The 461373-nt window shown below is 73.6% G+C and carries 383 protein-coding genes, 13 tRNA genes, 10 pseudogenes and 2 riboswitches (2 of these 408 only partly in view); of the genes and pseudogenes, 132 read left to right on the top strand and 274 right to left on the bottom strand.

All coding sequences use genetic code 11. The features are described from left to right. The 14 genes and pseudogenes from ACW14Y_RS09220 to ACW14Y_RS09285 all read right to left on the bottom strand — a co-directional run. Positions 1–2173: the beginning of an amino acid adenylation domain-containing protein gene (locus ACW14Y_RS09220; protein ID WP_456986491.1), read on the bottom strand. 11372 nt of this gene lie to the left of the window's left edge; 2173 of the gene's 13545 nt are visible here — the first part of the coding sequence; it begins with the start codon at positions 2171–2173; its stop codon lies beyond the left edge, outside the window. A 45-nt stretch (positions 2174–2218) separates the two neighbouring features. Then, the gene (locus tag ACW14Y_RS09225) at positions 2219–3217 is read right to left on the bottom strand and encodes a TauD/TfdA family dioxygenase (protein ID WP_456988115.1); all 999 of its coding nucleotides are present in this window, start codon (positions 3215–3217) and stop codon (positions 2219–2221) included. An 8-nt stretch (positions 3218–3225) separates the two neighbouring features. Next, positions 3226–3438: an MbtH family protein gene (locus tag ACW14Y_RS09230; RefSeq protein WP_043472778.1), complete on the bottom strand. Its 213-nt coding sequence runs from the start codon at positions 3436–3438 to the stop codon at positions 3226–3228. Positions 3439–3676: 238 nt separating this feature from the next. Then, positions 3677–4861 carry a cytochrome P450 gene (locus tag ACW14Y_RS09235; protein WP_380299472.1) on the bottom strand — a complete coding sequence of 395 codons (1185 nt, stop codon included), beginning with the start codon at positions 4859–4861 and terminating at the stop codon, positions 3677–3679. Next, on the bottom strand, positions 4855–5841 hold the full coding sequence (locus ACW14Y_RS09240; RefSeq protein ID WP_456986492.1) for a thioesterase II family protein: 987 nt from the start codon (positions 5839–5841) through the stop codon (positions 4855–4857). Before ACW14Y_RS09240 ends, ACW14Y_RS09235 begins: the two co-directional genes overlap by 7 nt. Positions 5842–5864: 23 nt before the next feature. Next, the gene (locus ACW14Y_RS09245) at positions 5865–7688 is read right to left on the bottom strand and encodes a non-ribosomal peptide synthetase (RefSeq protein ID WP_456986493.1); all 1824 of its coding nucleotides are present in this window, start codon (positions 7686–7688) and stop codon (positions 5865–5867) included. Between the two features lie 182 nt (positions 7689–7870). After that, positions 7871–12352, bottom strand: a complete 4482-nt coding sequence (locus tag ACW14Y_RS09250; protein ID WP_456986494.1) for an amino acid adenylation domain-containing protein — start codon at positions 12350–12352, stop codon at positions 7871–7873. A gap of 44 nt (positions 12353–12396) precedes the next feature. Next, positions 12397–17142, bottom strand: coding sequence for an amino acid adenylation domain-containing protein (locus ACW14Y_RS09255; RefSeq protein WP_456988117.1), 4746 nt, complete (start codon positions 17140–17142; stop codon positions 12397–12399). Positions 17143–17377: 235 nt separating this feature from the next. Then, positions 17378–18643, bottom strand: a complete 1266-nt coding sequence (locus ACW14Y_RS09260) for a glutamate synthase-related protein (RefSeq protein WP_380299478.1) — start codon at positions 18641–18643, stop codon at positions 17378–17380. A gap of 40 nt (positions 18644–18683) precedes the next feature. Next, the gene (locus tag ACW14Y_RS09265) at positions 18684–19694 is read right to left on the bottom strand and encodes an asparagine synthetase A (RefSeq protein ID WP_340635980.1); all 1011 of its coding nucleotides are present in this window, start codon (positions 19692–19694) and stop codon (positions 18684–18686) included. After that, a complete protein-coding gene (locus tag ACW14Y_RS09270) occupies positions 19691–21040 on the bottom strand; it encodes a methylaspartate mutase (protein ID WP_380299482.1) in 1350 nt (449 codons plus the stop codon). Before ACW14Y_RS09270 ends, ACW14Y_RS09265 begins: the two co-directional genes overlap by 4 nt. Positions 21041–21180: 140 nt before the next feature. Beyond that, positions 21181–21564 (bottom strand): annotated as a pseudogene (locus tag ACW14Y_RS09275) (cobalamin B12-binding domain-containing protein); the annotation flags it as partial. A 292-nt stretch (positions 21565–21856) separates the two neighbouring features. Beyond that, the gene (locus ACW14Y_RS09280) at positions 21857–23116 is read right to left on the bottom strand and encodes a helix-turn-helix domain-containing protein (RefSeq protein WP_380437334.1); all 1260 of its coding nucleotides are present in this window, start codon (positions 23114–23116) and stop codon (positions 21857–21859) included. 358 nt (positions 23117–23474) lie between these two features. Next, positions 23475–25118, bottom strand: coding sequence for an alkaline phosphatase D family protein (locus ACW14Y_RS09285; protein ID WP_380437332.1), 1644 nt, complete (start codon positions 25116–25118; stop codon positions 23475–23477). A gap of 709 nt (positions 25119–25827) precedes the next feature. Between ACW14Y_RS09285 and ACW14Y_RS09290 the strand changes: the two genes are divergently transcribed. The 4 genes from ACW14Y_RS09290 to ACW14Y_RS09305 all read left to right on the top strand — a co-directional run bounded on the left by ACW14Y_RS09290 (position 25828) and on the right by ACW14Y_RS09305 (position 27562). Continuing rightward, a tRNA-Met gene (locus ACW14Y_RS09290) sits at positions 25828–25901 on the top strand. 73 nt (positions 25902–25974) lie between these two features. Then, positions 25975–26907 carry a class I SAM-dependent methyltransferase gene (locus tag ACW14Y_RS09295; RefSeq protein ID WP_456986495.1) on the top strand — a complete coding sequence of 311 codons (933 nt, stop codon included), beginning with the start codon at positions 25975–25977 and terminating at the stop codon, positions 26905–26907. Then, on the top strand, positions 26904–27473 hold the full coding sequence (locus ACW14Y_RS09300) for a hypothetical protein (protein WP_456986496.1): 570 nt from the start codon (positions 26904–26906) through the stop codon (positions 27471–27473). The genes ACW14Y_RS09295 and ACW14Y_RS09300 overlap by 4 nt, the downstream gene beginning before the upstream one ends. Before the next feature lie 15 nt (positions 27474–27488). Continuing rightward, positions 27489–27562, top strand: a tRNA-Met gene (locus ACW14Y_RS09305). A gap of 122 nt (positions 27563–27684) precedes the next feature. Here the strand turns inward: ACW14Y_RS09305 and ACW14Y_RS09310 are convergent. Then, positions 27685–29622 (bottom strand): BTAD domain-containing putative transcriptional regulator, encoded by a 1938-nt coding sequence (locus tag ACW14Y_RS09310; protein WP_456986497.1) that lies wholly within the window; start codon positions 29620–29622, stop codon positions 27685–27687. 112 nt (positions 29623–29734) lie between these two features. Between ACW14Y_RS09310 and ACW14Y_RS09315 the strand changes: the two genes are divergently transcribed. The 5 genes from ACW14Y_RS09315 (at position 29735) to ACW14Y_RS09335 (ending at position 32930) form a co-directional block, all read left to right on the top strand. After that, positions 29735–30613: an alpha/beta fold hydrolase gene (locus ACW14Y_RS09315; RefSeq protein WP_456986498.1), complete on the top strand. Its 879-nt coding sequence runs from the start codon at positions 29735–29737 to the stop codon at positions 30611–30613. 85 nt (positions 30614–30698) lie between these two features. Then, positions 30699–30772: transfer RNA gene (locus ACW14Y_RS09320), tRNA-Met, on the top strand. 175 nt (positions 30773–30947) lie between these two features. Beyond that, a tRNA-Met gene (locus ACW14Y_RS09325) sits at positions 30948–31021 on the top strand. A gap of 201 nt (positions 31022–31222) precedes the next feature. Beyond that, the gene (locus ACW14Y_RS09330) at positions 31223–31834 is read left to right on the top strand and encodes a GNAT family N-acetyltransferase (RefSeq protein WP_456986499.1); all 612 of its coding nucleotides are present in this window, start codon (positions 31223–31225) and stop codon (positions 31832–31834) included. Between the two features lie 103 nt (positions 31835–31937). After that, a complete protein-coding gene (locus ACW14Y_RS09335) occupies positions 31938–32930 on the top strand; it encodes a serine hydrolase (RefSeq protein WP_456986500.1) in 993 nt (330 codons plus the stop codon). Positions 32931–32940: 10 nt separating this feature from the next. Here the strand turns inward: ACW14Y_RS09335 and ACW14Y_RS09340 are convergent, their stop codons facing one another. Beyond that, positions 32941–34002 (bottom strand): alpha/beta hydrolase family protein, encoded by a 1062-nt coding sequence (locus tag ACW14Y_RS09340; protein WP_456986501.1) that lies wholly within the window; start codon positions 34000–34002, stop codon positions 32941–32943. Positions 34003–34118: 116 nt separating this feature from the next. Here ACW14Y_RS09340 and ACW14Y_RS09345 point away from each other — a divergent pair, with 116 nt between their 5' ends. Both ACW14Y_RS09345 and ACW14Y_RS09350 read left to right on the top strand, forming a co-directional pair. Next, positions 34119–34757, top strand: coding sequence for a GNAT family N-acetyltransferase (locus ACW14Y_RS09345; RefSeq protein ID WP_380299488.1), 639 nt, complete (start codon positions 34119–34121; stop codon positions 34755–34757). Between the two features lie 50 nt (positions 34758–34807). Then, positions 34808–35653 (top strand): PaaX family transcriptional regulator C-terminal domain-containing protein, encoded by an 846-nt coding sequence (locus tag ACW14Y_RS09350; protein WP_456988119.1) that lies wholly within the window; start codon positions 34808–34810, stop codon positions 35651–35653. Between the two features lie 23 nt (positions 35654–35676). Here ACW14Y_RS09350 and ACW14Y_RS09355 read toward each other — a convergent pair whose 3' ends face one another. The 3 genes from ACW14Y_RS09355 to ACW14Y_RS09365 form a co-directional block, all read right to left on the bottom strand. Next, positions 35677–36000: a cupin domain-containing protein gene (locus tag ACW14Y_RS09355; RefSeq protein ID WP_380392840.1), complete on the bottom strand. Its 324-nt coding sequence runs from the start codon at positions 35998–36000 to the stop codon at positions 35677–35679. A gap of 151 nt (positions 36001–36151) precedes the next feature. Continuing rightward, positions 36152–36832, bottom strand: coding sequence for a response regulator (locus ACW14Y_RS09360; protein WP_380299490.1), 681 nt, complete (start codon positions 36830–36832; stop codon positions 36152–36154). After that, positions 36829–38166 (bottom strand): sensor histidine kinase, encoded by a 1338-nt coding sequence (locus ACW14Y_RS09365; RefSeq protein ID WP_456986502.1) that lies wholly within the window; start codon positions 38164–38166, stop codon positions 36829–36831. Before ACW14Y_RS09365 ends, ACW14Y_RS09360 begins: the two co-directional genes overlap by 4 nt. Before the next feature lie 141 nt (positions 38167–38307). Between ACW14Y_RS09365 and ACW14Y_RS09370 the strand changes: the two genes are divergently transcribed. Continuing rightward, the gene (locus ACW14Y_RS09370) at positions 38308–39531 is read left to right on the top strand and encodes an alpha/beta hydrolase family protein (protein WP_456986503.1); all 1224 of its coding nucleotides are present in this window, start codon (positions 38308–38310) and stop codon (positions 39529–39531) included. 73 nt (positions 39532–39604) lie between these two features. Here ACW14Y_RS09370 and ACW14Y_RS09375 read toward each other — a convergent pair whose 3' ends face one another. After that, positions 39605–40726, bottom strand: a complete 1122-nt coding sequence (locus ACW14Y_RS09375) for a serine hydrolase domain-containing protein (protein WP_456986504.1) — start codon at positions 40724–40726, stop codon at positions 39605–39607. 236 nt (positions 40727–40962) lie between these two features. Between ACW14Y_RS09375 and ACW14Y_RS09380 the strand changes: the two genes are divergently transcribed. Beyond that, a complete protein-coding gene (locus ACW14Y_RS09380) occupies positions 40963–41718 on the top strand; it encodes a class I SAM-dependent methyltransferase (protein ID WP_456986505.1) in 756 nt (251 codons plus the stop codon). A gap of 43 nt (positions 41719–41761) precedes the next feature. On the opposite strand, the gene ACW14Y_RS09385 is transcribed toward ACW14Y_RS09380, so the two are convergent. Further along, on the bottom strand, positions 41762–42223 hold the full coding sequence (locus tag ACW14Y_RS09385; protein WP_456986506.1) for a winged helix-turn-helix transcriptional regulator: 462 nt from the start codon (positions 42221–42223) through the stop codon (positions 41762–41764). 133 nt (positions 42224–42356) lie between these two features. On the opposite strand from ACW14Y_RS09385, the gene ACW14Y_RS09390 reads away from it, so the two are divergent. Then, a complete protein-coding gene (locus ACW14Y_RS09390; RefSeq protein WP_456986507.1) occupies positions 42357–43556 on the top strand; it encodes an MFS transporter in 1200 nt (399 codons plus the stop codon). A gap of 76 nt (positions 43557–43632) precedes the next feature. Here the strand turns inward: ACW14Y_RS09390 and ACW14Y_RS09395 are convergent, their stop codons facing one another. Both ACW14Y_RS09395 and ACW14Y_RS09400 read right to left on the bottom strand, forming a co-directional pair. Continuing rightward, on the bottom strand, positions 43633–44040 hold the full coding sequence (locus tag ACW14Y_RS09395; RefSeq protein ID WP_380443502.1) for a hypothetical protein: 408 nt from the start codon (positions 44038–44040) through the stop codon (positions 43633–43635). Positions 44041–44302: 262 nt separating this feature from the next. After that, complete coding sequence (locus ACW14Y_RS09400; RefSeq protein ID WP_456986508.1) at positions 44303–44662, bottom strand: DoxX family protein; 360 nt, start codon at positions 44660–44662, stop codon at positions 44303–44305. 241 nt (positions 44663–44903) lie between these two features. Here ACW14Y_RS09400 and ACW14Y_RS09405 point away from each other — a divergent pair, with 241 nt between their 5' ends. Next, on the top strand, positions 44904–45332 hold the full coding sequence (locus ACW14Y_RS09405; protein ID WP_402724445.1) for a hypothetical protein: 429 nt from the start codon (positions 44904–44906) through the stop codon (positions 45330–45332). An 82-nt stretch (positions 45333–45414) separates the two neighbouring features. Here ACW14Y_RS09405 and ACW14Y_RS09410 read toward each other — a convergent pair whose 3' ends face one another. The 3 genes from ACW14Y_RS09410 to ACW14Y_RS09420 form a co-directional block, all read right to left on the bottom strand. Continuing rightward, a complete protein-coding gene (locus ACW14Y_RS09410; RefSeq protein WP_380443496.1) occupies positions 45415–45603 on the bottom strand; it encodes a hypothetical protein in 189 nt (62 codons plus the stop codon). 114 nt (positions 45604–45717) lie between these two features. Beyond that, on the bottom strand, positions 45718–46617 hold the full coding sequence (locus ACW14Y_RS09415) for a hypothetical protein (protein WP_456986509.1): 900 nt from the start codon (positions 46615–46617) through the stop codon (positions 45718–45720). Between the two features lie 60 nt (positions 46618–46677). Next, entirely contained in the window at positions 46678–47379 is a 702-nt protein-coding gene (locus ACW14Y_RS09420; protein ID WP_456986510.1) for a hypothetical protein, read from the bottom strand. 324 nt (positions 47380–47703) lie between these two features. On the opposite strand from ACW14Y_RS09420, the gene ACW14Y_RS09425 reads away from it, so the two are divergent. After that, the gene (locus ACW14Y_RS09425) at positions 47704–48993 is read left to right on the top strand and encodes a serine hydrolase domain-containing protein (RefSeq protein WP_456986511.1); all 1290 of its coding nucleotides are present in this window, start codon (positions 47704–47706) and stop codon (positions 48991–48993) included. A gap of 157 nt (positions 48994–49150) precedes the next feature. Here ACW14Y_RS09425 and ACW14Y_RS09430 read toward each other — a convergent pair whose 3' ends face one another. Together ACW14Y_RS09430 and ACW14Y_RS09435 are read right to left on the bottom strand one after the other, a co-directional pair. Continuing rightward, positions 49151–49528: a hypothetical protein gene (locus tag ACW14Y_RS09430; protein WP_456986512.1), complete on the bottom strand. Its 378-nt coding sequence runs from the start codon at positions 49526–49528 to the stop codon at positions 49151–49153. Beyond that, entirely contained in the window at positions 49525–50196 is a 672-nt protein-coding gene (locus tag ACW14Y_RS09435; protein ID WP_456986514.1) for a GNAT family N-acetyltransferase, read from the bottom strand. Before ACW14Y_RS09435 ends, ACW14Y_RS09430 begins: the two co-directional genes overlap by 4 nt. Positions 50197–50381: 185 nt before the next feature. On the opposite strand from ACW14Y_RS09435, the gene ACW14Y_RS09440 reads away from it, so the two are divergent. Beyond that, positions 50382–51062 (top strand): MOSC domain-containing protein, encoded by a 681-nt coding sequence (locus tag ACW14Y_RS09440; RefSeq protein WP_456986515.1) that lies wholly within the window; start codon positions 50382–50384, stop codon positions 51060–51062. 4 nt (positions 51063–51066) lie between these two features. Here the strand turns inward: ACW14Y_RS09440 and ACW14Y_RS09445 are convergent, their stop codons facing one another. Then, positions 51067–51447, bottom strand: coding sequence for a VOC family protein (locus ACW14Y_RS09445; RefSeq protein ID WP_380299508.1), 381 nt, complete (start codon positions 51445–51447; stop codon positions 51067–51069). A gap of 163 nt (positions 51448–51610) precedes the next feature. Between ACW14Y_RS09445 and ACW14Y_RS09450 the strand changes: the two genes are divergently transcribed. Beyond that, positions 51611–52294, top strand: coding sequence for a hypothetical protein (locus tag ACW14Y_RS09450; protein ID WP_456986516.1), 684 nt, complete (start codon positions 51611–51613; stop codon positions 52292–52294). 412 nt (positions 52295–52706) lie between these two features. On the opposite strand, the gene ACW14Y_RS09455 is transcribed toward ACW14Y_RS09450, so the two are convergent. Then, the gene (locus ACW14Y_RS09455; protein ID WP_380301173.1) at positions 52707–53621 is read right to left on the bottom strand and encodes an AraC family transcriptional regulator; all 915 of its coding nucleotides are present in this window, start codon (positions 53619–53621) and stop codon (positions 52707–52709) included. A 229-nt stretch (positions 53622–53850) separates the two neighbouring features. On the opposite strand from ACW14Y_RS09455, the gene ACW14Y_RS09460 reads away from it, so the two are divergent. The 13 genes from ACW14Y_RS09460 to ACW14Y_RS09520 all read left to right on the top strand — a co-directional run bounded on the left by ACW14Y_RS09460 (position 53851) and on the right by ACW14Y_RS09520 (position 70006). Further along, on the top strand, positions 53851–54567 hold the full coding sequence (locus ACW14Y_RS09460; protein WP_456986517.1) for a chitinase: 717 nt from the start codon (positions 53851–53853) through the stop codon (positions 54565–54567). A gap of 125 nt (positions 54568–54692) precedes the next feature. Continuing rightward, positions 54693–55514 (top strand): class I SAM-dependent methyltransferase, encoded by an 822-nt coding sequence (locus ACW14Y_RS09465; protein WP_456986518.1) that lies wholly within the window; start codon positions 54693–54695, stop codon positions 55512–55514. Between the two features lie 127 nt (positions 55515–55641). Continuing rightward, complete coding sequence (locus ACW14Y_RS09470) at positions 55642–56712, top strand: polyprenyl synthetase family protein (protein WP_456988121.1); 1071 nt, start codon at positions 55642–55644, stop codon at positions 56710–56712. 621 nt (positions 56713–57333) lie between these two features. Next, positions 57334–58839, top strand: a complete 1506-nt coding sequence (locus ACW14Y_RS09475; protein ID WP_456986519.1) for an amino acid adenylation domain-containing protein — start codon at positions 57334–57336, stop codon at positions 58837–58839. Positions 58840–59029: 190 nt separating this feature from the next. Further along, positions 59030–59272: a phosphopantetheine-binding protein gene (locus ACW14Y_RS09480; protein WP_380301183.1), complete on the top strand. Its 243-nt coding sequence runs from the start codon at positions 59030–59032 to the stop codon at positions 59270–59272. Further along, positions 59269–60693, top strand: coding sequence for a flavin monoamine oxidase family protein (locus tag ACW14Y_RS09485; protein ID WP_456986520.1), 1425 nt, complete (start codon positions 59269–59271; stop codon positions 60691–60693). Before ACW14Y_RS09480 ends, ACW14Y_RS09485 begins: the two co-directional genes overlap by 4 nt. Before the next feature lie 136 nt (positions 60694–60829). Then, positions 60830–62590, top strand: a complete 1761-nt coding sequence (locus ACW14Y_RS09490) for a class I adenylate-forming enzyme family protein (protein ID WP_456986521.1) — start codon at positions 60830–60832, stop codon at positions 62588–62590. A gap of 7 nt (positions 62591–62597) precedes the next feature. Beyond that, the gene (locus tag ACW14Y_RS09495; protein ID WP_456986522.1) at positions 62598–64109 is read left to right on the top strand and encodes a KamA family radical SAM protein; all 1512 of its coding nucleotides are present in this window, start codon (positions 62598–62600) and stop codon (positions 64107–64109) included. Beyond that, on the top strand, positions 64106–65233 hold the full coding sequence (locus ACW14Y_RS09500) for an ATP-grasp domain-containing protein (RefSeq protein WP_456986523.1): 1128 nt from the start codon (positions 64106–64108) through the stop codon (positions 65231–65233). The genes ACW14Y_RS09495 and ACW14Y_RS09500 overlap by 4 nt, the downstream gene beginning before the upstream one ends. Continuing rightward, on the top strand, positions 65230–66531 hold the full coding sequence (locus ACW14Y_RS09505) for a phenylacetate--CoA ligase family protein (protein ID WP_456986524.1): 1302 nt from the start codon (positions 65230–65232) through the stop codon (positions 66529–66531). Before ACW14Y_RS09500 ends, ACW14Y_RS09505 begins: the two co-directional genes overlap by 4 nt. Continuing rightward, the gene (locus ACW14Y_RS09510) at positions 66528–67859 is read left to right on the top strand and encodes an MFS transporter (protein ID WP_456986525.1); all 1332 of its coding nucleotides are present in this window, start codon (positions 66528–66530) and stop codon (positions 67857–67859) included. Before ACW14Y_RS09505 ends, ACW14Y_RS09510 begins: the two co-directional genes overlap by 4 nt. Next, complete coding sequence (locus tag ACW14Y_RS09515) at positions 67856–68734, top strand: SDR family NAD(P)-dependent oxidoreductase (protein WP_380301197.1); 879 nt, start codon at positions 67856–67858, stop codon at positions 68732–68734. The genes ACW14Y_RS09510 and ACW14Y_RS09515 overlap by 4 nt, the downstream gene beginning before the upstream one ends. Positions 68735–68752: 18 nt before the next feature. Beyond that, a complete protein-coding gene (locus ACW14Y_RS09520; RefSeq protein WP_380438014.1) occupies positions 68753–70006 on the top strand; it encodes a phenylacetate--CoA ligase family protein in 1254 nt (417 codons plus the stop codon). Between the two features lie 50 nt (positions 70007–70056). On the opposite strand, the gene paaI is transcribed toward ACW14Y_RS09520, so the two are convergent. Together paaI and ACW14Y_RS09530 are read right to left on the bottom strand one after the other, a co-directional pair. Then, positions 70057–70452, bottom strand: a complete 396-nt coding sequence (gene paaI, locus ACW14Y_RS09525) for a hydroxyphenylacetyl-CoA thioesterase PaaI (RefSeq protein WP_456986526.1) — start codon at positions 70450–70452, stop codon at positions 70057–70059. A 240-nt stretch (positions 70453–70692) separates the two neighbouring features. Then, positions 70693–72144 carry a WGR domain-containing protein gene (locus tag ACW14Y_RS09530; protein ID WP_380438015.1) on the bottom strand — a complete coding sequence of 484 codons (1452 nt, stop codon included), beginning with the start codon at positions 72142–72144 and terminating at the stop codon, positions 70693–70695. A gap of 332 nt (positions 72145–72476) precedes the next feature. Between ACW14Y_RS09530 and ACW14Y_RS09535 the strand changes: the two genes are divergently transcribed. The 4 genes from ACW14Y_RS09535 to ACW14Y_RS09550 all read left to right on the top strand — a co-directional run bounded on the left by ACW14Y_RS09535 (position 72477) and on the right by ACW14Y_RS09550 (position 80166). Further along, a complete protein-coding gene (locus ACW14Y_RS09535; protein ID WP_456986527.1) occupies positions 72477–75317 on the top strand; it encodes a hypothetical protein in 2841 nt (946 codons plus the stop codon). 175 nt (positions 75318–75492) lie between these two features. Beyond that, positions 75493–78378 (top strand): LuxR C-terminal-related transcriptional regulator, encoded by a 2886-nt coding sequence (locus ACW14Y_RS09540; RefSeq protein WP_456986528.1) that lies wholly within the window; start codon positions 75493–75495, stop codon positions 78376–78378. 130 nt (positions 78379–78508) lie between these two features. Then, on the top strand, positions 78509–79096 hold the full coding sequence (locus ACW14Y_RS09545; RefSeq protein ID WP_380438021.1) for a DUF6426 family protein: 588 nt from the start codon (positions 78509–78511) through the stop codon (positions 79094–79096). Beyond that, positions 79093–80166 (top strand): Fic family protein, encoded by a 1074-nt coding sequence (locus ACW14Y_RS09550; RefSeq protein WP_456986529.1) that lies wholly within the window; start codon positions 79093–79095, stop codon positions 80164–80166. The genes ACW14Y_RS09545 and ACW14Y_RS09550 overlap by 4 nt, the downstream gene beginning before the upstream one ends. A gap of 7 nt (positions 80167–80173) precedes the next feature. Here ACW14Y_RS09550 and ACW14Y_RS09555 read toward each other — a convergent pair whose 3' ends face one another. The 9 genes from ACW14Y_RS09555 to ACW14Y_RS09595 form a co-directional block, all read right to left on the bottom strand. Continuing rightward, entirely contained in the window at positions 80174–82594 is a 2421-nt protein-coding gene (locus ACW14Y_RS09555) for a protein kinase domain-containing protein (RefSeq protein ID WP_456986530.1), read from the bottom strand. 2 nt (positions 82595–82596) lie between these two features. Further along, positions 82597–84948: a protein kinase domain-containing protein gene (locus ACW14Y_RS09560; protein WP_456986531.1), complete on the bottom strand. Its 2352-nt coding sequence runs from the start codon at positions 84946–84948 to the stop codon at positions 82597–82599. A gap of 62 nt (positions 84949–85010) precedes the next feature. Beyond that, positions 85011–86258 (bottom strand): styrene monooxygenase/indole monooxygenase family protein, encoded by a 1248-nt coding sequence (locus ACW14Y_RS09565; RefSeq protein ID WP_456986532.1) that lies wholly within the window; start codon positions 86256–86258, stop codon positions 85011–85013. 181 nt (positions 86259–86439) lie between these two features. Beyond that, on the bottom strand, positions 86440–87471 hold the full coding sequence (locus ACW14Y_RS09570; RefSeq protein ID WP_456986533.1) for a LacI family DNA-binding transcriptional regulator: 1032 nt from the start codon (positions 87469–87471) through the stop codon (positions 86440–86442). 43 nt (positions 87472–87514) lie between these two features. Further along, positions 87515–89281, bottom strand: coding sequence for a glycoside hydrolase family 36 protein (locus tag ACW14Y_RS09575; protein ID WP_456986534.1), 1767 nt, complete (start codon positions 89279–89281; stop codon positions 87515–87517). Positions 89282–89289: 8 nt separating this feature from the next. After that, a complete protein-coding gene (locus tag ACW14Y_RS09580) occupies positions 89290–90198 on the bottom strand; it encodes a carbohydrate ABC transporter permease (protein ID WP_380383936.1) in 909 nt (302 codons plus the stop codon). Continuing rightward, positions 90195–91127, bottom strand: coding sequence for a carbohydrate ABC transporter permease (locus ACW14Y_RS09585; protein WP_380438033.1), 933 nt, complete (start codon positions 91125–91127; stop codon positions 90195–90197). The genes ACW14Y_RS09580 and ACW14Y_RS09585 overlap by 4 nt, the downstream gene beginning before the upstream one ends. After that, positions 91124–92467 carry an ABC transporter substrate-binding protein gene (locus ACW14Y_RS09590; protein WP_266275523.1) on the bottom strand — a complete coding sequence of 448 codons (1344 nt, stop codon included), beginning with the start codon at positions 92465–92467 and terminating at the stop codon, positions 91124–91126. Before ACW14Y_RS09590 ends, ACW14Y_RS09585 begins: the two co-directional genes overlap by 4 nt. A gap of 186 nt (positions 92468–92653) precedes the next feature. Next, on the bottom strand, positions 92654–93886 hold the full coding sequence (locus ACW14Y_RS09595) for an aminotransferase class V-fold PLP-dependent enzyme (protein ID WP_456986535.1): 1233 nt from the start codon (positions 93884–93886) through the stop codon (positions 92654–92656). A 368-nt stretch (positions 93887–94254) separates the two neighbouring features. Between ACW14Y_RS09595 and ACW14Y_RS09600 the strand changes: the two genes are divergently transcribed. Continuing rightward, positions 94255–96609 carry a collagenase gene (locus ACW14Y_RS09600; protein WP_456986536.1) on the top strand — a complete coding sequence of 785 codons (2355 nt, stop codon included), beginning with the start codon at positions 94255–94257 and terminating at the stop codon, positions 96607–96609. Between the two features lie 105 nt (positions 96610–96714). On the opposite strand, the gene ACW14Y_RS09605 is transcribed toward ACW14Y_RS09600, so the two are convergent. From ACW14Y_RS09605 to ribB, 15 genes and pseudogenes are all read right to left on the bottom strand, one after another. Continuing rightward, positions 96715–97869: an iron-containing alcohol dehydrogenase gene (locus ACW14Y_RS09605; protein WP_380383924.1), complete on the bottom strand. Its 1155-nt coding sequence runs from the start codon at positions 97867–97869 to the stop codon at positions 96715–96717. After that, positions 97859–99175, bottom strand: coding sequence for a phosphoglycerate kinase (pgk, locus tag ACW14Y_RS09610; RefSeq protein ID WP_456988123.1), 1317 nt, complete (start codon positions 99173–99175; stop codon positions 97859–97861). The genes ACW14Y_RS09605 and pgk overlap by 11 nt, the downstream gene beginning before the upstream one ends. Before the next feature lie 5 nt (positions 99176–99180). Then, a complete protein-coding gene (argC, locus tag ACW14Y_RS09615; protein ID WP_380301231.1) occupies positions 99181–100272 on the bottom strand; it encodes an N-acetyl-gamma-glutamyl-phosphate reductase in 1092 nt (363 codons plus the stop codon). Continuing rightward, the gene (locus ACW14Y_RS09620) at positions 100269–101294 is read right to left on the bottom strand and encodes a zinc-dependent alcohol dehydrogenase (protein WP_456986537.1); all 1026 of its coding nucleotides are present in this window, start codon (positions 101292–101294) and stop codon (positions 100269–100271) included. The genes argC (ACW14Y_RS09615) and ACW14Y_RS09620 overlap by 4 nt, the downstream gene beginning before the upstream one ends. Continuing rightward, positions 101288–103900 (bottom strand): amino acid adenylation domain-containing protein, encoded by a 2613-nt coding sequence (locus ACW14Y_RS09625; RefSeq protein WP_456986538.1) that lies wholly within the window; start codon positions 103898–103900, stop codon positions 101288–101290. Before ACW14Y_RS09625 ends, ACW14Y_RS09620 begins: the two co-directional genes overlap by 7 nt. Further along, positions 103887–104858 carry a phytanoyl-CoA dioxygenase family protein gene (locus tag ACW14Y_RS09630; RefSeq protein ID WP_380301237.1) on the bottom strand — a complete coding sequence of 324 codons (972 nt, stop codon included), beginning with the start codon at positions 104856–104858 and terminating at the stop codon, positions 103887–103889. The genes ACW14Y_RS09625 and ACW14Y_RS09630 overlap by 14 nt, the downstream gene beginning before the upstream one ends. Continuing rightward, on the bottom strand, positions 104855–106159 hold the full coding sequence (locus tag ACW14Y_RS09635) for a condensation domain-containing protein (RefSeq protein WP_456986539.1): 1305 nt from the start codon (positions 106157–106159) through the stop codon (positions 104855–104857). Before ACW14Y_RS09635 ends, ACW14Y_RS09630 begins: the two co-directional genes overlap by 4 nt. Continuing rightward, the gene (locus ACW14Y_RS09640) at positions 106152–107933 is read right to left on the bottom strand and encodes a thiamine pyrophosphate-binding protein (protein WP_380301241.1); all 1782 of its coding nucleotides are present in this window, start codon (positions 107931–107933) and stop codon (positions 106152–106154) included. The genes ACW14Y_RS09635 and ACW14Y_RS09640 overlap by 8 nt, the downstream gene beginning before the upstream one ends. Continuing rightward, a complete protein-coding gene (locus ACW14Y_RS09645; RefSeq protein WP_340633250.1) occupies positions 107921–108850 on the bottom strand; it encodes a transketolase family protein in 930 nt (309 codons plus the stop codon). Before ACW14Y_RS09645 ends, ACW14Y_RS09640 begins: the two co-directional genes overlap by 13 nt. Continuing rightward, complete coding sequence (locus ACW14Y_RS09650) at positions 108837–109655, bottom strand: transketolase (RefSeq protein WP_380383909.1); 819 nt, start codon at positions 109653–109655, stop codon at positions 108837–108839. The genes ACW14Y_RS09645 and ACW14Y_RS09650 overlap by 14 nt, the downstream gene beginning before the upstream one ends. A gap of 50 nt (positions 109656–109705) precedes the next feature. After that, the gene (locus tag ACW14Y_RS09655) at positions 109706–110572 is read right to left on the bottom strand and encodes an isocitrate lyase/phosphoenolpyruvate mutase family protein (RefSeq protein ID WP_030398374.1); all 867 of its coding nucleotides are present in this window, start codon (positions 110570–110572) and stop codon (positions 109706–109708) included. Between the two features lie 9 nt (positions 110573–110581). Then, complete coding sequence (locus ACW14Y_RS09660; RefSeq protein ID WP_456986540.1) at positions 110582–111853, bottom strand: MFS transporter; 1272 nt, start codon at positions 111851–111853, stop codon at positions 110582–110584. A 114-nt stretch (positions 111854–111967) separates the two neighbouring features. After that, positions 111968–113221, bottom strand: a complete 1254-nt coding sequence (locus ACW14Y_RS09665; protein ID WP_456986541.1) for an ATP-grasp domain-containing protein — start codon at positions 113219–113221, stop codon at positions 111968–111970. 3 nt (positions 113222–113224) lie between these two features. Beyond that, a complete protein-coding gene (locus ACW14Y_RS09670) occupies positions 113225–113467 on the bottom strand; it encodes a phosphopantetheine-binding protein (protein ID WP_380308922.1) in 243 nt (80 codons plus the stop codon). Positions 113468–113706: 239 nt separating this feature from the next. Beyond that, a pseudogene (gene ribB, locus ACW14Y_RS09675) lies at positions 113707–114382 on the bottom strand (3,4-dihydroxy-2-butanone-4-phosphate synthase); the annotation flags it as partial. Positions 114383–114530: 148 nt separating this feature from the next. Beyond that, a riboswitch (FMN riboswitch) is annotated at positions 114531–114661 on the bottom strand. 465 nt (positions 114662–115126) lie between these two features. On the opposite strand from ribB, the gene ACW14Y_RS09680 reads away from it, so the two are divergent. The 6 genes from ACW14Y_RS09680 (at position 115127) to ACW14Y_RS09705 (ending at position 121127) form a co-directional block, all read left to right on the top strand. Continuing rightward, positions 115127–115702: a DUF402 domain-containing protein gene (locus ACW14Y_RS09680; protein WP_456986542.1), complete on the top strand. Its 576-nt coding sequence runs from the start codon at positions 115127–115129 to the stop codon at positions 115700–115702. Positions 115703–115906: 204 nt separating this feature from the next. Then, entirely contained in the window at positions 115907–116926 is a 1020-nt protein-coding gene (locus ACW14Y_RS09685; protein ID WP_380308925.1) for a zinc-dependent alcohol dehydrogenase, read from the top strand. An 87-nt stretch (positions 116927–117013) separates the two neighbouring features. After that, entirely contained in the window at positions 117014–117826 is an 813-nt protein-coding gene (locus tag ACW14Y_RS09690) for an LLM class F420-dependent oxidoreductase (RefSeq protein WP_380308927.1), read from the top strand. Further along, complete coding sequence (locus ACW14Y_RS09695) at positions 117823–119067, top strand: MFS transporter (RefSeq protein ID WP_456986544.1); 1245 nt, start codon at positions 117823–117825, stop codon at positions 119065–119067. Before ACW14Y_RS09690 ends, ACW14Y_RS09695 begins: the two co-directional genes overlap by 4 nt. Positions 119068–119438: 371 nt before the next feature. Beyond that, positions 119439–120023 (top strand): ABC transporter permease, encoded by a 585-nt coding sequence (locus ACW14Y_RS09700; protein WP_380308943.1) that lies wholly within the window; start codon positions 119439–119441, stop codon positions 120021–120023. A gap of 72 nt (positions 120024–120095) precedes the next feature. Continuing rightward, the gene (locus ACW14Y_RS09705) at positions 120096–121127 is read left to right on the top strand and encodes an ABC transporter substrate-binding protein (protein ID WP_380308931.1); all 1032 of its coding nucleotides are present in this window, start codon (positions 120096–120098) and stop codon (positions 121125–121127) included. Between the two features lie 60 nt (positions 121128–121187). Here the strand turns inward: ACW14Y_RS09705 and ACW14Y_RS09710 are convergent, their stop codons facing one another. The 5 genes from ACW14Y_RS09710 to ACW14Y_RS09730 all read right to left on the bottom strand — a co-directional run bounded on the left by ACW14Y_RS09710 (position 121188) and on the right by ACW14Y_RS09730 (position 129032). Further along, a complete protein-coding gene (locus ACW14Y_RS09710) occupies positions 121188–122501 on the bottom strand; it encodes a UDP-glucose dehydrogenase family protein (RefSeq protein WP_456986545.1) in 1314 nt (437 codons plus the stop codon). Between the two features lie 157 nt (positions 122502–122658). After that, positions 122659–123882, bottom strand: coding sequence for an MFS transporter (locus ACW14Y_RS09715; protein ID WP_456986546.1), 1224 nt, complete (start codon positions 123880–123882; stop codon positions 122659–122661). Positions 123883–124026: 144 nt separating this feature from the next. Continuing rightward, positions 124027–125895, bottom strand: coding sequence for an asparagine synthase (glutamine-hydrolyzing) (gene asnB / locus ACW14Y_RS09720; protein WP_456986547.1), 1869 nt, complete (start codon positions 125893–125895; stop codon positions 124027–124029). 110 nt (positions 125896–126005) lie between these two features. Further along, positions 126006–127961 carry an NAD-dependent epimerase/dehydratase family protein gene (locus ACW14Y_RS09725; RefSeq protein ID WP_456986548.1) on the bottom strand — a complete coding sequence of 652 codons (1956 nt, stop codon included), beginning with the start codon at positions 127959–127961 and terminating at the stop codon, positions 126006–126008. A 423-nt stretch (positions 127962–128384) separates the two neighbouring features. Then, entirely contained in the window at positions 128385–129032 is a 648-nt protein-coding gene (locus tag ACW14Y_RS09730) for an LmbU family transcriptional regulator (protein ID WP_380383965.1), read from the bottom strand. Between the two features lie 568 nt (positions 129033–129600). On the opposite strand from ACW14Y_RS09730, the gene ACW14Y_RS09735 reads away from it, so the two are divergent. Continuing rightward, positions 129601–130038, top strand: a complete 438-nt coding sequence (locus ACW14Y_RS09735) for a hypothetical protein (RefSeq protein ID WP_456986549.1) — start codon at positions 129601–129603, stop codon at positions 130036–130038. Between the two features lie 330 nt (positions 130039–130368). Here the strand turns inward: ACW14Y_RS09735 and ACW14Y_RS09740 are convergent, their stop codons facing one another. Then, positions 130369–133596, bottom strand: coding sequence for a discoidin domain-containing protein (locus ACW14Y_RS09740; RefSeq protein WP_456986550.1), 3228 nt, complete (start codon positions 133594–133596; stop codon positions 130369–130371). A 308-nt stretch (positions 133597–133904) separates the two neighbouring features. Next, entirely contained in the window at positions 133905–134588 is a 684-nt protein-coding gene (gene rpe, locus ACW14Y_RS09745; RefSeq protein ID WP_380383869.1) for a ribulose-phosphate 3-epimerase, read from the bottom strand. A 286-nt stretch (positions 134589–134874) separates the two neighbouring features. On the opposite strand from rpe, the gene ACW14Y_RS09750 reads away from it, so the two are divergent. Continuing rightward, positions 134875–135735 (top strand): SCO6745 family protein, encoded by an 861-nt coding sequence (locus ACW14Y_RS09750; RefSeq protein WP_380307613.1) that lies wholly within the window; start codon positions 134875–134877, stop codon positions 135733–135735. 73 nt (positions 135736–135808) lie between these two features. Here the strand turns inward: ACW14Y_RS09750 and ACW14Y_RS09755 are convergent, their stop codons facing one another. From ACW14Y_RS09755 to ACW14Y_RS09785, 7 genes are all read right to left on the bottom strand, one after another. Next, on the bottom strand, positions 135809–136423 hold the full coding sequence (locus ACW14Y_RS09755) for a DUF4188 domain-containing protein (protein ID WP_456986552.1): 615 nt from the start codon (positions 136421–136423) through the stop codon (positions 135809–135811). A gap of 150 nt (positions 136424–136573) precedes the next feature. Beyond that, a complete protein-coding gene (locus tag ACW14Y_RS09760) occupies positions 136574–137233 on the bottom strand; it encodes a TetR/AcrR family transcriptional regulator (protein ID WP_380439515.1) in 660 nt (219 codons plus the stop codon). Beyond that, the gene (locus ACW14Y_RS09765) at positions 137230–137973 is read right to left on the bottom strand and encodes a hypothetical protein (RefSeq protein WP_456986553.1); all 744 of its coding nucleotides are present in this window, start codon (positions 137971–137973) and stop codon (positions 137230–137232) included. Before ACW14Y_RS09765 ends, ACW14Y_RS09760 begins: the two co-directional genes overlap by 4 nt. Next, the gene (locus ACW14Y_RS09770; protein WP_456986554.1) at positions 137970–139499 is read right to left on the bottom strand and encodes an FAD-dependent monooxygenase; all 1530 of its coding nucleotides are present in this window, start codon (positions 139497–139499) and stop codon (positions 137970–137972) included. Before ACW14Y_RS09770 ends, ACW14Y_RS09765 begins: the two co-directional genes overlap by 4 nt. A 298-nt stretch (positions 139500–139797) precedes the next feature. Next, positions 139798–140784: an aldo/keto reductase gene (locus ACW14Y_RS09775; protein ID WP_380307603.1), complete on the bottom strand. Its 987-nt coding sequence runs from the start codon at positions 140782–140784 to the stop codon at positions 139798–139800. 174 nt (positions 140785–140958) lie between these two features. Next, positions 140959–141798 (bottom strand): ABC transporter permease, encoded by an 840-nt coding sequence (locus ACW14Y_RS09780; RefSeq protein ID WP_456986555.1) that lies wholly within the window; start codon positions 141796–141798, stop codon positions 140959–140961. Beyond that, positions 141798–142886, bottom strand: coding sequence for a DrrA family ABC transporter ATP-binding protein (locus tag ACW14Y_RS09785; RefSeq protein WP_456986556.1), 1089 nt, complete (start codon positions 142884–142886; stop codon positions 141798–141800). The genes ACW14Y_RS09780 and ACW14Y_RS09785 overlap by 1 nt, the downstream gene beginning before the upstream one ends. 107 nt (positions 142887–142993) lie before the next feature. On the opposite strand from ACW14Y_RS09785, the gene ACW14Y_RS09790 reads away from it, so the two are divergent. Beyond that, entirely contained in the window at positions 142994–143755 is a 762-nt protein-coding gene (locus tag ACW14Y_RS09790; protein ID WP_456986557.1) for a TetR/AcrR family transcriptional regulator C-terminal domain-containing protein, read from the top strand. Between the two features lie 6 nt (positions 143756–143761). Here ACW14Y_RS09790 and ACW14Y_RS09795 read toward each other — a convergent pair whose 3' ends face one another. Continuing rightward, on the bottom strand, positions 143762–145216 hold the full coding sequence (locus ACW14Y_RS09795; RefSeq protein WP_456986559.1) for a serine/threonine-protein kinase: 1455 nt from the start codon (positions 145214–145216) through the stop codon (positions 143762–143764). A 127-nt stretch (positions 145217–145343) separates the two neighbouring features. Here ACW14Y_RS09795 and ACW14Y_RS09800 point away from each other — a divergent pair, with 127 nt between their 5' ends. Then, a complete protein-coding gene (locus tag ACW14Y_RS09800; protein ID WP_456986560.1) occupies positions 145344–146492 on the top strand; it encodes a serine hydrolase domain-containing protein in 1149 nt (382 codons plus the stop codon). A 216-nt stretch (positions 146493–146708) separates the two neighbouring features. Here the strand turns inward: ACW14Y_RS09800 and ACW14Y_RS09805 are convergent, their stop codons facing one another. Next, a complete protein-coding gene (locus ACW14Y_RS09805) occupies positions 146709–147221 on the bottom strand; it encodes a hypothetical protein (protein WP_456986561.1) in 513 nt (170 codons plus the stop codon). Between the two features lie 257 nt (positions 147222–147478). On the opposite strand from ACW14Y_RS09805, the gene ACW14Y_RS09810 reads away from it, so the two are divergent. Further along, the gene (locus ACW14Y_RS09810) at positions 147479–147946 is read left to right on the top strand and encodes a hypothetical protein (protein ID WP_456986562.1); all 468 of its coding nucleotides are present in this window, start codon (positions 147479–147481) and stop codon (positions 147944–147946) included. A 123-nt stretch (positions 147947–148069) separates the two neighbouring features. On the opposite strand, the gene ACW14Y_RS09815 is transcribed toward ACW14Y_RS09810, so the two are convergent. From ACW14Y_RS09815 to ACW14Y_RS09830, 4 genes are all read right to left on the bottom strand, one after another. Continuing rightward, a complete protein-coding gene (locus ACW14Y_RS09815) occupies positions 148070–148660 on the bottom strand; it encodes a hypothetical protein (protein ID WP_456986563.1) in 591 nt (196 codons plus the stop codon). A gap of 32 nt (positions 148661–148692) precedes the next feature. Continuing rightward, complete coding sequence (locus ACW14Y_RS09820; protein WP_456986564.1) at positions 148693–149160, bottom strand: hypothetical protein; 468 nt, start codon at positions 149158–149160, stop codon at positions 148693–148695. Between the two features lie 284 nt (positions 149161–149444). Further along, the gene (locus tag ACW14Y_RS09825; protein ID WP_456986566.1) at positions 149445–149972 is read right to left on the bottom strand and encodes a hypothetical protein; all 528 of its coding nucleotides are present in this window, start codon (positions 149970–149972) and stop codon (positions 149445–149447) included. A 157-nt stretch (positions 149973–150129) separates the two neighbouring features. Continuing rightward, positions 150130–153813: a ricin-type beta-trefoil lectin domain protein gene (locus tag ACW14Y_RS09830; RefSeq protein ID WP_456986567.1), complete on the bottom strand. Its 3684-nt coding sequence runs from the start codon at positions 153811–153813 to the stop codon at positions 150130–150132. 452 nt (positions 153814–154265) lie between these two features. Between ACW14Y_RS09830 and ACW14Y_RS09835 the strand changes: the two genes are divergently transcribed. Continuing rightward, complete coding sequence (locus ACW14Y_RS09835) at positions 154266–161381, top strand: RHS repeat-associated core domain-containing protein (protein ID WP_456986568.1); 7116 nt, start codon at positions 154266–154268, stop codon at positions 161379–161381. Then, positions 161353–161895 carry a DUF4265 domain-containing protein gene (locus ACW14Y_RS09840; RefSeq protein WP_456986569.1) on the top strand — a complete coding sequence of 181 codons (543 nt, stop codon included), beginning with the start codon at positions 161353–161355 and terminating at the stop codon, positions 161893–161895. The genes ACW14Y_RS09835 and ACW14Y_RS09840 overlap by 29 nt, the downstream gene beginning before the upstream one ends. Before the next feature lie 196 nt (positions 161896–162091). On the opposite strand, the gene ACW14Y_RS09845 is transcribed toward ACW14Y_RS09840, so the two are convergent. The 9 genes and pseudogenes from ACW14Y_RS09845 to ACW14Y_RS09885 all read right to left on the bottom strand — a co-directional run. Continuing rightward, on the bottom strand, positions 162092–163396 hold the full coding sequence (locus tag ACW14Y_RS09845; protein ID WP_456986570.1) for a tyrosine-type recombinase/integrase: 1305 nt from the start codon (positions 163394–163396) through the stop codon (positions 162092–162094). After that, positions 163396–163560: a helix-turn-helix domain-containing protein gene (locus tag ACW14Y_RS09850; RefSeq protein ID WP_030397625.1), complete on the bottom strand. Its 165-nt coding sequence runs from the start codon at positions 163558–163560 to the stop codon at positions 163396–163398. Before ACW14Y_RS09850 ends, ACW14Y_RS09845 begins: the two co-directional genes overlap by 1 nt. Further along, entirely contained in the window at positions 163560–165149 is a 1590-nt protein-coding gene (locus tag ACW14Y_RS09855; protein ID WP_456986571.1) for a replication initiator, read from the bottom strand. Before ACW14Y_RS09855 ends, ACW14Y_RS09850 begins: the two co-directional genes overlap by 1 nt. Next, positions 165149–165352 (bottom strand): hypothetical protein, encoded by a 204-nt coding sequence (locus ACW14Y_RS09860; RefSeq protein ID WP_456986572.1) that lies wholly within the window; start codon positions 165350–165352, stop codon positions 165149–165151. The genes ACW14Y_RS09855 and ACW14Y_RS09860 overlap by 1 nt, the downstream gene beginning before the upstream one ends. Positions 165353–165366: 14 nt before the next feature. Beyond that, complete coding sequence (locus tag ACW14Y_RS09865) at positions 165367–165561, bottom strand: hypothetical protein (protein ID WP_030395869.1); 195 nt, start codon at positions 165559–165561, stop codon at positions 165367–165369. After that, complete coding sequence (locus tag ACW14Y_RS09870; protein WP_456986573.1) at positions 165558–167138, bottom strand: FtsK/SpoIIIE domain-containing protein; 1581 nt, start codon at positions 167136–167138, stop codon at positions 165558–165560. The genes ACW14Y_RS09865 and ACW14Y_RS09870 overlap by 4 nt, the downstream gene beginning before the upstream one ends. A gap of 101 nt (positions 167139–167239) precedes the next feature. Further along, entirely contained in the window at positions 167240–167635 is a 396-nt protein-coding gene (locus ACW14Y_RS09875; RefSeq protein WP_043913021.1) for a hypothetical protein, read from the bottom strand. A gap of 121 nt (positions 167636–167756) precedes the next feature. Then, positions 167757–168278, bottom strand: a complete 522-nt coding sequence (locus ACW14Y_RS09880; protein ID WP_456988126.1) for a UTRA domain-containing protein — start codon at positions 168276–168278, stop codon at positions 167757–167759. 36 nt (positions 168279–168314) lie between these two features. Beyond that, a pseudogene (locus ACW14Y_RS09885) lies at positions 168315–168542 on the bottom strand (winged helix-turn-helix domain-containing protein); the annotation flags it as partial. A gap of 100 nt (positions 168543–168642) precedes the next feature. On the opposite strand from ACW14Y_RS09885, the gene ACW14Y_RS09890 reads away from it, so the two are divergent. From ACW14Y_RS09890 to ACW14Y_RS09900, 3 genes are all read left to right on the top strand, one after another. Further along, positions 168643–169077, top strand: a complete 435-nt coding sequence (locus ACW14Y_RS09890; RefSeq protein WP_043913022.1) for an ATP-binding protein — start codon at positions 168643–168645, stop codon at positions 169075–169077. 144 nt (positions 169078–169221) lie between these two features. Next, the gene (locus ACW14Y_RS09895; RefSeq protein ID WP_030391671.1) at positions 169222–170064 is read left to right on the top strand and encodes a sigma-70 RNA polymerase sigma factor region 4 domain-containing protein; all 843 of its coding nucleotides are present in this window, start codon (positions 169222–169224) and stop codon (positions 170062–170064) included. Positions 170065–170068: 4 nt separating this feature from the next. Beyond that, positions 170069–170893, top strand: a complete 825-nt coding sequence (locus ACW14Y_RS09900; protein WP_456986574.1) for a protein phosphatase 2C domain-containing protein — start codon at positions 170069–170071, stop codon at positions 170891–170893. A 2001-nt stretch (positions 170894–172894) separates the two neighbouring features. Here ACW14Y_RS09900 and ACW14Y_RS09905 read toward each other — a convergent pair. Continuing rightward, positions 172895–173055 (bottom strand): annotated as a pseudogene (locus ACW14Y_RS09905) (tyrosine-type recombinase/integrase); the annotation flags it as partial. Between the two features lie 109 nt (positions 173056–173164). Between ACW14Y_RS09905 and ACW14Y_RS09910 the strand changes: the two are divergent. Together ACW14Y_RS09910 and ACW14Y_RS09915 are read left to right on the top strand one after the other, a co-directional pair. Further along, positions 173165–173804: pseudogene (locus ACW14Y_RS09910) on the top strand (IS5 family transposase); the annotation flags it as partial. 288 nt (positions 173805–174092) lie between these two features. After that, a pseudogene (locus ACW14Y_RS09915) lies at positions 174093–174667 on the top strand (DUF3710 domain-containing protein). 144 nt (positions 174668–174811) lie between these two features. Here the strand turns inward: ACW14Y_RS09915 and ACW14Y_RS09920 are convergent. Continuing rightward, positions 174812–176218 (bottom strand): MFS transporter, encoded by a 1407-nt coding sequence (locus ACW14Y_RS09920; RefSeq protein WP_380439479.1) that lies wholly within the window; start codon positions 176216–176218, stop codon positions 174812–174814. A gap of 500 nt (positions 176219–176718) precedes the next feature. Here ACW14Y_RS09920 and ACW14Y_RS09925 point away from each other — a divergent pair, with 500 nt between their 5' ends. Then, positions 176719–177534, top strand: coding sequence for a hypothetical protein (locus ACW14Y_RS09925; RefSeq protein ID WP_456986575.1), 816 nt, complete (start codon positions 176719–176721; stop codon positions 177532–177534). Then, positions 177531–178832 (top strand): nucleotidyl transferase AbiEii/AbiGii toxin family protein, encoded by a 1302-nt coding sequence (locus ACW14Y_RS09930; protein WP_456986576.1) that lies wholly within the window; start codon positions 177531–177533, stop codon positions 178830–178832. The genes ACW14Y_RS09925 and ACW14Y_RS09930 overlap by 4 nt, the downstream gene beginning before the upstream one ends. 94 nt (positions 178833–178926) lie before the next feature. Here the strand turns inward: ACW14Y_RS09930 and ACW14Y_RS09935 are convergent, their stop codons facing one another. From ACW14Y_RS09935 to ACW14Y_RS09945, 3 genes are all read right to left on the bottom strand, one after another. Further along, positions 178927–179736 carry an alpha/beta fold hydrolase gene (locus tag ACW14Y_RS09935; protein WP_380308218.1) on the bottom strand — a complete coding sequence of 270 codons (810 nt, stop codon included), beginning with the start codon at positions 179734–179736 and terminating at the stop codon, positions 178927–178929. Between the two features lie 73 nt (positions 179737–179809). Beyond that, positions 179810–180532 carry a hypothetical protein gene (locus ACW14Y_RS09940; RefSeq protein WP_456986577.1) on the bottom strand — a complete coding sequence of 241 codons (723 nt, stop codon included), beginning with the start codon at positions 180530–180532 and terminating at the stop codon, positions 179810–179812. A 20-nt stretch (positions 180533–180552) separates the two neighbouring features. Next, positions 180553–180999: an ATP-binding protein gene (locus tag ACW14Y_RS09945; RefSeq protein WP_456986578.1), complete on the bottom strand. Its 447-nt coding sequence runs from the start codon at positions 180997–180999 to the stop codon at positions 180553–180555. Between the two features lie 184 nt (positions 181000–181183). Here ACW14Y_RS09945 and ACW14Y_RS09950 point away from each other — a divergent pair, with 184 nt between their 5' ends. Beyond that, the gene (locus ACW14Y_RS09950; protein ID WP_380308226.1) at positions 181184–182038 is read left to right on the top strand and encodes a helix-turn-helix domain-containing protein; all 855 of its coding nucleotides are present in this window, start codon (positions 181184–181186) and stop codon (positions 182036–182038) included. Beyond that, positions 182035–182268 (top strand): DUF397 domain-containing protein, encoded by a 234-nt coding sequence (locus ACW14Y_RS09955; RefSeq protein ID WP_380308228.1) that lies wholly within the window; start codon positions 182035–182037, stop codon positions 182266–182268. Before ACW14Y_RS09950 ends, ACW14Y_RS09955 begins: the two co-directional genes overlap by 4 nt. Positions 182269–182328: 60 nt before the next feature. Here ACW14Y_RS09955 and ACW14Y_RS09960 read toward each other — a convergent pair whose 3' ends face one another. Further along, complete coding sequence (locus ACW14Y_RS09960) at positions 182329–182877, bottom strand: NIPSNAP family protein (protein WP_456986579.1); 549 nt, start codon at positions 182875–182877, stop codon at positions 182329–182331. After that, a complete protein-coding gene (locus tag ACW14Y_RS09965) occupies positions 182874–183350 on the bottom strand; it encodes a hypothetical protein (protein WP_456986580.1) in 477 nt (158 codons plus the stop codon). The genes ACW14Y_RS09960 and ACW14Y_RS09965 overlap by 4 nt, the downstream gene beginning before the upstream one ends. A gap of 64 nt (positions 183351–183414) precedes the next feature. Here ACW14Y_RS09965 and ACW14Y_RS09970 point away from each other — a divergent pair, with 64 nt between their 5' ends. Next, positions 183415–184362, top strand: coding sequence for a helix-turn-helix transcriptional regulator (locus ACW14Y_RS09970; RefSeq protein WP_456986581.1), 948 nt, complete (start codon positions 183415–183417; stop codon positions 184360–184362). A gap of 94 nt (positions 184363–184456) precedes the next feature. Here the strand turns inward: ACW14Y_RS09970 and ACW14Y_RS09975 are convergent, their stop codons facing one another. Next, a complete protein-coding gene (locus ACW14Y_RS09975; RefSeq protein ID WP_456986582.1) occupies positions 184457–184921 on the bottom strand; it encodes an SSI family serine proteinase inhibitor in 465 nt (154 codons plus the stop codon). Positions 184922–185143: 222 nt separating this feature from the next. Here ACW14Y_RS09975 and ACW14Y_RS09980 point away from each other — a divergent pair, with 222 nt between their 5' ends. After that, a complete protein-coding gene (locus tag ACW14Y_RS09980; RefSeq protein ID WP_402724503.1) occupies positions 185144–185485 on the top strand; it encodes a hypothetical protein in 342 nt (113 codons plus the stop codon). Positions 185486–185528: 43 nt separating this feature from the next. On the opposite strand, the gene ACW14Y_RS09985 is transcribed toward ACW14Y_RS09980, so the two are convergent. Beyond that, positions 185529–186572: a helix-turn-helix domain-containing protein gene (locus ACW14Y_RS09985; protein ID WP_456986583.1), complete on the bottom strand. Its 1044-nt coding sequence runs from the start codon at positions 186570–186572 to the stop codon at positions 185529–185531. Between the two features lie 161 nt (positions 186573–186733). Between ACW14Y_RS09985 and ACW14Y_RS09990 the strand changes: the two genes are divergently transcribed. Continuing rightward, on the top strand, positions 186734–187675 hold the full coding sequence (locus ACW14Y_RS09990; protein ID WP_456986585.1) for an NAD(P)-dependent oxidoreductase: 942 nt from the start codon (positions 186734–186736) through the stop codon (positions 187673–187675). Next, on the top strand, positions 187672–188376 hold the full coding sequence (locus ACW14Y_RS09995; RefSeq protein WP_456986586.1) for a maleylpyruvate isomerase N-terminal domain-containing protein: 705 nt from the start codon (positions 187672–187674) through the stop codon (positions 188374–188376). The genes ACW14Y_RS09990 and ACW14Y_RS09995 overlap by 4 nt, the downstream gene beginning before the upstream one ends. 334 nt (positions 188377–188710) lie before the next feature. On the opposite strand, the gene ACW14Y_RS10000 is transcribed toward ACW14Y_RS09995, so the two are convergent. Both ACW14Y_RS10000 and ACW14Y_RS10005 read right to left on the bottom strand, forming a co-directional pair. Beyond that, positions 188711–188926: a hypothetical protein gene (locus ACW14Y_RS10000; protein ID WP_456988128.1), complete on the bottom strand. Its 216-nt coding sequence runs from the start codon at positions 188924–188926 to the stop codon at positions 188711–188713. 240 nt (positions 188927–189166) lie between these two features. Continuing rightward, entirely contained in the window at positions 189167–189868 is a 702-nt protein-coding gene (locus ACW14Y_RS10005) for a TetR/AcrR family transcriptional regulator (protein WP_380308246.1), read from the bottom strand. Positions 189869–189922: 54 nt separating this feature from the next. Between ACW14Y_RS10005 and ACW14Y_RS10010 the strand changes: the two genes are divergently transcribed. Beyond that, complete coding sequence (locus ACW14Y_RS10010) at positions 189923–190990, top strand: threonine/serine dehydratase (RefSeq protein ID WP_456986587.1); 1068 nt, start codon at positions 189923–189925, stop codon at positions 190988–190990. A gap of 61 nt (positions 190991–191051) precedes the next feature. Here the strand turns inward: ACW14Y_RS10010 and ACW14Y_RS10015 are convergent, their stop codons facing one another. Further along, the gene (locus tag ACW14Y_RS10015) at positions 191052–192071 is read right to left on the bottom strand and encodes an ArsR/SmtB family transcription factor (protein ID WP_380383775.1); all 1020 of its coding nucleotides are present in this window, start codon (positions 192069–192071) and stop codon (positions 191052–191054) included. 55 nt (positions 192072–192126) lie between these two features. Between ACW14Y_RS10015 and ACW14Y_RS10020 the strand changes: the two genes are divergently transcribed. From ACW14Y_RS10020 to ACW14Y_RS10030, 3 genes are all read left to right on the top strand, one after another. Beyond that, entirely contained in the window at positions 192127–193416 is a 1290-nt protein-coding gene (locus tag ACW14Y_RS10020) for an MFS transporter (protein ID WP_456986588.1), read from the top strand. A gap of 264 nt (positions 193417–193680) precedes the next feature. Further along, a complete protein-coding gene (locus tag ACW14Y_RS10025; protein WP_380308254.1) occupies positions 193681–194142 on the top strand; it encodes a hypothetical protein in 462 nt (153 codons plus the stop codon). Positions 194143–194284: 142 nt separating this feature from the next. Further along, positions 194285–195400, top strand: a complete 1116-nt coding sequence (locus ACW14Y_RS10030) for a basic secretory protein-like protein (protein ID WP_380383766.1) — start codon at positions 194285–194287, stop codon at positions 195398–195400. Positions 195401–195498: 98 nt separating this feature from the next. On the opposite strand, the gene ACW14Y_RS10035 is transcribed toward ACW14Y_RS10030, so the two are convergent. Continuing rightward, complete coding sequence (locus tag ACW14Y_RS10035; protein ID WP_266275367.1) at positions 195499–196863, bottom strand: FAD-dependent oxidoreductase; 1365 nt, start codon at positions 196861–196863, stop codon at positions 195499–195501. A 363-nt stretch (positions 196864–197226) separates the two neighbouring features. Here ACW14Y_RS10035 and ACW14Y_RS10040 point away from each other — a divergent pair, with 363 nt between their 5' ends. The 4 genes from ACW14Y_RS10040 (at position 197227) to ACW14Y_RS10055 (ending at position 202010) form a co-directional block, all read left to right on the top strand. After that, on the top strand, positions 197227–198330 hold the full coding sequence (locus tag ACW14Y_RS10040) for a hypothetical protein (RefSeq protein ID WP_456986589.1): 1104 nt from the start codon (positions 197227–197229) through the stop codon (positions 198328–198330). A 1012-nt stretch (positions 198331–199342) separates the two neighbouring features. Next, entirely contained in the window at positions 199343–200566 is a 1224-nt protein-coding gene (locus tag ACW14Y_RS10045; protein ID WP_380312503.1) for a type III PLP-dependent enzyme, read from the top strand. 9 nt (positions 200567–200575) lie between these two features. Then, positions 200576–200932 (top strand): DUF6204 family protein, encoded by a 357-nt coding sequence (locus ACW14Y_RS10050; protein ID WP_030397595.1) that lies wholly within the window; start codon positions 200576–200578, stop codon positions 200930–200932. Between the two features lie 97 nt (positions 200933–201029). Then, positions 201030–202010 carry a hypothetical protein gene (locus tag ACW14Y_RS10055; protein ID WP_456986590.1) on the top strand — a complete coding sequence of 327 codons (981 nt, stop codon included), beginning with the start codon at positions 201030–201032 and terminating at the stop codon, positions 202008–202010. On the opposite strand, the gene ACW14Y_RS10060 is transcribed toward ACW14Y_RS10055, so the two are convergent. Continuing rightward, positions 201986–202903: a DUF6597 domain-containing transcriptional factor gene (locus ACW14Y_RS10060; RefSeq protein ID WP_456986591.1), complete on the bottom strand. Its 918-nt coding sequence runs from the start codon at positions 202901–202903 to the stop codon at positions 201986–201988. The two genes, ACW14Y_RS10055 and ACW14Y_RS10060, sit on opposite strands and share 25 nt — an antisense overlap. A gap of 542 nt (positions 202904–203445) precedes the next feature. Here ACW14Y_RS10060 and ACW14Y_RS10065 point away from each other — a divergent pair. After that, the gene (locus tag ACW14Y_RS10065; protein ID WP_380312497.1) at positions 203446–204426 is read left to right on the top strand and encodes a LysR family transcriptional regulator; all 981 of its coding nucleotides are present in this window, start codon (positions 203446–203448) and stop codon (positions 204424–204426) included. Positions 204427–204520: 94 nt separating this feature from the next. Here ACW14Y_RS10065 and ACW14Y_RS10070 read toward each other — a convergent pair whose 3' ends face one another. From ACW14Y_RS10070 to def, 3 genes are all read right to left on the bottom strand, one after another. Further along, a complete protein-coding gene (locus ACW14Y_RS10070) occupies positions 204521–205987 on the bottom strand; it encodes an RsmB/NOP family class I SAM-dependent RNA methyltransferase (RefSeq protein WP_456986592.1) in 1467 nt (488 codons plus the stop codon). Between the two features lie 265 nt (positions 205988–206252). Further along, a complete protein-coding gene (gene fmt / locus ACW14Y_RS10075) occupies positions 206253–207200 on the bottom strand; it encodes a methionyl-tRNA formyltransferase (RefSeq protein ID WP_456986593.1) in 948 nt (315 codons plus the stop codon). 104 nt (positions 207201–207304) lie between these two features. After that, entirely contained in the window at positions 207305–207850 is a 546-nt protein-coding gene (gene def / locus ACW14Y_RS10080; protein ID WP_380312292.1) for a peptide deformylase, read from the bottom strand. 241 nt (positions 207851–208091) lie between these two features. Here def and ACW14Y_RS10085 point away from each other — a divergent pair. After that, positions 208092–208443 (top strand): annotated as a pseudogene (locus ACW14Y_RS10085) (hypothetical protein); the annotation flags it as partial. Between the two features lie 568 nt (positions 208444–209011). Here ACW14Y_RS10085 and ACW14Y_RS10090 read toward each other — a convergent pair. The 14 genes from ACW14Y_RS10090 to pyrR all read right to left on the bottom strand — a co-directional run bounded on the left by ACW14Y_RS10090 (position 209012) and on the right by pyrR (position 225708). Continuing rightward, positions 209012–211165 carry a primosomal protein N' gene (locus tag ACW14Y_RS10090; protein ID WP_456986594.1) on the bottom strand — a complete coding sequence of 718 codons (2154 nt, stop codon included), beginning with the start codon at positions 211163–211165 and terminating at the stop codon, positions 209012–209014. A 123-nt stretch (positions 211166–211288) separates the two neighbouring features. Next, positions 211289–212497 carry a methionine adenosyltransferase gene (metK, locus tag ACW14Y_RS10095; protein ID WP_380309937.1) on the bottom strand — a complete coding sequence of 403 codons (1209 nt, stop codon included), beginning with the start codon at positions 212495–212497 and terminating at the stop codon, positions 211289–211291. A gap of 152 nt (positions 212498–212649) precedes the next feature. Next, positions 212650–213885, bottom strand: a complete 1236-nt coding sequence (coaBC, locus tag ACW14Y_RS10100) for a bifunctional phosphopantothenoylcysteine decarboxylase/phosphopantothenate--cysteine ligase CoaBC (protein WP_380309939.1) — start codon at positions 213883–213885, stop codon at positions 212650–212652. A 217-nt stretch (positions 213886–214102) separates the two neighbouring features. After that, positions 214103–214369 carry a DNA-directed RNA polymerase subunit omega gene (gene rpoZ, locus ACW14Y_RS10105; RefSeq protein ID WP_030240625.1) on the bottom strand — a complete coding sequence of 89 codons (267 nt, stop codon included), beginning with the start codon at positions 214367–214369 and terminating at the stop codon, positions 214103–214105. Positions 214370–214408: 39 nt separating this feature from the next. Further along, positions 214409–214966, bottom strand: coding sequence for a guanylate kinase (gene gmk / locus ACW14Y_RS10110; RefSeq protein ID WP_043471804.1), 558 nt, complete (start codon positions 214964–214966; stop codon positions 214409–214411). Between the two features lie 49 nt (positions 214967–215015). Further along, positions 215016–215342, bottom strand: a complete 327-nt coding sequence (mihF, locus tag ACW14Y_RS10115) for an integration host factor, actinobacterial type (protein ID WP_030056187.1) — start codon at positions 215340–215342, stop codon at positions 215016–215018. Positions 215343–215701: 359 nt separating this feature from the next. Then, the gene (pyrF, locus tag ACW14Y_RS10120; RefSeq protein WP_380309941.1) at positions 215702–216535 is read right to left on the bottom strand and encodes an orotidine-5'-phosphate decarboxylase; all 834 of its coding nucleotides are present in this window, start codon (positions 216533–216535) and stop codon (positions 215702–215704) included. Between the two features lie 47 nt (positions 216536–216582). Beyond that, positions 216583–217695: a quinone-dependent dihydroorotate dehydrogenase gene (locus ACW14Y_RS10125; protein WP_380309943.1), complete on the bottom strand. Its 1113-nt coding sequence runs from the start codon at positions 217693–217695 to the stop codon at positions 216583–216585. Positions 217696–217761: 66 nt separating this feature from the next. Further along, entirely contained in the window at positions 217762–221073 is a 3312-nt protein-coding gene (carB, locus tag ACW14Y_RS10130; protein ID WP_380309945.1) for a carbamoyl-phosphate synthase large subunit, read from the bottom strand. After that, positions 221066–222223, bottom strand: a complete 1158-nt coding sequence (carA, locus tag ACW14Y_RS10135) for a glutamine-hydrolyzing carbamoyl-phosphate synthase small subunit (RefSeq protein ID WP_380309947.1) — start codon at positions 222221–222223, stop codon at positions 221066–221068. The genes carB and carA overlap by 8 nt, the downstream gene beginning before the upstream one ends. After that, positions 222220–222804 carry a PH-like domain-containing protein gene (locus tag ACW14Y_RS10140; protein ID WP_380309949.1) on the bottom strand — a complete coding sequence of 195 codons (585 nt, stop codon included), beginning with the start codon at positions 222802–222804 and terminating at the stop codon, positions 222220–222222. Before ACW14Y_RS10140 ends, carA begins: the two co-directional genes overlap by 4 nt. After that, entirely contained in the window at positions 222801–224105 is a 1305-nt protein-coding gene (locus tag ACW14Y_RS10145) for a dihydroorotase (RefSeq protein ID WP_380309951.1), read from the bottom strand. The genes ACW14Y_RS10140 and ACW14Y_RS10145 overlap by 4 nt, the downstream gene beginning before the upstream one ends. Next, positions 224102–225079: an aspartate carbamoyltransferase catalytic subunit gene (locus tag ACW14Y_RS10150; protein WP_030396070.1), complete on the bottom strand. Its 978-nt coding sequence runs from the start codon at positions 225077–225079 to the stop codon at positions 224102–224104. Before ACW14Y_RS10150 ends, ACW14Y_RS10145 begins: the two co-directional genes overlap by 4 nt. A 5-nt stretch (positions 225080–225084) precedes the next feature. Next, positions 225085–225708 (bottom strand): bifunctional pyr operon transcriptional regulator/uracil phosphoribosyltransferase PyrR, encoded by a 624-nt coding sequence (pyrR, locus tag ACW14Y_RS10155; RefSeq protein ID WP_030396069.1) that lies wholly within the window; start codon positions 225706–225708, stop codon positions 225085–225087. A 330-nt stretch (positions 225709–226038) separates the two neighbouring features. Between pyrR and bldD the strand changes: the two genes are divergently transcribed. Further along, complete coding sequence (gene bldD, locus ACW14Y_RS10160; protein ID WP_030300254.1) at positions 226039–226542, top strand: transcriptional regulator BldD; 504 nt, start codon at positions 226039–226041, stop codon at positions 226540–226542. Positions 226543–226707: 165 nt separating this feature from the next. On the opposite strand, the gene ACW14Y_RS10165 is transcribed toward bldD, so the two are convergent. From ACW14Y_RS10165 to nicT, 6 genes are all read right to left on the bottom strand, one after another. Next, the gene (locus ACW14Y_RS10165; RefSeq protein WP_380309956.1) at positions 226708–227628 is read right to left on the bottom strand and encodes a hypothetical protein; all 921 of its coding nucleotides are present in this window, start codon (positions 227626–227628) and stop codon (positions 226708–226710) included. A gap of 447 nt (positions 227629–228075) precedes the next feature. Then, positions 228076–228915, bottom strand: coding sequence for a thioesterase family protein (locus ACW14Y_RS10170; protein WP_456986595.1), 840 nt, complete (start codon positions 228913–228915; stop codon positions 228076–228078). A 159-nt stretch (positions 228916–229074) separates the two neighbouring features. Then, positions 229075–229512 carry a transcription antitermination factor NusB gene (gene nusB, locus ACW14Y_RS10175; protein ID WP_380303867.1) on the bottom strand — a complete coding sequence of 146 codons (438 nt, stop codon included), beginning with the start codon at positions 229510–229512 and terminating at the stop codon, positions 229075–229077. A gap of 4 nt (positions 229513–229516) precedes the next feature. Next, positions 229517–230080 carry an elongation factor P gene (gene efp, locus ACW14Y_RS10180; RefSeq protein WP_266275326.1) on the bottom strand — a complete coding sequence of 188 codons (564 nt, stop codon included), beginning with the start codon at positions 230078–230080 and terminating at the stop codon, positions 229517–229519. 66 nt (positions 230081–230146) lie between these two features. Then, positions 230147–231253, bottom strand: coding sequence for a M24 family metallopeptidase (locus tag ACW14Y_RS10185; RefSeq protein ID WP_380303870.1), 1107 nt, complete (start codon positions 231251–231253; stop codon positions 230147–230149). Between the two features lie 66 nt (positions 231254–231319). After that, complete coding sequence (gene nicT, locus ACW14Y_RS10190) at positions 231320–232489, bottom strand: Nickel transporter NicT (protein ID WP_380303872.1); 1170 nt, start codon at positions 232487–232489, stop codon at positions 231320–231322. Between the two features lie 32 nt (positions 232490–232521). Then, positions 232522–232714, bottom strand: a riboswitch (cobalamin riboswitch). 83 nt (positions 232715–232797) lie between these two features. Between nicT and ACW14Y_RS10195 the strand changes: the two are divergent. Then, positions 232798–233133: pseudogene (locus ACW14Y_RS10195) on the top strand (ArsR/SmtB family transcription factor); the annotation flags it as partial. 121 nt (positions 233134–233254) lie between these two features. Here ACW14Y_RS10195 and ACW14Y_RS10200 read toward each other — a convergent pair. The 8 genes from ACW14Y_RS10200 to mltG (ACW14Y_RS10235) all read right to left on the bottom strand — a co-directional run bounded on the left by ACW14Y_RS10200 (position 233255) and on the right by mltG (ACW14Y_RS10235) (position 241218). Continuing rightward, positions 233255–234088, bottom strand: coding sequence for an Fpg/Nei family DNA glycosylase (locus ACW14Y_RS10200; RefSeq protein WP_380303874.1), 834 nt, complete (start codon positions 234086–234088; stop codon positions 233255–233257). Between the two features lie 83 nt (positions 234089–234171). Next, the gene (locus tag ACW14Y_RS10205; protein WP_380383736.1) at positions 234172–235023 is read right to left on the bottom strand and encodes an AAA family ATPase; all 852 of its coding nucleotides are present in this window, start codon (positions 235021–235023) and stop codon (positions 234172–234174) included. 193 nt (positions 235024–235216) lie between these two features. Next, the gene (gene aroQ / locus ACW14Y_RS10210) at positions 235217–235645 is read right to left on the bottom strand and encodes a type II 3-dehydroquinate dehydratase (RefSeq protein WP_380383960.1); all 429 of its coding nucleotides are present in this window, start codon (positions 235643–235645) and stop codon (positions 235217–235219) included. 8 nt (positions 235646–235653) lie between these two features. Then, the gene (gene aroB / locus ACW14Y_RS10215) at positions 235654–236745 is read right to left on the bottom strand and encodes a 3-dehydroquinate synthase (protein WP_380439601.1); all 1092 of its coding nucleotides are present in this window, start codon (positions 236743–236745) and stop codon (positions 235654–235656) included. Beyond that, entirely contained in the window at positions 236738–237259 is a 522-nt protein-coding gene (locus tag ACW14Y_RS10220; RefSeq protein ID WP_380303880.1) for a shikimate kinase, read from the bottom strand. Before ACW14Y_RS10220 ends, aroB begins: the two co-directional genes overlap by 8 nt. Next, the gene (gene aroC / locus ACW14Y_RS10225; protein WP_266275314.1) at positions 237256–238440 is read right to left on the bottom strand and encodes a chorismate synthase; all 1185 of its coding nucleotides are present in this window, start codon (positions 238438–238440) and stop codon (positions 237256–237258) included. Before aroC ends, ACW14Y_RS10220 begins: the two co-directional genes overlap by 4 nt. A gap of 269 nt (positions 238441–238709) precedes the next feature. Continuing rightward, positions 238710–239540 (bottom strand): shikimate dehydrogenase, encoded by an 831-nt coding sequence (locus ACW14Y_RS10230; RefSeq protein WP_380303883.1) that lies wholly within the window; start codon positions 239538–239540, stop codon positions 238710–238712. A 34-nt stretch (positions 239541–239574) separates the two neighbouring features. Then, positions 239575–241218 carry an endolytic transglycosylase MltG gene (mltG, locus tag ACW14Y_RS10235; RefSeq protein WP_380303885.1) on the bottom strand — a complete coding sequence of 548 codons (1644 nt, stop codon included), beginning with the start codon at positions 241216–241218 and terminating at the stop codon, positions 239575–239577. On the opposite strand from mltG (ACW14Y_RS10235), the gene ACW14Y_RS10240 reads away from it, so the two are divergent. Next, a complete protein-coding gene (locus tag ACW14Y_RS10240; protein WP_456986596.1) occupies positions 241210–241578 on the top strand; it encodes a hypothetical protein in 369 nt (122 codons plus the stop codon). The two genes, mltG (ACW14Y_RS10235) and ACW14Y_RS10240, sit on opposite strands and share 9 nt — an antisense overlap. A gap of 153 nt (positions 241579–241731) precedes the next feature. Here ACW14Y_RS10240 and mltG (ACW14Y_RS10245) read toward each other — a convergent pair whose 3' ends face one another. The 5 genes from mltG (ACW14Y_RS10245) to ACW14Y_RS10265 all read right to left on the bottom strand — a co-directional run bounded on the left by mltG (ACW14Y_RS10245) (position 241732) and on the right by ACW14Y_RS10265 (position 247205). Then, a complete protein-coding gene (gene mltG, locus ACW14Y_RS10245) occupies positions 241732–243006 on the bottom strand; it encodes an endolytic transglycosylase MltG (protein ID WP_380303889.1) in 1275 nt (424 codons plus the stop codon). A gap of 109 nt (positions 243007–243115) precedes the next feature. After that, positions 243116–243595 carry a Holliday junction resolvase RuvX gene (ruvX, locus tag ACW14Y_RS10250; protein ID WP_043471820.1) on the bottom strand — a complete coding sequence of 160 codons (480 nt, stop codon included), beginning with the start codon at positions 243593–243595 and terminating at the stop codon, positions 243116–243118. Positions 243596–243611: 16 nt separating this feature from the next. Beyond that, on the bottom strand, positions 243612–246281 hold the full coding sequence (gene alaS, locus ACW14Y_RS10255) for an alanine--tRNA ligase (RefSeq protein ID WP_380311097.1): 2670 nt from the start codon (positions 246279–246281) through the stop codon (positions 243612–243614). Then, entirely contained in the window at positions 246281–246724 is a 444-nt protein-coding gene (locus ACW14Y_RS10260) for a DUF6167 family protein (protein ID WP_340633168.1), read from the bottom strand. Before ACW14Y_RS10260 ends, alaS begins: the two co-directional genes overlap by 1 nt. A 4-nt stretch (positions 246725–246728) precedes the next feature. Then, positions 246729–247205: a DUF948 domain-containing protein gene (locus tag ACW14Y_RS10265; RefSeq protein WP_380439593.1), complete on the bottom strand. Its 477-nt coding sequence runs from the start codon at positions 247203–247205 to the stop codon at positions 246729–246731. A gap of 275 nt (positions 247206–247480) precedes the next feature. On the opposite strand from ACW14Y_RS10265, the gene ACW14Y_RS10270 reads away from it, so the two are divergent. Next, entirely contained in the window at positions 247481–249634 is a 2154-nt protein-coding gene (locus tag ACW14Y_RS10270) for an ATP-binding protein (protein WP_456986597.1), read from the top strand. 125 nt (positions 249635–249759) lie between these two features. Further along, positions 249760–250053 carry a tetratricopeptide repeat protein gene (locus ACW14Y_RS10275; RefSeq protein ID WP_266277344.1) on the top strand — a complete coding sequence of 98 codons (294 nt, stop codon included), beginning with the start codon at positions 249760–249762 and terminating at the stop codon, positions 250051–250053. Positions 250054–250156: 103 nt separating this feature from the next. On the opposite strand, the gene rpsD is transcribed toward ACW14Y_RS10275, so the two are convergent. The 3 genes from rpsD to ppk2 all read right to left on the bottom strand — a co-directional run bounded on the left by rpsD (position 250157) and on the right by ppk2 (position 253444). Beyond that, a complete protein-coding gene (rpsD, locus tag ACW14Y_RS10280; RefSeq protein WP_030396046.1) occupies positions 250157–250771 on the bottom strand; it encodes a 30S ribosomal protein S4 in 615 nt (204 codons plus the stop codon). Between the two features lie 322 nt (positions 250772–251093). Beyond that, entirely contained in the window at positions 251094–252605 is a 1512-nt protein-coding gene (locus ACW14Y_RS10285; RefSeq protein ID WP_456986598.1) for an AAA family ATPase, read from the bottom strand. A 53-nt stretch (positions 252606–252658) separates the two neighbouring features. Next, positions 252659–253444 (bottom strand): polyphosphate kinase 2, encoded by a 786-nt coding sequence (gene ppk2, locus ACW14Y_RS10290; RefSeq protein WP_380311109.1) that lies wholly within the window; start codon positions 253442–253444, stop codon positions 252659–252661. A gap of 315 nt (positions 253445–253759) precedes the next feature. Between ppk2 and ACW14Y_RS10295 the strand changes: the two genes are divergently transcribed. Then, positions 253760–254746 carry a LysR family transcriptional regulator gene (locus tag ACW14Y_RS10295; protein ID WP_380311106.1) on the top strand — a complete coding sequence of 329 codons (987 nt, stop codon included), beginning with the start codon at positions 253760–253762 and terminating at the stop codon, positions 254744–254746. On the opposite strand, the gene ACW14Y_RS10300 is transcribed toward ACW14Y_RS10295, so the two are convergent. From ACW14Y_RS10300 to ACW14Y_RS10315, 4 genes are all read right to left on the bottom strand, one after another. Continuing rightward, on the bottom strand, positions 254743–255189 hold the full coding sequence (locus tag ACW14Y_RS10300) for a GNAT family N-acetyltransferase (RefSeq protein ID WP_380383717.1): 447 nt from the start codon (positions 255187–255189) through the stop codon (positions 254743–254745). The two genes, ACW14Y_RS10295 and ACW14Y_RS10300, sit on opposite strands and share 4 nt — an antisense overlap. Positions 255190–255351: 162 nt before the next feature. Continuing rightward, a complete protein-coding gene (gene aspS / locus ACW14Y_RS10305) occupies positions 255352–257142 on the bottom strand; it encodes an aspartate--tRNA ligase (RefSeq protein ID WP_030396041.1) in 1791 nt (596 codons plus the stop codon). Continuing rightward, a complete protein-coding gene (gene hisS, locus ACW14Y_RS10310; RefSeq protein WP_456986599.1) occupies positions 257139–258401 on the bottom strand; it encodes a histidine--tRNA ligase in 1263 nt (420 codons plus the stop codon). The genes aspS and hisS overlap by 4 nt, the downstream gene beginning before the upstream one ends. An 11-nt stretch (positions 258402–258412) precedes the next feature. Beyond that, on the bottom strand, positions 258413–259120 hold the full coding sequence (locus ACW14Y_RS10315) for an MBL fold metallo-hydrolase (RefSeq protein WP_045938310.1): 708 nt from the start codon (positions 259118–259120) through the stop codon (positions 258413–258415). 279 nt (positions 259121–259399) lie between these two features. Between ACW14Y_RS10315 and ACW14Y_RS10320 the strand changes: the two genes are divergently transcribed. Both ACW14Y_RS10320 and ACW14Y_RS10325 read left to right on the top strand, forming a co-directional pair. Continuing rightward, complete coding sequence (locus tag ACW14Y_RS10320) at positions 259400–260233, top strand: peptidylprolyl isomerase (protein ID WP_380310118.1); 834 nt, start codon at positions 259400–259402, stop codon at positions 260231–260233. A 265-nt stretch (positions 260234–260498) separates the two neighbouring features. Continuing rightward, a complete protein-coding gene (locus ACW14Y_RS10325; protein ID WP_380310116.1) occupies positions 260499–261728 on the top strand; it encodes a DUF349 domain-containing protein in 1230 nt (409 codons plus the stop codon). 85 nt (positions 261729–261813) lie between these two features. Here the strand turns inward: ACW14Y_RS10325 and ACW14Y_RS10330 are convergent, their stop codons facing one another. From ACW14Y_RS10330 to pgsA, 16 genes are all read right to left on the bottom strand, one after another. Next, positions 261814–264252, bottom strand: a complete 2439-nt coding sequence (locus ACW14Y_RS10330) for a RelA/SpoT family protein (RefSeq protein ID WP_380310114.1) — start codon at positions 264250–264252, stop codon at positions 261814–261816. Between the two features lie 245 nt (positions 264253–264497). Beyond that, entirely contained in the window at positions 264498–265049 is a 552-nt protein-coding gene (locus tag ACW14Y_RS10335; RefSeq protein ID WP_380310112.1) for an adenine phosphoribosyltransferase, read from the bottom strand. 25 nt (positions 265050–265074) lie between these two features. Then, complete coding sequence (gene secF / locus ACW14Y_RS10340; protein WP_266275273.1) at positions 265075–266175, bottom strand: protein translocase subunit SecF; 1101 nt, start codon at positions 266173–266175, stop codon at positions 265075–265077. 4 nt (positions 266176–266179) lie between these two features. Beyond that, entirely contained in the window at positions 266180–268006 is a 1827-nt protein-coding gene (secD, locus tag ACW14Y_RS10345) for a protein translocase subunit SecD (protein ID WP_380310110.1), read from the bottom strand. 143 nt (positions 268007–268149) lie between these two features. Continuing rightward, positions 268150–268572, bottom strand: a complete 423-nt coding sequence (gene yajC / locus ACW14Y_RS10350; protein ID WP_051741811.1) for a preprotein translocase subunit YajC — start codon at positions 268570–268572, stop codon at positions 268150–268152. Positions 268573–268843: 271 nt separating this feature from the next. Further along, on the bottom strand, positions 268844–269935 hold the full coding sequence (gene ruvB / locus ACW14Y_RS10355) for a Holliday junction branch migration DNA helicase RuvB (protein WP_380310108.1): 1092 nt from the start codon (positions 269933–269935) through the stop codon (positions 268844–268846). A gap of 52 nt (positions 269936–269987) precedes the next feature. Further along, complete coding sequence (ruvA, locus tag ACW14Y_RS10360) at positions 269988–270599, bottom strand: Holliday junction branch migration protein RuvA (protein ID WP_380310106.1); 612 nt, start codon at positions 270597–270599, stop codon at positions 269988–269990. Beyond that, positions 270596–271153, bottom strand: a complete 558-nt coding sequence (ruvC, locus tag ACW14Y_RS10365; RefSeq protein ID WP_380310104.1) for a crossover junction endodeoxyribonuclease RuvC — start codon at positions 271151–271153, stop codon at positions 270596–270598. The genes ruvA and ruvC overlap by 4 nt, the downstream gene beginning before the upstream one ends. A 181-nt stretch (positions 271154–271334) precedes the next feature. Further along, positions 271335–272093: a YebC/PmpR family DNA-binding transcriptional regulator gene (locus ACW14Y_RS10370; RefSeq protein ID WP_045938301.1), complete on the bottom strand. Its 759-nt coding sequence runs from the start codon at positions 272091–272093 to the stop codon at positions 271335–271337. Positions 272094–272185: 92 nt separating this feature from the next. Beyond that, entirely contained in the window at positions 272186–272803 is a 618-nt protein-coding gene (gene pdxT, locus ACW14Y_RS10375) for a pyridoxal 5'-phosphate synthase glutaminase subunit PdxT (protein WP_266275261.1), read from the bottom strand. Positions 272804–272891: 88 nt separating this feature from the next. Further along, positions 272892–273803, bottom strand: a complete 912-nt coding sequence (pdxS, locus tag ACW14Y_RS10380) for a pyridoxal 5'-phosphate synthase lyase subunit PdxS (RefSeq protein ID WP_030300161.1) — start codon at positions 273801–273803, stop codon at positions 272892–272894. A 213-nt stretch (positions 273804–274016) separates the two neighbouring features. Next, on the bottom strand, positions 274017–274517 hold the full coding sequence (locus ACW14Y_RS10385; RefSeq protein ID WP_266277338.1) for a hypothetical protein: 501 nt from the start codon (positions 274515–274517) through the stop codon (positions 274017–274019). A 74-nt stretch (positions 274518–274591) separates the two neighbouring features. Continuing rightward, a complete protein-coding gene (locus tag ACW14Y_RS10390) occupies positions 274592–274960 on the bottom strand; it encodes a 5-carboxymethyl-2-hydroxymuconate Delta-isomerase (protein WP_456986600.1) in 369 nt (122 codons plus the stop codon). A 120-nt stretch (positions 274961–275080) separates the two neighbouring features. Further along, positions 275081–276265: a glycosyltransferase family 4 protein gene (locus ACW14Y_RS10395; protein ID WP_380311273.1), complete on the bottom strand. Its 1185-nt coding sequence runs from the start codon at positions 276263–276265 to the stop codon at positions 275081–275083. Positions 276266–276341: 76 nt separating this feature from the next. Further along, positions 276342–277388: a phosphatidylinositol mannoside acyltransferase gene (locus ACW14Y_RS10400; RefSeq protein ID WP_380311275.1), complete on the bottom strand. Its 1047-nt coding sequence runs from the start codon at positions 277386–277388 to the stop codon at positions 276342–276344. A 16-nt stretch (positions 277389–277404) separates the two neighbouring features. Further along, positions 277405–278052: a phosphatidylinositol phosphate synthase gene (gene pgsA / locus ACW14Y_RS10405; RefSeq protein ID WP_320442021.1), complete on the bottom strand. Its 648-nt coding sequence runs from the start codon at positions 278050–278052 to the stop codon at positions 277405–277407. A 225-nt stretch (positions 278053–278277) separates the two neighbouring features. Here pgsA and ACW14Y_RS10410 point away from each other — a divergent pair, with 225 nt between their 5' ends. Next, positions 278278–280335: an elongation factor G-like protein EF-G2 gene (locus ACW14Y_RS10410; protein ID WP_380439585.1), complete on the top strand. Its 2058-nt coding sequence runs from the start codon at positions 278278–278280 to the stop codon at positions 280333–280335. A 55-nt stretch (positions 280336–280390) separates the two neighbouring features. On the opposite strand, the gene ACW14Y_RS10415 is transcribed toward ACW14Y_RS10410, so the two are convergent. Continuing rightward, entirely contained in the window at positions 280391–280816 is a 426-nt protein-coding gene (locus ACW14Y_RS10415; RefSeq protein ID WP_266310363.1) for a thiol-disulfide oxidoreductase DCC family protein, read from the bottom strand. Positions 280817–281002: 186 nt separating this feature from the next. Here ACW14Y_RS10415 and ACW14Y_RS10420 point away from each other — a divergent pair, with 186 nt between their 5' ends. Beyond that, positions 281003–282646: a hypothetical protein gene (locus tag ACW14Y_RS10420; RefSeq protein WP_380383706.1), complete on the top strand. Its 1644-nt coding sequence runs from the start codon at positions 281003–281005 to the stop codon at positions 282644–282646. Between the two features lie 74 nt (positions 282647–282720). On the opposite strand, the gene ACW14Y_RS10425 is transcribed toward ACW14Y_RS10420, so the two are convergent. The 4 genes from ACW14Y_RS10425 to ACW14Y_RS10440 all read right to left on the bottom strand — a co-directional run bounded on the left by ACW14Y_RS10425 (position 282721) and on the right by ACW14Y_RS10440 (position 287204). Further along, complete coding sequence (locus ACW14Y_RS10425) at positions 282721–283281, bottom strand: HIT family protein (RefSeq protein ID WP_266275249.1); 561 nt, start codon at positions 283279–283281, stop codon at positions 282721–282723. 72 nt (positions 283282–283353) lie between these two features. After that, positions 283354–285333: a threonine--tRNA ligase gene (gene thrS, locus ACW14Y_RS10430; RefSeq protein WP_456986601.1), complete on the bottom strand. Its 1980-nt coding sequence runs from the start codon at positions 285331–285333 to the stop codon at positions 283354–283356. A 99-nt stretch (positions 285334–285432) separates the two neighbouring features. Next, the gene (locus ACW14Y_RS10435; protein ID WP_456986602.1) at positions 285433–286617 is read right to left on the bottom strand and encodes a hypothetical protein; all 1185 of its coding nucleotides are present in this window, start codon (positions 286615–286617) and stop codon (positions 285433–285435) included. A gap of 32 nt (positions 286618–286649) precedes the next feature. Beyond that, the gene (locus tag ACW14Y_RS10440; RefSeq protein ID WP_266310367.1) at positions 286650–287204 is read right to left on the bottom strand and encodes a DUF4365 domain-containing protein; all 555 of its coding nucleotides are present in this window, start codon (positions 287202–287204) and stop codon (positions 286650–286652) included. 153 nt (positions 287205–287357) lie between these two features. Between ACW14Y_RS10440 and ACW14Y_RS10445 the strand changes: the two genes are divergently transcribed. After that, complete coding sequence (locus ACW14Y_RS10445; RefSeq protein WP_380310953.1) at positions 287358–288125, top strand: exonuclease domain-containing protein; 768 nt, start codon at positions 287358–287360, stop codon at positions 288123–288125. A 71-nt stretch (positions 288126–288196) separates the two neighbouring features. On the opposite strand, the gene ACW14Y_RS10450 is transcribed toward ACW14Y_RS10445, so the two are convergent. The 3 genes from ACW14Y_RS10450 to ACW14Y_RS10460 form a co-directional block, all read right to left on the bottom strand. Further along, positions 288197–288268: transfer RNA gene (locus ACW14Y_RS10450), tRNA-Val, on the bottom strand. A gap of 207 nt (positions 288269–288475) precedes the next feature. After that, a tRNA-Val gene (locus tag ACW14Y_RS10455) sits at positions 288476–288547 on the bottom strand. A 124-nt stretch (positions 288548–288671) separates the two neighbouring features. Continuing rightward, positions 288672–289205: a TIGR02611 family protein gene (locus ACW14Y_RS10460; protein ID WP_380383700.1), complete on the bottom strand. Its 534-nt coding sequence runs from the start codon at positions 289203–289205 to the stop codon at positions 288672–288674. 194 nt (positions 289206–289399) lie between these two features. On the opposite strand from ACW14Y_RS10460, the gene ACW14Y_RS10465 reads away from it, so the two are divergent. After that, complete coding sequence (locus ACW14Y_RS10465; RefSeq protein WP_030056266.1) at positions 289400–289813, top strand: SsgA family sporulation/cell division regulator; 414 nt, start codon at positions 289400–289402, stop codon at positions 289811–289813. Positions 289814–290356: 543 nt separating this feature from the next. Continuing rightward, on the top strand, positions 290357–290926 hold the full coding sequence (locus tag ACW14Y_RS10470; protein WP_380310949.1) for a CGNR zinc finger domain-containing protein: 570 nt from the start codon (positions 290357–290359) through the stop codon (positions 290924–290926). Positions 290927–290960: 34 nt separating this feature from the next. On the opposite strand, the gene ACW14Y_RS10475 is transcribed toward ACW14Y_RS10470, so the two are convergent. Beyond that, entirely contained in the window at positions 290961–291500 is a 540-nt protein-coding gene (locus ACW14Y_RS10475; RefSeq protein WP_456986603.1) for a hypothetical protein, read from the bottom strand. Positions 291501–291688: 188 nt separating this feature from the next. On the opposite strand from ACW14Y_RS10475, the gene ACW14Y_RS10480 reads away from it, so the two are divergent. Then, the gene (locus ACW14Y_RS10480; RefSeq protein ID WP_380310945.1) at positions 291689–292198 is read left to right on the top strand and encodes a DsbA family protein; all 510 of its coding nucleotides are present in this window, start codon (positions 291689–291691) and stop codon (positions 292196–292198) included. 23 nt (positions 292199–292221) lie between these two features. Here the strand turns inward: ACW14Y_RS10480 and ACW14Y_RS10485 are convergent, their stop codons facing one another. From ACW14Y_RS10485 to ACW14Y_RS10495, 3 genes are all read right to left on the bottom strand, one after another. Continuing rightward, positions 292222–293064: a GNAT family N-acetyltransferase gene (locus tag ACW14Y_RS10485; RefSeq protein WP_380383694.1), complete on the bottom strand. Its 843-nt coding sequence runs from the start codon at positions 293062–293064 to the stop codon at positions 292222–292224. An 84-nt stretch (positions 293065–293148) separates the two neighbouring features. Next, on the bottom strand, positions 293149–293979 hold the full coding sequence (locus ACW14Y_RS10490; RefSeq protein WP_380310941.1) for an aminotransferase class IV: 831 nt from the start codon (positions 293977–293979) through the stop codon (positions 293149–293151). A gap of 73 nt (positions 293980–294052) precedes the next feature. After that, the gene (locus ACW14Y_RS10495; RefSeq protein WP_380383691.1) at positions 294053–295114 is read right to left on the bottom strand and encodes a chorismate-binding protein; all 1062 of its coding nucleotides are present in this window, start codon (positions 295112–295114) and stop codon (positions 294053–294055) included. Positions 295115–295415: 301 nt separating this feature from the next. Here ACW14Y_RS10495 and ACW14Y_RS10500 point away from each other — a divergent pair. The 6 genes from ACW14Y_RS10500 (at position 295416) to ACW14Y_RS10525 (ending at position 296035) form a co-directional block, all read left to right on the top strand. Continuing rightward, positions 295416–295488 (top strand) — tRNA-Gly (locus ACW14Y_RS10500). Positions 295489–295528: 40 nt separating this feature from the next. Further along, positions 295529–295602, top strand: a tRNA-Cys gene (locus tag ACW14Y_RS10505). Positions 295603–295635: 33 nt separating this feature from the next. Beyond that, positions 295636–295710: transfer RNA gene (locus ACW14Y_RS10510), tRNA-Val, on the top strand. A 28-nt stretch (positions 295711–295738) separates the two neighbouring features. Continuing rightward, positions 295739–295810 (top strand) — tRNA-Val (locus ACW14Y_RS10515). A 40-nt stretch (positions 295811–295850) separates the two neighbouring features. Further along, positions 295851–295922, top strand: a tRNA-Val gene (locus ACW14Y_RS10520). A 41-nt stretch (positions 295923–295963) separates the two neighbouring features. Then, positions 295964–296035, top strand: a tRNA-Val gene (locus ACW14Y_RS10525). 277 nt (positions 296036–296312) lie between these two features. On the opposite strand, the gene ACW14Y_RS10530 is transcribed toward ACW14Y_RS10525, so the two are convergent. Further along, positions 296313–296513, bottom strand: a complete 201-nt coding sequence (locus ACW14Y_RS10530) for a hypothetical protein (RefSeq protein ID WP_266310372.1) — start codon at positions 296511–296513, stop codon at positions 296313–296315. Between the two features lie 438 nt (positions 296514–296951). Here ACW14Y_RS10530 and ACW14Y_RS10535 point away from each other — a divergent pair, with 438 nt between their 5' ends. Next, the gene (locus ACW14Y_RS10535; protein ID WP_456986604.1) at positions 296952–299081 is read left to right on the top strand and encodes a serine/threonine-protein kinase; all 2130 of its coding nucleotides are present in this window, start codon (positions 296952–296954) and stop codon (positions 299079–299081) included. Between the two features lie 232 nt (positions 299082–299313). Here ACW14Y_RS10535 and ACW14Y_RS10540 read toward each other — a convergent pair whose 3' ends face one another. Beyond that, complete coding sequence (locus ACW14Y_RS10540; protein ID WP_043471868.1) at positions 299314–300123, bottom strand: TrmH family RNA methyltransferase; 810 nt, start codon at positions 300121–300123, stop codon at positions 299314–299316. A 98-nt stretch (positions 300124–300221) separates the two neighbouring features. Between ACW14Y_RS10540 and ACW14Y_RS10545 the strand changes: the two genes are divergently transcribed. Continuing rightward, on the top strand, positions 300222–302993 hold the full coding sequence (locus ACW14Y_RS10545; protein WP_380312889.1) for a SpoIIE family protein phosphatase: 2772 nt from the start codon (positions 300222–300224) through the stop codon (positions 302991–302993). Between the two features lie 277 nt (positions 302994–303270). Here ACW14Y_RS10545 and cobA read toward each other — a convergent pair whose 3' ends face one another. The 17 genes from cobA to ACW14Y_RS10630 form a co-directional block, all read right to left on the bottom strand. After that, complete coding sequence (gene cobA, locus ACW14Y_RS10550) at positions 303271–304554, bottom strand: uroporphyrinogen-III C-methyltransferase (protein ID WP_380308336.1); 1284 nt, start codon at positions 304552–304554, stop codon at positions 303271–303273. A 99-nt stretch (positions 304555–304653) separates the two neighbouring features. Next, positions 304654–308415 carry a nicotinate-nucleotide--dimethylbenzimidazole phosphoribosyltransferase gene (gene cobT, locus ACW14Y_RS10555; protein WP_456986605.1) on the bottom strand — a complete coding sequence of 1254 codons (3762 nt, stop codon included), beginning with the start codon at positions 308413–308415 and terminating at the stop codon, positions 304654–304656. Positions 308416–309006: 591 nt separating this feature from the next. Continuing rightward, entirely contained in the window at positions 309007–310326 is a 1320-nt protein-coding gene (gene cbiE / locus ACW14Y_RS10560; RefSeq protein ID WP_380308340.1) for a precorrin-6y C5,15-methyltransferase (decarboxylating) subunit CbiE, read from the bottom strand. Between the two features lie 228 nt (positions 310327–310554). Continuing rightward, positions 310555–311319, bottom strand: a complete 765-nt coding sequence (locus tag ACW14Y_RS10565; RefSeq protein ID WP_456986606.1) for a GNAT family N-acetyltransferase — start codon at positions 311317–311319, stop codon at positions 310555–310557. Positions 311320–311527: 208 nt separating this feature from the next. Next, positions 311528–312355 carry a MetQ/NlpA family ABC transporter substrate-binding protein gene (locus ACW14Y_RS10570; protein ID WP_380308344.1) on the bottom strand — a complete coding sequence of 276 codons (828 nt, stop codon included), beginning with the start codon at positions 312353–312355 and terminating at the stop codon, positions 311528–311530. 115 nt (positions 312356–312470) lie between these two features. Then, the gene (locus ACW14Y_RS10575) at positions 312471–313190 is read right to left on the bottom strand and encodes a methionine ABC transporter permease (RefSeq protein ID WP_380308346.1); all 720 of its coding nucleotides are present in this window, start codon (positions 313188–313190) and stop codon (positions 312471–312473) included. Continuing rightward, a complete protein-coding gene (locus tag ACW14Y_RS10580) occupies positions 313187–314212 on the bottom strand; it encodes a methionine ABC transporter ATP-binding protein (RefSeq protein WP_380308348.1) in 1026 nt (341 codons plus the stop codon). The genes ACW14Y_RS10575 and ACW14Y_RS10580 overlap by 4 nt, the downstream gene beginning before the upstream one ends. A gap of 557 nt (positions 314213–314769) precedes the next feature. Continuing rightward, positions 314770–315270 (bottom strand): GNAT family N-acetyltransferase, encoded by a 501-nt coding sequence (locus tag ACW14Y_RS10585; RefSeq protein WP_266275216.1) that lies wholly within the window; start codon positions 315268–315270, stop codon positions 314770–314772. Positions 315271–315672: 402 nt separating this feature from the next. Beyond that, complete coding sequence (locus ACW14Y_RS10590) at positions 315673–315930, bottom strand: hypothetical protein (protein WP_380308351.1); 258 nt, start codon at positions 315928–315930, stop codon at positions 315673–315675. A 117-nt stretch (positions 315931–316047) separates the two neighbouring features. Beyond that, complete coding sequence (gene argH, locus ACW14Y_RS10595) at positions 316048–317481, bottom strand: argininosuccinate lyase (RefSeq protein ID WP_380308353.1); 1434 nt, start codon at positions 317479–317481, stop codon at positions 316048–316050. Between the two features lie 91 nt (positions 317482–317572). Continuing rightward, on the bottom strand, positions 317573–318766 hold the full coding sequence (locus tag ACW14Y_RS10600) for an argininosuccinate synthase (protein ID WP_053646726.1): 1194 nt from the start codon (positions 318764–318766) through the stop codon (positions 317573–317575). A gap of 186 nt (positions 318767–318952) precedes the next feature. Then, positions 318953–319501, bottom strand: a complete 549-nt coding sequence (locus ACW14Y_RS10605; protein ID WP_030395991.1) for an arginine repressor — start codon at positions 319499–319501, stop codon at positions 318953–318955. Positions 319502–319518: 17 nt separating this feature from the next. Further along, positions 319519–320727, bottom strand: coding sequence for an acetylornithine transaminase (locus ACW14Y_RS10610; RefSeq protein ID WP_380444192.1), 1209 nt, complete (start codon positions 320725–320727; stop codon positions 319519–319521). Further along, entirely contained in the window at positions 320724–321599 is an 876-nt protein-coding gene (argB, locus tag ACW14Y_RS10615; RefSeq protein WP_380308364.1) for an acetylglutamate kinase, read from the bottom strand. The genes ACW14Y_RS10610 and argB overlap by 4 nt, the downstream gene beginning before the upstream one ends. A 123-nt stretch (positions 321600–321722) precedes the next feature. Beyond that, entirely contained in the window at positions 321723–322877 is a 1155-nt protein-coding gene (gene argJ / locus ACW14Y_RS10620; protein ID WP_380308366.1) for a bifunctional glutamate N-acetyltransferase/amino-acid acetyltransferase ArgJ, read from the bottom strand. A gap of 14 nt (positions 322878–322891) precedes the next feature. Then, on the bottom strand, positions 322892–323920 hold the full coding sequence (gene argC, locus ACW14Y_RS10625; RefSeq protein ID WP_380392043.1) for an N-acetyl-gamma-glutamyl-phosphate reductase: 1029 nt from the start codon (positions 323918–323920) through the stop codon (positions 322892–322894). 122 nt (positions 323921–324042) lie between these two features. Then, positions 324043–325269, bottom strand: coding sequence for a methyltransferase (locus ACW14Y_RS10630; RefSeq protein WP_380444194.1), 1227 nt, complete (start codon positions 325267–325269; stop codon positions 324043–324045). 183 nt (positions 325270–325452) lie between these two features. Here ACW14Y_RS10630 and ACW14Y_RS10635 point away from each other — a divergent pair, with 183 nt between their 5' ends. After that, positions 325453–325857, top strand: a complete 405-nt coding sequence (locus ACW14Y_RS10635) for a VOC family protein (RefSeq protein WP_380308361.1) — start codon at positions 325453–325455, stop codon at positions 325855–325857. A gap of 31 nt (positions 325858–325888) precedes the next feature. Then, positions 325889–326263 (top strand): RNA-binding S4 domain-containing protein, encoded by a 375-nt coding sequence (locus ACW14Y_RS10640; RefSeq protein WP_030395982.1) that lies wholly within the window; start codon positions 325889–325891, stop codon positions 326261–326263. A gap of 48 nt (positions 326264–326311) precedes the next feature. On the opposite strand, the gene ACW14Y_RS10645 is transcribed toward ACW14Y_RS10640, so the two are convergent. Further along, the gene (locus ACW14Y_RS10645) at positions 326312–327193 is read right to left on the bottom strand and encodes an SAM-dependent methyltransferase (RefSeq protein ID WP_380310043.1); all 882 of its coding nucleotides are present in this window, start codon (positions 327191–327193) and stop codon (positions 326312–326314) included. Positions 327194–327477: 284 nt separating this feature from the next. On the opposite strand from ACW14Y_RS10645, the gene ACW14Y_RS10650 reads away from it, so the two are divergent. Further along, entirely contained in the window at positions 327478–328389 is a 912-nt protein-coding gene (locus ACW14Y_RS10650) for a polysaccharide deacetylase family protein (RefSeq protein WP_380392038.1), read from the top strand. Positions 328390–328518: 129 nt separating this feature from the next. Continuing rightward, positions 328519–329544, top strand: coding sequence for a ketopantoate reductase family protein (locus tag ACW14Y_RS10655; protein ID WP_456986607.1), 1026 nt, complete (start codon positions 328519–328521; stop codon positions 329542–329544). Between the two features lie 108 nt (positions 329545–329652). Here the strand turns inward: ACW14Y_RS10655 and ACW14Y_RS10660 are convergent, their stop codons facing one another. Beyond that, complete coding sequence (locus tag ACW14Y_RS10660) at positions 329653–330471, bottom strand: SDR family NAD(P)-dependent oxidoreductase (RefSeq protein ID WP_380392033.1); 819 nt, start codon at positions 330469–330471, stop codon at positions 329653–329655. A 372-nt stretch (positions 330472–330843) separates the two neighbouring features. Here ACW14Y_RS10660 and ACW14Y_RS10665 point away from each other — a divergent pair, with 372 nt between their 5' ends. Continuing rightward, positions 330844–331713, top strand: a complete 870-nt coding sequence (locus ACW14Y_RS10665; RefSeq protein ID WP_456986608.1) for a 3-hydroxybutyryl-CoA dehydrogenase — start codon at positions 330844–330846, stop codon at positions 331711–331713. Between the two features lie 405 nt (positions 331714–332118). Here the strand turns inward: ACW14Y_RS10665 and ACW14Y_RS10670 are convergent, their stop codons facing one another. The 9 genes from ACW14Y_RS10670 to infC form a co-directional block, all read right to left on the bottom strand. Beyond that, positions 332119–332850, bottom strand: a complete 732-nt coding sequence (locus ACW14Y_RS10670; protein ID WP_380310033.1) for a DUF7873 family protein — start codon at positions 332848–332850, stop codon at positions 332119–332121. A 129-nt stretch (positions 332851–332979) separates the two neighbouring features. Continuing rightward, positions 332980–333819: a chitosanase gene (locus tag ACW14Y_RS10675; protein WP_380310031.1), complete on the bottom strand. Its 840-nt coding sequence runs from the start codon at positions 333817–333819 to the stop codon at positions 332980–332982. 198 nt (positions 333820–334017) lie between these two features. Then, the gene (pheT, locus tag ACW14Y_RS10680) at positions 334018–336519 is read right to left on the bottom strand and encodes a phenylalanine--tRNA ligase subunit beta (protein WP_380310029.1); all 2502 of its coding nucleotides are present in this window, start codon (positions 336517–336519) and stop codon (positions 334018–334020) included. After that, positions 336519–337640, bottom strand: a complete 1122-nt coding sequence (gene pheS, locus ACW14Y_RS10685; protein WP_327072894.1) for a phenylalanine--tRNA ligase subunit alpha — start codon at positions 337638–337640, stop codon at positions 336519–336521. Before pheS ends, pheT begins: the two co-directional genes overlap by 1 nt. A 279-nt stretch (positions 337641–337919) precedes the next feature. Continuing rightward, complete coding sequence (locus ACW14Y_RS10690; protein WP_380310027.1) at positions 337920–339023, bottom strand: sensor histidine kinase; 1104 nt, start codon at positions 339021–339023, stop codon at positions 337920–337922. Positions 339024–339266: 243 nt separating this feature from the next. Further along, entirely contained in the window at positions 339267–340136 is an 870-nt protein-coding gene (locus tag ACW14Y_RS10695) for a TrmH family RNA methyltransferase (RefSeq protein ID WP_266275178.1), read from the bottom strand. A gap of 98 nt (positions 340137–340234) precedes the next feature. Continuing rightward, positions 340235–340630 (bottom strand): 50S ribosomal protein L20, encoded by a 396-nt coding sequence (gene rplT, locus ACW14Y_RS10700; protein WP_266275176.1) that lies wholly within the window; start codon positions 340628–340630, stop codon positions 340235–340237. 109 nt (positions 340631–340739) lie between these two features. After that, positions 340740–340934, bottom strand: coding sequence for a 50S ribosomal protein L35 (rpmI, locus tag ACW14Y_RS10705; RefSeq protein ID WP_148647646.1), 195 nt, complete (start codon positions 340932–340934; stop codon positions 340740–340742). A 139-nt stretch (positions 340935–341073) separates the two neighbouring features. After that, positions 341074–341841: a translation initiation factor IF-3 gene (infC, locus tag ACW14Y_RS10710; protein WP_380310045.1), complete on the bottom strand. Its 768-nt coding sequence runs from the start codon at positions 341839–341841 to the stop codon at positions 341074–341076. 450 nt (positions 341842–342291) lie between these two features. Between infC and ACW14Y_RS10715 the strand changes: the two genes are divergently transcribed. Next, positions 342292–342669 carry a DUF1844 domain-containing protein gene (locus ACW14Y_RS10715; protein WP_380310024.1) on the top strand — a complete coding sequence of 126 codons (378 nt, stop codon included), beginning with the start codon at positions 342292–342294 and terminating at the stop codon, positions 342667–342669. A 58-nt stretch (positions 342670–342727) separates the two neighbouring features. Here the strand turns inward: ACW14Y_RS10715 and ACW14Y_RS10720 are convergent, their stop codons facing one another. Further along, on the bottom strand, positions 342728–343501 hold the full coding sequence (locus tag ACW14Y_RS10720) for an SseB family protein (protein WP_456986609.1): 774 nt from the start codon (positions 343499–343501) through the stop codon (positions 342728–342730). Between the two features lie 137 nt (positions 343502–343638). Between ACW14Y_RS10720 and ACW14Y_RS10725 the strand changes: the two genes are divergently transcribed. The 3 genes from ACW14Y_RS10725 to ACW14Y_RS10735 all read left to right on the top strand — a co-directional run bounded on the left by ACW14Y_RS10725 (position 343639) and on the right by ACW14Y_RS10735 (position 346601). Then, on the top strand, positions 343639–344895 hold the full coding sequence (locus ACW14Y_RS10725) for an amino acid deaminase/aldolase (protein WP_380305362.1): 1257 nt from the start codon (positions 343639–343641) through the stop codon (positions 344893–344895). Between the two features lie 88 nt (positions 344896–344983). Next, positions 344984–345406 (top strand): hypothetical protein, encoded by a 423-nt coding sequence (locus ACW14Y_RS10730; protein WP_380443259.1) that lies wholly within the window; start codon positions 344984–344986, stop codon positions 345404–345406. 271 nt (positions 345407–345677) lie between these two features. Then, a complete protein-coding gene (locus tag ACW14Y_RS10735; RefSeq protein WP_380305358.1) occupies positions 345678–346601 on the top strand; it encodes a lytic polysaccharide monooxygenase auxiliary activity family 9 protein in 924 nt (307 codons plus the stop codon). Positions 346602–346783: 182 nt separating this feature from the next. Here ACW14Y_RS10735 and ACW14Y_RS10740 read toward each other — a convergent pair whose 3' ends face one another. The 4 genes from ACW14Y_RS10740 to ACW14Y_RS10755 form a co-directional block, all read right to left on the bottom strand. After that, entirely contained in the window at positions 346784–347995 is a 1212-nt protein-coding gene (locus tag ACW14Y_RS10740; RefSeq protein ID WP_456986610.1) for a DUF2510 domain-containing protein, read from the bottom strand. Positions 347996–348168: 173 nt separating this feature from the next. After that, on the bottom strand, positions 348169–349011 hold the full coding sequence (locus tag ACW14Y_RS10745) for a 3-oxoacyl-ACP reductase (RefSeq protein WP_380309325.1): 843 nt from the start codon (positions 349009–349011) through the stop codon (positions 348169–348171). A gap of 9 nt (positions 349012–349020) precedes the next feature. Further along, a complete protein-coding gene (locus tag ACW14Y_RS10750; RefSeq protein WP_380309327.1) occupies positions 349021–350424 on the bottom strand; it encodes an aldehyde dehydrogenase family protein in 1404 nt (467 codons plus the stop codon). A 20-nt stretch (positions 350425–350444) separates the two neighbouring features. Then, complete coding sequence (locus tag ACW14Y_RS10755; protein ID WP_380444279.1) at positions 350445–351851, bottom strand: glutamine synthetase family protein; 1407 nt, start codon at positions 351849–351851, stop codon at positions 350445–350447. A 162-nt stretch (positions 351852–352013) separates the two neighbouring features. Here ACW14Y_RS10755 and ACW14Y_RS10760 point away from each other — a divergent pair, with 162 nt between their 5' ends. Next, positions 352014–352751, top strand: a complete 738-nt coding sequence (locus tag ACW14Y_RS10760) for a gamma-glutamyl-gamma-aminobutyrate hydrolase family protein (RefSeq protein WP_456986611.1) — start codon at positions 352014–352016, stop codon at positions 352749–352751. A gap of 56 nt (positions 352752–352807) precedes the next feature. Here ACW14Y_RS10760 and ACW14Y_RS10765 read toward each other — a convergent pair whose 3' ends face one another. The 7 genes from ACW14Y_RS10765 to chrA all read right to left on the bottom strand — a co-directional run bounded on the left by ACW14Y_RS10765 (position 352808) and on the right by chrA (position 360257). Next, on the bottom strand, positions 352808–353575 hold the full coding sequence (locus ACW14Y_RS10765; protein WP_380387385.1) for an SGNH/GDSL hydrolase family protein: 768 nt from the start codon (positions 353573–353575) through the stop codon (positions 352808–352810). Between the two features lie 147 nt (positions 353576–353722). Then, on the bottom strand, positions 353723–354997 hold the full coding sequence (locus tag ACW14Y_RS10770) for a beta-ketoacyl-[acyl-carrier-protein] synthase family protein (RefSeq protein WP_456986612.1): 1275 nt from the start codon (positions 354995–354997) through the stop codon (positions 353723–353725). Beyond that, complete coding sequence (locus tag ACW14Y_RS10775; protein WP_456986613.1) at positions 354994–355314, bottom strand: acyl carrier protein; 321 nt, start codon at positions 355312–355314, stop codon at positions 354994–354996. The genes ACW14Y_RS10770 and ACW14Y_RS10775 overlap by 4 nt, the downstream gene beginning before the upstream one ends. Positions 355315–355364: 50 nt before the next feature. Beyond that, complete coding sequence (locus ACW14Y_RS10780; RefSeq protein WP_456986614.1) at positions 355365–356786, bottom strand: MFS transporter; 1422 nt, start codon at positions 356784–356786, stop codon at positions 355365–355367. Between the two features lie 159 nt (positions 356787–356945). Continuing rightward, a complete protein-coding gene (locus ACW14Y_RS10785; protein ID WP_456986615.1) occupies positions 356946–357860 on the bottom strand; it encodes a class I SAM-dependent methyltransferase in 915 nt (304 codons plus the stop codon). A 100-nt stretch (positions 357861–357960) separates the two neighbouring features. After that, complete coding sequence (locus ACW14Y_RS10790) at positions 357961–358899, bottom strand: acyl-ACP desaturase (protein ID WP_380443907.1); 939 nt, start codon at positions 358897–358899, stop codon at positions 357961–357963. 131 nt (positions 358900–359030) lie between these two features. After that, the gene (gene chrA, locus ACW14Y_RS10795; protein ID WP_456986616.1) at positions 359031–360257 is read right to left on the bottom strand and encodes a chromate efflux transporter; all 1227 of its coding nucleotides are present in this window, start codon (positions 360255–360257) and stop codon (positions 359031–359033) included. 183 nt (positions 360258–360440) lie between these two features. Between chrA and ACW14Y_RS10800 the strand changes: the two genes are divergently transcribed. From ACW14Y_RS10800 to zapE, 5 genes are all read left to right on the top strand, one after another. Further along, entirely contained in the window at positions 360441–361481 is a 1041-nt protein-coding gene (locus tag ACW14Y_RS10800; RefSeq protein ID WP_380309345.1) for a cation diffusion facilitator family transporter, read from the top strand. Between the two features lie 25 nt (positions 361482–361506). Next, positions 361507–362439: a 5'-3' exonuclease gene (locus tag ACW14Y_RS10805; protein ID WP_402724662.1), complete on the top strand. Its 933-nt coding sequence runs from the start codon at positions 361507–361509 to the stop codon at positions 362437–362439. A gap of 137 nt (positions 362440–362576) precedes the next feature. Then, complete coding sequence (locus ACW14Y_RS10810) at positions 362577–363350, top strand: hypothetical protein (RefSeq protein ID WP_456986617.1); 774 nt, start codon at positions 362577–362579, stop codon at positions 363348–363350. Then, positions 363347–363691 carry a winged helix-turn-helix domain-containing protein gene (locus ACW14Y_RS10815; protein ID WP_380309351.1) on the top strand — a complete coding sequence of 115 codons (345 nt, stop codon included), beginning with the start codon at positions 363347–363349 and terminating at the stop codon, positions 363689–363691. The genes ACW14Y_RS10810 and ACW14Y_RS10815 overlap by 4 nt, the downstream gene beginning before the upstream one ends. Positions 363692–363843: 152 nt before the next feature. Further along, on the top strand, positions 363844–364875 hold the full coding sequence (gene zapE / locus ACW14Y_RS10820; protein WP_380387405.1) for a cell division protein ZapE: 1032 nt from the start codon (positions 363844–363846) through the stop codon (positions 364873–364875). A gap of 64 nt (positions 364876–364939) precedes the next feature. Here zapE and ACW14Y_RS10825 read toward each other — a convergent pair whose 3' ends face one another. Beyond that, on the bottom strand, positions 364940–367795 hold the full coding sequence (locus ACW14Y_RS10825) for a DEAD/DEAH box helicase (RefSeq protein ID WP_380304288.1): 2856 nt from the start codon (positions 367793–367795) through the stop codon (positions 364940–364942). Between the two features lie 254 nt (positions 367796–368049). Between ACW14Y_RS10825 and ACW14Y_RS10830 the strand changes: the two genes are divergently transcribed. Both ACW14Y_RS10830 and ACW14Y_RS10835 read left to right on the top strand, forming a co-directional pair. Further along, a complete protein-coding gene (locus ACW14Y_RS10830) occupies positions 368050–368424 on the top strand; it encodes a hypothetical protein (RefSeq protein WP_380304279.1) in 375 nt (124 codons plus the stop codon). 94 nt (positions 368425–368518) lie between these two features. Continuing rightward, on the top strand, positions 368519–368884 hold the full coding sequence (locus ACW14Y_RS10835; RefSeq protein WP_380304277.1) for an ArsR/SmtB family transcription factor: 366 nt from the start codon (positions 368519–368521) through the stop codon (positions 368882–368884). A 16-nt stretch (positions 368885–368900) separates the two neighbouring features. On the opposite strand, the gene ACW14Y_RS10840 is transcribed toward ACW14Y_RS10835, so the two are convergent. Then, positions 368901–370070, bottom strand: a complete 1170-nt coding sequence (locus tag ACW14Y_RS10840; protein ID WP_456986618.1) for an aminotransferase class V-fold PLP-dependent enzyme — start codon at positions 370068–370070, stop codon at positions 368901–368903. Positions 370071–370209: 139 nt separating this feature from the next. Between ACW14Y_RS10840 and ACW14Y_RS10845 the strand changes: the two genes are divergently transcribed. The 3 genes from ACW14Y_RS10845 (at position 370210) to ACW14Y_RS10855 (ending at position 375450) form a co-directional block, all read left to right on the top strand. Then, on the top strand, positions 370210–372288 hold the full coding sequence (locus tag ACW14Y_RS10845) for a S9 family peptidase (protein WP_380387412.1): 2079 nt from the start codon (positions 370210–370212) through the stop codon (positions 372286–372288). Between the two features lie 116 nt (positions 372289–372404). Next, on the top strand, positions 372405–372890 hold the full coding sequence (locus ACW14Y_RS10850) for an RICIN domain-containing protein (protein ID WP_380304271.1): 486 nt from the start codon (positions 372405–372407) through the stop codon (positions 372888–372890). Positions 372891–373074: 184 nt separating this feature from the next. Beyond that, positions 373075–375450 (top strand): immune inhibitor A domain-containing protein, encoded by a 2376-nt coding sequence (locus ACW14Y_RS10855; protein WP_380443278.1) that lies wholly within the window; start codon positions 373075–373077, stop codon positions 375448–375450. A gap of 169 nt (positions 375451–375619) precedes the next feature. Here ACW14Y_RS10855 and ACW14Y_RS10860 read toward each other — a convergent pair whose 3' ends face one another. From ACW14Y_RS10860 to ACW14Y_RS10885, 6 genes are all read right to left on the bottom strand, one after another. Continuing rightward, positions 375620–377083 (bottom strand): MFS transporter, encoded by a 1464-nt coding sequence (locus tag ACW14Y_RS10860; RefSeq protein ID WP_380304267.1) that lies wholly within the window; start codon positions 377081–377083, stop codon positions 375620–375622. Positions 377084–377442: 359 nt separating this feature from the next. After that, the gene (locus ACW14Y_RS10865) at positions 377443–378420 is read right to left on the bottom strand and encodes an ABC transporter ATP-binding protein (protein ID WP_380304265.1); all 978 of its coding nucleotides are present in this window, start codon (positions 378418–378420) and stop codon (positions 377443–377445) included. Continuing rightward, positions 378417–379418 (bottom strand): ABC transporter ATP-binding protein, encoded by a 1002-nt coding sequence (locus tag ACW14Y_RS10870; protein ID WP_456986619.1) that lies wholly within the window; start codon positions 379416–379418, stop codon positions 378417–378419. Before ACW14Y_RS10870 ends, ACW14Y_RS10865 begins: the two co-directional genes overlap by 4 nt. Then, positions 379418–380404 carry an ABC transporter permease gene (locus ACW14Y_RS10875; protein WP_380443280.1) on the bottom strand — a complete coding sequence of 329 codons (987 nt, stop codon included), beginning with the start codon at positions 380402–380404 and terminating at the stop codon, positions 379418–379420. The genes ACW14Y_RS10870 and ACW14Y_RS10875 overlap by 1 nt, the downstream gene beginning before the upstream one ends. After that, on the bottom strand, positions 380401–381363 hold the full coding sequence (locus ACW14Y_RS10880; RefSeq protein ID WP_266275124.1) for an ABC transporter permease: 963 nt from the start codon (positions 381361–381363) through the stop codon (positions 380401–380403). Before ACW14Y_RS10880 ends, ACW14Y_RS10875 begins: the two co-directional genes overlap by 4 nt. Before the next feature lie 13 nt (positions 381364–381376). Further along, a complete protein-coding gene (locus ACW14Y_RS10885; protein ID WP_380304261.1) occupies positions 381377–383137 on the bottom strand; it encodes an ABC transporter substrate-binding protein in 1761 nt (586 codons plus the stop codon). 231 nt (positions 383138–383368) lie between these two features. Here ACW14Y_RS10885 and ACW14Y_RS10890 point away from each other — a divergent pair, with 231 nt between their 5' ends. Continuing rightward, positions 383369–384847 (top strand): aminopeptidase P family protein, encoded by a 1479-nt coding sequence (locus tag ACW14Y_RS10890; RefSeq protein WP_380304259.1) that lies wholly within the window; start codon positions 383369–383371, stop codon positions 384845–384847. 119 nt (positions 384848–384966) lie between these two features. On the opposite strand, the gene ACW14Y_RS10895 is transcribed toward ACW14Y_RS10890, so the two are convergent. The 3 genes from ACW14Y_RS10895 to ACW14Y_RS10905 form a co-directional block, all read right to left on the bottom strand. After that, positions 384967–385998 (bottom strand): nitronate monooxygenase, encoded by a 1032-nt coding sequence (locus tag ACW14Y_RS10895; RefSeq protein WP_456986620.1) that lies wholly within the window; start codon positions 385996–385998, stop codon positions 384967–384969. An 89-nt stretch (positions 385999–386087) separates the two neighbouring features. Next, positions 386088–386738 carry a response regulator gene (locus ACW14Y_RS10900; protein WP_380304255.1) on the bottom strand — a complete coding sequence of 217 codons (651 nt, stop codon included), beginning with the start codon at positions 386736–386738 and terminating at the stop codon, positions 386088–386090. Then, complete coding sequence (locus ACW14Y_RS10905) at positions 386735–387976, bottom strand: sensor histidine kinase (RefSeq protein ID WP_456986621.1); 1242 nt, start codon at positions 387974–387976, stop codon at positions 386735–386737. Before ACW14Y_RS10905 ends, ACW14Y_RS10900 begins: the two co-directional genes overlap by 4 nt. Before the next feature lie 162 nt (positions 387977–388138). Here ACW14Y_RS10905 and ACW14Y_RS10910 point away from each other — a divergent pair, with 162 nt between their 5' ends. Together ACW14Y_RS10910 and ACW14Y_RS10915 are read left to right on the top strand one after the other, a co-directional pair. Further along, positions 388139–389215, top strand: coding sequence for an ABC transporter permease (locus ACW14Y_RS10910; protein ID WP_456986622.1), 1077 nt, complete (start codon positions 388139–388141; stop codon positions 389213–389215). Further along, positions 389212–389892, top strand: coding sequence for an ABC transporter ATP-binding protein (locus tag ACW14Y_RS10915; RefSeq protein ID WP_380443228.1), 681 nt, complete (start codon positions 389212–389214; stop codon positions 389890–389892). Before ACW14Y_RS10910 ends, ACW14Y_RS10915 begins: the two co-directional genes overlap by 4 nt. Before the next feature lies 1 nt (position 389893). Here the strand turns inward: ACW14Y_RS10915 and ACW14Y_RS10920 are convergent, their stop codons facing one another. From ACW14Y_RS10920 to arc, 25 genes and pseudogenes are all read right to left on the bottom strand, one after another. Next, on the bottom strand, positions 389894–390490 hold the full coding sequence (locus tag ACW14Y_RS10920; protein WP_053649351.1) for a Uma2 family endonuclease: 597 nt from the start codon (positions 390488–390490) through the stop codon (positions 389894–389896). Between the two features lie 99 nt (positions 390491–390589). Then, entirely contained in the window at positions 390590–391306 is a 717-nt protein-coding gene (locus tag ACW14Y_RS10925; protein ID WP_380304247.1) for a GntR family transcriptional regulator, read from the bottom strand. A gap of 429 nt (positions 391307–391735) precedes the next feature. Then, on the bottom strand, positions 391736–392758 hold the full coding sequence (locus ACW14Y_RS10930; protein WP_456986623.1) for an ornithine cyclodeaminase family protein: 1023 nt from the start codon (positions 392756–392758) through the stop codon (positions 391736–391738). Beyond that, positions 392755–393822 carry a proline racemase family protein gene (locus ACW14Y_RS10935; RefSeq protein WP_380304243.1) on the bottom strand — a complete coding sequence of 356 codons (1068 nt, stop codon included), beginning with the start codon at positions 393820–393822 and terminating at the stop codon, positions 392755–392757. Before ACW14Y_RS10935 ends, ACW14Y_RS10930 begins: the two co-directional genes overlap by 4 nt. Then, entirely contained in the window at positions 393822–395195 is a 1374-nt protein-coding gene (locus ACW14Y_RS10940) for an aldehyde dehydrogenase family protein (RefSeq protein ID WP_266315546.1), read from the bottom strand. The genes ACW14Y_RS10935 and ACW14Y_RS10940 overlap by 1 nt, the downstream gene beginning before the upstream one ends. A gap of 136 nt (positions 395196–395331) precedes the next feature. Beyond that, positions 395332–396336 (bottom strand): proline racemase family protein, encoded by a 1005-nt coding sequence (locus tag ACW14Y_RS10945; RefSeq protein ID WP_456986624.1) that lies wholly within the window; start codon positions 396334–396336, stop codon positions 395332–395334. A 165-nt stretch (positions 396337–396501) separates the two neighbouring features. Then, positions 396502–397365 (bottom strand): dihydrodipicolinate synthase family protein, encoded by an 864-nt coding sequence (locus tag ACW14Y_RS10950; protein WP_380304285.1) that lies wholly within the window; start codon positions 397363–397365, stop codon positions 396502–396504. A 179-nt stretch (positions 397366–397544) separates the two neighbouring features. Beyond that, a complete protein-coding gene (locus ACW14Y_RS10955) occupies positions 397545–399056 on the bottom strand; it encodes an FAD/NAD(P)-dependent oxidoreductase (RefSeq protein WP_380304239.1) in 1512 nt (503 codons plus the stop codon). Beyond that, complete coding sequence (locus ACW14Y_RS10960) at positions 399037–399357, bottom strand: (2Fe-2S)-binding protein (RefSeq protein ID WP_030299963.1); 321 nt, start codon at positions 399355–399357, stop codon at positions 399037–399039. Before ACW14Y_RS10960 ends, ACW14Y_RS10955 begins: the two co-directional genes overlap by 20 nt. A 293-nt stretch (positions 399358–399650) precedes the next feature. After that, on the bottom strand, positions 399651–400820 hold the full coding sequence (locus ACW14Y_RS10965; RefSeq protein ID WP_456986625.1) for an NAD(P)/FAD-dependent oxidoreductase: 1170 nt from the start codon (positions 400818–400820) through the stop codon (positions 399651–399653). Between the two features lie 129 nt (positions 400821–400949). Then, entirely contained in the window at positions 400950–401840 is an 891-nt protein-coding gene (gene tatC / locus ACW14Y_RS10970; protein WP_380304283.1) for a twin-arginine translocase subunit TatC, read from the bottom strand. Positions 401841–401961: 121 nt separating this feature from the next. Beyond that, on the bottom strand, positions 401962–402294 hold the full coding sequence (tatA, locus tag ACW14Y_RS10975) for a Sec-independent protein translocase subunit TatA (RefSeq protein WP_402724672.1): 333 nt from the start codon (positions 402292–402294) through the stop codon (positions 401962–401964). Positions 402295–402484: 190 nt separating this feature from the next. Continuing rightward, positions 402485–402664 (bottom strand): hypothetical protein, encoded by a 180-nt coding sequence (locus ACW14Y_RS10980; RefSeq protein ID WP_380304233.1) that lies wholly within the window; start codon positions 402662–402664, stop codon positions 402485–402487. 110 nt (positions 402665–402774) lie between these two features. Beyond that, entirely contained in the window at positions 402775–402981 is a 207-nt protein-coding gene (locus tag ACW14Y_RS10985) for a hypothetical protein (RefSeq protein ID WP_231977872.1), read from the bottom strand. Positions 402982–403008: 27 nt separating this feature from the next. Further along, complete coding sequence (locus tag ACW14Y_RS10990) at positions 403009–403965, bottom strand: helix-turn-helix transcriptional regulator (RefSeq protein WP_380304231.1); 957 nt, start codon at positions 403963–403965, stop codon at positions 403009–403011. Positions 403966–404054: 89 nt separating this feature from the next. Beyond that, a pseudogene (locus ACW14Y_RS10995) lies at positions 404055–405005 on the bottom strand (helix-turn-helix transcriptional regulator); the annotation flags it as partial. Between the two features lie 191 nt (positions 405006–405196). After that, positions 405197–405595: an FKBP-type peptidyl-prolyl cis-trans isomerase gene (locus tag ACW14Y_RS11000; RefSeq protein WP_340633091.1), complete on the bottom strand. Its 399-nt coding sequence runs from the start codon at positions 405593–405595 to the stop codon at positions 405197–405199. 129 nt (positions 405596–405724) lie between these two features. After that, on the bottom strand, positions 405725–407038 hold the full coding sequence (locus ACW14Y_RS11005) for an FKBP-type peptidyl-prolyl cis-trans isomerase (RefSeq protein WP_380310233.1): 1314 nt from the start codon (positions 407036–407038) through the stop codon (positions 405725–405727). Positions 407039–407342: 304 nt separating this feature from the next. Then, positions 407343–408335 carry an FKBP-type peptidyl-prolyl cis-trans isomerase gene (locus ACW14Y_RS11010; protein WP_266310440.1) on the bottom strand — a complete coding sequence of 331 codons (993 nt, stop codon included), beginning with the start codon at positions 408333–408335 and terminating at the stop codon, positions 407343–407345. 215 nt (positions 408336–408550) lie between these two features. Further along, the gene (pafA, locus tag ACW14Y_RS11015; RefSeq protein WP_266275084.1) at positions 408551–409912 is read right to left on the bottom strand and encodes a Pup--protein ligase; all 1362 of its coding nucleotides are present in this window, start codon (positions 409910–409912) and stop codon (positions 408551–408553) included. Positions 409913–410034: 122 nt separating this feature from the next. Continuing rightward, positions 410035–410802 carry a proteasome subunit alpha gene (gene prcA / locus ACW14Y_RS11020; RefSeq protein WP_380310236.1) on the bottom strand — a complete coding sequence of 256 codons (768 nt, stop codon included), beginning with the start codon at positions 410800–410802 and terminating at the stop codon, positions 410035–410037. Between the two features lie 31 nt (positions 410803–410833). Next, positions 410834–411673: a proteasome subunit beta gene (gene prcB / locus ACW14Y_RS11025; protein ID WP_380310238.1), complete on the bottom strand. Its 840-nt coding sequence runs from the start codon at positions 411671–411673 to the stop codon at positions 410834–410836. Between the two features lie 183 nt (positions 411674–411856). Further along, a complete protein-coding gene (locus tag ACW14Y_RS11030; RefSeq protein WP_030299936.1) occupies positions 411857–412075 on the bottom strand; it encodes a ubiquitin-like protein Pup in 219 nt (72 codons plus the stop codon). Positions 412076–412249: 174 nt separating this feature from the next. Continuing rightward, entirely contained in the window at positions 412250–413761 is a 1512-nt protein-coding gene (dop, locus tag ACW14Y_RS11035; RefSeq protein WP_380310240.1) for a depupylase/deamidase Dop, read from the bottom strand. A gap of 217 nt (positions 413762–413978) precedes the next feature. Next, positions 413979–415746 (bottom strand): annotated as a pseudogene (gene arc, locus ACW14Y_RS11040) (proteasome ATPase). A 290-nt stretch (positions 415747–416036) separates the two neighbouring features. On the opposite strand from arc, the gene ACW14Y_RS11045 reads away from it, so the two are divergent. Next, complete coding sequence (locus ACW14Y_RS11045) at positions 416037–416333, top strand: ferredoxin (protein WP_380310244.1); 297 nt, start codon at positions 416037–416039, stop codon at positions 416331–416333. 55 nt (positions 416334–416388) lie between these two features. Here ACW14Y_RS11045 and ACW14Y_RS11050 read toward each other — a convergent pair whose 3' ends face one another. From ACW14Y_RS11050 to ACW14Y_RS11060, 3 genes are all read right to left on the bottom strand, one after another. Next, positions 416389–416994: a hypothetical protein gene (locus ACW14Y_RS11050; protein WP_093862725.1), complete on the bottom strand. Its 606-nt coding sequence runs from the start codon at positions 416992–416994 to the stop codon at positions 416389–416391. A gap of 130 nt (positions 416995–417124) precedes the next feature. After that, complete coding sequence (locus ACW14Y_RS11055) at positions 417125–418084, bottom strand: tRNA (adenine-N1)-methyltransferase (protein WP_380310246.1); 960 nt, start codon at positions 418082–418084, stop codon at positions 417125–417127. Positions 418085–418177: 93 nt separating this feature from the next. Beyond that, positions 418178–419398: a site-2 protease family protein gene (locus ACW14Y_RS11060; RefSeq protein ID WP_380310248.1), complete on the bottom strand. Its 1221-nt coding sequence runs from the start codon at positions 419396–419398 to the stop codon at positions 418178–418180. A 182-nt stretch (positions 419399–419580) separates the two neighbouring features. Here ACW14Y_RS11060 and ACW14Y_RS11065 point away from each other — a divergent pair, with 182 nt between their 5' ends. Both ACW14Y_RS11065 and ACW14Y_RS11070 read left to right on the top strand, forming a co-directional pair. Beyond that, positions 419581–420489 carry a RecB family exonuclease gene (locus ACW14Y_RS11065; protein ID WP_380395049.1) on the top strand — a complete coding sequence of 303 codons (909 nt, stop codon included), beginning with the start codon at positions 419581–419583 and terminating at the stop codon, positions 420487–420489. Then, complete coding sequence (locus tag ACW14Y_RS11070; RefSeq protein WP_030299918.1) at positions 420490–421161, top strand: response regulator; 672 nt, start codon at positions 420490–420492, stop codon at positions 421159–421161. A 96-nt stretch (positions 421162–421257) separates the two neighbouring features. Here the strand turns inward: ACW14Y_RS11070 and ACW14Y_RS11075 are convergent, their stop codons facing one another. From ACW14Y_RS11075 to metH, 3 genes are all read right to left on the bottom strand, one after another. Beyond that, positions 421258–422865: an ABC transporter substrate-binding protein gene (locus ACW14Y_RS11075; protein ID WP_380311860.1), complete on the bottom strand. Its 1608-nt coding sequence runs from the start codon at positions 422863–422865 to the stop codon at positions 421258–421260. A gap of 285 nt (positions 422866–423150) precedes the next feature. Beyond that, positions 423151–423858 (bottom strand): HAD family hydrolase, encoded by a 708-nt coding sequence (locus ACW14Y_RS11080; RefSeq protein ID WP_380395035.1) that lies wholly within the window; start codon positions 423856–423858, stop codon positions 423151–423153. A gap of 141 nt (positions 423859–423999) precedes the next feature. Further along, positions 424000–427509 (bottom strand): methionine synthase, encoded by a 3510-nt coding sequence (metH, locus tag ACW14Y_RS11085; protein ID WP_380311866.1) that lies wholly within the window; start codon positions 427507–427509, stop codon positions 424000–424002. Between the two features lie 145 nt (positions 427510–427654). Here metH and ACW14Y_RS11090 point away from each other — a divergent pair, with 145 nt between their 5' ends. Then, positions 427655–428755, top strand: coding sequence for a glycoside hydrolase family 18 protein (locus ACW14Y_RS11090; protein WP_380395036.1), 1101 nt, complete (start codon positions 427655–427657; stop codon positions 428753–428755). Between the two features lie 7 nt (positions 428756–428762). On the opposite strand, the gene ACW14Y_RS11095 is transcribed toward ACW14Y_RS11090, so the two are convergent. Then, complete coding sequence (locus ACW14Y_RS11095; protein ID WP_380311872.1) at positions 428763–429305, bottom strand: SRPBCC family protein; 543 nt, start codon at positions 429303–429305, stop codon at positions 428763–428765. Positions 429306–429622: 317 nt separating this feature from the next. On the opposite strand from ACW14Y_RS11095, the gene ACW14Y_RS11100 reads away from it, so the two are divergent. Beyond that, positions 429623–430573, top strand: coding sequence for a PAC2 family protein (locus ACW14Y_RS11100; protein WP_380311875.1), 951 nt, complete (start codon positions 429623–429625; stop codon positions 430571–430573). Positions 430574–430669: 96 nt separating this feature from the next. Here ACW14Y_RS11100 and mshC read toward each other — a convergent pair whose 3' ends face one another. The 6 genes from mshC to ACW14Y_RS11130 all read right to left on the bottom strand — a co-directional run bounded on the left by mshC (position 430670) and on the right by ACW14Y_RS11130 (position 436674). Continuing rightward, positions 430670–431899, bottom strand: a complete 1230-nt coding sequence (gene mshC / locus ACW14Y_RS11105; RefSeq protein ID WP_380308208.1) for a cysteine--1-D-myo-inosityl 2-amino-2-deoxy-alpha-D-glucopyranoside ligase — start codon at positions 431897–431899, stop codon at positions 430670–430672. A 282-nt stretch (positions 431900–432181) separates the two neighbouring features. Then, the gene (locus tag ACW14Y_RS11110; RefSeq protein WP_380308206.1) at positions 432182–433057 is read right to left on the bottom strand and encodes a dioxygenase family protein; all 876 of its coding nucleotides are present in this window, start codon (positions 433055–433057) and stop codon (positions 432182–432184) included. Between the two features lie 142 nt (positions 433058–433199). Beyond that, a complete protein-coding gene (locus tag ACW14Y_RS11115; protein WP_380308204.1) occupies positions 433200–434117 on the bottom strand; it encodes a helix-turn-helix domain-containing protein in 918 nt (305 codons plus the stop codon). A gap of 124 nt (positions 434118–434241) precedes the next feature. Next, complete coding sequence (locus tag ACW14Y_RS11120; RefSeq protein WP_380394046.1) at positions 434242–435153, bottom strand: SCO1664 family protein; 912 nt, start codon at positions 435151–435153, stop codon at positions 434242–434244. Further along, positions 435123–435692: a DUF3090 domain-containing protein gene (locus ACW14Y_RS11125; RefSeq protein WP_380394049.1), complete on the bottom strand. Its 570-nt coding sequence runs from the start codon at positions 435690–435692 to the stop codon at positions 435123–435125. The genes ACW14Y_RS11120 and ACW14Y_RS11125 overlap by 31 nt, the downstream gene beginning before the upstream one ends. 193 nt (positions 435693–435885) lie before the next feature. Next, the gene (locus ACW14Y_RS11130; protein WP_380394052.1) at positions 435886–436674 is read right to left on the bottom strand and encodes a histidine phosphatase family protein; all 789 of its coding nucleotides are present in this window, start codon (positions 436672–436674) and stop codon (positions 435886–435888) included. Positions 436675–436868: 194 nt separating this feature from the next. Between ACW14Y_RS11130 and ACW14Y_RS11135 the strand changes: the two genes are divergently transcribed. Beyond that, positions 436869–437861 carry a magnesium and cobalt transport protein CorA gene (locus ACW14Y_RS11135; RefSeq protein ID WP_456986626.1) on the top strand — a complete coding sequence of 331 codons (993 nt, stop codon included), beginning with the start codon at positions 436869–436871 and terminating at the stop codon, positions 437859–437861. A gap of 182 nt (positions 437862–438043) precedes the next feature. Here the strand turns inward: ACW14Y_RS11135 and ACW14Y_RS11140 are convergent, their stop codons facing one another. Continuing rightward, entirely contained in the window at positions 438044–439102 is a 1059-nt protein-coding gene (locus ACW14Y_RS11140; RefSeq protein WP_380308197.1) for an LLM class F420-dependent oxidoreductase, read from the bottom strand. Between the two features lie 331 nt (positions 439103–439433). On the opposite strand from ACW14Y_RS11140, the gene ACW14Y_RS11145 reads away from it, so the two are divergent. The 3 genes from ACW14Y_RS11145 to ACW14Y_RS11155 all read left to right on the top strand — a co-directional run bounded on the left by ACW14Y_RS11145 (position 439434) and on the right by ACW14Y_RS11155 (position 443777). After that, positions 439434–440411 carry an aldo/keto reductase gene (locus ACW14Y_RS11145; RefSeq protein WP_380308195.1) on the top strand — a complete coding sequence of 326 codons (978 nt, stop codon included), beginning with the start codon at positions 439434–439436 and terminating at the stop codon, positions 440409–440411. Between the two features lie 151 nt (positions 440412–440562). Further along, a complete protein-coding gene (locus ACW14Y_RS11150) occupies positions 440563–442884 on the top strand; it encodes a helix-hairpin-helix domain-containing protein (protein ID WP_456986627.1) in 2322 nt (773 codons plus the stop codon). Positions 442885–443138: 254 nt separating this feature from the next. Then, the gene (locus ACW14Y_RS11155; RefSeq protein ID WP_380308191.1) at positions 443139–443777 is read left to right on the top strand and encodes an ester cyclase; all 639 of its coding nucleotides are present in this window, start codon (positions 443139–443141) and stop codon (positions 443775–443777) included. A 45-nt stretch (positions 443778–443822) separates the two neighbouring features. Here the strand turns inward: ACW14Y_RS11155 and ACW14Y_RS11160 are convergent, their stop codons facing one another. Then, the gene (locus ACW14Y_RS11160; RefSeq protein ID WP_380308189.1) at positions 443823–444428 is read right to left on the bottom strand and encodes a hypothetical protein; all 606 of its coding nucleotides are present in this window, start codon (positions 444426–444428) and stop codon (positions 443823–443825) included. Between the two features lie 336 nt (positions 444429–444764). Between ACW14Y_RS11160 and ACW14Y_RS11165 the strand changes: the two genes are divergently transcribed. Next, a complete protein-coding gene (locus ACW14Y_RS11165; protein ID WP_255360265.1) occupies positions 444765–444959 on the top strand; it encodes a DUF5703 family protein in 195 nt (64 codons plus the stop codon). Between the two features lie 276 nt (positions 444960–445235). Here ACW14Y_RS11165 and ACW14Y_RS11170 read toward each other — a convergent pair whose 3' ends face one another. The 3 genes from ACW14Y_RS11170 to ACW14Y_RS11180 all read right to left on the bottom strand — a co-directional run bounded on the left by ACW14Y_RS11170 (position 445236) and on the right by ACW14Y_RS11180 (position 448187). Continuing rightward, on the bottom strand, positions 445236–446117 hold the full coding sequence (locus ACW14Y_RS11170) for a chaplin (RefSeq protein ID WP_380308187.1): 882 nt from the start codon (positions 446115–446117) through the stop codon (positions 445236–445238). A 244-nt stretch (positions 446118–446361) separates the two neighbouring features. Next, positions 446362–446604 (bottom strand): chaplin, encoded by a 243-nt coding sequence (locus ACW14Y_RS11175; RefSeq protein WP_380308185.1) that lies wholly within the window; start codon positions 446602–446604, stop codon positions 446362–446364. 260 nt (positions 446605–446864) lie between these two features. Beyond that, entirely contained in the window at positions 446865–448187 is a 1323-nt protein-coding gene (locus tag ACW14Y_RS11180) for a M20/M25/M40 family metallo-hydrolase (protein ID WP_043471987.1), read from the bottom strand. A gap of 252 nt (positions 448188–448439) precedes the next feature. Between ACW14Y_RS11180 and ACW14Y_RS11185 the strand changes: the two genes are divergently transcribed. Further along, positions 448440–448524: transfer RNA gene (locus ACW14Y_RS11185), tRNA-Leu, on the top strand. A 180-nt stretch (positions 448525–448704) separates the two neighbouring features. On the opposite strand, the gene ACW14Y_RS11190 is transcribed toward ACW14Y_RS11185, so the two are convergent. From ACW14Y_RS11190 to ACW14Y_RS11210, 5 genes are all read right to left on the bottom strand, one after another. Then, positions 448705–449463 (bottom strand): methyltransferase domain-containing protein, encoded by a 759-nt coding sequence (locus ACW14Y_RS11190; RefSeq protein WP_456986628.1) that lies wholly within the window; start codon positions 449461–449463, stop codon positions 448705–448707. 60 nt (positions 449464–449523) lie between these two features. Beyond that, on the bottom strand, positions 449524–449787 hold the full coding sequence (locus ACW14Y_RS11195; protein WP_456986629.1) for a hypothetical protein: 264 nt from the start codon (positions 449785–449787) through the stop codon (positions 449524–449526). Positions 449788–449883: 96 nt separating this feature from the next. After that, positions 449884–451344 (bottom strand): chloride channel protein, encoded by a 1461-nt coding sequence (locus tag ACW14Y_RS11200; RefSeq protein ID WP_456986630.1) that lies wholly within the window; start codon positions 451342–451344, stop codon positions 449884–449886. Between the two features lie 132 nt (positions 451345–451476). Next, complete coding sequence (locus tag ACW14Y_RS11205) at positions 451477–452277, bottom strand: TetR family transcriptional regulator (RefSeq protein WP_456986631.1); 801 nt, start codon at positions 452275–452277, stop codon at positions 451477–451479. 102 nt (positions 452278–452379) lie between these two features. Further along, positions 452380–453531 (bottom strand): acyl-CoA dehydrogenase family protein, encoded by a 1152-nt coding sequence (locus tag ACW14Y_RS11210; protein WP_456986632.1) that lies wholly within the window; start codon positions 453529–453531, stop codon positions 452380–452382. A gap of 172 nt (positions 453532–453703) precedes the next feature. Here ACW14Y_RS11210 and ACW14Y_RS11215 point away from each other — a divergent pair, with 172 nt between their 5' ends. Continuing rightward, positions 453704–454141, top strand: a complete 438-nt coding sequence (locus ACW14Y_RS11215; RefSeq protein ID WP_380308172.1) for a PhlB family protein — start codon at positions 453704–453706, stop codon at positions 454139–454141. Between the two features lie 155 nt (positions 454142–454296). Here the strand turns inward: ACW14Y_RS11215 and ACW14Y_RS11220 are convergent, their stop codons facing one another. Continuing rightward, on the bottom strand, positions 454297–455259 hold the full coding sequence (locus ACW14Y_RS11220; RefSeq protein WP_456986633.1) for an electron transfer flavoprotein subunit alpha/FixB family protein: 963 nt from the start codon (positions 455257–455259) through the stop codon (positions 454297–454299). A gap of 56 nt (positions 455260–455315) precedes the next feature. Continuing rightward, complete coding sequence (locus ACW14Y_RS11225) at positions 455316–456101, bottom strand: electron transfer flavoprotein subunit beta/FixA family protein (RefSeq protein WP_380443473.1); 786 nt, start codon at positions 456099–456101, stop codon at positions 455316–455318. 381 nt (positions 456102–456482) lie between these two features. On the opposite strand from ACW14Y_RS11225, the gene ACW14Y_RS11230 reads away from it, so the two are divergent. Together ACW14Y_RS11230 and ACW14Y_RS11235 are read left to right on the top strand one after the other, a co-directional pair. Continuing rightward, entirely contained in the window at positions 456483–457805 is a 1323-nt protein-coding gene (locus tag ACW14Y_RS11230; protein ID WP_456986634.1) for a hypothetical protein, read from the top strand. Beyond that, complete coding sequence (locus ACW14Y_RS11235; protein WP_456986635.1) at positions 457802–458359, top strand: hypothetical protein; 558 nt, start codon at positions 457802–457804, stop codon at positions 458357–458359. The genes ACW14Y_RS11230 and ACW14Y_RS11235 overlap by 4 nt, the downstream gene beginning before the upstream one ends. Before the next feature lie 115 nt (positions 458360–458474). Here ACW14Y_RS11235 and ACW14Y_RS11240 read toward each other — a convergent pair whose 3' ends face one another. Next, positions 458475–460634 (bottom strand): ATP-binding protein, encoded by a 2160-nt coding sequence (locus ACW14Y_RS11240; protein WP_456986636.1) that lies wholly within the window; start codon positions 460632–460634, stop codon positions 458475–458477. A gap of 290 nt (positions 460635–460924) precedes the next feature. Between ACW14Y_RS11240 and ACW14Y_RS11245 the strand changes: the two genes are divergently transcribed. Then, positions 460925–461373, top strand: the 5' end (the start) of a protein-coding gene (locus ACW14Y_RS11245; protein ID WP_456986637.1) for an AfsR/SARP family transcriptional regulator. It continues 2689 nt past the right edge of the window; 449 of the gene's 3138 nt are visible here — the first part of the coding sequence; its start codon is at positions 460925–460927; its stop codon lies beyond the right edge, outside the window.

Raw genomic sequence — 461373 nt, forward strand, 5'->3', positions numbered from 1 at the left:
GGAAGGTCTCCGGGGCCTGCTCGGCGACCAGGTCGAACAGCGCCTTGGTGAGGAAGACCGCGGTGACGCCGTGCCGGGTGGCGACGGTGTGCAGGGCCTCCGCGTCCATGGTGCCGGGCGGGGCGACGACGACGGTGCCGCCGTGCAGCAGCGGCGTCCACAGCTCGTAGGTGGCGGCGTCGAAGGCGTGCGGGGAGTGCAGCAGGATCCGCTCGTGCCGACCGTCGCGCCAGCGGCGGTCGTCGGCGAGGTCGACCACGTCGCGGTGGCGGACCGCGACGCCCTTGGGGGTGCCGGTGGAGCCGGAGGTGAACATCACGTAGGCGAGTCGGTCCGGGTGGACGGGCAGCCCGGGGTCGTGCTCGGGTGCCCCGGCCTCGTCGCCGGGGCGGACCACGACGGCCCCGTGGGCGAAGCCGGGCTCGGCGCGGTCGGTGATCAGCACGGGCGCGGCGGTGTCGGCGAGCAGGGCGGTCATCCGCTCGGGCGGCAGGCTCGCGTGCATCGGCACGTAGCAGCCGCCGGCCTTGAGCACGGCGAGGGTGGCGACGACCAGGTCCACCGAGCGCTCCATCAGCAGCGCGACCGGGGACTCCGGGCCGACGCCGACGGCGATCAGGTGGTGGGCGAGCCGGTTGGCGCGGGCGTCGAGCTCGGCGTAGCCGACCTCGCCGCCGTCGTGGGCGAGGGCGACCGCGTCCGGGGTGCGGGCGGCCTGCGCCGCGAACAGCCCGGGCAGCGAGCCGGTGCGGACCGGCGCGGCGGTGGCGTTCCAGTCCTCGGCGAGCCGGGCGCGCTCCTCGGGGGCGAGGATGTCCAGGGTGCCGATCGGCGCCGCGGGGTCGGCGGCCGCGGCGGCCAGCAGCCGGACGAAGCGGGCGAACAGCGTGTCGACGGTGGCCCGGTCGTACAGGTCGGCCGAGTACTCGACCGAGCCCTCCAGACCGGCCGGGGTGCCGTCCTGGTCGTGCCGCTCGGTGACGCCGATGTTGAGGTCGAACTTGGCGACCCGCAGGCCCAGCGGTTCGGGCGACGACTCCAGGCCGGGCAGGCCGAGTTCGCCCTCCTCGTGGTTCTGCAGCACCAGCAGGGTCTGGAACAGCGGGTGGCGGCCGAGCGCGCGGGCCGGGTTGACCTCCTCGACCAGCCGCTCGAACGGCACGTCCTGCTGGGCGAAGGCGTCCAGCTGGGCCTCCCGGACCCGGCCCACGAGTTCGGCGAAGGACGGATCCCCGGAGGTGTCGGTGCGCAGCACCAGGGTGTTGACGAAGAAGCCGACCAGGTCGTTCAGGGCCTCGTCGGAGCGGCCGGCCACACCGGTGCCGAGCGGGATGTCGGTGCCGGCGCCGAGCCGGGTGAACAGCGCGGCCAGGCCGGCCTGGAGGACGGCGAACAGGGTGGAGCGGTGGCGGCGGGCCAACTCGGCCAGCGCGGTGTGCAGTTCGGGGCCGAGGGTGAACGGGACGGCGTCGGCGGCGCCGGTCGGCACCGGCGGCCGGGGGCGGTCCACCGGCAGCTCCAGCTCCTCCGGCAGACCGGCCAGGACTCCTCTCCAGTGGTCGAGCTGACGACTCATCAGGCTGAACGGGTCGGACTCCTCGCCGAGCAGCTCGCGCTGCCACAGGGCGTAGTCGGCGTACTGGACCGGGAGCGGCTCCCAGTCCGGTGCGGCGCCGGCGAGGCGGGCGGTGTAGGCGGCGGCGAGGTCGCGCAGCAGCGGGCCGAGCGACCAGCCGTCACCGGCGATGTGATGGAGCACGACGAGCAGCACGTGCTCGGGAGTTTCCCCCTCGGTCGGGGTGTCCCCCTCGGTCGGGGTGAGCGAGAAGACCGTGACCCGGACGGGCGTTTCGGCACTCAGGTCGAAGGTGTGGGCGGCGGCCCGGTCCCGCAGGGCCGCGTAGTCGGCCGGCGCGCACTCCACCGTCGTGAAGGCGGTGCCCGCCTCCGCCGACGGCAGGATGTGCTGCACCGGCACGCCCTCGCCGTCCACCGGGAACACCGTGCGCAGGGCCTCGTGCCGGGCCACCACGTCCGCCGTCGCGGCGCGCAGCGCGTCGAGGTCGAGCGCGCCGCGCAGGCGGACCGCGAACGGCAGGTTGTAGAGCGCGGTCGGCCCTTCGATCTGGTCGATCAGCCAGAGACGCTGTTGTGCGTACGAAACCGGGATCACGGTGCTTCCTCTGCTCACGTCACGGGCGTGTGGTGGGGGACGCCGTCACGCGGGGACGGCGGTGGTCGGGAGGACGGACGGCTCGCAGTCGAGGACGTCGACCGGGCGGCCCATCGCGACGGCGATCTTCCGGTCGCCCCGGTACGGGTCGCGGCCGTGCGAGCACAGCACGTTGTCGACCAGCATCACGTCGCCGACCTGCCAGGTCTCCCGGACGGTGGCGGCCTCGTAGGCGGCGTTCAGCGCCTCGACGTCCTCGCGGGTGACCGGCTCGCGGTCGCCGAAGCCGGTGTGGAACGGCAGGCCGTCCGGGCCGAACTCCTCGACCATGGCCTCTCGGATGTCCGGGTCCAGCGACCACTCGTTCCAGAAGGCCAGGTGGTTGAACCAGACCTCCTCGCCGGTGTGCGGGTGGCGGATGGTGGCCGGCCGCAGCTGGTCGGTGCGCAGCGTGCCGTCCTCCAGCCACTCCCAGGTGATGCCGTTCTCCCGGCAGTACTGCTCGACCTCGGCGGGCTCCTCGGTGCCGAAGGCGGTCCGCCACGGCAGCGAGACGTACTCCGAGTAGCTGCGGCCGAGCGTCCAGCCGGTGGTCCGGCCGCGCTCGGCCAGGTGCGGCGGCAGCGCGGCGAGGACCTTGCGGACGTCCGCGGTCGGGGTGGCGCCGCCTTCCTCCGGGGCGATCAGGCAGGCGAACAGCAGCCGGCCGGGGAAGGTCAGGGTGTAGCTGTTCTCGTTGTGCATCCGGATCGGCAGCGCGGCCGCCAGGTCGGTGGACGAGAACACGCCGTTGCCGAAGTCGCTGCGCGGGGTGGCCTTCTCCCGGTACGGGGTGGGCTCGGGGATCAGCACGTCGCGGACGGCGGCGACGTCCTCGGTGGCCGCGACCGGCAGCCCGCGCAGGAAGATCGTGCCGTGCTCGTGCAGCGCGGCGGTCAGCTCGTCCTCGTGCTCGCGGAGCCAGGCGCAGCCCTCGGCGAGGTCGGCGACGGCCGGGACGCGGAGCAGGGCCGGACGGCCGGGGTTCAGCTCCCAGGTCAGCATGGCGGCGCTCACCGGTTCCCGAGGCCGGCGACCAGCGAGGCCGGGCGGATGTCGGTCCAGTTGGTCTCGATCCACTCCAGGCACTCCTGGCGGGGCGCCTCGCCGTGGACGGTGGTCCAGCCCGCCGGCACGTCGATCCAGACCGGCCACAGCGAGTGCTGGTTCTCGTCGTTGACCAGGACCAGGTAGCCGGCGTTGTCGTCCTCGAACGGGTTGCTCACGGTGCTCTCCTCGGTGAGGTGGTGGCGCGGTGCGGTGTGATTCGAAGGTAGGTGCGGGCCGGGTCCGGAAGCGGCACAAGGCCCGGCAGGTGAGCGGCAGTTCCGGGACTGCCGTCCTCCTGCGCGGGCCTCGGGCGCACGGGGTGGGAACGGGGGTGGAGCGGGGGTGGGGGTTCGGTCGGAAGAAGGGCTGGTCGGAAGGGTGGGCGCGGGGTTCCGGCGCGGTGCCGGCGCGGGCTCAGCGCGGGGTCAGCCGGACCGGGAAGCGGTCCAGGCCGAAGTTGATGATCGAGCGGTTGTACTCGACCGGACCGGCCGGCTCGATCGTCGCCGCCTTCTCCAGCGCCGCCGAGAACAGCGCGCTCAGCTCGGCCTTCGCCAGCGGCGCGCCGATGCAGTAGTGGGCGCCCAGGCCCAGCGCCAGGTGCTTGTTGGGCGAGCGGTCGAGCCGGATCTCCTCCGGCGCCTCGAAGGCCTCCGGGTCCCGGTTCGCCGACCACACCCAGACCGCGACCCGGTCGCCGCGCCGGATCTGCCGCCCGGCCAGCTCGATGTCCCGGGTGGCGGTGCGCAGCGTGTGCAGCCCGACCGAGGTCCAGCGCAGCAGCTCGTCCACGGCGGAGTCCATGTCCACCTCGCCGCGCTGCAGCGCCTGCCAGAGGTCCGGCCGGTTGACCAGGGTGTGCAGGCCCATCGCGGCGGTGTGGCGGACCGTCTGGACGCCGCCGACGACGATGTTGTCGAGGTTGAGCACGACGTCCTCGACCGGCATCAGCTTCCCGTTGACCTTGTAGGTGGCCATCATCGAGATGAGGTCGTCCTTGGGGTCGGTGCGCCGCAGCATCACCTGGTGCATCAGGTAGGGGATCAACTGCTGGTGCCCGGCCCGGCGTTCCTCCGGGGTGGCACCCAGGAAGGCCACGTCGCAGACCCGGACCATCATGTCGCGGTCCTTCTCCGGGACGTCCAGCAGGTCGCACATGACGGCCAGCGGCAGCGCGGACACCACGTCGACGAGGTCGGCCTCGCCCTGCTCCACGGCCCGGTCGAAGAGTTCGCCGGCCCGTTCGGCGATCGAGCGGGAGGCTCCGCGCACGCCGTTCTTGGAGAAGAACGGGTTGGCGGGCGCCCGCAGTTCGCGGTGCTTGGGCGGGTCGGTGAGGGCCATCATCCGGCCCGAGCCGACCGGGACGTTGCCGACGCCGGCGCCCAGCAGCGAGCCGGACTCGGAGCTGAACACGGCCGCGTTGCGCAGGACGTCGGCCGACTCCTTGTAGGTCATCACCGACCAGATCGGGCCGTCGTCCAGGCTGTCGGTGCGGTGGACGGGGGCCTCGCGGCGCAGCTCGGCGACCAGGGCCGGAGTCTCGGGGCGCGCCCACAGGGCGGGGTCGGTGAGATCGACGGAAGTGGTGGTCACCATGACGGCTGCTCCTCGGTGGCGGTGGCACTGGCACTGGCGGTGGCGGTGGCGGTGCTGGACGTGGGGTCGGCCGCCGCGCGGCCGGACAGCAGAGAGTTCAGGAGGTCGACCGGGCCGGGCCGGTCGACGGTGGCGAGCAGGTGCCCGCCGGGCAGGACCAGCTGGTCGAAGGCGCCCCGGGTGTGGGCGGCCCAGCCAGAGAGGTCGGTGGTGGCGAGCATCGGGTCCTCGGCGCCGGCCAGCGCGTACAGCGCGGAGGCGAGCGGCGGGTGCGGGTGGTGGCGGTAGGTGGCGCTGACCGCGAGGTCGGTGCGGATACCGCCGAGGGCGAGTTCCACCAGCTCGGGATCCGCGCTGACCAGCTCCTCCAGGCCGGTCAGGCGCAGGAGTTCGGCCGCGTCGAGGTCCTTGGACTCCCGCTCGGTCCACTCGGCCGGGCCGGGCGCGCCGGCCACCACCACGAGTTCGGGGCGGAGATCGGCCGGCAGGGCCCGGGCCACCTCGTAGGCGAGCAGGGCGCCGAAGCTCTGCCCGTAGAAGGCGGCCCGGCGGCCGGGGGCCAGGTGCGGGGCGATCACCCGGGCGACCTCGGCCGTCAGCGCGGCGAAGTCGGCGGGCATCGGGTCCCGACTCCGGCCGCCGCGGGCCGGCGGGCGCAGCGCCCACACCTCGGTGGCGGGGGCGAGGGCCCGGGCCAGCGGGGTGAAGGCGGTGGCGTCGCCGCCGGCGTGCGGGAAGCAGAACAGCCGGACGGCGGCGGCGGGCCGGGGTGCGGGGAGGAGGAACCAGTCGCCCTCGATCCGCGGGCGGGCGGCGGGGACCGGGGTCGCCACCGGGCCGGTGGTGGCCGGGGCGCGGCGAACGGCCGGGGTGGCGGGCAGCGGGGCGGCGGCCGGGCGCGGGCGGGCGACCAGCGGCGGACGCGCGGCGGGACCGGGGGCCGTAGGCGTCGTCGGGGTCGTAGGCGTCGTGGGGGTCATGGGCGTCGTCGGGGTCGTGGGGGTCATCGGACGGCCGGGCGGCGGGCGGTGAGGGCCGGGCGGGCGGCGGCCGGACCGGCCGCGGCGGCGCGCTGCACGGCCTCGGTGAAGGCGGCCAGGTCGGCGGCGTCCAGCAGGTGGCGCAGCTGGAGCTCGACGTTCAGCTTGCGGCGCAGCAGGTGGACGACGCGCAGCGCGGCGAGCGAGTGGCCGCCGAGCGAGAGGAAGTCGTCCTCGGGCAGCACCTCGGGGACGCCGAGCACCGTCCGCCACACCTCGGCGACCTGCTCCGCCACTCCCCCGCCGACCGCCTCCGGTGCCGCCTCGGCGGCCGGGACGGGCAGCGCCCGGTGGTCGACCTTGCCGTTCGGGGTGAGCGGCATCGCCTCCAGCACGGTCACCGTGGCCGGCACCAGGTGCGCGGGCAGGGTGCGGCGCAGCTCGGCCAGCAGCTCGGCGGGCGCGGCCGTCCCGGTCACGTAGGCGGCGAGACGGGTGTCGCCGGGGGCGGGCTCGTGCACGGTCACCGCGGCGGCCGTGACGCCGTCCAGCGCCGCCAGCGCGTGCTCGACCTCGCCGAGCTCGATCCGGAAGCCGCGCAGCTTGACCTGGCGGTCGACCCGGCCGACGTACTCCAGCAGGCCCTCGGCGGAGCGGCGGGCCTGGTCGCCGGTGCGGTACATCCGGGCGCCGTGCGCGGTCGTGAACGGGTCGGCGACGAAGCGGCCGGCGGTCAGCCCCGGCTGTCCGGCGTAGCCGTGCGCGAGGCCGGGCCCGGCGAGGTACAGCTCGCCGACCTCACCGGCGCCGGTGACCGGCCGCAGCCGCTCGTCCAGCAGGTGCACCCGCACGCCCGCCAGCGGCTCGCCCAGGTGCGGGCCGGGGCCGGTGATCCGGGCGGTGATCGCGTCGACCGTGCACTCGGTCGGGCCGTACAGGTTGAAGGCGTCGATGCCGCCGTCCGCCAGCTCGCGCCAGGTGCGCCCGGGGACGGGCTCGCCGCCCATGAACAGGCGCGGCACGGCGGCGCCGGTCAGCTGCTCGCGCAGCAGCTGCCAGTGCGAGGGCGTCAGGTCGAGGTCGGTGACGGCGTGCTCGGCCAGCAGCGCGGCCAGCCGCGCCGGGTCGGCGCGGCGGGCGTCGTCGACGACCACCAGGGTGTCGCCCCGGCAGATCCGGATCCACTGCTGGACGGAGGCGTCGAAGGAGACGCTGGCGTTCCAGGCGACCACGGACGGCTCGGGCCGGTAGGCGCCGGCCTGCTCCAGGCCGGCCGCGAGGTCGGCGACGGCGCCGTGCGGCACCTCGACGCCCTTGGGGCGGCCGGTGGACCCGGAGGTGTAGATGACGTAGGCGGAGTCCAGCGGGTCCGGGACGAAGGCGTCGGCGTCGGCGCCGGCGTCGGCCTCCGCGGCCCCGGACGCCGCGTCGGGGCGGAGCACCGGGACACCGGCCGGGACGGGCGGGGCCGCCTCGGCGCTGACCACGGCGGCGAGGCCGGCGTCGGCGGCCATGAAGGAGATCCGCTCGGCCGGGTAGGCCGGGTCGAGCGGGACGTAGGCGGCGCCGGCCCGCCAGACGGCGAGCAGTGCGACCGGCAGGTCCAGGGTGCGGGCGAGGTGGACGCCGACCTTGTCGCCGCGGCGCACGCCGCGGGCCCGGAGGGCGGCGGCGAGGGCGGCGGTGCGGCGGTCCAGGGCGGCGAAGTCGAGGCTGCCGTCGGCGGCGTGCACGGCGGGCCGCGCCGGGTGGGCGGCGACGGCGGCGCGCAGCCGGGCCAGCAGGTCGGCGGGAGCGGCGGAAGCGGGAGCGGGGACGGTGGCGGCCGGCTCGGCGAAGGTGGTCATGGCGGGGTGCTCCTCGGTCTCGATGAGGTCGGACGGGGACAGCGGTGCGGGTCCAGCGGTGGTGCGAAGTCATGGGGGTGCCGCAGGAACGGCGGGGCGGGGCGGGGGCAGGGAGGGGTGGGGCCGGGCCCGGACAGCTGCCCGCGGTCGGGCTCCGGCGCCACCCCTCTGCCGCGGCCCGGTCAGACCTCCCCGGCCAGGCGGGCCAGGGCCCCGGCATAGGTGTCGATGAACTCCTCCGCCGCGGCGTCGTCCACCAGCGCCCGCTGGTGGTCCACCGCGAGCAGCACCCGCTGCGAGGCCGGGTCCTGGATCAGCGAGGCGCCGAAGGTGAAGCTGTTGGGCTCGTGCCGGTAGGTGGGTTCGCTGCCGATCCGGCCGTCCTCGATCCGGGCCGCGCTGAGCCGCCCCAGGGCGTGGAAGCGCAGGTAGCCGAACTGGCTGTCGAGCGCGGTGTCGGCCATCATCCGGGCCAGCCGGGCGAACGGCACCCGGCGGTGCGGCATCATGTCCAGCTCCTCCCGGTGCACGTGCCGCACCAGCGCCGCGAGGTCCTCGCCCGGTTCGGCGACCAGTGGCACGGTGTTGAGGAAGAGCCCGTAGACCTCGGTGCCGCCGAGCCGTTCGAGCCGGCCGTTCATCGCCAGCCCGGTGGTGACCCGCTGCCGCCCGGTGATCCGGGCGAGGGCGTACAGGTGGGCGGCGAGCGCGACGGACTTGACCGGGACGGAGAGCGCGTCGGCGACGGCGCGCAGCTGCCCGGGCGCGTCCGGGAGCACCCGTTCGACGGTGCGCGGCAGCTCGTGGACGTCCTCGCTGCCGGGCCAGAGCTGGCCGGTGGCGCCGTCGAGCCGCCGGTGCCAGTAGGCGAGCGAGTCCGGGTCGGTGGTGGCCCCGCGTTCGACGGCCACGAAGTCGCGGAAGGCGGTGCGCGGGGGCGGGGCGGGGGTGGAGACCGGGTCGGCGGCGAGCGCGGTGTGCCGTTCGAGGATCTCGGTGAGCAGGGAGGTGAAGCTCCAGCCGTCCAGGATCGCGTGGTGCTCGGAGATGGTGAGCTGGAACGCCCGGTCGGCGAGCCGCTGCACGGTGATCCGGAACAGCGGGGGTTCGGCGAGGTCGAACGGGCGGTCGCGGTGGTCCTCGAAGACGGCGCGGACCTCCGGGTCCTGGTCCGCCTCCGGCAGGTCGCGCAGGTCGGCGAACTCGACCGGGGCGGGCAGGCTGCCGTGCACCAGCTGGAGCGGTTCGCCGTAGCCGGAGAGGTCGAGGCCGGTGCGCAGCACGGCGTGGCGGGCCATCGCCTCGTTCACGGAGCGGCGGAACGCGGTCTCGTCGAGGTCGCCGCCGATCCGGTAGGAGTTGACGTTGTGGTAGCTGTCGGTGCCGCCGGCGACCTCCATGTGGAAGACCATCGACAGCTGCATGGACACCATCGGGTAGGCGTCGACGATCCCGGGCGGCAGCTCGGCGCGGTCCTCCTCGTCGATCAGCGCGAACGGCAGGTCGGCGCCGGGGTCGGCCTCGACGGGCCGGGCGAGCGGGAGCAGGGCGGCGACGGTGGGCGCGTTGAAGACGTCCCGCAGCGAGACCTGCCAGCCCCGGTCGTGCAGGGCTCCGGCGAGCTGGACGGCCCGGATGGAGTCGCCGCCGAGGTGGAAGAAGTCGTCGTGGACGCCGATCCCGGGGACCCCGAGCACCTCCGTCCAGACGGCGGCGAACAGCTCCTCCTCCGGGCTGCGGGCCTCGACGTGGCGGCCGGCCCGGGTGGGCGCGGCGCGGCCGGGGGCGGGCAGCGCGGCCCGGTCGACCTTGCCGTTGACGGTCAGCGGCAGCGCGTCCAGCACGGTGACGCTCGCCGGGACCATGTAGGCGGGCAGCGAGCGGCCGAGGAACTCGTGGGCGTCCACCGGGGCGCGGCCGGTGACGTAGGCGGCGAGCCGGTCCTCGTGGACGGTCACCACGCAGGCGTCGACGTCGGGGTGGGCGGCGAGGGCGTTCTCGATCTCGCCGAGTTCGATCCGGAAGCCGCGCAGTTTGACCTGGAAGTCGGCGCGGCCGACGTATTCCAGGCCGCCGTCCGGCAGCCGCCGGGCGACGTCGCCGGTGCGGTAGAGGCGGGCGCCGGGCGGTCCGGCCGGGTCGGCGACGAAGCGGCCCGCGGTGAGTCCGGGGCGCCCCCAGTAGCCGTGGGCGAGGCTGCCGCCGCCGATGTACAGCTCGCCGGGCACGCCGGGCGGGCAGGGCCGCAGCCAGTCGTCCAGGACGGCGGCGGTCAGGTGCGGCATCGGTTCGCCGATCAGGCTGCGCTCGAAGCCGGCGCCGCCCTCGGCCACGTCGTGGATCGTGACGTGCACGGTGGTCTCGGTGATGCCGTACAGATTGCACAGCCGGGCCGGTGGCAGCGGGTCGAGGTCGTGCCAGCGCTGGACCACACCCGGGTCCAGCGCCTCGCCGCCGAGCATGATCCAGCGCAGCTCCGGGAGGGCGCGGGGGCGGCGGCGCAGGGCCGGTTCGAGCTGGCGCAGCGCGGACGGGGTGAGGCACAGGTGGGTGACCCGCTCGGTGTCGAGGAGTTCGGCGAACTCCTCGGGCGAGCGGCTGGTCAGATAGGGCACCACGAGCAGCCGGGCGCCGTGCAGCAGCGCGCCCCAGAGCTCCCAGACGGTCCAGTCGAAGGCGTAGCTGTGGAACAGCGTCCAGGTGGTGTCGGGTCCGAAGCCGAAGTGCTCGCGGCCGGAGTCCAGCAGCCGGCTGACGTGCTCGTGGGCGACGGCGACACCCTTGGGGCGGCCGGTGGAACCCGAGGTGAAGATCAGGTAGGCGAGGTCGCCGGGGCGGCCGACGGCGGGCGGGCGGGTGTCGGGGCGGGCGGCGACCTCGGCGGCCCCGGCGCTTCCGGCGGTGAGGTCGAGGGTCTGCCAGGGGCCGTCGGGGGCGCGGTCGGGGCGGTCGGTGAGCACGGCCCGCACCGCGGTGTCGCCGAAGACCAGGGCGGCCCGGTCGGCGGGGGCGACGAGGTCGACCGGCACGTAGGCGGCGCCGGCCTTGAGCACGGCGAGGATCGCGACCGGCACGGCGGCGGTGCGTTCCAGCAGCAGACCGACCCGGTCGCCGGGGCGGACGCCGCGGTCGATCAGGGTGTGCGCCAACCGGTTGGCCCGGCGGTCGAGTTCGGCGTAGTCGAGGCGCTCCTGCCCGTCGTCGACGGCCGGGCGGTCGCCGTACGCGTCGGCGGCCCGTTCGAAGAGGTGGTGCAGGCAGTGGCCGTCGTCGAGCCGGGCCGGGCGGGGCCGGGCCCCGGCGGCCGGGGCGGCGGTGAGCCGCAGCACGGTGGCGTCCGGGTCGGCGAGAGCGGCGTCCAGCAGGGCCGCGTAGTCGGCGGCCAGCCGCCGGATCGTGCCGGGGTCGAAGAGGTCGCCGTTGTACTCGGCCTCGCCGCGCATCTCGCCGCCGCCGTCGCCGACGGGTTCGAAGACCGACCAGGTGAGGTCGAACTTGCTGGTGCCGTTGGCGCGGACGGTGCGCCGGGCGGCGGCCGGGCCGAGGGCGAGCGGGGCGCTGTCCTCGCTGTGGGCGCCGAACACCACCTGGACCAGCGGCGGGTGCTGCGGGGTGCGGGCGGTGCCGAGGTGGTCGACCAGCTGGTCGAAGGGCAGGTCGAGGTAGCCGAAGGCGTCGAAGGCGCCGTCCTGGAGGTCGGCCAGCAGCCCGCGGAAGCTCGCGTCCGGGGCGAGCCGGATCCGCAGCGGCAGCAGGTTGACGAAGTAGCCGAGCAGGTCCGCGAGTTCGGGCCGGTTGCGGGTGGTGACCGGGGTGCCGACGAGCAGGTCGTCGGCGCCGGTCCAGCGGTTCAGCAGCAGGGCGAACGCGGCCAGCTGGACGGTGAACGGGGTGACGCCCTCCTGTTCGGCGAGCTCCCGGACCCGGGCGGCGCTGCCGGGGGCGAGGCCGAAGTGCTCGGTGCCGCCGCGCTCCCCGCGCTCGGCCGGCCGGGGGCGGTCGCCGGGCAGGTCGAGCAGGGTCGGGGCGCCGTCCAGGCGGTCCTTCCAGTAGGCCAGGTGCTCCTCGTAGGAGGTGTGCTGCTCCTCCTCGGCCCAGTCGGCGTACTGGGTGGCCAGGGCGGGCAGCTCCGGGGTCCGGCCGTCGAGGAACGCCCGGTAGTGGTCGGTGAGTTCGCGCTCGAAGAGGTCGGCCGACCAGCCGTCCCAGATGATGTGGTGGACGACGAACAGCAGGGTCGTGCGCTCGTCGGCGAGCCGGATCGCCTCGGCGCGCAGCAGCGGGCCGGCCGCGAGGTCGAACGGTTCGGCGGCCCGTGCGGCGATCAACTCCTCGGCGCGGGAGTCGCGTTCGCCCTCCGGCAGGGCGCGCAGGTCGGTGACGGCGAGCGGCACGGCGAGCCCGGGGTGGACGTGCTGGCGGGGGCCGTCGGGGTGCAGGGCGAAGGTGGTGCGCAGCGCCTCGTGCCGGGCGGTGACGGCGTCCAGGGCCCGGGCCAGCAGGTCGAGGTCGAGCGGGCCGGTGACCTCGTACGTCCAGGGGGTGGTGTAGGTGACGGCGCCGGGGTCGAGGCGGTCGAGGAACCAGAGTCCGCGCTGGAGGCCGGAGGCGGGCGCGGTCCGGAGCGCTTCTGCGGTGGCGGCTGGGGTGTCGGACGGGCGCACGGCCTCGTTCCCTTCGGTGCGAGCGGTGTCGGGGCGGCCCGTCATCACGAGGCCAGCCGTTCGGCGATGGCGCCCACGGTGCGGCCGCGGAACACCACGTGCGGCGGGACCTTGGTGCCGGTCTCCTGCGAGAGCCGCATGGCGACCCGTACGGCGGCCAGCGAGTTGCCGCCGATCCGGAAGAAGTTGTCGTCCGGGCCGAGGTCGCCCGGCAGTTCCAGCACGGCCCGCACGGCGTCGGCCACCAGCCGCTGGCCGGGGGTGAGCGGGTCGGCCGGGGCCTCGGCGCGGCGCTCGGCGGGCGCGGGCAGCGCCTTGCGGTCGACCTTGCCGTTGGGGTTGAGCGGCAGCGCGTCCAGCACGTCGACGGTCGAGGGCACCATGTGCTCGGGCAGCAGCGCCGCCAGGTGGTCGAGCAGCGCCTCCGGTCCGACCGGTCCGGCCCCGGTGTCGAGGGTGACGTAGGCGGCGAGCCGGTGGTCGCCGGGGGCGGGCTCGTGCACGGTGACGGCGGCCTCCCGGACGGCGGGGTGGCGGGTCAGCGCGTCCTCGATCTCGCCGGGCTCGACCCGGAAGCCGCGGATCTTCACCTGGTCGTCGATCCGGCCGGTGATCTCCAGCAGTCCGTCCGGCCGCCGGTGGCCGAGGTCGCCGGTGCGGTAGAGGCGTTCGCCGGGGGCGCCGAAGGGGGCGGCGACGAAGCGTTCGGCGGTCAGGGCCGGGCGGCCGAGGTAGCCGTGGGCGAGGCCGCCGCCGGCCGCGTACAGCTCACCGGTGGTGCCGTCGGGGACGGGCTCCAGCCGCTCGTCCAGGATGTGGATCGCCTTGCCGTGCAGCGGGCGGCCGATCGGGATCGCGGCGCCGGCGGCGTCCTCGGCGGTGGCGCGGTGGCAGGTGGTCAGGCCGAGGCTCTCCACCGGGCCGTAGCCGTTGGCGACCACCAGCCCCGGATACTGGTCGAGCGCCTTGCCGACATGGGTGACCGAGGCCCGCTCACCGGCCGTGAAGGCCACCTTGAGGTCGTCGTAGGTCGCCGGGAACTCCTCCAGCAGGAAGTTGAACAGGCTGGCCGACAGCTGGAGCTGGGTGACGCCGTGGCGCCGGGTGAGCTCGGCGATCGCCTGCGGGTCGGGCCGCTGGCCGGGCTGGAGCACGCACACCCCGCCGAAGGCCAGCGCGCCGTACAGCTCCAGGGCGAAGGCGTCCCAGGACACCGGGGAGCACTGCAGCCAGACCTCGTCGGGACCGAAGCGGGCGTAGTCCTGGCCGAGGTAGGTGGTGGTGAGCGCGCGGTGCGGCACGGCGACGCCCTTGGGGCGGCCGGTGGAGCCGGAGGTGAACATCACGCAGGCGAGGTCCTCGCCGGTGACCGGCACCCGGGGGTCGTGGCCGGGGCGGGCGCCGATCGCGGCGGCCTGCGCGTCCAGGTCGAGGTGGCGCCCGACCGGGAACGGCGGGCTCGCGTCGCGATGGGTGACCAGCAGTGCGGCGCCGCTGTCGGCGACCGCCCCGGCCAGTCGCTCGGCCGGGAAGTCCGGGTCGAGCAGGGTGTAGGCGGCGCCGGTCTTGAGCGCGGCCAGCAGCGCCACCACCAGGTCGGGGCCGCGCTCGACCAGCACGGCGACGGTGTCGCCGCGGCCGGTGCCGGCCTCGGCCAGGTGGTGGGCGAGCCGGTTGGCCCGGGTGTTCAGCTCGCCGTAGGAGAGCCGCTGCTCTCCGGAGACCACGGCCAGGGCCTGCGGGGCGGCGGCGGCCCGGGCCTCGACCAGGGCGTGCACGGGCGTCTCCACGGCGGTGGCGAGGGTGCCCAGCCAGGCGTCGCACAGCTCCGCCATGGTGGCGGCGTCGAACAGGTCGGAGTCGTACTCGAACCGGCCGGTGAAGTCGGTGCCCCGGTCGTCGACGGAGATCGACAGGTCGAACCGGGAGACCGGGTTGGAGTACAGCTCCCGGGTCACCTCGACGCCGCCGACGGTCAGCGGGCGGGAGTCCAGCGGGTGCAGCTCCAGCAGCACCTGGCAGAGCGGGTTGCGGTTCTCGGCCCGGTCGTCCGGGCGCTCCTCCAGGACGGTCGCCGCGATGTCGTCGAACGGCGCCTCCTGGTGGCGGTAGCCGGCGATCGCCACCTCGCGGACGTGCCGGACCAGTTCGCGGAAGTCCGCGCCCTCGTCGAGCCGCACCCGCAGCGGCAGCAGGTTGACGAAGTACCCGACCAGGGAGTCCAGTTCGGGACGGCCGCCGCGGACGCTGACCGGGGAGCCGAGGACGAGGTCGCGCTGTCCGGTCCGGCGGTGCAGGGTCAGCGCCAGGGCGGCCAGCAGCACCATGAACGGGGTGGCGTCCTCGCTGCGGGCCAGCGCGCGGACGGCCTCGGCGACCGGGCGCGGCATGGCGAAGCGGTGGAAGTCGCCGCGGAATTCCTGGACCTCGGGCCGGGGGTGGTCGGTCGGCAGCACCGGCTCGGTCGGGGCGTCGGCCAGGTGCTCGCGCCAGTGGGCGAGTTGGCGCTCGGCACGCTCCGCATCCCCGTACTGCCAGGCACTGTGGTCGGCGTACTGGACCGCGAGCTCGGGCAGGTCGGCCGGGCGGCCGGTGGCCGACTCCTCGTAGAGCGCGGCGAGTTCGCCCTCCAGCACCGGCAGCGAGCCCTCGTCCCAGACGATGTGGTGGCAGAGCAGCAGCAGGGTGGCGGTGTCGCCGGTGCGGTAGAGGTGGGCGCGCAGCAGCGGGCCGGTCTCCAGGTCGAAGGGGACGAGCGCGGCCTCGGCGACCAGCCCGTCCACCCGCCCGGCCTCGGTGTCGGTGACCGTGAACGGCACCTCGACGGCGGGGTGGACCAGCTGCCGGGGGCCGTCCTCGGTCAGTTCGAAGGTGCAACGCAGCGCCTCGTGCCGGGCCACCACGCCGCCCAGCGCCCGGTGCAGCCGCTCCGGGTCGACCGGCCCGGCGAAGCGGAACACCCAGGGCACGTTGTAGGTCGGCGCGTCGGGGTTCATCCGGTCCAGGAACCACAGCCCGCGCTGGTACTTGGACAGCGGCGCCGAGGTGGCGCCGGCCCGGGTCAGCGGCAGGCGCTCGCCGCCCGCGGAGGCGGTGACGGCGGCGGCGAACCCGGCCAGCGTCGGGGCGTCGAAGATGGCGTACGGGGAGATCATGCCGAAGGTCTCGAAGACCCGGCCGACCACCCGCACGGCGGTGAGCGAATCGCCGCCCAGGTGGAAGAAGTTGTCCTCGGCGCCGACCTCGGGCACCCCCAGGACGTCCGCCCAGACGGCGGCGATCAGCTGTTCGGCGGGGGTGCGCAGCGGGCGCCCGGCGGGGGCGGCGGGCTGCTCGGCCTGCGGCTCGGGCAGGGCGGCGCGGTCGACCTTGCCGCCGGCCGTCAGCGGGAAGGCGTCCAGCACGGTGACGGTGGCCGGGACCATGTGCTCGGGCAGCCGCTCGGCCAGGTGGGCGCGGAGCGCCTCCCGGTCCGGCGCCGGACCGGTGACGTAGGCGGCGAGGCGACCCTCGTGGGCGACCACGACGGCGCCGGCCACGTCCGGGTGGGCGGCCAGCACCTGCTCGATCTCACCGGGCTCGACCCGGAAGCCGCGGATCTTCACCTGGTGGTCGGCGCGGCCGACGAACTCCAGCGGGGCGTCCGGGGCCGCGCGCCGGACGACGTCGCCGGTGCGGTACATCCGGGCGCCCGGCTCGGGCGCGAAGGGGTCGGCGACGAAGCGGCCGGCGCTCTGGCCGGGGCGGCCGTGGTAGCCGGAGGCGAGCAGCGGGCCGCCGAGGTAGAGCTCGCCGGCCTCGCCGGGGGCGGTGACGGGCCGCAGCCGGTCGTCCAGCAGGTAGGCGCGGCGGTCGCCGAGCGGGGTGCCGATCGGGACGGAGCCGGTGCCCTGCTCGACGGGGCCGGCCAGCCGGTGGGTGGTGGCGGTGACGACCGTCTCGGTCGGGCCGTAGGCGTTGAGCAGCGGCACCCCGGTGGCGTCCCACCAGGTGGCGGCGGCGTCGGGGTGCAGCCGGTCGCTGCCGGAGATCATCAGCCGCAGGGTGCGGGGCGCCCGGTCGCGGCCCCGGTCGCGCACGGCCGGCACGACCTCCTGGAAGTAGCCGGCGGGCAGGTTGGCGACGGTGACGCCCTCGGTGTCCAGCAGGTCCAGCAGCGCTTCCGGGCCGAGCAGTTGCTGCTCCGGGACCACCAGGCAGGCACCCGCGGAGAGGGCGGTGAGCACCTGCTCGACGGCGACGTCGACGGTGGGTCGGGCGAGGTGCAGCACCACGTCCTCGGCGGTGAGGCCGAAGCGCTCGACGGCGGCGGCCAGGTGGCCGGTGAGGGCGGCGAGCGGCACGTGCACGCCCTTGGGGCGGCCGGTGGTGCCGGAGGTGTAGATGAGGTAGCCGGCGGTGGCGGGCGGCTCGTCGGGCAGGTCCGCCGCCGACTCACCCGCGGGCTCGCCGGTCGGGTCGCCGCTCGGGTCGCCGGTCAGCTCGCCGTCCGTGAGGGCGAGGGTGGCGCCGGCGTCCTCGCGGATCCAGCGGTTGCGCTCCTCCGGGGCCTCCCGGTCCAGCGGCAGGTAGGTGGCACCGGCGCGGAGCGCGGCGAGCAGGCCGACCAAGTGGTCGAGCCGGTCGCGACCGGTGACGGCGACCGTGCGGCCGGGGGCGATCCGGGCGGCGAGGGCGCCGCTCAGCTCGTCCAGCTCCCGGTAGCGGACGGTCCGCCCGCCGAGCCGGACGGCCGGGCGGTCCGGGAACCGGCGCGCGACGGATATGAAGGGGAAACCGCGAGATTCCATCATCCAACCCCGATGAATTAACGATGCTGCGGGCAGTGGTCTCGACCGTAGGCCCGCCTTCCGGGGTCGATCGGCAGAATTCCCGGAAGACCATCGGCAGTTTCAACTGCCGCTTGGGGGAATGGAGTTGCCGCAACCGCAGACGGCCCGCCGGGGCGCACGGAGGCGCCGCGACGGGCTCGCGGGAAAACGCTCTGCGATTGTCGGTGGGTCTGGAGCCGGGTGGGGGGAGGGATTACTGGGGAAAGTCCGGGGACCACACGTCCGCGCGTTCCAGCGCGGCCGGCGTGTACTTCCCGAGCGCGCTGATCAGCAGCCGCAGCTCCAGGGCGAGGCAGTCGGCGAAGCGGATCAGCCCGTCCTCCGGGTCCTCGGCGGCGGCGAGCAGGGCCGCCCGGCCCAGGCCGACCGCGCGGGCGCCCAGTGCCAGGCTCTTGACCGCCCGGCCGCCCTCCCACATCCGCCCCGAGACCAGCAGGCAGGGCGGCGGTCCGGCGGCGGCCAGCCGGCGCAGGCACTCCGCCAGCGGCAGGCCGACCTGGGCCGGGAAGACGCCCGGCGCCCAGCCGGTGCCGCCCTCCGCGCCGTCCACGGTGACGGCGTCCGCCCCCGCCTCGGCGGCCACCCGGGCGGCCTCGGCGACGTCCCGGCCGGGGTGCAGCTTCACCCAGATCCGGGCCCGCGGGAAGTTGTTGCGCATCAGCCGGACCTGCTGGCGCAGGATCTCGGCGGTGAAGGTGCCGGGCGTACTGGCGCGCAGTACCCGGCTGTCGTCGCCGAAGACCGGGTCGAGGCCGTAGCGGTCACCGAGCCGGGCCGCGTCCGCGGCGTCCAGCACGGTCATCCCGCCGAGGCCCGGCTTGGCGCCCTGGCCGACCTTCAACTCGAAGGCGAGCCGGCCGGATTCGAGCAGCGGCAGGGCCGCCGGGTCGCTGTACACGAGGTTCCACACCTCGGCGTCGGCGTCCTCGGTGGACTGCTGGACGGCCACCCCGCCCAGCCCGTCCGGGAGTTCCTCGGCGTAGGCGCGCAGCCGGCCGAGCAGGGCCCGGTCGGCGGCCTCGCCGAGCCGGCCGTAGCCGTTCACCGGGACGACGTTCTCGCCGATCACCATCGGCAGGCCGAGCGCGCCCGCCTGCCGGCTCAGCGCCAGGCCGAGGTCACCTCCGGCCGCCCGGGTGGAGCCGGTCGCGGACACGTACACCGGCAGCGCGGAGGTGAACCCGCCGATCGCGGTGGTGAGTTCGACGTCCCGGTAGTCGGGTTCGCGGCCCAGGTCGATCAGCCGGGCGAGGCGCTGCGGCACGAACACCGGCGGCACGATCCGCAGGGCGTCGAGCGCGTCCCCGGCGTCCGGGCCCAGCTGTCCGGCCGGCGGGCGCTCGGCGCCGAGCAGCACCTGCCCGTAGCTGCCGGGCGGCGGGAAAGCGGCCGCCGTGCCGACCCGGGCCCGGTGCCGGACCTCCTCCTCCGGGAAGCCGGGTGCCGAGAGGTCGCTCATGCGCCCGCCCCGTTCCGGCCGCGCCACCCGATCCGCCCGCTCACGGCGACACCACCCCCGCCAGCTTCGGGAAGGCGCTGGCCTGCCAGACCGCGTCCAGCCCGGCGACGTAGCGGGTCAGCCGCTCCACCCCGATGCCGAAGCCGGCGCTGGCGGGCACGCCCTCGCGGACCAGGTCCAGGTACCAGCGGTACTTCTGCGGGTTCTCGCCGGTCTCCCGCATCCGGGTGATGATCTCGGCGTAGTCGTTGGTGCGCTGGCTGCCGCTGCACAGCTCGCCGAAGCCCTCGGCCGCGATCAGGTCGAAGTTCCGCAGCAGGCCCGGGTCCTCGGGGTTCTCCCGGTCGTAGAAGCCGCGCGAGCCCTTGGGGTAGTCGGTGACGAAGAACGGCCGGTCGCGCCGGGCGGAGAGCAGTGCCTCGCCGTCCCAGTCGAGTTCGGCGTCCGGGCTCTGCGGGTGGCCGAGGCCCTGGAGCTCCGCCACCGCCTCGGCGTGCCGCATCCGGCCGAAGGAGCCCTTCAGCAGCTCGGCGAACGCGTCGGTGTCACGGCCGAGTTCGGCGAACTCCTTGGGCAGCTCGCGGACCGCGCTGCCGACGATGTGCGCCACCAGCTCCTCCACCAGCTGCACCGCGTCGTCCCGGGTGGCGCCCGCCACCTCCACGTCCAGCTGGTGGAACTCCGCCAGGTGGCGGCTGGTCCCGGCGGTCTCCAGCGGCTCCAGCCGGACGTTCGGCGCGATGCAGAAGATCTTGTCGAAGGCCAGCAGCGAGGCCTGCTTGTAGAGGATCGCGCTGGTCATCAGCTTGTAGCGGTGGCCGTAGAAGTCGATGTCGACCTGCTTGGAGCCGCGCGAACCGGGGTCGGTGACCGGGCCGATGATCGGCGGCAGCAGCTCGGTGAAGCCCCGGCCGCGCAGGAACTCGCGGGCGGCGAACAGCAGCTGGTGCTGGATCCGCAGGGCGGCCCGGGTGGTCGGGGAGGTCAGGTGGCGGCCGGGCTCGGGGAGCGTCGCGGCGCCGGTCGCGGGGGTGGGCCCGTCGGTGGTCATGGCGTGGTGTGTCCCAACTCTCGTGGTGCGGCGGGTGTTCGGTCGAGGTCCGGGGGCTCGGCGGCGCGGCTGTCGTAGCTCCACTGGACGTGGGAGAGCGCGCCGAGCAGGTCGGCGGAGCCGAGGATCGGCGGGCGCGGGCCGCCGGACAGGCCGGCGATCGGCATCGAGCCGACGTTCGACCAGTGCAGCCGCCCGTCCGGGCCGAGCGAGCTGCGGGCCCGGCCCGCGTTGTCGGGGTGCAGGCAGTAGGGCACGTCCAGGTAGCCGGCCGCGAAGGCGCGGACCAGGGCCCGGCCGATGTCGGTGTCCAGCTCCAGCACCGCGCCGATCAGCGCCCGCGCCTCGGCCTCGATGCCGGTGTCGGGGACGGCGGTGAGCGGCGGGCGCAGACGCTCCGCGGCGGCAGCGGCGGCGGCCGTCTCCAGCGCCGTCACGTTCTCCCCGACGGTCGGGATCCGGTGCGCCTCGGCCGTCGTCTTCACGATCAGCCGGGCCGCGCCCGTGCGCACCGCCAGCCGGGCCGCGTCCTCCAGCAGCAGCGTGGCCCCGCCGGGGGTGCGCGGGAACACGCCCATGTAGGCGTAGAGCACGAGGTGCCGGTCGACGTCGGGCAGCAGCTCGTCGGCGAGCCGGCCGAGCACCGTGAGCGCCTCCTCGTCCTGCGCCCGGTCCGGCTGCTGGGCGTAGCTGAGCGAGATGCTGCGCAGCCCGTGCTGGCGGAAGAACAGCGCCTCCAGCACGCTGACCGCGATCAGCAGACTGGGCGGGCAGAGCTGCCCCATCAGACAGCCGCCGAACGTCTCCAGATGCGGCTCGGCGCCGAACTCCCGGAGCGAGGCGAGGAGTTCGCAGCTGCGCCGCCAGTTGGCCACCGCCTCGCTGAGCGGGGTGCGGCTGTACGGCAGGCAGTAGGAGACCGGCCCGCCCTCGGTGGCGTCCAGGCCGACCGCGAGCAGCGCCCTGATGATGTGCTCGGGCATCGCCGAGCCGTGCCGGACCTGCACCGGGAAGCGGGCGTCCGCGATCCCGCGCAGCACCGCCCGGGTGACGTCCACCGGGTGGCTGGCGATCGGGTAGCCGTTGAGGCCGACGCCCTCGGTGAGGGCGCTCCGGGCGGCGGCGAGGTCCCCGGTACGGGTGTAGCTGTCCAGGGTGATGGTGCCGACGGTGGTGGCGTCGGCGCCCCGGGTGGCGAGCAGGCCGTCGCGCATCCGCAGCGGGTCGGCCATGCCCATCCGGGGCTGGACCACCAGGGTCCCGGCGGCCCGGGCGCGGGCGACGAAGGCGCCGAAGCCGGGGGTGGCGGGGGCGTCGCCGCGCGGCGCGGTGGCGGGAACGGTCATCGCAGCACCCCGGAGGCGGTGGCGGTGGGCAGGGTTCTGGCGGCGGCGGGCAGCGCGCGGTCGGCGGGAAGTGCGCGGTCGGCGGGCAGCGCGCGGTCCGCGGGCCGTGCACGGCCGTCGGGCGCGGACAGGCCCCGCGGGGCGGCGGCGGGCAGCGCGCCGACGAAGGAGCGGAAGTCGGCGACCGAACGCCCCTCCTCGAACACCCCGTCGTACCCGGCCGCGAGCAGCGACCGCTGCCGGTCCGGGTCGCCGGAGCCGGCGATGCCGAGCTTGCCGCCGATCACCGTCGGGGTGGCGGCCAGCTCGGGACAGGCCCGCAGCGCCTGGATCACCCGCAGTCCGTCGTGGTAGCCGTGCCCGTTGACGCTGCTCAGCACGATCAGGTCGGGCTCGATCCGGCGGCACTCGGAGACCAGCAGCTCGTCCGGCACACAGGCACCCAGGTTGGTGACCCGGTGGCCCAGCTCCTCCAGCAGCAGCTGGAGGAAGACCAGGTTCCAGGTGTGCGAGTCCGAGGCCATCGTCGTCACGACGACGTCCAGACCGGCCGGTTCGGCCTTTCCGCGCTGCGGCTCCAACTGGTTCACGGCGCAAACCCTCTGTAGTCGGTGGGTGGTGGGAGTCCCGGCCCGGCGGCGCCGGCGACCGGCTCGCCCGGCCTGAGCAGAACGCTAGGCAGGATCGGACCGGCGGACCGGCAGCTCGTCCGGCAAGTGACGGGCAGTATCGGGACCCGGCGGCCCGGCCCGCCGCACCCGGCCCGGGTCCGCGTCGCCGCGGCAGGACCCGTGGTGCGCCCCGCCGTCCGGCGGCTCAGCCCGCCGCGGCCAGCACCGGGTACGCCCCGGCGCCGCCGAACAGCCGGCGGCAGAGGTTCAGCACGGTGAACCGGACGCCGTCCCGGGCCGGCACACTGCGGATCAGCCCGCTGGCCAGCAGCTCGTGCACGGCGGCCAGCGACTCCTGCGGCGGCCGTCCGCTCAGCTCGACGGCGTCCTCCCCGGACCAGTCCCCCGGCTCGGCCGCCAGCCGTTCCAGCAGATCGCGCTGGCCCAGCGTCAGCCGGTGCACCGCCGCGTCCAGGGCCTCCCCCACGTCCCCGCGCCCGCCGAAGCCGGCCGGCGGCGGACCCAGGTGGAACGGCCCGTCCGCCATCCGGGCCACCAGCTGGCGCGGCGAGAGCACCGTCGACCAGCCGGCGGCCAGCTCCAGGGCGCCGGGCAGGCCGTCGAGCTGCCGGCAGAGCGCGGCCACCGCGGGCGCCTCCTCCGGCTCCAGCCGGTACCCGGGGCGCAGCCGCCGCAGGTGCGACAGCAGCAGCCGGACGGCTCCGACCTCGGCCAGCGCGACCGGGTCGTGGTCGAGCTCGGGCCCCGGGGTGGGCAGCGGGGCGAGCGGGACCACCTGCCCGCCGGGCAGCGGCTGCGGGACCCGGGCGGTGATCAGCACGCTGAGGCCGGGGCAGCGCTGGAACAGCTCGTCCAGCAGGGCGGTCTCCACGCCGGCGTCGGCGCCGTCCAGGACCAGCAGGGTGGGGCGGGCGCCGATCGCGCCGACCAGGTCGGCCCGGCGCTCGGGGCCCATCCCGGGCTGGCGGGCCCAGTCGATCCAGCGCACCGACCAGCGGGCGGTCAGGTGCAGCCGGCGGGCCACCTCCAGCACCAGCCGGGTCTTGCCGACCCCGCCGAGTCCGGCCACGGTCACCAGCCGGTCGCCGTGCACGGCGAGCGCCTCGGTGAGCACGTCGATCTCCGGCTCGCGACCGACGATCGCGCCCCGGGCGACCGGCGGCGCGGTCGGCTCCTCGCGCGGCTCCTCGGCGAGCGCCTGGCGGCGCGCGGCCGCCTCGAACACCGAGCGGCTGCGGCCCTCCAGCCGCAGCGCGTCGGCGAGCAGCCGGACCGTCTCCTGCCGGGGGCGCTGGACCCGTCCGCTCTCCATGTCGCGGATCGCCCGGACGCTGAGTGTCGCGTGGTCGGCGAGGATCTGCTGGGTCAGGCCGATGCGCTCGCGCCGGATCCTGAGCAGCTCGCCGAAGCCCGCCGTCGACTGCAGGGTGTGACCGCCGTCCATGCTCCGTCCGCCTTCCGTGGGTTGGCCAAGTACCGGGGACCAGGGGCCCGCGGCCCCCGTCAGGCGGGCCCGAGTGCGGCGCCGGACGGTGGTGACCGTCGGACCGGCTTTCCCCTGGCGCCGATGGTCCACGGCCCGGCTCTACGGCCGATCAACGGCCGATCACCGAGGATTCACGACACCTCCGCATCGTCCACGAACCCTCCGGACGGCCGAAGGCGCGGAACGGGATCGACGGCGTACGGCGGACCGGGCGAAGAAGGACGGCGGCACCACGGGACCGGCCCGGGCGCACCGCATCGGGGAACGGTACGACCGGGCCGGCGGCTCGGGGGCGGGGGTGGTCCGGGGTTCGGCGTCAGGCCCGCTGGAGCCCCGGGCGGTACGCCTCGCTGACGAAGGAGGCGGCGGTGGACACCGTGCCGCCGGGGCGGGTGATGTGCGAGACCACCCGGTAGTCGGCGCGGGCGTGCTCCTCGTCGAGGGTGATCGCGGTGTAGCCGCGCCGCCCGTCGTAGAACTTCAGGTGCGGGTTGGCGGCGGTCAGGGTGGCCCAGTTGCCCGGGTGCTCCTCGCCGTCCCCGTCGCTGGCGATCGAGGTGCCGACGATCTCCACGCCGACGGTCCGCGAGTCGGGGTCGTCGAAGTCGCGCTTGACGTCCATCGCGTAGGCGACGTGCACGTCCCCGGTGAGCACCACGAGGTTCTCGACGCCGATGTCCTCGACCCCGGCCAGCAGCCGTTCGCGCGCGGCCGGGTAGCCGTCCCAGGCGTCCATGGACAGCTTGGAGACCGCCGCGGTGGTGTTCTTGCGGCGGGAGAGCACCACCTGCTGCGGCACCACGTTCCACACCGCGCGGGAGCTGCGGAAGCCGTCCAGCAGCCAGCGCTCCTGGGTGGCGCCCATCAGGGTGCGGCGCGGGTCCGCCGACTCCGCGGTCGGGAACTGCCAGCCGTCGCCGTTGGCCTGGTCGGAGCGGTACTGGCGGGTGTCGAGGATGTCGAACTGCGCCAGCCGCCCGTAGTGGAGGCGGCGGTACAGCTTGAGGTCGGTGGCGTTCGGCCGCGGCATCCGCAGCGGCATGTTCTCCCAGTACGCGCGGGTGGCGGCGGCACGGCGGGCGACGAAGGCCTCCGGGGACTGGCCCTTCTCCGGGATGCCGGCCGCGTAGTTGTTCTCCACCTCGTGGTCGTCCCAGGTGACGTACCAGGGGAAGGCGGCGTGCGCGGCCTGGAGGTCGGGGTCGGTCTTGTAGAGGGAGTAGCGCAGCCGGTAGTCCGCCAGGGTGGTGGTCTCGTGGGCGAGCAGCGACGGCAGGGTCCGGTCGGTGTACTTGCGGTCGCCGCCGGCGGCGTCGATCGCGTACTCGTAGATGTAGTCGCCGACGTGGAAGACCGCGTCGAGGTCCTCCTCCGCGAGGTGCTGGTAGGCGGTGAAGTAGCCGTCCTCGTAGGCCTGGCAGGAGACCAGGCCGAGGCGGACCCGGTCGACGTGCCGGTTGCGGGCCGGGGCGGTGCGGGTCCGGCCGACCGGGCTGGTCCAGGCGCCCACCCGGAACCGGTACCAGTACACCCGGCCCTGGTCGAGGCCGTCGACGTCCACGTGCACCGACCAGTCGAACTCGGCGTGGGCCCTGGCGGTGCCGCGCCGGGCGACCTTGCGGAAGTGCTCGTCCCGGGCCACCTCCCAGTCGACCTTGACCAGTCCGGTCGGCGGCAGGCCGCTGCCGGGCTCCAGCGGGCGCGGCGCGAGGCGGGTCCAGAGCACCACCGCGTCGCCGAGCGCGTCGCCGGAGGCCACGCCGAGGGTGAACGGGTTCTCGGTCAGGGTGCGGGGCGCGAGTTCGGCATCGGCGGCGTGGGCGCTCGGCAGCTCGGTGGTGAACGCCAGCGCGGCGGCCGCCGAGGCGACCGTCAGGAAGCGGCGCCGGCCGAGGCCGAGGCGGGCGGCGGCCTCGGTCAACCGCCGGTCGGGCGAGGGCTGCTGGTCTGTGCGGGCCATGGGCTGGACTGCCTTCCGTACGCGGGGGCCGGGGCCCACTGGGCATACCGGCTGTGTACGGAGGGAAATTGGACCGGCCCGTGCGGTACGGCGGGCGTCGGAGCATCGGCGGGCAGGTGATCATCGCGTGATCACAGCGGCCGGATCGGACAATCAGGAGATTCCGCCCGGGAGTTGGACACCGGGGCCGATCCACTCCGGAGTCCGGGGTGCGGGTCCGGATTCGTACCGAGCGGGGCGGTCGGCGCGGACCCGCCCGCCCCACTCGGCCCGCCGGCACGGCCCGCGCGCAGATGGACGAGCGCCGCCCGTCCCTCCATCGCACGCGGGTGCGCGCCCGTCGGCGGAGCCTCACGGCCCCGCGCCGGACGGCGACCGGCAGGTCCTCGGCCACCGCGACGGTCGACGGCGTTCGCGGCGGAGCCCGGAGCGGGATCACCCCATCGGGCCTGCGGGTGGGTGGCGGCAGCCAATCACGACACCGCACCCACCCGCAAACCCGCCGCTCACGAGACCGGACGCTGCGTCATACTTCGAGCCAGGAAGGGTTGTTCACGGCCCGCCGCGCACCGGCGAGCGGCCTGTGGAACCACCGTCGGGAGGCCGACCCGGCAGCGCCCGGCGGAGAGCCGGTTCCACCCGGGGCGGGCCGTACGGGAACAACCGATTCGCTTTCCACCGGCCCGGTGCGTAAGGTCGTGTTCACCGACGCGGGGTGGAGCAGCTCGGTAGCTCGCTGGGCTCATAACCCAGAGGTCGCAGGTTCAAATCCTGTCCCCGCTACTCAGTAGCACCGAAGGCCCGGAGGATCCGTCCTCCGGGCCTTCGCCGTTCCCGGCGTCGTAGAGTGCTCCGTGTGTCTCCGCTCGAGATCTCCGACCTGATCACCGCAGTCGACCCGGCCACCGGACGACGGCTGCCGGTTCGGCGTGCCGAGGTCGTCGAGCGACTGCGCGCGCACGGCGACCGCTGGGCCGCCAGGATCGTGGCGGAGCTGCCCACCGACCGGGACGGAGTGCTGGACGGGGTCGCCGTGGACCGGCTGCTGATCGGCGTGCACACCGAGCTGCAGCGCCTGAGCGAGGAACTGCGCATCGGCGAGCGCCTCGTCCACCTGCTCCGCCCGCTGTTCACCGCGATCCGGGCCTCAGGTGTGCCGGGGCCGTATCGCCTGGTCGACATCGGCTGCGGGCTGGGCTACCTGGTCCGCTGGCTGGCGGCCACCGGCGCCCTCGCTCCGGACGTCGAGCTGCTGGGGGTCGACCTCGACGCGGCGCTGGTCGGCGAGGCAGAGCGTCTGGCCCGGGACGAGGAACTACGCTGCCGCTTCGTCCACGGCGATGCCTTCGCGCTGCCGGAGGCCGCCACCGTGTACGTGTCCACCGGTGTGCTGCACCACTTCCCCGAGCCGGCGCTGACGGACTTCTTCGCCGCCCAGGGAGCCTCCCCCGCCCTGGCGTTCTGTCACTACGACATCGCCGCGACCGGCCTCGCCCCCATCGGCGCGTGGATGTTCCACCGCGCCCGGATGCGCCACCCGCTGGGCCGGCACGACGGCGTCGCCTCCGCCCGGCGGGCCCACGACGACGAGACCCTGCTGCGGACCGCCGCGGCCTCGGGCATGCGACCGCTGCTCTACGAGCCCCGACGCGTCGCCAACCCCTTCTGCACCACCCTGCGCCCGGTCCTCGGCCTGCGCCCGCACCTGGAAGCACCGCTGCGCCAGGCCCTCGGCCGCTCCTCCCGCCGGCTCCTGGGCCCCGAGCAGCTCGCACCGGCCGCCCCATGACACCCGCCCTGCCACTGGTGCTGCTCGGCGCGGTCGACGCGGCCTTCAGCGGCTTCCGCGCCTATGCCGGCCGCGACGCCCGCATCCGCAAGCGCCGGTCCAACACGCGCGCCGCCCTGCGCGGACTCGCCGTCGGGACCGTCCTGCTGCTCGCCCCGGCGGTGACCGCCGTCCTCCATCTGCTCACCGCCGCCGACCCGCAGCGCGCCTACGCCGCGCTGACCGCCGGCGGCTCGGGCTACCTGATCCCGCTCACCCTCTACGCCGCCGCGGTGTTCCTCTCGCTCGCCGCCTACTTTCTCCTGCCGTTCCGCGCCAGCACCCTCGCCATGGTCATCGGACTCGGCCCGCTCACCCTCCTGCGCCCGCTGGCCGTCGCCGCCGCGTGCCTCGGCGCGCTCCTCAACGGCGGCGGCTGGCCCTCCCTCCTGGTCGGCGCGGTGGCGGGCGCGGCCGTGCTCTCCGTCGAGCCGCTCGTCCATCACCGCTGGTACCGCCCCGCCCACGAGGCCGGATCCCGGACGTGCGGGAACAACCGATTCGCTTTCCACCGGCCCGGTGCGTAAGGTCGTGTTCACCGACGCGGGGTGGAGCAGCTCGGTAGCTCGCTGGGCTCATAACCCAGAGGTCGCAGGTTCAAATCCTGTCCCCGCTACTCAGTAGCACCGAAGGCCCGGAGGATCCGTCCTCCGGGCCTTCGCCGTTCCTGGAACCGTTTCCGAAATCACTTCCGAAATCACTTCCGACGTCGTTCCCCGATCCGGGAATTGCGGTCCCTCATCCCGCTCCGGCGCAGGCCTCCGCCTCGGCCAGGTACCGCGCCACCGGGCCCAGGGTCAGCATTCCGCTGCCGGCGCCGGCGTGTTCCGCACGGGCCTCACGCAGGGCAGCCGCGGCGTGCGCGGCGGTTCCGCGCTCGCCGAGGCGTACGGCGGCGCGGGCGGTCAGGCACCACAGGGCCTCCTGCATGTGGTCGCGCGGTGGTTCGGGCACCGCGGCGAGGGCGGTACGGGCCTGCTCGCCCCGGTCCTGGGCGAGCAGGACGAGAGGTCGCGCCCAGGGCCGGTACGGGCCCCAGTCGAGCTGCGGGTCGGTGGGCGCGGGCCGGTCGTGCAGCAGGCGCAGTCCCAGCAGGGCGAGCGGGAACAGGCCGTGGTGCAGCCCCGGCATCCCGGCCGCCCGGAGGGCGTCCTCGGCGGCGCGGTACTGCGCCGCCGCCGCGGCGGCGGTCGGTCCGCCGGGTTCGGCGCTGCGGGCGGCCGCGGCCCGGGCCCTGAACCACCCGGTGAGGACGGGGACGAGGGGCGCCTCGGTGGTGGCGGCGAGCCGGTCGGCCGCCTCGGCGTGCGAGGTCGCGGCGTCGAGGTCGCCGAGGGCCGAGGCGGACTGCAGGCGGACGAGTCGGCCGAGCACCGCGAAGTTCGGCAGCTCGTGCCGGGTGGCCAGGTCGAGGATCTCGGCGCCGGTGCCGTCCCGTACCGCCGCGAGCCCGGGGCTGCCGAAGGACTGCAGGAACACCCCGTTGAGGGCGAAGGCCAGCAGGGCGGGATCGGCCAGGTCCCGTGCCAACTCCTCGGCCCGACGCGCCGCCTGGCGCGCGCGCTCCAGCTCGGTCCCCGACAGATCGGCGCTGCGGCTCTCGACGGCGACCGTGGCCAGCAGGCGGGCGCGCAGATCGGCGGGGCCGTCCGCGCCGAGCCCGGCGAGGGTGCGCTCGGCGGCCGCGACCACGGCGCGGGACTGCTCGGGGTCGTCGGCCCGGCTCCAGACGGCGGGCACGTCGTAGGCCCCGATGATCCGGGCGGTCAGGGCGAGGTCTCCCGTGCGTTCCGCCGCGCGGACGGCGGCGAGGCGGTCGCGCCGGGAGCGGACGAGGGCGTCGCCACCCGCCAGGGCGAGGGTGCGAGCCAGGTCCACGGTGGTGCGCGGGCCGAGCCGGACACCGTGGCCGGGCCACCCGGTACCCGCTCCTCCGGGGGGAACGGCCCCGTTGAGGATGTCCGTCTCCAGGCGCCGGAGGCCGTCACCGGGGTCGAGGCCGAGCTGGTCGACGAGCATGGCACGGGCACGGCGGAGGGTGGCCAGCGCGTCGGCCCGGCGGCCCGCGCGGTACAGCGCGCGGGCCTGCAGCTCCCAGGCCGGCTCGCGCCACGGGTGTTCGGCGACATGGGCACCCAGTTCGGCGACCAGGCCGGCCCCTTCCCCGGAGTCGAGGAGGATCCGGGCCCGCAGTTCCACCGCCTCCAACCGCAGTTCCTCCAGCCGGGCCCGCTCGCGCTGCGCCCAGACGGAGCCGGTCACATCGGCGTAGGCGGGTCCGCGCCAGGACACGAGGGCCGCGCCGAGGTCGGTCACCGCGTCGGGGTCGCGGCGGGCCCGGGCCAGGGTGTCCTGGAACCGGTGGACGTCCACCTCCTCGCGCGGCAGCCGCAGCGCGTAGCCGGGGCCCTCGGTGACGAGGACGCGCGGCGGACTGCGGGGCGGCCGGTCGGGTTCGAGGGCGCGGCGCAGCGCGGCGACGAACGTGCGCAGCGCGCCCACGGCGCGGGCGGGCGGGTCGGGCCACAGGTCGTCGACGAGGGTGTCGGTGGTGACCGTCCGCCCCTCGGCGGCGACGAGCCGGGCGAGCACCTCGCGGTGGCGGGGTCCGCCCAGGTCGACCGGGCCGCCGTCGTCGCGGAGGGCACGCACCGCGCCGAGCACGTCGATTCGCATGGCCCCATCCTCCGTGCCGGAGGCCGACCGCGCCCAGCCGTACTGATCGGCTGCTGATCGCCGTCGCCCAGGCTGGTCCCGCCGAGTCCCCGACCCGAAGAGGTGGTCCCTCATGACGCTCACGATTCCCGGTTTCGACCACGTCCGGCTGCCCGGCGCGGACGGCGTGGAGCTGGCTGCCGCGGTGGGCGGCAGCGGCAGTCCGGTCGTGCTGCTGCACGGATTTCCCCAGACCCACCTGATGTGGCGGCACGTCGCCGAGCGGCTGGCCGACGAGCACACGGTGGTCCTGCCCGACCTGCGGGGCTACGGCGCCAGCGACAAGCCGGCCGCCACCGACCCCGAGGTGTACGCCAAGCGCACCATGGCCGCCGACGTCGTGGCCCTGGCGGCGGCGCTCGGCCACGAGCGCTTCGCCCTGGTCGGCCACGACCGGGGCGCCCTGGTCGCCTTCCGGGCGGGGTTGGACCACCCCGAGACCGTCACCCACCTGGGCATCCTCGACGTCGTGCCGACGCTCGACATGTGGAACGTCCTGCGCGGTGTCTCGGCGGCGGTCGGCTACCACCTCTTCCTGATGGCGCAGCCGCCGGGCCTGCCGGAGGCGATGATCACGGGCAGCGCGGACGCGTTCTTCGGCTCGTTCCTCGACGCCTGGGCCAACGACCCGACCGCCCTGCCCGAGGAGGTCCGCGCCGAGTACCTGCGCGCGAGCGCCGCGGCGGTGACGTCGATCGTCGCGGACTACCGGGCCTCGGCGGACATCGACATCACGCACGACCGGGCGGACCTGGACGCCGGGTCGCAGCTGGCCATGCCCGTGACGGTGGTCCAGCAGGACTGGGGCGCGCGGCTCGGCTACGACGCCGCCGGGGTGTGGAAGGCCTGGGCACCGGACCTGGACCACCGGCTGACCCGCGCCGGGCACTTCATGGCCGAGGAGGCACCCGACGAGATCACGGCCGCGATCCGGAGCCTGCTGGCCCGCTGAGCCTCCCGCCCGGGAGCTGCCGAAGCGACCCGGCCGGAAGCGATTCGCTTTCGCCCACCCCGTGCCGTAGGGTCGTGTTCACCGACGCGGGGTGGAGCAGCTCGGTAGCTCGCTGGGCTCATAACCCAGAGGTCGCAGGTTCAAATCCTGTCCCCGCTACTCAGTAGCACCGAAGGCCCGGAGGATGCGTCCTCCGGGCCTTCGTCGTTCCCGGAACCCTTCCCGGAGCCGTCCCCCGAAAACGTTCCCCGGAACAGAAAAATCGGCGTTCCGGTCCCCCGTCGAAAGCGATTCGCTTTTCACCCACCCCGTGCCGTAAGGTCGTGTTTACCGACGCGGGGTGGAGCAGCTCGGTAGCTCGCTGGGCTCATAACCCAGAGGTCGCAGGTTCAAATCCTGTCCCCGCTACTCAGTAGCACCGAAGGCCCGGAGGATCCGTCCTCCGGGCCTTCGTCGTTCCCGGAACCGTTACCGAAGCCGTTACCGGAACCGTTCCCCGAAAACGTTCCCCGAGCAAAAATCCGGTACCGGAAATCACCAGGGCCTGGCCTCGGCCGCGTGCGGTGCGCAAGAGTGGCCCGACCGCCGCCGCGACCGATGGAGCCGCCCGTGACCGTCGCCAGGATCGTCCGCTACCACCACGAGTTGCCGCTCGACTTCGACCAGTTGCTGCTGGGCGTCCACGTCGACGCCCGCGCCGACCGGATGCACGACCCGTTCGCCCAGCGGTTCCACCTGGTCGTCGACCACTGGACCGCGCGTCCCGGCTTCTCGTGCGTCGTCTCCTACGAGGGCCGCGAACCGACCGGCTTCGCCTTCGGCGCACCGCTGGCGGCCGGCCGTGAGTGGTGGCGCGGGCTGCTCGACCCGGCCCCGGCCCCCGCCGTGACCTTCGGCCTGTCCGAGTTGATGGTCCGCCCCGCCTGGCGCGGGCAGGGTCTCGCCGGGCGACTCCACGACGCCCTGCTGGAGGACCGGCCCGAGGAGTTGGTGTGCCTCCTGGCCGAGGCCGACCGGCCCCGGGCGCAGGCCCGTGGCGAGTCCTGGGGCTACCGCCCGGTGGGGCCGACCCGGTCCGTCGCCGGAAGTCCCGCGTACACGGTGATGCTCCGCCGACTCCGGGCCGTGCCCCTCCCGCCCGTGCCGCCGCTCCGATCCGGCCGGGAGTACCGTGAAATGACCGCCGCAACTCCGGACGGTGCGGCGGCCGGTGGTTCCTGAGAAGGCCAGTGGTTCCTGAGAAGGAGTCCTGAGAAGGAGTCCTGAGAAAACGTCCATGCCGTCCTCATGATGTTCAAAGCCGCGCGCCCTACTCTCATCGATCATGGCGATACGAAGCGTCCCCCGGGCAAGAGTGTTGGTGCCGGTCGGCCTCCTCGTCGCCGCGGGGGCGGTGGCCGCGGCGTTGCAGGGGCAGTCCGGCAGTGTCGAGAGTCGGCCGCTGCTGTCCGTCGTGGCCGACACGACCTCGTCCGCGCCGCCGGTGGTCACCCCGGCCACCCCGGTCGCCCCTGCGGTCACACCCACCGCCACGGCACCCACCGCCACGGCACCCACCGCTGCGGCCGCCACGACCACGGCGGCTCCCGACACCTCCACCGGTGCCGCCGTCGCAGCCCTGCACAGCGCCGTCGACCGGGCCGAGGGCGCGGTCTCGGTCGCGGTCACCGACCTGGAGACCGGGCAGTCGCTCAGTTACGGCGGCCCCGGCCACGACTTCGCCACCGCCAGCATCGTCAAACTCGACATACTGGCCGCGCTGCTGCTCCGGACACAGGACCTCGGCAGCACGCCGACCGCCGCCCAGCGCGCCCTGGCCACCACGATGATCGAGAACAGCGACAACGACTCCGCCACCGGCCTGTGGGACGAGATAGGCGCGGACCCGGGTCTCGACGCCGCCAACGCCCGCTTCGGACTGACCGCCACCAAGGCCGGCCAGGACGGCTACTGGGGCCTCACCTCGACCACCGCCGACGACCAACTGCGGTTGCTGCGCCAGGTGTTCACCGACGATTCGCTGCTCTCCACGACCTCCCGCAGCTACATCCAGGAGCTGCTCGACCAGGTGGAGGACGACCAGCGCTGGGGCGTGGGCGCGGCCGCGAGCGACGGCGGGTTCGAGGTGAAGAACGGCTGGCTGCCGAGGGACTCGGACGGCCTGTGGGTGATCAACAGCATCGGCCGGGTCGAGCGGGACGGGCACGAGCTGCTGATCGCCGTGGTCTCGGACGGGAATCCGACCGACAGCGACGGCATGGACCTGGTGGAGTCGGTGGCCCGGGCGGCGGCCGAGGCGCTGCCCGGGAACCGATAGCCGAGAGGGCTCAGCTCCGACGCGGGGCCCGGCCGAGTCCGTCGAGGAACCGCCGTTGGCCGTCCAGGAATCCGTCCGCGAAGAGCGAGCGGGGCGAGAACAGCGCGGTGAGCGCGAGCCCGAGCTCCGACCGCTCGACGGAACGCTTGAGCAGTGAGTGGGCTGCGTCCGGGTAGTGCTCGACCGTCAGCGCGCCGCCCGCGTCCAGCGCCTCGCGGTAGCCGCGCTCGGTGTCGGCGGTGTCCACGTTGATGTCCTGGCCGGCGAGGACCAGCAGCACCGGGACGCCGCGCAGGGCGAGGAGGTCCCGGGTGGCGTCGGCGGTGTGGTTCCTGGAGACGAAGCCCCAGCGGTCGGCGGTCATGCCGCGCGCGTCGCCGCCCATGGCCGCGAGGTACTCCTCGAAGCTCGCGCCCCGCGCCAGCAGCGCCCGGACGGCGTCGCTCCTGGCGGTCTCGGCCTCGACCCGGGCCGCCGACGCGCCCTCGGCGCGCAGTTCGGCGAGCAGGTTGTAACGGCCCTGCCGGAGCCAGTCGATCGCGGGCGAGACGGCGACGACGAAGCCCACGGGCGTCCTGGCGGCGACCTTCGGCAGGACCCAGCCCGCCTGGCTGGCGCCCCAGAGTCCGATCCGGTCACCGTCGATGTCCGGCCGGGCACGGGCCCAGGCGATCGCGGCGGCCGTCTCGTCGGCCCGGTCGTCCATCGACTGGTCGAGCCAGTTGCCGGGGGTGCCCGCGACGCCGGGCTTGTCCCAGGAGAGCGAGGCGTACCCGGCCCTGGCGTTGGCCTCCCAGATGGGCTTGTAGCCGTCGTCGTGGGTGGCGTCGACGGGGCCGTCGCCGTGGACGAACACGACGAGTCCGTGGCGCTCGCGGCCGTCCCTGGGGACGGCGAGGACGCCGTTGAGGACGTGGCCGCCGTGGCGGATCGAGACCCGCCGCTCGTCCATGGCGTAGGAGTTCTGCCACAGCACCGCGCCGACGAGGCCGGCGGCCGCCAGCAGCACCGCGACGAGCGACCACGCGGCGAGGCGCAGCCCCCGCCGTCGGGGCCGGGTCTTCGAACGCACGGGACGGTCACCTCCGTCATGGTTCCGGTCCAGCTCTGGAACTATCGTCATGAGAACGATCGTAGCGAGTCTGATAGATTGAAGTCCTGGTGGCAAGGCGGAGACGGAGGCACAGCATGGGACCGGACACAGCGGACCGCCCCGGCGACGGGGCGGTGACCGTGCGGCGGGGCCTCCCCGCCGGGACCGAGCGGCGGGCCGCCGAGCTGTACTGGGAGGCCTTCGGCCGCAAACTCGGCCCCGCCCTCGACCCGGCCGACAAGGCCGTGCCCTTCATCGCCGCCCACCTCAACGCCGACCGCGCGGTCTGCGCCCTGATCGACGGCCGGCTCGTCGGCCTCGCCGGGTACCGACTCGGCGGCCGGGGCCTCACCGGAGGAACGGCCGGCGCCGTGCTGCGCGCGTACGGACACCTGCGCGGACTGCACCGCGTCCTGCTCCTCACCCTGTTCGAACGCCGGCCGGGGGCCGGGCAGCTCCTCATGGACGGGATCGCCGTGGGTCCGGACCTGCGCGGCCGGGGCGTCGGCAGCCTGCTCATCGAGGAGGTGGCCGCCGTCGCGGCGGAGCAGGGCTTCCGGGAGATCCGGCTGGACGTGATCGACACCAATCCGCGTGCCCGGGCCCTGTACGAGCGGCGCGGCTTCACGGCCGTACGGACCGAGGAGACGCCCTACCTGCGCCGACTCCTCGGCTTCGGCGCGGTCACCACCATGCGCCGCCCCGTCGGCACCGGAGCGGAGGCGGCGCGGTGAACGCCGGAGCCAACCACGCCGGAGCCGACCACGTCGAGGTCCCGACCCGGATGCTCGTCCACGCGCTCGTCCGCGAGGACGGCACCGTCGGCGCCGACGAGCTGTACGACGTCGCCAACAGCCTGGGCATGAGCGACCAGCAGGTCCGGCTGTGCGTCAAGCGACTCGTCGCCGAGGGCCGGTTCACCCACGAGGGCCGGGGCCGCAGGGCGCAGCTGCACGCGGCCCCGGACACCCTGCGCGACCTCGCCCCCAACGCGGACTTCCTCCGGCACGCCTTCCGCCAGGACACCGGGGCCGCGCCCTGGGACGGCGTCTGGCACCTGGCCGCCTTCGCGGTGCCCGAATCGGCGCGCGCCGCCCGGGACACCCTGCGCGAGACGCTGGTCCACCTCGGCGGCGCCCCGCTCCAGGGCGGGCTGTACGTCAGCGCCAACGCCTGGGAGCCGTACGTCGAGGAGTCGGCCCACCGCCTCGGCGCCCACGGCGGGCTCACCCTCCTCACCACGACCGACCTGCGCCGGGGGGACACCCGGGAGCCCGCCGAACTCGCCCGGGAGCTGTGGCCCCTGGCGGAGATCGCCGACCGCTACCACCGTCTCGACCGCGTCGCCGAGCCCCGCCTCGCCCGGCTCAACGGCCCCGCCGAGCTCTCCGACGCCGAACTGCTCACCGTCGCCGTCGAGTTGGCCGCCGAACTCACCCGCGCCATGGACCCCGACCCCCTGCTGCCGCCCGAGCTGCTGCCCCGCCCCTGGCCCGGCACCCGGGCCCGGGAGCGGATCGCCCGCTGCTGGGCCGCCCTCTACGCGCGCGACCGGGGCGAGGCCCGCCCGGCGCTCTTCCGCCGCTATGCCGACATCACCCGGGAGGCGGCGGACCGGGCCTCCGGCTGACCTCGGAACCGACTCCTCGGGACTCACTCCTCCTCGGGGACCTCGACGATCAGCAGCGTCCCCTCGCTGCCGGGGCGGACGGCGTGGGCCGTGCGCGCCGGGATCCGGTGCAGCTCGCCCGGTCCTACCGTGAACTCGACACCGTCGACGACGAGTTCGAGCCGACCGGAGAGCACGAGCAGCGCCTCCGGATTGTCGTGGACCTCGACGGGCAGCGGCCGCCCGTCCATCCGCAGGACCTTCACGGCGGCCGTGCCCACCTGCTCCAGCACCTGCGACTCCCACGGGGTCGGCAGGGCGGACGCGGCGGCGGACAGGTCGATCGGGTTCACGACGTTCGGGTTCACGGCATACCTCCATGACGGGCCCGACCGCCGTGGTGGCAGGACGGGACCGCGATGTGTTCGAAGGGGACGAGCTGGACGCTATCCGGATCAGCGGGCCCGTTGGTCGACCGTTTGGTAAAACCTCGTGCGACGCCGTCCCTCCGGGAGCGGCTCAGCGCGAGAGTCCGGCCCGGTGGGCGAGGATGGCGAGGCGGACGCGGTCGCGGGCCGCGAGCTTGTGGAGCAGCCGGCCGATGTGGGTCTTGGCGGTGCCCTCGGTGATGTGGAGGCGCGCGGCGATCTCGGGATTGGTGAGCCCGTCGCCGACCAGCGCCAGCACCTCGCGCTCGCGGGCCGTGAGGGCGAGCACGGCGGCGCGCGCCCGGGCCCGCGCCGGGTCCTCGTCGGCGGCGCCCGGCCCGGCGGCCAGCAACCCCGTCAGCTCGGTGATCAGCTGCCGGGCGATGCCGGGCGCGAGCGCACCCTCGCCGGCGGCCACCGCCCTCACCGCGGCGAGGAGTTCGGCGGGTTCGGCGTCCTTGAGCAGGAAACCGGCCGCCCCGGCGCGCAGCGCGCCGCGCACATAGGTGTCGAGCGCGTAGGTGCTGAGGATCAGCACCCGGCTGCCCGACGGTCCGGCGACGATCCGGCGGGTGGCCTCGATCCCGTCCAGGCCGGGCATCCGGATGTCCATGAGGACGACGTCCGGCCGTTCCCGGTGGGCGAGTTCTACGGCCTCGGCGCCGTCCGACGCCTCCCCCGCCACCGTGAAGCCCGGGGCGAGGCGCAGGATGCCCGCGAACCCGGCGCGGACGAGGGCCTGGTCGTCGGCGACCAGGACCCGGACCGTCACGGCCGGCCCTCCGTCGCCGCGGGGCCTGCCCCGGAGGCGGCCCCGGCCAGCGGCAGCCCCGCGCTGACGCGGAAGCCGCCCGCCGGGGTCGGCCCGGCCACGCACCAGCCGCCGTACGGGGCGACCCGCTCCCGCATCCCGGCCAGGCCGGTGCCGCCTGTGCCCACGGGGGACACCGGACGCGAACGCGTACCGTCCCCGGGCCCGTCGTCCGTGACCTCCAGCCACAGGTCGTCCTCCCGGTACTCGACCTCCACCCGGGCCCGGGCGGCGCCCGCGTGCCGGACCACGTTGGCGAGCGCCTCCCGCAGGATCCGGTGCCCGGACAGGCCGACGCCGGGCGGCAGTTCGCGTTCCCGCCCGCGGATCCGCACCCGCACCTCGACCCCGCCGGCCCCGGCCCACTCCGCCAGCCGCCGCAGATCGTCCGCCGCCAGACCGGGGGCGGGCACCGGGACCGGGGGCCGTTCCCCGGGACCGCTGTCCTCGCGGAGGACGGCGAGCAGCGTCCGCGTCTCGCGCAGCGCGTCCGTGCTCACGGCCCGGATCGCCGCGAGCGCCGTCCCGGCCGCCTCCGCGCCGCCGTCCGGTCCCGCGTGTGCCAGCGCGTACTGGCCGAACCCCGCCTGGACGCTCACCACACCGAGGCTGTGCGCCACCACGTCGTGCACCTCCTGGGCCAGCAGCAGCCGTTCCTCCGAGCGGGCGGCCCGGTCCAGCGCCGCCCGCCGCTCGGCGGCCACCGCGGTGTGCGCGCGGTGGCCGCGCACTGCGCGCCCGACCGCCCAGGCGGCGGTCTGGGTGAGGACGGCAAGCGGAAGGTTGCCGAAGACCTCGTCGGGTGCCGTCGCGGTGACGGCCCAGCCGAGCACGGCCGCAGCGAGCGCGGTGCGCCCGTGACCGGCCCACCCGGCCCGCCGGTCGTCGGCGGCGGCCGCGTACACCGCCAGCGCCCCGACCGGCACCGCCCACGCGCCGACCACCAGTCCGACCGCCGGCTGCCGACAGCCCGCCACCGACACCGCCCAGGCGAGGACGGCGATCCCGCACGAGGCGGCCGGCCACCGCCGCCGGAGCGCCAGCGCGGCTCCCAGCGCCACCGTGGCGAGCAGCGCGACGGCCAGGGCGGCGGGGCCTTCCAGCGGCGGGTTGCCGCGGCCGTGAGGGTCGAAGTCGCGGGCGGCGTCCAGGACCCGGACGACGGTGACCGCCGTACCGACCAGCGCCACGAGCGGGTCCGTCCACGCCCGATGGAAGGGCGCGAACCGCTTGGTCCAGGGTGCCCGGGTGGCGGCGTGCGCGGTCGCGGGTCCGGCCGTCGGCTGGTTCTGCACCCGGTCAGGCTAGCCAGCGAAGGGCGGCCGGACATCCGACCACGGTCGTATGCCCACGGCCGGACGCGCCGGACCGGGGCGGGCCGTCACCGTGGTCACGGCACCACCCCCGTCGCCCGAACCGATGGAAGGAACCCGACCGTGCCCCGACTCCGTTCCCGCCCGGCCGCCGCCCTGCTCGCCGGTCTGCTCAGCACCGGCGCGCTCGCCACCACGGCGGCGCTGCCCACGACCGCGCACGCCGCCACTGCCGCCACCACCACCACGATCCCGCTCGCCCTCCCCGCGCCGACCGGCCCGCATCCCGTCGGCACCACCACCCTCCACCTGGTCGACCCGCAGCGCCCCGACCTCTGGGCGCCCACCCCGCGTCCGCGCGAACTGATGGCACAGCTCTGGTACCCGGCCGCCACCTGCGGCGGCCCCGCCCACCGGCGCGCGCCCTGGCTCGACCCCACCGCGCTGGCCCACCTGGAGAGCGACTACCTCGGTGCCGCCCCGGGGCAACTGGCCTGGCCCGCCACCCACTCCCGCCAGGACGCCCCGGCCGACCGCGGCACCCGCCACCCGGTCGTGCTCTACTCCCCCGGCTCCCGCGCCGACCGCGCCTTCGGCACCCTGGCCGCCGAGGACCTCGCCTCCCGCGGCTACGTGGTCGTCGCCGTCGACCACACCTTCGACGCCGGTGAGGTCGGCTTCCCGGACGGACGGCTGGAGGTCCGCAACAAACCCGCCGTGTTCGCCATGACGGACGCCGGGATCGTCGACTACCGCACCGCCGACGTCCGCTTCGTCCTGGACCGGCTGACCGAGCTCGCGGCCGGTGCCGACCCCGACGCCGAGCACCGCCCGCTACCGCCGGGCCTCGGCGCGGCGATCGACCCCGCCACCGTCGGCATGGTCGGCCACTCCATGGGCGGCGCCACCACCGTCCAGACCCTGCACGACGACCCGCGCGTGCTGGCCGGGGTCTCGCTCGACGGCCCGGTCTTCGGCACCGCCGCCACCGACGGCGTGGACCGCCCGCTGCTGCTCCTCCGCGCCTCGGACGAGCGCCCGGTGCGCGACGCGATGTGGGACGCGCTGTGGCCGCACCTCGGCTCCTGGCGCCGCCAACTCACCCTGGGCGACTCGGGCCACGGCACCTTCTCCGACCTCGAAGCCCTCCTCCCCGCCGCCCGGCCCGTCCTCGGCTGGCCCGCCGGACAACTCGACGCGTTCCTCGGCACCCTCGCCCCGGCCCGCGCCGTCGACGCCCAACGCGCCTATCTGGCCGCCTTCTTCGACCTCCAGCTGCGCCACCGGCCCACCACCCTGTTCAACGGCCCCTCGGCCGCGTACCCGGAGGTGCGGCCGGACCGATGAGACAGCCCGGACCGGTGGGACAGCCCGGACCGGTGCGACGGGCCGGACCGGTGGGACGGGCACCGCCCCGGCGTCAGCGGCACAGGGCCGCGTCGACCACGCCCTCCAACTTCCGCGCGGCCGCCTTGTCCGGCGCCTGGACCGTCATCGTGACGGTGGCGGAACGGCCGTCCGCCGTGACGCCGACCCGGGTCTCGTAGCCCGGGATGCTGCCGCCGTGCCCCCAGTACACGCCGCCGCAGGACAGCGGCGTGCTCACCAGCCCCAGCCCGTAGCCCGATCCCGCCGCGAACGGCTCCCCGGCCGGGGTGGTGGTACGCATCTCGGCGAGCTGCGCGGGCGGGAGGAGTTCACCGTCCAGCAACGCCGTGAAAAAACGGCCGAGTTCGGAGGGAGTGGAGACGAGCTGGCCGGCCGCCCAGGCCCAGGACGGGTCCATGTCCGTGATGTCGACCAGCGGCCCGGCCGCCGACTCGCGGTAGTAGCCGTGCGGGTGGGCCCCGCGGATCGTCGCGTCACCCGGGGCGGGGAAGTACGTCTGGCGCAGACCGAGCGGCCGGACGATCCGCCGCTCGATCTCCTGGCCCAGGCTCCGCTGCGTCACCGCCTCGACGACCAGCCCGGCGAGGACGTAATTCGTGTTGCTGTAGGCCCACTTGTGGTCCTCCGGCGCGGCGTCGGCCGGGTAGCGGAGGGCGATTTCGAGCAGTTCGCGCGGCTCGTAGCGGCGGACGTCGTCGCCGAGGTGGAGGGTGTAGTTGGGCAGCCCGCTGGTCTGCTGGAGCAGATGCCGGAGGGTGATCCGGTTGCCGTCGATCCCGTCGCCCCGAACGACGCCCGGAAGGTAGCGCTCCACCGGCGCGTCCAGGTCGAGCCGCCCCTGCGCGACGAGTTGGAGCACGACCACGGCCGTGAAGGTCTTGGTGTTGCTGCCGACCCGCACCCGCCCGTCCTTCGGCACCGCCGCGCCGGTGGCGACGTCGCCGACCCCGGCGGTGTAGCTGCGAGTGCGCCCGTCCAGGAAGCGGACGGTGCCCAGCGCGCCGGGGGCGCCCGTCTCGGCCAGCAGCGCGTCCATCCGCTGCTGGACGGCGTCGGGGCGGGCAGCGGTGGTCGCGGCTGTCGCCGGGGCGGCGGCGGTAGCGACCAGGGCTGCGGCGGTGACGACCAGGGTGACGGCCTTCCAGCGGCTCATGAAGTGCCTTTCGTACGAGGGTGCGTGTGCTCGGAGCCCGGCCTCCCGGGTGCTGTTCCACAAGATCACGCGGCCCGGCGGACGGTCGTCAGCTCACCGGGCGAGCGACCGTCGACTCAGGGGACGAGTGGAGGCGGCCGGCCGTGAACCCCTGGTCCTGGCCGCCGTCATCCTCCGGGCCTACCCGAACACCGCTCCCTTGTGCGGAGCGACCGGCCCCGGAAGCATGGCCCCACATGATCGACTACAACAGCGAGGCCCAGGCGTACGACACCACCCGGGGCGGCGAACCCCGGGCCGAGGCGGCGGCGGACGCCCTGGAACAGCTGCTCCCGCAGGGCCCCGCGACCGTGCTGGACATCGCCTGCGGCACCGGCATCGTCACGCGCCGACTGCGACGGCCGGGCCGCACCGTGCTGGGTGTCGACCGCTCCCCCGGCATGCTCGTCCCGGCCGCGCGGCGAATACCCGGCGGGGCGGTGTGCGGCGACGCGACGCGGCTCCCGTTCGCCTCGGGGAGCGTGGACGCGGTGGTGATGGTCTGGCTGCTGCACCTGCTGCCCGACCCGGAACCCGTACTCGCCGAGGCCCTCCGGGTGCTGCGGCCCGGCGGCAGGCTGGTGACCACCGTCGACAAGGAGGCGGCCTACTTCGCCGAGGACAGCGACCTCGCCCGGGCCACCGCCGAACTGCGCCGTCAGTACACCCCGCACGCGCCCGACGGCCACTCCCGGATCCGGGACTGGGCGACGGCCCACGGACTGCGGCCCGCCGGCGAGGCCCGCTTCCCCGGCACCGGGCAGGGGCGTAACGCCCGGCAGTGGCGGGAGGCGATCGACGCGGGCCGCATCCCCTGGTGCAACCGCGCCGACGCCGAGCAGGTGGCCGAGGCGGTCCGGCGGCTCGCGGCACTCCCGGACCAGGAGACCCCGATCGCCGACCCGCTGTACCGCCTCCTCGCCCTGGAGGTGTGCGGACCGCCGGCACCCTGACGGCCCCCGACAGACCCCGCCCGTACGGTCCGCCGACGATTCGTCAGGCCCGCTCCGGCTCCGGCACCTTGTGCACGACGGTGTCCGCCGGTCCGACCGGGCGGCCGTCGGCGGCCAGGACGGCCAGCTCGCGCAGCGGCCGGTCGTCGCGCCGGTCCAGGAGTTCCGAGTGGGGCTCTTCGGGGTCGAAGGAGTGCCGCTCGCCCCACTGGCGCAGCGCGACGACCACCGGGAACAGGTCCTCGCCCTTCGGGGTGAGCACGTACGCCTGGTAGGCGCTGCCGTCGGAGGCGGGTTCGACGGCAAGGATCCCGGCCTCGACCAACGCGCGCAGCCGGGCGCTGAGGATGTTCTTGGCGACGCCCAGGCTGCGCTGGAACTCGCCGAACCGGCGACTCCCGTCGAAGGCGTCGCGGACGATCAGCAGCGACCACCAGTCGCCGATCGCGTCCACCGAGCGCGCCACGGGGCACGGGTTGTCGTCGAACCTGGTCCGCTTCACCATCTCCGGCCTCCTCGGCACCGACCGCCATTCCATCTGGTTGCAACATGATACCCCTCCGGCCTAGGGTGCGACCATGTCGGTAGCATCATGCAACCAGAATCCTCCTAGCGTCCTGACCCGCCCCCTCACCCTGTTGTTCGCGCTCGCCAGCGGGGCCGCCGTGGCCAATGTCTACGCGGCCCAGCCCCTGCTGGTCGCCATCGCCGACGAGCTCGACATCGGCCGGGCCGCCGTCGGCGCCGTGGTGACCTGCACCCAGATCGGCTACGGGCTGGGCCTGGTCCTGCTGGTACCGCTCGGCGACCTGCTGGAGCGGCGGCGGCTGGTCACCGTGCAGGCCGTGCTGCTCGCACTCGCGCTGGCCGCGGTGGCCACGGCCGGGAACGCGGCGGCCCTGCTCGTCGGCCTGATGGGGGTGGGTCTGCTCGCCGTGCTCACCCAGGCCCTGGTGGCGTTCGCCTCGGCACTGACCCCGGACGGCGAGCGCGGGCGGATCGTGGGCACGGTGACCGGAGGCGTCGTCCTCGGCATCCTGCTGGCCCGGACCGTCGCCGGCGCGGTCGCCGACCTCGCCGGGTGGCGCGCCGTGTACGCGCTGTCCGCCGTCCTCACCCTGGTCCTCGCCGCGGCCCTGCGCCGCGCGCTGCCCCGGACCGCGGCACCGACCGCTCGCCCCGCCGGGGGCCGGTCGGTGGCGGCCGACTACCGGCGTGCGCTGCGCTCGCTCGTCCGACTTCCGCTGCGGGAACCGGTGTTCCGGCGGCGCGGGCTGATCACCCTCCTGGTGTTCGCGGCCTTCAGCACGCTCTGGAGCAGCGTGGCGCTCCCGCTGAGCGACGCCCCGTACTCGCTCACCCCCGCCGCCGTCGGGGCCTTCGGCCTGGCCGGCGCGGCAGGCGCGGCGGCCGCGGCACCGGCGGGCCGGCTCTTCGACCGCGGGCTCGGCCGGTGGACGACCGGCGCGGGCCTCGCCCTGCTGACCCTCTCCTGGCTGCCCCTCGCGCTCACCCGGCAGTCGCTCTGGGCCCTCGCCCTCGGCGCGGTCCTGCTGGACTTCGCCGTCCAGGCGGTCCACGTCACCAACCAGAGCACGGTCCTGGCCCTGGACCCGGCCGCGGGCGGTCGGCTGATCGGCGGCTACATGGTCTTCTACTCGCTCGGCAGCGCACTCGGCGCGATCACCTCCACGGCGGCGTACGCGGCCGCCGGCTGGCCCGCCGTCTGCCTGCTCGGCACCGCGTTCAGCCTGCTCGCCCTGCTCGCCTGGGCGGCCTGGGACCTGCGCCCGGCCGGCACGGAGGGCGATGCGCCGCAACACCGGCCCCACCGGTAGCGCGGAGTGGGAAGTCGACGCCGCCGACTTCCCACTCCCGACGCCGCTCAGCACGGCGCCCCTGTGGCTGGCGCGATCAGCGGTGCACCTGGATGCAGATCTCGTCCGCGTAGTCCATGGGAATCTGCTGCGTCTCCACCCCGGCACAGATGTAGACGCCGTTCGGGTAGTCCCGGCCACTGAGCTGCCTCATGTAGACCGTCGTCGGCCGGTCGATCCAGTCGGTCCACACCCATTCCTGGTTGGTGCCGCCGTAGCGCACCGCCGCCCAGTAGTAGCCCGCGCGCTTGTGGCCGTACTCCGTACTGACCATCACGTCCGACACGTGCAGGCCCTTGCCGATGACCTTGATGCAAGTACCGTGGTCGCACCTGGCGACCGTCGCCGAGGCGGAGCCGCCGGTGACCAGCGGCAGGGTGAGGCCCGCCGCCAGAGCTGCCAGGAGCGTCCCCCGGCGGAGTCGATGAACCCGGTCACGACGCATGGTGTCCCCCCATGAGTGGTGGTGATGACAGAGGTGGCCGGGACGGCTCCGGCTGCCGCAGCGGGCAAGCTCTCCCGGCATCGCCCGGCGGACACCAGCATGACCCGCGCATCGGTACCGCGCTTGTAGGATCGCGCACGCATTGCAGGCCCGACCCCACAGGTAGCCGGAGCAGGAAGTCGACGCCGCCGACTTCCCACTCCCGGCTCGCCACGCGATCACCCCGCGGACCGGTGCCGCACCGCTGGCGGGCGGTGCCCCGTCACAGCCCGGTGGCCAGCCAAACTGCCACGGCGGCAGTGGTGATGAGCCCTGCGTTCAGTGCGATCCGACGGTCGCCGCCGGTCAGATGGACGGCGATCGCACCCGCCTGGAGCAGGACGAGGCCGCCGGCGGAGGCCAGTGCCAGCGGGACCGCGATGCCCGTCAGCGGCGGTAGGACCAGTCCGGTCGCGCCCAGGACTTCGACCGTCCCCAAGGCCCTGAGGGCGGGCAGGGGTATCCGGTCGACCCAGGCCATCATCGGCCGGAGCTGATCGCGGGTGCGGACCACCTTCAGCGTGCCCGCGTAGAGGTAGAAGAGGGCGAGCGGTATCGCGAGGATCCAGTAGGCGGTGTTCATGGTGAGAAGTCCACCGCCGGGGGCCCACCGGCGTCCAAGACCCGTTTTCGCTGCCCCGATACCCCACCGGTATCGGGGCAGCCGGGAGCCCCTTGATCCGCTCCGGGTCGTCGGCGGTCCTCCCCCGCCCCTACAAACCCTGGCTGTACGGGCGGCGAAACACGTTGTGCGACCTGCCTCCCCAGGAGTAATAACCGTGGTTGGGCGAGCAGTTGTGCGCGCCGACGCGAGGATGCCGATCGTGCTGCGAGGGGGATCCATGGGATGCGTGGTGGTCGCCGCCCGGACGGTGGCCGTGGTGGTCGGCACCTGGCTGATGCTGATCATGCTGATGGTGCCGCTGGTCGTACTGACCGCGCTGCCGCGGACCGGCTTGCTCGGCGACATCCTCTCGGCCGCGGTCGGCCCGCTGTGGGTGCTGGCGCTGATTTTCGGACCGCTGGTCGCCTGCTTCGTGCTCCGCCGGTGGATCACCGGCGGCGACCGGGCCGGCAGTCCGGACGGGCCGCCGCCTCCCCGGTCCGACGATCAGGGGGACTTCCGGGCCCCGCGCGACCCGCCCGCCCCGCCCGCCCCGGAGCCCCCGGTGCGCCAGGAACAGCCGGACGCCAAGGCCCGGCGACGGGCGCGGCGCAACCGCCGCCAGCGGCTGAGGGAGCGGCGGTACTGAGCGACAAGCACGGAGTGGGAAGTCGACGACGCCGACTTCCCACTCCGACCCCGCCGACGTACGGCGGTCACCCCGCCGTCCGTCAGTTCTTCAGGGGCTTCACGATCGTGTGGGTGATGACCTGGCCCTGGATGTGCTTGGTCTCCAGCTTCTGGGTGCCGACCGGCTGGCTGGCCTTGACGGCCACCGGAGGAGCCGCCTTCTGCTCGGCCGCCTTCTCCTCGGCCGCGGGCTCGTCGGCGGTGGCCTCGGTGGGCTGGTCGTCGGACATGCGGGTCTCCTTCTGTCGTGCCCGGAACGGGCGTAGTCGATCTTCCCCGGTGGATACGGGCAGCAACCGGTCGATTACCGGCCACCGGTGGACGCGGCGGTGGCCGGTAAGGCCCTACTCGGCCGCGGCAGGGGCGTAGCTCTTGGCCTCGGAGTACTTCCACGAGGCGAACTGCCAAGTGCCCAGCCGGAGTTCCAGCCGCTGGTTCGGCGCGACCGTTCCGGTGACCGTGATGTCCCGCCAGGCCCGCCCGGCGTCCGAGCAGCCGGTCTCCTCGGAGTTCTTCCACGACTCGTCGCTGCCGCCGTACTGGAGCCACGCCGTGTGCCTGCCGATCACGGCGCAGTTCGCCTGCAGGGATCCCTCCAGGTGGTAGGTGCGGTTGCCCTCCCCGCTCCAGGTCAGCAGGCCGGAGAACGACAGCACCGCCAGGTTGGTGCCGTTCGACCGGTCGTGGTTGACCTGGAAGGAGACCCGTTCGCCCGGCGCGTCCGGCCCGTCCAGGTACTTGTGCGCGCCGACCAGGAGCAGCACGTTCTCACCCACCGGGGCGTCGGCGGCGATCATCCCGCGGGTGACCGCCTCCTTCCACTGGGGGGTGGCCGTCAGGTCGCGGATCAGCTCGGTACCGTCCCCCTCGGCGAAGAAGTCCTCCACCTCCGCGATGCGCCGCTTGGCGTCCGCCCGCCCCTCCTCGTCGAGGAACTCGTCGCGGGTGATGTCCTCCAGCGCCCGCACGTCGAGACCGGACCCGAGGAGGACGGCCCACACCTCCTGGGCCTGGTCCGTCGCGATGATCGCATCATGGAGTTTGTGCCGGGTGTCGAAGTCCAACTCCCGCACCTCGGCGCCCGCCGCCCGCACCACGGGCGAAGCGGCCGCAGCCGGGGGCGGGGACAGCTGGGACAGCGGGGAGACGCCGGGAGAAGCGCCGGCGGGAAGGGCGGCGGCGGCCTGCACGGCCACGGCGGCGCAGGCCACGAGAGCGGCCCGCCTGATCCGGTTCGTGTTCACACCATGATCAACGACGCCGGTCACCACCCGTCACCGTCCCCGGGTGCGGCCGCCGCCCCGTCAGGACGCGGTGCAGACCGGTGAGCTCTTGGCGTCCGCCATCCACTGCTCGCCGTAGTCGATCCGGCCCGTGCCGGTCAGCGGTTCGCCCGGCGGGGCGGGGACGGCGCCCCCCGCGCTCGCCCGGCGCCACACGAGTCCGGCCGGGTCGGTGACCTCCAGTTGGAGCTGCGCCAGGTCCCCCGGACCCAGCTGGACCGACGGTGCCGCCGCCTTCATCGACGCGAGGAGCGCCTCGTAGGGGATGACGACCTGGCGGCACGGAGCCGGCTGGACCTCACCCCACCAAACGCCCTTCTGGGGGAGGACGAGGCGCATTTTCATCACCCGGTCGCTGCTGTTGACGACGACCGCCGCAGTGTCGGTCTCGTAGAAGTAGGTGCGCTCGACGGCGGTCAATCGGCGGGCCTCGGTGACACGCCGATCCTCCTCCACCGCACGTTTGTGGTCGTCGCTCGCCCGGATCTCGGCCCGGATCCCGAGGATCAGCCCTGCCAGAGCGGCGACGAACGTCATCGCCCCGACGAGGACCTTGCCGAGGTCGACGATCGTGAAGGTGATCTCGGGCTCGGCGGGCTGGGGCGCAAGCGCGGGCGTGGACACAGGGTCGGGATCGGGATCGGGATCGGGATCGGGATCGGGATCGGGCGAAGGTACGGGTTCTGGTGTCGGCGAGGGGTTCCCGCCATCCGTCTCGGCCATGGCAGCGAGGCTACGCGGCACCCGCCCGGCCGAGGGCCGCGTGACGGAACCGTGTCCGGGCCGCAGCACGGCGGCGACACGGAAAGTCGGCGTCGTCGACCTTCCACTCCGCGCCGCCGGATCCGGAACCCCGGACGAAAGGTCAAGTCAAGCTCCCCAAAGGGGATTTCTTGACCATCTACGCCCGCCCCAAGGTGGAGCGCGAGTCGCCGCGCAGAGGCAGTACAGAGGCCCCGCAGGGCCTTCCGCAGGACGACGCGGGCGGAGCGGTGCGGATGCGAACGTGGCGGTGGGGCCCGGGGGTCGGGTCCGGGAGGGAACACCATGAACGCCAATCACCTGGCCGGGCCGCGTCGTCGCGACCGGCTCGGGCTGCGGCTCGCCGCCGTCGCGGTGGCCGGGGCCACGGTCGCCACGCTCGCCCCGACGGCCGCGGTGGCGGCGGGTGTCGGCGTGCCCGCCGCCGTGGCGGAGGCCGGCCGGCCGCGACCGGCCGTCGACCTCGGTCCGGAGCTGCGGGCGCTGGTCGAGCGCGGCGGTGCGACGGCCGCGCTCGGCGAGTCGCGCGAGAACGGCCGCCGGCCGTGGCGCGACGCCGCCGGGGTCGTCGACCTGGACTCCGGGCGCGCGGTGCGCACCGACAGCCGGTTCCGGATCGGCAGCGTCACCAAGACCTTCGTCTCCACCGTCGTGCTCCAACTCGCCGACGAGGGGCGGCTCCGGCTGGACGACCCGGTGGAGCGGTACCTGCCGGGCGTCGTCCCCAACGGCGGCGCGATCACCCTGCGGCAGCTGCTGCAGCACACCAGCGGCCTGTTCGACTACCTGGAGGACCCCCGGTTCCTCTACCACGACGAGGCGAGCCTGCGCGCCTACCTGGCCGAGGGGCGCTGGACGGACTTCCGCCCGGAGGAGCTGGTCTCCGTCGGCGTCGGACACGCACCCTACTTCGCGCCCGGGCAGGGCTGGCACTACTCCAACACCAACTACATCCTCACCGGGATGATCATCCGCAAGGTCACCGGGCGCAGCTGGCAGCGCGAGGTGGAACGGCGGATCGTCGAACCGCTGCACCTCGACAGCACGACGTTCCCCAACTCCTCCGCCCGCATCCCCGGCCCCCACGCGCACGGGTACGTCCAGCTGCCGGAGGGCCCGGCGGACGTCACCAAGATCAACCCGACCGTCGCGGACGCCGCCGGGAACGGCATCTCCACCACCGCCGACCTCGACCGCTTCCACGCCGCCCTGTTCGGCGGCAAGCTGCTGACGGCCGCCCGGCTGGCCGAGATGACCACCGCCGTCCCGGCCCCGATGATCGCCGCCCACTACGGCCTGGGCCTGATCCGCTACGACCTGCCGTGCGGCGAGGTCTGGGGGCACACCGGCGGCATCCCCGGCTACAACACGATCATGCTCGGGGCGCGGGACGGCTCGCGGCAGTTCGCCCTGTCCTTCAACCTCCTGGAGGGCGCCGAGACGGACGAGACCGGCGCGGCGATCGACGCGCTGTTCGTCAAGGCGGCCTGCGGCCCGGACGGGGCCGGGGCGGCTTCGGCGGCGCCCTCGGCCGCGGACGGCACCGGCCGGTCACCGCTGAAACTGCTCCGCTGACGCCGAGTCCGCCGGCCCGCCGAAGAACGGTGGGGCCCTCGGCACTGGTGAGGGCCCCACCGCACGAAAGCACCACCGCTGCCGGGGCGGGAAGTCGACGCCGCCGACTTCCCGCTCCGGCGGCCCACAGAACGCCGCTCGCGGGTGACGGGCGGGCTCAGCGGTCGACCGACCACGGGGTGTCGGCGGGCGGGCGGCCGGTGGTGAGGATGTGCTCGACGATCGTGAGCGCGCGGCCGAGGGGCACGGTGTCCTGGTCGGGGTATTCGTCGTGCTGGCCGTTGGTCAGGACGAAGTCCTCGCTCCAGCCCTCGGCCCCCGGGTCGAGGGCGTGCTCGCCCGGGTCACCCGGACCCTCCAGCAGCACGACCATCGCGCGCTCGGCATTGGAGACCACCGCCAGCTGCCGCCCGGATCCGCTGGTCAGCCACGCCTCGAACCCGCCGTCGGCCGCCCTCGCCCGGAGTTCCGCGAGCAACGCCCCCGGCGAGACCGGTCCGACGCCGCCGACTTCCCAGTTCCACTCCTCGGTCACGGGCGCGACGCTCCCGCGGCTGCCGCCCGGCGCTCCCGGAGGCCGGCGAGGTGGTGCTCCAAGGCCGTGCGGCGGGAGGGCCACTCCGCCGCCGTGATCGAGAAGATCGCCGAGTCCCGGAGCCGGCCCTCCTCGCCCGGGGCCCAGGAGACGGACCAGTTGCGCAGCACGCCCTCGAAGGTGGCGCCGGTCTTCGCGATGGCCGCGCGGGAACGGCCGTTGCGGGCGTCGGTCTTGAGGTCGAGCCGGGAGACGCCCCAGACCTCGAAGGCGTGCCGGAAGAGCAGGTACTTGGCCTCGGTGTTCAGTCCGCTGCCCTGGGCGGAGGCCGCGAGCCAGGTGAAGCCGACCTCGATCGCGAACAACGCGCCGTCCGCCGGGTGGCGGCGCGGGTCCAGGAAGGCCGTCGCCCCGACGGCCCGGCCCGTGGTCCGGTCCACCTGGGCGTACGGGAGCACCCATCCGGTGTCGCGCCGGGCCAGTTGGGTGTCCACATAGGCGGTGAAGTCGCTCGCCGCCGGTACCCAGGTGAAGCCGTAGCCGGCCCGGTCCTCCGCCGCGGCGAGGGCCAGATCCGCTGCGTGGGCGTGCCCCAGCGGCTCCAGGCGGACGAACTCGCCCTCCAGCACGGGCCCTTCGAGCAGCGGCACCCCAACGGCGGAACCCACGGCTCCTCCTCGCAACGATCGACGACTACGGCCCCGGCAGCCTCCCAGGCCCCCACGACCCGGCGCACGTCTTTTCCACCCACCGGACGGCCACCGTCCACGGCCGCCTCCCACGGCCACCCGACCGGGGGAAACCGTTCGCCCCCGGAGTGCCCGGCCCGCACCGTCGCGGGTATGAAGCAGGTATGAAGCTGCTCACGGTCAACATCGGCCGGCCCCGCCCCAACCCGTGGAAGGGCCTCGACGCGACGGGCATCGACAAGCGGCCCGTCGACGGGCCGGTGTTCGTCAGCGCTCCCGGCCCCAAGGACACCGGGGCGGTCGGTCTCGCCGGTGACCGGGTCTACGACGTGAAGCACCACGGAGGTCCCGACCAGGCCGTCTACGCCTACGCCCGGAAGGACCTCGACGCCTGGCAGGAGGAACTGGGCCGGCCGCTCGCGAACGGTGTGTTCGGGGAGAACCTCACCACCCTCGGTCTCGACGTCAACGGCGCGCTGATCGGCGAGCGCTGGCGCGTCGGGCCCGACACCGTACTGGAGGTGTCGGGCCCGCGGGTGCCGTGCGCCACGTTCCAGGGCCGACTGGAACAGGAGGGCTGGATCAAGCGGTTCACGCAGGCCGCCGTCCCCGGCGCCTACCTCCGGGTGGTCGAGCCGGGGGAGGTCCGGGCCGGCGATCGGATCGGGATCGTGCACCGGCCCGACCACGAGGTCACGGTGGCACTCGTGTTCCGCGCGATGACGCTCGAACCGGACCTGCTGCCCCGCCTGCTGGCCGCGGACGCGCTGCCGGACGACATCCGGGAGAGCGTCCGCCGCCGCACGACCGGGCGGGGTTCCGGCGGGCCCGCGCCGTCACGGTGAGGGCTCAGACGGGCGCGAGGCGCGTGCTCAGCAGGCAGAACTCATTGCCCTCCGGGTCGGCGAGCACGTGCCAGCTCGCGTCCTCCGGCTGACCGACGTCGACCGGTACGGCTCCGGCGGCCAGCAGGCGTTCGAGCTCGGCGGCCTGGTCGCGGTCGGTGGGGTTGACGTCGATGTGCAGCCGGTTGTTCCCGGGCCTCGGCAGGTCGGTGCGGATGAGGAAGATCGTCGGCTGCGGTCCGCCGAAGCCCTCGCGCGGGCCGATCTCGATGCAGCCCTCCGCCTCCCGGTCGAGCTCGACGAAGTCCAGGACCTCGCACCAGAACCGGGCCAGCAGCTCCGGGTCGTGGCACTGGAGCACGATCTCACTGATCCGGCACGCCATGGACAGAACCCACTCTCTCGGGACGAGGAAGCACCTTCCCGGGAACTTACCAGCCGGGCAGATCGGCGTCGATCGCATTCCCCGGGCGGCTGCCGGACGCCCCGAGCGTGATAGCGTCGCTCCCTCTCCGGTGAGCCGGACGAGGTCTCCCAGCAGGTGCCCCATGACCACTCCTGACCAGCAGCTCCGGACCGCTCTTGACGCGCTCGACGCCGTCTTCGCGACGCTGCCCGAGCCCCCGATCACCGTCGGCGGCTGCACTCACTGCTACACCGACGCCGAGCTCGCAACCCTCGCGGGCCCCGCGCACCTGGTGCCGGACGATCTGGTCTCCTCCGTCGCCACCGAAGTGACCGACCACTGGGACGACTTCGCCGCCCTCTACCACCGGACGACTCCGCGGATCGTCCGCCTCCTGACCACCGGCCGACTGCACACCCACTACGGAATGATCGCCTCCCGGCTGCTCGCGGCCGGCTACCGGGGCTGGCCGCCGCCGGAGCGGCAGGCACTTGAGCGCGTCTGGGACGCCTGGTGGCGTTCGGCCCTGCACGAGTACCCCGGCTCCGACCGGGCCACCGAGGTACTGGAGACGGTGGCCGTCTGCACCGGAAGCCTCTCGCCGTGGCTGGCCGTCTGGACCGAAACCCGCACCGAGGCGGCCGAGCACCACTTCCAGGACGCGCTCGACCACTGGCTCGCCGAGCGGGAGCTCGCGGACCTCCGGCTCGGCTTCTACGACGAACTGCTCGCCGGCCCGGAGCTGGTGACCTGGCTGCTCGCCCAGGAGGAGGGCCGGATCGGCGCCGCCCAGCTCTTCGAGGTCGAACGCATCGCGTACAGCTGAGGCAGCGCAGACAGCCGAGGGCCGCCGCCGGGCCTGATGCCCCGTCCGCGCAGGGAGTCGAGCGGGCCGACTTCCTGCGCGGACGGTGGAGTCGCCCTCGGCGTGGGGTCTGCGGTCGGGGGGCCGCTGCGCCGGGGCGCCCGCACGGCGCGGTGGGGCGTGCCGTGCGTGGACCGGTCGCCCGCGCGCGCCACGGGCGGGCGCGGCGCGGGAGGCAGGGGCAGAAGCAAGGGGTGGGATCCGGGAGTGGGACGTCGGCCGGGCCGACGTCCCACTCCCGGATCCCCTGAGCGGCGGCGTGCGGTCTCGCCCACGGCGGTTCCGGGGCGGCTCCCCCGTAGCCGCCCCGTCGGATCAGTCTGCCGCGCGGGCGACGGGCCGGGCTTGTAAAAATGCGCACTCCGGTCGGCCGTCAGCGGTCCGGGCCGCCGTCGACGAACTCGATCGCGGTGGTGACCCGGCCGGCCAGGCGGTCGGCCGGCTCCGGGACCTGGGCGGCCCGGCGGGAGGCGAAGAAGGTGGTCGGCGAGCAGCCCACCATGGCGCGGAACGAGTGCACCAGGTGCGCCTGGTCGTAGAAGCCGCAGTGGTCGGCGATCCGGGCCCCGCCCCAGCCGGGCCGCCGTTCGTAGGTCACCAGGGCGCGCTGGAGGCGGAGTATGTCGGCGGCCTGCTTCGGTGCCAGGCCGAGGTGTTCGCGGAAGCGCTGCTCCAGCCGTCGGCGGCTCCAGCCGGTACTGTCCACCAGCGTGCGGACCGAGGTCTGCCCGTGCGAGGCGCGGAGCTGCTCCCAGGCCCAGCTCACCGAGGGGTCCCAGACCCGCCCGTCGGCGAACCGCGCGTCGAAGTAGGCGTCCAGCAGCGCGAACCGCCCCGACCAGGTCCTCGACTCCCGCAGCCGGTCCACGAGTTCGCGCGGACCCCGGCCGGGGAAGGCCGAGCCCGCCTCGATCCACCGGCCGTCCAGGTCGCCGAGCGCCGGGCCGAGGATGCGGTAAGCGCCCTGGGGGGTGAGCGAGACGGCGAGGCCGTGCAGCCGGCCGCTGTGCTCGGCGATGGTGGCGGTGCGCCGCAGCCCGGCGAGGACGGAACCGAAGGAGCCGCTGTCGGCGCCGGCGACGGCGTCGGTGAGCTGCAGCGATCCGTCGAAGCCGACCGTCAACGTCACCACGTCGGTGGGTACTTCGAGGCGGCGGCGGGGCCGGTCCGAATCCAGCCGGTAGCCCCGGTAGCCGAGCACGTACTCGCGCAGTCTCGGCCGGGCCGCGCCGTAGGCCATCTCGCACTCGCTGTCGACGAGGTCCAGTGTTCCGCTGCCGCGTTCCATGGGTGCTCCCGCATCGCCGAGACGAAGACTTGACGTGTCCACGATGCCATGGGGTCGGGGCGATGCGAACGCCGGGTGGCAGGCGGTTGACCGGAATCAACTCCAACGAGCGGTTTGGGCGTTCACACACCCGGATTCCCGGGATTCGACCCCGATGATGCCTTGGGCGCTTCGCCAACGAAGCACTCGCATGAGCATATTGACAGACCGATTCCCGAACCGAGGAACGATGAAGCTCTTCCGCGCCCTGTCCCTGGTGGCGACCGCCGCCCTTCTGAGCACCCTCTCCGTGGCCGCCCGGACCGAACCGGCCTCGGCCGCCGGCTCCTTCGTGGTCAGCGAGGCCCAGTTCAACAAGATGTTCCCGAACCGGAACACCTTCTACACCTACGGCGGCCTGGTCGACTCCCTGGGCGCCTACCCGGCGTTCGCCAACACCGGGAACGACGCCACCAAGCGGCGCGAGGCGGCCGCACTGCTCGCCAACGTCAGCCACGAGACCGGCGGGCTCAAGTACGTGGTCGAGCAGAACACCGCCAACTACTCCCACTACTGCGACACTTCGCAGCCCTACGGCTGTCCGGCCGGACAGTCCGCCTACTACGGGCGCGGACCGCTCCAGCTGAGCTGGAACTTCAACTACAAGGCGGCCGGGGACGCCCTGCACATCGACCTGCTGCGCGACCCGTACCAGGTGGAGCGGAACTCCGCGGTCGCCTGGAAGACCGCGCTCTGGTTCTGGAACACGCAGAGCGGCGCCGGGCGGACGACCCCGCACGACGCGATCGTCAACAACCGGGGCTTCGGCGAGACCATCCGCAGCATCAACGGCGCGCTGGAGTGCGACGGCAAGAACCCGGACGAGCGCAACGACCGCATCAACCTCTTCCGCAACTTCACCGGCGTCCTCGGCACCGACGTCGGCGGCGGCAACATCTCCTGCTGAACCGGTGAACGACTGAACCACTGAACCACTGAAGCGTGGGGGGCCGGCGCCGTCGGCCCCCCACGCACCCCACCGGGGCGATCGGGCCACTTGACCCGCACCCCGACTTAGGTAAGCCTAACCTTATGTCAGATCACTCCCCCGTGCACGGCCTGAGCGGCGTGGCGATGACCCTGCTCACCCCCCTCTACGGCCGCGCCCACGCGCAACGCCTGATCCCCGGCACCGAGTTCAGCGATCCGCAGGCCACCCGGGTGCTCCAGGAGACCGGCTTCCGCGAGTCCGAGGTGCTGACCGACCGCTCCAACGCCGTCGGATCGATCCACCGGGCCGTCGTCTTCGACGCCATCACCCGGCGCTTCGCCCACACCCACCCCACCGGGACCGTCCTGTCCGTCGGCATCGGCCTCTGCACCCGCGACCAGCGGCTCGCCGACACCGTGCCCGACAGCGTGCGCTGGCTCGGGGTGGACGTCCCCGACGTGGTGGAGCTGCGCGAGCGCCTCCTGCCCGACAGCCGGGCCCGGGTCCACGCGGCCTCCCTCACCGCGCCGGAGTGGACCGACGTCGTGGAGGCCCGGCCCGGACCCGTCCTGGTCCTCGCGGAAGGGGTCCTGATGTACCTCGCCCCCGCCGAGGTCACCGGCTTCCTCGCCGACACCCGCCGCCACCTCGGCCCGGGCACCCGCCTCGCCGCCGACTTCTTCCACCCGTGGATCGCCCTCAGCGGCCTCCACCCCATCTCCCGCGCCACCGGCGCCCGCTTCCGCTCCGGCGCCCGCAGCAGCACCGGCCTCGCCGCCCTCTCCCCCGGTTGGAAGGCCGTCGCCGAACACCCGGTGATGGAACGCATCGGCCCCGCCCAGCGCGTCGCCGCCGCCGCTCTCCGGCCCCTCCTCCTCGGACACCGCCCCTACGCCGTCGCGGAACTGACCGTCGCCTCGTAGCGGAGCACCGCGGCCCGGCCGTACGGGGGCGGCCGTACGCGGCCCGGCCGTACGGGGGCGGTCGTACGGGGGCGGCCGCGGCTCCGGGGCGGGCGGATGCGAGGGTGGGGGCGTGAACGAGACGATCATGGCCGCCGCCCGCGAACGGGCCGCCGGGCACCGGCGGCGGTTCGACCTCCGCTTCGAGGCGTACTTCGACACCCTGCCGGAGCGTCTCGACACACCGGCGCTCAGCCGCTTCACCCCGCGCTGCCTGGAGCTGCTGCGGGACCTCTCGCTGCGCGGGGGCAAGCGGCTGCGGGTCGCCCTGCTGTACGAGGCCGCCCGACTGGTGACCACCGATCCGGTGCCCGGCCTGGCGGAGGCCGCCCTGAGCATCGAACTGCTGCAGACGCACGGCCTCGTCCACGACGACATCATCGACGACGCGCCCCTGCGGCGCGGCGGCCCGTCCACCTACTACGCCTACCGCCGGGAGTTCCCGACCGCCGAACGCACCGCACTCGGCCTGGCCGTCCTGGCCGGGGACCTCGCCGCCTTCCTGTCGATGCGGGTCCTGCTGGAGGCGGACTTCCCCGCCGAACGGCGGCAGGCGATGCTGGAGGTGCAGCTGGACGCCGGTGCCGAGACGGTGGCCGGCCAGATCGTCGACCTCGAACGCGACCTCCGGCGGATCCCGGACGAGGAGTTCCTGCACACCGTCTGCGAGTACAAGTCCACCCGGTACTCCGTGCTCGCGCCGCTGCGGCTGGGGCTGCTGGCCGCCGGGGAACGCCTCGGCGGCGACGAGGACGCGCGGCTGCGCCGCTACGCGATCCCGGTCGGCATCGGCGGCCAGCTGCGCGACGACTACCTCGACCTGTTCGGCGACGAGGACAGCACCGGCAAGTCCACCGGCGCCGACCTCCGCGCGGGGCGCCGCAGCTACGCCGTGAGCGCCCTGCTCGCGGCCGCCGACGAGGAGCAGCGGGCCGTGGTGGAGTCGGCGCTCGGTGACCCGCACTGCCCGGCCGCGACGGTCGAGCGGGTCCGCGAGCTGGCCCGGCGGCTGGGCGTGGACCGCAAGCTCCGGGCCGACATGCGCCGCTGCGCCGAGACGGCGGCCACCGAGGCCGGGACCTGGCACCCGCACTGGCGCGAGGAGGCGGTGGCCTTCTTCGCCGGCCTGCCGCTCGCGAACGTGGTCGCGGACGACTGAGCGTGGCCGGTGGGCCGCCGAACGTGGTCGGGGACGGCTGAACAGGGGGTCCCGAGGCCGGTCGGAGCGGTACGACGTGTACTTCGGATCCGTCCGGACGCGGACTTGGCATGCGGTCGACGGGTGAACGATCCATCTGTCTTCGATCGGATCGGCGGAGCTGATTGTCCGTCAATTCGTCGCGGAATCGGCCGCACCCGGGACGAGTGGCCGCGAGCAGCGGGAACGGTCGGGGCGAATGCTCCGGTCCCGGCACGGAAAAGGACTGCACCGTCGGGGATTTCGCCGGTGCGGAAAAGGGCCGCCCAAGTGGACGGTGTGCGATCTCCTCGTGGAACGGTGCCGCCGCACCGGCGCCTCGGGTGAGCGAGCCATCACTCTGCGCAGTCACTTGAACCCCAGGAGACCGCCGAGACAGACCTCGCCCCGTTCACATGTCAACCACACATCCTTGAAGCGACATCCTCAACAGCCATTGTGGCTCCGCAGGCTCGGCCGGTAGAGTCCCGGTCCGCCGAGTACCGAACAAGTGCTCGCACGGCATTCTTTGGGGCGGGCATGACAAATAACCGCAACATCCACGGGGCCAGTTCCGACCTGATTGACGCGTTCACGGAAACCGTGCGCCGATATCCCGAACGACCGGCGATCGTCCACCACGGGGACGCGCTGACCTACCGCCAACTCGACGAGTTGGTCCGTACCTTGGCCCACCGCCTCGGTGCTTCGCCCGGCGTGGTGGCCGTTCCGGCGACCCACACGCCGGACACCGTCGTCGCCCTGCTGGGCGTCCTCGCGGCCGGCGGGGCGTACTGCCCGCTCGACCCGGCGTTCCCGCCGCAGCGGCAACGGGACATGCTGGCCTCGGTCGGCTGCCGGACGGCGGTCGGCGGGGGCCTCGCCCAACCCGGCGTGCGCGTCGTCGAGTTACCGGGCGCCACCACCGGATCGCGGGCCGGGACGCAGGGCGCGCCGGAGGCGACCGGGCCGGAGCAACCGGCCTACCTGCTCTTCACCTCGGGTTCGACCGGGCAGCCGAAACCCGTGGTCACACCGCGCCGGGCGATCTCCGCCGCGGTCGACTCGCTGCGCACCCTGTTCGGCCTCACCGCCGAGGACCGGGTGCTGCAGTTCGCCTCGCTGAACTGGGACACCTGCTTCGAGGAGATCCTCCCGACCCTCACCGGCGGTGCCGCGCTCGTCCTCGACCGCGAGGCCCACTCCGGCTCGTTCCCGCGCTTCCTGCGCCTGGTGGAGCGGGAGCGGATCGGCGTGCTGGACCTGCCCACCGCCTTCTGGCACGAACTGGTGCTCCATCTCGCCGAGGAGCGCCTCGCGCTGCCCGAGTGCGTCCGGCTGCTGGTGATCGGCGGGGAGGCCGCCAACCCGGCCCGGCTCGCCGACTGGGCCGCCCTGGACACCGGGCGGGTCCGGCTGCTCAACACCTACGGGTCCACCGAGACCACGCTGATCACCCATGCCGTCGACCTGCACGGACCGCTGGCGGCCGCGCGGGACCGGCCGTGGGCGGCCGGCGACCGGGTGCCGATCGGGCGCGCCCTGCCCCATGTGTACGAACGGATCAGTGAGCAGGGCGAGTTGCTGATCGGCGGGCCCGCCGTCGCACTCGGCTACCTCGGCCTGCCGTCGGCCACCTCCGATCGCTTCGGCGAGGACGCCGAGGGCCTGCGCTGGTACCGCACCGGCGACCGGGTGAGTCGGGCGCCGGACGGCGTGCTGACCCACCAGGGGCGGCTGGACGGCGAGTTCAAGGTGCGCGGGATCCGGGTCGACCCGGCCGAGGTCGAGGCGCACCTCGCCGGACACCCGGGCGTGCACGCGGTCGCGGTCACGGGGACGACCCTGGCCGGCCGGTCCGCGCTGGTCGCGTACGTCGTCCCCCGCGCCTCGGCGGCGGCCGGGACGCTGGACGCCGAACTCCGGACGTACCTGCGGGACCGGGTGCCCGGCCATCTGGTGCCCAGCCGGATCACCGTCGTGCCGGAACTGGTGCTCACGGCCAGTGGCAAGGTCGACCGGGCCGGCTCGCACCGGCGCCACTCCGCGCGCGGCGTCGGCGAGGGATCCGGCACAGCGGCCCAACTGCCGGAACCCGCGCGCCACTAGAGCCGGACGGGTGGCACCCCCGCCGATCCGAGAGCAAGCACCGCCGCCCGGCCACCACGAGCCGGAGCCGCGCCCGTTCGTCGTACCCACCCGCGGTACCCGCCCGCCGTACCGCCCGGGCCCGTCCGTACGGCCCCGCACCAGGTGCCCCACCGGCGCACCGCATCCCGATCGTCAAAGGAGATCCTCGTTGAGCAGCGTAGACACCACCCCGGCCGACACGGACGGCCTGGTGACGATCTTCCGCCGCGTCCTGGAGACGGACGACGTCGCGGCGGACTCGGACTTCTTCCTCCTCGGCGGTGACTCGCTCATCGCCACCCGCGTCCTGAGCGCGGTCGCCCGGAACCACGGCGTCGAGCTGTCCTTCGAGGACTTCGTGCTCGCCCCGACCCCGGCCGGTCTGGTCGAGCTGATCGCGGCCGCGAGATGACCGGGCCCACCGCGAACGGCCGCACCACGAAGGGCCGCGCACCGGTGACGTCCGCCGTGGTGATCGGCGCCGGGCCGGCCGGTCTCACCGCCGCCGAGGGGCTGGCGGCGCGCGGGGTGGAGGTCACCGTGCTGGAGGCGCGCCCGCGGGTCGGCGGGCGCACCCACGGGATCGAGGTCGCGCCCGGCGCCTGGATCGACGCAGGCGCCGCCTACCTCGGCGCCAAGCACACCGAACTCCTGGCGCTGATCAAGGACCTGGGCCTCGCCACCACGCCCACCACCATGCTCGGCGCGAGCCGGTTCGCCCTGAGCCCCACCACCGAAGCGGACGCGGACGGCGAACTCGCCACCCGGGACGGCCGGTTCCCGCCGCTGAACGCGGTCGCGCTCGGCGACCTGTTCGACCGGCTCGCCGAACTCACCGCCCAGGTCGACCCGGAGGCGCCCTGGCTCACCCCGGACGCCGAGCGGCTGGACACCCTCACCGCCGCCGAGTGGGCCGAGCAGGAACTCGACCACCCGGACGCCCGGCTGTTCTTCCCGCTCTTCCTCGGCGAGATGATGGCCGCCGACCCGGCCGACGTCTCGGTCCTGCACATGGCCTTCTACCTGCGCTCGGGCGGCGGACTGCGCTATCTCAACGCCTTCGAGGGCGGTGCCCAGGAGGACCGGGTCGCCGGCGGCGCGCACCTGCTGTGCGAGCGGCTCGCCGCACGGCTGACGGACCGGCGGCCCGGTTCGGTGCGGCTCGGCGAACCGGTGAGGTCCGTGGTCCAGGACGGCGAGGGCGTCACCGTGCACACCGAGGCCGGCGCGGTCTACCGGGCCGAGGTCGCGGTGGTGGCGCTGCCGCCGCTGCTCGCCGAGTCGCTCGACCTGCGGCCCGTCCGGCCGGCCCCGCGCGCGGGCGAGCGGACCGGACGCGGCTGCGCGGTCAAGGTCAACCTGGTCTACCCCTCGCCGGTCTGGCGCGAGCACGGGCTCTCCGGCTGGTCGGTCAACGCCCGGGGCCCGCTGCTCTCCACCGTGGACGACTCGCCGGCCGACGCTCCGGACGGGTCCCGGGTCGGCGTGCTCACCGGCTTCGTCACCGGCGCGGAGGCGCACCGTTACGCGGCCCTGGGGCCGGAGGAGCAGCGCGCGGCCGCCGTCGCGCAGGCCGCCTCGCTGTTCCCGATGCTGCCCGAGCCGATCGGCTTCCACCGCACCGACTGGGTGAACGAGCCGTACAGCAAGGGGTGTTACGCGGCCCTGTTCGGTCCCGGCGACTGGTCGCGGCTGGGCCCGGCGCTGACCGCGCCGCACGGCCGGGTGCACTGGGCCGGTACCGAGACCAGTACCGAGTTCTTCGGCCTGCTGGAGGGCGCGATCCGCTCCGGCCACCGGGTCGTCGCGGAGATCCTCGACGCCGAGGACTGACCCCCGCTCCACCGAACCAACCGCTCCACCGGAACCACCTCCCCGGCACGCGCACACCCGCATCCGCTCTCCCTCACCACACAGCCCGTGCTCCAGTTCCACAAGAACCGCGGGCCACCCCCCTCAGGAGACCGCCATGAGCGACGAGAGTTCCTCCCCGAACAACGCCACCTCCGCCGCCACCGCCACCGCCACCCCCTCCCCGGTCGCCCCGCTCGCCGCGCGCGAGCAGCTGATGGCCGAACCCGGTCTCGGGGCGGGCAACTTCCTCGACCACGCCCTCGCCGTGAACCCCAACCGCGCGGTCCCCTTCGCCTACAGCCACCACCTCGACCACCGCGGCGCGGTGGTACTGCGCGGCCACAGCCTCCAGGACCTCGCCGCCCTGCGCGACCGCTACGCCGCCTGGTACCACGCGAACGGCGTGCGCCCGGGCGAGCCGGTGGCGGTGGTGATCGCCGAGGGGCTGGAGCCGCTGCTGCACTTCCTCGCGCTCACCGCGCTGGGCGCCGTCCCGGCGCTGGTCAACGACGCCATGCGGCACGACGTGATGGTCCGCTACCTGAACCACGTCGGTGTGGTCGGCGTGGTCGCCGACGACACCACCCGCCTCGCCGCCGCCTACCGCCAGGACCCGCAGCGCCGCCCGAGGTTCATCGCGCTCGCCGCCGAGATCCAGGCCTTCGACGCGGACGCGTCCGGCGGTCTGCCCGCCGAGTACCCGTACCGGCACGCGGCGGACGACGTGGTCGCGCTGATCCACTCCTCCGGCACCACCGGCACCCCGAAGTCGACGATGCTGGCGCACCGGCAGTTCTGGGACGGCAAGCAGCCGCGCATGGTGCGCTTCCCGGCCGAGCCGGAGGACCGGCTGATGTCGCTGATGCCGCACACCCACGCCGGCGGCCTGAGCTACTTCCTCACCGCGACCCTGCTCGGCCTGCCGACCGTGGTGATGGCGGACTGGCGCCGCTCGGTGGTCGAGCCGGTGATGGAGGCCTTCCGGCCCACCATGGTCGCCTCCTTCCCGCGTACCTTCGTCGAACTCGCCACCGGTGAGCTGCCGGTGGCGGGCGCGGCCAAGGTGCACTCCTGGTTCAACACCGGGGACAGCGCGCACTACGGGCACATCCGCCGGCTGGTGCAGCTGGGCGAGCGCCCGGCCGGGCTGATCCGGCCCTGGCTGCTGCCGCAGGAGAAGGCCGAGCAACCCGCGCTGCCCGGTTCGCAGTTCGTCGACGGCCTGGGCTCCTCCGAGATGGGCATGGCGCTGTTCGGCCAGGTCACCACGCCGGAGAGCGTGCGCAACGACCGCTGCGTCGGCAAGCCGCTCGAAGTGGTGCGCCGGGCCGCGGTGCTGGACCAGGACGGCAACGAACTGCCGGACGGCACGGTCGGGTTGCTCGGGATCGACTCGCCCTCGCGGACGCCCGGCTACTGGAACAACGCGCGGCTGACCGAGAGCTTCGAGCTGGCCGGCTACTGGCTGACCGGGGACCTCGCCCGGCGCGACGCCGAGGGCCGGTTCTACCACCTGGACCGCACCGTGGACGTCATCGACACCTCGGCCGGGCCGGTCTACAGCCTGCCGGTCGAGGAGGTGCTGCTGGCGGACTGCGCCGAGCTGGTCCGGGACTGCTCGGTGATCGGTGTGCCGGGGGCCGCCGGGGAGGGGCAACGGCCCATCGCCGTGGTCCAGTTGCAGCGGGACGCGGAGTCCGTGACCGCCGACGAGGTGCTGGAGGCCGCCAACAAGGCGCTGGCCGGGGCCGGGCTGGCGGCGCTCGCCGCCGTCCGGATCGCCCGTACGGCGGCGGAGTTCCCGCTCGGGCCGACCGGCAAGGTCCTCAAGCGCGAGCTGCGCACCCGCTTCGCCACCCTCTTCACCGCCCAGTAGCACGGGAATGACCGACCACCTCGTGTCCCCCGCGCGCACCGCCACCGCACCGGGACCACTGCCACCACCACTGGCGGCACCGACACCCTCGGCACCCGCCCCGCCCCCGCAGCCGTACCAGTACGTCCGCACCCGGTTGGTGGAGCCGGACTGGCGCCGGCTGCCCGGCTGGCGCGACGTCACCGAGGCGCAGTGGCGCGACGCCCAGTGGCAGCGCGCGCACTGCGTCAAGAACGCCCGCCAGCTCCGGGCGGTCGTCGGCGATCTGCTCACTCCCGAGTTCTACGAGCAACTCGCTGCCGACCAGGCCGAGTTCGCGACCATGCCGATCCTGCTGCCGCCGCAGCTGCTGAACACCGTGGCCGCGCACTCGCTCACCACCCCGGCGGCGTTCACCGCCGCGTTCCTGGCCGACCCGGTGCGCCGCTACATGCTGCCGGTGCTCACCGACCGGCACCCGCTGTGGCCCAGCCACCCGAAGGCCGAGCGCGACTCGCTGCACGAGGCCGAGATGTGGGTGGTCGAGGGCCTCACCCACCGCTACCCCACCAAGGTGCTGGCCGAACTGGTCTCCACCTGCCCGCAGTACTGCGGGCACTGCACCCGGATGGACCTGGTCGGCACCTCCACCCCCCAGGTCACCAAGGCCCGGCTGGTGCTGCGGCCGGCCCACCGGCAGGAGCAGATGCTCGACTACCTCAAGCGCACCCCGACCGTGCGCGACGTGGTGGTCTCCGGCGGCGACCTCGCTAATGTGCCGTGGCCGCAACTGGAGTCCTTCCTGCTGCGGCTGCTGGAGCTGGAGTCGGTCCGCGACATCCGGCTCGCCAGCAAGGCGGTGGTCGGCCTGCCGCAGCACTGGCTCCAGCCGCAGGTCCTGGAGGGCGTGCACCGGGTCGCGACGGTCGCGGCCCGCCGCGCCGTCAACGTGGCCGTGCACACCCACGCCAACCACGTGCGCTCGGTGACCCCGCTGGTCGCCGAGGCGGCCCGGGCGCTGCTCGACGCGGGCGTGCGGGACGTGCGCAACCAGGGCGTGCTGATGCGCGGCGTCAACGACACCCCGGAGGACCTGCTCGACCTCTGCTTCGCCCTCCAGGGCGAGGCGAACATCCTGCCCTACTACTTCTACCTCTGCGACATGATCCCCAACGCCGAGCACTGGCGCACCAGCGTCCACCGGGCCCAGTACCTCCAGGAGGCGATCATGGGCTACCTGCCCGGCTACGCCACCCCGCGCCTGGTCTGCGACGTGCCGAGGCTCGGCAAGCGCTGGGTGCACCAGGCCGTGGCGTACGACCGCGAGCGCGGCATCTCGTACTGGACCAAGAACTACCGCACCGCGCTGGAGGTCCGCTCGGGCGGCGCCGTGCCCGCCGGCGACGATCCGCTCGACCGCCGCCACCCCTACTACGACCCGGTGGACACCCTCCCCGAGTCCGGCCGCCGCTGGTGGACGGAGCGGGCCGCGCGCGCCGCGGCCGCCGCACCGGCCCCGCAGGAAGGAGCAGCACGGTGACCGACCCCGTCAGCCCGCAGCAGACCGACCCCCAGGACCCGGGCCCGCTGCGCCGGATGTGCTGGATCTTCCCCGACCGCGAGTCGACCCGGACCACCGCGATGTGGCGGTACTTCTTCTGGGACCTCTACGAGGAGATCGCCCAGGAGCTGGGCCTCACCTGGTGCCGGCACTCGCCGGACGCCGTCACCGTGGACGCCACCGACCCGGCCCGCCCGGTGGTGTACGTGGACGAGGAGCCGGTGACCCCGCAGGACACCCTGTTCGTCACCGCGCTGTACTCGCTGCCGTACCAGTCGATGGACATCTTCAACCAGTACTCGCTGTACGCGGTGCTGGAGCAGGCCGGGTTCTACCTGCCGTTCCCGCCGTACGTCTCGCTGATCGGCAACGACAAGGTCGCCACCGTGCTGCACCTGGCCGACTCGCCGGTGCCGCCGATCCCGTCGATCCGGATCGGCACCGGCCGGGACGTCGCCAAGCACCAGTACGAGGTGGCGCTCGACCGGCTCACCTACCCGGCGATCGTCAAGCCCTCGGGCTGGTGCGGCGGCGGCGGGATCAACCTCGCCCGCGGTCCGGAGGACATCCGCGGCCTGGCCAGCCTCGCCCAGGGCGGCGACACCACCCTCGTCGCCCAGCCGTACCTGGGCGACGGCACCGTCGACTACCGGGTGTACGTGGTGGACGGCGAGCCGTACGCCGTGATGCGGCGGGTGCCGGAGGCCGGCTCGCCGGTGGCCAACGCCAGCCGGGGCGGGACGATGGAGTTCCCGCCGATCCCGCCCGAACTCGCCGAGGCCACGGCCTACTTCGCGAAGAAGCTGGCGATCCCGTTCTTCTGTGTGGACTTCCTGTACGACGGCGAGAGGTACTGGTTCTCGGAGCTGGAGCCGGACGGCGTGATCGCCCCGGACTTCACCGACCCGGACCGCTCGCTCCAGCGGGACATCACCCGGGCCCGGTTCACCGCCTACCGGGACGCCCACGCCAAGTGGCTCGCCAACGGCGCGCCGTCCGCCCCGTCCGGCCTCTTCTCGCCCCTCGCGCACCGCGCCCCGACCGCTGCCCCGGCCCCGACCGCCGCCCCGACGACCTCCGCCCCCCGATCGGAAGCCCGATGACCGGAAGCCCGATGACCGACGCGTTCTCCCTGCCGCCGGACGCGGCCGAACCGCGACTGACCGTCGCCGCCGCCACCCTGGAGCGGCTGCGGACGGTACCCGCGCTCGCCCCGCGCTACGCCGACCTCCCGGCGGCCGTCCGCACCCTGGACGAGCTGGCCGCGCTGCCGCCGCTGCTCAAGGACGACCTGAACACCGCCCTCGCCCACCTGGAGCCGCGCTCGGACACGGCCGCCACCTGGCTGTTCCAGAGCGGCGGCTCCACCGGCGCGCCCAAGGTCGGCTACGCGCCGACCGGCTTCTACATGGCCAAGGTGCACGAACACTGGCCGGTGCTGGACCGCGAGGACGTGTTCGCCAACGCCTGGGGCGCCGGCCGGATGTGGGGCGCGCACTTCCTGGCCGCCGCGCTGGCCGACCGGGCCGGCTGCCGGGTGATCGCGCTCGGCTCGATCACCCGCGAGGAGTACCCGGACTGGCTGGGCTTCCTCGCCGACCGAGGGGTGACGGCGATCGGCGGCACCCCGAGCGTGCTGCGGCTCTGGTTCGCGCACGCCCGCGCGGCCGGGCTGAAGCTGCCCTCGCTGCGCAAGGTGCTGTGGCTGGGCGAGGCCTGGCAGCCGCAGCTGGAGGAGGACCTCGCGGTGGTCGCGCCCGGGGCCCGACGCTGGGGCATGTTCGGCTCCACCGAGACCTGGGTGGTCGGCACCAACACGCCCGACTGCCCGGCCGACACCTTCCACCCGCTGCCCACCCAACTGGTGCACGCCGGTGCGGACGGGCTGCTGGACTTCACCACCCTCGACCCGGAGATGCTCAACCCGGTGCTGCGCTACCGCACCGGCGACGCGGGCGGGTTGACCACCTGCCCGTGCGGGCGGCCCGGTGCCGCGATGCGGGTGCTGGGGCGGCGGGACAACGTCGTCCAGGTGCGCGGCCTCGGCCTGCACGTGGACGAGCTGGTCGCCCGGGCCGAGCGGGAGCCGGGCGTCTCCCGGGCCCAGGTGGTGGTCACCGAGGACGGCGGCCGGGCCACCGGGGTGGAGGTGCTGCTGCTGGCCGACCCGGACGCCGGGGTGGACCCGGCGGCGCTGCGGGCCGAACTGCTGGCCGGGACGTTCACCCTCAGCACCGCGTTCCAGCACGACCCCGAGCACGTCACGGTCCGGGTCGTCGACGCGCTGGTCAGCAACGACCGCACCGGCAAGACGGCCTCGCTGGTCGTCCGCGCCGCCGAGAACGCCGAGTCCGCGGACGCCGCCGGGACCACCGAAGCCGCCGCCGAGGAGACCTCGTGAAGCTGCGAAAGCCGCAGGACCTCGGGCGCGGCTTCAACCTGTTCTGGGCCGGCCAGACCGTCAGCGTGGTCGGCGACCGGATCACCGTGTTCGTCGTCCCCACTCTGATGATCTTCGTCCTGCACGCCTCCGCCCTCCAGGTCGGCGTGGTGGCGATGGCCCAGTACCTCGGCATCCCGCTGCTGGGCCCGATCGCCGGCGTGCTGGTGGACCGCTGGGACAAGCGCCGCACCATGCTGGTCTGCGACCTGCTCCGGCTGGCCGCCGTCCTGGTGATCCCGCTCGCGTACTGGCTGGACCTCCTCTCCACCCCGCTGCTGTTCGGCTGCGTGGCCGTGATCAGCGGCGCCACCATCTTCTTCAACGTCGGGTACCTGATCGCCGTCCCGGCGGTGGTCCCCGAGGACCGGATGGTGCCCGCCTACTCCCGGCTGGAGGGCAGCAACTCGGTCGCCGAGGTGGCCGGGCCCTCGATCGCCGCCGGCCTCTACAGCGCGCTCGGCGTGGGCGCCCTGGTGGTGGACGCCGCCAGCTACCTGATCTCCGCCACCTGCTTCCGCTCCATGCGGCCGTGGGGCGAGCGCACGGTCGTCGAGGGCACCGTCTGGGAGCGGCTGACGGCCGGCTTCCGGATGAACTGGGCCGACCCGGTGCTGCGCCGGGTGGTGCTGGCCGCGGTCACGCTCAACTCCGGCGGGCCGATCTTCGTCACCGTGCTGCCCGTGCTCGCCTACCGGGGCCTGGACGTCTCGGTCGGCCAGTTCGGCGCCGCCATGTCGGTCGGCGCGGTCGGCGCGCTCACCGGCGCCGTGGTCGCCCCCAGGATCAGCCGACGGCTGGGCCTGGGCCGCACCCTGGCCTGGTCGCTGCTGCTGCACTGCCTGGTCGGGCTGGGCGTGCTGGCCGCGCCCGCGCTGCCCGCCGTCCTGGTGATCGCGGTGACCATGGGCTGCTACGGCTTCTTCATGTCCTGCATCAACGTCTGCAGCGCGCCCACCCGGCAGTCCCGGATGTCCGCCGAGCACCAGGGCGTGATGCACGCGGCGTTCCGCACCGTCACCTGGGGCGTGATCCCGCTCGCCGCGCTGGTCGGCGGCCTCGCCGTGTCCGCGCTCACCGATCCGCTGGGGATCCTGGACGCGGCGCGCTGGGTGATGGCCGGCGGCACGCTGCTGGCGGCCTGCTCCTTCCTGCCCGCCCTCGGTATCCAGTCCCGGCTGGACGCCGCCGCCCGCGAGGCGGAGCAGCGGGCAGCGGACGCCGAGCCCGAGCCCGAGCCCAAGTCCGAGCCCGAGCCCGAGCCCGAGCTGACGGAGAGCGCGCCATGAGCACCGCACCGGCGGGCGAGGTCCTGCTCGTCACCGGCTGCTCCTCCGGCATCGGCCTGGCCACCGCCGTGGCCGCCGCCCGGGCCGGGTTCACCACCGTGGCCACCCTGCGCGACCCGGACCGCGCCGACGAGCTGCGGAAGGCCGCCGGGGAGGCCGGGGTCGCGCTGGACGTCCGCCGGCTCGACGTCACCGACGCCGCCTCCGTCGCCGCCTGCGTCGACGGCGTGGCCGCGACCCACGGGCGGCTGGACGCGGTGGTCAACAACGCCGGCGTCTCCAACTTCGACCCCACGCTGGAGATGTCCACCGACGCGGCGCTGCGGGCCAACCTGGAGGTGAACTTCTTCGGCGTGATCGCCGTCAGCCGCGCCGCCCTGCCGCTGCTGCGCGCCTCCGGCGGCCGACTGGTCACCATCGGCAGCGTGCACGGCGTGGTCGGCCAGCCGTTCAACGAGGCCTACTGCGCCGCCAAGGCCGCCGTCGAGGGGTTCATGGAGAGCCTCGCCCCGGTGGCCGGCGCGCACGGCGTGCGGGTCTCCGTCGTCGTGCCCGGCTTCGTGCCGGACACCCGGTTCGGGATCTTCCCCGACATCGACCGCCGCACCATCGGGGCGGCCTCCGGGCCCTACGCGCCGACCTTCGAGGACTACCTCGGCTGGGTCGGCGGCCAGGGCTGGGAGGCCGCCGGGCAGCCGGCCCGGGAGGTGGCCGAGGTCGTGGTGCGCACGCTGCGCGCCGAGCGGCCCGCCTTCCGGGTGCCCACCAACGCCTGGGCCGCCGACTACCTGGCGCAGAAGCTCGCCGACCCGGACGGCTCGGCCGTCCAGACCCTCGCCCGTACCTGGATCGGCCGCCCCGACCCGAACCGATAGACCGTCAGGAGCCTTCCCGTGCCCGCCAAACCCCTGCCCGAACTGATCGACTTCGCCCGCCGCAACTCCCCCTTCTACGCCGAGCTCTACCGGGACCTGCCGGAGCGCGTCGAGCACCTCTCGCAGCTCCCGCTGATCGAGCAGACCGCGTTCTGGGCCGCCAACTCCTGGCCGGACAACCGTCTGCTGACCGGGCCGCTGCTCGACGGCGGCGTCTACAAGACCGGCGGCACCACCGGCGTCCCCAAGTTCTCCCCCTGGACGCGCACCGAGCACGCCGACTCCGTCACCGCCTTCGGCGCGGGCCTGGTCCAGGCCGGCCTCAAGCCCGGGCACCGGGTCGCCAACCTGTTCTGGGCCGGCGAGCTGTACGGCGGCTTCCTCTACATCGAGAACGCCCTGCACCACGCCCCGGTGGACAACGTCCGGCTGCCGGTCGGCGCCGCGCCCGACGCCTACATCGCCGCCCTGATCGACGACTTCGGCGTGGACGTGCTGGCCGGCGAGCCGATGAAGCTCAGCTCGGTCGCCGAGCACCTGGTCAAGCACGGGCAGGTGGCCGAGCGGATCCGACTCCTGCTGTTCGGCGGGGACCTGCTCTTCGCCGACCTGCGGCCGATCCTCTCCCGCGCGTTCCCCAACGCGGCCGTCGCCTCGATCGGCTACGCCTCGGTGGACGCCGGCCTGGTCGGCGCGCCGGTGCCCGGCGACGACGTCCGGGTGCACGAGGCCTTCCCGAACCGGACGGTGGTCGAGCTGGTCGACGACGTCACCGGCGAGCCGATCACCGAACTCGGGGTGCCGGGACGGGTGGTGGTCACCAACCTGTTCCGCACCCTGATGCCGATCCTGCGCTACCCGACCGGCGACCGGGCCGAGTGGGTCGACCTGGAGCGCGGCCGGTTCCGGCTGGTCGGGCGGTCGGTCGAGGGGGCCAGGGTGGGCACCGTGGCGATGCCCACGGAGGAGATCCGCGCCGTCCTGCTCGCCCACGACCCGGACCAGGTGATCTCCGGGATGCAGATGGTGCAGCGCCGCTGGGACGGCAAGGACGGGCTGGTGCTGCGGCTCGGGTACACCGAGGAGCCGCCGGCCGGTCTGGCCGAGCGGCTGGTCGAGGCGGTGTACCGGGCCCGGCCGCTCTACCCGGACGACGTCGCGGCCGGGGTGATCCACGACCTCCGGGTGGAGTGGGTGCCCCGCGCCGAGCTGGCCACCAACCCGCGCACCGGCAAGCTCCAGCAGGTCGTCGACGAGCGCCCGCCGGCCTGACGCACGGCGGTGGGCCGGGGGAATCCTCCTCCCCGGCCCACCTCCCGCGCTCAGGCCGTGTGCGGCTGTCCGGCCAGCATCACGCTCTGGCCCCGGAATTCCGCGATCACCTTTTCGGCCGCATTCCGCACCGTCACGTCGTAAAGACCGGTGCGCCCGGAACGCGTGCGTTCCACCGCCTCCGCCACCAGTGCGTCCCCGACCGCCGCCGGCGCCAGGAAAGTCACCTGTGCGGCCTGCGCCACCGTCACCGGGCCGTAGCTGTTGCAGGCGTAGGAGAACGCGGCGTCGGCGAGCAGGAACAGGTAGCCGCCGTGCGCGATGCCGTGCCCGTTCACCATCGCGGGGGCGACCGTCATCCGCATCGACGCCCGCCCGGTGGACACCTCGTCGAGCGTGATGCCGAGGCCCTGGCAGGCCAGGTCGCGCTCGTACAGCGCGGCCATCCGGGAGTTGGGCACCGTTCCCGTCGCACCCACCCCGTCCGCAGAACCCGCAGAACCCGCCGAACCCGCCGAACCCTCGACAGCCACGGTGTCCACGCTCATGACGCCCTGCTTTCCCCGGGAACAGCCCGAAACGGTCGGTCGGTGTGCCGTGCGTGCGTATTGCACCCGCATTACACCGAGGCCCGCGACGGGCTGTCAACGGTCTCCCGACGGGATCGGAAAGTCCGTCAGGAGAACTCAGAGCAGCCGCTTGATGTCCCCCCGCGCCCGGTAGAACGAGCCGCTGCCGGACTCCAGCACCTCGGCCACCAGGTACCGCGCGCCGGGCACCCGGATGTCCTTCGGGAACTGCACCCGGCGGGTCGCGTCGTAGCCCGGCGAGACCACCCGCACCCGCAGGCGCGTGCCGTCCTGCACGCACTCCACCTCGATGCCGCCCGCGGCGCCCGCCGAACCGACCACCACCGACTCGATCTCCGCGCCGGCCACCGCCGCCGTCCAGCCGCTGCCGTCCACCTCGGCGGCCTTCGGCAGCCGGCCCTCCTCGGCCGCCCGCACCGCCGCCTCGCTCGCGTCCAGGCAGACCAGCGAACCGTCCGTGGTCACCAGGTACAGCCGGCCGTCGCGGTACTGCATGCTGTACGCCGAGCCGCAGCCGGTGCCGAGCTTCCACAGCCGGGTGCCGTCGGCGTCGAAGCAGTACACCGAGGAGTGGTTGTCGCCCGCGAACACGTACCGGCCGTCGGGCGAGGCCGCGCAGGAGAACACCGCGGCGTCGCAGCGGTAGCGGGCCGTCTCCGAGCCGTCCGCCTTGCGCAGCCGGTGCACCCAGCCGCGCGAGGTGCCGGCGAACACCTCCTCCCGCTCCTGCCAGCCGAACAGCACCTCGCCGTCGGTGCGGGTGTGCCAGACCGGGGCGCCGCCGCGCGCCGCGTACCGGCTCACACCGCGCGAATGGCCGTGGTACACACCGTCGTTGTCGCAGCGCACCATCCAGCCGTCGGTGCCCTCGGCCGAGCGCCGCCACTGGAACTCGTCCTCGTGGTCGACGGTGGTGATCCCGCCGCGCGCGTCGGCCACGCCGAGCACGCCGTCGTGGATGTCCAGCCAGTAGATGTCGACGTCCTCGGCTATCTCGTACGCCACCCGCGGCACCTTGCCGCCCAGGTCGTACACCTTGCCGTTGTCGCAGCCCGCGTAGATCCACCAGTCGTCCGCCACGATGCACTTGACGCCGTCCGGCAGCCCGTAGCGGCCGGTCACCGCGCCGTCGTGGGTCAGCGTGTAGACGTCGCCGCGCTCGTTGCCCACCCAGGCGTGCTCCTCGCCGACGAAGATGCCGAACGCCGCCGCACCGGAGTTGAACCGCCACAGCACCGGGGCCTGCCGGGCCGTCGAACGGGTGCTGACGATCGCCCGCCGCGTCACCGCCCGCCGCTCGCGCACCCCGCGCACCGCCGGGGCGTAGCCCTTGCGGACCTTCTCGCCGATCTTCTTGGCGGCGGCCGACGCGGCCTTCTCCGGCGTGGGGTAGGCGGTGGTCTTGCTCTGGCCGCTCTCGCCGATCCGCCCGTAGGTGATGGTGACGTCCACGCCGGCCACCAGGACCTCGTAGAACTTGTGCGCGCTGCCGCTGTCCTCGGACAGCTCCAGGTACGTCGACTGCGTGTCGGTGGCAGTGGCTGACATGGCGTGGGCCCCTTCCGGGCACGGGCGTGACGGGGTGTTCCGGCGCCGCGGGCGCGGTGCCCGGCGACACCTCAGAACCTAGCCCCCGGCACCGACAGGGCCCCCTGCGGGCCCGCCCCGTCCCGGGCCGCCGCCACCGGCGCACGCCGGACGGCACCGGACGGCGACGAACCACCCGGCCCCGCCCGGCCCGGACGCCCCGCGCGGTCTGCCCGAACGGACCTTCCGCCGCGTCTCCCGCTCTGACAGCATCGTCCGCTATCCGGTCACCAGGGGCCGGGATCGGCGACCGCCCGCCCGCAGGGACGGGCGCAGGGGGCGGGAGAGCGCGGATGCAGGGCCCGGCGGCAGCAACCACCGCACCCCCGGTGCGCACCGAGCACCGGCCCGCCCGGTGGGTCCGCACCCGGCTGCGGGCCGCGCTCTGGACGGCGCTGCTGAACGGCGTGCTGGTGTTCGTGGTGGTGCTGCTCTCCGCCGGGCTCCCCCGGGGTGTCGACCGGGGCGAGGACGCCGCCCTGCGCGACTTCCTGCGCGACCGCGGCATCGGCGCGACCAGCCTGGTCAGCCGCTCCGACCTGCGCCCCGGCGACGACTCCGCCACCCTGGCCGCGGTCGCCGCGCAACTGACCGCCCGCACCGGCGGGGAGTTCCGGGTCTCGGCGAGCGGACCGGTGTACGGCGTGCGGGGCGTGCGCCCGAAGACCCTCGGCAATCCACAGCTGTCCCGGCCCGACGGCCCGTCCCCGCGGCTGGAACTGCGCCACCTGGCCGGCCTCGCCGAGCACACCACCCTGGTCGAGGGCCGCTGGCCGACCGCCGCCCCCGGCCGGCCGCTGCCGATCGTGGTCTCCGACCTGACGGCCGAGAAGCTCGGCCTCCGGGTCGGCGACGTGCTGACGGAGGAACTCCAGCCCGGTACGAAGCCGTCCCCGGCCACCGAGGTGGTCGGCACCTTCCGGGTGAACGACGACCGCGACCCGTACTGGACCGATCTCTACTGCCTGGGCAGACCCTGCCTGGAGATCCCGCAGACCTTCGAGTGGCTCCGCTCCTGGAACGCGGTCGGCCTCACCGGCGGCGACGAGCTGCCCCGGCTGAGGGAGTGGGCCCAGGGCGGTGAGCTCTCCTGGCGGCTGCCCGTCGACCCGGCCTCGCTGCGCGCCGACCGGCTGCCGGACGCCGCCCACGAGCTCGCGAGCTATCTGAGCGGCCCCACCGCCGCCGACCTGGCCGCCGCCACCGGCCGCACCGACCTGCGCACCTTCTCCTCGCTGCCGGACCTGTTCGCGCTGGCCACCGCCCGCCGGGACGCCGCCGCCCCGCTGGCGGCGCTCGGCCCGGCCGGGCTGGCCGGCGTCGTCACCGTCGTTCTCTGCCTGGCCGCCGCGCTGGCCGCCGACCGGCGCGGGCCCGAACTCCTGCTGCTCCAGGCCCGCGGCGGCTCCCGCCGGGAGCTGCTGCGGCGGCTGCTCGGCGAGGGCGCGGCGGTCGTCCTGCCCGGCGCCGCCCTCGGGACCCTGCTCGCCCTCCTGCTGCTGCCCACCCCCCGCTGGGCCGCCGCGCTGTTCGCGGCGGTGACGGCCACCCTGTGCGCGCTGCTGGCCTTCCCGGCCCGGGCCCTGGTGCTGCTGACGCCCCGCCGGGCCGTCCGGCGCGGCGGGGCGCGACGGCTCGTCGGCGAACTCGGCCTGCTCCTGCTGACGGCCGCCGCGGTGGTCGAGGTCCGCCGGCGCGGCGCCGCCCCGCCCGGCGCCGGGATCGACCCGCTGCTGGTCGCCGCCCCACTGCTGATCGCCCTCTGCACCGGACTGCTGCTGGCCCGGATCCAGCCGCCGCTGATCGGCGCCCTCGCCCGCGCGGTCGGCCGGCGGCGCGGCGCCGTCGGCTTCCTCGGACTGGCCGGGGCGGCGCGCGGCGCGGGCGGCCGTCCGCGCCCGGCCGTGCTGCCGACGCTGGCGCTGCTGCTCGCCGTCACCACGGCCGGGTTCGGCGCCGACGTGATCGGGGCGGTCGACTCCGGCCGGGCCCGCGAGGCCCGGCTCGCCACCGGCGGCGACGTCATGGTGAGCGCCCCCAAGGGCTTCGGTCTGGCCGACTCCTTCGCCGAGCGGGCCGACCGGCTGCCCGGCGTCCGGGCCGCCACCAATGTCACCCTGCTCACCGACGCGGCCGTGCTGCGCCCGGACCGGCCCCACCTCACCATCAGTCTGGTGGTCGTCGAGCCGACGGCCTACGCGGAGATCTCCCGGTCCCTCGGGCGCGGCGCCTTCGACCCGGCGCTGCTGGCCGCCCCCGACGGCCCGACCGGACCGGACGCCCGCGAGGTCCCCGTCCCCGCCCTGTACTCGCGCGGGCTGGTCGAGCAGCTCGGCGGCCGGGCCGGGGCGGAGCGGATCTACCTGACCAGCACCGGCGAACTGCGCGCCCAGTACGCGGGCACCATCGACGCCACCCCGGCGCTGCGCGACTCCACCCACCCGTTCGTCGTGCTCCCGGCCGGGCCCGCCACCGCCCGGGTGCCCGGACTGGGGGACCACGGCCACTGGTTCGCCGTCGGCGACATCGACGAGACGGCCGTCCGCTCGCTGACCCGCGACCTGCCCGTGCACCCGATCGTCGCGGACACCGCGCGGCGGACCGGCGTCCCGGTGGTCGGCCCGAACCCCGGCGACATCCCGGACGGCTACCTGGTGAAGACCAGTGCCGCGCTCACCGCCGAACTCACCGAGGACCCGCTGCGGCAGGCCGCCGTCCTGGTGTTCCGCGTCGGGACCGCCGGCGCGGGCGCGTTCGCCCTGCTCGCCGCCCTGCTCACGCTGGTCCGCGCCGCCCCCGACCGGTCCGCCGCGCTGGCCCGGCTGCGCACCATGGGGCTGCGCCCCCGTCAGGGGCTGGCGCTGATCCTGGTCGAGACCCTGCCGCAGACGCTGCTCGCGGCGGCCGGCGGTCTGCTCGCCGCGTTCGCCGCCGTCGTCCTGCTCGGACCGGCGCTCGACCTGTCCGCCCTGCTCGGCACCGAGGTGCCGCCCGGCCTGCCGCTGCGCCCCGGCGCCGTCCTCCCCCCGGCGCTGGCGCTGACGGCCCTGGTCACGGTCGGTGTGCTGGCCGAGGCGCTGATCGCCGGCCGCCGCCAGATCGCCAAGGAGCTCCGGGCTGGCGACACGGTCTGACGGCCGGGGCCCGGACCGGCGACACGGTCCGACGGCCGGGGCCCGGCCCGTCCGACGGAACCTTGTGAGCCGGTTGTGAAGATCGCTAACATGCCCGGAGCGGCCTCGGGGAGCGGCCTCGCCCCGGGGAACGGCCTCGCGGACCGCCGAAGAGGGCGCCGGAGAGGGGCGAACCGTGGCAGGGCTGTCGGTGTTACCCGGACGGGACGAGGAGCGCGCCGCGCTGGCCCGGGCCGTGGACGGGCTGTGCGCCGGGAACGGCGCGGTGCTCGACCTCGCGGCCGATCCCGGCCTCGGCAAGACCAGCCTGCTGCACCTGCTCGCCCGGACGGCCGCCGAACGCGGCGCCACCGTCCTGCGGGCCCGGGCCGACGGCCCCGCGGCCAAGCCCTACCAGGTGTTCCGCGACGCCCTGGAGAACGGCGACCACCGGCCGGACACCGCCGCCCCGCCCTGGGACACCGGCGACGACCGCGACCTGCTCCGCGCCCTCCGCGACCGGTGCGCGGACCCGGCCGGCACCGTGCTCCTGCTCGACGACTTCCACCACTGCGACCCGGCCTCCGCCCGGCTCACCGAACGCCTCCTCGGCGACCCGCCGCCGGACCGCCTGCTGCTGGTCCTCGCCCATCGCCCCCGGCAGACCCCGCCCGCCCTGCTCGCGGCACTCGACGCCGCCAAGCAGACCGGCGCCGTCCTCCGCGTCGAACCCGCGCCGCTCACCGCCGCCGCCGTCGCCGCCCTGCTCCCGGACGCGGCCCTGTTCCCGGACGCCGACGAGCACCGGGCCGAACGGCTGCGCGCGGCCTCCGGCGGCAACCCCCGGATCCTGCACCTGCTGCTGGCCGCCGGCCCCGACCCGGACCGCTGGCCCGAACGGACGGACGCCGCCGCCGGCCCGCTGCTGCGCGCCGCCGCACCCCTGCTCGCCGAACTCGACACCCTCCCCGCGGCGGTCGCGGACGTGCTGGCGGCCGCCGCCGTGCTCGGCGAACCGTTCCGGCTCGGCGACGTCGCCCGGGTGGCCGGGGAGCGCACCGACCGCACCGCCGACGCGCTCGCCGAACTCGCCCGGGCCGACCTGGTCCGCTCCCTCGGCCCGGGCGGCGACCTGGCCTTCCGTCACCCGGTGCTGGGCCGCCTGGTCCACCACCGGCTCAACCCCGGCCTGCGGCTGAACGCCCACCGCCGCGCGCTCGCCCTGCTGGAGGCGCGCGGCGCCCCGGCCGCCGCCCGGGCCCGGCACGCCGAGCAGCTGCTGCTCGGCGGAGCTCCGGCGGAAGCCCTGCCGGTGCTCGTCGAGGGGGCGGCCGAGGTCGTCGTCCGCTCACCCGCCACCGCCGCCCGCTGGCTGCGGGCCGCGCTGGAGTCCGCGCCCGCCGACACCCACGACGCCAGGACCAGGGTCGGCCTGGCCCTGGACCGCTGCCGGGCCCTCACCGCCGCCGGCCGGCTGGAGCAGGCCAGGGCGCTCGGCCACGAGATCCTGCGGACGCCCGGCGGGCTGCCGGAGCCGCTCGACGTCCAGGCCCTCGCGGTCTGCGTCGGCGTCGAACGGCTGCTCGGCCGGTACGCCGAGGCGGACGCGATGGCCCGCACCGTCGTCGACCGGCTGCCCCGCCCGCTGCCGGCCCCGCTGCCCGCCGCGACCGCCGACCTGGTCCTCGACTACGGCCTGCTGCACGCCGTCCGCGGCACGGCGGCCGAGGTCCGCGCGCTCGCCCACGAGGGCGCCGCCGCGGCCTCGGCCGCTCCCGGCGGCGACGGCACCGCGCTCCGCGTGCTCGCCGCCTTCTGCGACAGCTACGCCGGTGACTTCGCCCTGGCCGAACCCGAGATCGAGCGGTGCGGCCGGCTCGTCGACGCCCGCCCCGACACCGTCGCCGGCCGCGCCCCCGACGTGCTGGCCCTGCTCGGCTGCGCCGAGCTGTACGTCGAACGCTTCACCGACGCCCACCGGCACCTCAGCCGGGGCCTGGCCACCGCCAGCGGCGGCGCCCACAAGCACAGCGCGGTCAACCACCTGCTCGGCCTGTCGATCCTGGACCAGTGGGCCGGCCGGCTCGACCGGGCGCAGCGGCACGCCCGCGAGGCCGAACGGCTGGGCACCGAGATCGGCGCCCCCGACGTCGTCGGCCTGGCCATGGCGATGCGCGCCAGCGCCCTCCTGTGGGCGGCGCCCCGCCGCCGGACCGCCGAGGTGCTGGCGCTGGCCGAGCAGGGCCTGCGGCACACCGTCCCCGGCACCGGCTGGTGGGCCGGTTCCGCCGTCGGACTGCTCGCCCAGGCCCGGCTGGTCGGCGGCGACCCGGCCGCCTGTCTGCGCACCCTGCTGGAGGAGAGCGGCGGCGAGGACCTGCACCTGCTCCAACCGGCCGCCCACCCCTCGCTGTTCGCGCTGATGACCACGGCCGCGCTGCTGTGCGGCGACCTCGACACCGCCCGCCGCGGCGCCCGGGCGGCGGACGCGGCCGCGGAGCGGCTCGGGCGGCCGTCGTTCCAGCAGTCCCAGGCCGACCGCGCGGCCGCCGCGATGGCGTTCGTCGAGGGCGACCCGGCGCGCGCGGCCGAACTCGCGCTGCGGGCCGCCCGGACGCTCCGGGGGCTGCGGATGCCCGTCCAGTACGCCTGGACGGTGATCGCCGCCGCCCCCGTCCTCGCCCAGGCGCACGGCAACGCCGCCGCCCTGGGCGAGCTCGACGAGGCGCTCGACGCGGCCCGCGGCTGCGGGGCGCTGCGCCTGTGCGAGGACGGGGCCCGGGTGCGGGCCGCCCTGACGGCCGGCGGCCCCGGCGGCTCCCCCGCCGACCCGGGGGCCGACCCCGCCGAACCGGCTTCCCTGCTCAACACGCTGCTCAGCGCCCGCGAACGCGAGGTGGCCGAACTCGCCGCCGACGGGCTGCCGTCCCGCCGGATCGCCGAGCGCCTGGTGCTCAGCCCCCGCACCGTCGACACCCACCTCGGCAGCATCTACCGCAAGCTCGGCGTCTCCTCCCGATCCGCCCTCGCCCGGCTGCTCCACGGCCCCGGCGATCCGGCAGGTCGGGAGCCGATTAGGTAGCCACCTTGCGCAGTTCTACCGATGCCCCGGTACGGGAGCGGCCGCGAGACTCGTCCGCGACGGGGCGGGACACCGCACACGGACGCCCCGCGTTCCCCTCACCCTCGAACCCCCCGACCGTGGAGAGACCGTGCAGCTCAAGAAGGCCCTCGGAGCCGTCGCCCTCGGCGTCACCGTCCTGACCGCCGTGCCCGCCCTGGTGGTGCCGCAGACGGCCGCCGCCGCCGACTGTTACACCAGCTGCGACCCCTGGGACGACCCGAACTTCGTCAACGACCCGATCGTCGTCATCGGCCACAACCCCCCGCCGCCCAGCGAGGGCTGGCCCTTCCCCTGGCACGGCGGCGGTGGCGGCGCGGCCTCGGCGACCGTCACCGCGTACGGCGAGAAGTTCGAGGACAAGCAGTTCTGCCGCAAGAACGGCAATCCCTACCAGGAGAGGCTCAACGTCACGGTCCAGGTGGCGACCGGGTACAAGGTGACGGCGACCCTCTCGGCCGAGGCGCTGAACGCCCTCAAGGCCGCCGTCGGCGCCGAGATCAACACCACCACCACCACGACGCACAGCGTGGACGTCACGCTCCAGCCGGGCCAGAGCTTCGGGGTGTTCGCGCAGTACCAGACCGTCACCTACTCGATCACCCTGCCCGGCGGCCAGACCCAGCTGGTCGACGTGCAGGTGCCGACCAACACCATCATCGACCACGCCTGCTCATGATCGATCAGCTCCCGACGGCGGCACGGCGGATCAAGCCCGTCGTGCCGCCGCCCGGCGCCGAGGCCGTGTCCGCCGGGGACCGTGCCCGCGCCCTCGACGCCCTGGCCGAGCTGGCCGCCGCGGCGGCCCACCTGGGCGACCCCGACCTGTTCCACCGGCCCCGGACCCGCGCCCGGCTGCACCTGCGCCACGTCGGCGCGACCGATCCCCGGCTGCTCGCCGAGCAGTTGGCCTCGGCGGCCGAGCACCGGGTCGCGGCCGGGCTGCTGGCCGTCCGCTCGGTCCGCGCCGAGCTGGCCGAACGGCCCGACGAGCGGCCGGTGTTCACCCCGGACGCGCTCGCCGAACTGCACCGGCTGCTGGTCGCCGCCGACCCCAACATCCCCGGCGGCGGCGGATTCCGCCGCACCACCGCCAGGATCACCTGGCCCGACGGGCAGCGCTTCGTGGTCGCCGTCGCCCCCGGGCGGCCGCTGCTCGGGCACATGGAACGCTGGTACCGCTGGGGCGCCCGCACCACCTCGCCCGCGCTGGACGCGGCCGCGCTCCAGATGCTGCGGCTGTTCACCGTCCACCCCTTCCCCGACGGGAACGGGCGGATCGCCCGACTGCTCGCCCAGTGCGACCTGGTGGGCGCCGGACTGCTGCCCGGGCTGCTGCTCGACCTGGACGGCTGGGTGGACGCCGAGCGGGACGCCCACGCCCGGGCCGTGGTCGCGGCGGCCGAGGGCGACCTGCCGCAGTGGGGCGCGCTGTTCGCCCGGGCGGTCACCGAGACCGCCCGCCACCGCACCGCCACCCTGGCCGAGCACCGGCGGATCCTCACCGCCGACACCGCCCGCGTCGCCGACGACCCGACGGCGGTCGCGGTGCTGGACGCGTTCCGCTCCGCCCCCGCCGTCTCGGCCGACTCCCTGCGCGACCTGCTCCCGGAGGACCCGCGCCCGGCCCTGACCCGCCTGCGGACCGCCGGAATCCTCACCCCGCACCCCCGCCTCCCCGGCGCCCTGACCCACCCCGGCCTGCTGACCCTCCTGGACGCGCCCTACGCGCCGCCGGCGGACCGCTGACGGTCGCTCACCCCCGGGGTTTGCCGTCGGCGGGGAGCGCGACCAGGCCCTGGTCGGTGTTGCCGAACAGCAGGCCGCCGCCCGCCCACAGCGCGACCGGGCCGAAGCCCGCGGTGGTGCTGCCGAGTCGGTAGCTCCACCGGGTGAGGCCGGTGGCCGAGTCCAGGGCGTGGACCGTGGTGCCGAGGTAGAGGTAGACGTTGCCGTCCGCGCAGTGCAGGGCGGGCTGCTTCAGAGCGGTCGGTTCCCGGGGCGTCCGCGCGGTCCACCCCGGGCGGCCGGTCGCGGCATCGAAGGAGCGGAGGACCGTGGTCATGCCCAGGTCAGCGAGGTCGATCCCGGCGGCGTAGACGGTGGCGCCGTCCGGGGAGGCCACCACGCCCTGGTAGAGCACCCTGTCGGCGGACTGCCAGACCACCTGGCCGGTGTCCGGCTCCAGCGCGTAGAGGTGGTCGGACAGGAAGAGGAAGCGGCCGCCCGCCGAGGTGTGCTGGCCGTCGTACCAGAGGGCGTTCAGCGCCGGGGTCGCCTGGGAGGCCGTGGTGGACACGCCCGGGGCCGGCTGGTTCCAGCGGATCCGGCCGCCGTCCCCGGCGTCGACCCCGGTGATCCTCGGCGCGTCGCCCCGCAGGGTGGCACGGGCCCAGAGCAGGGTCCGCCCCGAGGAGGGCACCATCAGCCTGATCCGCCCCCAGTCCTCGTCCGGCGTGCGGGTCGACCAACTCACCTTGCCGGTCTGCCCGTCGACGGCCCAGACGGTGCCGGTCGACTTTTCGCCGTTCGTGCCGACGAAGGCGCTGCCGGTGACGAAGACCGAGCCGTCGAGCATCCCCGGCAGCGCGAAAGCCTCCACCAGATGGGCCAACTCCCCGGTGTTCCAGACCTCCTGGCCGGTGCCGAGGTCGAGCGCGCGCAGCAGGCGGTCGAACCCGAGGCGGCCGCCGCTGGTCGCCGTGTACACCCGGGAGCCGTCCAGCGCGACCGTGGTGCCGCCCAGGGAGGTCGAGGTCGAGTCGACCGCGTTGGGCACCGGGCCCCAGAGCGGGCGGCCGGTGAGGTCGAAGGCCCAGATGTGGTCCTTGCCGACGGCGAGCACCGCCTGCTCCGAGCCCACCACCTGGACCAGGGCCTCGGTGACCGGCCCGGTCCACAGCGGGGTGGCGACGGTGTCGCTCCCGATCGTGACCGCCGCCGAGGGCGTCGCGGACGGGGTCGTCGAGGGGGTCGCGGACGCGGCGGCGGGGGCCGCCGACACCCCGGACGAGGGGCCGCCGGTCGGCGCGGCACCGCTGCGGCCGGACCCGCCGCCGTCCGGCAGGCCGAGGACGAGCGCGGCCCCTCCGCCCGCCAGCGCCGCGGCGCCGCCGGCCAGACCCCACAGCACCTTGCGGCGGGACGGGCCCGTCGGCGGGGGTGGCGGTGGCGGCGCGGCGGGGAGCAGCGGCAGGGTCGGGCGCGGCGGCGCGTCCGGACGAAGCGGCACGGTCGGGTCGTCCACCGGGCTCTCCGGTGGCGGCGACGGCGGAGCGGCGCCCGGTGCCAGGACCGCCGCCGCCTGCTCGATCCGCTCCACCAGCACCGGGTGCAGCCACGGTCCGCGCACCCCGAGCGGCGACCCGTCCCGCGCCACCGCGGCCAGTACCTGCGCGGGCGTCGGCCGGTCCGCCGGGTCCTTCGCCAGGCAGGCGGCGACCAGCAGCCGCAGCCCCTCCGGCACCGCCGACAGATCGGGTTCCTCGTGCGCCACCCGGTTCAGCAGCGCCAGCGGGTGGCCGCCACCCTCGCCGTCGAAGGGCCCCCGGCCGCCGGAGGCCGCGTGCACCAGCGTGGCGCCGAGCGAGAACACGTCGCTCGCGGGTGTCGCCGTCCGCCCCAGCGCCTGTTCCGGGGACATGTAGGCGGGTGTGCCGAAGATCGCGCCCTCGGCGGTGATCACACTGCCGTCGGCGGCCCGCGCGATCCCGAAGTCGATGACGTGCGGGCCGTCCAGGGCCAGCAGCACATTGCTCGGCTTGAGGTCGCGGTGGGTGAGCCCGACGGCGTGGATGGCGCGCAGTTCCTCGGCGACCCCGGCCGCCAGGATCCGCAGCACGTGCTCGGGGAACGCCCCGACCAGCCGCACCGCCTCGTCCAGGCCGACCCCCGGTACGAAGGCGGTGGCAAGCCACGGCACCGGCCCGTCCGGATCGGCGTCCACCACCGGCGCGGTGAACGCCGAGGAGGCCGCGCGCGCCGCCCGCACCTCGTGCCGGAACCGGGCCCGGAAGCCCTGGTCCCCGGCGAGTTCGGGCCGGACGAGCTTGACCGCGACGGTGCGCCCGCCGGCCGAGCGGCCGAGGAAGACCACGCCCATGCCGCCCGCGCCGAGCCGGCCGAGCAGGGTGTAGGGGCCGATCCTGGTCGGGTCCCCCGGTTCCGGTCCACGCATGGTCAGGCTCCGTTCGCGAAGAGCGAGGCGACGGTGCCGGCGGAGGGGTCCGCGAGGCAGACCCGTCCCCCTCCCGCCGTCCAGGAGAGGTTCTGCGGGTCGCTGCCGCGGAGGCCGGTGAACTTCCACCGGGGCCTGCCGTCGGCGGGGTCGAGGGCCCACAGCACGGCGTCCGCACCGAGCCGGTACACATTGCCGTCGGCGCACTGGAGCCGGGCGACCGCCGGCAGTCCCTGGTCGGGCTCGCGCGGCAGCGGGGTGCGCCGGCGGACCGCGCCGGTGGCGGCGTCCAGGGTGCCGAGCGAGGAGCCGCCGTCGCTGTCCTTCAGCTGGCAGAACAGCAGGGCGCCGTCCTCGGAGGCGGCGACGGCGTTCCCGGAGCCGCCGGCGGTCGGGAGCACCCCCGGCACCGTCCAGACCGGTTCGCCGGTGGCCGCGTCCAGGGCCGACAGCACGCCGTCGACGACGGTCAGGAAGCGCCCGCCGACGGCACCGAAGCCCGACAGGGCGGTGTCCCGGGACCAGGCGGTCCGGCCGTCCCCGTCCAGGCCCTGTACGGTCTTCTCCGCTCCGACGAACAGCCGGTCGCCCTCCGGTGGCAGCGCTCCGAACAGGGCGTATCCGTCGAGGCCGCGGAACCACGCGGTCTTCCGGGCCGCGAGGTCGACCGCCCAGACGTGGCCGCCGGCGACCTTGCCCGTCCCGTCGCCGAGCCCGAACAGGTACGCGCGGCCCGCCCGGACGCCGAGCACCTGGAGCACGCCTGCCGTCCGGAACCCCTCGGTCTCGGCCCGCCAGACCTCCGTGCCGGTCGCCGGGTCGACGGCGAGCAGCACCGTCGTGGTCGACACGGACGGCTGCCCGGCGTCCGTGACCGCGGCCATCCTCGTCGCGCCGGTGTACAGCAGGCCGCCGTCCAGGACCGCCCGACGACCGGGGATCTTGGTGCCGGCCAGCCTCAGACCGGTCGCCCGGCCGTCGAAGCTCCAGGCGGCGGTGCCGTGCCGGTCGAAGGCCGTCAGGCCGCCCTCGCCGACGCCCACCACCAGGTCTCCGGCGGCGAGGGCCTGCGCACACGACTCCGGCGGGGAGGTCTTCCAGGACAGCACGCCCTCCTTGACCTCCGCCCCCGTGGGCCGCTCGACGGCCTGCGCCCCGGCGGACGCCGACCCTCCGGACGCCGACCCTCCGGACGCCGAGCCTCCGGAGGACGTCCCTCGGGCGGGCGTCCGACGGCGCTGCCGGACGACGAGGGCGGCAGCCGTCCCCCCGGCGGCGAGCACCCCGCCGCCGATCCCCAGGCCGAGCAGCAGGGCGCGCCGGGGCGGGCGGCGCGCCGGCCCGTCCTGGCCGGTCGGGGGCGGGAGCACCGGCCCGCCGCCCGAGGGCGGTTCCACGACCGGGGAGGCGCCGGGGAGCGGTCCCGGCGGGGGCGGGAAGACCGGGGGGACGCCGGGGAGCGGTCCCGGCGACGGCGCGGTCAGCAGGCGCCGCACCGCCAGCACGTCCGCCGCCACCGCGGGCGGGAGCCAGCCGCCGGAGGTCTCCGGGCGGCCGGTCCGCTCGACGAGCTCGACCAGCTGACCCGGTGTCGGCCGGTGCGCCGGGTTCTTCGCCAGGCAGGCCGCCACCAGGTGCCGCAGGCCGTCCGGCAGCCCGCCGAGGTCGGGCTCGGTGTTCACCACCCGGAACAGCACGGCGGCCGCGACGCCCTCGCCGAACAGCGACCGGCCGAGCGCCGCGTGGGCGACGGTCGTGCCCAGCGAGAACACGTCGCTGGCCGGGGTGAGCGGCTCGCCGAGCGCCTGCTCGGGCGACATGAACGGCGCCGAGCCGATCACCGAACCGGTGGTGGTCAGCCCGGTGTCGTCGGCCGCCCGGGAGATGCCGAAGTCGATGACGTGCGGGCCGTCCAGGGCCAGCAGCACATTGCCCGGCTTGAGGTCCCGGTGGATCAGCTCCGCGCGGTGGACCTCGCCGAGGGCCTCGGCGAGCCCCGCGACCAGGGTCCGGAGCGTCCCCTCCGGCAGCGGGCCGTGCGCGGACACCGCCCGCTGGAGCGACACCCCGGCGACGAAGGCCGTCGCCATCCACGGCACCTCGGCCTCGGTGTCGGCGTCCACCACCGGCGCGGTGAACGCCCCCGACACCCGCCGCGCGGCCGCCACCTCCTGCCGGAACCGCGCCCGGAACGACCCGTCCCCGGCCAGCTCCGGGCGCACCACCTTCACCGCGACGGTCCGCCCGCCGGCCGCCCGGCCCAGGTACACCGCCCCCATGCCACCGGACCCCAGCCGGCCGGCCAGCACATAGGGCCCCGCCTGCCGCGGATCCGTCGGTCCGAGCTGCTCCACCGTGTCCCCCTCCCCCGTGAGTTTTCACACCCTAGGTGCCACGGCGCGCTCATGACAGCGGATCAGCCGCTTCGCTCCGGCTGCGGGAGGGTGGCCAGGTAGGCCGCCGTCAGCTCCGGAGTCGCCAGCCAGGCCGCGTGGTCGGCGGGTTCGGCGTAGGTGTTGGCCAGCCGGCGGGCCACCGGCTCGTGCTCGGCGGCCGCCGCGAACACCCCCTGGACGTGCTCCGGCATCGTCAGCAGGTCCGCCGTCAGCGCCACCCCGTGGCGGGCGTGCCGCTCCCAGAAGCCTTCGAACACCTCCGTCATCCACTCCGCCGTGAACGGACCGTCCGCCCGGCCGACGATCGCCCGCAGATACCACTCGGCCGCCCGCGCCGCGCTGTTGGCACCCTGGCCGGTGATCGGGTCGTTGACCACCAGCGCGTCCCCGATCCCCAGTACCGCCGCCCCGCCGTCCAACCGGGCCACCGGGTGCCGCACCACCGGGGTCAGCGCGCCGTACAGCGACGCGCCCGCGTCGGTCGGCTCGGCCGCCGCCCACAGCTCCGCCTCCCAGGGCAGGTACTCCGCCATCGACTCCCGCATCCGGCGCAGCTGTTCGGTGCCGGACGGGCGGTCGCCGAAACAGTCGAAGGCGCTGCCGGGCACCGCCTCCCACAGCAGGATGTCGCACGGCCCGGAGCGGGTCAGGGCCGGCTGGAGGTACAACTCCCCGACCCCGGGCACCGCGTGCATCCGCGCCCGCGGTCCGGCCGCCGGATCGGGCGCGCCCACGCCGTGCGCGTACAGCGCCGCCAGCCGCCGCTGCGGGGCGTCGAAGGGCGAGCGGGCCGCGTCGCGCGCGAAGATCCCGGCCAGCTCGCCCCGCCCCACCGCGACCAGCGTCAGCTCGTGCGCCGCCGCCAGCGCGCCCAACCCGGCCCGGTCCAGCTCCCGGTACTCGACCCGACCGCCGCGCTCCTCCACCAGCTCCAGCCAGCGCGCCATCTTGACCCGCTGGTCCACCGACTGCGCGGGCTCGTCCAGGGTCATGGTGAACTCCAGCGCCCGCAGGCCGGGTTCGGGCACCAGCACGGCGTCCACCGACCGCACCTGCGGCGCCTCCCCCGCCCACAGGTCGAGCCCGGCCGCCCGCTCGACCCGCAGCGCCGGACCGAACATCGCCTGCGTCGACAGCACCGGCCCGGCCCGCAGCTCCCCCGCCGTCCGGCCGGACACCACCGTCACCTCGTACCCGCCGGCCGCCAGCAGCCCCAACGCCACCTGCAACCCCGCCTGCCCCGCCCCCACGATCGCAACCCGACGCATCCCGCACCTCCGTGCCGACGACGAAAGAAGGAGGTGATGCTACGTCAGTCCGGAGGTGGTGAGGGGCGGTTCCGCGCCGAACCGCCGACACCGGCGCATCGGACCGCGACCGCGTCAACAGCCGCCCGACCACCGTCGTCGCGCGGGCCCCGAACACCGACCACCCGCGCCCCCACCCACCTCAACTCCCCGGCGCGGCCCCCGCCGAGCTCTCCCGCACCACCAGCTCCGCCACCAGCTCCACCCCCTCCGCCCCGACCGGGAGGTCGGAACGCAGCTGCGCCAGCAGACGGGTGACGACGGCGGTGGCGATGGTCCGCAGCGGGAGCCGCACCGAGGTCAGCGGCGGGTGGAGGTGGCGGGCGAGGGGGGTGTCGTGGAAGCCGGTGACGGCGAGGTCGCGGCCGACCCGGAGCCCCTCCGCGCGGGCGGCCTCGTAGATGTCGAGGGCGGCGAGGTCGTTGTCGGTGGCGAGGGCGGTCGGCCGGTCCGGGTCGCGCAGCAGGGCGCGCAGGCCACCGGCGGCGGGCGCCGGGACGAGGGAGAGGCCGCGACGGGCGGCCTCCTGGTGGAAGCCCTCGCGGCGGGCGGCGAGCCACGGCAGCGTGGTGGGCGCGCCGACGAAGGCGACCCGGCGGTGGCCCCGGGCGGCGAGGTGGCGGGCGACCGCGGCGGTGGCGGCCGCGTTGTCGATGTCGGCCCAGTGCTGCGGGAGGCCGGGACCGGTGCGGCCGAAGGCGGCGAAGGGGATGCCGACCCGGGCGGCGTGGGCGGCGCGGGGGTCGTCGGGGAGGACGTCGGCGAGGACCAGGCCGTCGACCTGGCGGGCGGCCACCACGCCGTCGATCACCGCCCGGACGTCCTGCTCCCCCGCCGCCGGGCGGAGGAGCAGCACGTGGTGGCCGACGGCCCCGGCCGCGTCGACGAGGGCTTCGAGGAAGCCCGCCATCAGCGGGTTGGGGTCGAAGGGGTCGTCGACCGGGGCGAGGTAGCCGATGGTGCGGCGCTCGCCGGTGCGCAGCGACCGGGCGGACTGGTCGGGCCGGTACCCGAGCCGCTCGATCGCCGCGTTGACCCGGGCGAGGGTGTCGGGGCGGACCCGGTGCGGGGCGTTGAGCGCGTTGGAGACGGTCTGCCGGGACACCTCGGCCGCCCTGGCCACGTCCGCGATGGTGGTGACGCGGCGCGCCGGGCGTGCTCCCGGGGTGGTCATCGGTTCTCCTTCACAGGGGTGCCGCCCCGCCGGGCGCCGGCCGTCAGACCCGGCGGAGGGTCAGCAGGCCGCCCCGGGGGACGTAGACGAGGCCGCCGTCCAGGTGGACGGTCGAGGTGCCGACGGTCCGGCCGCGGGCGTCCTGGACGGTCGCCTCGGCGGTGCCCCGGCCGCCGGTGAGGCGGACCCCGGGGTCGGCGTCGGCGTTGGCGACCAGCAGCGTACGCCACTCCCCGGCGGCTTCCGTGCCGGTGGCGACGGGCAGCGGCGCGTACCGGGCGACGACGGTGGTGCCGTCGCCGACGGCGGTGATCATCGGGTAGCCGAGGTCGGGCCGGGCCGGCCGGAACCCGCCGAGCTGCAGGGTGTCGACGTGGCTGCGGGAGACGCCGAGCCAGAAGGCGAGCGTCTCGCGCTGCGCCGGGCTCTGGACGGCGAGGTCGACGGAGATCTGCGGCACGCCGAACAGGACGTTGATCAGGTGGCAGGCGATCTGCTCGACCGGTTCGGTGGGGTGCCACATCAGCATGTCGGAGTGGACGGCGAGCGGTCCGGCGATCAGCCGGGTGTCGACGACGCGCTGCCGGTTCTCCTGCGAGCTGAGCGGGCAGTCGACGGCCCGGACCATGGTGGCGTAGGGCCACAGGCCGGGGCTGACGTAGGGCTGGCGGTGCTCGATCATCGACTCCGGCGCGGCGGCGACGGTCCGGCGGCGGATCTCGGCGAGCAGCAGGTGCAGGCCCTCGTCGACGGTGGCGCAGTCGGCCTCCGGCCCGGGTGCGGGCGGGTCCTGGACGCCGAACCAGTCGATGAAGTCGACCTTGAGCCCGTCCATGCCCCATTCCTCGACGGCCCGGGCGAGCCGGTCGACCAGGTGGGCGCGGACCGCCGGGTAGCGGGGGTCGACGACGACGGCGCCCATGTGCGGGGCGTCGACGAGGGTGAACCGGTTCAGCTCGGCCCAGGCGGCGCTGTCCTTCCCGATGAACGGCAGCGCGTACCAGAGCATGTACTGGACGCCGAGGTCGTGGACGCGGGCGACGTGGGCGGCGGTGTCGGGCAGCGAGTGGGGTTCCCAGTCGCCGCAGTGGGCGTAGCCGCGGGTGCGGTCGGTGGTCATCCAGCCGTCGTCGACGATGATCGTGTCGAGGCCGAGCTCCTTGCCGAGGGCCGCCTGCTGCTCGACGGTGCCGGGGGTGATGTTCTGGTGCAGCGCGTACCAGGTGGAGTACGCGGGGAGGCGGGCGGCGTCGGGGACGTGGACCGGGCGGTCCCCGGCCCACCAGTCGGCGAGTTCGGCGAGGCTGAGGCCGAAGTGGCGGCCGGAGGTGTCGATCCGGACGGTGAGGCGGCCGGCGGCCTGGACCCAGAACCGGAACTCGCCGGTCTCCTCGACGACGCCGGCGCTGGCGAGCACCTCCTCGCGGTCGGAGGCGAAGGCGCAGACGGTGGTGTCGCCGGTGCCGACGAGGGCGGCGACGGGGGCGCCGCGGGAGAGGCCGGTGCGGCGCGGGGCGTTCCAGGCGGTGGGCAGCCAGCCGGTGCCGCGCGGGTCGGGGCTCCAGAAGGAGGTGACGTCGACGCAGGGGAGGCGCCATTCGATCCGGACGTCTCCGGTACCGCCCTCGGCCCCCGTGTGCTCGGGCTCGGCGGTGACCTCGACGACGCCCTCGGCGAGGACGTCGACCCTCGCCGTCCCCGCGACCAGCAGCTCCAGCCGGCCGGCGGAGGCGGGCACCTCCACCGGGCGGGGGCGCGCGGTGGTGGCGGGGGCGTGGGGCTCCCAGATCTCGTCGGTGGTGTCCGTCATGGTTCGGTTCAGCCCTTCGTGGCACCGGCCAGCAGGCCGGAGATGAACTGCCGCTGGAGGACCAGGAAGAGGACCATCATCGGCAGGGTGGATATCGCGGTTCCGGCGAGGATCGAGCCGTAGTCGGTGTTGGCCTTCATGCCCTGGAGGGTGGCGAGGGCGACCGGCAGGGTGTGCATGTCGGTGCTGCGCAGGGCGATCAGCGGCCAGACGAAGCTGTTCCAGGAGCCGAGGAAGAGGAAGATGCCCAGCGCGGCGAGCACCGGCCGCATGACCGGTACCACGATGCCGAACAGCACCCGCAGTTCGCCGGCGCCGTCGACCCGGGCGGCGTCGAGGAGTTCGTCCGGCATGGCGCTGAGGGACTGCCGCATCAGGAAGATCGCGAACGGCACGCACAGACCGGGCAGGATCAGCGCCTGGTAGCTGTCGAGCAGCCCGAAGGACATCATCATCTTGAACAGCGGGACGAGCATCACCTGGTCCGGCACGACCAGGGTCGACAGCAGGACGGCGAACAGCACCGTGCGGCCCCGGAACCGGAACTTGGCGAAGGCGTACCCGGCCAGCAGCGCCACGACGAGCCCGCCGAGGGTCTGCAGTCCGGACACCAGCAGCGAGTTGAGCAGCACCCGGCCGAGGCCGACCCGGTCCTGGAGGTGCCCGATGTTGTCGCCCAGGTGGGAGCCGGGCAGCAGCTTCGGCGGCCAGGAGAAGATCTCGCTGTCGCTGCGGGTGGCGGAGATCACCAGCCAGTAGAACGGGGCGATCGACAGTCCGGTGACGGCGGCGAGCACCAGGGTGAGCGGCCAGCCGCGCAGTCGGCGCCAGGGGCTCGGGCCGGTCGGCGCCGGCTTGGCGGGCGGGGCCGCCGGGCCCGGTGCGACGGGCTCGACGGAGGTGGCGGCGGTGGTCATTCGCGTTCTCCCATCAGGCGCATCTGGGCCGCGCCGAGCACCGAGACGAGCAGGGTGAGCGCGTAGGCGATGGCGGAGGCGTAGCCGAAGTCGAAGTAGCGGAAGCCGTTGTCGTACAGGTACATCGAGACCGTGAGGGTCGCGCTGTCGGGGCCGCCGCGGGTCAGCACGTAGGGCTCGTCGAAGAGTTGCAGGGTGCCGATGGTGGAGAGCACCACGGTGAACAGCAGCACGGGCCGCAGCGCGGGCAGGGTGACGGAGCGGAACCGGCGGACCGGTCCGGCGCCGTCGACCATGGCCGCCTCGTACAGCTCCTTGGGGATGCCCTGCAGGCCGGCCAGGTAGATGACGGCGTTGTAGCCGGTGTAGTGCCAGGTCAGCACGAGCACGACGGCCATCCGGGCCCAGAAGCCGTCACCGAACCAGTCGATGGTGGGGAGGCCGATCGAGTCCAGCAGGTTGTTGACCGCACCGTCCTTGGTGTTGAGGAGGAAGGAGAACAGGATGCCGGTGGCGACCAGCCCGGTGACGGTGGGCATGAAGACGCCGAGCCGCCACACGGTGCGCCAGCGGACGAAGGCCGCGTTGAGGCCGACCGCCAGCAGCAGGGCGAGCGCGAGCATCACCGGGACCTGCACCACCAGGATCCGGGCGGTGTTGCCGAGCGCGGTCCAGAACTGCGGGTCGTGCAGCAGTCGTTGGTAGTTGGAGAGGCCGGTGCCGCGGGTGACGCTGCCGGAGCCGGTGGTCAGCGACAGCAGCAGCGAGGAGATGATCGGGTATGCCTTGAAGACCCCGAAGAGGATCAGCGCGGGCGCGAGCAGCAGGTAGGGCACGGCCCGGCGGCGGAGCCTGGCGCGCCGGACGGCGGCCGGGCGGACCGCCGCCGGGACGGCCGGCCGGGTGGCCGGAGGAGCGGCGGCGGTCACTTGATCTTGCGCCCCGTCTGCTGGGCCAGCTGCTTGGCCGCGTCCTGCAGCGCCTCGGCCGGGTCGCCGCCCTTGACCAGGACCTTGGTCTGGGCGTCGCTGACCAGCTTGAGGGCGCGGGCGTAGTCGCCGGAGTAGTTGGTGGCGTCGCCGCCCTCGGAGAGCAGGTCGGTGAAGGTCTTCAGGACCGGCTGGCCGCCGTAGTAGGCGCTGGGCTCGCTGTAGATCGGGTCCTGGTAGGCGGCGGTGAGCGCCGGGAAGACGCTGCCGGCCTTGAACATGGCGTTGACCGAGTCGGCCCGGGTGAGCGCGTACTCGACGAACTTCCAGGCGGCGGTGCGGCGGGGGCTGGATCCGGCGACGGCCAGGTGGGTGGTGTTCACGATGGCGGTGCGCTTGCCGCCGGGGGTGACGGCCGGCGGCCGGGTGAGCCGCCAGTTGCCGCTCAGGTCGGGGAACTTGGTCTCGATGTAGTGCGCGGCCCAGGAGGGCTGCGGACCGGCGCCGAGCTGGCTGTCCTTCATCTGGGTGCGCCAGGCGGTGGAGCCGGGCGTCTCGATGACGAGTCCGGCGTCGTTGAGGCGCTTGACCAGGGTGAGGGCGCGGACGCACTCGGGCGAGGTCAGGGTGATGTCGCCCTTGAGGTCGAAGTAGAAAGCGCCCTGCTGCTGCATCAGCGACTGCAGGAAGTCGACGTCGGGGCCGGGGGTGCCGGGCTTGTTGATGCCGAGCACGCCGACGCCGGGGTTGGCCGCCTTGAAGGCGTCGGCGCCGGCGATCACGTCGTCCCAGGTCTCGAACGTGGTCGGGTCGAGCTTGGCCCGGTCGAACATGTCCTTGCGGTAGAAGAAGCCCTGGGCGTTGACCTCCCACGGGAGGGCGCGGGCCTTGCCGTCCTTGTCGGTGACGACCGGCCACAGGCCCTTGGCGAACTTGTCCTTGTGGGCGTCGGCGCCGAGGGCGGAGAGGTCGGCGAGGCCGTTGGGGAACTTCTCCAGGTAGCCGGGCAGGTAGTCGCAGCCGATGTGCAGGACGTCGGCGAGACCCTGGCCGCCGGCCGCCAGGCCGACGGTGATCTTGTCCCAGATGGCCGGGTTGCCGACGTCCTGGACGTCGACCTTGATGCCCGGGTTGTCCTTCTCGAAGGCGGGCACGACGCCGCGCAGGGCGTCGGCGGCGCTGGTCCAGGACCAGACGGTGATGGTGCCGGTGGCGGCGTCCCCACCGGAGGAGCCGGAGCCGTTGGAGCCGCCGCAGGCCGCGAGGGCGCCGCCGGCGGAGAGGGTCAGCAGGCCGGCGCCGGAGGCGCGCAGCAGGTCGCGACGGGAGAGGTGTGACATGGCATGCCCTTCTGAGGGGGTGGACGTCGAGCGGGACGGGGTGGGACGTCGGTGGTGCCAGGTGGTGCATGCGGGGTGGTGCGGGGTGGTGCCGGGCAATGCGGGGTGGTGCGGGTGGTGCGGGTGGTGCGGGGTACCCGGCCGTCCGAGCCCGGGGGCGGGGACGGCCGGGCGCGGGGCGTCCGCTCAGGCGGTGCGGGCGCCCCGCCGTACATGGGCGAGCGTTCCGCCGAGCAGCTCGGCGGTCCCGGGGTCGGTGCTCGCGTGCGGGGAGAGCCGGATCCAGCCGGCCCGCAGGGTGGTGGCCAGGCCCGCGTCGGTCAGCGCCCGGTGGACGGCGACGGGGTCGGCGCCGGGCAGCCGCAGTCGGGCGATCCCGCTGCCGGCGGCGGCCGGGTCGCCGGCGCCGCGCCAGGAGCCGTAGGGGGCGTCCGCCGTCGGGCCGCCGCCGGTCTCGGCGCCCGCGGCGCGGGCCGCGGCGAGCAGTCCGCCGAGCACCTCGCCGATCCGGGCCTCGATCCGGCCGGCGCCCTCCTCCCGGACCAGGGCGAGCGCGGCGCCCAGGGCGGCGACGGCGGGGCCGTCGGGGTTGGTGAGCGTGTGGGCGACGGCGCCGGGCCGGGGCGGGCACGGGTGGGCGGGCGCGTCGATCGGGTCGACCACGCCGGACCAGCCGCTGAGCCCGGGCCCGATCCGGTCGGCGATCCGGTCGCGGACCATCAGGACGGCCGCGCCCCAGCCGGCCCGGAGCCACTTCTGGCCGCCGGCGGCGAGCACGTCGGCCGCGTCGGCGGCGAACTCCACGGCGCCCAGGGCCTGGACGGCGTCGACCACCAGGATCCGGTCCGGCCCGATCAGTTCCTTGATCGCGGCCAGCGGCGCCCGGTACCCGGTCGCGGCGTCGACGGCGCAGACGGCGACGGCGCGCACCCGGTCGTCCAGGTGCTCCCGGACCAGGTCGGCGGTGACCGGGCCCTCCAGCTGCCGGACCGCCAGTCCGCCGTTGTCGGCGGCGCGCAGCCACGGGTAGACGGCGCCGGGGAAGTCGTTCCGCGCCACCAGCACGGTCCCCTCCGGGGCGGGGCCGCCGGCGGTGCCGCCCGACGCGGCACCGCCGACGTTCCTCGCGCCGACGACGGCCCCCGCACCGGCGCCGACCGCGTGGGCGGCGGCGAAGAGCCCGTGCGAGGTGGAGCCGACGAAGGCGATCTCGTGCGGCGCGCAGCCCAGCAGCCCGCCCGCCGTCCGGGCCGCCGCGGCGGTGTCCGCGTCGAGGCTCTCGAGCGCGTCCCAGCCGTGCCGGTGGAGCCGGTCGGCCTCGCGGAGCAGCACCCGGCGGACCGGTTCCGACACCGGCCCGAAGCGGGCGAAGTCCAGGTAGCCGAACGGCTCGGCGAACTTCTTCAGGTACTCGGGCATGACCTTTCCTTGGTCGGGCGACGCGGCGATTTGAACGTTCAAATCCCACACAAACAAACAGAACCGATCAACGTTCAACGAGCGGGAGCCAGCAAACGCCCCCGGTCGATTCCCCGTCAAGACCCTGCGCGCCACCGACCCCCGGTCGAGACCCTCTCGTTACCAGCGGCCGATCTGCCCTCCCACCAGCCCTTGCGCAATGCAATTTGACATTACTATTTTACTGGCCAGTGAGTCGAGAGATCATCAACGTTTCCCTCGACGTCATCAGACTCCCGCGCGGTCCGGCGGACCCGGCGCCCCCCACGGCACCGGACCCCCAGTTCGCCCCGTCCCGCGCACCCCCCACATGCTCGTCTGGAGCTCCTGTGCCAACCACCCCCCGCCTGCGCTCGGTCCTGCTCTCCGCGGCCCTCGCAGTCACCCTCGCCGCCCCGCTCGTCCAGAGCGCCCAGGCCGTCGCACCCCCCGCCGCCTCCGGGCGGACCACCGACCCGGCCGCCGCCTTCGGCGGGACCACCGCCCACCCCGCCGGCCCGACCGGCGACGTCGCCCACGGCAGCACCACCACCGGCGCCCCCGGCCCCGAGGGCGCGCCCGGCAACGAGACCCTCCAGCCCACCACGGACGCCACCCGGCCCGCCGCCGACCCGGCCACCCCCGCCGCCCAGGCGCCGACCGCCGCCGACGCCGCCGCGGCCTGCTCGCTCGCCTCCTTCACCGCCCTCTCCCCGGCCGCCCTGGCCGACTTCCTCGCCGACCGCTCGCACACCTACGAGGGCTGTCTGCGCCCGCTGCTGGTCGACTGGAGCCCCGAGCTCACCAAGGTCCTGACCCCGGCCCACGTGCGCGCCGTCGCCGACCGGATCACCGCCCTCGCCCCCGGCTTCGACAGCGCCAACAACCGCAACCAGCAGGAGCTCTGGTACTACCTGCACGTCGCGGTCTACTTCGACTACGGCCACCGCGAGTTCGACCTCAACGACGACGCCACCGCGGCCGCGATCGACCGCGCCATCACCGCCTACACCGCCAACCCCCGCGCCTTCGACCCGACCACCGCCGCCGGCAACACCATGGGCGAGCTGATCCAGACCTCCACCGCCCCCAAGCTGCGCCCCGGCCGGCTCCCGCTCCTGGAGCGGGTGCTGCGCCAGTACGCCACCCCCGGCACCGCGTACATCGGCGACCGGGGCTGGAACTGGGCCCTGCAGGCCGCGCTCCAGCTCAACTTCCAGGGCGTCAACAACGTGGTCGAGGACGGCGGTGCCTTCCGCGCCGCGGCCGTCGCCAACCCGGGCTACCGGCAGGCGCTCCGCGCCTTCTCCGGCTACGGCCACCTCAAGGGCACCGAGACCGAGTGGGCCGTCGGCGACGCCATGAACGAGTACGCCCGGTACACCCTGGTGGACTCGCTCAAGGGCGAGATCAGGGCCGAGATCGGCGGCGTGGTCACCACCGTCCAGAACAACTTCGGCCGCCTCAGCCGCCCCTGGCTCAACCTGGCCGTCCCGCTCAACGAGTTCGGCCTCTGCGGCCAGTACGGGGCCTGCCGGGCCGAGCTGACCCAGCAGTTCTTCCCGAACACCTACACCTACGACAACGGCGGCCTGGTCATCCGCACCGCCCTCGACCGGGCCACCGCCGACCAGCTGTACTACGCCACCAAGCAGGTCAAGGCCCAGTTCTTCCGGGTCATCGGCACCGACCGGCCGCTCGCCGACGACACCCACCCCACCCTCACGGTGCAGCTGTACGACACCAAGACGAACTACCGCTCGCTCCAGTACCTGCTGTTCGGGATCGGCGACGTCGAGAACGGCGGCATGTTCATCGAGGAGAACTCGACCTTCTACACCTACCAGCGGACCACCGCGGAGTCGTACTTCAGCCTGGAGGAGCTCTTCCGGCACGAGTACACCCACTACCTGAACGCCCGTTGGGCGATCCCGGAGTCCGGCTACACCACCCGCTGGCCCGGCTCCGCCACCTTCGCGATGAACGAGGGCACCGCCGAGTACTTCGCCGGCTCCACCTCCAAGGACGGCGTCAAGGCCCGCAAGTACATGGTCCGCCAGATCGCCCAGGAAGGCGCCTCCGGGACACCCCGCCTGACGATCGATCAGATCCTGCACGCCAGCTGGGAGAGCCTCGGCTTCCGCGTCTACCCGTACGCGGCCACCTTCTTCAACCTGCTCGGCGAGCGCCACCCCGACCAGCTCGCCGAGATGTACCGGCTGCTGCGCGCCGACGACGTCACCGGCTACAACGCCTGGCGCGACCGCCTCGGCCGGGACGGCGGCCTCCAGAGCGAGTACAACGCCTTCCTGGACGCCGAGATCCCGCTCGCCGACAACCTCTACGTGCCGGTCACCACCTACACGCCGAACAGCCGGCTCAGCTACGCCTGGGCCTCCGAGGTCCAGGACGCCTTCACCCGCGCCACCCAGAACACCCCGGTCTGCAAGGACAACGCCGACTGGAACAACACCATGCGGTTCACCTGCACCGGCCGGATGACCGCCAACCTCACCAACACCCTCGACGCCGGCAAGGTCCGCTCGGACATGGCCGCCACCGTCGACTACTTCCTGCTCACCCGGGGAGGCGCCGCCGCCAACAACCTCGCCGACATGAACTGCTGGTTCGGCCAGGTCGACGTCTGGCCCACCGGCCGCGCCGGCACCGCCGACTACACCTGTGAGGGCCCGCTGCGCCGGTAGCACTCCCGGAAACGGGGGCGGTGCCCGACCGGCCCGCCCCGCCAGGACCGCACGGCCCCGGACCACCCGTCCGGGGCCGTGCGGCGTTCACCGCCCGGACCGGGTTCAGCGGGTCAGGCTGGCGCGGTAGAGGGAGCGGACCAGCTCGGTGCCGACCTCCGGGTGCGGGTCGTTCTCCAGATTGCCGCTGAGTCCCGCCACGAAGGTGTCGATGTCCCGCTCGGTGTAGCCCTGTTCGGTCAGCGAGGTGCCCAGGCCGGTGCTCGCCAGCAGCGCGTCCACGGCCGTGGCGGCGTCCCGGTGGCCCAGGGTGTCCCCGACGGCGGCGAAGGCCTCGTCCGCGAAGGGGCGGGCGCTGCGCAGCCAGGCGGGGTAGAGCAGCGCCAGGCCCCGGCCGTGCGAGAGCGGGTTCCCGGCGACGGCGCCCATCGCCTGCTGGAGGCGGTGCGGCAGGCAGGTGCTGACGGTGGTGACGTTCACCCCGCCCAGCAGGGCGGCCAGGGCCATCGCCTCGCGGGCCTCGGGGGTGGCCGCGCCGCGGGCGAGCCCGGGCAGATGGTCGCGGACCAGGGCGAGGGCCCGATGGGAGTAGGCCCGGCTCTGCGCGGTCGCGCGCCTGGCGACCGCGCCCTCGACCGCGTGGGCCAGGGCGTCGAAGCCGCTCTCCAGGGCGACGGCGGCGGGCAGCCGGTCGGTGAGGTCCGGGTCGACCAGCGCGATCCTGGGGGCCACGTCCTCGCCGCGGATGCCGGACTTGAAGCCCCGCACCACGTCGGTGACGATCGCGCCCTGGGTGACCTCCGAGCCGCTGCCGGCGGTGGTCGGGACGGCGACGACCGGCAGCGCGGCGGCGGAGCCGGGCAGGGTGCGGCCGATCAGCTCGCGCACGGTGTCGGCGTCACCGGCGACCGCGACGGCCTTCGCCGCGTCGATGGCGCTGCCGCCGCCGAGGCCGACCACCAGGTCGCAGCCGCTCGTCCGGGCGAGTGCGAGCGCCTCGTCGATCTCGTCCGAGCGGGGGTTGGCGCCGATCCGGTCGAAGACCGTGACGGCGAGGCCGGCCGCGGTGAGCGAGCCGAGCGCCCGGTCCAGGATGCCGGTGCGGCGCATCGCGGTCCGGCCGCAGACCAGCAGGGCGTGGCCGCCCAGCGGGGCGGCGAGCGGGCCGAGCCGGTCGAGCACGCCCCGGCCGAGGACCACTCGGGTGGGGACGGGCAGGTCGTCCAGGTCGACGGTGCCGGGGCGAGGGTCAGCGGTCATCGTGGGCGGCTCCTCGCCGGGGCTGGTGCGGGGTCGGGTCGGCGCCGGGCCGCAGCGGGCTCGGGTCGGTGCGGGCGGCGCTGGCGGCGTTGGCGGCGAGGGCCTCGAACACCGCGCAGGTGCCCTCGACCAGGTACTGCAGGGCCGATCCCCCGCCGGTGGAGCGCGGCCCGTCCCAGGGCAGTTCGGCCACGGTGTCGCCGCCCAGCAGCAGCGTGCCGCCGGGGGCGTGCGCCCGGGCGGCGAGGACGGCCGCCGCCGCGTACCGGTTGCCCTCGGCGTGGCGGCCGGGGGTACCGGCGACCAGGACCCGTCCGGCGCGGCGGAGAAGCTCGATCGCGCCGGGCTGGACCTCGAAGTCGACGATGGTGTGGTCGTCCGGCACGCCCCGGTCGAGCGGCAGGTGCCGCAGGGTGCCGTCCGGTCCGGCCGCGACGACCACGCGCGGCAGGTGGATGCCCGCCCCGCCGGTGCGGGCCAGGACCTCGCGCGCCACCCGGGCGCAGCCCTCGGGGTCGCTGCCCAGTGCGGAGCGGCCGATCCGGTGGCCGGTGACGGCGAGCAGGGTGTTGAGCACGACGCCGCCCGGGATCACCAGGTGGTGGGTGCGGGTGAGGCCGCGCAGGCCGATCAGCGTCTTCTCCGGTTTGACGCCGCCGAGCACCGCGACCGACGGGCCGTCACCGCCGGCCGTGCCACCACCGGCACCGGCACCGGAACCGGAACCTGCGACGGCACCGACTCCGGCTCCGGCTCCGGCTCCGGCTCCGGCTCCGGCCGCCCAGGGGTCGAGGGCACGGGCCTCCCCCACCAGCCCGGCCGCCGCCCAGCCGGGCAGGTGGTCGAGCAGTCCGGTGTTGGAGGCGTGCCGCCGGTGCGCCTTGGAGAAGCCGCCGATCGCCACCCGGTCGCCCAACCCGGCCAGGGCGCGCGCCAGTTCGGGGTCGCCGCGCTCCTCGCCCGGGTCCAGACGGGTGTTGCCGAACAGCACGATCTCGCCGGGCTCCAGCTCGCGGGCCCGGGCCCGGGCGCGGGCCGTGCTGTTCTCCGGCAGGTAGCGCACCGGGCGGCCGAGCCGCCGGGTGAGGTAGTCGGCGAGGTAGTCCAGGTGGCGGGCGCTGCCGTCCTTGGCGCTGCCCTGGTGGCTGAGCAGGGCGGTCCGCGCGCCCGCGTCCGACAGCCGGGCGAGGTCGGCCAGTTCGACGTCGATCCGGCCGGTGTCGGCCAGCGCGGGGCCGGCGTTGAACCCGGCCGAGTAGATCCAGCGCTCGCCGGGCGCCGGGGTGTGGTCGGCCAGCAGCCGCATCCCGGTCACAGGCCGTAGTGCCCGAGGCCGGCGCGCTCGTCCAGGCCGAACATCAGGTTCATGTTCTGGATCGCCGAACCGGCCGCCCCCTTGACCAGGTTGTCGGTCACCGCGACGACCTTGGCGAAGCCGCGCACCGGGTCGTAGTCCACCCCGATGTGGCAGAAGTTGGAGCCGGCGACCGAGGTGAGGCTCGGGTAGACGCCGTACTCCTTGGCGTTCAGCTTCCCCTGCTTGGCGAAGGTGTTGACGCGCACGAAGTGCTCGTCGGCGTAGTGCTCGCGGTAGAGGTCGAGCAGGGCGGCGCGGTCGAGGCCGGCCCGGGCCTCCGCCCGGACGGCGACGCTGGCCTGGATGTAGATGCCGCGGACGAAGTTGCCGTGGGCGGTGGTCATGTCGACGACGGGCGCGCGGCCGGCCAGCGGGGCGAGCTGCGTCTCCAGCTCGGGCGCGTGCCGGTGCCCCTCCAGGCTGTACGGCAGCATCGAGGCGAAGGCCTCGGCGTGCATGATCTCGGTCTTCGGCTTGTTGCCCGCGCCGGAGGTGCCGTTGACGGCGGCGAGGTGGATCGCGGTGTCCAGGTCGGCGAGACCGGAGCGCAGCAGCGGGGCGAGGCCGAGCACGGTGGTGATGGCGTAGCAGCCGGGGTTGGCCACCAGCCGGGCCGCGGCGACCCGGTCCCGGTACAGCTCGGTGACGCCGTAGACGGCCTCCGGCAGCAGCTGCGGGCTGGCGTGCTCCTCGCCGTAGACCTCGCGGTAGCGGTCGGCGTCGGCGAACCGGAAGTCGGCGCTGACGTCGACCACCTTGACGCCGCGCTCCAGGAAGTACGGCGCGGAGCGCATCGCCTCGCCCGAGGGGGTGCAGAAGAACACCGCGTCGAGTTCGCCGGCCCGCTCGCGCAGTTGCTCGACGGTGGTGAAGGCGAGCCCGCTGCCGAGCAGGTTGGGGTGGACCCGTTCGAGGTCCTCGCCGCCGCGGGCGGTGGGCAGGATGGTACCGACGCCGGGGTGGTTCAGCAGCAGGCGGCAGAGTTCGCCGCCCGCGTGCCCGGTGCCGCCGACGATGCCGATGGTGAGCGTCATGCGTGTCCTCACGGGGTGATGATGATCTTTCCGGTGGCCGGTTCTCCGGCCGCCATCAGCGCCAGCGCGGCGCCGGTCTCGGCGAGGCCGAAGCGGTGGGTGACCATGGGCCTCGGGTCGACGCTGCCCTCGGCCAGCCAGCCGATGACGGCGTGGAAGTCCTCGGCGGTGGACAGCGAGGAGCCGATCACCCGGACCTCCTTGCCGACCAGGGCGTTGACCGCGACGGCGGGCGGGCGGTCGAAGAAGCTGACCACGACCACGGTGCCGCCGGGCCGCACCGCCCGGACCGCCTCGTCCACCGCGCCCGGGTGGCCGGCGGCGACGAGCACCAGGTCGACCTCCGGTGCGGCCGGGCCGGGACCGACCCCGCCGGCCAGTACGTCGAGGTAGCCGTCGGCGCCGAGGGCCTCGGCGCGGCGGCCCTTGTCCGGGCCGAGGTCGGAGCAGACGACGGTGCCGAAGCCGAGCCGTTTGGCGGCGAGCAGGCAGCCGAGGCCGATGTTGCCCGCGCCGATGATCCGCACGGCCCGCCCGTCCGCCGGGCCGGCCAGGGCGACGGCGTGGTGGGCGATCGACAACGGCTCGACCAGCGCCCCGAGTTCCGGATCGGTGCCGACGGGCAGGCGGTAGGTCATGGCGGGCCGCAGCGTCACGTACTGCGCGAAGGAGCCGTCCCAGCCGAGGTGGCACAGGTTGGCCTTGGCACCGCACAGGTTGGTGCGCCCCCGGGCGCACATCGGGCAGTCGCCGCAGTGCGCGTAGGCGGCGGCGCACACCAGCTCGCCCTCCGCGAACCCGCCGGCCGGGGTGACGACGGTGCCGCACAGTTCGTGGCCGAGCACGGTCGGCGCGGTCTTGTACGGATGGGCGCCGCGGTAGGTGGCGAGGTCGGAGCCGCAGATGCCGGTGGCGAGCACCCGGACCAGCAGCTCGCCGGGGGCGACCGGCGGCAGCGGGGTACGGCGGTGCTCGATCCGCCCGTAGTCGGCCAGCACCGCGCTCTCCATGGTGTTCTGACGTGTCGTCAGCACTGGTTGGGCACCTCCCGGCCGGCCAGGGCGGCGGCCACCGAGTCGACCAGGATGCGGCCGATCCGGACCTGCGAGTCCACCGACATCGCGCCGATGTGCGGGGTGATCACCACGTTGTCCAGTTCGTGGAGCCGGTTCGGGCGGCCCTCCTCGGCCACCACGTCGAGCCCGGCGCCGCCGATCCGGCCCTCGGCGAGCGCCTCGTACAGCGCGTCCTCGTCGACGACCAGGCCGCGGGAGACATTGACCAGCAGGCTGGTCGGCTTCATCGCGGCCAGCGCGGCGGCGTCGATCAGGTGGTGCGTCCGGTCGGTCAGCGGGACGGCCAGGCAGACCACGTCGGCGGCCGGCAGCAGTGTCTTCAGCGGCGCCAACTCGTAGTCGAGGCGCTCGAGTTCGTGCCGGCGGTCGGCGTCGGGACGGGCCACGTCGACCAGGACCCGCATGCCGAGGGCGCGGCCGAGCGCCGCGATCCGGGAGCCGATCCGGCCGTAGCCGACCAACCCCAGGGTCTTGCCGCCGAGTTCGACCCCGGAGAGCGCGGCCTTGTTCCAGATCCCGGACCGCACCTGGCGGTCGGCGAGCGCCAGGTGGCGCCCCACCGTGAGCATCAGCCCGAGGGCCAGCTCGGCGACGGCCGGGGCGGAGACGGCGGGGATGTTGAAGACCGTCACGCCGGCCGCCCGGGCCGCCGCGACGTCGATGTTGTCGATCCCGGAACCCGCCCGGGCGATCACCTTGAGCCGGTCGGCCGCCGCGATCACGGGAGCGTCCAGGCGCACCCCGCTGCGGAGCACGATCACCTCCTGGTCGCGCACCAGCCGGAGCAGTTCGTCGACGGGCGGGCGCAGCGCCACGGTGACGTCGTGCTGCCGCCGCAGCTCGTCCAGTGCCCCCGGGTCGATCGGGTCGAGCACCAGGACACGGGCTCGCGGCTCGCCTTCCCGCGCTGCCCCTTCCCGCGCTGCCCCTTCCCCCGGTGCCCCTTCCCCCGGCGCCCCTTCCCGCGACGCACCGGCCTTCGGCGCCGCGGCCTTCGGCACCAGCCCGGCCAGCGCCTTCCGGTCGAGCTTGCCGGAGGAGGTGAGCGGCAGCTCCGCCACCGGGTGGAACCGGTTGGGGACCAACTGCGCGGGCATGGTGGCGCGGGCGAACCGCCGCAGGGCGGCGACGTCCGCCTCCCCCGGTCCGGCCGGGACCACCAGCGCGGTCAGCAGTTCGTTGCCCGCGTCGTCCCGGACGACCAGCGCGGCCGCGTCGCGGACCTGCGGGGCGGCCCGCAGACCGGCCTCGACCTCGCCGAGTTCGACCCGGTGGCCGCGGAGCTTGACCTGCTGGTCGTTGCGGCCGAGGTAGGCGAGCCCGCCGTCGGGCAGCCGGCGGGCGAGGTCGCCGGTGCGGTACATCCGGCGGCCGTCGAGGGTGCGGAAGCGCTCGGCGGTGAGTTCGGGCCGGTTCAGGTAGCCGTCGGCGACCCCGGACCCGGCCACCCACATCTCGCCCACCTCGCCGTCCGGGACCGACCGGAGGGCGTCGTCGCGCAGTTCGATCGCCAGATGGGGCAGCGGGCGGCCGATCGGCGAAGCGGTGTCGCCGGCCAGCTGCTCCGGGGTGAGCACCAGGTGGGTGGCGTGCACGGTGATCTCGGTGATGCCGTACATGTTGACCACGACGGGCGCCGGACCGGGTGCGGCGGCCGCGGCGGCGAGGAAGCCGCGCACCACGTCGAGGTCGACGCTCTCGCCGCCGAAGACCACGTACCGCAGCGCGGTCGCCGGGGAGCCCGAGTCGGTGTACTCCCGGGCCAGGTGGCGGAAGGCGGACGGGACCTGGTTGAGCACCGTGATCCGCTCGTCCGCCAGCAGCCGCAGGAAGTCCTCCGGGGCCTGCGCCGTGGCGGCGGGCACCGGGACGGCGGTCGCCCCGGTCGCCCAGGCGCCCCACAGCTCCCAGACCGAGAAGTCGAAGGAGGCGGAGTGGAAGAGCGTCCAGCGGTCGTCGGGGCCGAGCTCGAACAGCGGCAGGGTGGCCCGCAGCAGCTCCAGGACGTTGCCGTGGGTGACCACGCAGCCCTTGGGCACGCCGGTGGAGCCGGAGGTGTAGATCACGTACGCCGGGTCCTCCGGACCGGGCGCGGCCGCGACGGGCCCACCGGCCTCGGCGGGTCGGGCCGGCTCGGCCGCGACGGCCTCCGGGTCGATCACGGGCAGCGCGTCCAGCCCGCAGGCCGCGGCCCGGTCGGGGTCGCCGACCAGAGCCGCGAGACCGGCGTCGGCGGCCATGAACCGGAGCCGCTCGGCCGGGTACGACGGGTCGAGCGGCACGTACGCCGCCCCGGACTCCAGGATGCCGAGGATCCAGGCGGGCGCCCGGTGCGAGCGCTCCAGGAGCACGCCCACCAGGTCGCCGCGGCCCAGGCCGGCGGCGGTCAGCCGGGCGGCGAGGGCCCCGGCCCGCCGGTCGAGCTCGGCGTAGCCGAGTTGCTCGCCGCCGCCGGCCACCGCCGCCGCGTCGCCGCGCACGGCGGCGACGCGGGCGAACAGCTCCGGCAGCGACCGGGCGCCGGCGACCGGGCCGGACAGGTCAGCGGGGTCAGACAGCTGCACGGTTGCCACCGACCGCCATCACGTCACCCTGGTCGACCGGCTTGTAGTAGTCGGTGGGGTGGACCTGGTCGCCGAAGTCGCCGAACATCCGGCGCAGCCGCGGCGACATCCGCTCCAGCACCTCGGCCGGCTGCTGGACGTAGTCGTGCGGACGGTGCCACAGGTGCCCGTAGCGCAGGATGAAGGTCTTGCGCTCCTGGACCTTGTTGGGCGCCACCGCGTGCCACAGCGAGTACGGGAAGATCAGCACGTCGCCGGGCGCGGCCTTGACCTCCAGGGCGTCGTCGGGCAGCACCCCCTGGCGCAGCGGCTCGTCGAGCTCCTCGATGTAGCAGAGCGCCGTCCGGTCGGTCGGCACCCTGCGGTGACTGCCGGGGACGAGCAGGAAGTTGCCGCTGTCGGACTTCGTGGTGTCGGTGAAGAACACCTGCGCCTTGATCTGCAGGCTCGGGCTGCCGTGGACGAGCCGCAGCTGCTGCAGGTACTCGCCGCCGTCGGTGTGCCAGTACTCCAGCGCCTCGTCCTGGAGCGAGCGGACGAAGATCTCGGTGCCGAGCAGCTGGACGCTGCCGGCGAGCAGCGACATCAGCGGGCCGACCAGCTTCGGGTGGTCGAGGAAGTAGTCCATGCCGGCGGTGCGGGCCACCGCGTCGCGGACCCGGACGGTGTGGGCGCGGTCGGTGAAGCTGGCGTGGTTCTCGATGGTCCGCGCGCCGTCGGCGACCACCCCGTCGATGACGGCGAGGCCGCGCTCCACCTCCTCGGGGCTGAACAGGCCCTTGAGGTGGAGGTAGCCGTTCTGCTCGTAGCTCTCGAACTGCTCGTCGGTGAGCGGCGTCCAGTCGCGTTCGACGGTGGTCTCGACGGTCGACTCGCGGACGGTCGCGATGTGCATGCCGGTGTCCTGCATGGTGTTCTCCCTCGTCGGCGGGTTGGTGGGCGCGGTCGCGCCGGTCACGGGCGCAGCTCCTCGGCCCACCGGTGCAGCCGGGCCTCCACGGCGTCCCACAGGGCCAGGACGTCGGGGGCGGTGTACCAGTCGGTCTTGAACATGACGTTCACGGTGACGCCGTCCTCGTCCTCGTCCCAGAAGGTCGCGATCGCGGCGTCGTGCCAGCCGTTGGAGATCCGCAGCGGCGCGGTCCGCACGCCGGGGATCTCGATCTCGCCGACGCTGCGGCGCATGCCGAGCGGCCGGGCGTTGAAGGTGACGTACGGGACGGTGGCCTGGCGGCCGAGCGCGCTCGGGTCCATCAGGTCGATCAGCGCGGGCCACGGCAGGTCGCTGTCGTCCAGGGTGGTCAGGATCCGCTCGCGGAAGTGCCACAGGTACCCGACCGGGTCGGGGTGCAGGCCGGGCTCGCTGGCCAGCACCGTCTTGCTGGCGAACCAGCCCACGGTGTGGGTGAGTCCGGGCAGTTCCCGGTTGGCGGTGGACAGCGTGGTGGCGACCACCGGGCGGCCCGAGCGCTCGTACAGCGCCCGGTGCAGTGCGGCGTGCATGAGGTTCAGGCCGGTCATCCGCAGCGGGCGGGCCGCGGCGGCGAGGTCGCGGCACAGCTCGCCCGGCAGGCGGCGGACGAAGTCCTCGTTCTCCTCGTAGCGGATGCCGGTCGCGCCGCTGAACCCCTCGACCGGCATCGCCGGGATCGCGCCGACGCCGTCCAGCCGGGCGGCCAGCCGGGCGAGCGCGGCGCGCCCGGCCGGCGAGTCGACGGCGAGGTTCTGCCGGCGGACGAACTCCTGGAAGGGCAGCTCGACCGGCGGCAGCGGCGGCACCGCCGCGCCCACCTCCTGCCCGTAGAGCACGGCGAGGTCCCGGATCAGGGCGTTCAGCGACCAGCCGTCGCTCACCATGTGCTCGGTGACGAGCGCGAAGTACGTCTCCTGCGGCGAGCGCGGCAGCACCACCAGCCGGGCGACCGGGCCGTTCACCAGGTCGAAGGGCTCGATGACGGCCTCGCGGACCGCGGTCCGGTCGGCCTCCTCGTCCGCCCCGGCGGGCAGCCGCCGGAGGTCCTGCGGCTCGGCGGCGCCGACGTGCCACAGCGCCCGGTCCGCGTCGAAGCCGCTGAGCAGGGCCGGGTGGCGGCGCTGCACGGCGTGCCAGGCGCGGTTCAGCGCGCCCGTGTCGAGGGGGCCGTGCAGGACCAGCGGCAGGGTGCTGTGGTGCGGGTTGAACACGCCCCGCTCGGCGTCCTCCCGGGTCTGGCCGAGCCGGTGCCGGTGGTTCCAGGAGGCCCGCAGGGTCTCACGCATGGTTCAGCTCCCGCTCCCGGACCAGGTCGGTGAGGGCCGGGAGCCCGTCCGGCCCGTCGGCCCGGACCATCGAGGCGCCGTCGTGGGCCCGGCGTCCGCCGTCGGCCCGCAGCGGACGCAGCAGCAGCTGCGCCGGGTCGCAGATCACCTCGACCAGCGCCGGACCGTCCTCGGCCAGCACGGTGGCGATGTCGGCGTCCAGCGTGCCGGTGTGCCGCAGCGTGCGGTACGGCAGCCGGAACGCGGTGGCGACGGCGGAGAAGTCCAGGGTCTCGGGCTCCTCCAGCTCCGGTCCGCCGACCAGCGCGGCCTGCGACTCGCGGATCGAGGCGTAGCCGCCGTTGTTCAGCACGAACACCTTGATGCCCAGCCCGTACTGGCTGATGGTGGCGAGCTCCTGGATGTTGAGCTCGATCGCGCCGTCGCCGACGATCACCAGCACCTGGGCGTCCGGCCGGGCGAAGGCCGCGCCGACCGCCATCGGCACGGCCGCGCCCATGTTGAGGAAGGCGGCCGAGGTGATCTCCCGCTGGGAGGCGGTGAACTCCAGGGTCTGGCCGGTGACGTAGTAGGCGCTGCCGGTGTCGACCACGAAGACGTGGCCGGGGCCGGTCTGCGCCTCCAGCCGGTCGACGAACCGGTAGGAGTTGATCGGGCCGTCCGGCCGCTGCTCGCCGACGGTGGGGTGGGCGGCCTTGAGCGCGGCGCACTCGGCGAGCCAGGCCTCGTGGGCGGGGGCGGCGGGTTCGGCCGCCTCCTCCTGGAGCGCCTCGACCAGCCGGCCGACGTCCATGCAGACCGGGAAGTCCACCCGGACGCCCTTCTTGGTCAGCTGCGAGGGGTCGATGTCGACCGCGACGACGGTGGCGTCCGGGTCGAAGGCGTCCGCGTCCTCGCCGACGAAGGCGGTGGACAGGCTGGAGCCGAACGAGATCACCAGGTCCGAGCGGCCCATGATCAGCCCCGGGTAGAGCCGGCCGCGGATGCCGCCCTGACCGAAGCAGAACTCCGAGTCGTACGGCAGCAGGTCGGTGCCCAGCCGGGAGGTGACCACCGGGATCCGCAGCTTCGCCACCATGGCCCGGAACGCCAACACGGCGTCGGCCTGCCGGACGCCCTGGCCGGCGACGATCAGCGGGCGCTCGGCGGAGCGCAGCATGGTCATCAGCTGCCGGGCGGTCTGCCGGGCGCCGGAGCCACGCGGTTCGGCGGCGGGCGGCTCGGCCCCCTCCAGGGTGTCCGGGTCGACCAGCGCGGCCTGGACGTCCAGCGGGATGTCCAGCCAGACCGGTCCCGGGCGGCCCTCCAGCGCGTGCCGGACGGCCTCGTCCAGGTGGCGGCGGATGTCGCCGGGGCGCTCCACCACCGCGGAGTACTTGGTCATGCTGCGGGCGCTGTGCACCACGCCGAAGCCCTGGACGCCGAAGGAGCGCACGCCCTCCTCCATGTGCCGGGTCTCGACCTGGCCGGAGACCACCAGCACGGGCACGCCGTCGGCGTAGGCGTCGACCAGTCCGGCCAGCGCGTTGACGGCGCCCGGGCCGCTGGTCACCAGCGCCACCCCGAGCTCGCCGGTCAGCTTGGCCGCACCGGTGGCCATCAGCGCCGCCGCGGTCTCGTGCCGGGCGCAGATGGTCACCAGGCCGGGCTGCTGGCTGAAGGCCTGGTCGAGGTGGATGGAGCCGGTGCCGGAGAGGCTGTAGCAGGTGCGCACGCCCAGCGCGTGCAGGTAGCGGGCCGTGTAGTCGGCCACGGTGACGGTCAGGCCAGCCACTGCGCCACCCGCTTCGCCACGCCCTGCGCCGTCAGGCCGAAGTGCTCGTACAGGAACTCGGCCGGGCCGATCGGCGCGTACTCGTTCGGCACGCCGAGCTGCAGCACGGGCACCGGGTGGGTGCGGACGACGGTCTCCGCGACCGCGCCGCCGAGGCCGCCGTTGAGCACGTGGTCCTCGGCGACCACCAGCCGTCCGCTCCGGCGCGCGGCCCGTCCGATCGCCTCCGCGTCGATCGGCTGGACCGAGCCCAGGTGCAGGACGCCCGCCCGGACGCCGTCGGCCGCGAGCAGCTCGGCGGCCTCGACCAGGCGGGTGGTGAGCAGGCCGGTGCCGACCAGGGTGACGTCCTCGCCCTCGCGCAGCTGCACCGAGCCGCCGTACGCGAAGGTGTGGTCGGCCGGGAACAGCTCGGGCGTGTCCAGCTTGCTGACGATCCGGATGTAGACCGGGCCGTCGTGGGTCATCGCCTCGCGCAGGGCGGCCACGGTGTCGTTCGGGGTGGCCGGCGCCAGGACGGTCATCCGCGGGATCGACCGCATCCAGGCGAGGTCCTCGACGGCGTGGTGGGTGCCGCCGAGCGCGCCGTAGGCGAGGCCGCTGACGAAGCCGCAGAACACCACGTTGGCGTTGGTGTAGGCGGCGTTCTTGATCTGCTCCAGCGCCCGGGCGGTCAGGAAGCAGGAGGCCGAGTAGACGAACGGGCGCAGGCCCGCGTTGGCCAGGCCGATCGACACGCCGACGAGGTTCTGCTCGGCGATGCCGACGTCGACGAAGCGGTCGGGCAGTTCGGCCTGGAAGCCGAGCGCCGAGTGGGTCTCGGCCGAGTCGTTGTTGACGATGCAGATCCGCTCGTCGGCGCGCGCCAGTTCGAGCAGGGCCGCCGAGAAGGCGGCGGCGCAGTCAGTCGGTGCCATGCTCAAGCTCCCGGAGTGCCTGGTCGAGAAGGTCGGGGGTCAGTCGGCGGCTGTGCCATTCGAGGTTGCGCTCCATGAAGGAGACGCCCTTGCCCTTGACCGTGGAGGCGATCAGGCAGGTCGGCCGGCCCGGCTCCAGCGGCGCGGAGCCGAGGACGGTCAGCAGCTCCTCGACGTCGTGGCCGTCGACGACGCGCACGGCCCAGCCGAAGGAGCGCCACTTCTCGTCCAGCGGCTCCAGGGCGTTGATGTCCTCGGTGCTGGCGCCCTTCTGGGCGAGGTTGCGGTCGACGATCACGACCAGGTTCTCCAGCCCCCGCGAGGCGGCCAGCATCGCGGCCTCCCAGTTGCTGCCCTCCTGGAGCTCGCCGTCGCCGGTGAGCACGAAGGTCCGGCGGCCGGAGCCCTGGACCCGGGCGGCGAGGGCCGCGCCGACGCCGAGCGAGAGGCCGTGGCCGAGCGAGCCGGTGTTGAACTCGATGCCCGGCACCCGGGTGGAGACCACCGTGCTCAGCCGCGAGTCCGCCGCGCCGTAGGTCGCGAGCTCCTCCTCGGGCAGGATGCCCCGGAGCGCGAGCACGCTGTACATGGCGGCCGAGGCGTGGGCCTTGCTGAGGATGAAGCGGTCCCGGTCCGGATCGTCCGGGCCGCCGCGCAGCACGCCGAAGTGGAGCGCGCAGAGGATGTCCATGGCGGAGAGGTCCGCCCCGATGTGGCCGGTCCCGGCGGTGCTGACCGTGGTCAGCGCGAGTGCCCGGGCGCGTGCCGCCCGGCGGCGCACCAGCGCCACGTCTTGCGACGACAAGTCCTGTTCCTTTCGGTGGGTCGGGGTCGTGGTCGGGGTCGTTCCGGCCGTCAGGCCGTGAACTCCTGCCACTGGTCCAGGCGCTGGAGCGCGAAGACGTCCTTGACCCCGGCGATGCTGTCCTCCAGGTGGGCCGAGTGCCCGGTCTCGTAGATCGAGCCGAGGGCGGACCGCAGGGAGGTGATGGTGGCGCGCAGGCCCTGGTTGGCGTAGATGACGGCGGAGACGCCGGCCGCGCGGGCCTCGTCGGCGTGCCAGTCGGGGTAGGTGGTGGGCACCACGACGACCGGCAGGCGGTCGTCCCACTGGTCGAGGAAGGACAGCACCTCGTCCTTGGTGGCCTGCTTGGAGTGGACCAGGACGGCGTCGGCACCGGCGTCGGCGTAGACCGCGCAGCGCTTGAGCGCCTCGTCGACGCCCAGCCCGCTGATCATCGCCTCGGTGCGGGCGATGACGAAGAAGTCCTCGCTGCGCTGCGACTTCTTGGCCGTCTCGATCTTGTGGGCGAAGGCGTTGACGTCGAGCAGGCTGTGGTCGGCCGCCGCGAAGCTGTTCATCTTCGGGAAGATCTTGTCCTCCATGCACACGGCGGTGATGCCGGCCTGCTCGTACTCGGCCACCATGTACGCCACGTTCATGCTGTTGCCGAAGCCGGTGTCGCAGTCGGCGACCACCGGGACGGACAGCGCCTTCTGGATGTGCGCGGCCGCGTCCAGGTACTCGCTCATGCTGAGCAGGCTGGCGTCGGGCAGACAGCGGGCGGCGGAGATCTCGAAGCTGGAGGCCCAGACGGCCTGGAAGCCGACCTGCTCGGCGATGACGCCGCCGAGCGCCGAGTGCGCGCCGGCGATCCGGACCAGCGGGTGGTCCGCGAGGACGCTGCGGAAGGAGGGGTAGCTGTGGGGGGTGGGACTCACGTGGTGCTCCTACGTCTGGGGTGATGGTTCATTTGACGGTTCGTCGGACACGCCGGCCGGCGGGGCGTCCCGGACGAAGGCCCACAGGGCGATCAGGCCGCAGACCACGAACAGCCCGGCCAGCAGCAGCCAGCCCGCGGCGCCCATGCCGAGCGGCAGCATGACCACCAGGGCGGGCCCGAAGAACTGCTGGAGCCCGCGGCCGAGCCCGAACACGCCCTGGTACTCGCCCATCCGGCCCTCGGGCGGCAGGGTGAAGGACAGCCCCCAGCCGCCGGCGGACTGGGCGAGTTCGCCCAGGGTCATCAGGACCGTGCCGGCGAACAGCAGGACGACGGCGAGCGAGGTGTCGGCGGCGCCGGACCCGGCGAACAGGCAGCAGGCCAGCGCCATCAGCAGACCCGCCCGCAGCAGCAGCCGGCCGGAGCCGGACACGGTGTCCGAGCCCTTGCCCGCGGCGACCTGGAGCAGCACCACCAGAACGGTGTTGACCACCGTCAGGGCCGCCACCAGGGCGCCCGGGGCGTCGGTGCGGTCGACGATCCACAGCGGCACGCCCACCGCGAGCACCGGCTGGAACAGCTCCAGGATCCCGGAGAGCACGGTGGCCAGCAGGAACCGGCGGTCCCGGAAGGCCTCCCAGGAGCGCCCCGCGGTGGCCGGGACCACCTCGGGTCCGTCCGGCTTCAGGCCCAACGCCATGATGGCACACAGCAGTTGGAGAGCGACGTTGACCGCGATCACGATCAGGAAGGCGATCCGGGAATCCGTCGCCAGGGCGGCCCCGGCCAGACCGGCGCCGGCCGTGAAGCCGAGGTTGAACAGGCTGCGCATCCTCGCCCGGACACCCGCGGAGCGGGCGGAGCCGAACAGGGCGTGGGTCAGGGCCGCGCGCAGCGGGCTGCCGACAGTCTCGCACACCGCGATCGCGCAGGCCACGGCCGTGAACGCGGCCACGCCCGAGACGAAGGCGTAGCCGACGAACAGCACCGCGAGCAGACCGTAACTGGCCGCCAGCGGCCGGCGCGCGCCGAACCGGTCGGCGACCCGCCCGCCCGGAACGGTGGCGAGGAACCCGCACAGTCCGGCCGCCGACATGGCCACCGAGACGCTCTCGGCGGACAGTCCGACAGTCCTGGTGAAGAAGATGGCACTGGAGGTCAGGAAGAGGCCGGTGCCGAGCGACTGGGTGAGCGTGAGCACACCCATGCGGCGCTCGGCCCCGGGCGCCGGGACGAGTTCCTTGAGGAACCCGGCGGCGGCCGAGCCGATGGTAGGCATGAGTCATCCAGGGGGGTGGTTCGCGGAGTCGGGCGCGTCCAGGGCGCGTCTTTCGGATCACGTCGGTCCGGTGCGGCACCGACGGTCCACCGCGGCGCCCGCGGACGGGACGCCTCAGACGTGGTCGAGCAGGTCCCGGGCGGTGCGCGTCACGGGGCGGCCGTCGACGACGAACTCGTACGCCAGCAGCGCGACCGCCTGCTCCACCAGGGCGGTCATGCCCCGGTGGTCGGCGGCCGAGCCGCACAGCATGTCGAGCAGGGTGGTAGCGGTCCCGGCGGCCAGCTCGGTGCCGGGCCGGACCGAGAGCCGGTAGGAGTCGACCCCGGGCAGCGCCCGGACCGCGGCCTGGCCGTCGACCCGGATCAGCCGGCCGCCCGAGGTGGGGCCGGGGGTGTAGTACTGGAAGTGCACCCGCTCCGGGCGGACCGGATCCGGTCCGACGTCCCGCCCGAGCGCCAACTCGCCTGCCAGGGCGACGAGATCGAGCCCGACGGACCGTCCGGCCAGATCGGTCTGGTCGCCGCCGAGGCGGCCGTTGACCTCGATCAGCCGGGGCCCGGCGGCCGTCAGCTTGATCTCGGTGTGCACCAGACCGTGGGTGACCCCGAGCGCCCGGAGCGCCCGGTCGGCCAGGTCGACCACCTCGGCCTCCGACTCGGGGGCCAGCTGCGAGGGCCAGAACTGCCCCGACTCCCGGAACGGCGGCGCCAGCGGCAGCTTGCCGGTCACGGCGAGGTGACGGATCCCGGCGGGCGTGGCGGCGCTCTCCACCGACACGTAGTCCCCGAACGGCGCGCAGTCCGCGCCCCGCAGGAACTCCTCGACCACCAGCGCCGGTTCGGTGCGCAGGAACTCCTCGACCACGGCGGCGCCCCGGTCCGGGTCCGTCACCAGGACGGTGTTCCGGCTGCCCTCCCCGCGGACCGGCTTGACCACGGCGGGCAGGCCCACCTCGGCCAGCGCGGCGCGCCAGCCGTCGGCGTCGGTGAGCAGCGCGCTGCGCACACTGTCCACCCCGGCCTCCCGCAGCCGTCGGCGCTGCGCCGCCTTGTCGGTCAACACCCTGACGGTCTCGGGGGTGTTGAACGGCAGGCCGAGCAGTGCGGCGAGCCGGGCGGTGTCGGCGAGCATCCGTTCGCTGAAGGTCAGGATGCCCTCGGCGCCGTGCTCGCGCAGCCGGGCGACGACGGCCTCGTCACCCTCGGCCAGCGTGACGACGCCCGCGCAGTTCTCCTCGAACAGCGGTCCGACCTGCCGGGCGTGCTCGGAGTCGGCCAGCGCGACCAGCACCGGGGCCGTGCGCCCCAGGGCGATCACCTCGCGCGGCGAGGCCGAGCCCCGGTCGTAGACGACGACGACGGCCATCGCTCAGGCGCGATCGAAGAGTCGGGGGTCCTCGACGGCCTCGGCGAGCTGCCGGAGGGTGCTGCGGCGCAGCACGGCCGACCGGGGCATGTCCAGACCGGACTCGATGGCCCGGGTGGAAATCGCGAGGGCCAGCAGGGAATCCCCGCCGAGGTCGAAGAAATCGGCGTCCAGGTCGTCGACCGGTGTACCGAGGACTTCTTCCCAAATGCTTTTGAGTTTTTCGGTGGTACTGATGTCGGACATACCAGGCCTCTCCCCGTCGGCGTGCATCCGTGAATCGATTATTGGAGCAGGATTGCGGAACTGTCAATTCCGGGAAAACAGTGGGTTAACGAGCCGGCACCGGAATTCCTGCGGGCAGGGCGAATCACGGCACCGCCCCGGAAATGGAATTCCGGGCGGAACCGCCCCCCGCCGCGGCCGGTTTCCCGGCCGGATCAGCCGGCGACCGCCGCGACCGGCGTCCGCGTCGCTCCGGCCGACGTGCCGCCCGCGGTGCGCAGGTACTCGACCAGGTCGGCGATGGAGATCAGCGCCAGGCCGTGCCGGCGCGCGAATCCGCGCAGCTCCGGCAGCCGGGCCATGGAGCCGTCGGCCAGCGCGATCTCGCAGATCGCCGCCGCCGGACGCAGCCCGGCCAGTCGGCACAGGTCCACCCCGGCCTCGGTGTGGCCGGGGCGCCGGCGCGCCGCCGTCGACGGCCCGCAGCGGGAAGACGTGGCCCGGGCGCACCAGCTCGGCCGGGCGGGTGCCCGGCTCGGCCAGCAGCCGCAGGGTGAGCGCCCGGTCGGCCGCCGAGATGCCGGTGCTGATGCCGGCCGCGGCGTCGACCGAGACGGTGAAGGCGGTGCGGTGGTGCTCGGTGTTGTCGCGGACCATCTGGTCCAGTTCCAGCCGGTCGAGGTCGGCGCCGGTCATCGGGGCGCAGAGCAGTCCGCGGCATTCGGTCATGGCGAAGGCGACCAGTTCGGTGGTGGCGAGCTCGGCGGCGAAGAGGAGGTCGCCCTCGTTCTCCCGGCTCTCGTCGTCGACGACGACGACCGCCCGGCCGGCCGCGATCTGCGCGACCGCGTACTCGACGGAGTCGAACGGCTGCTCGGTGTCGCCGACCGCGTACGGAGTCGCGTCGGCGGTGGTCGTGCCCGTGGTGTGGCCCATCGGAACTCTCCTCGCGCTCGGGGCGCGGACTTCCGGGGCTGCTGGAGCATGGGCGGGCAGGGACGGCCTTCGACCGCATTCCGGCGGAATCGGCCCGCGACCGACCGGCCGACAGGGAATCCCCCCGGCCGTCGGAAAAACCTGCTCGCCGCGCACTGCCTCCCTTCCGGACTTTAACCGTCGGTCCAGGAATTTCACCTGGTCAACCGACCGCTGGCGGCGGACGGGTCGCGGACTGTGACCGCCGGTTCGGAATTTCACCGACCCCGGAGTGCGCAAACGTCTTGAACAACGCTCGTCAACCTCGCACACTTGCCGCGATCTTGACAAGACGTCGGCCAACGGGTCGAGCCGTGGGCTGCATCACACCGCCGATCGGGGGTTCCCGACCCCGCCGTTCGGCGGGCATTGCCAAGGCTCTCCGGGCGTGCTTAAGATCCGGACCGCCGATGCCTACCCACGAGTAGCGACCCCCGTTCGACCTGCGTCGAACCACTGGGGAAGGGGTCCGAGGGGCGGGCGTTCGGCACCCCGGCGGGGGCCGGGGTTCCGCTGCCCGCGTTCCTGGGGGCGGCATTGCGAAACGGGGGCAAGACGTTCATGCACGATCCTTCGAGGGGTCCGAGGCGCTCCGCCGTGCCCGCCGGCGACGCGACCGGCCGGGGCACCGCCGGGTCCGCGACCGGTCCCGGCACAGCCCTGCCCGCGGCCGGACCCGGCCCGTTACCGCCGGAACCCGCACGGTTGACGCCGGGTCAGGTCGTCCTGCGCCGGGAGATCCTCGACGGACGGGTCTGGCTGAGCTACCCCGTCCGGGTCGTCGTCCACGAACCCGACCTGCTCGCCGTGTACCTGGCCCACGACACCCGACTCTCCTTCGGCGAGGGCGAGTTCAGCTGGGGCCCGCACGGCTGGAGCACCGTCGCCGACCGCTGGCGCAGCCCCGGCGTCCTGCAGCTGCAGCGCCCCGGCGAGGCCCACGCCGTCTGGGCCTTCCGCGACCCCGCGACCGACGAACTCTCCGGCTGGTACGTCAACTTCCAGGACCCCTACCGGATCACCGCCGAGGGCGTCGACACCCTCGACCACGAACTCGACCTCTGGATCCCGGCCGACGGCGGCCCGTACCGCTGGAAGGACGTCGAGGCCTTCGAGGAGCGCGCCCGCACCGGCGGATTCACCCCCGAACAGGCCGCCGCCGTCCGCGCCGAGGCCGCCGGGCTCGCCGCCCGGATCGACCGGGGCGACACCTGGTGGACCGAGCGGTGGACGCACTGGCGGCCCGCCGCGTCGTGGACCGCTCCCCCTCCCCCGGCCTGAGCCGACCCCCCTGCCGTCCGACGGTCCACCCGACCGCCCGGACCCGTCGGGGCACCACCCGTGCCCCGGCAGCGCGACAGCGCGGCGCCACCGCACCGCGGCACCCCGGTGCCGTGGCGGCGCGCGGCGCGGCAGTCCGCACCCGCAGCAGCCCACACCGCTGCACAGCACCGCAGCACCACAGCACCGCGAAAGGAACGACCGATGCGCATAGCCCTGGTGACCTCCCCCGGCTCCGTCGAGATCCGCGAGACCCCGCGCCCCGAGATCGGCGAGGACGACGTGCTCGTCCGGATCGCCGCCTGCGGCCTGTGCACCATGGAGGCCAAGCTCTACACCGGCGCCATGCCCGTCTACCCCGTGGCCGCCGGCCACGAGGTCTCCGGCCGTGTCGAGCAGGTCGGCGCGCGCGCCGCCGCGCTGGAGGACGCCCCCGCCGTCGGCGACCTGGTCACCGTGGACCTGCTGACCCGCTGCGGCACCTGCCGCCACTGCCGCTCCGGCAACAGCGCCATCTGCGCCTCGCCGCAGGGCAGCCTGCTGCCGGACGGCAGCATCAGCATGGGCGCCGGCCTCGCCGAGTACGTCCGGGTGCCGGCCGCCCACGCCTGGCCGGTCGGCGACGCCGACCCGCTGCACGCCGCCATGGGCGAGCCGCTGGCCTGCGTGGTGCACTCGTTCCGGCGCGGCTCCTTCCGGCCCGGAGACCGGGTCGCGGTGATCGGCGGCGGCTTCATGGGCCGGCTGCACCTGCTGCTCGCCCGGCACCACCAGGCCCGCTCGGTCACCGTGATCGAGACCGACGAGGCCCGCCGCGGCGCGGCCCTGGCGGCCGGCGCCGACCACGCCGTGACGCCCGAGGAGATCGACGAACTCCCCAAGGCCGACGTGGTGTTCGTCACCATCGCCTCCCGCGAGGCGATCGCCGCCGGCTTCCGCGCCGCGGCCGACGGCGCCCGGCTGGTCCTCTTCGGCGGCTCCCACGACACCCCCGACGCCGTCCTTCCCGGCTACGAGGTGCACCGCCGCCAGCTCACCGTGACCGGCTCCTACAGCCAGGAGCCCGCCGACTGGCGTGCCGCCGCCGCCCTGCTGCGCGGCGGAGCGCTCGCCGAAGGACTGGCCCCGCTGGTCACCTCCCGCCACGAACTGGCGGACACGGACAAGGCGTTGACCGAGAGCTCCGGTTCGCCGGTCTTCCGGGTCTTCGTCGAGCCCCGCTGACCCGCACCCCCACCCCCTCCTGACACCCCGTCGGACGCCCGCCAGGCGCCGGACACCCACCCGCACCCGCACCACCAGGAGACCCCCATGAGCACCACCCCCGCCGCCACCCGCCCCACCCTGCGGATCGGCGCCCAGCTCCACCCCCAGCACTGCGACCTGGCCGACCTGCGGGCCGCCTGGCGCGCCGCCGACGACCTCGGCGTCGACTCGCTGTGGACCTGGGACCACTTCATGCCGCAGACCGGCGACCTCAACGGCCGCCACTACGAGTGCTGGTCGCTGCTGGCCGCGATGGCCGTCGAGACCAGCCGCGCCACCATCGGCTCCCTGGTGACCTGCACCGCCTACCGCAACCCCCACCTGCTCGCCGACCAGGCCCGCACCGTCGACCTGCTCAGCGGCGGCCGCCTGGTGCTCGGCGTCGGCGCCGGCTGGTTCGAGCAGGAGCACCGCGAGTACGGCTACCCCTTCCCCGGCCCCGGCGGCCGGATCGACGCCTTCGAGGAAGCCGTCACCGCGATCCGCGACCGGCTGACCCGGCTCAACCCCGCGCCCGTCGGCCCGCTGCCGATCCTCATCGGCGGCGGCGGCGAGAAGCGCACCCTCCAGGCCGTGGCCCGCTACGCCGACCTGTGGAACTGGTACGGCTGGGACTCCACCGACCCGGTCGCCGAGTTCGCCCGCCGCAGCGGCCTGCTCGACGACTGGTGCGACAAGGTCGGCCGCGACCCGCGCGAGATCGGCCGCACCGTGATGATCGACGCCCCGCAGACCGGCCTGGCCGAGGCGTTCGCGGCGGCCGGCGCCACCGAGATCATCGTCTCCGTCCCCGGCCCGTTCGACCTCGCCCCGGTCCGCGAACTGCTCGCCCTGCGCGACGGCCTGGCCGCCCGATGAGCGGTGCCGGGCAGCCGGACGGGCGTCCCGGCACCGGGTTCCACGGCCTGATGGCCGCCCTGCTGGCGTCCAGCGCCGGCATCGGCCTGGTCTTCCCGCTGACCAGCATCTACATCAGCGACCGACTGGGGCTGGGCGGCACCGGCGCCGGCACCTACTTCGTGGCGATGGCGGCCGCCGGGTGCGCCGCCGCGGTCCTCGGCGGCCCCCGGGCCGACCGGGGCAGCGCGGCGGCGGTCGGCGCGGTCGGCACCACCTCGCTGGTCCTCTCCTACGCGCTGCTCGGCGCCGCGGGCGGCAGCCTGCCCGTGACCGCCTCCGGCCTGCTCGCGGGAGTCGGTTACGGCCTGCAGTACGCGGCCATCACCGGGGTGGTCACCGCCCTGGTGCCGGCCGCGGGGCAGCGCCGTGCCTTCGTGCTGCGCCATGTGATGACCAACGCGGGCATGGGCCTGGGCGCCACCGGCGGCGGGCTGCTGCTCGCCGCCGGCCGCCCGGCGGGCACCCTGCCCTGGCTGTACGAGGCGGCGGCCGCCGCCTCGGTGCCGCTCGCCGTGCTGTTCCTGCTGGTCCACCGGCGCCGCCGGGCCGCACCCGCCGCGCCCGCCGCACCCGACGGCGACGCCGCGGACCGGGAACCGGACCCGCCGGGCTACCGGACGCTGCTGCGCAGCCGTCCGATCGCCCTGCTGATGCTCGCCCAGGCGCTCTTCGCGACCGCCGGCTTCACCCAGATCGAGGCGACCGTCCCACTGCTGCTGCACCACGGCATGGGCATCGGCCTGGCCGGCGTCAGCGCGGTCACCGCCGGCAACGCCCTCGTCCTGCTGCTGCTCCAGCACCCCGTCGCCCGGCGCCTCGAAGGGCTGGCCGAGGAGGCCGCCCTGATCGCGGCGCCCCTGCTGTGGTGCGCCGCGTTCGGCGCGGGCGCCCTCGCGACGGCCACCGACGGCACGGCCAGGACCGCCCTGCTGGCCGCCTTCGCCGCGCTCTTCGCGATCGGCGAGATCGCCTACTCCTCGGCGTTCTTTCCGCTGCTGGTACGGTTCTCGGGCCCCGCCTCGCTCGGCCGGGGCAGTGCACTGTCCTCGCTGGCCTGGAGCACGGGGACGGCCGTCGGGCCACCGCTGGGCATCGCGGTCGTGACGGCCACCGGCACCGGCACGGGCTGGCTCGCGCTCGCCGCGGGCGCCGCGGCGGTCCTGGCCGTCACCCTCCTGCTGCACCGAGCCGCTCGATGAGGAGCGGCCCGATGAGGAACGCACCGAGCCGGCCGCAGCCCTGCGTCAGAACCACCCACCCTGCCTACGGGGAGACGAACGGAGCTTCCGTGTCAGAGCCGAAGACCGCCCACCGGACACCTCCGGCACCGGCCGCCGCCCCGGTGCCCCGGGCCGATGCGACCGCCACCGCCACCACCGGCCGGTCCGCGGCCGGCCGGTCCGCACGCGCCACCGGCCGGCTGGCGACGGTACTGCCGCCGCTGGTGTTCGGCCTGGTGCTGGTGGGCACCTGGGACCTCGTCACCCGGACCAAGGCCGTCTCGGCGTTCTTCCTGCCCTCCCCCGGCACCGTCGGCCAGGCCTTCGTCGACGCCATCACCGACGGCGGACTGCTCGGCTACACCTGGCAGACCGTCGTGGAGAGCGCCGCCGGCAGCGGCCTCGGCATCGCGGCGGCCCTGCCGCTCGGCTACCTGATGGCCCGCAGCACCGTCGCCGCCCGCGCCCTGCAGCCCTACCTCGCCGCCTCCCAGGCCGTCCCCGCGGTGGCACTCGCACCGCTGCTGGCCCTGTGGATCGGCTACGGGCTGCTGCCGATCGCCATCCTCTGCGCGCTGCTGGTCTTCTTCCCGATGCTGGTCAACACCATGCTCGGCCTGCGCGAACTCGACCGCGACGTGCTCAACGCCGCCCGGGTCGACGGAGTCGGCCGGTGGGGCATGCTGCGCCACATCGAGTTCCCGCTGGCGCTGCCCAGCATCCTCGCCGGGGTGCGCACCGGGTGCACGCTCTCCATCACCGGCGCGGTGGTCGGCGAGTTCGTGATGGGCGGCGAGGGCCTCGGCCAACTGCTGGCCGTCCAGCGCGGGCAGGCGAACTCCACCGGCCTGTTCGTCTCGCTGCTCACCCTCACCCTGCTGGCCGCCGCCACCTACGGCAGCGTCCGGCTGGTCGAGCTGACCGTGGACCGCTGAGCACCGGCTCCTCCGGCCGCTCCGCCTCCCGCCCCTGTTCCCGTCGGAATCCCTCTGAACAAGGACTGTCGCATGCCCAAGACCACCGCCCGCGCCGCCGGGGCGCTCGCCCTCCTCCTCGCGGGCAGCGCCACGCTCTCGGCCTGCGCCTCCGACCCGACCGCCGCCAAGTCCTCGGACGGCAAGTCCGGCGGCGCCGTCACCGTCGGCCTCACCTACATCCCGAACATCCAGTTCGCGCCCTTCTACGTGGCGGAGAGCAAGGGCTTCTACAAGGAGGCCGGGCTCAAGGTGACGCTTCGTCACCACAGCTTCACCGACGACCTGTTCGGCGCCATGACCGCCGGCCAGGAGGACGTGGTCTACGCCGGCGGCGACGAGATGCTCCAGGCCCGGGCCAAGGACGTGCCGGTGGTGGACATCGCCACCCTCTACCACACCTACCCGGTGGCGATGCTGGTACCGCAGGACTCCCCGATCCGCACGATCGCGGACCTGCGCGGCCACAGCGTCGGCACCCCCGGCCCGTACGGCGAGACCTACTTCGGCCTGCTGGCCCAGCTGAAGGCCGGCGGACTGACCACCAAGGACGTCGACGTCCAGCACATCGGCTTCACCCAGCAGGCCGCCCTGGTCGGCAAGAAGGTCGACGCCGTGATGGGCTACCTCAACAACGACGCCGTGCAGTTCCAGCAGGCCGGCCTGGCCGTCCGCCCCGTCGAGGGCACCGGCGACGCCTCGGCCCTGCCCCTGGTCGCGGCCGGCCTCGGCGCCACCAGGGCCACCCTGGACAAGCGCGGCGACGACGTGCGCAAGTTCGTGGCGGCCACGCTGCGCGGCGTGCAGTACACCGTCGACCACCCCGAGGAGGCGGTGACGATCAGCAAGACCTACATCCCGGGCATGAACGACCAGAAGCAGCAGGACTCCGCCCTCGCCGTCCTGCGCGCGACCACCCCGCTGATGCAGGCGCCCGCAACCGGCAAGCCGGGCCTCAACGACCCGGCCACCTGGGACCGGATGGCCGCGTTCATGCAGGAGCAGGGCCTGATCGAGAAGCCGACCACCCCGGCCGAGGCGTTCAGCAACGAGTACCTCCCGTAGGTCGGGAGCGATCGGGCACCGTGGGGGCCGGCCGGGTCCGGCCCCCACCCCGGTCCCCGGTCAGCGGCGGCCGAGGGAGCGGTACGTCCAGCCGGCCGCGCGCCAGGCCGCCGGGTCCAGCACGTTGCGGCCGTCGACGACGGCCCGGACGGCGACCTCCCGGCCCAGGGCCACCGGGTCGAGCTCGACGAACTCGCGCCACTCGGTCAGCAGCAGCACCACCTCGGCCCCGCGCGCGGCCTCCGCCGCGGAGGCGGCGTAGGCCAGGTCGGGGAAGGCCTTGCGCGCGTTGTCCAGGGCCGCCGGGTCGTACACCGAGACCTGCCCGCCCTCGCGCGCGACCGCCGCCGCGACGTCGAGCGCGGGCGAGTCGCGGATGTCGTCCGACTCGGGCTTGAAGGCGGCGCCGAGCACGGCGACCTTCCGGCCGCTGAAGGAGCCGGCCACCAGCTCCCGGGCGTGGTCGACGGCGCGGGTGCGGCGGCGCAGGTTGATCGCGTCCACCTGCCGCAGGAACTCCAGGGACTCGCCGGTGCCCAACTCCTCGGCGCGGGCGACGAAGGCCCGGATGTCCTTGGGCAGGCAGCCGCCGCCGAAGCCGAGTCCGGCGGCGAGGAAGCGCCGGCCGATCCGCTCGTCGTGGCCCAGCGCCTCGGCCAGCCGCACCACGTCGGCTCCGGCCGCCTCGCACACCTCGGCGATCGCGTTGATGTACGAGATCTTGGTCGCCAGGAAGGCGTTCGCGGCGGTCTTGACCAGCTCGGCGGTGGCGTAGTCGGTGACCACGGTCGGGATGTCGCCCAGCGGCCCGTACAGGTCGCGCAGCAGGCCCTCGGCCCGGCCGGGGCGCACCCCGAGCACGATCCGGTCGGGCGCCAGGGTGTCCTCCACCGCGTGGCCCTCCCGCAGGAACTCCGGGTTCCAGGCGAGTTCGGCGGCCTCCCCGGCGGGCGCCAGCGCGGTGAGCCGGGCGGCCAGCCGCTCGGCCGTGCCGACCGGGACGGTGGACTTGCCGACGACCAGGCAGGGCCGGTCCAGATGTGGGGCCAACGCGGCCACGGCGGCGTCGAGTTGGGAGAGGTCGGCGGCCCCCGAGTCCTTGCGCTGGGGCGTGCCGAGGCAGAGGAAGTGCAGGTCGCCGAAGGCGGCGGCCTCCTTCGGGTCGGTGCCGAAGCGCAGCCGCCCGGCGGCCAGGTTGCGGCGCAGCAGTTCCCCCAACCCCTGCTCGTGGATGGGCAGTTCACCCTGGTTGAGGGAGCGGACCCGGTCCTCGTCGATGTCCAGTCCGAGGACCTCGTGGCCGAGTTCGGCCATGCAGGCGGCGTGGGTGATGCCGAGGTAGCCGCTGCCGATCACCGTCAGACGGTGGCGCACGGTCGGTCTCCTGTCGTTGGTGGGGTGCGGGGCGTTGCCGGACGGGGCAGGGAGGCCGGCCGACGGAGGGGGCGGCGGACGGGGTCGGCCGACGGCGGGGGCTTCGGCCGGGGTCGGCCGCCCGGGGGCGTGGGGCTGGGTCAGTCGACGGCCCGGGTCAGTCGACGGCCCGGGTCAGCCGGCGGACGGGCCGGACGACGAGCAGGGCGAGGGCGCAGCCCAGTCCGACCAGGGCGCCGAGGAACAGCAGCCGGTGCACACCGACCAGCCCGCTGACCGGACCGGCGACGGCCTGGCCGAGCGGGACGGCCAGGATGGATCCGGCGATCTCGTATGCCGCGACCCGGTTGAGCTTGTCCTCGGGTATCCGGGTCTGGACCGAGGTCGCCCACTGGACGCCCCAGAACGCCCACCCGACGCCGCTGACCAGGTAGCCCGCCATCAGCAGCGGTACCGGCGGCACCAGCGCGGCGGACAGCGGCATCAGCGGGAAGAGCAGCATCGCCACCGCCCCGCCGAACAGCGGACGGGCCGGGCGCAGCCGGATCGCGACCAGGCCGCCGAGCACGCAGCCGACGCCGAAGGCGCTCTCCGCCCAGCCGAAGGCAGCCTTGCCGTGGGCGTCGATGATGGAGACCGCGCCGACCGGGGTGATCGGGCCCCAGACCGCGACGCCGAGGACCCACCAGATCAGGATCACCGACCACAGCCAGGAGCGGGAGCGGAACTCCGTCCAGCCCTCGCGCAGGTTCTGCAGGGTGGAGGCACTGCGGTCGGGCTCGACGTACGGCAGCCGCAGGGCCGTCAGGCAGAGCCCGCTGACCACGAAGACGACCGCCGTCGCGGCGAAGACCGACGCCGGGGACACCACGGCGACCAGGGTGCCGGCGATGGCCGGGCCCGCCATGGTGGCGACACCCTGGCTGACCCGGAGCACGCCGTTGGCCTGCTGCGGGTCGGTGGCGACCTGCGGGACCAGGCTGGTCAGGCCCGGCTGGAACATCGCGGTGGCGAGCCCGCCGAGCACCGAGGCGAGGACCAGCAGCCACAGCGCCGGGTGGCCGAGCCAGAGGCCGAGCGCGAGTCCGGCCTGGATCGCGAAGCGCGCCCCGTCGGCGGCGATCATCTGCGGCCGGGGGTGGAAGCGGTCGGCGAACACCCCGCCGAACACCACGAACAGGGCGAACGCCCCCATCCAGGCGCCCAGCGCGACGCCGACGGCGCCCACCCCGAAGCCGAGCGAGAGCATCGCCACGGCCGTCGCGACGGGAATCATGGTGTCGCCCAGCACCGCCATGGTGCGGGCGGTGAAGTAGAACCCGAAGTTGCGGGTCCACAGGCGGGCGGGCGGGGCGGGCGGCGCGGCCAGGGTCGCGGCCATGGGGCTCCTTCGGGACGTCCGCCGGGGCGGGCGGGTGCTCGGGGTCGGGCGGGCGCGGGGCTCCGGGGCGCTGCTCCGGGGCGCTGCTCCGGGAGGCGGCGTTCGTCGGCGTCGGCGTCGGCGCGTCGGCGCGTCGGCGTCGACTCAGAGTGCGAGTTCGACCCGGTACGCGCGCAGCCAGGCGTCAGTCTGCAGGGCGGTCTCCAGCGCGGCGCGGCCGACCCCCGCGACCAGGGCATCAGCGCCGTCGCGGGCCACCGCCGTCCGGAGCCCGGGCGCGAGCAGCGGGGCGACCGGGCTGTCCGGGTCCAGGGCGACCGCGGCCAGCCGCTCCCGCAGCACCCGGTCGTAGCCGGCGTCCCGCAGGTTGGGGTAGGGCGTCTTGACCCGCATCGCCACCGGTTCGGGCAGCAGGTCCTTCATCGCCGCCCGCAGCAGGCTCTTCTCCCGGCCGTCGAACGCCTTCATCTCCCAGGGGATGTTGAAGGTGTACTCGACCAGCCGGGGGTCGGCGAACGGCACCCGGATGTCGAGCCCGGCGGCGCTGCCGAGACGGTCCAGCCGGTCGAACAGCACCCGGGTGTGGCGGGTGTGCGCGAGGTAGGTGACCTCGCGGTAGCGGGCCTCGACCGGGTCGGCGACCACCTCGGCGGCGGCGATCTCCGCGACGGCGTCCCGGTGGCAGTCGCGCTCGTAGCCGGCCAGGTCGAGCTTGCCGAGCAGTCCGGCGTCGAAGAGCACGTCGGTGCCGAGGAAGCGCGGCCGGTTCTCCGCCACCCACGGGAAGGTCGGGCAGGCGATCCACTCCGGCAGCCGGTTCCAGTTGTAGCCACCGAAGACGTCGTCCCCGCACTCGCCGGACAGCGCGACGGCGGCGTGCCCGCGCGCCTCGCCGAACAGCAGCCGCAGCGAGGCGTACTGGTCGCCCTTGTTGATCGGGATGTCGTAGGCGGCGAGCACCGAGGCCCGCAGCGCGGGGTCGAGCAGGTCCAGGCCGGCGAGCGAGATCTCGCCGTGCTCGGTACCGGCGTGCTCGGCCATCAGCCGGGCGTAGAGGTGGTCCTCGTTGCCCTGCGCCGCGCCGCCGTCGGCGCCCGGCTCCTGGTCGTTGACGGCGAGCGAGCGGATCGGGCCGCGGCCCTGGCGGCGGGCGAGGGCGGCGGCCAGCGCGGTGAGCGAGCTGGAGTCGAGGCCGCCGGAGAGCAGCGAGCACGGCGCTTCCCCGCCGTCCAGGTGCGGGGCGACCGCGTCCTCCAGGAGCGCGCGCACGGTGTCCACGGTGGTGCCCAGGTCGTCGGGGTGACCGTCCACCCTCAGCTGCCAGTAGCGCCGCTCGGTCGCGCCCGAGCGGCCGACCCGCAGCAGCCCGCCGGGCAGGACCTCGCGCAGGCCGCGGAAGACCGCGTGGCCGGGCACCCGGGCGACGGAGAGGATGTCCCGCAGGCCGTCGGCGTCGAGGACGGGCCGGAAGGCGGGGTGGGCGAGCACGGCCTTGGGCTCGGAGCCGAAGAGCACACCGTCCGGGGTGGTTGCGAAGAAGAGCGGCTTGACGCCCATCCGGTCGCGGACCAGCAGCAGTTCCTCCCGGCGCGCGTCCCAGAGGGCGAGCGCGTAGGTGCCCTCGATCCGGGTGACGAAGTCCTCGCCCCAGGCCAGGTACGCCTGGAGCACGGCCTCGGCCTCGCCGCCGGTGACGGCGCGGTGCCCGGCGGCGGTCAGGCGGTCGCGCAGGGCGCGGGCGTTGGTGAGGTGGCCGGCGAAGGAGAGCACGGCGAGCGGGCCGGTGTCGCCGGGGGCGGCGAGCGGCTGCGGGTGCGGGTCGCGGGCGGTGCGGCGGTGGCCGAGGGCGGCGTGCGGGGAGCTCCACAGCCCCTCGCCGTCGGGCCCGCGCCCGGCCAGCGCCGCGGTCATGGCCCGGACGACGTCCTGTCCGTCCGCGGTGTCAGGGGTGTCGGCGGTGCCGTGGGAGGGGGTGCCGTGCGAGAAGTCGACCCAGCCGGCTATGGCGGACATGCGGTACTCCAGGGGTGGGCGGTGACAGGTGGGTTGCGCTGGCGGGCAGCGGGGCGGTCCGGCCGTGGGGTGGCCGGCGGCGCCGGACGGGGCGCCGCCGGCCGGTACGGTCACGCCCGCGCGTCGGGCCCGGTCGGGACGGCGGGGACCGCGGGGACGGTGTGGTCGCCGTGCACGGTGTGGTCGCCGGGCACGGTGTAGTCGCCGTGGATGTCGCAGGCCCACCACTGGGCGAGGGCGCGCATGCTCTCGCGCAACTCGGCCGAGGGCTGCCAACCGAGTTCGGCCCCGATCAGCCCGGTCGCCATGGTCCAGCGGTCGACCGTCGGGTCCTGGACCCACTCCCAGGGCGTACGGCGCGACACGTCGGCCAGGAACCCGGCGAGCTCCTGCTCGTCGAAGGCCGCCGAGGCGACGTTGAGCACCGGCTGCGCGGGCGGGGCCGCCAGGACGGCGCGCAGCGCGTCGGCGAGGTCGCGGTGGTCCAGCACCTGGTGGCGGCCCAGCGGGTTCAGGGCGAGCGGGCGCCGGGTCCAGGCCAGGTTCACCCACCGCACCAGCGGGCTGTCCTCCGGCGCGTACCGGCCGACCGGGTCGGCGAGGCGCAGGACCTGCACGGGGACGCCGTGCTCGGCGCCCCAGGCCAGGACGGCCCGCTCCTCGCGCCACCAGGCCAGCGCCACCGGGTCGGCCGGGGCGGCGGCCGGGAGCTGCTCGGTGACGGTCCGTTCGCGGCTGCCCCGGTAGACGGCCGAGGAACCGGCGTAGACCACCCGCTCCACCCCGGCCTTGGCGGCGGCGGCGAGCACCTCGGCCAGCAGCTCGCCGTCCTCGGAGCGGCCCAGGTGCACCACGTACCGGACGCCGTCGAGGTCCCCGGCGGTCGGCCGCCCGGCCGGGTGCACCGCGTCGAGGCCGCCGTCGGCGAGCAGGCGGGCCAGCTGCCGGGCGAAGGCCGGGTCGCCGCCGGTGACGGCCACCCGGGCGAGCGGGGCCGGACGGGGCGTGCGGACGGCCGGGTCGGCCCCGGCCCGGCGGCCGGCGGCGAGGGCGGTCAGCGCGAAGTCGCGCACCGCCGGGACCACCGCCAGCAACTCGGCGACGGTGTACTCCTGGCACAGCCCGCCCGTCCCGAGGCTCTCCAGGACGGCGGCGGCGATCTGCGGGTCCGGCTCCGGCCGGTCGGCGGTGACGACGCCGAGGGCGAACGCGGTCAGCCACACGGCCCGGCCGGAACCCTCCAGGAGCCCGGCCGCGGCGTCCGGCCCGGCGGCGTCCAGCGCCGCCAGGCAGGCGTCCAGCAGCCCGGTGCGGGCGAGCTGCCGCTCGGTCTCCAGGTACTCCCACTCGGTGCCCCGGAGGACGGCGCAACGGGCCTCGCCGTACTGGTAGAAGGGCACCACCGGGAAGCGCGGGCACGGCCCCTCGGCGGCCACCGGACCGGCCTCGCCGGTGAACAGGGTCGCCTGGCGGAAGCCGTGGTAGGTGTTGCCGGCGAGGCTGGGCAGGTCGTCGTGCTGCACGGTGCTGGGCGTGCAGAAGCGCACCGGCATGCCGATCGCGTTCAGGTACCGCTGCACCACCACGTCGTAGGGCCAGCCGCCGCCGTGCTCCCGCTGGAAGGCCTCGTAGCCGCGGGCAGCCTCGGCGGGCAGTATCAGCGCCTGGCAGGGCACGTGCTCCTGGAGGGTGTACGCCCAGGGCGCGCCGACCAGCGCGGCCAGCCGGGCGACGGCGCCGTTGCGCGAGTCCCAGCCCGCGTAGAGGGAGATCGCCTCGCCGGGCGCCGCCGCGGCGGCTCGCTCGGCGTGCTCGAAGAACCCCTCGGCGAACACCACGTCGTCCTGCAGCACCAGGTGGTGGGTGGCGTCGGGCGCCACGCAGGACCAGGAGAGCGGCGCCACCCGGAGGGCGGTCGGACGGCCGTCCGGCTCGGGGTCCGTGATCACCAGGACCCGGCCCAGCGGATCGGCCTCGGCGATCCGCCGGGCCTCCTGCGCACGCCGGGGGTGGCTCATCACCGCGCCGCTCAGCCGCACCTGGGCCGGGGCGTTACTGGCATCCATCGAAGTACCTCGCTGTGGGGGGTTGGGGTTTCGGTGGGTCAGGTGAGTCCGGTGGGTCCGGTGGGTCCGGTGGGTCCGGTGGGTAGGGAATACCGACCGGACCGGGGTCCGCGCCGACTTTCACGACCGGATCCGGGGTGCCGCTGGAATTCACCACGCTCGCGCGGCGCGGACACAGCGGACCACGGCGGCTGCATTCCGCCGCTCCACCGCACGTCCCGCCGCCACAATTCCTCGCGCCTGATTCATTGCGCCTGACTCATTGCGCCTGAATCCGGATCCGAATTCCGGATCCTTCGTCCCTGAATCATGATTCGTGGACCGACGACGATCGGGCGTTCGCCGTTCCGCCGCCCTCCGACCCGATTCGTCGAACGACCGGGAAATTCGCCGCGTCGGCATCCGTCCAGGCGGCGGGCGGCGTCAGCCCGCCTCGGCGATCCGCATCCGGTCGCGCTCGGCGCGCTCCTCCGTGCCCCGCCGGGCGGCCGCGTCCAGGACTTCCAGCACCCAGGCGGACAGATCCCGGTTGGCGGCGTCGGCGGCGTCCTCCCAGAGTCCGCGCCGGGCCTGCGTCACGGCGAGCCTGAGTTCGACGGCAATGGATCGCGCGCCCGTGCCCGGATCGGCGGCGGTGCGGATCCGGCGGCGGAGTTCGTTGCGGGACCAGCCGCCCTGCTGGGCCCGGTCGAGCCAGTTGTCCTGGACCTCGGGATCCAGCGAGGCGACCTCGGCGTGGTGCTGCAAACTCAGGGCCGGCCGGCGGCGGACCGGCGGAAACTTCCGGGCGACCCAGGCATAGTTCCGCAGTGTCTGGTAATCCAGCGCGGTTTCGTCGATGGCCCGCCGGTAGCGTTCCGGATAACGGTCCTGGCCGTAGACCAGCCAGTCGCCGAGCCACCAGGTGGCGGAATCCGCCGCGACCCCGAGGGCCTGCCCGATACGCATCCACGCGTCGATCGGGAGCCGTGCCGGGAGAGCGAGTGAGGTTTGGTCCCGGGAGAGTTCCGGACTCCTCCCGGTACGTCTTCCCGGAATCCCCACGTCGTCCGACCGATCCGCCCTTCGCATGCTGTCCTCCCCGTTGTTCAGCAACAGTCGATCATTTTGAGGAACGAACCGCACCGCTTCAAGGTCTAGACCAACCGTCGGGATCCCCCGCCGGCACCCGTCGATCCGCCACCCCTTGCCGACCCCCTCCCCCGCCTCCTCGCCGCCCCTCCCCTCCTCCTGCCCGCTCCCCGCCGGCCGTTCCGCCCGCCGTCCCGCCGGCGAGACATGGCCGCGTCAGAAACCGCAGACCAGACCCGTTGCGGCCGCCCCGGACCGAACACCCCGCACCGACACAGCCCACCCCCGCGCCACGGACCTGCCGACCCACCGGCCCCCGTGGCCACAATCGCACCGCCCCGGCCCCCGCAGGAGGGGCCCGGGCACCGCAAGCTGCCGAAGGAGCCAACGTGACCACCCGGGAGAGCGTCTCGGAGCACGGCCCGACCGTCCGCGCCCAGCACCGGCACAACCCGTACGACCACCTCTTCGACGACGAGGGCTTCGCCGGGCTGCTGATCGGCCTCGGACTGCGCCGCGCCGCCAGCATCCGGCACCCCCCCCCCGCGCCCCCTACCCCCGGGCGAGCATGGGCTTCGTCCTCCTGGACCCGACCGCCGGCCCCTGGGTCCCCGACACCGAGTCGGTGATGGCGGTGATCACCGTCGGCGAGGACGCCCACCACTTCCTCCCCAAGGCCGCGGCCAAGGCCGCCAGCCACCGCCGCCTCGGCCGCAACTACGGCGAGGCCGTCCTCGCCGCCCCCCACCTGTGCGGCAGCGGCGCCTTCCGCTACGGCCACTCCGCCGCGATCCGCGGCCAGATCGTCGGCGCCGGCTCACAGTCGACCGACCAGGACCTCTTCGAGGCCGGCCGCCTCGCCACCGACCTCGTCGACGCCCTCACCGAGGCCCCACTCACCTGGGAGGACCGCACCGGCCCGACCGACTGGTTCTCCCCCACCGACACCCCCCACCCCCGCTACCACGCCATGATCGCCTTCGCCCTTCCCGAGCAATGGATCTGACGCACCATCAGATCTCTTAGGACCGGCCGGCCCCTCCACCCGAGGAGCCGGCCGACCGGCGACTACCGCTCCTGCGGCACCGCCTGATGGATCGCGGTGATCGTCGCCGCGGCCTCGAACCCGCGCACGATCACGCTGACGGGACCGGCTCGGCGTTCGGCTCGCCAGGGCGGCGGCCCGCGGCCCGCCGCCCTGGCGAGCCGAACGCCGAGCCGGTCCCCGAAACCCCCTGGGGGCGGCGCGCCACGTGGCGCGCCGCCCCCAGGGGGTTTCCCGCTCCCGTCCTCGCACCTTCAATAGTGGCGCCGGTCGGTCACGGGGGACCGCAGGTCAGCTGACGCCGATCTCGCCGAGCTGCATGTAGTGGTCGCCGAACTGGTCGGCACTCAGCACGGTTCCGGTGATCCTCACATAGCGGGCCGGGGTCGCCGCGAACGAGAAGACCTGCGCCGCGGTGCCGGGACGGGTCTGGCCGTGCTTGTCGGCCACGGTGGTCCAGCTGACGTTGTCGGGCGAGACCTGGACGGTGAAGTCGACCGGGAAGCCCAGGCCGGTGTTCACGCCGTCGGTGCGCGGGGTGAGCCGGACCTCGCTGAGGACGCTCTCCCCCTGCAGGTCGACGGAGATCCATTCGCCGGCGGCCGCCGTGGGCGACTTGACGCTGCTCCAACCCATCGAGTAGCCCTGGGCGGAGTTCTGCACACCGTCGGTGGCGGCGGCGCGCTTCCACCCCGAGCTCTCGATCGAACTCGACACGGTCACCGGCCGGTTGGCGGCCAGGTTCTCACCGGCGGCCTCGATCTCGGCCAGCTGCATGTGGTAGTTCCCGGCCGCGTCGGTGCGCAGCCTGGTCCCGGTGACCTTCACGTAGCGCACGTCGGTGGGCGCGAACGGGAAGGACTGCGCGGACGCGTCGGGCCTCGGGCGGTCGTGCTCGTCGGCGACGGTGGTCCAGTTGACGTTGTCGGGCGAGACCCGGACGGTGAAGTCGACCGGGAAGCCCAGCCCGGTGTTCGCGCCGTCGGCGCGGCCGAAGAGGTCCAGCCGGCTGATCCGACGACGGGTGCCGAGGTCCACCGTCACCGATTCGGTGTGGTCCACGGACAGGTTGTCGATGCTGCTCCAGCCGTTGGTGCCGGTGGGCAGCGAGTGGCGACCGTCCGTGAGGGCGTTCCTGCCCCAGCCGTCCGCCTCGTAGCTGCTGGAGGCGGTGACGACGGCACCCTCGACGGGGTTGGTGCCGGGGTTCAGTCGCACGTTGTCGAACCGGGCGGAGGCGCCGCCGGTGGCGAGGCCGATGTTGCCGACCGGGTAGCTCCTGTCGGTGAGGGAGAGCAGTCGCGTCGCTCCGGCGTACACGTCGAGGGTGGAGCCCCGGGTGACGACCCGCAGGCCGACCGTTGCGCCCGGGACGTACCCGGGCACGGTCGCCTTTCCGAGGAGGGCGCCGCCGCGCTCGACGAACACCTCGCCGTTGTTGCGCAGGGCCACCAGGTAACCGGTCTGGCGGTCGGTCGGGTTCTGGCTGTGGACGGTCAGGCCCGCCCAGTTGGTGTCGTCGCCCTCATGGTTGACACCGGTGATCCGGACGTCGGCGGAGGCGGCGACGTCGCCGTAGGTGCGGCCGGCCACACCGGCGACCGTGTCCCAGTTCGCGGCCGGGTCGCTCTGCTCGTACGCCTGGTCCCCGGTGACCGACCAGGCGCCGCGCAGGTGCCGCCACTCGGCGTCGGTGCCGGAGGAGAAGTCGTCGACGAACGGGTAGGAGGCGTCGGGACCCGCGGTGGTGAGGGCGTCCAGGATCTGCTTGTGACGGCTGCTGATCTCCGCGCCCGAGGTGGTGAAGTCGGTGGTGGCGGTGATCAACGACGACGTCAGGGCCCGGGCGAGAACGGGCTTGACGGCCGCGAGCTGCTGCAGCAGTTCGTAGTCCTGGATGCCCGAGAGCAGGGCCTCGCTGCGCATGCTGTCGTAGACGTCCAGGGCGCCGTCCCGGTTGTTCGGGCGCACGAGGTAGTAGTCACCGTCGTTCGTGCCGTCGAAGGTGTCGATCTTCGCCTTGCTCCCCGCATCCGACCAGATGTTCCAGCCCCAGTGCAGGAATCCGTTGCCGCCGACCGCCGAGACCATCCACGGCGTCAGACGGGAGTCGGAGAGCGGATAGCTGATGAACCGGTTGAGGTGGGCGTCCTTGGGGTTGGTGCAGTAGTAGAGCCAGAGGTCCTTACCGGCGAGACGCCGGTTCTGGTAGTAGCCGGCGTTCTGGTCGTAGTGGTTGTCGCCGACCGGCGTGATGGTGCCGAGGGCGGCGTCCGTCGCGGGCACGACCGCGTGGTGGGCCTCGTTGGACAGACCCTCGGGGAAGTACTTGTGGTACCGCTCGTAGAGCCAGACCGAGGCCGCGGACGCGGCCACGTCCCCGCCGTTGGGCTCGTCGACGGCGCTCATGTAGAAGGCGTCGCTCCACCGGCGGCCGGGGGCGCAGACCGGCCCCGGATCCAGGCACTTGGAGTCGAGGTGGGCCTTCAGCGCCGGGAACACGGCGTTGACGTAGTCGGTGGCCTCGGGCGACCCCGGGGTCAGGTACGCCATCTTCACCTTGCCGTCGCCGGTTCCGGCGTCGACGAGCGCCTCCAGGTCCTTCCCGTTGCCCTCGATGAGGTGGGGTGTGTAGATGTACTGGAGGGCGCCGGCGTCCTGGAAGAGCTGGACGAAGCGGTCGAAGTTCGCCCAGGTGAAGCTGTACTTTCCGCCCACGACAGTGGTGTCGGGGACGGAGAGGCCCTGGAAGTCCGCGAACACGACGTTGTTGCGGTGCTTGGCGAGGTTCTTGGCGAAGTTCCCCATCAGCGTCCACCACGGCTCGGTGAACGCCTCGACCGGCTTCTCCGTGTCACCCACCTTGACCACGTACTGCGCGGGGATGGAGCTCGCCGTCCAGCCGTAGTCCCAGCCGGCGGAGGTGAACCAGTTGTTCATCCGGAACGTCGAACGGTTCGCCGCGGGCAGCTCGGCGTCGTACACCGTCACGGAGACCGGCACGTCCACCGGGCCGGCCGAGCTCTGCACGGTGGCCTTGCCGGTGTAGGTGCCGGGCACCTGGCCGGTGGGCACCGCCACGCTGTAGTGGTAGGGCTGGGTGGTGTTCGCCGCCAGCGGTTCCTCGATGGCGTTCTCGACGAGCGCGTCGTAGTAGCTGGTGCCGCCGTCCGGCGGCTCCTGCTGGTGACCGCTGCGGACCGTCGTGACGTTCGGGTGGTTGTACTCCCGGCGCACGGTGATCCGCGAGGAGGGGATCACCGCCCCGCCCGGCCCCGTGAGATCACTCGCCTGTACCGACAGGCTGGTCAGCGACTGCCCGGAGCGCACAGCGATCTGGGCGGCCTGGACCTCGTTGCGCGCGGCGAAGAGCGTCACCGCGTTCAGCGGACGCCCGGGCGACGGCGACGACGAGAAGACGTGGTCGGCGCCGTCGGCGACCCAGACGGAGGGCGGCTCCGCCGCGACCGCCTGTCCGGGCAGGGCGGACGCCAGCAGCAGACAGGCCGATGCCGCCATCGACGCCCTTATGGGTATTTTCCTCACTGTGCCCCCTGGTCGGTCATGATTCCGGTCGACGCACCGGGGACCCCGATGCGCCGGGACAGTCGTACCGCATGGCGCTGTGCGTACGGAAATCCTTTGTACGAACAGAATGCGTACGTCCGGGGCGGGATCAGACGACCACTCAGCCGACCGCCGAACCCGATCCGGACATGTCGCTGCCCCCGACGAGGATTCGTCGGGGGCAGCGACATGTCCGGACGGCTGGCGCGGTCGGGCGGACCGGGAGCGGTCAGACGCGGTCCGGCGCCGTCCGGGGAGGCTCAGTGCGCGCAGGCCCACCCCGCGCCGGCGGTGGCGGTCTCGGCGAGGGTGCGCAGCTTGGCGACCGCCGCGGCCGGGTCCTGGGCGCCGTACACCGCGGAGCCGGCGACGAAGACGTCCGCGCCCGCCTCGGCGCAGCGCTCGATGGTGCTCGCCGAGACCCCGCCGTCGACCTGGAGCCACAGTTCGAGGCCGTGCTTGGAGATGAGCTCCCTGGTCCGGCGGATCTTCGGCAGCATGATGTCCAGGAACGCCTGGCCGCCGAAGCCGGGCTCGACGGTCATGATCAGCAGCATGTCGAGTTCCGGCAGCAGGTCCTCGTAGGGCTCGATCGGCGTGGCCGGCTTGAGCGCCATCGACGCCCGGGCGCCCTTGGCGCGGATCTCGCGGGCGAGGCGGACGGGGGCGGCGGCGGCCTCGGCGTGGAAGGTGACCGAGCCGGCGCCCGCCTCGACGTACTGGGGCGCCCAGCGGTCCGGGTCCTCGATCATGAGGTGGCAGTCGAGCGGGATGTCGGTGGCCCGGGCGAGCGATTCGACGATCGGGACGCCGAGGGTCAGGTTCGGCACGAAGTGGTTGTCCATCACGTCGACGTGCAGCCAGTCCGAGCCCCGCACGGCCTCGGCCTCCTGGGCGAGGCGGGCGAAGTCCGCGGACAGGATGCTGGGGTTGATCTGCGCCATGGGGCCTGTTACCTCTTCTTGCCTGCGTGCCGAGGGTGTTCGGAGCCCCGGGGACCCGGGGCCCGGCGGTCCGGGTCCCGGCACCCTGGGGTCCGGGGCGCGCACGGGGCGCGCACGGGCCCATCATCCCTCGCGCCGTCGGGGGCGTGTCACCAGTGAGACCTCCCCGTGACCGTCATCACACCGGGGGCAGGGTTATCGTGACGGCCACCGTGGTCATCAGGCCTGTACGACACCGCATCCCTCCCCCTCGCGCTCCCCGCGCTCCTTCGAGGAAGGTCCTCCGTTGGCCGATCTGGTCCACCCCGCCCGCGCCCTGTGGTGGCTCTTCGAACCCGTGCACGCCGTCACCTACTTCACCCCCGAGGGCCTCGCCGCCTTCGAGGAGGCCGGCCTGCGCGGCGTCGCCCGCAGCTACTTCGGCGGCCGGGCCGCCCCGCTCGGCGCGGTGGACGCCCCGCCGGTGATCGCCGCGTTCTTCAACTTCGCGCCCGCCCCGATCGAGCGCGCCCTCCCGGCGATCTGGAAGCTGGCCGCCCCGGAGGCCGCGCTCGCCGCCCGGATCGACGGCGCCTCGGCTGCCCTGAGGCGGCTGCTGGAGCACGTCGACCCGGCGCAGATCGAGCTGGCGGCCGACCTGCTGGCGGACGCGGTCACCCGGTTGGACTGCGCCGGCCGGGTGCTGGCCGCCGCCAACGCCGCCCTCCCCAGCCCGTCCGACCCGCACGGGCGGCTCTGGCAGGCCGCCACGGTGATGCGCGAGCACCGGGGCGACGGCCATGTCGCCGCCCTGGTCGCGGCCGGCCTGGACGGCTGCGAGGCGCTGGTGGTGCGCTGCGCCCTGGACGTGCGGCGCGAGGCGCTGCAGCCGGTGCGCGGCTGGACGGACGCCGAGTGGGACGCGGCGGCGGCCCGGCTGGTGGAGCGCGGCTGGATCACCGAGCGCGGCACCATCACCGAGTGCGGCCGGATCCGGCACCAGGCCCTGGAGGCCGCCACCGACCTCGCCGCCGCCCGGGTCTGGGAGCACCACCCGAGGGCCGAGCTCGACCGGCTCGCCGCGGCGCTCAAGCCGATCTCGGCACTCTGTCGCGGCGCACTGCCCCCGATCAACCCGATCGGCCTCCCGGCGACCACCACCGCCTGAGCCCTCGTCCGACGGCACGCCGCCCGACCGATCGGCGGCCCCCGCGGAGGGAGTCCGCGGGGGCCGCCGTCGTTCACTCCGACGCGTTCGGCGCGTCCGACGTGCCGGACGTGTCCGACCTGCCCGACCTGCCCGACCTGCCCGACGTGTCCGACCTGCCCGACGGGGTTGCGGCCGGCCCCGCCCCTTCCGGGGCCGAGCGGAAGGCCAGCCGCTGCCGCGCGCTGCGCCCCCGGCTCTCCACCGGCAGCACGCCACTCGCTCCCGCGAGCCCGAACGGCGGCATGTCGAAGTACACGGACTCGTAGCCGCCCTCCGGCACGACGTACGCCTCGTGCCACAGGCCGACGTGCCCGCGCATGCTGCCCTTCTTGAGCTTGTTGTTGGCGATCTTCCAGACCCGGTGGTGGAAGGCGTCCGGCGCGGTCGCGTACGCGTAGAGCTTCTCCTCGGACTCCCAGTACTGGACGGCGTAGTAGGTGCGCGGCGAGGCGGTCAGCAGGACCTTCCCGCGCAGACCGCGTTCCGGTTGCCGGCCCAGCTCGTGCAGCATCCGGAACATCGCCAGCAGCATCGGGAACCACTGGTGGACGGCCCAGAACCGGTTGATCCGCATCCCGATGAGCAGGACGACGGTATCCCCGGTGGCGGCCGCGGTGGTGAAGCCCGGAGTCGGTTTCGCGAACACGTCTGCCCCCAGCCCTGTCGGCTCTTCCGACCCTCCCGCCCCTTGGGCTACTCGCGGGTAGAGGTCGATGTAAGCGGTGATTACATCAGCGCGGACCGACCCAGTCAACCCTCCGCGCACGCGAAGTCCCGCCCGCGAATCTCCGTCCCCTCAACGGGGGTTGGCGATCCCCCGACCGAAGGTGTCGAGCACCTGCGCGGCCACCTCCTCCGCCTTCTCGGCGGGCAGGTACCCGTCCAGGATCATCTGCGCCAGCCCGTACACCAGCGCCTGCCCCGCGAACCCCACCAGCTCCGGATCACCGGGCCGCAGCAGACCCGCCGCCTGGTCGGCGACGATCACCTCGGTGTACGCGCGGTCGATCCCGGACAACCGCTCCCGCAGCTCCGGCTGCGGGGCCGGCGCGAACACCCGCGAGCGCACCAGCGCGAACCGGTGCGGGTGCCGGACGGCGTACCGGACGAAGCCGAGCCCGAGCGCCCGCAGCACCGCCCGCCGGTCCCCGGCACCGGCACCGGCCGCCTCCCCGGCCCCCGTGGCTCCCGCGGCTCCCGTCGCCGTCGCGACCTCGGCCCGCTGCCAGGCCTCGAAGTCCGCCAGCACCCGGTCCGCCACCGCCGTCAGCAGCGCCCGCCGGTCCGCGAAGTGCCGGAACGGCGCCCCCGCCGACACCCCCGCCCGCCGGGCCACCTCCCGCATGGTGACCTGCTCCTGCCCCACCTCGTCCAGCAGCTCGAACGCCACCCCGACCAGTGCCTCGGGCAACGCCCCGTGGTGGTAACTCCCGCGCCCCGCGGGCCTCTCCGTCATGCGGGCAGTGCTATCACACCACCGGCGGGCGGCATCGGCGGTTGCGGCATCGGCGATCCGGCCCGCTCCACCCCCGCTGCTCCCGGCTGCTCCCGACGCCGCGACGCGACCGCGGGCCGCACGGGCCGGGCCTCGTCCCGCGCCAGCACCGCCGCCGCCCGGATCCCGGAGTGCCGGTCCGCCAGCAGTGCGGCCCGCGCCGCCTCGTCGAGGTGCGGCCATGCGCGCCCGACCACCTGCACCCGCACCGACCCGCTCACGTCCCCGAGCAGGGCGGTCACGTGCTCCTTCGACAGGTCGCTCCGGCGGGCCACCTCCTCGCGGACGATGATCCTCGGATCCGCCACCAGACGATCGACGTCCGCCTCGTCCAGCTCCAGGTCCGGTCCGCCGAAGTGCAACGCCATCAGCCGCACCCCGCCCCTCGGGTCACGCAGGAGCCGCCGCCGCTGCGCCACGGTCAGGTCGATCCGCTCGGTCGCGTCCCCCCGGACCCTCGCCGAGGGATGCGCGATCAACGCGTCCACCAGCGCCTCCGGCAACGCCGTGTACGCCAACTCGCGCAGCAGCGGATCCCCCGTCTCCAGCTCCGCGATCACCCGCCGCCGCACCTCCAACGGCGCCGCGGGATCCAGCACCACCGCCCGGCGCTCCGCGAGCGGCACCGCCGCGTCTGCGGCCGTCACGTCCGTGGCCGTCATGTCCGTGGCCGTCACGTCCATGGCCGTCATGTCCGTCAACGCTCCCCGGCCTCCTCGCGGAGCGGAGCACCCCACCAGCGGATCAGCGCGGCCTCGAGCTCGCGCGGGTCCTCGCCGACCCAGACCATATGGCCGTCGGGCCGCAGCAGCAGCGCGGGCACGTCCACGGATGCTTCTGAGCTCCGATCGTCGACGACGTGGTCGACCCGGTCCGCCCAGCCGTCGACCGACAACCGTCCCCCGCCGGTGCGGTCGAGCAGCAGCCCCCGCCCCTCGTGCATCAGCCCGTAGAGGCGGCGCCCGCCCGACAGCGGCACGTCCCGAAGCCGTCGGCCGAGCAGTTCGTGGCCGCCGTCCCGGTCACCGTCCCGGTCACCGCCCTGGTCGCCCGCGTGGCCGGCACCGAAGTCGTAGCGGACGTCGACCGCGGTGATCATGCCGGTGATGCAGCGGTTGACCTCCTCGAACTCCATCAGCCGCGTGAACAGCTCGCGCAGCGCGGTCGGCCCCGACCCGCTGCCGAGCAGGGTCATCTGCGCCCGCGTGTTGGCCAGCACCCGGGCGCCGACCGGGTGGCGCTCCGCGTGGTAGCTGTCCAACAGGCCCTCCGGCGCCCACCCGTCGACCTCGGCGGCGAGCTTCCAGCCCAGGTTGAACGCGTCCTGGACCCCGAGGTTGAGCCCCTGCCCACCGGTCGGCGGGTGGATGTGCGCGGCGTCGCCGGCCAGCAGCACCCGGCCGACCCGGTAGCGCTCGGCCTGCCGGGTCGCGTCGCCGAAACGGGAGAGCCAGTGCGGCGAGTGCGCGCCGAAGTCGGTGCCCGCGACGGCCCGCAGCCGCGCCCTGAACTCCTCCAGCGTCGGCGGCGTCGACCGGTCCTCGGCCACGCCGTCCGCAGGCACGATCATCCGCGCGACCCCCGTGCGGCCGTCGATGTCCGGCGCCACGCCGAACCGCAGCTCGGTCCGCCGCACCCGCTCGACCACCTCGGCGACCTTCGCCCGGTCCTCGGTGAACTCCAGGTCCCCGATCAGCGTCTCGACCGTGGCCGGCTCACCGGGGAAGCCCACCCCGAGCGCCTTGCGCACCGTGCTGCGCCCGCCGTCGCACCCGACGAGGTAGCGCGAGCGCAGCCGGGTGCCGTCCGCCAGTCCGACGTCCACGCCGTCCGCGTCCTGGTCCAGTCCGACCACCTCGCGGCCGCGCCGGATCTCCGCGCCGAGTTCGCGCGCCCGTTCCTCCAGCAGCCGCTCGGTGACCGCCTGCGGCGTCGCCAGCCCGTACGGGTGGGCGGTGTCCAGGCCGTCCGGCCAGGCCGCCATGACGCCGCCGAACAGCCCGCCCACCCGGAACTTCTCGCTCACCGCGAGGAACCGCTCCAGCAGCCCCCGCTGGTCCATGATCTCCACGCTGCGCGCGTGCAGACCGCGTCCGCGCGACTCGGCCGTCCGCTCCTCCAGCCGCTCCAGCACCACCACGCCGACCCCGTGCAACCGCAACTCGCACGCGAGCATCAGCCCGGTCGGCCCGCCACCGACCACGATCACATCCGTCGTCGAACGCACATCCATCACCGATCGCCCCGTCCAGCCGTGTTCCGTCATCCACCAGGGGAGACAAAGAAGACCAAATCCCATGAATCAGCCGTTTTCATCCTCGCCCGCTTCAGATCGGTCATTCTGCGCCACCCCCACCCCCTTGCGGCAAGGCCCCCCACCCGCTATAAGTTGAGAGTGGCAACAAGTGGCGTTCTCCTTGTTGCCTTTGCTTTTGCCCCCGCTCCGGGCGTCGACGGACACCGTCCCCGTGCCCACCAGCGGTCGGCGGGCACGGGGACGACGCGACGGACAACTACCGCCCCTCCTACCAGGCGTAGTCCTCCGGCGCGGGCCGGCGGCCCGGGAAGAGGGTGTCCAGGCGGGCCAGGACGTCGTCGTCGAGCTTGATGTCCAACGCGTGCACGGCCGCGTCAAGGTGGCCGAGGGTACGCGGGCCGACGATCGGGGCGGTGACGACGGGGCGGGACAGCAGCCAGGCGAGGGCGAGGTCCGCGGGGTGCTCGCCGAGTTCGTCGGCGAGGTCCTCGTAGGCCTGGATGCGGTCGCGGTTGGCCGCCAGGATCTCGCCCGCGTGCGGGAGGCCGCCTCGGACCAGGCCGCCCTCGCGCTCCTTGCGCAGGGCACCGCCGAGCACGCCGCTGCGCAGCGGGGACCACGGCAGCAGGCCGAGCCCGTAGTGCTCGACGGCGGGGATCACCTCCAGTTCAATGGTCCGGTCCAGCAGGTTGTAGAGGGACTGCTCGCTGACCAGACCGAGGAAGTGCCGTGCCTTGGCGGCCTCCTGGGCCTGGGCGAGGTGCCAGCCGGCGAAGTTGCTGGAGCCGACGTAGATGATCTTGCCCTGGGCGACCAGGACCTCCATCGCCTGCCAGATCTCCTCCCAGGGCGTGTCCCGGTCGATGTGGTGCATCTGGTAGAGGTCGATGTGGTCGGTGCCCAGCCGGCGCAGGCTGTCCTCGACGGCCCGGCGGATCGCGAGCGCGGAGAGCCGCCCCTCGTTCGGCCAATCGCCCATCGGCGCATAGGCCTTGGTGGCGAGCACGGTGCGCTCGCGGCGGCCGTCGCCCTTGGCCAGCCAGCGGCCGATGATCTCCTCGGTGCGACCCTTGTGGTTGCCCTCGGCGTCGCGGCCGTAACTGTTGGACGTGTCGAAGAAGTTGATGCCCCGCTCGTGGGCGCTGTCCATGATCAGATGGGCGTCGGACTCCTCGGTGTGCGGACCGAAGTTCATGGTGCCCAGGCAGAGTCGGGAAACGGTGAGGCCGGTGCGGCCGAGGTGGGTGAACTCCATGCGCCCCACCCTCTGCCGCACCGGCCGCGCTGTCCAGCACATTCCGCCCCGTGGGAAACGGGTTGCCGAGGTGCGTCCGACTGTGCCGGAGCAGGGGTCGGCGCGGGGTCGGCCCCCCGTGCGGAGGACCTTGCACCTGCGGGTGCACGGCCCTGCGCACGGCCGACCTTGGGCCTACGTGCCGTGGGTGGCGAACTTCCGTACCGCGAACGGGCCGCAGACCAGCAGCAGCACCGCGCACCACAGCAGCGTCGCCAGGACGGCGTGCTCCATCGGCCAGGCCGCCGCCGGGGCGGACGGATTGGCGAAGAGATCGCGCCCGGCCTGGACCACGGCGCTCATCGGGTTCCACTCGGCGACCGCCGCCAGCCAGCCGGGCATGCCGCCGGTGGGCACGAAAGCGTTGGTGACCATGGCCAACGGGAAGACCGCGACCGCCAGTTGGCCGGCGGCCTCCTCCTTGCCGACGGCCAGGCCCAGCAGCAGCCCGACCCAGGTCATGGCGAACCGGAAGAGCAGCAGCAGTCCGAACGCCCCCAGGGCGTCGGCGGGTCCGCCGCGGATCCGCCAGCCGACGACCAGGCCGACCGCCGCCAGCAGGGCCAGCACCACCACGCTCACCAGCAGGTCGGCGAGGGTCTGGCCGAGCAGCAGGCCGGTCCGGGAGACCGCCATCGAGCGCAGCCGGTCGGTGACGCCGCGCCCCACGTCCCGGGCGGCGCCGACCATGGTCGGCACGATGCCGTTGACGGCCACCATGGCGAACAACCCGGGCATCAGGAACTCCCGGTAGCCGTCGACAGGTCCGGCACCGGACGCGTCGGGTGCACCGGACGCACCGCTGTCGGCACCCGGCACGGCGATGGCGCTGCCGAACACATAGCCGAACACCACCACCATCAGCACGGGCACGGCGAGCGAGACGGCCAGCAGCCCGGGCGAGCGGCGGTAGTGGAGCAGGACACGGAGCATCGACGACCACGCGTCGGCGGCCAGGTCGGCGACTGCGGACATCAGGCGACCTTCCTCTCGGCGGAGACACCGGCGGCACCGGCGGCATCGGCAGCGTCGGCGGCGGCAGCGTTACCGGCGCCGTCGGCGCCGCCACCCCGCGCCGTTCCGGTGAGCGCGAGGAAGACGTCGTCCAACGAGGGCGGCCGCACCGCCGCATCGAGCGCGACCACCCCCACCGCGTCCAACTCCCGTACCAGCGCGGGCAGCAGCACCGTCAGCCCCGGCCGGGACACCACCTCCACCGTCCGCTCGTCCTGGTCCAGCTCCACGTCGCCGTTCCCCGCGAGCGCGGACAGGACCACGGCGGCCCGGCCGAGTTGGCCCGCGTCGGCGAGGGTGACCGACACCCGGGTGCCGATCGACTCCTTGAGCCGCTCGGGCGGGCCGGTCGCGATGGCGGCGCCGTGGTCGACCACCACGACGGTGTCGGCGAGCCGGTCGGCCTCCTCCAGGTACTGGGTGGTGAGCAGCACCGTGGTCCCGGCCTCGGCCAACTCCCCCACCGCGTCCCAGATCTGCCGCCTGCTGCGCGGATCGAGCCCGGTGGTCGGCTCGTCCAGGAAGAGCACCGGCGGGGCGGTGACCAGGCTGGCGACGAGGTCGAGCCGCCGCCGCATGCCGCCGGAGTAGGTGCGCACCAGCCGGTCGGCGGCCCCGGTGAGCCCGAAGCGGTCGAGCAGTTCCTCGGCGCGGTCCCGGGCGCCCCGGCCGCCGAGGCGGTGCAGCCGGCCGAGGAGGCGCAGATTGTCGCGGCCGGTGAGGCCCTCGTCCACGGCGGCGTGCTGCCCGGCCAGGCCGATGCTGCGCCGGACCGCGTCCGCTTCGCGGGCCACGTCGTACCCGGCGACCCGCGCCGTCCCCCGGTCGGGGGCGACCAGGGTGGCGAGCACCCGGACGGCGGTGGTCTTGCCCGCGCCGTTGGGGCCGAGCAGGCCGCAGACGGTGCCGGCCGGCACGGCGAGGTCGAGTCCGCGCAGCGCCCGGGTGGCACCGAAGCGTTTCTCCACACCGGACATCTCGACGGCGAAGGCGGCGTGACGGGCGGCCTCGGAACTCTTCGGGGCGCCGGTCCAGGCGGTGTCGGACATGGCTCTGCCACTCCCTCATTAGGTACAGCGTACGTAGAAGCGAACGCAAGCGCATCGTACTACGTACGCCGTACGTATCTAAGATGGGGAACCGAGGTGATCTACCAGTGCCGTCCAGTGAGCAACCGAGCAGCCAAACCCCCAGCAGCAGTACCCCCGCCGCGCCGACCCCCGGCGAGTCGCCCGAACTGATCTGGCTGCGCCCCGAGCGCACCGGCCGGGGCCCCCGCCCCGCCCACAGCCGGGCCTCCATCGCCGCCGCCGCGATCGTCATCGCCGACGCCGAGGGCCTGGACGCGGTCTCCATGCGCCGGGTCGCGGCCGCGCTCGGCGCGGGCACCATGTCGCTCTACAACTACGTGCCGAAGAAGGAGCACCTGCTCGACCTGATGCTCGACGCCGTCGCCGGTGAGTACGACTACTCCGACCTCACCCCGACCGGTGACTGCCGGGCCGACCTCCGCCGCCTCGCGCACGAGCAGCTCGCCGCCCTGCGCCGCCACCCCTGGGTGCCCGCCCTGGTGATCGCCCGGCCGGGACTCGGCCCCAACGCCCTGCGCTACACCGAGCACTTCCTCGCCGTCACCGAGCCGAGCGGCCTGGACGGCACCGCCCGCCTGGAGGCGCTCGCGCTGCTCACCGGGTTCGTGTGCCAGTTCGCGCAGTACGAGCGCACGGCGGCGGCCGGCGCCAAGTGGCAGGCGGACCTGGCCGGTTACCTCGGCCGGGCCGCGGCGAGCGGTGAATTCCCGCACCTGGCCGCCGCGTTCGCCACCACGGGAGCAGCGGCCGACAGCCCCGACGCGGTGTTCGACAGGTCACTCGACCGCGTGATCACGGCCGCCCTGGCCCCGGTGGGAGCCGCCTGACGTCCACTACCGGCGTCGGCGGCTGCCCGGGACGAACATCCAGAGCAGCCAGGAACCCGTGCCGAGCAGGAGCATGTTCACGGCGATCTGCCCGGGCGCTTCGCCGAATCCGGTGAACCAGCCGCCGAACTTGACCTCCAGCAGAGTGGCGGTGAGGTACCAGAGGCCGAAGTCCGCGACGACGGCCACGACCCACACCACCGCCGGGTGCCAACGCGGCCGGGGCACCGCGTTGGCCAGCGCCAGTACGCCGGTGATGGCCAACGCCAGCGGCCCGAATCCCCTGACGACGTGGTCGAGGTAGTTCCACGGCAGAACCGTGCCCACGACCCAGATCAGCGCCAGACACCCGATGAAGCGCACCAGCACCGCCACCGCGGGATTCGCCCCGGACCGCTCCGGAACCGGGGTCGGGGCCGGGGTCGGAGCTGGAGCCGGGGCCGCCGTTACCTCTGTCGGGCTCCCCCACCCCGCCGCCACCGGATCCTGCCACCCCCCGTGCGGGAACTCCCCGGACGGCCGGCCCGAAGCCAGCGGCCCGGGGCCGACCTGCGGCGGGATCCGCACCGGCCCCAGCGGCACCTCTCCGTACATCACCGGCGGCGGCCCGAACGCCCCTCCCACCGCACCCGCGGCCGCCCCCGCCCGGGCCACCGCCTCCAGCGCCGCCAACGCCTGCTCCGCCGACGGCCGCGCCGCCGGGTCCTTCGCCAACAGCGCGCCCAGCAACGGCGCCAGCGCCCCCGCCCGCACCATCGGACGCGGCTCCTTGGTCACCACCGCCACGCACAGCGCGCCGAAGGTGTCCCCGCTGAACGGCGCCTCGCCCTCCACCGCCGAGTACAGCGTCGCGCCCAGCGCCCACAGGTCGTTGGCGGGAGCCGCGGGCCGTCCCTCCAACTGCTCCGGCGCCATGTACGCGGGCGTGCCGATGACCGCCCCGGTCCGGGTGAGCGCCGTGGTGGCGTCCGCCATGTGCGCGATCCCGAAATCGGTGAGGATCACCCGCTCACCCATCAGCAGCACATTGTCCGGCTTGAGGTCCCGGTGCACGATCCCCGCGCCATGCGCCTGCCGGAGCGCCTTCACCATCGCCGCACCGAGCTCCGCGACCCGCGCCACCGGCAACGCCCCACCCCGGGCGACGGCCGCCGCGAGCGACTCCCCGTCGACGAACTCCATCACGATCACCGGCGCACCCTCGTACTCGGCGACGTCGTGCACGGTGATGATCCCCGGATGGTTCAACCGCGCGGCGGCCCGCGCCTCCCGCAGCACCCGCTGCACGAGCTGCTCCCGCTCCGCCTCCGTGACGCCCTGCGGCAGCAGCACCTCCTTCACCGCGACATCCCGGCCCAACGTGGTGTCCCACCCCCGCCAGACCCGCCCCATGCCGCCCTGGCCGATCAGCTCCACGAGCTGGTACCGGCCCCCGATCAGTGCCCCGTTCACCGCTGCCACGCGCCAAACCCTAGCGCTCCCCCCACCCCCCACTGACGGTGGATCAACAAATCGTTTCCCCCGCCCCCCGACCTGTGCCTACCGTTGGCGCGCCAACCATCCCGCACCCGAGAGACGGAACCATCCCATGCACCACCAGCGCCCCGACCACCACGGCTGGGCCGACGAGGGCTACGGCGCGGTCGCCGACGCCTTCGCCCGCAACTACACCGACTTCCCCGAGCTCGGCTCGGCCGTCACCGTCCACGTCGGCGGCCGCAAGGTGGTCGAACTCTGGGGCGGTATCGCCGACGAACGCACCGGCCGCGCCTGGCAGGCGGACACCCTCGTCCCCGTCTTCTCCTGCGCCAAGGCCCTGGTCTCCGTCTCCGCCCACCTGCTCGCCCAGCAGGGCCTGCTCGACCTGGACGCGCCGATCGCCACCTACTGGCCGGAGTTCGCGCGCCACGGCAAGGAGGCGATCACCACCCGCATGGTGCTCTCCCATCGCGCCGGCATCCCCGTCCTCGACGCCTCCCCGACCTTCGACGAGATCGCCGCCTGGACCCCGGTCGTCCACGCCGTCGAGGAGCAGCGCCCCTTGTGGGAACCGGGCACCGCCCACGAGTACCACGGCCACGTCTTCGGCTTCGCGATCGGCGAGGTGATCCGCCGCATCACCGGCCTCACCCCGGGCGCCTACTTCCGCACCACGCTCGCCGAACCCCTCGGCCTGGACGCCCACCTGGGCCTCCCCGCCACCGAACTCCCCCGCCTGGCCCGCCTCGCCGAGGCCGACGGCCGCCGCCCGATGCCCGGCCCCGAGCACCTGCTCACCCGCATCGTCACCATGAACGGCGCCCTGGTCTTCCCCGGCCTCGACGAACCGCACGGCTGGAACGACCCCGCCCTGCACACCGTCGAACTCCCCGGCGCGGGCGCCGTCGCCACCGCCACCGGCCTCTCCGCCACTCTCGCCGCCGCCGTCACCGGCCTCGACGGCACCCCACCCCTCCTCACCCCCGCCACCATCGCCGACGCCACCCGCGAACTCACCTCCGGCCCCGGCTTCCTGGGCTTCGACATGGGCGCCCGCTGGGGCTCCGGCTTCCTCCTCCCCTCCCCCACCTTCCGCCCCATGCTCACCCCCACCAGCTTCGGCAACGACGGCGCCGGCGGCCAATTCACCTTCGCCGACCCCACCACCACCCACACCTTCGCCTACACCACCAACCGCATGATCGGCCACGCCGACCCCCGCGCCAACAACCTGGTGGCGGCCCTGCCTGCCGCCTGACCGGCAATGTGTCGGACACGCCGCACAGGGCAATGCCGTCGCGGCGAGGCCCCCAACCACCAGGGCCACCCGGCAGCCGTCCTGTGCTCCGACCTTCGGATCGCAGGACAGAGCCATCACCGGCCAAAAGCCGAACGGCCTGCCGGGCTGACCGGCAGGCCGTCACGAAGGACTCAGATCAGAGAGGCATCAAGCGCCGATGGCGCCACCAAGGCACTACGGCTTGACCGACAAGGCATAAACTGTCACCGCTCCGGGATCAGAGTAGTCAATCGTCACTCTGGCGCCGGGGGCTTTAAGGTCGTCATCCTTCGTACCAATCATCTTGCCCTTCACCGAGTGCGAGTTATCAATGGACCAGCCGGTGAGGTCGAGATCGCTGGACGTAAACGCGACGAAGCCTGGACTCAGATCCTCCTCGCTGACTCCGAGACTCGAAAGAAAAGCCCCGAGGCCCTCACCATCGATTTTGAAGCTCACCCAGAGCTCCCCGCCCCCACCACCTTCCCGGTGATAGCCGTAGGAAGCACCTGTCGCATCATTTGGAATAGCCAATCGATATCGCTCCTGGAGCTCCGCGGAGGGTTTTCCAGTGATTATCACCGCGCCTTTTGTCGCCGGATCCGGCGACGCAGTGCCGACAGCTCCGGGGCCCTTCCCCTCCTCACCCAGAATTCCGCACGATGCAACAGCGAACATCGCCAAACCCACCAAAAATGCAGTCAGCACCTTGCTTTTAAATCCCGATCCCGCATTCGGCACTCAGCCCTCGCAGCCACCCCGACACTTTCAACCGAAACTCGTTCAGGTTACAGAACCAGTCGATACTGGTCAACGGCCCGTTCGCATTCCATCCCAATGGGTACGTACGGACGTCGCCGATAGAACTGCTTCGAGCCATAAGTGCGATCCGGTCCGACTGCCTGCCTGTACAGGGGAACTCCTACTGGCCCTTTGGTCTACAATCCGAACCATGGCGACTGACGATGACGACTGACTTTCAGATCGACGCACTGAATATTCACACCGCGCAGAGGGAAGCATGGAAACTTCAACTGGCAGAAGAGCCCACCTTCGATATCAAGATCGCAAGTCCGGATGGCGCGAGTTGGATTGCCGCAGGAGACGACCTCTTCGAGGCACTGAAGAGTGTGAGATTGCAGATTGAGCCCTTGGGCTACCTTCTCCTTTGCAACGGAGCCCGGGTCGACGCCCACCCTTCAGGAATGTTGCGCGATATGACGGGCGGGAGCACCCTTTACATCTTGAAGATGAAAAGGGTCCCACGAGAGCGTGTATTCATATTCGATCGCGCAGAGGCGGACACCGTTGGGACAGTGGCGGATCAGCGTGATTTCTATCAGGCCTGGCTCGGAGCTCCGAAGCGCTGGCGATTGACCGATCGAGCAAGAGACGCCGCATCTGAAGTCTGGACACGATGGCGCGATCGTTGAGACTCGCAGCGCATCGGTATCGGCGCTCAACCTACGAACCGTCCAGCCCCTGAAGCTCTGACAGGGCTTTCTCGCACTCCGGCCTGCCCCGATCACGCCTCCGCCGCCGGATCCGACTCGATGTCAGATCCGGCGGGCGGCGCCGCTGATCTCGGTGACGGCGCTGCTCAGCATCTCGGATGCGGTCTCTTCAGACATCCCGCCGATGACTTGAACTTCGATCAGGTACTGGCCGAACCGGAGCCATGCGTACCAGCGGTTGCACTCGCCGCCGCCGAAGTGGGCGCAGAAGAAGCGCTGCTCGTCCGCTCCCGCGACGCTGGCTCCGTCGATACGTTCGACTTCTCCGTACCGGGCGTAGCGCTTGTCCGGGGAGCCGTCCCGGAAGACGAGCCAGGCCCAGGTGGGAGAGTCGAACTCCATGACCGTCTGGATGAAGGTGCCGGCCAGGGGGTCGGAGGGGTCCTGCACGAACAGGCGCTCCACGCGCCTGTCCAGCCCGCGCATGTAGGGCGCGCCGGGGTCCTCGTCCGGCTTCCGCTCCCAGGTCTCTCCCATCGGCGGGGACCGGAGCAGCAGGCTCTCGCCGAGGTCACTCGCCCGCCATTGCGTGGCGAGGGGAAGGTTCCAGATCGACAATCCCAGCAGGACGATCAGCAGCGCCCCGATGGTGGCGACCCGACTTCGGCGGGATTTCGGCACAGTCAATTGCATGTCGGATCCATCGAAAGAGACGTTCGGGACGTTCAACCTCGGCCAGGTGGGACCTTCCGCAGCAGGTCTCCACCGGCGCAGGTCTGGTCCTCGTCCTCGACCAGGCAGAGGTTGATGCCGGCGTGGTCCTTCGCGATCTTCGCCAGGACGGAGCAGGCGAGCGTTTCGGATCGGCCGCTGGGGTGGAGGTCGATGGCCGAGCCCTGTGGGTCGCTCGTCCGGGCCACACCGGTGTGGTCGCCCAACAGAAGCCACTTGCCGCCGGAGAGGGCTTGGGCACATCCGTCCTGGACCGCGACGACCTTGGTGAGTTTCTCCGCGCGGAAGGTGTCTCCTTGCTCGATCACGAGGCGCGCGCCCTTCGGGTTGCTCCACGTCCCGACGAGGTCGTCCTGGGAGGCTTCGAAGGACGGGCCACCGGCCGAGCAGCCGCTCAGCAGGAGCGCCGAGATCCCGAGTACGCAGAACGAACGTATGGAACGGACGCAGCGCGACGCCATGCTTCCCCCCTCCGGTCGGCCTGGTGAAGCCTATCCGGAGCGCCCCGCGTGGGTCGGGTGTTCAGTTCAGGGCGTGAGGGAGGGTCACTGACCGGCAGCGCGTCGGACACGCCGCACAGGCGAACCTCCGACCTATCTGGTGCTCGTCCCATCCAGTCCGACCTCCGGACCGCAGGCATTCCCACGATCAGCCAAAAGCCGCTACGGCCTTCCAGCCAGTCCGGAAGGCCGTAGCGAAGAATCCAAACCGAAGGAGAGGACAATGCAAAGGAATAGCCGAGGAACTACGGCTTTGCCGAAAGGGCGTAAACCGTCATCACGTCGACACCCGAGTAGTCAATGACAACTTTGATACTCGGGCTCTTCATGTCATCATCCTTTGCGGGAACCATCTTGCCTTTCACCGACTGCGCATTACCGATGGACCAGCCGGTGAGGTCAAAATCGTCCGGAGTGAACCCAACAACACCTGAATTCAGGTCTTTTTCGCTGATTCCAATACTCGAAAGAAAGAGATCACGACCCTCGGGGCCAATCTTGAACGTCACCCAGAGCTCGCCGCCGCCACTTTCTCGCTGGAACCCGTGGGAGACAGCCGTTGCGCCAGCCGGAACGGTTATTCCGTACCGTTCCTGGCGCTCTTTGCTGGGCGCCCCCGCGATCGTCAGTTCTCCCCCGACAACCGAGCTGGGCGACGCCGAGCCAGCGCGTTCGGGCCGACCTTCCGCCGCACCTCCACTTGTACACGACGCAGCGGTCAGCATCGACACACCCACCAGGACTGCAGTCAGCACCTTGCTGTCGATTCTCATTGGCCTCCTCCCACCAAAATCTCTTCAGGGCACAGAGCCAGCCGATACTGGACGCTCCACATGCCCCGTCGAACGGGAAAGGGTTGTGGGCCCCGGCGGCAGCCGGGGCCCACAACCCTCGAAGATCTCACCTCAAGACGTGTCCGAGACCCCTGAATCAGCCCGTTCGCTCGGGCTGGAGGGTCCAGCGCTGGTTGTCCTGCAATGCGGGGCAGTCCCAGATACCCAGGCGCGTGCCTTGCTCCGTTGCCCACCCCGGGAGCTCCAGGCACTTTCCGCCGGGGCTGCCGTCATTGACGGTACCGGGGATGAACAGTCGACCGTCAGGTCGCATGCTCCACTTCTGTCCGGCCCCACCGGTGCAAAGCGCGAGGACCACACGTGTGCCGTTGTCGAGCGCGTTGTCACGGGTGGACATGCAGAAGCTTCCGTTGCGCACCGTGCCGTCGCTCGCGAAGTTGAACCGCTGGTTGATCGTGTTCCAGCAGCCGTAGACCGTGAGTTCGGCTCCGTTGCGCGGCCCGCCTTCGGCATCGGCACAGAGCCAGTCGACCTGCGCCGAGTGCATGGAGACACTGGCATCGGCGTATCCGGCGAAGGCCCAAGGAGCGAAGCCGTCGGTCTGGCCGGTGGTACCGGTGCTGCTGGTGCCGGGGAAGATCGCAAGAACGTTGTTGTAGTCGATCACCCAAAGGTCCGCGAAGCCATCGTTGTTGAGGTCGCCTGCACCGATGAGCGGATGACTGTCGGCCTTGAGCCCCGCCCCGGTCTCGAGCACCGTCCCGCCGTCCGGCGTGGTGAGGCCCGAGTAGTCCACGGTCCCGTTCGCGTTCCAGCCCAGTGGGTACGCACGGATGTCGCCGGTGGACCTGCTTCGGGCCCACAGCGTGGTCTGGTTGGTCGGCTTGCCCGTGCTGGGGTTCGTGGTCGGCCCGTTCGCAGCACCGGGGTTGATGAGCTCGAGGTCGTCCCAGTTGCCCGATGCGGCGGGTATGAGCATCGCGCTGGCAAGATCATTGGCGCCGGTGGCCTGGAAGAGGTAGAGGTTGCCCTCCTCCAGGGTGAGAACGGTCGTCAGGCTCGCCATGATCTTGTCGCGCTTGCCCTTGGGATCCGGAGCGACCGCCTCACCGTTCGGGGAGCCGAAGGCGATCACCTGCGAGACGTGGCTCCATGTGCTGTTGTACACGGGGCAGGGAGCATTGGAACCGAACGTAGTGCAGTTGTCGGGCCGCTTGAGGCTGCTCGAAACCAGCTTGTCGTAGCGCCCCGTGCCGTCATTGTTGATCAGGTAGAGGGCATCCGCCATAGCCCGCGTCCCAGGCGTGGTCGGTGGCTTGTTGTAATGGGCAATGATCTGGTCGACCGCGAGCCCGAAGCCCAGGACACCGTGGTGGCTCAGCTGGAAGTCGGCCCACGTGGTCCCGTAGTCATTGGCACCAGGAGCAGCCGCAGGAGGCGCCACGAGCGAGCTCACAGGGTCGGACGTGCCACCGGTGATCCGCAGGTTCCCGTTCTTGTCCACGGTGACGATGTCCGGCTTCTGGTCGTTGTCGACATCGCCGAACAGCGGCTGGGTTCCCGGACGCCAGGGCACGTAGAAATTGTAGAGAGCCGGCTGGCTGTAGTTGCCCGCGACATCCCTGGCCCAGGCGTACACCGTGTTGATGCCCCACTTGCGCGCCTGGTAGTAGTACGGATCCCCGGGCCCGTAGGTGTCACCTTCACCGCACTTCCAGCCGACCACAGGTGTCGGGTCAGTGCTGACGCGCACACACGCAATGCCCGAGGCCTGGAGTCCGGATTCCGGAGCGGGATCCTCTCCGTTGATCCAGAGGGTGCCCCAGTCGTTCATGTACTTCGCCGGGTTGGGGTTGGGTGTGCCGGCCGGCGGGAAGTCCCCGGAACTGATGCTGACCCGCGGATTGGTACGGTCGATCCGGAAGTAGCACCACGCGGTCGTATTGGAGCTCAACAGGTCGTCGGACGCCTGCGCGTACCAGCCGTACTGGTGTCCGTCGGCGAGGGATCCCGGGGACACCGGTTCGGCCGGGTCGTTGTAGGAACCACCCCAACGACTGTCGCTGAAGCGGAAGTCGGAGTTGTCGTCCCACAGTTCGTAGCTGGTCCGGACCGGAAGGCCACTCGGGGAGAAGCTGTTGGCGTAGAGATAGATGTTCTGGTTGCTCCCGATCCAGCCGGGGTTGTCCCAAGGATGCGTTCCACCACTCGTGCACTCGGCGGTGCTGCCGGTATTGGCATAGCCGGGCGCCGGCCTCGTGCGCGGGTACCAGGCCGTCGGCGCGATGTCGTAGGTCGTGGTGATGCTCGGCTTGCTGTCGAGGTGGCGTCGGTAGAGCTTGTTCCTCTCACCGTCCTTGGGAGCGACACCGATGGTCCAGGTCGACCACCTGCCGTTGGCGGCGCGCTTCATCATCTCGGTCACGTCGATGGCCAGCGGACCACCGTTTCCGGTACTGATCTGGCTGCCGACGAACTCGCAGCCCTCCATGACGATGTTCGGGTTCCCGTACCCGCACGGCTGGTCGGTCCACTTGCTGTGGTCGTGGATCCCGCGCGGCGCCGAGTAGACCCCGAGGTCGGTGGGCGTGCCGGGGCTGGCGGCACCGGTGACCTGCCCGTTGAGGGTCGAGCTGAAGAGCACTGGTGGGGATTCGGCACCACCGACGGTCGTGTAGATGGCCGGGTTGACGGCGAACTGGAAGTACGCGCGCTGCCGGCCTTCCTTACCGCAGTCCTGGTTCGGGTCCGAGCTGTGGTACCCGCAGAATCCGGTCGCGAGATTGGTCTTCTTGTTGTAGTACTCGTAGGTCTCGTGGTTCTCCTGGACCTCGACCGAGCCCTGGACGCCGCTGGTGACGGCGGTGAGCGACGGGTCGAGGTACCACGGCCCCGAACCGGTGCCGAGCGCGTTCGGGTCAGGGGTCAGCTCGATGGCACCTCCCGAGACCGCGGTACTCATGGCCGCGACATTGGCACCGTCGCCAGGGCCTTCGACGGACGACCGCAGGACCTCGGACCGGGGGTCACCGTCCGGCCCTGCGGAGGGTGCCGCCGCGCCCGACGACTTGGCAGCCGGGGACGGAGCGGCGGTGGCCGGCAACGAGGAGTCCCACTGCAACGAGGCGGGCGAGCGGAACCTGGCGGAACCCGCGTCGTCCTTCACATCGATCTGCCCCTGGGCGTCCGCCGTGACGGTCAGGCCTTTGGCCGTGATCGGGAAACGCAAGGTCTTCAGTGCGGGGTCGGCCGCCGCCTCGGGGGTGCGAACGACGATCACGTCACGCCAGCCACCGATCTCGAGTGCGGTCAACTGCAGGTCGACGCCGGGCAGAACGTTCGCATAGGTTGCGGTCGCGCCGTCCAGGGACGGCTTGGGAAGAACGAACGGCGCACCGACGGCAAGCTCCTTGCCGTCCGCGGTCGCCACGGTCGCCATCGGACCGGCGCCGCCACCGGAGAACTTCAGCGCGGTAGAGGCCACAACGGGACTGACGCTGCCATCGGCGTTCGCCCGCAGACTCGCATCGAGGTCCACCCACGCGCCATCACGCTTGAGCCGTACCGCCTGGGCATCGTCCGTCGTGGTCAGCGTGCCTTTGGGGTTCGCCACGGTCTTCGAGGATTCGCTCGTCATGGAGTCCACGACGACGGACCTACCGGTCGATTTGGCCTTGGCAATGGCATCGAACATGGCCTGCTGCGCCGGCGTGCGAGTCGGTGCCGGCTGCGTGGACGTGACCGGCGTCGGACTGCCCGCCGACCCTCGCGCAGGCGTGGGTCGGGCGTCAGCCGCGAGCGCGGCCGGTGCGGCGAGCATACCGGCGCTCAACAGACAACTCGTTGCGAGCGCGACCAGACGGGCCGTGCGCCCGCGTGTCGACGGCGCAGGTGGTGTGTACGCAGTTGTGCGAGAAGTGACAGACATGTCTCTTTCGCGTTCCCCTCCCGGACTGCGACCCCCTTCTGGGGCCACGTTCGGGTGGGAACGATGTCCCCTGATCTGCGAATTGGTCAACCCGATTTCGGCTTCGTACCGTCATGTCCGGATGTTCACCGGGCCTTTGGTCAAGACTCCGTAAACATCGCACGCATGGCATCCGAACAACCTGACGAGTGTCAGACCCCTCACTTATCGTCACTACGGCCGTGGCGCCGCTGTGTCCGTATGGCGCCACGTCGACACAGACCGAAGGGGGTTCTGCAGTGGGGGCTTTGCCTGCCCGAAAGCGGGCCGGGGGATGGACAAGGGGCCGATGGCGGTCACCTGTGATGGCGACCGTCGTCGCCCTGGCACTGACAGGGGTGACCGTGCCGCAGGCCGCGGCATGGTCGTACCCGAAACCGACAGAGAAGATCTGGACTCCGCCGAACGCACCGCGGAGCGCCGGAACGCCGACCGTCGCCGGTCATGACGTCCGACCGGCGAAGGCAGCGCCTCCGGCCAAGGCTCCTGGGCGGAAGCCCGAGGTCGCACCACCGGTGGCGACCGGCACCGAGACTGTGACGCTCGGCCTCGACAGCGCCGACGCCAAGGCCGCCCGAGCCGCCACCGGGGGCGCATCGCCCGCCTCGGGCGGGTCGACCGGAATCAAGGCCGGAAAGCTCGCCGTCCGGGTCGCACCCGGCAACGGATCGGGTGAGAGCGCCCGTACCGTCCAGGTCGAGGTGACAGCGCCGGACAAGGGCAAGGCGGCCGGAGTCACCGGCCCGCTCGTCGCCCTCTCCGACGCCGGGGCCCCGGCGACCGGGGACGGCCGCAACGCGCGGGTCACGCTGGATCTCAAGGCGCTGCAGGCCGGCGGTTGGTCCGACCGCGCGACGGTCGTCGGCCTGCCCGCCTGCGCACTGACGACACCGGACCGCCCCGAGTGCCGGACGCAGACCCCGCTGCCCGTCCAACTGGACGGCCGCGATTCGGTGAGCGCCGAGGTCACCCTGCCCTCCGCGGCGCAGACCGCCCGAACTCCGGAGACGGCCGAGACGGGCAAGTCGTCGTCCTCTGCGGCAGCCGGCGCTGCGTCCTCGACACCCGGGTCTCCGAACGCGTCCGGTGGCCCCATGGTGCTTGCCGCGGTGCCCGCGCCGTTCGGGGCCGGTGGCAGCTTCAAGGCAACACCGCTCTCACCCTCGACCGGATGGAGTGCCGGATCCAACGCCGGCAACTTCACCTACAACTATCCGATCTCTGTACCGCCCGCCCTCGGTGGCGCAACGCCAGCCGTCGCGCTCGGATACAACTCGGCCGCGGTCGACGGCAAGACCTCTGCCACCAACTCGCAGTCCTCCTGGATCGGTGACGGCTGGGGCTACGAGCCCGGATACATCGAGCGCTCGTACAAGGGCTGTGACAAGGCCGGGATCACCAACTCGGGCGACCTGTGCTGGGGGGGTCAGAACGCGACCCTGGCCCTCGGCAGCCGCTCCGGCACCATCGTGCGTGACGATGCCACCGGCGCCTGGCACCTTCAGGACGACGACGGCTCCAAGATCGAGCAGCTCACCGGCGCTCCCCGGAGCGGAGCCGACCAGAGCTACCGCGACATGGAGTACTGGCGTATCACCACGCCGGACGGGACCCAGTACTACTTCGGCCTCAACCACCTGCCCGGCGGCGACGGCACCGACCCAGCGGCCAATTCCGTCCTGACGACACCGGTGTACTCACCGAAGAACGGCGACCCCTGCTACAGCGGGTCGTCCGGGAACCGCTCCTGGTGCCAGATGGGGTGGCGCTGGCAGCTCGACTACGTCGTCGATGCCCACGGCAACCTCACCACGTACCAGTACGCGACCGAGGGCAACAAATACAGCCGCGGTGGGAGCCCGGACCCCAGCAAGGGCTCCCTCTCCGACTACCAGCGGAGCTCCTACCTCAGGGAGATCGGCTACGGCCAGCGCCTCGACGAACAGCGGACCGCCAAGGGCACCGTCAACCCGGCGGCAAAGGTCTCCTTCACGGTCGCGGAACGCTGCCTGCCCACCGACAGCGTCTCCTGCGCCGAGGACCAGCGGACCACGGCCAATGCCGATGCCTGGCCCGACGTACCGATCGACCAGATCTGCAGTTCCGGCTCCTGCACCAACTACTCACCGACCTTCTTCACCACCAAGCGCCTGACCGGCATCAACACTGAAGTCCTCGTCGACGGCGGTTACCGCACGGTCGACACCTGGATCCTGTCCCAGTCGCAGCCCGACCCGGGTGACGCGACCAAGCGGACCCTGCAGCTGGACTCGATCGTACGGAGCGCATCCAACGGACAGGCGCCCACAGAGCTTCCGCCTGTCACGTTCGGCTACCGGATGATGCCCAACCGGGTCGACGGTCTGAACCCGCCGGAGCACATGTTCATGCGGCCGCGCCTCCAGGCCGTCGACACCGAGGCCGGCGGCCGGATCAACGTCGTCTACAGCGACGCCGAGTGCTCACGGGTCGGCAACCACATGCCTGCCTCGGAAGCCACCAACTCGATGGCCTGCATGCCCGTCAAGTGGTACGTGCCCGGCGCCACCGTACCCGGCAAGGACCCGGTTCCGGTCAACGACTGGTTCAACAAGCCACTCGTCAGGTTCGTCACCGAACAGGATCTGGTCAGCACACCCGCGATCGGAAAGACCACGGAGTACACCTACAACGGCGGCGCTGCCTGGCACCGGAACGACGCGGAGTTCACCGACCCGAAGACCCGGACCTGGGACCAGTTCCGCGGCTACCAGTCAGTGACCACCATGGTCGGCAGCGGTTCGTCCAGCGAGGCCCCCAGGACCCGGCAGACGGTCACCTACCTACGCGGCATGCACGGCGATTTCCTCGCCAACGGGACGAGCCAGCGCAACGTCCAGGTCGCCAACCCCCTCGGCGGCACGGTGACCGACGAGAACTGGCTCAGCGGTCGCGAAGTGGCCACCGAGATCTTCGAGCAGGAGGGAGGAAGCGTCCAGTCGATCGCCGGGAAGCTCTACAACGGCCAGCAGGTCACAGCCACCCACTCCCAGAGCGCCGGCGCTCCGAAGATCTACGCACGCTATTCCGACTCCCAGGTCACCGCCGTCTCCAAGGCGAAACTCGCCGATGGGACCTGGCGTACCGCCAGCGCGGTCACGGTGACCGACCCGGCGAACGGCAACCGCGTCATCAAGGTCAACGACAAGGGCGACGGTACTGCCGCCACCCCGGAGACCTGCACGCTCATCGGGTACGCCACGAGCGACAACCCGGCTCTCCGCACCCTTGCCGCCGAGAAGATCACCGTCCGCGGCGACTGCGGCACGCAGCCCACGGCGACCACCACGATCAGTGGCAGCCACACCCTCTACGACGGGAAGCCGTTCAAGTTCGCCGGAGTCATGGGTGAGCCCACGAGCACCCAGGTCCTCGACCACTTCGACCAGGGCGGCGCTCCGGTCTATGTGCACACCGCAAGTGCGTCCTTCGACATCTACGGCCGAGGCGTATCCGCAGCGACCACCGACGGCTCCACGTTCAAGTCGGACGGCACGCCGCTGACGGGGCCCACCGTCACCCCGGCCGTCACGACCTCGACCTTCACACCGGCCACGGGAGCACTGCCGACCGAGCTACGCACAACCGGCCCGATGGGTGACGGCTGGACCGACACCATCACCCAGGACCCGGCCCGAGGTCTGCCGCTGACGAGTCGGGACGCCAACGACCGCGTGACCACCGCGCAGTACGACGCCCTCGGCCGCATCACGGCCGTCTGGGCGCCGAACCGTCCGACCGACGCCCTCCCCAGCCGGACCTTCGGCTACTCCGCCAACGGCGCGGCGCGGCCGTCCGCGATCACGAGCAAGTCGATCAACGACGACGGCGCGACCTACTCGACCGTCGTAGATATCCTCGACGGTTTCGGTCGCCCCCGGCAGACCCAGAGCACCAGTGCGGCCTACCCGACCGGGCGGCTGCTCACCGACACCGTCTACGACACCCACGGCTGGGTGATCAAGACATCCAACCCGTACTACGAGAGCACCTCGTTCCCCACCGAATACATTTTCGAACCGAGCGGTGACGGCCAGATTCCTGGCCAGACCTGGAACAGCTACGACGGCGCGGGACACGTGGTGCGCTCGGAGTTCCGGTCCTACGGCAACCTCCAGTGGGCCAGCACCACTGCGTACCCGGGCGCCGACCGAACGGACGTCACTCCACCCGCGGGCAGCACGCCGAGCTCCGTCGTCACCGACGCGCGTGGCCGAACCACGGCCGCCTGGCAGTACCGCAGCACCACCGCGACCGGCAACCCGGCTGATGCCGACATCACCACTTTCACCTACACGGCCGACGGTCAGCCCGCCGGACGTACCGACAGCAGCGGCAATTCGTGGAACTACACCTACGACCCGAGGGGACGCCAGGTCTCCGCGACCGACCCTGACACCGGCACCACCCAGACCTTCTACAACGCGAACTCGCAGGTCGATCACACGATCGACGCCAAGGGACAGACTCTCGCGTACACGTACGACCTGCTCGGCCGAAAGACCGGAAGCTACAACGGCAGTGTCACGCCCTCGAACCAACTGGCCTCCTGGAGCTACGACACACTCGCCAAGGGTCTCCCCACCTCCTCGACCCGCTACGTCGGCGGAGCAGAAGGCGCGGCCTATGCCAAGGCGGTCACGGGATACGACACCGCCTACCGGGCTACGGGCAGTTCCGTGACCGTTCCGGAGGCCGAGGGACCGCTTGCCGGCACCTACACCACGACCAACACCTTCAGCCGCGTCAACGGGGCCTTGAGCTCTGTCAGCATCCCCGCTGCTGGCGGCCTGCCCGCCGAAACCGTGTACTACGGACACACGATCACCGGTCTGCTGACAGCAGCGGCAAGTCAGGGAGAGGCGGTCGTCGCCCAGGTCTCCTACGACCCTCTGGCCCGCCCCCTCGAAACCACCGTTGGCGCGTACGGCTCTCAGGTCGTGTCGCTCCAGCAGCACGACTGGGCCACCGGACGGGTCATCAATTCCTTCGTCTATCGCCAGAACGGCACCGTCAGCACCGACCAGACGAGCTACACCTACGCTCCGTCCGGTCGGCTCACCTCTGTCAACACCATCCAGGACGCCGCGGACACCGACACCCAGTGCTTCACGTACGACCACCTGGGCAGGCTGACCAACGCCTGGACCGACACCCAGGGTGTGCACACCACCGCCGACTGGACCGACTCCGCCGGCAACGTCCAGGGCAGCGGAAGCTCCAGCACTGTGCCAGGTATCGGCGGGTGCAACAGCACCGACGGCCCGGCCCAGACCGAACCCGGCGGCCGCACCGTCGGGGGCCCCGCGCCCTACTGGAACACCTACACCTACGACTCCAGTGGCAACCGGACGAGTCTGGTCCGGCACGACATCACCGGCAACAGCTTCAACGACCTCACCACCAGCCAGACCTTCGGAGCCGCCCGTAGCCGCAACATCCCGACCGCGGCGCCCAACACCGGCGGCGGAACCGGTGGACCGCACGCCCTCCTGACCTCCACCACCACCGGCCCGGAGGGCACCAGGGCCGTCGGCTACCAGTACGACGCCAAGGGCAACACCACCGCCATCACCGATACCAACGGCACCACCACCCTGACCTGGAACGGCGAGGACAAGCTCGATTCCCTCGCCACGACAGCCGGCGGCACCACCACCTACCTGTACGACGCGGACGGCAACCAGCTGATCCGACGCAACCCCGGCAAGACCACCCTCAACCTTCCCACGGACGAGCTGACGCTCGACACCGCCACGGGCTCGATGAGCAACGTACGGACCATCGCGTCGGCCGGTGGCCTGACCTACATCCGGGTCACCGCCCCCATCGGCGGCGGCACCGTCGTCGTCCAGGCGTCCGACCCGCACGGCACCAGCGGCCTCCAGATCAGCACCGCCGAAGGCCAGCCTTTCACCCGCCGCCCCACCGACCCCTTCGGCAACCCCCGCGGCAACCAGCCCGCGACCTCCGACTGGGCCGGCAGCAAGGGCTTCGTCGGCGGCACCAAGGACGAGGCCACCGGCCTCACCAACCTCGGCGCCCGCCAGTACGACCCGAGTACCGGACGCTTCATCAGCCCGGACCCGATCCTCGACGCGACGAATCCACAGCAGTGGAACGGCTACGCCTACAGCGAGAACGACCCGGTCAACCTGAGCGACCCCAGCGGCTACAAGTCCGAGGAATGCGGAACGCTGTACGACTGCGGGTCGGCGGGCACGATCACGATGAGCAACACCGCCGAGACCACGTCGACCTACGTGCCCGAGAACGCCCAGATACGCAACTACGAGGCAACCCTTTCGGCGACCCTGGGCCCCACCGCGCAGCGCAACTGGATTCGCGAACAGACCAGCAAGAACAACGCCTCGATGTACGGCTGGGGCAACGGCGTCAAGAAGAAGTCCACCTTCGAGAAGATCGGAGATCTCGCCGACGGCCTCGGCCTTGTCGGTGGCGGCGTCGTCGCTGACGTCCTCTCGACCGCGTCCCACATCGGCCAGAGGCAGTGGGGCGAAGTAGGCTGGGACTTCGTCGGATTCGTACCCGCCGCCGGCGACTTGGCGAAGGCAAGCCACCTGAAGAGCAAGGCGGACGATCTGGTTGCCGCCGCAGCCGCATGCCAGCGGCACAGCTTTCCGCCCGGAACTCTCGTCCTGATGGCAGACGGCAGCACCCGCCCCATCGAGGACGTGAAGCCCGGAGACGCTGTCGCGTCGGCCGACCCCCAGACCGGCAAGTCGGCCTCCAAGCCGGTCACCGCGAAGATCGTCACCCCGGATGACACGGAGTTCACCGAACTCACCGTCACCGGTGAAAGCACGCCGACGACCATCGTCTCGACCTCCCACCACCCCTACTGGGACGAAACCACCCAGCGCTGGACCCTGGCAGCGGAACTCCAGCCGGGCCACCACCTCTCCACCCCCGACCACAACACCCTGACCGTCCTCACCACTCGCACCTACACGGCCGCCCCCCAACGCGCCGACGACCTCTCGGTCAAGGACCTCCACACGTACTATGTGCTGGCAGAGAACACGCCGGTCCTAGTCCATAACTGCGACCGAGGTAGCCTGGACTTCACCGACGCGGAAAGGCAGAAGGTTTACGATGCCAATGCCGCAAAGAACGGCGGCGAGTACAAGTGCGACTACTGCGGCCAGACAGTCGAACGACGGGCATCGCGGGATGCAAATGGAAACAGCATTAAGGGGCGACCCGATGATGCTCAAATCGACCATGTAGAACCAAGGGCCAGCGGCGGACATGGCGGAGCACATAATGGCGCTGTAGCCTGCCGGCGATGCAACAGAGACAAGTCCACGAAGACCCTCGAAGAGTGGGACGATGAGCTCAGAGAATTCCTCGAACCGTAACCCCGGTGGACACGCTGCATCAACTAAGCCAGAACGGCTCTACAAGGTGGCGTTTGACCTCCCTGAAAGAACTGCCGACTGGGCCAACGCCTCCGTGGAGCGACTCTGGGCCGGAAAGACTTCCAGGCAGATGGAGGTTCAGATCCGCAATACCCCTTTCTACGTGAAGGGAGTGTCCCTTGGGGATGTCGTGCGGGTCAGGCCCGATCACGAGCGGAGGGAACTTGTATTCGAAGAGTTCGTATCCGAGGGTGGCCACTCAACGATTCGCGTGATCATTTCTGATGATTCGGCGAGAGATTCAATCGAAGCCACGATATCCGAATACGAATGCCCTTGGGAGATCGATTCAACGGGTTATTTGTGGGCAATTGATATCCCTCCGAGCGTCGATTATTCGGCCATCAGAAATTCCCTTCTAGTCGCTTCCGGTGAAGGAAAAATCGGAATTGAAGAAGGCTCCATTTCAAGGGCGCATCGAGACGGCCTCGGACTCCCCCCGGCCGATCAGTGAGCGTACGCAGAGGCCTCGCCGGAGTGAGTTCCGGCGAGGCCTCCGGGGGGCGGCTGCCCTGCCAAACATGACGTGACGTAGCAGCTAGAACAGATTCGCATCAAGCAAGACCCAGAATCGCCAGGAATCCGATGGGCTCTCATCGACCAAGTGATGTCGATGAGAGCCCATCGGCGTTTGACGTCACCAGTTGACGTCACCGCGTGGAGTGCAAGATCCCATCTCCCGGTGGGTCGTCGCCGTCACTGCGGTCGGCGGGTCCGCTGCTGGAGTTGCTGAGGGCGTTGCCGAGGAGGTCGATGGCGTTGCGTTGGATGCGGAGTCTGACGTGGGTGTAGACGGTGGCGGTGACGCCGATGTGGGCGTGGCCGAGGAGTTCTTTGATGACGACGAGTTCGACGCCTTGGTCGAGGAGGAGGGTGGCGGTGGTGTGTCGGAGGTCGTGGAAGCGGATCCGGCGGAGGCCGGCTTGGTGGAGCAGTGTGGCAAAGCGTCGGTTGAGAGTGCTGGGTTCCACCGGGAGCACGGTGCTGGGCGCGGTGAAGACGTAGCCGCGAGGATTCCGACGCAGTCCTGCCGCCTCATGGTCGGTCTGCTGGCGGGTCCGGTGCGCGTGCAGGGCCTGGACGCAGGCGGCGGGCAGGGCGATGCGTCGTTCGGAGGCTTTGGTCTTGGTGGGAAAGAGCACGAGGCCGTTGTCGCTGGTGCGTTGGAGTGAGCGTCGGATCACAGCCGTGCCAGCGTTGAGGTCGACGTCCTCCCAGGTGAGGCCCAGCAGTTCGCCCCTGCGCAGGCCGGTGTGGAGGGCGAGGTGCACCACGGGGTGGAGCGGGTGGTCGCGGGTGGTGTCGATCAGGCGACGGGCCTCTTCCACGGTGAGGGGCTCGAACCGTCGCGGCCGGGGTGTACCAAGGCGGACGTTGCGGGCGACGTTTCGAGGGATCTCCTCTTCCTGGACAGCGTGTTCCAGGGCGGTCTTGAGCACCGTGTGGATGTAGGTGAGCGTGAGCGCACTCAACACCCGGCGGCAGCAGTCACCCACGGCGCAGCAGCGCTGCTTCGCCGGCGTTCGCTGGTGGTCGGTGCGGCGGGCGCAGCACTGGCAGCGGGTTCGTAGGCCGTCGAGCCAGGTGCGGATGTCCCTGGCGGTGAGTTTGGAGAGCTTCTTCGCACCGAGGCCGGGGATGATGTACAGGCGGGCGACGGCGGCGTAGCGAGTGTGCGTGGTTTCGCGCACGCGGTGCACCGCGACGGTGTCGAGCCAGTAGGTGATCCAGTTGCCGACGGTGCCTTGCGCGTGGACGACGGGGACGCCGCGGTTGCTGGCGGCTTTGGCGTCGGTGAGTTTGTCTGTCGCCTGTTGGCGGGTCCTGCCGTAGACGTGGAGACGCTGTCGGTTCCCGTTGGCGGCCAGCACGTAGGCGGCGGCTTCCCAGCGGCCGTCCTTGCGCTGGAACACGGTTCCTTCGCCGTTGGCACGGTTCTTCTTCTCGGCTGCCATCAGGCTGCCTCCTCCAGTCGGGAAGCCACGAACGAGCGGTACGAGCCGTAGGGGATGCGACGGGAGCGGCCGATGGTGATCGAACGCAGCCGGTTGGTGCGGATCAGGTCGTAGACCGCCGAGCGGCCGAGCCGCAGCCGTGCCATGACCTCGGGAACGGTCATCAGGTCGTCGTCGGACACAGTTGGCCTCCTGCTCGTTCGAGGGCCTGGTCGAGGGCCTCGCGCCAGCGGACCCGTTCGGCGACGGCGCGCAGCAGCCGGGTCGCGAGGGGCGACATATCGGGGTCCCCCGGACGCACGGGCTCCCAGAGGTAGCGGTGGGGTTCGGCGCGGGCGGCGGTGTCGCCGAGGACTTCCAGGACCCAGGTCCGGCGTTCGGTGCGGTGGTCGGTGAGGGTCTTGCCGGACCACTTGCGGGAGACGAGGACCCGGCGGCCGCCGTAGCCGAGGTGTTCGCGTTTGTGGGCGCGGGAGCGGCAGGCGCCGGGGCGCAGGGCGGGGTGGGCGTTCTTGGGCTGGATGCCGTGGAGGAGCCAGTTGGCGCAGGTGGGCGAGCAGGGTTCGTGGCGGAGTTCGGCGGCGAGGCGGTCGACGTGGTCGCTCTCGGTCGTGCCGGTCGGGGTGTGGCACTCGGCGACGGACTTGGTGAGGTACTTGGTCAGGTAGCGGACGCAGCGGGCGGCCTGCGGTGAGCCGACGAGGACGCCTTGGGCGTCGAGCTGGGGGCCGAAGCGGAGCACGTGCGCGGGCTGGGCTTCGGGTTCGTCGTCGAGGCGGTCGAGGACTTCGTCCCAGGTGGGCAGCGGTTCGTGGGTGGTCGGGTCGAGGAAGGCGCCGTGTTCGGGACACCAGTGCGGCGGCGCGTCGGGGGCGTGCACCGGGTGGTCGGCGGGCGGCCACCAGACCTGGTGGTAGGTGGCGGCGACGACCTGGCGCAGTTCGGCGCGGGAGACGGTGCCCCGCAGGGCGAGGTGCAGGTGCGGGGCGAGGCGGCGCTGAGGTTCGACGACGGCGAAGTACTGGACGTCGTGGCCGACGAAGCGGCGCAGGTTCTGGACGAACCGGTCGATCAGCTTGGGGAAGTGGAGGGCGTCGCGTGCGGCCCGGCGGTAGTCGTAGGCGGTCGGGTCGACGGGGGTGCCGTCGGCGCGGACGCGTCCGTACGAGGGGAGGGTGAGGGTCAGGAACAGCGAGGGGCGGAAGGTCCGGCCGTCGGGCGTGGTGTACGCCTTGCCGAGGGTGCGGTTCTCGACCGGGCGGCGGGGCAGGTCGCTGGTGTCCTGCCGGCGTCGGGTGGAGCGGACCCGGCGGGCTGCCGGGGCGGGGGCGAGGGAGCCGCGGACACCGGTCTCGGCGAGTTCGGTGTCGATCTCGACCAGCAGCGAGGCGAGTTCGTCGGCCTCCGCCCCGGTGGCCTCGGTGTGGGCCTTGGTCAGGTCGGCCCGCAGTTCGGTGAGGTACTGCTGCGCGGCGGTGGCGGGGTCGGGTTCGAGGACGGGTTCCTCGGTGAGGTGCCAGCCTTCGCGGCACTGGGCGGCGCGCAGGCGGCGCTTGCGTTCGGCGCAGCTGGGGCACAGGCTCGCGCGGGTGGCGCCGCAGGGGATGTCGACGAGTTCGGTGTGGCCGGTGGCGGTGTCGGTGCGGCGCAGGGCCACCGGCCGGACGCAGACGCCGTGTTCCTCGGCGACCTGGCGGAGCACGGAACGGGCCAGGGGCATCCGGGCCCGTTCCGCGCGGGTGGTTCCGGTCATCAGCGGTCTTCCGAGTAGCAGAAGACGTAGAGGGTCTCCATCAGGCGGACCAGGTCGTGGCCGGTGGTGATGGGCGGGAAGCCGGCGTCCTCGATCCGGCGGGCGATGTCGAAGAGCAGGCCGCGAGTGAAGCGCGGGTCCTGGCCGTTCGTCGGCGTGGGGACGGGGTAGTTGGCGGCGCTGGGCAGGCGGCGGTGGGTCATGGCGGTACCTCCGGTCAGGGGTGGATGGTGGCGAGGGTCTTGGTGAGCCAGGCGAGCAGGTGCTTGATCAGGGAGGAGGCGCCGGTCTCGGCGAGGAGGAAGCCGAAGACGCCGCAGAGGATCAGGTGCGTGGCCTTCAGGGCCTGGTGCCGGAGGAGGACGGCGATCAGGGCGCCGAGGAACAGGACGAGCGAGCCGGTGACGATCACGGCTGTGCACCACCTTCCGAGGACGTGTCGACGTTGCTGTCCAGGGGGCTAGACACCCCGTAGACGGACTGGTTGTCGTACCGGGCGACGAGGGCCTCGATCTCGGCGTCGGAGACGTAGGCCGCCCGCACGCGGACCGGGGTCGGGCTGCCTTCGTTGCGGACGTAGCCGACGCCCGCGCCGGTCGTGGGGTCGGGCGAGATCAGGTCCGCGTACGCGCCCCGGTCGCGGGCGCCGCTGCCGAGGACCATGTCCACCTGGGCGGCTTCGTCCATGCGCAGGGCGATCCGGTCGGGGAACAGGTTGCGGAGGTTCATGACTTCCTTGCGCGGGTCCTGGAGGGCGCCGACGAGGCAGAAGCCGACCGAGCGGCCCTGGCTGGTCAGGGTGGCGATCGCCGCTTCGGCACGGCGCCGGAGGTCCCGGTCGGGCTGGTAGGCGGTGAGGAAGGCGAGTTCGTCGACCATGACGACGACGAACGGTGAAGCCGCAGTGGGGACGTGGGCCCGGAGGCGGCCGGCGAAGGCCAGGGCGCGTTCCTGCATCCGGTCGACGGCCGCTTCGAGCAGTTCGACCATCGCCTCGGGGTCGCTGGCGTACCTGGTGAACAAGGCTGCGCCGAAGGACAGTTCCATGCGCTTCGGGTCCAGCGCCCAGATCTCCACCAGGCCGGCGGACGCTCCGGGCAGCAGCTCCCGGACCACGCCCCACAGGACGGATCCCTTTCCGGAGCCGGTGACCCCGGCGACCAGGACATGGGTGCCGTGCAGTCGCAAGTGCCAGGGCTCGCCGTCCTCCTGAGCGCCGATCCTCACCGACCGCCACGGGACCTGGCCGAGCGGTTCGGTCGCAGCTCCGCCTCCGCCGCCACTTCCGTCAGGTACCGCCTTGCTCGGCGGACCAGCCCCAGGGCTGCCACCAGTGTCCGGAAGCCCAGGTGCCGAAGCCGCCCAGGCGGACGCGGCGGCCTTCCGCGTTCCGCCCGCCACGCGGCGAAGGCGAAACCGGCACCTCCCCGCCAGTGCCCGGACCCGACCGAACCACCCCCTCAGCCAGCTGCCGAACGTTCGCCGCACCGGCTTGGGGGTGCGGCCGGTGGCCGTGAACGGCTTGGCGAGCGGGTCGAAGGTCCACGCCCGCAGGACCACGGCCCCACGGCGGGGGCTGGTCACTTCCACCCGGTGGACGCGCCAGGCGTGCGCGATCCCGTGCGCGTGCTGGGCGACCTGTTCGGGGACCTGTCCCGGCAGCAACCCGATCAGGACGTCCAGGCCGCCGGGGTGCTTGCGCATCCGCGCGATGCGCGGCCACACATACTCGTACGGGGCATCGAAGCGGGGAAGCGGTGCCTGTTGCCACAGCCCCAGGGAGTAGCTCAACTCCGGCCAGCCGCGCCGGATCCGCGAGCGCAAGGACTTCGCCCGGTACACCAGCCGGCCGACCGGACCGGCGACGAGGGCCGCGATCACCAGCAACCCGGCGGTCGGGCCGAGATGGACCACGACCCACGAGTAGCCGATCAAGGCGGCCAGCAGGGCCAGGAGCACGGACTTGAGGGTGCTGCTCAACTTGAACATGTCTGCGTTGCACCTCAGTTCACACCGCGAGCGGGATGGGTGGCGCCGCCCGGCGCGCGAGCCGATGTGCAGTCGCGCGCCAGGACGGGGCGAAGCCGGGGTCAGGCCGCGGATTTGGCGGAAGAGCGGGCGGCGGCGGGCGCCCGGACGCCGGTGGCCTTGAACGAGTAGGCGACCCGGCCGCTGTTGTTGACGTAGGCCGTCACGGTCAGGCCGTCGAACTCGACCGGCCGGAAGGGCAGACCCGGAGCCGCGTCCGGCAGCACCGGAAGGACCGGGGCCACGACCTTGACGCGGGCGGAGGTGTCGCGCGCCTCCGGGTCCGGGTCGACCACCGCGACGACCCAGAGCGGGTGCCCGGTCGACTTGTCGCGCGCCTGCACCTTGGTGCCGCTCTTGCTCGCCTCGAAGTCGGCGACCGGCTCGACCGAGACGGCGAACGCGCCGGCGGGGAAGACGTCCTCGAAACGGACGGGGATCGCACCACGGATGGCCATGAGGATCTCTCCTGTCTACCCCCCTGGACAGTCGGAGGCCGACCGCCCCGAGATTGCCGTCTAGGGGGATATACAAAGATCTTGACTGGCCGTCAGGTACGCCTGGCCCTGCTCTCCCCGATCAGGCCCGAAAGGGCGGGATGTCGATCTCGTACGAGAGGCGGAACCGGTCGGCGGCAAGCACGATGTCCGCCGTCTCGACCGCCAACTCGCCTGCCCAGTGGCTGCGTTCTATCGCGAGCACGGTCGAGCCCAGCGGGATGCCGAGCGGCTCCGCCTCGATCTCAAGGACCGGCCTGGCGGACACGTCCTCGGTCACCCGCGTGACCGCGATGCCGATGGCGGACATCCGCGCCACCACCCCGGAACCGGCCAGCGGGCCGTTCTCGGGCAGCACGACGGCCGTCCCGCCGGTGACCGCCATCGGCTCCCAGCTGGTCGACAGTTGGGTCGGTTCGCCGTCGGCGCGGAAGACGTACTGGCTCTGCATCACCGGATCGCCCTCCGGGATGCCGAGCCGGAGCGCCAGGGCGGCGGTCGCGTAGGTCTTCTGCGAGTCGCACGACCACGACGGCTCGACGCCACGGGCGCGGCTCTCCGCGGCGAACGGGCTGCCGGCCGCGTGGTAGCGCCCGCGTGCCATCCGCGCCGGTACCGGCCGGACGCGCACATAGGTCCCCGAGCCCGGGCGCCCCTCGACCAATCCCTCGGCGGTCAGCACCCGGAGGGCCTGCCTGACCGGTTGCTCCGAGACTCCGTGATCACGGCACAGGTCCGCGATGCTCGGCATCCGCGAGCCCGGCGCCCGGTCGCCCGAAACGATCTCGGCGCGCAAGACATCCGCCAGCCGCAGATACGCCGGTCGTCCCAACTCTCGCACGAGCGCCCCTATCTCACGTTTTCTCACATCAGCTTGACAAGCTCGGACCCGAGCTTTCAAGCTCGAATCCGAGCTTCACGCAAAGTATCCGACTGATCGCGCCACAGAGAAGCAGAGGGGCACCCCCATGCCATGGATCGCTCGCTTCCCCGGAGTCCCCGAGTCCGCGGGTGCGGCCCGCAATCTGGTCCGCGAGGCCCTCGGTGGACACCCCCGGGTCGCGGACGCCGAACTGATCGTCTCCGAGCTCGTGACCAACTCCGTTCTCCACAGCAGGTCCGGCCGCCCGGGCGGCTCGGTGTGGGTGGAGATCCGGCGCTCGTCCGGCACGGTCTTGATCGACGTCGCCGACGAGGGGGGTCAGGGTGGCGTTCCCGGCCTCCGGGCCCCCGACGAGGCCGCCGATTTCGGTCGCGGTCTCACCCTGGTCGACGCCCTGGCCGACTCGTGGGGCGCGCACAACGACGGCGATGACTACCGCTCCGTGTGGGCGCAGCTAACATCCACCGCAGAAGAACAAGCCAGTACCACCAACGATTCGCCCGTTCCACAGGGTGTATAGCCCCCTATACAACGACGGCCGCAGCTGCCGCCAGGAGACCCCGCGATGCCCCACGACACACAGCGAACCGGCCGACACCTGCGTTTGCTGATCCTGTCTATCCCCCTAGACTCTGCGTTGACTGGGGCAGACACCGGAGGGGACATGGCGGGAGAAACGCAGCGGATCGCCGCCATCAAGAACCCGTTCGAGCTGCTACGAGCAGCCACCGTGCGGCTGGCCGAGGCGCAGCAGGAGGTCACCGAGCTGTCGCGGCTGCGTCAGCGGGTGATCTCCGAACTGCACGAGCAGGGCATGTCCTATGCCCAGATCGCCGCCGAGGCCGGACTCACCCGAGGGCGGATCCACCAGCTCAAGCAGTCGGCACCCGCGCCCGAAGGGGCGTTCCTGGGCAACGCGCGACTGATCATCGCGACACCGCTCAAGCAGGAGGCCGGCAACGCCAGGCCGGTCCTGGCCGCCGAGGACTTCGCGGCCGCCCAGCGGCTCGGCGACCTCGCCCGCTCCTACAAGCTCGAACCGAGCTTCGAGCACGTGCCGATCGGTGGCGAGATCGACCTCAACCGCGAGGACATGATCGTCATCTGCGGCCCCCGGCTCTCCAGCCACGTCGCCGGGGTGCTCGCCCAGGACCCGTCGATCTGCTTCGAACGCGCCCCCGACGGACCGTGGACCCTGCGCGACCGCGAGGCCGGCGTCGCCTACCGCTCCGGCATGGACTCCGAACCCGCCCTCAACTCCGACGTGGCCTACCTCGGCCGACTCCCGCGCCCCGACGGCCAGGGCCTGGTCATGGTCCTCACCGGGATCCACCCGCAGGGCACGCTCGGCGTCGTCCACCTCATCGTCAACGACCTCGCCGACCTCTACCAGCAGGCCGGCACCGGCCGGTTCTCCGTCCTGCTGAACGTCGACTACAACCCCCAGGACAACGAACCCGTGCGCGTCCGCCTACTGTCGCCGTTCTACCGGCACGAGGCAGACTGACCGGGTGCATCTGGAGATCGCCACCGAACCCGCCCGCCAGGACCGCCCCAACGAGGACTTCGTCGCGGCCAGCCCGAGCGCCGTCGTCCTGCTCGACGGCGCCGGCACCCCGCCCGGATCCGACTGCGGCTGCTCCCACGGCGTGGCGTGGTTCGTCACCCGGCTCGGCGTCAACCTGCTCGCCGGCGTGACCAACCGGCCCGACCGCGCCCTGACCGACTGCCTCGCGGACGCCATCACCACCACCGCCGCACTGCACGCCGAGTGCGACCTCACCCACCCCGGCACCCCGTCGGCCACCGTCATCGCGGTCCGCCTCACCGACCAGGACCTCCAGTACCTGGTCCTCGCCGACTCCACCCTGATCGTCGAACACGTCGACCCCGCCACCGGACCCGTCGCGATCACCGACGACCGCGAGGCCCTGGTCGGTGCGTCCCTCCGCGGCTCCATGGACGCCGTCCCCACCGGCACTGCCGAACACGGAGAAGCCCTCCGCCGCTACGTCGAGGCCATGCGCGCCCACCGCAACCAGCCCGACGGCTTCTGGGTCGCCGCCGCCGACCCCACCGCCGCCCACGCCGCCCTCACCGGCACCGTCCCGCGCACCGAGGTCACCGGCTTCACCATGGTCAGCGACGGCGCCTCCCGCCTGGTCGACCGCTTCCACCTCGCCGACTGGCCCGAGGCCCTCAAGCTCATCCACGACCAGGGCCCGGCTGCCCTCATCCGCGCAGTCCGCACTGCCGAACTCGCCGACGCAGACGGCAAACGCTGGCCCCGCGGCAAGGCCCACGACGACACCGCCGTCGCTACCGTCACGCTGTAGTCCGCGATCCCCGAAGCCCAACCGAAGTCACTGCCGAATTCCGCTCTACAAGGTCAAGGGCGCGCGCCCTGCGCGCGCCGCTGCCCCGCCCCGGGCGGCCGACGCCGGGCGTGCGGGCTGGCGCCCGGTCCCGGCGCGACCGCCCGAACGGGGCAGCAGAGTGGCTGGGGCCGGCGGCTCCGCGGTTTTACCCACCTCCCCGGCCAGGGGCCCGCGTCGAGCAAGACCGGGGGGCCACTCGGCCACACTGCGGTCAGGCCCAAAAGCCCTGACCGAGTCGCAGCAGCTTACGGCCCCCCGATCATGCCCGACCCCAGACCGGACAGGACACCGGCCAAAACCGCTCCACCGCCGGCGCTCGCACCTGACGGCCCGTCGTGGTGTAGACCACTGACAGCAACGCTGACGGCAACAGGCCCGGACAACAACGCACTTCCACGCACCTCCGCACACGGGTAGATTCCCGCTCACCTGCGAAAATGCAGGCCGGAAGGGGCCGCCTCCCACACGTACTATGTGCTGGCGGGGGCTACGCCGGTCCTCGTCCACAATTGTGGAGAGGCTTTCGAAGAAGAAGAGGGCGTTAGTTACCTGTACCGAGGGGTCTCGGAAAAGAGTCCCGCGTACGAAAACGCGACGCAGGGAATTGCGGAACCAAGGGGTGGCCACTCCGATATGCGGCGCCATCACGATGGAAATACCTCTAGCATCTACACATCCTGGACGACCAACAAGGATACGGCAATCAGTTATGCTCGGGGTACCGCCGAAGGCCGCAAGGACTTGGCTGGAGTAGTTCTCCAGGTAAGGCTTCCCCTTGGGCAGCCGGTCTATCCGTCTATCATGTTCAGCTCGGATCTGTGGGAAAATTCGGAGCATCTCGTCGAAAACGCCGTTCGGGGAGCTCGGGTAGTGGGCATCAGCCGGAAGGCCGGGTAGGTCGTTGACTGAACCGAAAGAGGTGATTCTTAATATGGCGAGCCCCTCCGCCGTATCATCGGCAATGATTGTCCGACTCTGGTCGGACCTGTCTCAGCTCGGATGGGAGTCCGCTGGGATTGCGATGTCAAGGATAGAATCACTCGGAGACGTCTCAATCGAGTCCTCGCAAGCACGCGCATCGACTCTAGCGGGGATCTATGGACTCCGCGACGAGCTCTTGTCGGAGGAGCCGCAGAGAACTCTAGACCTGCGGAGATTCGTCGAGGAATTGACTCGAAAAGGGCAAGAACTCGTTCGATTCTTCTCCCTGCCTCTTGGGGATTGGCGGTTCCTGTGTGTGACATCTGATGATCTCATTCACCCCTTGGCCTTAACTGCCGTGAGGGGAAGTGGAATCGCTTCGGCGATCGACTCTGGAGCCGTGGAGAGAATTCCAGTAGCGCGAGCCTTGAAGCTATGCGCGAATCTCGCCGGCGAAGGCTGGGATTCGGCAGGCACTTCCTTTCGGCAGCTTCAAGGCTACTCGGAGCTGGAAATCCCTGTTTGGCTGGCCAGCGCTTCAACACTGGCCGCCAATTTCGAGCTATCCCCCACAGCCGACAAACGCCAGGAACGCTCACATTGCGATGTCGAAAAATTTATCCGAGTCATGGAATTGCACAAAGGGGAAGTAGTCAAGGTATTTCACACCTTCGGACATGATGGCTGGCAAGTCTCATGCGTATTGTCAGCCGATCTATCTCGCGCAGTGGCGTCGATTGCTTTGCGCCGCAGAATGTAAGCGGAAACGCATACTTGCGACTCTATTCCACGTGACACAATGCCGGCGAAATTGCTTTTGAATGAGTCGGCGAAGAAATTGAGGCAGGAGCCCCGCCGGAATCATCGGTGGGGCTCCTGTTTTTCGTCGAAGCGGTCTGACGGCAGTAGTTGACGGCAGCGTCAGCGGGGGACAGGTGCTGCACAAGGTGACGGTCGTCGCCGTCGTCGGGCGCAGTAATCGCCTGGGAGGGCTGACTGAGTCTGCCGCTCATGAGGTTGATGGCGTCGTGCAGAAGGGCGGAGGCGAACGTGTGCGTACACGGTGGCGGTCACGCCGATACGAGCATGACCCAACAGCTCCTTGATGACGACGAGTTCAACCCCCTGCTCCAGGAGAAGCCTCGCGATCGAGTGCCGGAGGTCATGGAATTGGATCGGCGGAGTCCTCGTCGGTGGAGGAGCGCCTTGAAGTGCCGGATGAGGAGTGCGAGTTCGATCGTGTGGCCGCCGCGAACTGGGTGCAGGCTTAGACCGTGTCCTATGTGGTGATGGCTCGTTGGCCCCGGTATGGGGCGGGGTACGTGGAGTTGGATTGTTCCGGACGGGTTGTGGGAGTTGGCGAAGCCGCTGATCCCGCCGGACCGGGTCCGGCCACAGGGCGGCGGGACAGCGAACACGCCTGATGAGACGCTGTTCGCGGCGATCGTGTATGTGCTGGTCAGCGGGTGTGCGTGGCGTGCGTTGCCGCCGCGCTTCGGGGTCTCGAAGTCAACCGTCCACCGCCGCTTCCTGATCTGGTCGCGGGCCAGGGTGTGGGGCCGGCTGCACGAGACGATCCTGGAGCGCCGGGACGACGCCGGCCTGCTGGGCGTCTGACGCGTCGTGCTCGACTCGGCACACGTAAGAGCCAAAAAAGGGGCGGCCTTACCGGCCCGAGCCCCGTAGACCGGGGCAAGTCGGGTTCCAAGATGCACGTCCTGTCGGATGCAGGTGGACTGCCCCTCGTCGTCGGCGTCACCGCCGACGACACCCACAACAGCAAAGCCCTGAAGCCATGGTCGAGGGTCACCTGATGAGACAGGCCGCCCAGGGAGACCGCTACCGCAAGCCCGGACGCCTACACGCGGACAAAGCCTACGACGCTCCTCACCTGCGAAAATGGCTGCGCGGCAAACGGATCGGCGTCCGCATCGCCCGCAAAGGCATCGGGAAGAGGACGGTGAGCCGGGTCGACGCGCCTGCCGTAACGGCGCAGGGCCTCGAGGCGGGTGAGGTGGCGACCATGGTCTCCGCACTGACAGGCGATCTGCGCGCCGCCGAGGCCGGTCGGCCGACTGGGCTGTTCTCGTTGCTGGGCATCGTCGCGGTCCTCGTGGCGCTGACCGACGCGGAGGACATCCGAGGAGAGGATCTCGACCGTCTGTTCAGGGCCGCGGAGGAAATCGCGAGCGACTTCGTCCGCGCGGAGGATCCGTTCAGGCCGGTCGAGCGGGGTATGGAGATCGGACCGTGGGACGCCGGCGAAACGGGCTGGCAGGAGCTCGACCTCATCGACCTCGGTGGCCTCCGGATCCCCCGAGAGCCGGGCGTGAAGATCCAGCTGAACGAGGGCGTAGGGTCCTCGGACCTGCTGGAAGCCGTCGTCCTCCGGGGAGCGACGGGGATACAGCTCCAGGCCTTCCACACGACCCGGGACGGTGCGTGGGCCAGGGCACGCCAGATCCTCGCGCGGCGGGTTCGCGACCTGGGGGTGAGGTCCGGGAGTGGGCCGGTCGCGCCGGTGTCGAACTCAGGTGTGATGTCCCGGTACAGCAGGAGGCGGGTTCCCGGGGGCTGCAGAGCATCCGCATGCTCGGGTGTGACGGCCCGGGCTGGCTGCTGAGAGCGACTGTCACCGGCGAGGGAGCCGACTCGGGGAACCGCGATGAGTGGGTCTGTTCGTACGTCGGGCGCGTCGTGGTGGTTCCCTTGTTCCGGCCCACTCCGTCGCTCCAGCTGTCGGCGACCGACTTCGGTTCCGGACGCCCCTCCGAGGACGGTCAGCCCATTCGGTTGCGCATGCCTGACTGACGTGCCGGCGGATGTTGTCGTGCCAGCCGGCCAGGGTGAGTTCATGCGCCTGGTTCCCTCCGGGCTGCCGTCACTCGGACGTGAGTGACGGCAGCCCGGACAGCGTCCCTCGGAACCGCACGTCCGCGGACGAGGGCCCGGACGTCAGCGCACGGACTGCGCCACGCGCTGCGCCGGGACGCCCTTCCGGGCACCCGTCGCCGCGGCGGCGGCCGTCGGCTCGGTTGCGGCCGGGGCCGCGCCCAGGGCGGTGCCGCGGGTCTCCTCGGCCCACAGCACGCACACCAGCAGACCGAGGGCCGTCGTCCCGGCCGCGATCAGCATCGTCGGCCCGGTGCCGAGCCCGGTCAGGGACAGCGGCAGCAGGTAGGTGCCGACGGCCGCGCCGATCCGGCTCACCGAGGTGGCGACGCCGACGGCGGTGGCGCGGATCTCGGTGGGGAACAGCTCGTTGGGGTAGGTCCAGTCGAGCACGTTCGGTCCGCCGCACAGGAAGGCGTAGGCGCACAGCGCGGTGAGCGCGACGGCGGCGGGGGCGGTGGGCCACACCCCGAGCAGGGCGAGCGGGACGGTCATCAGGGCGAACGACCAGATGATCACCGGCCGTCGGCCCCGGGTGTCGATCAGGCGCAGCGCCGGGTAGCAGCCGAGTAGGAAGACCACGCTGATCAGGCCGGTACCAAGGGTTTCCATCACGGTGCCGCCCGGCATGCCGAAGGACGAGAGGATCTGCGGGCCGAAGGTGAGCATCGCGAAGAGCGGGCCGACCTGGCAGAGGAAGAACAGGCCGCAGAAGAGGGTGCGGCGCCGGTAGGGCGGGGTCATCAGCAGGCGCAGCCCGCCGGGCCCGGCGGGCTGTGCGGGGTCGGGCATCAGCTCCCGGCCGTCGACCCGCACGCCGAGGTGCTTCTCGACCACGCGCACGGCGTCACCGACCCGCCCGTTGGCGGCCAGCCAGCGCGGGGACTCCGGCGAGCCGCGGCGGATCACCAGGAAGACGACGCACAGCACGGTGGAGCTGGCCAGCATCCAGCGCCAGCTGCCGGGGCCGGCCAGGCGCAGGAAGGCGTAGCCGGTCACGTAAGCGAGGACGGAGCCGGCGTACCAGGCGACGATCTGCTGACCGAGCAGCCGCCCGCGGTGTTTGGCCGGCAGCCACTCGGCGAGCAGCGAGGTCGCGATGGGGTAGTCGGCGGCGACGGCCATGCCGAGCACGAAGCGCAGCAGGGCGATCGCCCACACCGTGTCCACCCAGAAGGAGAGCACCGAGCAGGCGACCATGACGAGCAGGTCGGCGGTGTACATCACCTCCCGGCCGATGCGGTCGGTCAGCACGCCGAAGAGCGCGCCTCCGACGAACATGCCGACCAGCGCGGCGGCGCCGATCAGGCTGACCTCGGCGGTGGAGAGGCCGAGTTCGGGGCGCATCCCGATGAGGGCGACGCCGACGATGCTCAGGATGTAACCGTCGAGCAGCGGCCCACCGGAGCAGGCCAGGGCCAGTCTGCGGTGGAAGGCGGTATACGGGGCGTTGTCGATGGTGCTGGACATGGGTCTTCGGGTCCTCCGGAGCGCACGATGTACTCCCGCACGGTGTGCGCCGGGTAGACGGCAGGGATCGGCACCGCCCGGCGGGTGGTGCCGTCGCCCGGTCACACCGGGCGACCGTCAACGGTTGCCCGGGCGGGGAGGGGGTGCCACCGGGCCGAAGGTCGGGCGAATTCGTGACCAAGGTCCCGAAGCGGACGGGCCCTGTGCCCGTGCCGCCGCGGCCCCCGTCCAGTCCTGCCGGGCCCTGGGGCCGCCTCGCCCCGCCGTACCGCCCCCACGGGTGATCCTCCTCACTCGGGGGCACGTTCCGGGACTCCGGGACACGAGGGGCGGACTGCCCGGGGAAGGCCCGGCGGAACGGCCCGTGCGCGGACCGGCCCCGGTGGTGCACGGACGAGCCCGTCGGCGCGGAGCGGAAGCAGCCAGGCACAGAGCACCGGGCACCGGGCACCGGCCACCGGGCAGGCCCCCACGGGGTGTTGTCACAGGGGACTGCCAGCATGCTGCCCATGCTCGCCACCTGTCCTGACCAGCGCCCCAACGACCCGTCGGACCTGCCCGGCCTGCGGGGTGAGTTCGAGGTGCACCTGACCGTGGGGCCCGGCGCCGCCGAGGCGCTGGCCGCGTGGGCCGCCGACCACGGCCTGAAGTTCACCCACATCCTGCTGGCCCGGGGCACGATGCCCTCCCAGCCGATGCTCACCCTGCGCGCCCGCGGCACGCTGGAGGAGACCGCCGCGGCGACCGCCCGCACCGCCGAGCAGTTGGCACAGGCCGGATTCGCCGTCCTGCGCACCAAGATCGAGGCCACGCCGTGGGCCGAGGGCGTCCCCGCAACGGACGGCGACGCCGCGACGCACGGGACGAGCCGGTACTTCGAACACCACCTCAAGCTGTGCCTGCCGCCCGCGACACCCGTCGGCCCGGCCTCTGCCGACAGCCCCGCTCACACCGCCCTGGCCAGCCTGGCCGCCCTGGCCGCCCTCGCTGTGCGGCACGATGCCCACCTCTCGCACAACCCCCGCCGCACGCGCAAGGACGGCCATCGCGAATGGTTCGTCACCCAGCGGTGCCGCCAGGTCGGCCTGGCCACCGCCGGCCGGCGCCTGGACGCGCTGCTCGCGGACCTCGCCACCGCCGGGCACCGCGTGCTGTCGGCAGAACGAGAGTTCGTCGCCGTCGACAGCGACGAGACCCTGGACGCGGGCTGGATCACCGAGCACGACCACCCGGCCGGGCCCCGCGAAGCAGCGACCGCGGGAGCAGAAACAGCAGAAGCAGCAGAAGCAGCAGCACGAGAAGGAGATCCGCGATGACCGACGACCTGTCCGCGCCGTCCACCCAGTGGGCAGAGTTGGAGTACGGGCCCTGGCAGGGCGTGCGGCTGCCCCGCACGCCCCCGAGCGAGGAGGTCCGCGAAGACCGCGACCTGCCCCGCAGCGTCCACCCCATCGACGACCACGCGGTCACCCAGCAGCCCGTCTTCGACCCTGCCCTCGCCGGGTACAGCCGGGCCCTGCGCCCGAGCGAACCCGCCTTCACCGACCCGGACCTCGCCCGGCACTGGCTCGCCGCCCGCAGGACCGCCCTCGACACGGTGCTGTCCGCCGTCGCCGCCTCCCCGTGGGCCGAGCATCTGGTGCTGCGCGGCAGCGTCCTGCTGCGCGCCTGGTACGGCGAGCCGGCCCGCGAGCCCGGGGACCTGGACTTCGTGGTCCGCCCCGTCGACTGGCAACTGGAGGACCCCCGCACCGACCGCATGCTGAACGAACTCGCCACCGCCGCCGACCACCTCTCCGCAACGGGCGGCGACGAGCAGCGGACAGGGGTGCGCCTGCACGCCGACCAGGCGCTCAGCGACGAGATCTGGACCTACAGCCGCATCCCCGGTCGCAGGCTCGTCCTGCCCTGGACGGCGCCCGGCGTGCCGGGCGGCACTGTCCAGCTCGACTTCGTCTTCACCGAGCACCTGCCCGTCGAACCGCAGTCGTACCGACTCCCCGGCGTCACCGGCCCGCTGCTCACCGCGACGCCCCAGCTCTCGCTGGCCTGGAAGATCCTCTGGCTGGTCTCCGACAACCACCCCCAGGGCAAGGACCTCTACGACGCCGTCCTGCTCTCCCGCACCACCGAGGTGCCCTACGACCTGCTGCGCGCCGTCTTCGCCCAGGCCGACGAGGACTCCGGGTGGTCCCGATCGCCGGTCCTGCCGCACCACATCGGCGAACTCGACGTCGACTGGGACGAGTTCGCCAAGGACCACCCGCAGTTCGCCGAGCCGGTCGAGGAGTACCCGGCGCAGCTGCTCGCCGCCCTCGGCACCACCTTCGCCGGACGCACCGAGTACGCGCTGCGCGCCCACTGGCTGGCACCGCTGATAGATGAACTGCGGCCGGTACTGGCGGAGGAGGGCGTGGACGCCGTCCTGCGGCACACCTCCGCGCAGCACATGGCGACCGCCGACTACCTGGTGCTCGTCTGCGAGCTGCTCGACCGCGACCTCGACACCGCCCGGAGGGCCATCGCCGACCACCACGATGGCGAGAACGCCTGGCGCATGCGCGGGCTCGCGGACGCCGCCGAGCGCTTCGCCGCCCAACGAGCCGCCGACTGACTCCTACCCGGTGACTCGTTGAGCATCCGTCACCTCTCGTGACCTCCGCCCGGGGTCGGGCACTGCCGCGGCTCCCCCGGGCGGAGCGGGATGCTCACCCGAGGGCGTGGGGGAGGGTGGTGCGGACCCAGCGTTCGGGTTCGGAGAGGTGGGGGGCGTGGCCGGCGTGGGGGTAGACGTGGCGTTCGGGTTTGGGGAGGGAGAGGTCGATCAGGTCGAGGATCTCGCCGTACATGGGGGCGCTGTCGTCGCTCTGGGTGAGGAGGACGCGTTCGGTGAAGCGGTTGAGGGCGGTGAGGTCGAGGTCGAGGGCGTCCGGGTCACGGAGTTCGTCGAGGTAGGTCGGGGCGTTGCGGACGCAGGTGTGGCGGACGGGGGCGGGGAGTTGTTCCCAGGCGCCCGGGCCGAAGGCGATGGTGTTGGCGTAGAGCTCGGCCGCGGCCGCCGATTCGGCCTGTTCGAGGAGTTCGCGGACCTCCGAGATCCGTTCGGAGAAGGCGACGCCGAGGGGGCGGAGTTCCGGGTCGGCGAGGAGGATGCCGGTCGCGGGCGGTTCGTGGACGGTCACGCCGCGCAGCAGGTCGGGGCGGGCGGCGGCGAGGCGGAGGGCGATCAGGCCGCCGTAGGAGTCGCCGCAGACGTAGGCGGGTGCCAGGCCGAGGCCGACGATGAGGCCGGCGAGGTCGGCGGCGTCCTCGTAGACGGAACCCTGGGTGAGGAGGTCCTCGCTGCGGCTGTGTCCGCGGCGGTCGTAGGAGACGACGGTGGTCTCCTCCGCGAGCCCCGGCAGTACCCGTACCCAGCTGTCGGCGTCCGTCCAGGAACCGTGCACCAGCACCACTCCCGGCCCGGCGCCCCGGGTCTCGTAGTACAGCGACACGCCGTTCACCCTGATCTCGGCCATCGAGAGCCTCCCGACCTCGGTCGTGCACCCTCCAGCCTGACACAGAAGGGGAGGGAGGGGGATCAGAGGGGGATCAGATCAGGGGCGGGAAGAGGCCGCGGTGCCAGTGGCCGAGCCAGGAGGCGATCACGGAGGGGAGCGGCAGGTCGGCCGTCGACTCGTCGTACGGGAGGACGGCGGTCGGTGCGATCCACCCCTCCCCCGGGTCGATGCGCAGCCGGAGGGCGTGCACGGGCCTGCGGAGAGTGACGTAGAGGCGCAGGTCGGCGGTGCTCGGGGTGCGGGTCGCGTAGTCGGCGTGGACGGTGCGGCAGACGGATTTGATGTCCGTGGTGGCGAGGAGGAGGTGCCGACTCCCCGGGCCGAGGTTCACGCAGAGGCGTCGGCGGGCGGTCTCGCGGGAGGGGTACGGGAGGGGCTGGTGGTTGTCGACGTGCAGGCCGAGCCGGAGGCCGGTGTCGGGATGGGTGTGGGTGGAGGCGAGCCCGGGTGGGTCGGTGGTTTCACCCAGGGTGACCGGGAAGGGGTCGCCGAGCATCTCGACGAGGGCGGTGGCGGTCGGGACGTCGAAGACGGTGTCGGGCAGACGGAAGAGTTCGACGAGACCGCCGTCCCGGGTGAAGACGCTCGGCGCGAACCGCTCCGGATACCCGTCCGGGAGCGGTTCCCAGACCTCGTCCGGGACGACGACGGTGGTCTCGTACCCCGGTCGGAGGGTGAACCGGCGGACGCCGGCGATCTCGCAGCGCGCGTGCAGGCGGGCCGGATCCTGGAAGGCGATGGCGGCGGGGTGCATGGGGTCGGGTCCTCGGGAGTTCAACCGGTGAGCGGTGGTGGTGGAGTGGCGGTGGGGTCGAGCAACATCCGGACCCAGACCCGCTTTCCGGCCCCCTTGCGGGTGACGACCCCGAAGTCGAAGGCGAGTTGGCGGACCAGGTCGATGCCGCGCCCGCATTCGCTGAAGCGGCGCGGTGTGCGGGAGTGGAGCGGGAGGTCGTGCCGGGGGTCCCAGACTTCGAGCCGGCAGTCACCGTCGAACTCCTGGAGGTGGAGCCGGACTTCGCCGTGCCCGGCGCAGGCGTGGACGACGGCGTTGGTGACCAGTTCGGAGGCGATGAGGACGAGGTCGTCAACCCGTTCGCCCGACCACCCCCAGGAGGTCAGTTGGTCACGGATCCCCCGGCGCGCGGTGCGCACCGAGGTGCTGTGATCGGCGAGTTGGGCCTCCCAAGAGCGGAAGGCAGGCATACCCGGAGTGGACATGGAGGAGCCCCTTCAGGAGCGTGTCCGGTCGGTCACGTTGAGTGTGGGGCAACCTGAATCGAATTTGCAACCCGAACTAGGAAAGCTAAAAATAAATTAGTTGATCATGAGTCCGGCTTGAGCCACGCCGCCCTCATGGACAGACTGGTGGCGAACGCCTACAGGGAGGGACAGCCTCTTGTCCATGGACAGGTCCACGCTCCGGAGGATCCGACTCGGGGAGGAGTTGCGCGCCTGGCGAGTGGAGAACAACAAGACCCAGATCGACATGACGAGGGGTCTGAAGGGCTGGAACCCTGGTCGCCTGAGCAGAGTCGAGCACGGAAAGGTCCCTGTCGACGCAGCCGACCTCAATCGGTTGCTCGATCACTGCGGCATCACCGGCACTGACCGCACTGAGATCGAGGACCTCATTGGCGACGGGCCGGACCGGAACTGGTGGCAGGACCACGAGTTCGCCGAAACGATCAGCGCAGCGTTCGGCGAGTTCCTCGGCCTCGAAGCCGCGGCCACACACATGCTCGACTACTACCACTCCGCCTTCCCGGGACTCCTGCAGACACCGGACTATGCGCGCGAGATGATCTCTGCCGGTCTCGACGGCCTGAGTGAGGATCAGAACGAGGCTGCGGCCGAGATCCGGATACTGCGCCAACGTCGCCTCACTGATGAGCCCCGGCTCGACCTGGAGGTCTACTTCGGCGAGGTCGCACTCCTGGTAGCCGGCGATGAGGAGATCCTCGCCGAGCAGATCCGCCACGTCCTCAAGGTCTCCGAATACCCCAATGTGACAGTCCGGATGGTGCCGCTGAGCGCAGGGAGACCTGGCATCCTCGTCTCAGGACTCACGCTTCTGCGGTTCCCCGATGAGCCGGATGGCGGCTTTGTCTTCACCGAGGCCGTCGGCGGTATGCTCCCGCGTAGATCGGGACGAGATGTTCGACGAGCCGAGCGGGCTTTCAGCCGCTTGAAGCGGTTCGCCCTGTCGCCTGCCGACACCATCAGTGCCCTTGAACGCAAGTTGGAAGAGATCACGTGAGCGAGAAGCACGACCCCTACGACCACAGTCCCGTCGAGGCGGCCTGGTCCAAGTCTCCCTTCTCCGGGGAGAGCAACGGCAACTGTGTGATCGTCGCTCGCTTCCCCAACGGGGACGTCTGGGTCGGCGACGACAAGAACCCCGAGCGGCCGCACCTCGCCTTCGACCGTGCCGAGTGGGCCGCCTTCGTCAAGGCGATCGAGGCGCAGGCTCCCAACTTCACGGTCTGATGAAGCAACAAACGGCGGAGTGGGAAGTCGGATCCACCGACTTCCCACTCCGCCGTCGTGTCATACCCGCGCCAGGCGCAGCCGCTCCGACGGCCACGGGGGCGCCTCGGCAGGGCCGTTGAACCACACCCGGACGTCCTCGCCCTCGCGGACGGGGAGGGCCGGGAAGTCGTTCGGCGCGTGCTCGGTGCGGTGGAGGGCGTGGGACGGGCCCAGGTGCCGGGCGGCGTACGCGTCGAAGGCGGCCTCGGCCTCGGGGTGGCAGACGGTGATGGCCACCTCCGCGTCCACGACGGCGAAGCCCGGGCCCCGCAGCAGGAACACGTCGTCGCTGTCGAGCATGGTCGCGTTCGCCGCGTCGCGGTGCCGACGCCACACCGGGCCCCCGTAGAACGCCTCCAGGGAGCGCCGACGGCTCGCCATGTCGGGGAAGGACCGCATCCAGACGAAGCGGTCCGGGCCGTCCAGGTCGCGGAAGCGGCCGCCCACCGCGATCCCGACCGCCTCCTGTCCGGTGACGAACTCGCGCTCGAACAGCTCGATCAGGGTGTCCCGCGCGCCCGGGTGCAGGGTGTAGCGGCGGAGTTCGACAACACGAAGAGTGTTCACAGGCCGGCCGTCGCCGGGCCGGTGCGGGTGAAGTTCATGACCCAGTTGAGCTCCCACGTCACTCCCCCGTCCACCGAGAACTCCTGCTCCCAGCGCGCCGCGTCCGGGCCGAGCCGGTGCCAGGTGAAGTGCACCCGGATCGGCCGCCCCTCGTAGGTGTCGTCGCCGTAGAAGTCCCCCCGCTCCCCCGCGAAACCGCCGCTCACGGGCGGGTCGAGCCGGCCGGTCCGGCTGCTGGACCAGTAGATCGACCACTGCCCGGCCTCCCGGTCGAACAGCCGCAGGGTCACGCCCCGGCGGCCGCCGAGGGTGGGGAAGGTGATCTCGTCGATGTTGCCGGCGCCCTCGAACAGCGGCCGGACCACCGACCGCCCCGGGAACTCCTCCCACACCTCGGAGCCGGGGGTCAGCGGTACGGTGAGGCGGCGGTTGGCCACGTCCCAGGAGCCGTGGAGGAAGTCGAAATCGTTCATGCGCCGCAGGCTAGGGGCGTTCCACTGACATCTTCTGTCAGTGAAGTCGCGGATACTCGACGCCATGCGCGCGAGCCGACTCGTCACCCTGCTGCTCCTGCTCCAGAACCGGGGCCGGATGACCGCCCGGCAGCTCGCCGAGGAGCTGGAGGTCTCCGTCCGGACCGTCTACCGGGACGTCGAGGCCCTCGCCGCCGCCGGGATCCCGCTGTACGGGGACGCCGGGCACGCGGGCGGCTACCGGCTGCTCGACGGCTACCGGACCCGCCTCACCGGGCTCACCGGGGACGAGGCGCAGGCCGCCTTCCTCGCCGCGCTGCCCGAGGCCGCCGCCCAACTCGGGCTCGGGGAAGCCCTCACCACCGCTCGGCTGAAGCTGGACGCGGCGCTCCCCGAAGCCCTCCGGGAGCACGCCGGACGAATCCGGCAGCGCTTCCTGCTCGACGCGCCCGGCTGGTACGGCGACGCCGACCGTGCGCCGCACCCGCACCTCGGGGCCGTCGCCACCGCCGTGTGGGAGCGACGGGCGGTGCTGCTGCGCTACCGGCGCTGGCGGGCGCCGGAGGAGATCGAGCGGCGGGTCGAACCGTACGGCCTGGTGCTGAAGGCCGGGCGCTGGTACCTGGTCGCGGGCGGGGCGTCCGGGCTGCGGACGTACCGCGTCGACCAGATCCTCGGCCTGCGCCTCCTGGCGGAGGAACCCATCACCACGCCGCCCGCCGGGTTCGACCTCGCCGCCCACTGGCGCGCGTACGTGGCCGACTTCCGGGCCCGGCTGCACACCGGGGAGGCACTCGTCCGGGTGACGGCGGAGGGCGCGCGGCGTCTCGGCCTCACACGTTCGGGTGGTGATGAATGGACGGAGGCGCGGGTGCCGATCGAGTCGGTCGAGCACGCGCACGGGGAGTTCCTCCGCCTGGGTACCGAGATCGAGGTGCTGGCCCCGGCGGAGCTCCGGGACCGCATCGCCGCCACCGTCCGAGCGCTCGCTGCCCGCTACGGAACGCCGTAGCGGGCAGCCGGACTCACCCTTCGGAGTTCTCGAATCGCCGTTCTCGAACGGGCCGGCAGGGCGTCGGGTCGCAAGGGCACCGGGCCCCAGAGGTTCAGAAGTCGAAAACGGCGCCGGCGGTGCGGAGCAGGACGCAGTGGTTGCCGTAGGTGTGCCGGAAGGAGAGCGGGTGGCCCCGGTAGCTGCCGGAGGCGGTGGCGGTGTAGGGGTCGTACTGGTCGGTGCAGACGCCCGGGTCGACGTCGAGCCGGTCGAGGTCCCCGTTCACGGAGTCCACCAGACGGCAGGCGGTGACCGGGTCGGGGTGGGTGGTGGCGGTGCCGCCGTAGGGCGGGCATTCGAGGGTGACGGTGCGGGGCGTTCCGCTGGAGGGGGTCTCACCGTGGGCGACGGTGAGGCGCAGGCTCGTTCCCAGGGCGCTCGTCCCCGGGGCACTCGTCCCCGGGGCGCGGACGGTGGCAGGTGGGGTGGCGGCGTTGCCGATGGGGGCGGTGGCGCTCGCGAGGCCGGTGGTGAGCAGCGTGGTCGCGAGGAGGGCGAGGGCGCGGGTCGTCTTCACGCCCGGCGCAACGAGCCCCCGGTACTGGCGTCACGGCCGACCGCCGTCACGGAGTGGGAAGTCGGTGACGCCGACTTCCGGCGCAATGAAGGGGGAGGGCAAGGGGGGAAGGCAGGCGGGAAAGGCAGGGGGCGAGCGAAGCGACCTGACGCGGCCTGGGATGCTCTCCCCCGACCGTCGATCGCATCGGAGTGGGGGAACGGTATGGACGTCGGGGAGTACTTGAGGGAACGTGACGCGCGGGCGTGGCGGCGCGCCGAGCGTTCGCGGGGGTGGGGGGTGCACGCGCTGGGGCTGCTGGCGCTGGCCGCCTGGTTGTGGGCGATCGGGCTGGCCTTCGTCCCGGCCTCGCACGAGTACCGGAACGGCACGACGGTGCACTGCGGTTCTCCGGTGTTCCACGACGCCTTCTCCGGCTCTCGGACCACCGGTGACTGCGACGATGTGGCGGGCAACCGGATGCGCGGCGCCGTCGGCCTCGGGCTGGTGTCGCTGCCGCTCTCGGTGGGGTGGCTCTGGCGGACGATCGTCGTCCGGGTCGAGCGCGTCCAGGGCAACCGCTGAGGTCGCGGGCCGAGGGCGACACGGCACGGCACCGCGCGCGGCGTCACGCCGGGGCGGCCGGTGAGCGGAACGCGCGGCGGTAGTCGGTGGGCGTGACGCCGACGCGGGCGGTGAAGTGGCGGCGCAGGTTGGTGGCGCTGCCGAGGCCGCTGCGTTCGCCGATCCGTTCCACCGGGAGGTCGGTCGCTTCGAGGAGCGACTGCGCGCGGGCGAGGCGCTGGTTCAGGAGCCACTGGAGGGGTGTGGTGCCAGTGGCGGCCTGGAGGCGGCGGAAGAAGGTCCGCGGACTCATCCGTGCCCGACGGGCCAACTCGTCGACGGTGATCGGCTGTTCGAGGTTCTCCGTGGCCCAGGAGAGGACCGGGGCCAGGCTGTCGTCGTCGGCCACCGGGACCGCGAGGTCGACGAACTGGGCCTGCCCGCCCGGCCGGTGGGCGGGCACCACGAGTTTGCGGGCCAGCTGGTTGGCGACGTGGGCGCCGAGGTCGCGCCGGACGATGTGCAGGCACAGGTCCAGCCCGGCGGCGACACCGGCACTGGTGAGCACCGAGCCCTCGTCGACGTAGAGCACGCCGTCGTCCACGGTGACGGCCGGGTACCGGCGGGCCAGCTCAGCGGTGTGCGACCAGTGCGCGGTGGCCCGCCGTCCGTCCAGCAGGCCGGCGGCGGCGAGCGCGAACGCGCCCGTGCACAGCGACACCATGCGCGCTCCCGCCGCCGCGGCCCGCCGGAGTTCGGCCACCAGCGCGGGCGGGATCTCGCGCTCGCCGGTCACGCAGGCGTCCGGCACGGAGGTGACGACCACGGTGTCGGCGTCGGCGAGGGCGTCCCAGCCGTACTCGGCCCGCAGGGAGAGGCCGAAGCCGCCCGGCGCGCGGGCCGATGGCGGCGCGTCCGGCGTCTCGGCGCACAGGCGCAGCTCGTACCAGCGGTCGGCGAGGTCGGGCTGCGGGATGCCGAACACCGCGCAGGCCATGCCGAGTTCGTACATGTCCCAGAGCGGGATCTCGGCGTGGTCGACGACGGCGACGGCGACCGTGCCGGGAGCGGGGGCAGGGCCAGGGGCAGCGGAGACCCGGGTGACCATCGGCGGCACCTCTCTGGCAGGAACAGTTCGACGAAGGGCAATCCTGCCACTGTCGGCGCTCCCCCGGCGCTGGAAGCGTGGGTCTTGCCGATCAAGGACCACGTCACTCCGGCACCCACACGAACGAGCGCGAACGAGCGCCCTGAACGGGAGACAACCCCATGACGCACGAAGAGCCGCACGAGGCCCGGCCCGAGGCCCAGGCCGACACGGCGCCGGGCGGGACCGCCCCCGCCCCCGCCCCCGCACCCGTGACCGTCCTCGGCCTGGGTGCGATGGGCACCGCGCTGGCCGAGGCCTTCCTCGCCGCCGGACACCCGACCACCGTCTGGAACCGGACGCCGGGCAAGGCGGAGCCGCTGGTCGGGCGTGGTGCCGTCGCGGCCCCCTCGCCGGAGGCCGCGATCACGGCCGGCGGCCCGATCGTCGCCTGCGTGCTCGACTACGACGCGCTGACCGCCGTACTGTCCGGCCAGGAGGCGCTGCTGAGCGGCCGGACTCTGGTCAATCTGACCTCCGGCTCGCCCGAGCAGGCCCGCGCGTTCGCCGACCGGGCCGCCGATATCGGCCTGGACTACCTGGACGGCGCGATCATGATCACCCCGCCCGGCATAGGCGGCCCGGACGCGACGGTGCTCTACAGCGGCGCCCCCGAGGTCCTGGCCCGCCACCGGACCGTGCTCGCCGCTCTCGGTGAGCCGGTCGACCTCGGACCGGACGCCGGGATCGCCGGACTGTACGACACGGCACTGCTCGGCCTGATGTGGTCCGCCCTCAGCGGCTGGCTGCACGGCGTCGCCCTGGTCGGCGCGGACGGCGTCCGCGCGGCGGACTTCACCCCGGTCGCCACCCGCTGGCTGTCGGGCGCCGTCGCCGGCTTCGTCGACCGGTACGCCGCTCAGACCGACACCCGGACCTTCCCGGGGGACGATGCCAGCCTGGACGTCCATCTGGCCGCGATGGAGCACCTGTTGCACGCGAGCCGGGCCCGCGGCGTCGACACGACCCTGCCGGAGGTCTTCGCCGACCACGTCCGCCGGGCCGTCGCGGCCGGACACGGTGGCGACAGCTACGCGCGCCTGATCGAGGTGATCGCCAAGTGAGTGCTCCTTCCGTCGTCCGCCCTGCCGGTGCCGGTACAGGTGTCCTCTCCCCCTCCCCCTCCCCCACCGCCCCCACCCCCACCCCTTCCTCCGCCTCCGTACCTGATGCCCTGTCCGCGACCGACTGGGCCGCACTGGTCGTCGAGGCCGCCGACGTGACCACGGCCGTCCTGGAACGGGCGGCCGACGCCGACTGGTCACGGCGACCCGACGGAAGCGACTGGACCGCCCGGGCCACCCTGGACCACCTCGCGCTGGGCGTACTCGGCTACGCGGGCCTGCTGACCGCACGGCCCACCGATCGGTACATCACCCTGTTCGGCTCGCTGGACCCGGCCGCCCCGATGCCCCACTGCCTGGAGGGGCTGCGCATCGCCGCCGAGTTGCTGGCGGCCACCGTCCGCTCGGCGCCGCCGGAGACCCGGGCCTGGCACCCCTGGGGCCACTCGGACGGTCCGGGCTTCGCCGCGATGGGGATCGTGGAACTGCTGGTCCACGGATGGGACCTGGCCGGGGCGTTCCACCTCGACCGGCCACCGGTGGACCGGCTCGCCGCCCCGGCGGTGGCCCGGCTCTTCCCGGAGGCCCCGCCCGGCCACGGCGGCACGGACACCCTGCTCTGGTGCACCGGCCGGACCGCGCTGCCGGACCGCCCCCGCCGCCCGGCGGGTGAATGGCGCTGGGACGGTCGCGTGCGCTGAGCACCCGGCGGCGCCGCACCGGCGGACGGCCCACGCGGCGAACAGCGGCAACGACGACGACGGCAACGGTGCGCAGCAACGCACGGACGGCTGCGGGAAGCAGGCGGCGCAGCAGCTCGGCGCCCACAAGCTGCCGGGGGAGGCGGTCGACCACGGGACCTCGATTCCCGGGCCGCCCCACCGGCAGCCCGACGTCCCTCAGCCTGCCGTTCCCCCACCCTCTTCCGCCTGTACCGATCGGCACATTTCCGCCTCGCCCGACGCACGGGTGCCCCCTGCCGATCGGCAGGGGGCACCCGTGAAAGCCCATGCGCCGGGACCGACGGCCCGGTACCTACCCCGCCTGCCCCGTGTCGCCGCCGAGGGTCTCGGGACCGCTGTTGCCCTTCCGGCTCTGGGCCTTCTGGTACCTCCGCACCAGCCCACCCGCACCGACGGTGGCCGCCGCCACGGCGCGAGTCCACCGGGGACCGCCGCGGTCGGCCCACACCACGCAGACACAGCCCCCGACGACGAGCGCCAGGATCCCGATCAGCACCGCACCGATCATGTCGCCCACCCTTAGTTCTTCGTTCTCGTACGGATTCAGAGGATATTCCCAGGTCCGGCACCGTTCAGGCAGCCCGGCGCGCAGATCGGGCAGATCGGGCGGGGCACCCGTACGGACGGCGGGAGGCGGGCCGACGCGCGGAATGCCCGCGCGCGCCGGATCGGCAGGCGCCGCACCACGACCGGGGCGGCGACAGGAAGGCCCGCGGGGGAAGAACAGCACTGCCCTTCCGGGCAACGGTCAGCCGCCGGGCGCCGCCGGCGAGGACACAGCCGACGGGGGAACGACCTGCGAGGACACGGCCGACGGGGGCACCGCGGCGCGGATCAGCTGGCGCAGCGCCCCGTAGTACACCTCGTGGTCGGTCACCACAGGCACGATCTCGGCGAGCCGGCCGCTCAGCACCGGATAGGTCTCCGGATCGAGCGCGGCCAGCGCGGTGCGGGTCGCGGCCCGGGTGGCGGCAGGGTCGCGGTGGTCGACGAAACTCGCGCTGCCGAGGGTGAGCAGGTACATCCGCCGGTACGCGGTGATCGCCTCCTCGGCGGTCATCCCGGCCGCCATGCTGTCGGCGAGCTGCGGTTCCACCAGCCGGGCCAGCAGGTTCCGGCCCAGCCAGGGACGGCTGCCGCGCAGGGCGACGAGCCCGGGGTGGGCGATCAGCAGCCGGTACAGCGCGGTGAACCGGGTCTCGGTGGCGTCGGCCCAGGCGGTGCCGGGCGCGATGCGCGGGAGCCGTTCGGCGAGGTGGTCGGTGACCAGGTCGAGCAGTCCCGCCAGGTCGGTGCAACGGCGCTGGAGCGAGGCCACGGAGATGTCCAGGTGGGCCGCGAGCGTCCGGAAGCTGAGGGCGGACGGGCCCTGGCCGTCGACGATGGACAGGGCGGCGACCGCGATGCGTTCGGGGGTGGCACGGTCGAGGGAGGCGGATTGCCGAGGCATGCGGCACAGCGTACGGTACGCCGTACCGGAACGCGGACCCCTGGAGGCGGCACCATGCGACAGCAGCTCGGCTACGACGACATCAAGGCGGCCGCGGAGCGGATCGCCGGTCACGTCCGGCCGGTGGCGGTCGCGCCCGCCGAGGGCCTCGGGGACAGCGGAAACGCCAAGGGCGCCGAGCTGTGGCTGGCGCTGGAGTACCTCCAGCACACCGGCTCGTTCAAGGCGCGCGGCGCGCAGAACTTCCTCCGTGCCCACCGCGAGGCCGGGACCCTGCCCGACGCGGGCGTCACCATCGCCTCCGGCGGCAACGCCGGGCTGGCGTGCGCGTGGGCCGCGCTCCGGCAGGGGGTGCGGGCGACCGTGTTCCTGCCGGCCAACGCGCCGCAGGTGAAGGTCGCCCGGCTGCGCTCGTACGGGGCTGACGTCCGGCTGGTCGGCACGGAGTACGCCGAGGCGCTGGCGGCCTGCGAGGAGTTCGCCGCGAGCAGCGGCGCGCTGGCGAGCCACGCCTACGACCATCCGCTGATCGCGGCGGGCGCGGGCACCCTGATGGAGGAGATCCACGCGCGGGTGCCCGGCCTGGACACCGTGCTGGTCGCGGTCGGCGGCGGCGGGCTGTTCGCGGGCGTGGCCACGGCCGCCCGGCAGCACGGGATCCGCGCGGTGGCGGTCGAGCCGGAGCACTCCCGGGCGCTGCACGCCGCCCTCGCGGCGGGCCGGCCGGTGGACGTCACGGTCGACTCGGTCGCGGGCGACTCGCTCGGCGCCCGCCGGGCCACCGCCCTGGCCGTGGACGCCGCCCGGCCGGACGGGGACGGCACCGGCGCCCGTTCGGTGCTCGTGCCGGACGAGGCCATCGTCCGGGCCCGCCGGGAACTCTGGGAGGACCGCCGGATCCTGGTCGAGCACGGCGCCGCCACCGCCCTCGCCGCCCTGCTCGCCAACGGCGACAACGGCGACAACGGCGACAACGGCAGCAACAGCACCAGCGACAACACCGGCACCGGCACCGACGACGCCTACGGCTACCGCCCCGCCGACGGCGAGAAGGTCTGCGTCATCCTGTGCGGCGCCAACACCGACCCGGCCACGCTCTCGACGTCGCCCGCCCCGCGCTGAACCGGCCGGGCGGTGCGGCGGCCACCCCGCCGCCCCACCGCCCCGCCGCCCCACCGCCCGCCTACTCCCGGCCCCCTCCCCCACTCCCTCCCCCACCCGCCAGCCGGTCCCCCATCGACGTCCGCCGGTAGAGCACCTGCCGCCCGTCCCGGGCCCGGGCGACCAGGCCGTTGGCGTGCAGCACCCGCAGGTGCTGCGAGACGGCACTCGGCGTGACCCGCAGCCGGCGCGCGAGTTCCACGGTGGCCAGCGGCTCGTCCAGCATGGTGAGCAGCCGGGCCTTGGCCGCCCCGACCAGCGCGGTGAGCGCCGGGGCCTCGACGACGGGCGGGCGGGACCAGAGCGTCGCGACACCCCGGCAGGGGTACGCCAGTGTGGGCGCGCCGTCCGGACTGAGCGGCGGCGCCGGCTTGTGCGCGAACACGGACGGCAGGAGCAGCAACCCCCGCCCGGAGGCGAGGACATGGTGCCGGCCGATCATGTCGGCGATGTGCAGGACGCCCCGGTGCCAGCGCAGGGACGGGTGCATGTCGGCGAAGAGCAGCCGGGCGCCGCCGAGGGCGAGCCGGCGGGCGCGGTAGGTCATGTCGGCCTCAAGCAGCAGCCGCATCCCCGGCCACTCCGGCCGCACCGCGATCTCCCAGTAGCGCCGCAGGAGTTCGCAGAGGGCGTCGCGCAGCCGGCGGACGGCCGCGTCCCCGGCGCGGTCGAGTGCGGTGCGCAGCGGCTCGGGCGGCGGGTCGGGGAGGTGGGTGTCCAGCAGGTCGCGCCGGACCACCGCGGGGGCGGTGCGGCGGACGACGGCCAACTCCTCCTCGAAGCTCGGCGCGAAGGCCTCCGGACGCGGGGTGAGGAAGTCCGGCACCGTACGTCGCTCGGCCACCAGGGAGAGCAGCAACCCCGCGTCGAAGCCGTCGAGTTCACCGAGCGACCGGAGCACGGACCGCCGCCAGGGCAGGTGCAGCGCCGACAGGCCCGGTTCGCGCAGGACGCGCAGGCTGAGCACGGTCTCGTTCAGCGGCGAGAGGGCGAACCGGGTGTCCGCGAGGTCCTCGACGCCCAACTCGAAGGTGATGACCATGAAGTGCCACGCTACATCGGTTGGCAACGGCGCGCCGCAGGGCCAACCTCCGGGTATGAATCGCCGTCTGCTCCTGCTGCTCACCGTCACCTGCGCCGTCGGCGTGGGCACGATCTACTTCCCCCAGGCGATCACCCCGCTGATCGCCTCCGGCCTGGACACCTCCGAGAGTTCCGCCGCACTGGCGGTGACGTTCACTCAGATCGGCTACTCCATCGGCATCTTCCTGATCGTTCCGCTCGGCGACCGAATACCCAACCGCCGGCTGCTGACCATCCTGCTCGGGCTCACCGGTGTCGAACTGCTGGCGGCCGGCTGCGCGCCCAGCCTGCCCGTACTGCTGGCGGCGAGCGTCGCCGTCGGGACCACCACGGTCGCCGCCCAGGTGGTGTCGCCGATGGCGGCCGGACTGGTGCCCGTCGACCGGCGCGGGGCGGTGATGGGCACGCTGCTGAGCGGCGCCACCGGCGGCATGCTGCTGGCGCGGACGTTCAGCGGCACGCTCGGCGAGTACCTGGGCTGGCGCGCCCCCTACTTGGCGGCGGGGGTGCTGACGCTGGCGCTCGCGGCCGTCCTGACCCGCGCCCTGCCGGACGTCACCGCCGTCGCCCCGGCGGTCCGGCCGTCGTACGGTTCTCTGCTGGTCGAGCCGCTCCGACTGCTGCGCGACGAACCGGAGTTGCGCCGCTCGGGCTTCTACCAGGCCATGGTCTTCGGCGGGTTCTGCGCCGTCTGGACCTGCCTGCCGCTGCTGCTGACCGGGCCCGCGTACGGGTTCGGCGCGCAGACGGTCGGGCTGATCGCGCTGGTCGGGGCGGCGACGATGGTCTGCACGCCGATCGCCGGGCGGGTGGTGGACCGCCGGGGCGCCGACCCCGTGAACCTGGCCGGACTGCTCGGCGCCCTCGCCGCGGCGGCGGTCCTGGCGGCCGGGGGCGGGGGCGGTGCGGCGGGCCTGGCCGTCCTGGTGGCCGGGACGCTGCTGCTGGACGTCTCGATGCAGTCCGGGATGATCGCCAACAAGACCCGGGTCTACGAGCTCCGGGCCGACGCCCGCAGCCGGCTCAACACCGCCTACATGACCTTCGGTTACCTCGGTGGCAGCGTCGGCTCCTGGCTCGGCCTGCGCGCCCACGCCCTGGCGGGCTGGGCGGGCGTCTGCACACTCCTGGCCCTGCTCTGCACCCTCGCCCTGACCCGCCACCTCGTCGAGGCGCGCCGCCGCCGCACCGTCCCGCCGACGGTCCGGGACCACCTGCCGGAGCGGCCGCGCGACGGCGGACCGAAGCAGCTCGAACAGCACGACGGACAACGCGGCGGACGCAAGCGCGAGCCCGCCCCGTAGCGAACACCCCGCAGCGAGCGCCTCGCAGCGAACGCCCTTCAGCGAACGATCCGTAGCGAACACCCCGCAGCGAACGATCCGGCGCGAACTATCCGGAGCGCACGGTTCTCCTGTCGTTCACGCGACCGGCCCGTTAAAGTCGCGTTCATGACAATCACTCCGTGGCGACCCTCCCCACGGAGGCCCCGCTAGCATTCGCCCGCAGACCCCAGACCGCAGACCGCAAACGCGCACACCCCACCCACCCCCGACCGGAGGTCGCCCGTGGCCCGGCTCTACGTCCGCAACGGCATCAACCCCGACGACCCGGACGCGCCCGTGGTGGCGCTGCTCGTCGATCCGGACGGCCCGCCCGGCGAGCGCGCCGTCGCCAAGCTGAGCTGGTACGGGCACGAGGGGGACGGCGCGTTCTTCCTCCTCCCCACCGACGGCTGGGCGGAGCACGCCCTGGACGGGAACCGCCTGACCGTCGCGGTGGCCGCGTACCCGTTCACGCTGGAGCAGATCGGCGCGGACCCGGCGGCGTTCCCGGAGCGCTCGCCAGCCCTCCCCGAGGCGGCCCTGGTGCTGCACGCGGAAGCGGCGGTCGACCCGGCACTGTACGCCCGGGCCGGCGCCGCGACCGCCGTGTTCAACGCCGGCCCCGGGCTCGCCCTGGAACAGGTGCTCGCCGGGGAGGACGCCTGGCCGGTCGTCCTCGCCCCGCCCCCGCCCACCGAGGACTGAGCGCCGCACACAGCGGACCGACCGTACGGCGCCCCCTGTCGACACACCCGTCAACAGGCCGTCAACCCGCTGTGTGCGGCGGCGCGGTGACATGACGGGAGGCCGGATCCACCGGGGATCCGGCCGAGAGGGGGAACCCGACATGATCAACCGTCGTACGGCCGCCGCCGCGGTCCTGGTCGCCGCGACCGCGGTGTCAGGGACGGTCCTGGGGGCCGGGACCGCGAGCGCGAGCACCACCGACCTGCCGCTGCCGGTCAGCGGCGCCGACTACCGCGTCTCCAGCAAGGCGGGCGGCGCCCTCCAGTGGGACAGCCGCGACAACGGGTCCAACGTGGTGGTCCGCGACTGGAACGAGGCGTCCGCCCAGCAGCTCTGGACGATCAAGGACGAGGGCGCCGGCACCTGGTCGGTCAAGGTGCCGGGCACCAACAACGCGATCGACCGCGACCTGGGCCGGAACACCGTCGGCGCCTGGAACTACGTGGCCGCGGACAACCAGCGGTGGAGCCTGCACAACACCACACTGGGCGACGGCCGGGGCTGGCTGCTGCGCAGCGTCTCGGACCCGCGCCTCTGCCTGGCCCGCGGCGCCGACCTGAACGCGAAGGTGGCCGCCTGCAACACCGGTGACCCGGCGCAGAACTGGAACCTCGACCGGAGCAACGGCACCACCCCGCCGTCCCCCGGCCGCCCGGTCATCGACCTGGACTACTCGCGGGCCCCGGACCTCGGCCCGTGGCTGGAGCAGCAGAAGCAGACGATCGCGGACTACTACTCGACGATCTCCGCCCTGGTCACCAAGGGCGCGTGGACCGCCGCCCCGCGGTTCCGGATCGTCCTCGACCCGCAGGTCACCGACCACCCCGCCGACGCGCGGCCGGGCGCCGTGCCCGAGATCCACGCGAGCGTCGACTACAGCCGCAACAACCGGGGCGACACCGGCTTCCTGCTGCACGAGGCCGCGCACGTCGCGTTCTTCGGCCACCCGGGCCGCCCGTGGTGGCTGGAGGAGGGGCTGGCGGACTGGGTGCGCTACTACAACTTCCAGCCCGGCACCGTGCATCCGCTCGCCCCGGGCGACCGGTACGACAGCGGCTACAGCGCCACCGCCAGGTTCATCGACTACGTCGCGAAGACCTACCGGCGGCCCGACCTGCCGTACCTGCTGAACACCAGGGACTACGGCTCCGGCCAGATCTGGGCCCAGGTCACCGGTAAGAGCGTCGACCAGCTCTGGAACGAGATGCCCAAGTAGGCCGACGCCGCCCCGGCCCGCCGACGGAAGGTCTCCACCGTCGACGGGCCGGGGCCAGGACCGCTGCGACTCCGACCGGGGGCCGGTCCCGGGCCGGACTACGCCCCGCTGTGCCGGAGCATGTCCTCCCGCTCCACCACCTTGACCCGCTCCCGGCCCTCGGCCTCGCCCAGCGCGCGCTCGTGGGCGTCGAGTTCGTACCAGCCCTGCCAGGTGGTGAACCGCACCCCGCGCTCCCGCAGGTACGCCGGGACCGCCTCCGGGTCCGGCTCGACGGCGCCCGGCAGCCGGCCCTCGGCCTGGTCGGCGAGCAGGCAGGCGACGGTCTCGTTGGCGTCGCCCTTGGTGTGCCCGATCAGGCCGACCGGCCCGCGCTTGATCCAGCCGGTCACGTAGACCGCGTCCTGGTGCGAGCCGTCGGCGGCGAGCACCCGGCCGGCCGCGTTCGGCACGGTGCCGGAGACCGGGTCGAACGGCAGCTTGGGCAGCTCGTCGGAGTAGTACCCGATCGCCCGGTAGATCGAGCGGACGTCCCAGTCGGTGAACTCGCCGGTGCCGCGGACGTTGCCGGTGCCGTCGAGCTCGGTGCGCTCGGTGCGCAGCCCGGCGACCTTGCCGTCCTCGCCGAGCACCTCCACCGGGGACTCGAAGAAGTGCAGGTAGAGACGGTGCGGGCGGTCGCCGACGTCCCGGATCGCCCAGTTCTCGATGGTCGAGGCGACCATGTCGACGTGCTTGGCGGCGCGCCGCTCGGCTATCGAGCCCTCGTCGTAGTCGATGTCCTCGGGGGCGACGATCACCTCGATGTTGGGCGAGTGGTCGAGCTCGCGCAGCTCCATCGGGCTGAACTTGGCCTGGGCGGGACCGCGGCGGGCGAAGACGTGCACCTCCAGGGCCCGGTTGCGCTTGAGGCCCTCGTACACGTTCGGCGGGATCTCGGTGGGCAGCAGCTCGTCGGCGGTCTTGGCGAGGATGCGGGCCACGTCCAGGGCGACGTTGCCGGCGCCGAGCACCGCGACCTTCTCGGCCTCCAGCGGCCAGGTGCGCGGCACGTCGGGGTGGCCGTCGTACCAGGAGACGAAGTCGGCGGCGCCGTAGGAGCCGTCGAGGCCGACGCCGGGGATGTCGAGCGCCCGGTCGGCCATCGCGCCGGTGGAGAAGACCACGGCGTCGTAGAACCGGTGCAGGTCGTCGAGGGCGAGGTCGCCGGGGTAGTCGACGTTGCCGAACAGCCGCACCTCGGGCTTGTCGAGCACCTTGTGGAGGGCGGTGACGATGCCCTTGATCCGCGGGTGGTCGGGCGCCACGCCGTACCGGATCAGACCGAACGGCGCGGGCATCCGCTCGAAGAGGTCGATGGAGACCCCGGGCTGCTGGGCGGCGTCGGACTTCAGCAGGGCGTCGGCGGCGTATATGCCGGCGGGGCCGGCTCCGACGATCGCGACACGGATCGGGCGGGTCATCTCGGGGCGATCCTCCGGACGGGGACGAACAGGACGGGGTGGAGCGGCACGGCGGGCACAGCACACTGCCCGGTGGGGCGGACGGGCGAGGGTGCTCCGCGTCCACCCAACCCCGCCGGACCTTGCCACTGTAGGCGGTGTCGATCTATGGGCTCATAGATCGAACCTATGGCCGATCCGGGAACAACGACGGGACCACGCCCGCGCCCGGACCCGGCCGCGCCCGACCCCCGCCCCGCCCCGGCCCCGCCTCCGCCCCGGCCCCGTGCGAACAAGGTCCAAAAACCGACGCCCCGCGCCAGCTCCCGTGCCCTAGCCTTTCCTCGCACCACCCATAAGGTCTAGACCACAGAGTGGGGAATCATGAATTCGCTTGTGGGGAAAGCCCGGTGGACCGGGGCGCTGGCGGTGGCCGCCGCGCTGCTGCTGACCGGGACCGGCGCCGGGGCGGCCGTCGCCGAACCGGCCGCGGGCGCGCCGAACGGCACCGCCGTCGGCTGGCGGGCCCTCGGGCTCGCGGTCAGCCCCGAGGGGACCAAGGCGTACGTGGTGGCGGCGGACCGGTCCGGCAGCCGGACCCCGGTCGTCCTGCGGACGGTGGACCTGCGCAGCGGCGCGGTCGTCGCCGAAGTGCCGCTGGCCGAGGACGGCGAGGCCGGGAAGCCGGTGGTGAGCCAGGACGGCCGACGGCTCTACGTGGTCGTGGCGGACCGGCTGGTGGCCGTGGACACCGTGGCGGGCACCGTGCTCTCCCGCACCCCCGCCCCCGAGCAGCAGCACCCGGCCGACTGGACGCCGGGCGCGCTGACCGGTCTCGCCGTGAGTCCGGACGGCTCCAAGGTCTACGCCGGGCAGAACGGCCCGGCCGGCGACGGCCAGGGCGTCCGCCCCGGCCGGGTGCTGGTGTTCGGCACCGGCGCGGGCGCCTTCACCGGGACCCTGCCGCTGCGCGGGTACGGCGTGGGCGGGTTCGCACTCCAGGCGGGCGGCGCCACCGCGTACGTCGCCACCGACCTCGGCGTCGAGCACCTCGACACCACCACCGCCGTGCCGACCCCGCTGCTCCCCGTGGAGCGGCTCGGCGCCACCGGGGAGCTGGCCGCCTCGCCCGACGGCCTGCGGGTGTACGCGCTGGGCATCCAGGCCTCCGCCGGCACGGGGTACGCGATCAGTACCCTCACCAACACCGCGCGGCCGGTCTTCACCTTCGCGACCGCGCCGGCCGACCTCCACTACGTGTCGGTCAGCCCGGACGGCGGGCGGCTCTACCTGCTCAAGGACAGCTGGACGCCGCAGGCCTCGGTGCTCGCCTACAGCACCGCGACCGACACCGCCGTACCGGGCGAGACGCTCACCGGTTTCGGCCTGGACGGCGTCTCGGCCGCGGCGGTCGTCCCCGGCGGGCACACGCTCCTCGTCGCCGGGATCCGCGGCCAGGGCTCCTACCTGCGGACCGTCGCGCTCTGATCCCCGACGCCGGGCCCGGGGCCGTCACCTCCTCCGCCCGGAGGGGGTAACGGCCCCGGCGGCGTCCCGGGCAGCACTCCGGGCCCGGACGCGCCGTCCGGTCGGCGCCGCGGGGCCCGGAGGCGCCGCCCGCCCGGCACCGCGCGGGTCGGCAACCCTGCCTCTACGGGCGGCCGTTGCGCGTCGCCTCCGCCGCGGCCCTCACATCCTCCACACCCTCCCCGCACGCCCCGCGCCACTTTCCCGACCGGCAGCCCGCCCGCACCCCCGCCCGGGGCCGCGCGACGCCGTCGGCGCCCCCCGCCACCAGCCCCTTCGGGCAGCCGCGAGTACCTGAAGGGGCACCCGCGGCCCGGCCCGCCGGACCGCCGCGCCGAGCGGTCGCGACCCGCCCGACCTCCGGCTTTCCCGCAGGTCACACCCGGTCGTCCGGCGACCGGCGGAGCGCCGTTCGGGGCTGCCGGGACGAGGGTTGACACCAGAAGTTGGTCTAGTCCACCGTAGGGTCACACGCGTTTGACGAGGCCGGAACAGCTGTCGGCACTCCTTGTCCGACGAGCAAGCCAGCCGCCGCCTCACTCCCCGTCAGGGGCCCGCGTCCCCCTCCGTTTCCTTCGCCTCCTCCTTCGCCGTCACCCTCGCCGTTCCCTCGCCGCGCGCCCTGCGCCGCGCCCTTCTCCGCACCCGCCCGGCGACCCGCACCCGCCCCTCTCCGCACCCGCCCGGCGGCCCGTACCCGCGCGCCCCTCGACCCTGCCCCGCTCCCGCCCCGCACGGGCGCCCGACCGTCCGACCACCCACCGGTCCGACGCCCCGACCCGACCTTGGAGTGACGTGATGCCGAAGCCCGACGGGCACCTGTATCGAGCCGCTTCGGAACGCCCGTCCCTGGAACCGGCGGTCCACGAGGAGGCCGCGGGCCCGCGGGCGACCATCGGCGGCACCGTCGAGCGGCGGCGCACGAGAACGCCCGGAAGACCCGACCCGGCCACCACCGGCGGGAGCGCCGCCCATGCCTGACCACGGACGCCTGCGCACCGCCCTGGCCGCCGGCGAGGACGACCGGATCATCTACGACCTCGACGGCATCGAGTCCCAGTACGACGCCCTGCGGCGCGAACTGCCGGACGTGGAGATCCGGTTCGCCATGAAGGCCTGCCCGGTGGACGAGGTGCTCGACTGCCTGGCCGCGCGGGGCTCCGGCTTCGACGCGGCCGGACCGCAGGAGATCGTCCAGGCGCTGCGCACCGGCGTGCCGGTCGAGCGGGTCCACTACGGCAACACGATCAAGTCCGACCGCCAGATCGCCGAGGCCCACCGGATCGGCGTGCGCGACTTCGCCACCGACAGCCTGGCCGACGTCCTCGCGATCGCCGAACACGCTCCGGGCGCACGGGTGTTCTGCCGTCTCGCCACCACCGGCGAGGGGGCGCTCTGGGGCCTGAGCCGGAAGTTCGGCTGCTCCCCGACGGACGCCCTGCGGGTGCTGGAGGCGGCCCGGGACGCCGGACTGGTCCCGGCCGGGCTCTCGGTGCACGTCGGCTCCCAGCAACTCACCTCCGAGGCCTGGCAGCACGCCGTGGAGACGATCGCCTCGGTGGTCGAGGAGGCCAACCGGCGCGGCATCCTGCTGGACCACGTCAACCTCGGCGGCGGCCTGCCCGCCCTCGGCGTCCTGGACCGGCGCGGCGAGCCGCTCGACCCGCCGGTCGACAAGATGTTCGCGGTGATCCGGGAGGGCATGCAACGGCTGCGCGAGGTCTCCGCGGTACCGCTCGACTTCCTGATGGAACCGGGCCGCCACCTGGTCGCCGACCACGGCGCGATCCGGGCCCACATCACCCGACTGACGGACCGTCAGCAGCTCGACGGCGAACGGGCCCACTGGCTCTACCTGAGCTGCGGCAAGTTCAACGGCCTGTACGAGATGGACGAGTTGCGCTACCGGCTGGAGTTCCCCACCCACCCCGACGCCGTGACCGTCCCCGCCGTGATCGCCGGGCCCACCTGCGACAGCGACGACGCCTACGCCGACGAGGGCGCCGGCGTGCCCGTCCCCCGCGACGCCGCCTCGGGCGACCCGGTGTGGATCCTCTCCTGCGGCGCCTACGCCACCGCCTACACCACCCGGGGCTTCAACGGCTTCCCCCCGCTCCCCTACAGCTGCGTCCGGGCGGGCCGCCCGGGGGCCGGACCGCCGCAAAACCCTTCGCCCACCCGCCGCCCGGCGAACTAGGCTCGCCGGATGACCACCCGCACCTTCCGCATCACCGTCCGCGGCGTCTTCGACGGCCTCACCCCGGAGCAGCACGCCGAGCTGCAGTCCAGGGCCGCCGAGCACGACATCCTCTTCGCCGCCTTCACCCCCGAGGGCCACCTCAGCTACGACCTGAACGCCCGCGCCGTCTTCACCTTCCGCTACCAGGACACCGGCGAGGCCGAGGAGGACATCCTCGACGCCACCGAGCGCGCGGAGCAGTCGGCGCGCGCCTGGCTCGACGAACGCGGGTACGGCCACAAGAACCTCCGCTCCCAGGCCGAGGACCTCTCCCAGGCCCCGCTCGGCAAGCGGCAGCGCCGAGCGGCCGCCAAGGAGCTCTGACACCCACCGCCCGCTCCCGCCGCACCGGCCCGCGACACTCCGCGCCCGCGTCCGAATCGTTCAAGACGGCCGCCCCCGGCCCGCCTACGGTCGAGCCATGACCCGCACCCGCACCGCACGCCTCACCGGGGCCCGCCTCGACGCCGCCGCCCGGTACCTCTGGACCTCCGGCCGCGTCCTCGAACAGCGGCGCTTCGCCCACCTGTTCGGCGTCGAGGGCGATCACGTCGGCGTTGCCGCAGGAGTCCCCACCGGTGACCCCGCAGGCGTCCTCGCCGCCCTCGACGCCCACCGCACCGCCGACGGCGGCTACGCCTACGGACTCGAACCGGACGTGCGCGGGCCGGCCGCCCAGCCCATCGCCGTCCCGGCCGCGCTGCTCGTCCTGGAGGAGGCCGGCGCCCTGGATTACGCCCGCGCCCGGGCGGTCTGCGACTGGCTGGCAGGCGTCGCCGCACCCGACGGCGGCGTGCCCGTCGTCCTGCCGAGCCTGCGCCCCTACCCGCACCCACCCTTCGTGCCGGTGCCCGAGGAGGGCGAACCGCCCGTCGGGGCGCTGCTGTCCACCGGCCAGATCGTCGCCCCGCTGCTCCGCCGGGGCATCGTCCACCCGTGGCTCACCGCCGCCACCGCCTTCTGCCGCACCGCCGTCGAGAACCTCCGCGAGACCCACCCGTACGAGGCGGGCGCCGCGATCCGCTTCCTCGACGCCGCCCCGGACACGGCCTGGGCCCGGCGGGAGGCCGCGCGCCTGGGCGCACTGGTCCACGAGCAGCGGATCGTCCTGCTCGACCCGGACCGCCCCGAGGAGGCCAGGGTCTCCCCCGGCTACGCTCCGGGCGAGCACCACCTCCCGCACGACTACGCCCGCCGGCCGGACAGCCTGGCGCGCCGCTGGTTCACCGCCGCCGAGCTCGCCCGCGGACTCGACCACCTCGCCGCCGAGCAGCAGTCGGACGGCGGCTGGCCGATCCACTGGGTCCGCTGGTCGGAGAGCACCGAGTCCGAGGCCCGCCCCGGCGTCACCCTCCAGGCGCTGCTCACCCTGCGCGCCTACGACGCCCCCGGGGGCGTCTGACCGGGCCTCGCGGCCGCCCGGCCCAGCAGAACCGTCGGCGACACCCCAGACCACCGGCGCACCTCCCTGGTGAGGTGCGCCTGGTCGGCGTACCCGGCCTGCGCCGCCACCGCCGCCAACCCGGGCACCGCACCGGCGCCTGCACCTCTCCCTCCGCCGCCCGACCGCGCCCGGGCCACCGCCCGCCGGAACCGCAGCACCGCCTGCAGGGTCTTCGGCCCGTAGCCGACCGCGTCCGTCACCCGGCGGCGCAACTGCCGCTCGGACAGGCCGAGTTCCGCCGCCAGATCCGGCAGCCGCACCGCCTCCGGACGCCCCAGCGCGGCCACCGCCCGTTCGACCGCCCGGTCCGGCGCCCACCCGGGCACCCGCGAGGCCACGAAGGTGTCCAGCACGGCCGCGACCTCCGCCGGCCCGCGCGCCCCCGCGCTCCGCCGCTCCTCCCACTTCCCACCCCGCTCCCCGACCCGCTCCCCGAGCCCGTCCGCGCACCGCTCCCCGAGCCGCTCCGCCACCCCCGCGCCGACCACCTCGGCCAGCGGCACCTGGAGGTCGCAGAGCTCCCGCACCGGCATCGCCCCCAGCAGCAGGCCGGCCGCACCGGGCCGGAACCGCACCCCGGCCAGCTCGGCCCCGCCCGGCACCGGCACGGTCCGCGGCGCGCGGTCCGGGCCGACCACCTCCAGGCCCGCCGCCGACCACACCAGGTCCACGCAGCCGTCCGGCACGACCAGTTGCCCGTACGCGGGCCCCGCGACGTTCCGCCGCACCCAGACGCAGGCCACCTGCCGCCCGGGGGCGGCGCCGGGCGGCCGTTCCGCGTACGCGGAGGAACCCGTCGCGGAGGAACCCGTCGAGGACGTCGAGGAGGAACCCGTCGAGGAGGAACTCACCCTCCCACCCTCACCCGAACGTGCGCCCGAACGCGAGTCCGGAAACGAGTCCCGGCACGAGTCCGGACGTGAACGCGAGTCCGGACACGAACCCGGAACCGAACGCGGGTCCGGACGCGCCGGTCCGCCCGGGGCGCGCTCCGGCGCAGGTCCATTGGTATGTACCACCGTCCGATGATGCGGACCGACCGTCCCCACTTCCGCACTCCCACCGCCGGGCCGACGGGTCACCCGGAGACGGCACCCGGGCGGCACGCGGGGAGCCCGGGCAGCTCACCGGGCCGGCGCGGCCGGCGTGCGCCGTCGGCCGGACGAAAGGTCGGCACACGGCCTCCTTGGCAGGCCATCACCAACATGTCATTGTCAATCATCACGTCAGATCCTTCACTCCAAAGGGGAGTTGTCACGATCGACGGTAGATGACGAGTCGTCATGCGTCCCCACGAAACCCTTGGTCAGCACTGCTTCCACTTCTGGTCATCCCCGCCCCCACCACCCCCCACCACCCCCACCCAGCCGACCGACCACCAGCGGAGAACTTCATGCCGGACCTCGATCTCAACCTGCTTGTCGCCCTGGACGCCCTGCTGGAGGAGGGCAGCGTGACAGGCGCCGCAGAGCGGCTGCACACCTCGGCCCCCGCGATGAGTCGCACGCTCGGGCGACTGCGCCGGGTGCTCGGCGATCCGCTCCTGGTCAGGGCCGGCCGGGGGCTGGTCCCGACACCGCGCGCGGTGGAACTACGGGCGGAGGTCAGGGCGCTGGTCAGCCGGGGCCAGTCGCTGCTGGTCCCTCGCGCCGCCGCCGAACCGGCCGACCTCAACCGCCGTTTCACCCTCCAGACCGGGGACGTCCTCCTCACCACCATCGGCGCGACCCTGGTGGAGACGGTCCGCGCCCAGGCCCCGGCCGTCACCCTGCGCTTCCTGAGCGACCACCCGGAGGGCGCCAGCGCCATGCGGGACGGCGTGATCGATCTGGAGGTCGGTGTGACGGACCACCTCGACCCGGAGACCCGCACCGAACCGCTCGCCACCTCCGGCCTGGTGGGCATCGCCCGCGCCGGACACCCACTGACCGTCGGCGCGCCCCCCACCGCCGAGGAGTTCGCCACCGCCGACCATCTCGCGGTGTCCCGCAACGGCCGCGGCCAAGGGCCGATCGACCAGCGGCTGGCCGAGGTCGGCCTCTCCCGGCGGGTGGTCGCCAGCGTGCCGAGCTACCCGGCCGCGCTCTTCCTGCTCCGCGACAGCGACCTGGTCGGCCTCGCCCCGGCCCGTCTCGGCACCCGGGCGGCCGAGGCCCTCGGTCTGACCACCTTCCCGCTCCCGGTGCCGATGCCCGAGGTGGTCCTCACCATGGCCTGGCACCCGCGCAACGACCAGGACGCCGGCCACCGCTGGCTGCGCGAACTGGTCCGGGGGGTCGTCACCGCACGCGCCGGCTCGCCCCGCCGCACCGTCGACCTGCCCCCGGCCGAAGCCTTCCTCGGTGCCGACCGTCCGGTCCTGAGCGCCCGTTGAGCACCCCGGTCGGGTCCGGCCCGGGCCGATCACCCGGGCCGGACCCGACCGGCCGTTCCCGGCGCCTGCGCCCGGGCCCCGGTGGACTCCGCCGTCACGCCGTGCGGCGCAGCAGGGCCAGGTACATCGCGTCCGTCCCGTGCAGGTGCGGCCAGAGCTGGACGTCCGGGCCGTCGCCGAGGGCCGGAACGCCGGGCAGCAGCGGCCGGGCGTCGATCCACTCGACCCGGCCGCCCACCTCGCGCAGCACGTCGTCGACGACCGCCCTGGTCTCCGCGAGGTGCGGCGAGCAGGTGGCGTAGCCGACCACGCCGCCGATCCGGGTGGCCTCGACGGCCGAGCGCAGCAGGTCGCGCTGGAGCGGCCCGAAGGCGGCGACGTCCGCCGGCCGGCGACGCCAGCGGGCCTCCGGCCGGCGGCGCAGGGCGCCGAGGCCGGAGCACGGCACGTCGACGAGCACCCGGTCGAAGCCGCCGGACTTCCAGGCCGGCCGGGTGCCGTCGGCGGCGATCACGGTGTACGGGCCGGGGTTGCCGGCCAGGGTGCGGGCGACCAGCCGGGCCCGGTGCGGCTGCTTCTCGCTGGCGACCAGCGCGGCGCCCCGCTCCGCGGCGAGCGCGGCGAGCAGCGCGGCCTTGCCGCCGGGGCCGGCGCAGCCGTCGAGCCACAGCCGGTCCGGGCCGTCCAGCGGCGCGGCGGCGAGGGCGAGGGCGACCAACTGGCTGCCCTCGTCCTGGACGCCGGCGCGGTTGTCCTGCACGGCCGGGAGCGAGCCCGGGTCGCCGCCTTCGGCGAGCCGCAGCGCGAACGGGGACCAGCGGCCCGGCTCGGCCTCCGGCAGGGCCTCGGTCAGCTCGCCGACGGCGATCCGCCCGGGCCGGGCCACCAGGGTGACCTCGGGGCGCTCGTTGTCGGCGCGGAGCAGTTCCTCCATCGCCTCGCGCCCGGCTGCGCCGGGCCGCCAGCGGCCGAGCGAGTCCCACAGGGCGGCGACCACCCAGCGCGGGTGGGAGTGCACGACGGCGAGGTGGTCCTCGGCGTCCTTGTCGTACGGCGGGGCGACCTGCTCCAGCCAGGTGTCGAGGTCGTGGGCGCTGATCCGGCGCAGCACGGCGTTGACGAACTTGGCCTTGCCGTCACCGAGCACCGCCCGGGCGAGTTCGACGGTGGCCGAGACGGCGGCGTGGCTGGGGATGCGGGTGGTCAGCAGCTGGTGGGCGCCGAGCGAGAGCACGTCGAGGACCGGCGGGTCGACCTTGCTGAGCGGGCGGTCGATGCAGGCGGCGATGACCGCGTCGTAGGTGCCCTGGAGCCGGAGGGTGCCGTAGACCAGTTCGGTGGCGAGTGCCGCGTCGCGCCGGTCCATGCCCTTCTGCTCGGCCTCGCGGAGCAGCGAGGGGAGGATCAGGTTGGCGTAGGCGTCGCGCTCGTCGACGGCCCGCAGGGCGCGGAAGGCGACGATTCGCGCGGGGTCCTTCTTCGGGCGCCGGTGCGGGCGCGGGGCGCGCTTTCCGCCGGACGCGCCGGAAGTGGTGCCGGAATTGCTGTGGGACGTGCTCATGGGATGTGCCTCAAGGTGCTACGGAGGTTATGTCGTGATCTCTCGAACAGTAACGCGAAAAGCGGACCGGCTCAGCTCGCGCCGCTCCCGGACGCAGTCCCGAACGCGCTCCCGGAGGCGCTCCTGGACGCCCTCTCCGGGGATGTCCGGACGTCCGGGTGTCCGCGCTCCGGGCGTCGGCGCGCACTTGGCAAAGTGCACTTTGCAAAGTCCTCGGACACTTTGCAAAGTGCACGCCGCCCCGCCCGGCCCGGCACTCCGCGGCTCATTCCGCGGGGCGCTCGCCCAGGCGCTCGCCGGACTCGATCCGCGCGCCGCGCGCCCAGTCCGCCGCCCGCATGGCCTTCTTGCCCTGCGGCCGCACCTCGCCCAGCTCGACCTCGTGGCTGCCGGTGCCGACCCGGACGCTGTTCTTGCCGACCGCCAGCTCGCCCGGGGCGAGATCGGCGGAGGCCGGCACCAGGGTGACCGGGCCGGTGACCTTGAGCCGCTCGCCGCGGAACTCGGTCCACGCGCCGGGCGCGGGGGCGCAGCCGCGCACCACCCGGTCGACCCGGAGCGCGGGCGCGGTCCAGTCGATCCGGGCGTCCTCGACGGTGATCTTCGGAGCGAGGGTGATGCCCTCGACGGGCTGCGGGACGGCGTGCAGGCTGCCGTCGGCGATGCCGTCCATGGTGGCGGCGAGCAGCCGGGCGCCGGAGTGCGCGAGCCGGCCGAGCAGGTCGCCGCTGGTGTCGGCGGCGCGGACCTCCTCGGTGATCACGCCGTAGACCGGGCCGGAGTCCAGGCCCTGCTCGATCAGGAAGGTGGACGCGCCGGTGACCTCGTCGCCGGCCATCACCGCGTGCTGGACGGGTGCGGCGCCGCGCCAGGCGGGGAGCAGCGAGAAGTGCAGGTTGACCCAGCCGTGCTTCGGGATCTCCAGGGTGCCGGGGCGCAGCAGGGCGCCGTAGGCGACGACCGGGCAGCAGTCGGGCGCGAGCTCGGTGAGCCGGGCGACGAAGTCCGGGTCGCTCGGCTTCGCCGGCTTGAGGACCTCGATCCCGGCCTCCTCGGCGCGCTGGGCGACGGGGCTGGCGACGAGCTTGCGGCCCCGGCCGGAGGGGGCGTCGGGGCGGGTGACCACCGCGACGACCTCGTGCCGGTCGGAGGCGAGCAGGGCGTCCAGGGCGGGAACGGCGACCTCGGGGGTGCCGGCGAACACGAGGCGCATCAAGTGCCTTTCTGCAGTGCGGAGTTGACGTCGATCGAACGAGATCAGGAGGAGACCCGGCGGAGACCGGGAACAGCCGGGCAGGCGCTCAGACGCTCAGACGCTCAGCGCGCCCCGCCGAAGGTGCTGTGCGGGGAGACCTTGACCACCGGCAGCGGACCGGAGCCCCAGTCCGTCTCCCGGATCGCCCTGAGCGCGGCCTTCCGCTGCTCCGGGTCGAGACGGTCGATGAAGACGATGCCGTCCAGGTGGTCGGTCTCGTGCTGGATGCAGCGGGCCAGCAGCTGGGTGCCCTCGACGGTGACCGGGTCGCCGTACATGTTGAAGCCGCGGGCGACCACACCGTAGGCGCGCCGGGTGTCGTAGCGCAGGCCGGGGAGCGAGAGGCAGCCCTCGGGGCCGTCCTGCTCCTCCTCGCTCAGCGACAGGTCGGGATTGATCAGATGCCCGGTGACGCCGTCCACGTGGTAGGTGAACACCCGCAGCGAGATGCCGAGTTGAGGCGCGGCCAGACCGGCCCCGGGAGCGTCGAGCATGGTCTCGGTGAGGTCCCCGACCAGGGTGCGGAGTTCCTTGTCGAAGGTGGTGACGGGCTGGGCGGTGGCGCGCAGGACAGGGTCTCCGAAGATTCGGATCGGCTGGATCGCCACGGGCACGGGCTCCTTGTCCGTCGGGGTGCCGACTGCTGGAAACGCACGGCCGGGCGGGCTGCGCGCGGCCGTCGGCAAGTCTATGCAATCCGCCCGCACGAGGTTCTGGCATATCCCGCTCCCCCTGCCTGCGTGACCCCGGTGGCCGGTCCGGCGTTGGTCAAGGGGGATTGACCGTGGCCGGAGCGCGCGGGAAGGGCGCTCCGGTCGAGTGAACCGTACGGAAGGCGGCACGTAGGCCATGGCCGAGCAGATCAACCACGACGCCCGGGCGCGGGCGAGCCTGCACCTGTTGGTGCGGGACATCGAGCGGGTGAGGCGGCAGGTCGACGCGCTGCGGACGCTCACCGCCCAGTTGGGCAACGTCTACCGCCCCCGTCGACCCAGCACCTCCGCGGGCTTCGTGGTGTACGGACGAGCCCCCGCGCCGACGGTGCGGCTGGCGCAGGAACTGCGGGAGAGTGTGGAGACCCTGGTGGCGGCGGCGGTCGAGTTCGACCGCGCGCTGGGGTTCTCCTGGGACTCGGTGGGCTCCGCCCTCGGGGTGACCAAGCAGGCGGTGCACCGCCGCTACGGCATGCGGCGGCCGACCGGCGAGCTGCTGGCGGCGAGCGGGACGGTGCCCAACCCGAGCCGGCCGGACCGCTCCGAGGAGCTCCCCGGCCACTCGGCGCCGCACCCCGCGACCCACACCCCGCAGCACGCCGCGGCCGGCCACCCGCCGGCCCACACCACCCCGGCACACACCTCCCCGGGCCACCCGGTGGTGGAGCGGGACCGCTCCCCCGCCCCGACCGGCCTGGCCGCCACCGTCCCGGCGGCCCGCCAGGGCGGCCTCGACCGCACCGCCCTGGAGCGCGCCGCGCTCGACCGAGGGGCCGTCGACCGCGGCACCGGCGACCGAGCGGCTCTCGACCGCACCGCCCTCGACCGCACCGCCCTGGACCGCTCCGGCGTCCCCCTGCGCGGCTGACGCACCACCCGGACGCCGGGTGAGGGCCGCGCAGGAACGCCGCGCCCCTCACCCGCTGTCCGGCGACCACCACCGAACACACGACCGCGCGGCCGCACACAGCACCGCACACAACCCCGGACGCAGCACCGCACGCAGCACCCCACGCAACGCCGCACGCGACACCGCACCCCCCGCCGGACCGCCCCTCAGCCGATGTCCGTCGGATCGATCCGCACCTTCACCACCTCCGGCGTCCGCAACGCGATCCGCGCGATCTGCGCCGCCTTCAACGCCGCCGCCAGCGCGGCCCCCTGCCCGGGCGGCACCCGCAGCAGCGCGCGCTCCTGCTCCTCCCCCCGCAGCGCCGCCACCGGCACCGGCCCGAGCACGTCCGCGTCCGGCGGCAGCCGGACCAGGTTCAGCAGGTCCGCCACCGCCGCCGGGCTGCCGGTGACCGAGGCCATCCGCGCCACCGGCGGGAAGTGCAGCTGAGCCCGCTCGTCCAGCTCGAACCCGGCGTGCCCGAGCGGGTCCCAGCGCACCAGCGCCTGCACCGGCCGCGCGGTCGGCTCGGCGACCACCACCACCGTCCCGCCCTCCTCCGACGGCCGGACCAGCGCGGCGGCGGTCAGCCAGAGCCGCAGCGCCTCCTCCCCGGCCCGCAGGTCGGGGCGGCCGAGCAGCGCCCAGCCGTCCAGCAGCAGCGCCGCCGCGTACCCGCCGCCGCTCTCGACGACCGGCTCGGCCCCGGGGGTGGAGATCACCAGCGCCGGTTCGTCCGGCACCGTGGTCAGCACCGCGTCCCGCCCGGAGGTCCGCACCGGGATCCGGGGGAACGCCTTGCCGAGCTCCTCGGCCGTCCGCCGGGCGCCCACCACCTGGGCCCGCAGCCGGAACGACCCGCACTCCGGGCAGTGCCAGTCCCGCTCCTCCTCGCCGCACCACCCGCAGTGCAGGGGCGCGTCGGCCCCGGCCGCCTCCAACGGGCCCTCGCAGCGCCGGCAGCGGGCGGGCGTGCGGCAGCGCCCGCACGCCAACCGGGGGACGTAGCCGCGCCGGGGCACCTGGATGAGCACCGGACCACCGGCGGCCAGGCCCTCGCGGGCCGCCTCCCAGGCGATCGAGGGCAGCCGGGCGGCCTGCGCCGCGGCGTCCCGGTGCTGGTCGAGGTCGGTGACGGTGCGGACCCGGGGCGCGGTCCGGCGGACGGTCTCCCGGTCGGCGGTCAGCGCCCTGGCCCAGCCGGTCCGCACCAGCTGGGCACCCTCGACGGTGACCACGTGCCCACCGAGCAGCACCGCCGCGCCCTCCTCGGCCGCGCGCAGCAGGGCGACCTCGCGCACGTGCGGGTGCGGGGCGCGCGGGTCGCAGTGGCTGGAGTCGCCGTCGGACCAGACCACCACGAGCCCGAGGTCGTGCACGGGCGCGAACATCGCCGCCCGGGTGCCGACGGCGGCGCGCACCGAGCCCCGGCTGACCGTGAGCCAGCGCCGGTAGCGCTCGCGCGGGCCGAGGTCGGCGGCCAGGACGGCGTGCCGGCCCTCGCCGAGCAGTTCGGTCAGCGCCCGGTCGACCCTGGCCACCGAACGGCCGTCGGGCACCACGACCAGCGCGCCGCGCCCGCTCGCCAGGGTGGCCGCGACGGCCCGGGCGATCTCGTAGGGCCAGCCGGGGCCGGGCAGGGCCGTCCAGACCGCGCGCGGCGCCCCGCCGCCGGCCAGCGAGGCCAGGAAGTCCGGCCCGGCCGGGTAGCGGGACCAGCCGCCGGGCGCGGGCGCGTCCGGGCGGGGCAGCGCCGGCGGCGAGGGCTCGGCCTCCGCCTTGGCGTGCCGGGGCGGCACGGCGAGCTGCAGGACGTCGGCGAGGGTGCCGGCGTACCGGTCGGCGACGGTGCGGCAGAGCCGGAGCAGCTGCGGGGTGAGCACCGGTTCGGGCGAGAGGACCTGCGCGAGCGGCGCCAGCGGCCCCGCGAAGTCGCTCTTCTCCAGCCGGGCGACGATGAATCCGTCGTGCAGTTCGCCGCCCTCGCGCTGGCCCTTGACCACCCGGGCGCCGAAGCGGACCCGGACCCGGACACCGGGCCGGGCCTCCTCCGCCATCGCGGCCGGCACCTCGTAGTCGAAGAACTTGTCGATGGTGAGCACGCCCTTGTCGACGACCACCCGGGCGACCGGCAGGTGCTCGGCCCGCTTGGCCCCGCGCCAGCTGCGCGGCTTGGCCCGCCGGACCGTCTCCCGGATGAACGCCAGCTGCTCCGGCGCCCCGCCGTCCCCGGCGTCCTCGCTCACCACCCCCGCGCCCTCGGCCTCCTCGCCCGCCACCGCCCCGCCGTCCTCGTCACTCCCCTGCCTGCTGCTCATCGCACCCAGTCCTACCAGGTCCCACCGACAGAACAGCAGCAGGTCCACCGACAAAACGGCAGGTGGTGGCCGCCCGGAGAGCCGGGCGGCCACCACCTGCCGTCAAACGATCCTATGAGCCGATCAGGCCTCGACGGCCTTCTTCAGCTGCTCCACCCGGTCGGTCCGCTCCCAGGTGAAGTCCGGCAGCTCACGGCCGAAGTGGCCGTACGCGGCGGTCTGCGAGTAGATCGGGCGCAGCAGGTCCAGGTCGCGGATGATCGCGGCCGGACGCAGGTCGAACACCTCGGTGACGGCCTTCTGGATCGAGAGGACCGGCACGGTCTCGGTGCCGAAGGTCTCCACGAACAGGCCGACCGGCTCGGCCTTGCCGATCGCGTACGCGACCTGCACCTCGGCGCGGCGGGCGAGGCCGGCGGCGACGATGTTCTTCGCCACCCAGCGCATCGCGTACGCGGCCGAGCGGTCCACCTTGGACGGGTCCTTGCCGGAGAAGGCGCCGCCGCCGTGGCGGGCCATGCCGCCGTAGGTGTCGATGATGATCTTGCGACCGGTGAGGCCGGCGTCGCCCATCGGGCCGCCGATCTCGAACCGGCCGGTCGGGTTGACCAGCAGCCGGTAGCCCTCGGTGACGAGCTTGATGCCCTGCTCGGCGAGCGCCTTCAGCTCCGGCTCCACGACGAACTCGCGGATGTCCGGGGTGAGCAGCGACTCCAGGTCGATGTCGCTCGCGTGCTGGGTGGAGACCACCACGGTGTCGAGGCGGACGGCCTTGTCGCCGTCGTACTCGATGGTGACCTGGGTCTTGCCGTCGGGGCGCAGGTAGGGGATGGTCCCGTTCTTGCGCACCTCGGTGAGGCGGCGCGAGAGGCGGTGGGCCAGGGTGATCGGCAGCGGCATGAGCTCGGGCGTCTCGTCGGACGCGTAGCCGAACATCAGGCCCTGGTCGCCGGCGCCCTGCCGGTCCAAGTCGTCCTCGTCACCCTCGACCCGGGCCTCGTACGCGGTGTCGACGCCCTGGGCGATGTCCGGCGACTGCGCGCCGATCGAGACGGAAACGCCGCAGGAGGCGCCGTCGAAGCCCTTCTTGGAGCTGTCGTAGCCGATCTCCAGGATCTTGTCCCGGACGAGCTGCGCGATCGGCGCGTAAGCCTTCGTGGTCACCTCGCCGGCCACGTGCACCTGGCCGGTGGTGATCAGCGTCTCCACCGCGACCCGGGAAGTCGGGTCCTCGCGGAGGAGAGCGTCAAGAATGGTGTCGCTGATCTGGTCAGCGATCTTGTCGGGGTGTCCCTCGGTCACGGACTCCGAGGTGAACAGGCGGCGAGACACAGCGCTCCCTGGGGTTGCAGCGGCTGCTGACTGAAAGGCCCCGGTCGGAACCGGGGACTTCCGGAAAGACTTGATTCCTGGAGTGTAACGGTCGGCTTCCGGGAAACGTCACGTGATTCCGGAATCGAAGACCGTGTGCCCACCCCTTGGGATCAATGGGCGCGCAGTTCTAGCCGTTCCGCGACCAGGTCCCAGACGACGTCCGCGAGAGCCTCCTTCGGGCCCACCGGAACGGGGGTCTCGGTGCCGTCCGCGCCCAGTACCACGGCCTCGTTGACGTCCTGCCCGAAGGCCTTTCCGTCCCCCACCTCGTTGACCACCAGCAGGTCGCAGCCCTTTCGCGCGAGCTTGGCGCGGCCGTGGGCGAGGACGTCGTCGGTCTCCGCCGCGAATCCCACCACCAACTGGCCCGAACGGGTGCGGTGGGCGGCGAGCTCGGCGAGCACGTCGGGGTTGCGGACGAGCGCGACCGGCGCCGGCTCGACGCCCTCGACCTTCTTGATCTTGCCGGCGGCGTAGACCGCGGGCCGGAAGTCGGCCACCGCCGCGGCCATGACCACGGCGTCCGCGTCCTCGGCCGCCTTCAGCGCCGCGTCCCGCAGTTCCAGCGCGGTGGCCACCCGGACCACATCCACCCCGGCCGGGTCGGGCAGCCCCGCGTTGGCCGAGATCAACGTCACACGCGCACCGCGGGCGGCGGCGGTCGCGGCGAGCGCGTAGCCCTGCTTGCCGGAGGAGCGGTTGCCGAGGAAGCGGACCGGGTCGAGCGGTTCGCGGGTGCCGCCGGCCGAGACCACCACGTGCCGGCCGGCCAGGTCGGCCCGCTCGCCGCCGTACCGGAGCACGGCCCGGCAGGCGTCGAAGATCGCGGACGGCTCCGGCAGCCGCCCCTTGCCGGTGTCCTTGCCGGTCAGCCGCCCGCTGGCGGGCTCCAGCACGATCACGCCCCGGCGGCGCAGCGTGGCGACGTTCTCCCGGGTGGCGGGGTGCTCCCACATCTCGGTGTGCATCGCGGGCGCCAGCACCACCGGGCAGCGGGCGGTGAGCAGGGTGTTGGTCAGCAGGTCGTCGGCGAGGCCGTGGGCGGCCCTGGCCATCAGGTCGGCGGTGGCGGGGGCGACCACGACCAGGTCGGCGTTCTGCCCGATCCGCACGTGCGGGACCTCGTGCACGTCGTCCCAGGTCTCGGTGGCCGCGGGGCGGCCGGAGAGGGCCGCCCAGGTCGCCTCGCCGACGAAGTGCAGCGCCGCCGCGGTGGGCACCACGGTGACCTGGTGGCCGGACTCGGTGAACCGCCGCAGCAGCTCGCACGCCTTGTACGCGGCGATGCCGCCGCTGACGCCGAGGACGACGCGCGGTGCGCCCGTCCGCTCCGTGCTGCCGCTCATGTCGCCTGCTCTCCTCGTGGCGGTCCCAGATGCCCGCCAACCCTACGGCCCGCCGACGATCACCCGCACAGCGGCACCCCGCCCGGCCGCCGGGAGGAACACCCGCCACCGCGGCGGGCCCCGGCCGCCGGGACAGCACGGCACCACCGGGAGCGGAAAAGACGGAGGGCCCGTCGGAGCGAACTCCGACGGGCCCTTCCGCAGACGCGGTGACGCCTCAGGCGGCCTCGATCGCCTCGGCCGTCAGCATGCCGGCGTTGATCTCGCGCAGCGCGATCGACAGCGGCTTCTCGTGCACGTGGGTGTCGACCAGCGGGCCGACGTACTCCAGCAGGCCCTCGCCGAGCTGGGAGTAGTACGCGTTGATCTGGCGCGCACGCTTGGCCGCGTAGATGACCAGGCTGTACTTGGAGTCGGTGGCCTCAAGCAGCTCGTCGATCGGCGGGTTGATGATGCCCTCGGGCGCGGTCATGGAAGAGGACACGCGAAAACCTTCCGAAAGGGTGGAAAAAAAGACAACAGGTCAGCCTACACCGAGCAAGGCTAGCAGTTCAGTGGCGACCTGCTCGACGGAGGTGTTGACCAGGGTGGTGTCGAACTCCGGCTCGGCCGCCAGTTCGATCTTGGCAGCCTCCAGCCGCTTCTCGATCACGTCCTGCGGCTCGGTGCCCCGGCCGGTGAGCCGGCGGACCAGCTCGTCCCAGCTCGGCGGAGCCAGGAAGACCAGCTGCGCCTCGGGCATGGACTCGCGCACCTGGCGGGCGCCCTGCAGGTCGATCTCCAGCAGCACGGGCTCGCCGCGCTCCAGCTTCTCCTGGACCGCGGCCCGGGGGGTGCCGTAGCGGTTGCCCGCGAAAACGGCCCACTCCAGCAGCTCGCCGTTGGCGATCAGCTTGTCGAACTCGTCGTTGTCGACGAAGTGGTACTGGACCCCGTGCTGCTCGCCCGGCCTCGGGTGGCGGGTCGTCGCCGACACCGAGAGCCAGACTTCGGGGTGCTGCTTCCTCATATGAGCGACGACCGTGCTCTTGCCGACCCCCGAGGGGCCGGAGAGCACGGTCAGCCGCGGACGCTCACTCATGCACCGATTATCCCGGATCGCGGACGATCCTGGGACCACGGGGGCACGGTCAGGCGGCACCGCCGCCGAACTCCCGCTCCAGGGAGGCGATCTGGTTCGTTCCGAGGCCACGGACACGACGGCTCTCGGAGATGCCGAGCCGCTCCATGATCTGCTTGGCGCGGACCTTGCCCACGCCCGGCAGGGACTCCAGCAGGGCGGAGACCTTCATCTTGCCGATCACGTCGTTGTCGGCCTTGCCGGCCTTGATCACCTCGTGCAGGGAGGCGCCGGAGTGCTTGAGCCGGTTCTTGACCTCGGCGCGCTCCCGGCGAGCCTCGGCGGCCTTCGCGAGCGCGGCGGTGCGCTGTTCAGGGGTAAGGGGCGGAAGAGCCACGCCGTTCACCTCAGGTGTGGATGGAAGGGATTGAACTAGGACTGTTGTGGTTCCCAGGACACCGGCCAGAGAGCGACGCGCCGCCCCTGACCTGCGAGAGCAGCAGAATTCGCGGCTCTTCGTTGACCTATCGCCGGACACTACCCGGATTGCGGCGCCGCGTCAGGAAAAGAACACGAAAAGTCCTGGTCAGCCAAGGCCGACCAGGACTTTCCGGGGCAAAATGACCGTGATTGCGAAGCTTTGGCGGCACCGATGTGACGGCGCTCACGTCGGGCCGCCGTCCCGCCTCCCCCGTCGCAACCCGTCACGGGGGTGCTGCGGAGCGTCCGCCGGGGCGAACCCCGCGACACCGCCCGCTACTTGACCGCTTCGGCGTACTCCTGGACAAAACGGTCGGCGGCCGAACGCAGCGCCTCCACCGAGGGGCCGTGCTTCAGCACGTCCCGGCTGACGCTCGGGACGACGTTGCGCACCGAGGCGCCGAACACCCGCGGCAGATCGGCCATCGTCGCGCCCTGCGCCCCGATGCCGGGGGCCAGCAGCGGGCCGTTGATCGCCAGGTCCACCCCGGCGTCGGCCAGGGTCGCGCCGACCACCGCGCCGAAGGAGCCCAGCGGCTCGGCCCCGGCGTTCTCCCCGGCCAGCTGGCGCAGCACCGAGGCGGCGACCGGCTCGCCGTCGGCGCCGACCGCGCGCTGCACCTCCGCGCCCTCCGGGTTGGAGGTGAGCGCCAGCGCGAACACGCCCGCGCCGCTCGCCCGCGCCAGGTCCAGCGCCGGGCGCAGCGAGCCGAAGCCCAGGTAGGGGCTGACCGTGACGGCGTCCGAGAACAGCGGGCTGCCGGGCGCCAGGAAGGCCTCCGCGTAGGCGGCCATGGTGGAGCCGATGTCGCCGCGCTTGGCGTCCATCAGGACGAGCGCGCCGGCCGCCCTGGCCTCCTCGACCGACCGCTCCAGGACGGCGACGCCCCGGGAGCCGAAGCGCTCGTAGAACGCGGCCTGCGGCTTGAGCACGGCGACCCGGTCGGCCAGCGCCTCGACCACGGTGCGGCTGAAGGTCTCCAGGCCCGCGACGGTGTCCTCCAGGCCCCAGGCGGCGAGCAGGGAGGCGTGCGGGTCGATGCCCACGCAGAGCTGGCCGCGGGTGTCGAGGGCGTGGCGCAGCCGGGCGCCGAAGGGGGCGAGGGTCATGACGTCCTTCCGGAGGGGCGTGGGAGAAGAGGCGTGGGAGGAGGGGTTCAGGCGGCCGTGCGGTCGTCGACGGCGCTGCCGACGGCCGCGGCCAGGCTGCGGAAGCCGCCGGCCCGCAGGCGCGCCGACAGGCCCTTGTGGATGCGCCGGCACCAGAACGGGCCCTCGTAGACGAAGGCGCTGTAGCCCTGCACCAGGTCGGCACCGTGGACGATCCGCTGCCAGGCGTCCTCGGCGGTCTCGATGCCGCCGACCGACACCAGCGTCAGCCGGCCGCCGGTACGGGCGCGCAGCCGCTGGAGGACCACCAGCGCGCGCTCCTTGAGCGGGGCGCCGGACAGTCCGCCCATGCCGATCTCCGCGACCCGGGCGGCGTCGCTGCGCAGGCCCTCGCGGCCGATGGTGGTGTTGGTCGCGATGATGCCGTCCAGGCCCAGTTCCAGGGCCAGGTCGGCGACCTCGTCGATGTCCTCGTCCGCCAGGTCGGGGGCGATCTTGACCAGCAGCGGCACATGGTGCGGGGTGGTGCGGTCGGCGGCCTCGCGCACGGCGCTCAGCAGCGGGCGCAGGTGCTCGACGGCCTGGAGGTTGCGCAGCCCGGGGGTGTTCGGCGAGCTGACGTTGACCACCAGGTAGTCGGCGAAGCGGGCGAGCCGCTCGGTGGACTTCACGTAGTCGGCGACCGCGTCGGCCTCCTCGACCAGCTTGGTCTTGCCGATGTTGACGCCGACGACCGGGGTGGAGCTGGTGTGCGGGCGCGCGGCCAGCCGGGCGGCGACCCGGGCCGAGCCCTGGTTGTTGAAGCCCATCCGGTTGATCAGCGCGCGGTCCTCGACCAGGCGGAACAGTCGCGGCTGCGGGTTGCCGGGCTGCGCCTCGCCGGTGACGGTGCCGATCTCGACGTAGTCGAAGCCGATCATCGACAGGCCGTCGATGCCGACCGCGTTCTTGTCGAAGCCGGCCGCCAGGCCGAACGGTCCCGGCAGGGCGAGGCCGAGGGCGTCGGTGCGCAGCGCCCGGTCGCGCGGGGCCAGCACCAGCCGGACGAGGCCGCGCAGGCCGGGCACCGAGGAGGCCAGCCGGATCCAGAAGAAGGCCAGGTGGTGGGCCTTCTCCGGGTCCATCTTCTTGAACACGAGGTCGAACAGCAGCTTGTACACAAAGTCCTCCCAGGGCATGGAAGTGGGGGGCACCCGGCGGTACTGGTGCCCCCCACTGCGGTGGTGCTAGTTGGCGCGGCCGGCGTTGATCAGCTCGGCGTGCTCCTGGAGCGACATGACGCCGACCTCGTCGCGCAGCAGCCGGTCGATGCCCTGGACGGCGGCGCCCATGGCCTGGACGGTGGTCAGGCAGGGCACCGCGCGGGCGACGGCGGCGGTGCGGATCTCGTAGCCGTCGAGACGGCCGCCGGTGCCGTACGGCGTGTTGATGATGAGGTCGACCTCGCCGTCGTGGATCAGCTGGACGATGGTCCGCTCGCCGTTCGGGCCCTCGCCCTCGCTGTGCTTGCGCACCAGCGTGGACGGGATGCCGCCGCGCTGGAGGACCTCGGCGGTGCCGGCGGTGGCGAGCACCTCGAAGCCCAGGCTGACCAGCGCGCGGGCCGGGAAGACCAGGTTGCGCTTGTCGCGGTTGGCGACCGAGACGAAGACCTTGCCCTTGGTCGGCAGCGCGCCGTAGGCGCCGGCCTGGGCCTTCGCGTAGGCGGTGCCGAAGACCCGGTCCAGGCCCATGACCTCGCCGGTGGAGCGCATCTCCGGGCCGAGGACGGTGTCCACGCCGCGGCCGTGGACGTCGCGGAAGCGGCTCCACGGCATCACGGCCTCCTTGACCGCGATCGGGGCGTCGGCCGGCAGGGTGCCGCCGTCGCCCTCGGCCGGGAGCATGCCCTCGGCGCGCAGCTCGGCGATGGTGGCGCCGAGCGAGACCCGGGCGGCGGCCTTGGCCAGCGGCACCGCGGTCGCCTTGGAGGTGAACGGCACGGTGCGCGAGGCGCGCGGGTTGGCCTCCAGGACGTACAGGATGTCGCCGGAGAGCGCGAACTGGATGTTGATCAGACCGCGCACCCCGACGCCGCGGGCGATGGCCTCGGTGGAGGCGCGCAGCCGCTTGATGTCGTACCCGCCGAGGGTGATCGGCGGCAGGGCGCAGGCGGAGTCGCCGGAGTGGATGCCGGCCTCCTCGATGTGCTCCATGACGCCGCCGAGGTACAGCTCGGTGCCGTCGTAGAGGGCGTCGACGTCGATCTCCACCGCGTCGTCGAGGAAGCGGTCGATCAGCACCGGGTGCTCGGAGATCAGACCGGCGTGCCGCTCCAGGTAGGAGGCGAGCGACTCCTCGTCGTAGACGATCTCCATGCCGCGTCCGCCGAGCACGTAGGACGGGCGGGCGAGCACCGGGTAGCCGATCTCGTCGGCGAGGGCCTTGGCCTCCGCGAAGGAGAAGGCGGTGCCGTGCTTGGGGGCGGGCAGGCCCGCGTCGCGCAGCACGCGGCCGAAGGCGCCGCGCTCCTCGGCCAGGTCGATGGCCTCCGGCTGGGTGCCGACGATCGGCACGCCGTTGTCCTTGAGCGCCTGGGCCAGGCCGAGCGGGGTCTGGCCGCCGAGCTGGACGATCACACCGGCGAGCGGTCCGGCCTGCTTCTCGGCGTGGACGATCTCCAGCACGTCCTCCAGGGTGAGCGGCTCGAAGTAGAGCCGGTCGGAGGTGTCGTAGTCGGTGGAGACGGTCTCCGGGTTGCAGTTGACCATGACGGTCTCGTACCCGGCCTCGGCGAGCGCGAAGGAGGCGTGCACGCAGGAGTAGTCGAACTCGATGCCCTGGCCGATGCGGTTCGGGCCGGAGCCGAGGATGATCACCGCGGGCTTGGTGCGCGGGGCGACCTCGTTCTCCTCGTCGTAGGACGAGTAGAAGTACGGGGTCTTGGCCGCGAACTCGGCCGCGCAGGTGTCGACGGTCTTGAAGACCGGGCGGATGCCCAGCGCGTGCCGGACCTCGCGGACGACGTCCGGGCGCAGGCCGCGGATCTCGCCGACCTGGTGGTCGGAGAAGCCGTGCCGCTTGGCGTGGCGCAGCAGCTCGGGGGTGAGCTCGGGGGCCTCGGCCAGCTCGGCGGCGATCTCGTCGAGCAGGAAGAGCTGGTCGACGAACCACGGGTCGATCTTGGTGAACTCGAACACCTCGTCCGGGGTGGCCCCGGCGCGGATGGCCTGCATCACGGTGTTGATCCGGCCGTCGGTCGGCACGACCGCCTTGGCCAGCAGCTCGGCCTTGTCGCCGACCGGGCCGACCCAGGTGAACTGGGAGCCCTTCTTCTCCAGCGAGCGCAGCGCCTTCTGCAGCGCCTCGGGGAAGTTGCGGCCCATGGCCATGGCCTCGCCGACCGACTTCATGGTGGTGGTGAGGGTGGCGTCGGCGCTCGGGAACTTCTCGAACGCGAACCGCGGGACCTTGACCACGACGTAGTCGAGGGCCGGCTCGAAGGAGGCCGGGGTCTGCTCGGTGATGTCGTTGGGGATCTCGTCGAGGGTGTAGCCGACGGCCAGCTTGGCGGCGATCTTGGCGATCGGGAAGCCGGTCGCCTTGGAGGCCAGCGCCGAGGAGCGGGACACCCGCGGGTTCATCTCGATGACGATGACCCGGCCGTCGTCGGGGTTGACGGCGAACTGGATGTTGCAGCCGCCGGTGTCGACGCCGACCTCGCGGATCACGGCGATGCCGATGTCGCGCAGGATCTGGTACTCGCGGTCGGTGAGCGTCATCGCCGGGGCGACGGTGATCGAGTCACCGGTGTGCACGCCCATCGGGTCGAAGTTCTCGATCGAGCAGACGACCACGACGTTGTCGTTCTTGTCGCGCATCAGCTCCAGCTCGTACTCCTTCCAGCCGAGGATGGACTCCTCCAGGAGCACCTCGGTGGTCGGGGAGAGCGTCAGGCCCTGGCCGGCGATGCGGCGCAGCTCGCCCTCGTCGTGGGCGAAGCCGGAGCCGGCGCCGCCCATGGTGAAGGAGGGGCGGACGACGACCGGGTAGCCGCCCAGGGTGTCGACCCCGGCGATGACCTCGTCCATGGTGTGGCAGATGACCGAGCGGGCGGACTCGCCGTGGCCGATCTTGGCGTTGACGGCCTCGACCACGCCCTTGAACAGCTCGCGGTCCTCGCCCTTGTTGATCGCCTCGACGTCGGCGCCGATCAGCTCGACGCCGTACTTCTCCAGCGTGCCGGCGGCGTGCAGGGAGATCGCGGTGTTGAGCGCGGTCTGCCCGCCCAGGGTGGGCAGCAGGGCGTCGGGGCGCTCCTTGGCGATGATCTTCTCGACGAACTCCGGGGTGATCGGCTCGACGTAGGTGGCGTCGGCGATCTCCGGGTCGGTCATGATCGTCGCCGGGTTGGAGTTCACCAGGACGACCCGCAGGCCCTCGGCCTTGAGGACGCGACACGCCTGCGTGCCCGAGTAGTCGAACTCGGCGGCCTGGCCGATCACGATCGGGCCGGACCCGATGACCAGGACGGACTTGATGTCGGTGCGCTTAGGCACGCTGGCCCTCCATGAGCTCAACGAAACGGTCGAAGAGGTAGGCCGCGTCGTGCGGGCCGGCAGCCGCTTCGGGGTGGTACTGCACGCTGAAGGCGGGCACGTCGAGCGCCTGGAGGCCCTCCACCACGTCGTCGTTCAGGCAGACGTGGGAGACCTCGACCCGCCCGTACGGGGTGTCGCTGACCTTGTCCAGCGGCGCGTTCACGGCGAAGCCGTGGTTGTGGGCGGTCACCTCGACCTTGCCGGTGGTGCGGTCCTGCACCGGCTGGTTGATGCCGCGGTGGCCGTACTTGAGCTTGTAGGTGCCGAAGCCCAGCGCGCGGCCGAGGATCTGGTTGCCGAAGCAGATCCCGAAGAACGGGGTCTTCCGCTCCAGCACGCCCTGCGCCACCGCGACCTGGTGGTCGGCGGTCGCCGGGTCGCCCGGACCGTTGGAGAAGAACACGCCGTCGGGGTCGACGGCGTAGACGTCCTCGATCGTGGCGTTGGCGGGCAGCACGTGCACCTCGATGCCGCGCTCGGCCATCCGCTGCGGGGTCATCGCCTTGATGCCGAGGTCCAGGGCGGCGACGGTGAAGCGCTTCTCACCGATCGCGGGCACCACGTACGGCTCGGTGGTGGCGACCTCGGCGCACAGGTCGGCGCCCTTCATCTCGGGCGAGGACTGCACCTTGGCGAGCAGCGCGGCCGGGTCGGCCAGGGCCTCGCCGGAGAAGATGCCGCAGCGCATGGCGCCGCGCTCGCGCAGGTGGCGGGTGAGCGCCCGGGTGTCGATGCCGCTGATGCCGACGACGCCCTGGTTCACCAGCTCCTCGTCCAGCGAGCGGCGGGAGCGCCAGTTGGAGGCGACCCGGGAGGGGTCGCGGACGACGTACCCGGCGACCCAGATCTGCTTGGACTCGTCGTCCTCGTCGTTCCAGCCGGTGTTGCCGATCTGCGGGGCGGTCATCACGACCACCTGGCGGTGGTACGAGGGGTCGGTGAGGGTCTCCTGGTAGCCGGACATGCCGGTGTTGAAGACGGCCTCGCCGTAGGTCTCGCCGGTCGCGCCGTAGGCCTGGCCCCGGAAGGTCCGGCCGTCCTCCAGGACGAGCACAGCGGGCACACGCTCCCGCCGTTGGCGCTGCGTGGTGGGGGCAGGTGCGGTCATGACGCGGCCTCTTCCGTCTTCTTCGTCGTCGTACGTGTTGCGAGTTGAGCGACCGCCTCGACCCAGGCGGCGTGCTCGTCCGGGTGGTCGGCCCGGAAACCGGAGTCCAGCTCCGTGCCCTCGTGCGCCCAGGTGACGACGAGGAGCCCGGACGGGACGACCTTGCCGGCGATCCCGGAGTCCGTCCGGGCACCGGTCAGGTGCTCGGCGGGGATCCAGAAGTCGACGTCACCCGGGCGCTGCACCAGCAGGCCGTTCTCGCCGAGGGTCAGATCGGCGCGGCTGCGGGTGCCCAGGCCGTGCGCGACGACCCGGTCGAGCCAGTTCCCGGCGGTGGTGGTGCCGTGGTACCGGCCGCTGGTCTCCAGGATGGTCCGGCCGGCGCGCTCCGGCACGGCGGGGAGCGGCGGGATCCCGGACTGCAGGGTGCGGCGCCAGTTCCAGCCCTGGCGCATCAGCCAGTAGACGAGGCCGATGACCAGCAGCAGGCCGACCGTCCAGCCGATGTACCCGGGCCAATTGGTCACCCTGGCCTGCTCCTGGGCCAGCAGCGCCGCGGCGCCCCCGGTCGTGGAGCTCACGCGAGACCGCCCTGCTCGACCAGCTCGCCGGCCAGCACCGTGGCGCGGCCGCGCAGGAAGGTGGCGTGCACCCGTCCGGGCAGGTCGAGGCCCTTGTAAGGGGTGTTGCGGGAGCGCGTGGCGAAGCTGTCGGGGTTCACGGCACCACGGTACGCGGGATCGAACAGCACCAGGTTGGCGGGCTCACCCACCGAGACCGGCCGGCCCTGCCCCGCGAGGCGGCCGATCCGGGCCGGGCGGTGCGACATCCGGTCGGCGACGCCCTCCCAGTTCAGCAGGCCGGTGTCGACCATGGTCTGCTGCACCACGGACAGCGCGGTCTCCAGGCCGACCATGCCCATCGCGGCCACGGCCCACTCGCAGTCCTTGTCCTCGGCCGGGTGCGGCGCGTGGTCGGTGGCGACGGCGTCGATGGTGCCGTCCGCCAGCGCCTTGCGCAGCGCCTGGACGTCCTCGGCGGTGCGCAGCGGCGGGTTGACCTTGTACACCGGGTCGTAGGAGCGGACCAGCTCGTCGGTCAGCAGCAGGTGGTGCGGGGTGACCTCGGCGGTGACGTCCCAGCCCTTGGCCTTGGCCCAGCGGACGATCTCGACCGAGCCGGCGGTGGAGACGTGGCAGATGTGCAGCCGGGAGCCGACGTGCGCGGCGAGCAGCACGTCACGGGCGATGATCGCCTCCTCCGCGACGGCCGGCCAGCCGCCGAGGCCGAGCTCGCCGGAGACCTGGCCCTCGTTCATCTGGGCGCCCTCGGTCAGCCGGGGCTCCTGCGCGTGCTGGGCGACGACACCGTCGAAGGCCTTCACGTACTCCAGCGCGCGGCGCATCATCACCGCGTCGTCGACGCACTTGCCGTCGTCGGAGAAGACCCGGACGCCGGCGGCGGACTCGTGCATGGCGCCCAGCTCGGCGAGCTTCTTGCCCTCCAGGCCGACGGTGACGGCGCCGACCGGCTGGACGTCGCAGTAGCCGGACTCCTGGCCCAGCCGCCAGACCTGCTCGACCACACCGGCGGTGTCGGCCACCGGGAAGGTGTTGGCCATGGCGTGGACGGCGGTGAAGCCGCCCTTGGCGGCGGCGCGGGTGCCGGTGAGGACGGTCTCGGCGTCCTCGCGGCCGGGCTCGCGCAGGTGGGTGTGCAGGTCGACCAGGCCGGGCAGGACGATCAGCCCGGTGGCGTCGATCTCGATGTCCGCCGTGGCGTCCAGGGCGGTGCCGATCGCCGCGATCACGCCGTCGACGAGGTGGAGGTCCTGCGGAGCGCCACCGAGGATCTGGGCGTTGCGGATCAGGTAGGTGGTCACTTGGCGCTCTCCACGGAGTCGGTGCGGGGGGTGTCGGTGAGGGTGGCTCCGCCGAGCAGCAGGTAGAGCACGGCCATCCGGACGGAGACGCCGTTGGCGACCTGCTCGACCACGGTGCAGCGCGGGGAGTCGGCGACCTCGGCGGTGATCTCCATGCCGCGGACCATCGGGCCGGGGTGCATGACGATGGCGTGCTCGGGCAGCCGGGACATCCGCGGGCCGTCCACGCCGTAGCGGCGGGTGTACTCGCGCTCGGTGGGGAAGAACGCGGCGTTCATCCGCTCGCGCTGGACCCGCAGCATCATCAGCGCGTCGGTCTTCGGGAGCACGCTCTCCAGGTCGTAGCTGACCTCGCAGGGCCAGTTCTCGATCCCGATCGGCAGCAGGGTCGGCGGGGCGACGAAGGTCACCTGGGCGCCGAGCGTGGTGAGCAGGTGGACGTTCGAGCGGGCCACCCTGCTGTGCAGGATGTCGCCGACGATGGTCACCCGCCGCCCGGCCAGGTCGTTGCCGGCCCCCGGGTTGAGGTGACGGCGCATGGTGAAGGCGTCGAGCAGGGCCTGGGTGGGGTGCTCGTGGGTGCCGTCACCGGCGTTGATGACGCTGCCGTGCAGCCAGTCGGACTGGGCCAGCCGGGCCGGCGCGCCGGAGGCGTGGTGCCGGACGACGACCGCGTCGGCGCCCATCGCCTGGAGGGTCAGCGCGGTGTCCTTGAGGCTCTCGCCCTTGGAGACCGAGGAGCCCTTGGCGGAGAAGTTGATGACGTCCGCGGAGAGCCGCTTCTCGGCGACCTCGAAGGAGGTCTTGGTGCGGGTCGAGTCCTCGAAGAAGAGGTTGACGACGGTGCGGCCGCGGAGGGTGGGGAGCTTCTTGACGGCCCGGCCGGACAGCTGGGCGAGTTCCTCGGCGGTGTCCAGGACGAGCAGCGCGTCGTCGCGGGTGAGATCGGCGGCGGACACGAGATGGCGCTTCACGCGGGTTACTCCGGGAGGTGCGATTCGGTGGCCTGAGCGGCCAGGGCCTGGGAGGAGCGCGCCGCGAAGTCGCGGTCGCCGACGAGCACGGCGTCCACGCCGTCGCGGTCGGACAGGCGCACCTGGACGGCCTCGCGCAGCGAGGTGGGGAGGTTCTTGCCCACGTAGTCGGCGCGGATCGGCAGCTCGCGGTGGCCCCGGTCGACGAGGACGGCGAGCTGGACCGCGCGCGGCCGGCCGATGTCGTTCAGGGCGTCGAGCGCGGCGCGGATGGTGCGGCCGGAGAAGAGCACGTCGTCGACGAGAACGACCAGCCGGCCGTCGATGCCGCCGGGCGGGATCTCGGTGTGCTCCAGGGCGCGGGCGGGCTTCAGCCGCAGATCGTCCCGGTACATCGTGATGTCCAGGGTGCCGAGCGGGATGTCCTGGTCGGTGATCTGGGCGAGCCTGGCGTGCAGCCGCCGGGCGAGGTGGACACCCCTGGTGTGGATGCCCAGCAGCACGACGTCCTCGGCGCCCTTGGCGCGCTCGACGATCTCGTGCGCTATCCGGGTGATGACCCGGGCGATGTCCGTGCCGTCCAGCACTTGGTGCGGCGGCCTCGGTGCGGATTCCTGGTGTGCGGTCATGCCGAAGCGGACCTCCTTCCCCGCCTCACGGGACGGGTCTTAAAGGATGTCGGGAGACCCCCGCCGACCTGCGGCGCGGGCTCCGGTCATCCTACCAGCGTGATTCTGCGGCCAACCGACGGCCATCGTTCCGCTTCCCCTGGTTCACGTGCCGGACGCACCCCTGATGCGGCCCATTCGCACGACTGCCCCATTCGGCTTGACGCAACTACCTCACTCTACGTAACCTCACAGTGAGTTACGAGACGGACGTCGAACCCACCGGTAACGGCGTCGGCAATCGCCCGTGACCCACCACTGAACGCGAAGCAATCTCGTCCGGGGAGATCAATGTCCAGCGACTACGCGAAGCAGCTCGGAGGCAAGCTCCGAGCCATCCGCACCCAGCAGGGGCTCTCCCTGCACGGTGTCGAGGAGAAGTCCCAGGGGCGCTGGAAGGCAGTGGTCGTCGGCTCGTACGAGCGTGGCGACCGTGCGGTCACCGTGCAGCGGCTGGCCGAACTGGCGGAGTTCTACGGGGTCCCGGTACAGGAGCTGCTGCCCGGCGGTACGCCCGGCGGCGCGGCCGAGCCGCCGCCGCGCCTGGTCCTCGACCTGGAGAGACTGACCCAGGTCCCGTCCGAGAAGGCCGGCCCGCTGCAGCGCTACGCGGCGACCATCCAGAGCCAGCGCGGCGACTACAACGGCAAGGTGCTGTCGATCCGCCAGGACGACCTGCGCACCCTGGCCGTGATCTACGACCAGTCGCCGTCGATCCTCACCGAGCAGCTCATCTCCTGGGGCGTGCTCAACCCCGACGCGCGCCGTGCGGTGCGCGAGGAGGAGACGGGCTGAGTCCCGGCCCCCGGTTCCCGGCTCCTCGGTTCGCGGCCCACGAAACAGGAGCGGGAACGGCTCGCACCAGCAGAAACGTCACGGCGCGGCACCCCGCACAGGGTGTCGCGCCGCGGCGTTCCCGAGCGGCCGTCCCGACGCCCGCCCGTGTGCCCGTTCCCGTGCTCAGCAAACCGTCTCCAGCCGGTAGCCCGGCTCGGCCGCCACGCCGTCCAGCCGCACCGGACCGGCCGAGGGCGTCCACACCTGCCCCTCGCTGGCCCAGGCCCAGGCGGTCGGCCGGTACTCCCCGCAGGCCGCCGCGGAACCCTGCGCGCCGTGCAGCACCGCAAGACCGGGCAGCCCCCGGGCCAGCCCGGCGCAGAGCACCGCGCAGAGCAGTTCGAGGTCCTCGTCGTTGATCCGCACCACGCCGTCCTCCCACTGGAGCACCCGGGCCGCCGCGGTCAGCCGCCCGCCGGGGGCGTCCACCGACAGCCGCAGCTCGTAGACGCCGCAGCCGGCCCCCAGCAGCATCCGGCGGAACACCTCGGCGCCCTGCTCGTAGGCGCCGCGCACGGCCTCGTCGCGCTCCCCGTGGAGGCGGCCGTCGAGCAGCAGGTCGGCGTGCCGCAGCGTCAGCCCGTTCTCCCGGGCCCGCACCAGCCGCGGCAGGAAGTCGCCGACCAGCTCCTCCCCTTGATAGGCCAACAGCTGGGTCTGCAGCGGCGGGTTGACCAGGTAGCGCTCGCGGGCGGCCGGCTCGGCCGGGTCGAGGCCGTGCAGCAGACAGAACTCGGCGAAGTCCTGCGGGTGGAACATCCGCGCCCGGACGGTGTCGAAGCGCCGCCGGGCGTCGGCGAGCAGCTCGGCGGTCTCGGCCAGGTACCGCTCGTGGTCGGGGGCGTCCGACAGCTGCCAGGCGCGGGCCTCCTCGAAGTCCGCCTCGCTGGTCAGCACCCCGATCACGAAGGCCTGGCCGGCCCCCTCGGACCGCTGCCGCTCGCAGCCCTCGGCCCGCTCGGCGGCGGTGCGCGGACGGACCCGGGGGCGGTGGCCGGCGGCGGTGCAGTCGGGGGTGCGGCGGGCGCGGCCGTTGCGGCTCATCGGGGCTCCTCGGGCGGGGCGGGCGGGTCGGCGGCGGGTGCACCGCCGACCTTGTCCTCCCCCGCCCCGCGTGGCGCACACGTACGACGTGTCACAGGACTGTAACCGAGGGTGAATCGGATGTTTGGAGTCACGCACGGTTGTGCGCCCGAGCGGTCGCGCCCCGCGCATCCGCCCCGCGCGAGGCGCCGTCGTCACACCCCGTGCCCACCCGCTCACACCATTTCAGCCACCCACGCCCGCGCACGCCCCCCGAACGAGCGCCCCCGGAAGAGCGCGAGTCCCCCGAGGCCCCACGAAGGAGGCGAGCGGGCGACCCCCGCCCCGAGCCGAAGGGGCGCGCCGGTGCCGAAAGGGAGAGCGCAAGAAGGCCCCTGAGGAACGAAGGGGCATCGGAGCGCCGACCGTCGGCACCGGACAAGAGCGCCCCGGAGGCGAGCGGGCGAATTACCTGGGCACGCGGGCCAGTTGCCGGGACTGCGCGACCAGGCGCCCGGCCTCGTCCCAGACCTCCGCGTCCTCCTCGAAGTACCCGCCCGCCAGGTTCCGGGTCGCGTGCACGACCCGCAGCCAGCCCGGGGCGGGCTTGGCCCGCAGATGCACCGTCAGCTCCACGGTCGGCGCCCAGCCCGGCATGCCGAGGTCGAAGGTGACCGGCGGCAGCGCGTCGGCGACCAGCAGGAGCAGCAGCGGGTCGGGCTCCCGGCCGTCGGCGAGCCGGAACCAGCCCTGGATCCGGCCGGTGCCGGACGGCTGTCCGAGCGCCCAGCCGATGGTCGCCGGGTCGAGCCGCAGGTCGAACCGCTCCAGCAGCGCGGCCTGGGCGATCAGCTCCTTGGGCGCGTGCTCGACGCCGATGCACTGGTCCGGCGGCGGCAGCTGCGGCGGGGTGGCGCTGGTCCGCACCTCGCCGTCGTGGGTGGCGAGGTCGCCGTGGGTGGCGAGCACCCGCAGCCGTTCCACACCGTCCTGGCTGAGCGAGGCGGTGCCGGTGGAGAGCGTGCGGCCGGTGCGGACGACGTCGGTGCGCACGGTGGCCGGCCCGGGGGTGGCGGCGGAGAGGTAGTAGCCGCTGATCGACACCGGGTCGGTGTGGCTCGCGCTCTCCGGGCGGGCGGAGTGCGCGAGCGAGAGCGCGTGGCCGGCGACGGCCAGCAGCAGTCCGCCGTTGACGCCGCCGCCGATCTGCCAGCCGGCGCCGAGGTCGCCGTCGTACCGGCCGGGCTCGTCCTGGTGCGGGGTGAGGGCGATGCCCTGGTCGAACTCGCTGCGGATCGCCGTGGTCATGGGGGGTGGCCTGCCCTTCACTACGGGGTCGCCGACGGGCGTGGGCCGCCGGAACATGAGGTTACTGACGAGTAGGGCCACCATACGCCGAACGGGTGAACACGCCGAACGGCCGCCGGACCGTTTCCGGTCCGACGGCCGTCGGTACAGGTGCGCGCCTCAGCGGCGGATGCTCGGCTTGAGCTCCATGAAGCGGGCCAGCAGACCGTTGACGAACGCCGGGGAGTCGTCCGTGGAGTACTCCTTGGCGATCTCCACCGCCTCGTCGACGACGACCGCGTCCGGGACGCCGTCCTCCCAGATCAGCTCGTAGGTACCGAGCCGCAGGACGTTGCGGTCCGCGATCGGCATCCGGTCGAGCGTCCAGCCGACGGCGTACTGCGAGATCAGATCATCGATCCGGCGGGCGTACTGGACGTACCCCTCGACCAGCTCCATGGTGTACTCGCCGACCTGCGGAGTGCCCTCGTCCGGCTTGGGCTCCCGGGCCCGGGCCACCCAGTCGGCGAGGACCGTCAGCGGGTCGACCCCACGGTGGTCGGCCTCGAACAGGATCTGGAAGGCTCGCGTGCGGGCCTTGGTGCGTGCGGACGACACGGACTTACTTCACCCGGCCGAGGTAGCTGCCGTCGCGGGTGTCGACCTTGACCTTCTCGCCGGTGGTCACGAAGAGCGGGACCTGGATCTCGGCGCCCGTCTCCAGCGTGGCCGGCTTGGTGCCACCGGTGGAGCGGTCGCCCTGGACGCCCGGCTCGGTCTCGGCGATGACCAGCTCGACGGCGGCCGGGAGCTCGATGTAGAGCACCGCGCCGTCGTTCACGGCGACGAGCGCGTCGAAGCCCTCGAGCAGGTACTTGGCGGCGTCACCGACGACGACCGGCTCGATCGTCAGCTGGTCGAAGGTGTCCATGTCCATGAACACGTAGTTCTCGCCGTCCTTGTACGAGAACTGCATGGTGCGCTTGTCGACGTTGGCGGTCTCGACCTTGGTGCCGGCGTTGAAGGTCTTGTCGACGACCTTGCCCGTCAGGACCTCCTTGAGCTTGGTGCGCACGAAGGCCGGGCCCTTGCCGGGCTTGACGTGCTGGAACTCGACGACGGACCAGAGCTTCCCGCCGTCCAGCTTGAGGACCATGCCGTTCTTGAGATCGTTCGTGGAAGCCACGGGCGCACTAACTCCTGGATATAGCTGTCAAGGAACCAAGGGGTCGCGTCCTGGGACACACCCGTGTCACAGGGCGAGGAGCTCCTTGGTGGTGATGGTGAGCAGCTCGGGCCCGCCCTCCTCAAGGGGGCGAACGACGAGCGTGTCCTCGATCCGGACCCCGCCGCGTCCCGGGAGGTGGACCCCCGGGCCGACAGTGACCGGCACGCGGCTGTCCAGTTTACCCATGTCCGTGGGGCCGAGACGCGGTGCCTCCCGGATCTCCAGCCCGATGCCGTGGCCGACCGGGTGCGGAGAGGTCTCGGTGTGCCCGGCGGACTGCAGAATCTCCCGCGCCGCCTGGTCGGGCACGTGCTGCTCGACCCCCGGGCCGAGCGCCTCCCGACCGGCCCGCTGGGCCCGGAACACCAGCCGGTGCAGCTCGACCTGCCAGGGGGCCGGGGCCGCGCCGATCACGAAGGTCCGGGCGGTCGAGACGCCGTAGCCCCGGTACCGGGCGCCGAGCACCACGGTCAGGAAGTCGCCCTCCTCGACCCGGCGGTCGGTGGGCTGGTGCGCCTGCTGGCCGGAGTGGCTGCCGGTGCCGACCGAGACCGGGAACGCCGCGCGGTCCGCGCCGTGGTCGATCATCCGGCGCTCCAGCTCCATCGCCAGGTGCCGCTCGGTCCGGCCGACCAGGATCGACTCCAGCAACTCGCCGAGCGCCTGGTCGGCGATCTCCGCGGCGATCCGCAGATCGGCGATCTCGTACTCGTCCTTGACCACCCGCAGCCGCTCGACCGCCTGTCCGACGTCCGCCAGCCGGGTGCCCTCGACCAGCCCGGCCACGGCCCGGTGCCGGGTGACCGTCAGGTCGTGCTCCTCCACCGCCAGCCCGGCCACCCGCAGCCCCGCCGCGGCACCGGCGGCGGCCAGCGCGGTGTCCGCCCCGGCCGCCACCTCCAGCCGGGTCACCTCGGGCGAGATCAGGTGCTCCCCGGTGTCGTCCGGCGGCAGGTCGTCGGGCAGTGCCAGCACCGCCCGGTCCCGGGTCAGCAGCAGGGTCGCCCCGCACGGCGGACACCCGGTGAGGTACCGCACGTTCGCCGCCCGGGTGATCAGCGCCGCGTCGGTCCCGGACGCACTGCAGTGCTCCCGCAACCGCTCCCGCCGGCCCGCGTACGCATCAGCCATGCGTCGAGCCTACGAACCCCGCCCCCGATCCGCCCGCCGAACGCCCCCACCCGGGCCCGGGCGGGACTACCCGGGGCCGCCGGCGGGGGTCTGGGCGGCGGCCTGGGTGGCGGTCGGGGCGGGGGCGGTGACCGGGGCGGCGGCCCACTTCTTCTCGACGCCGGCCAGGCGCCAGTAGGCGATGGCGGCGCCCCAGACCACGACGAACAGGCCGACGATGGCGTAGCCGACGTTGTCCAGGGTGATGTCCGCGATCCAGCCGGTCACCGGGTCGGTGAGGTCCAGCTTCTCGTGCAGGACGCCGACGAGTTCGATGGTCCCGATGATGAACGCCACCGCGATGGACAGACCGGTGATGGTCAGGTTGTAGTACACCTTGCGCACCGGGTTGGAGAACGCCCACTGGTAGGCGAAGTTCATGAAGGTGCCGTCCAGGGTGTCGAACAGGCTCATGCCGGCCGCGAACAGCAGCGGCAGGCAGACGATCGCGTACCAGGGCAGGCCGGAGGCCGCGCCGGAGCCCGCCATCACCATCAGGGTGACCTCGGTCGCGGTGTCGAAGCCCAGGCCGAGCACCATGCCGACCGGGAACATCTGGCCGGGACGGGTGATCGAGCGGGTGGCCCGGTTCAGCACCCGGGCCAGCAGACCGCGCGAGTTGAGGTGCTCCTCCAGCTCGGCCTCGTCGAACCGGCCCGCCCGCATCGAGCGGAAGACCTTGAGGATGCCGAACAGCGCGGCCAGGTTGAGCGCGCCGATCAGGTAGAGGAAGACCCCGGAGGCCGAGGTGCCGACCACGCCGAGCCACTGGTGGGTGGTGGACTCGTCGTCCATCAGGGTGCTGGCCAGCTGCGCGCCGCCCGCCACCAGGGCGGCCATCAGCACCACCATCGAGGAGTGCCCGAGCGCGAACCAGAAGCCGACCGAGACCGGCCGCTTGCCGTCCGCCATCAGCTTCCGGGTGGTGTTGTCGATCACCGCGATGTGGTCGGCGTCGAAGGCGTGCCGCATGCCGAGGGTGTACGCGGTGATGCCCAGGCCCACCCCGAAGACCTGGGTGCCCACCTCGTACTTCTCCGGCGCGACGAGGAAGATCAGCGTGCCGAAGGCCACCACGTGCATGGCCAGGATCACGCCCATCAGGCCGGCCGTCCGTACGGTGTCCTCCCGCCGCCATCGGAAGGTGGGCAGGGCGGTGGGCGCCGCCGGGGCGGCGACGGTTTCGGGCAGGGTCATCCTGGGATCACGCTCCAGCACCTCGTGGAAACACTTCGTGAGATGCCGCGGCCGGTCTCCTGGCTGACGGGGCTCCCGTACCCGCCTTCCCGAGCGCGCGAGGCGCCCAGTGGCGACGTGGGTACGGACACTTCCCCCCGATCACAGTGGCGAGGGCCGCTCCGGACTGGGACCCCTGAGGGTCCGTCACCGGTCTTCCCGAGCACCACGGCGGGCAACACCGTAGGCGGCGGGCGGTGACCCTTGCAAGGCTGCGCACCTGCGCAGGTGTCCAGGATCACAGCGTCCCGCCTGCGAGAATGGCCCGTATGCATCTCGTACCGGCCGACCGCGCGGGCCACCGCACCATCGACGGGCACCGGGTCTGCGAGGCCATCGCGGCGATCGGCGACACCGCCCGCGTCCGCTCCTGGGCCGAGCGCTTCTCGCTGCTCGCCGACCCCGGCCGTCTCGCCCTGCTGCTGGCGCTGCACCGCACCGGGCCGCTCGCCGTCTCCGACCTGGCGGTCGCCACCGGCATGCGCGACCCCGCCGTCTCCCAGGCCCTGCGGCTGCTGCGGACGGCCGGGGCGGTGACCGGCGAGAAGGAGGGACGTGTCGTGCGCTACCGGCTCGTGGACGCGGATCTGCGCCCCCTGCTGGACGCGTGCGCCGTCGACACCCCCGAGCACCACGAGCACGACGACCAGCACGAGCACGGCGAGCACCAGGGGCACCACGAGCACGACGCCGCGACCGGCTGACCCCGCCCGGCCAACGGCCCGGTCAGCGGCCCGGGGTACCGGCCGGCTGGCAGGACGGGCACCAGAACAGATTGCGGGAGGCGTGCTCCTCGGCCCGGACCTCGGTGGCGCAGACCAGGCACGGCATCCCGGCCCGCCGGTAGACGTACACCTCGCCGCCGTGGTCGTCGACCCGCGGCGGGCGGCCCATCGCCTCCGGGGTGTGCTCGGGGCGCACGGTGTCGATCCGGCCCGCGCCGACCCCCTCCCGCATCAGCGCGACCAGGTCGGCCCAGATCGCGTCCCACTCGGCCCGGAGCAGCTCGCGCCCCGCCCGGTGCGGATCGATGCCGTGCCGGAACAGCACCTCGGCGCGGTAGACGTTCCCCACCCCGGCCAGCACCTTCTGGTCCATCAGCAGGGCGGCGACCGTCGTCCGGCTGGCGGCCATCCGCCGCCAGGCGGCGTCCGGGTCCGCGTCGGCGCGCAGCGGGTCGGGGCCGAGCCTGGCCGCCACCGCGGCCTTCTCGGCGCCGGTGATCAGCGCGCAGGTGTTGGGGCCGCGCAGATCGGCGACGTGCTCGTCGTTCTCCAGCCGCAGCCGGACCAGGCCGACCGGCGGCGGCACCGGGCCGTCGCCGAGCGCGGCGAAGGTGAAGCCCCCGTACAGGCCGAGGTGGATGTGCACCCAGGCGTCCTCGCCGAAGCCGAGGAACAGGTGCTTGCCGACGGCCTCCGCCGCCTCCAGCTCCCGTCCGTCGATCAGCTCGGCGCCGTCCGCGAACCGCCCCTGCGGGCTGCTGGCCCGGACCGCCCGGCCGCCGAAGGCGCGGTGGTTCTCGGCGGCGAGACGGTGGATGATGTGGCCTTCCGGCACGGGCGCGGCTCCCCCGGTCGAACGTTCAGGACCCGTCCATCATCGCAGTCGGCACCGACACACCCGCCGGGCGAACGGGCTCCTCAGCGGACCGGGATGCCCATCAGCCGGGCCAGGATCACCCGGTCCAGCTCGGCGGCGGTGGCGGCCACGTCGAGCTGGGAGTTGTCGATGATCGGCAGCCCGGAGTTGTACCAGCCGGCCATCCGGCCGTGGATCCGGGCCACCTCCTCGTCACCGAGCCGGCGGTTCCCGCTGCGCCGGGCGTTGCGGTGGAGCACCGAGTCGAGGCTGGGCAGCAGCACCACCGGGATCATGCCGGGCCCGATGTGCCGCTTCCAGCCGCCGAGGCCGATCGCCGGGCGGTCGGGGAAGACCGCGTCGTCGATGATGCAGGAGATGCCGTTGGCGAGGTAGTTGCGGCAGGCGAAGCCACAGGTCCGGCGGGCCAGCCGGTACTGCGCCTCGGAGGCGTTGTTCCAGCCGGACTGCGGGTTGGCGAAGCCGGACTGCACCCACTCCCGGACGTCGTCGAGGCTGATGTGCGCGGTCGGGGTGGGGCGGCGCTCGGCCCAGTGGCGGGCGACGGTGGTCTTGCCGGCGCCGGCCGGACCGATCAGCAGCACCGCGATCGGGCCGGCGGGCGCGTGCTGCTGCGGCTGCCGGGCGGGCAGCTGGACGGGCGCGCCGGAGGGCAGCAGGAAGTGCCCGGTGGAGCCGGCGGGCACCGGGGCCGGCGCGGGCGGCGCGGCCGGAGCCGGGGCGGGCGCGGGCGCCGGGGCGGGCACCGGACCGGGCGGAGGGGACGGCAGCACCGGCAGCGGAACGGTCGGCGGCCCCGAGGAGTCCGTCGACGCCGTCGGGACCGTCGAGGCCCCCACCGGAACGATCAGTGGAACGGACACCGGCACGGGCACGGGCAACGGAACGACCATCGGAACGGGCACCGTCCCGGCCGCCACCGGATACCCCGGCACCGGCGGAGCGACGGGACGTGGGGGGACGGATCCACCCCCGGCGTACTGCGTCACGGCACCTCCCGACTTCCTTCAGCGGGACACTACACGGCGGTGCGGCGGTGGACACAGCCCACCGCCGCACCGCCGCCGGTCATCGACCGGGCCGGCGTCAGCCCGCGGCGAGCTGCTCGGCGAGCGCCCGCAGGGCCAGCTCGTACGAGCCGATCCCGAACCCGGCGATCGTCCCGGAGGCCACCGCGGCGATCACCGAGGTGTGCCGGAAGGTCTCCCGCGCGTACGGGTTGGAGATGTGCACCTCGACCAGCGGCGCGGTGCGCTGCGCCGCGGCGTCCCGCATCGCGTACGAGTAGTGGGTGAACGCGCCCGGGTTGATCACCACCGGCACCCGGCCGTCGGCGGCCTCGTGCAGCCACTCCACCATGCGCTGCTCGGAGTTGGTCTCGTGCACCTCGACCTCGAGGCCGAGCTCCTGGCCGAGCGCGGTGCAGCGCTCGACCAGCCCGGCGTACGAGGTGGCGCCGTAGACGTCGGGCTCGCGGCTGCCCAGCCGGCCCAGGTTGGGGCCGTTGAGCACCATCACCCTGGTCACCCGGACACCTCCGCGTAGGCGGCCACCAGCAGGGACGGGTCGGGGCCCTCCAGGACGGAGGTCTTGGCGAGGCCGTCCAGCACGATGAAGCGGATGAGGTCGCCGCGCGACTTCTTGTCGATCTTCATCGCGTCCAGCAGCTTCGGCCAGGCGTCCGCCCGGTAGGTCAGCGGCAGGCCGACCGAGGCCAGCACGGTGCGGTGCCGGTCGGCCGTCGCGTCGTCCAACCGGCCTGCCAGACGGCCGAGTTCGGCGGCGTACACCATGCCGATCGAGATCGCCGCGCCGTGCCGCCACTTGTAGCGCTCGTTGCGCTCGATGGCGTGGCCGAGGGTGTGGCCGTAGTTGAGGATCTCGCGCTGCCCGGACTCCTTGAGGTCCCCGGACACCACGTCGGCCTTGACCTGGATGGCGCGGCGGATCAGCTCCACGGTGTGCGGCCCGGCCGGGGTCCTGGCCCCCTCGGGGTCGGCCTCGACCAGGTCGAGGATGACCGGGTCGGCGATGAAGCCGCACTTGATGACCTCGGCGAGCCCGGAGACGTAGTCGTGCTTGGGCACGGTCTCCAGGGTGCCGAGGTCGGCCAGCACGCCCACCGGCGGGTGGAAGGCGCCGACCATGTTCTTGCCCTCGGCGATGTTGATGCCGGTCTTGCCGCCGACGGCCGCGTCGACCATGCCGAGCAGCGTGGTGGGCATGGAGATCCAGCGCACCCCGCGCAGCCAGGTCGCGGCGACGAAGCCGGCCAGGTCGGTGGTGGCACCGCCGCCGAGGCCGACGACGACGTCGCTGCGGGTGAAACCGGTCTGCCCGAGCACCGACCAGCAGTACGCGGCCACCTCGGCGCTCTTCGCCTCCTCGGCGTTCGGCACCTGCAGCGCGATCGCCTCGTAGCCCTCGCCGGCCAGGTCCTCGCGGACGGCGTCGGCGGTGGCGGACAGCGCCTCCGGGTGGATGATCGCGACCCGCTTGGCCCTGGTCCCGATCAGCGGGGAGAGCTCACCGAGCAGCTGGTGCCCGATCAGCACGTCGTACGGGTCGTGGCCGGCGCTTCCGCCGACGTGGATCCTGACGGTGGTGTCAGTCATGGGGGGTCTTCAGCTCCAGTGCTTCCAGTACGGCGTCCGCGACCTGCTCGGGGGTGCGGCCGGCGGTGTCGACGACGGCGGTGGCCACCTCCAGGTAGAGGGGGCGGCGGGCCTCCATCAGCTCGCGCCAGCGGGCCCGCGGGTTGACCGCGAGCAGCGGGCGCGGGGCGTCCAGACCGACCCGCTTGACCGCGTCGGCGAGCGGGACCTCCAGGAACACCACCGGCAGGTCGCGCAGCAGCTCACGGGTCGGCTCGGCCATCACCGCGCCGCCGCCGAGCGCCAGCACGCCGTCGTGGGTCCCGGCCGCGGCCCGCACGGCCGCCTGCTCCAGCTCGCGGAAGTGCGGCTCGCCCTCGTCCACGAAGATGTCCGGGATCGGCTTGCCGGCCCGCGCCTCGATATCGGCGTCGGTGTCCCGGAAGCCCACACCGAGGCGCTCGGCGACGGCCCGCCCGACGGTGGACTTGCCACTGCCGGGCGGGCCGACCAGCACGAGGACCGGAGTGGTCATCGGACGATCAGGTTGTCGAGGTAGCTCCGCACGTTGCGCCGGGTCTCCGACACGTGGTCGCCACCGAACTTCTCGTTCACCGCGTCGGCGAGCACCAGCGCGACCATCGCCTCGGCGACGATGCCGGCCGCCGGCACCGCGCAGACGTCGGAGCGCTGGTGGTGCGCCTTGGCGGGCTCGCCGGTGCGCACGTCCACGGTGCGCAGCGCGCGCGGGACGGTCGCGATCGGCTTCATCGCGGCGCGCACCCGCAGCAGCTCGCCGGTGGACAGACCGCCCTCGGTGCCGCCGGAGCGGCCGGAGACGCGCTTGGCGCCGTCCGGGCCCGGCACGATCTCGTCGTGCGCCTGCGAGCCGGGGACGCGGGCGAGGTCGAAGCCGTCGCCGACCTCGACGCCCTTGATCGCCTGGATGCCCATCAGCGCGGCGGCCAGCCGGGCGTCGAGGCGGCGGTCCCAGTGCACGTGCGAGCCGAGGCCGACCGGGACGCCGTAGGCGAGGACCTCGACGACGCCGCCGAGGGTGTCGCCGTCCTTGTGGGCCTGGTCGATCTCGGCGACCATCGCCTTCGACGCGTCGGCGTCCAGGCAGCGCACCGGGTCGGCGTCCAGCTTCGCCTCGTCGGCGGGCAGCGGCAGCACCCCGGCCGGGGCCTTGGCGGCGGCCAGCTCGACCACGTGGCTGACGATCTCGATGCCGCAGGTCTCCTTGAGGTAGGAGCGGGCGACGGCGCCGAGCGCGACCCGGGCGGCGGTCTCCCGGGCGCTGGCGCGCTCCAGGATCGGGCGGGCCTCGTCGATCGAGTACTTCTGCATGCCGGCCAGGTCCGCGTGGCCGGGGCGCGGGCGGGTCAGCGCCTCATTGCGGCCGAGACCGGCCAGCACCTCGGGGTCGACCGGGTCGGCCGACATGACCTGCTCCCACTTCGGCCACTCGGTGTTGCCGACCATGACGGCCACCGGGCTGCCCATGGTGAGGCCGTGCCGGACGCCGCCGAGGAAGGTCACCTCGTCCTGCTCGAACTTCATCCGTGCGCCGCGACCGTAACCGAGCCGGCGACGCGCCAGGGCGTCGGCCACCACCGCGGTGGTGACCGGTACACCGGCGGGCAGGCCCTCCAGCGTCGCGACGAGTGCGGGGCCGTGCGACTCCCCCGCCGTCAGCCAGCGCAACGTACCCAACGGAGCTCCTTCATCAGCGGACCGGCGCGGGGCTTCCGCACCCGTCCGGGCGTGCCTTCTCTCCCCGAATCCTTTCATGCCGGACGGCCGACCGGACCTGGAGTCCGATCACCGGACAGCATTCGGCCGACCGGCGGACGGGAATGGCCGGTCACCGCGCGGCCGAGGGCCCGGGGGCGTGGGGCCGCCACACCCCGGGCACCGTACGGACACGGTGGGCACACCGCGGACGCACACCGTCCGTGCACCACCCGTGCCCGGGGAGGCGGTCAGCCCGCCGCGAGCGCCGCCTCGCCGGCCGCGCGGACCGCCGCCAGCGGACCGGGGGCGCGCCCGGTGAAGAGCTCGTTCTGCAGCACCGCCTGGTGCACCAGCAGGTCGAGGCCGCCCAGCACGGTCGCGCCGCGGTCCGCGCAGGCGGCGGCCAGGGCGGTCGGCCACGGGTGGTACAGCACGTCGAACAGCGCGCCCGGCGCGGCGGTCAGCCCGGCGGCGAAGGAGTCGGTCGCCCCGGCCGGGGTGGTGGCCACGGTCAGCGGGTGGGCCAGCGCCTCGGCGCCGCGCTCCCAGTCGGCGGTGCGCACCGCCACGCCGAGCCGTTCGCCCAGCGCGGCCATCTCCCGGGCCCGCTCGGGGGTGCGGACGTAGACGGTCACCTCGCGGGCGCCGAGCCGGGCCAGCGCGGCCAGCGCGGAGGAGGCGGTGGCCCCGGCGCCGAGCACCGCGGCCGAGGGCACCTCGGTGATGCCGCGCTCGCGCAGCGCGTTGACCAGGCCGGGCACGTCCGTGTTGTGGCCCTCGCGCCGGCCGTCGGCGGTGAAGACCAGGGTGTTCACCGCGTCGACGGTCCGGGCGGTGCCGCTCACCTCGTCGAGCAGCGGGATCACCGCCCGCTTCAGCGGCATGGTCAGCGAGCAGCCGGCCCACTCGGCCTCGTCCAGCCCGGCGACGAAGCCGGGCAGGCCGGCCTCGTCCACCTCGAACCGGTCGTAGCGCCAGCCGTCCAGACCGAGCGCCGCGAAGGCGGCCCGGTGCAGGGCGGGCGAGAGCGAGTGGGCGATCGGCGAGCCGAGGACGGCCGCCCGGTGCTTGCTGGTCACGCTGGTCACTTCCTCAGCCGCCTCCCGGCGGTCGTCACTTGGTGGTGCAGTGGACGGAGGCCGCGTCGAACTTCTGACCGGCCGCCAGGCAGTACGTCTCGACGTTCTTGGCGTGCTCCGCGTCCGTCTCGGCGAACAGCGTGTTGCTCGACGACATCGCGATGAAGTACAGCCACTTGCCGTCCGCCGGGTTCAACGTCGCCTTCAGCGCGGCCTCGCCCGGGTTGGAGATCGGGGTCGGCGGCAGGCCGGCGTTGTAATAGGTGTTGTACTTGTTGGACGCGTCGTTGATGTCCTTCTTGTCCAGGTTCTTGCGGCCCAGCGAGTACTGCAGCGTGGTGTCCATGCCGAGCTTGCCGTTGACCTTGCCCTTGTCCGCCAGCCGGTTCTGGATGGTCCGGGCCATCTTGGCGAAGTCCTCGGGGTTGTTGCCCTCGGCCTGCAGGATGCTGGCCTCGATGACCACGTCGTAGCCGGTCTTCAGCCCGATCTTGGACGCCTCGGCGTCCAGGCTCGCGTAGCGGTCGACGGCGTTCTTGACCATCTGCTTGAGCAGTTCCTCGGGCTTCATGCCCTCGGTGATCGAGTAGCGGGTCGGCCAGAGGAAACCCTCGATGTTGCCGTTGGCGTACGGCGGGAGCCCGAGGGTGCCCACCTGCTCCTTGGCGACGGCCGCGGTGGTGCCCTTGGCCAGCTTCAGCTTCTCGTCGATCTTGACGTAGGTGGCCGCGGCGGTCAGGCCCTCCTGGACGATCAGCTTCTCGCCGCCGTTGGCGTCCACCAGGAACTGCACGGCGCCGTCGGCCGACATCTCCGTCGGCATGCTGTAGGTGCCGGGCTGGATGGTGGTGCACTTGACGTTCTTGTCGCAGGCCTTGCTGAAGGCGTCGACGCTCTTGACCACGCCGGCCTGCTTCAGCGCCAGGCCCATCTGGCTGCCCGCCGCGCCCTGCTTGATCTCGACCTTGACCGAGCCGCTGCCCGGGCCGGGGAAGTCCGGCGGCGGGCCGAAGTGGTCCTTGTAGAAGCCGTAGCCCCACCAGCCGGCGCCGCCCATGATCCCGAGCAGCACCAGGGCGACCACCAGGCAGGCGCCGCCGTTGCGCCGGCCGGACTTCTTGCCGCTCTCCTTGCGCTTCTTCTTGGCCTCGCGGGACTGGTCCTCCTCGCCGAGGAAGCCGTTCCCGTCCTCGTCGGAGCCGTCGCCGTGGTACTCGTCCTCGGTGTACTCGCCCTCGTGGCCGTCCCACTCGCCCTCGGCGTGCCCGGCCTCCTCGGCGGCGCCGGCCGGGCCGGCCCCGGCCTCCAGCGCGGCGGCCTCCGCCTCCCAGTCGATGCCGTCCGGACCGGGCCCGGCGGGAGCCGCGGCGGCCGGCTGCTTCTGCTCCGCCGGAGCGGCCCGGCGACGCCCGCCCGGCGCACCCTGCTGGGGCCCGTCCTGCGGGGGAAGCTGCTGCGGCGGCACACCCTGCTGCGGCATCTGCTGCTGCGGGGGCATCTGCTGCGGCGTGCCCTGCTGGGGCATCTGCTGCTGCTGGTAACCCTGCTGGCCGCCGCCGTACTGCTGCTGACCCTGGCCGCCCTGCTGCTGCGGATAACCCTGCTGACCGCCCATGCCCTGCTGCTGGGGGTACCCCTGCTGGCCCATCCCCTGCTGCGGGTAACCCTGTTGGCCCATCCCCTGCTGCTGCGGGTAGCCCTGCTGCTGGGGATACCCCTGCTGGCCGCCGCCGTACTGCTGCTGACCCTCGACGCCCTGCTGCTGCGGATACCCCTGCTGACCGCCCATGCCCTGCTGGGGGTAGCCCTGCTGACCGCCGTCGTACTGCTGCTGACCCTGCACGCCCTGCTGCTGGGGGTACCCCTGCTGGCCCAGGCCCTGGCCGCCGTCGCCGTACTGCTGCTGCTGCTGGGGATTCTGCTGCCACTGCCCGTCCTGCTGGCCGGGGACCGGCTGCTGACCGCCGTACCCGGGGTCACCCGGATGCCACGGCTCGGAGCCCTGGGGGCCGTAGCCCCGACCCAGATCGGTCATTGATCCCCTTATACCGACGGAGACGACCGGAGGATCGGCCCGGTCGCCCGGGACGGCGTCCCGGCTGCTTGTCGAACCGGCGTGCTAGCGCAACACCTGGACGGAGACGCTACCGTACCGCAGTCGACCGTCCGGCCGGGGCCGCAGCCGCTGCGCTCAGTGACCGCCCGCCCCCGAGGGCGCCCCCGCCCCGGCCGGGGCCGAGGCGGGCGCCGACCCCGGGGCCGGGCCGGACGCCGGGGCCGAACCGGAGGCCGTGGCGGACGGGCTCGCGGCCCGGGTCGCGTTGAACTCGGCGACGTTCTTCTGCTGCACCTCGAAACTGTCGGTGAACCGGGTGTCCCCGGGCTTCACGGTCACGAAGTAGAGCCAGTCCCCCGGCGCCGGGTCCACCGCCGCCATGATCGCCTGCCGCCCCGGGTTGGAGATCGGGGTCGGCGGCAGCCCGGCGTGCTTGTAGGTGTTGTAGGGGGAGTCCAGCCGGGTGTCCGTGACGCTGGTGTTCAGCGTGGAGCGCCCGAGCGCGTAGTTGATGGTGGAGTCCAGCTGGAGCGGCATGTTCCTGGCCAGCCGGTTGTAGATCACCCGCGCCACCTTGGCCATGTCCTCGGAGTTGTCGGCCTCGCCCTGCACCATGCTGGCGATGGTCACCAGCCCGTACAGGCTCTGCCCGAGGTTGGTCGCGACGACCTCCGCGTCGTCCCGGGCGAACTCCTTGCCGGCCCGGTCGACCATCTGCTTCAGCAGCTCGGCGGCGGTGGTGTCCTCGGTGACGCTGTAGGTCGCGGGGAACAGATAGCCCTCGGGGGTGCCGTTGGCGTTCTCCGGCAGGCCCAGCTCGGCGGCCTGGTCCTTGGCCGTCTGCTCGGTGGTGCCCTCGGCCAGCCGCAGCTTCTTGTCGATCGCCGCGAAGATCTGACTGCCGCGCCAGCCCTCGGGGATGGTCAGACCGTTGGCGTTGGCCGGGTCGACCAGGACGGCGAGCGCCGCGGCCGCCGACATCCGCTGCCGCAGGGTGTACGTGCCCGGCTGGATCCGCCCGGCCGCCGCCGCGCTGCCCTTCGCCGCCCGGGTGAAGGCCAGCGAACTGGCCACCACGCCGTTGCGCACCAGGGCGGAGGCGATCTGGCTGAGGCCGGCCCCTTCGGGCACCGAGACCTGCACCGACCCGGAGCCGCCGCCCGCGAAGTCGGCGGCGGCCGGCGGCTTGCGCTGGCCCTGGAGCCAGCTGAAGCCCGCGAGGCCGATCCCGCCGAACACCACCACCAGCGACAGCGCGGTCAGCAGGCAGGCCAGGCCGTTGCGCCGCCGGTGCGGGTCCGGCGGTTCGGGGCGCGGGGCGGGCGGGCCCGGCGGGCGGCCCGCCGGTTCGATCACCGGCGCACCGAGGTGCCCGGGGCTCAGGCCGGGTGTGAGGTCCAGGTCGGTCACGGCGCGCCCCCTCGGCGGTCCGCACGGTGTGCGGCACGACGGCAATGGCAGAGGGGTCCGTGCGGACGCGTCCGCACGGACCCCTCACCGGGACGTTAGAGCAGGCCGGTCAGCCCGCCGCCTCGACGCTCTCACCGGGCGGGCGTCCGCTCACCCGTTCGGACTCAAGGGCGGTCTGCAGGATCACCACCGCGGCGGCCTGGTCGACCACCGAGCGGCCCTTCTTGGCCTTGACCCCCGAGGCGCGCAGCCCGTGGGTCGCGGTGACGGTCGACATCCGCTCGTCGACCAGCCGGACCGGGACCGGCCAGAGCCGGTTGGCCAGCCGGACCGCGTAGCCGCGGACCTTCTCCGCCGCCGGGCCCTCCTTGCCGCTGAGCGAGCGCGGCAGACCGACGACCACCTCGATCGCGCCGTACTCCTCGACGATCGCGGCGATCCTGGCCTGCGACTTCACCCCGGCCGGGACGGTCTCCACCGGGGTGGCGAGCACCCCGTCGGGGTCGCAGGACGCGACCCCGATCCGGGCGTCCCCGACGTCGACGGCGATCCGCCGCCCGCGCCGGAAGGGCTTCTCCTCGATCTCCATCAGAACGCGGACCCCATCAGGAGGCACGCTCCGCGACCAGTCCGCGCACGGCGGCGACGGCCTTGTCGATCGCGGTCGCGTCGGTGCCGCCGCCCTGGGCGACATCGTCCTTGCCGCCACCGCCGCCGCCGAGGGTCTTGGCCGCGGTGCGGACCAGCTCGCCGGCCTTGATGCCGCGGCCGCGGGCGTCCTCGTTGGTGGCGATCACGGTCAGCGGGCGGTCGTTCGCCACGGTGAAGGCGGCGACCACGGCCGGGCGCGAGCCGAGCCGGCCGCGCACGTCCAGGACCAGCTTGCGCAGCTCGTCCGCGCCGACGCCGTCGGCGACCCGGGCGGCCACCACGGCGATGCCGTGCACGTCCTCGGCCGAGTCGGCGAGACCCGCGGCGGCCGCGAGCACCTTCTCGGCGCGGAAGCGCTCGATCTCCTTCTCGGCGTCCTTGAGCTTGGCGAGCATGCCGGAGATCTTCTCCGGCAGCTCCTCCGGGCGGCCCTTGACCAGCTCGGTCAGCTGGGCGACCACGGTGTGCTCGCGGGCCAGGAAGCGGTAGGCGTCGGCGCCGACCAGCGCCTCCACCCGGCGCACCCCGGAGCCGATCGAGGACTCGCCGAGCAGCTTCACCAGACCCAGCTGGGCGGTGTTGCCGACGTGCGTGCCGCCGCACAGCTCCTTGGAGAAGTCGCCGATGGTGACGACGCGGACCTCGTCGCCGTACTTCTCGCCGAACATCGCGATGGCGCCGGCCTTGCGGGCCTGGTCCATCGTCATGACCTCGGCGGTGACCTCCAGCTCGCGGGTCAGCACGTCGTTGATCTTCTGCTCGACGTCGGTCAGCACGCTGCCGGGCACGGCGGCGGGCGAGCCGAAGTCGAAGCGGAAGCGGCCCGGGGCGTTCTCCGAACCGGCCTGGGCGGCCGTCGGGCCGAGCGCGTCGCGCAGCGCCTGGTGGGTCAGGTGGGTGGCCGAGTGGGCCCGGGCGATCGCCCGGCGGCGGTCCACGTCGATGGTGGCGTAGGCCGAGGCCCCGAGCACGACCTCGCCGAACAGCACGCCGCCGGAGTGCACGACCACACCCGGCACCGGCTGCTGCACGTCGCGGATCTCGACGACCGCGCCGGAGTCCAGCCGGATCCGGCCGTGGTCGGCGAGCTGGCCGCCGCCCTCGGCGTAGAACGGGGTGCGGTCGAGGATGAGCTCGACCTCGTCGCCCTCGGAGGCGGCCGGCGCCGGGACGCCGTCCACCAGCAGGCCGACCACGGTGGCCTCGCCCTCGGTGAGGGTGTAGCCGGTGAAGACGCTGGCGCCGGACTTGTCGGCGACCTCGCGGTACGCGGCGACGTCGGCGTGGCCCATCTTCTTCGCCCTGGCGTCCGCCTTGGCGCGGTCCCGCTGCTCCTGCATCAGGCGGCGGAAGCCGGCCTCGTCGACCTGGAGGCCCTGCTCCTCGGCCATCTCCAGGGTCAGGTCGATCGGGAAGCCGTAGGTGTCGTGCAGCTTGAACGCCTGGTCGCCGGAGAGCACCGCGCCGCCGGACTGCTTGGTCTCGGTGACCGCGGCGTCGAGCAGGCTGGTGCCGGCCTTCAGCGTCTGCAGGAAGGCCGCCTCCTCGCCGACGACGACCGTCTCGATGCGCTTGCGGTCGGCCTCCAGCTCCGGGTACTGCGGGGCCATCGCCTGGATCGCGACATCGGTGAGGTCCTTGGCGACCACGCCGGTGGCGCCCAGCAGGCGCATGTTGCGGATCGCCCGGCGCAGGATGCGGCGCAGCACGTAGCCGCGGCCCTCGTTGCCGGGGGTGACGCCGTCGCCGATCAGCATCAGCGCGGTGCGGATGTGGTCGGTGACGACGCGCAGCGAGACGTCCGACCGGTGGTCGGCGCCGTAGGTGTGGCCGGTGAGCTCGGCGGCCCGGTCCAGGATCATCCGGCTGGTGTCGATCTCGAAGAGGTTGTCGACGCCCTGCAGGATGGCGGCCAGACGCTCCAGGCCGAGGCCGGTGTCGATGTTCTTGCTCGGCAGGTCGCCGAGGATCTCGAACCCGTCCTTGCCGTCGCCGTGGCCGCGCTCGTACTGCATGAAGACCAGGTTCCAGATCTCCAGGTAGCGCTCGCCGTTGACGGCCGGGCCGCCCTCCTCGCCGTAGGCGGGGCCGCGGTCGTAGTTGATCTCCGAGCACGGGCCGCACGGGCCGGGGACGCCCATCGACCAGAAGTTGTCCTTCATGCCCAGGCGCTGGATCCGCTCCGACGGGACGCCGATGACGTCACGCCAGATCTGCTCGGCCTCGTCGTCGTCCTTGTAGACGGTGATCCAGAGCTTCTCCTTCTCCAGGCCGTAGCCACCGTCCGCGACGGGAGTGGTGAGCAGCTCCCAGGCGAACTTGATGGCTCCTTCCTTGAAGTAGTCGCCGAAGGAGAAGTTGCCGCACATCTGGAAGAAGGAGCCGTGCCGGGTGGTCTTCCCGACCTCCTCGATGTCCAGGGTCCGCACGCACTTCTGGACGCTGGTGGCGCGCGAGAACTGCGGCTTGACCTCGCCCAGGAAGTACGGCTTGAACGGCACCATGCCGGCGTTGACCAGCAGCAGGGTGGGGTCGTCGGCGACCAGGGACGCCGACGGAACGACGGTGTGGCCGCGCTCCTCGAAGAAGCGCAGCCAGCGGCGGCGGATCTCTGCCGACTCCATTAGTGGTCCTTCCGGTTCGTACCGCCCCGCGGCGGAATCGCGCGCCGGGGCGTTCTCTCGATGGCTTGGGGGGTGGTGCCCGTACCGTCCTCGGACGAGGCGCGGGCACGGCTGGGCGGAGGCAGGGCGGCGGCCGGGCTACCGGGCGCCGCCGAGATAGCTCGGTACTGGGGCTCGCCGCGCAGCGCTCCGCGGCGGCGCGGCTCGACGACGGCGGTGCCGTCCAGCCCGAGGTCCTCGCGCAGCTGCTCCTCGCGCTCGGTCATGCCGGTCCGGACGTCCTGGGCGAACTGCTTGGCCAGGTCGCCCAGGTGCAGCGCACCGCGCGCGGCGGTGCCCGACAGGCTGTCCGGGGTGAGCCGGTGCACGGCCTCGTTGGCCTTGTTCATGGCCCAGACGGTGGCACCGGCGCCGACCGCCATCCAGAAGACGCGTCGCACCATGCCGTCAGCCCCTCACCGCGCGCCGGACCCGGGACAGCAGTCCGGTCTTCTGCGCGGTGGCGGCGCGGACCTCGGCCCGGATCAGCCGGGCCAGTTCCTCGCGCTCGGACGGCTGGGAGGGCAGCGTCGCGGTGCCCTGCTGCTTGGCGACGGCCTTGCGCACGCCGTAGCTGAACGCCGCGACCTTGACCAGCGGACCGCCGAGGGTCGCCGCGACGGTGGAGGAGAGCGCGTTGGCGTTGGCCGCCGCGTCCTGCACGTTGGCGGTGATCTCGTCCACCCGCTCCAGCTGCTGGTTGGCGCTGCGCACGGCGGCACCGGCCTCGGTCAGCAGCGGCACGGCCTGCTCGGTGACGGCGGAGACGAGGACGGTGGCCTCCTTGAGGACCCGCGACAGCCGGACCAGCACGACGGCGAGCAGGGTGACCAGGACCGCCCAGAACACGGCGACGAGCAGACCGGCCAGCTCTCCCACGGACACCTTTGCGCGCTCCCTCGCCTTGCTGTTTCCCAGGGGGAACCCTATCGCGACCGCACCGGGTTTCCGGACCGGGTTTCCCCCGCGGGGCGCGCGGCGAACCGACCGGGTGTGCGAACCGCGCGCGTAACCTACCCGCCGGTCACCTCGTTCTGCCAGGCAGGTCGCCACCCACGCGGCCGAGCCGGACGCCCGGGCCGACCTGGCCCGGGCCGCGAAACGGGGAGCAGGGGTTGGATCGGGATTCCACACCACGGCCGGACCGGCCGGGGCCGGGGGTGCTCCCGGCGGAGGTCACCAGCTTCGTCGGCCGGCACCGCGAGCTGACCGAGCTGTCCCTGCTGCTGGCCGAACGGCGGCTGGTGACGGTCACCGGCCCGGGCGGGGTCGGCAAGAGCCGGTTGGCCCTGCGCGCCGCGGCGCGGGCGGCCGGGGCGTTCCCGGACGGCACCTGGCTGGTCGAGGCGGCGCCGGTGCAGGACGGCCGGCTGCTCGGGCACGCCGTGCTGGAGGCGCTGCGGCTGACCGACGGGACGGCGCGGCCCCCGCTGGAGGTGCTGACCGAGCGGCTCGCCGGGCGCCGGCTGCTGCTGGTGCTGGACGGCTGCGAGCACCTGGTGCCGTCCTGCGCCGAGCTGGCCGTGGCGCTGCTGCGGGCGCTGCCGGGGCTGCGGATCCTGGCGACCAGCCGGGTCGCGCTGCGGACGGCCGGGGAGCACCTGCTGAACCTGGCCCCGCTGCCGGTCGGCACCGCCGGCGCGATCGCCGCGGGGGCGCTGCCGGACGCGGTGCTGCTGTTCGCGGACCGGGCCCGGGCGGTGCTGCCCTCGTTCGCGGTCACCGCCGCGAACGCCGAGGGGATCGCCCAGCTGTGCCGGCGGCTGGACGGCATCCCGCTGGCGGTGGAGCTGGCCGCGGGGCGGCTGCGGGCCCTGTCGGTGGAGCAGATCGGCGCCCGGCTGGACGACCGGTTCCGGCTGCTGACCGGCGGCGATCCGGCCGCCCTGCCGCGCCATCAGACGCTGCGGACGACGATCGGCTGGAGTCACGAGCTCTGCACGGAGCAGGAACGTTTACTCTGGGCGCGCCTCTCGGTCTTCGCGGGCGGCTTCGACCTGGACGCCGCCGAGTACGTGTGCGGCGGCGAGGGCGTCGACCCGGACGAGCTGCTGGACCTGCTCACCGAGCTGGTCGCCAAGTCCGTGGTGCTGCGCGAGGACAGCCCGTTCGGGGTCCGGTTCCGGCTGCTGGACACCGTCCGCGAGTACGGACTGCGCTGGCTGCGCGCGGCCGGCGAGGAGCACCGGCTGCTGTGCCGGCACCGCGACTGGTACCTGGGCGTGGCCACCTGGGGCGAGGTCGAGTGGTTCGGCCCCCGGCAGGCGGAGACCGCCGAGCGGACCGGGCTGGCGCACGCCAATCTGCGGGCGGCCCTGGAGTTCTGCCTGGCCGAGCCGGGCGAGGAGCAGATCGCCCTGCTGATGGCCGGCACGCTGTGGTTCTACTGGGTCGGCTGCGGGCACCTCGGCGAGGGCCGGCACTGGCTCGACCGGGCCCTCGCCCTCGCCCCCGAGCCCACCGAGGCCCGGGCCAAGGCGCTCTGGGTGACCGGTTACACGGCCACCCTCCAGGGCGACCTGGTCTCCGCCCGGCCGGCGCTGGAGGAGTGCCGCCGCCAGGCGCTGGCCACCGGCGACGACCGCGCGCTCGCCTACGCGGTGCACCGGCAGGGCTGCGCCGCGCTGATCGGCGACGAGCCGGCCCGGGCGGCCGAGCTGTTCGAGGAGGCGCTCTGGCACTACCGCACCATCGGCGAGCTCAACAGCAACGTCCTGATGGCGATGTTCGAGCTGGGGATCGCCTACCTGTTCCAGGGCGACCAGGACAGCGGCGAGCTGTGGCTCGGCCAGGTCCGCGAACTGTGCGAGGAGCACGGCGAGCAGTGGGCGTACGCGTACGGGCTGTACGCGCTGGCGTACTCGCACTGGCTGAACGGCGAGGTCCGCCCGGCCCGGGCGCTGGCCCGGGAGAGCGTCCGACTCAACCACCTCTTCAACGACCTGCTGGGCATCGTGCTGGCGATCGACCTGCTGGCGCTGCTGGAGACCGAGCCGGCCGGTCCGGGCGTGCCGGGGGACCTGCGCGAGGCCAGGGTGCTGCAGGGTGCGGCGCACCGGATCTGGCAGGCGGTCGGCAAGCCGTTCTTCGGCTCCCGCACCTTCAACGGCCCGCACCGCGCCTGCGAGGAGCGGGCCGGCGCCGGGCTGACCGAGCAGGAGTACACCGACTTCTTCACCACCGGCACCCGGCTCGACCTGGACGCCGCCGTGCACCGCGCGCTGGGCGGCGGCGAGCACCCGGGGGATCCGGGGGCGCGGCCGGGACCGGGGCCGCTGCCGCCGACGCCGCAGCCCTCCCCGGTGGGCCGGTGAGGGCTGCGGGGACCGGTTGCGCTCCGGGGAATAGTTGAAACTTGTCCATTGCTGGAGGGGGCAGAACCACCGGACCGAACGGAAGGAGCACCCCCGTGGCCACCAACCTCGCCGACGACTACCGCATGGCGAACTTCTACTTCGACTCCAAGGCGTACACCGACGCCGCCCGGATGCTGGAGGGGGTGCTCGCCGAGGAGCCGGCCAACCTCTCGGTCCGGCTGCTGCTGGCCCGCAGCTACTTCCACTCCGCCCAGCTCGGCCGGGCCGAGGCGGAGCTGCGCCGGGTGCTGGACGCCGACCCGGCCGAGGACTACGCCCGGCTGGTGCTGGGCCGCACCCTGGAGCGCCAGGGCCGCCACGAGGAGGCCCGGCCGCACCTGCGGCTGGTCGCCGCGATGACCGGCGAGCAGGTCTGACGGACCCCGCACCAGCGCGAACCTCCCCCGCACAGGGACGAGCCCCCGCCGCCACAAGGGCGACGGGGGCTCGCTGGGTACCGCAGGTGATACCGCTCGCGGGTCAGCGCGAGTAGTACTCGACGACGAGCTGCTCGTCGCAGATCACCGGGACCTCCTTGCGCTGCGGCGCGCGGTCCAGGCGGAAGGCCAGGGCCTTCAGGTTGACCTCGAGGTACTTCGGGGTCTGGCCCTCGCCCGCGTTGCCACCCTCACGGGCGACCTGGAACGGGACCTTCTCCTTGCTGCGCTCGCGGATGGTCACCACGAAGCCCGGCTTCATCTGGAACGACGGCTTGTTGACCTTGCCGCCGTTGACCTCGACGTGGCCGTGGACGACCATCTGACGGGCCTGGTAGATGGTGCGGGCGATGCCCGAACGCAGCACCAGCGAGTCGAGGCGGGTCTCCAGCTCGGCGACGAGCGCCTCACCGGTCTTGCCCTCGGCCTTCTTCGCGCGGTCGAACGCGCGCGCCATCTGCTTCTCGCTCAGGTCGTACTGAGCGCGCAGACGCTGCTTCTCGACCAGACGGACCTTGTAGTCCGAGTTCTGCTTGCGGCCACGGCCGTGCTGGCCGGGCGGGTACGGGCGGGCCTCGAAGTACTTGACGGACTTCGGGGTCAGCGGCACGCCGAGCGCACGCGCGATCTTGACCTTGGGACGCTTCTGGTTCGCCATGAACCAAACCTTCCTTACTGACGACTACGGCTTCACCAGGTGTTGACGGAGGTCGCATGTCGCGGCCCGGAGAAAACCGCGCCGCCCTGAGGCAGTGCGATCAGCCGCTCTCCGGAGCCGGGCACGAATGTGCTGGTCACACGGGCGGACCGGGAACCGGTCGCCCGCGACACCGAGACGGTGCGCGACGCTCCTGGTGCGGACCTCCCGAAGGAGGCCGACGGCCACTGCCCCGCTGGTGCGGGCGGTCGGTCGGGTCTCCCCCACCGCCGTCCCGGGACATGGCACTCCGCCCGAGTATACCGGCAGATCACCGGCCCCCTCACCCGGCCTCCCGTTCCCCCTCCGTCACCGGGGCCGCCTCGGGCGCGGGCTTCGGTTCGGGCCCGACCCCGGGCTTCGGCTCCGCCTTGGGTTCCGCCTTGGGTTCGGGCCCGGCCCCGGGCTTCGGCTCCGCCTTGGCCACCGCCTTCGCAGGCCCGGCCGGCTCGCCCCACAGCCGCCCCCTGGTCCACTCCACGACGTCCGCGTAGCGCGCCTCCCCGCCGCGCCTGGTCGGCCGGTAGTACGCCCGCCCGTGCACCGCGTCCGGCGCGTACTGCTGGCCCGCGATGCCCTCCGGCAGGTCGTGCGGGTACTGGTAGCCCTTGCCGTGCCCCAGCTTGCCCGCGCCCCCGTAGTGCGCGTCCCGCAGGTGCGGCGGCACCGGGCCGGCCAGGCCCTGCCGGACGTCCGCGAGCGCCGCGTCGATCGCCAGGTAGGCGGCGTTGGACTTGGGCGCCAGGGCGAGCGCGATGGCCGCCTGGGAGAGGATGATCCGCGCCTCCGGGAAGCCGATCAGCGCCACCGCCTGGGCCGCCGCCACCGCCGTCGGCAGCGCCGTCGGATCGGCCAGGCCGATGTCCTCGCTCGCCGAGATCATCAGCCGCCGGGCGATGAAGCGCGGGTCCTCCCCCGCCTCGATCATCCGGGCCAGGTAGTGCAGGGTGGCGTCCACGTCGCTGCCGCGGATCGACTTGATCAGCGCGCTGGCCACGTCGTAGTGCTGGTCGCCGTCCCGGTCGTAGCGGACGGCCGCCTGGTTGACGGCGGTCTCGGTGCTGGCCAGGCTGATCTCCGCCTCGCCCTGCTCCAGCGCCGCCCCGGCCGCCGCCTCCAGCGTGGTGAGCGCCTTGCGGGCGTCGCCGCCGGCCAGCCGGACCAGGTGGTCCTCGGCCTCCGCGGTCAGCTCCACCGCGCCCCCCAGACCGCGCTCGTCCACGACCGCGCGGCGCAGCAGCGCCCGGACGTCGTCGTCGGTCAGCGACTCCAGGGTGAGCAGCAGCGAGCGGGAGAGCAGCGGGGAGATCACCGAGAAGTACGGGTTCTCGGTGGTCGCGGCGATCAGGGTCACCCAGCGGTTCTCCACCGCCGGGAGCAGGGAGTCCTGCTGGGCCTTGGAGAAGCGGTGGATCTCGTCGAGGAAGAGCACCGTCTCCCGGCCGGTCATGCCGACCGCGCGCCGGGCGCCGTCGATGACCGCGCGGACCTCCTTGACCCCGGCGGTGATCGCGGACAGCTCGACGAAGCGGCCCTCGACGGCCTGGCTGATGACGTGCGCGAGCGTGGTCTTCCCGGTGCCGGGCGGGCCCCAGAGGATCACCGAGCTGGTCGCCGCCGGGCCGCGCGACCCCGACACCAGCCGGCGCAACGGGGAGCCGTCCTTGAGCAGCTTGCGCTGGCCGGCCACCTCGTCGAGGGTGCGCGGGCGCATCCGCACGGCGAGCGGAGCCCGGCCGGGCTCCTTGGCCTGGCGTTCCTCGGCTGCGGCGGTGAAGAGGTCCGGTTCGTCCACACCGGAAGCCTATGCGAGCCCTCCGACAGCCCGCCCCGGTTCCGGGAGGGGTGCTACCCGTCGAGCCGGGCCGCGTGGTCCGGCACGTACTTCTGGAGGTCACGCGGCGGCCGCCGGTAGCCCTGGGAGGCCGGGCGCTCCGGCAGCTCGATCGGCCGCGGGCCGACCTCGCGGTACGGGACGGTGGAGAGCAGGTGGGCGATCATGTTGATCCGGGCCCGCCGCTTGTCGTCGCTCTCCACCACGTGCCAGGGCGACTCCGGGGTGTCGGTGTGCAGGAACATCTCGTCCTTGGCCCGCGAGTAGTCCTCCCAGCGGGTGATCGACTCGACGTCCATCGGCGAGAGCTTCCAGCGCTTCATCGGGTCCGCCAGCCGCTCCCGGAAGCGCCGCTCCTGCTCGGTGTCGCTGACCGAGAACCAGTACTTGCGCAGCAGCAGGCCGGACTCGGCGAGCATCCGCTCGAAGATCGGGGCCTGGTGCAGGAACTGCCAGTACTCCTCCTCGGAGCAGAAGCCCATCACCCGCTCCACCCCGGCGCGGTTGTACCAGCTGCGGTCGAACAGCACGATCTCCCCGGCGGCCGGCAGGTGCTCGACGTACCGCTGGAAATACCACTGGGTGCGCTGGCGCTCGGTCGGCGCGGGCAGTGCGGCGACCCTGGCGATGCGGGGGTTGAGATACTCCGTCACCCGCTTGATCGCGCCGCCCTTGCCGGCCGCGTCGCGCCCCTCGAAGACCACCACCAGCCGGGCGCCCTCGGCCCGCACCCACTCCTGGAGCTTCACCAGCTCGTGCTGGAGCCGGAGCAGTTCGTGCTCGTACGGCTTCCTCGCCAGCCGCCCCCGCGGGCCGGCCGGCCCGTCCTGGGCGCTCCGCCCCTCGGGGGCGCTCTGCTCGCGCTGGGCCTTGGCTGCCACCTGGCTGCCTCCGTTCGGCGGGGTGCTGATGATCCCTCACCGTACGTCCTGGGGCCGGTCCCCGCAGGTCCCGGCCGGGCGGCGGCCGCGCGCCGGGAGTGTTCCGGCCCGGCACCGGCGGCCCCCTGAACCGTCGCTGCCGGGCTCCCCCGTCGACCGGTCCGAGGACCGAACGACCCACCATGACCCAGACCTGCCGAACGGGTCCAATTTCCGGTTCCATAACCTTGGGGCATGGATGTCGACACCCGTCTGCTGCGCGGCTTCGCCGCGGTCTGCGAGGAGGGGCAGCTGACCGCGGCGGCGGCCCGGCTGCTGGTCTCGCAGCCGGCGCTGACCAAGCAGATCCGGCAGCTGGAGACCCTGCTCGGGGTCGAGCTGTTCGAACGCTCGCGGCACGGCATGACCCCGACCCGGGCCGGGCTGGCCCTGGCCGCGCACACCGACGCGCTGATGGCCGGCTGGGAGGAGGCGCTGCGCGCCACCCGGGCGGCCGCGGCGGAGCACGGCTCGACGCTCCGGGTGGGCTTCGAGGGCGGCATCATCAACCTGATGACCCGGCGCACGGTCGCGGACTTCGCCCGGCGGATGCCGGGCTGGCAGGTCGAGCTGCGGCAGAACAACTGGTTCGACCCGACCTCCGGCCTGGCCACCGGCGAGATCGACCTGACCCTCTGGCACGCGCCGCCCTCGCTGGCCCGGCGCTACAACGTGGCCGTGCTGGGCGAGGAGCCGCGCTGCGCGGCGCTGCCGGCCGGGCACCGGCTGGCCGGCCGTGCGGTGATCGACTTCGAGGAGCTGCTCGACGAGCCCTTCGTGGCGATCCCGCACGAGGCCGGGCACTGGCGGGACTACTGGCTGGCGGTCCGGGAGCGGGGCGGGCGACCGGTGCGGATCGGCGCGGTGGCGCACAACACCGACGAGTGGCTGGCCGCCGTGGTGTGCGGCCAGGGCGTCGGCTTCGCCCCGGAGACGATGAGCCGGCTGGCACCGCGCGAGGATGTCGCGTACCGGCCGGTGCGAGGGTTGAGCCCGAGCCAGGTCGGGCTGTACTGGCCGAAGGACCGGACGCCGACACCTGCCATGGCCGCGTTCGTGCGCAGCTGCCGGGCCACGGTAGGTCTCGGGAACCGGGTCGACGGGCGGGGGGCTCAGGACGCTCCGCAGGGCCTGTCGCAGGACACGCCCCGGGACGCCCCGGAGAGCCCGGGAGCGCCCTAGACGGACTCGAAGGGCTCCGGGTACCGGCACAGGCCGCTCGGGGAGCCGTCGTACCCGGGCAGGGCGAGCGTCTGGAGGTACCCCTCGGGCACCTCGAACGGGCCGCTCACCTCGTGCCGCTGGGCCGGGATGAAGCCGAAGCGACCGTAGTAGTCCGGGTCGCCGAGCACGACGACGAGCTTCTCGCCGGCCTCCTCGGCGGCCGCCAGCGCGGCCCGGACCACCAGCTCGCCGACGCCCTTGCGCTGCCACTCGGGCGCGACGGCGACCGGCGCGAGCGCCAGCCCGGTGCCCTCGCCGACCCGCAGCCGGGACAGCAGCGCGTGGCCGACGACCAGCCCGGTGTCGTCGACGGCGACCACCGACAGCTCCGGCAGCCAGGCCGCGTCGCGGCGCAGCGCGTCGACCAGGTCGGCCTCGTCCGGGCCGGGGAAGGCGGCCATGTGGACTCGTCTGGTGGCAGGAGCGTCCTCGGGACACTCGATTCTGGTACTGACCTTCACAGGGGATCCCTCTCTCTGTCGCACACCGTTGTGGACCGGCCCCGGACAGCGCGGTTGCTGTCCGGGGCCGTGAAAGGTTAGCCGATGCCGGCCGACGGAATGTCAGGCCTTCGGCTGCGCCTCGGACTTGGCGTCCTCGCGGACCTTCGGCTGGGCGTCCACGCCGGCCTCGCGGCGCTGCGCCGGGGTGATCGGGGTGGGGGCGCCGGTCAGCGGGTCGCCACCGGTGGACGTCTTCGGGAAGGCGATGACGTCGCGGATGGTGTCGTACCCGCCGAGCAGGGTGACGATCCGGTCGAGGCCGAAGGCGACACCACCGTGCGGCGGCGGGCCGTAGTTGAAGGCGTCCAGCAGGAAGCCGAACTGCGAGGCGGCCTCCTCCTCGGAGAGGCCGATCGCGTCGAACGCCCGCTTCTGCACGTCCCGCTGGTGGATACGGATCGAACCGCCGCCCAGCTCCGAGCCGTTGAGCACGAGGTCGTAGGCGTTGGACAGGGCGCTGCCCGGGTCGGTGTCGAAGGTCGCCAGCGACTCGGCGGTGGGGGCGGTGAAGGGGTGGTGCACCGCGTGCCAGCCCTGGAAGGCGCCCTTGTCGTCCTCGATCGGCTCGAACATCGGGAAGTCGACGACCCAGAGGAAGGCCCACTGGGACTCGTCGATGAGCTCGCAGCGGCGGCCGATCTCCAGTCGGGCGGCACCGAGCAGCTCCTGCGAGGGGCGCTCCTTGCCGGCCGCGAAGAAGACCGCGTCGCCGTTCTTGGCACCGGCGGCGGCGGCGAGGCCGGCCAGGTGCTCCTCGGAGAGGTTCTTGGCGACCGGGCCGCGCAGCTCGCCGGTCTCGGCGTCGATGAGCACGTAGGCGAGGCCCTTGGCGCCGCGCGCCTTGGCCCAGTCCTGCCAGGCGTCGAGCTGCTTGCGCGGCTGCGAGGCACCGCCGGGCATGACCACGGCGCCGACGTACGGGGCCTGGAAGACCCGGAACTCGGTGCCCCGGAAGTACTCGGTGAGGTCGGTGAGCTCCTGGCCGAAGCGGACGTCCGGCTTGTCCGAGCCGTAGCGGCCCATGGCGTCGGCGTAGGTCATCCGCGGCAGCGGGTTCGGGACCTCGTAGCCGTGGACCTCGCGCCAGATCGAGCCGATGATCTTCTCGCCGAGGGCCAGGATGTCCTCCTGGTCGACGAAGGAGGCCTCGATGTCGAGCTGGGTGAACTCCGGCTGGCGGTCGGCGCGGAAGTCCTCGTCGCGGAAGCAGCGGGCGATCTGGTAGTAGCGCTCCATGCCGGCCACCATCAGCAGCTGCTTGAACAGCTGGGGCGACTGCGGCAGGGCGTACCAGTGGCCGGGCTGGAGGCGGACCGGGACCAGGAAGTCGCGGGCGCCCTCGGGGGTGGAGCGGGTGAGGTACGGCGTCTCGATGTCGAGGTAGTCGTTGTCCTCCATCACCCGGCGGATGATGTTGTTGACCTTGGAGCGCAGGCGCAGGCCCTTGGCCGGGCCCTCGCGGCGCAGGTCGAGGTAGCGGTAGCGGAGGCGGACCTCCTCGTTGACCGTGCCGGGCTCGTACTCGGCGACCGGGAACGGCAGCGGAGCGGCCTCGGAGAGGACCTCGATCGCGCTGACCACGACCTCGACGGCGCCGGTCGGGATGTCGGGGTTCTCGTTGCCCTCGGGGCGGACCCGGACGTCGCCGACCACCTTGACGCAGTACTCGGCGCGCAGGCCGTGCACGGAGTCGAGGTCGCGGACCACGATCTGCACGGTGCCGGAGGCGTCGCGCAGGTCGATGAAGGCGACGCCGCCGTGGTCGCGGCGGCGGGCGACCCAGCCGGCCAGGGTGACGGTGGTGCCTGCGTGCTCCGGGCGGAGCGTGCCCGCGTCGTGCGTGCGGATCACAGCTGCTTCTCCTTCAGGGTGGTGACGAGTGCGTCGAGGGCGACGGGGTTCTGCTCGCCGGTGGTGAGGTCCTTGAGCTGGACCACGCCCTCCGCGAGGTCCCGGTCGCCGGCGACGAGGGCGAAGCGGGCGCCGGATCGGTCGGCGGACTTCATGGCGTTCTTGATGCTCTTGACGCCGAAGGCGAGGTCGGTGGCGACGCCGGCCCGGCGCAGCTCGACGACCTTGGCGAACAGGACGTTCTTGGCCTCCTCGCCGAGCGCGACGGCGTAGACGGAGGTGGCGGCCGGCAGTTCGAGGGCGACGCCCTCGGCCTCCAGGGCCAGGAAGGTGCGGTCCACGCCGAGTGCCCAGCCGACCGAGGGCAGCGCGGGGCCGCCGATCATCTCGGACAGGCCGTCGTAGCGGCCGCCGCCGCCGATCGCGGACTGGGCGCCGAGGCCGTTGTGCACGAACTCGAAGGTGGTGCGGGTGTAGTAGTCCAGCCCGCGGACCAGCTTGGGGTCGTCGACGAAGGCGACGCCGTTGGCGGTGAGCAGCTCGCGGACCTTCTCGTCGTAGGACTTGCAGTCCTCGCAGAGGTAGTCGCGCAGCATCGGGGCGCCGACGAGCTGGGCCTGGACGGACTCGCGCTTGTCGTCGAGGACGCGCAGCGGGTTGATCTCCGCGCGGCGGCGGGTGTCCTCGTCGAGGTCCAGGCCGGCCAGGAACTCGATCAGGGCGGCGCGGTAGACCGGGCGGCACTGCTTGTCGCCGAGGCTGTTGAGCAGCAGCGAGTAGTCGCTCAGGCCGAGCGTCCGGAAGGCGTCGTCGGCGAGGATGATCAGCTCGGCGTCCAGCGCCGGGTCCTCGGCGCCGATCGCCTCGGCGCCGACCTGCGAGAACTGGCGGTAGCGGCCCTTCTGGGCCCGCTCGTAGCGGTAGTACGAGCCGGAGTACCAGAGCTTGACCGGCAGGTTGCCCTGCTTGTGCAGGTTGGCCTGGAGCGCGGCGCGCAGCACGGAGGCGGTGCCCTCGGGGCGCAGCGCGAGCTCGTCGCCGCCCTTGGTGGTGAGGCTGTACATCTCCTTGGAGACGATGTCCGTGGACTCGCCGACACCGCGGGAGAACAGCTTGACGTCCTCGAAGACCGGGGTCTCGATGTACCCGTAGCCGGCCCGGCGGGCGGGGACGGCGATGGCCTCGCGGATCGCCAGGAAGGTCGCGGAGCTGGGCGGCAGCAGGTCGTAGGTGCCCTTGGGGGCGGTGAAGGTGCTCAACTTCTCTTCCGTCACATTCCTCGTCGCGGGAAAGCCGGGGCGCCGTCCGCCCCCGCTGCCTGTCGGAGGTAGGGGTTGGTGGCGCGCTCGCGGCCGATGGTGGTCTGTCCGCCGTGGCCGGAGAGGACCACGGTGGCGTCGTCGAGGGGCAGGCACACCCGGGCCAGCGAGCGCATGATCGCCTCGCCGTCCCCGCCCGGGAGGTCCGTCCGCCCTATGGAGCCGGCGAAGAGCAGGTCGCCCGAGAAGAGCACCGGAGGGAGGTCCTCGGCGCCGGGCGTCCGGAACGTCACCGACCCCCCGGTATGGCCGGGGGCGTGGTCGACGGTGAGCGACAGGCCCGCGAGCTCCAGCACGCTGCCGTCGGTCAGCTCGCGGACGTCGTCCGGCTCGCCGACGGTGAGCTCGCCCATCAGCTGGGTGCCCAGGGAGCGGCCGAGCGCCCGCTCGGGGTCGCTCATCATGTAGCGGTCCTCGGGATGGATCCAGGCCGGGACGCCCTTGGCGCCGCAGACCGGGACCACGGAGGCGACGTGGTCGATGTGGCCGTGGGTGAGCAGCACCGCGACCGGCTTCAGCCGGTGCTCGCGGACGAGTTCCTCGACGCCGGCTGCGGCCTGGTGGCCGGGATCGACGATGACGCACTCCTCGCCCGGTCCCGGCGCGACCAGGTAGCAGTTGGTGCCCCAGGCTCCAGCGGGGAATCCGGCGATGAACACGCGCGTCCTTCGGTGTCGGTCTCGGTCTCTCGGGCTTCGGCCGCCGCGGTGGCTCCGGCTGCTGCTACAAGCTGTGACTGCAGGGGCAGCCTACCGGCGGTCCGGGTCCGGTTGCGAACCAGATCCGGGTGACAGGTTCACTTCGACCTGACAGGTTCACCCCGTTCTTACGGTCGCGGTCCCTACACTTGGCCGCCGATGGGTGCGATGATCCGCATCGGCATCGCACACACGAGGCCCACACATCAGCGACCAGCACTTCCGTAGGAGACAAAGCCGGTGGTCACCAGCGAACAGCGGCGGCGGCAGCTCGCCCGTGACAAGTACGAACGCCAGGCGGAGCGCCGGGCCGCCGCGGCGGCCGCGCGCAAGCGCCGCAACAGCGTCCTCGGCGCCGCGTTGGCGGTGGTCGTGCTGGCCGGCGGCGGCACCCTGTTCGCGACCGGTGCCTTCGACTCGGACGACAAGAAGAAGAGCGACCCCGCCGCCCAGGCCGCGCCCACCCCGACCGAGCCGACGGTCCCGACCCGCAAGGCGGTCGAGGGCTGCGGCGAGGCCGCCCCGGGCACCCCGAACGGCAAGCAGTGGCAGGCCGAGCCGGCCATGACCGTGGACGCCAAGGCGACCTGGACCGCGACGCTGGACAGCAACTGCGGCAAGGTGACGCTGGCGCTGGACGCCGCCAAGGCCCCGCACACGGTCAACTCCTTCGCCTTCCTGGCCGGCGAGAAGTACTTCGACCACACCAAGTGCCACCGCCTCACCACCGACGGCATCTTCGTGCTGCAGTGCGGCGACCCGACCGCCAGCGCCACCGCCCCCGGCGGCACCGGCGGCCCGGGCTACAAGTTCGCCGACGAGAACCTCACCGGCGCGACGTACCCGGCCGGCACCGTGGCGATGGCCAACTCCGGCCCCGGCACCAACGGCAGCCAGTTCTTCCTGGTCTACAAGGACACCCAGCTGCCGCCGAACTACACCCCCTTCGGCAAGATCACCGGCGGTCTGGACGTGCTCCAGAAGATCGCCGCCGCGGGCACCCTGGAGGGCGGCACGGACGGCCACCCGATGGCCGACGTCACCCTCAACTCGGTGACCGCCGCCAAGGGTTGATCCGCCCCGGGACCGGCCCGGCGGCGCCCACGCGGCCCGCCGGGCGGCCCCGGACCCGAAATCGCCCGGCCCGGATGCGGACAGCACCGGGCCTGGTCGCCTATGTTGGCGTTGTATAGGGTGCCCAGACCCGCCGGCCGTCACCCTCGGCAAGCAGGACACGGCGGACGGGGACGGCGGACTCATCGGTCCGCCGCACATCAACTGTGGACGACGGACGCCTACCGCCCCGGCGGTGGGCGCGACGTCATGTGGAGGACGCGCTATGAGCAGCGACCCGTGGGGCCGTGTCGACGAGCAGGGCACGGTCTACGTCAGGACCGCGGACGGCGAACGCGTCGTCGGCTCCTGGCAGGCCGGCTCGCCCGAGGAGGCGCTCGCCTACTTCGAGCGCAAGTACCAGGGCATCGAGGTGGAGATCGGCCTGCTGGAGAAGCGGGTGCGCACCACCGACCTGGCCGCCAAGGACGCCCAGGCCGCGCTGGAGCACCTGCGCGAGCAGGTCACCGAGGCGCACGCGGTGGGCGACCTGGCCGCGCTGGCCAAGCGCCTGGAGACGCTCACCGGCGAGATCGACAGCCGCCGCGAGGAGCGCAAGGCCGCCCGCGCGAAGGCCCAGGACGAGACCCGCACCGCCAAGGAGGCGCTGGTCGCCGAGGCCGAGCAGCTCGCCGAGTCCACCCAGTGGCGGGAGGCCGGCGACCGGCTCCGCGCCCTGGTGGACACCTGGAAGGCCCTGCCCCGGCTGGACCGCAAGAGCGACGACGAGCTGTGGCACCGCTTCTCGCACGCCCGCTCGGTCTTCTCCAAGCACCGCAAGTCGCACTTCGCGTCGCTGGACGCCGAGCGCGAGCAGGCCCGGCTCACCAAGGAGCAGCTGGTCACCGAGGCCGAGGCGCTCTCCTCGTCCACCGACTGGGGCGACACGGCGGCCGCCTACCGCGACCTGATGGCGCGCTGGAAGGCCGCCGGGCGCGCCCAGCGCGACATCGAGGACGAGCTGTGGGCGCGGTTCCGCGGCGCCCAGGACGTCTTCTTCCAGGCGCGTTCCGCGGTGTTCAGCGAGCGTGACGCCGAGCAGGTGGCCAACCAGAAGCTCAAGGAGGCGCTGGCGGCCGAGGCCGAGACCATCCTGCCGATCACCGATCTCAAGGCCGCCAAGGCGGCGCTGCGCGAGATCAACGAGCGCTGGGAGGCCATCGGCCACGTGCCGCGCGATGTCCGTCCGAAGCTGGACGGCCGGCTGAACACGGTCGAGCGGGCGATCCGCGAGGCCGAGGACAGCGAGTGGAAGCGCTCCAACCCGGAGGCCAAGGCCCGCGCGGCCGGCATGGTCGGCCTGTTCCAGGCCAAGGCCGACAAGCTCCGCGCCGACCTCGACAAGGCCCGCGCGGCCGGCAACGCCTCCCGGACGGCGAAGCTGGAGTCCGAGCTGGCCGGCGTCGAGGAGCTGCTGAACCAGGCCCACCGCAGCCAGGAGGAGTTCAGCGGCTGATCCGGCCACTGACAGCGCGAAGGGCCCCCGGGGATCGCTCCCCGGGGGCCCTTCGCGCTGTGCCGGCCACAATGCCGGCCGGTTGCTACTTGCGGGCCGAGGTGACGCGGTAGACGTCGTAGACGCCCTCGACGCCGCGGACCGCCTTGAGGACGTGGCCGAGGTGCTTGGGGTCGCCCATCTCGAAGGTGAACCGGCTCATCGCCACCCGGTCGCGGGAGGTCTGCACCGCCGCCGACAGGATGTTGACGTGCTGGTCCGACAGCACCCGGGTGACGTCGGAGAGCAGCCGGGACCGGTCCAGCGCCTCGACCTGGATCGCCACCAGGAAGACCGAGGACTGGGTGGCCGCCCACTCGACGTCGATCATCCGCTCGGGCTGCTGGTTGAGCGCCTCCACGTTGACGCAGTCGGCGCGGTGCACCGAGACGCCGTTGCCGCGGGTGATGAAGCCCACGATGCCGTCGCCCGGGACGGGGGTGCAGCAGCGCGACAGCTTCACCCAGACGTCCTCGACGCCCTTGACGATCACGCCGGGGTCGCCCTTGGCCCGGCGGCGCGCCGCGCGCCGGTTGTCGTGCGTGGGCGTGGCCGTCTCGGCGAGGTCCTCGGTAGCGCCCTCCTCGCCGCCCAGCGCCTGCACCAGCTTCTGGACGATGTTCTGCGCGGCGACATGGCCCTCGCCGATCGCCGCGTACAGCGAGGAGATGTCCGGGTAGCGCATCTCGTGGGCCAGGGTGACCAGCGAGTCCCCGGTGAGGATCCGCTGGATCGGCAGGCCCTGCTTGCGCATCGCCCGGACGATCGCCTCCTTGCCCTGCTCGATCGCCTCCTCGCGGCGCTCCTTGGAGAACCAGGCCCGGATCTTGTTGCGGGCCCGGGGCGACTTGACGAAGCCCAGCCAGTCCCGGGACGGTCCGGCGTTCTCCGCCTTGGAGGTGAACACCTCGACGGTGTCGCCGTTCTCCAGGGTCGACTCCAGCGGCACCAGCCGCCCGTTCACCCGGGCCCCTATGGTGCGGTACCCGACCTCGGTGTGCACCGCGAAGGCGAAGTCCACCGGGGTGGCGCCGGCCGGGAGCGCTATGACGTCGCCCTTGGGCGTGAAGACGAAGACCTCGTTGCTGGCCAGGTCGAAGCGGAGCGACTCCAGGAACTCGCTCGGGTCGGCGGTCTCCTTCTGCCAGTCCAGCAGCTGCCGCAGCCAGGCCATCTCGTTGACGGCGCCGGCCTTGTCGTCCTTGCGGGTCTGGGTCGGGGTGTCGGTGCGCACCTTGGAGGCGCCGGCCACCGCCCGCTGCTTGTACTTCCAGTGCGCGGCGATGCCGTACTCGGCCCGGCGGTGCATGTCGAAGGTGCGGATCTGCAGCTCGACCGGCTTGCCCCCGGGACCGATCACCGTGGTGTGCAGCGACTGGTACATGTTGAACTTGGGCATCGCGATGTAGTCCTTGAACCGCCCCGGCACCGGGTTCCACCGCGCGTGGATGGTGCCCAGCGCCGCGTAGCAGTCGCGGACGGTGTCGACCAGGACCCGGATGCCCACCAGGTCGTAGATCTCGGCGAAGTCCCGGCCCCGGACGATCATCTTCTGGTAGACCGAGTAGTAGTGCTTCGGCCGGCCGGTGACGGAGGCGGTGATCCGGGCGCCGCGCAGGTCGCCCTGGACCTGGTCGATGACGGTCGCCAGGTACTCGTCCCGCTTGGGGGCGCGCTCGGCGACCAGCCGGACGATCTCGTCGTACATCTTGGGGTAGAGGATCGCGAAGGCGAGGTCCTCCAGCTCCCACTTGATGGTGTTCATGCCCAGCCGGTGCGCCAGCGGGGCGTAGATCTCCAGCGTCTCGCGGGCCTTCTTCTCCTGCTTCTCCCGCTTGAGGTAGCGCATGGTGCGCATGTTGTGCAGCCGGTCGGCCAGCTTGATCACCAGGACCCGCGGGTCCTTGGCCATCGCGACGACCATCTTGCGGACCGTCTCGGCCTGCGCGGCCTCGCCGAACTTGACCCGGTCCAGCTTGGTGACGCCGTCGACCAGCAGGGCCACCGAGTCGCCGAAGTCCTTGCGCAGGGTCTCCAGGCCGTAGTCGGTGTCCTCGACGGTGTCGTGCAGCAGCCCGGCCATCAGGGTCGCGGCGTCCATGCCCAGCTCGGCCAGGATGGTGGCGACCGCCAGCGGGTGGGTGATGTAGGGGTCGCCGCTCTTGCGCTTCTGCCCGCGGTGCCACTTCTCGGCGACCGCGTACGCCTTCTCGATGTCCCGCAGCAGCGCCGGATCGGCCTTGGGGTCGTTGGCCCGGATGGAGCGGAACAGCGGCTCCAGCACCGGGTTGAGGACGCTGGAGCGCTGGCCGCCGAGGCGGGCGAGGCGGGCGCGCATGCCTCCGGCGGTGGAGGCCCGGCCGCCCGGGGCGGGCGGTCGGGACGGGGTCGGCGCCGGGCGTGCCGGGGTGGCCCCCGAGGGCGTGGGCCGGTTCTCGGGGGCGGCCGCAGCGGCCTTGGGCACAACCTCGTCGGGCAAGGACACTCCTCGGGCACTGGGCCTGCCCCCCGCGGGCGCCGTGCGGCTCGGACCGCGCCCCGCGCAACCGGGAGGGGATGAACCTTCATGGTACCGAGCCCGGCGCCGCGCCGTTCGGTCGGCCGGGCCCCGCACACGGGCCGGACACACGCCGGACACAAGGACGGGCGGCGGCCGGATGTTTCCGACCGCCGCCCGTCCGGGTCGTGCGTCCTCGGACCGTGACCGGTACCGGAGGAGCACGACCGCTGTCAGATCGTGACCAGCGTCTCCAGCGGAGCGCCGCCCAGGTGCGGGACGAGCCGCTCGCGGCCGCCGAGGAAGCCCAGCTCCATCAGCACCACCACGCCGGCCAGCTCGGCCCCGGCCTCCCGGACCAGGTCCAGCGAGGCCCCGACGGTCCCGCCGGTGGCCAGCACGTCGTCCACGACCAGCACCCGCTCACCGGGCGTGAAGGCGTCGCACTGCACCTCCAGCGTCGCCGAGCCGTACTCCAGCTCGTACGAGCGCCGGAACACCTCGCCGGGCAGCTTGCCCTGCTTGCGGATCGGCACGAAGCCGAGCCCGGCCGCGAAGGCCGCCGGGGCCGCCAGCACGAACCCGCGCGCCTCCAGACCGACCACCTTGGTCGCCCCGAGCTCCCGGGCCCGCTCCGCCAGCGCCCGGGTGAGCGCGGCGAAGGCCTCGGCGTCGGCGAGCAGCGGCGCGATGTCCTTGAACAGCACGCCCGGCTTCGGGTAGTCCTGGACGTCCCGGATCCGGCTGGTGAGCAGCTCGGCGAGTGCGGTGTCGGCGGTGGTCACGAACGGTCCTTACGGTAGGCGGGGATCAGCGCTTGGTGGACGGACGGCCCTTGGCACGCGTGGTGCCGGCCCCTCGGCCGCGCTGACCGACCATACCCGCCGGCAGGTCCTCGTCCGCGATCTCCTCGCCCTCGCCGGCCTCCGCCGCCGTGGCGGCCTTGGCCTCGGCGGCCCGGCGCTGGGCCACCCGCTTGGCGAGGGCCTTCATCTCCGGCTGCTCCTCCTTCAGCTGCGCGAGCAGCGGGGTGGCGACGCAGATGGAGGAGTAGGCACCGGCGGCGAGACCGATGAACAGGGCCAGCGAGATGTCGTTCAGGGTGCCGGCCCCGAGCAGACCGCCACCGATGAACAGCAGCGCCGCCACCGGGAGCAGGGCGACCACCGTGGTGTTGAGCGAGCGGACCAGGGTCTGGTTGAGGCCCGCGTTGGCCGCCTCGCTGTAGGTGATCTTGTTCTGCTTGGTGAGCCCCTTGGCGTTCTCCTTGACCGTGTCGAAGACGACGACCGTGTCGTAGAGCGAGTAACCGAGGATGGTCAGGAAGCCGATCACGGTACCCGGGGTGACCTCGAAGCCGACCAGGGCGTAGACGCCGATGGTGATCAGGAGGTCGTGGATGAGGGCGACCAGGGCGGCCACCGCCATCCGCCACTCGAAGGCGATCGCCAGGTAGATCGTCACCAGGATCATGAAGATGACCAGGCCGGTGATCGCCTTGTGGGAGATCTGCTCACCCCAGCTGGGGCCGATCACCTGGGTGTCGATCTCGGCGGCGGGGACGCCGATCGCCGGGGCGAGCTTGCCGGTGAACTCCGAGGCGGTGGTCTTGTCCTCGGAGGAGATCTGGATCCGGATCTTGCCGTTGTCGGTCGACTGCACCAGCGGGTGCGAGGACACGATCTTGTCGACGGCGTCCTGGGCCTGCGACACCGTGAGCCCGGGCTTGGCCACGGTGTAGACCGAGCCGCCCTTGAACTCGATGCCCAGGTGCAGGCCCATCGCCAGACCGATCGCGGCGACCAGGACGATCACGCCCGAGATGCTGTACCAGAGCTTGCGGCGGCCGACGAAGTCGAAACTGACCTCGCCCTGGTAGAGCTTGTGGCCCAGATTGGAGAAGCGCGACACGGTGTCAGGCCCCCTTCACGGCGGCGGAGGACGAAGGGTTGCGACGACGGGTGCTGCGCAGCGGCGGGCGGGCGCCCAGCCGCTTCGGGTCCAGGCCGGACCACGGGTGGCCGTCGGAGAAGAACTTCCGGCGGGCCAGCAGCGTGATCAGCGGCTTGGTGAAGAGGAAGATCACCACGACGTCGAGCGCCGTGGTCAGGCCCAGCGTGAACGCGAAGCCCTGCACCTTGCCGACCGAGACCACGTAGAGCACGGCGGCGCAGAGGAAGGAGACGAAGTCCGACACCAGGATGGTGCGCCGGGCACGCGGCCAGGCCCGCTGGACGGCCGGGCGCAGCAGCGCGCCCTCGCGGACCTCGTCGCGGATGCGCTCGAAGTACACGATGAAGGAGTCCGCGGTGATACCGATCGCGACGATGGCGCCGCAGACCGCCGGCAGGTTCAGCGCGAAGCCGATCCCGGCGCCGAGCAGGCTCATGATCGAGTAGGTCAGGGCCGCCGAGACGATCAGACCGGCGATCGAGACCAGGCCCAGGCCGCGGTAGTAGACCAGCGAGTACAGGACCACCAGGATCATGCCGATCAGACCGGCGACCAGGCCGGCCTTCAGCTGGTCGCCGCCGAGCTGCGGGGAGACCGTGGTGACGTCGCTGGTCTGGAACTCCAGCGGCAGCGCGCCGAAGCTCAGCACGTTGGCGAGGTTCTGCGCCTCCTCCTGGCCGAAGCCGCCGGAGATCACGGCCGAGCCGCCGGGGATGGCGCTGCGGACCTCCGGGTGGGAGACGACCTGGCCGTCCAGCACGATGGCGAACTGGTTGGTCGGCTGCGGCTGGGAGGCCAGCTGGCCGGTGACGGCGGTGAACGCGTCGGTGCCCTTGCCGTCGAACTGCAGCTGGACCTGCCAGCCGCCGCCCTGCTGGGTGTCGATGGTCGCCTGGGCCTTGGTGACGTTCTTGCCCTGGACCGCGACGGGGCCGAGCGCGAGCTTGTAGTAGAGGCCCTTCTCGTCCTTCTGCGTGCAGGCGACGGTCGGCGCGCCGTCCTCGCCCTGGTAGTTCTTCCGCTGGTCCAGCTTGCTGCAGTCCAGCGCGGCGAACTGCGCGGCCAGCTCCGGCGGCACGGTGCCCGAGGTCATCGCGGCGGAGAGGTCCGGGGTCGCCGGCGGGGTGGCGGCGGCCGACGGCGTGCCGGTCGCGGCGGCCGGGGCGGCGCTCGGGGTGGCGGAGGCGGCGGCACCGGTGGTGGCGACCGGCGACGGCGTGTTGTCGGCCGCGAGGGCCTCGCCGGCCGGGCGGCCCTGCTTGGTGGCGCTCGCGCTCGGCGTGCCGGCGGCGGCGCTCGGGGCGGCGGAGCCGGTCCCGGTCGCGGCGGGGGCGGCGGCCGGGGTGCCGGTCGCGCCCGCGGACGGCGTCGCGCTCGGGGCCGGGGCCTGGACACCGCTCGGAGCGAGAGCGAGGACCGGGCGGAAGAACAGCTTCGCGGTGGTGCCGACCTGGTCGGCCGCGGTCTGCTTGTCCCCGCCCTTGGGGATGTTCACGATGATGTTGCGGTCACCCTGGGTCTGGACCTCCGCCTCGGAGACACCCATCCCGTTGACCCGCTGCTCGATGATCCCGGTGGCGACGTCCATGTTGGTCTTGTTGATCGCCTTGGGGTCGCTCGACTTCGCACTCAGCGTGATGCTGGTGCCGCCGGCGAGGTCGATCCCGAGGCGGGGCTTGGTGTTGCCCGTCCCGAACATGAGGGCGACCAGTCCGACGGTGACGACCAGGATGAGGGCCAGCGCCCGCCCTGGGTAGCCGTCGCGCGGGCGCGACTTGGGTGTTGCCACCTTGCTCGTTTCTCCCTGTCCATGCCACTTCCCCCCACCGGGCCCGCCCGGCTCGTGGCTGGACGGGGTGTGGCGGAACTGCGGCCCTGAGTCCTGTGGGCTCGCGGCGTTGCGCCGCGCGACCGGGCGGGTGCCCGGCCGTACTACTTGCTCGCGGGAGCGCCGCCCTCGGCCTCGGCCTTCGCGTCGCCCTTGGCGGCGTCGTCCTTGGTGAACGACAGCGGCTCGGCCGCGACCGGCTCGATCTCGGCGTCCACGGCGTCCGCGGCGTCGACCGGCTCGTCCTCGGCGGGACGGCCGTTGATGATCGCGTCGTAGTCCGCGGGGTCCATGACCGCCGCGATCGCGCTCTTGGTGAAGTGGCTGACCACGCCCGGCGCGATCTCCAGCTCGACGGTCTCCTCGTTGACCGCCTTCACCCGCGCGTACAGACCACCGATGGTCCGGACCCCCGCCCCGGGCTCCAGCGCGGTCTGCATCTGCTGCATCTGCGACTGGCGCTTCTTCTGCGACCGGAACATGAGCACGATCGCGAGGATCGGGAGGAGAAGGATGATGAGGTTCACTGCAGCCAGGGTCCTTTACGGGCCGCCGGCCGGCGGCCTGTGTGGTATTGGTCGTCCTCTCGGGTGAGAGGGGCGGTCCGGCGGAGTCTAGGCGACCCCGAACTGATCGGACAACGCCAAGCATCGCATCCTGCCGCCGAAAGTGGCGAGCCTCCGCCTGCACAGTTTCCCGGGACTTCTCCCCCGGATCGCGCGCCCGGCCCGACCGCGGGCGCACACGCTCCGCATACGCTCCGCCCTCACCCGTTCGGCCTCCCGCCCGGGCTCCCGCTCAGTCCTCGGCGCTCCGGGGGCCGTCCGGGGCGAAGAGTTCGGGCTGGGCGGGCACCGCGCCGCGGCCCGGCCGGTCCGGCGGAACCAGGCCGAGGTGCTGCCAGGCCGCGGCGGTGGCGATCCGCCCGCGCGGGGTACGGGCCAGCAGGCCCTCGCGGACCAGGAACGGCTCGGCGACCTCCTCGACCGTCTCGGCCTCCTCGCCGACCGCGACCGCCAGGGTGGACAGCCCGACCGGGCCGCCGCCGAAGAGCCGCAGCAGGGCGCTCAGCACCGCGCGGTCCAGGCGGTCCAGACCACGGGCGTCGACCTCGTAGACCTCCAGCGCCCGGCCGGCGATCTCGGCGGTCACCACGCCGTCGTGCCGCACCTGCGCGTAGTCCCGGACCCGGCGCAGCAGCCGGTTGGCGATCCGCGGCGTCCCCCGGGAGCGGCCGGCGATCTCGGCCGCGCCCGCCGGGTCGATCTCCACGTCCAGCAGCGCGGCCGAGCGGTGCACCACCCGCTGCAGCTCGGCCGGGGCGTAGAACTCCATGTGGCCGGTGAAGCCGAACCGGTCCCGCAGCGGCGGCGGCAGCAGACCGGCCCGGGTGGTCGCGCCGACCAGGGTGAACGGCGGCAGCTCCAGCGGGATGGCGGTCGCGCCCGGCCCCTTGCCGACGATCACGTCGACCCGGAAGTCCTCCATCGCCATGTAGAGCATCTCCTCGGCGGGCCGGGACATCCGGTGGATCTCGTCGAGGAAGAGCACCTCCCCCTCGGCGAGCGAGGAGAGGATCGCCGCGAGGTCCCCCGCGTGCTGGATCGCCGGCCCGGAGGTGATCCGGATCGGGGCGCCGAGCTCGGCCGCGATGATCATCGACAGGGTGGTCTTGCCGAGCCCGGGCGGGCCGCTGAGCAGGACGTGGTCCGGCGCGGAGCCGCGTCGGCGGGCCGCCTGGAGCACCAGCGACAGCTGCTCGCGCACCCGCTCCTGGCCGATGAACTCGTCCAGCAGCTTGGGGCGCAGCGCCGCCTCGACGGCCTGGTCCTCACCGTCGGCGGCGGCGGTCACCAGCCGGTCGGCGGGCTCGGAGTCGTACGGGCTCATCGGCGGGGGCTCCCACATCGGTGTCGACAAAGTGACGGATCGTCAGATGGCTTCAGCGCGAACGGTTGAGGCCGCGCAGCGCGAGCCGCAGCAGCGCTCCGACGTCCGGAGTCGACTGCGCCTCCGCCTCCGGGGTGACGGCGGCGACCGCCTCGTCCGCCTCCCGGGGCGCGTAGCCGAGACCCACCAGCGCGGAGTGCAGCTGCTCGCCCCACGGCGCCGGACCGGACGCGACCGGCTTCTGCGCCGGCACCGCGCCGTGCGGCGCGCCCAGCTTGTCCTTGTACTCCAGCAGCAGCTTGGCCGCCTTGGCCTTGCCGATGCCGGGCACCGCCACCAGCGCCTTCTCGTCGCCGCTCGCCACCGCGGCGCGCAGCGCGTCCGGGCTGTGCACCCCGAGCACGGCCTGCGCCAGCTTCGGGCCGACCCCGGGCGCGGCCTGGAGGATCTCGAAGACGGCGCGCTCGTCGTCGTCGGCGAAGCCGAACAGGGTCAGCGAGTCCTCCCTGACCACCAGCGAGGTGGCGAGCCGGACCGGCTCGCCCAGCCGCAGGCCGGCCAGGGTGTTCGGCGTGCACTGCACCGCCATGCCGACACCGCCGACCTCCACCACCGCGAGGCCGGCGGAGATCGCCGCCACTGGTCCTTGCACGAAGGCGATCATCGGAGGGTTCCTCTCGGGCCGGGCGGGGTGGTGGTGGTACGGGCGGCCGCCTTGATCGCGGCCTCCAGGCGGTTGGTGGCGCCGCCGCGCCAGATGTGGCAGATGGCCAGCGCCAGCGCGTCGGCGGCGTCGGCCGGCTTCGGCGGCGCGTCGAGCCGCAGCAGCCGCTGCACCATCGCCGTGACCTGGGCCTTGTCGGCCCGACCGGAGCCGGTGACGGCGGCCTTGACCTCGCTGGGGGTGTGCAGGGTGACCGGTATGCCGCGCCGGGTGGCGCAGAGCATCGCGACCGCGCTGGCCTGCGCGGTGCCCATCACGGTACGGACGTTGTGCTGGGCGAAGACCCGCTCGACGGCCACCAGCTCGGGCCGGTGCTCGTCCAGCCAGGCCTCGATGCCCTGCTCGACCAGCAGCAGCCTGGGCCCGATCTCCGCCTCGGCGGGGGTGCGCACCACCCCGACCCCGAGCATCCGCAGCGGCCGGCCCGGCGCGCCCTCGACCACGCCGATCCCGCACCTGGTCAGCCCCGGATCGACCCCCAGCACCCGAACCAAGGCTCCCCCTCTTCCGTCCCGACCTGCTCCGACGTGCTCCGAACCGCTCTGAGCTGCTCGGAGCCGCTCAGAGCCGCTCGGAGCCGCTCCGACCTGCGAAGGCTACCGCCCACCACCGACAGCGCCACCGACGACACCGGCCCGGCGGTCCTGGGGACCGCCGGGCCGGAAGGGGGCACGATCACTCGGAGTCGAGCTGCGCACCGACCTCGTCGCTGATGTCGAAGTTGGCGAAGACGTTCTGCACGTCGTCGCTGTCCTCCAGGGCGTCGATCAGCTTCAGGATCTTGCGGGCGCCGTCGACGTCCAGCTCGACCTGCATGCTCGGGAGGAAGTTGGCCTCGGCCGAGTCGTAGTCGACGCCGGCGTCCACCAGGGCGGTGCGCACGGCGACCATCTTGGAGGCCTCGGAGACGATCTCGAACGAGTCGCCGAGGTCGTTGATCTCCTCGGGCTCCTGGTCGAGCACGACCTCGAAGAGCTTGTCCTCGTCCACGCCGTCGGCCTTGGGGACGATCACGACGCCCTTGCGGTTGAACAGGTACGAGACCGAGCCCGGGTCGGCCATCGAGCCGCCGTTGCGGGTCATCGCCACGCGCACGTCGGAGGCGGCGCGGTTGCGGTTGTCGGTGAGGCACTCGATGAGCACCGCGACACCGTTCGGGCCGTAGCCCTCGTACATGATGGTCTGGTAGTCGGCGCCGCCGGCCTCCAGACCGCCACCGCGCTTGACGGCGCGGTTGATGTTGTCGATCGGGACCGAGCTCTTCTTCGCCTTCTGGATGGCGTCGTAGAGGGTCGGGTTGCCGCCCACGTCGGGACCGCCGGTGCGCGCCGCCACCTCGATGTTCTTGATCATCTTGGCGAAGAGCTTGCCGCGCTTGGCGTCGATCACGGCCTTCTTGTGCTTGGTGGTAGCCCACTTAGAGTGGCCGGACATCGCCAGCTCCTTTACGTCGCCAATGGGAAATGAACAGATGAGATCTTACCGGTGCGGTCGGTCCTCGCCCGCACACGGTCGTTCGCTTACCGTCACGCGGCGGCGAGGTGCTCCTCGACCATCCGCACGAAGTACGCGTGCACCCGGTGGTCGCCGGTGAGCTCGGGGTGGAACGAGGTGGCCAGCAGGTTGCCCTGGCGGACCGCGACGATCCGGCTCTCCGGACCGTCGGCGGCCGGCAGCTCGGCCAGCACCTCGACGGCCGCGCCGACCGCCTCCACCCACGGGGCGCGGATGAACACCCCGTGCACCGGCGCCTCGTCCAGACCCGTGAAGGCGACGCCCGACTCGAAGGACTCGTTCTGGCGGCCGAAGGCGTTGCGGCGCACGGTCATGTCGATGCCGCCCACCGTCTCCTGGTCCTCGCGCCCGTCCAGGATCTTGTCGGCCAGCATGATCATGCCGGCGCAGGTCCCGTACACCGGCATCCCGGCCGCCACCCGCTCGCGCAGCGGGCCCATCACGCCGAACAGCAGCGCCAGCTTGGACATCGTGGTGGACTCCCCGCCGGGGATCACCAGCGCGTCGACCTCGGCCAGCTCCTCCACCCGGCGGACCGGACGGGCCAGCGCGTCGGCCTCGGCCAGCGCGATCAGGTGCTCACGGACGTCGCCCTGCAGGGCGAGGACGCCGATGACTGGAGTGGACACTTCTCGTACCTCTTGACTCTCGAACGGACGACGCGCAGCGGCCCGCCGCGCCGATGATCACACCGTGCGGCGGGCCGTGGGAGGCGTATTACCAGCCGCGGTTGGCGTAGCGCTCGGTCTCCGGCAGGGTGTCGCAGTTGATGCCGACCATGGCCTCGCCCAGGTTGCGGGAGGCGTCGGCGATGATCTTCGGGTCGTCGAAGAACGTGGTGGCCTTGACGATCGCGGCGGCACGCTTCGCCGGGTCGCCCGACTTGAAGATGCCGGAGCCGACGAAGACGCCCTCGGCACCCAGCTGGCGCATCAGCGCGGCGTCGGCCGGGGTGGCCACACCACCGGCGGAGAACAGCACGACCGGGAGCTTGCCCAGCTCGGCGACCTCCTTGACCAGCTCGTACGGGGCGCGAAGCTCCTTGGCGGCGGCGTACAGCTCGTTGTTGTCGAAGCCGCGCAGCTTGGCGATCTCGTTCTTGATCTGGCGCAGGTGGCGGACGGCCTCGACGACGTTGCCGGTACCGGCCTCGCCCTTCGAGCGGATCATGGCCGCGCCCTCGGCGATGCGGCGCAGCGCCTCGCCCAGGTTGGTCGCACCACAGACGAACGGCGTGGTGAACGCGAACTTGTCGGAGTGGTTGACCTCGTCGGCCGGGGTCAGCACCTCGGACTCGTCGATGTAGTCGACACCCAGCGACTGGAGGACCTGGGCCTCGACGAAGTGGCCGATCCGGGACTTCGCCATGACCGGGATCGAGACCGCGGCGATGATCTCCTCGATCATGTTCGGGTCCGACATGCGGGCCACGCCGCCGTCCTTGCGGATGTCGGCCGGCACACGCTCCAGGGCCATGACGGCCACAGCGCCGGCGTCCTCGGCGATCTTCGCCTGCTCGGCGTTGACCACATCCATGATCACACCGCCCTTGAGCTGCTCGGCCATGCCGCGCTTGACCCGGGCGGTACCGATCTGCGGCTGGTCTGCGGTGGTGGGGGTGGTGGACACGTGAGACCTCACTCGAAGATGAACCAGTGCTATCGCCCTATGGTAGGCGGAAGAAACGGCCCCTCCATGCGCCACCAAGTCCAGCGTGCGTGACGGGATACGACAAACAGGCCGGATCCGGACCCACCCGCCGCAACAGGTGAGACGCGTTCCACCCGGCCGTGCCGGACTTGCCCCATCGGTCCCCCGCCGCGCTCCCCGCGCCGGCGCGCCCTACGCGGGCGCGCCCTCGGGAGTGAGCGCCACCGGCGGCGCGTCGTCCATCTCGAACGCCATCGGGAACGGCGCCCGGCCCGCCAGCCGGAAGTACCGCACCAGCCGGTGCTCCCGCACCGCCCGCGCCGCCCGCACCGCGTCGTTGTGGAACCGCCGCGCCATCGGCACCCGCCGCACCGCCGCCGTCAGGTCCCGCACCGCCTCCTCGCCGCCCGGCTCGGCCACCAGCACCGCCACCTGCTCCGGCTCCGCGAACACCGCCCGCAGCGCCAGGCTCAGCTGGCTCTCGGCCACCTCGCGCTGCTCGTCCTCCGCCTGCCGGGCCGCGTGCGCCGCGTCCAGCAGCAGCAGCGAGGCCGCCGGGTCCAGCAGCGAGGACGTCGCCAGCTCCATCGCCACCGACGCCCGGCGGACCAGCTGCGCGTCCAGCGCCGCCCGGGCGGCGTCGATCCGGGCGTGCAGCCGGTCCAGCCTCCCGGCCGTCCAACTCAGGTACATCCCGAACAGCACCACGGCCACGCCGGCCCAGATCCACGTAGTCACGGGGCGCTACGCTACCGGGTGCCCCCGGTTCACCCCTCGACCGCCGTGTTCCGGTACGCCCCGCGGTCGATGTCGCGCACGTCCACCGCGAGCTGCAGCCGCTCCCCCGGCACCGGCCTCACCCTCTCGGCCAGCAGCGCCAGCACCGCCTCGGTGAGCGCCGCCTTCGCCTCCGGGGTCCGCCCCGGGAAGATCTGGAACTGCACGAACACCTGCGCCTCGGCCCGCTCGCCGAAGCCCACCACGACCTCCGGATCGGTCTGCCGGAAGACCGTCTTGCAGCCCGAGGGCGTGGCGTCGATGGTCTCCACCGCGAGCCGGTTGATCGCCACCCCCAGCTCACGGCGGTCGAAGGAGCCGGCCAGGCTCGGCGAGTAGTCGACGGAGATCTGCGGCATCGGGGGCCTCCGGGGGCACGCGGTCGGGACAACGGAGCAGGACAACGGACAGGACCGCGGACGTCGCACCGGACGTCCGACGGGACAGCCGTCCGACCCTATCCGCGCCCCGCCGACGGCTCAGTCCCGGGCCAGCCCGAACCGGCCCCGCCGGCCGCTGCGCTCGTCCTCCTCGACCACCGCCGCCGCGCCCGCCGTCACCGTCTCGTAGACCGCCAGGATGTCCGCGCCCACGGTCGACCAGTCGAACCGCCGCACATGCCGCGACGCCGCCTTCCGCAGCTCCTCCAGCCGCCCCGGGTCCCCCAGCAGCCGCAGCGCCGTCCGCGCCAGCGCGTCCGCGTCCTCCACCGGGAACAGCTCGCCCGCGTCCCCGCCGTCCAGCACCTGCTTGAAGGCGTCCAGATCGCTCGCCAGCACCGGCGCGCCCGCCGACATCGCCTCGACCAGGATGATCCCGAAGCTCTCGCCACCGGTGTTGGGCGCCACGTACAGGTCCACGCTGCGCAGCAGCCGGGCCTTCTCCCGGTCGCTCACCATGCCGAGGAACTCCACCTGCGCGCGGACCTCCGGCGCCAGCCCGGCGACCGCCTCCTCCTCGTCGCCCTTGCCCGCGACCAGCAGCCGCACCCCGGGCCGCTCCGCCAGGATCCGCGGCAGCGCCGCCAGCAGCGTCGGCAGCCCCTTGCGCGGCTCGTTGATCCGCCCGATGAAGCCGATCGTCCCCGGCCCGCCGGCCGCCGCCCCGCCGGTCCAGCGTGCGTCCGGCTCGGCCTCCGCGAAGAAGCCCACGTCCACGCCGTTGGGGATCACCACCGCGTCCCCGCCCAGGTGCTCCACCAGGGTGCGCCGCGCGTACTCGCTCACCGCGATCCGGGCCCGCATCTTCTCCAGGCCCGGCTGGAGGATCGGCGAGGCCGCGATCATCGCCCGCGAGCGCGGGTTGGAGGTGTGGAAGGTGCCCACCATCGGCCCCGAGGCCGACCAGGCCGCCAGCATCGACAGACTCGGCGAGGCCGGCTCGTGCACGTGCAGGATGTCGAACCGCCCGTCGTGCAGCCAGCGCCGCACCCGGGCCGCCGACAGGATCCCGAAGCTCAGCCTCGCCACCGAGCCGTTGTAGGGCACCGCCACCGCCCGCCCCGCCGAGACCACGTACGGCGGCAGCGCCTCGTCGTCCTCGGCCGGTGCCAGCACCGACACCGCGTGCCCCAGACCGATCAGGTGCTCGGCGAGGTCCCGGATGTGGAACTGCACGCCACCGGGGACGTCCCAGTCGTACGGGCAGACGATGCCGATCTTCACGGGTCTCCTCGAAATCCTGCGGACGGTGCGGGCGGTACGGGCGGCGCGGACGCCACGGACGACGACGGGCAGGGCCTCAGGCCCCCGACGCCCCCGGGGCCTCGACCGCCGGGTCGGCGACCACCGGACCGGCGACCACGGGCTTCGCGACGACCGGGTCGGCCACGGCCGGACCTGCGGCCACCGGGTCCGCGGGGCGGGCCGGCCCCGCCTCCACCGTCTCACGGACCGGGAGGTCGGCCAGCCAGAAGCGCTGCAGCATGTGCCAGTCCTCCGGGTGCTCCCGGATCGCGTCCTCCCACACGTCGGCCATCGCCTGCGTCATCGCCCGGGTCTTCTCCGCCCGGTCGCCCTCCGCCGGCACCGGCACCTCCGGATGGATCCGGCCCCGCAGGATCCGGCCCTCGTACCAGAGCGAGACCGGCATCAGCGCCGCCCCGGTCCGCTGGGCCAGCGCCGCCGGACCGGCCGGCATCCGCGTCGCCTCACCGAAGAACGACACCCCGATGCCCGCCTCCGACAGGTCGCGGTCCCCCACCAGGCAGACCAGCTTCCCCGCCCGCAGCCGACGCGCCAGCGTGCCCACCACGTTCACCGAGCCGCCGGTCAGCGCCAGCACCTCCATGCCCAGGCTCTCCCGGAACGCCACGAACCGGTCGAACAGCCGCTCCGGCTCCAACCGCTCCGCCACCGTCGTGAACGGATACCCCAGCGAGGCCACCCAGGCCCCCGCCAGGTCCCAGTTGCCCATGTGCGGCAGCGCGACCACCGCGCCCCGCCCGGACTCCAGCACCTCCCGCAGCCCCTCGAACCCGTCCACCCGGACGTCCCGCAGCACCCGCGCGCGGCCCCAGACCGGCAGCCGGAACGACTCCTGCCAGTACCGCATGTACGACCGCATCCCGGCCCGCGACAGCTCCCGCAGCCGGGCCTCGTCCGCGTCCGGGCACACCCGCAGCAGATTCGCCTCCAACTGCAGCACCCGCTTGCCGCGCCGCCGCCACGCCGAGTCCGCCAGCCGGTCGAACAGCGCCCGCGCCGCCGGCTCGGGCAGATGCCTCAGCACCGCCCAGCCCGACGCGTACGCCGAGTACACCAGCCGGTCCACCACTCGTTCCTTCACCGCGGCACCGCCCCCTTCAACTCCCGGCCGACGCCCGGTCCGCCTCGAACGCCTCGCGGCGCACCGTCACCATCCGCTGGACCACCGTCACCAGACTGCCGACCGCCACCAGCCACAACGCCACCGGCAGCAGCCACTCCACGTACGGCACACCGAACGTCGCCAGACCCGCCACACCGGCCGCCACCAGGCTGATCACCAGCCGCTCGGCCCGCTCCACCAGCCCCGACACGTCGCACGGCAGCCCCTGGCTCTCGGCCCGCGCCTTGGTGTACGACACCACCAGTCCGCTCGCCAGACAGAACACCGCCACCGCGCACAGCAGGTTGTTGTCGCCCTTGCCCGCGTACCACATGGCCAGGCCGCCGAAGACCGCGGCGTCCGCGACCCGGTCCAGCGTGGAGTCGAGGAACGCCCCCCACTTGCTGGTCCGCCCCAGCTGCCGTGCCATGTTCCCGTCCACCAGGTCCGAGAAGATGAACAGCGTGATCGTGATGGTGCCCCAGAAGAACTCCCCGCGCGGGAAGAACACCAGCGCGCCCGCCACCGAACCGGCGGTGCCGACCAGCGTCACGGTGTCCGGGCTCACACCCAACCGGATCAGGAACGCGGCGAACGGGGTCAGGACACGTGTGAAGAAGGCACGCGCGTATTTGTTGAGCATGGCCTTCCCGACCGCTCCGATCTGCCTGGTACCCGCCTGCGGCGGAGATTGCGGCAGACGACCCGACGGATCAGCCCGCCCGGCGCACCCATCGTAGCCACGCCCGCAGACACTCCCCGCCCACCGACCGCTCGCGCGCCCCCCGCCGCCTTTGTACCGCGCCCCCCGACGCCTTCGACCCTAGACTTTCACCGACAGCCCCCGGCGCGACGGGAGGAGACCCCGATGCCCGACCGCAGCACCGCCCGGGCCGGCCAGGCCCCCGCCGTCACCGGACCGCGCGACCTGCGCAACGTCGCCCTCGTCGGCTGCGCCGGCGTCGGCAAGACAACCCTCGCCGAGTCCCTCGCCCTCGCCGCCGGCGCCCTCGGCCGCCCCGGCAAGGTCGCCGACGGCACCACCGTCTCCGACCACGAACCCGTCGAGCACCAGCAGCAGCGCTCCGTCCAGCTCTCCGTGCTCCCCCTCGAATGGCGCGGCGTCAAGATCAACCTGATCGACCCGCCCGGCCACCCCGACTTCGCCGCCGACCTGCGCGCCGCCCTGCACACCGCCGACGCCGCCGTCTTCGTGGTCTCCGCCACCGACCCGGTGACCGCCCCCACCCGCGCCCTGTGGCGCCAGTGCGCCGCCGAGAACATCCCCCGCGCCATCGCCGTCGCCAAACTCGACATCGCCCGCGGCAGCCTCGACGAGATCCTCACCGCCTGCCACGACGCCTTCGAACTGGGCCCCGACACCCTCCGGCCGCTCTTCCTCCCGGTCCACCACGACGGCCGGCCCGACGGCAGCGTCGACCTCCTCACCGGCCACACCTACGGCAGCGCCGACCCCCTCCCCGACACCGGGCCCGCCCGCGAGAGCCTCGTCGAAGCCATCTCCGGCCAGGACGACACCCTCATGGAGCAGTACCTGGCCGGCGACACCCTCGACACCGACGCCCTCGAAGCCGGCCTGCGCCGCGAGGTCCTCACCTGCGCCCTCCACCCCGCCGTCCCCACCAGCGAGCACGGCCTCGGCGCCACCGAACTCCTCGACCTCATCACCAGCGCCTTCCCCGACCCCACCGAACGCACCCGCCCCGGCCCCGCCTGCGACCCCGACGCGCCCCTCGCCGCCCAGGTCGTCCGCGTCACCGGCGACGCCTACGTCGGCCGGGTCAGCCTGCTCCGCGTCTACTCCGGCACCCTGCGCCCGGACACCCGCATCCGCCTCACCGGCCCCCACCACCCCGCCGACCAGGACGCCGAAGAACGCGTCACCGGCCTCACCAGCCCCTTCGGCAAACTCCAGCGCCCCGTCCCGCACGCCGTCGCCGGCGACCTCGTCTGCGTCGCCAAACTCACCACCGCCCGCTCCGGCGACACCGTCCAGGAACCCGGCCACCCCGTCGAGCTCGACACCTGGCCGCTCCCCGACCCGCTGCTGCCGATCGCCGTCGAGGCCCACAGCAAGGCCGACGACGACAAGCTCTCCCAGGCCCTCGCCCGGCTCGCCGCCGAGGACCCGGCCCTGCGCCTCGAACAGAACCCCGACACCCACCAGCTCGTCCTCTGGTGCACCGGCGAGGCCCACGCCGAGACCCTCCTCGACCGCCTCCGCAACCGCCACGGCGTCCACGTCGACACCGTCCCCCACAAGGTCGCCCTGCGCGAGACCTTCGGCACCGCCGCGGCCGGCCACGGACGCCTCGTCAAACAGTCCGGCGGCCACGGCCAGTACGCCATCTGCGAGCTGGAGGTCGAACCCCTCCCGGCCGGCTCCGGCTTCGAGTTCCAGGAGCACGTCGTCGGCGGCGCCGTCCCCAAGCACTTCATCCCCTCCGTCGAGAAGGGCGTCCGCGCCCAGCTCGCCAAGGGCGTCGCCACCGGCCACCCGCTCGTCGACATCCGGGTCACCCTCACCGACGGCAAGGCGCACTCCGTCGACTCCTCCGACTCCGCCTTCCAGAACGCCGCCGCCCTCGCCCTGCGCGACGCCGCCGAACACGCCGTCATCCGGCTCCTCGAACCCGTCGCCGCCGTCCGCGTCCTGCTGCCCGACGACTACCTCGGCGCCGTCCTCGGCGACCTCTCCGCCCGCCGCGGCCGCGTCCTCGGCACCGAGACCGCCGGCCCCGGCCTCACCCTGCTGCGCGCCGAGGTCCCCGAGCTCGAACTCGCCCGCTACCCCGTCGACCTGCGCTCGCTCACCCACGGCACCGCCGAGTTCGGCCGCTCCCACCTGCGCCACGAACCCATGCCCGCCGCCCTCGCCGCCCGTTTCGCCGACCAGGACGACTGACGCCCCCGGACGTCGGGCCCCGCCGACGGCGCTACGGACGTCAGCGGCGCGGCCGTCAGCGCCGCGGCAGCGCGCAGGCCGCCGTCCCACCCGGCATCCGGTGCCGGTAACGCGCCACCCAGCGGTACACCAGCCCCGCCACCGGCCGCACCGGCGCCAGCGCCAGCACCCCGCCCAGGTACGCCCACGCCCCGCCCGAACGCATCAGCAGCCGCGCCACCGCCTGCGCCCCGCCGTACACCCGGCCGGCCGGCGTCACCCAGAGCACTTCGCGCTCCGCGCGCTCCCACGACACCTCGCCGCGCCCCCCGGCCAGGGCGTCCAGCCCCGCCAGGTCCGCGAACTGGAACGGCACCGCCTCCCAGCCCCCCGACGCCAGCGTCTGACGCAGAAAACGCTCCGCCCAGGTCGCACACGTCGTGCAGAACGCGCAGTCCCCGTCGAAGACCAGAACCGGATCCGTCAGCGCATCGCTCTCCATGGCGCCCATCGTGCCCCATCCCTCCCGGCAACAGGCTCCCGGGGCGCGTCGAACGGCCGAAACGTGGGCATCATGCCCCACGGGCCCGACGTGGCCCGTTCGTGACGCCAGTTCAGACGATCATCCGCGCACCGGTACCCCGGCGCGGTACCCTGCCGCAGGACAAGGGGAGGAGGGGACGCCACCGTGACCACACTCGACATGACCCCGGGTGCGCAGATACCCCGGACCGATGCCGGCCCGCAGACCGCCGGCACCCAGGCGCTCTCCTCGGCCGCGTACCGCGACGCCGAACTCACGGGCGACGCCGGGAAACTCGACGGAGCCACCGCCAAGAAGGGCCGCTTCGCCCTCTTCGCGCCCAACTTCGGCGAGGCCTTCAGCAAGGCGCTCATCTCCCGCGCCCTCGGCGGCGACCGCAAGCCCCTGGTGCCCGCCTTCGGCGTCGACACCCGCCAGGTCGTCGAGCACTGCCTCGCCGCGGAGGAGGTCCGCCGGGGCCGTGACCGGCAGCTGTCCACCGTCTCCCTCGTCACCGGCCTGCTCTTCCTGCCCGGCACCCTGATCTGGCTCGGCGCCTTCCAGCTCCGCGCCTGGCTCAAGCGCGACAACCCCAAGAACGCCGGCGTGTACGGGGGCGTCGTCCTCTTCCTCGCCGCCGCCGTCGCCGTCCTGCTCGCGATCAAGCCCCCGGCCGGCGGCATCCTCGGCCTCTACCTGCGCATCGTCATGCTCGCCCCGGTCGTCGGCTGGTACCTCGCCAAGCGCATCGTCGTCCGCACCGCCCTCGATCTGCGCGCCCGCTGGCTGCAGCTCGTCGAGGGCAACGCCGTCGCCGCGACCGTCCCGATGGCCGTCCCCCGCGACGACCTCGACAAGAAGGCCGCCGACCTGCGCGCCAAACTCGGCCGACTGGAGTCCGAGCAGGAGACCAACGTCCACCACTACGCCGGTCCCAAGGGCATCCTCGGCGCCGGCCGCCGCTGGGGCGAGTGGAAGCTCATCGACACCCTGCGCCCCGCCGAGGGCCAGATCGACTTCCGCCAGTTCCACCCCTGGGACCTCGTCCGCAAGATCTCCGGCCACCTCAAGGCCCTCGGCATCAGCGAGGTCGCCAACAGCGGCATCCCCGGTGTCCGGATCAAGCAGTGGGTCGTCTTCGAGGTCGGCGAGAACGCCGACGAGATCAGCCGCCCCGGCAGCGCCGACATGGACGGCGACCACATGCGCGACTTCGCCGTCCAGGCCATCGCCGACAAGCAGACCTTCGGCGGCGGCCCCCGGCACTACCTCTCCACCCAGTTCATCACCCACGACGGCAAGCTCGTCCTGACCTTCACCGTCACCGTCGCCCTGCTCGCCAACACCCTCAACGTCACCGTCGCGGCCTTCGCGCTCGGCCCGATCAACGGCTACTTCTTCGACAAGCCCAAGGACAAGGAGAAGTCGGTCGCCAAGACCGTGCGGTTCTGGGAGGAGCGCACGGTCAAGCTCCCGCTGATCGACAACGACGAGGTCGTCCGGCAGGCCGTCCGCGCCCCCTTCTACCGGATGCCCGGCCTGCTGTCCTGGCTCGGCGGCGGCCTCGGCCTGCCCGAACCCTTCGGCCTCCGGCACATCTGGGCCGGCCAGCCCTGGGACACCCGCACCATGGCCGACAACGCGCTCAACGTCTCGCACCCGGTGATCGGCGCCGTCCACACGGCGACGATGGAGTTCCTCGCCGAGCACGACCTCGACACCGAACGCGCCTTCAAGGGCCGCGCGGCCGGCCTCAAGGCCGAGGCCCAGGGCAGCCGGCCGTTCAAGGTCGACCGCTACGACGCCTGACCGGGCCGCCCCACGACACGAGGAGGGCCCCCGCCGACCCGGAACGGTCGACGGGGGCCCTCCCGCGTCAGGTACTAGTCCACCGGCCAGGCCTCGGCCAGCATCTTCCGGGTGTCCGCCAGCAGTTGCGGCAGCACCTTGGTGTGGCCGACCACCGGCATGAAGTTGGTGTCCCCGCCCCAGCGCGGCACCACATGCTGGTGCAGGTGCGCGGCGATACCGGCCCCCGCCGCGGCGCCCTGGTTCATCCCGATGTTGAAGCCGTGCGCGCCCGAGGCCGCGCGCAGCGCCGTCATCGCCTTCTTGGTGAACACCGCCAGCTCGGCCGTCTCCGCCTCGTCCAGCTCGGTGTAGTCCGCCGCGTGGCGGTACGGGACCACCATCAGGTGACCGCCGTTGTACGGGTACAGGTTGAGCACCGCGTACACCGAGCTCCCGCGCGCGACGACCAGCCCGTCCTCGTCGGTGAGCGACGGGATCGAGCAGAACGGACAGCCGTCGTCCGGAGCCGGGCCGGTGGGCTTGTTCTCGCCCTGGATGTAGGCCATCCGATGGGGGGTCCACAGGCGGCGGAAGCCGTCCGGCTCCCCGACGCCCCGCTGCAGTTCCGGCTCAGTCGTCATGCTGATCAGCATATTCGCCCGCCCCCGCTTGCAAAGCGCGAGGGGCGGACTCCCTGAGGAGCCCGCCCCGCGCACACGGTCGGGTCAGACCTGGATGCGACGCTCCACCGCGTCCACGATCTCCTGCACGGCCTCGGCCAGCGGGACACCGTTCTTCTGCTCACCGTTGCGGTAGCGGAAGGAGACCGCGCCCGCCTCGACGTCGTCGTTGCCGGCGATCAGCATGAACGGGACCTTGGTCTTCTGGGCGTTCCTGATCTTCTTCTGCATCCGGTCGTCCGAGGTGTCCACCTCGACCCGGACCCCGCGCTTCTTCAGCTCGGCCGCGACCTCCAGCAGGTACGGCACGTGCTCGTCGGTGATCGGGATGCCGGTCACGGTGACCGGGGCCAGCCACGGCGGCATGGCGCCGGCGTAGTGCTCCAGCAGCACCGCGAAGAACCGCTCGATCGAGCCGAACAGCGCACGGTGGATCATGACCGGCCGCTGGCGCGAGCCGTCCGCCGAGGTGTACTCCAGGTCGAAGCGCTCGGGCAGGTTGAAGTCCAGCTGGATGGTCGACATCTGCCAGGTCCGGCCGATGGCGTCCCGCGCCTGCACCGAGATCTTCGGGCCGTAGAAGGCCGCGCCGCCCGGGTCCGGGACCAGCGGCAGGCCCTGCTTCTCGGCCACCGCGGCGAGGACGGCGGTGGCCTCCTCCCAGGCGTCGTCGCTGCCGACGAACTTCTCCGGGTCCTTGGTGGACAGCTCCAGGTAGAAGTCGGTCAGACCGTAGTCGCGCAGCAGGTTGAGCACGAAGGTGAGGGTCGAGTCGAGCTCGTCCGCCATCTGCTCACGGGTGCAGTAGATGTGCGCGTCGTCCTGGGTGAAGCCGCGGGCGCGGGTCAGGCCGTGCACCACGCCGGACTTCTCGTACCGGTACACGGTGCCGAACTCGAACAGGCGCAGCGGCAGTTCACGGTACGAGCGGCCGCGCGCGTCGAAGATCAGGTTGTGCATCGGGCAGTTCATCGGCTTGAGGTAGTAGTCCACGCCCTCGTCGAGCTGCATGGGCGGGTACATACCGTCCGCGTACCAGTCCAGGTGGCCGCTCTTCTCGAAGAGCTTCCCCTTGGTGGCGTGCGGGGTGTAGACGAACTCGTAGCCCTCCTCCTCGTGCCGACGGCGCGAGTAGTCCTCCATGGCGCGGCGGATGATGCCGCCCTTGGGGTGGAAGACGGCGAGGCCGGAGCCGATCTCCTCCGGGATGGAGAAGAGGTCGAGCTCGTTGCCGAGCTTGCGGTGGTCGCGCTTGGCGGCCTCCTCCAGGAACTCCAGGTGCGCCTTGAGCTCGTCCTTGCTCGGCCAGGCGGTCCCGTAGAGGCGCTGGAGCATCGGGTTCTTCTCGCTGCCGCGCCAGTAGGCTGCGGCCGAGCGCATGATCTTGAACGCCGGGATCATCCGGGTGCTGGGCAGGTGCGGGCCGCGGCAGAGGTCGCCCCAGCACAGCTCGCCGCTCTTGGCGTCCAGGTTGTCGTAGATGGTGAGCTCGCCGGCGCCGACCTCGACGTCGGCGCCCTCGCCGGCGATGGCGGCGGAGCCCTTGAGGCCGATCAGCTCCAGCTTGTACGGCTCGCCGGAGAGCTCCGCGCGGGCCGCCTCGTCGGTGACGACGCGGCGCGAGAACTTCTGCCCGCGCTTGATGATCTCCTGCATCTTCTTCTCGATGGCCTTGAGGTCATCGGGGTGGAACGGCTTCTCGACGTCGAAGTCGTAGTAGAAGCCGTCCTTGACCGGCGGGCCGATGCCGAGCTTGGCCTCCGGGAAGAGCTGCTGCACGGCCTGGGCCATGACGTGCGCGGTGGAGTGGCGCAGGATGTCGAGGCCGTCGGGGCTGCCGATCACGACCGGCTCGACCTCGTCGCCGTCCTGGACCGCGTACGCGAGGTCCTTGAGCTGGCCGGCGACCTTGGCCGCGATGATCGAGCGGTCGTCCGCGAAGAGCTCGGCGGCCGTCGTGCCCGTGGTCACCACGCGCTCTTCCCGATCGGGTTCGCGGTTGATGATTACCCGGACGTCCGTCACCGGTCTCTCCTGACGTGCTGGATTCAGAGGACGCAGCACAGCGCTGCGTCTGACGATGGTACCGAGACCGGTGGCCCCACCGTCACCTCCGTACCCCTCCTATGCCTCCCTCCCCTCCCCCAGGGTCTTGAGCAGCCGCTCGCGCTCGGCGTCCTCCAGTCCGCAGGGCTCCGGGGCGGAGGGCCGGGTGAGGCGGCGGAAGCCGCCGCGCCGTTCCAGTCGGCCGGAGATCCGTACGGGGGTGCCGGCCAGGTGGGCCTCGGCGGCGAGCCGGTAGGCGGCGTCGGGCAGCCGCACCTTGACCTCGTCGACCTCGGCGCCGCCGAGCACCCGCAGCCGGACGTTGCCGGGCCCGGCGGGGTCGGCGCGCTTGAGCCGGACCACCAGGCCGACCAGGGTGACCGCGACGGCGGGTTCGAGGCGTTCGAGCAGCTCGGCGGCCTCGGCCAGGGCGGGCAGGTCGCCGGGCGAGAACTCGACGACGGTCCGGCGGTCGCCGAAGCCGCCCGGGGTACCGGCGGCGGCCGACCAGGCGACGGTGAAGCGGCTCGCGGTCGCGCCGCGCACGAGGTCCTGGACCGCGTCGACCAGCTCGCGGCTGACCCCGGACTGGACGGCGTTCTCGAAGGCCTCGGCGCCGCCGCTGACCCGGCGGTAGTCGACGGCGTCGCGCAGCGCCTCCAGGGCGCGGACCAGGGTGGTGATCGCCGCCCGGCCCTCGGGGGCGGGGCTGTGGGCGGTGAGCCCGGGGCCGTCGGACACGACCAGGACCCGCTCCAGGAAGTCGCCGGCCCAGCTGTCCAGGCGGGCGCCGAAGTAGGCGGCGCGGGTGCGGCCGGCCTTGGCGCCGGCGGCGAGCATGGCGCGGGCGGCCCGCCGGAGCCGTTCGGTCTCGTCCCAGGGCGCGGTGCCGGGGGTGGCGGCGCCGGGCGGCCCGGCCGGGTCGCGGTGCCAGTGCAGCTCGTCGCCGGGGACGGCGAGGGCGAGCAGGATGGCCCGGGCGGAGGGGCTGGCGGAGCGGGACAGCGCGGTGACGGCGTCGGTGAGCAGGTCGACCGCGTCGTCGAAGCCGTCGCCGGCCGGGACGAGCAGGCTGACGCCGGGGTCGGTGCCCTCGGGGGGTGTCCAGCGCCCGTAGCGGGCGGAGGGTCCGCCGCGCCGGACCCAGCCGTGCCGGGCGAGCAGGGTGGCGAGCACCGCGGGGTCGACGGCGGCCGGATCCGGCAGCGGCCCGGTCGGCGGTTCGCCGGGCGCGGGGCGCAACGGCCCGTGGGGCAGTGTCATGGAGCGGCTCCTCCCGGCCGGGGGCCGGGCCGTCACGGGCTGCCGCCCGCGCCGACCCTGGCCATGATGTCGCACAGGGCGCGGTCGTCGAAGACCTTCGCGGTGGGGACCCGGACGTTGGTCCGGCGCTGTCCGGTGACGGGGTGGCCGGCCAGGTTGACCCAGTAGCAGCAGTGCCGCAGCTCCAGCGCGTCGGGCCGGGCGGCGAGCCAGCGGTCCACCCGGCGGGGCAGCAGCATGACGACGAGGATCCGGGGCACCGCGACCCGGGGCCGGGCGAGCTTGCGCAGGTGGTCGTTGTCCAGGGTGAAGGAGAAGAAGGCGCCGCGCGGGTCGGGCGCGATCTGCTGGGTGGCCTTCAGCTGGATCTTGACGGTGACCTCGTCGTCGACCTGGTGGCTGCGCGAGCCGTGGCTGACGTGCCAGTCGATGCCGTTGTCCGGGAACGGCTGCGAGAGCGAGCAGCCGGCCGCCGCGACCACCGCGTGCAGATAGCCGACCTGCAGGGTCTCCATGCAGGCCGTCACCGCCAGATCGCCCCGCAGGACGGCCGCCGCCTCCTCGGGCTGCGGCTGCGTCAGCGCCATGACCGTCCGTCCCTCCCCCGTCCCCCCGGCCGGTCCGCATTCGAACACGGCACCCGAGGGCAGGGTGCCCGGCCGGTGTCCCGCCAAACGGTTGAGGGGGCGTCAGGGGCGGGTATCACCGGGGCGGGAACACGCTGTTTTCGAGGGGCAGTCATGCAGCAGCACTGGTTCACCGGCCCGCTCGCCTCCTTCGACACCGAGACCACCGGCGTGGACGTCGAGTCCGATCGCATCGTCTCGGCCGCCCTGGTCGTCCAACCCGCCCCGGGCGCGGCCCCGGTGGCGACCACCTGGCTCGCCGATCCCGGCGTGCCGATACCCGACGGGGCCCGCGCGGTGCACGGGATAGACGACGCGAGGGTGCGGGCGTTCGGGCGCCCGGCGGCGGTGGTGGTGGCCGAGGTGGCCGCCGCGCTGGCCGAACAGGCCCGGGCCGGGCGGCCGGTGGTGGTGATGAACGCGCCGTACGACCTGACGCTGCTGGACCGCGAGCTGCGCCGGCACCGGGGAACGTCGCTGGCCGAGGCGACCGGTCCGGCGGCACTGCTGGTGCTGGACCCGCGGGTGCTGGACAAGCACGTGGACCGCTACCGGCGGGGGCGGCGGACGCTGACGGACCTCTGCGCGCACTACGGGGTCGAGCTGACCGGGGCGCACGAGGCGGCGGCGGACGCGACGGCGGCGATGGAGCTGGTGCGGGCGGTCGGCGCCCGCTACCCGGGGGCGCTGGGCGGGCTGACGGTGGGCGAGCTGCATCTGCGGCAGGCGGTCTGGCACGCGGCGCAGGCCCGGGGGCTGCAGGCCTGGTTCGACCGGTCGGGGGCGGACGAGCGGGTGGACCTGTCCTGGCCGATGCGCCCGGCCCGGTGCGGTTGCGGCCGGCGGCTGTCGCCGGAGCACGACTGCGAGGTGGCCGCGTAGGGGCGGGCCCGACGGGCACGAACGCCGCAGGCCCCGACCGGTGTTCCGATCAGGGCCTGCGTGCTGTCCGGTGGGCGATACTGGGATCGAACCAGTGACCCCTTCGGTGTGAACGAAGTGCTCTCCCGCTGAGCTAATCGCCCGGGCAACGAGAAGAACAGTAGCACCGTTCGGGGGGTGCCGTACAACTCGTTCGGGGAGTGCCGCCCGACGCCCCCACAGAACTCCCGCGCGGTGCGGAAGATGACTGCGCCTCAGGACATTCCCGGCACCGTTCACCGGATTGCGGGAAATACATGTGAGGCCCAGCCGATAATCGGCTGGGCCTCACATATCACAATGCATTCCGGTGGGCGATACTGGGATCGAACCAGTGACCCCTTCGGTGTGAACGAAGTGCTCTCCCGCTGAGCTAATCGCCCGGGTGCAGGGAAAACATTACCGCATCCCGGAGGGTGGTCCGAACCCGCTCTCCCCGGCGGTCCCGACCGCCGCCCCGGCCACGCCCTCACCCGGACGGCCCCGCCCGGCGGGCGGGCGGACGGCTCAGTCCTCGTGGATCTTCCAGGGCATGACCAGCCCGTACTTCCACAGGTACCAGCCGCCGAGCGCGGCGATCACCGCCACACCGATCGCGGTGAGCGTCAGATTGCGCCGCCGCACCTTCGGGTCCAGGGCCTTCTGGGCCGCCTCGGCCACCTTGCGGCGGGTCCAGCGCAGCGCCAGCTGGGCCCAGACGAACTCGGTCGCCCAGATGCCCATACCCAGGAAGATCACCACCCAGCCCGGTCCCGGCAGCGGCAGCATGACCACGCCGAGCGCCACGACGGCCAGGCCGACCAGGAAGACGGCCACCTGCCAGCTCAGGTGCAGCGGGCGGGAGCGGCGGATGAAGCGCGGGGCCCGCGAGCCGAGCGGCCTGCCGCCGTCCGCGCCGGCCTCCGCCGCCCCCTCCCCGCCGGAGCCCCCGCCGCCGTCGTCCGCCCCCGTCGGCACCCCCGTGTCGTCCGGCACGATCACATCCCCCGTTCCGGTGTTCCCGCCCGCGTCACCGCGTGCCTTGTCGCTTCGCACAGTCATGCCAGGAAACTAACCGAGAAGGGCTCCGGTAATCGCCCGGAGGCCGGTCTGTGGCGATTCCGCAATGCGCCGTAAGGGGTACGACTCGCGCCCGAATCGGGACAGAGGGGTTTACATCGGTCTTGGAGGTGGGATGGTCCGTTCGCCGACGTGCGATTCCCCGAGCGCACACTGAGCGAAAGGCCATGGCGCTTATGAACACCACGGTCAGCTGCGAGCTGCACCTGCGCCTCATCGTGTCCAGCGAGTCCTCACTGCCCGTCCCCGCGGGCCTGCGCTACGACACCGCCGACCCCTATGCCGTGCACGCCACGTTCCACACCGGCGCGGACGAGACCGTGGAGTGGGTGTTCGCCCGAGATCTCCTCGCGGAGGGGCTGCACCGACCCACCGGTACCGGCGACGTCAGGGTCTGGCCGTCGCGCAGCCACGGGCAAGGGGTGGTCTGCATCGCCCTGAGCTCTCCGGAAGGAGAAGCCCTGCTGGAAGCCCCGGCCCGGGCGCTTGAGTCGTTCCTCAAGCGGACGGACGCCGCCGTGCCCCCCGGCACCGAACACCGTCACTTCGACCTCGACCGGGAGCTGTCCCACATCCTCGCCGAAAGCTGACCGACCGGAGGCGGTCACGCCCCGCTGTCGGCGGGGTCGTCACCCCTGCCGTCACCGCAGCCGTCCTACTCGGGGGCACGGCAGCAGACTCAGCCGCGCACGACGCGGTCTCGGGGCAGGTGACGAAACGGTTCACCCCGATCGGGGTGGGCCCGCAGCACCGCACGCGCCCGGCACCGGAGCCGGCCACCCCACGGGTGGCCGGCCTCGCTGTCGGGCGCGACCGTTCTCCCGGCACTCCCCCGGCGCTCCGACCGCCGCTCCGCCCGCCGGTCTCCCCCCACGCCTTCACCGCTCCTCTCCCGGCCCTCTCCCCGCCCGCACGGACCCGCCGTGCCCCGGGACACGGCCCCGGCTGCCCGGGAGTCCGCCCCGGCGGGCACCGCCCGACCCGGCCCCCGGAGAAAACTCCGTACAGACCTACGGAATCCGTACGCGTCTTCGAAGCAAGCCACCGCCGGAGCCCTCGCCGCCCCGGTAAGGTCTGGGAATGACCCGTAGTCGCGGGGTGCCCACGGCCCCCTCCGCACGAGGAGCCTCCACGTGCTGATCACCCATGACACCGAGTGCGCCCTGAGCATCCTCGTCGAGCTGCTCAACACCGCACCCGAGGTGTGCGGCACCGAGCTGCTGCCCGACACCGCGGCGCTCGACGCCTTCGTGGTCCGGCAGGAGATCAGCGAGATCGACTCCCTCACCGAGAACGACCTGCGCCAGGTGCACGAGCTGCGCTCCCGGCTGCGCGAGGTCTTCGGCACCGAGTCCACCGAGGAGGCCGCCGAGCAGGTGAACGCCCTGGTCGCGGCCGCCGGGACGACACCCCGGCTGACCAACCACGACCACCACGGGTGGCACATCCACTACTTCGCGCCGCACGCCGCCCTCGGCGACCACCTGGCCGCCGAGCTGGGCATGGCGCTGGCGTTCATCCTCACCGCGGGCGAGCGCGAACGGCTGCGCCGCTGCGAGGCACCGGACTGCGCGAGGGTCTTCGTGGACCTCTCGCGCAACCGCTCGCGCCGCTACTGCGACAGCCGGACCTGCGGGAACCGGCTGCACGTCGCCGCGTACCGGGCCCGCCAGCGCTCCGCGGAAGCGGTGCCCTCGGCCTGAGCGGGCGGGGCGGCGGGGGCGCCGGGCCGGGCGGTCAGAGGCCGCGCCGGCGCAGGATCTCCTCGATGTCGGCGAACTCGTCCAGACCGCTGTCGCTCTTGCCCGCCTTGCCCGGCTTGCCCTGCTTCCCGGCCTTGCCCGCCCCGCCGCGCTCGGCGCCGGCGGCCTCCTCGGCCCGCTTCGGGGCCGGCCCGGCGGCCGGGGTGCCGGCGGCCGGAGCCACCGCGGGCTTGGCCGGTGCCGGCCCGGCGGCCGCCGGACGGGACTCGCTCCCCACGGCCGCGGCGCCACGACGGCCCACCCAGCGGGTGGTGGCCAGCAGACCGGCCGAGACGCCCAGCAGCACGATGCCGGTCCACACCCGGGGGTCGAGGACGAGCTTGGTCGCCCAGTCGGCCAGCTCGTCGCCGATCGTCCGGGCCACCGGGAACAGGCCGGTCAGATAGAGGCCCAGCGGCAGCAGCGCGACGGCGAACCAGCGGGTCGCGGAGAGGAAGCGCCGACGGTAGGCCCGCAGGCCCGCCACCGCCACCCCGGCCGCCGTGAGCGCCACACTGACCGCCGCCGTCAGCACGGCCGCCTCCGCTCGTCCGTCGCCGCCCCGGTGCCCGGGGCCGTCCTGCTGATCGGGGCCGTCGCGGCCGTCACCGCCGCCCCGTCGGTCGGAGTCGTCATCCCGTCGGACCTCCCGTCGCTCCCGGTCTGGCCGGGCCCGGCCGCCGACCGTCCTGGCGGGGGCCCCACAGGTGGAACACTGGAGGCATGATCGAAGGTTCCCTCCCCCGTCTCGAGTTCTGGTGCGAACTCCAGTGCCCGGACTGCCGCACCGCCCTGGACGACGTCCGCGAACTGCGCGCCCGCTACGGCGACGCGCTGCCGATCGAGCTGCGGCACTTCCCGCTGGAGAAGCACAAGCACGCCTACGCCGCCGCCGAGGCCGCCGAGGAGGCGTTCGCCCAGGGCCTCGGCTGGCCCTTCGTCGAGGCGCTGCTGGCCCGGGTCGAGGACCTCTCCGCCCGCGGCACCGAGGTGCTGCTCGAGGTCGCCCGCGAGGTCGGGGTCGACCCCGAGGAGGTGGACACCGCGCTGGTCGACGGCCGGCACATGCTCACCGTCGACGCCGACCAGGCCGAGGGCCGGGCGATCGGTGTGAAGGGCACGCCGACCTATGTGATCGCCGGGCAGCGGTTCGACGGCGGGCAGAGCCAGGACGGCCTGCTGGAGCGCCTCGTCGCCGCCGTCGAGGCCGCCGGGGCCGCCCGCACCGCCTGACCCGGACCGGCCGGCCCGGCGGCTCACAGCAGCTGCTTGCCGTAGACCCGGTTGGTCACCCGGTAGCCGAGCGAGTCGTACAGCCGGACCGCGACCTCGTTGCCGCTGAAGACGTTCAGCCCGAGGTCGCGGACCCCGGCCGCCAGGCACTCGCGCTCCGCGAGCCGCATCAGCGTCCGCCCGTGCCCGCGCCCCCGGTGGGCGTCGGCCACCTCCACCACCATCACCCAGCCGAGCGGCGCGCCGTCCGACAGCTCACGGACCCGCAGCGCCAGCCAGAGCGAACCCAGCGGCTCCTCCCCCGCCCCGTGCAGCCGGCGCAGCGCCACGCCCGGGGTGCCGGCCCCCTGCGGCAGCAGCTTCAGGTGGTCGGCCTCGGCCTTGGCGCGGGCCTGCTCCTCGCCCAGCCCGGAGGCCAGCAGATCGCGCACGTAACCCGCCTTGGCCTCGACCAGCCAGGCCGGGAACGCCTCGTCGTCGATCGGACGGGCGACGACGCCCCCCGGCAGCGCGGGCGGCCCGTCCAGCCGCTTGATCATGTTCCGCATCCGCTCGGTGTAGCCGAGGGTCACCGCGAGCGAGCGGGCGATCCGCGCGGTCTCCGGGATGTCCGCGTCCACCCGGACACAGCCCCAGCCCCGCAGCACCTCCTCGGCGGCCAGCGCGGCGATCGTCCCCCGGCCCCGGCCGCGCCCGCTGCGCACCTCCAACTCGGCTATCTCGCCCCAGAGTCGGTCGCCCCGGGGGACGGCCGTGGTGCGCAGCCCGCCGACCGGGCGGCCGTTGACGCAGATCTGCCAGCGTCTGGTCCGGCCGCCCGCGGCGGTGGGGGTCTCCTGGCTCTCGGGGCGCAGCGTGATGGTCATGTCCCGCTCCCTTCCCCGCCGTCCGGCTGTTCTACCGGGCCGGGCCCCTCGGGCGTGCCGTGGGGCGCCGGGGAGCCGGGGGTCTCAGGGGTCGAGGTCGTCGCCGCTGCGCCGGGCGAAGGCCGTCATGGCCGCGAGCGTGACCGGGCCGGGGCCGGGGAGTTCCCGGTCGTCGATCCGGGTGACGGCCTGGACGTCGCGCAGGGAGGAGGTGAGGAAGACCTCCTCGGCCTGCTGGAGGGCGTCCAGCGGCAGGTCGGCCTCCTCGGCCCCGCACCAGTCGACGACGAGCTGCCGGGTGATGCCGGCCAGGCAGCCGGAGGCGAGCGGCGGGGTGAGCAGCCGGCCGTCGAGGACGACGAAGACGTTGGAGCCGGTGCCTTCGCAGAGCCGTCCCGCGGTGTTGGCGAGCAGTGCCTCGGAGCCGCCGACGCGGTGGGCGGCGGCGAGGGCGACGACGTTCTCGGCGTAGGAGGTGGTCTTGAGTCCGGCGACGGCGCTGTGCTCGTTGCGGCGCCAGGGGACGACCGCGACGGCGGTGGTGTCGGGGCGGCGGGCGGCGGTGCCGAGGGAGACCACCAGGGAGGGGGCGCCGTCGCCGCGTTCGGAGCCGAGCGGCGCGGTGCCGCCGGTGTAGGTGAGGCGAAGCCGGCCGAGCGGCATCGGGTTGGCGGCGAGGACGGTGGCGCAGGCCTTGCGGACCAGGTCGTGGTCGGGGTCGGGCAGTCCGAGGCCGCGGGCGGAGCGGGTGAGCCGGTCGAGGTGGCGGGTGATCGCGAAGGGCCGGCCGTCGACGGTCTTCATGGTCTCGAACACGCCGTCGCCGGTGGTGAGTCCGTGGTCGAGGACGGACAGGGCCGGGTCCGCGGAGTCGACGAGGGTGCCGTTGACCCAGCTGGTGGTCGGGTGCTGCATCGCGGGGGGCTCCTCGCGGGACGGGCACGGTCCGGCCGGGTCCGGGTGGCGGCCGGTCCGGTCCGTGTCGGGTTCAGTCGGTGTCGGAGTACGTCTCGGCACCCGACGCTATCGCGACCAGGCGGGCCGCCTTCAGTTCGGTTTCCGCCCATTCACGTTCGGGGTCGGAGTCCCAGGTGATGCCGGCGCCGGTGCCGAAGCGGAGTTCGGGGGCCGCCGGGTCGGTCCGGTCGATCCAGAACGTGCGGATGCCGACCGCGAGTTCGGCCTCGCCCCGGTCGGCGTCGACCCAGCCGACGGCGCCGCAGTAGGGGCCGCGCGGCGCGGTCTCCAGGGCGTCGATGATCCGCAGGGCGCTGGACTTGGGGGCTCCGGTGACGGACCCGGGCGGGAAGGTGGCCGAGAACAGCCCGGGCCAGCCGGCGTCCTCGCGCAGGGTGCCCTCGACGGTGGAGACCAGGTGGACCAGTCCGGGGTGCTTCTCGACCGCGCACAGGTCGGGCACGGTGACGCTGCCGGTGGCGCAGATCCGGCCGAGGTCGTTGCGGACCAGGTCGACGATCATCACGTTCTCGGCGTGGTCCTTGTCGAGCAGGTCGTGCTCGGTGCGGCCGGTGCCCTTGATCGGTCCGGAGGCGACGGTGCGGCCGGTGCGGCGCAGATAGAGCTCCGGCGAGGCGGTGGCGATCTCCACGCCGTGGTCGGGCAGCCGGATCGTTCCGGCGTAGGGGGCCGGGTTGCCGTGGGCGAGCAGGCCGGTGAGGGCGTCGATGTCGGAGCGGTCCGGGTCGGGCAGCGGGGCGGAGAGCACCCGGCAGAGGTTGGCCTGGTAGACCTCGCCGGCGGCGATGTGCTCGCGGATCCGGCGGACGCCCCCTGTGTAGGCGGCGCGGTCGAGCGAGCTGCGCCAGCTGCCGGCGGCCGGGCCGAGCCAGCCGGCGCCGGAGGGCGCGGCCGGGGCCGGGCGGACGTCGTCGAAGCGGGCGCAGGTGAGCCGGCCCTCGAAGTCGTGGACCACGGCCCACCAGCCGGTGGAGTCCAGCGCGGCCGGGTCCGAGGTGAGGTCGCGCAGTCCGGTGGCGACGCGGCCGCCGAAGCGGGCGAGGGGCTGCTGGGGGGCGGGGTGGCCGGACACGGTTCTCCTGCACAGGGCTTTGCGAGGTTGCGGTGCCTGAAGTGTAGGTCGGGAGGAGTGAGCAGAGTCGGGCGTCGCGCGGGCGTACGCCGGGTGACCTGCGGGTGTCACTCAGGGTGTTCCGTCGCCCCCGGTGGGTCCGTCCGGGGCGGTCGGAGCCGGGGCGGCCGAGGGGCGTCGGGCGGGGACCCCGGGGGCACGCTGCGGGAACGGATTTTTAGCTGGCCCGGGAATCCGCTAGAGTTCAACACGTCGCCAGGGAGCGCAGCCGGGAAAACCGGTGAAGATCCCCGGGAGACAGGCGGACGTGGCTCAGTTGGTAGAGCATCACCTTGCCAAGGTGAGGGTCGCGAGTTCGAATCTCGTCGTCCGCTCGACGAAGGACAGTGTAGGGTCGTCCTTCGAGTGTTGCCTGGTGGAGTGGCCGAGAGGCGAGGCAACGGCCTGCAAAGCCGTGTACACGGGTTCAAATCCCGTCTCCACCTCCAAGAGGATCCCCGGTTCCACCGGGTGTCCTCCCCGCGCGATTAGCTCAGCGGGAGAGCACTACCTTGACACGGTAGGGGTCACTGGTTCAATCCCAGTATCGCGCACCACGCCCGGTTCCACCGAGGCATCAGCCCCGCGCGATTAGCTCAGCGGGAGAGCACCACCTTGACACGGTGGGGGTCACTGGTTCAATCCCAGTATCGCGCACGTCGGATCCTTCGGGATCTGCTGCGGAAGCACCGCACCCGCGCGATTAGCTCAGCGGGAGAGCACTACCTTGACACGGTAGGGGTCACTGGTTCAATCCCAGTATCGCGCACGTCAGGCCCTCCGGGGCCTGCTGCAGAACCGCCTTACCAGGCGCGATTAGCTCAGCGGGAGAGCACTACCTTGACACGGTAGGGGTCACTGGTTCAATCCCAGTATCGCGCACAGTGACGGCCGGGGCCGCGACTCGAACGAGTCGCGGCCCCGGCCGTTTTCGGCGTTCCGCCCCGGTGTCCTCGCGGTCCGCGGGGGCTCCGCACTGTGGGTCTCACAACGGAAGAGCCGCGTACGGTCGCCCTCACCGACGTCCGTACGCGGCATCTCCGCCTGCCGGGGCGCTCTGCGCGCCGCACTCGCCCGTCCGCGAGTTGTCGCGGCCGCGGCCTCCCCGGCGGCACCGGCTCCCCGTCCCCAGGGGATCAGTGCCAGCTTGTGGTGCGCCTCAGTGGCCGATCAGATCGGCCACCGCCTGCGCCTGGTTCGCCATCTGCTCCCAGCCTCCGAACAGGACGGCCAGCAGCACCGCGCAGGGCAGTGCCATGGCCACCGCCACCGCCGGGTGCCTGGTGGGCTCCGCGGCCTGCGGCTGAGTGAAGGCCGGCCGACGGCGGCGGGAGGTGGATCCCGTGTGCTGCGCTGCCATGCCCTGACTCCTGATTCGTGAGCTCGGCCGGTGGTGGAAGGCGGAACGGTGGTGCACGTGGACGCGGTGGACGGCTTACCTCGGGGGACGAGCTCCCCGTCCACCGCTGAGAACAACGGTATGGCGCGAGGGGGTTGGCGGACGTCATGCCGTCGTACTGTTCTCCGGGCCTCCCGGAGGATGACGACCGGACCTGGGGCCTACTACCGCAGGCGGAGACGCCCGCCGCGGCTCCCCCGGGGGAACCCTGAGAGGGGACCCCGAGAAACGATTCGACACCGCCCCGCCGACGGTCGGTCCAAGATCCGACAATCGGACGGTGGCTTCAGGTGTTGCGTATCAGCACACCGCAGCGGGCAGTCCGTAAGCTGTGCCGGACAGGAACTGACGACGCCCCACTCGACGGGGCCTCACCGACAGTCTGACGGGGAAACGGGAATGACGATGATGCGGCTGAGGCGTGAGGACCCCCGCATCGTCGGGCCGTACCGGCTGCACCGGCGGCTCGGGGCCGGCGGCATGGGCGTGGTCTACCTCGGCTCCGACCGCCGGGGGCAGCGGGTCGCGCTCAAACTGATCCGGGCCGAACTGGCCGAGGACGTCGAGTTCCGCACCCGTTTCGCCCGCGAGATCGCCGCCGCCTCCAGGATCCGGGGCGGCTGCACCGCCCGCGTCATGGGCTCCGACATCGAGGCCGACCGGCCCTGGCTGGCCACCGCGTACGTCCCCGGGCCCTCGCTGTACAAGCGGGTCGGCGACGAAGGGGCGCTGGGCTGGCCCGAGGTCGCCCGGATCGGGGCCGCGCTGGCCGACGGGCTGGTCAAGGTGCACGAGGCCGGCGTCGTCCACCGGGACCTCAAGCCCTCCAACATCCTGCTGTCGCCGCGCGGGCCGCGGATCATCGACTTCGGGATCGCCTGGTCGCGCGGGGCCAGCACGCTTACCCACGTCGGCACCGCCGTCGGCTCCCCCGGCTTCCTCGCCCCCGAGCAGGTCCGGGGCGTCGCCGTCACGCCCGCGACCGACGTCTTCGCCTTCGGCGCGACGCTCGCCTACGCGCTCACCGGGGACACCCCGTTCGGGTCCGGCGCCTCCTCGGAGGTCATGCTCTACCGCGTCGTGCACGAGGAGCCCGACCTCACGGCGGTACCGCCGCAGCTGGCGCCGCTGATCCGGGCCTGCCTGGCCAAGGAGCCCGCCGAACGGCCCGGCGCGGCCGCGCTGCACGAGCGGCTGAGCGAGCTCGCCGCGCGGGGCGCGGGCAGCGGGTCCGGCGGACCGTTCGGCCGGGGCCGCGGGGCGCGCGGCGAGGCGGCCGGACGGGACGACGCGGCCGGTCGGGCCGGGGCCGCGCCCGGAGCGGCGGGTCCGCCCGCCGAGGGACGGCCCGGGCCCGGCGGCACGGACCGGCCCGGCGCCCCCGCGCGCCCGGCCCGGACGGCACCGGCGGGCGCGCCCGCCGCAGCGCCGCACGGCGTCCCGGGCCCCGGTCGGGCCCCCGACCAGGCGGCGGCCCGGGCCCGGGCCGCCGGACTCGGCCGGACCGGCGGGGCGCCCGGCGGCGCGGCCCGGCGGGCCCCCGGGCCCGGGCACGACAGCAGCCAGGCGGTCACCGCCCCGCTCCCCCGGCCCGAGACCGTCCAGGCCACCCGGCCGATGCGCGAGCGGCAGACCACGCCGCCGCCCGGACGCGAGCGGGTCCAGCGGCCCGGCCGGCCCCGCGACCGGCAGCACACCCCGGTGCCCGGCGGACGTCCGGGCACCGCGCGGCAGCGGCTGCTGCGGCAGCGGCTCGTGGTGTTCGTGACGGTGACGGTCGGAGTGGCGCTGGCCATCGCGGCGGCGCAGGGGTGCGAGAACCGCGACAACCAGGGGCTGCGGCCGTCCGTCAGCTCCTCCGTCGCGCAGGGCCCGACAGGTGCCCCCGGGGCCGCCGTCGGGGCGGCGGGCGCCGGGGACCAGACGAACGGCGGGACGCCCCCGGCCGGGGCCGGACTCTCGGCGGACGGCATCGCGCCGTCGACCAGCCCGCTGGCGGCCGCGGCCCACGGCGCCCCGGCGGCCGGGGACGCCGCGCTGGCACCCGCCCAGGGCGCCGGGCCGGCGGTCGACTGGCCGAACCGCTCCTACGCCGACCCGGCGGGCGGTCCCGCCGTCACCCTGCGGGACGGCCGCTCGGCGGGCCCGGGACCGCAGGTCGTGCTCAGCGCCGTACTCCCGGCGCGCTACAAGGGCGGGCCGGCGGCGCTGGTCGTCCTGCGGCGCTCGGAGGGGTCGGTGCCGGTCGACCTGGTGCAGCTCTTCGCGTTCACCGGGGACACCCCGGTGGCCCTGACCTCGCGCTCCTCGGCGGCGGATCCGCAGGCGGTCGCGGCCTGGCGGCTGGACAACGGCGCGCTGGTCCGCGAGGAGCGGGTCGCCCAGACCGGGGCGGTCACCTCGACCCGCTACGCGCTGCGGGCGGACGGCACGCTGGACGAGTCCTGGCCCGGTTCGGCCACCACGACCCCGGCGGTCACCCCGCCCCCGGCCGCCGCCCCGGCACCGCCCACAGCCCCGACGGGCTGACGTCGGGGCGGGTCCGGGTCCGGGAGCGCCCGGACGTCCGGACGTCCCCGGGAGCGTCCGGGAGAGCCCAGGAGTGGGAAGTCGGCGGATCCGACGTTCCGCGCGGGCGCGCTCCCGTCGGACGGGTCCTCCCCGTCACACAGCGTCCGGGGGCCCGCTTCCCTCCGTCGCGCGGGAGGTCGAGCCGACCGACTTCCCGCGCGAACCGCGCCGGGAGGTCGACGGGCGGGGGTCAGCGGGTGGCGGTGACGGCGTAGAAGGCCACGGCCGCGGCGGCGCCGACGTTGAGCGAGTCGATGCCGTGGGCCATCGGGATGCGGACGGCGTGGTCGGCGGCGGCCAGGGCCTGCCGGGTGAGGCCGTCGCCCTCGGCGCCGAGCATCAGCGCCGTCCTGGCACCGCCCTCGGGGACCACCGAGGCCAGGTCCACGGCGGTCTCGGCCGGGGTGAGCGCGAGCAGCTCGAAGCCGGCGGCGCGCACCGTCCCCAGGGCGGCCGGCCAGGGCTCCAGCCGCGCGTACGGGACGGCGAAGACGGCGCCCATCGAGACCTTGACCGCGCGCCGGTACAGCGGGTCGGCGCAGTCGGGCGAGAGCAGCACGGCGTCCATGCCGAGGGCGGCCGCGCTGCGGAAGATCGCGCCGAGGTTGGTGTGGTCGACCAGGCCCTCCAGCACGGCCACCCGGCGGGCCCCCGCCAGCAGGTCGGCGGCGTCCGGCAGCGGCTGCCGCTCCATCGAGGCCAGCGCGCCGCGGTGGACGTGGTAGCCGGTGACGGCCTCGGCCAGGTCGGGTTCGACCACGTGCACCGGGGCGTCGGCCTCGGCGATGACGTCCGCCATCACGTCCAGCCACTTGGGGGTCAGCAGCATCGACCGCATCCGGTAGCCGGCCGCGAGGGCGCGGCGGACCACCTTCTCGCCCTCCGCGATGAACAGGCCCTCGGCGGGTTCGCGGCGGCGGCGGAGTTCGACGTCGGTCAGGCCGGTGTAGTCGGCGAGACGGGGGTCGGCGGGGTCGGTGATGGTGCTGGGTTCGGACACCCTGAGATCTTGCCAAGTCGGGCCGGGGAAGGCCAACCGGCCCAACGCTCGTCACCGGTGGCCTTGGCCCGTCGGCTCGCGGAGTGCAAATATGACGTATGGCCCGTTTTTCGGGCCGATCCTGGGCTCCGTCGGACCCTGGTGCGACCGGTTCCGCTTCCGGCTCGCGATCCACCGGTACCGCCGCCGGCTCTCCCGGTGGACGCCCACACGGTCGGCACCAGCACGCCCACGCGGCCCGGCCCAAGTCGGGCCGGGTGCGCTCGGTGGCCGGTCAGGTCTTCGCGTTGCAGGTCGTGGTGGTGCTGTTGCTGGTGGTGGCCGCCGTGGTCGCCCTGGTGGTGCAGTCCCGCAACGACGCCCGGCAGGAGGCCACCACCCGGTCCGTCGCGGTCGCCCAGACCTACGCCAACTCGCCCGGCATCGTCGCGGCGCTGCGCTCCCCCGATCCGAGTGCCGTCCTCCAGCCCTCGGCCCAGGCGGCGCGGATCAACGCGGGCGTGGACTTCATCGTCGTCCTCAGCACCGACGGCATCCGCTACACCCACCCGAACCCGGACCGGATCGGCCACAAGTTCGTCGGCAACTACCAGCCCGCGCTGTCCGGGCAGGTGGTGACCGAGGAGGTCAACGGCACCATCGGGCCGCTGGTGCAGGCGATCGTGCCGGTGCGGGCGCCTGACGGGCAGATCGTCGGGATGGTGTCGGCGGGCATCACGATCGCCAATGTGAGCAGCGCCAGCGAGCGCCAGCTGCCGGTGGTGCTGGGCGCGGCGGCGGCCGCGCTCGGGCTGGCGACCGGTGGTGCGGCGCTGATCAGCCGGCGGCTGAAGCGGCAGACCCACGGCCTCGGGCCGACCGAGATGACCCGCATGTACGAGCACCACGCGGCGGTGCTGCACGCGGTGCGCGAGGGCGTGCTGATCCTCGGCGGTGACGGACGGCTGCTGCTCTGCAACGACGAGGCACGTCGGCTGCTCGACCTGCCGCCCGACGCCGAGGGCCGTCCGCTCACCGAGCTGGGCCTGGAGCCGGCGCCGCTGGAGCTGCTGGCGGCCGGGCGGGCGGTCACCGACGAGGTGGTGATGGCCGGCGAGCGGCTGCTCGCGGTGAACGTGCGGCCCACGGACCGGAACGGCGGGCCGCCCGGTTCGGTGGCGACGCTGCGGGACTCCACCGAGCTGCTGGCGCTGACCGGGCGGGCCGAGGTGGCGCAGCGGCGGCTGCGGCTGCTGTACGACGCCGGGGTCACGGTGGGCAGCACGCTGGACGTGACCCGGACGGCGGAGGAGCTGGCCCAGGTGACGGTGGGCCGGTTCGCGGACATCGTCACCGTCGATCTCGCCGAGCAGGTGCTGGAGGGCGAGGAGCCGCCGGCCGGGGTGGCACCGCTGCGGATGCGGCGGGCCGCGCTGTCCGCGGCGCGGGACGACCCGCCGTTCTACCCGGTGGGCACGGTGGTGGAGGTCGTGCCGTCGACGCCGCTCGCGGGCACGCTGAGCAGCGGGCTGCCCGGGGTGGAGCCCCGGCTGGCGGAGGCGCGGGCGTGGCGGGAGCAGGATCCCGAGGGCGCGGAGCGGGTGCTCGCGCACGGGGTGCACTCGCTGGTGCGGGTGCCGTTGAAGGCGCGCGGGGTGCTGCTCGGGGTGGCGCGGTTCTGGCGGTCGGAGCGGGAGGAGCCGTTCGAGGAGGAGGACCTCGCCCTGGCCGAGGAGCTGGTCTCGCACGCCGCCGTCTGCATCGACAACGCGCGCCGGTACACCCGGGAGCACGCGATGGCGGTGACCCTGCAGCACAGTCTGCTGCCGCGCAGCCTGCCGGCGCAGAACGCGCTGGAGGTGGCGCACCGGTACCTGCCGGCGCAGGCGGGGGTGGGCGGCGACTGGTTCGACGTGATCCCGCTGCCGGGCGCGCGGGTGGCGATGGTGGTCGGGGACGTGGTCGGGCACGGGCTGCACGCGGCCGCGACGATGGGGCGGCTGCGGACGGCGATCCACAACTTCTCGACGCTGGACCTGCCGCCGGACGAGCTGCTGGGGCACCTGGACGAGCTGGTGAACCGGATAGACCAGGAGGAGTCGGCGACCGGCGGGGCGGCGGCCGTGACGGGTGCGACCTGTCTGTACCTGATCTACGACCCGGTGTCGCGGCGGTGCACGCTGGCCAGCGCCGGGCATCCGCCGCCCGCGCTGGTGCGGCCGGACGGGACGGTGGTGTTCCCCGAGCTGCCGACCGGGCCGCCGCTGGGGCTCGCGGTGCTGCCGTTCGAGACGGTGGAGCTGGAGGTCGAGGAGGGCAGCCGGCTGGTGCTGTACACGGACGGGCTGGTCGAGGACCGTCAGCGGGACATCGACGTGGGGCTGGAGCTGCTGCGGGCGGCGCTGACCGGGCCGCCGCGCACTCCGGAGCAGACCTGCGCGGACGTGCTGGGGGCGCTGCTGCCGGTGCGGCCGCAGGACGACATCGCGCTGCTGGTGGCGCGGACCAGGGTGCTGCCGGCGGACCGGGTGGCGCAGTGGGAGGTGCCGGCGGACCCGGCGGCGGTGTCCGGGGTGCGGGCGGCGGTGGCGGAGCGGCTGGAGCAGTGGGGGCTGGACGAGGCGGCGTTCGTCACCGAGCTGATCCTGAGCGAGCTGGTGACCAACGCGATCCGGTACGGCACCGGGCCGATCCGGGTGCGGCTGCTCCTCGACCGGTCGCTGATCTGCGAGGTGTCGGACGGGAGCAGCACGTCGCCGCACCTGCGGTACGCGGCCACCACCGACGAGGGCGGGCGCGGGCTCTTCCTGGTCGCGCAGTTCGCGGACCGGTGGGGGACGCGGTACACCGCCACCGGGAAGGTGATCTGGACGGAGCAGCCGTTGGAGTGAGGGGGTGGTCCGCTCCCCGGCCCCCGCACTTTGCAAAGTGCGACTTTGCAAAGTGCGGGAAACGGCCACCCATCATGGCCCTGAGCTGCAGCGATGCCCTCGGCACTTTGCAAACAGCTCCTGTTTGCAAAGTGCCGAGGGGGAGTTTGCAAAGTGACGGGGGCAGAGCGGCGCCCCCAGGAGGAACCACCGGGGCACCTCGACCAGGGGTGGGCCAGGGCTTCGCCCCGGGGTGGGCCAGGGCCTCGGCCCTGGCCCACCCCTGACGCCGCGGCCCTCAGGACTCCGGGGTGGCGAGGACGTTGACGACGTCACCGACGACGATGACGGCCGGGGGCTTGATCCGCTCGGCCTCGACAGTGGCGGCGACCGTCGCCAGAGTCGCGTCGACCCGGCGCTGGGCGGCGGTGGTGCCCTCCTGGACGACGGCGACCGGGGTGTCCGCGGCCCGCCCGTCCCGGATCAGCCGGGCCGCGATGGCACCGATCTTGTCGACGGCCATCAGCAGCACCAGCGTGCCGGTCATCCCGGCGAGCGCCTCCCAGTTGGTCAGCGAACGCTCGTCGTCCGGCCCCACGTGGCCCGAGACCACGGTGAACTCGTGGGTCATCCCCCGGTGGGTGACCGGCACCCCGACCGCCGCCGGCACGCTGATCGAGCTGGAGATGCCCGGCACCACCGTGACCGGCAGCCCGGCCTCCACGCACGCCAGCAGTTCCTCGCCGCCGCGCCCGAACACGTACGGGTCGCCGCCCTTGAGCCGCACCACGAACTTGCCGGCCCTGGCGTGCTCGACCAGCGTCCGGTTGATCGCCTCCTGCGCCATGAAGCGCCCGTACGGGATCTTCGACGCGTCGATGACCTCGACGTGCTCCGGCAGCTCGGCGAGCAGCTCGCGCGGCGCCAGCCGGTCGGCCACCACCACGTCCGCGTCGGCGAGCAGCCGGCGGCCGCGCACCGTGATGAGGTCCGGGTCGCCCGGGCCGCCGCCGACCAGTGCCACCCCCGCTCCCCGGGCGCGGTACTGGCGGGCGGCGAGCGAGCCGTCCCGCAGCCCCTCGACGATCGAGTCCCGCAGCGCGGCCGAGTGGCGCGGGTCCCCGGTGAGGACGGCCACGGTCGCCCCGGCGTCGCGCCCGCTGGCGGGCGTCCACGCGGTGGCGGCGGCGGCGTCGTCGCTGCGGGCGCAGAACACCCGCTCACGCTCCGCCTCGGCGCTGACGGCGGCGTTCACCGCCGGGTCGTCGGTGGCGACCAGCGCGTACCAGGTGTCGGCGAGGTCGCCCTCCCGGTAGCGGCGCTCGTGCCAGGTCAGCTCGCCGGCGTCGGCCATCGCCTGCACGGCCGGGGTGGTGACCGGCGATATGAGGTGGACGTCGGCGCCGGTGGCGAGCAGCGCGGGCAGCCGCCGCTGGGCGACGTGGCCGCCGCCGACCACCACGACACGGCGGCCGGCCAGCAGCAGGCCGACCGGGTACGGGGTGCGAGCGCGGCCCTCGGCGCTGGGGTTGGACCCCTCCTGCCCGTCGGCGGGCAAGGAGGGCGGGGTGGGCGCGGTCATCGGCGGTGCTCCTGGATCGGGTGAGGGTGTGCTGGGTACGGCGCCGCTCCGCGCACCGGCGCGCCCTCGGGCCGGTGGACGGAGCGGTGCGGACGGGCGTCAGGCCTTCTCGGTGACCCCGGCGGAGTCGAAGGTGGCTACATCGTGCATCGCGCGGGCCGCACTCTGCACCAGCGGCAGGGCCAGCAGGGCACCGGTGCCCTCGCCGAGGCGCAGGTCGAGGTCGATCAGCGGACGCAGTCCCAGCTTGGCCAGGGCGGCCTGGTGGCCGGGCTCGGCCGAGCGGTGGCCGGCGATGCAGGCGGCGAGCACCTCGGGCGCGATGGCCTTGGCGACGAGTGCGGCCGAACCGGCGATCACGCCGTCCAGGATCACCGGGGTGCGCAGGCTGGCCGCGCCGAGCAGGAAGCCGGCGAGGGCGGCGTGCTCCAGGCCGCCGACCGCGGCGAGCACGCCGATCGGGTCGGCCGGGTCGGGCTGGTGCAGGGCCAGCGCGGCGCGGACGACCTCGATCTTGCGGGTGTGGGTCGCGTCGTCGATGCCGGTGCCCCGGCCGGTGACCTCGGCCGGGTCGAGCCCGGTGAAGATCGAGATCAGGGCGGCGGAGGCGGTGGTGTTGGCGATGCCCATGTCGCCGGTGATCAGGGCCTTGTTGCCGGCCGCGACGAGGTCGCGGGCGGTCTCGATGCCGACCTCGAGGGCCTTGAGGGCCTCCTCGCGGGTCATCGCCGGGCCCTGGGTCATGTCGTCGGTGCCGGGCTTGACCTTGCGCGGCAGCAGGCCGGTGGTGCGGCCCTGCTGGATCGCGTCCGGCAGCTCGGCGGCCACGCCGACGTCGACGACGCAGACCTCGGTGCCGATCTGCTTGGCGAAGGCGTTGACCACCGCTCCCCCGGCCAGGAAGTTGCCCACCATCTGGGCGGTGACCTCCTGCGGCCAGGGGGTGACGCCCTGGGCGTGCACGCCGTGGTCGGCGGCGAAGACCGCGACGCAGGCGGGCTCCGGGATCGGCGGCGGGCACTTCCGGGACAGGCCGCTGAGCTGGGCGGAAATGATCTCCAGCATGCCGAGCGAGCCGGCCGGCTTGGTCATCCGCTTCTGCCGGTCCCAGGCCTCGCCGAGCGCCTTGGCGTCCAGCGGGCGGATGCCGCGCAGGGTCTCGGAGAGCACGCTGTGCGGCTCCTCGCCGGGCAGGGCGCGGTTGCCGTACTGCTCCTCGTGCACGACCCAGGACAGCGGGCGCTTCTTGGCCCAGCCCTGCTGCTGGAGCTCGGGCTCGTCCGGGAAGGCGTCGACGAAGCCGACGCACAGGTAGGCGACGACCTCCAGGTGCTCGGGCAGGCCGAGCTCGCGGACCAGCTCCTCCTCGTCGAAGAAGCTCACCCAGCCGACGCCGAGGCCCTCGGCGCGGGCGGCCAGCCAGAGGTTCTCGACCGCGAGGGCGGCCGAGTACGGGGCCATCTGCGGCTGGGTGTGCCGGCCCAGGGTGTGCCGGCCGCCCCGGGTGCGGTCGGCGGTGACGACGATGTTGACGGGCGTCTCGAGGATCGCCTCGATCTTGATTTCCTTGAACTGCTTCGCGCGGCCCTTGGGGAGCGAGTCGGCGAACGCCTCGCGCTGGCGCTCGGCCAGTTCGTGCATCTTGCGGCGGGTCTTGGCGGAGCGGATGACCACGAAGTCCCAGGGCTGCGAGTAGCCGACGCTGGGGGCGGTGTGGGCGGCCTCCAGGACGCGGATCAGCACCTCGTGCGGGATCGGGTCGGGGCGGAAGCCGTTGCGGATGTCGCGGCGCTCGCGGATGACCTGGTGGACGGCCTCGCGGCCGACCTCGTCGTAGCCGGGGGCGGCGGGGCCGCGCGGTTCGGCGGGCTCCTCGGGCTCGGCGGACTCCTCGACGGACTCCTCGGCGGGCTGCCCGGCGGGCTGCTCGGCGTCGACGGGCTGCGCGACCTCCGCGGGCTGCTCGGCGGGGACGGGTGCCTCGGCGGCGGGCTCGACCGCTGCGGCGGGGTCGACCGGAGCCTCGGGGGCCTCGGCCAGGTCGGTGGACGCGGGGGCCCCGGCCGACTCGGCGGGAGCGGTCGGCCCGGTGGCGGCGGTCGGCCCGGCCGGGGTGCCGTCCTCGGCCTGCGGGGCCGGGGCCGCCTCGGCGGCCCCGGTCGCGGGCAGCTCGGCGGGCGCGTCGACGGGCACGGCGGCCGGCGGCGCGTCGACGGGCACCGCGTCCGTGGACGGCGTGTCCGTCGGCCCGGCGGGCTGTTCGACCGCGGGCTGCTCCTGGACGGGGGCCTCGGCCGGCTCGGCGGGAGCGGCGGACACCGGCTCGGCCGGGACGTCCACCGGGACGGCGACGGACTGGCCGGAGGGCATCTCGCCGGTGCCCGCGGCGGTCTCGGCGGCCGCTTCCGGGGCCTGGGCCTCGGCCGGCGCCTCGGTCGGCACCTCGGCAGCGGCCTCGACGGCGGCCGGCTCGGCGGGCACCTCACCCTCGGGCGCGGTGGCCTCGGGCGCGGTGGCCTCGACCGCAGGTGCGGGCTGCTCCGCCGGGACCGGCTCGACGGCGACGGGCGCGGCGGGCTCGACGGCCTCGGGCTCCGCCTGCGCGGCGGCCCCGGCCTGGTCGGCGACGGCCGCTATGGGGGCGGACTGCTCGGCCTCCGTCCCGACGGCGGCCGGGGCGGACTGCTCGACCAGCGGCTCGGCCACGGGTTCGGCGACCGGCTCGACCTGCGGGAGGCCGTGCGGGGTCGGCGCGGCGAGGAAGGCGGAGATGCGGCGCGGCTGGCCGCCCCCGGCCTGTGCCTCGGCGGCGGCCTCGGCCTCGGCGGCAGCGGCGGGGACCTCGGCGGTGGGAACCCCGGCCGGGGCCCCGACAGCGGCGGCGACCGGTTCGACGGCCGGCTCGACGGCGGCCGGCTCGGTGGTCCCGGGTGCCGCGGCGATCTCGACGACGGCCTCGACGGGCGCCTCGACGACCGCCTCGGCCACGACCGGGGCCTCGACGGGTACGGCGACGGGCTGCACCACGGGAGGCTGCTGGACGACGGCCTCGACCGGCTGCGGCGCGGGCTGGACGGCGACGGGCACGGCCACGGCCTCGGGCTGGACGGCGACCGGTACCACCGGGATGCCGTGCGCGGGAGTGCTGCCGGTCGACGGACCCCGGTCGGCCAGCGAGCGGACCGGGACCTGGCCGGTCATCAGCGACGGGTCCGGGATCGGCGGCCCGGCGTGCAGCGGCCGGCGCGGCGACTGAACGGCCGTCACCGGCTCGGGGCCCTGCTGCTGGGCCGGCACCGTCTGGTTGCCGGGGGCGGCCTGCGGCGCGAAGCCGTGGGGGGCGCCCGCCTGGTCGGCGGCGCCGAGCACGGGCGGCTCCAGCGGCGGCCAGGACGGCTCGACGGGGGTGCCGGGCGGGGTCTGCGGGTCGGCGGCCGGGTCGGCGGCAAGCGCCGTCGGCTCGCCCCAGGAGCCCTGCGGACCGGGCATCAGCAGGACGTCGTCCTCGTCGTCGAGGCCGTCCGGCTGGTCGACGAAGTGGAAGGTGGGGCGCGGGGAGGCGGCCCAGGCGTCACCGGCGGCGCCGGGCGCTCCGGGGGCGGGCACGGCGAATCCGGGCGCGCCGAGCGGGCTGCCCGGTGCGGGCGTACCCGGTGCCGGGACACCCTGCACGGGGACTCCCTGCGCGGGCACGGCCTGCGTCGGCACGCCGTGGGCCGGCACGCCGGGGAGGGTGCCGTCCAGTGCGACGCCCTGCACGGGTGCGACAGCCGCGACGCCCTCCGGGCCGCCGAGCCGGTCGGGCCCGGCGAGCAGGTGCTCCGGCAGTCCCTCGTTCGGGACGTGGCCGCCATCGGTCATGTCAAAGCTCCTTCCAGGCCGCTGCCGCGCCCTCGGCGACACGATCACCGACCGCAGCGCCCATCCGCACGGGCCGGGCCTGCACCGGCCCGCCCCTCAATCACACACGGCCGCCGCGCCGAGGCGCTGCGGCCGGAACACTTCCGGCGCGCTGCGGCACCCCGGCCCGCGCGCCACCCGCTGGGGCGGCGCGTCATCTGAGACAACGACAAGCCGGGGCAACCGGCACGACCGCACCGGACCCTACGGCATTCTCCAGGTCCGGCGGGCGGCCCGTCGAATTGCCCACACTCCGAACCTCGCCGGTCGGCGCCATGTCAGAAAGGCACCGGACCCGACCGGATCGGGCGGGCTGTCGGACACCGCAGCCGTCCCGGACGCCACACTACCGGCCCGGGGACGCCGCCTCCCGAATCGGTGTCCGGATGCGACCTGGATCACCGTCCGGCCGGGCCGTGCGCCGGGTCGGTCCGCCCCGGGCGGACCGGAGGGCGCGGCCGACGGACCCGGCGGACGGACGCGGGGGGCGGCCCGGGGCGCGTGGATCGGCACCGGCCGCCAGCGGGATCACCACCCGGTACCACCGGGCCTTCACGGTTTCTGCGCACCCCAGAGCAGGAAGGTGCCGGGGTCGCCCATGCCGAGTCGCAGACCGGGTCCGTCGGCGGCGGCCCCGGTCGGCGGGAGCAGCGGCGCGGACTGGAGCAGCGCGCCGTCGGCGCGGTAGCCGGCGCCGGCGATGACGCGGCGGACCTCCTCGGCCTCGGCGAGGGTGCGGGCGACGGCGACGATGCGTTCGGGGCGGCGGGAGAGCACGGCCCGCACGGCTTCCGGGCCGCCGGTCTCGACGACGGCGGCGTCGGGTTCGGGGAGTTCGCCGAGGACGTCGGGGCCCCGGCCGTGGACGATCTCGACCTCGACGCCGTAGCGGCGGGCGTTGACGGCGAGCCGGGCGCAGGCGGAGCGGTCGGCCTCGACGGCGACGACGGCCGCGCCGAAGCGGGCGGCGTCGACGGCGAGTGCGCCGCTGCCGGCGCCGACGGTCCAGACGAGGTCGCCGGGGCGGGCACCCAGGCGGGCGAGCACGAGCGCGCGGACGTGCGCCGGGAGTGTGTCGGACGCGCCGGGTGCGCCGGGGTCCGCGGGGGCGCCGGGTGCGCCGGGGGTGCGGCCGGTGCCGGTGTAGGTGTCGGTGGGCAGGGCCCAGCCCCGGTCCGGTCCGGGGTAGCCGACGGGGCGTCCGGCGAGCCAGCCGGCGGCCTCGCCGGCGGCGCCGTTCGCGGGTCCGCCGCCGGGGCCGCCGGCGCTGCTGCCGCCGATGACGAGGACGACGCTGGGGTCGCGCCAGATGTGGTCGGCGACGCGGTCGGAGGTGAGGACGGTGACGTCCTCGTCGGGGGTGCCGAGGGCTTCGCAGACGACGAAGGTGCGGTGGACGCCGCGGAGCATCAGGGCGAGTTCGGCGGGGCCGGCGCCGGGTGCGGTGAGGACGGCGACCTTGGGGTGGGCGCGGCAGAGGTTGGCGGCGCGGCGCAAGCGGCCGCCGTGCGCGCTGGCGACCTGGGCGTCCTCCCAGGGCATGCCGGCGCGGGCGAAGGCGGCGGCGACGGAGGAGACGGCGGGGAGGACTTCGAGTTCGAGGCCGTACTCGGGGCGGCGCAGGGTGCGGACGACGCCGAAGAAGCCGGGGTCGCCCTCGGCGATGACGACGGCGGCGCCGCGGTGTTCGGCGATCCGGCGGGCGGCGAGCTGGATGCTGCCGAGGGCGATGCGTTCGGCGGCGGGCGGCACCGGGAGGGCCTTGAGCTGGTAGGGGGCGCCGGCCACCAGGGTGGCTGCGGCGAGGGCCGCGGCGGCGGCCTCGGTGAGCGGTGTGCCGTCCCACCCGATGACCGTGATCCGGTCAGCCATCTGCGGCTGTTCTCCCTCGCCATCCGTGCGCCGACAGGCGGCGCCCGTGTGCGGCGCCGGTGGAAGGCTACCGGGTGTGATCCCCTCGGCGCGGACATCTCGTACACATGTCCGCGCCGACCGGCCCCGAAGGGCAGCCCGGCGGTCGCGCGGGCCGGTCGTGCGCGTTCTCGTTCGGGTCCTCGTGCGGGCCCTTGTGCGGGTCCTCGCGGGGTCCGGGCGCGCGGGTCAGTCGCGCAGCACGTAGCGGTGGCCGCCGGCCCAGGCGGGGGCGGCGGGCTCGGGGGTCTCCATGTCCTCGGGGAGCAGGCCCCACAGGATGAGGTCGCTGCGGCTCTCGCCGACGGCCGGACGGTCGGGAGCCCAGCGGTCGTGGCCCGAGGAGCCGTGGTCCGAGGGGTCGTGGTCCGAGGGGTCGTGGTCCGGGCGGCCGTGGCCCCGGCGCTCCCCCACCCCACCGGAGCCGGACCCGCCGGACCCGCCGGACTCACCGCGCACTATCCAGGCGCTGCGCAGGACGCCCTCGCTGATGCCGCCGATCTTCTGGGCGACCTGCTGGGCGGCGGTGTTCCCGGCGGCGGTGCGCAGTTCGAGGCGCAGGAAACCCCGGTCCTCGAAGAGCCACTGGGCGACGCCGAGGACGGCCTCGGGGGCGTAGCCCTCGCCGCGGGCCCAGCTCGCGGTGACGAAGGAGATCTCGGTGGTGCGCAGCCGCCAGTCGGTGTGGCGGAGTTCGACCAGGCCGACCAGGCGCTGGGTGAGGTGTTCGGTGACGGCGAGGACGATGCCCCGGCCGGTGGCGCGGTGGGCGGGTGCGAGGGTGCGGGCCAGGTCGAGGGCGTGGGCCTCGGTGAAGGGGTGCGGGTGGTCGGTCCAGGCCAGGACGAGTTCGTCGGCCATCATGGCGGCCAGGCCGGGGGCGTCGTCCTCCGCAAGCGGGCGCAGCAGCAGCCGTTCGGTGCTGATGGCGGTCTCGGGGAAGCTCGCTGCCATGCCGTCTCTCCTCGCCGGGTCGTGGACACACCGTACGCCTCGCCGGTGCCGGGTGGTCACGCGGTGCTCGGACCGGACGACGGTACGTCAGAAATGGGTCTGTCGGACCGTCACTGGTGCATACTGCCCGACCGGGCCCCCGCCTGGTTGCGGCGGGGGCCCGGTCGGTGGTCCGGCGGGACGGGTCGGGAGCGGTCGGCTCCGGGGATCAGAACGCCGGGATGACGGAGCCCTGGAAGGTGTCGTCGATGTACTTCTTGACCTCGGGGGAGTGCAGCAGCTCGGCGAGCTTCTTCACCCGCGGGTCGTTCTCCTTGCCCTTCTTGACGGCGAGGATGTTGGCGTAGGGGTTGCCCTCGGCCTTCTCCAGCACGATCGCGTCGGTGGCGGGCTTGAGGCCGGAGTCGAGCGCGTAGTTGCCGTTGATGACGGCGGCGTCGAGGTCGGCGATGGAGCGGGGCAGCTGGGCGGCCTCCAGCTCCTTCCACTTGAAGTTCTTCGGGTTGCCCGTGACGTCGGCGGGGGTGGCGCCGGTGCCGGCCCCGTCCTTGAGGGTGATGAGCTTGTTGTCGGCGAGCAGCTTGAGCGCGCGGCCCTCGTTGGTGGCATCGTTGGGCAGGCCGATGGTGGCGCCGTCCGGCAGTTCGGCGATCGCCTTGACCTTCTTGGAGTAGACGCCCAGCGGCTCCAGGTGCACGGCCTCGACGGAGACGATGTCGGTGCCGCGCTTCTTGTTGAAGTCCTCCAGGTACGGCACGTGCTGGAAGTAGTTGGCGTCGGCCGAGCCGTCCTGCACCGCCGTGTTGGGGGTCACGTAGTCGGTGACCTCCTTGACGTTGAGCTTGAGGCCGGCCTTGTCCGCGAGGTTGTCCTTGACGTACTTGAGGATCTGGCCGTGCGGGGTGGGGCTGGCGACGACGGTGAGCGGCGCGTTCGCGTCCGAGGAGGACGAGTCGCCGTTGCTGCCGCAGGCGGCGAGGGAGAGGGCGATGCCGGCGGTGGCGAGGACGCTGGTGAACTTCAGGGCGTTGCGCACGAAAAGTGCCTTTCTGCGTATTGCGGGGAGCCGCGTCCGGTTTTCGGACGGGGAAGTCTGGAAGGTGCCGGGCCCGGGGGCACCGGGGGTGCCGGGGTCCGGGAGGCGGGGAGCCCTAGGAGGCGACGAGGTCGGTGTCGGCGCGGGGGCGCAACAGCCTGGTCCGGCCGCCGCCGCGGCCCCGGTTGGCGAGCCGTCGCACGGCGTAGTCGCCGGCCAGCTGGATCACGGTGACGATGATCGCGATCTCGGCGACGATGACCCACATGAAGGCGGTCTCGAAGCGCAGGTAGCCGTAGCGGTAGGCGAGGTCGCCGAGGCCGCCGCCGCCGACGGTGCCGGCCATCGCGGAGTAGCCGATGAGCGCGATGACGGTGGTGGTGACGGAGGCGACGAGGCCGGGGAGGGCTTCGGGGACGAGCGTCTTGCGGACCAGGGTCCAGGTGCTGCCGCCCATCGCCTGGACGGCTTCGACGAGGCCCCGGTCGACCTCGCGGACGTTGGTCTCCACGAGTCGGGCGAAGAAGGGGATGGCGCCGACGGTCAGCGGGACGGTGGCGGCCTGCCAGCCGAGGGAGCTGCCGACCAGCCAGCGGGTGAAGGAGAACAGCGCGATCATCAGGATGATGAACGGCAGCGAGCGGGCGAGGTTCACGACCGCGCCGAGCACCTTGTTGACGGGCTGGTTCTGGAGGGCGCCGCCCTTGGCGGTGAGGACGAGCAGCACGCCGAGCGGGAGCCCGAGGACGACGGTGCAGACGGTCGACACTCCGACCATCTGGAGGGTCTCCCAGGTCGCGGGCCACATCAGTTCCTGCATCTGGTCCCAGGTCATGCCACCGCTCCGTTCGCCGTTTCGACCACGTCCACCTGGAGGCCCTGCTCGCGCAGGAAGCCGATGGGCACGACGTTGTCGTGCCGGGATCCGGGCAGTTCGACGCGCATCCGGCCGACCATGCGGCCGGCGATGGTCTCGACGGCGGCGCCGAGGATGTTGATGTCGATCTGGTAGGTGCGGGCCAGCTGGGAGACGAAGGGCTGGGCCGGGGCGTCGCCCTGGAAGGTGATCTCCAGCACGGTGGCGCCGGGGTGTCCGGTGCCGAATTCGCTGAGCGGGAAGAGTTCGCGGGCGAGTTCGGAGCCGGGCCGGGCGAGCAGGTCGGTGAGCGCGCCGGATTCGACCACCCGGCCGCCGCGCATCAGGGCGGCGGAGTCGCAGACGGACTTGATGACGTCCATCTCGTGGGTGATGAGCAGGACGGTGAGGCCGAGCTGTTCGTTGAGGTCGCGCAGCAGCTTGAGGATGGAGCGCGTGGTCTCGGGGTCGAGCGCGGAGGTGGCCTCGTCGGAGAGCAGCACCTTGGGGTCGCCGGCGAGGGCGCGGGCGATGCCGACGCGCTGCTTCTGGCCCCCGGAGAGCTGGCCGGGGTAGTTGCGGGCCTTGTCGGTGAGGCCGACGAGGTCGAGCAGTTCGGCGGCCTTGCGGCGGCGCTGGGTGCGGTCCAGTCCGATGATCTCCAGCGGGAGTTCGACGTTCTGCTGGACGGTGCGGGAGGACAGCAGGTTGAAGTGCTGGAAGACCATGCCGATGCGGCGGCGGGCTTCGCGGAGGTCCTTGCCGGCGCGGTTCTCGCCGCCGGTGAGGGCGGTGAGTTCGACGCCGTCCACGGTGACGGTGCCGGAGCTGGGGCGCTCCAGCATGTTGACGCAGCGGATGAGGGTGGACTTTCCGGCGCCGCTGGTGCCGACGACTCCGTAGACCTCGCCGGGGCGGACGTGGAGGTCGACGCCCGCGAGGGCGGTCACCTCGCGGCCGCGGGATCGGTAGACCTTGGTGAGGTCCGTGGTGGTGATCACAGCTGCTTCCGTGGGTCGGGGGCGGGCGGCGTGCGGAGGTCGCACCGCCGTGCGGGCGGCGACGGGAACGGCGTCGCGCCGGGGGGATCCGGACCTGCCACCCCTTGATCGTCGCCGCTGGGCGGCCGGGCCGCGCGACGGCGTGGCCCTTACGAGTCAGCGGACCGCCCGCGGGTGTGCGGGCAGGCCGAAGGAGGGGGATGCGGCAGGAAGGGCGCGTCCGCACGGACGGGAACGACGCCGGGGTTCTCGCTTCGGGGCGCGAGGAGAGGCACTCTCAGCGGGTGCCGGGGGCGGTGGCCCTCAGCGGTGACACATTCGACGGCACATGGCGCTCTCACCTGCCGGCGGGGTGCCGGTGGGGGTCCATTTCGTCGTCGCAGTCATGTGAGCCAGTAAATCAGATGGTTCGGAGAGGTCCCAATTATTTCGCAACGGCGTCCGCAATGCGGACACCCGTGCCAGTGAGCTGGGCGAACGGCGACCGGCGCCGCCTTCGGGAGTCCGAATGATGGCGGCGCCGGTTCGACGGGGCCCGCGTGGGGCGGGCCGGGGCTTCAGGCGGTGGCGGCGAGCGGGGCGGCGGCGGACTTCTCCAGGTGCACCAGGGTGATCCGGCCGCTGATCTGTTCGACGGTGGTCTGGCGGTAGCCCTGGCGGGCGTAGAGGCGCAGGTTGCCGAGGCTGCGGTGGCCGGTGAAGAGGCGGTAGGAGCTGACCGCGCCGTCCGCGGCGAGGCGGCGCTCCAGGGCCTCCAGCAGTCGGCCGCCCAGGCCGTGGCGCTGCATCCGGGGGTGGACGACCAGACGCCCTATCCGGCCGACGCCGTCGGGGCCGAGGTGGCCCCGGACGGTGCCGACGATCTCGTCGCCGAGGCGGGCGACGAGCACGTGCCGTTCGGTCAGCTCTTCGCGCAGGCTCTCCAGGGACTGGGTCAGCGGCTCGATGGCCCAGTCGCCGTAGAGCTCGGCCTCGCTCTGGTAGCCGAGGTACTGGAGCTTGAGGATCTGCTCCGCGTCGTCCGTCCCGGCGGTCGAAATGTTCACGCTCATGCCCATGTGCGGGGGCCTCCCCATCGTTGTACCCGGCGCGTGAGAGGTGAGGGTGTCGCACCGGTTGGCTGCCGGAGGGTGTCCCGGCCGGGGATCCGCCCAGACCGGGGGTGGCGCACGAACGTACCAGCCCGCACGGCCCTGGTGGGGCCGTGCGGCGGCGGCGCGCTCACGGTCAGTATCCGAGCGAGCGCGTCACCGTCAAGAGCCGCGTTCGCCAGCGCCTTACCCGGGTGTCAGCTGGTCTCAACCTCACGGCCGCCGGACGTGGCGAGGGTCACGCCCGGCGGGGCGGGGCGGGGCGCGGCGGGACGGGTGCCGGGCGAGGACCGGGCGAGGACCGGCCGAGGATCGCGCGGGGACCGGGCGGGGCGGCGGGGCGCGGGCCGGGGGGAGCACCGCCGCCGCTCAGGCGTAGCGCTCGGCGTGCAGCAGGACGCGCAGGCAGGCCAGGCAGCGGGCCCGGGTGGGGCCGATGGAGCCGCGCGGCATGCCGAGGAGGCGGGAGAGCTCGCGGTAGGTCGGCGGCGGGTCCTCCGCGAGGGCGGCGACCAGTTGCGGGCAGCGCCCGGGCAGGGCGGCGACGGCCTCGCGGACGCGGCGGCGGCGCAGCTCGGCGAGGACCTCGTCCTCGGCGGAGGGGACGGACGGGAAGGCGGTGCACATACCGTGCTTGACCGGGTGGGGGCCGTCGCGGTTACGGGCGGCCGGTCGCATACGTACGGGGAGGGGCGCGGCGGAGGACCCGCCGCGCCCCTCCCCGTGGTGGGTGGTGGGGGCCGGTCAGCCCGTCACCCACTCCTGCTGGGCGGCGAGGTCGGCCTTGATCTCGCCGAGCTGGACGGCGACGGCGCTGGGCGCGGTGCCGCCCCGGCCGTTGCGGGAGGCGATGGCGCCGTGGACGCTGAGGACCGTCCGGACCTCGGGGGTGAGGTGCGCGGAGATGGCGGCGAACTGCTCGTCCGTCAGGTCGGCGAGCTCGATGCCGTGCGCCTCGCACTCCTTGACGCAGGCTCCGGCGACCTCGTGCGCGACCCGGAACGGCACGCCCTGCTTGACGAGCCATTCGGCGATGTCGGTGGCGAGGGAGAAGCCGGCCGGGGCGAGCTCCTCCAGCCGCTCGCGGTGGACGGTGAGGGTGGCCATCATGCCGGTGAAGGCGGGGAGCAGGACTTCGAGGGTGTCGCAGGAGTCGAAGACCGGCTCCTTGTCCTCCTGGAGGTCGCGGTTGTAGGCGAGCGGGAGGGCCTTGAGGGTGGCGAGCAGGCCGGTGAGGTTGCCGATGAGCCGGCCGGACTTGCCGCGGGCGAGCTCGGCGATGTCGGGGTTCTTCTTCTGCGGCATGATCGACGAGCCGGTGGAGAAGGCGTCGTGCAGCGTGATGAAGCCGAACTCCTTGGTGTTCCAGATGATCACCTCCTCCGCGATCCGGGACAGGTTGATCCCGATCATCGCGGTGACGAAGGCGAATTCGGCGACGAAGTCGCGCGAGGCGGTGCCGTCGATGGAGTTGCCGACCGATCCGCCCTCGAAGCCGAGGTCGGCGGCGACGGCCTCCGGGTCGAGGCCGAGCGAGGAGCCGGCCAGCGCCCCGGAGCCGTAGGGGGAGACGGCGGTGCGGGCGTCCCACTGGCGCAGCCGCTCGGCGTCCCGGCCGAGGGCCTGCACGTGCGCGAGGACGTGGTGGGCGAAGAGCACGGGCTGGGCGTGCTGGAGGTGGGTGCGGCCCGGCATCGCGGTGTCCGGGTGGGCCTCGGCGAGGCCGACCAGGGCGTGCTGGAGGTCGAGCAGCAGGCCGCCGATGGTCTTCGCGTGGTCCCGCAGGTACATCCGGAAGAGGGTGGCGATCTGGTCGTTGCGGGAGCGTCCGGCCCGCAGCTTGCCGCCGAGGTCGGGGCCGAGGCGCTCCAGCAGGCCGCGCTCCAGGGCGGTGTGGACGTCCTCGTCGGCGACGGTGCCGGTGAAGGTGCCGGCCTCGACGTCGGCGAGCAGCCGGTCGAGCCCGTCGTGCATGGCGGCGAGTTCGTCGGCGGTGAGCAGGCCGGCCTTGTGCAGGACGCGGGCGTGGGCCTTGGAGCCGGCGATGTCGTAGGGGGCGAGGCGCCAGTCGAAGTGCACCGAGGCGGAGAGCCTGGCCAGGGCCTCGGAGGGGCCGTCGGCGAAGCGGGCGCCCCAGAGGCGGACGTCGCCACCCGTGGCGGTCTGGTCGGCGGACATCACTGGCTCCTTACGGACGTGCGGGAAGGGGGGTTCGGGGGTGGTCCCGGCCGGCCCCGCGGGAGCGGGGCGCGGCCGGGTCCGGGGCGGCTCAGCCCAGGTCGCGACGGGCGGCGATCTTCGAGGAGAGGCCGAAGATCTCGATGAAGCCCTTGGACATCGACTGGTCGAAGGTGTCGCCGGTGTCGTAGGTGGCGAGGTTGAAGTCGTACAGCGACTGGTCCGACTTGCGGCCGTTGACGACGGCCCGGCCGCCGTGCAGGACGATCCGGATGTCGCCGGAGACGTGCTGGTTGGCCTCGTTCACGAAGCCGTCGAGGGCACGCTTGAGCGGGGAGAACCACAGGCCGTCGTAGACCAGTTCGGCCCAGCGCTGCTCGACCTGCCGCTTGTAGCGGGCGAGTTCGCGCTCGACGGTGACGTTCTCCAGCGCCTGGTGGGCGGTGATCAGGGCGATCGCGCCGGGGGCCTCGTAGATCTCCCGGGACTTGATGCCGACGAGGCGGTCCTCGACCATGTCGAGCCGGCCGACGCCCTGGGCGCCGGCGCGCTTGTTGAGCTCCTCGATCGCCTGCAGGACGGTGACCTTGCGGCCGTCGATCGCGACCGGGACGCCGGCGTCGAAGGTGATGACCACCTCGTCGGCCTCGCGCGCGGTGGCGGGGTTCTGGGTGTACTCGTAGACGTCCTCGATCGGGGCGTTCCAGATGTCCTCGAGGAAGCCGGTCTCGACGGCCCGGCCGAAGACGTTCTGGTCGATCGAGTACGGGGACTTCTTGGTGGTGGCGATCGGCAGGCCCTTGGCCTCGGCGAAGGCGATGGCCTTGTCCCGGGTCATCGCGTAGTCGCGGACCGGGGCGATGCACTTGAGGCCGGGGGCCAGCGAGTTGATGCCGACCTCGAAGCGGACCTGGTCGTTGCCCTTGCCGGTGCATCCGTGGGCGACGGTGGTGGCGCCGTGCTTCTGGGCGGCGGCCACCAGGTGCTTGACGATGACCGGCCGGGAGAGGGCGGACACCAGCGGGTACTGGCCCTGGTAGAGGGCGTTGGCCTTGACGGCCGGGAGGCAGTACTCGTCGGCGAACTCGTCGCGGGCGTCGGCGACCTCGGCCTCGACGGCGCCGCAGTCCAGCGCCCGCTGGCGGATGACGTCCAGGTCCTCGCCGCCCTGGCCGACGTCGACGGCGACGGCGATGACCTCGGCGCCCGTCTCCTCGGCGATCCAGCCGATGCAGACGGACGTGTCCAGACCGCCCGAGTAGGCGAGTACGACGCGCTCGGTCACGGCTTTCTCCTTCACAACTGTGCGAACAGGCTTACGGCGACAGGCATAAGTATGCACTACTCCGTATGAATCTCAAAACCCCGTGGCGGGGGCGGTTCCGGATACGCCTGTGGGCCCGGTCGGAACCGGGCCCACAGGGCGGTGCGGGGCTGTACGAGGGGCCGTGCGAGGGCCGTGCGGGAGGGCTTACTGCGCCTTCGCCTGGGCGAGTTGCATGAGGTGGTCGGCGAGGGCCTGGCCGCCGGCCGGGTCGCGGCTGATCAGCAGCACGGTGTCGTCGCCGGCGATGGTGCCGATGATCTCGAACACCTCCGCCTGGTCGATCGCCGAGGCCAGGAACTGCGCCGCGCCGGGCGGGGTGCGCAGCACCACCAGGTTGCCGGACGCGGTCGCGGAGACCATCAGCTCGCCGGCCAGCCGGGCCATCCGGCCCTCGGTGGCGGACTCCCCCATCGGCGCGCGCGGGGTGCGGTCGCCGCCCTCGGCCGGGACGGCGTAGATGAGCGCGCCGTCCCGGTTGCGGATCTTCACCGCGCCCAGCTCGTCCAGGTCCCGGGAGAGGGTGGCCTGGGTGACCACGAGTCCGTCGTCGGCGAGCAGCTTGGCGAGCTGGCTCTGCGAGCGCACGGGCTGGCGGGTGAGCAGGTCCACGATCCGCCGGTGGCGCGCGGTGCGGGTCTGCGGGACCTGCGGCGTCGGGCCGGCGGCGGGCTGGCCGGAGTGGGGAACGGTCATGTGATGATTCTCCCGGACTACGCTCGGTTCGCATCGTCCGGGGCGTCCGCCCGCACGGCCCGCAGCACGGCGGGCAGCGCGGCCAGGAAGGCGTCCGCCTCCTGCTCGGTGAGCACCAGCGGCGGCGCGAGGCGCACCGCGTCCGGCACCGCGGCGTTCACCAGGAAGCCGGCCTCCTGGAGGCCCGCCTGCACCTTCGCGGAGACCGGGGCGGTGAGCACGATGCCGAGCAGCAGCCCGGCCCCGCGCACGTGCGAGACCAGCGGGTCGTCGATCGCCTCGACGCCGTGCCGCAGCCGCTCGCCGATCTTGCGGGCGTGCTCCAGCAGTCCTTCGGACCCGATGGTGTCCAGCACCGCGAGCGCGGCCGCCGCGACGACCGGGTTGCCGCCGAAGGTGGTGCCGTGCTGGCCCGGGGTGAGCAGGTCGGCGGCCTCGCCGAAGGCGAGCACGGCCCCGATCGGCAGTCCGCCGCCGAGCGCCTTGGCGAGCGTGACGACGTCCGGCTCGACCCCGTCGAAGGCCTGGTGCGCGAACCAGTGGCCGGTGCGGCCGACGCCGGTCTGGATCTCGTCGAGCACGAGCAGGGTGCCGGTGGCGCGGGTGATCTCGCGGGCGGCCCGCAGATAGCCGTCGGGCAGCGGGACGGCGCCGTTCTCGCCCTGGATCGGCTCCAGGAAGACGGCGGCCGTGTCGGTGGTGACCGCCGCGCGCAGCGCCTCCACGTCACCGAACGGGACGTGGGTGACGTCGCCGGGCAGCGGGCGGAACGGCTCCTGCTTGGCGGGCTGGCCGGTGAGCGCGAGGGCGCCCATGGTGCGGCCGTGGAAGGCGCCCTCCAGGGCGACCAGGTGGGTGCGGCCGGTCCGGCGGGAGATCTTGAAGGCGGCCTCGTTGGCCTCGGCGCCGGAGTTGCAGAAGAACACCCGCCCGGGGCGCCCGTCGAGTTCCAGCAGCCGTTCGGCGAGGGCGACGGTGGGCTCGGCCAGGAACAGGTTGGAGATGTGGCCGAGGGTGGCGATCTGCCGGCCCACGGCCTCGACCACGGCCGGGTGGGCGGTGCCGAGGGCGTTGACCGCGATGCCGCCGAGCAGGTCGGTGTAGGCCTTGCCGTCGGCGTCCCAGAGGGTGCTGCCCTCGCCCCGGACCAGCGGGATCCGCGGGGTGCCGTAGTTGTCGGTGAAGGCGTGCTGCCACCGCTCGGTCAGCTGGGCGTTGGAAGTCATGCGAGTCCCCCGGTCACGGTCGGTTCGTCGTCGGGCACGACCATGGTGCCGATGCCCTCGTCGGTGAAGATCTCCAGCAGCAGGCTGTGCGGCACCCGGCCGTCCAGCACGCGGGCGGTGCCGACGCCCGAGCGGACGGCGTTCAGGCAGCCCTCCATCTTGGGCACCATGCCGGAGGCCAGGCCCGGCAGCAGTTCCTCCAGCTCGGTGGCGTCCAGCTGGCTGATCACGTCGTCCGACTCCGGCCAGTCCTTGTAGAGGCCCTCGACGTCGGTCAGCACGACGAGCATCTCGGCCCCGAGGGCGACCGCGAGGGCGGAGGCGGCGGTGTCGGCGTTGATGTTGTAGACGTGGCCGTCGGTGCCGCGGGCGATCGAGGAGACCACCGGGATCCGGCCGTCCGCGATCAGCGCCTTCACCGCGCCGGCCTCGACGTTGACGATGTCGCCGACCAGGCCGATGTCGACCGACTCGCCGTCGACGACCGCGTACCGCTTGACCGCGGTCATGGTGTGCGCGTCCTCGCCGGTCATGCCGACCGCGAACGGGCCGTGCTCGTTGAGCAGGCCGACCAGTTCCCGCTGCACCTGGCCGGCGAGCACCATCCGGACCACGTCCATGGTCTCCGGGGTGGTGACCCGCAGGCCGTTGGTGAACGAGGACTCCAGGCCGAGCCGGTCGAGCTGGGCGCTGATCTGCGGGCCGCCGCCGTGCACCACGACGGGGTGGAGCCCGGCGAAGCGCAGGAAGACGACGTCCGCGGCGAAGGCGGCCTTGAGCTCCTCGTCGACCATGGCGTTGCCGCCGAACTTGATGACGACGGTCTTGCCGTGGAAGCGCTCCAGCCAGGGCAGGGCCTCGATGAGCGTCATGGCCTTGGGCAACGCGGTGTTGTTCCGGGCCTGTTCGCCCTTGGGTGCGATCTTCACGGTACTGGTCATCCCCCGGCTCGGGTGGCGGCGGTCGGACGGGTCGGCCGGCGGGCCGGCCCGCCGTCAGGTGGAGTAGGCGCTGTTCTCGTGCACGTAGTCGGCGGTGAGGTCGTTGGTCCACAGGGTGGCGGCGGCCCCGCCGGCGTTGAGGTTCGCGGTGATCACGACCTCGCGCCCGCTCATGTCGACCAGGTCCCGGTCCTCCCCCACGCTGCCGTCGCGGCACACCCAGACGCCGTTGATGGCCACGTCGAGCCGGTCCGGGTCGAAGGCGGCGTCGGTGGTGCCGATCGCGGCCAGCACCCGGCCCCAGTTGGGGTCCTCGCCATGGATGGCGCACTTGAGCAGGTTGTTGCGGCCGATCACCCGGGCGACGCCGACGGCCTCGTCCTCGGTGGCGGCGCCGGTGACGTCGATCCGGATGTCCTTGCTCGCGCCCTCGGCGTCGCCGATCAGCTGCCGGGCGAGGTCGGCGCAGACCGCGCGCACCGCCTCGTCGAACTCGGCCGGCTCCGGGGCGGTGCCGCTGGCGCCGGAGGCGAGCAGCAGCACGGTGTCGTTGGTCGACATGCAGCCGTCGGAGTCGATCCGGTCGAAGGTGGTGCGGGTGGCGGCGCGCAGCGCGGTGTCCAGGGCGGCCGCGTCGGCGTCGGCGTCGGTGGTGAGCACGACCAGCATGGTGGCGAGGCCCGGGGCGAGCATGCCGGCGCCCTTCGCCATGCCGCCGACCGTCCAGCCGGCCGGGCTGGTGACCTGCGCGGTCTTGTGGACGGTGTCGGTGGTCTTGATGGCGATCGCGGCGGCCTCGCCGCCGGCGGCGTCGAGCGCGGCGGCGGCGGTGGCGACCCCGGGCAGCAGGAGGTCCATCGGCAGCCGGACGCCGATCAGACCGGTGGAGGCGACGGCGACCTCGCCGGCGCTCAGCTTCAGCTCCTCGGCGACCTTCTCGGCGGTGGCGTGGGTGTCCTGGAAACCCAGCGGTCCGGTGCAGGCGTTGGCGCCACCGGAGTTGAGGACGACGGCGGAGACCGTGCCGCCCTTGAGGACCTGCTCGGACCAGAGCACGGGGGCGGCCTTGACCCGGTTGGAGGTGAAGACGCCGGCCGCCGCGAGCGAGGGGCCGTCGTTGACGACCAGGGCGAGGTCCGGGGTACCGGAGGCCTTGATCCCGGCGGTGACGCCGGCCGCCCGGAAGCCCCGGGCCGCGGTCACGCCGATGTTCTGGTGGTCGGTCACGGTGCGACTCCGTTCACGGGAAGGCCGAGCTCCTCGGGCAGGCCGAGGGCGATGTTCATGCTCTGCACCGCGCCGCCGGCGGTGCCCTTGACCAGGTTGTCGATCGCGCTGATCGCCACGATCCGCCCGGCGGCCTCGTCCAGGGCGACCTGCACCAGCGCGGTGTTGGCGCCGTAGACGCTGCTGGTCTGCGGCCACTGCCCGGCGGGGAGCAGGTGGACGAACGGCTCGTCCGCGTACGCCTCGGCGTAGGCGGCGCGCAGTTCCTCGGCGCCGACCCCCGGCCGGGCCTTCGCGGAGCAGGTGGCGAGGATGCCGCGCGGCATCGGGACCAGGGTGGGGGTGAAGGAGACGCTGACCGGCTCGCCCGCGAGCGGGGTGAGGTTCTGCGCCATCTCCGGGGTGTGCCGGTGGACGCCGCCGACGCCGTAGGCGCTGACGCTGCCCATCACCTCGCTGCCGAGCAGGTGGGTCTTGGCGGCCTTGCCGGCGCCGGAGGTGCCGGAGGCGGCGACCACCACCGCCTCGGGCTCGGCGAGGCCGGCCGCGTAGGCGGGGAACAGCGCCAGCGAGACGGCCGTCGGGTAGCAGCCGGGGACGGCGATCCGGTTGACGCCCTTGAGCGCGTCGCGGTGGCCGGGCAGTTCGGGCAGGCCGTAGGGCCAGGTGCCGGCGTGCGCCGAGCCGTAGAACTGCTCCCAGTCGGAGGCCGCCCTGAGCCGGAAGTCGGCGCCGCAGTCGACGACCAGGACGTTCTCGCCGAGCGCCTCGGCCACGGCGGCGGACTGCCCGTGCGGCAGCGCCAGGAAGACCACGTCGTGGTCGGCCAGCACCTCCGGGGTGGTGGGCTCCAGGATCCGGCCGGCCAGCGCCGGCAGGTGCGGCTGGAGCAGTCCCAGCGCGGTGCCCGCGTTGGAGCCGCCGGTCAGCGCCCCGATCTCGACCTCCGGGTGGCCGAGCAGCAGGCGCAGCACCTCGCCGCCCGCGTATCCGCTCGCGCCGGCGACGGCGACTCGCAATGCCATGGCGTTCCTCCTTCGTCGAGGCATGAATATACGCAGTACCGAACATTCATGCAAGGAGTTCCGGCGGAACCGCCCCGGGGCGGTTGCTCCCCGGGGCGGACGTCCTCAGTGGCGGACCGCGCTCAGCGCTTGACGGCCTTCAGCACCACGAACTTCGGATTGCCCGCGACCGTCCGGCAGTTGCCGAACAGCCGGCGGAGCTTGACGTGGTAGTCGAGATTGCGGTTGCCGACCACCCAGAGCTCGCCGCCGGGGCGCAGCGCGCGCTTGGCTCCGGTGAACATCCGCCAGGCGGTGGCGTCGGTGGTGGCCTGGTGCGAGTGGAACGGCGGGTTGTTGAGGACGAGGTCCACCGAGCCGGCCGGCACGTCGGCGTCGTCGAGCGCGTCGGCGGTGCGGAACTCCGCCCGGGCGTCCGGGCCGAGGTTGGCGCGGAAGGTCTCCTCGGCGGAGGCCACCGCCGGGTGCGACTCGTCGACGAAGAGCAGCTCGATCCCGGGGGTGGCCAGCGCGGCGGCGGTGCCCACCACGCCGTTGCCGCAGCCGAGGTCCACCACCCGGGCGCCCGGGGCGGGGACCGGCAGGTGGGCGAGCAGGAAACGGGTGCCGATGTCCAGGCGGTCGGCGCAGAAGGTGCCGGCGTGGTTGGTGACGGTGCGGCCCGAGACGGCGCCGATGTCGCCGGGCAGGGCGTAGCGGAGCGGCCACGGGTTGGGGCCGGGGTCGAGCGCCCGGTCCGGGGTGCAGAGGATCAGCCGGGCCTTGCGGACCGCGAGCGAGGTGCGGGTCGGGCCGAGGATCCGCTCGAAGAGCTTCAGGGTGGAGGTGTGGATCTCGGTGACCATGCCGGTGCCGAGGACGACCGTGTCCGGGTGGAGGGCCGGGGCGAGCCGGTGCAGCTGGTCCTCCAGCAGGCCGAGGCTCTTGGGGACCCGCACCAGCAGGACGTCGATCCGGTCGGGCGGGGTGTCGCGGGTGGTCGTCAGCCGGGCGGCGGAGGGGTCGGCACCGGCCCGGGCGAGGTTGGCGAGGGTGGCGCGCCGGGCGAGGTGCGAGTCGCTGATCTGGGTGACCTCGGCGGGCCGGTCCGGGCCGGCCGGCAGTGCGGCGAGCGCGGTGGTGAGCGCGCCCCAGCGGTCGCCGACGACGGTGACGGCGCGGCCGGCCAGGGCGGTGGCCAGGCCCCCGGCCGAGTCGGCCTGGCCGGCCAGGTGCCGCAGCAGGTACTCGTCGGAGGCGTCCCAGGCGCGCAGCCGCTCGCGCGGATCCTCCGGGAATCGGGTGAGGACGAGATCGCCCCAGGGAGTCGGGAAAGGGGTCGGGGCGGCCGGTTCGGCGAGGGGGTTCATTGTGGCCCAGGCTAACCGACCGCCGGACCGCCCGACCGCCCGTGCCGGGCGCGGGGCGGGGCGTGGGGCGGTCGGGGCGCGGGGCCGGCGGTCCGGGCCCGGGGCGGGCGCATGCCGGGCGCGGTGCGGGGCCGCGGCCGATACTGGAATGGCCCGAGGGATCCCGAGGGAAGGCACGAGGCCATGGATTGGAAGCTGGAAGTGGTGGTGGTCCCGGTGGCGGACGTCGACCGGGCCAAGGTCTTCTACGAGGAGCAGGCCGGTTTCGCCGTCGACCACGACACCCGGATCCGGGACGGCCTGCGGGTGGTGCAGCTGACGCCGCCCGGCTCCGGCTGCTCGATCGTGCTGGGCACCGGCCTGACCGACGCCCCGGCCGGCTCGGTGAAGGGCCTGCAGCTCGTGGTGCCGGACATCGAGCGCGCCCACAAGGAGCTGCTGGCCCGCGGCGTCGAGGTGAGCCCGGTGCAGCACTTCGAGGCCGGGGACCGGGTGGACGGCCGCGGCGAGGTGTGGAACTCCTTCGTCTTCTTCAACGACCCGGACGGCAACGGCTGGGCGGTCCAGGAGGCCCCCGGCCGCCGCTGAGCGCCACCGGCCGCCGCCCTAAGCTCGAAGGATGGTCGAGAACGAGGGAAACGTCCGGGTGGACAGCTGGATCTGGTCGGTGCGGCTGGCGAAGACCCGGTCCGCCGCCGCGGCGGCCTGCAAGGCCGGGCACGTGCGGGTGAACGGCGAACGGGCCAAGCCGGCGCAGGCGGTGAAGCCGGGCGACGAGGTCCGGGTGCGCCAGGAGGGCTGGGAGCGGGTCGTCGTGGTGCGCAAGCTCATCCGCAAGCGGGTCGGCGCCGAGGTCGCCGCCGACTGCCTGGTGGACAACAGCCCGCCGCGCCCGGCCCGGGAGTTCGTCGCCGCCCCCGGCCTGCGCGACCGCGGCGCCGGCCGCCCCACCAAGCGCGACCGCCGCGACATGGACGGCCTGCGCGGCCGCTAGGGGGTCCGGGTCCGGGGCCGGGCGGGCCGCCCGGCCCCGGACCTCGGCTCAGTTCTTGACGGCGACGCCGGCGTAGGCGGAGACGTCCTGCCAGCCGGCCGGGAGGTCCGCGGTGGGGACGTGGCCGGCGACGGGGCGCCAGAGCGGGAGCTGGACCAGGCCGGGGCCGACGAACTCGAAGTCGCCGAAGAAGGGTTCGACGGCCGCGCGCGGGCGCAGCACCAGCGGGGCGCTGGCGCTGCGGTAGATCCGGGTGCCCTCGGCGGCGCTCTCGCGGGAGGCGAAGTCGGGGCTGCCGTGGGAGAGGATCAGCACGCTGCCGGGGGCGAGCGCGTCGCGCAGGGTGCGCACGATCCGCTCGGCGCCGTCCTCGTCGCGGATGAAGTGCAGAACGGCGACCAGCATCAGGGCGACCGGCCTGCCGAGGTCGACGGCGCCGCGCAGGGCGGGGTGGTCGAGGATCGCCTCGGGCTCGCGCAGGTCCGCCTCGATGACGGAGGTGTGCCCGGCCGGGTGGCCGGAGAGCAGGGCGCGGGCGTGGGTGGCCACGATCGGGTCGTTGTCGACGTAGACGACCCGGGCGTCGGGCGCGGCCCGCTGGGCGACCTCGCTGGTGGAGCCGACGGCCGGGATGCCGGTGCCGATGTCGACGAACTGCCGGATCCCCCGGCCGGCCGCGAACTCCACGGCCCGGCCCAGGAATTCGCGGTTGGTGCGGGCCAGCAGCGGCAGCGCCGGGTAGGCGGCGATGGCGGCCTCGGCGGCCTTGCGGTCGGCCTCGAAGTTGTCCTTGCCGCCGAGGTAGTAGTCGTACATCCGGGCGGTGTGCGGCACGCCGGTGTCGAGTTCCGTCGGCGGCCGCCAGTCCTCGGCGCGCGCCCATTCCCATGCGTCCACGACGTCGGCCGCCGTGCTCGTGTCCTCGGTCATCTTCCGCCCCCTGGTGTCCGCCGCGTGTCCGCCGCGTGCTGTGCGCCCGGCGCGTCCGCTGCCGGACGTCCCGGGCCCCCGTCGCGCCGTGTGGCCGACGGCGGCCGCCGAGCGGCCCCCACCGCACGGTGCGCCGTGATCGTAACCGACGACTCGCCGCTGAAACAGCGGTAGTTCAGGTTTCCGCAGCGTCCGAACGATGCCGCGCGGGCGGGTCGGCCCCGGTCCGCGCCGGGCGCGCGGGCGTTCGCCGCCGGGGGACGCCGTCTCTATGCTGGCTGCCGATGACTGTCGACCGGCGCACTGTCCTGCGCACCACCGTCAAGCTGGCCGCTCTCGCCTCGGCCGGCGGGCTGCTCACCGCCTGCGGCGACACCGGCCGCCGCCGGGCCGATCCGGGGTCGTTCGCCGTGCGCCCGGGCCCGGTGGACCCCTCCGGCACCGTGGACCCGGCCTGGCCGGCCGGCGAGGGTCCCGCCTCGCCCGCGCCCACGGCGCCCGCCCCGTCCGCCCCGCCGGCCGAGGGACCCGCGCCGGCCGCCGCGGCCGCCAGCGCGCCGCCCGTCCCGCCGGTGCTGCCGCCGCTGGCCGCCGGCACGCCCTTCGAGGTGGCGTTCGGGCCGCGCACCGGCCGCAACGTCGCGCTGACCTGCCACGGCAGCGGTGATCCGGCGCTGGCCACGGCGCTGCTGGAGACCGCCGAGAAGCGCGGCGTCGGCCTCACCGTGATGGTCGTCGGCAGTTGGCTGGACCAGCAGCCGCAGATGGCCCGGCGGATCCTGGACGGCGGCCACGAGCTGGGCAACCACACCCAGAACCACCAGAACATCTCGGCGATGTCCCCGGACCGGGCGCGCGACGAGATCGCCCAGTGCGCGGAGCGGCTGCAGCGGCTGACCGGCTCGATCGGGCGCTGGTTCCGCCCGTCCGCCGCCCAGTACGCGACGCCGATGGTGCGGGAGCAGGCCCGGGCGGTCGGCTACGAGCACGTGCTCGCCTTCGACGTGGACCCGCGCGACTACGCCGACCCGACCGCCGCCGAACTCCAGCGGCGGGTGCTCACCTCGGTGCGCGGCGGCTCGGTGGTCGCCCTGCACCTGGGGCACCGCTGCACGGTGGACGCCCTGCCCGGCATCCTGGACGGCCTCGCCAAGGCCGGCCTGACCCCGGTGACCGCCAGCCGCCTCTGCGCCTGACCCCGGTGACCGCCAGCCGCCTCTGCGCCTGACCCCGGTCCCGGGCCGCCCCCCGAGGCACCCTCCGGGGGCACCGGCCCCTCCCCGCCCGGGCCGGACCGGGGTTGTGGGCCGTGGGATGCTTCGGCCATGCGCTACATCATCATCGGGGCGGGTGCGGTGGGCGGCACGATCGGTGCCCGGCTGCACGAGGGTGGACACGAGGTGGTCCTGGTCGCGCGCGGCGCGCACCTGGGGGCGCTGCGCGCGAACGGACTGCGGTTCGGGACGCCGCAGGGCACCCGGACGCTGCGGATCCCGGCGGTCGGCGGGCCGGCGGAGCTGGCGCTGCGGCCGGACGACGTGCTGCTGCTCGCCGTGAAGTCGCAGGACACCGCCGCCGTGCTGGCCGAGTGGGCGCCGCGTCCGGTGGCCGGCGGCGGGACGGCCGCCGAGCGGCTGCCGCTGGTGTGCGCGCAGAACGGCGTGGAGAACGAGCGGCTCGCGCTGCGGCTGTTCCGCGAGGTACTGGCGGTGTTCGTGTGGATGCCCTCCACCCATGTCGCGCCGGGCCGGGTGAGCGCCAACGGCACCCCGGTGAGCGGGATCCTGAGGCTCGGCGGGTACCCCTCCGGCAGCGGGGGCGAGCGGGCCGCCGCGATCGCCGCCGACCTCGGCGGGTCGGGTTTCGCCGCGCCGGTGGACGCGGACGTGGCGCGCTGGAAGTACACCAAGCTGCTCGGCAACCTCGGCAACGCGCTGGACGCGGTGGCCGGGCGGGGCCCGTACGGCGGGGGCTCGGCGGACGGCCGGCTGGAGGCGCTGTACGAGCGGGTGACCGCCGAGGGCGCGGCCGTGCTGGCCGCCGCCGGCCTCCCCCACGACGATCCGGACGAGCTGGCCCGCAGCTGCGGCAAGGCGCTGCGGCTGGAGCCGGTGGAGGGCGAGCAGCGGACCGGTTCCTCGTCCTGGCAGAGCCTGGCGCGCGGGACGGGTTCGATCGAGGCGGACCACCTGAACGGCGAGATCGTCCTGCTGGCGCGGCTGCACGGGGCGGCGGCGCCGCTGAACGAGGCGCTCCAGCGGCTGGCCGGGGAGTTCGCCCGGGCGGGGCGGGCGCCGGGTTCGCTCACCCCGGAGGAACTGGACGGTCTGGCGGCGCTCGGCGGCCTCTGAGCGCCCCTCCCCCGCACCGTCACGCCCCGCGCGCGACGACCGCTGCACTCCCGCACCCGGTCGGCCCCGCACCGGGTCGGCCCCGCACCGGGTCGGCCCCGCACCGGGTCAGCCCATCGGGTCGTCCGGCCCGTAGGCGCGCAGCCGCAGCGTCCGGGCGTCCGCCGCGCGGATCTCCTCCGCGCGGCGGACGAGCTCCTCCAGGTTGTCCCGCCCGGCGTGGATGAACCGTCCGTGCAGCGCGTCGAAGCGCCCGCGCGCGGCGTCCACGGTGACGGCGACCATGTACGGGACGGAGCCCCAGGCCTTCATGTCCCGGAACATCGGCATCCCGGCGGTCATGTCGGTGGCGACGGCGCCGGGGCTGATGTCGAGGACGACGATCCCGTGCTCGGCGAGCGGGTCGGCGAGGTTGTCGGAGAGCCGGAGCAGTGCGGCCTTGGAGGTCGCGTACGCGGTGTACCGGCTCTCGGGGCGCAGCGCGAACCCGGAGTTGAGGTTGACGACGCGGCCTCGGCGGCGCTCGACCATGCCGGGCAGCACACAGCGCAGCAGGTTGTAGGGGCCGCGCAGGTTGACCTCGACGACCTGCCACCACTGGTTGACGTCGGTCTCCCAGAGCGGGGCCTCGACCGGGTCGGTCCGGCCGGCGTTGTTGACCAGCAGGTCGATCGGGCCGAGGTCGCGTTCGACGACGCGGACGGCCTCGCGGACGGAGCCGGGCCGGGTGACGTCGGCGGTGACGGCGACGCCGCGCGAGCCGTGCCGGACGCATTCCTTGAGGGTGTCGGTGAGGGTCTCGTGGGTGCGGCCGACCAGGCCGACGGCCATGCCCTCGGCGGCGAGGCCGATGGCGATCTCGCGGCCGATGCCGCGGCCGGCGCCGGTGACCAGGGTGACCTGTCCCGTGAGCGATCCCGTCGGCATGCCGCTGCTCCTTCGCGTGTCCCCGGCCACCCCGCTGTCCGGCCCGCATTCTGTCCCCCGGTGGGCGGGGGCGGTGGCCGAGGGGGCGCGCGACGCGGACAGGGCCACCCGTTCGGCGCAGGCCCGGGACGGGGGCAGGCCGGGAACGGGGCGGGGAGGGGCGACGACCGGAAGGGGGACGCGGTCGGGACGACCTGGGGGCGGGGACCGGCCGTTCCGCCCGGGGAGGGGATGACCTACTCGCCGGTAGGGAGTAGTAACGTCGTCGGGACGGTGCACCGGTCCGCACATACCGGTGCTCCCGAACCGCCGAACAGCAGCTGCTGGGCCACCGTCGCTGGGCGACCCCCGGCACCACCGAAGGGCAACTGAGTGAGTGACATCGCGCGTGTCGGAGTGATCGGCTGCGGCCTGATGGGGTCGGGCATCGCGGAGGTGTTCGCCCGGGCGGGGCTGGACGTCCTGGTCGCCGAGGCCGGCGGCGAGGCGCTGGAGTTCGGGCGCACCCGGCTGACCAACTCACTGGAGACCGCCGTGCAGCGCGGCAAGCTGACGGAGGAGCAGAAGGACGAGGCGCTCGCCCGGCTGTCCTTCACCGTCGACCTGGCGGACTTCGCGGACCGCGACCTGGTGGTCGAGGCGGTCGCGGAGCGCGAGGACATCAAGGTGAAGATCTTCGAGACGCTGGACCGCGTCGTCGAGCGCCGGGACGCGATCCTCGCCTCCAACACCTCCTCGATCCCGATCGTGAAGCTGGCCGCCGCCACCTCCCGTCCCGAGCAGGTGATCGGCCTGCACTTCTTCAACCCGGCGCCGGTGCAGAAGCTGGTCGAGGTGATCCCGACCCTGACCACCTCGTCGGCGACCACCGACCGGGCCGAGGCCTTCGCCATCGAGGTGCTGCACAAGGCCCCGATCCGCGCCCGGGACCGGGCCGGCTTCGTGGTCAACGCGCTGCTGGTGCCGTACCTGCTGTCGGCGGTCCGGATGTTCGAGACCGGTGTGGCCACCGCCTCCGACATCGACAAGGGCATGGAGGCCGGCTGCGCCCACCCGATGGGCCCGCTGCGGCTGTGCGACCTGATCGGTCTGGACACCATCGTCTCCATCGCCGAGTCGATGTACGACGAGTACAAGGAGCCGCTGTTCGCCGCTCCGCCGCTGCTGTCCCGGATGGTCGACGCGGGCCTGCTGGGCCGCAAGTCCGGCCGGGGCTTCTACGACTACACCGCGACCGCCTGACGGTCCGCCGTCCGCGGACGTGACGGGGCCCGGGAGCGGTATCCAGCTCCCGGGCCCCTGGTGTGCCACCCAATTGCTCTGCACCGGCACGTTTAAGGGTGTGGGTCAGTCTCACAACGTTGCTCTGCCATTGAAGCTACCGCGCCACGGAGAGGCGCAGACGGGAGTCGAACCCGCAACCCACGCTGTAGCACACACCCGGTCGATCCGGCGCTCGGCGGCGAATGCTGAGTCGTGAGCGAGAGTCTGAGTCTTACGGGGCGCCTCTGCCATTTGGGCCACTCCGGCAGGTGGTGCCGGAGGAGGGAATCGAACCCCCACCATTTCCCCGGTATCAGCTTCAACCTCAGTATCAGCTTGCGCTCTTCGCGCCACCCCCGGTCTCACCCGGGGGCGATCATGGGGCTACCCGAACAGGTAGCCGAAGACGGCGTCGCCGACCCTGCGGTCGTCGACCTCGGCGCCGTTGGCCTCCTCGCGGGCGAACTGCACGGCCTGCTGGAGCTTCTCGACCCGCTCGACGAGCTCGTTGACCCGCCGGGCCGGGAGCGCCCCGGAGAACTTGACGGTCGTCCAGTAGCCGATCGCGATGTCCTCGTAGTACACCTCGACCTGGGCCGGGTGCTTCTCGGTCGCCTCGGCCTTGACGTGGTTGCGCGGCACCTTCCTGGTCCGGTTGGTGCGCACCGCCTCGGTCTTCCAGGAGTCCGTGGACGGGTCGTGGCTCCAGGCCTCGGCGGCGTCCAGCACGGGCAGCTTGCGGACGAAGGTCCGCAGGTCGGTGAGCTGCTTCTCCAGGAAGAGCAGGTAGGTGACCGGCGCGTCGGCGACGAGGGTGCGGCCGTCCACCACCACGTCCGCGCGGGCGGTGGTGTTGGCCCAGTCCTTGGTCGCGACCACGTCGAACAGCCTGGTCAGGGTGGTGGCCGTGGCCCGCAGCACGTCCTCGGCCTTGACCTGGACGCGGGTGGACTCCGGCGGGAGCTGCTCGCCCTCCTCGTCCTTGGGCTGGTAGGTACGGGAGATGCCGGCCAGCAGCGGGGGCTTCTGCAAGTCCTGGTGGGACTGCGTCAGCTCCTGGAAGGACTTCGACTTGACGCCCTTTTCGACAGCGATGATCTGGTTCAGCTTTGCCACGTCGGGGACGCTACCAGCGCACGCGTTCGACCGTCACCCGAATTAACGGGCGCCGCGGGTCCGTTCGGGACACGCCCGCGGCGGGAGGCCCGGCCGCCGCCGCGCCTCCCGCCGCCACCCGGCGGTCCGTCAGCTGTTGATCGCGTAGCTGTCCCCGTAGACCTTCCACTTCAGCGGCGGGTTGAGGTCGAAGTTCTTGGCGTTGAGGAACACCGTCTGCTCGGTGTCGACCCGGCTGGTGTCCGAGTGGGCCTCCTCCTTCAGCATCACGGTCTTGCGGGCCGCCAGGAAGGCCTTGAGGTAGGTGGCCTCGTCGCCGCCCTGGGCGGGAGTCTTGGCCTTCTTCATGGCGGCCTTGCGGATGCCGCCGAAGCTGTCCGTGCTGTCGCCGGGGCCGTGCATGACGATCGCGTCGTAGTAGGCGAACTGGCCGAGCGCGCGCAGGCCGTCGGCCTTGGCCTGGTTGACCGCGGGGTTGAAGTAGACCCGGTCGCGCTCGTCGTTCTGGGCCTGCTGGAAGACGCTGTCCTTGGCGGCGGTCGCCCAGTCCTTCTCGAAGGCGGAGCCGAGGCCGGCGTGCGACTCGGTGCCGTTGACCTTGCGCAGCGCCGGGAGGTACTTGGCGAGGATGTTGCCCGGCTTGAGGTCGGTGTAGTGCTCGACCAGGTCGAGCATGTCGCCGGTGCCGGAACAGAAGCCGATGATGCCGGCGGTGTAGCCGCGGCCGTCCTTGATGTCCTCGATGTACTTGTACTGGGACTTCCAGTCGAGCGAGGAGTTCTCGGCGCTGGACACCAGCTGCATGGCGATGTCCTTCTTGTGCGGGTCGTCCAGGCCGACGGCCGCGAGCCGGGTGGCACCGGCGGGGGCCGGGGCGGCGTGGACGGTGCCGGCGGCCGCGACACTGGCCGGGACGGCGACCAGCAGGGCGGCGAGGGCGAGCCGGGCGGTGGGGTGCTTGAGACGCATGGGGCGCTCCGTTTCCCTGGTCCGGGGCATGGGGGTCTCCGGACCCATGAGGAGAGTTAGGAAAGTTTCCTAACTAGATTGAAGCGTTCACGCCCACCACCGCGCAAGGCCCTGGCGCCATCTTTGCTCGCGCGGTCATGCGAAAGGCCCCGACCGGAAGTCCGGTCGGGGCCCTCGTACCGCTGGGCGGACGGGCCGTCAGGCGCCGCGCAGCACCGCGCCGGTGCGGGCGACGGCCTCGGCGACGGCCGCCCCGCGGGCGGCGCTCGCCTCGTCGGCGGTCAGCGTCCGGTCCGCGGCGCGGAACCGCAGCGCGTACGCCAGCGACTTGCGGCCCTCGCCGACCTGCTCGCCGGTGAAGACGTCGAACAGCCGGATCGCCTCCAGCAGCTCGCCGGCCCCGGCCCGCAGCGCGGCCTCGACCTCGGCGGCCGGCACGGCCGCGTCGACGACCAGCGCGACGTCCTGGGTGGCCACCGGGAAGCCGGAGACCGGCGGGCCGTCGACCCGCACGGCGCCGTCGGCGGACAGCAGGTCCAGGTCGAGCTCCATCGCCGAGGTGCGCTCGGGCAGGCCCAGCGCCTTGACGGCGCGCGGGTGCAGCTCACCGGCGTGGCCGACCACCCGGTCGGTGCCCGCCACGACCAGCTCGGCGCAGCGGCCCGGGTGCCAGGGCAGCAGCTGGCCCCGGCGCACGTCCAGCTCGACACCGGCGGCCCGGGCCACCGCGCGGGCGGCCTCGATCGCGTCGGCCCAGCCGGCCGCGGAGCCCTTGCCCCACCAGCCGGACGGCAGCCGCTCGCCGGCCAGCGCCACCGCGACCCGGCGCGGCTGGTGCGGCAGCGCGGCGTCCAGCGCGGCCAGCTCCTCGGCGCTGGGACGGCGGTCGACGGCCGGGCGCGGGGCGACCGACAGCTCGTCCTTCGGCAGGAACACCGTCCCCGTCTCGAAGATCGCCAGATCGGTGTTGCCGCGGCCGACGTTGCGGCGCAGCGCCCCGAGCAGGCCCGGCAGCAGCGTGGTGCGCAGCCCCGGCTCCTCGTCGTTGAGCGGGTTGACCAGCGTCACCGTCCGGCGGCGGCGGTCGTCCGGCTCCAGGCCGAGCGCGTCGAAGGACGCCTCACCGACGAACGGGTAGTTGTTGACCTCGACGAAACCGGCGCCGGCCAGTGCCACGCCCACCCGGCGGTGGGTCCGCTGGGCCTCGGTCAGACCCTTGCCCGGCGGGACGGTGGGCATCCGGGCGGGGACGTTGTCGTACCCCTCCAGCCGGATGACCTCCTCCGCGAGGTCGTACGGGTCGGTGAGGTCGGGGCGCCAGGTCGGCGGGGTGACCTCCAGGACGTCGGCGCCGGAGACCGAGCAGCCGATCTCCTGGAGCCGCCGGGTGACGGTCTCGCGGCCGTAGACGGTGCCGGCGACCCGGTCGGGCAGGTCGGCGGCGATGGTGATGGTGCGCACCGGGTGCGGGGCGGCGATGTCGGTGACACCGGCCTCGGCGGTGCCGCCGGCGATCAGCACCAGCAGGTCGACGGCGCGCTGCGCGGCGGCGCGGGCGGCCTCCGGGTCGACGCCGCGCTCGAAGCGCTTGGACGCCTCGGAGGGCAGCTTGTGCCGCTTGGCGCCGCGGGCGATGGCGACCGGGTCGAAGTGCGCCGCCTCGATGATCACCTCGGTGGTGCCCGGGCCGGCGGCCGGGTCGAGGATCTCGGTGGAGGCGCCGCCCATGACGCCGGCCAGGCCGATCGGGCCGCTGTTGTCGCAGATCAGCAGGTCCTCGGCGGACAGCGTGCGCTTGACGCCGTCGAGGGTGGTCAGGCTCTCGCCCGGCTCGGCCCGGCGGACCGTGATCGGACCGTCCACGCGCTGCTTGTCGTAGGCGTGCAGCGGCTGGCCCACCTCCAGCATCACGTAGTTGGTGATGTCGACGGCGAGCGAGATCGGGCGGATGCCCGCCTTCTGCAGCCGGCGCTGGAGCCAGATCGGGGACTTGGCGGCCGGGTCGATGCCGACCACGGTGCGGGCCACGAAGCGGTCGCAGCCGGCCGGGTCGTTGACCTTCACCAGGTAGCCGAAGGAGTTGGCCGGCGGCACGTCGAGCAGCGCCGGGTCGGCCAGCGGCAGCCCGTACGCGGCGGCGGCCTCGCGGGCGACGCCGCGCATGGACAGGCAGTAGCCGCGGTCCGGGGTGACGGCGATGTCGAGCACGTCGTCGACCAGCTGGAGCAGCTCGATCGCGTCGGTGCCGGGCTCGTACTCCGGCGGCAGCACGATGATGCCGTCGTGGTCGTCGCCCATGCCCAGCTCGCGGGCGGAGCAGATCATGCCGGCCGAGGTGTGGCCGTAGGTCTTGCGGGCGGCGATCGGGAACGGGCCGGGCAGCACGGCGCCCGGGAGCACGACCACGACCTTGTCGCCGACGGCGAAGTTGGTGGCGCCGCAGACGATCTCCTGCGGGTCGCCGGTGCCGTTGGCCGCGCCGACGTTGACCCAGCAGTGCCGGATCGGCTTCTTGAAGCCGGACAGCTCCTCGATGGAGAGCACCTCGCCGACCACCAGCGGGCCCTTGAGGTCGCCGCCGAGCTGCTCGACGGTCTCGACCTCCAGGCCGGCCCGGACCAGGCGCTCGGCCACGTCGCGGCCGGTCTCGCCGGCCGGCAGGTCGACGTACTCGCGCAGCCAGGAAAGCGGGACGCGCATCAGATCTCCATCCCGAACGGGAGGGTGAAGCGCACGTCACCCTCGACCATGTCGCGCATGTCGGCGACGTTGTGACGGTTCATCAGGATTCGCTCCAGGCCCAGGCCGAACGCGAAGCCGCTGTAGCGGTCGGGGTCGACACCGCAGGCGACCAGCACCCGCGGGTTGACGACGCCGCAGCCGCCGAGCTCGATCCAGCCCTCGGAGCCGCAGGTGCGGCAGGGCCGGTCCGGGTTGCCGACCGACTCGCCGCGGCACACGAAGCACTGCAGGTCGATCTCGGCGCTCGGCTCGGTGAACGGGAAGTACGAGGGCCGCCAGCGCAGCTCCAGGCCGTCGCCGATCAGGGTCGAGACCAGCTGCTCGATGGTGCCCTTGAGGTCGGCGAAGGTGATGCCCTCGTCCACCGCCAGGCCCTCGACCTGCCGGAAGACCGGGGTGTGGGTGGCGTCCAGCTCGTCGGTGCGGTAGACCCGGCCGGGGCAGACCACGTAGACGGGGGGCTCGCGGTCGAGCAGGGTGCGGGCCTGGACCGGGGAGGTCTGGGTGCGCAGCACCACGCCGGAGTCGGCGGAGCCGTCCGGGGCCCGGACGAAGAAGGTGTCCTGCATGGAGCGGGCCGGGTGGTCCGGGCCCAGGTTGAGGGCGTCGAAGTTCAGCCACTCCGCCTCGACCTCGGGGCCCTCGGCGACCTGGTAGCCCATCGCGACGAAGGTGTCCTCGATGCGCTCGGCCAGCGTGGTCAGCGGGTGGCGGGCGCCGCGCGGGGTGCGGTCGTAGGGCAGGGTGACGTCCACCGCCTCCTCGACCAGCACCCGGGCGTCACGCTCGGCCTCCAGTTCGCCCTGCCGCTTGGCGAGGGCCTGGTTGACGGCGCCCCGGGCCTGGCCGATCAGCTTGCCGGCGGCGGCCTTGGCGTGCGGGGGCAGGGCGCCGATCTCGCGGTTGGCGAGGGAGAGCGCGGAACGGTCGCCGGTGTGGGCGACCTTGGCCTGCTTCAGCTCGTCGAGGCTGGTGGCGGCGGCGAACGCGGCGACTGCCTCGTCCCGGGCCGCCTCCACCACCTCGGGCTTGAGGGCCTCGACCTCGACCGGGTCGTACGACTTGTTGGGTGCCGACATCTCTATCTTCCCGTGCTCCTGCTCGTCCGTGCTCAGGTAAGGGGGCTCGTGCGCCCTCCGTGCCCGCCGACGGGCAGGAGGGGTCCACCGCGTCACGCCCGGCGTGGCCGGGGCACGGGCAGCCGGTCTCCGAACGGGGGAGGCGGGATGTCCGCGGCACGGCCGCGCAGGGCGTTCCACAACGCCAAAGGTCGAGTGTAGTCGCAGCGCGTAGCGCGACCGCCGTCAAGCCCGCCCGTGGACCGACCGCGCCCTGCGGGGCAGGGCGCCGGTGCTCGTTCAGAGCATGAAGTCGGGGATCCCGGCGGGCAGGACGAATCGGAACCGGGCGCCGCCGCCGGGCGCGCGGTCCACCCGGATCGAGCCGCCGTGGGCCTCGACGATGCCCTTGACGATGTAGAGGCCGAGGCCGGTGCCGCCGCGCCTGGAGCCGCGCCAGAAGCGGGTGAAGACGCGTGGGACCGCCTCTTCGGGGATACCGCTTCCTTCGTCGCTCACGGTGACCGCTGTGCCTTCCACGATGCGGGGCGGGGTGCCGGGGCGCTCCCAGACGGGGGCCTCGACGACCTCCTTGGCCGGTGCCACCTCGATGGTGACAGTCCCCTCGCCGTGGCGCACCGCATTTTCCAGCAGGTTGGCGAGCACCTGGTCGACCTTGTCCGGGTCCGCCCACAGCACCGTCAGCGGCTCGCCGATCCGGATGTCGAAGCGGTCCTCGGGGATGCCGGTGGCGACCTTGCGGTCGACGTGCCGGCGGACGGCGGCGGCCAGGTCGACCACCTGCTTGCGCAGCTCCAGCCGGCCCGCGTCGATCCGGGAGATGTCCAGCAGCTCGGCGATCAGCCGGGTGACCCGGTCGGCGTCGGCGTCCACGGTCTCCAGCATCAGCCGCTTCTGCCCGTCGGTGAACCGCTCCCACTTGGCCAGCAGGGTCGCCGTGAAGCCCTTGACACTGGTGAGCGGCGACCGCAGCTCGTGCGCGACGGTGGCGATCAGCTCGGCGTGGCTGCGCTCGGTGCGGCGGCGGGCCTCGGTGCCGCGCAGGGCGATCACCAGCTTCTCCACCGGCCCCTTGGGGCGGGCCCGCACGTAGCGGGCGGAGACCAGCACCTCGCGGCCGCCGGGCAGCAGCAGATTGCGCTCCGGCTGGCTGGTGCGGACGGCGAGGCCGCCGTACGGGTCGGTCAGCTGCCACCAGCGGCGGCCGTCGAGGTCCTCCAGCGGGAGGACGTCCTCCAGTCCGCTGCCGAGGGCGGCCCCGGGGTGGACGCCGGTCAGCCGGGCGGCGGCGCGGTTGAAGCAGACCACCCGGCCCAACGCGTCGGCGACCACCAGGCCGTCCGGCAGGTCGTCCGGGTCGAGCTCTGGCCCGCTGCCGACCATGGGTGTCCTCCCCGATTACCCACCGTGTCTTTCCCCCCACCGAGGCAGACCCTAGCGCCTCCCGGCCTCGGGTAATAGGGCCCACGACGAGTTCCCGGCGCGCCCGGGCGGCCCCGTTCCCGGGCCGTCACCGGGGGACCGGCCCCGGGGCGGCCGGGCGGGGCGCGGTGCCCGGCCGGGCGGCGAGGACCGCCGGCGGCCGGACGCGAGGCGGACGGGGCCGGACGGGGGCGGACGGGGCCGCTAGCGGACGGCCGCGCGGCAGCCGCCGGGCGAGCGCTGGGCGCGGGCCGAGGCGTACAGGCAGACCGCGGCGGCGGTGGCCAGGTTGAGGCTCTCGGCGTGCCCGTGGATCGGGACGCGCACGACCTCGTCGGTGAGCGCGCGGGTCTCCTCCGGGAGCCCCCACGCCTCGTTGCCGAACACCCATGCGCCGGGCGCGCCCAGAGTGCCCTCGTCGAGCTCCCGGTCGAGGTCGCGCTCCCCCGCGCCGTCGGCGGCCAGCACCCGCACGCCGGCCTCGCGCAGCCGGCCGATCGCCTCCTCGACCGGCACGCCGACGGCGACCGGGAGGTGGAACAGGCTGCCGACCGAGGCCCGGACGGCCTTCGGGTTGTAGAGGTCCACGGAGGCGTCGGTGAGCACCACGGCGTCGGCCCCGGCCGCGTCGGCGGTGCGCAGCACGGTGCCGGCGTTCCCGGGGTCGCGGACGTGGGCGAGCACGGCGACCAGCTTCGGCCGGGCGGCCAGCACCTCGGCGAACGGGGTGTCGATGAAGCGGCAGAGGGCGACGATGCCCTGCGGGGTCACGGTGTCGCAGATCCCGGCGATCACCTCGTCCGTGGCGGTGAGCACCGGCAGCCCCTCGGCCAGCGCGGCCTCGACGATCCCGGCGTGCCGTTCGGCGGCCTCGACCGTGGCGTACACCTCGACGACGGCGTGCTCGCCCGAACCCGGCAGCCGCCCGAACGCGACGGCCTCGCGCACGGCCTGCGGGCCCTCGACGAGGAAGCGGCGCTCCTTGCCGCGCTGGCTGCGCTTGGCGAGCCTCCGGGCGGCGATGACGCGCGGCGAGCGCAGGGAGGTGAGCAGGGGCGTGTCGGTGCTCGGCATGGTCTCGTCTCTGTACTGGCGTCTGTGCGGTAACGCAAAACCGGACCCGCAGGATCGAGCCTGCGGGTCCGGTCAGCTCAACACAACTGATCCGAGGATCAGGCGGCGTCGGCGGCGGCCTTCGGGGCGTTGACGTCGGCCGGCAGCGCCTTCTGGGCGACCTCGACGAGCACGGCGAACGCGCCCGGGTCGTTGACGGCCAGGTCGGCCAGCATCTTGCGGTCGATCTCGACGCTGGCGGCCTTCAGGCCCTGCACGAAGCGGTTGTAGGTGATGCCGTTGGCACGGGCCGCAGCGTTGATGCGCTGGATCCACAGCTGACGGAAGTCGCCCTTGCGCTTCTTGCGGTCGTTGAAGTTGTAGACCAGCGAGTGGGTGACCTGCTCCTTGGCCTTGCGGTACAGGCGCGAGCGCTGGCCGCGGTAGCCGCTGGCGCGCTCCAGGATGACCCGGCGCTTCTTGTGGGCGTTCACTGCCCGCTTGACGCGTGCCACTTGATTACTCCTTGGGTTGGACCACGGACTACTTCACGTGGTCCGTCATTCGAATGGGTCGGGAAGGATCAGCTGCCCCGCACACGGCTGGCGCCGGGCGGGAGGGCGATCACTTGCCGAGAAGCTTCTTGATCTTCTTGGCGTCGGCGGGGGCGAGCACGACCGTCCCGGCCAGCTTGCGGGTCAGCGTGGAGGGCTTGTGCTCCAGGAGGTGGCGGCGGCCGGCGCGCTCGCGCAGCACCTTGCCAGAGCCACTGATCTTGAAGCGCTTGCTGGCGCCACTGTGCGTCTTCTGCTTCGGCATGTCGCCGTTTCTCCTCGTCGGTCCGTCCACGCCCGCGCGGTGTGCGCCGCGCGGGCGTGAAGGATGGATCTGCGGTGACCGGGCGGGACGCCCCGTCACCCTGGTGGCCGGTCTCCCGGGCCGCTCTGACCGGGGAAGGTCAGGCGCCCTGGGAGGCCTCGGCCGGCTGCTCGACCGGAGCGGCGGCCTCGGGGGCCTCCGTCTCGGCGGCGGCGTCCTGGGCCTCGGCGACGTCCTCGGCGAGGTCCTCCGCGACGTCCTCGGACTCCAGGACGTCGTCCTGGTCCTCGAGGAGCTCCTCGGAGTCCGCGGCGGCGTCGGAACCGGGGGTCCGGCCCTGACGCTCGGCCTTGCGGGCGTCAGCGATGGCGCGGGCCTCGGCCATCGCCTCGGTCTTCTTCTTGTGCGGGCCGAGGACCATGATCATGTTGCGGCCGTCCTGCTTCGGCGACGACTCGATGAAGCCCAGGTCCTGGACGTCGTCGGCGAGCCGCTGGAGCAGACGGAAGCCCAGCTCGGGGCGGGACTGCTCACGACCACGGAACATGATCGTGATCTTGACCTTGTCGCCCTGCTTGAGGAACCGAACGACGTGACCCTTCTTGGTGTCATAGTCGTGCGGATCGATCTTCGGCCGGAGCTTCATCTCCTTGATGACCGTGTGCGCCTGGTTCTTGCGCGCCTCACGGGCCTTCATGGCCGACTCGTACTTGAACTTGCCGTAGTCCATGAGCTTGCACACCGGCGGCCGGGCGGTCGCCGCGACCTCGACCAGGTCGAGGTCGTACTCCTGCGCGAGCTCCAGCGCCTTGGCAAGCGGCACGATGCCGACCTGCTCGCCGCTGGGACCGACGAGTCGCACCTCGGGGACGCGAATCCGGTCGTTGATGCGGGGCTCGGTGCTGATGGGGCCTCCTCGGTTGCACCTTCTGCGATGCGGCCGTCGGACGGCGGTCGCACGTAGTGGACTCGACCACTGGGCGGGGCTTCATTCGTGCTGCGCTGTGGATCCCTGCGCCCACACCGCGACACGAAAAAAGCCCCGCTCGGTACAAGCGGGGCTCCACACAACCGGGGGCGGCACCCGGTGAGGGGTGCTGCGGCGACTGTCGGCGCTGGGCGCCCGTCGCGGACCGGACCCGTCGACCGCGAGGCCGCTCGGGTGGGAGACTTTCGCGGTTGCCCTCTCGGGCCTCCTGGGTGGAGCCTCCTCTTGCTGGCCGGGCTTCCCTGGGGAGGCCTGGCCGGTCAGTCTCGAAGCATACAGCCCCGGGGGATCGAACGCCATTCCGCCCCCGCCCGGCCCGGCTTGTACGCTCCCTCTGTACGGACACCGGCACGACGGAACGAGCCCCCCTTGAGCAGCGAGCCCATCCAGAACCCCGCCGCGGACGACGAGGCGATCGGCTTCGACGACCTCACCCGGGACATCGCCGAGGTCCCGGCCGTCGAGGTGATCACCACCGTCGCGGTGCACCTGATGAGCGCCGCCGCCGTCAAGTGCGGACTCGCCGAGGGCGGCGAGAAGGACAAGGACCTCGACGAGGCCCGCAAGCTCATCACCGCGCTGGCCGGGCTGGTCACCGCCGGCGCCCCGGAGATCAGCAACTTCCACGCGGCGCCGCTGCGGGACGGCCTGCGCTCGCTGCAGCTGGCCTTCCGTGAGGCCTCGATCGTCCCGGACGCCCCGGGCTCGGGCCCGGGCGAGAAGTTCACCGGGCCGGTCTACTCCTGAGACGCGCCCACGACGGCGGGGAGCATCGTCACGTGACGATGCTCCCCGCCGTCCGTCGTCAGCGCCGGTAGAGCGGTTCGCCGGGCAGCCTCGCGCCGGCCGGGAGGACCGCCAGGTCCAGCCCCAGGTCCAGCCGGACCCGCAGCACCGGGTCGGTGGCCACCGCCCGGCCCACCCGCTGCGCGGCCTCCTGCATCCCGGTCCGGTCCAGCTCCGGGTCCAGGACCACCGCGAGCACGCCGTCCGAGTCCTCGGCCGCCGCCAGCACCCCGGCGACCACCTGCGGCTCCGCGGCCAGCAGTGCCCGCACCGCCTCCCGCACCTCGGGGTCGGCGGTCGGCGCCAGGTACGGCCGGTTCTCCGCCAGGGCGCGCAGCCGGGCCCCGGACAGCAGGAACGGCACCGGCCCGGCCGGGTCCAGCAGCAGGGTGTCCGCGCGCTCGGAGAAGGCGACCATGGCGGCCTGCGGCGCGGCCACCGGCGCCGGGCGGGCGTCGGCCCGCCAGCGCGCCAGCGACTCCAGGGAGGTGAAGGCCGGCAGGGCGCGCCGGCCGTCGGCGGCCTCGACCAGCGGGACGGCCATGTCGCTGCTCTTGTCGTGCTTGTGCCCGTGCTCGTCCACCTCGACCTCGCCGAGGATCGCCACGATCGGCACCATCAGCCGGGTGGGCGTCAGCGCCGCCAGCACCTGCGGCTCGGCGGCGGGGTCCTGCGTCCAGCGGTTGAGCGCGGCGGTCAGCGCCGGGTCCGCGGTGCCGTCGTCGCCGGAGAAGCCGGGGTCGGGGATGCTCTTGCCGACGAAGGCCGGGTTCGGGAAGTCGTTGCGGTCCACCCGCCGACCCTATGCCACCGTGCGGCCGCCCCGCGCGGACCGAAGGTCCCGTCCGGAGCCCCCGTTCGGGGCACCCGCCCGAAGGTCCCCCGTCCAACCCCTACCGGCGGGTAGCGCGGGTGTGGCACGCTGCGCCCATGGCCACGCCCGAAGCCGCTGCCCGCACCGCGTCCGCCCGCCCGACCGGCGCACCGCCGGCGCCCTCCCCGGCCGCCGACCGCGCCCGGTACGACCGGGCCACCGCCCATCTGGACGGCCCGGTGGCCGTCGTCGACCTGGCGGCCTTCGACGCCAACGCGGCCGACCTGGTGCGCCGGGCCGGCGGCAAGCCGGTCCGGGTGGCCAGCAAGTCGGTGCGCTGCCGCGCCCTGCTGGAGCGGGTCCTGGCCGTGGAGGGCTTCGCCGGGGTGATGGGCTTCACCCTCGCCGAGTCGCTCTGGCTGGCCCGCACCGGCCTGCGCGACATCCTGCTCGCCTACCCCTCCAGCGACCGCGCCGGCTTCGCCGAGCTGACCGCCGACCCGGAGCTGGCCGCCGCCGTCACCGTGGTCATGGACGACCCGGCCCAGCTGGACCTGGTCGACGCGGCCCGGGCCGGCTCCGCCGAGGTGCGGGTCTGCCTCGAACTGGACACCGCGCTGCACCTGCTCGGCGGCCGGGTCCGGGTCGGCGCCCGCCGCTCGCCGCTGCGCACCCCCGAGGACGTGGCCGCCTTCGCCGAGCTGGTGCAGCGCCGCCGGGGCTTCCGGGTGGTCGGGCTGATGGCCTACGAGGGGCACGTCGCCGGCGTGGGCGACGCGGTGCCCGGGCGGCCCGTGCGCTCCGGACTGATCCGGCTGATGCAGGCCCGGGCCCGGACCGAGCTGGCCGAGCGGCGGGCCGCGACGGTCCGGCTGGTGCGCCGGGTGGCCGAGCTGGAGTTCGTCAACGGCGGCGGGACCGGCAGCGTCGAGTCGACGGTGGCCGAGCGCGCGGTGACCGAGGTGGCGGCCGGCTCCGGGCTGTACCAGCCGCGACTGTTCGACAACTACCGGTCGTTCCGGGGCCGGCCGGCCGCCCTGTTCGGCCAGCCGGTGGTCCGTCGGCCCGGGCTCGGCGTGGTGACGGTGCTGGGCGGCGGCTACCCGGCGTCCGGCGCGGCCGGCCCGGACCGCTCCCCCGTGCCGTACCTGCCGACCGGGCTGCGCTACGACCCGATGGAGGGGGCCGGCGAGGTGCAGACGCCGCTGCTCGGCGCCGCCGCGGACGATCTGCTGATCGGCGACCGGGTCTGGTTCCGGCACGCCAAGGCGGGGGAACTCTGCGAGCGCTTCCCGGAGTTGCACCTGGTGGAGGGCGACCGGGTGGTGCGCACCGTGCCGACCTACCGGGGCGAGGGGCACACCTTCCTCTGAGCCGGGTGGCGGCCCGCGCCGTTCCGTCCCCTCCGGACCGCGGTTCCACTACCGTGGGACGCGGATCGCACCGACGGAGGGGGAGGCCGTGGAGGCCGAGATCGCGCAGCTGGTGACGACGGGGGCCACGACGGTGGTCGGGCTGATGGCCACCGAGGCGTGGGCGCAGGCCCGTTCGCGTCTGGCCGCGCTCTTCGGGCGGGGCCGGAACGCCGAGGAGGTGTCGGCCGAGCTGGAGGAGATCCGGGTCGAGGTGGTCCGGGCGGACGGCGACGCCGAGCTGGTCGGCGACCAGGCGGCCGAGCTGCGCAACCGGCTCCGGCGGCTGCTGCGCGAGGACCCGCGGGCGGCGGAGGAGCTGGAGTCCCTGCTGCGGGAGTTCGCGCCGCGGGCGCAGCAGCCCGGGACCACCGTGCACAACGAGATCAGCCACGGGACGATCCACGGATCCGTGGTCCAGGCGGGCACCATCACCAACAACAACCAGTTCCGGCCGACCGCGAAGGACTGACTCCTCCCGGCCACCGGACCCCGGAACCTTGGCCGGACCTTAAGAAGGCCCGATGGGATGCCTAACTACGGCGCCCCGTCGGGCCTTTGCGCTGTTCGGCGGGCTACATTCCGTCAAAAAGTGGCCCACAGCGGGCTATTGCCAGCTGGTCTAGTCCAATCATACGCTCAGCCCAGGGACCGGACCGCCGGGTCGACCGGCCCCTCGGGCAGACGTGCCCGGCACTCCCCCACAACCTCGGCCCGGTACACGGTCAAGGAGTCCCCACCCCATGTCCATGAAGCGCACTGCCCTGTCCGTCGGCGTCATCGGCGCCGCGTTCCTCTCCGTCTCGGCGGCCGGCATCGGCACGGCCGGCGCCCACGGCACCGTGACCAACCCGGTCAGCCGGGTCGCGGCCTGCTACGCCGAGGGTCCGGAGACCCCCAAGTCGCAGATCTGCAAGGACCTCGTCGCGCTGAGCGGCACCCAGCCGCTGTACGACTGGAACGAGGTCAACCTCGCCAACGCCGCCGGCAACCACCAGGCGCTGATCCCGGACGGCAAGCTCTGCTCCGCCGGCCGCGACAAGTACAAGGCCCTGGACCTGCCGCGCGCCGACTGGCCGGCCACCGCGGTCACCGCCGGAAAGATCGACTTCAAGTTCCGGGTCACCGCCCCGCACCAGGGCAACCAGACCATCTACATCACCAAGCAGAGCTGGAACCCGACCCAGCCGCTGAAGTGGTCCGACCTCGACCCGGTGACGGTCGCCCAGGTGCCGACCCAGCGCACCTCGGACAACGGCTACTACAACTACAGCGGCACCCTGCCGCAGCGCACCGGCCGTCAGCTGCTCTACATGGTGTGGCAGCGCACCGACAGCCCGGAGGCGTTCTACAGCTGCTCGGACGTCGACTTCGGCAAGGGCACCTCGCTCACCGAGGCGGTCTCCGCGCTCACCGCCCAGGCCCCGGCCGCGCCCAGCGAGGCGCAGATCGCCGCCGGCCAGTCCAAGTCCACCGTGGCCCACCACGGACACGGCGGCAACGCCGAGGAGCCGGCCGGCAAGGTCGTCGCGGCCGACAGCGCCGCGGTCGGCGGCGGTTCGGCCACCGGGCCGATGCTGCTCACCGGCGCTGCCGCGATCGGCCTCGGCTGGGCCGCCATGGTGCTCCGGCGCCGTCGGGTCGAGGCTGTTCGACACGACGGCTGACCGCCGGAAGCCGGGGCGGCGCCGTGCCCGAACCCCCGTTCGGCGCCTGCCCCGGCCGATCCACCCGTTGCGGTACGGCGGCGGCCCGCCCGGAACGTTCCGGGCGGGCCGCCGCCGTGCGTGAGCCAATCGTGCGGGCCGCGCCCCGGGGCCCGTGTCGGGGCCCGGGGCGACTGCCGCGATCAGGTGTTGGAAGTGCCGGTACCGCCGCCGTCCTGGCCGCCGGGAAAGCCCGGGATCGCGGGCAGCTTGCCGCTGTAGTCGGTGATGCCCTTGAGGATGGTGTCCATCGCCGCGACGTCCGGCGCCTTGTCGGCGATGTCGAAGCCGAAGTGCACCGAGACCAGCGACTTGCCGTCGGCGGACGGGAAGACCACCGTCTGCACATAGCCGTCGTTGCCCTTGGCGGCGTCCACCTTCCAGCGGACCAGGTAGCCGTCCCGGCCGTCGACCTTGACCGCCTCGGACTTGAGCTCCTGGTGCGAGAGGACCTCGTTGTAGGAGTCCTTCACCGCCTTGTCGATGTCGGCCTTGGCCGCCGCCTGGACGTCGGTGCCGGCGCCGTCGATCCGGCCGGTGTTGGCACCGCCCAGCGAGCAGCTGCCGCCGCCCTCGCAGTCGTAGGAGCCGATGGTCATCAGGGCGAAGCCGTCCCGGGTGGTGCCGCCCTCCCAGCCCGAGGGGATGGACAGGACCAGCCGGTTCACCGCGTCGATGGCCTGGGTGCTGTTGGCGCCGTTGCCCCGGCCGCCGTTGCCGTTCCCGTTGCCCTGGCCGCCATTACCCTGACCGCCGTTGCCCTGGCCACCGTTGCCGTTGCCCCGGCCGCCGTTGCCGTTGCCCTGGCCGCCGTTGTTGCCGCCGTTGTTGTTACCGCCGTTGCCGCCCGGGTCGCCGAAGTCCGGCAGACCGCGCCACGGGCCGCCGTTGCCGTTGCCGTTCCCATTGCCGTTTCCATTGCCGCCGGGCGGAACCGCCGGGCGCGCGCTGTGGTGCCGGTCGCCGTGGTCGTCCATCGCCAGATAGGTGATGCCCGAGCCGACGCCCAGGCCCAGCACGGCCGCCACGGTGGCCGCGATCACGAGCTTGGACGGCTTGCGCCGCCGCTTCGGCGGTGGGGGCGGCGGCGAACCGTAGGCGGTGCCGAAGGGCGGCGGCTCCGGGTAGCGGACCGACGGTCCGCCCTCCAGCACCTCCCCCTCCAGCACTCGGGTCTCGGCGGTCTCCTCCGGCCCCGGAGCGTCGGCCGCCGGGGCCTCCGGCGGCGGCGCGTCCGAGGGTGCGGGCCGGGTGCTGGCCGTCCAGCCCTTGCCGTCCCACCAGCGCTGGGGTCGCGGGTCGCTGGTGATGTCCTTCGGGTCCGGGTACCACCCGGCGGGGATCTGCTCACTCACGACAGAGAATCTAAAGGCAGCCGGATAAGCGCGAAATCAGCTGGACCCCGAATTCCGGCCCTTTTCGATGAGATTACGGTGAGAAGGCGGGAGCGACCCCTCCGGAGGCCCGGAACGTGTCTTTCCGATCACACCCCGGGGCACTCCCGGGGCACTCCCGGGCAACCGACGGGTCACGCCCCGGAGCCGTGGAGCGGCGTGACGTAGGCGCCGGAGATCCCGCCGTCCACCAGGAACTCGCCGGCCGTCATGAACGAGGAATCGTCGCTGGCGAGGAAGGCGACCGCGGCCGCGATCTCCTCCGGCCGGGCGAAGCGGCCGAGCGGGATGTGCACCAGCCGGCGGGCCGCCCGCTCCGGGTCCGCGGCGAACAGCTCGCGCAGCAGCGGGGTGTCCACCGGCCCCGGGGAGAGCGCGTTCACGCGGATGCCCTCCCGGGCGAACTGCACGCCCAGCTCGCGCGACATCGCCAGCACCCCGCCCTTGGACGCGGTGTACGAGATCTGCGAGGTCGCCGCGCCCATGCGGGCCACGAAGCTCGCGGTGTTGATGATCGAACCCCGCCCGTGCCGGCGCATGTACGGCAGCACGGCCCGGCAGCACAGGTAGACCGAGGTCAGGTTGACCTCCTGGACCCGGCGCCAGGCGTCCAGCCCGGTGGTGAGGATCGAGTCGTCCTCCGGCGGCGAGATGCCGGCGTTGTTGAAGGCGACGTCCACGCTGCCGAAGGTCTCGTAGGCCTCGTCGAAGAGCGCCTCGACCATCGCCGGGTCGGTCACGTCGGTGTGCACGAACAGGCCGCCGACCGCCTCGGCGGCCAGCTTGCCCGCGGTCTCGTCGATGTCGGCGCAGACCACCCGGGCGCCCTCGGCGGCGAGCCGGCGGGCCGAGGCCAGGCCGATCCCGCTGCCCGCACCGGTGATCACGGCCGTGCGCCCGACCAGCCGGCGGCAGACCGGCCCGTCGGCCTCCCGGGACTCGTGGGGGTGCTGGGGCCGGGGGTCGTTCCGGGTCACTGGCGGCTCCTACGTGTCGGTGCGGATGTAGACGTTCTTGGTCTCGGTGAAGTGCGCCAGCGCCTCCGGCCCCAGCTCGCGGCCGACCCCGGACTCCCCGAAGCCGCCGAACGGCGTCCAGTAGCGCACCGAGGAGTGCGAGTTGACCGAGAGGTTCCCGGCCGCGACCCCGCGGGCCAGCCGCAGCGCCCGGCCCAGGTCGCGGGTCCAGATCGAGCCGGACAGGCCGTACCGGGTGGCGTTGGCCAGCCGCAGCGCGTCCGCCTCGTCCTCGAACGGGAGCACCACCGCGACCGGGCCGAAGATCTCCTCGGTGACCGCCGGGACGTCCGGCCGGGTCGGCGCCAGTACCGTCGGCGGGTACCAGAAACCGGGCCCGTCCGGGACCGCGCCGCGGGCCAGCACCGGCAGGTCGGGCGTCACGTACGAGGCGACCCGACGCACCTGCGCGGCCGAGATCAGCGGGCCGATCGTGGTCAGCGGATCGGCCGGGTCGCCGGTGCGGACCGCCTCGACGGCCGGCAGCAGCAGGGCCAGGAAGTCGTCGAGGACCTCCCGCTGGACCAGGATCCGGCTGCGGGCGCAGCAGTCCTGGCCACTGTTGTCGAGGAAGGACATCGGGTCGGCGGCGCCCGCGAGATCGGCGTCGGCGAAGACGATGTTGGGGCTCTTGCCGCCCAGTTCGAGGGTCACCCGCTTGGCCCGGGCCGCGCAGCGGGCGGCGACCTCCTTGCCGACCAGGGTGGAGCCGGTGAAGACGATCTTCCGGACCTCCGGGTGGTCCACCAGTGCCCGGCCGGTCACCGGCCCGGAGCCCGGCACCACCTGGAACAGGCCCTCGGGCAGCCCGGCGGCGAGGGCGAGCTCGGCCAGCCGCAGGGCGGTGAGCGGGGTCGCCTCGGCGGGCTTGAGCAGGACGGCGTTGCCGGCCGCGAGGGCGGGTGCGAAGCCCCAGGCGGCGATCGGCATCGGGAAGTTCCACGGCGCGATCACCCCGACCACGCCGACCGGTTCGCGGAAGGTGACGTCCAGCCCGCCGGCCACCGGGATCTGCCGCCCGGTCAGCCGCTCCACTCCCCCGGCCGCGTACTCCAGCAGGTCGCGGACGTTGCCGGCCTCCCAGGTGGCGTTGCCGATGGTGTGGCCGGCCTCGGTGACCTCCAGGGCGGCGAGTTCGGGGACGTGCACGTCCACCTGGTCGGCGAAGCGCCGCAGCAGCCGGGCCCGTTCGCCGGGCGCCAGGGCGGCCCAGCCGCGCTGGGCCGCGACGGCGCGCCGCACGACGGCGTCGAGCTGCCCGGGCGTGGTGTCGGGCAGGGTGGCGAGGACCTCGCCGGTGGCGGGGTTGCGGACGGTGCAGGCGGGGGGCGCCGTCTCGGCGAGGGCGGCGGTGGTCGTGTCGATGGTGCTCACATCCGCTCGGTCGATGGTGCTCACATCCGCTCGAAGGACCGGTAGCGCTCCCAGTCGGTGATCGCGCCGTCGTAGGCGTCCTGTTCGACCCGGGCCATGTGGAGGTAGTGCTCGACCACGTCGTCCCCGAAGGCCGTGCGGGCCAGTTCGCTCGCGCCCCACAGGTCGGCGGCCTCGCGCAGCGATCCCGGCACCCGGGCGTAGTCCTCGACGGCGTAGGCGTTGCCCAGGCAGGGGGCGGGCAGCTCCAGCTTCTGCTGGACGCCGTGCAGGCCGGCGGCGATCATGCCGGCCACCGCCAGGTAGGGGTTGACGTCCCCGCCGGGCACCCGGTTCTCCATCCGCAGGCCCGCGCCGTGGCCCACCACCCGGTAGGCGCAGGTCCGGTTGTCCCGGCCCCAGGCGACCGAGGTCGGCGCGAACGAGCCCGGGCGGTACCGCTTGTAGGAGTTGATGTTCGGCGCGTACAGCAGGGTGAACTCGCGCAGCGCGAGCAGCTGCCCGGCCAGGAAGTGCCGCATGGTGTCGGTCATCCGGCCGTCGGCGGCGGCGAACGCCGGGGCGCCGACCGCGTCCCGCAGCGACAGGTGGATGTGGCAGCTGTTGCCCTCGCGCTGGTCGTACTTGGCCATGAAGGTGAGCGCGCAGCCGAGTTGGGCGGCGATCTCCTTGGCACCGGTCTTGTAGACGCTGTGCTGGTCGCAGGTGGTGAGCGCGTCGGCGTAGCGGAAGGCGATCTCGTGCTGGCCGAGGTTGCACTCGCCCTTGGCGGACTCCACCACCAGGCCCGCGCCGGCCATCTCGGTGCGGATCCGGGAGAGCAGCGGCTCGACCCTGGCGGTGCCCAGCAGCGAGTAGTCGACGTTGTAGAGGTTGGCCGGGGTGAGGCCGCGGTAGCCGCCCTGCCAGGCCTGTTCGTAGGTGTCGCGGAAGACCAGGAACTCCAGCTCGGTGCCGATGTCGGCGGCCAGGCCGTACTCGGCGAGGCGGGCGATCTGGCGGCGCAGCAGCTGGCGGGGCGCGGCGGCGACCGGTTGGCCGCCGCGGCCGGCCAGGTCGGCGGTGACCTGGGCGGTGCCGGGCTGCCAGGGGGTCAGGCGGAGGGTCGACAGGTCGGGGCGCATGGCGAAGTCGCCGTAGCCGGTCTCCCAGGAGGAGAGCGCGTAGCCGTCCACCGTGTTGAGTTCGACGTCGACGGCCAGCAGGTACTCGCAGGCGTCGGCGCCGTGCTCGGCCACCTCGTCGAGGAAGAAGCCGGCGGCGAAGCGCTTGCCCTGGAGCCGGCCCTGCATGTCGGTGAAGGCCAGGGCGACGGTGTGCACCTCGCCCGCGTCGACCAGCGCGCGCAGCTCGTCGAGGGTGAGCGGGGCGCGCCGACGGGGGGTGCCGGGCCCGGCGGCCCCGGGTGCGGTGGTGCGGTCGGACATGGCGGACGCCCTCCTCCTCTTCCTCGATCACGGAGCGAGACCGAGCGGTCACAGCGAACCGTACGGCCTGGCGCCGACAGCACGGAAGAGGGCGGGCGGGTGTGGCGCGCCGAGGCGCGAGGTTGACGGGTGATCGGGCGGGACGGGAGGAGAATGCGCGCCATGGATCGCAGGCCTATTGTCGGCGTCAGCACCTATCTGGTGGACGCGAGTTGGAGCGACTGGCGGGACCGTCGGGTGGCCCTGGTGCCCGAGCGTTACACCGCCTATGTACAGAGTTCGGGCGGGATCGCGGTGCTCCTGCCGCCCGATGCCCCCGAGCGCGCGCCGGAGGTGCTCGCCCGGATGGACGCCCTGGTCGTCGCGGGCGGACCGGACATCGACCCCGCCTACTACGGGCAGCCGCCGCACCCGCTGACCGACGTCGACACGGTCGAGCGCGACGTCTGGGAGTCGGCGCTGCTGCGGGCGGCGCTGGCGGCCGGGATGCCGCTGCTGGGGATCTGCCGGGGCATGCAGGTGCTCAACGTGGTGTGCGGGGGCACGCTGATCCAGCACCTGCCGGACGTGGTGGACGTGGACGTGCACGGGGGCTCGCCCGGCCGGTACGGGACGCATGTGGTGCGGCCGGTGCCGGGGACGCTGCTGGGCGGGCTGCTGCCGGAGCCGGAGCTGACGGTGCCGACCTTCCACCACCAGGCGGTGGACCGGCTGGGGACCGGGCTGCGGGTGGGCGCGCACGCGCCGGACGGCACGGTGGAGGCGGTGGAGGGGCCGGGCTTCACGCTCGGGGTGCAGTGGCATCCGGAGCAGGGCGAGGACCTGCGGGTGATGCGGGCGCTGGTGCGGGCCGCGACGGCGGCGCGGTCGCTGCAGCTGGAGCCGGTGGAGGTCGGGTAGTTCCCCTCCGGGCCGGGGCGTGCCGCGGGTCCTTCGCGGCGCGCCCCGGCCGTGCGCTACAGGGCGACGGGGGTCGGGGCGGGGAGGGCCGCGGCGGCGGCGAGGAGCGCGGGGAGCATCCGGGCGGCGTGTTCGGCGTAGCCCCGGGGGGACGGGTGGACGCCGTCGGGGCCGAGGAGGTGGTCGGCCCGGTCGCGGAACTCGGGACCGGAGGAGACGGCCACCGGGATTCCGGCGCGTTCGGCGGCCCGGGTCTGACGGTGGGCCAGGCGGTGGGAGCGGGGTCCGCCGAGGAGGCGGGCCGGGGCGCGGAACCCCGGGGCGTGGCCGGGGTCGGGGCAGGGCACGACGACCGGGTGCCAGCCGGTGTCGCGGAGCCGCTGGAGCACCAGCGCGAACCGGCGGGCGGCGCGGCCGAGCGGGAGCGGGAGGAGTACGTCGTTGCCGCCGACGATCAGCACCGCGAGGCCGGGCCGGATCCGGTCGGCGCGGCCGACCTGCTGCCGCAGGGCCGCCGTGGTGGCGCCGACCCGGGCGAGGACCCGCAGGTCGACGGGGCGGTCGAGGTGCTCGCCGAGGGCCTGGGCGAGCCTGGCGCCGAGGGTCTCCTCGGGCCGGCCGGCGCCGAAGCTCCGGGCCAGGGAGTCGCCGAGCATCAGCAGCGTGAGCGGCCGGGGGTCGGCGGGATCGGCCGGGCCGTAGCGGCCGTCGGCCGTCGGGACGGTCCAGTCGGCGGGCGGGCGGCTCATCACCAGCCGCTGGTAGAGGCGGGCGGCGGTGAGCCGGGCCCGGGCGAGCGGCCGGCGGGTGGCGGGGGTGGGCATGACGGACTCCGGGGGCGGGACGGGGGCGGCGGCGGGACGACGGCAGGCTGGAGAGGACGGCTGCAGGCGGGAGGGGACGGCGACGGGGCGGCAGCAGGCGGAGGCGGTGATGGCTCAGGCGGTGGCGGCCCAGGCGGTGGCGGCGGCTCAGGCCGCGGTGAGGACGACGGCCGCGTTCTGCCCGCCGAACCCGCTGGAGACCGAGACGGCGGCGTCCAGGGCGAGCCGTCTGGGCACCTTGGCGACCACGTCGAGGCCGAGGGACTCGTCGGGCCGATCGAGGTTCGCGGTGGGCGGGACCAGTCCGTGCTGGAGGGAGAGCACGGTGACCGCCGCCTCGATCGCCCCGGCGCCGCCCATGGTGTGGCCGATCGCGCCCTTGACCGAGGTGACCGGGGGCGGCCGGTGGAAGACCCGGTGCAGGGCCGCCGCCTCGGCCGTGTCGTTCAGCCGGGTGCCGGTGCCGTGCGCGTTGACGTGCCCGATGTCGTGCGGGGCGAGCCCGGCGTCGGCGAGGGCCGCCCGGATCGCCCGGGCCAGGCCGTCGCCCCCGGGGTGCGGGGCGGTGAAGTGGTGGGCGTCGGCGGTGGAGCCGTGGCCGGCCAGGTACGCGCGCGGCCGGACGCCGCGCGCCCGGGCGTGCGCGACCCGTTCCAGTACCAGGACGCCCGCGCCCTCGCCGAGCACGAAGCCGTCCCGGTCCGCGTCGAAGGGGCGGGAGGCGCCGGCCGGGTCGTGGCGCCGCCGGGAGAGCGCGCCGAGCCGGTCGAAGGCGGTGGCCACCATCGGTGCGCGCGGGCAGTCGGTGCCGCCGGCGAGAACGAGGTCGCAGGTCCCGGCCCGGAGCAGGTCGCAGGCGACGGCGAGGGCGGTGGTGCCGGAGGCGCAGGCGGTGCTGGTGACCAGGTTGGGCCCGCGGGCACCGAGGTCGAGGCCGACCTCACCGGCCGCCATGTTCGGGATGGAGCGGGGCAGCATCAGCGGCGAGACCAGGTCGGGCCGGCCGTCGGCGAGCCGGGCGTACTCCGTTTCGTAGGTCAGGGTGCTGTTGGCGCTGACGCCGAGGACGACGCCGACCCGGGCGGAGTCCCAGGCCGACGGGTCGAGCCCGGCGTCGGCGACGGCCTCGCGGGCGGCCAGGACGGCGAGTTGGGCGAAGCGGTCGAGTCTGCGGACCAGCCGGCCGCCGAGCAGCTCGGCCGCTTCGAAGCCCTCGGCCGGGCAGGAGAAGTCGACGGCCAGCCCCGCGAGCCGGGGGTCGGTGCGGGCGGTGGACGTGCCGTCGAGCAACCGCGCCCAGCTCGCCCCGGCACCGAACCCGGCGGGGGTGACCAGGCCGATCCCGGTCACGGCGACCGCCCGGGAGGGTGTGACGCGGGTACCGCCCGTGCGGCGAACGTCCGCGGTGCCGCCGGTGCTCAACTGACGGCGCTCGACGCGAGGGTGGTGTTCGCGGCGGGGACGGGGCCGACAGCGGGCCCGGGGACGGCGGCAGGGACGGCGGCGGGCGCCGCGGCCCGGACGGCGTCCGCGTGGGCGGCCAGGTCGCCGAGGGTGGACTCGGGGCGGATGTCGCTGACGGTCGCGCCGATCCGCTCCTCGACCAGCAGGGACAGTTCGACCAGGGCGAGGCTGTCCAGCTCCAGCGAGGCGAGGGTGGCCCCGGGCTCGACCCGGTCGGCCGGGACGTCGAACTCGGTGACCAGGCAGTCGCGCAGGACGGCGAAGGTGTCGGACACGGGGGTTCCTCTCAGGAGGGGGGAAGGGGACGGGGTGACAAGTCCGGTGCTCAGTCCGGTCCGGGTGTCGCCGGGGCCGGGCGGCCGGTGGCCGCCGAGGGTTCGCGGCCGGGCAGCCGGAACCAGGCGAGCAGGACGGCCAAGGCGGCAACCGCCCCGCCGACCAGGGCCGCGGCGCTCAGACCCGCGGTGAACGCGGCCCGGTCGCCCGGTGCGGCGCCGTCCGCGACGGTGGCGAGCACGGAGCCGAGCACCGCCACCCCGAGCGTCGAACCGACCTGCCGGGTGGCGTCGTTGAGGGCCGAACCGACCCCGGCCATGGCCGGCGGCACCGCGCTCATCACGAGCTCGGTGGCCACCGGCGCGAGCAGGCCCGCACCGAGCCCGGCGGCCGCCTCGAAGAGCAGCACCGGGGCGTCCCCCGACTCCGCCTCCAGGAGGCCGAGCCGGACGAACCCGGCGGCGATCAGCAGCTGACCGGCGGCCACCGGCACCCGGGCCCCGGCGTGCCGGGCGACCACCGGCCCCAGTACGGCACCGACGGCCAGCCCCAGCGAGAGCGGCACCATCCGCAGCCCGGCCTGCCAGGCCGAGAGGCCGCGCACCTGCTGGAGGTGGAGCGTGAGCAGGAACATCGCACCGAACATCGCGAAGGACATCAGCGCCAGGCTGACCGTGGCCGGCCAGACCGGTCCGCCGCGCAGCAGCCGCAGCGGCACCATGGGCGCGGCGCAGCGGAGCTGGCGCCACAGGAAGAGGGCGGTCAGCACGGCCGAGGCGGTGAACGCCGTGAGCACCGCGACACTGGTCCAGCCCCGGCCCGGTGCCTCGATGAAGGCCCAGACGAGGGTGAGCAGGGCGGCGCAGGACAGCGGTGCGCCGAGCCGGTCCAGCGGGCGGGCCCCGGGGTCGCGGGACTCGGGGACGACCGGGGTGAGCGCCAGGATCACGGCCACCACGGGGACGTTCAGCCAGAACGCGGCCTGCCACCCGTGCCGTTCGACCAGCCAGCCGCCGACCACCGGGCCGAACAGCGCGCCGACACCGGCCACCGCCGCCCAGACGCCGATCGCCCGCCGCCGGTCCTCCGGCGCGTCCAGCACATGGACGACGGTGGAGAGCGTGGCCGGCATGAAGAACGCCGCACCGAGGCCCGTCGCGCAGCGGGCGGCGACGAGTTGCCCGGGGGTGTCGCCGAGCGCGCCGGCCACCGAGGCGAGCGCGCAGAGCGCGAGTCCGGCCGCGAACGCGCGGCGCCGCCCGTACCGGTCGCCGAGGGCGCCGGCGGCGAGGACGCAGCCGCCGAGGGCGAGCGCGTAGCCGTCGACGATCCACTGGGTCTCGGCGAGGGTGGGGCCGAGCTCGGCGCGCAGGCCGGGGACCGCGACGTTGAGCACGGTGAAGTCGAGTCCGAGCAGGAAGAGCGCGGCGCAGACGACCCCGACGGCGGACCACGCCCGCCGCCTGCCCACCGGCCCGGGGGCGGGAGTCCCCGGGGCGACGGTGGCGGGCGGTGGCTCGGCGGGCGGAAGCTCGGCGGGTGACGGTCCGGCGGGCGGCGGCTCGGCGGGGCTTCCCGGTAAGGGCGACGAATCGGCGGGAGCGGCGGAGGGACGCATCCGGGCCGGCCCTCAGCCCGCCGGCCGGAGCGGCTCGTCGCGCCGCCGGAAGCCGATCCGGTAGAGCGTGGCCGCGCCGCGCAGGAAGGTGACCTCGCAGGCCCGCAGGTAACGGCGGTAGCGGTGGTAGCCGTCCGGGCCGACGAGCCGCTCGGCCTCCGTACGGGCCCGCAGCAGCCGGGAGGACCACGCGCCCAGGGTCCGGGCGTAGTCCTCGGCGGAGGCCCGGACGACGGTGACGGCGAAGTACGGGTCGCTAGCGAGGACGATCTCGCCCAGCCGGGGCAGCACCGCGCCGGGGAAGACCTCGGCCGCGACGAAGGCGCCGACCGGGCCGTCGCCGCCGGTCACGCCGTCGTAGGCGATGGTCTGCAGCGACATCCGGGCACCGGGCCGCAGCCAGCCGTGGCAGCGCTCGAAGTAGCCGCGGTAGGCGGCGAGCCGGGCGGCGACGTCCATGTCGGCGGTGGCGAAGTGCTCGAAGGCGCCGACCGAGACGATGCCGTCGTACGGGCGCGCGGGCCGGTGGGCGTCCCAGCTCTCCAGCCGGACGTCGACGCCGGGCAGTCCGAGCGACCGGACGTGGGCGTGCTGGGCCCGGGACAGGGTGAGCCCGGTCGCCTCGGCGGCCCGGCCGGTGCGGACGGCGCGGTCGAGCAGACCGCCCCAGCCGCAGCCGACGTCGAGCAGGCGCGCCCCGGGGGCGGCGCCGGCCAGGTCGAGGTGCAGGTCGAGCTTGGCCCGCTGGGCGCGGGGCAGGGCCGTGGCGTCGGGCTCGGCGGGGTCGATGCCGTCCCAGACGGCGGCGGAGTAGCTGAGCGTCTCGTCGAGCCAGAGGGCGTAGAAGTCGTTTCCGAGGTCGTAGTGGAACTCGATGGCGGCGGCGCTGGTGCCGACGGTCCCGGTGCTGTCGATGATGGTCGTCATGCGGTCGTCGTGCCTCTCCTGTCCGGGGGCGGGGAACGCGGGTCGGGTCGCGGGCGGTGCGGTCCGTCGCGGGCGACGGGGTCGGTCCCGGGCGGCGGGGTCAGTCGCGGGCGGCGCGGGCGGAGAGCGCCCGCGCCCGGCGTTCGACGAACCGGGCGGCGCGGACGTCCAGCCGGGCGAGGTGCTCGGCGAGCCCGTCGCGGGCCCGCTCGCCGTCCGGACCGAGCCCGGTCAGTTCGAAGACCCGCAGCGAGCGGAGCAGCGGGGCGAGCACCTCGTCGTGGTGGACCCGCGGGTCGTAGACGCCGGCGACGGCGATCTCGGCCGCCAGGGCGGCGAAGCCGGGCATCCCCTGGCCGGGCATGGCGAACGCGCGGACCGTGGCGTCGAGCCGGACGAGCACCTCGTCGGGGTCCAGCTCCAGTGCGGCGCGCAGCAGTTCGCGGTAGAAGACCATGTGCAGGTTCTCGTCCTGGGCGACCCGGGCGAGCAGCCGGTCGCAGACCGGGTCGCCGCTGAGCCGGCCGGTGTTGCGGTGGCTGACCCGGGTGGCCAGCTCCTGCACGGCGGCGTAGGCGACCAGGCCGAGTACGCCGTCCGGCCGGGGGAGGGTGCCGGTGGCGAGCTGGGCCGCCCGGGCGCGCTCCAGGGCCACCGGGTCGACGGCGCGGGTGGCGTGCAGATAGGCGCGGACGGCGGTGGCGTGCCGGTCCTCCTCCGCCGTCCAGTGGTGCAGCCAGGCACCCCAGGCGCCGTCGCGGGAGGTCTGCGCACCGATGGTCCAGTGGTAGCCGGGGAGGTTGTCCTCGGTGAGCAGGTTGACCACCAGGGCGGAGCGGATCGCGGGGGCGAGCGCGGACTGCTCCGGCCGCCAGGGCTCGCCGCCGAGCGGTCCGTCGAAGTCCCGGCCGAGGCTCCACGGCACGTACTGGTGCGGGAACCACTCGCGCGCCGAATTGATATGACGGTTCATCAATTCAGCGGCGACGGGCTCCAGTTCCGAGAGCCAGTGGACGGCTCGCGCCGCGATGATCTTCACGGGTGCCGATCGTGGCGCAGGCGCACAGGGGCGCGCAAACCGGGCTCACCCGGTCGAGTGAGCCCCACCCCCAAGGTTCACGCCGGAGGCCGAGCGCCCGTGCGACCCGGGCGTCCGTACGACCCGGAGCCTCAGGCCGGCGGCAGTCCGGCGGCCACGGCGAGCACCCCGGCCGCGCCGGCCGCCAGCAGGGCGAGCACCACGCCCCGCCGGGCGAGCACCAGCCAGAGCAGCGCCCCGGCCAGCACGACCCACTGCCAGCCGTACCCGAGCGAGGCGGCCAGCGGCAGCGCCGAGCCCGCGATGGCGCCGGTCACGGCCGGTCCGGCGCCGGTGAGGAAGTCCCGCACCCGCCGGTCGGCCCGGAGCCGGTCGAAGTGCCGGCCGCCGAGGAGCACGAAGAGGAAGGACGGCGCGAAGGCGACCGCCGCCGCGAGCAGGCCGCCGCCGAGTCCGGCGGCCGCGTAGCCGACCGCCGCGACGGTGTGCACCACCGGCCCGGGGGTGACCTGCCCGAGGGCGACGGCGTTGAGGAACTGTCCGTCGGTCATCCAGTGGTAGCGGTTGACCGCGTCGTCCCGCATCAGCGGGATGATCACGAACCCTCCCCCGTAGGAGAGCGCGCCCACCTTGAACGCCACCCAGGCCACCGCCCCGAGCACGCCGAGCCCGCCCAGGGTGAGCGGACCGGCGGCGAGCGGCAGCCCGGCCCGAACGCCCGATCCGCCCGTCCCCCGGTTCTCCCCGTTCCCCCGGTCGCCCCTTCCGCCCCTTCCACCCCGGACGGCGATCTCGGCCAGTCCGGCGGCGATCAGGACCAGCACCAGCCAGGGCCCGGTCAGCACCGCCGCCACCGCCCCGGCGAGCGCGTACCCCGCCCAGCGGGCGCGGGCACCCCGACCCCGGCTCATCCGGCCGAGGCTGGCCGGGACCAGCGCGGTGGCCGCCTGCACCGCGACCGCCGGCACGGCCGCCCCGGCGCCGGCCGCCGCGCCGAGCACCCACAGCGGCGGGTCGCCGGCCAGGAACAGCGCCGCGAGCGCGAGGATCAGCACCAGCCCGGGCCCGATGAAGCAGACCCCGCCGACCAGCGCACCGGGCGCGCCGCGCAGCCGCCACGCGGTCAGCACGGCGAGCTGGGTGGAGGCCGGTCCCGGCAGCAGGTTGGTGGCCGCGATGCCGTCCTCGAACTCCTCGGGCGTCAGCCACCGCCGCCGCTCCACGCAGAGCCTGCGCAGCAGCAGGATGTGCGCGGGCGGCCCCCCGAACCCGGTGATCCCGATCCGGCCCCACTCGCGGGCGATCGTGCCGAGGCCGACCACCCGTTCGGTCCCCGCGGTGCGTCCGTCCGGCCTCATGCGCTTCTCCCCTGGTCAACGGCAGCGGGACGATACCCCACGAGGGTTACGACGCGGCAATGACAACGGTCTCCAATGCAGCCTTTGGATCTTCGTTCGATGTGCGGTTCACTTCGGGTGCGGGGCGGTCACGGATGTCGCCCCTTACCCCCACGCGTTCATGGGCTCCAGGAGAGGACTTCGATGGCCGGCCACGAGCACTCCCAGCATGATCATGAGCATGACCACAAGCACGGGGGCCGGGGCGGCCACGGCGGGCATGCGCACGGCGTGGCCGCCGACGCCGACCGCCGGTGGCTGCTGAGCGCGCTCGCGCTGATCGTGGTGTTCATGGCCGGCGAGGTGGTGGTCGGCTTCGCCGCCCAGTCGCTGGCGCTGATCTCGGACGCCGCGCACATGCTCACCGACGCCGCCTCGATCGTGCTCGCCCTGATCGCCATGCGGCTCTCCGCCCGCCCGGCCCGCGGCGGCTACACCTACGGACTCAAGCGCGCGGAGATCCTCTCGGCCCAGGCCAACGGGGTGACGCTGCTGATCCTCTCCGCCTGGCTCGGCTACGAGGCGATCACCCGGCTGTTCGAGCCCCCGGAGGTGGCCGGCACCCTGGTCCTGGTCACGGCGCTGATCGGGATCGTCGTCAACATCGCCGCCGCCTGGTGCATGTCCAAGGCCAACCGCAGCTCCCTCAACGTCGAGGGCGCCTTCCAGCACGTGCTCACCGACCTGTACGCGTTCATCGCGACCGCCGTGGCCGGCGTGATCATGGTGACCACCGGCTTCGCCCGCGCCGACTCGATCGCCTCGCTGATCGTGGTGGCGCTGATGCTCAAGGCCGGCATCGGCCTGGTCCGCGACTCCGGGCGGATCTTCCTGGAAGCCGCCCCGGCGGGCATCGACCCGGACACGGTCGCGGACCGGCTGGTCGCCCAGCCGCTGGTGGAGGAGATCCACGACCTGCACATCTGGGAGATCACCTCCAACCAGCCGGCCCTCTCCGCCCACATCCTGGTCACCCCCGGCGGGGACTGCCACGCCGTCCGCCGCGAACTGCAGCGCAGGCTCGCCGACGAGTACGGGATCTCGCACAGCACGCTCCAGGTCGACCACGTCGGCGAGGACGAGGCCGGGGCACTGCTCCAGATCACCACCCCGGGCGACCTCTCCCCCGACCACTGCGCCGACGCCCACGGCCCGGTCCACCGGGCCGGCCCGCACAAGCACTAGCACGTCCCTGTCCGCCCGGTACGGCATGATCGGAGGCGTGACCGCACCCCGTCTGATGCTGCTCGACTCCGCCAGCCTGTACTTCCGGGCCTACTTCGGCGTACCGGACACCCTGCGCTCGCCGCAGGGTGAGCCGGTCAACGCCGTCCGGGGCCTGCTGGACTTCATCGCCCGGCTGGTCCACGACCACCGGCCCGACCAGCTGGTCGCCTGCATGGACGCCGCCTGGCGGCCGCAGTGGCGGGTGGACCTCATCCCCTCCTACAAGACCCACCGGGTCGCCGAGGCCGCCGAGGACGGCGCGGAGGAGGTGCCGGACACCCTCGCCCCGCAGGTCCCGGTGATCGAGCAGGTGCTGGACGCGCTCGGCATCGCCCGGATCGGCTCCGCCGACTACGAGGCGGACGACGTGATCGGCACCCTGACGGCGCGCGCCTCCGGGCCGGTGCAGATCGTCACCGGCGACCGGGACCTGTTCCAGCTGGTCGACGACGCCCGCGGGATCACCGTGCTCTACCCCGTCAAGGGCATGGGCAACCTGCAGGTCACCGACGACGCGCTGCTCCGGGAGAAGTACGGCGTGGGCGGCGCCCAGTACGCCGACCTGGCCGCCCTGCGCGGCGACCCGAGCGACGGCCTGCCCGGCGTCAAGGGCATCGGCGAGAAGACGGCGGCCCAGCTGATCCACGAGTACGGCGACCTCGCCGGCATCCGCGCCGCCGCCCAGGACATCGGCTCCGCGCTCACCCCGGCCCGGCGCCGCAACATCGTGGAGGCCGCGCCCTACCTGGACGTGGCACCCACCGTGGTCCGGGTCGCCACCGACGCCCCGCTGCCCGCGTTCGACCCCGCCCTCCCCCGCGAGCCGCTCGACCCGATGACCCTGGAGCACCTCGCCACCCGCTGGGGCCTCGGCACCTCCCTGGACCGCCTCCTGGAGACCCTCGCCGCCCGCTGACCCCCGCCCCTCCCCCGCCTCCGGGCCCGTCGCACCGCGCGACGGGCCCTTTGCTTTGCCATCACGTGAACTCTTGACTGCAATGTACTTTGCGATGCAAAGTACAGCCACTGACACGACGTCACCAGGGGTGGACCATGGACACACTGCACCGCGACGACCCGGCCGGCCTGCTCGCCGCGACGGAGGGGCTGAGCGCCCGGGCCCGCCGCCGGCTGAGCGGCGCGGGCGTTCCGCTGCTCGGCTTCGGGCTGCTGGCCCTGGCGGCCGTCCCGATCGCGCGGGAGGCCTACAACTTCGGCGCCACCGGGCGGACCGTCACCTCGTACCCGGCCTTCGCCTACGCGGAGTACAACGACCTCTGCGTGCAGCACGGCGCGCCCGACAGCCCTTGCGTGACCAGCGATTTCGACGGTGCGATCCTGCGCCTCCTGGCCTGGGGGATCTGGTTCGCCCTGCTGCCGCTGGCGTGGTTCGCCCTGGCCCGCTGGTACCGGCGGCGCGGTGAGGCCCGCGGCATCGTCCCGCACCGCGGCGCCTGGCTCGGTGCCACGGCCGCGGCCGCCGTCGTGGTCACCGCCGTCGTGGTCACACTGGTCCTCGTCGACCGGATGCCGTTCTCGCCCTCCCTCCTCGGGAACGACTACGCCTCGCCCTGGTACGTGGTCGGCCTCGGCCTGCTGGTCCTCGGCTTCACCGAACGCAGCCCGCTGGTGGCCGGCACGGGCCTCGTCCACACCGTGCTGCTCACCGTCCTCCTCGGCGAGTCCGGGGACGGCACCCGGCTTCCGTGGCTCGACGGCCCCCGGTCGAAGGCCCTGCTGCTCGCCGGGCTCCTGCTGGTCGCCGGCCTGGCCCGGTGGGCCGCCGAGCGTCGTGCGCCCGCCGCATCCCGTACGGTCACCCCATGAACGTCGCGGACGAGCCCGAGGAGCAGCACCCGACCCTGGCCCTGGACGACACCGTCCATCAGCGGGTCCGGCTGGGCATCCTGGCGGTCGCCCGCGAGGCCGAGAGCGTCGACTTCGCCTTCCTCAAGCAGGAGCTAGGCCTCACCGACGGCAACCTCTCCCGCCATCTGAAGGTGCTGGAGGACTCCGGCCTGGTCGCGGTGAACAAGGGCTACGCCGGCCGCCGCCCCCGCACCTGGGTCACCCTCACCACCGCCGGGGCCGAGGCCCTCGCCCGTGAACTCCGTGCCCTCCGCGCCCTGGTCCACCGCCTCGACGCGGCCGGCCCGCCCCCGGCCTGAGCCGGCCGGCGTCACGCGTCCGCACTCGCGCCCGCACTCGCGCCGGAAGTCGACCGGCCCGACTTCCGGCGCGGACCCCGCTCTGAAATGATCATGTCGGGCCGCCCCATGACCTGGCGGTCCGTCATGTTCCGGTACCGGGGGGCACACAGATGCTGGACACCTTCGAACAGGCGGCCGGGGAGGCCGGGTTCGCGCTCGACGACGCGCAGCGGGCCGCCGCCGCACGGCTCGCCCGGCTGGGGGCGGAGCTCACCGGGCGCCGGCGCTTCTTCGCCGGACCGCCGCCGCGCGGCCTCTACGTCTGGGGGCCGGTCGGCCGGGGCAAGAGCTGGCTGACCGAGGTGTTCTACGAGGCCCTGCCGCTCCCCCGCAAGCGGCGGGTGCACTTCCACGAGTTCTTCCGGGAGTTCCACGCGGTGTACGCGCGCCACCGCCGGGAGCGCGACGCCTGCGACCTCGCCGTGGCGGAGCTCCTGGGCGACTGCCGGCTGCTGTTCTTCGACGAGTTCCATGTGCACGACCCGGGCGACGCCATGATGATGGGCCGGGTCCTCGGCTCGCTGTTCGACCGCGGGACCACCCTGGTGGCGACGTCGAACTACCCGCCGGCCGGCCTGCTGCCGAACCCGGTCCACCACCACATGTTCGAGCCGACCATCCGGCTCCTCGAAGCCTCGCTGGACATCGTCGAGGTCACCGGACCGCGCGACTACCGCACCGACCGCCCCTCCGGGGGCGCCCGTTCACGGTTCGGGACCGGTCGCTACCTCTGCCCCGGCACCCCGGCGCAGCTCCGCGCGGCCGGACTCGAACCGCCCTCGGCCGACGAGCGCCGGCAGCTCGACGTCGGCGGGCGCGCCGTCACCGCCCGCGCCGTGCGCGACGGGCTGGTCTGGTTCGACTTCCAGGAACTGTGCGGCGCGCGCACCTCCACCATCGACTTCCTGGCCCTGGCCGACCGCTTCGACTCCTGGGTGCTGGCCGGCCTGCCCCGGCTGTCCTCGGCCGACCGCGACAGCGCCCAGCGCTTCGCCAACCTCGTCGACGTCCTCCACGACCGCGACGCCCGCCTCCACCTCGTCGCCGAGTCGCCCCTGGCCGACGCCCTCGGCGGCGACTCGCTCCCGCTGGACATCAACCGCACCCTCAGCCGCCTCCGGCTCCTCGACCGGTCCTCCTGAAACCCGGAACGCCGACGGCCCCCCGCACGGGGCGGGGGCCGTCGGCGTCCTGGCTCCGAGCGGCTCAGCCGACGGAGGAGTACGCGATGATGCCGCGGCGCAGGCCGTCGACCGCCTTGCGGGCGGTCTTGCGCAGTTCGGCGTCCTCGCCCGCCGCGTCCTGGATCTGGCCCAGGACGTCGATCAGCTGCTTCGTCCAGCGGACGAAGTCGCCGGCCGGCATGTCGGCGTCGCGCAGGACCTGGTCCAGCGAGTGGCCGAGGGCCCAGCGGTAGGCGGCCCAGGCGAAGCCGAGGTCGGGCTCGCGCTGGCCGACGCCCTCGGCGGTGTTGATCCGGTGCTGCTCCTCCAGCGCGTCGAGGTGGCCCCAGATGCGGACCATCTCGCCGAGCGCCTCCTTCGCGCCGCCCTCGGGGACCCGGGGGGCGGTGGCGTCGTCGGACTGGCGGGCCTCGTAGACCAGCGCCGAGGCGCAGGCGGCGAGTTCGGCGGCGGCGAGGCCGCTCCAGACGCCCTCGCGGATGCACTCGGAGGCGAGCAGGTCGAGCTCGCCGTAGAGCCGGCCGAGCCGCTTGCCGTCCTCGGTGACGGTGTCGCCGCTGAGGTAGCCGAGGTCGGTGAGCAGCCCGCAGACCCGGTCGAAGGTGCGCGCGATGGTGTGGGTGCGGGAGCGCATCCGGCGCTCCAGCAGCTCGGTGTCGCGGTGCAGCCGGTGGTAGCGCTCGGACCAGCGGGCGTGGTCCTCGCGCTCGTCGCAGCCGTGGCAGGGGTGCTGGCGCAGGGCGGCGCGCAGCCGGGTGATCTCCGCGTCGTCGGCGGCGGCCGCGCGGCCCTTGCGGAACCGCTCGGGCTCCAGGTGGCCGGCCTTGGTGCGCAGCGCCGAGGCGAGGTCGCGCCGGGACTGCGGGCTGCGCGGGTTGAAGGACTTGGGGATGCGCAGCCGGTCCATGGCGACGACCGGGTGCGGGAAGTCGATCATCGCGAGCCGCTTGACCTGCCGCTCGGCGGTGAGCACCACCGGGCGCGGCCCGTCCTGGAAGTCGGGGTGGCGCGGCCCGCCGCGCGGCGAGCGGCGGTCCGGCGGCAGACCCGGGTCGAGGACGAGGGCGAGGCCGGCGAACTTCCCGGTGGGGACGTGGATGACGTCGCCGGGCTTGAGCTGCTCGATGGACTCGACGGCGGCGGCGCGACGCTGGCTGCTGCCCTCGCGGGCGAGCTCGTTCTCGCGGTCCTTGAGCTTCCGGCGCAGCTCCATGTACTCGTCGAAGTCGCCGAGGTGGCAGGTCATCGACTCGCGGTAGCCCTCCAGCCCCTCCTCGTTGCGCTGGACCTGGCGGGCGATGCCGACCACCGAGCGGTCGGCCTGGAACTGCGCGAAGGACGTCTCCAGGAGTTCCCGCGAACGGTGCCGCCCGAACTGGGAGACCAGGTTGACGGCCATGTTGTAGGACGGCCGGAACGAGGACTTCAGCGGGTAGGTGCGGGTGCCGGCGAGGCCGGCCAGGGCCTCCGGGTCGAGGCCGCGCTGCCAGAGCACCACGGCGTGGCCCTCGACGTCGATGCCGCGCCGCCCGGCCCGGCCGGTGAGCTGGGTGTACTCGCCGGGGGTGATGTCGGCGTGGGTCTCGCCGTTCCACTTGACGAGCTTCTCCATGACCACCGAGCGCGCGGGCATGTTGATGCCCAGGGCCAGGGTCTCGGTCGCGAAGACGGCCTTGACCAGGCCCTTCACGAACAGCTCCTCGACCACTTCCTTGAACCGGGGCAGCATGCCGGCGTGGTGGGCGGCGATGCCGCGCTCCAGCCCGTCCAGCCACTCGAAGTAGCCGAGGACGTGGAGGTCCTCGTCGGGGATGTCGGCGCAGCGCTCCTCGACGAAGGCGCGGACCAGGGCGCGGTCGCCGTCCTTGTTCAGCCGCAGGCCGGAGGAGAGGCACTGCTGGACGGCGGCCTCGCAGCCGGCCCGGCTGAAGATGAAGGTGATCGCGGGCAGCAGGCCCTCGGCGTCGAGGCGGTCGATGACGTCGACCCGGCCCGGGGTCCAGACCTTGCCGGGGCGGCCGTTGGGCATGGAGCGGCCCCGGCCCCGGCCGAACCGGTCGCGCGGGTTGCGGTCGAGCTCGCTGCGGGCGAGGCGGACCAGCTCGGGGTTGACGGCCTTGCCGGGGTTGCGCGGCCCGCTCTTGGGCCGGCCGTCGCGGTCGGGGCTGGCGAACAGGTCGTACATCCGGTTGCCGGCCATCACGTGCTGCCACAGCGGGACCGGCCGGTGCTCGGAGACGATCACCCGGGTGCCGCCGCGGACGGTGTCCAGCCAGTCGCCGAACTCCTCGGCGTTGGACACGGTCGCGGAGAGCGAGACCAGGGTGACGGACTCGGGGAGGTGGATGATGACCTCCTCCCAGACCGCGCCGCGGAAGCGGTCGGCGAGGTAGTGGACCTCGTCCATGACCACGTAGCCGAGGCCGTCGAGGGTGCTGGAGCCCGCGTAGAGCATGTTGCGGAGCACCTCGGTGGTCATCACCACCACCGGGGCGTCGCCGTTGACGCTGTTGTCGCCGGTGAGCAGGCCGACCTTGGCGGCGCCGTAGCGCTTGACGAGGTCGCCGTACTTCTGGTTCGACAGCGCCTTGATCGGCGTGGTGTAGAAGCACTTCCGCCCGCCCCGCAGCGCGAGGTGGACGGCGAATTCGCCGACGATGGTCTTGCCGGATCCGGTGGGAGCGGCGACCAGGACGCCCTCGCCCGCCTCCAGGGCGCGGCAGGCCTCCAGCTGGAAGTCGTCCAGCGGGAAGTCGTACAGCTCCTGGAAGCCGTACAGGGCGGTGGCCTGCTCCTTGGCCCGGCGGCGGGAGGCCGCGAAGGCCTCGGCGGGGCTCAGCTCCCGGTCGTCGGAGGGCACGGGCTCAGGGGTGTTCATCGCCGTCCGGGGGTCGTTGGTGTGATCTCGCATCTCAGCGAGAGGTTACCCGCCGGGACCGACATCGATAGCACCGTTTTTCCCGGGCAATGCATCGGATCTCTTTCACATCCATAGTTGCAAATGTCTTCAAGCAGTCACCCGGCGGGCAACTTCGAACGACTCCGGTCATCCGCGCTGCCGCGCCCGGAGTCCTCCCTACATTCGGTGCCACATCCCGGTGGCACCCACCGGGCCCGCGGGAGGAGCGCACGATGGCGAATCTGGAGACCTCGCTCAAGGAGGCCATGGCGATCGAGGGCTCGATCGGCGTGGCCCTGGTCGACTACGGCAGCGGCATGGCCCTCGGGAGCCTCGGCGACAGCACCGAGATCGACCTCCACGTCGCCGCCGCCGGGAACACCGACGTGGTGCGGGCCAAGATGCGGGCGATGGAGCTGCTCAACCTGCACGACAACGAGATCGAGGACATCCTGGTCAGTCTCACCAGCCAGTACCACCTGCTGCGGCCGCTGACCACGCAGAGCGGGCGCGGGCTGTTCCTGTTCCTGGCGCTCAACCGCGCCCGCGCCAACCTCGCGATGGCCCGCCACCAGCTGAAGCGGATCGAGCTCTCGCTGGAGATCTGACGGCCCCGGGCCCGCCCGGCCGGCCGGAGCCGGAGGGGGCGCGCCCGGGACCCGTCGGGGACACACCAGGGGGACGCACCAGGGAGGGAGCGCCGTGGCGGTCGCGCTGTACCAGGCCAAGGCCGAGTTCTTCCGGATGCTCGGCCACCCCGTCCGGATCCGGGTCCTGGAGCTGCTGCAGGCCGGACCGACGCCCGTCCGCGAGCTGCTGGCGGAGCTGGAGATCGAACCGTCCAGCCTCTCCCAGCAGCTCGCGGTACTGCGCCGGTCCGGCATCGTCACCGCCACCCGGGAGGGCACCACGGTGGTGTACGCGCTGGCCGGCGGGGACGTCGCCGACCTGCTCCGGGCGGCGCGGCGGATCCTCACCGGGCTCATCTCGGAGCAGCACGCGCTGCTCGCGGAGCTGCGCGCCGTCACGGACGACCCCCCGGAGGAGGGCGTCCCCGGCGACGGCTAGGGCGACGCGGAACGGGCTACCGCAGCAGCTCCGCCAGCCCGTCCGCCAGCACCCCGTACTCCGGCGCCCGGTTGTACAGCTGGCCGCACAGCCGCAGCACCCCGCCGCCCGCCCAGGGCCGCGCCACCGTCCGCACCGCGTACCGCCGCCACATCTGGGCCATCAGGTCCTGCGCCTGCGGGAGCGTCTCGGAGACGCCGGGCGGCAGCCGCAGCGCGCGCATCGACAGCCCGGCCGAGGTCGGCAGCGGGGCCAGGCCGACCCGCTCCGCGACCACGGCGGCGCCGTACGCGACGAGCCGCTCGTTGTGCTCGCGCACCAGCCCGGGCCCCAGCCCGTCCAGCAGGTCGATCCCGGCCGGGGCGGCCAGCCAGGGCGTGTAGTCCAGCGTGCCGCGCCATTCGACGGCGGCCGGATAGCCCTGGTGGTCCTCCCAGGAGAGGATCAGCGGCCGGATCTTCCCGGTCCACTCCGGGCGGACCACCAGCACGCCGGTGGCGCGCGGGGCGAAGGCCCACTTGTGCAGGTTGCCGAACCAGAAGTCGGCCTCCGCCGGGACCGGGTCGGCCAGCATGCCCGGCTCGTGCGCGGCGTCCACCACGGTGGTCACCCCGCGCCCGCGCAGCTCCCGGAGCAGCTCGGGGGTGGCGACCCGGCGGGCGGTGGGCGAGGTGATGCCGTCCAGGACGGCGAGCGCGGTGCGGTCGGTGACCTCGGCCAGGACGGCCTCGCGGACGGCGTCCCCGTCCGAGAGGTCCAGCGGCAGCCGGACGGTGCGCAGTTCGGCGCCCAGTTCCTCGGCGCGCCGCCGGACGGCCTCGGTGACCGTGCCGTAGCCGTGGTCGGTGACCAGGACCTGGTCACCGGCCGCGAGCGGGACGTTGGCCAGCGCGACGGCGATCGCGTCGGTCACGTTGGGGACGAGCGCGAGCAGCTCCGGCCGGGTGCCGAGGGCGTCGGCGAGCCGGGCCCGGGCCGCCGCGACCCGCCCGGGCAGATCGGCGAAGAAGCCGTCCGGATCGGCCTCCTGCTCCTCGTACAGCCGCCGCTGGAGCTGCTGGACCGGGACCGGGACGGCGCCGAAGGACCCGTGGTTGAGGTGGACCACCGCCGGGTCCAGCGTGAACAGCCGTTCGGTCCCGGCCAGCGGCTCGGGGGCTTCGACGGTCGGCGCGGTCTCGGTCACTGCGTTCCTCCTGGAGTGGTGTCGGGGCCGGAGTCCGGGGGTCGGCGCCCGGGCGTTCTGTTACCCAGATCACGTGATGTGTGACATTTCACATGTCGTCCTACTGGTGGCGAGCCCGTTCCACGGCGACCATCGGGCGGTGACCATCACCGACTCCTACCTCTCCCTCAGCGCCCGGACCGGCCGCTTCAGCTTCGGTGCCCCGCGAGCGATCTCGCTCAACGAGGACGGTACCCGCCTGCTGCTGCTCCGCTCCAGCGGTCCCGAGGACCGGTTCGACCGGCTCCACCTCCTCGACCTCGCCACCGGTGCCGAGCGGGAGGTCGCCGATCCGACCGTGCTGGCCCCGGGCCGCACCGGCTCCACCGCCGATCTGCCCGACGTCGAGCGCCGGCTGCGCGAGCGGTCCCGACTCACCGCCGCCGGCATCGGCACCTTCGCCGCCACCCCCGACCTCGCCGTCGCCGTCTTCGCCCTCGACGGCCGGCTCTTCCGCACCGAGACCGCGACCGGCCGCACCACCGAGCTCGCCGCCGCCGGCCCCGTCTTCGACCCCCGCCCGGACGCGACCGGCGAGCGCGTCGCCTACGTCGCCGACGACGCCCTGTACGTGACCGCCCCGGACGGCGCCGACCTGCGCCTCAGCCCGGACGACGGCGCCCGCTGGGGCGTCGCCGAGTTCGCCGCCGCCGAGGAGCTCGGCCGCCACCGCGGCCACTGGTGGAGCCCCGACGGCGACGCCGTGCTCGCCGCCCGGGTGGACGAGTCCGCCGTCCCGCCGCGGCACTTCGCCGACCCGGCGCACCCCGAGCAGGCCCCCGAGCAGTTCGCCTACCCGCAGGCCGGCGGCCCCAACGCGGACGTCCGGCTCTGGGTGCTCGGCCTGGACGGCACCCGGGTCGAGCTCCGCTGGGACACCGAGGCCTTCCCCTACCTGTGCGCCGCCCGGTGGGCCGGGCCGGAGGAGCTGCTGCTCACCGTCGCCGACCGGCTGCAGCAGAACGTGCTGCTGCTGAGCGCCGACCCGGCCACCGGCAGCACCACCGAGCTCTCCCGCACCACCGACGAGTTCTGGGTCGACGACCTGCCCGGCACGCCGGACCGGCTGGCCGACGGCCGGCTGCTCACCGTCCTGGACACCCCCGAGGCCCGGGGCCTGGCCCTGGACGGCAAGCCGCTGGACACCACCGGCCTGCAGATCCGCCGGGTCGTCGGCCGGGTCGGCGACCGGCTGCTCTGCGAGACCGGCGAGGGCGACCCGTTCGACCAGCACGTCCACCTGGTCGACCCGGACGGCGGCGCGCCCGAGCGGCTCTCCGAGGGGCCCGGCGTGCACAGCGCGCTGGCCGCCGGCGACACCCTGCTGCTCGTCTCGGCCGACCCGGACGGCGTGCGCCGCGAGGCCCGCACCCCGCACGGCACCGTCGCCCTGACCGACCTCTCCGCCCCGCTGCCGTACCGGGTCGAGCCGCTGCTCGCCCGGGTCACCGAGCGCGGCCTGCCGAGCGCCGTGGTCTACCCGCGCGGGCACGTCCCGGGCCGGAAGCTGCCCGTGCTGCTCGACGTCTACGGCGGCCCCGGCTTCCAGGCCGTGGCCAACGAGCCGCGCCGCTGGCAGCTCAAGCAGTGGTGGGCCGACCAGGGCTTCGCGGTGGTCACCGTCGACAACGGCGGCACCCCCTTCGTCTCCCCCGCCTTCGTGCGCACCATCTTCCGCCGCTTCTCCCAGGTGGCGTTGGACGACCAGGCCGACGCGCTGCGGGCGCTCGGCGAGACGCACCCCGACCTCGACCTCGACCGGGTCGGCGTGCGCGGCTGGTCGTACGGCGGCTACCTCGGGGCGCTGGCCGTCCTGCGCCGCCCGGACGTCTTCCACGCCGCCTGCGCCGGTGCCCCGCCCACCGACTTCCGGCTGTACGACACCGCGTACACCGAGCGGTACCTGGGACTGCCCCAGGAGAACCCGGACGGCTACGCGGCCGACTGCCTGGTGGACGACGCGGCCTCGCTCGATCGGCCGCTGCTGCTCATCCACGGTCTGGCGGACGACAACGTGCACCCCTCGCACACCCTGCTGCTCTCGCAGGCGCTCACCGCGGCCGGCCGGCCGCACAGCCTGCTGGCCCTGCCGGGAATCACCCACATGACCCCGGGCGGCGTCAACGAGCAGCTGACCCAGGCCGAACTCGCCTTCCTGCGGACCGCGTTGAAACTCTGATCCGCTGTGATGCTCGCCACCCGGGCGGAGGCTGCCGCTCCACTGCCGCCCGGGTGGCGGGCACCCCTACCGTGACGCGGGCCGAAAACGGCCGACCACTCGCCACAGGGGGAACGTTGAACATCCCGACCGTACTGCGCACCCGGACCGCACGGGTCACCGCCGCCGCCCTGACCGCGGCGGCCCTCGGCCTCACGGCCGCCGGCACCGCCGAGGCCCGCACCACCGGCGTCGTCTACGCCTACGCCCTGCAGAACCAGAACACCGGCCGCTGCGTGGACGACAGCGGCGCCTACGGCCTGCGCGCGTTCACCTGCAACGGCCTGAACTACCAGAAGTTCAACTACTACAAGCAGGACAACGGGTCCTGGGTCGTGCAGAACCAGAACACCGGCCGCTGTATCGACGACAGCGGCGCCTACGGGCTGCGGGCGTTCACCTGCAACGGCCAGAACTTCCAGCAGTGGCGCCTGATCTACCTGAACGGCGGCGCGGCCTACCAGAACGTCAACACCGGCCGCTGCATGGACGACAGCGGCGCGTACGGCCTGCGCGCGTTCACCTGCAACGGTCTGAACTACCAGAACTTCAACTTCGTGTAGCCGCACGCCGACCGCACGCCGACCGCCCCGGGCCGCCCGCCGCAGCACGCGGGCGGCCCGGCCGCGTTCCCCCGCCGGAGGCCGCCCACACCTCCCGCGGTCAGATCCCTTCCGTGTGACCCATGACATGTGAAATATTACCTGCGCTCGCCCGACCACCCCCCGTCCGGAAAGGACGAGTCAGTTGCGCAGACTGTCCGCGGCGTTCGCGGCCGCGCTCACCACGAGCGCGATAGCGGTCACCCTGCTCGGTACCCCCGCCCAGGCCGCTCCCCCCACGCCCGCATCCACCCTCTCCGCCGAGTCCGGCGACAGCGCCGAGGCCGGCGGCCTCGAAGCCCCGCCGGCGCCGCTCGCGCCCCAGGAGCGCGAGCGCCAGTCGCTGCGCACCAAGGCACTGGAGCAGCTCAACAAGGGCGCCGTGGCCAAGACCACGGACCGCCGGGCACCCGCCAAGGTGCGGATCGGCAACGACTACGTCCAGCTCGCGCAGCAGCGCAAGGACAAGGTCTTCGTGATCCTCGCCCAGTTCGGCGACCAGGTGGACAACACCACGCTGTACAACGGCCAGCCGCGCTACGGGGGCACCCCCGGCCCGGCGCACAACGCCATCCCGAAGCCCGGCAAGAGCGACAACCACACGCTCTGGAACCAGGACTTCGACCGGAACTACTACCAGAAGATGTTCTTCGACGACTCGCCCGGCGCGGTCTCGATGCGCAACTTCTACCGCACCCAGTCCTCGGGCCGGTACGACATCGAGGGCACCGTCAGCAACTGGGTCACCGTGCCGTGGAACGAGGCCCGCTACGGCTCCAACAAGGGCCCGCAGGGCTCCGGCGCCTGGACCCAGGGCCAGGAGTTCATCCGGGACGCCGTCAAGGCCTGGTACGACGGCGAGATCGCCAAGGGCCGCACGGCCGCGGACGTCAAGGCCGAGCTGGCCCAGTACGACGTCTACGACCGCTACGACCACGACAAGGACGGCGAGTTCGCCCAGCCCGACGGCTACCTGGACAACGTCATCGTCGTGCACGCCGGCGCCGACGAGACCTGGGGCGGCGGCGCGCAGGGCGCCGACGCGCTGTGGGCGCACCGCAGCTGGACCTTCCCGGACCCGACCGGCCAGGTCGGCCCGGTCGGCAACAAGATCGGCGGCGCGCCGGTCGGCGACACCGGCCTGTACGTCTACGACTACGTCCAGGCGGGCGAGAACAGCGGCGTCGGCCTGTTCTCCCACGAGTTCGGCCACAACCTCGGTCTGCCCGACCTGTACAGCACCAGCGGCGGCGACAACAGCGTCAACTTCTGGTCGCTGATGTCCTCCGCCTCGTACCTGGGCAAGGGCAAGAACACCACCGGCGCCTACCCCGGCGACCTCGACGCGTGGAGCAAGCTGCAGTTCGGCTGGCTCAACTACGACGAGGCGCAGGCCGCCACCCGGTCCAGCCACGCGCTCGGCGTCAGCGGCTACAACACCGACCAGGCGCAGGCCGTCCTGGTCCACCTGCCGGACGGCACCACCAGCACCGAGCTCGCCGACCCGCGCGAGGGCGCCAAGCAGTGGTGGAGCGACACCGGCGACAACCTGGACAACGCGCTGGCCCGCGACGTCGACCTCGGCGGGACCACCGGCCCGGCCGCCCTCGACGCGGCGGTCTGGTACGACATCGAGCAGGACTACGACTTCCTGACCGCCGAGGCCTCCACCGACGGCGGCAAGACCTGGACCGCCCTGCCCGGCACCGTCGACGGCACCCCGATCGGCAGCACCAGCGCCAACGTCCCGGGCCTGAGCGGCACCTCCGGCGCGTACCGGCAGCTGCACATCCCGCTGGACGCCTACGCGGGCCAGAAGGTCCGGCTGCGGCTGCACGTCACCTCCGACGGCAACACCCACGGCAAGGGCGTCCTGGTCGACGCGGTGAAGATCACCGCCGGCGCCACCACCCTGTTCACCGACGGCGCCGAGAACGGCACCAACGGCTGGACCGCCACCGGCTTCACCGTCATCACCGGCCGCACCGCGGTCAAGCAGCACCCGCGCGCCTACCTGGTGGAGAACCGGCGCTACGCCGGCTACGGCGAGTTCCTGAAGACCGGCCCGTACAACTTCGGCTACACCGGGGTCGAGGGCAAGAAGGACATCGTCGACAACTACCCGTACCAGGAGGGCGTGCTCGTCTGGCTCTGGGACACCGGCTACGGCGACAACAACACCAAGGACCACCCCGGCGGCGGCCTGATCCTGCCGATCGACGCCCACCCGGCGCCGATCCGCTTCGCCGACGGCACCCTGGTCAACGCCCGGGCGCAGACCTTCGACGCGACCTTCTCGCTCAAGCCCACCACCGGCTTCACGCTGCACAAGGCCGGCGTCCCGGTGAAGATCGGCTCGGAGAAGGCCGTCCCGGCCTTCAACGACCGCACCGGTGTCTACAGCGACCCGGCCACCCCGCAGCTCGGGGTGAAGGTCCCGGACACCAACACCAAGATCGAGGTCGTCCGCGAGTCCCAGGGCGGGCGGATCACCACCGTCCGGGTGGGCCCCGCGTCCTGACCCCGCTGTCCGGATCCGGCCGCGCCGACCCCGCGCGGCCGGGCCCGGCAGTCCGAACCCCGGCGTCCTGAGCGCCGGGCCTCCCCGTGGAAGACAGGTCCCACGGACAGGCAGACCGCCCCGGTCCTCCCACCAGGAGGGCCGGGGCGGTCCGTTTCCCGCGACTCGCTCACCCTTCGGCGCGCGCCCGCCGCAGGCTCAGCGCGGCGGTGGCGGTACCGAACACGGTCAGGGCGCCGAGCCCGAAGACCATGTAGCGGGCGCCGTCCAGCGTGGAGTCCCCGCCGAAGCTCACCAGCGTCCCGGCCAGCGCCGAACTCACCGTGAAGGCGATCAGCTGCGTGGTGTTGAGGCCCGCGGCCGCCTTGGCGCCCTCCACCTCGTCGTCGGTGCTGCGCATCGCCGTGACGCTCAGGTGCGGGAAGGCCGCCCCGATGCCGGTCCCGCCGATCACCAGCACCACCGCCCACAGCAGCACCCGGCCGCCGGAGGCCTGCGAGGTCTGCAGCAGGCCGTAGGCCAGCAGACCCGCCGTGAGCACCGCCGGGCCGACCCGGATCGCCAGCGAACGGGCCCGCTCCGAGCGCAGGTTGACGCTGAACAGCTGCGCCGAGGTCCAGCCGACCGACACCGTCGCGCCGAGGAAGCCGGCCGCCAGCGGGCTCAGCCCGCCCAGCTCCTGGCCGAACAGCGGGATGAAGGTCTCGGTCATCACACCGGTGCAGTACACCGCGACGGTCAGGTAGATCCACTTCAGGTGGTTGCCGCGACGGTAGGTCAGCTTGGGCAGCACGGTCGCCGATCCGCGGCGCTCCACCAGCAGGAAGCCCGCCAGCAGCACCAGGCCCAGCACGATGCACAGCGCCGTCGCCCAGCCGCGCGGCACGGTGGAGCTGATGCTGAAGGCGCCCGCCGCGAGCGTCAGCAGCAGCAGCGAGGGCAGCGGCAGCGGTTCGACGGTGCGCGCGGACCCGGTCGGGCCGGGCAGCGAGCGGCGGGCCAGCACGGCCAGCACCAGCGCGGCCGCCATGAGCAGGACGTAGGAGCCGCGCCAGGCGTTCAGTTCGGCGAAGAGCCCGCCGAGCGAGGGGCCGACCAGCGTGCCCACGCCCCACATCGCCGACACCAGGCCGGCCGCCCTGGTCCACAGCCGTTCCGGCAGCGCGGTGCGGATCACCGCGTAGCCGAGGCCGGCCATCAGCCCGCCGCCCAGGCCCTGGACGATCCGGCCGACGATCAGCGTCTCCATCGACGGACTGGCGGCGGTCAGCCCGGCACCGGCGGCGAACACCAGGAACCCGGTCAGGTAGGAGCGCGAGGGACCGAACCGGGCGAGCAGCCGGCTGACCAGCATCGCGGCGGTCACCGCGGCGATCAGGAAGCCGGTCGCCACCCAGGCGTAGAAGCGGGCGCCGCCGATGTCCTCGACGATCGAGGGGAGCAGGGCGGCGGTGAAGTAGAGGTTCATCGCGTAGAGGGCGACACCGCCGGCCATGATCGAGGCCTGGGCGGCGTACTGCTTGGAGAAGAGGTCCCCCCAGCCGCCGGAGGTCGCCGCCGACTCGGCAACGGGAGCGTGATCTCCCTGGTCGGAGGAGGCGGAGGCGGTCTGGACCCGCGGAGTTTCGGTCACGTGGACACGCTATGAGTTCAAGTGAACTTCAAGTCAAGCGCTCGCGCGGACCGCAGGGAACGGGCAGCGGCACCGGGCCCGGGAACGACGAAAGGGCCCGCCGGGTCCGACGACCCGGTCGGACCCGGCGAGCCCCGCCCGTCCGGTGGGATTCCACCGGACGGGACCCGGTCGGGCGCGGCCCTCATCACAGGCTCCCCGCCGCTCCCGACCGGGGCTCGGCACGCGAGGAGGATCGCTCCTCGCGCGTTCGGTGCCGTACCGTCCGCCGTGGGGGTGGCCGGACGGTACGGCGGTTCAGCCGCGGCCGGAGGCGCGCCCAGTGGCAGGCGCCCCCGACCGCGAGACCGCGTCCCGGATCAGTTCTCCGGGAAGTGGCAGGCCGCCTCGCGACCGCCCGGCCCGGCGATCCGCAGCAGCGGACGCTCGGTCCGGCAGATCTCCTGGGCCTTCGGGCAGCGCGGGTGGAAGCTGCACCCGGGCGGCGGGGCGGCCGGGCTCGGCGGGTCGCCGAGCAGCACGATCCGCTCCCGCGCCCGTTCCGCGGCCGGGTCCGGCAGCGGAACGGCGGACAGCAGGGCCTTGGTGTAGGGGTGCGCCGGGTTGCTGTACACCTGGTGCTTGTCGCCGATCTCGACGATCCGGCCCAGGTACATCACCGCGACCCGGTCGCACACGCGCTTGACCACCGAGAGGTCGTGCGCGATGAAGATGTACGCCAGCCCCAGTTCGTCCTGGAGCCGCTCCATCAGGTTGACCACCTGGGCCTGGATGGAGACGTCCAGCGCGGACACCGGCTCGTCGGCGACCACCAGCCGGGGCGAGGTGGCCAGCGAGCGGGCGATGCCGATGCGCTGGGCCTGGCCGCCGGAGAACTCGTGCGGGTAGCGGTCCAGGTGCTCGGGGATGAGGCCGACCAGCTCCATCAGCTCGACGGCCCGCTTGCGGGCGTCGGCCGCGCTGCTGCCCTGGACCAGCAGCGGCTCGGAGATGATCCGGGCCACCGTCTGCCGGGGGTTGAGCGAGGAGTACGGGTCCTGGAACACCATCTGCAGGTGCTTGCGGTGCGGGCGCAGCTGGGCCTGGGTCAGGCCGCCGATCTCGGTGCCGTCGAAGTTGACGGTGCCCGAGGTCGGGTCGATCAGCCGGACGACCATGCGCCCGGTGGTCGACTTGCCGCAGCCGGACTCGCCGACCAGGCCCAGGGTCTCGCCGGCGCCGACGTCGAAGCTGACGCCGTCCACCGCCCTGATCGGGGCGCCGGGCTGGCCGGTGCGTGAGCGGCGGCCGGGGAAGGTCTTCACCAGATCCCGGACCGTCAGCAGGGGTTCGGTCATCCCAGGACTCCTTCCGGCACCAGCGGCAGGTGACAGGCGGCCTGGTGGCCGGGGGCGAGCGGGCCGAACTCCGGCCGCTCGGACAGGCAGCGGGCGTGCTCCTCGGCGGCGGCGGCGATGGTGCGGGCGCAGCGCGGGGCGAAGGAGCATCCGGGGGCGGGGGCGATCAGCGACGGCGGGGTGCCGGGGATGGCCCGCAGCGGGGCGTCGTCGGTGTCGTCCAGACGGGGCAGCGAGTCGAGCAGACCGCGGGTGTACGGGTGCGCGGGGGCGGCGAACAGCCGGTCCACGGGAGCCTGTTCGGCGGCGCGGCCGCCGTACATGACGAGCACCTCGTGGGCGACCCGGGCGACCACGCCGAGGTCGTGGGTGATCATCACGACGCCGAGTCCGCGTTCCTGCTGGATCCTGGCGATCAGGTCGAGGATCTGGGCCTGGACGGTGACGTCGAGCGCGGTGGTCGGCTCGTCGGCGATCAGCAGTTCGGGCTCGCAGGCGAGCGACATGGCGATCATCACGCGCTGGCGCATGCCGCCGGAGAACTGGTGCGGGTACTCGTCGACCCGGCGGGCCGGCTCGGGGATGCCCACCTCGGCGAGCATCTCGATCGCACGCTCGCGGCCCGCCTTGCGGGAGGCCTTGAAGTGCACCCGGTAGTGCTCGGCGATCTGCTCCCCGACCGGGTAGAAGGGGTGCAGGCTGGACAGCGGGTCCTGGAAGATCATGGCGATCCTCCGGCCGCGGATCGCGCCGAGCTGCTTCTCGCCCAGGCCGTTGAGCTCCTGGCCGTCGAGCCTGATCGAGCCGCCGACCTTGGCGCCCCGGTGCAGGCCCATGACGGCGAGCGAGGTGACGGACTTGCCGCTGCCGGACTCGCCGACCAGGCCGAGGGTCTTCCCGGCCTCGACGGTGAAGTTGATGCCGTCGACGGCCCGGACGGTGCCGCGCGGGGTGTCGAAGGCGACCTTGAGGTCCTCGACCTCCAACAACGACGTCATCAGTACCTCACTCTCGGGTCGACGTACGCGTAGAGCACGTCGACCAGCAGGTTCGCGACGACGATGAAGAAGGCCGCGAGCAGGGTGACGCCGAGGATGACGGGCTGGTCGGAGCGGAGCAGGCCGTCGTAGAAGAGGCGTCCGATTCCGGGCAGTCCGAAGATCGACTCGGTGATGACGGCACCGGCCAGCAGGCCGCCGAGGTCCATGCCGAAGATGGTGAGGATCGGCGTCATGCCGGAGCGCAGACCGTGTTTGACGGTGACGGTGAGCGCCGGCATGCCCTTGGCGCGGGCGGTGCGGATGTACGGCTCGGCCATCGCCTCGATCATCGAGGTCCGGCTCTGCCGGGCGTACTGGGCCGCGTAGAGCAGCGCCAGGGCGGTCCACGGCAGCAGCAGGTTGGAGGCCCAGGACACCGGGTTGTCGGTGAACTCGTGGTACGCGGGGTAGGGCAGCAGGCCGGCGGTCCGCACCACGCCCCAGATCAGCATGATCGAGGTGAAGTAGACCGGCAGCGAGGCGGCGCCGACCGACAGGACGGTGAGGATCTTGTCGACCACGGTGTTCTTGCGCAGCGCCGAGGTGATGCCGGCGCTGAGGCCGAGCACCAGCCAGAGCACGGCCGAGCCGATGGCGAGCGAGACCGACACCGGCAGGCGGTCGACCAGCAGGTCCCAGACCGGCAGCGAGTACTCGTAGGAGTAGCCGAGGCAGGGGAAGCCGCAGTGGGTGGCGCTGGCGCCGCTGCCGTAGTCGCGGCCGGCGACGATGCCCAGCAGGTAGACGAAGAACTGCTCCCAGACGGGCTTGTCCAGGCCCATCGCGGCCTTGACCTCGACCAGCCGCTCGGGGCTGCAGGTCTTGCCGCAGGCGGCCGCGGCCGGGTCGTTGGGCAGCAGGTAGAAGATGGTGAAGGTGATGGCGCAGATGGCCAGCAGGATGCCGGCGACGCCGAGCAGCCGGCGCCCGAGGTAGAGGATCACGACCGTCCTCCCTTCGGGTCGAGGATGTCGCGCAGCGCGTCGCCGAGCAGGGTGAAGGCGAGGACCGCGACGAACAGGAAGACCGTCGGGATGAGGAAGTACGTCGGGTCGGTCTCGTAGAAGACGATCGATTCGGCGATCATCTGGCCCCAGGAGGGGGTCGGCGGCCGGACGCCCACGCCGAGGTAGGAGAGCGCGGCCTCGGTGGCGATCATGCCGGGGATCAGCAGGGTGGTGTAGGCGATGATCGGCCCGGAGACGTTGGGCAGGATCTCCCGGGTGAGGATGCGCCAGGACCGGGCGCCGCCGACCTTGGCCGCCTCGACGTACTCGCGGTGCTTGAGCGAGAGCGTCTGGCCGCGGACGACGCGGGCCACGCCGGGCCAGCCGAACAGGCCGATGACCACGGTCATCAGGAGGATCCGGTTGACGTCCCTGGCCACCGACATCATCGCGATCATGAAGATCAGCGAGGGGAACGACATCGTGAGGTCCATCAGCCGGGACAGCAGGCTGTCGATGCGGCCGCCGAAGTAGCCGGCCGCGATGCCGGCCAGGGTGCCGGCGATCACGACGACGGCGGTGGCGACGAACGCGATCAGCAGCGACACCTGGCCGCCGTGCAGGACCCGGGCGAACAGGTCGCGGCCGGTGGCCGGCTCGACGCCGAACCAGTGCCGGGCGCCGACGCCGCCGAAGTCGCCCTTGGGCAGGCCGCCCAGGTAGGCGTCGACGGCGCGCTTGTCGAACTCCTCGGCGTTCCAGCCGCCGAGCGCGCTCAGCGGGCCGGCCAGCACGGCCATCAGGACGAGGAGGACGACCATGATCAGGCCGAAGCGGGCGGAGCCCTTGGCCCACAGCTGGTCCCAGACCAGCCGCCAGGGCCCGCGCCCGGAGGCTTTCGCGGGGCCCGCCGCCGCGACGGGCGCGGCGGCGGGCTCAGTCGTAGTGGTGCTCATGACGGACGGTTCCTCAGCCCTGGCTCTTGGCGGGGTCCTTGAGGCCGACGGTGGCCATGTCGATCATGCCCGCGTAGCCCGGGGCGCCGAAGGCGCCGGCCACGTTGGTGCCGACCAGCAGCGCGCGGCGCTGCCACATGAGCGGGACGGCCGGGGCCTTCTGCAGGAGCGCCTCGTCCAGCTTCTTCCAGGCCTCGTTGGCCTCGTTCACGTCCGGGAGGGCCGCGATGCGGTCCATCTCGTCCATGGTGGCCTGGTCGCGGAACTGGCTGTAGTTGCCCTGGTTGCCCTTGTCCTTGATGGTGCGGCCGTCGAACAGGAAGGGCAGGAAGGTGGCGCCGGACGGGTAGTCCGGGCACCAGCCGTTGATGGTCAGCTCGGGCGCGGCCTTGGCGTCGCCGAGGGTGTCGGTGAACGCCGACGGGTCGACGGTGTTGACGGTGACCTGGATGCCGGCCTTGGCCAGCGACTGCTGGATGGCCTCGCCGCGGGTCTTGTCGCCGAGCGAGACGGTGAGCGCGACCTTGAGGTCGGTCTTGCCGGCCGCCTTGAGCAGGTCCTTGGCCTTCGCCGGGTCGCCGGCGGCCGGGATCTTCAGCGGGTCGGCCTTGACGCCGCCGGTCAGCGACGGCGGCAGGAAGGAGGTGGCGACGTCGGCGATCGCGGGGCCGCCGAAGGCGGTGACCTGGGCCTCGCGGTCGACCGCCCACATGACGGCCTCGCGGACCTTCGGGTCGTCGAACGGCGCCTTGGAGGTGTTGAGGTAGAGGCTGTCGGTGCAGCCGGTGCGCTCGGCCACCATGCGGGCCTTGACGTCGGCCTTGGGCAGCACCTTCGCGACCGACTCGGGGCGCATCCAGGGCATCTCGATCGCCGAGGCGTCGGCGCCGTCGCTGGCGATGATGCGGTCGTCGACCTGGCCGCCCTTGAGGCCCTGGGTGACGACGATCTTGTCCGGGTAGGCCTTGCGGATCGGGTCCGAGGACGGGTCCCAGTTGGTGTTGCGGACCAGCACCAGCTGCTTGCCGCGGTCGTAGCTCTCGATCTTGTACGGGCCGGAGGAGAACGGCCGCATGTCGTACTGGGTGCCCTTCTCCTGGGCGGGCGGCACCGGCGCGAAGGTGGGCAGGGTCGCGGTGTACGCGAACTCGGCGACCGGGCGCTTGAGGCGGAAGACGATGGTCTTGTCGTCCGGCGTCTCGATGCTCGCCAGGTGCTCGCCGGTCAGCGGGCCCTTGTAGCTCTCGCCGCCGGCCAGGTACTGGGCCGCGTAGTCGGGGCCACCGGTGAGGTCCGGGGAGAACGAGCGCTCGACGTTGTACTTGATGTCGGAGGACTTGATCGGCGAGCCGTCCTCGTACTTCAGCCCGTCGCGCAGGGTGAAGGACCAGGTCTTGCCGCCGTCGGACGGGCGGCCGGTGTCGGTGGCCAGGTCGGGGACGATCTGGTTGCCGGCGTCACCGGGCTCGGCCTTGAAGGTGACCAGGGTGCGGTAGATCAGCCGGGTGCCGAAGTCCATCTGCGGCAGGGTCCAGTTGCGGGCCGGGTCGAGGTGGGCGAAGTCCTGGTTGGTCAGCACGGTCAGGGTGCCGCCCTTGACCGGGGTGCCGCCCACGGCCGTGCCGGTGTCGGCACCGGGCCCCTTGGTGGAGCTGGCGGCGGCGGTGTCGCCGGAGCCGCTGTCGCTCTTGTCCTTGCTTCCGCAGGCGCCGAGCCCGAGGGTGAGTGCCGCCGCGATGGCCGCCGCGAGGGCGGTCTGGGTACGCCTGTTCATATCTGACTCCGCAGTGGGGGGCCCGCCGAGAAGGCCCGTCGTCCAACCCCGGGGGTGGATCCGGGGCCCGGCCGGGAGGGCGACCTCAGGGGGTCTAGCCGCTCCGCGGTGTGACCCGTAACATAGTAATGTGAAATTGCACTGCACAAGAGGTGACGCCACCCGTTACCGAGATGTGTCCGTGCAGCCCCTCCTCCCCCAACTCCGCACCACGCGTTTTAGGAGTACCCGGTGACCCTCCGTCAGACCGGCCTCAACACCGGAAGCCACGACCTCCCGGTGTCGGCGGCGCTCAACGCCTTCATGGGCACCGCCTGGGCCCCCACCCCGCTCCCGGCCGAGGACCGCGTCCCCGGCTACGCCGTCACACCCGGCCGCCGCGCCCGGCTGTCCCTGGCCTTCCCCGGCGAGCGCCTGATCGTCCCGGCCGGCCGGCTCAAGGTCCGCAGCAACGACGTCGACTACCGCTTCCGCCCGCACAGCGCCTACGCCTGGCTCACCGGCCTCACCGGCGAGGACCAGGTCGGCCACGTGCTCGTCCTGGAGCCGACCGGCCCCGACGGCCACGAGCCCGTCCTCTACCTGCGCCCCCGCTCCCCCCGCGGCGGCGCCGACCCGGTGCGCGGCGCCGAGTTCTTCCGCGACCGCCGCTACGGCGAGTTCTGGGTCGGCCGCCGCCCCGACCTCGACGAGGCCGCCCGGCTCACCGGCGTGCGCGTCGAGCACCTCGACGAGCTGGACAAGCTGCTCACCGGCCCGCAGCCCGTCACCCGGGTGCTCACCGGCGTCGACCCCGAGCTCGACGCCGCCACCGGCCGCCCCGGCCCCGCCGCGCTCGTCGACGCCGACGGCCTCTTCGCCGCCGTGCTGTCCGAACTGCGCCTGGTCAAGGACACCTGGGAGGTGGAGCAGCTCCAGCTCTCCGTCGACCACACCGTGCTCGGCTTCGAGGACGTCGTCCGCGCCCTGCCCGCCGCCCTGCGCCACCACCGCGGCGAGCGCTGGATCGAGGGCGTGTTCAACCTCCGCGCCCGCGCCGAGGGCAACGGCATCGGCTACGAGACCATCGCCGCCAGCGGCGCCCACGCCGGCGTCCTGCACTGGATCCGCAACGACGGCGCGCTCGACCCGAACGCCCTGCTGCTGCTGGACGCCGGCGTCGAGACCGACACCCTCTACACCGCCGACATCACCCGCACCCTCCCGCTGAGCGGCACCTTCACGCCCGTCCAGCGCCAGGTCTACGAGCTGGTGCTCGCCGCCCAGCAGGCCGGCATCGACACCCTGCGCCCCGGCGCCCGCTTCCGCGACTTCCACGCCGCGGCCGCCCGGGTCATCGCCGAGGGCCTCGCCGACTGGGGCGTCCTGCCCGTCTCCGCCGAGGAGGCGCTCGCCGAGGACAGCGGCCTCTACCGCCGCTACACCCTCTGCGGCACCGGCCACATGCTCGGCCTCGACGTCCACGACTGCGCCAAGGCCCGCGCCGAGACGTACCTGGACGCCGTCCTGGAGGAGGGCCACGTGCTCACCGTCGAGCCCGGCCTCTACCTCCAGCCCGACGACGAGACCCTCCCCGCCGAGCTCCGCGGCATCGGCGTCCGGATCGAGGACGACCTGGTCGTCACCGCCGACGGCGCCCGGCTGATGTCCGGCGCGCTGCCGCGCAGCGTCCCGGCCATCGAGGCCTGGATGGCCGAACTGCTCGGCTGAGCCGGCGGTGCCGGCCCCACGGCGGTCGGGCCGGCACCGCTCGGGGGCCGGTCCCCCGGATTCCCGCCCAGGCGGGGACCCGGGGCCGGCCCCCGGGAACGGCCGCGGGGCCGCCGGGCTCACCGCCCGGCGGCCCGGGCCTCCTCCCACAACCGGGCCACGATCCCCGCCGCCGGGCCGCCGCGCGCCGCCCGGTGGCCCGTCCCGGCCCACAGGTGCATCGCCCCGGTGTCACCGCGCCCGGCCGCCGCCGCGCGCAGCGGCTGGGTCAGGTGGTGCACCTCCGGATAGGCGGCGGGCGCGTACGGCCCGTACCGGTCGATGAACGCGTTGCGCAGCCCGCGTGCCGGGCGCCCGGTGAACGCCCTGGTCACCGTCGTCGTCTCGAACTCCGTCAGCGCCGCCCGGTGCGCCGCCGACGTCCCCGCCTCGTCCGCCCGCAGCAGAGCCGTCCCCACCTGGACCGCCACCGCGCCGGCCCGCAGCGCGGCCGCGACCGACGCCCCGTCGGCCAGCCCGCCCGCCGCGACCAGCGGCAGCCCCGTCACCGACCGCACCGCGGCCAGCAGATCGAGCAGCGGGACCTCCCCCGGCCGGTCCGCGATCCCGTGGGTGGCCCGGTGCCCGCCCGCCTCCGGGCCCTGCACGCACAGCGCGTCCATCCCGGCCGCCTCGGCCCGCCGGGCCTCCTCCGGCGTGGTCACCGTGCCCACCTGGAACACCCCCGCCGCCCGCAGCGCCCGCGCCTCCTCGGCGGCGGGCAGCCCGAAGGTGTACGAGACCGCCGCGACCGGCCCGTCGAGCAGCGCGGCGATCTTGGCGTCCCAGTCGTCCCGGTCCGGCCCGATCGCCTCCGGCAGCACGACGCCGTGCCGCTCCGCCTCGGGCCGCAGCCGCTCCCGGTAGGCGGCGACCGCCGCCGGGTCGCCGGGCCCGGCCGGTACGAAGAGGTTCACGCCGAACGGTCGGTCCGTCAGCTTCCGGGTGATGTCGATCTGTTCGGCCGTCGCGGCGGCGCTCCGGTAGCCGGCCGCCAGGAAGCCCAGCCCGCCCGCCGCGTTCACCGCGGCCACCAGCTCCGGCGTGGTCGCCCCGCCGGCCATCGGTGCGCCGATCACGGGCACGGTGAGTTCGTCGAGTCGGACGGCCATCCGGGGATCCTCCGATCGCGCGGCACACGGGGTCGCCGACCACCCTACGCCCGCCGCCCGCCGGGCCTCCGTGGCGTCGCCTCCCCCGATCAGCCCCCGCGCCGGATCAACCCCCGCGCCCGCGCCTCCCGCACCGCCGCCGTCCGCGACTCCACGCCCAACTTGGTGTAGATGTGCACCAGATGCGACTTCACCGTGGCCAGGCTCAGGTGCAGCCGCCCGCCGATCGCCTGGTTGGTCAGACCGTCCGCGACCAGCCCCAGCACCTCCGTCTCCCGCGCGCTCAGCGCCGCCGCGGGCGTCCGCATCCGCTCCAGCAGCCGGTCCGCCACCGTGGGCGCCAGCGCCGGCCGGCCCGCCGCCGCCGACCGCACCGCCCGGGCCAGCTCCTCCGGCGGCGCGTCCTTCAGCAGGTACCCGGTGGCCCCGGCCTCCAGCGCCGGCAGCGTGTCCGCGTCCGTGTCGTAGGTGGTCACCACCAGGACCCTCGGCGCCCCCGGGCCCCGGGCCGTGATCGCCGCCGTGGCCTGCGCGCCGTTCATCGCCGCCCCCGGCCCGAACTGCAGGTCCATCAGCACCACGTCCACCGCCACCTCCGCGGCCAGCTCGACCGCGCGCTCGGCGGTGGCGGCCTCCGCGACGATCGCGAAGTCCGGCTCGCTCTCCAGGACGGCCCGCAGCCCGGCCCGGACCACCGGGTGGTCGTCGGCGAGCAGCAGGCGGATCACGGACCCGGTCACGACGGCTCCTCCTTCGCGTCGCCCGCTCCGCCCGGCACCGGCAGCAGCACCGCGAGCGCCGTGCCCTCCCCCGGCGCGGACTCCACCGCGAAGCTCCCGCCCAGCGCCCGCGCCCGGGCCCGCATCGACGGCAGCCCGTAGCCGCCCTCCCCGCCCCCGCCGTCCCCGCCGTCGGCGGACCGCGTCCGCACGGCCTCCGGGTCGAACCCCGTGCCGTCGTCCACCACGTCCAGCGCCACCTCGCCCGCCATGAAGCTGAGCGTCACCTCGGCCCGGCCCGCCCCGGCGTGCCGCACCGTGTTGCCGAGCGCGGACTGCGCGATCCGCAGCAGCGCCACCTCGTGCGGCACCGGCAGCGGGACCCGCTCGCCGAGGACGTGCAGCCGCACCGGCAGGCCGCTCCGCACCGAGGTCGTGGCGCACAGCCGCTCCAGCGCCACCGGCAGGGTGTCGCTCTCCAGCGCCGGCGGGGTGAGCGCCCGCACGAAGCGGCGGGCCTCGTCGAGGTTGTCCTGCGCGGCCTGCCGGGCCTGCTCCACGTACTCGCCGGCGGCCTCCGTCCGCTCCGGCAGCGCGCGCTGGGCGGCCCGCAGCAGCAACTGGATGCTGGTGAGGCTCTGCGCCAGGGTGTCGTGGATCTCCCGGGCCAGCCGCTCCCGCTCGGCGAGGACGCCGGCCGCGTGATGGGCGGTGGCGAGGTCGGCGCGGGCGGCCGTCAGCTCGTCGATGAGCCGACGGCGCTCCTCGCTCTCCCGGTAGAGCGCCTGGTAGCCGAACACGGTCGCGACGGCGAAGGCGGCGCCCAGCAGCGGCCCGATCGCCGGTGCGACGCCGACGGTGTGCTGATGGGCGGAGTAGGCGACGATCGCCGCGACGGCGGTCAGCCCGACCGCCGCCACCCCGGCCCGCCGGCCGAGCAGGTGCAGTTCCAGGAAGTACAGCGGGAACGCCACCCAGACCCCGTCCGGGGTGGCCACCAGCACGCCCACCCAGGTGACCCCGAGCAGCGCCAGCCAGAGCGCGGCGGCCCGGCCGGAGCGGCCGACGGCGCCGATCAGCGGACCGGCCGCGTAGACGGCGGCCATCGCGGTGGCGGCGGCCGCGACCGCCGCCGGGTCCCCGTCGCGCCCGGCCAGGGCCCGGACCACGGCGAGCGCGAGCAGGCCCGCCACCAGCAGGTGCAGACAGACCCGGAGCACACGGGCGACGGGGGTGGTTCGAGGTCGATCGGTCGCCATCCGTCCAGCCTAGGGTCCGTGCCGCCGACCGGCATCAATCGAAAGGTTGAACTCCGCTTCCGCCCTTCGAAGCCGAGGTTCCAATCCCCGGTGCGATGCCCGGCGGGCCTCCGTTCGACCACTCTCGTCAGTGTCGCAGTGGAACGGACGAAAGGACTCGCGGTGTTCGTCGCCTGGAGGGATCTGGGGTTCGCCAAGGGGCGGTTCGCCCTGATGGGAACCGTCATCGTACTGATCACCGTGCTGGTCGGCCTGCTGTCGGGACTGACCGCCGGACTCGGCCGGCAGAACACCTCGGCCATCACCGGCCTGCCCGCCGACCACCTGGCCTTCGGCCGGCCCGGCGACGGGCAGAAGCTGTCGTTCACCGACTCCCAGGTCACCCCCGAGCAGTGGCAGGGCTGGGCCCGGACCCCCGGCGTGACCGACGCGCAGCCGCTCGGCATCGCCACCACCAAGGGCGCCGCCGGAACCCGCACCGCCGCGCTCTCCGTCCTCGGCGTCCCCGACGGCTCCGCGCTGGCCCCCCGGGGCGACACCCTCGCCCCCGGCCGGGCCGTGCTGTCGCAGACCGCCGCGAAGGACCTCGGCGGGCTGCGCCCCGGCGACGCCTTCACCGTCGCCGGCCGCCCGCTGACCGTCGCGGCCGTCGCCGGTGACGCCTCCTACAGCCACACCCCGGTGGTCTGGACGACCCTCGCCGACTGGCAGCGGGCCGCCCCCGGCGGCACCGGGCACGCCACCGTGGTCGCGCTGACCACCGCGAAGGGCGCCGACCTCGCCGCCGCCGACACCGCCCTCGGCACCGAGACCCGGGACCGGACCGACGCGCTCGCCGCGATCGGCTCCTACACCTCCGAGAACGGCTCGCTGCAGTTGATGCGGGGCTTCCTGTTCGCCATCTCGGCGCTGGTGATCGGCGCCTTCTTCACCGTCTGGACGATCCAGCGCAGCGGCGACATCGCCGTCCTGAAGGCCCTCGGCGCCTCCACCCGCTACCTGCTGCGCGACGCGCTCGGCCAGGCCGTCCTGCTGCTGCTCCTGGGCACCGCGCTCGGCACGGCGGTCGCGGTCGGCGCCGGCGCGCTGATCGGCTCCGCCGTCCCGTTCGTCCTGGACGCCCCGACGGTGCTGCTGCCCGCCGCCGTCATGATCGCGCTCGGCGCGCTCGGCGCGGCCCTGTCGATCCGCCGCATCACCTCCGTCGACCCGCTGACCGCCCTGGGGAGTGCCCGATGACCCTGCACCTCGACCGCGTCACCCTCACCTACCCGGACGGCGACGACCGGCTGACCGCCCTCGACGAGGTGTCGCTGACCGTGCCGAAGGGCACCCTCACCGCCGTGGTCGGCCCGTCCGGCTCGGGCAAGTCCAGCCTGCTGGCGGTCGCCGCGACCCTGATCGCCCCGGACTCCGGACGGGTGGTGGTGGACGGCACCGACACCGCCGGACTGGACCGCGCCGGGCTGACCGCGCTGCGGCGGCACCGGATCGGCATCGTCTTCCAGCAGCCCAACCTGCTGCCCGCGCTGACCGCCGCCGAACAGCTCCAGGTGATGGCCCACCTCGACGGCCGCTCCCCGCGCGCCGCGCTGCCCCGCGCCCTGGACCTGCTGGCCGCCGTCGGCCTGCGCGACCTGGCCGGCCGCCGCCCGCACCAGCTCTCCGGCGGTCAGCGCCAGCGCGTCAACATCGCCCGCGCGCTGATGAACGACCCCACCGTGCTGCTGGTCGACGAGCCCACCAGCGCCCTGGACCACGAACGCGGCGCCGCCGTCCTCGACCTGCTGACCACCCTCACCCACCGCCGCGCCACCGCCACCGTCCTGGTCACCCACGACCGCACCCACCTGACCGCGGTGGACCAGGTCGCCGAGGTCCACGACGGCCGCCTGACGGTCCCGGCGGCGTTGTGAGCTACTTCTTGGCGGCCAGCACCTCGTCCACCGAGAGCGTCACCGCTGCACCGATCGACTCCGGCAGCGCGAAGGACTGCCCGGGGTGATGGACGGCGTGCACCCGGTACTCGCCGTCCTGTGGATCGGTGAGCACCATCACCCGCTGATTCGTCCGATCCACAATGACGTACACCGGAACGCCCGCCGAGGCGTACGCGGCAGGCTTCCGCTTCAGGTCGTCGCTGAGATTGGAGGAGGTCACCTCCACCACGAGGCGGAAAATCGCCGGATCGTAGCTGTTGTACTCGATGAGCTTGTCGTCACTGTTCGCATCAACGATCGCCAGATCAGGAATGGCGAAGTCGGAGGGTCCATCGGGCAACCAGATGCCGATTCCCTGGAACACCTCGGTGTCGCCGTCATCGAGCCCTGCTGCCAGAAAAACCCGGTCGAGCCTTTTGACCGAGCGACCGTGCTTCATGTTCGGCGACGGCGTCACGACGATCTGGCTCCCGATGATCTCGACCCGGTAGCCGGCGAACTGGTCGGAGATCAGCTCGGCGACTTCGAGCAGGGTGGGCTGCTCGAACGGTTCTTCCACTGCGGCGGCGGACACGGAATCCTCCTTGCTGCCGATGTCGAGAGCATCATCGTAGAGCCCGGAGCCACTTCACCGCCCGATCCCGGGCACCTCACCCGAACGGGTGGTTTGCCCCTACCTGGCGCGCAGGCGCAGGCCGGTGCGGGACTCCTCCTCGGCCGCCTCCTCCTGGCCCTCCGCCCACAGGGAGCGGACGTGGCTGAGGTGGCGGGTCATGCAGGACTCCGCGGCCGGGGCGTCGCCCGCGATCATCAGGTCCAGCAGCTCCAGGTGCTCCTCCGCCGAGGAGACCAGCTCGCCGCGCTCGGCCAGCCGGTTGAGACCGTAGAGGCGGGAGCGCTTGCGCAGGTCGCCGACGACCTCGACCAGGCGGGAGTTGCCGGCCAGGCCGAGCAGGTCGAGGTGGAACTGGCGGTCGGCCTCCAGGTAGCCGATGAGGTCCTGCTTGCCGGCCGCGACGACGATCGCCTCGGCCTGCGGCCGCAGCGCCTCCAACTGCTCGGGGGTGGCGGTGCGGGCGACCCGGCCGATGGTCGGGACCTCGATCAGGGCGCGGATCTCGGTGAAGTCGTCGAGGTCCCGCTCGGTGAGCTCGGTGACCCGGAAGCCCTTGTTGCGGACGGCCTCGACCAGGCCCTCGCGGGCGAGGTCCAGCATGGCCTCGCGGACGGGGGTGGCGGAGACGCCGAAGTCGGCGGCCAGGGCGGGCGCGGAGTAGACGACTCCGGGGCGCAGCTCGCCGGAGATCAGGGCGGCTCGCAGGGCGTGGGCGACCTGGTCGCGCAGCCGCTCCTGGACGGAGATCAGGGTGCGGGGTTTGAGGTCGGCCATGGTGTTCCTCCGGTGAGTGCAGAACACCAGCGTACAATGTCACGTTACGTTGAGTGTGCAACATTCCGTGATTTCGAACGACCAGTCGGCGCACGGCATCCATGGTCGGACCCCATGGTGGCAGGACCGCCGCCCGCTGACAACGGTCGGCGGCCGAACTCCTCGAATCCGTCCCTCCGCTCCCCCGTGACCGAACGGACCGGACCGGTCGCACCGGACCCGCCCCACCCACCGCCCCCGACCAGAACGCGAAAAAACGGCCGGCGTGGCGGGGGATCCCTTCCCACCACGCCGACCGCAACTCCGGCCGACACAACAACGACCAATCCCCGTCCCAGGTAACGGACTTGGGGACGGGTACCGACACAGCGCCGAGCGCCGGTACCCGACTGGCCGGGTCCCACAGCAGACCTGTGCCGACCGGAAGCCCTATCGGCCCGTCCCGCGCCGGTGCACCTCCGCCGCGACCGCGAGGTCCTGCCAGGCCATCCCGACGCTCTTGAAGAACCTCGGCCGGTCGGCCGGCACCGGGGCCTCGCCCCGCACCAGCTCGGCCAGGTTCCACAGCGGGTCGGCCCCGGTCACCCCCGCCATCAGCAGGTCGCCCGCCTCCCGCAGCGCGGCGGCCCTGGCCTCCACGTACAGCGCGGACCGGCCGACCAGCACCTCGTCCACCTCACGGGCGTCCACCTCGTGCGAACCGACCGCGGCCACCGCCGCGTGGTCCGGCACCAGCGCGCCGTCGAACAGCGGCGTGCGCGCGGTGGTGCAGCAGACCACCAGGTCCGCCCCCGCCACCGCGGCCGAGGTGCCGACGGCGGCCTCCAGGCCGAGCCCCCGGGCGTACCCGACCAGCGCCTCGGCCGGCTCCGCCCGGCGGGCGACCACGGTCACCCGGGTCAGCCGGCGGACGGCGAGCAGGGCGTCCAGGTGCCCGTACGCCTGCGGGCCCGAACCGAACAGCACCAGGTGCTCGGCCTCCGGCACGGCCAGCCGGTCCAGCGCGACGGCCGTGACCGCGGGGGTGCGCAGCGAGGTGAGCGCGATGCCGTCCAGCAGCGCGACCGGCTGCAGGGTCGGACCGTCCAGCAGCAGGTAGCCGCCGGTGATCCGGGGCAGCCCGACGGCGGGATTGGCCGGCGCGACACCGGCGATCTTCACCCCGACGTAGGACTTGGAGGCGGCCGGCATCATCAGCAGCTCCCCGGCCGGTACCGGGATCGCCGAGCGGGCGGGGACGGTCTCCGGGTCGAGCCCGTCGAGCAGCACGCCCTCGATCGCCCGCGCCGCCTCCTCCGGCGTCAGTCCGACCGCGCCGGTCGGCAGCACCGCCGGTCCGGCGGTCGGCCCGACGGCCGGGGCGGCGGCGGGGTCGGAGCCCGGCGTGGCGGGCCGGAGCGGCTCGGCCGCCACGCCGAGCGGTTCCGGGGCGGTCCGCGGGTCGCCGCTCACAGCAGGAATCCCGCGCCGAGCGTGTCCTGCGGGTCGAGCAGGAAGCGGTGCTCGCCGGTGCGGTGCGCGGTGCCGGTCACCTCGGTGACCACCCCGTCGCCCCACGGGTCGCCGCCGGGCAGGACCCGCCCGCCGAAGACCGTGCCGACGATCGACTCGTGCCGCAGCTCCTCGCCGGGGGCGAGCCGTCCCTCGGCGGCCAGCACGGCCAGCCGGGCCGAGCTGCCGGAGCCGCACGGCGAGCGGTCGATCTGGCCGTCCGCGAAGACGGTGACGTTGCGCTGGTTCAGCGCGCCGTCCACCGACGGGAGCTCGTCGAACAGGATGACGCCGTAGACGCCGGACAGCCTCGGGTCCACCGGGTGCCGCACGGCCGGGGAGTCGGCCAGCGCGGCCCGGATCTCCCGGCCGATCGAGGTGAGCTCGGGCAGCCGGTCGAGGGTCACCGAGAGTCCGAGGGCCGAGGCCGGCACCGAGACGTAGCAGGCGCCGGAGTGGGCGACGGCCACCTCGACGGTGCCGCGCGAGGTCTCGACCGGGAGCTTCAGCTCGCTCACCCAGGAGGGCACGTTGCGGAAGGTCACCCCGGTGGTCCGCCCGGCGGCGCGGTTGACCAGCGCGGTGACCCGGCCGGACGGCACGTCGATCCGGACCCGGGCGACGCCGTAGTCGGGCGCGGCGACCAGCCCGGAGTCGACCGCCCAGGCGCCGAGCGCGATGGTGCCGTGGCCGCAGGCGGTCGAGTAGCCGTCCTTGTGCCAGAACAGCACGCCGAGGTCGGCCTCGTCGTCGTCCGGCGGCACCAGGAAGCCGCCGTACATGCCGGCGTGGCCGCGCGGCTCCCGGGTCAGCAGCTGCCGGACGTCGTCCAGCGGGCCCGGCCGGGGCGCGGTGGCGGTGCCGCCGGCCCCGATCGCGATCGCCCGCCGCTCGGCGACGGTGTCGCCGGGGATGACGGGCGCGCCGCCGACGACGATCCGGAACGGCTCGCCGGCCGTGTGGTAGTCGACCGTGTCGACGTGCAGCGCCGCGCGCGCCTCCCGGTCGGGGAGGTCCGTCGTCATCAGGCGCCTCCGCCCGGCAGCAGGGTGACGGTGCGGCTCTGGGTGTAGAAGTCCAGCGCGGCCTGCCCCTGCTCGCGGGCACCGTGGCTGGCGCCCTTGGCGCCGCCGAACGGCAGGTGGAAGTCGACGCCGCTGGACGGCGCGTTGACCCGGATCATGCCGGCGTTCAGGCGGTCGGCGGTGGCGAGCGCCGCGTCCAGGTCCCGGGTGTGCACCGAGGCGGACAGCGTGTACGGGGTGTCGTTGGCGAGCGCGATCGCCTCGTCCAGGTCGGCCGCGGCGTGCAGCACGGCGATCGGGCCGAAGAACTCCTCGCGGCTCAGCGGGTGCTCGTCCGGGACGCCGGCGACCAGGGTCGGCTCCAGGTACCAGCCGTCCCGGGCGGGCGCGCCGCCACCGGTCAGCACCTCGGCGCCGGCCTCCCGGGCGGAGTCGACGGCCGCGGTGATCTCGTCCCGGGTGGCCTCGTTGATGACCGGCCCGCAGGAGGTGCCGTCGACCTGGCCGAGCGCCTTGACCAGGGCGGCGCGCAGCGGCTCGTAGGCTTCGCCGACCGCGACGACCCGGCTGGTGGCGGTGCACTTCTGCCCCGCGTAGCCGGCGATCGCGTTGGCGAGGTGGGCGGCGGCCTGGTCGATGTCGGCGTCCGGCAGGACGATCGCGGTGTTCAGCCCGCCGAGCTCGGCCTGGACCGGGATGCCCCGGTCCGTGGCGGTGCGGACGACCTGGCGGCCGACCCCGGTGGAGCCGGTGAAGGAGACCACGTCGGCCGCGCCGACCAGGGTGCCGCCCTCGGCGCCGCCGCCGGGCAGCACGGTGAAGACGTCGGCCGGCAGCCCGGCCTCGGCGACCAGCTCGGCCAGCCGGCGGGCGCAGCCGATCGCCTCCGAGGAGGGCTTGAGCACCACGGTGTTGCCGACGGCCAGCGCCGGGGCGGCCTTCCAGGTCGGGATCGCCAGCGGGAAGTTCCACGGCGTGACCAGACCGGCGACCCCGTACGGGCGGCGGCGGGTGAGCAGCAGGCCGGGCCCGCCGGCGGTCTCGTGCACCTCGCCGGAGGCCGCGAACGGCGCCTGCGCGTAGTAGCGCCAGATCGCGACGGTGCGGGCGACCTCGCCGCGCGCCTCGGCGATCGGCTTGCCGACCTCGCGGACGACCAGCTCGGCCAGCTCCTCGGCGTGCGCCTCGACGACCGAGGCGATCCGGGTGAGCGCGGCCGAGCGGCCGCCGGCGCCGGCGGCGAGCCAGCCGGGCTGGGCGGCGCGGGCGCGGGCGACGGTGGCCAGGACGGCCTCGGCACCGGGGGCGGGCGCCTCGGCGACGAGGTCCGCGGGGTCGGCGGGGTTGTACGAACGGATCGTCACTGCAGGCAGCCCTTCGGGGGTTTCGACGGGTGTTCGGTGCGGGTCGGACGGCGGGTCCCGCGGCGGACGGCCGGCCCCGGGACGGGGGGCCGGCCGGCCGCGGGGCCGGGGTGGGGCGGGAAGCCGGTGCGGAACAGCGGCCGGATCAGAGCAGGAAGCCGGCCGGGAACGGGTCGCTGGGGTCGAGGAAGTACTGGGCGGTGCCGGTGATCCAGGCCCGCCCGGTGACGGTCGGCACGACGGCCGTCCGTCCGCCCACCTCGGTCTCCTCCACCAGCCGCCCGATGAAGGTGGTCCCGATGAAGGAGTCGTTGCGGAAGTCGCGGTCCAGCGGCAGCTCGCCGCGCGCGTGCAGCTGGGCCATCCGGGCCGAGGTGCCGGTGCCGCAGGGCGAGCGGTCGAACCAGCCGGGGTGGATGGCCATCGCGTGCCGGGAGTGCTCGGCGGTGGAGCCGGGGGCCAACAGCTGCACGTGGTGGCAGCTGTGGATGGACGGGTTCTCCGGGTGCACCGGCCGGTCCGGGCTCGCGTTGATGGCGTCCATCAGGGCGAGGCCCGCGTCCAGGATGTCCTGCTTGCGCTCCCGCTCGAACGGCAGGCCGAACTCCGCGAGCGGCAGGATCGCGTAGAAGTTGCCGCCGTACGCCAGGTCGTAGGTCACCGTGCCGTAGCCGGGGACCTCGATCTTGCGGTCCAGCGCCTCCGAGAACGACGGCACGTTGCGGATGGTGACCGCCGTGGCCGCGCCGTTCTCGACCGCGACGTCCGCGACCACCAGGCCCGCCGGGGTGTCCAGCCGGACGGTGGTGACCGGTTCGACGACCGGCACCATACCGGTCTCGACCAGCACGGTGGCCACGCCGATGGTGCCGTGGCCGCACATCGGCAGCAGGCCGGTGACCTCGATGTAGAGCACGCCGAAGTCGGCGTCCGGCCGGGTCGGCGGCTGCAGGATCGCGCCGCTCATCGCGGCGTGGCCCCGGGGCTCGTACATCAGCAGGGTCCGGAAGTGGTCCAGGTGCTCCTGGAAGTGCGTCCGGCGCTCGGCCATGGTGGCACCGGGAATGACACCGAACCCACCGGTGATGACCCGGGTGGGCATGCCCTCGGTGTGCGAGTCGACGGCGTGGAAGACGTGACGGCTGCGCATCTGCTGACGCTCCGTGGGTGGGGAGATGACTGGCTTCGTCGAGGCCGGACGGTCCGGACGGGGGTGGACCGGCGGGGCCGGAGGGTGGTCCGGAGGCCGGCTGCCCCCGCAGCCGGCCGTCCCGGACGCTCGGAACCGGGAATCCGGTTCGGGTCGGACTTCGGATCAGGCGAGGCCCTCGGCCAGCGCCTTCTCGGTGGCCGCGCGGACGGCGGCCTCGATCTCCGGCGTCAGCGGCAGGCGCGGCGCGCGGGTCGGACCGCCGGGGCGGCCCGCGATGTCCATGGAGAGCTTGATCGCCTGGACGAACTCGGTCTTGGAGTCCCAGCGCAGCAGCGAGTGCAGCGACTTGTACAGCGGCAGCGCGGTGTTCAGGTCGTGCGCGATCGCGGCCTTGTACAGCGCGGCGCTCGCCTCCGGCAGGGCGTTCGGGTAGCCGGCGATCCAGCCGACGGCGCCGGCCAGGGCCAGCTCCAGCAGCACGTCGTCGGCGCCGATCAGCAGGTCCAGGCCCGGGGCCAGCTCCGCGATCTCGTAGGCCCGGCGGACGTCGCCGCTGAACTCCTTGACCGCGACGATCGAGCCCTCGGCGTGCAGCTGGGCGAGCAGCGTCGGGACCAGGTCGACCTTGGTGTCGATCGGGTTGTTGTAGGCGACGATCGGCACGCCGGCCTTGGCGACCTCGGCGTAGTGGCCGCGGACGGCGTCGTGGTCGGCCCGGTAGGCGTTCGGCGGCAGCAGCAGCACGGAGCCGGCGCCGGCCTCGGCGGCCTGCTCGGCCCAGCGGCGCGACTCGGCGCTGCCGTAGGCGGCGACACCGGGCATCACGCGGGAGCCGTCGCCGGCGGCCTCGACCGCGACCTCGACGACCTTGGCGCGCTCCTCGGCGGTCAGGGTCTGGTACTCGCCGAGCGAGCCGTTGGGGACGACACCGTCGCAGCCCGACTCGATCAGCCAGCGGACGTGGTCGGCGTACGCGTCGTAGTCGACGGAGAGGTCCGGGCGCAGCGGGAGCGTGGTGGCGACCATGATGCCGCGCCAGGGCCGGGTGCTGTCGTGCGAGATCTGGGACACGGATGACTCCTTGGTGAGGTGTGACATTTTATTAGAAGGCGCGCGGTGGAGACAAGAGCCACCACCGGGCGTTTTCGGTCGGATTCGGACCGACCGGCCGACGGGAGCGGCCGGTCCGTCCGGTCCGGCCGGTGCTACCGGTCCTGCCGGTCGTCCTGGTGGTCCTGGTGGTCCTGGTCGGCCCGGTCGTCCGGGGCCTCCAGGTCGTCCCGCTCGGCCGCGAGTTGCCCGAGCGGAACGGGGCAGGAGAACGGCCGGCTGTCCGGCCGGACCTCGGCCCGGTCGTCGCCGCCCGCCAGGCAGGCCACCGCCGGACCGCACATCCGGCCCTGGCACCAGCCCATCCCGGCCCTGGTCAGCAGCTTGACGGTGCGCGCGTCGCCCGCGCCCAGCCCGTCCACCGCCTCCTTGATCCGCCCGGCCGGGACCTCCTCGCAGCGGCAGACATCGGTGTCCTCCCGCAGCCAGTCGGTCCAGCCCGGCCCCGGCCGGTGGGCGGCGGCCATCAGCTCGGCGAAGGCCCGCAGCCGGGAGCGCCGGCGCAGCAGCGAGGTCCGGACCGGCCGGTCCGCGACCGCGTGCGCCGCCAGCTCGCCCTCGGCGATCGCGAGGTCCGCGCCGCCGACACCGCAGGCCTCGCCGGCCGCCCAGAGCCCGGGCACGGTGGTCCGCAGGCGGGCGTCGACCGCCAGCGCGGCCGTTCCGTCGGGGGTGGTCCTGGTGGCCGCGCCCAGCTCGGTGGCCAGCTCGATCTGCGGGATCAGTCCGTGGCCGACGGCGAGCGCGTCGCAGGCGATCCGCCGCTCACTGCCGGGCACCGGGCGCCACTGGGCGTCCAGCCGGGCCACCGTGACGGCGGTGACCCGGTCGGTGCCGTGCGCCTCGACCACCGCGCTGCGCGGCCGCAGCCGGACGCCGTGGCGCAGCAGCGCCGAACCGTGCCCGGCGCCCTCGACCAGCTTGGCCGGGACAGCGGCCAGCACGCCGGGGCGTCGGGCGTACCCGAGGTACGCGGTGGCCTCCACCACGGCCGGCACCTCGGCGCCGGCCGTGACCAGGGAGGAGGCCGCCGCGAGCAGCAGCGGGCCGCTGCCCGCCACCACGATCCGTCGGCCGGGCAGCACCAGTCCGGCCTTGAGCATGGCCTGCGCGCCGCCCGCGGTGACCACCCCGGGCAGGGTCCAGCCGGGGAAGGGCAGCTGCCGCTCGTACGCGCCGGTGGCGAGCAGGACGGCGGCCGCGCGGACGGTGGTCCGGTCGTCCGCGTCCGGCCCGGTGGTGGCGTGCAGCCGCCAGTCGCCGTCCCCGGCCCGCTCCAGCGCCCAGACCTGGTGGCCGGTGAGCAGCTCGACGCGGCCGGCCGCGCGGTGGGCGGCGAGCCGGTCGGAGAGGCCGGTGTAGACGGACCAGCCGTGGTGCAGCCGGTCGGGGCGGGCGGCGCCGAGGCCGGGCGCGGGGTGGCGGTAGAACTGCCCGCCGGTGCTGCGGCCGGCGTCGACCAGGACGCAGCGCAGACCGAGGTCGGCGGCGGTCACGGCGGCGGCGAGGCCGCCGGGGCCGGCGCCGATCACCGCGAGGTCGTGGAACGGGCCGCCGCGGCCGTGGGCTCCGGGGGACTGCGCGGGCTCAGACTTCGAGGTCGGCACGGCCGTGGCCCTCCTGGGTGGTGACGGTGGTGCCGGGCTCGGCCGGCAGCAGGCAGGTGCGCTGGTTGGGCCGCCCGTCGACGGTGGCCAGGCAGTCGAAGCAGGCGCCGATGCCGCAGAACGCCCCGCGCGGCTTCCCGCCGACCCGGGTGGTGCGCCAGGCGAGCACGCCGTCGGCCCAGAGGGCGGCGGCGATCGTCTGCCCGGGCAGCGCGGGCACGGGCCGACCGTCGAACTCGATGGTGTGGGCGGGCCCGGGCTCGGCCCGGACCAGCTCCGCGGGGGTGCGGGTACGGCGCATGGGTGGGGGTTCTCCGTTCAGCTCACGAGCCGATCGTGGGATTGTCGGGGGCTCCGGCAGACATCTGCCCCGGCGGGCGCACAGTCCGGCAGGCCTCTGCTCGGGCGGACGCACCGTCCGCCGGCCATCCGCTCCGGCGGGCACACGGTCCGCCGGGCACATGACCCGGCGGACGCGCGGCCCGGCGGACGCGCCCGGTCCGGCCGGCACGCGCCCCTTGCGGGTACGCGGCCCTCCGGGCTGTCCGTCCTGCGGGTGGTGTCCACGCACTTTGCAAAGTGCGCGGCACCTCCTCAGGCCGCAGCGTCCGCCGCCGGGAAGCGGTCGGGCCGGAAGGGCGCGAGGTCGCGTTCCGGGTCCTTGCCGGTGAGCTGCTGGGCGATCAGCGCCCCGGTGCCCGGGGCCAGCCCGATGCCCGCGCCCTCGTGGCCGCAGGCGTGGTACAGACCGGGCACCCGGGGGTCGGCGCCGATCGCGGGCAGATGGTCCGGGAGGTACGGACGGAAGCCTCGGTAGGCGCGCATCACGTTCACCCCGGCCAGCACCGGGAAGAGCGCGGCCGCCTGGGCCGCCAGCCGGTGCAGCACCTCGACCGAGAGGGTGCGGTCGAAACCGACCCGCTCGCGGCTGGCACCGATCAGCACCGGCCCGCCCGGGGTCCCCTCGACCACGGCCGAGGTCTGCAGGGCGGCCGAGCCGCTGGCGACGTCGGCGACGTAGTCGGCGGCGTACACCTTGTGCCGGACGATCCGCGGCAGCGGCTCGGTCACCAGGACGAATCCGCGCCGCGGCAGCACCGGCAGCGCGACGCCGGCCAGTGCGGCCAGTTCGCCGCCCCAGGTGCCGGCGGCGTTGACCACGGCGGCCGAGTCCAGCCGCCGCCGCTCCGTCTCGACCCCGCGAACGGCACCGTCGGCACCGATCCGCAGCGCCCGGACGGCCTCGCCGGTGTACAGCCGGGCACCCATCCGGCGGGCGGCCCGCAGCAGGTGGGCGGCGGCCAGCGCGGGCTGGACCTGGGAGTCCTGGGGGTAGTGGAATCCTCCGGCCAGCCCCGGGGCGAGGTGCGGCTCCAGTTCGCGGAGCCGCTCGCTGGGGATCTCCTCGGCGAGGACGCCGGAGCCGGCCTGCCCGGCCGCGAAGGCGCGCAGCGCCTCCTGCCGTTCGGGCGTGCCGGCGACCACCAGGCCGCCCTTGTCCTCGTACTCGACGTCGGCGCCGAACTCGGCGGCGAGTTCGCGCCAGAGTCCGCCCGAGTACAGGGCGAGGTCGAGTTCGGGGCCGGGCTCCTTGTCGGAGACGAGCAGGTTTCCCTCGCCGGCGCCGGTGGTGCCGCCGGCGACCGGGCCGCGGTCGACGACGTCGACGGCGAGCCCGGCCCGCGCGGCGTAGTACGCGCAGGCGGCGCCGACGACGCCGGCTCCGACCACCACGACATCCGGGAGTCTCTGTGAGTGGGACACGGCAGTAATATGTCACATGCCATCGAACCTGCCAAGACTGCCCCGGGCAAGAACGGGCGAGTCGCACCAAAAAGCCCCGGCCCACCGCAAAACGGCGGGCCGGGGCTCGGCGGGATCACCCTCGACGGATCAGGTGATGTCGTCCATCTGCTCGTGCCGCGCGGCCGGCACGTGGCCGGAGGCGCTCGGCGTGGCGGAGGCCTCGATCGCCTCGGCCCCGGCGACCGGAGCCACCGACAGGTCCACGTGCGAAGCCTCCTCGTCGTCCAGCGCGAGGTCCGGGTTGCGCCGGGCCCGGCGCCGGTCGTTCAGCATCGCCACACCGACCGCGACGAAGTACAGGCCCCAGATCGGCGCGGCCAGCGCCAGCATGCTCAGCGGGTCGGCACTCGGCGTCGCGAAGGCCGCGAACACGGTGATGCCCATCACCATGCCGCGCCACCAGCTGAGCAGCCGCTTGCCGGTGACGACGCCGACCAGGTTCAGCATGACCAGCAGCAGCGGGAACTCGAAGGCCAGGCCGAACACCATCACCAGCCGGGTGGCGATGTCGAAGTAGTCCGCCGGCGGCAGGATCGGCACGGTCTCGTTCGGGGTGAACGAGATCAGGACCTCGACGGTCAGCGGCAGCAGCAGGATCGCCAGCGCCACGCCGGCCAGGAACAGCGGCGCGCCGCAGGCCATGAAGATGACGGTGTACTTGCGCTCGTGCTTGTGCAGACCGGGCGCCACGAAGGCCCACAGCTGGTACAGCCAGACCGGCACGGTCGCGACCACACCCGCGGTCAGGGCGACCTTGAGCATCCAGTTGAAGCCCGCGGTCAGACCGATGGTCGAGACCTGCGCGCAGCGGCCCTTGGTGGACGCGATCGTGTCCGGGGTGCACTGCGGCAGCGGCTTGAGCAGCAATGTCTCGATCTGCTTGTGGAAGATCAGCGCGACGATCGTGAACAGCACGATCGCCAGCACCGACTTGACCACGCGGTTCCGCAGTTCCCGCAGGTGGTCGGCGAGGGCCATCCGCCCCTCGGGATCCTTGGCCGTCTTCGGCGCCTTCGTGAGCTTGCTCAACCCCGGTCCTCAACTTGTGCGTCGGGGCCCGCCGGTCGACGGGCCCCCAGTGGTGGCGTGTGCCGCGCGCTCAGCGCGCCCCGCCCTCCGGGGCGGAGTGACTCGCGGACTGGCCGGCGGACTGGCCCGCCGACTGTCCGGCGGACGGCTCGCTCACCGGGCGGGCGCTCGCCGAGGCACCCGGGGCGGACTGGATGGTCTTCGCCGCGACGCCTTCGGCCACCGCCGGGGCGGGCGCGGCCGGGGTGTCGGCGGAACCGTCGGTGCGCATCGCCTTGGCCTCGCTCTTGAGGATCCGGGCCGACTGGCCGAGCGAGCGCGCCAGGTCCGGCAGCCGCTTGGCGCCGAAGAGCACAATGGCAATGACCGCGACCACCAGGATCGCGGTGAACGAGACCCGCATGCTCGACCACCTTCAGTTTCGGCGGCACCGACCGGGCCGCTCGCTGCGGGGATGGTAACCGCTGCGGATGACACCGTGACGACGGCCGCCCGAACAGGACAGCGGCCCCCCGTTCGCGTTCAGGAGCCAACTGAGAGCGTAACGCGCCCCTACGGCCGAGCAGCAGCCCCCCGCGTCCGAGGTGCCGGGCTCAGGGCCGGGCCGCCGCCGAGGCCGCGAGGTCCTCGGCCGCCTCGGCCAGTGCCCGGGAGGCCGTGTCCACTCCCTCGGCCAGCGCCCGCACGTCCAGCCAGAGCCGGACCGCGAGGACGCCGAGCACCAGCAGACCGGCGGTGGCGAGGAGGACGGCGGCGACGGGCATCCAGGACATGGCCCCACCCTATCGGCCCGCCCGCGCCCCGCGGTGCGCCGCCCGGACCCCGAAGGTGCGCCGCGCGAACCCCGCGGTGCGCCGCCCGGACCGGCGGGCGCACCCCCGGTTCACTGCTCCGCCGGCACCAGCCGCATGGTCCGCACCCCGGCCTCGGTCAGCGCCGCGACGATCTTCTCCCCGGCCGGCTTGCGCACCGCCGCCCCGCACAGCGGGCAGGAGAAGCTGTAGTGCGTCCGGTCCGCCGTCCGGCCGAAGGTCAGCCGGAACCCCTCGGCGGGCACCTCGACCTTCTCCCGGCACTCGGAGCAGTACACCTTGAATCTGGTACCGGGCTCCACGGCTCAGACCAGCCCGTCACCGTAGTGGGCGAGCGCCTCCAGCGCCGCGGCCCGCGCCTGTTCGACGAGCGCGGGCGGGGAGACGATCCGTCCGTCCCGGCCGAGCCGCAGGGCCAGCGGGCGCAGCTGCGAGGGGTCGGCGCTGCGCAGGGTGATCCGCAGTCCGCCGTCGGGCAGTTCCTCGGCCCGGTCGTGGGTGTAGTACTCGGCGACCCAGCGCCCGCCGGAGGTGACCTCGACGACGACCTCGGGGTCGTCGGCGGAGGGATTGACCAGTCCGCCGGAGAGGTCGCGCGGCTCGCGCTTGGGCGGGTCGGCGGGGACGTCCAGGACCTTGATCTCGGCGACCCGGTCGAGCCGGAACATCCGGTGGTCCTCGGAGGTCCGGCACCAGGCCTCGAGGTAGGTGTGGCCCTCGGTGAGCAGCCGGATCGGGTCGACCTCGCGCTCGGTCATGCCGCCGCGCCCGTGGGAGTAGTAGCGCAGCCAGAGCCGGCGGCCCTCGCTGAGGGCGCGGTCGATGTCGGCGAAGACGTGGCTCTCGGCCTCGAAGGTGACGCCGACCCGGGCGCTGCCCTCGGCGCTCTCCCCCGCCGCGTTCTCGATCTTGGCGACGGCCCGGGTGAGGGCCTCGCGGTCGCCGGCCCGCAGGCCGGGCAGGCCGGCCACGGCGCGGGCGGCGACCAGAAGGGCGGTCGCCTCGTCGGCGGCGAGGCGCAGCGGCTGCGCGACGTCGTCGACGTTGTGCCACCAGATCCGCTCGCCGTCGGTGTCGATGTCGAGCAGGTCGCCGCCGCGGAAGCTGGTGCCGCACATCGGGAGCACGTTGAGGTCGGCGATGAGTTCGCGCTCGCTGATGCCGAAGGCGCGGGCGACCTCGGCCACCTCGGCGCCGGGGCGCTCGCGCAGGTAGGTGACCAGCGAGAGCATCCGCCGGGTCTGGTCGATCGCGTTGCTCATGCCCGCACGTCCTCGGTCTCGGTCCTGTCCACCCCGGCGGTCCCCGCCGGCCCGGCGCCGGCAGCCCCGGCGACCACCATGCCGGCACCGGCCACCGCACGCAGCCGGTCGACGACGTCCGCCCGCAGTTCCTCGGGCCCGACGACGAGCACGTCGGGCCCGAACTCGGCGAGGTCGGCGCCGAGCCCGTTGCCGAAGGGGATGTCGAGCTCGTCCCAGCCGTCGTCGATCCGGCGGGTGCCGAGCGCCTTGGTGCGCAGCGGGAAGCCGGCGCCGCGGCGGACCCGGACGACGGCGGTGGCGGTGGCGCCCTCGCCGGCGAACTCGGCGACGGTGGCGCGGACGTCGACGTGCTCGGGCACGGTGCCGAGGAAGGCGCCGGAGCGGGCGCGGACCTTGCCGGTGATCCGGCCGAGCCGGAAGACCCGCGCGGCCTCGCGGTCGCGGTCCCAGCCGGCCAGGTACCAGTGGCCGCGCCAGCACTCCAGGGCCCAGGGCTCGACGCTGCGCTGCTGGGCGGCGGCGGCGCCGGCCTTGCGGTACTCGAAGGTGACCGGGCGGCGGTCGCGGGCGGCGGTGAGCAGCGGTTCGAACGCGGCCTCGCGGGCGGGGATGCGGGGTTCGAGGGCGGGGCGGCCCTCGGTCTCGGTGAAGGGGACGCCGGCGGCGCGCAGCTTCTGGAGGGCGCCGCTGGCGGCGCCGGACATCTTGGCCTGCTGCCAGACGCGGGCGGCGAGGGTGAGCGCGGCGGCTTCCTCGGCGTCGAGGGCGATCTCCGGCAGGCGGTTGCGGTCGGCGCGGGCGAGGTAGCCGAGTTCGCCGTCGAGGGCGTTCTCGTCGACGTCGATCACCAGTCCGAGTTCGCGCAGGTCGTCCTTGTCCCGCTCGAACATCCGGTTGAAGGCTTCCTCGCTGCTGTGCTGCCAGGCTTCGCGGTAGGCCTCGATGGATTCCCGCAGCTCCTTCTTGGAGAGCGGACGTCTGGTGTTCATCAGGCACAGGGCGAGATTCATCAGCCGCTCTGCCTTGGCGATCGCCATCGCTGACCCTTCCGGTGTGCCGCGCCGCGCGCGGGGTGTGCCCGCCGGGGCGTCGTGGACCCGGCGGGACCGACCGTACCGGTAGCGGTACGCGGTGCAAAAGCCGAGCCGGGGAACGACCGGGGCCGCACCCCGCGGAGGGGGTGCGGCCCTGGTGGTCGGCGTACTCGGACGCCGATCGGTCAGCGTGCTCAGACGCCGATCAGGTCGACCACGAAGATCAGGGTCGAGCCGGCCGGGATGGCCGGGGTCGGCGACTGGTTGCCGTAGCCCAGGTGCGGCGGGATGACCAGCTCGCGGCGGCCGCCGACCTTCATGCCGGCGACGCCCTGGTCCCAGCCCTTGATGACGCGGCCGCCGCCGAGCGGGAACTTGAAGGTCGAGCCGCGGTTCCAGCTGGCGTCGAACTCCTCGCCCGTCGCGAAGGTCACGCCGACGTAGTGGACCTCGACGACCTGGCCCGGCTTGGCCTCCTCGCCGGTGCCGACCACGATGTCGCGGATCTGCAGCTCGGTCGGCGCGTCGCCGACCGGGAAGTCGATCTCAGGCTTGCTCACTTGATGCCTCGTTTCACGGTTGGTTCGGTCCATGACCAAGCGGCGGGCGCCCGCACCTCGGTCCGTTTCCCGGACCACGGTACGGGCGCCCGCCGCCGTCCGGGTCCGGCCACGCGGCCGGACCCGGAGGTCACACGCACACCATTGTCACCCGAAAGTGGATCAGCCCTGACCCGCGTCGAGGATGTCGACGACGAAGACCAGCGTGGAGTTGGCCGGGATGTCGCCCTGGGCCTGGTCCTTGTAGCCGAGGGAGGCGGGGATGACCAGCTCGACGCGGCTGCCGATGGTCTGGCCCTCCAGGCCCTGGTCCCAGCCGGCGATGACCTGGCCGCCGCCGAGCGGGAAGGAGAACGCCTGGCCCTTGCTGAGCGAGGAGTCGAAGACCTTGCCGTCCTTGTACAGCGCGCCGGTGTACTGGACGAGGATCTTCTCGCCCTTCTCGACCTTGCGGCCGTCGCCCTTGATCAGGACGTGGCTCTTGAGCTCGGTCGGGTCGGCGGCGCCGGGCACCGGGGTGATGTCGGCGGGCTTCTTGCCGTTGTCCTTGACCTGCGGGAAGTCCGCGGGCGGCGGGGTCACGGTGCCGCTGACGACGGCGTCGGGGGCGTTGCTGTTGCGGATGTCGATGACGAAGACCAGGTTGTCCTTGGCCCCGATCGACATGCTGGGGTTGCCCTGGGCGCCGAAGGCGGCGGCCGGCGGGGCGACCACGAGCAGCCGGGAGCCGGCCTTCTTGCCGACGACGGCCTGGTCGAGCGCCGGGATGAGGGCGTCGGTGCCGGCCTGGAAGATCTGCGGCTTGCCCTTGTCGTCGTACGAGGACGGGATGTCCTTGCCGGTGTTCCAGTCCTTGCCGGTGTAGTCGACCGAGGTCCAGGAGTTCTTCTCGACCTTGGGGCCGTTGCCCTCGGAGAGGACCTTGACCACGAAGCTGCCGTCGGCCTGGTCGGCGGGCGGCACCTCGATGGTGGCCTTCTTGCCGAACTCGCCGGTGACGGTCGGCAGCACCTTGGCGCTGTCCTTGATCGGCGGGACGGGGTCGGCGGTCGGCGTGGCCGGGGCGGACTTGGCGGTGTCCGGCTTGGCGGCGGCGGTGTCGTCGGAGGAGCCGTCCTTGTTCACCAGGTACAGGGTGACGGCGCTGCCGATGAGCAGGACGCCCAGGACGGTGCCGAGGATCACACCGAGCCGGCCGACGTTGCCGGGGTTCTCGTCGTACCCGGCTTCGGAGCCGTCCTGGCGGCGGACGGTGGACGCGAAGATCTGCGGGACCTCGTCGGTCTTGGTCCCTCCCGTCCGCGGCGCCTCGTCGGTGCCGCCCCAGCCGGCCTGCTGCCGCAGGATCGCCGGGGGGACGATGATCGACTCGCCGTCGCCCGGGAGCGGGCCGCCGGGCCGCGAGTCGGCCGGGTCTCCGACGGAGTTACCGTGCGCGGTGCCGGACCCGCCCGGGCTCGACTCTTTCTCAGACATGACTCCCCATCCATCTCGCCACGAGGTATTCGAGGTCTACGGCCGGCGTGGTGGCGCCGGGGTGCTGTCGCACTGCCCGCCCGGACCCCGGACGCCGGCGGCGCCTACCACAGTGCGAGGGCAGTATGACAGGTCAGGATGAGGGCGGGCGCTTCCGTGTGCGAGCGCCCGCCCAAGCGTACGGAATCCCCCGGGGCCGAAACCAGCCCGCGTGAAGGATCTTCGCATTCCCCACGCGCGGAGCGGTCCGACGGAGGGCTCCGCCGGACAGCTCCGCGGGGCGGCCCGGCGGACGGGTCCGACGCTAGACGGCTTCCAGGATGTCGATCACGAAGACCAGGGTGGAGTTGGCCGGCACGGCGCCCTGCGCCTGGTCCTTGTAACCGAGCGCCGGCGGCACCACGAGCTCGACCCGGCTGCCGACGGTCTGCCCGACCAGGCCCTTGTCCCAGCCCTCGATGACGCTGCCGGTGCCGATCTGCAGGGCCTGCGCCCCGCCGTGGCTCCAGGAGGAGTCGAACTGCTGGCCGTTGGCCCACAGCACCCCGGTGTACTGGACGACCAGGGTCTGTCCGGACTTGACCTGCTTGCCCTCGCCCTTGATCAGCACGGCCTGCTGGAGCTCGGTCGGCGGGGCCTGCCCGGCCGGCACGGTGATGGTGACCGCGGCCTTGCCGTTGTCCTTGACCTGCGGCAGGTTGGCGGGCGGCTGCGTCATGGTGCCGGAGAGCGTGGCGTCCGGCGGCAGGCTCTCCATGATGTCCAGCACGAAGACCACGGTGTCACCGCCGGCGACGCCGAGCTGGGTGCTGCCCTGGCTGCCGAACGCGGCGGCGGGCGGGGCGACGACCAGCAGCCGGCTGCCGACCTTCTTGCCGATCACGCTCTGGTCGAAGGCCGGCACCAGCTGCCCGCTGCCCGCCTGGTAGAGCTGCGGCTTGCCGCCGGAGTCGTAGGAGCTGGGCAGGTCCTTGCCGGTGGTCCAGTCCTTGGCGGTGTAGTTGACCGTCACCCAGTCGCCCTTGTTGACCGTGGAGCGGTCGCCCTCGCTGACGGTGTTCACCACGAACTGCCCGCTGGGCTGCTGGCCCTCGGGGATGGTGATGGTGGCCTTGCTCCCGAAGCCCCCGCCGGACAGGGTCGGCATCGGCGAGGCCTCGTTCACCGGGGCCGGCACGGTGGGCGCGGCACTGGGCGACGCGGTGGGCGTGGCCTGGCTGACAGGCTTGGTGGAACTGCTGCAGGCCACCGCCAGCAACAGGGGCAGGGTGACTAGCAACCCGGCGGTGCGGCGCACGGCTTTCCTCACTGTCGGTCAAAGTCGGCTCTCCGGACCCGGCTCCGGACTCGACGGACAGCGTATGCGCAGACGGTGTCCGGTCCCGGGAGGCACCACCGGGACCGGACACCGCGAAGATCACATCGGCGGGGGCGCCGCTCCCCCGCCGCCGCACCTCGTCGGCGCCGGTCGGACGCCGGCGCCGCGCCGGTCGGCCACCGGCGCTCCCACCGTCACATGCCGGCGATCAGCTTCTCCACCCGCTCGTCGACGGACCGGAACGGGTCCTTGCACAGCACGGTGCGCTGCGCCTGGTCGTTCAGCTTCAGGTGCACCCAGTCGACGGTGAAGTCGCGGCGCTGCTCCTGCGCCCGGCGGATGAAGTCGCCGCGCAGCCGGGCCCGGGTGGTCTGCGGCGGGATCGACTTGGCCTCGAAGGTCTTGAGGTCGGTGGTCACCCGCAGCGCCTGGTTCTTGGCCTGGAGCAGGTAGAACAGGCCCCGCCGACGGTGGATGTCGTGGTAGGCGAGGTCGATCTGGGCGACCCGCGGATTGCTCATGCTCATCTGGTGCTTCTCGCGGTAGCGCTCGATGAGCTTGTACTTCATGATCCAGTCGATCTCGGTGGCCACGTCGTCCAGCCGCTCGGTCTTCACCGCCTCCAGGGTGCGGCCCCACAGCTCCAGGACGCGGGCGATGGTGCCGGTGTTGATGCCCTTGCGGTCGGCGAACTCCAGCGCCTTGGTGTAGTACTCCTCCTGGATGTCCAGGGCGCTGGCCTCCCGGCCGTTGGCGAGCCGGACCTGGTGGGTGCCGGTGAGGTCGTGGCTGACCTCGCGGATCGCCCGGATCGGGTTCTCCAGGGTGAGGTCGCGCATGACCACGCCGGCCTCGATGAGCCGGAGCACCAGGTCGGTGGAGCCCACCTTGAGCAGGGTGGTGGTCTCCGACATGTTGGAGTCGCCGACGATGACGTGCAGCCGGCGGTAGCGCTCGGCGTCGGCGTGCGGCTCGTCGCGGGTGTTGATGATCGGGCGGGAGCGGGTGGTCGCGGAGCTGACGCCCTCCCAGATGTGCTCGGCCCGCTGGCTGACGCAGTAGACCGCGCCGCGCGGGGTCTGCAGCACCTTGCCGGCGCCGCAGATGAGCTGCCGGGTCACCAGGAACGGGATCAGCACGTCCGCCAGCCGGGAGAACTCTCCGTGCCGGGCCACCAGGTAGTTCTCGTGGCAGCCGTAGGAGTTTCCGGCCGAGTCGGTGTTGTTCTTGAACAGGTAGACGTCCCCGGCGATGCCCTCCTCGTGCAGCCGCCGCTCGGCGTCCACCAGGAGGCCCTCGAGGATGCGCTCGCCCGCCTTGTCGTGCGTCACCAGCTCGGTGACGTCGTCGCACTCGGGGGTGGCGTACTCGGGGTGGGAACCCACGTCGAGGTAGAGGCGGGCACCGTTGCGCAGGAACACGTTGCTGCTGCGGCCCCAGGAGACTACGCGGCGGAAGAGGTAGCGGGCCACCTCGTCCGGGGACAGCCTGCGCTGCCCGCGGAACGTACAGGTGACGCCGTACTCGTTCTCCAGCCCGAAAATTCGGCGGTCCATGGGCCATCCATTCTCTGATGGGAGCTGTCCGAAACCGCCTCCGCGACGCCGTCCGGGCCGCCGCAGGGGCACCGGGGTCCCCGCGGCGGACGTCGCCGGCCGCCGCGGGGACCCCGCAGGCACTACTGGTCGGAGTCGCCCGGCGGGGTGGCCGCCGGCTTCTCCTCGTCGTCCGTCTCGGCGGACTGGTCGCCGTCGAGCAGCCGGGCGAGCTGGCCGCCCAGGATCCGCTTGAACTTGCGCTGCTGGAAGCGCTCGCGGTCGAGGACCGCCACCTCCAGCTGGTCGGGGGTGAGGGTGCGCGGGCTGCCGCCGTTGGGGTCGCGGGCGAGCGAGTCCACGGCGACCTTGATGGCCTCGGTGAGCGAGAACCCGGCCCGGTGGCGCGTACCGAGGTAGTTGCCGATCGAGTCGGCGTTGCCGCCGACCACCACGTAGTTCTTCTCGTCGACGACCGAGCCGTCCGGGGTGAGCCGGTAGATCTGGTCGTCCTCGGTGCCGCGGCCGACCTCGGCCACGATCAGCTCGACCTCGTAGGGCTTCTCGCCGACCGAGGAGAAGATCGTGCCGAGCGTCTGGGCGTAGACGTTGGCCAGGCCCCGGGCGGTGACGTCGGCCCGGTCGTAGGTGTAGCCGCGCAGGTCGGCGTAGCGGACGCCGCCGATGCGCAGGTTCTCGAACTCGTTGTAGCGGCCGACCGCCGCGAAGGCGATCTGGTCGTAGATCTCGGACACCTTGTGGAGCGCCCGGGAGGTGTTCTCGGCGACGAAGACGATGCCGTCGGCGTAGGTGAGCACGACCACGCTGCGACCACGCGCGATGCCCTTGCGGGCGTACTCCGCGCGGTCCGCCATGGCCTGCTGGGGGGAGACGTAGAACGGTGTCGACACCGGCGGTCGTCCCTTCCTTCTCGGTTGACGGCTAGAGCAGCGGGGCCTGGGGCCCGTTGGGGTGGGTCAGGCGCTGGTCGGTGATGGAGACGGCGATCGCGGTGACCTCCGCCTCGGTGAGCCGGCGGAAGCCGTCCTCGGTGATCAGCGAGACGATCGGGAAGATCCTGCGGGCCAGGTCGGGGCCGCCGGTCGCGGAGTCGTCGTCGGCCGCGTCGTAGAGGGCCTGGACGACCATGGTGGACACCTGCTGGGCCGTCATGCCCTCGCGGTGGAGCTTCTTCATCGACCCCTTGGCGAAGACCGAGCCGGAGCCGGTGGCGGCGAAGCCGCGCTCCTCGGAACGGCCGCCGGTGACGTCGTAGGTGAAGATCCGGCCCCGGCCCAGGTCCACGTCGTAGCCCGCGAACATCGGGACGACCGCGAGGCCCTGCATCGCCATGCCCAGGTTGCCCCGGATCATGGTGGTCAGCCGGTTGGCCTTGCCCTCCAGGGAGAGGACGGCGCCCTCGATCTTCTCGTAGTGCTCCAGCTCCAGCTGGAACATCCGGACCATCTCGATCGCGAGGCCGGCGGTGCCGGCGACGCCGACGGCGCTGTACTCGTCGGCGGGGAAGACCTTCTCCATGTCGCGCTGGGCGATCACATTGCCCATCGTCGCGCGGCGGTCACCGGCGAGGACCACGCCGCCGTCGAAGACCGCGGCGACGATGGTCGTCCCGTGCGGGGCCTCGATGACGCCCTCGGGCAGCCGCTGCCGCCCGGGGATCAGCTCGGGCCGGTAGGCCTCCAGGAAGTCGAGGAACGACGAGGACCCCGGGGTGAGGAAGGCAGCCGGTAGACGCCCGGTGCCACGAGTGTTGGCTTCCACACGATTCCTTCCAGGTAGCTTGAAGCGCGCACTGCCCGACCCTATCGGCCGGGCGATCACTGTCCAGCGGACCCGTGGGCCGGACCGGGCGGACGGACGGCTCGCGCCGCCCGTCCGCCGTCATCGGTCGCGGCCGTGAATTCCCGGAATGTCCACCGGGCGCCCGGCCGGTTTCCGGTCCGGTTACTGTCCGCCCTTTTGCACGAACTGCCGCACGAAATCCTCGGCGTTCGATTCCAGGACCTCGTCGATTTCGTCCAGAACCGCGTCGACGTCGTCGCTCAGCTTTTCCTGGCGTTCCTTGAGCTCGTCGGAATTCTGCGCTTCCGCGGCCTGCTCCTCGACCTCCTCGGAGGAGCGGTTCGCCCGCTGCTGGCCGCCGCCGGTGTCCTTGCTCGCCATTTACCTCACCCCGCTCGATCATCTGGCACGGTTCGGTCGCTGCTTGCTGCATCGACCCTATACACAAGCTGCGACAACCCGCTTCCGGTTTGCCGGTGGCACTTCCTGTCCAACACCCGCCGTCCCCCCGGATGATTCCCATTTGCCCGGGCTTCACCCGTGGTGATCGAAAAGTTACCCGCCGGCGAGCACCCGCAGCAGGTCCTCCGCCGTGCGGCAGCGGTCCAGCAGCGCCTTGACGTGGTTCCGGGTGCCGCGCAGCGGCTCCAGGGTGGGGACCCGCTGCAGCGAGTCCCGGCCCGGCAGGTCGAAGATCACCGAGTCCCAGGAGGCCGCCGCGACGTGCTCCGCGTACTGCTCCAGGCAGCGCCCCCGGAAGTACGCCCGGGTGTCCTCCGGCGGCTTGGTGACGGCCCTGACGACCTCTTCCTCGGTCACCAGCCGGTCGAACCGGCCGCGGGCCACCAGGCGGTTGTAGAGGCCCTTCTCGGGCCGCACGTCGCTGTACTGGAGGTCGACCAGGGCCAGCCGCGAGTTGTCCCACTCCAGCCCGTCCCGGTTGCGGTAGCCCTCCAGGAGCTCCCGCTTGGCGATCCAGTCCAGCTGCCGGGAGAGCGACATCGGGTCCCGCTCCAGCCGGCCCAGCACGTCCTCCCAGCGGGCCAGCACGTCCACGGTCTGCTCGTCGGCGTCGGTGCCGAAGCGGTCCTCGACGTACTTGCGGGCCAGCTCGAAGTACTCCAGCTGGAGCTGGACGGCGGTGAGCCGGCGCCCGCTGCGCAGTGTGACCAGGTGCTTCAGCGAGGGGTCGTGGGAGATCCGGTGCAGGGTGCGCACCGGCTGGTCGACGGCCAGGTCGGAGGTGATGAAGGCGTCCTCGATCATGGCCAGGACCAGCGAGGTGGTGCCGAGCTTGAGGTAGGTGGAGATCTCGGAGAGGTTGGCGTCCCCGATGATCACGTGCAGCCGGCGGTACTTCTCGGCGTCGGCGTGCGGCTCGTCCCTGGTGTTGATGATCGGGCGCTTGAGGGTCGTCTCCAGTCCGACCTCGACCTCGAAGAAGTCGGCGCGCTGGCTGATCTGGAAGCCGTGCGCGGAGCCGTCCTGCCCGATCCCGATCCGGCCGGCGCCGGTGACCACCTGGCGGGAGACGAAGAACGGGGTGAGGTGGCGGACGATGTCGGCGAACGGGGTCGCCCGCTTCATCAGGTAGTTCTCGTGGGTGCCGTAGGAGGCGCCCTTGTTGTCGGTGTTGTTCTTGTACAGGTGGATGGTCTGCCCGTTGGGCAGCTCCAGGGCGCGCTGTGCGGCTGCCGCCATGATCCGTTCGCCGGCCTTGTCCCAGAGCACGGCGTCGCGCGGGTTGGTCACCTCGGGCGAGCTGTACTCGGGGTGCGCGTGGTCCACGTAGAACCGCGCGCCGTTGGTCAGGATGACGTTGGCGAGGCCGATGTCCTCGTCGGTCAGCTGGCTGGCGTCGGCGATGTCCCGCGCGAGGTCGAAGCCCCGGGCGTCGCGCAGCGGATTCTCCTCCTCGAAGTCCCAGCGGGCCCGTCGGGCCCGGTGCATCGCCGCCGCGTACGCGTTGACGATCTGGGACGAGGTGAGCATGGCGTTGGCGTTGGGGTGCCCGGGCACGGAGATCCCGTACTCGGTCTCGATGCCCATCACGCGCCGTACGGTCATGCGGCCCTCCTTGCCCCGGTGCGCCGCCCCCGACGGACGGCACACGCTGACGTACCGCTGATCAACACCGACGCCGGGCCGTCTGCCCGCGAACGGTGGGTCGAGCCTAGAACGCTGTACCGACCGGCGGGCCCCGAGACGCGCCGTCCGGCTGCGGGGCCGCGAGGCGCCACAGCCGGACGGGGTGCGTGCGTTCCGGAGGTCCGGGGCGGAGCGGTTACAGGTACTGTCCGGTGTTGGCGACAGTGTCGATGGAGCGGCCGGACTCGGCGCCCTGCTTGCCGGTGACGAGGGTGCGGATGAAGACGATCCGCTCGCCCTTCTTGCCGGAGATCCGGGCCCAGTCGTCCGGGTTGGTGGTGTTGGGCAGGTCCTCGTTCTCCTTGAACTCGTCGACGCAGGCGTTGAGGAGGTGGGAGACGCGCAGGCCGCGCTGGCCGTGGTCGAGGTAGTCCTTGATGGCCATCTTCTTGGCCCGGTCGACGATGTTCTGGATCATCGCGCCGGAGTTGAAGTCCTTGAAGTACAGGACCTCCTTGTCACCGTTGGCGTAGGTGACCTCCAGGAAGCGGTTCTCCTCGGTCTCGGAGTACATCCGCTCCACCACGGACTGGATCATGGCGGCGACGGTGGCCTCCAGCGAGCCGTCGTGCTCCTTGACGTCGTCGGGGTGGAAGGGCAGCGAGCCCTTGAGGTACTTGGAGAAGATGTCCTTGGCGGCCTCGGCGTCGGGGCGCTCGATCTTGATCTTGACGTCCAGGCGGCCGGGCCGCAGGATCGCCGGGTCGATCATGTCCTCGCGGTTCGAGGCGCCGATGACGATGACGTTCTCCAGGCCCTCCACGCCGTCGATCTCGGCGAGCAGCTGGGGGACGATGGTGTTCTCCACGTCCGAGCTGACGCCGGAGCCGCGGGTGCGGAACAGCGACTCCATCTCGTCGAAGAAGACGATGACGGGGGTGCCCTCGCTCGCCTTCTCGCGGGCGCGCTGGAAGACCAGGCGGATCTGCCGCTCGGTCTCGCCGACGTACTTGTTGAGGAGCTCGGGGCCCTTGATGTTGAGGAAGTAGCTCTTCCCCTGGGGCCGGCCGGTGACCTCGGCGACCTTCTTGGCCAGCGAGTTCGCGACGGCCTTGGCGATGAGCGTCTTGCCGCAGCCGGGCGGGCCGTAGAGCAGGACGCCCTTGGGCGGGCGCAGCTCGTACTCCTTGAAGAGGTCGGCGTGCAGGTAGGGCAGCTCGACCGCGTCGCGGATCTGCTCGATCTGGTTGGCGAGGCCGCCGATCTGGCGGTAGTCGATGTCCGGGACCTCTTCGAGGACGAGCTCCTCGACCTCGGACTTCGGCACGACCTCGTAGACGTAGCCGGAGCGCGGCTCCAGCAGCGAGGGCGTCGCCCGTCCGCAGGGTGATGTCGCGCAGGGGCTCGGCCAGGCGCACCACCCGCTCCTCGTCGGTGTGGCCGACGACCAGGGCCCGCTCGCCGTCCTCGAGGACCTCCTTGAGGGTGACGAGGTCGCCGATGCTCTCGAAGGCCATCGCGTCCACGATGTTGAGGGCCTCGTTGAGCATCACCTCCTGGCCGCGCCGCAGTTCGTCGAGGACGACGTTGGGGCTGACGTTCACGCGGAGCTTGCGGCCGCCGGTGAAGATGTCGGCGGTGCCGTCCTCGTTGGGAGCGAGGAACACGCCGAATCCGGCCGGGGGCTGTGCCAGCCGGTCCACTTCCTCCTTGAGGGCCACGATCTGGTCGCGGGCCTCACGCAGGGTGGAGGCGAGCCGTTCGTTCTGGGCGGTCACGCCGGCCAGGTTGGTCTGGAGCTCGACGATCCGCTCTTCGAGGATTCTCGAATTGCGCGGCGAGTCGGCGAGCTTGCGGCGCAGTCCGGCGATTTCCTGCTCAAGGTACGAGACCTGAGCGGCCTCGTCGGAACCACGAGCGGGCCTGCCGGTGCTGCGGTTGTAGTCGTCATCGTGGGCTGCCACGGTCCTCACCTCCTCCGGGGAGCTGGACGCTTCCAGACCCTACCTGGGACCAGGGGTCCGTAAACCCCTAGATCAAGAAAGATGGAACGGGCGTGTCCGATCTTCGCCCTCGCGTGCTTCCCCTCTGCTAGGGGGATACCCACCGCGCACCGGCCAAAGCGGACCAGATGTATCGTCGAGCGAGTCGATATCCGATCGCGACCGACGCCCGAGGTCCGATCGTTGTACGAATGGCGGGAATGCCCCAGGACGGGGCGTCCCGGGACAGAAACGGCGGACGAAACATGTCGGTGAACGGGACGACGGAGGCGGCCGAGCCGCTGGAAGTCTGGATCGACCAGGACCTGTGCACCGGCGACGGCATCTGCGTGCAGTACGCGCCGGAGGTCTTCGAGCTGGACATCGACGGCCTCGCCTACGTGAAGGGCGAGGACGACGAGCTGCGCCAGCAGCCGGGCGAGAGCGTGCCGGTGCCGCTGACGCTGCTTCAGGACGTGGTGGACTCGGTGAAGGACTGCCCCGGCGACTGCATCCACGTGCGCCGGGCCAACGACCGGGTCGAGGTCTTCGGGCCCGACGCCGAGTAGGCCGGGGCCCGGCTCCGGGCGGGCATCCGCCCGACGCCGGGCGGGCGCGGGTCCGTCAGGTGAGGGCCAGTGGGGCGGCGGTCTGGGAGCGGTCCCAGGCGCCGCCCTTGTGCGTCCAGGTGAGGTCGAGCGAGATGTCGGGGGCGAACCGCGGCACCTCGTCGCTCGAATACCCCTGCGCGTGGCCGGTGATGGCGCCGTCCGAACGCAGCGCGAGCCGGCTGACGATCAGGTTCTCGCGCTCCGAGAGCAGCGTGGCGAGGACGGCGGGGCGGCCGCCGGGGCCGGGGCCGAGCAGGAAGACGCCGTCGGGCGGGGTGCCGTTCCCGGCCGCGCAGTGCGCGGCGGCGACGGTGCCGGGCCTACCGTCGCCGAGGTCGGCGGCGAAGCTCACGGCTATGGTCACCGGGAACGGCCCGCAGTCGAGCGGGAGTTCGGCCCGGGCCGGATCGGGCGCGGCGGCCGCGGGCAGGGCCCTGGGGGTGGGCCGGGCGGGCCCGGTGGTGCCGCCGGCGGGGCCGGCGGCCAGTGCGGCCGCCACCACGGCGGCGCAGCCGCCCACCGTGACGCCCCAGTGCCAGGGGGTGGTGCGCCCCCGACCGGGGCCGGTGCGGCCCGTCGCGGTCCGCTGTCCAGCCGTCGTCCCGACCGCGGTCTCCACCAGGCGTCCCCTCCAGTGGTCTGTGTGAGCGAGCATCGTCCCACACCGGGGCGGCCGGGAGGTGTCGGGGTGTGCGGGAACGCGGGAGGGGTGGTACGGCGATGCCGTACCACCCCTCCGGTAGCTGTTCTCAGCCGAGGTCGACCTGGTCGGCGCTCCCGGTGCGGGCGGCGGCCCGGGCGGCCGCGCGCTCCTGCAGGGTGGGCTCGGGGGCCCCGTTGTCGTACTCCTCGCCGTAGGCGCCCTTGGCCGGGCGGCGGCGGCGCAGCGGCGGCTCGACGCCGTCGGCGAGGCGCCGGGCGGTGAGCAGGAAGCCGGTGTGGCCGATCATCCGGTGGTCCGGGCGGACGGCCAGGCCCTCCAGGTGCCAGGTGCGGACCATGGTCTCCCAGGCCTGCGGCTCGGTGTAGGTGCCGTGCTCGCGCAGCGCCTCGACGGTCCGGGACATCTGCGTGGTGGTGGCCACGTAGCAGCAGATGAGGCCGCCGGGGACGAGCGCCTTGGAGGCGATGTCCAGGCACTCCCAGGGGGCGAGCATGTCCAGGATGACGCGGTCGACGTCGGTCTCGACCAGGTTGTCCTGGAGGTCGCCGACGGTGAGCTTCCACGCCGGGTGCGGGCCGCCGAAGTAGCGCTCGACGTTGGACTGCGCGATGTCCGCGAAGTCCTGGCGGCGCTCGTACGAGGCGAGCAGGCCGGTGTCGCCGACGGCGCGCAGCAGGTACGTGGACAGCGCGCCGGAGCCGACGCCGGCCTCGACCACGCGGGCGCCCGGGAAGATGTCGGCCATCGCCAGGATCTGCCCCGCGTCCTTGGGGTAGATCACGGCGGCGCCGCGCGGCATGGACAGGACGTAGTCGGGGAGCAGGGGGCGCAGCGCGAGGTACGGGACGTTCCCCGTGGTGCGCACGACCGTGCCCTCGGGGGCGCCGATCAGCTCGTCGTGGGGGAACGCACCCTTGTGGGTGTGGAACTGGTTCCCGGCCTGGAGCGTGAACGTGTAGTGGCGGCCCTTGGGGTCGGTCAGCTGGACCTGGTCCCCGACCTGGAAGGGCCCGCGTCGGCGGGTGGCACCGGTCGGTTCGGACATGCGGACAATCCTAAGGGAAGCGCGCCGTCCGCCCGACCAGGTGATCGTCCGCGCGCTGCCGGGTGGCCCTCCGCGCCCCGCGGGGCGACCGTCTCAGCGGCCGGTGACGGCGGCGGTGAGCCGCTGTTCGATGTCGGTGAGCGTGGCGACGCCGAACACCCGTCCGTCCGCCTCGACCACCAGGTACTCCCCGGCGGGGGTGGCGCGGACGGCGCGCAGCAGGTCCTCGCCGGCCAGGTCGGCGGGGAGCCGCAGGCCGGGTTCGAGGTCGCGGGCGAGCGGGCCGACGGCGACCCAGGGTCGGCGGTGCTCGGGGATGCCGCGCACGGCGGACTCGCGGACGAGGGCGATCGGCTCGCCGCGCCCGTCGACGACGACGACGGCGCCGGCCTGGGCCTCGTGGGCGCGGCGCATGGCCTCGCCGAGCGGGGTGTCGGCGGTGACCTCGACGGCCCGGCGGGCGAGGTCGCGCAGCCGCAGGCCGGGCAGGACCTCCTTGAGCCGGGCGTTGCGCAGGGCGCCGGTGGCGCCGTTCCAGATGATGGCGGCGAGCACGGCGGCGAGGACGGCGTCGACCAGGGTGTCGGTGCGGCTGCGGTCGAGTTCGCGGGCGGAGCTGACCAGCGGCAGGCCGATCAGGACGGCGACGGCGAGCACCCGGCCGGCCCAGGCGGCGGCGACGGTGCCGGTCATCGGCCGGCCGGTGACCGCCCAGACGACGGCGCGCAGCATCCGGCCGCCGTCGAGCGGCAGGCCGGGCAGCAGGTTGAAGGCGGCGACGACGAGGTTGGAGACCATCAGGCCGGTGAGCAGGACGCCGGGGACGGTGGACAGCTCGACGGCCTGGAGGGCGAGGTAGAACACGCCGCCGAGGACGAGCGAGAGCAGCGGGCCGACGAAGGCGAGCCAGAACTCGCGCCAGGGGCGTTCGGCCTCGTTCTCGATCTCGGAGACGCCGCCGAAGAACTGCAGCTGGATCCGGCGCACGCCGAGCTTGTAGCGCAGGGCGACCAGGGTGTGGGCGAGTTCGTGGATCAGCACCGAGCCGTAGAAGGCGACGGCGAAGAAGAAGGCGAGGAGGTAGCGGGCGGCGCCGAGCTCGGGCAGCACCCGGTCGAGCTGGCCGCCGAAGACCCAGGTGATGAGGGCGGCGATGACGAACCAGGACGGGGTGACGTAGATCGGTACGCCGAAGGGGCGGCCCATCAGGATGCCGCCGCGGGGCTCCGGGTCCTCGGGCGGCGGGGGCCCGGGCCGGGTGCCGCTGTCGTGCGGTGGCTGGTCGGAGGTCCGCCGGCCACTGGAGTCGCTCACCGTGTTCCCTTCGTCCGTCTGCCACCGGCGCGCGCCGCGCGCCGGTGCGCCCACGCTACGTGATCGGGGCGGTCGTCCGGCGCGCGCCCCTCGCCTTCCCACTGCCTTCATACCCACCCGTAGGCCTCCGACGGCAGCACCGTGGCAGCGGGATGACAGCGCAGGGCAATAGGGTCTGGGGTATGCAGCAGACCGAGACCAGCAGCGCCGTCGTGGCCCCGGCGCGGGCGGCGGCGGCCCCGACCGGGCTGTCCCCGTCGCGCGCGGGCGACTTCCTGACCTGCCCGCTGTTGTACCGGCTGCGGGTGATCGACCGGCTGCCGGAGCCGCCGAGTCCGGCGGCGACCCGGGGCACGCTGGTGCACGCGGTGCTGGAGCGGCTGTTCGACTCCCCGGCGGCGGACCGTACGCCGGAGCGGGCGCTGGGGCTGCTGCGCCCGCAGTGGGAGCGGCTGCTGGGCGAGCGCCCGGAGCTGGCCGGGCTGTTCCCGGAGGACCCGGACGGCGCGGCGCTGACGCGCTGGCTGGGGGACGCGGAGAAGCTGGTCGCCCAGTGGTTCCGGCTGGAGGACCCGACCCGGCTGCACCCGGTGGAGCGCGAGCTCTACGTGGAGACGGCCCTGGAGTCGGGGCTGCTGCTGCGCGGGTACATCGACCGGGTCGATGTCGCGCCGACCGGCGAGGTCCGGTTGGTGGACTACAAGACGGGCCGGGCTCCCTCGAGGGACTTCGAGGGCAGGGCGATGTTCCAGATGAAGTTCTACGCGCTGGTGGTCTGGCGCTGGAAGGGCGTGCTCCCCCGGCGGCTGCAGCTGGTCTACCTGGGCGGCGGCGGGGACGTGGTCAGCTACGACCCGGACGAGGCGGACCTGCTGGCCGTGGAGCGCAAGCTGCTGGCGCTGTGGGAGCGGATCGGCCTGGCGGTGGCGACCGGCGACTTCCCGGCGACCCGCAACCGGCTCTGCGACTGGTGCGACCACCGGGCCAGCTGTCCGGAGTTCGGCGGCACGCCCCCGCCGTACCCGCTGCCCCTGGCGCGTACGCCCGACGAGGACGATCCCACCGGGGATCAGACGAGCAAGGAGTCCTAGGTGACGATCCGAGTGCTGCTGGTCGACGACCAGCCGCTGCTGCGCACCGGTTTCCGGATGATCCTGGAGGCCGAGTCCGACCTGGTGGTGGTCGGCGAGGCCGGCGACGGCCAGCAGGCGCTGGACCAGGTGCGGGCGCTGCAGCCCGATGTGGTGCTGATGGACATCCGGATGCCGCGGATGGACGGCGTGGAGGCGACCCGCCGGATCGCCGGTCCGGGTCGGGACGGCCCGGCCAAGGTCCTGGTGCTGACCACCTTCGACCTGGACGAGTACGTGGTGGAGGCGCTGCGCGCGGGTGCGAGCGGCTTCCTGCTGAAGGACGTGCCGGCCGAGGAGCTGGTGCAGGCGATCCGGGTGGTGGCGGACGGCGCGGCGATGCTGGCGCCGTCGATCACCCGGCGGCTGCTGGACATGTACGCCACCAAGCTGCCCTCGGGCGAGGAGGCGCCGCCGCAGGCGCTGAACGCGCTGACCGAGCGGGAGCTGGAGGTGCTGAAGCTGGTGGCGCGCGGGCTGTCGAACGCGGAGATCGCGGCGGAGCTGTTCGTCAGCGAGACGACGGTGAAGACGCACGTCGGCCATGTGCTGACGAAGCTGCAGCTGCGCGACCGGGTGCAGGCGGCGGTGTACGCGTACGAGAGCGGCCTGGTGCGGCCCGGCGCGCTGTAGGCGCGCACGACGGAGCGGCCCGTCCGCTCCCGCCCCGGTCCGGGGTGGGAGCGGGCGGGCCGCTCCGTCGTGCTGTCGGGGCGCCGGCCCCTCGGGTCACTTGCCCTTGCCGACCCGGCCGATCTCCCAGAAGCGGAAGAAGCCGGTGGTGTCGACGGTCGACTCGACGCCGGTGATGTTGGACCGGGAGGTGTAGAACGCCTTGTTCTGGAACAGCGGGATGAGCGGGGCGTTCTCGGCCACGATGCCCTGGATCTGGCCGTAGAGGCTGCTGGCGGTGGCCCGGTCGGTCTGCTTGAGGGTGTCGGGCACCAGCTTCTGGCTGATCCGGTTGTCGTCCCAGCCGTGGTGGTACGCACCGCCGTCGACGATCAGCGGCGCGACGTAGTTGTCGGGGTCCGGGTAGTCCGCGAACCAGCCGATCAGGTACATCTGGTACTTGCTCTCGTTCCAGCCCTTCTTGAAGGCGTCCCAGTCGGGCTCCTGCTGGACGGTGACCTGGAACAGGCCGCCGGCCTCCAGCTGCTTCTTGAGGGTCTCGGCCTCGACGGCCTCGGCGCGCGAGCGCGACCAGGTGAGGCTGAGCTTGACCGGGGTGGCCACCTTGGCGGCGGCGAGGATGGCCTTGGCCTTGGCGGGGTCCTGGTCGCCGTAGCGGTCGAAGAAGGCCGTGTTGTGGCCGGTGACGCCGGCCGGGACCATCGAGTACAGCGGCTGGACGGTGCGCGCGAAGACGTCGCGGGCCAGCGCCTTGCGGTCGACCAGCTGGGCGGCGGCCTGGCGGACGGCGACGTTGCCGGCGGTGGCGTCCTTGGTGTTGAACACCAGGTAGCGGGTGTCGTTGCTGTCGCCCTCGACGACGCGCAGGTCGGTCTTGCCGCCCTGCTGGTCCGAGAGGATCTGCGCGGCGGTGTTCGGCTCCAGGCTGTTGTCCGCCAGGTCGACCTCGCCGTTGTCGATCGCGGTCTTGAGGTCGGCCGGCTTGTCGAAGTAGCGCAGCACGAACTTCTTGTTCCGCAGCTTGGCGTCGCCGGTGTACTTGTCGTTGGGCAGGAGCACGACCTTGGCCGGGCCGCTCTTCGGGGTCGCCTCGATCGAGTCGATCTTGTACGGGCCGGAGCCGACCAGCTTGTCGTTCGACAGCGCCTTGTCGGCCGGGAAGACCTCCTGGTCGACGATGGCGCCGGCCGGGCCGGCCAGCTTCGCCGGGAGGGTGGCGTCGGGCTGGGCGAGGTGGAAGAGCACCTCGGTGTCGTTGACCGCCTCGACCGTCTTGATCGACGACAGCAGGCCGGCCGGGCCGTTGGCGTCGTTGATCTTCAGGGTCCGCTGGATCGAGTGCACGACGTCGGCGGAGGTCAGCGCGTGGCCGTTGGAGAACTTCAGCCCGGTCTTGAGCGTGCAGTGGTACTGGGTGGCGTCGCCGGCGGTGAACTCGCAGGCCTGCGCGGCGTCCGGGGTGGGGGCGCTGGACGCGGCCGGGTAGCTCAGCAGCGACTGGAAGGTGTTGCGCAGCAGCAGCCAGGAGCCGGCGTCGTAGGCGACGGCCGGGTCCAGGGCGGTGGTCGTCGCGGTGGTGCCCAGGGTGATCGCCTTGTCGCCCTCGCCCTTGACGGCGTCGGTCACCGAGCCGCAGCCGGCCACCGAAACGGCCACGATTCCGGCGCAGCCGAGCACGGCCAGTCGTTCAGCGGAAGTCTTCACGGGTCGCGTCCTTCTGGGTGCGGGGCTGCGACCGCGGGCACGACGGGGGTGCCCGTCAGCGGCGGTGCCTGGGCTCGGGGGGTGGAACGAACTGGAGTAGCGTGCCATATCGAACACACACCCCCGATACCCGCACAGGTGACAGTTGGGACACGGGCGGGTGCGCTGGGCTGGCCTCTCCTACGAGTTGTCAGGCAATGCCCGTTTTCTCCCCGGGCAGTCTCCCGGCCCGGCCGGTTCCGTCCGCTTACCGGGCGGTACGGCCGGTCCGCAATGAGACGACAATCACACTCGCGAGGCGACCAGCGAGCGCAACAGCTCCAGATCGACCTGCTCCAGCGAGGACAGCACCAGCCGCCCCGGCGCGGGCTCGATCGGCGCCACCGAGGGGACGGCGATCACCGGGCAGCCGGCCGCCTCGGCGGCCCGCACCCCGGTCGGCGCGTCCTCCACCACCACGCAGCGGGCCGGGTCGGCGCCGAGCCGGCGGGCCGCCTCCAGGTACGGGTCCGGGTACGGCTTGGTGCGGGCCACCTCGTCGCCCGCGACCGAGAAGGCGAAGTGCTCGGCGCCCAGCGAGCGGAGCACGATGTCGATGATGTGCCGGTGCGAGGCGGACACCAGGGCGGCCGGGACGCCGTGCGCGGCGAGCGTGTTGAGCAGCCGCTCGGCGCCCGGCATCAGCGGCACCCCGCCGTCCAGCAGGTCGACGAAGCGCCGGTTGATGAGCACCGTCAGCTCGGCCGGCGAGAGGTCCACCCCGGTGCTGGCCAGCAGGTGGTCGATGACCCGGGTCATCGGGCCGCCGACCACGTGGGCGCGGTCCTCGGCGGTCAGCTCGAAACCCAGCTCGGCGAAGAGCGAGGCCTCCGCCTGCCACCAGAAGTCCTCGGTGTCGACCAGCGTCCCGTCCATGTCCAGCAGCACCGCCTGCAGGCCCCGGTCGTCGTCGCCGCGGCCGAGGGTCGGGGTGGCGGTGGAGATGGTGGTCATTGGCGGGATCCTTCCGTCCGTGCCCGGATCGGACCCGGGGATGGCACAGGCCGGCCCGCTTTTGAGCGGACCGGCCCGTTCAGGATCATCAAGGATACGCCCGGGGACCCCGAATGAAGCGAACGCTGCGCAGCGTGGGCATTACCGGGCGTTGAAGTACTTGGCCTCCGGGTGGTGGATCACGATCGCGTCGGTGGACTGCTCGGGGTGCAGCTGGAACTCCTCGGAGAGCACCACGCCGATCCGCTCGGGCTTCAGCAGGTCGGCGATCTTGGCGCGGTCCTCCAGCTCCGGGCAGGCCCCGTAGCCCAGCGAGAACCGGGCGCCGCGGTACTTGAGCGCGAACATGTCCTTGACGTCCTGCGGGTCCTCGTCGCCGAAGCCCAGCTCGTAGCGGACCCGGGCGTGCCAGAACTCGGCCAGCGCCTCGGCCAGCTGGACGGACAGGCCGTGCAGCTCCAGGTAGTCCCGGTAGGAGTTGTCGGCGAACAGCTCGTTGGCCGCCTCGGAGATCCGGTTGCCCATGGTGACCACCTGGAGGCCCAGCACGTCGCGGACCCCGGACTCCTCCGGGCGGAAGAAGTCGGCCAGGCAGAGCCGGCGCCCGCGCCGCTGGCGCGGGAAGGTGAAGCGGGTCCGCTCGCTGCCGTCCTCGTGGAAGACGATCAGGTCGTCGCCCTTGGAGTTCGCCGGGTAGAAGCCGTAGACGACCGCCGCCTCCAGCCAGCCCTCGGTCTGCAGCCGGTCCAGCCACATCCGCAGCCGCGGCCGGCCCTCGGTCTCCACCAGCTCCTCGTACGAGGGGCCCTCGCCGTTGCGGGCCGCCTTGAGGCCCCACTGCCCCTTGAACAGCGCGTCCTCGTCCAGCCAGGAGGAGTAGTCGGCGAACGGCACGCCCTTGACGATCCGGTCGCCCCAGAACGGCGGCTCGGGCACCCGGTTGTCGACCGCGACGTCGGAGCGGATCTGGCCGAGGTTGACCTCCTCCGGCTCCTCGACCTCGACCCGGGCGTGCCGGCGCTGCTTGAGCTCCGGCAGGGTGGCGCCGGGCACGCCGCGCTTGACCGCGATCAGCGCGTCCATCAGCCGCAGGCCCTCGAAGGCGTCCCGGGCGTAGCGGACCTCGCCCTCGTAGATCTCGTGCAGGTCCTGCTCGACGTAGGCGCGGGTCAGCGCGGCGCCGCCGAGGATCACCGGGTAGTCGGCCGCCAGCTTGCGCTGGTTCAGCTCCTCCAGGTTCTCCTTCATGATCACGGTGGACTTGACCAGCAGGCCGGACATCCCGATGACGTCCGCCCGGTGCTCCTGGGCGGCGTCCAGGATCGCCGAGACCGGCTGCTTGATGCCCAGGTTGACCACGGTGTAGCCGTTGTTCGACAGGATGATGTCGACCAGGTTCTTGCCGATGTCGTGGACGTCGCCCTTGACGGTGGCCAGCACGATGGTGCCCTTGCCCTCGTCGTCGGACTTCTCCATGTGCGGCTCCAGGTGGGCCACCGCGGTCTTCATGACCTCGGCCGACTGGAGCACGAACGGCAGCTGCATCTGGCCGGAGCCGAACAGCTCGCCGACCACCTTCATGCCCGCGAGCAGCGTGCCGTTGACGATCTCCAGCGCCGGGCGCTCCGTCAGCGCCTCGTCGAGGTCGGCCTCCAGGCCGTTGCGCTCGCCGTCGACGATCCGCCGCTGGAGCCGCTCCTCCAGCGGCAGCGCGGCCAGCTCCTCCGCCTTGGAGGCCCTGACCGAGGACGAGGAGACGCCCTCGAACAGCTGCAGCAGCTTCTGGAGCGGGTCGTAGCCCTCGCTGCGGCGGTCGTACACCAGGTCGAGCGCGACCTCGCGCTGGTCCTCGGGGATCCGCGCCATCGGCAGGATCTTGGAGGCGTGCACGATCGCCGAGTCCAGGCCGGCGTCGACGCACTCGTTCAGGAAGACCGAGTTGATGACCATCCGGGCGGCCGGACTGAGGCCGAAGGAGATGTTGGACAGGCCGAGGGTGGTCTGCACGTCCGGGTGGCGGCGCTTGAGCTCGCGGATCGCCTCGATGGTCTCGATGCCGTCCCGGCGCGACTCCTCCTGCCCGGTGCCCAGGGTGAAGGCCAGGCAGTCGACCAGGATCGAGCCCTCGTCGACGCCGTACTCGCCGGTCAGCTGGGCGATCAGCCGCTCGGCGATCTCGACCTTCTTGGCGGCGGTACGGGCCTGGCCCTCCTCGTCGATGGTCAGCGCGATCAGGCCGGCGCCGTGCTCGCGGGCCAGCGAGGCGATCCGGCCGAAGCGGGTCTCCGGGCCGTCGCCGTCCTCGTAGTTCACCGAGTTCAGCACGGCGCGCCCGCCGAGCGACTCCAGGCCGGCCCGCAGCACCTCCGGCTCGGTGGAGTCCAGCACGATCGGCAGGGTGGAGGCGGTGGCCAGCCGGCCGGCGATCTCCTTCATGTCGGCGACGCCGTCGCGGCCGACGTAGTCCACGCAGAGGTCCAGCAGGTGGGAGCCGTCCCGGATCTGGTCCCGGGCGATCTCCACGCAGGCCTGCCAGTCGCCGGCCAGCATCGACTCGCGGAACTTCTTCGAACCGTTGGCGTTGGTGCGCTCGCCGATCGCCAGGTACGAGGTGTCCTGGCGGAACGGCACCGACTGGTACAGCGAGGACGCCGCCGCCTCGGGGCGCGGCTCGCGCGGGGCGACCGGGCGGCCCTGCACCCGCTCGACCACCTGGCGCAGGTGCTCGGGGGTGGTGCCGCAGCAGCCGCCGACCAGCGAGAGGCCGTAGTCGCGGGTGAACACGTCGTGCGCGTCGGCCAGCTCGGACGGGCTCAGCGGGTAGTGCGCGCCGTCCTTGCCCAGCACCGGCAGGCCCGCGTTGGGCATGCAGGACAGGCCGATCCGGGCGTTCTTCGCCAGGTAGCGCAGGTGCTCGCTCATCTCGGCCGGGCCGGTGGCGCAGTTCAGGCCGATGTAGTCGACGCCGAGCGGCTCCAGCGCGGTCAGCGCGGCGCCGATCTCCGAGCCGAGCAGCATGGTGCCGGTGGTCTCCACCGTCACCTGGACCAGCACCGGCAGGTCCAGGCCCGCGTCGGCCAGGGCCTGCTTGGAGCCCAGGATCGCGGCCTTGGTCTGCAGCAGGTCCTGGCTGGTCTCCACCAGCAGGGCGTCCGCGCCGCCGGCGATCAGACCGGCCGCGTTCACCCGGAAGCCCTCGCGCAGCACCTCGTACGGGGCGTGGCCCAGGGTCGGCAGCTTGGTGCCGGGGCCGATCGAGCCGAGCACCCAGCGGGTCCGGCCGTCCTCGGCGGCGTGCGCGTCGGCGGCCTCGCGGGCCAGCCGGGCACCGGCCTCGGAGAGCTCGAAGATCCGGTCGGCGATGTCGTACTCGCCGAGCGCGGAGAAGTTGGCGCCGAAGGTGTTGGTCTCCACGCAGTCCACGCCCACCGCGAAGTAGGCGTCGTGGACGGAGCGGACGATGTCGGGCCTGGTCAGGTTGAGGACCTCGTTGCAGCCCTCCAGGTTCTGGAAGTCCTCCAGCGTCGGATCCTGTGCCTGGAGCATGGTGCCCATCGCTCCGTCGGCGACCACCACCCGGGTGGCCAGTGCCTCACGCAGCGCGTTCGCGCGGCTCTGCGGGGTGACGGACGGGCTGGCGGCAATGGCCATGGGGCTTCTCCCTGGGTGCGACGGCTGTCGGCTTTGCGAACCCGCTGAATCGGGGACGCACGTGGCCAGGGTATCCGGCCCCCGCCGGGAGAAGGCCACCTATTCCGTATCCTGAACGCTCGGCCGAACAGGGGGGAACGACCGAGTGACCAGGATCCGGACAGTCGTACGAGACGGAGCCCGGCGGACCGGGCGCGCCGCGGCCGCCCTCGGCCGGGCCCTCGGGTCCCGCTGGCGGGGCTGGTCGCGACGGCGCAAAAGCCTGGTGGTGGCGCTGACGGCGCTCTCCGTGGTGCTGGTCCCGGTCGGCTCGGCGGCGCTCGCGCTGCGCCTGCAGTACGTCGGCGACCCCTCCCCCGAGGCCCGCAGCCGCGGCCGTGACGCGCTCTGGCTCGGCCACGCCTGGGTGGACGGCCGGAAGAGTGACGCGGACGTCGCCGCCCTCGCCGAACGGCTGGCCGGCACCGGCGTCCGCGACCTCTACGTGCACACCGGCCCGCTGGAGCACGACGGCTCGCTGCCGCCCGCCGTGCACCCCCGGGCGCGCTGGTTCACCGAGGCCGCGCACCGGGCGCTGCCCGGCCTCCGGGTGCAGAGCTGGCTGGGCGACGAGGTGAAGCCCGAGAAGGACGCCCTGGACCTGGAGGACGCCGCCACCCGCGACCGGGTCACCGCCTCCGCCCGCCAGGTCCTGGACCTCGGCTTCGACGGCGTCCACTTCGACATGGAGCCGATCCGGCCCGGCTCCGCCGGCTGGCTCGCCCTGCTCGACCAGGTCCGCCCGGTCACCGCCGGGCGCGGCGCGAAACTGTCCGTCGCCGTCCCGCAGCTCGACCCGCTCCCCTACCAGCACACGGTCGCCATCGCGCTCACCGACCACGGCAAGTGGTGGGACCAGGCGTACTTCACCGCCACCGCCCGCCGGGTCGACCAGATCGCGGTGATGACCTACGACTCCAGCATGCCGACCGAGGGGTTCTACGGCGCCTACAACGCCTACCAGACCGAACTCGCCCTGGAGGCCACCCCGGCGGAGACCGACCTGCTGATGGGCCTGCCGTTCTACTGGGAGGACAAGTGGGGCCACCGGGGCCGCGCCGAGACGGTGCCCGCCGGGATCCGGGGCATCCGGCTGGGCCTGGGCCGGCAGGACCCGCACCGGCCGAACTTCGGCGTCGGCCTGTACGTGGACTTCGCCGCCACCGAGCAGAACTGGGCCGACTACCGGCGCGACTGGGTCCGCTGAGGCCCTCCTACGCCGCGGCCATCCGGTCGGCGAGCGCGCCCAGGTAGCGGTGGACGGTGGCGCCCTCGCCGGTCAGGTAGTGGGAGACGGCCCGGTAGAGCGGCTGGTACACCTCGCCGTGCTCGGTGACGGTGAGGGTGCAGCCCCGGCCCGCCGGCGTCAGCACGTACGTCCAGGTGCCGCCGTAGGGCAGGTCCGGGTCGGCGATGCCGGTCACCAGGCGGTGCGGGGCGGCGCTCTCCACGACCTCGTAGGTGGTGTGGCCGTGCTTGCCGTACTCGCGCCAGCGGGGGTGACCCGCGGCGGTGGCGGGCAGCCGCTCGACGTGTGCCAGCCCCGGGCGCCAGGCGGGGAAGAGGTCGACGGCGGTCAGGACGTCCCAGACCTCGGCGGGCGGCCGGTCCAGTTCGAGCCCGCCCTCGCTGACGTGCTCCACCGGCAGCCGTCGGCCCGCGGCCAGCACCGCCGCCGCCAGCCCCGCCGTGACCGCCGCCGCCACCACGACGGTCGCCCCGGCCGCCCCGGCCGCCGTCCATCGCCATCCGCTCATCAGCCGGCTCCTCCACACCCTGCGCGCCCGGCCCCACCACCCATCATCGCGCCGTCCCGCCGCCCGGGCGCGGCCGGACCCGGGGCGGTCCCCCGGGGCCCGCCGGGATAACCGCTGGATCGTGGCCGCCCCCTCGCCCAGACTGTCCCGGTGGCCCGGCGGAACGGCGCTTCAAAGCCCGTAGGCTGGGCAGGTAGGGACCATGGAGCGAGGCGTTCCATGGGTGACGAGAGGTTCGACCGTCGGCTTCCGACCGCCGGCACCCGGGCATTCCCGGCCGGGTGGCGCGGTGGCCGCCGACCGGAGGGAGACGCTGGGTGATCGAGCTGGAGGAAGTTCCCGAGTTGATCGACCCGGTGATGGTGTGCGCCTTCGAGGGGTGGAACGACGCGGGTGACGCCGCCTCGGCCGCGCTGGCGCACCTGGACGAGACCTGGGGCGGCAAGGTGTTCGCCGCGCTCGACGCGGAGGAGTACTACGACTTCCAGGTCAACCGGCCCACCGTCTGGCTGGACGGCGGAGTGCGCCGGATCACCTGGCCCACCACCCGGCTCTCGGTGATCCGCGTCACCGAGCCGACCACCCGGGACGTCGTGCTGGTCCGCGGCATCGAGCCGAGCATGCGCTGGCGCTCGTTCTGCAGCGAGCTGCTCGGCTTCGCGCACGAGCTGGGCGTCGAGCTGGTGGTGATCCTGGGCGCGCTGCTCGGCGACACCCCGCACAGCCGCCCGGTGCCGGTCAGCGGTGTCACCTCGGACCCGGACCTGGCCCGCCGGCTGGAGCTGGAGGAGAGCCGCTACGAGGGCCCGACCGGGATCGTCGGGGTGCTCCAGGAGGCGTGCACGCACGCCGGGGTGCCGGCCGTGACGCTGTGGGCGGCGGTGCCGCACTACGTCGCGCAGCCGCCGAACCCCAAGGCCACCCTGGCGCTGGTCAACAAGCTGGAGGACCTGCTGGACCTGCGCATCCCGCCGGGCGAGCTCGGCGAGGACGCCCGGGCGTGGCAGCTGGGCGTGGACCAGCTGGCCGCCGAGGACAGCGAGGTCGCCGAGTACGTGCAGCAGCTGGAGGAGGCGCAGGACACCGCGGAGCTGCCGGAGGCCTCGGGCGACGCGATCGCCCGGGAGTTCGAGCGGTACCTGCGGCGCCGGGAGAACGTCGGGCCGACCGGCGAGAAGCCCGTCGCCGGGCACGCCACCGCGGAGCGGCCGGCCGAGCCGGAGCCGCCCGCGGCCCGGGAGAGCCAGGACGGCGCCGAGGAGGACTGAGTCCTCCCCGCAGACGCGGGAACGCCGTACGAACGCCGGAGGGGCGCCGGGGCCACTGGCCTCGACGCCCCTCCGGCGTTCGTACGGTGACGCGCCCTACAGCGCGACGCCGAGCAGCGCGTCCACGGTGCGGGTGACCAGGCCCGGGGCGTCGACCCCGGTGCCGCCGTCGCTCTCCTGCGCGGCGGCCCAGCGGTCCACCGCGGCCAGCGCGGCCGGGGCGTCCAGGTCGTTCGCGAGCGCGGCCCGGACCTCGGCGAGCAGCTGCTCGGCGGGCGGGCCGTCCGGGCGGGAGACCGCGGCGCGCCAGCGGGCGAGCCGCTCGACGGCCTCGTCCAGGGTGCCCTTGGTCCACTCCCAGTCCTCGCGGTAGTGGTGCGAGAGCAGAGCCAGCCGGATCGCCGCCGGGTCGACGCCCTCGCGGCGCAGGGCCGAGACGAAGACCAGGTTGCCGCGGGACTTGGACATCTTGTGGCCGTCCAGGCCGACCATGCCGGCGTGCACGTACGCCTGGGCGTACGGGTGGGCGCCGGTGGCGACCTGGGCGTGCGCGGCGCCCATCTCGTGGTGCGGGAAGGACAGGTCGCTGCCGCCGCCCTGGATGTCGAAGGACATGCCGAGGAACTGCAGGGCGATCGCGACGCACTCGATGTGCCAGCCGGGGCGGCCGTGGCCGAGCTCGGTGTCCCAGGCGGGCTCGCCGGGGCGGGCGGCCAGCCACAGCAGGGCGTCCAGCGGGTGGCGCTTGCCGGGGCGGTCCGGGTCGCCGCCGCGCTCGGCGAAGACCGGGTGCATGGCCTCGCGGGTGAGGCCGGAGACCTCGCCGAAGGTCGGGTCGGACTCGACCGAGAAGTAGATGTCGCCGTCCAGCTCGTAGGCGGCACCGCTCGCGAGCAGCTTCTGGACCAGCGGGACGATCCACGGGATGGACTCGACGGCGCCGATGTAGTGGGCCGGCGGGAGCAGCCGCAGCGCGGTCATGTCCTCGCGGAACAGCGCGGTCTCGCGCTCGGCGAGGGCCACCCAGTCCTGTCCGGTCTCGACCGCGCGCTGGAGCAGGGGGTCGTCGACGTCGGTGACGTTCTGCACGTAGAGGACGTCGTGACCGGCGTCCTTCCACACCCGCTGCACCAGGTCGAAGGCGTTGTAGGTGGCGGCGTGGCCCATGTGGGTCGCGTCGTAGGGCGTGATGCCGCAGACGTAGATCCGGGCTGCGCCGTCCTGCGGCACGACCTCCCGGATGCCTCCCGTCGCGGTGTCGTGGATTCGAAGGGGGAGCCCCTGACCAGGCAGGGCGGGAACCTCGGAGGCGGGCCAGGCATGCATGGGATCGACTTTAACCTTGAGAACATTTGAAAGCCTAACCAGTCGGCAAGATCGACTGGATTCGTCTGCTTTCGCGGCCCGGGCGGTTCCTGACCGATTGTGTCCGGAATCCGTCGCCGGGCCGCCGGCGCGGCACCGTTCCGGAACCGCGCCGGAGCCACGTCGGAACCGCGCCGGACCGCCCCGCGCACGGCCACGCGGGGCGGTCCGGGCGGACGGGCCCCCGGTCGGCCCTGCCGCCGACCGGGCGCCCGCGACCCTGCGGGCAGGCGGCCGGAGCCGCTACAACCGCTGCCAGAGGGCCGGCACGTTCGGCGGCTCCCACCCCGTGATGGCGGTGTGCCCCTGGAGGCACCGGTAGGAGACGCCGCCGTAGGTGACGCGGTCGCCCGCGTTGTAGAAGGTGCCCGCGGCCCAGCTCCCGCCCGGCGGCGTGGTGGGCGGCGTGCTGGTGGGCGGGGTGGTCGGGCCGGTGGGGGTGGCGGTCGGAGTCGGGGTCTGCGGCACGTTGAGCACGAAGTCGTACGTGCCCTCCTTCGCCGAGCCGACCTGGCGGACGTTCATCAGCAGCCGCGCGTCGTAGATCGTGTCGGTGCTGTTGCGCGGCTCGTTCGGGAAGTACAGCTGGGTGGTGAGCACCGGCCGGCCGGGCGCCTGGAGCTTGACGTGGATGTGCCGGGTGCGGCCCGGGTAGAGGCCGGGCACGATCGTGGTGAGGCTGAACGCGCCCTGGGCGTTGGTGAACTGGTGGCCGCGGAAGGTGAACCCGGCGTTGTCGTAGGCGCCGTTCACGTCGGCCTGCCAGAAGTCCAGCAGGACGCCGGACAGGGGCAGGCAGGCGCGGCCGAAGACGTAGCCGCTGACGGTGAGCCTGGTGCCCGGGGTGCTGTCGGTGATGAGCGAGGTGCGCAGCGGCGAGTTGGGCTTGAAGTACGGCCCCTCGGTCTGCTCGATGGTCGGGGCGTCGCCGTCGTGGCACTCGGGGGTGAAGTCCGGCATCTCGCCGGTGCCGACCCGATCGCGGGCCAGGGCGACGCCGCCGCCGACCAGGAGGGGGGCGGTGCCGAGAACGGCGGCTGCCCGGAGGACGGTCTTGCGGCTTATCCGGCGGTCGGTGGGACCGTCCGTCCCGGTGACGGGCTCTTCGGACGCGGGCATGCGCCGACTCCTTCGCTGTGGGTGTGGGGGATCTGCCGGTGTCGATGGAATGACGGCCCTTGCCATGGTGGGGGCATGACAAGGACCGGGCCGGCGGGCCGCCCGCTCGCGCCGGGCGGTCCGCCGGTGGCCGACAGTCAACCTACGGGCCGTCCGGACCTGCCGCGATGGACGTGATCCGGGGATCGTGGTGATTTCCTCCGACCTTGGCCCGGAACTCCCCGGGGGTCATCCCGGTCTCCCGGCGGAAGAACCGGCAGAAGTACGCCGGGTCGCCGAACCCGGCCTCGCGGGACACCTGACGGACCGTCAGTTCGGTGCAGGCCAGCAGGCGCTTGGCCTCCAGCGTCTGCTGCTGGCGGATCAGCCGCCCCGGCGTCCGGCCGGTCGCCTGCTTGACCGTCGCCTGGAGGTGCCCCGCGGAGACCCCCAACTCCTGGGCGCAGGAGGCGACCGAGCGTTGCACTCCGCCCGGGTCGGCGATCAGCCGGGTGAACGCGGCGGCGAGGTCGCCGGTGCGGCCCGGCAGCGCCCCCGGGCCGACCGGCGCACAGGCCCGCAGGGCGCGGACGACCAGGATGTGCAGACTGGCCCGCAGCACGCCCGGATAGCCCGCCGGGCGGGCCCGGTACTCGGCCTCCATGTCCGCCAGCAAGGCGGCGATCGGCCCGGCCTGCTCGCCCAGCCGCACCGCCGGGCGTCCGGCCAGGGCGCGCAGCGCGGCGAGGTCCTGCGGATTGGTCAGGAGGAAGTCCTCGTTGAACAGCACGACCTGGCCGGTGAGGTCGTCCGCGTCCACCCAGTGGTGCACCTGGCCGGGTGCGATCACGCACAACTGCGGCGGCTGCAGCGGCCGCTGGACCAGGTCCAGGACGTGGGCGCCGCGGCCGCCGGTGACGTAGACGATCTCGAAGAAGGAGTGCCGGTGGGGGAAGCCGGCCCGGGACAGCGGGCCGATGGTGTCGAAGCTGCCGATCGCGAACGGGAGCAGATGCGGCAGCGGGACCTGGAGGCGGTGCAGCGGCAGGTCCAGGTGGGGGGTGGTCCGTCGCTCGTCCATCGTCGCAGTGTGCGGCCGGGACCCGGCACCGGTCCAGACCACTGTCCGGTACCGGGACCCGTGGACGGGTGGTCCGGCGGGCCGCCCGGCCCGGGGTTCGAAGGCCGGACGGCCCGGCGGACCGTCAGATCGGCGGCCAGGGGATGGACGGCCAGTCCTCGGAGGGCAGCGGATGGGTGCCGGCCGCGAGCAGCGCCGCGACCCGGGCCCGGGTCGCGTCCAGCTCGGCCGCCGTCAGGTGCGGGGCCAGCCGCTCCCCCAGCGCGCCGTCCAGCTGCCCGGCCAGCCCGGCCAGCACCGCCGCCGCCTCCTCGGGCAGCGGGCTCCCGGCCCAGCCCCAGAGCAGGGTGCGCAGCTTGCCCTCGCTGTGGAACGTGACGCCGTGGTCGATGCCGTAGATCCGGCCGTCCGCGGCCGGGATCAGGTGGCCGCCCTTGCGGTCGGCGTTGTTGAGGACGGCGTCCAGCACCGCGAGCCGGCGCAGCCGGGTGTCGTCAGGGTGGACCAGCAGCGCGGTGCGCCCGTCGCCGACCTCGGCCCGGACGATCGGCAGCCAGCCGTCCTCGGGGCCGGCCGGGTCCTGGAGCGCGAGCAGCGGGTCCGCGTCCGGATCGGGCTCCACCCACAGCTGCACCATGCCGGGGCCGTGCGGTCCGTCGCGCAGCACGGTGGGCGGGACCAGCCCCCAGCCGGTGGCGGCGGACAGCTCGTAGGCGGCGACCTCCCGGCCGGCCAGGGTGCCGTCCGGGAAGTCCCAGAGCGGGCGTTCGCCGGCGACCGGCTTGTAGACCGCCTGCGCGCGGAGGCCGTCGGTGCCGTCGGCACCGTCGACGGCGACGGTGCAGTAGAGGGCCGCGTTGGAGGCGTCGGTGAGCCGGCCGTGCACGGTCAGCGCGCCCTCCCGCAGCAGCCGCAGCGCGGTCGACGGGTCGGCGGCGAGGGCGGCGGCCCCGGCGGGGTCGGCGCGCGGCGGCTCGGTCCCGCCGACCGGGGCGGGCGACGTGTTCAGCGCCGGTACCCGTTCGCGCGCGGGCACAGGTGGCCCTCCGGGTCGAGCGGCAGGTTGCAGAACGGGCAGGGCTTGCGACCGGCCGCGACGAGGTCCAGCGCGCGCCTGGCGAACACCCGGGCCATCGCGCCGGAGAGCCGCACCCGGAGCATGTCGGGGCCGTTCTCGTCGTCCTCGAAGACGGCGGCGCCCGCCTCCTCGCCCTCCTCCTCCTCGATCAGCGCCTGCGCCTCGACGACCAGGCAGCTGTCCACGGTGTCCCACGCCAGCGCCATCGTGCCGACCCGGAACTCCTGCTCCAGCGGCAGGTCCAGCGGCGCGGTGTCCAGCAGCTCCTGCGGGGCGGCGGCCGGGATGGCGGCCTCGCCGCCGCTGCGGCGCAGGGCCTCGTCGAGGACCTCCTCGATCCGCTCGGCGAGCGCGGAGACCTGGGTCTTCTCCAGCAGCACGCTGGTGATCCGTCCCCGGGCGCTGGCCTGGAGGTAGAACGCCCGGGCGCCGGGCTGGCCGACGGTGCCGGCCACGAACCGTTCGGGCTGGTCGTAGAAGTAGACCTGACGGGGCACGCTCTCGCTCCGGATCGTGTCGATCGTCGTGGACGTCGGGGACGCCACGGGGTTCGGGGTCGGGCCCGGTGGTCCCGGGGTGCGCGGCGGGGTGCGCCGGGGCCCACTGGTCACCCTACGACCTCCCGGGCCGGGCCGGGGAGCCGAGCCCGGGGGCGGGCCGCCCGGGGTCCGTCTCCCGGATTCTGCCGGATCAGGCCGCGCCGGTGGAACCGCCGACCACGGCGTCCCCGCTCGGACCGGCCTGGCCGTCGTGGCCCGGGTGGGCGGCGGGCCGGGGGGCGAGGGAGGCGAGATCGCCGGTGTCGCCCATCCTCAGCACGAACGGGCGGCGCGCGGTGTAGCGGATCGCGGTGACCGAGCAGGGATCGACGTTGATCCGCTGGAAGTGGTCGAGGTGCAGGCCCAGCGCGTCGGCCACCACGGCCTTGATCACGTCGCCGTGCGAGCAGGCGATCCAGACCGCGTCCTCCCCGTGCTCGGCGGCGATCCTCTCGTTCCACTCGCGGACCGCGCCGACGGTGCGGTGGCTCAGCTCGCGCAGCGACTCGCCGCCGGGGAAGGCGGCGGCGGCCGCGTGGTCCTGGACGGTGCGCCAGAGCGGCTCCTTGGCGAGCTCGGCCAGCGGGCGGCCGGTCCACTCCCCGTAGTGGCACTCGCCGAGCCGGTCGTCCAGCGCGGGCCCGCCCGCCGCGGCGGCGCGCTCGGAGCCGTCCGCCCCGGAAGCGGCAGCCCCGGGAACGGCCGGCTCGGGGCGGGCCAGCTCGGGGCGGGCCGCGAGCAGCGGCTCCAGGGTCTGGCGACAGCGCTCCAGCGGGCTGCTGACCGCCCGGACCAGCGGGACCGGGGCGAGCCGGTCGGCGAGCGCGGCGGCCTGCGCGCGCCCGGTGTCGTCGAGCTCCACACCCGGCGTCCAACCGGCCAGGATTCCGGCGGTGTTCGCGGTGGAGCGGCCGTGGCGGACGAGCAGCAGGGTCGGCATGGGCCCACCCTACGGCCTCCCGGACCGGGGCGGGCGGGCTTCCGGATCTTGGTCGGGGCGCTGCCGGGGGGCGCCGCCCGGGGGTCCGGACCGGGGGCAGGGGTGGGGCGCGGGGGACGCGGGGGACGGTGGAGACCCGTGCCGGGGCGAACCGTCGTCGCGGCGGATGTTTCGGAACGGCGCCAGGGGCGAGAATGGCGCGCATGATCGTCCACTGCGCCATCTACCGGGACGGCCGCCCGGTCGCGACGCCCGCCGGTCCGGCCGGCTCCCTCGCCGCCGCGCGGAAGGCGGGGCGCGGCGGCTTCGTCTGGATAGGCCTGTTCGAGCCGACCGTCGAGGAACTCGACCAGGTCTCCGACGAGTTCGGCCTGCACCCGCTGGCCGTCGAGGACGCGGTCGGCGCCCACCAGCGGCCCAAGGTGGAGGCGTACCAGGACTCGCTGTTCGTCGCGCTCAAGACCCTCGGCTACCACCCCGGCGGCCACGCGGTGACCAGCGGCGAGGTGATGCTCTTCGTCGGCGAGGACTTCGTGATGACCGTCCGGCACGGCACCGACACCCCGCTCGGGAACCTCCGGGCCGAGCTGGAGGAGCACCCGGAGGTGCTCAAGTACGGCCCGAGCGCCGTGCTGCACTCCGTCTGCGACGCGGTGGTGGACGGCTACGTGGACGTGGTGGTCGGGCTCCAGGCCGACCTCGACGAACTGGAGGCCGATGTGTTCGCCCCCGGCCGGGTGGGCCGGGACGTCGCGAGCCGGATCTACGGCTACAAGCGGCAGCTGGTCACCGTCCGCCGGGCCACCGGCCCGCTGGTCGAGCCGATGATGCGGCTGGACCGCGACGGGGTGCCGCACGTCCGCGCCGAGGCGCAGCCCTACCTGCGGGACGTCTCCGACCACCTGGCCCGGGCCAACGACCAGGTGGAGGGGATGGACCGGCTGCTCTCGGACATCCTCGCCGCCAATCTGGCGCAGGTCAGCGTGCAGCAGAACAACGACATGCGGAAGATCTCGGCCTGGGCGGCGCTGGCCGCCGTGCCGACGATGATCGCGGGCGTGTACGGGATGAACTTCGAGCACATGCCCGAGCTGCACCAGCCCTGGGGCTATCCGGCGGCGGTGTCGCTGATGGTGGTGGTCTGCGTGCTGCTGCACCGGGTGTTCAAGCGGCACGACTGGCTGTAGGGCCGGTCGCTCCCCCGCCACCGGTCGTTCCCGGGCGGCACCGTCGCCGGTCGTTCCCGAGTGGCACCGCCACTGGTCGTTCCCCGGTGGCATCGTCGCCGGTCGTTCCCCGGTGGCATCGTCGCCGGTCGTTCCCGGGCGGCACCGTCGCCGGTCGGACGGTGCCACCCGGGCCTCGGCGGTCAGGCCAGGCCGGCCCGCTCCAGCGCCGCGACGCCGGTGCGCAGCGCGGTGATCCGCTCGTCCAGGGTGAAGCCGGCCGGGGCCAGGGTGAGCGTGGTGACGCCCGCGTCGGCGTACGCCTGCATCCGGTCGGCGATCCGGGCGGTGTCGCCGATCAGCGAGGTGGCGTCGATGAGCTCGTGCGGGACGGCGGCGGCCGCGCCCGCGTAGTCCCTGGCCAGGTAGCGCTCCTGGACCTCGTCGGCGGCCTGCTCGTAGCCCATCCGCCGGGCGAGCTGGTTGTAGAAGTTCTTCTCCTTGCTGCCCATGCCGCCGATGTAGAGCGCGGTGTACGAGCGCTGCGAGTCGACGCCCGCCTTGATGTCCTCGCCGACCGCGATGGCAACGGTGGGGCAGACGTCGAAGCCCTCGAACTCCCGGCCGGTCTCGGCGCCGGCCCGGACCCGGCCGGCCTTCAGCGGGTCGAGGGAGAGCGCGGCGTGCGCCGGGTCGAAGAAGATGCCGAGCCAGCCGTCGGCGATCTCGCCGGTCTGCTCCAGGTTCTTCGGGCCGATCGCGGCGATGTACAGCGGGATGTGCTCGCGCACCGGGTGCACGGTGAGCTTGATCGGCTTGCCGGGGCCGCCGGGCAGCGGCAGCGTCCAGTGGTCGCCCTCGTGGACCAGCCGCTCGCGGGACATCGCCTTGCGGATGATCTCCACGTACTCGCGGGTGCGGGCCAGCGGCTTGTCGAACTTCACGCCGTACCAGCCCTCGGAGACCTGGGGGCCGGAGACGCCGAGGCCGAGCCGGAAGCGGCCGCCGGAGAGGGTGTCCAGGGTGGCGGCGGTCATCGCGGTCATCGCCGGGGTGCGGGCCGGGATCTGGAAGATCGCCGAGCCCACGTCGATCCGCTCGGTCCGGGCGGCGACGAAGGACAGCACGGTGGCCGCGTCCGAACCGTAGGCCTCGGCGGCCCAGCAGACCGAGTAGCCGAGCCGGTCGGCCTCCTGGGCGACGGCGATGTTGTCGGCGTCCATGCCGAGTCCCCAGTAGCCGAGGTTGATGCCGAGTCGCATGGGCACTGCCTTCCAGTCGGTTGTTCCGCGAGGGTAGCGGCGCGTTCGGCGGACATGCTACTGGCCGGTAGGAGTGGGCCGGGTCACATTCCGGCCGCGTGGCGGGGCCCGGGGGCGAGCCCCACGGGGGCCGGGGTGGTCCTGCGGCGGGGGCCGGGGTCGTCCTGCGGGTCTGCACACCTGCCCGGGCACCGGCCGCTACGCTCAGCCGACGTGGGGGCGCCTCGCCCCACCTGCGCGTTCGTCCCCGTCGTCCCGGCCGTGCGGCCGCGGTGCCGGCCGGTGGCGCCGCGCCGCCACCGCACCTACGGCCAGTAAGAGGGCACGTCCGATGGAAAAGCGTCACCTCGGCCGCACCGGGCTGCAGGTCTCCCGGCTCGGCCTCGGCACCATGACCTGGGGCCGCGCCACCGACGAGCAGGAGGCCGCGGAACAGCTCAAGGAGTTCGTCGACGCCGGCGGGAACCTCGTCGACACCGCCGACGTCTACGCCGACGGCGACGCCGAGTACCTGCTGTCCCGGCTCACCGACAGCCTCGTCCCCCGCTCCGACCTGGTCATCGCCACCAAGGCCGGCAGCGTCCCGGCCGCCCGCCGCTTCGACGGCTCGCGCGGGCACCTGCTCGCCGCGCTCGACGCCTCGTTGCGCCGGCTCGGCACCGACTACGTCGACCTCTGGCAGGTGCACGCCTTCGACCCGGCCACGCCGGTCGAGGAGACCCTCAGCGCCCTCGACATCGCCGTCTCCTCCGGCCGGGCCCGCTACGTCGGGGTCTGCGACTTCAGCGGCTGGCAGCTGGCCAAGGCCGCCACCTGGCAGAACGCCCATCACGGGCGGGTGCCGCTGGCCGGGGCGCAGCTGGAGTACTCGCTGCTCCAGCGCGGCATCGAACGGGAGGCCCTGCCCGCCGCCCTGGACGCCGGGGTCGGGCTGCTCGCCGCCTCCCCGCTCGGGCGCGGCGTGCTGACCGGCAAGTACCGGCACGGGCTGCCGCAGGACTCGCGCGGCGCCTCCCCGTACCTGGCCGGGTTCGTCCAGCCGTACCTCGGGGAGCGTCCCCGGAGGATCGTGGACGCCGTCGCGACCGCCGCCGACGGACTCGCCAGCAGCCCGCTGGCGGTGGCGCTCGCCTGGGTCCGGGACCGCCCCGGGGTGGCGAGCGCACTGGTCGGGGCCCGTACGGTGGCGCAGCTGCAGGCGGCGCTGTCGGTGGAGGCGCTTACGCTTCCGGAGGAGATCCGCGGTGCGCTCGACGACATCTCGGCGCCGGTCCACCGCTACCCCGACCAGGGGTGGAGCGAGCTGTAGCGGTCGCTCCACCCCGCGCCCGAGCCTGCCCGAACCGACCGACCGCCGACCCGGCCGCCCCGCGCGGCCCCGGACCGGCCCGAACCGCCGACCGCCCGCAGCAGGGGCGGCCGGTACCCAGCAGTGGAGTTGAGCTTTTGTGGAGCGGACGATGACTGACGCGGAGAACGGCGCCCCGGAGGAGTCCTCGATGAGTCCGGACACGGGCGGCGCCGTGCCCGCGCAGGCGTCGGCGGAGCGGGGGCCGGTGGACGCGGACGGGGGCGTCGAGGCGGCGGGCCCGGAGACGGGCCCGACGGACGGGGACCCGGAGTCGGGCCCGGCGGACGCGGGCGCGGCGGTGCCGGACGCGGCCGGTCCCGGCGGCGACGCCGCGGACCGGGCCGCCGCCGTCGCGGCGCTGGCCGAGCGGGTCCGCTCGGTGGGCCGCTCCGGCCCGGGCGCCGCCGCGTCCTCGGCCGACTCGGCCGACCCGTCGTCGGAGGGCGGGGCGGCTCCCGCCACCCCCGCGGACGGCACCGGCACCGGTCGGGTGGTGACCGACGAGCAGCGGGCACAGGCGCTCCGCGCGACCGCCGAGGTGCTCGGCGCGGGCGGCGCCCCGGCCGAGCTGGCCACCGCCGCCGTGTCGGTGTTCGGCGACGGCGCGGCCGAGCAGCTCCGCGAGGACCCGTGGGCCGTGCTCTCCCTGCCCGGCGTCCGCCCCGAGCACGCGGACGGCTTCGCCCGCGGCCTGCTCGGCCCGGCCGCCGGTCCGGGCGACCCGCGGCGGGCGCAGGCGCTGGTCGGCTGGCTGCTGGAGCAGGCGGCGCTGCGCGGCCACTCCGCCCTGGAGATCGGGGAGGTGACCGCCGGGCTGGAGCGCCTCGGGGTACCGGACTCCGCCGCCGCCGTGCAGGCCGCGGTGCTCGACGGCCGCGCGATGCCGTTCCAGGAGGAGCTCACCGGGGCCGAGGCGCACGCGGCGGGCGGCGAGGACGAGGACGAGCCGCCGACCCGGACCCTGCTCGCCCTGGAGCGACTCGCGCTGGCGGAGGAGAGCCTGGCGGACGGCCTGGTCCGGCTGATGTCCACCTTCGTGCCCGGCGAGGACCACGAGGAGGCCGACGGGGCCACCGGGGAGACCGAGGAGACCGGCGACGGGACCGACAGCGGGTCCGCGGAGGAAGCCGGAGCCCTCGCGGAGGCGGACGCCGCGGAAGCCGACGCCGCGGAAGCCGACGCCGAAGCCGAGACCGACACCGACGCCGCCCCGCAGGCACCCGCCGCGCCCGGTCCGGCCGCCTGGGAGGCCGCCGCCGCGGCCGCCCCGTCCTCCTCCGCGGCCGCCCTGGTCCGGGCCGCCGCCGGGAGCGCGCTCGTCCTGCACACCGGCGGCGAGGCCGCCCGCGCCGAGCCGGCCGCCCTGCTGGCCTCGGCCACCGGCCTCGGGCTGCGCGCCTGGGCCGCCACCTGGACCGACCACGGCCGCGACGCCTTCGCCGCGCTCGCCCCGCTCGCCGACACCCCGGCCCCCGCGCCCGTCGCCACGCTGGCCGAGCTGCTCGCCGGCGCCGCCGGCCCCGGCCGGTCCCCCGACGGCATGCTCGCGCTCGACCTGCTGGTCGTGCTGGACGCCCCGCTGCTGGACGTCGAGCTGGCCGCGACCCTGCTGGAGTCGCTGGCCGACGGCACCCGGCTGGTGCTCAGCGGCGACCCGGGCCAGCTGTGGTCCGCCGGTCCGGGCCGGTTCTTCGCCGACCTGCTCACCGCCAAGGTCTGCCCGGCCGTCGCCTCCCGCACGCCGGACTTCGGCCCGATCGGCGAGCTGGTCTCCGGCATCGGCATCGGCGAGCTGCAGCCGGTCGAGGCGCCGGACAAGGAGGTGGTCATCCTGACCGCCAAGGACAGCGCGGAGGCCGTCCACCGCGCCGTCCAGCTGCTCACCGACTCCATCCCGCGCGCCCTCGGCATCCCGTCCGAGCAGGTCGTCCTGCTCACCCCGGGCCACGGCGGCGGGGGCGGCACCCGCGCGCTGAACGCGGCCGCCAAGGCCAGGCTCAACCCGGGCCCGGGCCGGTTCGCCGGCTTCGACCCCGGCGACCGGGTCGCCGACTCGCCCGCGCCGGGCCACACCCGGCTGGCCCGGGTGGTCGACGGCGACGCCGCCGGCCTGCACCTGGAGTACCCGGACGGCAGCCGCCGCACCGTCGCGCCCGCCGAGGCCCAGAAGCTGCGGCACGGCTGGGCGCTGACCGTCCACCAGGCGGTCGGCCGGCACTGGCCGGGCGCGGTGGTGGTCGTGCCGGACGACGCGGCGGCGGCGCTCAGCCGGCAGTGGGTGTACACGGCGTTCGGCCGGGGCGAGCGGCACCTCTCGGTGGTCCACGCCGCCGGACCGGCGCTCCCGCAGGCCGTCGCCGAGCGCCCGGCCGCGCCGCGCACCACGCGGCTGCGCGCGATCCTCGCCGAGAACGCCGCGCAGGAGTACTGACGGGCCCGAACGGCGTCCGGTCCGCACGGAGGGCCCCCTCGTACGTCCTCGGACGTACGAGGGGGCCCTCGGCCTTCCCACCCGCCGCCGACCGGGGCGCCCTCCCGGCCCTCCGGCCCTCCGGCCATGAACAGGATTCATCGTTCCGGTAGAAAGCAAGCCTTGGACGCATGCCACCGGGCCGACGGAGGGTGAGGACGTCCCCCGGCGCGCACCTCCGCGCCGGCCGTCCCCCGAGAGGAACGTCCGAAACCATGCGTCCGAAGCGCCGCTCCCGCCCCGCCTCCGCGACCCTCGCCGGCTCCCTGGCCGCCCTGCTCGCCGTCGGCGCCGTCCTCGGCGGTGCGACCGCCGCCACCGCCCGCGACTCCGCCGACCGGGCCTCCGCCCCGGGCACGGACCGGGCCTGGCGGCTGGTGGACCGCTCGCCCGACCTCGTCCGGCCGCTCGCGCTCACCGTGGACGGCTCGCTGGGGGCCCGCCGGGCCGCGCAGGAGATCCGGCTGGCCCAGCAGCTCTACACGTTCTGGAACACCGGGGAGCAGCGCTATCTGGACGCCGCCGTCGACCGGGACTTCCGGGACAACACCCTCCCGGCGGGGCGGCCGCAGGGGCCCACCGGCCCGGCCGTCGCCTCGCGCGCCTTCCGGGCCGCCGTGCCCGACCTCCGGTGCGAGCTGGCCGACCTCCTGGTCACCGGGGACAGGCTCACCGCCCGGCTGGTGTTCCGAGGTCACTTCACCGGGGTGTTCCAGGGACGGGCCGGTCGCGGGCAGGCCGTGGAGTTCGCCGCGATCGACATCCAGCACGTCGGCGCGCGGCGGATCACCGAGGACTGGCACCTCGAGGACAACACGACACTCCTCGCCCAGCTCGGCGCCGCCGCCGGCTGAGCGGGCCCCCGCCCCGCGCGCCGGGCGCGCGGGGCGGGACAGGGGTCAGTCGTCGAGGTCCTCGTCGTCGTAGACCTCGCTGACGTCGAAGCGGCAGATCAGCAGCTGCGGGTCCGCGTGCTCGAACGGCTCCGGCAGCCACTCCCCCGGCTCGCTCGGCTCGGCTGCCGCCACCCAGAGCGTGGAGTCGCCCTCCTCCAGCCCGAACTCCTCGCTGCGGGCGGCGATCTCGTCCGGCTCGAACTCGCCGAACAGCACGCCGATCGCGGCGTTCACCCCGTCGCCCGAGGCCCCCTCCGGGGTCAGCGAGTCGTCCAGCCGCTCGGCCTGGGCACGCAGCCGCTTCGGGTCGACGATGTGGTAGTCGCGGCGGATCAGCACGCTGATCGCCTCGGGCTGTTCGGGTCCGTGGTACCCGCCCGGGCCCTCGTCGCCGGGGACCTCGAAGGGGGTCACCTCGTCGTAGACCTCGTACAGGAGTTGGTCGTACGCGATGGCCGCCGTCGCGAGCTGCTCGTAGGCGGTGGACACAGCGGAATCGTCCGCTGCGCTGGGGCTTGACACCGCTTCCAGATGACGGTCGATGGCGGCCTTGACCGCCTCGGCGGCGGCGCGTACCTCGGCAATGGTGGGCTGCGCGGCATCAGACATGGTGCAGACGCTATCTCCCCCCGGTGCCGGTACGCACAGCGGTTGTCACCTACACCCGCGATTTCACCGCAACTTCCCCCTTGATGTCCGTTCCGCATGCATCTGTCCCCCGCCGGAAAGCGCTCGACGGCGCACGCCGGGCGCACGCGCGGGCCCGCCCCGGAGTCGCTTCGCCCGGCGCGCCGGGGGTATGCCGACCACAGCAGCAACGGAACTGATGTCCAGTCAGTCAGGTGCGGGCCGGGGCGGCCGAAAATACCCGGGCCCGCTGTCGGAGGCAGGCCGTAGGCTTGCTCGGAGGCGTCCCACAGGAGGAGCATTTTGACCCCACCGAAGCTGGTCCGGCAGCCGGAGTACGAGTACCAGTCGCTGCGCATGCCGCGCGGGACGTCCCGCAACGCGGCACGCCAACTTCTCACCGATCACGCCGAGTACGGGCACTGGGAGCTCGACCGGCTCCGACTGCTCCCGGACGGCAGCCGAACGGTGCTGCTGCGTCGGCGGATCATCCGGCAGGTACGGAGCTGGTGACGGTCCGGGGCCGGTGACCGTCCGGAGCCCGTGCGGGTGCGGAGCCGCTGCCCGTGCCGGCGCGGAGCCGGTGACGGCGGGCGTACGGCGGCTGTACGGGGCCGGGACGCCGCAGGGGTGCCGCGTCCGGACCGGCGGCGCTGCCCTCCCGGCCCCTTCCGGCCTCTGCCGGGCCCCTGAAGGCCCCGAAGGCACTGGAGCCCCTGACGGCACGGCACCGGCCCCGGGCCGTGGGGCCCGGGGCCGGTGTGCCGGAGAGTCCGGCGCCGGAGTTGCTCAGCGGGCGCCGGCGCGGGCGCGGCGGTAGAGCACGCCGCCGCCGATCAGCAGGGCCAGACCGGCCGCGCCGAGCAGTTCGGTGTCACCGGCGCCGGTGGAGGCGAGCTGGCTGCCCGCCGTGGCGGCGGTCGGGGCCGCGGACGGGCTTCCGGTGCGCGCGGCCGCCGGGCGGGCCTGCGGAACGCCGGGAGCACTGGCCGGGGTCGTGGCCGTCCCGCTCGCACCGGTCGCCCCGCCGCCGGACGGCGTGGCCTCCGAGGGGCCGCCGTTCCTGGGGGTCCCCTGCGTGGTCTCGCCGCTGCTCGGGGTCTGGGTGACCGGCGGGGTGGACGGGTGGCCGGTGGTGGCGGGCGGCGGCGGGTTGTGCGGGCCGTGCTCCTCCGGGCAGTCCTCGTCGGGCGTGACGGGCGGAGCGGTGTGCGCGGGCGCGGCCGTGTTGGCGCAGTCGTTGCCGAAGGCCGGGTTGGCGGCCCCGACCACGTCGACCGAGTTGCCGCAGGCGTTGACCGGGATGTGCACCGGGGCCTGGACGCTGTTCCCGGCGGCGACACCGGGCGACCCGGTGGCCGCGCCGGAGGCGCTCGAACCCGAGGCCGACTTGCCACCGCCCGCGTGCGCGCCGCCGCCGTGATGCCCGGAGGCGTTGGCACAGTTGTTGCCGTACGCCGGGTTCAGCACGCCGACCACGTCGACCGTGTTGCCGCAGGCGTTGATCGGCACCTCCACCGGCACCTGCACCGAGTTCCCGGAGGCGACACCCGGTGAACCCACCGCCGCGCCCTCCGCACCGGCGGTCGCGCTGGCGTAGCCGGCTGTCGAGGCCAGCACACTGCCGGTGGCCACGGCCGTGAGGAGCCCCTTCTTGGCTGCGTTCCTCATATTTTCCCCTGACATTTCGAGACGACGTGACGACCTTCCGAAAGTCGGAATTTCCGATTGGGCGGAGAGGTCCTCGGCTGCATGGGAGAAAACGAAGCAACCCTCAAGGAGGTTGAGCCGTGCGGCCCCCATTCACTCTTTCGAGGGATGCCATGGGTCGCTCCGGGGGCGGCCCCGGAAACGCAGGCGCCCCCGGCGCGGCGCGTACGCCGCCCGGGGGCCCGACTCAACGACCGACCGAGGATCAGACGTTCGCGCAGTGGTTGCCGAACGCCGGGTTCAGCACGCCGATCACACTGATGGTGTTGCCGCACAGGTTGACCGGGATGTGCACCGGGATCTGGATCTGGTTGCCGGCCACGACGCCCGGGGAACCGGCGGCCACACCCTCGGCACCGGCCCCGCCGTGGGCGGAGGCCGCACCGGCGACGGCGAGCACCAGACCACCGGTGGCGGCGGCAACGGCGGCGATCTTCTTGACCTTCATCATTCCTCCTGTATGAACACCCGGATATCGGCTCCGGGCCGTCACAGGAAGGAACGAGGGTTGCGGCAAACGGGGTACGGAACAGACGTTGCATTCACCCGGACCGGTGATACGACGAACATGTCATCGAACTGCCGGGGGCGGTGTCCGACCGGAAACACGGGAGCCGCACGGCGGACCGCCCTGCGGCTCCCGTGCGGCTCCCGTCCCGGCCGGCCGACCGGTCCGCAGACCGGTCGGCAGACAACTCGGCAGGCTGGTCAGCAGGCGTCGAGGAACCGGTCCAGCACCCGGACGCCGAACTTCAGACCGTCCACCGGCACCCGCTCGTCCACCCCGTGGAACATCCCGGCGAAGTCCAGCTCCGGCGGCAGCTGGAGCGGGGCGAAGCCGAAGCAGCGGATCCCGAGGTCCTGGAAGGACTTCGCGTCCGTCCCGCCGGACAGGCAGTACGGCACCGCGCGGGCGATCGGGTCCTCGGCGCGCAGCGCGGTCTGCATCGCCTCGACCAGGGCCCCGTCGAAGCTCGTCTCGATCGCCTTGTCCGAGTGCAGGCTCTCCCGCTTCACCCGCGGGCCGAGCACGCTGTCCAGCTCGGCCAGGAACTCCTCCTCGTAGCCGGGCAGGAAGCGGCCGTCCACGTGCGCGGTGGCCTGGCCGGGGATGACGTTCACCTTGTAGCCGGCGCCGAGCATGGTCGGCTGGGCGGTGTTGCGCAGCGTGGTGCCGATCATCTTGGCGATGCCGCCGAGCACCCGGAGCGTCTCGTCCATGTTCTCCGGGTCGAGCTCGACGCCGAGCGCGTCCGACAGCTCGTCGAGGAAGGCCCGGACGGTCTTGGTGATGCGCAGCGGGAACTCGTGCCGCCCGAGGCGGGCGACCGCCTCGCACAGCTCGGTGATGGCGTTGTCGTTGTTCTCCATCGACCCGTGCCCGGCCCGGCCCTCGACCGTGAGCCGCATCCAGTGCATGCCCTTCTCGGCCGTCTCGATCAGGTAGAGCCGGTTCCGGTCGTTGACGGTGAAGGAGAAGCCGCCGACCTCGCCGATCGCCTCGGTCACGCCCTCGAAGAGCCCCGGGTGCTTGTCCACCAGGTACCGCGCGCCGTAGGTGCCGCCCGCCTCCTCGTCGGCGAGGAAGGCCAGCACCAGGTCCCGCGGGGGCTTGCGGCCGGTGCGCAGCCGGTCGCGCACCACGGCCAGGGTCATGGCGTCCATGTCCTTCATGTCGACCGCGCCGCGCCCCCAGACGCAGCCGTCCGCGATCTCGCCGGAGAACGGGTCGTACGTCCAGTCCGCGGCGTTGGCCGGCACGACGTCGGTGTGCCCGTGGATCAGCAGGCCCGGCCGGGACCGGTCCTCGCCCTCGATCCGGACGACGGTGGAGGCCCGCCCCTTGGCGGACTCGATGATCTGCGGTTCGAGGCCGAACTCCGCGAGCTGCTCGGCCACGTACTCGGCCGCCTTCCGCTCGCCCGGACCGGAACCGTCGCCGTAGTTACTGGTGTCGATCCGGATCAGATCGCGGCAGATGTCGGCGACCTCGGACTCCCCCGTCACCTTCGACTCGCTCCGCTCGCTCACGGTCACTCCTCGTCTCTGGCCCGCACCGGCACCCCAGCGGCGCCCCAGGACCTGCACCCGGGTCGCACGAGCACGTCCGCCCATCCTCTCCCAGCCCCCGACCCGGATCCACCCCCAGGAAACACGCCGACACACCGCCGCAACCCCCACTCCCCCGCCCCGACCCGTTTTGGGACCGGCAGCGGATCACTGCTACAGTTACATCTGTCAGCGCGGCCGACGAACAGAAGGAAGCCGCGAGGACAACACCCCGTCCGGGTGGCGGAATGGCAGACGCGCTAGCTTGAGGTGCTAGTGCCCTTTATCGGGCGTGGGGGTTCAAGTCCCCCCTCGGACACAGCGGAAGGCCCCAGATTCGTCTGGGGCCTTTTTCGTTTTCCCCAGCGGCGTGACCAATGACGCGACCGATCGCAAAACCTCGTGGCACATCACGAAAGGGACCCCGGATTCGTCCGGGGTCCCTTTCCTTTTCCGCGCCGCGGCGCGAGCGGGCCGTGGGGTGCGGGGAGGGCGCCGGTCAGGGGGCGTGGGCGGTTACGGTGACGGCGGTTTCGGCGAGGAAGAAGCGGCCCTGGGCGGCGGCGAGGTGGACGGCGGTGTGCCAGGTCCCGATCTCCGCCCGGGAGAGGGTGCCCCGGCCCTCCTCGGCGGCGGTGGTCAGGGCGTGGCGGATGCCCTCGATCCGGCGGGCGGCGTGGCCGGTCAGCTCGGTGGAGCTGGTGACGACCGGGTGGACCCGTCCGAGCCGCAGCGGGGAGTTCCGGACCAGGCCCGGGAGCTTGCGGCCGATCCGCCCGTCCACGTGGTCCATCCACGACTGCTGGTCGTCGGTGAAGGCGTGGCAGATCCGCCGGTCGAGGTCCCGGTCCGCACCGGCGATCACCAGTGAGTCGAAGTCGACGTGTGCCAGCACCGCCCGGCCGCCGGGCCGCAGCACCCGGGCGGTCTCGGCGAGCAGCGCGGCCGGGTCCGGCAGGCATTCGAGCACGTTGTAGGAGACCGCGGCGTCGAGGTCGTGGTCGGGCAGCGGGAGCGGGCGGGCCAGGTCCGCCGTCCCGATGCCGATGCCGCCGGGGTGGTCCGCCAGCAGGCGCCGGGCGGTCGCGACGCTGTCGGCCGAGTGGTCGAGGCCGAACAGCCGGGCGTCGGGGTGGCGTCGGGAGAAGACGGCCAGGGTGGGGCCGGTGCCGCAGCCGAGGTCGAGCACTCGCCCGCCCGGGCGCAGCGCCGCCTCGTCCACCAGGTACTCGTGGATCGGCTCGTCGGCTTCCGACATGTGTCCCCCTCGGCGTCCGGCCTGTTCTACCACCGGGCGGCGACGGCGGGCACCGGGTTTTCAGCGGGCGGCCCAGACCGGGCAGCGGGGGTGGTGGCGGTGGGTGCGGATGACCGTCCCGCCGAGCGAGCGGCGCTCACTGGTGGAGACGGCGCAGCAGGCGGCGGCCGGCGGGGCACACGGTGCCGGCGCGGGTGCGGGCACGGGAGTACCCGGCCGGGCCGCGCTCGGCGGGGGTGCGGGGAGCGGGCGGCGGGGGCGGCGGTCGGTGGAACGGCGGTCGGTGGAGCGGCGGCCGCGGCGGTGCGGCGAGGAGGTCGTCATGGGAGCGGGATTGCCCGGGGTGACGGCCCCGAACCTCGCATTACCTCGAAGGAGTGGAGAAAGCGGATCGGTCTTGACGCCGGCGCCGCGGGCCCCTCAGCCGGCCCGGGCGGCCGCCGCCGGTGTGCGCCGCTCGATCTGCCCGCGCAGCAGTTCGCCGACCACGAAGGAGGTCACGGCGGTCACCAGCAGCAGCGGGAGCGAATCGGGTGCGTCCGGCCCCAGCAGCTCGGCCGCCAGCACCGTACTGGTGACCGGCAGCCGGGTGACCGAGGTGGCCGCGGCGGCCAGGCCGACGGCCAGGCCCGACTCGACGCCGAGGCCGGGCAGCGGACCGCAGGCCACCCCGAGGGCGGCGCCGATCAGCACCGCCGGGAAGATCGGGCCGCCGCGCAGGCTGCCCAGGGCGATGCCCCAGGCGGCGGTCTTGCAGAGCGTCAGCATCAGCAGCGCGAACACCGACCAGGCCGCCGGGTTCGCGGCCAGGGTGCCCAGGGTGGCCTGGCCGGAGAGCGCCGCCTCCTCCGGCGAGCGGCCCGTCAGCAGCGCGTACGCGGCGATGCAGCCGCCGACCGCGACCGCGCACAGCACCGTGCGCAGGGCCGTCTGCCGGATCGTCGGCGGCGGCACGGCCCGCCCCGGGTCGCCGACGGTGAACGCCTTGACCCGGTGGCCGAGCAGCTGGCCGGACACGCAGACCACGGTGACCGCGACCGCGACCGGCAGGCCCCACAGGAAGTCGCCCGGGTCGGGGATCCCGGCGGGCGGTTCCGAGGGCAGCGACAGGGCGCCGACCGAGAGCCCGGTCCAGTGGCCGAAGCCGGTGAACACCAGCGCGCCGACCCCGCTCGCCAGCAGGCAGGGCATGATCAGCAGCAGGAGTTGCGGCCCGCCCAGGCCGGCCGCCTCGATCATCATCACGGCGGCCACCAGCGGGCTGCCGAAGATGGTGGAGATCGCCGCCGCCGAACCGGCCGCGCCCAGCACCGGCACCATCTGCGGCCGGGCCGCGCGGCGCGACGGCCGGACGGCGAGCAGCGCCAGCCCGGCGCCCATGGCCATCAGCGGCGCCTCCGGGCCCAGCACCGCGCCGAGCGGCAGACAGGCGAGTGCGGCCAGCACGACGCCGGGCACGGTCCTCGGCGGGGCGGGCGGACCGCCCAGGCCGTCCACCGGGATGTGGCCACCGCGCCCGGGCACCCGGGTGACGATCGGCGCGAGCAGCAGTCCGGCCAGCAGCAGCGCGGGCAGCGGCCACCACCAGGGGGCGCGGTCGAGGCCGAGGGCGTCGGGCAGGCTCTCCCAGACCCAGTGCTGGAGCTGGTGCTCCAGACCCACGAACCAGAAGGCGGCCAGCGAGACCGGGACGCCGACCAGGGCCGAGATCACCAGCAGGCCGAGGTAGCCCTTGGTGAGCAGCACGCCGTGCAGGGTCGGGGCCGCTTGGGCGGGCGGGGACGGCGGGCCGCTGCCCGCCGTCGGGCCGGGCCTCGCCGTCGGGCCGGGCCTCGCCGTCGGGTCCTCGCCCCCGCTCGGACCGTCGCTCGGCTCGGGCATCGTCCGCCTCCGTCGCGTTCCCCGCGCCGGTCCGGCTCCGGCCACGTCCTGCGACCGAGTCTCGCCCGCCGTCGGGGGCCGCGCACGGCAGCCGCGGCTCCGGGCCCGGCGCGTCCCGCCGGGCCTGCGCCATCAGGGTGATGGTGGGACAGACAGACCGAGAGGTCGGTCCTGCTGGACGCGGCGGGGGTCGCCGAGGGCGCTCTCGATGCCCTGGACCATCCGCCAGAGCGGGGCCCGGCGGCTGGCGACCAGCACCACGACCTCGTCGTCCTGCTCCTCCGGTCCGGCGCCGCCCGCCGGCGGACCGCCGGCGGCGGGGCGCTCGCCCCAGGTGTCGGTGACGAAGGTCATCGCCCGGTCGACCTCGGTCACCCAGTCGCTCTCGCCGCCGGAGCGGAGCCAGGTGCGCAGGGCGTGGTTGTGCGCGGAGACCACGGCGGCGGCGACGACGTCGGCCCGCAGCGGCCCCTCCGGGCGTCCGGCGAACCGGCCGCGCAGGTAGTGCGCGAGGGTGTGCTCGTAGCGCCAGACGACGGACAGCTCGTAGGCGCGCAGGCCCGGCACCTTGCGGGTGAGGCGGTAGCGCTGGACGGAGAAGGAGGGCTGCTCGGCGTACATCCGCAGGACCAGCCGGGCCGCGTCGCAGGCGTGCCGGACCGGGTCCTCGTCGCCGCTGCCGGACTCCAGGAACTCCGTCATCTCGGCGAGGCCGCGCTCGTGGTCGGGGAAGACCACGTCCTCCTTGGCCGGGAAGTAGCGGAAGAAGGAGCGCCGGCCGACTCCGGCGAGCGAGACGATGTCGTCGATCGTGGTCTGTTCGAAGCCGCGCTCCAGGAAGAGCTCGAAGGCGGCGGCAACCAGTGCCTCACGCATCGCGGGCTTCGGTTGCCCGTCGTTCATCGGTTGGTCCTGCTCTTCCTTCTCGCTCATTCCCGGAACATAGCATCGGCCTCGAACACCCGGACCGGCCCGTGCGCGGCCGTGGTCCGGGTGCCCGAGGGCGGTTCTCCCGACGGGTCGGGAGGGGCCGGGCTACGGGAGGTTGCGGGCCATCACGATGCGCTGGATCTGGTTGGTGCCCTCGTAGATCTGCGTGATCTTCGCGTCCCGCATCATCCGCTCCAACGGGTAGTCCCGGGTGTACCCGTACCCGCCCAGCAACTGCACCGCGTCCGTCGTGATCTCCATCGCCGCGTCCGACGCGAAACACTTCGCCGCCGCACCGAAGAACGTCAGGTCCCCGTCCCCCCGCTGCGACTTCGCCGCCGCCGCATAGGTGAGCTGGCGCGCCGCCTCCAGCTTCATCGCCATGTCCGCCAGCATGAACTGCACACCCTGGAAGTCACCGATCGGCTTGCCGAACTGCCTGCGCTCCCGCACATAGCCCTTGGCGTAGTCCAGCGCCCCCTGCGCGATGCCCAGCGCCTGGGCCGCGATCGTCACCCGGGTGTGGTCCAGCGTCCTCATCGCCGTCGCGAAGCCCGTGCCCTCCGCGCCGATCATCCGGTCCGCCGGGATCCGCACATTGTCGAAGTACACCTCACGCGTCGGCGACCCCTTGATGCCGAGCTTGCGCTCCGGCGCACCGAACGACACCCCCGCGTCGCCCTTCTCCACCACGAACGCCGAGATCCCCTTCGACCGCTTCTCCGGGTCCGTCACGGCCATCACCGTGTAGAACTCCGACACGCCCGCGTTGGTGATCCAGCGCTTCACCCCGTCCAGTACCCAGAAGTCCCCGTCCCGCACCGCACGCGTCCTCATCCCCGCCGCGTCCGAACCCGCCTCAGGCTCCGACAGGCAGTACGAGAACATCCCCTCCCCACGCGCCAGCGCCCCCAGGTACTTCGCCTTCATCTCCTCCGAACCCGACAACTGCACCGGCAACGACCCCAGCTTGTTCACCGCCGGGATCAACGACGACGAGGCGCACACCCGCGCCACCTCCTCGATCACGATCACCGTCGCCAGCGCGTCCGCCCCCGCACCACCGAACTCCTCCGGCACGTGCACCGCATGCAGATCGTTCCCCTGCAGCGCGTCCAACGCCTCCTGCGGGAACCGACCCACCTCGTCCACCTCCGCCGCGAACGGAGCGATCTTCGCCTCCGCCAGCGACCGCACCGCCTCACGGAGCATCCCGTGCTCCTCGGAGATCCGGAAGAGATCGAAGTCCTGGCTCATGAGCGGCCACTCCTGTTTCACGACGTTCACGACGGTACTCAGTACCCTTCATTATGCACGTGCGCAAGGAAAAGGGAACTCAGTGCCTTCACAGAGCGGCACTGAGTTCCCTATCCTCTTTTTGGCGGTAGCCGTAGCACCGGGCCCCGTACGAACGCAGGGAGATGACACCGTGGTCCACTCAGCCATCGACGCCGACACCGAGAGCGTTCCGCTGTACTTCCAGCGCTGCGACTGGTGTCACAATCCGACCTTCCAGCGACTGCTCTGCCCCACCTGCGGCTCCACCGAGCTGCGGCTGGAGCGCAGCGAGGGCACCGGGGTGGTGCGGCGGTGCGCCGTCGAGCAGGCCCGTACGCCGCTGGCCCGGCAGAAGTCGCTGATCCGGATGTCCGAGGGCTTCGACGTCTGGTGCATCGTCACCGGCCTGCGCTCCACCGTGCCGGTGGGCACCAGGGTCCGGCTCAGCGGGGCGGCCGAGGGCGTGGAGCAGCCGGAGCTGACGGTGCTGTCGCCGGAGGAGCCGGAGCGGGTGCCGGTCCTCGAACCCCGGCCGTTGCCGCCGAACCAGGGCGGGTTCACCCAGCACCTGGCGGCGTTCGCGGAGTGACGGCGGCCGCGGCTCCCCCAGGGGGCCGCGGCTCTCGCGGTGCGGCGAGCACCGGACGGCGCACGAGAAGGGGCGTGGCACCGAGTACCCCGGGGTACTCGGTGCCACGCCCCTTCCGGAAACCTGGCCGGTCTCGAGCCGGTGTCAGGCCGGTGTCAGGCCTTGCGGGCCTTCACCTCGCCGGTGAGCTGCGGCAGGACCTCGAACAGGTCGCCGACCACGCCGTAGTCCGCGAGCTCGAAGATCGGGGCCTCGGGGTCCTTGTTGACGGCCACGATGGTCTTCGAGGTCTGCATGCCGGCGCGGTGCTGGATCGCACCGGAGATGCCGTTGGCGATGTAGAGCTGCGGGGAGACCTGCTTGCCGGTCTGGCCGACCTGGCTGCTGTGCGGGTACCAGCCGGCGTCGACGGCGGCGCGCGAGGCACCGACCGCCGCGCCGAGCACGTCGGCGAGCTCCTCGACCACGCCGAAGCCCTCGGCGGCACCGACGCCGCGGCCGCCGGAGACCACGATCGCGGCCTCGGTCAGCTCCGGGCGGCCGGAGGACACGCGCGGGGTGCGCGAGACGACCTTGGCGGCGTTGCCGGTGAACGCGACGGTGACGTCCTCCACCGCGCCCGCGGCCGGGGCGGCCTCCGGAGCGACGGCGTTCGGCTTCACCGCGATGACCGGCACGCCGTTGCTGACGCGGGAGTCGACGGTGTACGAGGCGGCGAACACCGCCTGGGTGGCGACCGGGCCGTTGTCACCGGCGCGCACGTCGACGGCGTCGGTGATGAGGCCGGAGCCGATCCGCAGGGCGACGCGGGCGGCGACCTCCTTGCCCTCGCCGGAGGAGGTGACCAGCACCGCGGCGACGTCGGCGGCCTTGGCGATCTGGGCCAGCGCGTCCACCTTCGGGACGACCAGCTGGTCGGCGAACTCGGCGCCGTCGGCGACGTACACCTTGGCGGCGCCGTACTCGGCGGCCTTGGCGGCCAGCTCGGCCGCCTTGTCGCCGGCGCCGAGGACGACCGCCGACGGCTCGCCGATGCGGCGGGCCAGGGTCAGCAGCTCCAGGGCCGGCTTGCGGACCGCGCCGTCGGCGTGGTCGACCAGGACGAGGATCTCAGCCATTGCTCGATGTCTCCGTGTTGTGGGGTGGGGCAGCAGGGATGCGCGAACGGGTGGGACTAGATGAACTTCTGGTCGGCGAGGAAGCCCGCGAGCGCCTTGCCGCCCTCGCCCTCGTCCTTGACGACCGTGCCCGCGGTGCGCGCCGGACGCGCCGTCACCGACTCCACCGCCGTCCACGAGCCCGCCAGACCGACCTCGCCGGCCTCGATGCCCAGGTCGTCCAGGTCCAGGGACTCCACCGGCTTCTTCTTCGCCGCCATGATCCCCTTGAACGACGGGTAGCGCGCCTCGCCCGACTGGTCCGTCACCGACACCACCGCCGGCAGCGCCGCCTCCACCAGCTCCGTCGCCGAGTCGCCGTCCCGACGGCCCTTCACCGCGCCGCCCTCGACCGACACCTCCGACAGCAGCGTCAGCTGCGGCACACCCAGCCGCTCCGCCAGCAGCGCCGGCAGCACACCCATCGTGCCGTCCGTCGACGCCATACCACCGATCACCAGGTCGAACCCGGTCCGCTCCAGCGCCTTCGCCAGCACCGCCGACGTCCCGATCACATCGGAACCGTGGATGTCCTCGTCATTGACGTGCACGGCCCTGTCCGCACCCATCGACAACGCCTTGCGCAGCGCGTCCTTCGCGTCGTCCGGACCCACCGTCAGCACGGTCACCTCGGCACCCTCGTTCGCCTCCGCGATCCGCAGCGCCTGCTCCACCCCGTACTCGTCCAGCTCCGACAGAAGGCCGTCCACGCCCTCCCGGTCGGTGGTGTGGTCGTCCGCGAAACGACGGTCACCCGTCGCGTCCGGCACGTACTTCACACAGACAACGATCCTCAAGCTCATGAGCGGTTCTCCTGGTACGGGTGCACTGGTCGGATGCACTGGTCCACGGCCTCGCAGCCCGCCGAGGGTACTGAGTGCCAGGCCAGGCCCGACCGTGCCCCGCGAGCGGTGTCGCACCACCCGGACCGGCCTGCCCTGTCGGCTCTCGTTCCACAGCGTCAGAGGCTCTCCGAAGAGGATACGGCACTCAGTACCCCTGGTAAAGGAACTCAGTACCCTTCCCTCCTCCCGGGCCCGGACCGACCGGGGGCAAGGCCGCCGCAAGCTTTGCGCAAGCACCCGCCAGGGACCGTCATGGAATCCGCCAGAACACCCGGGCACACCCCCGTCGGGGCCACCGGAACCCGGGGCCCCGGTCCGGGATCAAGGAGGGGGAACGACATGACCTTGGTGCACGGGGAAGTCGACCACGGAGAGAGCAGGCACGGAAAGGCCGGGAGCGGTCGCCGCTGGGCCACGCTGACCGACTGCAAGGAGGTGCTGGTGGTCGTGCACTCGACGGTCTACGGCCAGCGGCTGCACGACATCTACCCGCTGCTCGGCGCCGACCTGCGGGTGCACGTCCAGTTCACGGTGGCACCGCACGCGTTCAACGCGGGAGCGGCCGCCCACCTCCGGAGCCTCGGCGGCACGGTGCTGCCCTGGGCGGAGGCCGTCCGCCGGGAGTTCGACCTGGTGCTCGCGGCCGGTTCGCAGGGCCTGGAGCAGCTGCGCGGGCCGCTGGTCCGGCTGCCGCACGGGGCCGGGCACATCAAGCTGTCGCCGGCCGGGACCGGAGCCGGGACGGGCACCGGAGCCGACACGGGCACGGGCACCGGCACCGGCACCGGCACCGGCACCGCGCGGACGGTGTCCGGGCTGGGGCCCGAGTACCTCGTCCGCAACGGCCGGGTGGTGCCCGCCGCCTTCGCCCTCGCGCACGAGGAGGAGCGCGCCGAAGTGGGCCGGGGCTGCCCCGAGGCGCTGCCGATCACCGAGGTGGTGGGGGACGGCTGCTACGACCGGATCGCCGCCGCCCTCCCCGACCGCGAACGCTACCGGGCCGCGCTCGGGCTGCGGCCGGGCGAACGCCTGGTGCTGGTCTGCTCCACCTGGGGCAGCGGCTCGCTGTTCACCCGGCTCGACGCCGTCCTGCCGCGGCTGGCCGGCGAACTGCCCAGGCGCGGGTACCGCACCGCGCTGCTGGTCCACCCCAATGTGGCCGCCGCCCACGGTCCGTGGGCCGTCCGCTCCTGGGCGACGGCCACCGCCCGCGGGGCGGTCACCGTGCTCGGACCGGAGGAGGACTGGCGCCCGCTGCTGGTCGCCGCCGACTTCGTGATCGGGGACCACGGCTCCGTCACCCTCTACGGCACCATGACCGCCGCGCCGATCCTGCTCGCCGAGTACCCGCACCGCGACGTCAACCCGCGCTCGCCCGGGGCCCTGCTCGCGCGGACCGCGCCCGCGCTCAGCCCCGCCCATCCGCTGACCTCCCAGCTCGACTACGCCGCCCGGCAGTACCGGCGGTCCGAGTACGCGGCGATCGCCGCCCGGATCAGCTCCGAACCGGGCCGGTTCGACCGCCGGATGCGGCGGCTGCTCTACCGCGTCCTCGGTCTGGGCGAACCCGCCCACCTGCCGGAGCCCCCCGTCCTGCCGCTGCCGGCACCGCTGTGGCCGAGGAGCGGCGCGACCGGCCGGGCCGGGCAGGGCCGGCGGTGACTCCGCCGCGCGCCGTGCCGCACGCCGCGTTCCGCACCGTGCTGCTCACCCCGGTCGACGGCGCGACGCCGCCGGCCGGGGTGCCCGGCACCGGCTTCGAGGCGCGGATCCACTCCCCGGCCGGGGTCCGGTCCTGGCTGCTCGGCACCGTCCGCCCGGCCGGGTCGCCCGCGCCCCGCTGCTTCCTCGACGAGCACCTGGCGCTCGACCTCACCGCACCGGGCGCCGCGCACCGGCGTCGCCACGCCGACGTGCTCCACCTCGGCCGCACCGGCCCGGTCCGGGCCCGGGACCGGCTCTCCGCCGTCCTCCGGGCCTTCCCCGGCTGCGCGGTCGCCACCGCCGACGGCACGGACGGCACCTCGTTCGTCCTCGCCCGGACCGGCGGACGGCTGGCACTGCGCGCCTCCCCGTCCGTCCCGGGGCTGGTCCTCGGCTCGCTCGCCCACGCGTGGCTCGCCACCGGCGGCGCGCTCACCGAGCTGGTCGCGCTGGCCGAGCTCCGCGTGCCGGTCGCTCCGGCCCCGCGCCCGGGAACCCGGCACGGTGCCTGACCGACCTCGGCCGCCCGGCGGCCCGCGTACCGGAGTGGGTGCCGGTACGCGGGCCGACCGGCCGGCCAGGGGTCCGCGGCCGGACCGCGGTGACGCGGCGGGTGCGGACGGGCGCTCAGCCGGTGGCGGGCGGGGCCGCCAGGGCGACGAGGGCGGCCTCGACCCGGGCCGCGTCGGGCGCGACCAGGGCCCGGTAGCGGGCGAAGGACTCGCCGTAGCGGGCCGCCGCCCCGACCAGGTCACCGCGGGCCCGGGCCAGGTCGCCGAGAAGTTCGAGCACCCGGGCCTCCCAATGGCGGGCCCGGCCCGCGCGGAACTCGGCGAGCGCCTCCGCGTAGCAGCGGTCGGCCTCGTCGTGGGCGCCGAGCGCGACGTGCGCCCGGCCGAGGAAGGCCAGCGCCCGCGCGGCCTCGTAGGGCGCGGGGACGGCGGCCAGGACCCGGTGGGCCTCCATGACGACGGGTACCGCCTCGTCCGGGCGGCCGGCCACGATCAGCACCTCACCGAGCGCCAGCCGGGCGAGCGCGGTGCCACGGCCGTAGCCCCGGGACTCCCGCAGGGCCGCCGTCTCCCGCAGGCAGTCGGCCGCCTCGGCGAGCCGGCCCGCCGTCCGGTGGGTCTGGCTCAAGCCGTAGAGGGCGTCCGCCTCGACGAGCGGTTCGCCGATCTCGCGGGCCAGCTCCAGTGCCTCGGTGAACCACTCCGCGGCCTCCTCCCCCGCGCCCGCGTTGCGCAGACCGGTGCCGCCGGAGGTGAGCATCCGCAGCTCGCCCGCCCGGTCCCCGGCCGCCCGGGCGGCCTCCCGCCCGATCCGGTGCGCCTCGATCCACAGCCGGGCCGGGCGCAACCGCAGGAAGAGCGGCCACATGGCGTCGACCAGCTGCCAGGCGGTGGCCGCCCGGCCGAGGGCGGCGGCCCAGCGGACGGTGTCGGCGAGCCGCCCGGTCTCGGCGTCGAGCCAGCCGAGGGCGGCCGACTCGTCGGCGAACTCCCGCGCGCGGGGGCCCGGTTCGACCGTGTAGTCGCGGCGCAGGGTGCGGTGGCTCGGGCTCAGCAGCGCCTCCGCGGCGGTGGTGCGGGCGAGGTACCAGTCGAGCACCCGGTCGACGGCGGCCCCGCCCTCGGCCAGCCCGCGCACCTCCTCGGCGCGCGCCCGGGCATGCAGCTTGACCAGGTCGTGGAAGCGGAATCCGCCCTCCATCTCCTCCAGCAGATGGACGTCGATCAGCCCGTCCAGCAACCGATCGGCCTCGCCCGGGGCCAGGCCGCCGACCGCGCAGACCACGTCCAGCGTGAACACGGGGAACGGCAGCAGACCGAGCAGCCCGTACAGCCGGACGGTGTCCGCCCCCAGCACTTCGAAGGACGCGTCCAGTGCGTGCCGCACGGCTTCCCCCTCGACGTCGAGCGCGGCGAGCCCCTGGGACTCCTGTCCGAGGGCTTCGGCGGTGGCCGCGAGCGGCTGCACCGGACGGGCGGCGATCCGGGCCGCCGCCAGGCAGACGGCCAGCGGGAGCCGGCCGCAGCGCTCCACCACCTGGGCGGCGGCGGTCCGTTCGCGGGCCACCCGCTCCGCACCGACCCGCTGGGCCAGCAGTTGCACCGACGCGTCGCCCGAGAGCAGTCCGACCGGCCGGAACACGGCACCGTCTATGCCCAGCCCGGTGAGCCGGCGGCGGCTGGTCACCACGACCACGGCGTGCTCCGAGCCGGGCAGCAGCGGCCGGACCTGGGCGGCGGTGGAGGCGTTGTCGAGCAGGACGGAGATCCGGCGTTCCGCGGCGAGGGAGCGCCAGAGTGCCGCGCCCTCGGCGAGGCTGCCGGGCACCGGGGCGATGCCGAAGGCGCGCAGGAACCCGCCGAGCGCCTCGGCGGGGTCGGCGGGCCCGCCCGGGGCGTGGCCGCGCAGGTCGGCGTAGAGCTGGCCGTCCGGGAAGCGGCCGGACAGCCGGCGCAGCCACTGGGCGGCGAGCGCGGTCTTGCCCACCCCGGCGGGGCCCGTGACGACCACCGTGACGTCGGCGACGCCCGGCGGGTCTCCCAACTCGCGGTCCAGGGCCGCGAGGTCGTCCTCCCGCCCGACCAAACGGCGTGGCGTCGGGGGCAGTTGGCGCGGCACCGGGAGAGCCGGGGCGGTGGGTGCCTCGGCGGGACCGCCGTAGACCGTCAGATGGTGGATCTCCCCCGCCTGGACGACGGAGCCCTCGACCCGCCCGCCGGACAGGGAGTTCCGCGTGGAGTGGTGCGGTTCGCGCGCTCCGTCCGCCGCGCTCATCGGCGACTCCCGACGCGCGGCCGACCTCGGACCCCCGCTACTCCGAACAGCTCCGGCTCCACTGGCTCCCCCTACCCGTAGAACGATGGACTGAAGTGACGGGAACGAATCGATGTGACCCGTGTTGATGGTCAATCGGCAACTCCCGCATATCACATGACCCCAGTCGGACGCCGAATTGTCAATAACGCCTGACCCTTACAGCAGGAGGCGGTATGGCTCAGCCACTGCACACGTGGGATGCTCCGCTCCGACACAGCAAGCTGGTGGCCACCGGCGGGGGGCGTCGAATGGAGTTCCACCTTCTGGGCTCGGTTGAACTTTCGGTGAACGGCGAGCTGTCGGCTATTCGCACCGACAAGGGGCGCCGACTGCTGGCCGCCCTGGCCCTGGACGTCGGGCGGCCGCTCAGCCATGAACTGCTGGCAGGACGGCTGTGGGACGAGGAACCCCCGCCCAGCGCGGTCGCCAGCATCTACAGCCATGTCTCGCGCATTCGGCGCCAGTTGCGAATGGCCGCCGCCGCCGAGAGCCCCGGTTCGCCGCGCGACATCCCCACCATCGAGAGCCGATCGCACACATATGCGCTCCGTGCCGACACCCATTTGATCGACTGGCATCGTTTTGTCGACTTGTCCAAGAATGCCCGCCGACTCGCCGACAACGGCGACGACATCCAGGCCAGGACCGTTCTCGGCCGGGCCGAGGAAATCTGGCGCGGTGAACCACTCGCCGGACT

Source organism: Kitasatospora sp. cg17-2, from assembly GCF_054031055.1.

Coding starts and splice junctions, on each gene's coding strand:
- ACW14Y_RS09810 (WP_456986562.1), top strand. CDS start 147,479: ATGACGACTGACTTTCAGATCGACGCACTGAATATTCACACCGCGCAG.
- ACW14Y_RS10610 (WP_380444192.1), bottom strand. CDS start 320,727: ATGACTTCCAACGCCCAGCTGACCGAGCGGTGGCAGCACGCCTTCACC.
- ACW14Y_RS10015 (WP_380383775.1), bottom strand. CDS start 192,071: ATGGTCATCACCTTCGAGTTGGGCGTCGAGGACCTCGCGGACACCCGG.
- ACW14Y_RS09240 (WP_456986492.1), bottom strand. CDS start 5,841: ATGACCCCCACGACGCCTACGACCCCGACGACGCCTACGGCCCCCGGT.
- ACW14Y_RS09490 (WP_456986521.1), top strand. CDS start 60,830: ATGAGCGACGAGAGTTCCTCCCCGAACAACGCCACCTCCGCCGCCACC.
- ACW14Y_RS09530 (WP_380438015.1), bottom strand. CDS start 72,144: ATGTCAGCCACTGCCACCGACACGCAGTCGACGTACCTGGAGCTGTCC.
- ACW14Y_RS09950 (WP_380308226.1), top strand. CDS start 181,184: ATGGACAGGTCCACGCTCCGGAGGATCCGACTCGGGGAGGAGTTGCGC.
- ACW14Y_RS10435 (WP_456986602.1), bottom strand. CDS start 286,617: ATGACACTGCCCCACGGGCCGTTGCGCCCCGCGCCCGGCGAACCGCCG.
- ACW14Y_RS10260 (WP_340633168.1), bottom strand. CDS start 246,724: ATGGTGCGACGCGTCTTCTGGATGGCGGTCGGCGCCGGTGCCACCGTC.
- ACW14Y_RS11000 (WP_340633091.1), bottom strand. CDS start 405,595: ATGGACCGAACCAACCGTGAAACGAGGCATCAAGTGAGCAAGCCTGAG.
- rpmI (WP_148647646.1), bottom strand. CDS start 340,934: ATGCCGAAGCAGAAGACGCACAGTGGCGCCAGCAAGCGCTTCAAGATC.
- ACW14Y_RS10465 (WP_030056266.1), top strand. CDS start 289,400: ATGAACACCACGGTCAGCTGCGAGCTGCACCTGCGCCTCATCGTGTCC.
- ACW14Y_RS09895 (WP_030391671.1), top strand. CDS start 169,222: ATGGCGGGAGAAACGCAGCGGATCGCCGCCATCAAGAACCCGTTCGAG.
- ACW14Y_RS09410 (WP_380443496.1), bottom strand. CDS start 45,603: ATGTCCGACGACCAGCCCACCGAGGCCACCGCCGACGAGCCCGCGGCC.
- ACW14Y_RS10485 (WP_380383694.1), bottom strand. CDS start 293,064: ATGACCATCACGCTGCGCCCCGAGAGCCAGGAGACCCCCACCGCCGCG.
- ACW14Y_RS09760 (WP_380439515.1), bottom strand. CDS start 137,233: ATGACGGAGAGGCCCGCGGGGCGCGGGAGTTACCACCACGGGGCGTTG.
- ACW14Y_RS10880 (WP_266275124.1), bottom strand. CDS start 381,363: ATGAGCACCACTACGACTGAGCCCGCCGCCGCGCCCGTCGCGGCGGCG.
- ACW14Y_RS10415 (WP_266310363.1), bottom strand. CDS start 280,816: ATGGAGAGCGATGCGCTGACGGATCCGGTTCTGGTCTTCGACGGGGAC.
- ACW14Y_RS09565 (WP_456986532.1), bottom strand. CDS start 86,258: ATGCGTCGGGTTGCGATCGTGGGGGCGGGGCAGGCGGGGTTGCAGGTG.
- ACW14Y_RS11170 (WP_380308187.1), bottom strand. CDS start 446,117: ATGAGGAACGCAGCCAAGAAGGGGCTCCTCACGGCCGTGGCCACCGGC.
- ACW14Y_RS10295 (WP_380311106.1), top strand. CDS start 253,760: ATGGATGTCGACACCCGTCTGCTGCGCGGCTTCGCCGCGGTCTGCGAG.
- ACW14Y_RS09820 (WP_456986564.1), bottom strand. CDS start 149,160: ATGGCGTCGCGCTGCGTCCGTTCCATACGTTCGTTCTGCGTACTCGGG.
- coaBC (WP_380309939.1), bottom strand. CDS start 213,885: ATGAGCGGCAGCACGGAGCGGACGGGCGCACCGCGCGTCGTCCTCGGC.
- gmk (WP_043471804.1), bottom strand. CDS start 214,966: ATGAGTGAGCGTCCGCGGCTGACCGTGCTCTCCGGCCCCTCGGGGGTC.
- ACW14Y_RS09730 (WP_380383965.1), bottom strand. CDS start 129,032: ATGCGAAGGGCGGATCGGTCGGACGACGTGGGGATTCCGGGAAGACGT.
- ACW14Y_RS09825 (WP_456986566.1), bottom strand. CDS start 149,972: ATGAGAATCGACAGCAAGGTGCTGACTGCAGTCCTGGTGGGTGTGTCG.
- ACW14Y_RS09880 (WP_456988126.1), bottom strand. CDS start 168,278: ATGGCACGCGGGCGCTACCACGCGGCCGGCAGCCCGTTCGCCGCGGAG.
- fmt (WP_456986593.1), bottom strand. CDS start 207,200: ATGCGCCTCGTGTTCGCCGGCACCCCCGAGGTCGCCGTTCCCGCCCTG.
- ACW14Y_RS09605 (WP_380383924.1), bottom strand. CDS start 97,869: ATGACCGCTGACCCTCGCCCCGGCACCGTCGACCTGGACGACCTGCCC.
- ACW14Y_RS11150 (WP_456986627.1), top strand. CDS start 440,563: ATGACTGACGCGGAGAACGGCGCCCCGGAGGAGTCCTCGATGAGTCCG.
- ACW14Y_RS10460 (WP_380383700.1), bottom strand. CDS start 289,205: ATGACTGTGCGAAGCGACAAGGCACGCGGTGACGCGGGCGGGAACACC.
- ACW14Y_RS09595 (WP_456986535.1), bottom strand. CDS start 93,886: ATGCCCGAGTACCTGAAGAAGTTCGCCGAGCCGTTCGGCTACCTGGAC.
- ACW14Y_RS09830 (WP_456986567.1), bottom strand. CDS start 153,813: ATGCTCGCCGCACCGGCCGCGCTCGCGGCTGACGCCCGACCCACGCCT.
- ACW14Y_RS10725 (WP_380305362.1), top strand. CDS start 343,639: ATGGCCACGCCCGAAGCCGCTGCCCGCACCGCGTCCGCCCGCCCGACC.
- ACW14Y_RS10690 (WP_380310027.1), bottom strand. CDS start 339,023: ATGGTCGGCAGCGGGCCAGAGCTCGACCCGGACGACCTGCCGGACGGC.
- ACW14Y_RS09270 (WP_380299482.1), bottom strand. CDS start 21,040: ATGACCGTTCCCGCCACCGCGCCGCGCGGCGACGCCCCCGCCACCCCC.
- ACW14Y_RS11175 (WP_380308185.1), bottom strand. CDS start 446,604: ATGAAGGTCAAGAAGATCGCCGCCGTTGCCGCCGCCACCGGTGGTCTG.
- ACW14Y_RS09465 (WP_456986518.1), top strand. CDS start 54,693: ATGTCAGATCACTCCCCCGTGCACGGCCTGAGCGGCGTGGCGATGACC.
- ACW14Y_RS10735 (WP_380305358.1), top strand. CDS start 345,678: ATGTCCATGAAGCGCACTGCCCTGTCCGTCGGCGTCATCGGCGCCGCG.
- ACW14Y_RS10905 (WP_456986621.1), bottom strand. CDS start 387,976: ATGGCGACCGATCGACCTCGAACCACCCCCGTCGCCCGTGTGCTCCGG.
- ACW14Y_RS09670 (WP_380308922.1), bottom strand. CDS start 113,467: ATGTCCGACATCAGTACCACCGAAAAACTCAAAAGCATTTGGGAAGAA.
- ACW14Y_RS11130 (WP_380394052.1), bottom strand. CDS start 436,674: ATGCCGACCCTGCTGCTCGTCCGCCACGGCCGCTCCACCGCGAACACC.
- rpsD (WP_030396046.1), bottom strand. CDS start 250,771: ATGGCGAACCAGAAGCGTCCCAAGGTCAAGATCGCGCGTGCGCTCGGC.
- ACW14Y_RS10575 (WP_380308346.1), bottom strand. CDS start 313,190: ATGACCTGGGACCAGATGCAGGAACTGATGTGGCCCGCGACCTGGGAG.
- ACW14Y_RS09385 (WP_456986506.1), bottom strand. CDS start 42,223: ATGGTGAAGCGGACCAGGTTCGACGACAACCCGTGCCCCGTGGCGCGC.
- ACW14Y_RS10490 (WP_380310941.1), bottom strand. CDS start 293,979: ATGCAGCACCCGACCACCAGCTGGGTCAACGGCACCCTCGTCGACTCC.
- ACW14Y_RS11005 (WP_380310233.1), bottom strand. CDS start 407,038: ATGTCTGAGAAAGAGTCGAGCCCGGGCGGGTCCGGCACCGCGCACGGT.
- ACW14Y_RS09380 (WP_456986505.1), top strand. CDS start 40,963: ATGATCGACTACAACAGCGAGGCCCAGGCGTACGACACCACCCGGGGC.
- ACW14Y_RS09460 (WP_456986517.1), top strand. CDS start 53,851: ATGAAGCTCTTCCGCGCCCTGTCCCTGGTGGCGACCGCCGCCCTTCTG.
- ACW14Y_RS09965 (WP_456986580.1), bottom strand. CDS start 183,350: ATGAACGATTTCGACTTCCTCCACGGCTCCTGGGACGTGGCCAACCGC.
- ACW14Y_RS10050 (WP_030397595.1), top strand. CDS start 200,576: ATGACCACCCGCACCTTCCGCATCACCGTCCGCGGCGTCTTCGACGGC.
- ACW14Y_RS10535 (WP_456986604.1), top strand. CDS start 296,952: ATGACGATGATGCGGCTGAGGCGTGAGGACCCCCGCATCGTCGGGCCG.
- ACW14Y_RS10650 (WP_380392038.1), top strand. CDS start 327,478: ATGACTGTCGACCGGCGCACTGTCCTGCGCACCACCGTCAAGCTGGCC.
- ACW14Y_RS10480 (WP_380310945.1), top strand. CDS start 291,689: ATGATCGAAGGTTCCCTCCCCCGTCTCGAGTTCTGGTGCGAACTCCAG.
- ACW14Y_RS09440 (WP_456986515.1), top strand. CDS start 50,382: ATGAAGCTGCTCACGGTCAACATCGGCCGGCCCCGCCCCAACCCGTGG.
- ACW14Y_RS10825 (WP_380304288.1), bottom strand. CDS start 367,795: ATGAACACCCCTGAGCCCGTGCCCTCCGACGACCGGGAGCTGAGCCCC.
- ACW14Y_RS10810 (WP_456986617.1), top strand. CDS start 362,577: ATGGACACACTGCACCGCGACGACCCGGCCGGCCTGCTCGCCGCGACG.
- tatC (WP_380304283.1), bottom strand. CDS start 401,840: ATGGCCCTCGCCGACCACCTGCGGGAACTGCGGAACCGCGTGGTCAAG.
- ACW14Y_RS09580 (WP_380383936.1), bottom strand. CDS start 90,198: ATGACCACCGCCGCCACCTCCGTCGAGCCCGTCGCACCGGGCCCGGCG.
- ACW14Y_RS09260 (WP_380299478.1), bottom strand. CDS start 18,643: ATGAGCGACCTCTCGGCACCCGGCTTCCCGGAGGAGGAGGTCCGGCAC.
- ACW14Y_RS10185 (WP_380303870.1), bottom strand. CDS start 231,253: ATGGCTGATGCGTACGCGGGCCGGCGGGAGCGGTTGCGGGAGCACTGC.
- ACW14Y_RS09570 (WP_456986533.1), bottom strand. CDS start 87,471: ATGACCACCCCGGGAGCACGCCCGGCGCGCCGCGTCACCACCATCGCG.
- ACW14Y_RS11145 (WP_380308195.1), top strand. CDS start 439,434: ATGGAAAAGCGTCACCTCGGCCGCACCGGGCTGCAGGTCTCCCGGCTC.
- ACW14Y_RS10830 (WP_380304279.1), top strand. CDS start 368,050: ATGGCGAATCTGGAGACCTCGCTCAAGGAGGCCATGGCGATCGAGGGC.
- ACW14Y_RS10960 (WP_030299963.1), bottom strand. CDS start 399,357: ATGCGCCGTACCCGCACCCCCGCGGAGCTGGTCCGGGCCGAGCCCGGG.
- ACW14Y_RS10530 (WP_266310372.1), bottom strand. CDS start 296,513: ATGGCAGCGCAGCACACGGGATCCACCTCCCGCCGCCGTCGGCCGGCC.
- ACW14Y_RS09785 (WP_456986556.1), bottom strand. CDS start 142,886: ATGTCCGACACCGCCTGGACCGGCGCCCCGAAGAGTTCCGAGGCCGCC.
- ACW14Y_RS09800 (WP_456986560.1), top strand. CDS start 145,344: ATGCACCACCAGCGCCCCGACCACCACGGCTGGGCCGACGAGGGCTAC.
- ACW14Y_RS10645 (WP_380310043.1), bottom strand. CDS start 327,193: ATGACCGAGGACACGAGCACGGCGGCCGACGTCGTGGACGCATGGGAA.
- ACW14Y_RS10385 (WP_266277338.1), bottom strand. CDS start 274,517: ATGTACCTGAGTTGGACGGCCGGGAGGCTGGACCGGCTGCACGCCCGG.
- ACW14Y_RS10030 (WP_380383766.1), top strand. CDS start 194,285: ATGATCAACCGTCGTACGGCCGCCGCCGCGGTCCTGGTCGCCGCGACC.
- mltG (WP_380303885.1), bottom strand. CDS start 241,218: ATGGGCCAACAGGGTTACCCGCAGCAGGGGATGGGCCAGCAGGGGTAC.
- ACW14Y_RS10815 (WP_380309351.1), top strand. CDS start 363,347: ATGAACGTCGCGGACGAGCCCGAGGAGCAGCACCCGACCCTGGCCCTG.
- ACW14Y_RS09255 (WP_456988117.1), bottom strand. CDS start 17,142: ATGGAATCTCGCGGTTTCCCCTTCATATCCGTCGCGCGCCGGTTCCCG.
- ACW14Y_RS10020 (WP_456986588.1), top strand. CDS start 192,127: ATGAATCGCCGTCTGCTCCTGCTGCTCACCGTCACCTGCGCCGTCGGC.
- ACW14Y_RS09425 (WP_456986511.1), top strand. CDS start 47,704: ATGAACGCCAATCACCTGGCCGGGCCGCGTCGTCGCGACCGGCTCGGG.
- ACW14Y_RS09660 (WP_456986540.1), bottom strand. CDS start 111,853: ATGCCTACCATCGGCTCGGCCGCCGCCGGGTTCCTCAAGGAACTCGTC.
- ACW14Y_RS11155 (WP_380308191.1), top strand. CDS start 443,139: ATGCGTCCGAAGCGCCGCTCCCGCCCCGCCTCCGCGACCCTCGCCGGC.
- ACW14Y_RS10275 (WP_266277344.1), top strand. CDS start 249,760: ATGGCGAACTTCTACTTCGACTCCAAGGCGTACACCGACGCCGCCCGG.
- ACW14Y_RS09575 (WP_456986534.1), bottom strand. CDS start 89,281: ATGACGGACACCACCGACGAGATCTGGGAGCCCCACGCCCCCGCCACC.
- ACW14Y_RS10565 (WP_456986606.1), bottom strand. CDS start 311,319: ATGGCAGCGAGCTTCCCCGAGACCGCCATCAGCACCGAACGGCTGCTG.
- ACW14Y_RS09335 (WP_456986500.1), top strand. CDS start 31,938: ATGGCGATACGAAGCGTCCCCCGGGCAAGAGTGTTGGTGCCGGTCGGC.
- ACW14Y_RS10895 (WP_456986620.1), bottom strand. CDS start 385,998: ATGGCCGTCCGACTCGACGAACTCACCGTGCCCGTGATCGGCGCACCG.
- ACW14Y_RS11030 (WP_030299936.1), bottom strand. CDS start 412,075: ATGGCGAGCAAGGACACCGGCGGCGGCCAGCAGCGGGCGAACCGCTCC.
- ACW14Y_RS10935 (WP_380304243.1), bottom strand. CDS start 393,822: ATGACGACGGACCTCCCCGACCGGGAGGCGCGCGCGGCGCTGCACGTC.
- paaI (WP_456986526.1), bottom strand. CDS start 70,452: ATGGCCGCGCTGTACGAGCGCGACCTGGCCTGCCAGGGCCTCGGCATC.
- ACW14Y_RS09815 (WP_456986563.1), bottom strand. CDS start 148,660: ATGCAATTGACTGTGCCGAAATCCCGCCGAAGTCGGGTCGCCACCATC.
- ACW14Y_RS09875 (WP_043913021.1), bottom strand. CDS start 167,635: ATGGCCATCCGTGGTGCGATCCCCGTCCGTTTCGAGGACGTCTTCCCC.
- ACW14Y_RS09635 (WP_456986539.1), bottom strand. CDS start 106,159: ATGCGTGAGACCCTGCGGGCCTCCTGGAACCACCGGCACCGGCTCGGC.
- ACW14Y_RS09285 (WP_380437332.1), bottom strand. CDS start 25,118: ATGGCCCGCACAGACCAGCAGCCCTCGCCCGACCGGCGGTTGACCGAG.
- ACW14Y_RS10410 (WP_380439585.1), top strand. CDS start 278,278: ATGCCCGACCGCAGCACCGCCCGGGCCGGCCAGGCCCCCGCCGTCACC.
- ACW14Y_RS09310 (WP_456986497.1), bottom strand. CDS start 29,622: ATGCGAATCGACGTGCTCGGCGCGGTGCGTGCCCTCCGCGACGACGGC.
- ACW14Y_RS10765 (WP_380387385.1), bottom strand. CDS start 353,575: ATGCCCACCCCCGCCACCCGCCGGCCGCTCGCCCGGGCCCGGCTCACC.
- ACW14Y_RS09685 (WP_380308925.1), top strand. CDS start 115,907: ATGCGCATAGCCCTGGTGACCTCCCCCGGCTCCGTCGAGATCCGCGAG.
- ACW14Y_RS09300 (WP_456986496.1), top strand. CDS start 26,904: ATGACACCCGCCCTGCCACTGGTGCTGCTCGGCGCGGTCGACGCGGCC.
- ACW14Y_RS09350 (WP_456988119.1), top strand. CDS start 34,808: ATGCTCGTCCACGCGCTCGTCCGCGAGGACGGCACCGTCGGCGCCGAC.
- bldD (WP_030300254.1), top strand. CDS start 226,039: ATGTCCAGCGACTACGCGAAGCAGCTCGGAGGCAAGCTCCGAGCCATC.
- ACW14Y_RS09870 (WP_456986573.1), bottom strand. CDS start 167,138: ATGTTCAAGTTGAGCAGCACCCTCAAGTCCGTGCTCCTGGCCCTGCTG.
- chrA (WP_456986616.1), bottom strand. CDS start 360,257: ATGAGGCCGGACGGACGCACCGCGGGGACCGAACGGGTGGTCGGCCTC.
- ACW14Y_RS10925 (WP_380304247.1), bottom strand. CDS start 391,306: ATGGCCGACCTCAAACCCCGCACCCTGATCTCCGTCCAGGAGCGGCTG.
- ACW14Y_RS10760 (WP_456986611.1), top strand. CDS start 352,014: ATGGATCGCAGGCCTATTGTCGGCGTCAGCACCTATCTGGTGGACGCG.
- ACW14Y_RS09970 (WP_456986581.1), top strand. CDS start 183,415: ATGCGCGCGAGCCGACTCGTCACCCTGCTGCTCCTGCTCCAGAACCGG.
- ACW14Y_RS10370 (WP_045938301.1), bottom strand. CDS start 272,093: ATGTCCGGCCACTCTAAGTGGGCTACCACCAAGCACAAGAAGGCCGTG.
- argB (WP_380308364.1), bottom strand. CDS start 321,599: ATGACGCTCATCGAGGCCCTGCCCTGGCTGGAGCGCTTCCACGGCAAG.
- ACW14Y_RS09485 (WP_456986520.1), top strand. CDS start 59,269: ATGACCGGGCCCACCGCGAACGGCCGCACCACGAAGGGCCGCGCACCG.
- ACW14Y_RS09860 (WP_456986572.1), bottom strand. CDS start 165,352: ATGACCCACCGCCGCCTGCCCAGCGCCGCCAACTACCCCGTCCCCACG.
- ACW14Y_RS10635 (WP_380308361.1), top strand. CDS start 325,453: ATGGATTGGAAGCTGGAAGTGGTGGTGGTCCCGGTGGCGGACGTCGAC.
- ACW14Y_RS10590 (WP_380308351.1), bottom strand. CDS start 315,930: ATGTGCACCGCCTTCCCGTCCGTCCCCTCCGCCGAGGACGAGGTCCTC.
- ACW14Y_RS10950 (WP_380304285.1), bottom strand. CDS start 397,365: ATGGTCGCCACCACGCTCCCGCTGCGCCCGGACCTCTCCGTCGACTAC.
- ACW14Y_RS11110 (WP_380308206.1), bottom strand. CDS start 433,057: ATGCCCGCGTCCGAAGAGCCCGTCACCGGGACGGACGGTCCCACCGAC.
- cobA (WP_380308336.1), bottom strand. CDS start 304,554: ATGACCGCGCCCACCCCGCCCTCCTTGCCCGCCGACGGGCAGGAGGGG.
- ACW14Y_RS10205 (WP_380383736.1), bottom strand. CDS start 235,023: ATGGTCGTTCCGTTGCCCGTGCCCGTGCCGGTGTCCGTTCCACTGATC.
- cobT (WP_456986605.1), bottom strand. CDS start 308,415: ATGACCGATGGCGGCCACGTCCCGAACGAGGGACTGCCGGAGCACCTG.
- ACW14Y_RS10090 (WP_456986594.1), bottom strand. CDS start 211,165: ATGAGCAGCAGGCAGGGGAGTGACGAGGACGGCGGGGCGGTGGCGGGC.
- ACW14Y_RS10220 (WP_380303880.1), bottom strand. CDS start 237,259: ATGACCACTCCGGTCCTCGTGCTGGTCGGCCCGCCCGGCAGTGGCAAG.
- ACW14Y_RS10035 (WP_266275367.1), bottom strand. CDS start 196,863: ATGACCCGCCCGATCCGTGTCGCGATCGTCGGAGCCGGCCCCGCCGGC.
- ACW14Y_RS09735 (WP_456986549.1), top strand. CDS start 129,601: ATGGGCTTCGTCCTCCTGGACCCGACCGCCGGCCCCTGGGTCCCCGAC.
- ACW14Y_RS10980 (WP_380304233.1), bottom strand. CDS start 402,664: ATGTCCTGGATGCCCGTCGCCGCCGTCCTCCTCGCCACCGCCGGTCTG.
- ACW14Y_RS10545 (WP_380312889.1), top strand. CDS start 300,222: ATGGCCCGTTTTTCGGGCCGATCCTGGGCTCCGTCGGACCCTGGTGCG.
- ACW14Y_RS09550 (WP_456986529.1), top strand. CDS start 79,093: ATGATCGATCAGCTCCCGACGGCGGCACGGCGGATCAAGCCCGTCGTG.
- ACW14Y_RS09420 (WP_456986510.1), bottom strand. CDS start 47,379: ATGGCCGAGACGGATGGCGGGAACCCCTCGCCGACACCAGAACCCGTA.
- ACW14Y_RS10170 (WP_456986595.1), bottom strand. CDS start 228,915: ATGACCACGGCGATCCGCAGCGAGTTCGACCAGGGCATCGCCCTCACC.
- ACW14Y_RS11080 (WP_380395035.1), bottom strand. CDS start 423,858: ATGACCACCATCTCCACCGCCACCCCGACCCTCGGCCGCGGCGACGAC.
- ACW14Y_RS10010 (WP_456986587.1), top strand. CDS start 189,923: ATGCGACAGCAGCTCGGCTACGACGACATCAAGGCGGCCGCGGAGCGG.
- ACW14Y_RS10425 (WP_266275249.1), bottom strand. CDS start 283,281: ATGCTGATCAGCATGACGACTGAGCCGGAACTGCAGCGGGGCGTCGGG.
- ACW14Y_RS11195 (WP_456986629.1), bottom strand. CDS start 449,787: ATGACGACCTCCTCGCCGCACCGCCGCGGCCGCCGCTCCACCGACCGC.
- ACW14Y_RS09375 (WP_456986504.1), bottom strand. CDS start 40,726: ATGAGCCGCTGGAAGGCCGTCACCCTGGTCGTCACCGCCGCAGCCCTG.
- ACW14Y_RS09515 (WP_380301197.1), top strand. CDS start 67,856: ATGAGCACCGCACCGGCGGGCGAGGTCCTGCTCGTCACCGGCTGCTCC.
- argH (WP_380308353.1), bottom strand. CDS start 317,481: ATGTCCGCCGACCAGACCGCCACGGGTGGCGACGTCCGCCTCTGGGGC.
- ACW14Y_RS09925 (WP_456986575.1), top strand. CDS start 176,719: ATGCTGCCCATGCTCGCCACCTGTCCTGACCAGCGCCCCAACGACCCG.
- ACW14Y_RS09920 (WP_380439479.1), bottom strand. CDS start 176,218: ATGTCCAGCACCATCGACAACGCCCCGTATACCGCCTTCCACCGCAGA.
- metH (WP_380311866.1), bottom strand. CDS start 427,509: ATGGCCATTGCCGCCAGCCCGTCCGTCACCCCGCAGAGCCGCGCGAAC.
- ACW14Y_RS09935 (WP_380308218.1), bottom strand. CDS start 179,736: ATGGCCGAGATCAGGGTGAACGGCGTGTCGCTGTACTACGAGACCCGG.
- ACW14Y_RS09940 (WP_456986577.1), bottom strand. CDS start 180,532: ATGCACCCCGCCGCCATCGCCTTCCAGGATCCGGCCCGCCTGCACGCG.
- ACW14Y_RS10945 (WP_456986624.1), bottom strand. CDS start 396,336: ATGCGCAGCCGTCACGTCTTCCACGCCGTCGACTCGCACACCGAGGGC.
- ACW14Y_RS09345 (WP_380299488.1), top strand. CDS start 34,119: ATGGGACCGGACACAGCGGACCGCCCCGGCGACGGGGCGGTGACCGTG.
- ACW14Y_RS10660 (WP_380392033.1), bottom strand. CDS start 330,471: ATGCCGACGGGATCGCTCACGGGACAGGTCACCCTGGTCACCGGCGCC.
- ACW14Y_RS11210 (WP_456986632.1), bottom strand. CDS start 453,531: ATGAGCCAGGACTTCGATCTCTTCCGGATCTCCGAGGAGCACGGGATG.
- ACW14Y_RS10915 (WP_380443228.1), top strand. CDS start 389,212: ATGACCCTGCACCTCGACCGCGTCACCCTCACCTACCCGGACGGCGAC.
- carA (WP_380309947.1), bottom strand. CDS start 222,223: ATGACCGCACCTGCCCCCACCACGCAGCGCCAACGGCGGGAGCGTGTG.
- ACW14Y_RS11240 (WP_456986636.1), bottom strand. CDS start 460,634: ATGAGCGCGGCGGACGGAGCGCGCGAACCGCACCACTCCACGCGGAAC.
- ACW14Y_RS09890 (WP_043913022.1), top strand. CDS start 168,643: ATGCCATGGATCGCTCGCTTCCCCGGAGTCCCCGAGTCCGCGGGTGCG.
- ACW14Y_RS09505 (WP_456986524.1), top strand. CDS start 65,230: ATGACCGGAAGCCCGATGACCGACGCGTTCTCCCTGCCGCCGGACGCG.
- pgk (WP_456988123.1), bottom strand. CDS start 99,175: ATGCGGCTGCTGGCCGACCACACCCCGGCGCCCGGCGAGCGCTGGATC.
- ACW14Y_RS10165 (WP_380309956.1), bottom strand. CDS start 227,628: ATGAGCCGCAACGGCCGCGCCCGCCGCACCCCCGACTGCACCGCCGCC.
- ACW14Y_RS09775 (WP_380307603.1), bottom strand. CDS start 140,784: ATGGAGTTCACCCACCTCGGCCGCACCGGCCTCACCGTTTCCCGACTC.
- nicT (WP_380303872.1), bottom strand. CDS start 232,489: ATGACCCTGCCCGAAACCGTCGCCGCCCCGGCGGCGCCCACCGCCCTG.
- argC (WP_380392043.1), bottom strand. CDS start 323,920: ATGGCATTGCGAGTCGCCGTCGCCGGCGCGAGCGGATACGCGGGCGGC.
- ACW14Y_RS11055 (WP_380310246.1), bottom strand. CDS start 418,084: ATGTCCGAACCGACCGGTGCCACCCGCCGACGCGGGCCCTTCCAGGTC.
- ACW14Y_RS09725 (WP_456986548.1), bottom strand. CDS start 127,961: ATGGATGCCAGTAACGCCCCGGCCCAGGTGCGGCTGAGCGGCGCGGTG.
- ACW14Y_RS11205 (WP_456986631.1), bottom strand. CDS start 452,277: ATGAGCGAGAAGGAAGAGCAGGACCAACCGATGAACGACGGGCAACCG.
- cbiE (WP_380308340.1), bottom strand. CDS start 310,326: ATGGCTGACCGGATCACGGTCATCGGGTGGGACGGCACACCGCTCACC.
- ACW14Y_RS10785 (WP_456986615.1), bottom strand. CDS start 357,860: ATGACGACCATCATCGACAGCACCGGGACCGTCGGCACCAGCGCCGCC.
- pheS (WP_327072894.1), bottom strand. CDS start 337,640: ATGTCGGCACCCAACAAGTCGTACGACCCGGTCGAGGTCGAGGCCCTC.
- pheT (WP_380310029.1), bottom strand. CDS start 336,519: ATGCGCGTCCCGCTTTCCTGGCTGCGCGAGTACGTCGACCTGCCGGCC.
- ACW14Y_RS09840 (WP_456986569.1), top strand. CDS start 161,353: ATGAGCTCAGAGAATTCCTCGAACCGTAACCCCGGTGGACACGCTGCA.
- ACW14Y_RS11135 (WP_456986626.1), top strand. CDS start 436,869: ATGGCGCGCATGATCGTCCACTGCGCCATCTACCGGGACGGCCGCCCG.
- ACW14Y_RS09740 (WP_456986550.1), bottom strand. CDS start 133,596: ATGGCGGCATCGGCCTGTCTGCTGCTGGCGTCCGCCCTGCCCGGACAG.
- ACW14Y_RS10055 (WP_456986590.1), top strand. CDS start 201,030: ATGACCCGCACCCGCACCGCACGCCTCACCGGGGCCCGCCTCGACGCC.
- ACW14Y_RS11160 (WP_380308189.1), bottom strand. CDS start 444,428: ATGTCTGATGCCGCGCAGCCCACCATTGCCGAGGTACGCGCCGCCGCC.
- aroB (WP_380439601.1), bottom strand. CDS start 236,745: ATGACTGACACCACCGTCAGGATCCACGTCGGCGGAAGCGCCGGCCAC.
- ACW14Y_RS10300 (WP_380383717.1), bottom strand. CDS start 255,189: ATGGCCGCCTTCCCCGGCCCGGACGAGGCCGACCTGGTCGACGCGCTG.
- zapE (WP_380387405.1), top strand. CDS start 363,844: ATGCTGGACACCTTCGAACAGGCGGCCGGGGAGGCCGGGTTCGCGCTC.
- ACW14Y_RS10000 (WP_456988128.1), bottom strand. CDS start 188,926: ATGATCGGTGCGGTGCTGATCGGGATCCTGGCGCTCGTCGTCGGGGGC.
- ACW14Y_RS09235 (WP_380299472.1), bottom strand. CDS start 4,861: ATGGTGACCACCACTTCCGTCGATCTCACCGACCCCGCCCTGTGGGCG.
- tatA (WP_402724672.1), bottom strand. CDS start 402,294: ATGCGGGTCTCGTTCACCGCGATCCTGGTGGTCGCGGTCATTGCCATT.
- ACW14Y_RS10005 (WP_380308246.1), bottom strand. CDS start 189,868: ATGCCTCGGCAATCCGCCTCCCTCGACCGTGCCACCCCCGAACGCATC.
- ACW14Y_RS10695 (WP_266275178.1), bottom strand. CDS start 340,136: ATGCCGAGCACCGACACGCCCCTGCTCACCTCCCTGCGCTCGCCGCGC.
- pyrR (WP_030396069.1), bottom strand. CDS start 225,708: ATGACCGCACACCAGGAATCCGCACCGAGGCCGCCGCACCAAGTGCTG.
- ACW14Y_RS10675 (WP_380310031.1), bottom strand. CDS start 333,819: ATGCGTCTCAAGCACCCCACCGCCCGGCTCGCCCTCGCCGCCCTGCTG.
- ACW14Y_RS11225 (WP_380443473.1), bottom strand. CDS start 456,101: ATGAGCTTGAGGATCGTTGTCTGTGTGAAGTACGTGCCGGACGCGACG.
- ACW14Y_RS09450 (WP_456986516.1), top strand. CDS start 51,611: ATGACCACTCCTGACCAGCAGCTCCGGACCGCTCTTGACGCGCTCGAC.
- ACW14Y_RS09535 (WP_456986527.1), top strand. CDS start 72,477: ATGCAGGGCCCGGCGGCAGCAACCACCGCACCCCCGGTGCGCACCGAG.
- ACW14Y_RS10040 (WP_456986589.1), top strand. CDS start 197,227: ATGAATTCGCTTGTGGGGAAAGCCCGGTGGACCGGGGCGCTGGCGGTG.
- ACW14Y_RS09835 (WP_456986568.1), top strand. CDS start 154,266: ATGGCGACCGTCGTCGCCCTGGCACTGACAGGGGTGACCGTGCCGCAG.
- ACW14Y_RS09225 (WP_456988115.1), bottom strand. CDS start 3,217: ATGCTGACCTGGGAGCTGAACCCCGGCCGTCCGGCCCTGCTCCGCGTC.
- ACW14Y_RS09990 (WP_456986585.1), top strand. CDS start 186,734: ATGACGCACGAAGAGCCGCACGAGGCCCGGCCCGAGGCCCAGGCCGAC.
- ACW14Y_RS11140 (WP_380308197.1), bottom strand. CDS start 439,102: ATGCGACTCGGCATCAACCTCGGCTACTGGGGACTCGGCATGGACGCC.
- ACW14Y_RS09280 (WP_380437334.1), bottom strand. CDS start 23,116: ATGGACGGCGGTCACACCCTGCAGTCGACGGCGGGCTTCGGCGAGCTG.
- ACW14Y_RS09715 (WP_456986546.1), bottom strand. CDS start 123,882: ATGGCCGCGACCCTGGCCGCGCCGCCCGCCCCGCCCGCCCGCCTGTGG.
- ACW14Y_RS11220 (WP_456986633.1), bottom strand. CDS start 455,259: ATGGCTGAGATCCTCGTCCTGGTCGACCACGCCGACGGCGCGGTCCGC.
- ACW14Y_RS09315 (WP_456986498.1), top strand. CDS start 29,735: ATGACGCTCACGATTCCCGGTTTCGACCACGTCCGGCTGCCCGGCGCG.
- ACW14Y_RS10440 (WP_266310367.1), bottom strand. CDS start 287,204: ATGGCGCTGACGCAGCCGCAGCCCGAGGAGGCGGCGGCCGTCCTGCGG.
- ruvX (WP_043471820.1), bottom strand. CDS start 243,595: ATGGAGATCGAGGAGAAGCCCTTCCGGCGCGGGCGGCGGATCGCCGTC.
- ACW14Y_RS10800 (WP_380309345.1), top strand. CDS start 360,441: ATGGCCGGCCACGAGCACTCCCAGCATGATCATGAGCATGACCACAAG.
- ACW14Y_RS09470 (WP_456988121.1), top strand. CDS start 55,642: ATGGCCGCCGCCCGCGAACGGGCCGCCGGGCACCGGCGGCGGTTCGAC.
- ACW14Y_RS11115 (WP_380308204.1), bottom strand. CDS start 434,117: ATGGACGAGCGACGGACCACCCCCCACCTGGACCTGCCGCTGCACCGC.
- asnB (WP_456986547.1), bottom strand. CDS start 125,895: ATGTCCGCCATAGCCGGCTGGGTCGACTTCTCGCACGGCACCCCCTCC.
- ACW14Y_RS09590 (WP_266275523.1), bottom strand. CDS start 92,467: ATGTCACACCTCTCCCGTCGCGACCTGCTGCGCGCCTCCGGCGCCGGC.
- ACW14Y_RS09930 (WP_456986576.1), top strand. CDS start 177,531: ATGACCGACGACCTGTCCGCGCCGTCCACCCAGTGGGCAGAGTTGGAG.
- mshC (WP_380308208.1), bottom strand. CDS start 431,899: ATGCATGCCTGGCCCGCCTCCGAGGTTCCCGCCCTGCCTGGTCAGGGG.
- ACW14Y_RS10885 (WP_380304261.1), bottom strand. CDS start 383,137: ATGAACAGGCGTACCCAGACCGCCCTCGCGGCGGCCATCGCGGCGGCA.
- ACW14Y_RS09645 (WP_340633250.1), bottom strand. CDS start 108,850: ATGGCACCGACTGACTGCGCCGCCGCCTTCTCGGCGGCCCTGCTCGAA.
- ACW14Y_RS09945 (WP_456986578.1), bottom strand. CDS start 180,999: ATGTCCACTCCGGGTATGCCTGCCTTCCGCTCTTGGGAGGCCCAACTC.
- ACW14Y_RS09445 (WP_380299508.1), bottom strand. CDS start 51,447: ATGGCGTGCCGGATCAGTGAGATCGTGCTCCAGTGCCACGACCCGGAG.
- ACW14Y_RS09845 (WP_456986570.1), bottom strand. CDS start 163,396: ATGGCAGCCGAGAAGAAGAACCGTGCCAACGGCGAAGGAACCGTGTTC.
- pafA (WP_266275084.1), bottom strand. CDS start 409,912: ATGGACCGCCGAATTTTCGGGCTGGAGAACGAGTACGGCGTCACCTGT.
- ACW14Y_RS11095 (WP_380311872.1), bottom strand. CDS start 429,305: ATGAGCGGATGGCGATGGACGGCGGCCGGGGCGGCCGGGGCGACCGTC.
- ACW14Y_RS10585 (WP_266275216.1), bottom strand. CDS start 315,270: ATGGGCATGAGCGTGAACATTTCGACCGCCGGGACGGACGACGCGGAG.
- ruvA (WP_380310106.1), bottom strand. CDS start 270,599: ATGATCGCCTTCGTGCAAGGACCAGTGGCGGCGATCTCCGCCGGCCTC.
- ACW14Y_RS10870 (WP_456986619.1), bottom strand. CDS start 379,418: ATGACGTCGTTGTTGGAGGTCGAGGACCTCAAGGTCGCCTTCGACACC.
- ACW14Y_RS10640 (WP_030395982.1), top strand. CDS start 325,889: ATGGTCGAGAACGAGGGAAACGTCCGGGTGGACAGCTGGATCTGGTCG.
- ACW14Y_RS09395 (WP_380443502.1), bottom strand. CDS start 44,040: ATGCGTCGTGACCGGGTTCATCGACTCCGCCGGGGGACGCTCCTGGCA.
- aroQ (WP_380383960.1), bottom strand. CDS start 235,645: ATGGTGCTCAACGGCCCCAACCTGGGCCGGCTGGGCAGCCGCGAGCCC.
- ACW14Y_RS09690 (WP_380308927.1), top strand. CDS start 117,014: ATGAGCACCACCCCCGCCGCCACCCGCCCCACCCTGCGGATCGGCGCC.
- alaS (WP_380311097.1), bottom strand. CDS start 246,281: ATGGAGTCGGCAGAGATCCGCCGCCGCTGGCTGCGCTTCTTCGAGGAG.
- ACW14Y_RS09780 (WP_456986555.1), bottom strand. CDS start 141,798: ATGTCCGCAGTCGCCGACCTGGCCGCCGACGCGTGGTCGTCGATGCTC.
- ACW14Y_RS10630 (WP_380444194.1), bottom strand. CDS start 325,269: ATGAACCCCCTCGCCGAACCGGCCGCCCCGACCCCTTTCCCGACTCCC.
- ACW14Y_RS09555 (WP_456986530.1), bottom strand. CDS start 82,594: ATGCGTGGACCGGAACCGGGGGACCCGACCAGGATCGGCCCCTACACC.
- pgsA (WP_320442021.1), bottom strand. CDS start 278,052: ATGCTCAACAAATACGCGCGTGCCTTCTTCACACGTGTCCTGACCCCG.
- ACW14Y_RS10390 (WP_456986600.1), bottom strand. CDS start 274,960: ATGCCGCAGATCTCCGTCGACTACTCGCCGAGCCTGGCCGGCTCCTTC.
- pyrF (WP_380309941.1), bottom strand. CDS start 216,535: ATGACCCTCGCCCCCTTCGGCGCCCGGCTGCGCCACGCCCTCGACACC.
- ruvB (WP_380310108.1), bottom strand. CDS start 269,935: ATGAGCCCGTACGACTCCGAGCCCGCCGACCGGCTGGTGACCGCCGCC.
- ACW14Y_RS09985 (WP_456986583.1), bottom strand. CDS start 186,572: ATGGTCACCCGGGTCTCCGCTGCCCCTGGCCCTGCCCCCGCTCCCGGC.
- rpe (WP_380383869.1), bottom strand. CDS start 134,588: ATGGCGCAGATCAACCCCAGCATCCTGTCCGCGGACTTCGCCCGCCTC.
- ACW14Y_RS11230 (WP_456986634.1), top strand. CDS start 456,483: ATGACCTTGGTGCACGGGGAAGTCGACCACGGAGAGAGCAGGCACGGA.
- ACW14Y_RS09665 (WP_456986541.1), bottom strand. CDS start 113,221: ATGGCCGTCGTCGTCGTCTACGACCGGGGCTCGGCCTCGCCGCGCGAG.
- ACW14Y_RS09695 (WP_456986544.1), top strand. CDS start 117,823: ATGAGCGGTGCCGGGCAGCCGGACGGGCGTCCCGGCACCGGGTTCCAC.
- ACW14Y_RS10655 (WP_456986607.1), top strand. CDS start 328,519: ATGCGCTACATCATCATCGGGGCGGGTGCGGTGGGCGGCACGATCGGT.
- dop (WP_380310240.1), bottom strand. CDS start 413,761: ATGACCGTACGGCGCGTGATGGGCATCGAGACCGAGTACGGGATCTCC.
- ACW14Y_RS10805 (WP_402724662.1), top strand. CDS start 361,507: ATGATCGGAGGCGTGACCGCACCCCGTCTGATGCTGCTCGACTCCGCC.
- ACW14Y_RS09495 (WP_456986522.1), top strand. CDS start 62,598: ATGACCGACCACCTCGTGTCCCCCGCGCGCACCGCCACCGCACCGGGA.
- ACW14Y_RS09455 (WP_380301173.1), bottom strand. CDS start 53,621: ATGGAACGCGGCAGCGGAACACTGGACCTCGTCGACAGCGAGTGCGAG.
- ACW14Y_RS09265 (WP_340635980.1), bottom strand. CDS start 19,694: ATGACCACCGACGGGCCCACCCCCGCGACCGGCGCCGCGACGCTCCCC.
- ACW14Y_RS10070 (WP_456986592.1), bottom strand. CDS start 205,987: ATGAGCACGTCCCACAGCAATTCCGGCACCACTTCCGGCGCGTCCGGC.
- ACW14Y_RS10065 (WP_380312497.1), top strand. CDS start 203,446: ATGCCGGACCTCGATCTCAACCTGCTTGTCGCCCTGGACGCCCTGCTG.
- ACW14Y_RS11200 (WP_456986630.1), bottom strand. CDS start 451,344: ATGCCCGAGCCGAGCGACGGTCCGAGCGGGGGCGAGGACCCGACGGCG.
- ACW14Y_RS10045 (WP_380312503.1), top strand. CDS start 199,343: ATGCCTGACCACGGACGCCTGCGCACCGCCCTGGCCGCCGGCGAGGAC.
- ACW14Y_RS10325 (WP_380310116.1), top strand. CDS start 260,499: ATGAGCAGCGACCCGTGGGGCCGTGTCGACGAGCAGGGCACGGTCTAC.
- ACW14Y_RS11190 (WP_456986628.1), bottom strand. CDS start 449,463: ATGTCGGAAGCCGACGAGCCGATCCACGAGTACCTGGTGGACGAGGCG.
- ACW14Y_RS09855 (WP_456986571.1), bottom strand. CDS start 165,149: ATGACCGGAACCACCCGCGCGGAACGGGCCCGGATGCCCCTGGCCCGT.
- ACW14Y_RS09705 (WP_380308931.1), top strand. CDS start 120,096: ATGCCCAAGACCACCGCCCGCGCCGCCGGGGCGCTCGCCCTCCTCCTC.
- ACW14Y_RS09245 (WP_456986493.1), bottom strand. CDS start 7,688: ATGACCACCTTCGCCGAGCCGGCCGCCACCGTCCCCGCTCCCGCTTCC.
- ACW14Y_RS11065 (WP_380395049.1), top strand. CDS start 419,581: ATGCAGCAGACCGAGACCAGCAGCGCCGTCGTGGCCCCGGCGCGGGCG.
- ACW14Y_RS09400 (WP_456986508.1), bottom strand. CDS start 44,662: ATGAACACCGCCTACTGGATCCTCGCGATACCGCTCGCCCTCTTCTAC.
- ACW14Y_RS10865 (WP_380304265.1), bottom strand. CDS start 378,420: ATGACCGAACCCCTGCTGACGGTCCGGGATCTGGTGAAGACCTTCCCC.
- ACW14Y_RS10990 (WP_380304231.1), bottom strand. CDS start 403,965: ATGAGCAACGCGATCGACCAGACCCGGCGGATGCTCTCGCTGGTCACC.
- ACW14Y_RS09850 (WP_030397625.1), bottom strand. CDS start 163,560: ATGACCGTTCCCGAGGTCATGGCACGGCTGCGGCTCGGCCGCTCGGCG.
- ACW14Y_RS10755 (WP_380444279.1), bottom strand. CDS start 351,851: ATGTCCGACCGCACCACCGCACCCGGGGCCGCCGGGCCCGGCACCCCC.
- ACW14Y_RS10445 (WP_380310953.1), top strand. CDS start 287,358: ATGCAGCAGCACTGGTTCACCGGCCCGCTCGCCTCCTTCGACACCGAG.
- ACW14Y_RS10605 (WP_030395991.1), bottom strand. CDS start 319,501: ATGACCGTTCCCCACTCCGGCCAGCCCGCCGCCGGCCCGACGCCGCAG.